The organism is Bacillus sp. NMCC4 (assembly GCF_002998555.1).
Lineage (GTDB): Bacteria > Bacillota > Bacilli > Bacillales > Bacillaceae > Bacillus.
Genome location: NZ_PVRA01000002.1, coordinates 1 through 461373 on the forward strand (window position 1 = coordinate 1; position 461373 = coordinate 461373).

Below are 461373 nucleotides of genomic sequence, written 5' to 3' on the forward strand. Positions count from 1 at the left end.
AGAAGAATTTCTAGTGTGGAACATGAGAAAAACACCTTCCTTAAGTGGGTTTTTCTCTATTATAAAATGAGGAGATGGAAAGTTTAAGGAAAAAATAAAGCTGTCGAGATTTTCTCGACAGCCTGAGCAGCTCATTCATGAGCTGCTTTTTGCTTTAGGAACTTACCTGCTTAGATTCAGATTGTATTAATGTAACCTTCTTTGTTTCTTCTTTTCCGTTTCGAATGAGTGTGATGCTCACGGTGTCTCCTACTTTTGTATTCGTGTATAGCTCATGACGTAATTCACTTCCGGTTTTGATTTGTTTCCCATCGATGGCGGTAATGACATCCTCTGACTTAAAGCCAGCTTTGGCGGCAGGTGAGCCTGCGGCGATTTCTTTGACGTACACACCTTTATCCCGCTGACTATTTTTGAGCCCGAGTGTTTCTTTCTGATACACGTCCGGGACTTGTTCGAGATCCAGCATGCTGATGCCGATATATGGACGCTCAATCTTTCCTTTTGCGAGAAGCTGATCGGCGATTGGTTTGACATCATTGATTGGAAGTGCGAATCCAATGCCTTCAACACCTGTTTCAGAGATTTTCATACTCGTGATCCCCACAACCTTTCCGTCTGTCGTAAGAAGCGGGCCGCCGCTATTACCTGGGTTAATGGCTGCATCTGTTTGAATGACATTAATGCTGCTTTCGCCTGCTGATGTGTTCATAGAGACTGTTCGGTCGACACCGCTGACAATTCCTTGGGTCACCGTTCTTGATAGATCTTCACCAAGCGGGTTTCCAATTGCGATGACGGTTTCCCCAGCACGCAGCGAGGAGGAATCGCCTAATGCCGCGACCTTTGTCACATGACTGCTGCTAATTTCTACAACCGCTAGGTCAGTCAGGGGGTCAGCTCCGACCAGTTTTCCTTCAACAGTTTTGCCATCGTGCAAGGAAACCATTAGTTTATTTGCCCCTTCAATGACGTGGTTGTTTGTTAAGACATAGGCTTTACTTCCGGATTTTTTGAAAATCACCCCTGAGCCTGTACCTGTTTTTTCCTCTTGACTGTTTTTGTTTTGCTGTGATTCATCAAAAGGCGTATTGAAATCGCCAAAGCTCATGTCTGTTTGACTTTGCGCTTGGTAGTTTGTAATGCCGACAATGGCTGGTGATATATTTTCGACCATGCTTGAGATACTGCTCGATGAATGTGATGTTTGGACGGCGGTTGTTTTTGACGAATTGGCACTCGTATCATTTGTCGATACAGCTTCTGTTTTTGCTGCTGAATCGTTTGCTGTGTTGTCTGATGCGTGCTGGGCATATGGCGTAAGGACGTAGACACCTAATGCTAGCGTACCACCCACAATGCCGCTGACGAATGGCTTAAACCAGCCACTGGGCTTCTTCTTTTGTTTTTGTGGCTGTTCAATTGTTTGAAGTTCATGAGAAGGGTGTTTTTCATTTTTGTGATGTGTCATTCGAATCACTCTCTTTCTTCAATTTTTCATGTATGGTTCGAGGGATTTTACCTTATGTGGTGGATACTGACTATATCGTAAGAAAAAAGTGTGGGATAAAAATGAAAACATTGTGGGAAATTGTTAAAATAAGTAGTGTATCTAAGCAAAAATAGAGGAGATTAAACTGTGGAGACAATTGGAATGATTGGATATGGAAGCATGGCTGATATGATGGTGCAAAAATGGCTGGAAAAAGAGGTACTCAATGCCCATCAAATCATGATCCATACAAGAAGTGAAACGGACCGCCTGCATCAGCTCAAAGACAAGCATCAAGAAATAAATATCTGCTCATTAGACGAACTTTCTGCCTCATGTGATGTACTTTTTGTCTGCGTGCCGCCGCTTGTTGTACTTGATGTGCTCGATCAACTGCCTTCAGCAGCCAAATCGGTACATATTGTGTCAGTAGCCGCGGCTGTGACGTTAGACAAGTTATCAAAGCATACGACTCAACCAGTTTCCAGATACATCCCAACGCTCACGTCAGCTGTTGGAACGGGCGTATCCCTCGTTGCGCATGGTGAAACCGCAGGTCAGGAAGAAAAGGCGCGTTTGCACCGTCTCCTTTCAGCTTTTAGCATCGTCCGTGAAGTAGAGGAAGACCGGTTTGATGCGGCGAGTAATTTGACGAGCTCTTCTCCTGGTTTTATCGCTGCTCTTTTTGAAGAAATGGCGAGAGCGGCTGTGAGAAATAGTGAGCTTTCCTTAGAGGAAGCGTATGAATTTTTAACGTATGCCCTCTTAGGCACAGGTCAAGTCCTTGTAGAACGCGGCCTCACCTTTGCTGAAACCGTCAATAGAGTGGCGACAAAAGGGGGCATTACAGGTGAAGGCGCTGAGGTCATTCAAAAGCAGGCACCTCAGATGTTTGATGATCTATTTACACAAACCATGAAGAAATATGAACAGCTGAAATCACAGATTAACGAAGCTGACAAACACCACTAAAGACATAGTTAGTGGTGTTTTATTTGTTAAAAAAATCCTTTGTCATACAGTCTTTTGACCTGTATTAACTGAGTCTAATTTCCTTATTTTCAGACATTGTATTGAAAAATCAATCAAGTAATCATATAATTTTTTAGAAAATTTAGAAAAATATACACAAATTTTAAGTTTAATTAAAGGGGGATGGGGATGAAACTCTATGTATCTGTTGATATGGAGGGGATTACTGGTCTAGCTGATCATACATTTGTCGATGCCCGTCAGCACAATTATGAACGGGGCAGAAAGATCATGACAGGTGAAGTGAATGCCTGTGTAGAGGCACTTCTTCAGCATGGCGCAACCGATATTTTGGTCAATGACAGTCATTCTAAAATGAATAATCTGTTGATCGAAGAGCTGCATGAAGAGGCTGCTCTTATATCTGGTGACGTCAAGCCTTATTCCATGGTGCAAGGATTAGATCAAACCTATGACGCTGCTGTTTTTTTAGGCTATCATGCGAGGGCATCTATGAAAGGCGTGATGTCTCACAGTATGATTTTTGGTGTCAGACATTTTTACATAAATGATCACCCAATTGGTGAAATGGGCTTTAATGCGTATGTTGCAGGCTACTATGGTGTGCCGGTGATTCTTGTTTGCGGAGATGATCAAGCAGCACTTGAAGCGGAAAAGCTGATGCCTGGTGTGAAAACAGTAGCAGTGAAAGAGACCATATCAAGGTCTGCTGTGAAATGTTTCACGCCTGCCAAAGTCAATCAACAAATCTCGCAGCAAGTGGAAGCCGCAATGAAACAGATTCATCACATCAAGCCGCTGACGCCTCCTGATCAGCCGCTGCTGAAGATTGAGTTTGCCAATTATGGACAAGCTGAATGGGCGAATTTAATGCCGGGTACTGCCATCATAGAAGGAACAACAACGGTGACGTATCAAGCAGAGAATATATTAGAAGCCTACCAAGCGATGCTTGTCATGACAGAGCTTGCCGCACGTACAACATTTTGTTAAGCGAGGGGGAGACGGCAGATGACCAGCTTTTTGCTCAAGCGTTTTATTGCGATGATTGCCACGATCTTAACGATTACGACTTTAACGTTTATTTTAATGAAGGTCATCCCAGGATCGCCCTTCAATGAAGAACGAAATACAAACGAAACCGTCCAGCGAAACCTCGAAAGCTACTATCACTTAGATGAACCACTGTATGTTCAATATGTCATCTATTTAAAATCCATCGTTACCTTTGATTTTGGTCCTTCCATTAAAAAGCCTTCAGAAAGTGTCAATGATCTATTGGCAAGAGGCTTCCCAGTCTCATTAGAACTTGGTCTTATCTCAATATTGATTGCTGTCATCTCCGGCATCCTGCTCGGGGTCATGGCTGCCCTCCGGCATAATGGCTTGATTGATTATATCGCCATGACCATTGCTGTTTTCGGTATATCCATTCCAAACTTTATCTTTGCTACCTTATTAATTCAGCAGCTTGCTGTGAATTTGAAACTCTTTCCTACAGCGATGTGGACAAGTCCGATGCACATGGTGCTGCCAACCATCGCTCTTGCTGTCGGTCCAATGGCCATTATTGCCCGGTTAACAAGATCGAGCATGATTGAAGTGCTGTCGCAGGACTATATTCGCACTGCCAAGGCAAAAGGACTTTCTCCCTTTAAAATTGTATTTAAACATGCGCTTCGAAATGCGCTTTTGCCCGTTGTGACCATTCTTGGGACACTTGTCGCAAGCATTTTAACAGGAAGTTTTGTCATTGAAAAAATATTTGCGATTCCTGGAATGGGAAAATACTTTGTCGAGAGTATTAACAACCGTGATTATCCTGTCATCATGGGGACCACTGTTTTTTACAGCATTATTTTAATCACACTTCTTTTCATTGTCGATGTGGCGTATCGCCTGCTTGATCCAAGGATTCAGCTGCATCAGAAAGGAGGAAAGGCATGAGTATACACCTACAGCAGGATCAACCGAATCCGCATCATGAAGTGCCAGACGAATGGTTTTCTCCGAGAGAGCAAAAGAAAACGGAGGCCCATGCCATTAAAAGACCCTCTCTTTCGTATTGGGCAGACACGTGGAGACGGCTGAAGCAAAATAAGCTTGCGATGTTTAGTCTATCGGTACTGATTTTTCTTTTTATCATGGCGCTATTAGGCCCATTGCTTGCGCCTAATAATGTGACAGAGCAACGTCTTTCGATGCAAAATCTGCCTCCATCAGCTGCTCACTGGTTCGGAACGGATGAGCTTGGACGAGATGTGTTTACGCGTACATGGTACGGGGCGCGTATTTCGTTATTCGTAGGCGTCATGGCAGCCCTTATTGATTTTGCCATCGGCGTGATTTATGGAGGGATTGCCGGTTATAAGGGCGGGAGATATGACCATGTCATGATGCGAATTGTCGAGGTGCTCTACGGTCTTCCTTATTTACTCGTTGTCATTTTATTAATGGTCCTGATGGGGCCAGGGCTTGTCACCATTATTGTAGCGCTCACTGTCACCGGATGGATTGGAATGGCAAGAATCGTAAGAGGTCAAGTTCTTCAGCTGAAAAGCCAGGAATATGTCCTTGCCTCAAAAACCTTTGGTGCAAAGAGCCTGCGTATCATTCGCCGCAACCTGCTGCCGAATACGATGGGGCCGATTATCGTTCAGATGACCTTGACTGTGCCGACCGCGATATTTGCTGAAGCGTTCTTAAGCTTTCTTGGTTTAGGCATTCAAGCACCGTTTGCAAGCTGGGGCGTGATGGCCAATGATGCGCTGCCGACAGTACTGTCAGATAACGGACATTGGTGGCGTTTATTTTTCCCTGCGTTTTTTATTTCACTCACGATGTTTTGCTTTAACAATTTAGGTGATGGCTTGCAAGATGCGCTTGATCCAAAGATGAAGAGGTGATGGCGCTTTGAAAAAAGTTCTACAAATCATCGATCTGCACGTCAGCTTTCGGACATATGGCGGCTCAGTTCGAGCGGTACGCGGAGTGAATGTGGATGTATATGAAAAAGAAACCCTTGCCATTGTGGGAGAATCAGGCTGCGGGAAAAGTGTGACTTCACAAAGCATTATGAGGCTGCTGCCAGCTTACGGCGCTCATGTCGATCAGGGAGAAATCTGGTTTGAAGACCGCAATTTGCTGTCATTATCTGAAAAAGAAATGCGCGCCATACGAGGTGTCGATATCTCGATGATCTTTCAAGATCCAATGACCGCACTGAACCCAACCTTGACAATAGGGGACCAGCTCATGGAGGCGGCAAAGGAGCATCAAAAACTGACGAAAAAAGAAGTGAAAGAAGCCGCCATTCGGATGCTTGATTTGGTCGGCATTCCGCAGCCGAAGGAAAGGTTAAAGCAATACCCTCACCAGTTCAGCGGGGGAATGAGGCAGCGGCTCATGATTGCCATGGCACTGATTTGCGAGCCCAAAGTGCTGATTGCAGATGAACCGACGACCGCGCTGGATGTGACCATACAGGCACAAATATTAGAGCTGTTTAAAGAGATTCAGAGAAAAACAGGTGTCACCATTATTTTAATCACACATGATTTAGGGGTCGTAGCCCAAGTCGCAGACCGAGTGGCGGTCATGTACGGGGGGAAAATGGTGGAGGTCGGAACGAGGCGAGATATTTTTTACAGTCCGCAGCATCCTTATACAAAAGGACTTCTACAATCCGTTCCAAGACTTGATATGAAAGATGAACTCATTCCAATTGAAGGAAGCCCGCCTGATTTATTTGCTCCACCAAAGGGCTGTCCGTATACAGATCGCTGTCCGGCCGCCATGAAGGTGTGTGATCATATCATGCCGCATGAAACGCAGCGGTCACCTACCCATACAGTGCATTGCTGGCTCCAAGATGAGCGAGCGAATCAAACGGTTTTATCTTCAACACAAAGGGGGAGTTTTTGATGAGAAAAAAAGGGTGGATCATCAGTGTATGTTTGTTCACGATCATGCTGCTCGCAGGATGTACAGCCAATGAGCAAGCAGGGAAAGGATCATCAAGCAATAAAGGTGAAAAGAAAGTGTTAACCTTAAATAACGAAAATGAACCGACGTCGTTTGATCCGCCGATTGGTTTTAATAATGTATCGTGGCAAGGACTCAATAACTTAATGGAGGGATTAACAAGACTGAATGAAAAACACGAACCATCTCCTGCAATGGCGGAAAAATGGGAGATATCAGAGGATGGAAAAACGTACACGTTTCATTTAAGAGATGGCATCAAGTGGTCAAATGGTGATCCAGTGAAAGCGAGTGATTTTGAATATGCGTGGAAGCGGCTGCTTGATCCGAAAACAGGCTCTTCTGCATCGTTCTTAGCGTACATGATTGAAGGCGGAGAGGCATTTAACAGTGGAAAAGGCAAGAAAGAAGAAGTGAAAGTCAGCGCTGTAAATGACAAAACGCTTAAGGTCACACTGGCTTATCCGCAGAAATCGTTCTTAAATATGACCGCAAACCCTGCCTTTTTCCCAGTCAATGAACAGGTAGCTAAGAAGGACCCAAATTGGGCAAAAGACGCCAAAACCTTTGTCGGAAATGGACCGTTCAAGCTGACAGAGTGGAAGCATGATGAGAGCTTCACAATGGAAAAAAGTGAGACGTATTGGGACAAAAAAACAGTCAAGCTGGATCAAGTGAAGTGGCTGATGATCAGTGATCGAAACACAGACTATCAAATGTATCAATCAGGAGATTTAGATACTGCCTTTGTTCCAGCAGAGCAAAGTGAAAATCTGCTGAAAAATAAAGATGTACAAATTGAAGACCAGGCTGGATTGTTCTTTTATCGTCTGAATGTGAACATAGAACCATTTCAAAATAAGAACATTCGCAAAGCTTTTCAAATGGCGATCAACCCGCAAGATATTGTGGATTATGTGACGAAAAATGAAGAGAAGCCAGCACGCGCTTTCGTCTCGCCAGGCATTCTAGATTCAAAGGGTGAGGATTTCAGAGAAGCTGGCGGTGATCTTGTGAAGAATGATAAGAGTGAAGCTGCGAAGCTATTAGAAAAAGGGCTGAAAGAAGAGAACTATTCGAAACTGCCAGCCGTCACATTAACATATAGTACAAAGCCTGAGAACAAGAAAAAAGCGGAAGCCATCCAGCAGCAGCTGAAAGAAGCGTTAGGTGTAGATGTGAAGCTTGCAAACATGGAAGCCAATGTATTTGCAGAAGATCAAAAGGCGCTGAAATTCCAATTCTCACAAAGTTCATTTTTAGCAGACTATGCAGATCCGATCAACTTCCTAGAGAGCTTCCAAACAGGGAATGCCATGAACCGGACAGGATGGTCTAATGATACCTATGATCAGCTGATCAAAAAAGCGAGCCAGGAAGCAGACGAACAAAAGAGAAACAGCTTCCTTCATGATGCAGAGGCACTTCTCATTGAAGAAGCACCGATCATTCCGATTCATTTTTATAACCAAGTCCATTTACAAAAAGAAGGCGTGAAGGGAATTGTCCGCCACCCCGTTGGGTATATCGATTTGAAATGGGCACAGGTAGATGGAGAGTGATATTAGGATCAAAAGACGCTTTTAGATAAAAGCGTCTGTTCCTTTATTCGTTCATGTTATGAAGCAGAAGCCCATAGATTGAAAGAAACAAAGAGAAAGAGGGGATATGGCATGAGCCAGCTGCCAGTGGCACTTCAAACAGGGGATACGGTGGGGATTATTGCACCAGCAAGCCCGCCTGATGAGCTGAAATTAGCAAAAGGGATTGCCTTTTTAGAAAGCCTCGGGCTAAAGGTGAAAAAAGGAAAGTATATCGACTGCCGGTATGGGTATTTAGCAGGCTATGATCATGAAAGAGTGGAGGATCTTCATCGCATGTTTCAAGATCCAGAAGTGAAGGCGGTTATTTGTGCTTGCGGAGGATACGGGACTGGAAGACTTGCGGAAGTCATTGACTATGACCTGATTCGCCGGAATCCAAAAATCTTTTGGGGCTATAGTGATATTACGTTTTTACATACGGCCATCCAGCAGCAGACTGGTCTTGTGACCTTTCATGGTCCAATGCTTTCCTCTGATGTGGGACTTGAGGAGGTTCATCCTTATACGAAAGATACCTTTTTACAGCTGTTTGCACCGAAAGCCTTTACGTATGCGCACCACTTGTCACCCCTTCATACTTTCTATCCGGGCACCGCTTCAGGTGAGATTGTAGGAGGAAATCTTGCCCTCATCGTGACAACACTTGGTACACCTTTTGAAATCGATACGAAGGGAAAGCTTTTGTTCATTGAAGATATTGACGAAGAGCCCTATAAAATTGATCGAATGATGCAGCACCTCACATCTGCTGGGAAATTGGATGATGCGGCTGGATTCATCATTGGAGATTTTCATCAATGTGAGCCAAAAAAGAAAGATCAGTCCCTTACATTGAATCAAGTATGGGGCACCTATATTGTCCCGCAAAAGAAACCTGCACTTGGGGGCTTCCGGATCGGTCATTCTTCGCCGAACTTTGCTATTCCAATGGGCACGCAGGCTGCATTAGATGCGACAGGAAAAAAACTGCACATTTCTCCAGGCGTTGCAGCGAAAGAGGCGATCAAATGAAAATCGTCGATGTTCGTACATGCAGAATGAGTGTACCGCTAAAAAAGCCTTTCAAAACCGCTTTACGAACGGTGTATGACGCAGCATCTCTGATCGTTATCATCACATATGATCAAGGTGACGTCAGCTACGGAGAAGCAGTCCCGACAACGGTGATTACAGGTGAAACGCTGGAAAGCATCGACTATGCCATATGCGAAGTGATCAGACCGATTTTGCTTGGAGCTTCCTTGTCAGAATATGAACAAATTTTTTCTCATATGAACCGAGTGCTCGCTTGCAACACAAGCGCAAAGGCAGCGGTTGACATGGCCATTTATGATGGCTTAGCGAAGCAGGCAGGACTTCCGCTTTATCAATACCTTGGCGGATATCGCAGTCAGCTTGAAACCGATTATACGGTCAGTGTAAACCGTCCGCTTGAGATGGCGGAAGATGCGAAGCAATACGCAGCTGAAGGCTTTCAGACGTTAAAGATCAAGGTAGGAAAAGATGACATAGATACGGATATTCAGCGTATCAAGCGAATTCGAGAAAAGGTCGGGCCGGATATTCAGATCAGGCTCGATGCGAACCAAGGATGGACGTGGAAGGAAGCGATCATAGCCATTCGGAAAATGGAGGCGCTGAATATTGAACTAGTAGAGCAGCCGGTTCCGAAAGAAGATATCGAAGGCCTGCGCCGTGTGACAGAAGCAACAGATACATTGATTATGGCAGACGAAAGCATTTTCAGTTTTCATGATGCGATCAAGGTGCTTGAAACGAGAAGCTGTGATCTGATCAATTTAAAATTAATGAAATCAGGCGGCATAAAAGAAGCCCTAAAAATCAATGCTCTAGCAGAAGCATACGGCGTAAAGTGCATGGTTGGCAGTATGATTGAGTCAAAACTTGGCATTACAGCAGCCGCTCATCTCGCCGCCAGCCAGCCGAATATCACCCGCTATGATTTTGATGCCCCGCTGATGCTAAAAGAGGACATGGTAGACGGAGGAATCGTGTACAAAGGAAAAGATATCTTTTTCCCGCCGCATCATGGGTTAGGCATTCAAGGGGTGAAAGGAGTCTCATGATGATATTTGAATCAAAGGTTGCAGTTGCGAACGTATGGACAGCGCCGCAGTCACCGAGAGAAATCGATCAAAAGGTACTTCAGGGCTCCTTCAAAATCAAAGAGTGGATTGACAAGCAAACATATGAAGAAAAACTGGCTTTATGTGAAGAAAATCTGATCCAATCGCAAGTACTGCTCGGCGAACGAGTCATTGGATTAGAAGAGACAGACGGCTGGTTGAAAGTCGTCATTCCGCAGCAGGCCAGCCGGAAACATCCGCAAGGCTATCCTGGCTATATACCTACGAACCATCTAAAGCAAGTGACAGAAGGAAGTGCGCCAGCTATATCTCATATCGTTTGTCAGAAAAAAGCCATGCTCTATCGAAATGGGCAAGCGGACATGAAAATTAGTTTTTTAACAGAGCTCGCAGCTGTAGAAGAAACGAGTGATTGCTTTCGCGTTGTCACACCAGCAGGGACGAGAGAAATCAATAAAGTAGATGTGCAGTCAGTTTCATCCATTTCTTCTATGACCGGCAAAGATGTTGTAGAGAAGGGAAAACAATTTATTGGTCTTTCGTATTTATGGGGCGGCTTGAGCAGCTTTGGCTATGACTGTTCAGGCTTTGCTTACAGCATGTATAAAGCGTGCGGATATCTTTTGCCGAGGGACGCAAGTGACCAAGCAGTGCAAGGAACACCGGTCGCATTAAGCCATTTAGAACAAGGCGACTTATTGTTTTTTGCCAATGACAACGGAAAGGGAGCTGTCCGCCATGTTGGGATCTACGCAGGTGACGGTATGATGCTTCATTCGCCTAAAACCGGCAGAGAAATTGAACTTCTTTCCCTTTCTGGCACTTCATATGAAAAAGAATGGGCAGGTGCAAGACGGTATTTGCCAAGCGAGAGGAGGAATGGTCATGGCAGTTGAACCACTTTTACAAGTAAACAATCTCAAAAAACATTTTCATCTATCGAAAGGAAGAACGCTTAAAGCGCTAGACGGTGTCTCCTTTCAGCTGAAACAAGGCGAAACGTTTGGCCTTGTTGGCGAGTCTGGCTGCGGAAAATCCACACTTGGAAAAGTGCTTATGCGTCTTTATGAACCGACAGATGGGGAAGCCTTATATGAAGGGAAAAGTCTTCATCACCTTTCTAAAAAAGAATCATTTGATTTTAATCGGCAAATTCAAATGGTGTTTCAAGATCCGTATTCCTCCTTAAATCCGCGGCTGTCTGTAAAAGATATTATGCTGGAGCCAATGGAGATTCACAACCTTTACGGGAGTCAAAAGAAAAGAGTTGCCCGGGTGAAAGAACTACTTGAAGCTGTTGGACTTAGCTATGACTTTGCGACTCGCTATCCTCATGAATTCAGCGGAGGGCAGAGGCAGAGAATCGGTATTGCAAGAGCCCTCGCCTTAGCGCCGAAATTTATTGTGGCAGATGAGCCAATTTCTGCACTAGATGTCTCCGTTCAAGCGCAGGTTGTGAATTTGCTGAAGAAACTGCAAAAGGAGGAAGGGCTGACATTTCTCTTTATTGCGCATGACTTGTCGATGGTCAAATATATCAGCGACCGAATCGGTGTCATGTATTTAGGTCATCTCGTCGAATTGACCAGCAGTGATATGTTATATCAAACACCGCTGCACCCATATACACAAGCCTTGCTGTCAGCGATCCCCATTCCAGATCCTGACGTGGAGGACAAGCGCAAAAGGTTCATTTTAAAAGGAGAAATTCCAAGTCCAGTGAACCCGCCAAGCGGCTGTGTATTTCGAACAAGGTGTCCTGCAGCGATGGATGTGTGTGCTGAAAAAAAGCCAACATTACAAGCAGTAGAAGAAGGACATGATGTCGCCTGTCATTTATACGATCGAACATAAAAATAGACAGAAAAAAAGCCAGCAAGTAGACAAGCTGTTCTACACGCTGGCTTTTTTAGTGGATGAACGCCGAATCGGCAATGTGCAGCATCTAAAAGAGCCGCCAGATTTAATGATTTCTGAAAAATCCACTTCAATGACAGTGTACCCGTGAGCGGTTAATGCAGCATTTGTTTGTTGATTGATGGGCAAACTAATCACTTTTTTCTGTCCAAGGGATAAAACGTTTGGTCCGAGTGTGAATTGCTCTTGTTCGCTTATTTCAATTAGATGATAATGCATTTGAAGCAGGTGAAGATCCTCTTTTTTGAACGCTTCAGGATAAATCAATATCTCATCATGAGAGAGAATATTCATCACACAATCGAGATGCAAAATGTGAGGAGGAAGATGAATGGGAATGATGTCATGATCAGGCAGTCCTTTTTTGAGCTCATGGATAGCGGCTGGGTTTGTTCTCTTGCTCGTTCCGACAAATACGCGTGTTTGATCCACAAGTACATCGCCGCCTTCAATCGTTCCATTTGTCAGTGTGACAGTTTTCCAGCCTTTTCCCTGTGCCCACTCTTTTAATAATTGTTCTTCTCCTTGCCGAACTGGAGCGGCCATGCTTGAAACAAAGAGTGTATGTCCAATCGTAAACCCAATATCCCGAGTAAAGACTTGCTCAGGAAAGCGGTCATTTGCAGGAAGCATAATGGGGCGTACTTGATGGTCTTTTAGTGTTTGGATCAATTGCTTATGCTGAGCAATGGCTTTCATTTGAGAAATATTTTCTCTTGCAAAATGTTTTTGGGTTTCGTTGATGATCTGTTTGATTTCCATATAGATGGGACTGTATAAAAGGACTTCTTGTAAATCGTCATATTCACTCATGCATTGCGGCATTTTGTGTATTTGTTCTGCTCTCATAGAATCCATCAAATGGCCTCCTTGTTTGTTCATAGTTCTATTATTCCTCGTTCTAGTCATAGTTGAAACATTTCCGAAAGAAAATCTCTCACAAGAGACTAAAGCAAAAAGTTTAGACAAACCTAAAAGAATAGTGTTTAATAAAAGTCGTTCCGCATTCACGAAAACAGCAAGAAGGAGCTATGATGATGAGTGAAGAAAATTTCAAATACTGCAAGGAATCGAAAGTTGTCAAAACCAGCAGGGTATTCCCTCTCGATACGAATAACCACCAAACCTTATTTGGCGGGAAATTAATGAGTTATATAGATGACATTGCCTCCATCTCGGCAGCAAGACACAGCCGCAGTGAAACGGTCACGGCGTCGATGGATTCTGTTGACTTTTTAGAGCCGATTGGACAAAAAGAGTCAGTATGCTTGGAATCCTATGTGACGTGGGTCGGCACGTCTTCCATGGAAGTGTTCGTCAAAGTCATGAAAGAAAACTTGATGTCTGGAGAGCGCAGACTTGCAGCGACTTCATTTCTGACTTTTGTCTCGCTAGATGAAAACGGAAAGCCAAAACGAGTTCCACAAGTCGTACCGGAAACAGAGGAAGAAATCATGCTGCATCAAACAGCGAAGCAGCGGGCAGAGGAAAGAAAAAGCCGCCGAAAGCATAGCAAGGCACTGGCTGACGCACTTGGAACAGATAAACCATGGGCGTAAAAATCACCCTTTCAGCGGTGATTTTTTTCTAGGATAGTATCTTGCATGACAAGATAGTGTGTGGTAAGATGATGCTATCTTGTGATGCAAGGTACTGGAATCGGAGGAACAAAGATGACAACATCCACACAAATGTTAAAAGGAATTTTGGAAGGCTGCCTGCTGTCGATTATTTCTGAGGGTGAGATTTATGGATATGAAATGACAAAGAAGCTCGCGCATTACGGGTTTGATCAAATTAGTGAAGGAAGTATCTACCCGATTTTGCTGCGTATGCAAAAGGAACAGCTGGTGACTACTGTCACAAAAACATCAGCGAGCGGACCGAAAAGGAAATACTATACGCTCACACAAGCTGGAGAACAAGCGCTCACAGAGTTTATGACCCGCTGGAGTGAGCTTTCAAAAAATGTAAACTGCTTATTACAAAAAGGGAAGTGAGATTATGGTATCAAAAGAAACAAGACACATCCTACTAGAGCTGAAATTATATCTCATATCAAAGGGAAAAAATGTGGACGAAATTGATGAGCTGATGGATGAATTGACGACACACGCGGTAGAGGCTGAAAAAGATGGTAAAACAGGGGAGGCTGTGTTTGGCGGAGATCCGCGGAGCTATGCTGATGAACTCGCAAAAGAGCTGTCAGGACACCATAAAGACTGGGTTCCATTCATCAGTGCCTTCTTAATCGGGTCTCTCTTCTACATGATTTTATCAGATGCGATCAGTCAAAGCTTATCCTATTCTTGGTATGCATTGATTGGCTATCCGCTCGTTTTAGTGGCCAATGTCATCATGATCATTGTGATGTTTAGAGCGTCTGCCTTTCAGACAAGCCGCCGGGCATTTCTTTACTTTTGGATCTTAGGAATCTTTCAGCTGACCGCGATGGTCACAATCAAACTATTGGATCAAAAACTCGGCACACCATTACTTGTCCTGACCTCAGGTCAAAGATGGGGCGTCATCCTGCTCATGCTGCTATGTATCATTGTCTTTAATGCGATCTTAAAGGCGAATGTCGTTTCATTGATTCCGATCATCTTTTTCGGACCGCAGCTCCTATTTGAATGGATTGGCTGGACATCACCAAGCGTGCTTCTCTTGCAAAGTCTACTATCGGTTGTGATCTTAATAGGGCTTATGCTCATTGTTTTACGCCGGACGAATAAGAAAAATGAAAATACATTGTAAAAAACAGAGCACATCTATAATCCTATAAGATGTGCTTTTCTTTTTCTAAAAAAATGTAGAAATGGTATCGTGTTTTTCATTACAATGGGAAGAGGACAAAAATGAAAAGGGGTTCTGTGCTTGGATATTTTATGGGGATATGTACTTGTGTTTGTATTGGCTGCTTTGCCTTTTTTTGAAGTGGTAGGTGTCGTTCCGTTGGCCATTTTAAGTGGCATGCATCCTGTACCGACTGCGGTCATTGGATTCATCGGCAATTTTTTTACCGTTTTCCTTCTCATTGTTTTCGTAGACCGCTTCAAAGCATGGCGGTTGAAGAGAAAAGAGGACAAAAGTGATGAAAAAGGAGAGAAAAAGCAGCTGCGGGCCAGAAGAATTTGGGAACGATATGGTCTCCCGGGATTAGCGCTCGTCGGACCTTTTATCATCGGCAGTCATCTAGCGGCATTTATGTGCATGAGCTTCGGGACGAAAAGAAAGCAAGTCGCAGTGTGGATGACAGTCAGTTTAATGATGTGGACAGCGCTGGCAGCTAGTTTAACCGGTGCGGGAATCCATTACTTTGCCCCAGATTCAAATGGATTGTTCGGAGATACTTTTAGTAAGTAAGTGAGGGGAGGATCATAAATGAAACTTCAAACACGGACAGTGCTTGAAACAGATCGGCTCAGGCTAAGAACGATGAATGAACATGATGCGCCATTTTTATATGATATGTTGTTCCAAGATGAAGAAGTGATGAAGTATTATCCTTCTTTGAAGGATGAGCAGCAGACGAAAGAGTGGATTGCATGGAATCAAAAGAATGACCGTATGTATCATACTTCCCTCTGGATCATTGAAGACAAAGAAACGAATGAACCACTTGGACAAAGCGGCATTGTTCTGCAAAACATTGAAGGACAAACCGAACTTGAAATCGGCTACATGCTAAAGAAAGAAGCGTGGGGAAATGGCTATGCTGCTGAAGCCGCAAAAGGCTGTCTCACCTATGGCTTTGATGAAATGAAAGTCAGACGAATGGTGAGCTTAATCCGCCCAGACAATGAAGCATCGGTAAAGGTCGCTTTAAAAATGGGCATGAAAAAAGAAAAAAACATTTCGAAATGGGACCAAATCATTGATGTCTACAGCATCACCCGCAACGAAGAAAACGGCTCGCTTACAAAATAAGCAGAGCCGTTTTTATTTTATATCCGCTGTTCTAGCTGAAGTAAATATTTCTTCCGTTCTATCCCGCCGCCGTAGCCGCCGAGCTCACCACTTGTTTGAATGACGCGGTGGCATGGAATGATGATCGCCAATTGATTGGCACCATTTGCATTCCCTACCGCCCGGACCAAATGCGGATCGCCCAGCATCACAGCAAGCTCGCGGTAAGAACTTGTTTCGCCTGATGGAATGCGTGTGAGCAGGTCCCACACCTTCATTTGAAAAGGGGTGCCATGTAAGGAAAGTGGTACCGAGAACTGCGTGAGTTTTTTCTCAAAATATAAGGTCAATTCCTTTGCTAATTGCTGATGGACGTTTGTTTCCCCGACTAAAATACGGGCTTGATGCTTTTTTCTCATGTTTTCAATTTCCTTTTCGAGTCCCCGCCTGTCCACAAATTCCAGTAAATACACATGCGTCGCATCTGTCACGCTGATCATCCGCCCGATCGGTGTAGAAATAAAATTAGCGTGGAGAATCTTGGTTTGCGTCTTTTTAGGGGGATTTCCCATAATTTTCGTAAATGCATCATTGAAGGCACTCGAAGATTCATAGCCCAAGGCGACCTGCTGATCAATCACTTTTTTTCCATTCAGAATTTCTTTAAAGGCAAGTCCCATTCGGCGTGATCTCGCATATTGAACAAAGGTCATGCCGTAGATTTCTTTGAATTTCCGCCGTGCCGTTGCAGAGTGAATCCCTAATTGATGAAAGTCTTCTTCTTTCCAGCGTTTTTCAGGATGTGTTTCAACTGCAGAAACGAGTGTTTTGACTTCTTCCGGAATGCTGTTAGGATATGTTAATGGTGTGCAGCGCTTGCACGGACGATATCCTGCAAGCAGTGCTTCTTCTGCTGTAAAGAAAAACTCACAGTTCTCATATTTTGGTTTTCTAGCGGTACATGTGGCATGGCAGAAGATACCAGTGGTCTTAATGCCGGCAAAGAATGTGCCGTCATATTGCGGGTTCTTGTCAACCAGTGCTTGATAAAATTCATGTTTCTGTTCGTCGGTTATCATCATACGATCCACCTCTTGGTTTCCTATAAAATGTGATTCAGCGTACTTTGGGCTGGTAAACAAAGCGTCATCTTGGATCGTTCATCACATCAATCTTATTTCATTATATCAGCGATGTGATCATTTCTCTGTCTATCATTTAGTATACGCCGGTCTCATATCATTTCTTTCGAAAAATGAACAAGTATATTTGAAGAGGGAGAGCAAACTGGTAGACCGGCATATCGGGGTGTGATAAGATTTTTAATACAGAATCTGCTCTAAGTCAGGTCTGTATATCATGAATTGGTTTTCTAGGGTTCCGTGCGCTGGTGCAGTCTGGTCCGAGAGAAAACACATAGGGTCTTAGAAGAGGCCATATGGACACGGAGGGATAAAAGCCCGGGAGATTTGATCAAACGATCGATTTCCAGGCTTTTTTTGTTGGTTGGAATCGTTCAGAAAGGAGAAGATCAGATGAAATGGGGAAATGTCTTTATTGCGGCCATCTTTGAGGTCGGCTGGGTGATGGGGCTGAAATATGCCCACTCGCTCATAGAATGGGGCGCAACCATCGTTTGTATTATTGTGAGCTTTTATTTACTCATGAAAGCAACAAGTGTACTGCCAGTTGGCACACTTTATGCCGTTTTTACCGGGCTTGGGACAGCAGGTACCGTCCTCATAGGCATGGTGCTTGGTGAGCCGGTTCAGCTTGTCAAACTGCTTTTGATTGTCATGCTTTTGTGCGGTGTATTAGGACTGAAGCTGACAACAGGTGAAAAGAAGGGAGAGGCTGAATCATGAGCTGGCTTTTACTCATTGGAGCAGGCATCTTAGAAATGCTTTGTGTGACCATGATGAATCAATTCCAAAAAGACCGGCATGTCAAATGGATTTTATTCATTGCAGCTGGCTTTTCGATGTCCTTTCTGATGCTGTCTCTTGCGATGAATACGATTCCGATGGGAACGGCGTACGCTATTTGGACTGGAATCGGAGCTGCTGGAGGCGCCATGGTCGGTATGCTGTTTTACGGAGAGTCGAAAGACGCAAAACGTATTTTCTTCATCGCCCTGATTTTATCTGCGGCAGTAGGATTGAAAATCATTGAATAACAAAAGGCTGGCAGATAGATGCCAGCCTTTTGTTACATTGAATGATGATTGGAATCGTTTTCATTTTTGCGGTAAAGCTGGCTCGCAAGCAGAAAACACACACCAAATGTGAGAAAAGGAATGAGTCTTTCACCGGCTATAAAAAGGGAAATACCTGTGATCAGACAAACGATGCCGAGCCAAAAGCTCACTTTACCAAACAAGGTCATACTTTTCATCTCCATCACTCCTTTTATGATAAAAGGTCTATTCACATTATATCATGCCAGGTGCAGAATTGAATGAATATTCAATAAAAAACAGGACTCTACATTGCTTTTTCTCTTTCCAGTCCAGTATAATATTTCATTAGAATGAAAACGTAAATGAGGTCATGATACATGAGAACTTTGATAACAGAGAAACTTGAATTACACAGACAAAAGCATGAGCAAAAAGGAAGGTTGCTTGTCAGCTGTCCGGATCAGCCTGGAATTGTATCAGCTGTTTCTTCCTTTTTATTTGAGCACGGAGCGAATATCATTGAATCCAGCCAATACACAACAGATCATGAAAGCGGCCGGTTCTTTTTAAGAATTGAATTTGATTGGAAAGACATCTCGGCAAATATGGATCAGCTGAAGCATCAGTTTGAGCCAATTGCAGCATCATTTCAAATGACGTGGAGCATGTCGCGTGCAAGTGAGCTTAAAAAGCTGGCGATCTTTGTGTCAAAAGAGCTTCATTGTTTACATGAGCTGCTATGGGAATGGCAAAGTGGAAATGTCATGGCTGAAATTGCGGTCGTGATCAGCAATCATGAAACGGCAAAAGATACAGTAGAATCGCTTGGAATCCCGTTCCATTTTGTGAAGGCGAACAAAGACATTCGCAAAGAAGCGGAAAAACAGCAGCTCGCATTATTAGAAGAGTATGATATTGATGCCATTGTGCTTGCTAGATACATGCAAATTTTAACGCCTGAATTTATTGAACAGCACCCGAACAAAATCATTAATATTCATCATTCTTTTCTGCCAGCGTTTATTGGTGCAAATCCATATAAGCGGGCATATGAACGGGGAGTCAAATTAATTGGCGCGACTTCTCATTATGTGACCAATGATTTAGACGAAGGACCGATCATTGAACAGGATATTGAGCGTGTAGATCACCGGGATGATGCAGAAGCATTAAAAAATATTGGCCGAACAATTGAGCGGAGTGTGCTAGCACGTGCCGTCAAATGGCATCTAGAAGATCGAATAATTGTGCATGAGAATAAAACGATTGTATTTAATTGACGGCTTGACTTTTCCTGAGCAATTGGTGATAATATAAAAAAATTAACGAGCGTTGAAAAGGAATAGTAAGCAGGAACTGATGCGTAAAGAGAGCAAATGACATGCTGAAACATTTGCCGCAGACAGCTGCTGAACCTGCCCTTTGAGCCTTAGAGGAAAAATCTAAGCGCGTGCCTGGCGTTACAGGAGTTGAGTGGAATAAGCTAGATGTATGCTTATTCAATGAAGGTGGTACCACGGAAAATCCCTTTTCGTCCTTTAAACAAGGAGAAAAAGGGATTTTTTTGTGCCTAAAGGTATAGCGGAGGGAATCAATAATGAAAAAGCAAAGGATCGTCATCAAAATTGGCAGCAGTTCATTAACAGAGCAAAAAGGAGCCATTGATGAACAAAAAATGCAGGATCATGTGAAAGCGATAGCAAAACTGAAAGAGGCTGGGCATGAAATCATTTTAATTTCATCAGGAGCCGTTGCAGCAGGGTTTGGCAGCTTAGGGTATCCATCAAGACCTGTGACCTTAAAGGGGAAACAGGCAGCAGCTGCCGTTGGTCAAGGCTTGTTAATGCAGAAATATACAGAGCTATTTTCACAGTTTCACATGACACCTGCACAAATGCTTTTAACCCGTAATGACTTTTCAGATCGAACAAGATATCGAAATGCTTACGCAACGATGATGGAGCTGCTGGAAAGAAAAATTTTACCAATTATCAATGAAAACGATTCAGTTTCGATCGAGGAGCTTACCTTTGGGGATAATGACATGCTGTCAGCTCTTGTCAGTGGATTAATTCATGCAGACCAATTGATCATCTTAACAGACATAAATGGAATTTATAATGCAAATCCAAATGAGCATCCTGAGGCGAAGCGTTTTGATGTACTAACACACATTTCAGAAGAATTGTTTTCATATGCGAAGAGCACAGGCTCAAAGGTGGGAACAGGCGGGATGAAATCAAAGCTGTCTGCTGCACAAACGGCACTTTCACTAGGCGTGAAAGTCTTCATTGGCACAGGTACTGGTGAAGATAAGCTGCTTCATATTCTAGCGGGTCAAGGAGACGGAACGTATATCGGAGAACAGGACTTATCAGCGATCAACAACCGCCGTCAATGGATTCAATTCCATTCACCCGTTTCTGGCAAAATCATGATAGATGCAGGAGCAGAAGCGGCGATTTTGCATCATGGCAGAAGTCTTCTTCCAGCTGGCGTCATTGATGTCGCTGGTGACTTTTCTAAAGGAGAGGTCGTTGAAGTCGTCGGTCCGAACGGACTAGTAGGTAAAGGACAAACCTTGTACGCATCCGATGAGCTTCTCGGCATTAAAGGGATGCGAAGTGATGAGCTTTCAAATGAGAAGCCTGAGGTTATACACAGAGATCACTGGGTACAGCATGTACAAAACTGAGGAGGGAATACGATGAATGAAGTTCTTGAAAAAGCAAAAAAAGCAAGTACAGCCAAAGATCAGCTGCTGCTAAAAACGACGGAGCAAAAAAATGCAGCTTTACATGCCATCGCAACTGCACTTAAAGCATCTTCCGCTTATTTATTGGGGGAGAATAAAAAGGATGTTCAGGCTGCTGAGGAAAATCAGTTCACGCCTTCTGTTATTGACCGGATTACACTCACAGAAGAGAGAATTGACGCCATTGCAGACGCTACTCTTCAGCTGATTCACTTAAAAGACCCAATTGGTGAAACATTAGAAACCATTCAAAAAGAAAACGGTCTGTTCATCGAAAAGGTGCGTGTGCCTCTCGGAACGGTTGGAATGATTTATGAAGCAAGGCCAAACGTGACAGTAGATGCTGCCACCCTTTGCCTCAAAACTGGGAATGCTGTTATTCTTCGCGGGAGCTCCTCTGCCATTCATAGTAATAAAGCGATTGTCAAGGTGATCCATGAAGCGCTTCAGACAACGGATATTCCCGTAGACAGTGTGCAATTGATTGAAGATACAGGCCGTGAAACGGCGAAAACGCTGTTCACTTTAAATGAATATCTGGATGTCCTTATTCCGCGCGGCGGGAAAAATTTAATTGATCTTGTCGTGAGAGAGTCTACCGTGCCAGTGCTTGAGACAGGTGCAGGGAACTGTCATATCTATATTGATGAAACAGCGAAAAACGAAATGGCTGAGCAGATTGTGCTGAATGCTAAAACCCAAAGGCCATCTGTTTGCAATGCGATTGAGAGCATTGTCATTCATGAAACATGGGCAAAAACATATGGCGCTTCGTTATTTGAAGCCCTGCATGCAAATGGGGTAGAGATACGGGGCGATGAAGCCGTATGTGCCCTTGCGCCTAGTGCTTCATTAGCGACAAAAGAGGACTATGAAACAGAGTTTTTAGCGCCGATTGTCAGTATTAAAATCGTAGAGAGCATAGAAGAATCGATTCAGCATATTCAAACGTATAGCTCCAAGCACTCTGAAGCGATCATTACAGAAAATGATCAGCATGCTTCACTTTTCTTAACAGCTGTCGACGCTGCCGCTGTCTATCATAATGCTTCTACTCGGTTCACAGATGGCTTTGAATTTGGCTACGGAGCAGAAATAGGGATTAGCACACAAAAACTGCATGCAAGAGGGCCGATGGGTCTGCCGGCTTTAACCTCTGAAAAATTTGTCATTCGTGGTCAAGGACAAATAAGAGAATAACGAATTCAAAAGAGAGTCTTGTGACAGCAGGCTCTCTTTTTCCTTTCATTTCATTTTTGTATTTCTTCGGTCAAGTATGATAAAATATGGTAATGTTTTATATTTTGAGAAGATTGGAGAAGGCAACGTATGGCGAAAATCATTCCCTCTTCGGATATTGGAGTGAAAATCAACAAGTGGTATGAATTAATCCGCAGATTTGATTCAGAACAAGCAGAACAATTAAAGCAGGAAATTCGCACCTCTCTTGATTCAATGGAAGAAGATCAGAATTTGCTTCTCTATTTTTCTTTAATGGAATTCAGGCATGAGGTCATGCTCGATTACTTAAAGCCATTAAAGGAAGGAAAGCTTCGCGCCAACTTTTCCGAGCTTTCGAAAGAAATAGATGAGCATCAAACACATGTCACAGGCATGCTTGAATACTACTATCATTTTTTCAGAGGCATGTATGAATTTGGCCGTAGGCAGTATATTGCTGCCATCTCGTCTTATCAAAAGGCAGAGCACAAGCTTTCTTTTGTGTCAGATGATATTGAACGTGCGGAATTTCATTTTAAAATGTCAGAAATATATTATCACATGAAACAAACACATATCTCGATGCACCATGCCAAACTGGCGCTGGATGTCTATATTCAACATGAGCTATATGCGCTTCGCACGATCCAATGCGAATTTATTGTGGCCGGTAACTATGATGATATGAGAAGGCATGAAAAGGCATTACCACATCTCGAGAGAGCGCTTGCGAGATCAAGAGACTTTCAGAATGTGCGTTTTATTGCTTCCTCTTTGTTTAATATGGGCAACAGTTATTACCGAATGGGAGATCTTGACCGCGCACTCGAACTAATGAAAGAATCCATCTCGTTATTTGACCAAAATCAATCCGATCACCTTCGTCGATCTATAGACCCTCTTTATACCGCCGCTCAGATATTATACAAACAAGGTAAACACGAAGAAGCCTTACACTACAGAGAAGAATGTATGAAGCGAGCAGAAGCACTTCAGGATGATATTCATATTCAGAAGACGATATTTTTAGAAGCATTGTATTTAAAGCAAGATGCGGAGCATATTAAACGAATTTTTCATTTTTTAGAGTCTGCCTATGCATATCCAGATATAGAGGAGCTGGCATTAGACACCGCAAAGTATTATAATGAAATGGGAGATTATGAAAAATCTTCCATGTTCTACGGAGAAGCGGAACATGCTCGAATCTATATTCAGAGAGGGGATTGTTTATATGAATTTTAAAAAATGGGCAGTCGTCTGTACAAGCATCACCATCCTGGCGTTATGGCTGGCAGCAGCAAATGCCGACCCGGATAACAGAAACCATACGCTAGAACAACCAAATGCGCAGCATGACATCATCTAAAAGCTCTTGTCAACAATCTGAAAGCCCTTATTCAAGGGCTTTTTTTACTGTCTAACAATGAATCTGCGTGACATGCTCATAAAATAGAAGTGAGAAGGAAATCTTAGAAAAAGAGTGTTTATTCATTGACTCTTGAATTTAAATTGTGTACAATTCAATTGTAGAAAATATTATTAGAGAGAAAGAGGGTTATATTCATGTCAGATGTTTTATTTACTGCAACGGTATCAGCTGTCGGAGGAAGAGAAGGAAAGGTTGTTTCAACCGATGGTGTGCTTGAGCATGATGTAGCAATGCCTGGAACACCAAGAGCGAAAAAACTTGAAAAAGCAACAAATCCAGAGCAATTATTCGCAGCAGGCTACTCTGCATGTTTTGATTCAGCCCTTCAAATGGTCGCGAGACAAGAGCGTATCCGTTTTGAAAGTGAAGTAACAGCACATGTGAGCTTAGTGAAAGATAGTTCAGATGGCGGCTTCAAACTAGGCGTTAAGCTAGAAGTAAAAGGAACTGGAATCGAGCAATCAGCATTAGATGAGCTTGTTCATAAAGCACATGGCGTATGCCCATATTCAAAAGCAACTCAAGGAAATATCGAAGTAGAACTAGTAGCTGTCGCACAATAATTGACATCATAAAAGGCTGAGGGAATGTTCCCTCAGCCTTTTGGTTGTGTTAATTTTTGCAAAAGCTCATGCAAAGAGGCGCGCAGCGTTTTTAACTCTTCTTCCGATCTGCCTGTCCCAGACAGCATATGAAATGGAATCGCAGTAGCCTTCTCTTTTAGTTGTTCGCCATATTCCGTTAAACGAATTTGCACAGAACGTTCATCCTCTTTCGAGCGCTCGCGGATGATGAGTCCGTTTTGCTCCATCCGTTTCAGCATAGGTGTGAGTGTACCGGAGTCTAAATATAAAAGCTCTCCCATCGTTTTCACATTTAATGTCCCATGCTCCCACAATAAAAGCAGTGCCAAATATTGCGGATACGTAATGTCTAACTCTTCTAATAACGGTTTATATTGCTTCGTCATCTCTCTTGAACTTGCATATAACAAGAAACAAAGCTGATTTTCCAGCTTCATATGCTCGAATTCATTTGTCATGTCAGTCACCAACTATTTTTTGTCATACTTATTATTGTATAAGATTTTCTTCCTTTTTAAAATAAATACAGCCCAAAAATGAAAAATTCTTTAATGTGCGATAAATGTTTGAGAAATGGATAGAACGTGAAAAGAATAAATAGATAAAGGAGGAGATGAAGATGAAACCATTATTCACAGCAAAAGTAAAGGCGCAGCATGGAAGAGCTGGACATGTTCGTTCAGAAGATGGTGTACTCGATCATAACATTGTCATGCCTAATGCAAAGAAAGACGGAGAAACTGGTACGAATCCAGAGCAATTATTTGCAGCCGGCTATGCAGCTTGTTTCGGAGGGGCGCTTGAACAAGTAGCGAAGAAGCAAGGGATAGACATTGAATCGGAAGTAGAAGGACATGTCAGTCTTTTAAAAGATGAAAGTGATGGCGGCTTTAAGCTTGGTGTCAAGCTGATTGTGTCTGCAAAAGGCCTTGACCATGACAAAGCGAGAGAGCTTGTCGAGGCTGCGCATGAATTCTGTCCATATTCAAAAGCAACAAGAGGGAACATCGAAGTAGAGCTTGAAGTGGCTGAATAAAAAAGGTTTTCTATCACGCTGAAAATCAGAAACACCTGCTGGTAAGCAGGTGTCTTTTTTTAATATTCTTTCTTTTGTTCGTATGTTTCCCAAGCTTCAAACGGTGCAAGGGTTTTTTGAAGTGTCAGCTGGTAAAATGGAATATTTCTTGATTCGTAATCCTTGTTGATTTCTTCATAAATAAACGAGTCATCAAAACCAGAAGTCGCTGCATCCTGATGTCCAGCAGCAAAATACACGGCTTTTGGTCTAGCCCAGTAAATAGCGCCAAGGCACATCGGGCAAGGCTCACAGCTTGTATATAAAATACAATCTTCTAATTGGTATGTATGTAGCGTCTGGCACGCCTTTCGAATAGCTGTGACTTCTGCATGTGCGGTTGGATCATTTGTTGTTGTCACATTGTTGCTTCCTTCTGCAATAATCTGTCCATCCTTGACAATGACTGCTCCAAAAGGGCCGCCAGTACCACTATTGACTCCTTCTACTGCAAGATCAATTGCGCGTTGTAAAAAATCTTCGTGATTCATTGTCTTCCTCCCTTTGTTCGACTGACTTCTCTAGTATAAACGAATCATGCTTGAAAAGGAAACATCCTAGTAGATGGTCAAACAGGACAATCTGCGCATAAAAACCCCCGCCATGTTCGGCAGGGGAGAGGGAATCAATTATGCATGCTGCGCCAGCTTTTTACGAGCGACTTCAGCAGCCGTCACCATGTTTTTCAAAGCAGCAATGGTTTCAGGCTCTTGTCTCGTTTTTAGACCACAGTCAGGATTCACCCAGAAGCGATCTGTCGGACATACGTTCAGCGCATCATCAATGATTTGACTCATTTCTTCGACAGATGGAACGCGCGGGCTATGAATGTCATATACACCAAGTCCAAGTCCTTTCAAATACGGATGCTTTTCTAAGTAATCGAGGAATCCGCCATGACTGCGTGAATGTTCAATCGTAATTACGTCGGCATCAAGGTCTTCGATCGTATCGACAATATCCTCGAAGTTACTGTAGCACATATGTGTATGAATTTGCGTTTCATTTTGAACAGATGATGTTGATAGTCGGAACGACTCTGCTGCCCAGTTTAAATATTCTGCCCATTCACTTTCTTTGAGTGGAAGACCTTCTCTTAGCGCAGGTTCATCCACTTGAATAACTTGAATCCCTGCTTCTTCTAACGCTTCTACCTCTTTACGTAATGCGAAAGCGATTTGGAAGGCAATGTCTTTCCGGGAAATATCTGTTCTTGGGAAAGACCAGTTTAAAATGGTGACAGGTCCTGTCAGCATTCCTTTGACCTTTTTCTCCGTTAAGCTTTGTGCGTAAACCGTCTCTTTCACGGTCATTGGCGCTGTAAACTCGACATCTCCATAAATGATTGGCGGCTTCACGCAGCGTGATCCGTAGGATTGTACCCAAGCAAATTTCGTAAAGGCAAATCCGGCTAGCTTCTCACCGAAGTATTCAACCATGTCTGTACGTTCGAATTCTCCATGTACGAGAACGTCCAGACCGATTTCCTCCTGAATATCAATCCATCTTTTTGTTTCTTTCTTAATAAATTCATCATATTCTGCATCTGTCCACTCATTTTTACGCCATTTTTGACGAGCACTGCGCACTTCAGCAGACTGCGGGAAGCTGCCAATGGTTGTTGTTGGCAAAAGCGGCAGTTCAAGAGATTCGTTTTGGATACGAAGGCGCTCTTCAAAGGCAGCTGGACGTTTAAAGTCTTTCGATGAAAGATTGTTGCGTTCTGCTGTGAAATCCGCATTGGTTCCTTTTGCAAATTCTTTTAAAGTAAGAAGTGCTTGCGTGGCTTCATTGATGGCGGCTTCAATCGCTGCGGCTCCTTTTGTTAAGCCTTCTTTTAATGTTGTTAATTCATCCAGCTTTTCAGTGGCATAAGACAGTCCGTTTAATAGTTTCTCTTCAAGCTGTTCGCTTGGGTGTTTTGCAACTGGTACATGCAGCAAACTGCTTGATGGCTGCAGCCATACTTCCTTCGGCTGAGCGTCAGCAATGACCTCAGAAATGAATGACAATCTTTCTCCAAGATCTGATCTCCAAATATTTCTTCCATCAATGACGCCTGCTGCTAAAATTTTATCTTTCGGGAAGCCATGCTTTTTCACTTGATCAAGATTGCGCCCTTGATCATGGACAAAATCAAGACCGATGGCTTCAACAGGATATGTGACAAGCTCTTCATAGGCATCTACTGAATCAAAGTATGTTTGAAGAAGAATGTTTAAGGCAGGTACGGCTTCTTTAATCGTTTGATAGATTTCTTTTACGGCTTTCACGTCTTCATATGAAGCGGTGACAAGTGCTGGCTCATCAATTTGAACCCATTTGACGCCAGCTTCTTCAAGTTCTTTTAAAACCTGAGTATAAAGCGGCACGAGACGCTGCTGAATCTCTTTTACTTCATTTGGTTCATAGCCTTTAGAAAGTGAGACAAATGTATAAAGACCAAGTACAACAGGTTTTGTTTCAACACTAAACGCCGTTTTCACCTTTTCGTAAGCTTCAAGCGGTTTGTTATGTGTGAGTTTGAATTCGGTGCTTTTTTCGTATTCTGGAACGATGTAGTGATAGTTTGTATTAAACCATTTTGTCATTTCACTTGAGACAGCATCTTTTGTTCCTCTTGCCATCGCAAAGTATGTATCTAGCGGGTCTTTTAAGCTGCGGAAGCGCTCTGGAATCCAATTGAACATGACAGCAGTATCGAGCACGTGATCGTAGAAGGTAAAATCTCCAGAAGGAACAACATCAATTTGTTGATCAATTTGCGTTTTAATGGCCGTTAAAAATTGTTCATCCAGTGTGCTTAAGAGGGTTTCGCGGTCTGTTTGACCCTTCCAATAAGACTCAAGTGCTTTTTTCCATTCTCTGTTTAAACCAATTCGCGGAAAACCTAGATTACTTGTTTTAACAATTGTCAATTCCAATTCCTCCTCTAAATATAAAAAGACATTTACACTCATGGCGAAGATTGATGAGGGCAAATGTCTGGTTTAAAAAGACAAAATGTGTGTGCGAAATAAGGCGTGAGCATAACTGACGCTTTTTCCGACATCTCCTATCAACCGTAGGGGGTTTGATGTGATAGAGCGGCTGGTATCCTGGCTGGTGAATCTGCAAGCTTTTCATCCTTCCCATCCTTATGACAGTGGATTCATGAGAAAAGCTCTCCTCACTCACAGTGGCGGGACCGCGCCGGATTTTCACCGGTCTTCCCAATTAAAATTCGACGTGTGATCGAATTACCGACTCTCAAACTATGAATTTATTGTGTTCGATTATATAACGTCCACTTCATTTCGTCAAAGTAAATTTTGAATAATTTTAATTAAAAAAATCCTGAGAAAATTCAATCTATTCTCAGGACCTTTATTCAAGCTATAGAGATAAAAGATCTGCTTCCAATGTTTTTTCTAAAAGGACATCAGGCGCAGTTAAATATAAAAATCCATTACCGACGAGGGCTTTCGACTGCTTCAGTGGAAGGGTTCTTCTGACAAGCTGAGCATAGACCTCAGGCTCTGTCAGCTTGCGCTGGAACGCTTCTTCCTCGGCATTTTTAATAATGGCTAGTGCACCGCTTACGTGAGGGGCGGCCATTGAGGTGCCTGTGAGTCTGCCGTATTTATGGTTAGGGAGAGTGGATAAAATGTCTTCTCCTGGAGCGACGAGGTCGATTTCTTTATTGGCATTGGAGAATTCAGAGGATTCTCTTGCAAGGGAGACAGAGCCGACGGCAATGACTTCATTGTATGCTGCTGGGTAGGAGAACTCTTCTGTACGCTCGTCCCCATCCCCTTCATTTCCTGCTGCGCACACAACAAGTACACCGCTTTTCACCGCGTTTTGAATGGCTTCCTGCAAGGCGGGCTCATTGCTTGGACCACCGAGAGACATGGAGATAATATCCACCTTCTGCTCAGCGGCATAGTTGATGCCATTAATGATCCATTCGTATTTCCCGCTGCCATTTTCACCGCCAAGAACTTTCACGATCAGCAGCTTGGCTTCAGGGGCAACCCCTAGAATTCCGCCATTTTGATCTGTTGCTGCAATCGTCCCTGCTACATGGGTGCCATGTCCGTTGTAGTCTTTCACATTTTCAGCATCTCCGTTGTCATCATCGGTAAAGTTCTTGCCTCCGATAATCTGATCTTTTAAGTCGGGATGCTCCGTGTCGCAACCTGTATCAAGGACAGCAATGGTTATGCCTTTTCCTTTGAAGCCACTTGACCAAAGTTCGGGTGCTTTAATCTCCTGAATACTTTCCGGCGTCTCTTTCGCTTCCATCACATTGGCTTTTACTTCATACGGAATTAAGCGAATTTCACCTTTCATAAGAAAGCCCTCCTTATTTTGTTTTCAAAGTAGATTCAGGCTGCGTAATGTTATTGTATAAAAGAAACTTTTGATCGGAAAGGGTCAATTGTAATAATTTTTCAAATAATCAATCTATTATCAAAAGTGCAGTTCTCCTCACTTCTTGACGAAAGAACTCAACTTTTGAGGAAAACTCTTGATATCATATGAAAAAGGAGGATATGCTGCATAGTGAGTTTGCACCTGTACAGATGAAAATGGGTTAAAAGGACTAAAAGAGGCAAACTAAAAAACAAGGAAATCAAGCAATAAATGCGATATAAAAAGTATGTATAATGTTTTTGTTCAAAAATAAATGTTTCTTTCATAAAAAATAGACATGAAGATTGTGACTGTTCCAAATGCGAAAGGCAACATATAATAATGAAAAGACAAGCTTGCCTTTCAGATAGGAGAGATAGAGATGAATAAAGGGAAGATACTCGTAGTCGAAGATGAAAAGAAAATTGCAAGGGTGCTGTCACTAGAGCTTGAATATGAAGGATATGAGGTGACAGTCAAAGAGACTGGAATGGATGGACTTCAGGCTCTTGAAGAAGAAAGCTTCGATTTGGTGCTACTTGACGTCATGCTTCCAGAATTAAGCGGTCTTGAAGTGCTGAGAAGGGTTCGAAAGACAAATACAGCGACACCTATTATGTTGATTACAGCAAGAGGAAGTGTTCCTGATAAGGTAAGCGGGCTCGATCTTGGGGCGAATGATTATATTACAAAGCCCTTTGACATAGAAGAATTATTAGCACGAATTCGCGCGCAGCTAAGGTTGAATATTCATGCGCAAGAAGAGATGGAGACAGAGCTGAGCATAGCAGATTTGACTGTCAACGAGAAAACAAGAGACATACAAAGGGCAGGCCAAATGCTTGAACTCACACCGAGAGAATATGATCTGCTTGTCCACTTGCTGAAGCATCAGCAGCAAGTGCTCACAAGAGATCAACTTTTAACAGCCGTTTGGGGTTTTGATTATTTTGGTGATACGAACGTGGTGGATGTCTATATCCGTTATTTAAGAAAAAAAGTCGATTACCCATTCGAAAAACAGCTGATTCACACAGTGAGAGGTGTGGGTTATGTGATGAAAGGATAAAGAATGAGATTAAAAAATAAGATCCAGCTTTATACGTCGTTGTCTTTGTTTTTAATGGTGCTCTTATTTCATACAGCCATTTATTTTATTTTTTCGATAACCTTGACGCAAAAAGATATGTCCCGGCTGTCTGAGGTGGCTGAAAATATCGCCATTGCTTTAAAAAAATCAGAAGAAGAAGGTCTTCCATCTTCGGAGCTTCTGAAAGCGTACTTGCCCCAAAATGGCATGATCCGTGTCGTGACAGAAACGGGTGAATCAAAGCTGACTGTCACAAAGGAGTCAACGTTTAGTTCACTGCCTTTCACATATGAATCTGGGCAGACAGCAGAAATCAAAGAATACAACAAGCATATGACTGCGTTCGCTGCGATCCCGGTTATTTGGACAAATGGAGAGATTGTGTCGCTCCAAGTATATGAAGAAATCGAAAATACGGAAGAGAATTTGGCGTTATTAAGAATGATTTTAATCGCTGCTGGCGTTTTAATTATAGTGCTTTCCTATTTTGCTGGCCACATTTTAACAAAACAAATCGTACGCCCTATTAGTAGAATGACGAGCACCATGAAGGCAAGTATGAAGGAGAAGGCGTTTAAACGAATCAAACTAGCAGGCGATTCAAAGGATGAATTGTATCAAATGGGACAAACCTTTAATGAAATGTCAGAAATCCTCGAGAAGCATTATGAGAAAGAGCAGCAATTCTTGCATGATGCCTCTCATGAATTGAAGACACCGATTACCGTCATTATGAGCTACAGTAATTTACTGAAGCGCTGGGGGCAAACACGTCCAGAGGTTGTTGAAGAATCCTCCCAAGCGATTCATGATGAAGCGAAAAAAATGAAAAGGCTGACAGATCAATTGCTGACACTGGCAAAAAATGGTCAGCCTCTATATGTGGATATGAAGCCAGTCGATCTTGGTCATTTGTGCAAGCAGATATGCCATACACTTGAAGTGGCCACCAATCGAACCATTCAAACTCATGTGCAAACAGATCAGCCGCTTATTGTGGAAGGAGACGAAGAGAAAATCAAACAGCTTTTGACCATCTTGATTGATAATGCGGTCAAATATAGTACAGAGCCAGTTGATGTGACATGCGGATGGGCGGGAGAGAAGCCGTTTATTTCAGTCGTTGACCATGGGATTGGCATAAAAGAAGAGGATTTGCCGAAAATCTTTGACCGCTTTTTCCGTGTGGATGAAGCAAGAAACAGTGAGACGGGCGGAACGGGTCTTGGTCTTTCAATTGCGAAGCAAATTGCAGAAGAGCATAGAGCTGAGCTGAAGGTAGACAGCCGAATCGGCGAAGGGACAACCATGACCATTCTTTTCCGGAAATAAAATAGGTCTTTTCTCATCAATTTCTCATTTACTCCTTATAAAATAGGAAATAGGAAGGAGGCGCTGCATGTCTAGAAAAACGAAAATGGTGCTTGCGCTCGCAGGATGTCTCGTCGTTCTTGCTGCCTTTGCAATGCTCATGATTCAAACCATTGATCAAAAAATATTAAGTGAAGCAGAAATCAAAAAAATCATCGCAAAAGACTACAATGGAAACATTACAAATATTGATTTAATCAATCATAAACAGGACTATACATTGACGCTGGAAAATGCAAATGGCATCTATCAAATCATTGCATCTTCTGCAAGCGGTCAAATGAAAGAAATCAGACAGACCAAAAGCTATCAAAAGCCAAATGAAAAAAATGCTGAGCTCCAGGCAGAGGAAGCGGCTGTTAAAAAAGTAAGCGGTACTGTCATCCAAAAGAAAGAAAAGTCAGATCGTTTTATCTTTACGATCCAATCAAAAAAAGAATTATATCAAGTCGATGTCGACAAGCAAACGTTTAAGGTGCTTGAAGCAGAAAAGAAAAAACCAACCTCTAAAGAAAAGAAACTGACGAAAATCACGGTTGAAGAAGCCATCCGAATTGCGGTAAAAGAAGTCGGAGGGACAGTGGATGATGCAGATCTTGAAACATTTAGCGGTATGCTCGTCTTTGAGGTGGAGCTGGATTTGCCTGACGGGCGTGAGGCAGAGGTGCTTGTGAACGCATATACAGGAGACATTGAAGGTATTACGTACGAAAACTAATCCTTTTCTCATGATTTTCTCATGTTTCTTTCCTTTCTTTATCATCTTGTTTCTTTAAGATAAAGGAGAAATCAAATAGAGGAGGACATGAACATGATGAAAAAAGTACTAGTAGCTACAGCATTAACAGGAACTCTTGTCGCAGGTGGTTTCACACTTCAAGCGCAAAATACAAATCAAACAGCACACGCCGAGCAGGTGGTGCAAAAGAAATCATCGTTTGTCTCAAAGAAACAAGCTGAAAAAGCAGCCCTAAAAGTCGTGAAAGGGTATGTGGACGATGTGGATCTTGAGCGTAAAAAAGGAAAATGGGTGTATGAGGTCGAGATTAAAAAAGGCGGCTTTGAATATAAAGTATATGTCGATGCGAAAACAGGAAAAGCGCTGAACGATCCAGTCAAAGAAAAGAAACAGAATGTGAAAATCACTAAAAAGCAGGCTGAAAAAATTGCCCTTGCAAAAGTAAAAGGAACAGTCACAGATTCTGATTTAGATAAAGAAAATGGTGTGTACTTGTATGAAGTCGAAATCACCACACCAAACGGCGAGGAAGTTGATTTTGAGATTTCCGCTAAAACAGGCAAAATCCTGAAGCAAGAATGGGATGATTAAGCCATCACCAAACCTTACACTTTCATGTGTAAGGTTTTTTCATTGGGACAAACTACGGGAAAGGAGGCGAGAGAATATGAAGAAAAAAGAAGAAGAGCAGACAATGGACCATGCGGAATATGTTCCGCATCCTGATGGAGAAGGATATGCTTTGTTTTTGCATGATTCCTTTCATCTCCTCTCCCAAGAGGATATGAATCAGCCAGAAGAGGAATAAAAGACATGAAAGGGCGATGGTCAACTTTGTCTATCGCTCTTTTTTTCAAAAGTAAGCGAATACATGAGGAAACTTGGCATCTTGCTTATTGACATCACTGCGCTTTTTCTGTAATCTCAGTGTGTCAACAATATGAGACTTCGTTAGGTGAGGCTCCTGTATGGAGATACGCTGCTGCCCAAAAATGTCCAAAGACGCCAATGGGTCAACAGAAATCATCGACATAAGGTGATTTTTAATGCAGCTGGATTTTTCCTATGCCATACAGTGCTAAAGCTCTACGATTGAAGGAGCAAGTGTTTATTTTGTTATGCTTACAAAGCGCCTTCATTCGGTTGAAGGTGCTTTTTTATGGGAAAAGGAGGTGTGGGGATGGATCATCCCGATTCGAGACACATAGAGAATATGTCAAAAGATCAGATTGAGACATCAGATAGAGGAGATCCTGACCCCCGCACATTCTAAGGGATTCGGGTATCTCCTGACTTTGGGGAGGTAACAGCGATGATACAAAATATTACGTACGATGAACTCATTTTACGCATCATTATTTTACTAAGAGATGGAAAACGAAAAGAATTTAAAAACATCATGGAAGAACTTCAGCCATATGATATGGCCTACTTATTTAAAGAGCTTCCAGAAAAACACCGCGGCCGCTTCCTCAGCTTTTTACCAGTCGATGACGTGACAGAAATGATGGGTGAGCTGGAGCGGGAATACCAAGAAATCGTTCTTGAAAAAGTAGGGAAAGACAAAGCTACCTTCGTCACAAACAAAATGGATAACGATGATCTAGCCAACTTGTTTGATGAGATGGAGGATGAGCTAAAGGATCAGCTTTTATCTAACATGGAAGCAGAGGAATCAAAGGCCGTCCAGCTTCTTATGAATTACCCTGCTGAGACAGCGGGACGGATCATGACCAACCGGTACGTTTGGATTCCTCAGCATTATACGGTGCAGGATGCCGTTGTGAAGCTGAAAAGCTTTGCAGAAATTGCGGAATCAATCAACTATTTATATGTGATTAATGATCAAAAACAGCTTGTAGGCGTTCTCTCATACCGTGATCTCATTTTAGGTGAACCGGATGAAAAGGTGCAGGATCTCATGTTTACAAGAGTCATTGCCGTTGGAGCCTTTCAAGATCAGGAGGAAATCGCAAAGCTGATTGAACGGTATGATTTTCTTGCCATTCCTGTTGTGGAAGAGAACAATGTCCTAGTCGGAATCGTTACAGTCGATGATATCATTGATGTTGTCATTCAAGAGGCAGGCGAAGACTATGAGAAGTTTGCTGCCTCTGGTAAAGATATTACGTTCGACACGCCGGCATTTGTGGCGGCATACCGCCGTCTTCCATGGCTCATTCTGCTCTTGTTCATTGGGCTGATTTCAGGCAGTATTTTAAATTATTTTGAAGATACCCTTCAGCAAGTCGTTGCTTTAGCGTTCTTCATGCCGATGATTGCCGGGATGACAGGGAATACAGGGACACAGTCTCTTGCCGTCGTGATTAGAGGGCTTTCAAAAGAAGAATTAACGAAAAAAACCATTATGCGTCTTATTTTTAGAGAGCTGAGAACAAGTATTTACATTGGGATCGTCTGTTCCATTATTATTACAGTCGTCGCAATGGTGTGGCAGGGCAATATGATTTTAGGTTTTGTTGTCGGCTCCTCACTGCTTGCAACACTGATTATTGGGACAATGGCAGGTACGGTCGTGCCGATTATTTTACACAGATTAAACGTGGACCCAGCCATTGCATCTGGCCCGCTGATCACAACATTGAATGATATTCTATCCTTACTGATCTATTTTGGAATTGCAACAGCATTCCTTCATACACTGATGTAGCAAGAAGACTGTAAAACGTTACGTTTTACAGTCTTTTTTGAATAAAGATTGCATATAGCGCTTCCATCCTTTACATTTTAAGGAGAAGGTGGGAGAGAAAAATGAAGAAGTTTTTATTCATTTTAATGTGCATGGTATTGCTAGGTGCATGTTCAAGGGAAGACGAGGGGAAAGACAGAAGACTTGTGGCAGCAGAGCATATGATTGAAGCGATTACCGAAGGAGATAAACGAAAAATAGAAAACATCTATGTTGAAGGTGCTGTCCCAAGCCCAAATGACATTCTAAAGCTGAAAAAGGAATGGGGCATAGAGACGCTTTCTTATGAAGATTTTCAATTGGAAGAAGCCAGCATTCACGTCTTTCATGCGAATTACGAAGATGAAAAAACAGGGGAGAAAAAGGCACTTGCCCTGCGGGTAATAGAAGATCCTGAAAAAGGCGGTGTACGGATTGACTTTGTAGGGGTCGTTGAAGGAACTGACGCTTCCTCTCAATGAAAAATTTTATTAGAAGACAAGGTATAATCTAAAATGATTTTATTTAAAAGGATAGAAGAGCTGAAAGAACTTCGCTCTATCTATCCTCTTTTTTACCACAAATGACCTGATCACATATGAGTTATGCCCATTAACTCCATAAATCGTGAGAGGGCACTGGTCATGTACGAATCGCGGCGCCTTATAAACACAGTGGGCACGATTCTATGTGGTTCCGGTAATGGATGGCAGGTAAATCTGCCTTGCATCCGAGATTCAACCATAGATTTTGGTAATACGGTGACTCCAAGCCCGTTTTCAACGCATTTAAGCACGCCCTCTAGAGTGCCATATTCCATTACCTTCATAGGAGGGTAGCCATTGCTCTCTAACCATCGCTGCCAACGCCCCAAATAGATGCAATGCGCAAATGACGAAAGCAATGGTTCATGTAAGATTGATTCTACCTGGAATTCCTCCCGGGAGTAGCTTGTAATCAGAACAAGTGATTCTTCCGATACAGGGTACTCAATAATGTCCGGATGAAGAATTGGCCCATCAACCAATGCACCGTCTACCTTGTAGTTAAGAATAGCACTAACCTGATCTACAGTAGGTGCCATATACATGCTCAATTCTACTTGTGGAAATGTCTTATGATATTCTGTAAAAATGATTGGCAATCTTGTAGAAGCGGTTGACTCTATAGATCCAATGTGTAAAGTTCCCCGCGGAGTAGAGAAAAGCTTTACTGCTTCTATCGCTTCTTCAAAATCGTAGAGTAATTTGTTTACATATGGCAACAGTTCACGTCCTGCAGGCGTTAAGGATATCTTCTTGTGATATCGATAGAGAAGAGGTACACCTAATTCTTGTTCAAGACGTTGGATTCGTGCAGTGACATTCGACTGCACATAATTTAATTTCTCGGCAGCTTTTGTAATGCTTTGTTCAATAGCTACTGCTTTAAATATTTCCAAAGATTTAATATCCAAAATAACGCTCCTTTTTTGCATCGCAAATTGTGATGAACTATACACTATTTTTTGATTTTACGTGATCCAATAGAATAAGTAAACTTAATGATATAAGAGGTTGATGCTAATTGTGTCCCTTGGTATCTGATTATGAGGAGGAAAATTGTTTTTAGCTAGGAAAAGATAAAACAGACGTTTTCAAGTAAATAAGGAGGGAATCTATTGATTTCAAAGATTAATGTCCAAGAGAAATTTTTACTAATAAATGATTATTGGAATCCTAGAATATGCGGAGAGTTGAACGACTCATACATTAAAATGGTAAAAATTAAGGGTGAATTCATTTGGCATCATCATGATGACGAGGATGAAATGTTCTTTGTATGTAAAGGGAATCTAGTCGTCCGTTTTAGGGATAGAGAAATAGCTCTTAATGAAGGGGAGTTTCTTGTGATTCCTAAAGGAATTGAACATCAGCCAATTGCTGAAGAAGAAGTTCATTTGCTCTTAATTGAGCCCAAAACGACTCTAAACACGGGGAATGTGGTCAATGAACGAACTGTTTCGATTCCTGAACGAATGGATGAACACTAGATCGTTGCACTTAACAGGTGCTTTAGTTGAAAAAGAGGCAGCAATCGCTGTCTCTTTTTACTACGTTATCATACATTCACTTGTCTTTAATTTTAAAGAGTAAGCGAATCTTTATTTGTTTATCGATTTTTGTACCGGAAGTGTGCGTTAATCTGGCCTTCCAGCATTTTTTTCTTATATTGTCCGCTTTTTAATGCCTGTTCTTTTTTCTTCATGTCTTTCAAAATCTCGGCTGTTTGCACACCGTCTTCTCGTTTGTTGGCGATGTCCATTAAACGTTCTACATCAGAAAAAGAATATTTACGCGTGCCTCTTGTTGAGCGCTGGGGGTAGATGAGTCTGCGTTCCTCATAATATCGGATTTGCCTGACGGATAGCCCTGTTAATTCACTGACAATCCCGATTGAAATGACTTTTTTATCTTTATAAGATACATCTTCCTGCGTCATATACTCACCCCTGCAAGTCTTTTCTTCATATTATACAGAACGAGAAGGAAAAAAACCTATCATTTGTCAGAAAATATAACACAAAAACGAAAAAACGAAAAAACCATGGAAGGAAAGATAACAACAAATGTGAAATGAGTGTTGTGCGTGCATATAATGATGATGAGTTGAAATAGGAGGAGGAGCAAATGATGGAGCAAACACAGATCATCTGTATGGCAAAAGAAATCATCGCATTAGATATGAAGAGGGATGAATTACTGGAGCGATTCATGCAGGCGGCAGGTCAGAATGCACATGCTCTTCTAAGAGCCGTACAAAATGATTTGTATAAAAGATCTTCATAAGCACCTGGTCCAGATCACTTGATAGGAGGGGATAATCGGTGCGGCGTATCTTAACAGAAGCTTTAGCAAAGGAAAGACATTATTATACGAAGCAGCTCTGTTCATTAGGAGTTTACAGCCCTGATGCGGCCAAGAACATGACAATTAGTGACTTAAAAAAAGAGTATCACTTCTTTTTCAACAAAACAGAGCGTAATTTGTGAAAATCCCTTGAAATGTGCGTATGTCACATAAAGGGTTCTTTTTTTGCGTGCTTAATATTATAGCAATATTGAATTTTGTAGAAATTTGACGAATACAGTGTAAGGAAACGCAGTTTCTTTACAGATTATGTTAAACTATGTCGCATCTTGATGGTTTGCTAAAAAAGCTTTTTTTCGAGATGATTGTGAAAAATAAGAAGGATTTTATAAGTTTATATCGAAATCTTATACATAACACGAATGGAGTCACTTATGTGGTTGAAAGGGTTTTCAAAAACGTACTTCTATTTTTTACGAAAGGCTCCAACTGCACCGCAAGAAAGCCTTGAAGTTAAAAAAATATTATAAGAGGTAGATATGTGATGAGACTATCGTTTAATGAAGAAGAAGTAGAACGTTCAATGACACTTTACAAGGTATTTGCAAGAGCATTTAAAAGCGTTTCAGAACACAGCATTAGAGACAGCAAAGAGCATGGATTTAATCCAACTGAATTTGCCGTTCTTGAATTGCTGTACACAAGAGGTGCTCAAAAACTTCAGCAAATCGGCTCAAGACTCCTGCTTGTCAGCGGGAATGTGACGTACGTAATTGACAAATTAGAACGAAATGGTTTCATTGAAAGAGAGCAGGACCCAAAGGATAAACGGTCGGTTTATGCCCATTTAACGGATAAAGGGCGCAGTTATCTTGATAAGATTTACCCGATTCATTCTCTCCGGATTGCGCGTGCGTTCTCTGGCCTCTCGCGTGAAGAACAAGAACAATTGATTAGTCTATTGAAAAAAGCAGGCATTCACAGTCAACATTTATTATTTAGATAGAACGAAAAGGTGCCATGATTGGCACCTTTTTTATGTGTCCAGCTGATGCGCCGGATAGGCAATGAATTTTTCGATATCGGTTGCTGGAAGGGGCTTTGCATAATAAAAACCTTGCAGGTCGTCACATCCTTGCGCAGATAAAAGCTGCGCCTGCGCAAAGGTTTCAACACCTTCTGCTATGACTTCGAGAGATAATTGATGTCCCATCGCGATAATGGCACCTGTAATCTGTTCAGACTTCGAATCATTTAAAATATCTTCAATGAAGGATTTGTCGATTTTCAGTCGATGAATGGGCAAATCCTTTAAATAGCTTAAGGAGCTATGACCTGTACCAAAGTCATCAATACTAATGCGAACGCCCAGATGTTTCAGCGACGTCAGCACCTGTTTTGATTGCTTGATATTGTCCATTGTCATACTTTCTGTCACTTCAAGCTCGAGCAGTGACGATGTCAGGTTGTATTTTTTCAGTGTCAGCTTAATCAAATCAATTAAGTCTTCAGAATTGAATTGTTTCGCAGATAAATTGACAGCCACAGGAATTTTCAGCCCGTTGTCATACCACGTTTTAGCCTGCCTGCATGCGGTATCAATGACCCATCTGCCAATATCAATGATCAGCCCTGATTCCTCTGCCAGCTCAATAAAAGCCTCAGGTGATTTTAAGGAACCATCTGGTGCCTTCATTCTTAGAAGAGCTTCTACGCCAGTCATCTTTCTTGTTTTCGCACTGACTTGCGGCTGGTAATGAAGCACAAACTGTTCTCTCTGAATGGCATCCCGCAACTCAAGCTCTCGATTTAACCTGTCTTCACTTGATCTTTCCATTGATTCGGTAAAGAACTCATACCGGCTTTGCTTATGTTTTTTGGATAAATACATCGCCATATCGGCTTTCCTCATCAATTCCATCCCATCTTTGCCATTTTGAGGTGAGATGGCGATCCCAATGCTGATAGATGTAATGAGCTGATGATTCTGGATGAAAAAAGGACGTTCAAATTGACGAATGATATTTTGAGAAAGCTGCTCAATTTTTTGTGTGTCATGTCCCATGTGAGGGAAGATCATTAAAAATTCATCCCCGCCTAGTCTTGCAATAAAGCCATTGTCCGGTAAACATTGCGTCAGTCTGTTTGCAGCTGCTTTAAGTAGTAAGTCTCCTATGTTATGACCAAGTGCATCATTAATAATTTTAAAACGATTCAAGTCAAGAAACAGAACAGCCGTTGATGTTCCTGTCTCTTCTTGAGCGGAGAGAACATCATTTAAATGGTTGATGGCGTGGCGCCGATTAGGAAGCTCAGTTAACGCATCATAATGTGCCATGACATGAATTTCTTTTTCTGCAATCCGCTGCTGCGTTAAATCTTTTAAGACAAGATAAATACTGTCAAGTGTATTGTTGACATGAACAGGTATGTAAGTGACATGATAATAATAAAAACGATCTGCTGCTTTCAGTTCTGCTTCACGTGTGATGGCTTTTTTTGACCGGGAAATAAATTCTTCCCACATCTCAGTCGGCATCACGTATTGACTGACATCATCACCAATCCAAGAATTGCACATTTTTAAGATTTGTTTACCTGAGTCGTTCGCAGAAAGCACCTTTCGATCGACAGATAACACGATAATGCCATCGATATTATGTTTAATGAGCGATTGAAACCGCTGTTCATTTTCCTTTAACTGATCTGACTGCTTCATGATTCGGTGATCTATATAGGCACCAAAGATCATCAGTGTTTGGACAATCAGTGTCATCAAGCCGATGAAAATCGACAGACTGAATGGCGACATTTCAAGAGAGCCGCCTGCAGCGGACTGTCCATCTGAATGAAAAAACATAGTAGAAGCAGCCATACCAGTATAATGCATGCCAGAAATAGCCCCACCCATCACGAGTGCACCAGCTATTTTTAACAGATGATCCTCCTTTTTTTTCTCGGATCGATGGAGCCGAAAAAAGAGATGCAGTGAAAAGAAAGATGCCAGCGCAGCAATGAAAAACGAAAGAAAAAAGAGGACTGGATCATAGCTGATTGAGACATTGGCCATTGATTCCATTCCAAGATAATGCATGCTGCAAATAGCTGAGCCCATGGTGATTGAACTAATGAGCAGCCGTCTTATGGAGAGCTGCTCTTGAATGCATATCGAGAATGCGATCAATGAACCGACAAAAGACGCCAAAATCGATAAAATCAGTAAGGGAGTTTCATATGTGATGCCGGTTTGCATGTGAAATGCCATCATGCCAATAAAATGCATCGACCATATGCCCATCCCCATGATCATTGCACCAATGACCAGCCATACCTTTTTCTTTGCACCGCTTGACTGTATCACTCGGCTGGCTAACTGAAGAGCTGAGTAGGAGGCCACAGCGGCGACAGCGACTGACAGAAAGACAAGCCATCCGTTGTAGCTTCCTGTTAATTGGGTCATGTGAGAAAACCTCCAGTATCTTAAAACAGACATATACTTAATATATCGGATCGAATGGCTTCTGTGTTCACTTTTCCTTCACTTAAATACCACAATCAACGTTTTTTTCACGTGTCTTTTATAGTAAAATCAAATTTAATGTAAAAAAACGACGAAAAGTGAATCGTTTCTTCGGTTTTATTCGTTTAATATATGGTGTGATTCTAAAAGAGATAGAATCGTCAAACGATTATGTGTGAAAGGGATTGATAAACATCGAAGATTTTATTATTTCTTTAGCTGATGCTTTTAAGAACTTGTCGTACTTTGGCATCTTCCTTGCATTATGCATTGAATTTGTTCCTGCTGAAGTGGTTCTGCCTCTTGCGGGTTACTGGGTCTCAGAAGGGGACATGGCCTTCATCGGTGTTGTGGCTGCCGGCTCCATTGGCGGCGTGGCTGGCCCTTTGACCTTATACTGGTTAGGACGTTATGGCGGCAGACCCTTTTTAAATAAATATGGGAAGTACTTTTTTGTCAAACCTGAGTCGCTTGATAAATCGGATGCTTTCTTTGAAAAGCATGGTGGTTTCGTCGCCTTTAGCGGCCGGTTTATTCCAGGGGTCAGAACGCTTATTTCCATCCCGTGCGGTATTGCCAAGATGAATGTGTGGGTCTTTTGCTTGTATACGTTTTTGGCGATTACGCCCATTACATTTGTGTATGTGTATCTTGGGTTTGTGCTCGGGGAGAACTGGAAAGAGGTTGGCGCTATGTTAGATCCATATCTTTTACCGATTGGGATCGGGGTTGTGTTGTTGTTCGTGATGTATATATGGCTGAAACGTAGAAAAAGAAAAACAGAAACACCAACGGCCTAATCACTGAAAGTCACCTGTTGACAATACAGTGTGTATTGATTATGATATAAGTAATCTAAATATTCTTAAATCCCACCAAAGGGGAGTAGCGTCCGGTTTTACCGGAAACAAAGTCGTCATTACATGGACTTACGTTCCATCGGCTTTGTTGGCATGATTCTACATATCACATGTCTAGCAAGACCTTTGCCATTACAGGCAAAGGTCTTTTTTGTATTCATAAGCCTTTGTCTGTTGTGGGACAATAGATAAAAACAAGGAGGAATGATGATGGATGCAGCAATTATTTTAGAGTACGGGTGGGTTCTTCTCGTACTGATTGGATTAGAAGGGATTTTAGCAGCTGATAACGCGCTGGTCATGGCTGTGATGGTTAAACACCTTCCTGAAAAGCAAAGAAAAAAGGCATTGTTTTACGGACTTGCGGGTGCGTTTGTCATGCGATTTGGTTCCCTGTTTCTTATTTCGTTTTTAGTGGATGTGTGGCAAGTTCAAGCCATTGGTGCAATTTATCTTCTTTATATTTCCATTCACCATATTTTAAAATCGCACGTATTTAAGAAAAAGGAATCAGACACAAACATGAAGCAAAGCGGCTTCTGGGCAACAGTCGTAAAAGTCGAGCTTGCCGACATCGCTTTTGCTGTAGATTCCATCTTAGCGGCCGTCGCATTAGCCGTGACATTGCCGAAAACGAGTCTTCCGCAAATCGGCGGACTCGATGGCGGTCAATTTATTGTCATTCTTTTAGGTGGTATCATCGGTCTTATCATCATGCGATTTGCAGCTACTGTCTTTGTGAAACTGCTCAAAACAAGACCGAGCCTAGAAACAGCAGCCTTTGTCATTGTCGGATGGGTTGGTGTGAAGCTCACGCTTTATACACTATCACATCCAGCCATTGGCGTCGTATCGTCTCATTTTATTCATTCAACATTATGGAAAGTGATTTTCTGGACGGTGCTTCTCGCAATTGCAGCATTTGGCTGGTTTTTATCAAGTCCATCAAGAAAAGGCGGCCAAGAAAACGATGGAAAACAAGAGGGACGCCTAGAAGAGTAGGTTTTTTGAAAGAAATATCATTTCATTTTCATAACACGTATATTACAAATAAGGGGGAGATACCCCCTTATTTCTTTGCTTTTAGACGAAACATTGTAAAGTAGATGATGATATACATGTCATAATTGAGTAACAGGAAATGAATTCCTCATTTCTTCCTTTGCGCTTCCCTCATAAATTAGCTATCATAAATGAGTAATATAGGGAGAACTGAGGTGAAACCATTGCTTAGCCTTTTGTTTAAAAAAGGAAAGAAAAAGCAAACATTAGAGCAGTCGGCTATCAGTATTCAACAAGGTGATATCGAGCTGCAAAATGCATTAATAGAGCAATACAAACCATTTGTCGCTAAGACGGTTTCATCCGTTTGTAAACGATATATAGATGAAAAAGATGATGAATTCAGCATAGGCTTAATTGCCTTTAATGAAGCGATAGAAAAATACTCTGCCGAAAAAGGAAACTCACTCCTTGCTTTCGCAGAATTAATTATTAAAAGAAAAGTGATCGACTATATTCGAAAAGAAGCGAGAAATGCGCCAACGGTTCAAATGGACCTGCAAGAAAGTGAAAATGGCGAGTACTCTCAAAGCATGATTGAAGCAGAGCTGTCTACAAATGAATATAGACGTTTGATTGAACAAGAACATAGAAGAGAAGAAATAGAACATTTTAAAGAACGATTAAAAGTATACGGTCTCACGTTTCAAGAGCTGCTTGAACATTCACCAAAGCATGCAGATGCCAGGCAAAATGCTATTAAAGTAGCTCACACACTCGTTGAACACGATGAGCTCAGAACCATTTTATTTCAGAAAAAACAATTGCCGGTCAAACAGCTTGAAAAGCTAGTGGAAGTCAGCCGCAAAACGATTGAGAGAAATAGAAAATACATCATTGCGATGGCGATTATTATGACGGGTGATTATGTGTATTTGAAAGATTACCTTAAAGGGGTGCTTAATTCATGAGAAGAGGCATTATAGTAGAGAAAAACAAAAAATATGTCACGCTGCTGACCCCTGATGGACAATTTCTGCGGACAAAATATGAACAGCAAGACTATGAAATCGGTCAAGAAGTGACATTTCCGAATGAATCACGTCTCGAAAGAAAAAGAGCCGGTTTTTTTGACCTGCTTCGTTTACGTCCGTTAAATGCAGGAATCCTATCAATCGCAGCGATTATTGTCGTGATTTTTACTATGATGCCATCTTTCTCAAGTCAAAAAGCATATGCATATATGACAATTGACATTAACCCAAGCTTTGAACTGAAGCTTGATCACGATTATCAAGTGATCGGTGTCACACCACTGAATAAAGATGCGAAACAAGTACTGGCCAGCATGAAGGATTTGGAAAAAAACGACATGACCAAAGTCGTGCAGGAAATCATAGATGACTGTGACAAAAAAGGTTACGTGAACCACTCTAAGAGCATTTATATTTCAACGGTTTATGAAAACAAGCAGGACCATACATATAAAACCAACGTCAAAAGTAAAATTAACACCATCTCTGGTGAATATCAAAAGCGCGATTACAAGCTAGAAACTGTAGAAAGTGACCTGGAAACAAGAGAAAAAGCTCAAAAGGCAGGCATTTCAACAGGCACATATATCAGAAATCAAGAAATGCAAGACAAAGAACAAGAAGACATTCAAAAGGATGAAGACGCAGCAGAGAGTGATGCTGTCAAAGAAGAAGAGCCTAACAAAGATGATGAAGATCAAACAGACAAAGACAAACAAGAAGACGTCAAGACAGACGATAGCGAAGAGATGAAGCCAGATCAAGAGGCTCCTGAAGCTGAAGACAAAGAGCAGAAGGATCAAGAGAGGGAAGAGCAAGGATCTATTCAAAAGCCTCACCAAACAAAACCTGATGATGAAAGCAAAGACAATCAAATAAAGGAAGAAAAGGATCGTTCTATCGATAAAGAACAAAAAAAAAATCACTCAACGGAACCTGATGACAAAAGAAATCCAAACGGCACATCACGTGGTGGCGCTGAAAAGCACACAAAAAAAAACGACAGGGATCAGAAACGGCCGTCCGCTGAACGAAAAAGAGAACATATGAAGCAAGGAAAAGGTGTACCGTCCCCTTATCGTGAGAACCGGGATGAGCACACATATGAACAATAAAAAAACGCCAGAATAGCTCCGGCGTATTTCACCATGTTTTTATTTAGATTGATTGCCCATTTGTGATTGAGCCTGTTGAACGAGTCTTTTTGTAATTTCACCGCCAACAGAACCGTTTGCACGTGCGACTGTATCTGAACCGAGAGTCACGCCAAATTCTTGAGCGATCTCGTATTTAAATTGATCTAATGCTTGTTCTACTCCAGGAACAAGAAGTTGATTTCGGTTTGCCATGTCCATATTCCTCCTTTCACCTCATGTTTGTTGTGCCTTCTTATTTTGAAGAAAACAGCGTACAATTATGCTGGCAATTGCTGCACAAAAAACCGAGGTGATGATTCACCTCGGTTCTTCTGTATCCTGATGCTGCAGTGTATGAAACATCATTTCTTGTGCCGTACTTTGCAAGTGTGAAGTAAAGACAGAAAAAACGGTTGAACTGATAATGCCTTTGATCAAATGCCATTGGTGCTGTGTCAATTCAGAAAATTCTTCACGGAGCTTATCTGTCTGTTCCTCTGTGATTTCCCGTAAGTTTGTTTCTTTTAACGGAAAAAGAGTATGATGATAAATAAAATCAAGGACATGCGCATATGCTTCATAAAAGCGCAGTGGACTAATAATATCATCAGTTCGATCCGTAATTGTGTTAAATAAGGCAGATAAGATGGTACGGATGGCATCAAAGTCAAAAACTGATTTTAAATCTCTAACAATTAATAAAATAACGACCTGATCAATTGAGTACTTCTTTCCAAGCTCAGGGTGGCCAATCATATCTTTAATATCACGTTTGATCCAGTTTTGAATCGCTGTCGATTTAAGAGAAGTCAGTTCGCATAGGTTTCCTAATTCTACAATTTCATTTGTGGAGAGTCCATGCTCTGATTTGTGTTTCCGCCGTTCAAGCCTCTCAAAAAAAGAAGGGATTTTTAGCTCGTCATGTTCGTGATGTTTGTCTTTTTTTACAGATAAATTTAATAGCTGAAGCGGAGTCAGATCTCCCCCTCCTTTTAGAGAATAGAGAAGACTTGTCATGTCAATTCTCGTTAATTTAAAAGCACCCATTATTCCACCTCGTTTGTACGTCAAAAACGTCATAATTGATCTAATTCAACATCATAATCTCTTTTTGATGAAAATGCAAAATAAACTAAAATCCAGAAAGCGGCGTCACAATTTGTTCACTTTTCAGCTGTAGCAAATGTCGTAAATATTGAAGTGACGGGGCTTAAGCCGTTATGATAAACATAAGTAATGATTCCTTTTTCCTTGCAATTTGAGACGTTTATTTTTATAATTTTATTAATAAGTTCAAATGAACTTAATATGACAGCGGAGGTTATGTATGGGTAAAAGAATATTTCTGTTTATATTAACGAACATTCTTGTTATCACTACGATTGGTATTGTACTATCGGTTATTAGTGCAGCAACTGGTGTTGGTTCTTATATAGGAGCAGATGGTGGAATTAATTTTGTGGCATTGCTAGTATTCAGTGCAGTTGTTGGTTTTGTTGGCTCGTTCATGTCACTTGCAATGTCTCGCTGGATGGCAAAAATGATGATGGGTGTGCGCGTGTTAAACCCTGAAAAGGATTCATTAACATATGATGAGCAGCAGCTTGTTGACCGCGTGCACAGATTATCAAGAGCAGCAGGCCTTTCTAAAATGCCTGAGGTTGGTATTTATCAATCATCTGAAGTAAATGCTTTTGCGACAGGTCCTTCTAAGAGAAGATCACTTGTTGCGGTTTCCACTGGATTGCTTCATGAAATGGATGATGCAGCAGTTGAAGGTGTAATCGCTCACGAAGTTGCTCACGTTGCGAACGGTGATATGGTGACAATGACGCTGCTTCAAGGGATCGTCAACACGTTCGTTGTCTTCCTTTCAAGAATTGCGGCATGGATCGCAAGCCGCTTTGTTCCGCGTGAAGAGCTTGTGCCGATTGTTCATTTTATCGCAGTGATTGTTTTCCAAATCATTTTCTCTATCTTAGGAAGCCTTGTCGTGTTTGCATATTCTAGACACCGTGAATTCCATGCAGACCGCGGCGGAGCTGACCTTGCCGGTAAAGATAAAATGATTCATGCGCTTCGCTCACTTGAGGCGTATACGTCAAGAATCAAAGATGATGATCAAACAGCAGTTGCTACGCTTAAAATTAGTGGTAAACGAAAAGCTTCTCTTTTCTCCACACACCCTGATTTAAACGAAAGAATCAGAAGACTAGAAGCAAAATAAGAGAGACGAAAAGACATTCTGTTACAGGATGTCTTTTCTTTTTTGATGAAAAAGTAAATAAAGCATAAAATACCTTTAAAATCATGTCTCTTTTCATTAAAATGATAAGTATTGAAAATTGAAAGTTAAAAGAAGGAATGACAATGAACCCAATTAAAAAGCTAATTGACCGGCTATCGGCTTTCCAGCTGATTGCCCTTTATTATTTTCTTGCTGTGACCGTCTCATTTATTCTTCTAAGTTTGCCAGTCGCTCATCAAGATGGGGTGGTGAAGTGGACATTTATCGATGCATTATTTACGGCAGTGAGTGCGGTAAGTGTCACAGGACTCACCGTTGTTGATACCTCCCAAACATTTAGTGTGGCAGGTATGTGGATCCTTGCGTTTGTCCTGCAAATCGGAGGTATCGGCATTATGACGCTCGGTACCTTTGTGTGGATTGTCATGCGAAAAAGGATCGGGATTAAAGAAAGAAAGCTCATCATGGCAGATCAAAACCAGAGCAATTTATCAGGAATTGTGAAATTAATGAAGCAGGTCTTATATTTAATTTTGCTCATTGAGTTTGTAGGCGGTCTGATTTTAAGCATGTATTTTCTCAAATATTACGATGTGCAGGCAGCATTCTTACATGGCTTCTTCTCAAGTATTAGTGCGACCACCAATGGGGGCTTTGATATTACAGGGAACTCGCTCATCCCTTACAAAGATGATTATTTTGTCCAATTTATTACGATGCTGCTGATCATCTTTGGAGCCATTGGCTTTCCTGTCCTCGTAGAAGTAAAGGATTACTTATTTAATCAGGACCGAAAGCACGCATCGTTCTCATTGTTTACAAAAATCACAACGATTACGTTTGGCAGCTTAGTCATTGTTGGCGCTATTGGGATTTATGCCCTTGAAGCCCGGTTTACGTTTTTAGGGAAGAGCTGGCACGAAGTTTTGTTTTATTCATTGTTCCAATCGACCGCCACAAGAAGTGGTGGACTTTCCACATTAGATATTACTCAATTGACAGAACCGACGCTGTTATTTTTATGTCTGCTCATGTTTATCGGGGCATCTCCAAGCTCGGTTGGGGGCGGAATTCGGACAACCACCTTTGCCCTTAATTTACTCGCACTGTTTCATTTTGCTCGGGGAAATAAGTCCATTAAAATCTTCAAAAGAGAGCTGCATCAAGCGGATATAAACAAATCTCTAATGGTGACGATGATGGCCTTTATATTGGTGTTTGGCGCTACATTCTTATTAACCTTATCCGAGCAAAATACGCTTCTTCAAAATTTATTTGAAGTCTGTTCTGCATTCGGAACAACAGGGCTATCACTAGGGATTACCTCTGAGCTCTCTGTTTTCGGTAAGTGTATCATTATGATGGTCATGTTTATTGGACGGATCGGCATTCCAAGCTTCTTGTACTTAATTGGCCGAAGAGAAAGCGAAGCGAATTATCATTATCCGAAAGAGCGTGTCATCATCGGCTAAACAGCATTCCGAGCGAATGCTGTTTTTTTATTTCCATTATCTAACTGGCTAAATCACGCGAGATGTTCGCAATCTATAGGTAAGAGGTGAACGAGACGTGCTGGATGTAATATGGAAAGCAATTGTCATGCTGCTAGTTGGTACCTTGCTGCTGAGAATAGCAGGGCCTAAATCCATTAGTCAATTAACTGTTCAACAAACAGTGATCATGATTTCAATCGGATCGATTATTATCCAACCCTTTATTGAGCACAATTTACTTGAAACGATTTATGCCGCTGCTACATTTATCATTGCACTCGTCATCATGGAAAAATTGTCTATCCAATCTGATTTCTTTGAAAAATTGGTTTCAGGGAAATCTGTGGTCATTTTGCAGGATGGAGAAATGCTTGATCACAAGCTGAAGAAAACGAGGCTCACAAGGGATGAATTCAAAATGCGCTTAAAGCAGCAAGGCATCACAGACATCAGCTGTCTCAAAAAAGCCACCCTAGAAGCCAATGGACAAATTGGCTATGAGTTAAAGCCAGAAGAAAAGCCCGTGACGGTCAAACAAATGAAGGAACTCCTAGACCAATTAAGAGAAGAACTAAATATGTTAAAAAAGGACTGATTTCAGATGAAAAGAAAAGCAGCGAAAAATGAAGCACTGACAAATAATATGACACCGACAGAAAGCATGGCACATGATCAAGGACAAACCCAATTTGATGAACAATCAAGAGATCGTCAGGCAAACCGAAATTCTCACAAAGGGAAACAAGGGGGAGGATCTCGTGACTAAAAAGCATGTGAAGAGCAAGGACATGAAAGACCATAAGAGGCCAATGGACCCAGATATCTTAGAAGAGGAATTTGGCAGTGAGCTTGGAGATATCAACAGCAGCAAATGGATTGATACTCTTGTAAAACCTAAGAAAGATGCTGAATGTCACAATGGACACATGGATGAAAAATAGAAAAAACGATCCTCGCGGGATCGTTTTTTATTTGATATAACTGCCTTGCCTGCCGGTGATTGTACGCAAAAGATTGTTCATTTTGAGCTCAATCACTGGCTGTGCAACGTTTTTAACAAAGGTGCTAGACAGGGTAAAGGTTAACAGAATGGTCAGCAGCAATAACATCAGTACACTTGCTGCATTCAGGGCCCAGTCGTCAAACAAAGTCGTTCTAAGCAGCTTGATCACAAAGCCATGTAGTAAATACACATATAACGTTCTTGTGCCCCATTTTGTAAAGAAGAAACGGCGTGTTGGCACTAATGCAAAGAAGCTGAATGTAGCGCCAAATGCAAGCATGTACCATGCCATTCGTTTCATTGCCGCAATCAATCCCTCATCTCCAAGAGAAGCATATGACTGTGATCCAAATAAGAAGGAATAATCAAATTCATAGAAATAGCAAAATAAGAATACAGCCATTAATACAAGAAGTGCTGCCAGCTTTCCTTTGCTTGTACGGATGAATTCAAAATGCTGCTTTTTTAAATAGAAGCCAGCTAAAAACATCGGCAAAAACACAAACGTACGCGATAAGCTGAGCGTATTGCTGATGCTGTCCACGTAACCGACAAGTAACGCAATCGACAAACTGACGATCATCGCCCAGTGAAACGGAAGTTTAGAAAAAGGAATGAGCAGCAAATTCCAAAAAAATAAACTAATTAAAAACCATAAAGACCATTGCGGATCAATTGGATTTAAATTGGCCATGCTTTGATCCTGCAAGAGATAATAGTAAACTGAATAGATCACCTGAAAAATTAAATATGGGATGATCAGCTTAACGGCGACTTTTTTCATAAAACCTGGCTTTCTAAAGCCTTTTGCAAAGAAGCCGGAAACCAAGATAAAGGCGGGCATATGAAAAGTATAAATAAACTTGTATAAATAGAGCATCCAATCATTATCATGAATGAATGATCGTAACAAATGACCAAAAACAACTAGAAAAATCAGAAGAAATTTCGCATTATCAAAATAACTATCTCGTGAAGATGCCATAACATCACCTTTCCTGCTTGATTTCAAACATAAATGTTCTATGTGCACTGTTCCCGTATTTGCCCCATTTTAAAATACATTTTGGCTCATTTCGCTATTTGATGTGAAATTGTAGAACGGTTGTAAAAGAAGCGTAAGAAAAGAGAATCGCAGTTCGATCCTGTCATCCAAATGAAATAAATGAGACAGTCTTCGTGTAAAAAGTTATTTTTTTTTATGAGTCGAATGAAGGAACAATGAAAATATTGTAGAAATATTGTAGAGGAATGAGGCTGGAAAAGGAGTGTAAGAGAATGACTGAAACGCTCGATGGCGCAGAAGATATCAGAAAATTAGAAAAAGAGAACGAATATTTGCGAACAGAGTTGATGCAGCAAAAGAGGCTGTTAAATAAGACGTTAGATGCCATTTTCATATTTGATCAGCACCTCAATATTATCCAAGCCAACGAAGCGACATGCAGGCTTGTACAGACATCGAAAGAAGACCTCCTCAATAAATCCGTTCTAGATTTCCTATACGGCATCCCGAAAGACAAAATTGAATGCTCCCTTGATTTATTTTTTCGAAAAGGAAAGTTAAGAAGAGAAATCTCCATTCAGCTTGAAAACGGGGAAACAAAATACATTGAATTTGTCGCAGAGCATGACGTCGTGAATCAGCAATATATCGTGGTCATGCGAGATATTTCCTCAAAGAAAATACTAGAACGAGAACGCTCCATGAATGAGCAGCTGTTCAAAGATTTGTTTGACCGAGCCATTGACGGGATGGTCATTTTTGATCAGGATGGCTGCATGATCGACGCCAATCACTCTTTTTGTCAGAGCTTTGAGCTGCAAAAGACCGATTTAACCGATCGTTATTTAAATGAATTTGTCGAAGATGAAAATCTTCCAGCCTTGCAGCACCTTTTAACGTCGCTTAAAGAAACAGGGAAAGCCAAGGGAGAGCTTCCCGTTACCCTTCAATCTGGCCAGCAAAAATTATTCGAGCTCACCATTACATCAAATGTCATGAGCGGTTTTTATATGTCCATCATGCGGGATATTACAGAAAAAAGGTTAATGGAAGAAAAGCTGTTAAAAAGTGAGGAACGCTTTAGAGAAATTTTCGAAAATGCAATGGATGCGATCATCATATGGGCAGATGATGGAGAGATTGTGAGAGCCAATGAATCAGCCTGCCGAATTTTTGAATTGCCTATGCACTCACTGATTGGCAAGAAACTCACAGACTTTCTCGTGAAATCTGATCAGAGATATAGGCCGACTAGAAGACGTTATATTCGGAATCATGAAATAAGGGAAGAGCTGTTGTTCAGAATGGCAAATGGTCAGTTTAAAGAGCTCGAGTTTACATCAAAGCATGCGGTATTAGAAGGACAGCACTTAACCATTTTACGTAATGTGAGTGATCGAAAAAGAATGGAAGAGGAGCTGCGCGAAAGTGAGCTCAAATTCCGTAAAGTATTTAATGGATCAATGGACGGCATTGTTCTTTTTGATAACCAGTACCGCATTATCGAAGTCAATCCATCCGCAAGCGAGCTGCTCGGATTGAAAGACGATCATTTAACGGAAATGAACCTTTTCCATATCCTTGCGCCTTATCAAATTGAACATTTGGCACAGCCTGCTCAGGCGATGTCGTTAGATGAAATGGACAATGAAGTTCCGTTTGTGCTGAACCATCCAGATCAGCGTATATTGGAATTCTCTTTTAAACGCAACATTATTCATAATATGAATTTGGCGATCTTTAGAGATGTGACAGAGCGGAAGGAATTAGAAGAGCGGGTGAGAAAATCAGATACCCTTCATGTGGTGGGAGAGCTTGCCGCTGGAATTGCGCATGAAATTAGAAACCCGATGACAGCATTAAAAGGCTTCATTCAGCTGTTAAAAGGGAATATAGAAGGGGAGTATTCGCTCTATTTCAATGTCATCACATCTGAGCTGAAAAGAATTGAATCCATCATCACCGAATTTTTGATTTTAGCGAAACCGCAAGCCATCGTATATGAAGAAAAAAATGTGGTGCAAATTATGAAAGACACGATGGATCTTTTGCACGCACAGGCGAACCTCGGCAACGTTCAAATGCATCTCAATGTGTTGGATGAGATTCCGCTCATTTATTGTGAACAAAACCAATTAAAACAGGTCTTTATTAACATTTTAAAAAATGCAATTGAAGTCATGCCGAGAAAAGGAAATGTCTATGTGAGCATTCAGCGGAAGGGCGAAGAGCATATTGTCATTTCACTGCGGGATGAAGGCTGCGGAATGGCAGAGGACAAGCTCAAGCGTCTAGGGGAACCATTTTATACGACAAAAGAAAGAGGAACTGGACTTGGCTTAATGGTTAGTTATAAAATTATTGAAGAGCATCAAGGAACGATTGAGGTAGAAAGTGAGGAAGGGGTAGGAACCGTCTTCCATCTCACGCTTCCACTGAGGCAGAAGAAACAAGAAGGAGAGCACTAACGTGTATTATACCGTCTATCACGCACCAATTGGGGCATTATACATACTAGAAAAAGACGATGCCATCATCGAGGTGATGTTTGATGATGAGCCATTTTTAGTAAAAAAGCAGAAAGCCGATCTAAAAGAAGAAGAAACGCCTGTATTACAAGAAGCGAAAAAGCAGCTAGATGAATATTTCAAGGGAGAGCGCCAAGTATTCGATCTCCCGCTCAAGCAAAAGGGATCTCCGTTTCAAGAGCAGGTGTGGGAAGCACTTTCGACTATTCCATATGGTGAATCAAAAAGCTATGCAGACATTGCAGAAGCGATTGGCAACCCAAAAGCTGTAAGAGCGATTGGACAAGCGAACAGACGCAATGCATTACCTATTTTTATTCCCTGTCACAGAGTGATTGGAAAAGACCGCTCTCTGACGGGCTATGCAGGAACAAAAACAGACATGAAAGCGGTCCTGCTAGAATTAGAAGGTATCCCATTTGTTCAAAAATAAATCGATTGACCTGTTCCAAATGTTTGTCAAGCGACATATCCTTTTATTAAGCTAAAAAAGTTGGTTGAGGGAAAAAGGAGGGCGCTAGGGAATGTTTTGGGGCAAAAAAAATAAAATGTATGCCGTCACATCACTATGTGTCAAAATGAACGTTTTGACAGAAGAACAGAAAAAAGAAATCTTAGCAAAAACGAGTGAAATAAAAAAGCGCGGTGCTCTTAAATAATAAGTACACGGCGCTTTTTTTATGATCAGAGTGAGATGTTTTCAGCGAACAGAGTATCAATCTCTTCTGTATAGTTCGATGTGATAATCCCTTTCTCTGTAATGATACCTGAAATGAGATGGTGAGGAGTGACATCAAAGGCGGGATTGAATACCTGAACATCAGGCGGTGCAATTTGGACGCCGTTTAATTCCTTTACTTCCAGCGGATCGCGCTCTTCAATTGGAATATCTGCCCCGTCTTGGGTTGATACATCAAAGGTGGAAAGCGGTGCAGCTATAAAAAACGGAATTTGAAAATGCTTAGCTAAAATGGCGAGACTTAACGTTCCAATCTTATTCGCCGTATCTCCATTACGGGCAATACGATCAGCTCCGACAATGACAGCAGAAATTTTCTTTTCTTTCATCGTATGGGCTGCCATGTTATCTGTGATGAGCGTCACATCTACGCCGCCTTGCATGAGTTCCCATGTTGTCAGCCTAGCCCCTTGAAGAACAGGGCGTGTTTCACAGGCATAAATGTGAAGATCGAGATTTTTCTTTTTGGCTAAATAAAATGGAGCAAGGGCTGTTCCGTACCGGCTTGTGGCGATGGAGCCTGCATTGCAAATGGTCATAATACGATCACCCGATTTAAAGAGCTGGAGTGCATTTTGACCGATTTGTCTGCATGTTTCTTCATCTTCAATTTGAATTTGAATGGCTTCATGGACAAGGTCTGTTTTGGCTGCATTGACCGAAGCTGCACGCTCAATGCGCTGCAATAATCGCTCTAAAGCCCAGGCTAAATTCACAGCGGTTGGACGAGCACTGTTTAAATATTCTTTTATCTGAATGACTTCTTGTTTAAAAACATCAATTTCTTCTGTCTCAATGTCTTGGGCACTGAGCGCCAGTCCAAAAGCTGCTGTAATGCCAATGGCAGGTGCTCCCCGCACTTTTAACGTGACAATGGCATCATACACGTCTTCTTTTGTATATAAATGCTCAAACTCAGTTTCGGCCGGTAATTTTTGCTGATTCAAAATGTTAATATGGTTTTCTTCCCATTCGACAGAACGGGGGACTTCAAATTCTTTAGACAAAACCCGTCACTCCTTTACAGATTGATGGAATAATGCGACGAGGTCAGACGCTGCTTCCACTGCATGATATTGTTTGATCATTGTTTTTCCGAGCGTTAGTGCTGCTTTTTTCTGCTGAATCCTTCTAGATGGTGATGGAATCGCATCGAGATCAGCGGCATGAGCAAGGCCGATTGTTCGGCGGACAAGCTCACAGCCCGCAAAGCCTGCCGCTTCTTTTAAAATACGGTCAAAGGTTGTTGCTAAAAAACTGTCAGATACACTAAATGCTTCAATGCTGTCTTCTTTCCAAGCTTTTGCGAACACTTCTTTGAATGTCGTCCATACATTGATGACATGGTCAAAAAGGTGCTGCTGATCGTGTTCATTCTCACGAGACAAAGCATTCAGGAACAGGTTAGCGATAAAGTGGCCAATATCGAATCCAAAGGGACCGTAAAAGGCGAATTCTGGATCAATGATTTTTGTTTCCGTCTCATTTGCAAAAATACTGCCTGTATGAAGATCTCCATGAACGAGTGTTTCAGCAGATGTCAGGAAAATACGCTTCAGTTCGGCTGCTTTGGCCTGCACTTCAAGATCTGCCCAAAGCGCTTCGGCAGCTTCTCTTAATTCTTCTTCGAAATCATTTGTGCCGCTATCAAAGAAAGGATCTGTGAAGACGAGTTTTTCAGTAATGTCACAAAGGTCCGGATTCGTAAATTGCTTCACAAATTGTTTTTTGATTTTAGGATTTGTGGCAAAGTCAGAAGTGTAAAAAAGTGTTTTTCCTAAAAATTCTCCTACATGATCGGATAAATGCGGATATTGTTTTCCGGCAATTAGCCCTTTTCTGACGATTTCCAGGTGTGATAGATCCTCCATTGCCGTCACAGCAAGAGCTGTATCTGAATAATAGACTGCAGGTACAAGGTGCGGCGTATATTCTGACTGCTTGATCAGGGCAGCACTTTCAATTCTCGCACGGTCTAATGTAAGCGGCCAGCTCTCTCCGACCACCTTGGCATAGGGCAGGGCCTGTTTGATGATCAATCCTTTTTCTTGTTTGTGATCAAAAATATGAAAGACGTAATTTAAATTCCCGTCACCGATTTCCGTACATGTCAAATGACTGCTTTCTTGGATCAAGCCAAGTCTAATTGCGAGTGCAACTGCCGAGCTTTCTGTTAATTCTTCATATGATGCCGTAAGTGTAACCAATTGCTATCCCTCCAAATCATATAAAAAAGCCTCTTTCTCCTGAGAGAAAGAGGCTTGATGGCGTGTATGCTCAAAGCCTCTCTTATCTCTCAGCACATACGTCTGATGGAATTAGCACCGTGCCCTATAAGACAATTGTCTTGGCGCTTACTTGCTGCGCCCCACTTCACAGTGGTATTTACGGTCGGTTGCTGTTGGGGTCAAAAGGCCAAATCCCTCGCCCAACTCTCGATAAGAGAAATCAATATGTAATTGTTTCGTGCCTGTTTGCATTTCTTAATTCAAGATATTATCAGAGCTGCGCTTCACATGTCAATCTTTTTTCAAAATTGCTTTACAATTCATAAAACAATCCATTACAGTGTTTGTATTGTTACGTAACTTGAATAGAAGGTGAAGAAATGGAATTCCAGCAATCAGATGTATTGAAACAATTACCGAAACAATTTTTTGCGTCTCTTGTCCTAAAGGTGCAGAAAAAGGTGCAGGAAGGGGCAGATATCATTAATTTAGGGCAGGGAAATCCTGATCAGCCAACCCCTTCGCATATTGTAAAAGCCATGCAGGAAGCGGTATTAAAACCTGAAAATCATCAATACTCGTCATTCCGCGGAACAGCGAAATTAAAAAAGGCTGCCGCCGCCTTTTATGAAAGAGAATATGGTGTCACGCTTGATCCGATGAAGGAGATTGCGATTTTATTTGGCGGAAAAGCGGGACTTGTTGAGCTGCCGCAATGCCTGCTGAATCCTGGAGATACACTCCTTGTCCCAGACCCTGGTTACCCTGATTATTGGTCAGGTGCCGTGCTTGCTGGAGCTCAGATGGTGACGATGCCGCTTCTTGAACAAAATGATTTTTTACCTGACTATGATCGATTGCCTGAGAATGATAAGAAAAAAGCAAAGTTGATGTATTTAAATTATCCTAACAATCCGACAGGTGCCACGGCAAGTCGTGCATTTTTTGAAGAAACCGTTACGTTTGCGAAAGATCACAAACTCTGTGTTGTCCATGATTTTGCCTATGGCGGCATTGGGTTTGATGGGAAAAAGCCGATCAGCTTTTTGCAAACAGATGGAGCGAAAGAGACGGGTATTGAAATTTACACATTATCTAAAACGTATAATATGGCCGGCTGGAGAGTAGGTTTTGCAGCAGGAAACCCATCTGTTATTGAAGCGATCGAGCTTTATCAGGATCATCTGTTTGTTTCACTGTTTAAAGCAACTCAAGATGCAGCAGCGGAAGCCCTATTAAGCGACCAAACGTGCGTACAGGTGCAAAATGATCGATATGAAAATAGGCGAAATGTGTGGATCGCTGCATGCAAGGAGATTGGCTGGGAGGTCACAGCACCAAAGGGGTCATTTTTTGCTTGGCTAAAGGTGCCAGAAGGATATACATCTGAATCTTTTTCTGACGTATTATTAGAGAAAGCACATGTTGTTGTGGCTCCGGGGAATGGGTTTGGTACTCACGGTGAAGGGTATGTGAGAGTTGGGCTTTTAACAAGTGAGGAGCGGTTACAAGAAGCCGCTCGGCGTATCGCTGCCTTGAATCTGTTTGAAAATAAGCCATTGACAACATAAAAAAATGGTGCGATAATTCAGACAATATTTAAGAAAATTGAATATTCTTATCAAGAGTAGGCAGAGGGACTAGCCCAATGAAGCCCGGCAACCGACTTCCATGAAGCACGGTGCTAATTCTTGCAGCAAGCGCTGAGAGATAAGATTCGGATGAATGACACGAAACACAACCTCTTTAAGGCGCTGACAAAGCACTTGAAGAGGTTTTTTATTGACCATATGCATGACGAAATTGAAAGGGGATTCCTAGTGAGTGAATTACTGGCAACATACGTATTAACATATCGAGAGGATGAACAAGTGAACCGAAAAGCGGAGCAGATCGCACTTGGTTTAACAGTGGGATCATGGACAGATTTGCCGCAGCTCAAAAAGGAGCAGCTTCAAAAACATAAAGGGCGGGTAGAAAAAGTATCAGAAAAGGTTGCTTCAGCCGAAAATGGCGTATATCAATCTGAGGTGACCATTGCTTATCCTGAGGCTAACTTTTCAGCTGATATACCGGCCGTTTTGACGACGATCTTTGGAAAGCTTTCACTTGATGGAAAAGTGAAGCTAGTCGACATACAATTCTCGGATAGATTTAAAAGAAGCCTGCCAGGACCGGTATTTGGAATTGATGGCATACGCAAAAAATTAGGCGTGTTTGATCGTCCGTTGTTGATGAGTATTTTTAAAGGTGTCATTGGCCGTGATATGGCGGATTTAAAAGAGCAGCTCCGTTTACAAGCATTAGGCGGCGTTGACTTTATCAAAGACGATGAAATTTTATTTGAGAGCCCGCTAGCCCCTTTTGAAGAACGAATCAAAGAAGGAAAAAAGATATTAAAAGAAACATATGAAGAGACAGGGCACCGAACGTTATATGCCGTTAATTTAACAGGCAGAACCTTTGAACTGAAGGATCGAGCAAGAAAGGCAGCTGAACTCGGAGCGGATGCACTCTTATTCAATGTCTTTGCCTACGGACTAGATGTCATGCAAAGCTTAGCTGAGGATCCAGATATTCCATTGCCTATTATGGCCCATCCCGCAGTAAGCGGCGCTTTGACATCATCGCCTGAATATGGATTTTCGCATTCTCTTCTTTTAGGTAAATTAAATCGATATGCTGGCGCTGATTTGAGTCTTTTTCCCTCACCTTATGGGTCGGTTGCACTTCCGAAAAAAGATGCCTTTGGAATCTATGAAGCTTGTGTAAAAGAGGATTTGGTTCAAAAAACGTTCCCAGTCCCGTCAGCAGGCATTCATCCTGGAATGGTTCCAGTATTGATTAAAGATTTTGGACTCGATCATGTGATTAATGCTGGTGGAGGAATTCACGGACATCCGCGTGGAGCCATCGGTGGAGGGAAAGCATTTCGATCGATCATTGATGCGGTGATACATGGAGAGTCGATCCAAGAGAAGGCAGCTTCTTGCCAAGACTTAAAAGCAGCACTTGAACTATGGGGAAGGGTAGCAGAATAAATGAAAAAACCAATTGTATGTTGTGATTTTGATGGAACAATTACAAAAAATGATAATATCATTCGCATCATGAAACACTTTGCACCAAGTGAATGGACGAAGCTGAAGGATGATGTTCTCACAAAGGAGATCACCATTCAAGAAGGCGTCGGGCAGATGTTTCAATTACTGACGAGTGATCAAAAAGAAGCTATTCAGTCGTTTATTTTAGAAGATACAGAGATTCGAGAAGGATTCAGGCAATTTGTTGATTATGTGAAAAAGGCTGATATTCCTTTCTATGTGCTAAGCGGCGGGATGGACTTTTTTGTCTATCCCATACTCGAGGGCATTGTGGGCAGAGACAATATTTATTGCAATCATGCCTCATTTGGGGAAGATCATATTCAGATTGAATGGCCGCATGTCTGCGATTCGCAATGTCAAAATGGCTGCGGATGCTGCAAGCCGTCAATCATTCGAGAGCTGACCCATGAGAAGGACTTCATCATCATGATCGGAGATTCAGTCACCGATGTGGAGGCGGCAAAGCATGCGGATCTCACATTTGCGCGCGACTACTTGCTGAATGAATGTAAGGAGCTTGGGCTTGTATATCAAGAGTATGAAACATTTATTGATCTTAAAGCGCAATTTGAACAAATAAAGGAAGTGAAGGAATGGCAGACGCAAAGAGCAAGCGCTGGCAGGAGCTAGCAGACGTCAAACGTGAACTGGCACAAAGAGACTGGTTTTACGGAACAAGCGGCAATTTATCGATCAAGGTGTCGGATGATCCAATCACGTTTTTGGTGACGGCAAGCGGTAAAGATAAACGAAAAGAAACGGATGAAGATTTTGTTTTAGTGAACGCAGCAGGCAAGCCTGATGATCCGAACGAACAGCTTAGACCATCAGCCGAAACACTGCTTCACACATACGTGTATGAGCGGACGAAAGCAGGTTGCTGCCTCCATGTCCATACAATCGATAATAATGTGATGTCTGAGCTGTATGGGGGTAAGGGCGAGGTTCGTTTGAAAGGAAACGAAATCATCAAGGCGCTTGGTTACTGGGAAGAGGATGCAGAAGTGTCGATACCGATTATTGAAAATCCAGCCCATATTCCGCATCTTGCAGCACAATTTGCAAAGCATCTCACTGAAGAGTCAGAATCAGGTGCGGTGCTCATTCGAAATCACGGCATCACTGTCTGGGGAAAAACAGCCTTTGAAGCAAAACGAGTATTAGAGGCGTATGAATTTTTATTTAGCTACCACTTAAAATTAACGCTTTATCAAAAGCAGCTTGTCAGATAAAAAGGAGGAAAAGCACATGGCGACGATTTTGATTCATAACGAAGAAAACACATTACTTGAAAACGAGCAAGAGGTAGCAGCATATTTAGAAAAGCAAGGGGTCATTTATGAACATTGGGATATTGCAAAGCTGCCAAACCGGTTATCAGAAAAGTATGATTTAACAGATGAGGAAAAGGAAGAGATTTTGACTGTTTTTCAAAAGGAAATCCAGCGTATATCTGAAAAACGAGGGTACAAAGCGCAGGATGTGATTTCATTATCTGACGCCACACCAAATCTAGATGAGCTGCTCCAAAATTTTAAGCGTGAGCATCATCATACAGATGACGAAGTACGTTTTATTGTAAGCGGGCATGGAATCTTTGCCATTCAGGGTAAGGATGGCGTCTTTTTTGATGTGAGACTGAATCCAGGCGATTTAATTTCTGTCCCGCCACATATTCGCCACTACTTTACACTTCAAGAGGATCGCAAAGTGGTCGCAGTTCGCATATTTGTCACAACTGAGGGCTGGGTGCCAATTTACGAGGAAGAAACGGTTTAATGACAGGAGCTGATCATTCCGCATGAGGCGGATGATCAGCTTTTTTTTAGGAAAATAGGCATAAAATGAGAAAGAAAATAGTTGATTTTGATCTTCTGCATAGGATAAAATTCTGTTTAATCCATGTGTCAGTCCTGTCCAAATTTGAAGTTTACCCCCAAATTAGATTGGGTAAGAGGTCTTTAGGCTGTAAAAAATTAAATAAAATAAGCATATTTAATTTAATTTACAAATAAAGTATAATTTTGGTGTCGGATCATTTTGAGCATAGACAGTCGAATTCATTGCGGGAGCTGAGATCATGAATATTTATGTAAGGAAAGAACAATTGCTGATGTCCATTGATGAGAAGAGAAAACAGATGGTAGAAGCTGCTCAAGCGGAAGGCTACACTGGTGAGACGACAATTAAATATAGTCAAGAACTAGACAACCTGATGAATGAGTATCAGTATCTCCTTTTTCATGAGAAACAATCTGCCCCCTCCTTTCATGATCTTGTATCTCAAATGAGTCTTCTATCTGTGAACCGCCCTTCTTATTGACATGAAAAACCGGTCTTGCCTAAGCAAAACCGGCTGAATGTTTCAACTATGCTGAGTGAGCAGAAGGAAGCATGATCATGACGGTTGTTCCTTTATTCACTTCGCTTTGAATATCAATTGTCCCGCCATACATCGAAATAATTCGTTTACACACGACAAGCCCAAGACCTGTACCTTTTTCCTTCGACGTAATAAAAGGAAGGAAGATATGCTTTAACATTTCTTCTGGTATGCCTTCACCCGTATCTTTCACTTTAATGATGACATGTTCTGTTTCAGCCTCAATCAAAATCTTCAAATGACCGCCATTTGGCATCGCTTCTAACGAGTTCTTCGCTACATTTAATACGACTTGTTTAATGTGATCCTTTGTGCAATATACCCCAACATCTTGAATCGTATTAATTTGCAAATCAACCTCAACATTATAAAGGTTCGCCTCAGAGAAAACGATCGGCATGATCTCACTTACAATTTCTTTTACAGAGTTATTCTGCCATTTTTCTGCCGTTGGTTTCCCTAATACAAGAAACTCACTGACGATTTGGTTGATTCGTTTAATTTCTTCTTCAATGACAGAAAAATAGAGCTGATCTTCTTCTGAATGATACTTCTTTTGCAAAAGCTGTATAAATCCGCTGATCCCTGTTAATGGGTTGCGAATTTCGTGTGCCGTACTTGCTGCGAGGGTTCCGATTAATTCAAGCTTTTGCGCTTCATTTTGGTGACGCTCCTGCTGGGTTTGACGCCTTAAAATGATATATTGAACAAGTGTGAATAAAATATTTAATAAAATAAAAGCACTGGATAAAGGGATCAGCATAACAGACAGCACTTCACCTGTAGACGCGCGCTGCGGAAAGACCTCCAGCTTCCAGCTGTTTTCATCTAAATATGTAGACACGGTGCTGCCATTTTCTGATGCTGGCTGCGGACCACTTGTAAACACCACATGTCCATTTTGATTCAGCATCTTAAAATGAAGATCAGGGTTCAATACATTCATAATATTTCTTAAATAATCAATTTGAATGGCGGCGACTAGCACATTGGTGACTTCTTCATTTTCATCTAGCACAGGCACGCAAATGGAGAGAATCCGCTGTTTTGTAATTCGGCTCACATAGTTATCTGTGATCACCGTCTGCTTGGTCACTTGAATGCGCTTAAAGTAATCTCTAAATGACAGGTTGATTTTTTCCTTTAACGGTGTGGTGCTTACTGATACATTTCCTTTTTTGTCTAGGAGATACAGACCTGAAAAACGAGGTTCTTGTTTATAGATTTTCTCTAGGATGTTTTGTACTTTTTTTGTCTCAAGAGGCTGGTCAAATCCCATGGCAAGTGAAGTTAATCTCGCTTCTGTTTCACTAATTAAATAATTCATTTGGTTTTTGTGAATATTTAACATAAGTGTAGCAGTTTGTTTGTTTTTTAAGTCGATTTTTTCCGTTTCTTTTTCGTAGATAAAATAACTAATGATTAGGGTTGGAATCATGACCAAAATAAGGTACAGCCTGATCTTCTTCCAAAACCCTTTCAGTATACTCATCATTCATCGCTCCAACGTATTACCTAATAGACTTATTATAGCATTGAACCTATCTTTATTACGATGACTTGTGTGATTTTTAAAAAATTAGGTGATTCGTTCTGGTCTCATTTTCATGCTAAAGATGGATCAAGATGTTGACATTTTACTTATTGTTTATTAATGTCACATTAGTGGGTTGCATTTCATAAAGGATGATAAAAAATGGAAAATCATAATGTTGAGAAATCTTTGAAATTATTTATTGTATTATCACGTGCCTATCGCTCAATTAATCATCACATGAACAAACATATTGTGAAGCACGGGCTGAATCCGACTGAATTTGCAGTATTAGAATTACTGTATCATAAAGGGGATCAGCCTCTTCAGCAAATCGGTGATAAGATTTTACTTGCAAGCGGCAGCATCACGTATGTGGTCGATAAATTGGAGAAGAAAGAACTCCTCAGTCGTAGGGCCTGTGCAGAAGACCGCAGGGTGACATTTGCGCATATTACCAAGCAGGGACGAGCTTTGCTTGATGATATCTTCCCAGATCATGCGAAAGAAATTCATGAGATGATTAGTGTCCTTAGCGAAGAAGAGAAGGATGCCTGCATTGATATGCTCAAACATGTGGGACTGCGTGCAAAGCATTTATATGATCATACAGAATAAATAGAAAAGGAAGCCGAGGGCTTCCTTTTTTATTTCGCTTTTTTCTCAATCGGTAAAATGAGTACTTCTACGCGTCGGTTTTTACTTCTGCCTTCTGCTGTATCGTTTGAAGCAACCGGCTTGAATTCACCGAAACCTTTTGTACTAAAGTTCTCTTGGTCTAAATTGCTGTTCTCAAGAAGAATACTCAAAAAGTTTACAGCACGAATGGCACTTAAATACCAGTTGGATTCAAATTCTGAATTTCTGATCGGTACATTATCAGTATGTCCGCTAATGACGATGTCACGAGCGGGGTTTATGACAAGTAGTTTTGAGATTTCCTTTGCTAACGGGACATCTTGAGGGCGAATAACCGCCCGGCCAGAATCAAAGAAGATACTGTCTTCTATCGTAATGAGCAAACCTTCGTCCGTGAGCTTTGTTTCGAGCTTAGCTCCAAGTTTCTTATTGGCAATGAAGGAATCCACTTGCTTTTTGACCTTTGTGAGAACGGCATGGTCTCGAGCTTTCGCTTTGGCTTCTTCATCTTCTTCGGCTGCTTTCTTGGTCTGGTTGCTATTTTCAGTTTCTTCAGTGCTTTGCATGCTGGTTTGATCCATGACACCAGTACCACCCGTAAAGACGACATTAAAAGACTTTGCCATCTGTTCGTATTTTGCCGCATCAATCGAACTAGATGCAAATAGCACAATGAAGAGAGCGAGTAGAAGCGTCAGAAGATCGGCATAAGGGATCAGCCAAGATTCATCTACATGGTCATCGTGATCATGTTTTTTACGTTTCCTAGCCATTTTGTTTTTCTCCTTCTTCAATGACAAGATTTGCACGTTCTTTCGCTGGTAAGTACATGAGAAGTTTTTGTTCAATCACTTTTGGAGATTGACCTTCAAGAACAGAAAGGATCCCTTCGATCATAATCAGACGAAGTTTTACTTCTTCCTTTGATTTACGCTTCAGCTTGTTGGCAAATGGATGCCATAACACATACCCGGTAAAAATCCCAAGCAGTGTGGCAACGAAGGCTGCACTGATTGCATGTCCAAGTGCTTCAATATCTCCCATGTTTGCAAGTGCGGCAATAAGTCCGACAACGGCGCCAAGTACACCAAGCGTCGGAGCGTATGTACCTGCTTGCGTAAAGATTAATGCGCCTGACTGATGTCTTTCAGACATGGCGTCAACCTCTTCTGTTAAGACGTCGCGAATAAATTCTGCACTCTGACCGTCAACCGCCATGCTTAAGCCGTTCTTAAGGAAATCGTCATCTACTTCCTCAATGCTAGCTTCTAATGCCAAAAGACCTTCACGACGCGCAATTTGTGCCCAGTTTGAAAAAAGAGGGATCATTTCTTGAATCGTTGGAAGCTGGTTGTCTTTGAAAATTTTGCCGAACAATTTTGGTGTTTTCTTAATTTCACTAGATGGGAATGCGATGACAACAGCTGCAATCGTCCCAACAACAATGATCAATATAGCCGCTGGGTTGATAAGAGCGGTTAGACTCACACCTTTCAAAACCATACCGACACTCAGTGCAATAAATGCTAAAATAATACCAATTAACGATGTTTTGTCCATTATCTCACCAAATCCTTTAACTATCTTTTTCTATAGTTAATATCGGTGTCTTCTAGAAGGGTTTTAGTCAGAATATAAAATTAAGGCAGTTTCTGTGAAGAAATTTTGACGAAAGCGCTTTCTAATACCTTAAAAAAGAAGCTCCCTCTGATATAAAGGGAGTTTCTTTTTAATTTCTTTGAGCAGTTTCATTTAAAAGCAGCTCTTTTAATTTTTCTTCATACATAATTTTGACAAGATCATAGCTCCAATTCATCATGTGATCCACCTCTTTTTCTTTTATCGTAAAGGAAAAGAGGCGGAGGGGGCGTCGGCGTGCGGATGGAACTTAGACACCGCAACATGATGGAGCTGTAGATCCTTCTTAGGATGTACTTATCCTTTTTTTACTACAATTTCGTCATCTTCAACATCTACAGTAAATCCTGAAAGCTTTTCTTCTTCAAGCAATATTTCCGTCATTTGATCTTCAACATGCTCTTGAATGGTTCTTCGCAGTGGACGAGCACCAAATGCAGGGTGATATCCAAGTTCTGCAATTTTTTCTTTCGCTTCTTTTGTCACATGGACTGTTAAATGTTGCTCTTTTAATTGCTCTGACAGCTCATTGAGCAGAAGATCCACAATCTTCACTAAATCATCTCTATCTAATGAGTCAAACTGAATGATGCTGTCAAAACGGTTCAAGAATTCTGGCTTGAAATAGGCGCTGAGTGAATCAATGAGTGATTGTTCCTCAATCGCTTCTTCCTGATCAGACTGGAAGCCGACTTTGACCGTTTTATCTGTGCTGCCTGCGTTACTTGTCATGATGATGACTGTATCTTTAAAGCTGACGGTTCTGCCTTGGCTGTCTGTTAACCGGCCATCTTCCATGATTTGAAGGAACATATGCTGCACATTAGGATGTGCTTTTTCGATTTCATCCAGCAAAATGATGCTGTATGGTTTTCTGCGCACTTTTTCCGTCAGTTGACCCGCTTCATCATGTCCAACATAACCAGGAGGAGAACCAATGAGCTTGGATACTGAGTGTTTCTCCATGTACTCACTCATATCTAAACGGATGATCGCATCTCTTGAACCGAATAATTCTTCAGCTAGCGTTTTTGACAATTCGGTTTTCCCGACACCTGTTGGTCCAACGAATAGGAAGGAGCCTGTTGGTCTATGTTTCGATTTTAAGCCGGCTCTGCTTCTTTTCACAGCTTTCGCCACTTTTTCAACCGCATGTTCCTGACCAATCACCCGTGCTTTTAAGCGGACGTCAATTTCTTTCATTTTGGTTTGTTCGTCTGCTTGCAGTTTGCCGACAGGGATGCCTGTTTTTTGTTCCACAATGGCTTGAATGGCTTCTGCTGTGACGACATGTTCTTTGTCATTTGTTTTGTTTTGAAGTCTTGCTTCAATGGCTTCTTCTTCATCTCGAAGCTTCGCTGCTTTTTCGTATTGTTCTTCTTTTAAAGCAGCTTGTTTTTCAGCAGCAATTTCTGTCAGACGATTCGTTAGTTCATCTTCACTTGCTGCATCAATGGAGAGGTTCGCTTTTGAACCTGCTTCATCCATTAAATCAATGGCTTTATCCGGCAAATGACGGTCTTGAATATACCGGGAAGATAATTGAACACACGCTTGAATAGCTTCGTCTGAATAAGTGACGCCATGATAACTTTCGTACTTATCTTGAATGCCTTTTAAAATCTCGATCGCTTCATCTTGTGTTGGCTCATCCACAATGACGGGCTGGAAGCGTCGTTCAAGGGCGGCATCTTTTTCAATTTGACGATATTCTTTTAATGTCGTCGCACCTACTAGCTGAAGCTCGCCTCGTGCAAGGGCTGGTTTTAAGATGTTTCCAGCATCCATTGACCCTTCGGCAGATCCTGCGCCTACAAGAAGATGGATTTCATCTACAAATAAGATAATATTTTTACGGCTTTGCAGCTCTTTAATTAACTGCTTCATTCTTTCCTCAAATTGACCACGTATCCCTGTATTCGCTACAAGGGAGGAGACATCTAATAAATAGATTTGTTTGTTCTTTAATTTATTTGGTACATCGCCACTTGCAATTTTCAGTGCGAGTCCTTCAGCGATCGCTGTTTTCCCAACACCTGGTTCACCAATCAGAACAGGGTTATTTTTATTTCTTCTATTTAAAATTTCAATGACTCTTGCGACTTCTTCATCACGGCCGATGACTGGATCAATTAAACCAGCATTTGCGCCATCTGTTAAATTCCGGCCAAGTTCATCGAGTAAGCCTTTTTGCTTTGGCTGCTCTACGCTTTGTGCATGTCCTGCTTGCTCAGAGAAGAATGAGCTTCCCCCGAACAATTGAGGTCCCATTTTCATTTTTGATTGCTCCATCAAAGAGGTGTAGCAGTCTTCACATAAAACCATTTGGCTCCGGGACGAATTCACTTGCATATTCAGGCGAATAGTTGCTTCATTTACTTGACAATGTTGACAACGCATTTGCCATAACCTCCTTAAAATAAAGTTTGACTTTATTTGACCAATGAATGTTAAAGAAAATGGTCTGTTGTTTGACCATCTTTGACTATAGTATACTCTGACCTATTTTGACTTTCAACTGTTTTGCTCAAAGGCAGTTGAAAATCCTTTTTTGCATTTAATCATGGTTTGTCCTTCTTTTCAAGGAACTCGTCTCATAGGATAAAAAAAGACAATCGAAAGTGATGGGTGCGGAGGGGTCACATGAAACGTTCAAATGAATCCGCTTTTCAGCTTGCCTTTTTATATGTAGGAACAGTGGTTGGAGCTGGGTTTGCGACAGGAAAAGAAATCGTAGAATTTTTTGTTCGTTTTGGCTGGATTGGACTATTCGGAATCTTGATTAGCGGCGCTATTTTTACTGGACTTGGTGCAAAAATGATGCTCATTTCTAAACGAATTGAAGCAGAGTCTTATCAAGATATGAACCGGTTTCTATTTGGCACAGCTGCAAGCAGGTATATTAATGTCGTCATGTTTTTTATTTTACTAGGCGTCACTTCAGTGATGATTTCTGGCGCAGGGGCTATTTTTGAAGAGCAGCTTGGCATATCAAAGGAATATGGAATCTTTTTGACGATCATTCTGAGCGTCATTGTGCTTTTGAAAGGTTCAAAAGGATTATTTGGTGTCAATGTTCTCGTCGTCCCAATGCTTATTTTCTTTTCATTGATCGTATTTCTTGATTCATTCGTTTTTAGCAGTAGTGAAAGTTATGTTCTTGCGCTTCAAATGGGTGAGGGAGAGTGGATTTTATCAGCTATCTCATATGGAGCTTTTAATTTAGCACTTTCTCAAGCAGTGTTAGTGCCCGTCGCAAATGAAATGACCTCTGAAGCGGTGATTAAAAAGGGAGCTGTGCTTGGGGGCGTCATGCTGACCCTTATTTTACTGGCATGCTTTTTATCTCTTTCTTCATTAAATATGCTGGAGGCGTTTGATATTCCAATGGCTCAGGTAGTGTATCAAGTAGCAAACTCCATTCACCTCATTTATTTATTTGTGATCTTCGGCGAAGTCTTTACATCCGTCATAGGCAATTTATATGGACTCGAGAGACAAGTGAGGGCGTATATACGAATGAACAGTGTCATGACAATATCCCTTATTCTCTTATGCTGCTATGTGATTAGTAAAATCGGTTACGGAACATTGATATCAACGGTTTATCCTATTTTTGGCTATGTGAGCATCTTTTTTATCCTCTTTCTTTGTCTAAAAAAAGTGCCTGCATCTCTTGATAAGTAAAGAAGGGATAGCCTGCATGAAAAATATGTGGTACACTATCCTCTGTGAAAATTGAACAAAAATCCGTGTAAAACGGGAGAGGTTCTAGCAAAACCCTCTATAAAAAACTAAGGACTTGCCGTATCCTTGGATGTGGCATTTTTTATTTTTTATGGCTGGGACACCTCATACACTTGTAAAGGTGTCTTTTCTTTTGAGAAAATAGGGGTTTTCAAGAGCCTTTCAGATGCAGCTTTGTACGATTGTATAGATCTGCAAAAGGAGGAGAACAGAAAATGAAAAATGAAAAAGCAGTCGTTGTCTTTAGCGGGGGACAAGACAGTACGACATGTTTATTATGGGCACTTCAACAATTCGAAGAGGTAGAAACCGTGACCTTTCATTATAATCAGCGTCATCAAGAAGAAATTGATGTCGCCAAAAGAATTGCTGACAAGTTAGGTGTGAAGAATCATCTATTAGATATGTCTCTTTTGAATCAGCTTGCACCAAATGCTTTAACAAGAGATGACATTGACATTGAGGAAAAAGAAGGAGAGCTGCCTTCCACATTTGTACCAGGACGAAACTTAGTGTTCTTATCCTTCGCTTCTATTCTTGCGTATCAAATCGGAGCAAGACATATTATCACCGGTGTATGTGAAACAGACTTTAGCGGCTATCCAGATTGCCGTGACGAGTTTGTAAAGTCTTGTAATGTCACAGTGAATTTGGCGATGGAAAAACCATTTGTGATCCATACACCACTCATGTGGCTCAATAAAGCAGAAACATGGAAGCTTGCGGATGAGCTGAATGCGCTGGATTTTGTAAAAAATGAAACGCTCACTTGCTATAATGGCATCATTTCTGATGGCTGCGGGGAATGTCCTGCGTGTAAGCTTCGGAAAAATGGCTATGACACTTATATGGAAATGAAGGAGGCAAAATAAGTGCTTTCTCAAATCTATCCACAAACGAATCATCCATACTCATTTGAATTGAACAAAGATATGCATGTATCGGCTGCCCATTTCATCCCAAGAGAAGATGCAGGTGCTTGTAGCCGCGTACATGGTCATACGTACACCATCAATATAACCATTGCGGGAGACGAGCTAGATGAATCGGGTTTCCTTGTCAATTTCAGTACATTGAAGAAGCTCATTCATGGTCAGTATGATCACACACTGCTTAATGATCATGAAGAGTTCTCGTCAACCGATCCATACGCGATGCCTACTACAGAGGTTGTGGCAAAGACAGTCCATGACAAAGTAGCAGCGTATTTATCGACTTTAGCGAACAAACCGGTATGTGTTCAGGTCTTTGTGAGGGAGACTCCAACAAGCTACTGCATTTACCGGCCGAAACGAGTTGAAAACAATGGCTAAAGCGATTCCTGTATTAGAAATCTTTGGTCCGACCATTCAAGGAGAAGGGATGGTCATTGGACAAAAAACCATGTTTGTCAGAACAGCTGGCTGTGACTACTCTTGCAGCTGGTGTGATTCCGCCTTTACATGGGATGGCTCAGCGAAGCATGACATTCAGTGGCTTCACGCAGAAGACATTGTCAAAGAATTAAAAAGAATAGGCGGACAGGCTTTTTCTCATGTCACCATTTCAGGGGGGAACCCTGCGCTTTTAAAACAAATGGAATCACTTATTGATTTGCTGCACGAAGAAGGAATTGATACAGCGCTTGAAACACAAGGGACGATGTATCAGGACTGGTTTTTGAAAATCGATGATTTAACCATTTCTCCGAAGCCGCCAAGCTCAAATATGAAAACAGATTTTACGAAACTAACACGAATCATAGATGAGCTGAAAAGCGGAAATAGATTGCAGCATGCAAGCCTGAAGGTCGTGATCTTTGACGATCATGATCTAGCCTATGCAAAGGATGTTCATGCGAAATATCCAGAGCTTCCTTTTTATCTGCAGGTAGGAAATGATGACACGACGACAGGTGATGATGCGTACTTATTGACGCATTTATTAAAGAGATATGAAGCGCTTGTCGATCAAGTAGCGCAAGATCCAGACTTAAATCGCGTAAGAGTGCTGCCGCAGCTGCACACATTATTGTGGGGAAATAAACGAGGCGTATAGAAAGGAAGAGACGACATGACGACAAGAAAACCAGAAGAATTAGAAGGTGTCACTTTACTAGGAAATCAAGGGACCAATTATTTGTTTGATTATGCACCACAAGTGCTTGAAACGTTTCCGAATAAACATACAAATAGAGATTATTTTGTGAAATTCAACTGCCCAGAATTTACGTCACTTTGTCCGCAAACAGGTCAGCCGGATTTTGCGACAGTTTATATCAGCTATATCCCAAATGAAATCATGGTCGAAAGTAAATCACTAAAATTATATTTGTTCAGCTTCCGTAACCATGGTGACTTTCATGAGGATTGTATGAACATTATTATGAACGATCTCATTGAATTGATGGACCCAAGATACATTGAAGTGTGGGGCAAATTTACACCAAGAGGCGGTATTTCAATTGACCCGTATACGAACTACGGAAAACCTGGTACCAAATATGAAGAAATGGCATCATATCGTATGATGAACCATGATATGTATCCAGAAACGATTGATAATCGCTAATCAATAGGAAAAGACATGCCTGATGACATGTCTTTTTTTACGGGGTTAAAATGAATCAATCAGGCTGAACTTATAAAAAAAGAGAAGAGTCATGTCGCTCTTCTCATACAAATGGGAATAGAACTTGCTAGGACGGCTGGGGGCTACCAGCTCGTAAACATATTATATATGACAGAACGTATGTTTGTAAAGGTAAAACGTGTTTTTTTGCTTATCCTATTTGCTTTGAGATAAAATAGAGGGCAATGAACGGAAAACGGAGGCGTTTGAGTTGGCAAACAAAGAAGAAAAGACAGAGAAGCTGCTGATGGAGCTAAGAGAAGAGCTTCAAATGCTCGAACATCAAAACAAAGAACGATATAAATGGAGTGCCTCCACATTGCTTGGAGTGATTGCACTTTTGATTGATAAAGGCGTTATCACCCCCGAGGAAGTTGACATGTACAAGACGAAAGCGGAAATGCAAACCTTTCATACGCAAAAAGACTGACACCGCTTCATATAGTGTCAGTCTTTTTCATATGTGATTGTCAAAGAGAGCTAAACTGTCAAACGAGAGCAGCTTTGCTTCGTATATACGTATGTAACGATAGTCTGAATTGAGGATTGCAAATTATTGTACGGAGTCTTTGATGATTTTATAGTTTTTATGATTAACGACTGTTAGTGAATCCAGTTCTAAATCTCTATAGTTGTCCATAATGGTGACATCCACAATGACAGAGTTTTCATTCACTTTTTCAACTACACCTGTTAAACCATTTCTAAATTCGATCACATTTCCAATTTTTGCAATCTTCAACCGATCCCTCTCCTTTAAAAACAGATTTCATTCCCTATTAAAAAGTATTTTGCAATATTTTCATACCAATGTAAAGGATAAAGACGTTTTTGTTTCGTTTTCGTTGTATGCTTTCCTAACGGATGGTATATTTAATATTTGATGATGGCTGTAAAGGAGCGGTTTTTTTGACTGAAGAACAAATCCTCACAATCCTTGAATCGTTACGAAATGGGACGGAAAAGCAAGTGACCATCCAAAAAGATGATTTTTTAACGTTTCGTTCGGTCTTGGTGAATCAAGATGATTTTAAGCATTTTCGCGGGATTGCGAAACATGGTGGAGATGTTATTTTTGAATATCTTACAGAAGCAAGAAGCTAAAGCTTTTTCTCATGAATGAGAGAAAGCTTTTTTATTTTAGTTCTTTTGTCACACTTCATACCAGCTTGATACATCTGAAAAGAAAATGTAATAACCCATAATCAGGAGCATAAGGATGATTATAGGCGGAAGAAGGACCTTTTTAAGCGCTAACAATTCCAGTTGATACACAATTCAACTAAGAAATGCCATTTAATGACGGAATTTGGACAGGCATGCAAATCTTTGTGCGTGAAAATAGAAGGAGCTCTTGTTAGAGTGGACAAGTATCTTACCGCCTATTTTGATTAAAGGAGGAATGAGGCGAATGATGAAAATTCATACAGCTCTTTTTGTCATCCTTATGCTGGTCGCAGCCATGAAGATGGACAACCTACAAGAGCAGCAAGGCACATTAAGTCACGAACTTTCACAAGCACCTGTTAAGCATGAGCTTTCATATATAGATCAAGATGATCACGATCAAGTCATCCCAGCATTTTCAGAGGAGAAGCGTCAGCCGAAAGTCAAAATGCTTAGTACGTCTACAGAAGAAAAGTCTTCAAAAACGAAGCAAAAGAAAAGAGTAAAATCAGAAACGACGAATGAGGAAAGCGCCAAACGCTATTCTAATGAAGAAATGGAGCTACTCTCACGATTGGTACACGCTGAAGCGAAAGGTGAATCTTACGCAGGTAAAAAAGCTGTGGCAAGCGTCGTCTTAAACAGGGTGGAGCATCGCTCGTTTCCTGACAGTGTCAAAGGTGTTATTTATCAGCGAAATGCTTTCCAGCCAGTATCGAATGGAAGTATTCATGATAAAGCAGATCAAGATTCTGTTAAAGCTGTGAAACAGGTAGTGAAAGAACATGACAGAACAACAAAGGCCATCTATTTTTATAATCCCAAAACGGCAACAGATAACTGGATTCGTTCCCGCAAAATTGTAGAACGTATCGGTCGTCACGTATTTGCCGTATAAAGAAAAGAAGCGATCAATCAGATCGCTCCAGCGTGTAGACAAACCCTCGCATTCGTTGTCAGGTCTGCGCTCCGGTGCTCACGAATGTCAAATTCGCTCCGCGCCAGTGCTCGTCCTTCCTAGACTTCAAAGGTTTTCTATCACGCTGAAAGGAAGACAAAGGGCTAAAATAAAGATCATTTTTAGCCCTTTGTCAATATTCTAAAGCGATCAATCAGATCGCTCTTTTTTTTGTCTTCAATTATCAAAATATTTTCAGGACTTGTCTCATAGAATGTGAAAAGAATTTGCTTTTAGACAAAGGGGAGGCTACATGAATCGATTTGTAAAAGGGGTCATTCTGCTATCTGTCGCAGCTTTCATTGCGGAGTGTATAGAGTTTTTAGTCAATATGATTTTAGCGAGAGAGCTTGGAGAACATGGAATGGGTCTATATATGAGTATCCTTCCAATCATCATGCTTGTCCTTGTGATCGCCAGCTTAGAGCTGCCAGTCTCCATTTCTAAATTCATTGCAGAATCGCATGAGCGGCTCCACAAAAGTATGCTCCGCCATGCGTTTAAAATGACGCTTGTGGTGACATGTACAACAACGGGGATCGCAGCGATTGTACTGCCGTTCATTCCTGTATTTCAGTCATATCATCCGCTCATGAAAGGGCTGGTGCTGTCTCTTATTCCGATTATTGCGTTTACCTCTATCGCACGCGGCTATTTTATGGGAAAGCAGCAAATGGGCAGGATCGCTCTCGCCAATATGCTGAAGAAAACGATCCAGCTTATCTGCTTGTTTTTGTTTTTTCATTGGTATTCGTTTGATATTGAAACAGCGGTACTCATTGCCATCGGTGTCATTGTCGCGAGTGATCTCGTCGTCTTTATTTATTTATACTCCCAATACGTCATGGCGAAAAATGCTGTCAATGTCAGGTCTGTTGAATTAAGAGGGATTGACGTGAGAAAGCGCCTCTTAGCCGTCTCCATTCCGACAACGGGCATGCGGATTTTTCATGCGATCGCCAATGCGGTTGAACCGTTTTTAATCAAAGGAGCGCTTATTGCAGCAGGCATCTCTGGCACACTTGCTGTTGATCATTACGGCATGCTGGCTGGTGTTGCGATGTCGATTGGTTTTTTCCCAGCGTTTATCGCCCATTCCATCATGATTGTGATGATTCCCAATGTATCTGAAGCCTATGCATTAGGTCAGTATGATCTTGTGAAAAAACGTGTCAGGCAGGCAATACTCATTACGTTTGGGTACGGGGTGCCGGCAGTGATGGTGATGTATTATTTTGCTTATCCGCTCACACATCTCTTTTTTGATTCACCGCAAGCTGCTGTCTATTTACAGCTGCTTTGGCCGTACTTTTTATGCCATCTGTTTGTGATGCCATTTCAAGCGTGTTTAATCGGTATGGGGCTCATTAAAGATGTGTTCCTACATAATATATGGGTGCATGTCGTCTCGTTTTCTATGGTCTATTTTCTTGGTTCAATTGAAAGCTTAAATATGATGGGGGTTATATTAGGGATGAATACGGGGATGCTGCTGCTGACTGCACTGCATTATGCGACAATATGTAAGGAGCTCGGCGTTTCCATGTTTCTTAGAATGAAAAAAGCTTGAATGTCATTGTGATCGAGAGGGCAAGCTATAAGAAAACTGGGAAGGAAGATCCTGATGAATCGTAAATGTCTACCCGCCAGGCTTCTCATGATGACCCTGCTTCTATTACTCATAGGCAACGATGCTGAAGCAAAAGAATCCGTTATGGCGCCAAGGATAGAGGCTTCTACATTAACTGGTGATACGCAGATGATTCCGCCGAAAGGAAAAAAGACCATCCTGCATTTTTGGACAACATGGTGCCCGTCCTGTAAAATGGAGCTGCCCTTATTTGACCAAATCGTGAAAGAAAATCAGAGTGATGTTGATATCTTAACCGTGAATTTACTAGGGGCTGAACAAAGTAAACATGCGGTTGCCCAATTTGTGAAAGACAGAAAGTTTACATTCCCGGTCATTCTAGATGAGCACGGAGAAATGATGAAGAAATACCAAATCATCACCATTCCAACCACCTTTTTGATAAATGAAAAAGGGGAAATAGTGAAAAATCATGTAGGTCCACTGACGAAAAAACAAATCAAAGAGTGGACGGATTTTTAGAACGAAACCTTATTGTTAAGAACCAAGGCTCATTCCTTTGGTTCTTTTTTGTGTTCAATTGCTTTTCATCTGAATAAACTGTGCTCAGAAGAGACGGAATGGTCCACATCAATAATGATAATTATTATCAAAAAGAAATTATAATAATTATTAATTGAAAATTGATCAGAACCTGTTATAATGAATGACAGACCTATAAAAAGCTTGAAATAGCAGAAAATATAGATGAAAAAAGAAACGGGCAACGATTGATGATGTGAAAACCATTATCAATTAGAGAGGAGAAAACAATCATGAATGAGAATACAGCACTTTATCAAACAACAAATCAAAAGGAAAAATGGTCCCTTCATCAATGGGCACAGCACGGAGAATTAATAGCAGCAGGTATCTCGGGGATTCTCATTTTGATTGGATGGATTCTAAAGGATGAGAGCATGTGGAGTATTCCTTTATTTATCCTTGCGTTTATGATTGGAGGTTTTGCAAAGGCGAAGGAAGGAATTGAAGAAACCATTTCGTCTAAAAGCTTGAATGTTGAACTTTTAATGATTTTCGCAGCCATAGGCTCAGCTATCATTGGATATTGGGCAGAGGGCGCTATCTTAATTTTTATTTTCTCACTAAGTGGTGCGCTTGAAACGTATACGTCAAATAAAAGCAAGAAGGATTTAACAGCTTTAATGAGCATCGCACCAGATGAAGCGACTTTAATTGAAGAAGATGGCACGACCATTCAAATCGCTGCTTCATCTTTAACACCAGGTGACCGTATCATGATCAAAGCTGGGGAACGTATTGCAGCAGATGGTGTGATTTTAAGCGGGAGAACAAGTGTAGATGAATCTGCGCTCACGGGCGAGTCTGTACCACAAGAAAAAGGGCAGGGCGAAGACGTGTTTGCAGGAACAGTGAACTTAAATGGTTCCTTAACAGTAGAAGTCACCAAACATAATGAAGAAACGCTTTTCCATAAAATTATTAAACTTGTCGAATCGGCTCAGGAAAGTGTGTCACCAAGCCAGGCATTTATTGAAAAATTCGAAGGTGCGTATGTAAAAGGTGTACTGATCACCGTCGCGATTTTAATGGTTCTGCCTCATTTTGTACTAGGCTGGAGCATGAGTGAAACCTTCTACCGGGCCATGGTATTTATGGTTGTTGCATCACCTTGTGCGCTTGTTGCATCCATTATGCCAGCTGCTTTGTCACTAATATCAAACGGCGCAAGAAACGGAATGCTTGTCAAAGGAAGCGTCTTTTTAGAAAAGCTAGGCACAAGCAGCATGATTGCTTTTGATAAAACGGGGACGATTACAAGCGGAAAGCCGGCTGTAGATCAAGTTGTGATAGCTAAAGGACAAGAGGAAGCTGCTTTTTATCAGGCGCTTTATCAAATTGAAAGTCAATCAAACCACCCGTTAGCGAAAGCGATCTCTGATATGGCAAAAGAGCACCACATAGAAAGATCAGCTCATGTCACCATTGAAGAAACCTCTGGTTTTGGTGTAAAGGCACAATTGAATGGAGAAACGTGGCGGATTGGGAAGAAAGACTTTGCCGGCAAGGCTTCAATGGACCGCGAGATCGAAGAGAAGGAAGATTATCTTTCTGAAAAAGGATACACAGTGGTGTATGTTCAAAAGGATCAAGAAGTCGTTGGCTGCCTTGGCCTTAAGGATCAAATTAGACCTGAAGCTAAAAAAATGATTCAAGAGCTGAATGATTTAGGCATACAAACCGTCATGCTGACAGGAGATCAGCAAAAAACGGCTGAAGCCATTGCGCAGGAAGCCGGCATCCAAACGGTTGTCGCTGAGTGCCTTCCAGATGAAAAGGTACATGAGGTCAATCAACTTAAAAAACAAGCTAATTCCATCATCATGGTAGGAGACGGAATCAATGATGCACCGGCACTCGCCACAGCAGATGTGGGGGTTGCGATGGGCGGAGGCACAGACGTGGCCTTAGAAACAGCAGATCTGATCTTAATGAAGAACAATTTAAATAACTTAACAAAGATGATCCGTCTTTCAAGAAAGATGAATCGAATCATTAAGCAAAATATTATTTTCTCATTAACGGTGATTTGTTTGTTAATTTGTGCGAATTTCTTACAAGTGCTTGATTTGCCTTTTGGCGTCATCGGGCATGAAGGAAGTACGATTTTGGTCATTTTAAATGGACTGCGTCTTCTTCGGGCATCTTAAGCGAATCATCATAGCGCACTTGGCTTCTGCCAGTGCGCTTTTGTGCGAAATATAGCAAAAACTGATACAATAGATCAGTAGAAAAACGTGTGAGGAGGATCACGATGAACCGAATGAAGAGCTTGTCTTCTTGGCTAAAGGAAAAAGACATTCAAGGTGCATTTATACATACAAAGGAAAATGTGTTTTATCTATCTGGATACTTCACAGAGCCGCATGAAAGAGTAATGGGGCTGTTTGTGTTTCAAGAGGCAGATCCATTTTTTGTTTTGCCTAAAATGGAAGTCGATCAGGCGAAAAATGCTGGATGGTCAGGCGATATCATTGGTTATGAAGACCATGAGAATCCATTTGATTTCATTCAGTCAGCAGTAGAAAAACGCGGTGTAAGAGCGACTCGACTTGCAATTGAAAAAGAGTCGATTCCGCTTCAAAGAGCAGAGCAGCTTCAAGCTGCCACTGGGGCACAAACTTTTGTCCGGGCAGAAGAAGAGCTCAATCAGCTAAGACTGATTAAAGATGAATCTGAAATTGCTACACTGAAAAAAGCCGCTCAATTGGCAGATGAAGGTGTAAAAATCGGGGTGGACGCCTTAAAAGAAGGAATCACCGAAACAGAAGTGCTCGCTGTCATTGAATATGAGCTAAAGAAAAAAGGCATTCAAGGCATGTCCTTTTCGACGATGGTTCTCTTTGGCGAAAAATCAGGAGAGCCTCACGGAAATCCAGGGCAGGCAGCCTTAAAAAAAGGCGACTTTGTGTTATTTGACCTTGGTGTCATTGTTGATGGATATTGCTCAGACATTACTAGAACATTCATCTATCAGGAAGCTTCTGACAAGCAAAAGGACATCTATCAAACCGTCCTGAACGCAGAAATGGCGGCACTTGAAATGAGTAAGCCGGGCGTGAGAATTGGAGACCTGGACTTAAAAGCACGCGGGCTGATCACAGAAGCTGGATATGGGGACTATTTCCCTCACCGCCTTGGGCATGGTCTAGGGGTGTCTGTTCATGAGTTTCCTTCTATGAGCCAGGCAAATGATGATCTTCTCCAAGAAGGCATGGTGTATACGATCGAACCGGGGATCTACGTCCCAGGAGTCGGCGGCGTCAGAATTGAAGATGATGTACTGATCACAGCAGATGGTCCAGTCACTTTAACCAATTATCCGAAAGAGCTGACGATCATCAAGTAATAAAAAAATCACGATGAACGTCCATGTCTTGGAAGTGTCATCGTGATTTTTTGTCACTCTTTTCGATCCTTATCAACAAAAAAATCATCAATTGATTCAAACGGTTTGATTTTATGTTCTTTTCCTAAAGGATGTAGTGCAAAACGAGCAGAAAACAAAACAGTCATACATAATATAATCCATATGATGATACCCATCTTGAATTCCCCTTTCCATCCAGTGATTTGTTCAGCTCACATACATCTTAAAGTATGAAACGCTTACCATATCAAGAGAAAGTAGGAGAAAAAATGCCAAACATAAGGGAGATTGCGAAAAGAGCGGGCGTATCTGTGACAACTGTATCACGTGTGTTGAATGATCATCCTTATGTCAAAGAAGAAAAACGAGAACGAGTGCTACATGCGATGAAAGAGCTCAAATATACGAGAAACATTCAGGCTGTACATTTAGCAAAGGGCTATTCAAATATGCTTGGCATCGTTCTTCCAACGATTGATCATTCTTATTTCAGCAGACTTGTCACAGGGATTGCCGAGAAAGCACAGGCGCGCGGTATGCATTTTGCTTTATTTCAAACTGGGTATGATCCTTTAAAAGAAAAAGAAGCATTGATGAGTTTAAAAGAGCGCCGCGTGGATGGGTTAATCTTTTGCTCAAATGCGTTAAGTGATCGAGACATTTTAAGGTGGCAGGAATCCGGGCCTATTATTTTTTGCCATCCGGCGCCTTTTGAAGACTGCTCAACGGTGTCGATTGCACATGATCAAGCATTTAAAGAAGGGCTGCATCATTTAGCAGCATGCGGACATCAGCGAATCGCGATTGTTCTAGCCAGAATAGAAGGCGCAAACAGCCAGTCACGACTTCAAGCTTATCAAGATATGATGAAATCGCTCGGGCAGGAGATTGATGAAGAATGGATCATCGAAGGGAAGCTCACACTTTTTGATGGAAAACAATTATTCACAGAGTGGCAGGAGATGAAGAATCGCCCCACAGCATTATTCATCACAAATGACGACGTATCAGCAGGCTTTTTATTAGAGGCGCAGCGTCATGATATAAAAGTAGGAGAATCTCCAGCCATACTCGGTTTTCAAAATGATCAATTGAGTGAGGCTTTGGGGATTTCCAGCATTGATATTCCGCTTAAACGAATGGGTCAGGAAGCGTTTGACTTGTTCGACCGGGCCGTAAAGGGAGAGGCACCAGAAAAAAGAATGCTGCCATTTCGCCTGATCGAGCGATCAACCACCGTTTTCAAAAACAATCGTTGACGCACGTTTCATCTGTTTTGTACGATAAGAGGGATTGAATAAGAAGGAGGTGGGGATGTTCATGGAATCCTTCACCGTTGATAAAGCCTTAAATAATAATGTCATCATCGCAAGACACCCTTCTTGGGGCGAAGTGGTTCTAATTGGGAAAGGAATCGGCTTCGGGAAAAAATCGGGTGATGTTCTCGATCAAGACACATTTGAAAAAATGTTTGTACTTAAAAATACAAAAGAACAAACAGAATATAAACAGCTGCTTCACCACATTGATGAGAACATGATCGAGCTTGCCAATGACGTCATTTATCATATACGAGAAAAAATGGGGCACCGTTTGAATGAGCATATTCATATTGCCCTGACTGACCATATTGCCTTTAGTTTTAAGCGGGTGCAGCAAGGATATGATATCACCAATCCCTTTATGCTTGAGACTAAATCGCTGTATCCGAAAGAATACGAGGTCGCAAAGGAAGTCGTTGAGCTGATTAACGAGCGTTCAGATGTCGAAACAAAGCTGCCAGAAGGCGAGATTGGTTTTATTGCGCTCCATATTCACTCAGCTTTGACGAATCGGCCCTTATCTGAGGTGAACCGTCATTCGCAGCTTATTACGCAGATGGTCCAAGTCATAGAAGATTCATTTCATATGAAAGTAGACCGTGAAAGTATTCATTATTTACGCTTATTGCGCCATATTACATTTTCGATTGAGCGCATTAAACGGGAAGAATCATTAGAGGAGCCAGAAAAATTGCTTCATCTATTGAAAAATGAATATCCTTTATGCTACAATACTGCTTGGAAAATGATCAAAATATTACAACATGCATTGAAAAAGCCTGTACAGGATGCGGAGGCTGTCTACCTGACACTTCATCTGTACAGATTGACAAATAAAATTTCATAGTTTCCTTGAAACGTGTAACTGATTCGATCAGGCATGAGTGACTTAAGGTAAATACAGGATAAGATCCTGTTATTTGCGCAACCTTATATCACCATGCCTTTTTTTGTGTTTGAAGGTGAAATGTAAACGGTTAATTATGAAATGTACGTCAGGGAGCGTCCCACATGTATGTTGTAAGCGAAAACAAAAGGAGGTTCAACCAGTGTTTAAATCACTTTTTGGTGTGTTGCAAAAAATTGGACGAGCACTTATGCTTCCAGTTGCGATCCTTCCTGCTGCTGGTATTTTACTAGCACTTGGGAATGCGATGCAAAATCCGCAGCTGATTGATGTAGCTCAATTTTTAAGCAATGATACAATTCAGCTTGTTGCAAGTGTCATGGAAAATGCGGGGAACATTGTCTTCTCGAATCTTCCGCTCTTATTTGCTGTAGGGGTTGCCATCGGTCTTGCTAATGGAGACGGTGTGGCAGGGATTGCCGCAATTATCGGTTATCTTGTCATGAACGTGACAATGAGTGCCGTATTAATGGCCAATGGATCGATTCCATCCGATTCCATCAAATTGGCTAAGTTCTTTAAGGAAAGCCATCCAGCGTATATTAATATGCTCGGCATTCCGACCTTGTCTACCGGCGTCTTCGGCGGGATTATTGTCGGGGTATTAGCAGCTTATATGTATAATAAATTTTACAAAATTGAGCTCCCGCAATATCTCGGCTTCTTTGCTGGTAAACGTTTTGTTCCAATCGTTACATCTATTTCAGCACTTATTTTAGGGCTTTTGATGCTAGTCATTTGGCCGCCAATTCAAGGTGCACTGAACTCGTTTTCAACAGGACTGCTCGCAGCGAATGAGCCGCTTGCTGCCTTTGTATTCGGTGTGATTGAACGCTCATTAATTCCGTTTGGTCTGCACCACATTTTCTACTCGCCATTCTGGTATGAGTTCTTTAGTTATAAGAGCTTATCAGGTGAGCTTGTCCGTGGTGATCAGCGTATCTTCATGGCGCAGATCAAAGATGGTGTTCAGCTGACAGCTGGTACATTCATGACAGGGAAATATCCGTTCATGATGTTTGGTCTGCCAGCAGCAGCACTTGCGATTTACCATGAAGCAAAACCAAAGAATAAAAAGCTTGTCGCTGGAATTATGGGATCAGCAGCCCTGACTTCTTTCCTAACAGGGATTACTGAACCGCTTGAATTCTCATTCTTGTTTGTTGCACCAGTGTTATTTGCAATCCACTGTGTATTTGCTGGATTATCCTTTATGATTATGGATATTCTAAACGTGAAAATCGGTATGACCTTCTCAGGGGGATTAATCGACTTCTTCTTATTCGGTATCTTGCCAAACAGAACCGCTTGGTGGCTTGTGATTCCAGTTGGTCTCGTACTTGCTGCTATTTATTACTTCGGATTTAGATTCGCCATTCGCAAATTTAATCTGAAAACGCCAGGCCGCGAGGATGAAGCAGCTGACGGTGCAGATAGTGCTAAGTCTGAAAAGGGTAATGACTTACCTTATGAAATTCTTGAAGCAATGGGTGACCAAGAAAACATTAAACACCTTGATGCTTGTATTACGCGTTTACGTGTCACTGTCAATGATCAGAAGAAAGTGGACAAGGACCGCTTGAAAAAGCTTGGTGCTTCAGGAGTTCTCGAAGTAGGAAACAACATCCAGGCCATCTTTGGACCACGCTCTGATAATTTAAAAACACAAATGCAGGACATCATTGCAGGCCGCACGCCTCGTCCAGCGAAAGACCCTTCTGCAAAAGAAGAAGTCAGCCAGCAGGTCGAAGAAGTCATTGCAAAACCGCTTCAAAACGAGCTAGGTGAAGAAATTTTTGCTTCACCAATTACAGGGGAGCTTCATCCGATTACAGATGTACCAGATCAAGTATTTTCAGGGAAAATGATGGGTGACGGTTTCGCCATCTTGCCAACAGATGGAACGGTGGTTTCACCGGTGAAAGGGAAGATCTTAAATGTATTCCCAACGAAACACGCAATTGGCCTGCAATCTGACGGTGGACTTGAAATTTTAATCCACTTCGGTATTGATACGGTCAGCCTTAAAGGAGAAGGATTTGAAGCATTTGTACAAGAGGGAGATCAAGTAGAAATCGGTCAAAAACTCTTAGAGGTTGATATTGATAAAATTAAGTCTGAAGTACCATCTTTGATGACACCAATTGTATTTACCAACTTAGGTGAAGGACAATTTATTGACCTTCAAGAATCCGGTGAAATCAAAGCTGGTCAAGAAAACATCATGAAAATTTCAAAATAATTTTCATAACTGCCGTTCTTGTTAGATGACAAGCTCGGCAGTATGATATAATATTGTGGATGTATTAATTGTATAAAAAGGAGATTGATAAAAATGGCTCAACAAACATTCAAAGTAACTGCAGATTCTGGAATTCACGCACGTCCTGCAACAGTTCTTGTACAAACTGCTAGTAAATATGATGCTGATATCAACTTAGAATATAATGGTAAAACAGTGAACCTAAAATCTATTATGGGTGTAATGTCTCTAGGAATTGCGAAAGGTGCTACAATCACAATCTCTGCTTCTGGTTCTGATGAAAATGATGCACTTGCTGCGCTTAAAGACACAATGAAAAGTGAAGGCCTAGGCGAGTAATGCAACAACTGAAAGGAATCGGTGCTTCAGCAGGCGTTGCGATTGCAAAAGCATATCGTCTGGAAGAACCAGATTTAACAGTTCACCAAAAAGACATCAATGATCCAGAGACAGAAGTGAAGCGTTTTGAAGAAGCAATTCATGTTTCTAAACAAGAACTTGAAGCAATTAAAGAACATGCGCTAAAAGAGCTTGGCCAAGACAAAGCAGATATCTTTTCTGCACACCTTCTTGTGTTAAGTGATCCAGAGCTGCTAAACCCAGTAAAGGATAAAATCCACTCTGATAAAGTAAATGCTGAATTTGCTTTAAAAGAAACAGCGACAATGTTTGTCACCATGTTCGAAGCAATGGACAATGAATACATGAAGGAACGTGCAGCGGATATTCGCGACGTAACAAAACGTGTAACTGGACATTTGCTAGGCGTTGACATTCCAAATCCAAGCATGATTTCTGAAGAAGTCATCATCATCGCTGAAGATTTAACACCTTCTGATACTGCTCAGCTGAACAGACAATTCGTCAAAGGTTTTGCGACAGATATCGGCGGTCGTACTTCTCACTCAGCGATCATGGCAAGATCTATGGAGATTCCAGCAGTTGTTGGAACAAAAGAAGCAACAAAAACGGTGAAAAACAATGATCTGATCATTGTCGATGGTATTAGCGGAGACGTCATCATTCAGCCTTCTGAAGATGAAGTGAAAGCGTATCAAAAAAAGCATGAAGACTACTTAGCTAAAAAAGCGGAATGGGCGAAACTGGTGGACCAGCCAACGGTCACAAAAGACGGCGTTCACGTAGAGCTAGCTGCAAATATCGGAACACCTGAAGATGTAAAAGGTGTACTTGAAAATGGCGGCGAAGCAGTCGGATTGTACCGTACAGAATTTTTATACATGGGCAGAGATCAGCTTCCAACAGAAGAAGAACAGTTCAATGCTTATAAAACAGTGTTAGAGAAGATGGAAGGTAAAGCGGTTGTTGTCCGCACACTTGATATTGGTGGCGATAAAGAACTCCCTTACTTGCAGCTTCCAAAAGAAATGAACCCGTTCCTTGGCTTTAGAGCGATCCGCCTTTGCCTCGAAGAACAGGAGATTTTCAGAACACAGCTACGCGCCTTACTTCGTGCAAGTACATATGGAAACTTGAAAATCATGTTCCCTATGATCGCGACATTATCAGAATTTAGAGAAGCAAAAGCCATTTTACTTGAAGAAAAAGAAGCATTGGTTGCCGCTGGTACAGACGTATCCGATTCCATTGAAATCGGTATAATGGTAGAAATTCCATCAACCGCTGTCATCGCAGACCAATTCGCAAAAGAAGTTGATTTCTTCAGTATTGGAACAAATGATTTGATTCAATACACAATGGCTGCTGATCGAATGAACGAACGAGTGTCTTATCTTTACCAGCCTTACAATCCAGCGATTTTACGTTTGATTACGCTTGTTATTGAAGCAGCGCATAAAGAAGGTAAATGGGTTGGCATGTGCGGTGAGATGGCAGGAGATGAAATCGCAATCCCACTTCTACTTGGATTAGGATTAGATGAATTCTCAATGAGTGCAACATCTATTCTTCCAGCAAGAACACAGCTAAGCAAGCTTTCTAAGGAAGAAGCTGCATCATTTAAAGAGCATATTTTATCACTTAGCACAACAGAAGAAGTGGTTGATTTCGTGAAGAAAACGTTTCAACATCACTAAGTGAATTCAAACCAGACAGTAACCCTGTCTGGTTTTTTTGTCGAATTTTATCATATTGGGTCATATCCGGCAGAGAGAAGGGCATCCTATAAGAAAAATGGAGGTGACCAGATTGCCTTTCTCAGACTATAAACCGGGTGATCAAGTATATGTGATTTATCGAAATCCACATGCAGCAAACGTAGCACAAATCAAAGAAGCAGAAATTGTATCACATCCATATAACGAAGAGGAGCTTGCCCTATTTTTACTTGAAACGTATCATCCTTTAGCTCCAGATGATGCGGTCTTTCCGACATATGAAGAAGCAGAAGCTCTTTATCAAGATTTGTTTGAATAAGGGAGATTTTAGAAAGGATAAAAGCCATCCTGCGCGGTTAAAGTAACCGTATGAAAACCTATAAGGTAAGGATGTGCTAAATATGATCAAACCTTTTGTGCCCCAGCTTGTTTACATTGAACCAAGGGCGTTAGAGTACCCGTTAGGACGAGAGCTGAAGGAAAAGTTCGAGGGTATGGGTATTGAAATAAGAGAAACGACTTCACATAACCAAGTAAGAAATATTCCGGGTAAAAATGACTTGCAAAAGTATCGTAATGCGAAATCAACGCTTGTCATTGGTGTGAGGAAAACGTTGAAGTTTGATACGTCTAAACCATCTGCAGAGTATGCGATCCCATTTGCGACAGGATGTATGGGGCATTGCCATTATTGCTATCTGCAAACGACAATGGGAAGTAAGCCGTACATTCGAACATATGTGAATGTTGAAGAAATATTAGATCAGGCGGAGCAGTACATGAACGAGCGTGCGCCTGAAATCACGAGATTTGAAGCTTCTTGTACTTCAGATATTGTAGGAATTGACCATTTGACACATACACTAAAGGCAGCGATTGAATACTTCGGCCAGACTGATCTTGGTAAGCTTCGCTTTGTCACCAAATTTCATCATGTCGATCATTTACTTGATGCAAAGCATAATGGCCGAACAAGATTCCGCTTTAGTATCAATGCGGATTATGTCATTAAATATTTCGAACCCGGAACATCACCGTTAGATCAGCGGATTGAAGCAGCTGTCAAGGTCGCAAAAGCAGGCTATCCTCTTGGCTTTATTATTGCCCCAATTTACATTCACGAAGGCTGGCAGGAAGGATATAAAGTTCTTTTTGAAAAGCTCGATGCAGCCCTAACTGAAGATGTCAGGCACGATATCACCTTTGAAATGATTCAGCATCGTTTTACAAAACCAGCGAAGCGTGTGATCCAAAAAAACTATCCGAAATCAAAATTAGAATTGGATGAAGAAAAAAGAAGATACAAGTGGGGTAGATATGGAATTGGGAAATATATCTACCAAAAAGATGAGGAACAAGAACTAAGACAGACGTTAGAATCATATATCGATCAGTACTTTCCGTCTGCAAAAATTGAATATTTTACTTAAAGCAAGCCTTTATGGCTTGTTTTTTCTATTTAAATTTTCTTACAACTATTGAATGCGGTACCAATTTTGCCGATATACAAAATAAGATGCGAAAGTAGGATGTAGGGGTGATGAGATGTTTAAGAAACTTCAAGTGAGAATAGCTGTTTTCATCTCAGTTATTTTAATTTTAACCGTTGTGGCAGTTCAAGTGGGTTCCAACATGGTATTAACACCACTGATTGAACGGGATGCAAAAACCACCACAGCGGCAACAGCAGAAAGCATGAGAGATATTATTGCACAAAAGCTTGATAATTACGGGGGTACAATTAACAAACTGGCAACAAGTACACTGACTGAAGATTTTGCACAAAAGCAAACAAAACAAACATTAGCCTTTGAAAACGATGAACTAAAAGTCTTGCAGGAGCAGGATGAACTCATCTCACTTGCCTATATAGGAACAAGTGACGGTAAAATGTTTGCCTTCCCAGAGTCTGATTTTGGTGAAGGATATGATCCAACTAAGCGAGATTGGTTTATCAATTCGGCTGAAAAGCCTGATGAAGTCATCTGGACAGATCCGTATATTGATAAAGCAACGAATGAAATGGTTGTCTCAGCCACCAAGGCAATTGTGCGAAATGGAAAGGTTGTTGGAGTCGCAGGACTTGATTTGAAGCTGTCTTCCATTCAATCGTATATAAAGGAACAAAAGATTCCTTATATGGGAAACGCTTTTTTAGTTGATGGCAAAGGAACGATTTTGGCACATCCAACTGAGCAAGGAAAAAACATATCAAAAGTCGCTTCTGTAAAAAAAGCGATCGACAATTCCGGTCTTGATGATAACAAAGAACTGACGGTCATATCTAAAATCAAAGAGGCCGATTGGACAATAGGTGTCAGCTTTGAGAAAAAGAAACTGCTTTGGATCACAGAACAAATGAATCAGACAAGCATCATTATTTCAGTCATTGCCATTGTTCTTGCGATCATTCTCAGTTTCTTATTAGCAAGAAGCATCACAACGCCAATCAAGCGTCTGATCGAGCATGTGCGTAAGGTGTCTGAAGGTGATTTAACCAGCTCACTTGAAACGAAATCTCAAGATGAGATTGGTTTCCTCACGAAGAGCTTTAATCAAATGACCGAGGGGATCAGAGAGTTAATTGAAAAAGTAAAAGGGGCTTCAGACCAAGTAGTGACATCAACGGATGAAGTCACACAAATATCAAATGAAACCTTGCTGTCGAGCGAACAGATTGCAACGGCCATTCAAGAGGTGGCAACAGGGGCGTCTAAGCAGGCATCAGATGCAGAAACGATTAATGAGAAATCAGAGCATTTGTATGAGAAAGTGCGCCATATGGGTGAGCTTGCCTCACAAATGCAAACCAACTCAAAATCATCTGAAGATGCAAGCTATAAAGGGCTTGATGCACTTGGTGTGCTCGTCCAAAAATCAACACAAGCGAGCGAAGAATCGAAAAAGGTAGAGCAAATGCTGCTTGACCTTGAACATAAAACGAAAAATATTGAAAACGTTGTGACCGCCATCTCTGAAATCTCTGATCAAACGAATTTACTTGCACTGAATGCAAGCATTGAAGCAGCGAGAGCCGGAGAAAGCGGACGAGGATTTGCTGTTGTTGCAGAAGAAGTCAGAAAGCTTGCTGAACAATCTGCGCAATCAACCAAACACATTAGTGAAACCGTCAAACTCATTCAAGATGAATCGAAGAAGGCGGCTGAAGCGATGACAGCAGCAAGTAAGATGAATGAGGAACAAGGTGAAGCCATTAATGCAACAGGCGAGGCACTGAGCAGTATCACAATGGAAATGCAGGCACTTGTCGGTTCAATCGACAGCATTCATACACAGATCAATGAAATGACAGAAGAACAGCAGAAGATGAGTGACTCCATTCAAAGCATTGCTGCGATCTCAGAAGAATCTGCGGCTTCAGCTGAGGAAGTGCATGCGTCTACAGATGAACAAGTCCAAGCTTTAGAAAGAACGAAAACTTCGACTGAAATGCTGAACGAATCAAGCCAGGCATTACGTCAGGCGGTTGATCGGTTTAAGCTGTAATCAAGCGGAAAGGAACCTTGCGGCGTGAGCAAGGTTCTTTTTGTGTGATAAAATAAAGCTAGAGGAGGTGTTGACATGGATGTCAATCTATCTGGAAAAAAAGCCTTGGTCGCTGCAAGCAGTCAAGGTATTGGAAAAGCCATTGCCTTTGCTCTAGCAAAAGAGGGAGCAGATGTGATGCTTTCAGGAAGGCATGAGCACACGCTGAAAGAAACAGTCAAAGAATTATCTCCGCTTGTAAAAGGAAAGCTGACTTATCAAGTATGTGATGTGTCTGACGCGCAGCAAATCAAGGCGCTCGTTCAAGCGGCAGCTGGTGATGAGAAGTGTCTAGACATTCTTGTGAACAATACAGGCGGGCCTAAAACAGGGACGCTTGAAACCTTAACAGATGAGGACTGGTTGGAATCATTTCAGCTTCATTTACTCAGCTATATTCGATTATTAAAAGAGGCATTGCCTTATTTGAAAAAACACGGCGCACGCGTATTAAACATTGCGTCCATGTCAGTAAAAGAACCGATCCCAGGCTTGATGCTGTAAAATACTTTTAGACCAGCTATTGCCGGCTGGACAAAAACAGCCGCTCAGGAGCTTGCAAAGGATGGAATTTTGATTAATACGTTAGCCCCAGGGAAAATTGAAACAGACCGCGTTAAACAGCTCGACAAGCACCGCGCGCAGGCAGAGCACCAAACGGTTGAAGAAATCAAAGCACAGGCTGAACGCACAATTCCGCTTGGCCGTTATGGACAGCCAGAGGAATTTGCAACATATGCAGTTTTTCTTTTATCTGAAGCAAGTACATATATGACTGGTCAAACACTCATCATTGATGGTGGATTGACAAAGTCTCTTTAAGGAGGAACATGGGGTGACAATCAAAACAGTTGGTTTTATTGGAATTGGTGTAATGGGACGCAGTATGGCAGAACATTTAATGGATGCTGGTTATGAAGTTCTCGTTTATACAAGAACAAAAGCGAAAGCAGATGCGCTCATTCAAAAAGGCGCATCATGGAAGCCGGCAGTGAAGGAAATTGCAGAACATGCAGATGCTGTCATCACAATGGTAGGATATCCATCAGATGTAGAAGAAATCTATTTAGGTGAAGAGGGGCTTGTGGCACATGCTACGCCTGGTACTTATCTGATAGATATGACGACATCGAAGCCTCAGCTGGCAAAAGAAATTGAAGTGAAAGCGAAAGAAAAAGGATTGTTTGCGTTAGATGCACCAGTTTCTGGCGGAGACGTAGGCGCAAAAAATGGAACGCTTGCGATCATGATTGGCGGAGAAAAATCAGCCTATGAAGCGTGTCTGCCCTTATTTGAGAAAATGGGCGAAAACATTCAATATCAAGGACCTGCAGGAAGCGGCCAGCATACCAAAATGTGTAACCAAATTGCGATTGCAGCAGGTATGGTAGGTGTCGCAGAGGCTATGGCCTATGCCGAAAAATCAGGACTTGATCCAGAGCACGTGCTCAAAAGCATCACAACGGGCGCAGCAGGAAGCTGGTCCTTGTCAAACCTTGCACCAAGAATGCTGAAAGGTGATTTTGAGCCAGGGTTCTATGTGAAGCATTTTATTAAAGATATGGGCATTGCACTTGAAGAAGCAGAACTAATGGGAGAAGAAATGCCAGGACTCTCACTTGCAAAGTCACTATATGAAAAGCTGAGTGAGCAGGGCGAAGAAAACAGCGGGACACAGAGTATATATAAATTATGGGTGAAATAAAAAGCCTGTCCCACTTAGGGACAGGCTTTTTTGATCTTATTTTCCGATGAATTGCTGCGTCCAGTAGTTACCAGATTTCACATAACCAACACCGATATGTGTATAGCTTTTATTTAAGATATTTGCTCTGTGACCTTCACTGTTCATCCAAGCAGTCACCACTTCTTGAGGAGATCTTTGACCTTGGGCAATGTTTTCACCTGCTGTTTTGTAAGTGATACCGAATTTCTTCATTTGATCAAATGGAGATCCGTAAGTTGGGCTTGTATGAGAGAAATAGTTTTTATCTTTCATATCTTGAGATTTTGCGCGAGCAGATTTGCTTAGTTTTGAATCAACAGAAAGTGCTTTTAATCCTTGCTTTGCACGCTCTTTGTTTGTAAGCTCAACGACTTCTTTTTCAAATGCATTCAAGCTGCTGTCTGCTTTTGCTGTCGTTGTGTCTTTTTGATCAGCTTTTGTATTGTTATTGTTGTTTGTATTTTGTTTTGCTGGCGCACTTGGTTTAGAAGCAGTAGTTTTTTTCACTGATTCTTGTTTTTGTTCATTTTTTGCTTTGTTTACTTCTTTCACCACTTTTGTGCCAGTAACAGGTTGACCGCTTTTGATCAGCTTGTTTAAAAGAGCTTCGATCTCTTTTTGATTCGACTTGCTTAGCTTGTTTACATCTGAAGAGATATGTAATTTTGCAGCTAATGTATGAAGATCAATGGTTTGATGCTGTACATGTATTACTTGTTTCAGGTTAAGCTCCTTCGCATCAGCTGAATGTCCCCCAGTGAACGTGATGAGTGCAGCAGCCGTTAGCGCTGAAAAAAAGAATGATTTCTTCTTCATATTGTAACTCCTCCTAAAATCTTTGTTTTGTTTTCTCACAGAAAATCATAACATGGACTTTTTGTTATAAACGTACCAGCATCCTCCATTGACAATGCCTGTTTGTCATTTTTGTTAAAGTCACAAAAAAACCCGCCTCATATCAAAGGATAGGGAATTCTTCCATTTAATGAAAACGACATAAACATACCAATATTTTAAAGTGTTAGTATATTTTTTTGCATAATAGGGATTGACAGCTTTTTTTCACTTGTTTCGCTGTAACAACTATTACAAAAGTGTTACAATAATGAGTGGTAATTGTAAAAGATTGAAAGGATGAGAGGAGCTACATAAGTGGGAGAGAAACAGCATCAAGGTGGTGCCGAGCAGAAAAAAATCAAGCGCCGGAACGCCTGGAGGATTAATCTCTTTTTCTTCGCTGTCTTTAGTTTATTTGCTGGACTTGTGATCAAGCTTGGTGTGCTGCAGATCGTCAATGGTGAGGATTATAAAAAGCAAGCAAACCGAACAGAGGTCAAAACAGCATCATACCCGTCTCCGAGAGGAAAAATGTATGACGCGAGAGGAAGAGTCGTCGTTGATAACGAAAGTGTACCTGCCATCGTTTATACATCAGAAAGCGGTGTGAAGGCGAAGGATAAGATTAAAGTAGCAAGAAAACTTGCAACTTATATAAAAATGGATACTGATTTTTTGAGAGAGCGTGACATTCGAGATTTTTGGCTGGCGAGCCATCCGACAGAAGCGGATAAGCTCATTTCAAAAGCAGAGCAAAAGAATCTTAAAGCAAAAGATGTCTATCCACTTCAAGTAGAGCGCGTGCCTAAGGAAGAGGTCAAGGCGATCGAAAAAAATGCAGAGGAAAAAGCAGTTGCAGCGATCTATCGTAGATTTACAGGTGGATATGCCTTTGAGCCTCAAATCGTGAAAGCAATGGACCCAAATGAAGAGAAAAAAGGGGACGAAAAAGTGGCTTTACTCGATGAAACAAAAGAGTCAAAGCAGACGTCATCCGTGAGTTTGACATATGAAGAGATTTCACTTGTGTCAGAGCATCTGGATGAACTGCCTGGTGTAAATGTCATCAATGATTGGACAAGAAAATACCCGTATGAAAAGACGCTTTATAATGTACTTGGCGGTGTGACCACACCAGAGCAAGGCATTATAAAAGAGCGTGAAGATTACTATATGGCAAGAGGCTACTCACGAAATGACCGGGTAGGGAAGAGCTATTTAGAGTATCAATACGAGGATTTTCTGAACCCAGAGAAAGCGACCGTTCAATATACTCAGGTTGGCGGGAAGCTGCTCGATGAAATCAAGCGGACAGAGGGACGAAGAGGACTTGATCTTGCACTGACATTTGATATGGAGCTGCAAAAGGAAGTCGACAAGATCGTCGAATCAGAGCTTAGATCCGCTAGTGCGAGAAACTATATGATGGACCGCGCATTTGTCGTGATGATGGACCCTAACACTGGGGATGTTCTCGCAATGTCTGGCAAGAAAATGGATGGCAGAGACGTCACAGATTATGCCATCGGAACATTTACGACCCAGTACGAAATGGGCTCTGTTGTCAAAGGAGCCACAGTACTTGGCGGTTATCAGGACGGGATGTCACACAACCAATCCTATATGGATACACCGCTTTATTTTGCAGGAAGTAATGGAAAGCCGAAACAGTCTTACAAAGTTCTTGGATGGGTCAATGACCTTCAGGCTCTCCAAAAAAGTTCCAACGTCTACATGTTCCAAGTAGCGATGAGAATGGCGGGCATCACCTATCAAAAGGATGGTCCGTTACCGGCAAGACCTGAGCACCTGCAAAAAATGAGAAACTATTATGCGCAATTCGGTCTTGGCGTAAAAACAGGGATCGACCTGCCGCAGGAATCAAGCGGGATGCAGACACATCCTAAGACGGTCGGCGGACTTTTGCTCGATGAAGCAATTGGCCAGTATGACACGTATACACCGCTTCAAGTTGCCCAGTACATGTCGACGATCGCCAATGGAGGAAATCGCGTTCAGCCAAGAGTGGTGAAAAGCGTTCACCTTCCAACGAAGAAGAATGAAGTAGGCCCAGTCGTGAAAAAATATGAGCCGAAAGTGCTGAACACGATTAACAATTCAAAAGCAGATATTGACCGCGTCAAAATGGGGCTGAAAATGGTCACATCAACAGGTGGAACTGCCGCTGGCCGTTTTGGTCAGCATGATGTCGCAGGAAAAACAGGGACGGCCCAAACCTTTTACTATGGTGCTAACCGCAGCTGGTGGGGAAATGCCACGTACAATTTAACCTTTGGGGGATATTATCCATCGTCCAATCCGAAGGTGGCTTTTAGTGTCGTGACACCTTATGTCTCAGATAAAGATTCCGTCATTAAAACCATCCCAAGTAAAATTATTGATAAGTACGTTGAATTACAAAAGAAATACGAAAAGCAGTAAACAGCAGAGAGCACAGCAAGAGAATGTGCTCTTTTTTGCTGAAAATATGGACGTTTCCCTCGATGACGGAAGGAAAATACGGGTTTTCTAGCGAATCTTTTTTATACATCAATCTAAGGACAACCCTAAAAAATGAAAAGGAGGGTCGGACGACGATGGAACAAAAAATGAAAGATTCGAATCAGCTTTATTCGAATATTGATTTACATGCCGTTCTTTCTTCTAATGGCCGCTTTCTCTACATTTCTTCTAACTGTAAGCAGCTTTTGCTCTATGAACAAAAGGATTTACTAGGGTGTTTTTTGAAAGACTTTGTTCATACCGAAGATCAATTTCTCGTCGAGAGTTATTTCTACAATCAGCACATGCTAGAGATTTCCCACTTTAGGCTGCTTAGAAGTGACCTAACAGCTGTATGGATTGAAGCTAGTATTGATTTTGTTGCTTGTGATGAGTTAGACAGTGAATTAAGTAGAGAAATGATCCTAAAAATGAGGGTGCTGGACGCTGAACCGCAAAAAGCAGCATTTCAAACAACATCAGAAGTGTCAGAACAGTCGTTAGGCAGTCTGCCGGCTTTCCAACATGTCAGTGAAGCTGAACAATTGATTGCCATGCTGCCAAATCCGTTATGTATTACGATTTTAGGGGAAATTGTTTATGCGAATGATGCGATGCTTCAATTAATGGGGGTAAGTACAAGAGATGACATGATCGGCAAAACTGCATTTGACTTTATTGCTGAGGAGTACCATGACATTGTGAGAAGCCGAATTACGAGGCTGCAGCAAGGCCTTCCAGTCGGAATGATTGAACAGATATGGAAGCGGAAAGATGGGAGCAGCATTCATATTGAAGTGAAGTCATCACCTACGATCTATCAAAATCAGCGGGCAGAGCTTTTGCTGTTAGTGGACATTTCATCCCGTAAGAAATTCCAAACCGTTCTTCAAAAAAGCCGGGAGCGGTATCAGCTGCTCATCCAAAACTCCATTGATACGATTGCGGTCATTCATGATCATAAATGGGTGTTTATGAATGAATCAGGCATTAAATTATTTGAAGCCGAACATTACGATAAATTAATAGGAAAGGATATTTTCCACCAGATACATTCCTGTGACCAGCAAAAAGTGAAAAAGAGCTTGTCGCGTATTATTGAAAGAGCATCAGATTCCGAGATTGTCACGATGAGCTGTCATACATTTAAACACAAGCTGATTTATACTGAAATGGTGTGTATCCCAACCACATTCTTTGGGGAAACAGCCGTTCAAATTATTTTAAGAGATATATCGGAACGTAAGCAGACAGAAGAGCTCATGCTCCGATCTGAAAAATTATCGATCGCAGGTCAATTGGCAGCTGGCATTGCACATGAAATCAGGAACCCATTGACCGCTATCAAAGGCTTTTTGCAGCTCATTAAACCGAAAACAAAAGATCGCGATCAATATTTCGAGATTGTTTTCTCTGAGCTGAGCCGGATAGAGATTATATTAAGCGAGTTGCTCATGCTGGCAAAACCGCAGCAAACGGCATCGATGCAGACACTTGATTTGAAAAAAATCATCAGCGAAGTCACGGCTCTATTAGAAACACAAGCGAACTTAAATGGTATTTTAATGAATACAAGTGAGATAGAAGAGGATCTCCTGATGAACGGGGATCAAAATCAGCTCAAGCAGGTGTTTATCAATTTAATCAAAAATGCCGTCGAATCCATGCCGGACGGAGGTAAGGTTGACATTACGGCCAAAGCAGAAAGAGATGGGATTCTCGTCACCATTCGTGATGAAGGGGTCGGCATTCCTGAATCGGTCATGAAGCGAATAGGAGAGCCTTTTTTAACGACAAAGGAAAAAGGCACTGGACTTGGCCTCATGGTGACATTTAATATTTTAGAAAATCACAACGGGACGATCCGTGTGGATAGTCATCCCGAAAAGGGCACCGTATTTCACATCATGTTTCCTGCAAAATAAAAACAACGGCAAGAGAGCCGTTGTTTCAGTCTGTTAAATGAATTGAACGTTTTTCAAGGACGAATTGTTCTAGGCGGTCAAGTCCTTCTTTCAGTGTTTCAAGTGAATAAGCATAGGACAGACGCACATACCCTTCGCCGAGTGGAGAGAAAGCAGACCCTGGTACAACAGCAAGTCTTGTACTTTCTAACAGCTCCATACAAAAATCAAAGGAACTCATCCCAAACGATTCAATGGATGGAAAAATATAAAAAGCGCCAGAAGGCTTAATGACCGGAAGCCCCATAGAAATGAGCCGATCATATACATAATCGAGTCTTTTCTTATATTGCTCTCTCATGATGAGTGCATCATCCACACCATTTGTCACAGCTTCAAGTGCCGCCTTTTGTGAGACAGCCGAGGCACAAGACACGTTATATTGATGTACTTTTAATACATGTTTAGCAATTGGAGCTGAAGCAAATAAAAAGCCAATTCTCCAACCGGTCATGCTATGAGATTTAGACAGTCCGTTAATCACAATGGTCTGTTCCTTTAAGAAAGAGGCAATTGAATGATGCGGCCGGTCAAATGTCAGCTCGCTATAGATTTCATCGGATAAAATAAAGATGTCTTTTCCTTCAAGGAGCTGGGCAATCTCTTTCAATTCTTCTTCCGAAAGCGTGACACCAGTTGGGTTCGAAGGATAAGGAAGCACAACACACTTTGTCTTTTCCGTTAATGCATCCTCAATCAGCTTGGCATTTAATTTAAAGCCAGCATTCGTTGTGTCGATATGTACAGGCTTCCCGCCACACATTCGAATGATCGGTTCATAGCCAGGGTAGACAGGTCCAGGTAAAATGACCTCGTCACCCTCTGACAAAATGGTTCGAAACGCAGCATCAATCGCTTGACTTGCACCTGTCGTCACAATGATTTCTGACTCTGCATCATAATCAAGATTGACTTTCTTCTTGATGTAGTGCTGGATCGCTTGTCTTAGCTCTAGGAAACCAGCATTATGAGTGTACGAGGTGAAATTCTCGTCAATGGCTGCTTTGGCAGCTGTTTTGACATGATGCGGCGTATAAAAATCGGGCTGGCCTATCGTCAAAGAAACGACATCCTCATATGACGATACGAGATTTGAAAATGTTCGAATGCCTGAAATTTCAATATCCTTTACTCTTGGATTCAGCAAATGCTCCATTTCTCATCACCTTAAAAATTTATGTTTTTATCCTATTTTACCATTCACTGCATAAATGTCACCCGCGAAAGGCACTGGATATCATTATCTGTAGTCTATTCTCCTATTCATCACAGCATGAGTGATATATTGAAGAAAGAGCAACATTTATTATAGCGTAACCTCACGAGAAAATACAGGCTGCGGTGAACAGGATTAGAAAACGTCACAACTGTGTAAACTGAAAGAACGTGAGAATCAGGTCATGGGAATTGCTTTCATAGACATACGATCTCCTAAAGGAGGACGATAGATGGAACAATCAGCGAAGACATCGAAAATCGCGTTTCTATCCGTGATGAGTAACACATTTGTTGTCATCTTAAAAATCATTGTGGGTCTGCTCACTGGATCTGTTGCGGTTTTATCAGAAGCCATTCATTCTTTTCTCGATTTAATGGCATCTTTTATTGCATTTATCTCTGTTCGTATTTCAAGAAAGCCAGCAGATTCTAAACATCCTTATGGACATGGAAAAGTCGAAAATATTTCTGGAACGATTGAGACCTTGCTGATTTTCGTTGCTGGCATTTGGATCATATACGAATGTGTTCACAAATTAATGCACCCAGAGCCAGTCAAGCTGCCTGTGCTTGGCATTGTGGTGATGCTGATAGGCGCGCTCATCAATTTTATCGTATCGAAGGTTGTGAACAAAGAGGCGGAGCGAGTGCATTCTGTTGCCATGAAATCGAATGCATTGCACCTGTTAACAGATGTGTATACGTCACTAGGGGTCGCATTCAGTTTATTGCTTGTAGCATTAACCGATTGGTATTTCTTAGATCCGATCATTGGAATGATACTCGCTCTCTTTATTATGCGTGAAGCATTTAAACTCATGAAAGAAGCCTTCCCGCCGCTTGTAGACGCCCGGCTAACACCCGAGGAAGAAAAATCGATAGAAGCAATCATTCAAGGATTCAGTCAAGAGTTCATCGAATATCATGACTTTCGAACAAGACGATCCGGTGCAGAGGAATATATTGATTTCCATTTAATTGTAGATGGTAAGACAACGATTGAAGATGTTCACCAATTATGTGATCGAATTGAAGAGAAGATTCAGCAAGAATTTCCGCATGCACAAATCTTTATTCATGTAGAACCTGAAAGTGAAAGAACTTCACAAACGTAAAAAAGGCGATCAACCAACTTAGGTTGTATCGCCTTTTTTTACGCTTCATCTATGAAATGAAATCAATATCCATAAGCAGTATCGTAATCTTCATACCAAGAGATATAAGCTGCGTCATCATTTGACAAATCATGCTTCATGTCCAAAAAATCAGCTTCGCAAATATCTTCAATCACAGTCATTTCGTTGTTCTTTAATAGTACGACAGTTCCCATCATGAACACCTTTCTTTAAAAAATCCTTGACTATTGTACCATGTGAAGAGCGGTTGTCAACAGCAGAATGGAAACAAGACGAAAATATCACAAAATGTTAAAAAATCAGGAGGTAAAAGAACTAGAAGTGCCATGATTTTCACAAATTTTCAGTATTTATTCACATAAAACATTAAGAACAAACTGATCTAAAATATATGTAAAAGTATACAGCTCCATTGATCTTACTATATTCATAAGATATAATAACGAATGATTATAAGAAATTTATAGAAAACATACATAATAAAGGAGAAATAGGATGGAAACAAACATAACAGAACCACACATTCAAGAAAAGAAGCATCCTGAGCTAGCAGGCGTGGGCTACCGCTTTCTTGCCCACCTTTTGGACGGCGTCATTATCAGTGTTCCTTATGCCTTCATCATGTTTATTTTGTTCACACTCTTTTTTGTCTCAAGCCCAGAGGCAGCATTTATGCTAGAGGATGACAGCTATTACTATTCCACAACCGTCATGACGGATGAAGAATGGGCTGTCATTATGGGACTTATCTTTTTCTACGTAGCATCGATCTTAATCGGTATCGTGTTGACATGGCTTTATTACGCTATTATGGAAGCATCAAAACTGCAAGGAACTCTTGGTAAGATGGCTCTTGGGATCAAAGTGACAAAAGTAACAGGCGAAAAAGTAACATTCGGACGAGCAACTGGCCGCTTTTTTGCAAAAGTCTTTTTGTCTCCAATCTTATGTATTGGGTACATCATTGCCTTTTTCACAGAGAAAAAACAAGCGCTTCACGATTTAATTGCAAGTACGATTGTTGTGAAGAAATAAAGAAAAAAAGCACCTCTGCTCAATAGTAAGGGGTGCTTTTTGTATAGATTGCTTGTATGGAAGAGTGAAGCATGACATAAAATAGAATGATAGTGAAAAATCAGGCAGGGAAGGGAGACAAACGATTGAGAACAGGAAAAAAGACCATGCAGAAAAAAGGGGCAGGCTTCGGGTTGTTTTTGACAGCACCCGTTTTGGCCTGGGCATTGTATGACTTTGCAAATACGATATTTTCATCCAATATGATCACCATTTTCTTCCCGTTCTACTTGCAGGAAACGATTGGAGAAAGTGCGAGAATGGATCAGATCGCCAGTACGTTTATTTCTTATGCAAACGCACTAGCCAGCATTTTTCTCGTCATTTTTACACCATTATACGGGGTTCTGATCGATCGTACAGGAAAAAAGAAGCGCTACATCACAGTGTTTACTTTAATATGTATAACTTGTACGTTTTTGATGGGGATCTTTGCTGGAATTGATTTCTCAAGCGAATGGTTTGGGCTGCCTGTCTCCTTATTAGTAGTGGTCACCTTGTTTGTGATCGCAAAATTTTTCTATCACTCGAGCCTAGTGTTTTATGACACCATTCTGCCCGATCTTGGGACAAAGGATGAAATACCGCTTATTTCTGGGTTTGGCATTGCCGTTGGTTATTTAGGGACGCTTGTCGGTCTCTCAGTTTATTTACTTGTCGGCAATGACCAATTTCATGAAGCATTTATTCCGACAGCGCTTTTATTCTTTCTCTTTTTCCTGCCCTTTCTCTTTTTTGTAAAAGACCCTCATCCGCTGCCGCAGCAAGAGAAAAAGGCGTCATTTTTCAGCGGGTATAAAGAAATTATTCGCACGTTTAAAGAGATGAAGCAATTCAAACCGGCTTTTATCTTTATGATTGCTTTCTTTTTTATGAATGATGCCTTACAGACAGCGATTGCGATGATGGCTGTTTATGCCAAAATCATCATTGGCTTTACCGCTGGGCAATTTATTCTGCTTTATCTGGTGTCGACCATTTCAAGTATCATTGGCTCCTTTCTATTTGGATATATCACAAAGGCGATTGGGGCAAAGCGCTCGATTACAGTCGTGTATGTGATTTTGATCGTGGCCCTGATTTTGGCTGTGACAGCCACAACGGAATGGGTTTTCTGGGTGGCCGGCAGTTTATTCGGAATTTCACTCGGCGCAAGCTGGGGGGCATCACGAATATTGATAATTGAGCTGACACCTAAGGAAAAGAGAGGACAGTTCTTTGGTCTCTTTGCATTCTCAGGGAAGGTGTCTTCAATTATTGGACCCATCATTTATGGCTCAGTCACTCTGCTGTTTGCAGAGCACGGAAATCTCGCAAGCCGCCTTGCACTAGGGTCTTTACTCATTCTTGCAGCGATAGGACTTGTGATTCATCAATTCGTACGAGAGAAAGCGTAAAGAAACGTCAACTTTTTACCTATGCTGCCGATATAAAAAGTACAATCTTATATTGAAGAATAGAGGGATTTCCGTGGCTTTAAACAAACAAGAAATTTTACTTGACTCTGGTACCAATGAATTGGAAATTGTGAAGTTTGAAATTGGTTCAAATCAATTCGGCATTAACGTCATGAAAGTAAGAGAAATCATTCAGCCGGTTGAGGTGACGGTTGTACCGCACTCTCATCAAGATGTAGAAGGGATGATTAGTTTACGAGGCGAGATTTTACCAGTCATCAATCTATTTTCCTTTTTTAATGTCGAGTCAGATCAGTCAGAACAAGAGAAATATATTGTGACTGAATTCAACCAACGGAAATTTGTGTTCCATACAGGAACGGTATCACAAATTCACCGCGTCAGCTGGGAAGAAATTGAAAAGCCAACTGCACTCAATCAAGGGATGGACCGTCATTTAACGGGCATCATTAAGCTTGATGAAAAAATGATTTTCCTTCCAGATTACGAGAAAATCATTTATGATATTGAATCCGCTTCTGGAGTAGAAACGTATCATATGTTTGACGGTGAGAAAGACGAGAGAAGAACAGGGAAGAAGCTTTATGTCGTTGAAGACTCTCCGCTTCTCATGCGTTTATTAACAAATGAATTAACCGAAGCAGGCTATAAAAACATTGTGACCTTTGAAGATGGCAAACAGGCATATGACCACGTCATGGACCTTGTCAGCAAAGGAATCAGTGTGACAGAAGAAATTGATATGATTATTACGGATATTGAAATGCCAAAAATGGATGGTCACCGATTAACGAAACTGTTGAAGGAAAATCCTTTAACGAGTTCCATTCCGATTCTCATCTTCTCTTCGTTAATCACTGAAGATTTGCGGCATAAAGGGGAAACAATTGGTGCAGATGATCAAATTAGTAAACCAGAAATTCATCAGCTGATTGAAAAAGTCGATCACTTTATTATCTAAACAAAAAACCACTCGGCATGAGTGGTTTTTTTGTTTAAAAATAACTTTCCCCGAGTCGTTTGAAGACGGGCTTTGTGTAATGTGATTTTTGTTTTGTGGCGGTAGGTTTTTCTTTTAAACCGACATACGTTTGAAGTAGTTGCTTTGCTCGGTTTAATGACATATTCGCTTTCGGATTGCGATATGATTGATTTAAATTTCCTAAGTGTGGCAAAAATTCGAAGTCTTCTTTGGTTGGTGGCAGGTGAAAATAATAATCTCCAATTTCAATCAGCACGTCGGACTGTTGTTGACTATATTTGGGATTGTTAGAGAAATGTAGGCCCACTTTTCTTCCTTTACCTTCTTGCAATAGTTTTTGCAGCGCACGTTTTTTCAAAAGATAAAGAAACTTGGGATTTGGTGCGGTTTTAGCATGGCGGTTAACGGTATAAATGGCTTTTGCGATGTTTTCTGCTGTAGGTTCTATGTCTTTAGTATGAGCATAATCGTCCATTTTTTCTCTCCTTTGTCTTTCGTCTTCCTGTGCTTAGTATAAATTATACGTTTTTATTAGTAAATTGCAAATAGAGTTATTGTAAAAGCGATAGGATTCATAGCCCTCTTATCTACAATAGCCATTCAGGAGGGTTCTAAAACGTGGTTGAATATAAAAATGGCAGAATGATCAGCAAAGACACAGCATCTATTCACTATGATTTTTCTTCTATCTGTTTCAGGTGGAAAGAATGCGGCGCATTTCATTTTCTATATGCTAAAGGTGTTGTATATTCATTCTTTTAAGCATAGTTGAAGCTGCTTTGGTAAGCAATTTCTGTATTGAAGTCCGTTTTTTGAAGCAGGATGAGGCTTTGTTGAACTTTCACATAATGAGGAGGTAACTTCTATAAACTTCTTTAATTGAAGGATCTGCATCATTCAGAGCGGTTTAGCTGACCAGCATGAGGGATATCTTGAAGTAGCATCTTTTCGATAATGTTGGCAAATCCATTGCTGACGGTGTCATTGGTGGGCAAAGGAGAAGAGACGTTCATTGCAAGAAGGGCAGAAGAATTGACTGAATGAAATATATATGAAGTGAACTATTAGTTCATGATAACTACCTATTTAAATAAATGGGTAGTTTCTCAATTTGGATTCATTTTTACATATTGCGTCTGAAACTTTACCATATGCCTGACAACATGTCGAACATATGGTTTAACAACATGGTCTATTTCTTATGACTTGAATAAGCGCAATAGAAGCAACCATTAAAATCAGTTTCATTCGTCATTTGTTTAGCTTCATCAATGGCGCTCTCGCCACTCATGTGCAGACCAATCAATTTACGGCTTGCAGCATCACCTAAAAATGCACAATCTTCTGTATGTACAACATACTGTCCTTGATCATCTTTTGTATGAATAAAATAATAACTTTTTAGCATACCCCTCACCTCCAACCTGACTATCCTACTATAAAACTTCCAAAGATGTAAAGAAATTTTATAAAAATTTTTGCAATTTTATACACGTTCCTGTTTTTTGAAAAAAAGAAATAAAGGCTAAATAATGAAAGGGATTGATAGAATGGATGTAAGAGGTAAAAGTTAAAAAAGAAGAATGGATCGATTGAAGGGCATGTTGACTCCTCTATTGGTTGATGTTGCTTCAAATAGCTTCAATCAACAGAGTAAATAACGTCGTAGGGCGTTTCAGCTATGAAAAAAAGGACTTCCTTTTAAAGAAAGCCCTTTTTCCTGTTCAATTATTGCGCTCCCTGGCCTTTTAGTTCTCGCTGCACGTCTAAGTCGGCAGCTTCTCTGCTGAACTTCGGCAGTGTAATGAAGTAAAAAAGGAAAACGAGTAAAATAATAACGCCCATTCCGTAATAAATATAAGAAACGTTTGTAATGAGTTTTGGAAATAGTACCGCAATCAGACCTAATGTCATGGATTGAGCAAACATGGTAAGTGGATCAACCCATCCTGACACACGTCCCATCAGACGAGGATGGACGATTCTCGGCAGCCAGCCGCCAATGACAATGTTGACCGGGCCAATACATGTACCAATGACAAATGATGTGACATAAAACAACCATAGTGTATGGGTGGAACCAAGTACAAAAATCAGTATGCCTGCAACCAATATTGGAAGCGACATGAGATATTGCATCTTTACTTTTTTAGCGAGAACAGAGCCCATTAAGCTGCCAACAAGCAGGCCTGCACCGATCGCGATTGTAAAGAAGGATGTATGCAGTTCAAAATGGTCCGGTGAAAGGCCATATTTCATTGTAAACATCGGAAGTACAGCAAATGCGCCATTGACTAGACCAAAAACAAAAAAGCCAAAAATTAAAGAAGCCAATAATTTATTTTTTATAATGTAAAGAATGCCTTCTTTAAAATCTTTTAGAGACGTTTTAATGGTCATGCCTCTCCAGCCTGCTTGTCCATTTGGCTGACGTGCTTCAATTGGAATGTTACATGAACGAATCAGGATGCCTGAAACAATAAAACTGATCAAATCAATGGTAATGGCACCGTGAAGTCCAATTGTCTTATACATAATAGCACCGATTCCAACACCAAATACCATGAATAAACTAAACAGCATTTGATTTAAGCCTGCGGCTTTGGCATATTGATCTTTATTTAAAATCGCCTGAACGAGAGAGGCTTCAGCTGGATAGAAGAACTTCGTAATGGCACTTCGTATAAACAAGATCAAGAAAATAAGTGGAAGTGAATTGAAATAAATCACAATGAATAAAACAATCGTCAGCCCAGCTCGTATCCAATCGCAATTCTCTGCGACTTTTTTACGATCAAAACGATCTGCTACTACACCAACCATAAAAAAGACAAAGATCGTTGGAAGTGAATACATGAGCTCTGCTAATGTGGCATAGGCGGGCTGATGACTAAAATGATCGAGCAAATAAAAGGCAAACGCCATATTGCCTACTGTTGTCCCCATTTGCGAAGCAAGTGCTGCAAAAAAGAGACGAACAAAATTTCTGTTTTTAAAAATATCCATAAATACGCTCCTTACCCTGAAGATCCCACTTTATATCATATAAAATTTTAAGCATTCATACAATTGATTTCTCCTACTGGCTAATGGTCACAGGAGTTCCATTTGGAACGATTGAAGCAAGTTCGATGACATTCTGATTATACATACGAATGCATCCCCTAGACACAGCTTTACCAATTGAAGACGGGTTATTCGTACCGTGGATGCCGTAATGAACTTTCGAGAGGCTCAGCCAATAGGCGCCAAAGGGACCTCCTGGGTTTGGCTGTCTGTTGACAATATAATAAGAACCTGTCGGTGTCATATTTAAAATTCTTCCTGTTGCAATCGGATACGACCGAATAAGCTGTGATCCAGAAAACAATACGAGACGTTTCCTTGAAATCGAAACAGAGATGCGGTAAGGGATCGAACTAGGATCGGGCAGACCAGGAATGATGATGACCTCATTTTGTACCGGCTCTTGACCTTGAAGTGACGGATTTGCAGCCTTTAAGGCATCTGTTGTTGTTCGGAAATCAAGCGCTATAGAAGCAAGGGTTTCTCCATTTTTCACCGTATATCGCAGCACCAAAGTACACTCCTTTTGCTCAAATAAAAGAAGCCATGATGCCCATCACTTGATCTATATATTGACGGAATCAGGCTAAGGAAGGTTTCTCCTAACATTTGTCATGAGAAAGATCTTTGATTATACATATGCAAATAGGAGCGGTTTGGCTTCTGTCTAAATGCGAGAGGAGAGGGTGAAAAAGGTTAATTCAGGTTTGGCTAAAAATCGAAGCGGCAGTCTTGTTGTCCCAAGTCCGCGGTTGACATAGATTCGGTGCTGATAACTTCCGTATAAACCTTCCACATATGTATGGCCGTAAGGTGCTGTGAGAATGGGTCCGTAGAAAGGAAGCTGTACCTGTCCGCCGTGGGTATGTCCAGAAAGCTGCAAGTTAATGGGAGTTGTATTTAACTCCAATGCTGCATCAGGCTCATGTACGAGCAGTAACGTAAATAAATCAGAGGATACTTCGCGCTTAATCAGGTCATAGTCCGGCACACTCATCATCAGGTCATCCAGTGTAGCAATCTGAATATGCGCCCCTTCTTTTTCTAATTGAAACACATCATTTTTACATATTGTAAAACCGCAAGCTTTCATCGTTTGCTCATAAAGATCAATGCCAAATGGTCCGTAGTCATGATTTCCGCATATCGCGAGCTTACCAAACGGGGCATGGAGCTTGGTCAAATATGCTTTCGCTTTTTCATGCTCTTCAATCGATGCTTGAAAATCAACGAGGTCACCTGTGAACACAATGAGGTCTGGATACTCAGTGTTGATTTGCTGGACGACGGATTCTAATTCTTTCGCAGGAAATGTATCACTTAAATGAACATCACTAAATTGAGCGATTTTAAACTGGTCAAATGAAGCTGGAAGCTGAGCATCCTGAATGGTCAGTGACACGGTATCGATCATGCGTGGTTCGATGTATCTGGCATATCCGTATCCACATGTTGTAGCTAAAAAACCGAGAATGCTCGCGCCAGCTGCTCCTTTTAAAAACTGTCTCCGAGAAAGTTGCTTCATATAAGACTCCTTTATAAATAAAATTAAGTATAGCATCATATTTGATGAATCTCCCATATGGTGCATTTAGGGTCAATCATGATATGATAGAAAATAATGAATGAATAGTCATTCAAAACCACAGAGGGGGAGAACAAATGACGAAACAAACAGTGATTGTCACAGGGGGATCAAGCGGAATGGGGAAGGCGATGGCTGCCCATTTGGCACACGGAGGCTGGAATGTCGTGATTACTGGAAGAACGGAAGAAACGTTAGAAAAGGCGGCAAATGAAATAAAGCAGAATGGCGGCTCGATCGCTTACTTCCAAATGGATGTGCGAAACCCAGAGGATGCAGATCAAATGGTCAAGTTTGCGGTAGATACATTTGGTGATGTGGACGCTCTGATTAACAATGCTGCAGGAAACTTTTTGGTTCCAGCAGAAAAACTGTCTCCTAACGGCTGGAAGGCTGTCATTGATATTGTATTAAATGGAACATTTTTTTGCAGTCATGCAGTGGGCAATTACTGGATTCGTCAAAAGAAAAGGGGAAGTATGATCAATATGGTGGCTACCTATGCATGGGGTGCTGGTGTAGGTGTGGCGCATTCAGCGGCAGCAAAGGCAGGTGTTTTATCTCTGACTCGAACGCTTGCAGTGGAGTGGGGAAAGCAATATCGAATTCGCGTCAATGCCATCGCACCAGGACCAATCGAGAGAACAGGCGGTGCGGATAAACTGTGGGAATCGGAAGAGGCAGCGCAAAGAACATTAGATAGTGTTCCTCTTGGCAGACTGGGTACACCAGAGGAAATTGCAGAGCTTGCGAGCTTTTTATTATCTGAGCAAGCTTCATATATAAATGGAGATTGTATCACAATGGATGGGGGTCAATGGCTTAACCAATCCCCATTTTGAATGACGATGTAAGACCTGCTTTTGATGTGTTATAATCACACAAAGAGAGAAGCAGGTGATGAAAATGGTCGATCCATTGGATATTTTAACGAATATTGAAGATGTTTTCCCGCACTATCAAGCCATATTCAGTGCGGAAGAGCAAAAAGTGATAGGCTATGAAATTTTAGGAAGAATGAAGCTTGAGTCTGAAACAGTTAGCCTAGGCTCCTTCTTTACGGATTCATCTATTCCTGACGAATATAAAGTGGAAGTAGATCATAAAGTACTGATGCAAGCACTCGATCTTTTCACAACAGCAGATGATGATTTGCTCATTTTTATTAATCATGATGCCAATATCCTGATGCTTGATCATGGTGAAAGCTTTTTAGAACTTTTGAAGGAATATGAAGCAAGGGGCATTCAGCTTAATCGGTTTGTTATCGAATTTACAGAGCATACGTTTAGCGGCGATATTGAACAGCTTTACCATACGTTAACGTATTTTCGTACATATGGTATTAAAATCGCCATATCGAATATCGGAAAAGAAAGCAGCAATCTTGACCGGATTGCCTTGCTCTCACCCGATCTATTAAAAATAGATTTACACGCATTAAGGGCATCGGCTCCTTCTCCTTCCTATGAATATGTCTTGTACAGTATTTCATTGCTTGCGAGAAAAATAGGGGCGGCTTTAATTTATGAAGACATTGAAGCAAATTTCCAGCTGCAGTATGCTTGGAGAAATGGCGGCAGATATTTTCAAGGGTTCTATCTTCACGAGCCTGCGGCGGAATTAATCGACCGCAATAAACGAAAAGATCAGCTTAGAGAAGAATTCCAGCAATTTATTGCCCATGAGAAAAAGAAACTTCAAACTGTCTACGAACATTCTGAAACATTTTATAAGCGAATTCATCAAGCGGTCACGACCTTAAAAAAATCATGCAGCACAAATGATGAACTTATACAAAAGCTGGCATTAGAATTAACGGATTGCAGCTTTCGGATTTATATGTGTAATGAAGAAGGCTTTCAAATCACTGGAAATGTGTTTAAAAAAGAAAAAAAATGGCTGTTTCAGCCTGAATATATCGAGAAAAACTGGAGCTGGCGCCCTTATTTCCTAGCGAATATTCTCCAAATGAGAATGAGCGGGAAAGGATTTTTCAGTGATATTTACAGCGATTTAGAAACCGGTGAGAGGATACGTACGTTTTCTTATCCGTTAGAGGGAGACATGTATTTGTTTATAGACCTTCCGTATGCCTATTTATATGAGCAAGATGGATTAATTTAAAAGCAGCCGTTTAGGCTGTTTTTTTTAATAGAAAAAAGAAATAAAAAATGGTTGACAATGAAACTGATAATCATTATCATTTAGTTATAGAGAGAAGCTACTCTCTGTTCCCCAACCCCTCTATCAGATCAAGATCCAAAAAACTTGGCGCTACCCCCGCCAAGTTTTTTTTGTGCTTTTCATCTTCCCCTCATGCATAGGACATCCCAATCCCTCCATACATCTTAAGTGATGATAGTTAGACGGTAGGAGGGAACGTCATGATCAAACGCGACAAGCGGCTGCTGATTAATTTGCCAAGACCAGATCACCCAGATGCAAATGGTGCTGCTGCTGTGCAAGAATTACTCGGCGGAAAATTCGGTGAAATGTCCACATTAAATAATTACATGTTTCAATCCTTTAACTTTAGAGGAAAACGAAAGCTCAAACCGTTTTATGACCTCGTATCCAGTATTACGGCTGAAGAATTCGGTCATGTAGAACTTGTGACCACAGCTGTGAATCTCATGATTACAGGGACCACCCATGGCGGAGATCCAGATACGACACCGATGAAAGCGGCTGTCGATAAACGAAATACACAGCATTTTATTCAAACGGCTCAAACAGGCTATCCGTTTGATTCCATGGCAAAACCTTGGACCGGAGAGAATGTGTTCTCAAGCGGCAACCTGATTCTTGACCTCCTTCATAACTTCTTCCTTGAATGCGGAGCTCGTACACACAAAATGCGCGTATATGAAATGACAGATCATCCTACAGCAAGAGAGATGATCGGTTATTTACTTGTGAGGGGCGGTGTGCATGTTGTGGCATATGCAAAGGCGCTTGAGGTAGCCACAGGAGTAGATGTAGGAAAGATGCTGCCGATCCCAAACCTCGACAACAAATACTTTGATTCAGCGAGGAAATTTGAAGACCAAAATGTTCATACAAAACTGTACACATTTAGTGATACGGATTACAAGGACATTAATAAGATTTGGAAAGGCAGCCATCCGATTGATGGAAAGCCGCTCACAGTGATTGAGGGTACGCCTCAAGGAGCACCTGTGCCAGATTATAGAGAATTACCGGAAGAGTTTGCCCCAGGCATTTCCAAAGAGGATTTTGACGAAATTGCCAAACGGCTGATGAGATCTGCGGGTTTATAAAAAACATGGTGCATGAGATCAGAAAAAAGACTCAAACTAAAAAAACAGATTCTTTTTCTTTTTTTGAATTCAAGAGGAAAAATATCATCTGAGAACACTTTATGGTATGATGCTTTGTAGGACTTGTGTATAATCAATACGGGTTCATCTTGAGTTGTTTTTTTGAAAGGAGTCTTTTTTTAGAATGTCACAATTAATGGGTATCATTACAAGGCTGCAAAGTCTTCAAGAGACAGCAGAAGCTGCAAACGAACCGGCACAGCGTTATTTCGAAGTGAACGGTGAGAAAATCTGTAGTGTTAAGTATTTCGAAAAGAATCAAACGTTTGAATTGACTGTTTTTCAACAAGGGGATAAGCCAAATACTTTCCCATTTGACAACATTGATATGATTTCGATTGAGATTTTTGAGCTTCTACAATCCTAAGCTGAATCGTATGAAATGTTTTTTCTAAGGATTCCTTCGTTTATTTGCGGCAATATACATGTGTCATTATTGGCGGTGTACAAATGGAAGATGATCAATCAGCGCATATTTCGGATAAGAGACCATTAAAAAGGAGTTCCTTTCTGTGAGTGATTCTTTTTACTACAATCTTTCTGAAGATTATTTAGCGTTTTCTGATGTCGTCATGAGAATGAAAGACTTTATTCGAAAAGACCCTAGATCCGCCTATGTGTTATCAATTGGTACTGACTCTCAGGTCAATCAAAATGTCACAAGATTTATGACTGCAATTCATCTCCACCGGATTGGCAAAGGGGCTTGGGGCTGCCTCACACAACAAGTGATCAGCAGGCCTGTGCAAAGTCTTAGAGAAAAAATTTCATTAGAGACAGCGTTTAGCCAAAAGGTATGTGCAGACATCCTTGAGGGACCTTTAACAGAACTGATGGATTTGCTTCTTCCGTTTGCTGAGGAAGGGGCAGACCTCCGTTTTGAAGCCCATCTAGATATTGGCAAAAAAGGAAGTACGAAAGAGCTGATCCAGGAAATGACCGGAATGATCACAGCTATGGGAATTGAAGCTAAAATAAAACCCGACTCATACGCAGCATTTTGCTATGCCAATCGATACACAAAATAAATTCCGTCATTTTTCTCCAAACCTTGTCGAAACGTGCGGTTGACGATTCGATTCTAGTTCCTTATTCTAGCTGTATAGAGAGGAAGCAGACATTCAAAAGCCTGCTAATCAATATAAAAGCATATATGAAACAGGGGGCCTGATGTTGGATGAGCGTCATCGAAAATCGTTTTAATGAAGAAGAGAAAAAGCTATTATTAAACGTATTGCTGAATCAGGAATATGCTGTCGAATTACTAAGCAGTGAGATCAATGATATAGAATGTGGAACAAAAAATGTCGATGACAATACGTATAAGCAATTGATCACATTGTATGACAGAGTAAGGTTTGAGAATTAATATTGATTTAACATTCTATTAGATACTCGGGAGCTGAGTATCTTTTTTATGCAGAAAAAATCTTTCGACAAATTTCGTTTTAGTTTATGCTTAATGATAAAGGGGAATGTATGATTGATGATCGAGAGAAAAGGGGTCGAAGAAACATGATAGAGATAGAACCAACTCAATTGCTTGAGTCAACAATAGCCGAGCATATGATTGATGCAGATAAAGTGGCACATGTTCAAATTGGAAATAACCTTGAGCATGCCTTATTGGTCCTAACAAAAACAGGATATACAGCCATCCCGGTTTTAGATCCTTCTTATCATCTGCATGGGTTAATTGGAACGAATATGATCATGGATAAGATCTTTGGTTTAGAACGAATTGAATTCGAAAAACTGGACCAACTGAAGGTAGAAGAGGTCATGCTGACTGATATTCCAAGACTTAAAACAACGGACCCTGTGCTAAAAGGCGTTCACGCTGTGACGAATAATGGATTTGTTTGTGTAGAAAATGAGGAGCAAGTCTTTGAAGGAATATTTACACGACGTGTTGTATTAAAGCGCTTAAATGAAGTGATTCATGCCGCGAAAAAATGAGCTGAAGCCCAGCTTATTTTTTTTGCCTTCATAAGCTATAATTTATATAATGACCATATGGAATAAGAAAATCTTATAGAGAGAAAGGGGACGCCCATGCAGCTTCAGGAGTTACATATGCTTGTTGTGCTTAGTGAAGAATTGAATATGAGAAAGGCTTCGGAGCGGCTCTTTGTCTCTCAGCCTGCTTTATCCCAAAGATTGCAGACGATCGAAAAAGAGTGGGGAACCAAAATCTTTTTTCGTTCTCAGAAAGGGCTCACCGTGACTTCGGCAGGTGAACAGATCATTCAATTTGCAAAAGAGGTGACGGTTGAGCAAGATCGAGTGAGAGAACGAATCGATGAACTTGAAGGGGAAATTCACGGTACACTAAAGCTTGCGGTTGCATCCATTATTGGACAGCACTGGCTGCCGAAAGTGTTAAAGCGGTATGTCGAAAAATACCCAAATGCGAAGGTATCACTTGTGACCGGCTGGAGTAGTGAAATGCTCAAAAGCTTATACGAGGACCACGTGCACATTGGAATTATTCGCGGAAACCCTGATTGGAAGGGAACAAAGGAATATTTGATGACAGATCATTTATATTTAGTCGATTCTGTCATCAAAGACGTGGACGAGTTAATCGAGACAGAACGCCCGTTTATTCAATTTAAAAGCGACAGCACGTATTATCAGGAAATCCAGCACTGGTGGCACCAAAAATTTAAAGTGTCTCCAAAGCAGACGATTCTAGTGGACCAGATTGAGACATGTAAACAAATGGCCTACCACGGCATCGGCTACGCCATTTTGCCTTCGGTCACCTTATATGACCACGAAAAAAGTGTTCATAAAACACCGCTTGTTGACGTGAATGGAGAGCAAATCGGACGTGACACATGGCTGCTAGGCTATGAAGCTTCTTTTCAATTAAAACAGGTGCAAGCATTTGTCGGTGTGGTCAAAGAAATGCTTGAAAGTGATGCGGTGTAAGTACCTTCTTGGAAGAGGAAGGTGCTTTTTTTATGAAATCATTTGACAATGAAAATCATTATCATTTAAAGTGTACATATAATAATTGAAAATGATTATCATTTAGATGAGGTGACCGATAGATGAAAGCACTAATTGCATTTGCGAGTATGTCTGGTAATACAGAAGATATGGCAGCAATCATAAAGCAAACACTTGAAGGAAAAGGGATAGACACAGAGATGATGGAATTTGATGATACAAGCGCAGAGGACCTTTCTTCATACGATTATTTGTTCATCGGTTCTTATACATGGGGTGATGGTGATTTACCTTATGAAGCTGAGGACTTTTATGAAGAGGTCTCTACGCTTGAACTAAGTGACATCAAAGCAGCTGTGTTCGGATCTGGAGATTACAGCTACCCGAAGTTTTGTGAGGCTGTCCATACATTTCATAACATGCTCAAATCAACCGGGGCATCCGTATTTCCTGAGACATTGAAAATGGAGCTTGCGCCAGATACAGATGAGGATGTCGCGTGCTGTCAGGAATTTGCCACGAGCTTCTTAACTTGGGCCACTTTGTCTGAGAAACGAGTTGAAAATCATGTTTCATAAAGGAGCGACAGCTGTTGCTGCTTCTAAAAATGGTGGATACTTTGTCGCTGTAAAACGTGAAGGTATTTTTCACTACAGTGTGGAGAGCGGGTGGCAGCAGCTCTTTAAGCTCAAGCATAAAATTCATGCCATCAGCTATATCGGACCTTATTTATTCGGTGTTGGTGAAAATGGCACAGTGATTAGATCAGGAGATGAAGGCAATACATGGGCGCTATCATCATTTCCAACAAATGCAGTCGTTTGGTCTATTACAGGACGCAAAGACGGGTTTGTGTGTGCACATGGAAAACATAGTATTTATGTGTCAAATGATTTCGGGATTTCCTGGGAAATTATGAAGCCATTTGCTCATGTGAACCACCCGCCTGTTATTCGTTCTTTATGTGCTGCAGGTGATCACCTTTATATTGGAACACAGATTCATGAGGTTCACGGAGGAATATGGATGTATGACTTGGAGAGTGAGCAGGTTTTCCTCCTAAACAGAGAGGAGCACCGGATGACAGCTTCTATGCTGCTCTGTCAGGAACATCTTCTTGTTTGCGCATTAGGATCAAAAAAAGGAAAAAAGGGATCTGTTCAAATTTTAGATTTACATACAAATATGCTGCATGATATTCAATCACAGGCCTTTGCTAGAGAGGAATCATTTTTGGATGTGTCAGAGGATAATGGCATTGTATATGTGACCACCTCACAAGACGAACACGGATTTTCTAAAGTGTATCAGCTTGATATTGAGCAAAAAGAGCTCAAATGGTTTGATACGATCAAAGGACACGGTTTTCGTGTAGCCAATCAAAATGAAAACTTTTTCTGTGCTGGTTTATATGAAAGCAAGTTTGTGAGGCCATATGAGGAGCCGGCATTGATTCATTGATAAGGAGGAAGAAAAAGTGACAGAAAAGGTTTTATTGGTGTATGCCACGATGTCTGGGAATACAGAAGCGATGGCAGATTTAATTGAAAAAGGAATAACAGAAGCGGGAGCTAGCGTGGACCGGCATGAAGCGATGGATATTGATGCGGAGCTTCTCAATGATTACACGCACATTATGTTAGGTGCGTACACATGGGGAGATGGTGACCTTCCTGATGATTTTATTGATTTATATGAAGAAATGGAAGAGCTTGATTTAACGGGAAAAGCATTTGCTGTATTCGGTTCTGGGGATACATCTTATGAGCATTTTTGCGGAGCTGTTGACCTAATCGAAGAAAAAGTGAAGGAACTTGGCGGTGACATTGTCTTGCCATCAGTCAAGATTGAGCTGAATCCAGAAGGAGAAGAAGAAGAGAAATTGATTTCTTTTGGCAAACAATTTGTTCATCTTCACCAGCAGGAAGCGGGGTAATCGGTCCCGCTTGTTTTATTTTCCATTGAAGAGTCAACTCTTTCACTTGTCATTAAAACTCTCCTTTGGTACAGTAATGAAGTATAAATTAAGAGGAGGACATACATACATGAAACAAATGGACGCTAATGAAATTATTTCATTTATTCAAAATAGTACAAAATCAACACCTGTGAAAGTCTACATCAAAGGTGATTTAGAAGGTATTAAATTTGGTGAACATGCAAAAACGTTCATCACAGGAAACACTGGAGTTGTTTTCGGTGAGTGGAGCGAAATTCAAGAAGCGCTGGAAACGAACAAAGACAAAATTGAAGATGTTGTCGTGGAAAATGACCGCCGCAACTCTGCAATCCCGATGTTAGATTTAAAGAACATTAAAGCACGTATTGAGCCAGGTGCTATCATTCGTGACCAAGTAGAAATCGGTGATAATGCAGTCATCATGATGGGAGCTTCTATTAATATCGGTTCTGTGATCGGTGAAGGTACGATGATTGACATGAACGTGGTGCTTGGTGGCCGTGCAACAGTAGGTAAGAACTGTCATATCGGTGCTGGGTCTGTTCTTGCAGGTGTCATTGAGCCGCCGTCTGCTAAACCAGTTGTTGTAGAAGATGATGTTGTCATCGGTGCGAACGCTGTAGTTCTAGAAGGTGTGACAATTGGTAAAGGTGCAGTCGTAGCAGCTGGAGCGATCGTTGTGAACGATGTGGAGCCTTACACAGTTGTAGCAGGTACACCTGCAAAGAAAATCAAAGACATTGATGAAAAAACAAAAGGTAAAACGGAAATCAAACAAGAACTGCGTCAGCTTTAATTCACATAATTCGCAGTTGAAGACATAGACGTGGATGATATATATCCACGTCTTATTCGTATAGAGGAAAGGAAGTGAGTTCACTTGTTAAATCGTGAGCAATTAATATCCATTCGAAGAGATTTACACCAAATCCCTGAGCTTGGTTTTAAGGAATTCAAAACACAAGCGTATCTCATCAAGCATCTTGGTGCTTATTCAAAAGATCGAGTTGAGATGGAAACGTGGCGCACTGGACTTTTTGTCAAAGTAAAGGGAACAAATCCTGAGCGCGTTTTTGCTTATCGTGCAGATATGGACGGCCTCTCTATTCCTGAGGAGACAGGGTATCCATTTCAATCAGTACATGAAGGGAACATGCACGCATGTGGACATGACCTTCATATGACCATCGCACTTGGAATCATTGATCATTTCGTTCATGAGCCAATCAAAGAAGATCTATTATTTATGTTCCAGCCGGCAGAAGAAGGTCCAGGCGGAGCTGAACCGATGCTTACAAGCGATGTGCTGAAAAAGTGGACGCCAGACTTTATTACAGCGCTGCATATTGCACCTGAATATCCTGTCGGAACGATAGCCACAAAAACAGGGCTGTTATTTGCTAATACGAGTGAGCTTGTGATTGATCTTGAAGGAAAAGGCGGACACGCTGCTTACCCTCATTTAGCGAATGATATGGTTGTGGCTGCGAGTGCACTTGTAAATCAACTGCAATCGGTTATTTCTCGTAATGTGGATCCTCTTGATAGTACGGTCATTACGATTGGCACAATTACCGGCGGAACGGCTCAAAATATCATTGCCCAGCATGCAAAGCTTGACGGCACTATTCGTACACTTTCACCAGAGTCTATGGATAAGGTGAGAAAGCGAATTGAAGCACTAGCAAAAGGGATTGAAATTGGCTACGAATGCAAGGCAACCGTGCGATACCCTTCATCTTATTACGAAGTGGACAATTCAAAGGATCTGACAGAGGAATTTATGTCATATGTTGCCGGAGAAGGGCTTGCGAATGTGGTTGAATGCAGAGAAGCCATGACAGGAGAAGACTTTGGCTACATGTTGAAAAAATACCCTGGATTCATGTTTTGGTTAGGGGTCGATTCAGAATATGGCCTGCATCATGCAAAACTCATGCCTGATGAAAAAGCGATAGAAACAGCTGTAAACGTTATGACAGCTTATTTCAAAAAGCAAGCAGGTGAATGAATAATCAAGCTGCCTCCTGTACACCTTATGAACAGGAGGTGTTCTTGATTATGACAAGAATTGGTGTAGAACCATCTTTATCCGATGTAGAAGAACTACTGAAGCAAAAAGGGTATGACGTTGTACGCATTCAAAATGAACAGCAAATGGATCAGTGTGACTGCTATGTGGTCACAGGGCTAGATTCAAATGTTCTTGGCATTTCAGACACAACGACAAAAGCATCTGTGATTACTGCGTCAGGTATGACGGCTGATGAAATTTGTCAAGAAGTAGAACAGCGTGTTCAATAAAACAAACAAGAAAAAGAACCGGTAGATTATAACCCCGGTTCTTTTTGCTCTTTTTCTATATCGAGTACTTCTTTCATTTTTTTGCGCAAGATTCGTTCTACCCGCCATTGCTCCATTGTTTCGGTTTTAGCTATGATGCGCAGTACGAGGGAAGAGGAGCCGAACGCCTCCACGCCGACAACTTGAGGTCCTTCGATAATTTGATGGATTTCTTCCCGTACCTCATCACACGCAGCTTGAAGGGCTGTGATCATTTGATCCACATTCTCTTCTGGAGATAACTCGATATCAACGAGTGCCTGCATCGTCCCTCTTGAATGGTTGCTCACGTTCAATATACTTCGATTTGGGATAAAATGAAGGGTGCCGTCAAAGCTTCGAAGCTGAGTGGTTCTAAGTCCAATTTGTTCTACGATCCCATCAAAGCCAGCAACTGTTATATATTCTCCCACATCGAATTGTTTCTCTAATAATATAAAGAATCCTGTCACAATATCACTCACTAGTCCTTGAGCGCCAAAACCGATCGCAAGCCCCACAACGCCTGCGCCAGCTAGCAAAGCGGTCGGGTTATAATGAAATAAGTCGAGGATCATGACCACTAGAATAAAAATCAATATGTAGGCGAAAATATTTAACGTGAGACTTTGCAGCGTCTGAGCTCTTGATAAAGAGACGTCATGCTTTTCAGAGAATGTGGAATAGGCACGCCTAATCATCTTGTTTCCGATGGCTCTGATGATAAAATAAATCGCAAAAATAACGATTAGTTTTAGCAAAATCATACTGCTATTGAGGATAATGGAAACCCAATCTACTTGTTCAAATGCTTTCATGTTCTTCAAAACCTTTCTATGTATGCTCTAATAGAGAAGCTAATCATTTGTTCCCTTATGCAAGACATGTTAAACTTTTGTTAAGTGGAGCAAGAGATTGTGACAAATCGTTAATTAAATTTATTATTAATTAATATTGACTAAAAACCGCTTAAGTATTATAATTGTAATTGTGAAGTTATTAACTAAATGAGAATTTCAACTTTTGATTCTCATTTTATATACAGCTTAGAAGTCTGTATAAAGATATTATTTTTTGGAGGGATTTACATATGGCAGAGCGTTTTGTAGGAAAACAAGCTCCACGTTTTGAAATGGAAGCAGTACTTGCTAACAAGGAATTTGGTAAAGTGAGTTTAGAGGAAAACATGAAGAATGACAAATGGACAGTTCTTTTCTTCTATCCAATGGATTTCACATTTGTTTGCCCAACTGAAATTACAGCAATGAGCGATCGTTATGATGAGTTCGAAGATTTAGATGCAGAAATCATTGGTGTATCTACTGATACAATCCATACGCATCTAGCTTGGATCAACACAGACCGTAAAGAAAATGGTCTAGGTGAATTGAAATATCCGCTAGCTGCTGACACAAATCACACAGTATCTAGAGAATACGGCGTTTTAATTGAAGAAGAAGGTATTGCACTTCGCGGTCTATTCATTATCAACCCAGAAGGCGAACTTCAATATCAAACAGTATTCCACAACAATATCGGTCGTGATGTAGATGAGACATTACGTGTTCTTCAAGCATTACAAACTGGTGGACTTTGCCCAGCTAACTGGAAGCCTGGTCAAAAAACACTTTAATTGATAGCTGAAGAAACAGGAGGGTCTAACTGATGTTAGACCTTTTTGTTTCGACACATACAATGGATGGAGGCGCTTCAAAATGAAATTACGTCAACCAATGCCAGAACTAACTGGTGCAAAAGAATGGTTAAATGGAGAAGTAACAAAAGAAGATCTAATTGGTGACAAACCAACATTGATTCATTTCTGGTCAGTCAGCTGTCATCTTTGTAAAGAGGCCATGCCTCAAGTCAATCAATTCCGTGATGAATACAAGGATCAACTAAACGTTGTAGCCGTTCATATGCCGCGTTCAGAGGATGACCTAGATCTAGATAAAATCAAAGAGGTTGCGAAAGAGCATGAAATCACGCAGCCAATTTTTGTGGACAGTGATCATCACTTAACAGAAGCCTTTGAAAATGAATATGTACCAGCATATTATGTATTTGATAAAACAGGTGCTCTGCGCCATTTCCAAGCTGGCGGAAGCGGAATGAAAATGCTTGAGAAACGTGTCAATCGAGTGCTTTCTGAGTCTGAAAAGGCTGCAGAATAGGCTTTCCCCCATAAATGGGGGTTTTTTCATGGACAAAAATAGGCGACCTATTGCACGGAATGGACTTTTTATGTACGTGTCCTTCCTAAGAAAAGAGAAATTGAGGGAGTTTATTAAAAAATATTCCTGAAACAAAAGGGCATTAAGACCTATTTACTTTTTTGTTTTGAAATGAAAATGTAAAGATTTTAACTTTTTACTATTCAGAACGTTTTTGCACAAAAGAAATTTCAGTTTGGTAAATAACGATGTAAATCAAGTAGTATAAGTGTTTATTCAAATTTTTTACAATATTTTAAAGTTTGTCAAAAGCCTTTAGTGGCAATGAAATGGATGCCGATTGTTCCTCTTTGGCAAAATTTTAGTTGAAAATACCTATCTGATAGCAAACTGTAAAATGATAAAAAAATAGTTGATAAAATTAGTTTTCTAATCTAATATTTACTATAGAATATTTTTTATATGATGAGGGGGAAATCCATTGTTTAATGAGAGGGAAGCGTTACGATTACGATTGGAACAACTAAACGAAGCAGAAGTAAAGGTCATCCGTGAATATCAAATTGAGCGAGATGCGATTTATGCAAAATTAAGAGAATTAGACCGTCAAGGAACAGGTCTAGTGTCAGATACAAAAAAAGAAGTGCGTACAGAAAGAAAGACGGATTCGCTGCCTGTATTAGCTGAACTGGCTGCACAAGAAATGAGAAGCTACCAGCCGCCGGCACAATCACAATCAAATCCTGCATCATCTTTAGGAACAGGACAGCTAAACGGTGTACCTGTAGGTATTCCTGAAGGATCTACTAGACGCAGAAGAGGCACAGCCCGCCCTGGTTCAAAGGCAGCTAAGCTTCGTGAAGCTGCGATTAAAACGTTAAAGCGTCATAATGCGGCGATTAAAAGCTCTGAGCTTCAAAAAGAGATTGAAAAAGAGAGCGGTCTTGAAATTCCAAATATGACAACGTTTATGCAAAGCTTAATTAAAATGTATCCTGAAGTGAAAAAGCCATATCGCGGACAGTATATTTTAGAAGGCGACATTCAAACAGAAGACGAATAAATAAAAAGAAACTGCTGACGTAAAAGCCAGCAGTTTTTTATTGCGAGAATTACTTTTTTTGGTCAACTGTATAGACAATTTTTCGTTCCTTTGACAGGTGATCACGCTGTTTTTTGAAGCCATCGATCTTCACTGTCATGACCTCTCCATTTCGCTGCACCGCATCGACTTGTGCCTGGAGTATTTGAACTTGTTCGTTCAGCTTTTTCAAGATGGGTTCGATTTCTTCCGTTGTTTGCAGGAAGCTGTCTCGAGAGAATGGCTGTGAATTTGTTTGAGCTGACTGGTCAATATCAGCAAAATGAGATGCGATCCATTCCTCACTTTCTGCTAACTGCTTTTGATAGCTTGTGAGCGTTTCATAAAAAATCGTTTCCTTTGCTTTTTCAATTTGCAGTAATTTCTCTTGTGTTTCATAAAAACGCTCCTGAAGGTGTCTGACGCCTTCCTGTAATAAATGGAGCTCTGCGTTTTTATCACCCAATGTTTGCTGCAGTTTCTCAATCACAGCGGATAAAGTATTTCCTTTTTTCTCCTCTTTTGCAAGCCGTTGATCTTGATCTTGCATCCGTTCATTTAATTGTTGAGAGATTTCTTTATATTTGATCACTTTTAAATGCAGCCGGTGTTTTTCTTCCGTTTCTTTTCTTCTATGAAAGGTTTCCTTTTGCAGCATTTCATGAAGAAGGACTATTTTATGTAATAATTCAGATTTGCTGTAGGAGAGATCCTGTATTTTTGAGGCTGCATCGTCTTGATCAATGGTCATTTCATCCAATTGTTGTTTTAATAGCGTGTAATCCTTTTTCATCTCATGATATTCTTGAGTTAACTTCTTATTTTTAGAATACGTATATGAGGACTGTAAATCAGAGATCATTTGTTGATATTTGGCTGTTTCAGCTTTTAAGTATAAATTCTCTTGAGATAGGTCATGGAATAGGGGAGAAGCATGGCGCCTGTTCATAGATAGACCCTCCTTATTCATGTTACCAATAAAGTATGCGAAATGAGTGCGATTAGAACAACCATATCCAAGGAGGGTGAGAGAATGGATGTAGTGAATGTCATTTTAGCTGGAGGAGCTTCCAGACGTTTTGGAGAGCCAAAGGCAAGTTATATGTATCAAGGAAAACCACTATATGAGCATGTGAAAAATCAGCTTTTGAAAGGACAGACGGTCATCATCAGCCATCCATCACTTCTGCCCTTTTTTAAAGAAAGAGGTGAACGAAGTGTGTGGTTAGATGATGAACAGGTGCGCGGATGCGGGCCGCTTGCCGGCATGTATACGGCGATGCAAAAGCAAGAAGCAGCATGGTATTTGGTGATGGCATGTGACATGCCCTTCATACGGAGGGAGACCGCCGAAGCATTATCGTCCTATTGCAGCGAGCACGTAGATGCTATCATCCCGCTTGTTCAGGGCAGATTACAGCCTTTATTTGCGCTTTATCACCGCCGCTGTCTGCCGTCCATTGATGCGTGTTTAAAAGAGAATCAATTAGCCATCAAAGAGTTACTTCAAAGGCTTAAGGTGCGCATCGTCCCAGAGGAGGAACTGAACGTAACACCAAATGAATTTCGAAATATCAATAAAAGAAGCGATTTACCTGAAAACGGTATGATATGATACATAAAAATGGTGAGGAGAGAACAGCATTGAATGACCGATATTCAAGACAAATCTTGTTCCCTCCGGTTGGGGAAAAGGGTCAGCGTGCGCTTGCTGACAGTCATGTTCTGATCGTTGGAGCCGGTGCACTTGGAACTGCCTCCGCTGAAGGGCTTGTCCGGTCTGGGATCGGCACGTTGACGATTGTTGATCGTGATTATGTAGAGTTTTCAAATTTACAGCGGCAGCAGCTGTACACAGAACATGATGCAAAGGCACATGTGCCAAAAGCAGCTGCGGCAAAAAAACGTCTCCAAGAGATCAATCATGAAGTGATCATACACGCCCTGATTGAAGATGCAGGCGCGAGGCTGTTAAGACCGTTATTTCAGAGCGCAGATATTGTCATTGATGCGACGGATAATTTTGAGACGAGAATGGTGATGAATGATTTATCGCAGGAAACGAAGACGCCGTGGATATATGGCGCTTGTGTGAGCAGCCAGGGGATGTATATGACCATTTTGCCGGATAAAACGCCGTGTTTATCGTGTGTCTTTACAGAACTGCCTGTTGGCGGCTTGACGTGTGATACAGCGGGGATTATTTCTCCAGCAGTTCAAATGGTTTCTGCTTATCAGCAAACAGAGGCGCTAAAATATTTAACAGGACATGAAGATCAAATCGAACGGAAATTTGTCACATTTGATCTTTGGCAGGCGACATCGTTTAAAATGGATTTGTCTCGTACTAAGCAGAAGAACTGCCCATCCTGCGGTGAAGAAAGAACCTATCCTTATTTACATGAGCAGCGTAAAAAAACGACGATTCTTTGCGGACGGGATACAGTTCAAGTTGTATCTAAAGATTTAGCAAATCTATCATTTCAGCATGTGAAAGAGAGGCTGTCATCTATTTGTGAGGTGGAAGTGAATGACTTCTTAATCCATGTCCGCTATGAATCTTATCGTATTGTCTTTTTCAAAGGTGGACGTGCATTAATCCATGGGACGAATGATGAAAAAGCAGCCAATTCATTACTAGCAAGACTGCTAGGGATATAGGAGTGAAGTGTGATGGAAAGACGTCAGCCAATTCCAGTAGAAGAAGCCATTCAGAAAGTCCATCAATATGAAAAGCATGGAGAAGCAGAATGGGTGCCTTTAAAAAATAGCCTTGAAATGTTCATTGCAGAAGATATTTTAGCAGATCATGATGTTCCTGCATTTGATCGTTCCCCGTATGATGGTTTTGCACTTCGGGCAGAAGATACAAAAGAAGCGTCAAGCGAGCATCCGGTTGAATTTGAGGTCATTGACCATATTGGTGCAGGAATGGTCTCAGCAAAAACCATCGGTCCCTTTCAAGCCATCCGTATCATGACAGGAGCAAAAATCCCGGATGGAGCAAATGTCGTCATCATGCTTGAGCTGACTAAGACCTTCGAAAAAGACGGCAAATCATACATGTCACTTAAAAGACCGCTGAAAAAAGGGGACAATATTTCTCGTCAAGGAGAAGAAGTACTTGAAGGAAATGTGATGGTCAAAAAAGGAACCAAAGTAACTCCGGGCGTTACGGCCCTATTGGCGACATTTGGATATGGTGTAGTGCCAGTTGTCAAAAAGCCAGTGATCGGCATCATCTCAACAGGTACAGAGCTTCTTCAAGTGAGTGATGCGATGGTGGACGGTAAGATTAGAAACAGTAATCTTAGTATGGTTTATGCCCAGATACTTGAGGCCGGGGGAGAGCCGCTTGATTTAGGCGGTGTGTCTGATGATTTTGACAAAAGCTATCATGCCGTCAAAGCAGCCTTAAGCAAGGTAGATTTCTTAATCACAACAGGCGGTGTGTCAGTAGGTGATTTTGACTTTCTCCCTGCGATTTATGAAAAGCTGGGAGCTGAGGTGCTGTTTAATAAAGTGGCCATGAGACCCGGAAGTGTGACGACGGTTGCTGCAATGCCAAATGGTCAACTGCTGTTTGGGCTGTCAGGAAATCCCGCTGCCTGTTTTGTTGGCTTTGAATTATTTGTGAAACCGATGATCTATAAATGGTCTTTGAAGAAGCAGCCGTTTCCTGCTTTTGCTGAGGCGAAGCTGACACACGATTTTCCAAAAGCCAATCCGTTCACTCGATTTGTCAGAGCGGCACTACAATTCACGGGCAGTCAGCTCAGTGTGACCCCAACAGGTCTTGATAAATCAAGTGCCGTGACCTCTATTGCAGATGCTAACTGTTTCATCGTGCTGCCCGGAGGAACAAGAGGTTTTAAGGCCGGTGATCAGGTCCATGTTCTGCTGTTTCAGCACGAAGGAGAGGGTTCCCCATGCTGGATGACACATTAAGCATATTACAGGTGGTCGGTTATCAAAACAGCGGCAAGACTATGTTGATTGAAAAGCTCTGTCAGCTGGCTGTACTTGACGGGCTGAAGCTAGGCTGCTTTAAACACCATGGACATGGCGGTAAACCAGATCGTCTTTTGAAAGAAAAAGACACCGATCGATATGTTCAAGCAGGTGCATTTGCCGCTGGCGTGGAAGGAGAGGGTGAATTTCACTTTTCAATGCAGCACATCACGTTAGAGCAGTTGCTCAACATGTGTCAGCATCTTCCATTAGACGCTGTCTTGATAGAAGGGTATAAACAGGCACCATACCGCAAAATCGTTTGTGTAAAGAATGAAGAGGAGCTCATTGATCTTTCAACTCTTTCCAATATACAAGCAGCTATTTATTTTTCTCAAGAGTTTCAATTAATCGAAAATTACTCGTTTCCAGTGTTTTCAGCCTTTGAAAAGGGCGCAGTCACATTTGGTTTTAACTTATTGAAGGGAGGCGTCTCTGCTTGAGTGAATTTTTTAAAATAACAAAAACGCCGATTGATGTAAACGAATTGATTCAGCATGTGACAAGGCGAAAGGCAGGGGCCATTACGACGTTTATCGGGACGGTCAGAGAGTGGACAAACGGCAAAAAAACATTGCGTTTAACTTATGAAGCATACATACCAATGGCTGAAAGCATGCTAAGTCAAATTGGACAAGAAATCAAGAAACAGTGGCCTGAAACTGAAGCAGCCATTGTGCACCGGATCGGGACACTTGATATAACGGATATTGCTGTTGTGATAGCCGTTTCATCTCCTCATAGGAAGGCTGCATACGAAGCGAACGAATATGCCATTGAGCGAATTAAGGAAATCGTTCCAATTTGGAAAAAAGAATATTGGGAAGACGGGGAAGCCTGGATAGGTGATCAGCTTGAAACGGTTTCATATCCAGAGGGGAAACCTAGCGATCTTCAACTTGCAAAGAAAGAAGGTGATCAGCTTGATTAGTGTATTATTGTTCGCCGGCCTTGCTGAGAAGGCCGGTAAACAACAAATCATCATTCAAAAAGATCAAACAACGGTTGATGAGATTAAATTAGAATTACAGGAGGTATATGGTGTTGATGCTGCACAAAACGTGATGGTTGCAGTCAACGAACTATATACGAGGGAAAACGCTGAAGTGCGTAGCGGGGACACTGTTGCATTCATTCCTCCTGTAAGCGGTGGATAATAGATATTAGAGGATTTGGTTATGGCCAGCGGCTGTAACCAATTTTTTATGTGTGAAAAGATTGTAGAGGTATTTGGGTGTGATCTTCGTAAATAAAACATCCCCTTCGTGCTTTAGAAATGTGAGGGTCGAGCTGCTGGATCAGATCATACAATTCGCTAATTCGTCTCACATTGAAATCTGTCTGGGCTTGAAGCTGTTCTTTTAATTCTTTTGTACTCACAATGCTTCCCTTTTTCTCTTTAATAATATCTACGCATCTAGCAGCGTAGTATATTTTGTCATTAGAGGGTCTACTTTCTTTCATATCAAGTAATTTGAGCTCATGATAAATCAGTTCTCTTTCCTTTCGAAAGTATTGCCATGCTTCTTGTTCCTTTTCATAAAGTAAAATCAATTGTGTTTTCAATTTTTCTCTTAACATTCACTTGACTCCATTTCCACTATCATTTAACCTACCTCTATTTTACATTATATGAAAAAATAACTTTTGATCAAGTAAAAACCTTATATTTTTCATTTTTTAATATGAAAGTATTGATACTAAAGGCTCATTTGTTCTATAAAAGAAACCAATCATAGTCCTATAAAGCCGGGATTTGTCGAAATTACTAGGATTATTTTAACAAAAAATTGTTGTGTCTAACTAAGACCATCCGAATTCAAAGGAAAAGGATATTTATTCCGAAAGACATGTGGTTTTTTGATAAAATGTTTTTAGGTCAGTAAAACCTCTATTTTTTGATATGAATATGGTCTGGTCATGGTGTCATTTGGAGGATGTCATTCGTGATAATAGAATAATAGATGAATTTTTTCCTCAATGAAAATAAGAAAATCAAATCATCCATCACTTATTGGCAATCTTTTGATAAAATAGAAAGAACAAGAGAGAACATGTGCGTTTGCATACTTGCATGACATAGAGAGGAGACATTTGATGAAAGAAAATATGCAAAAGCCCACGATCATTGGAGTGAGCACAAGACCTTCAGAGCACCTGAAAAGAGTATGGGAAAACCCGGTGGTTTGGTAGCCTTTATCCTGTGTGCTTCTTTTAACAGTGATTGTGACTTATTTGTCAGAGCTAGTGAATGAAGGAATGTGGGCAGATTTAAGCTTGCCGGTATCGGTCGTTTATGTGGTGACGCTAATTGGTCTAATTCTCGGACTTGTGATTAATGCTGCTATATATAAGTGCATCGTATTTTTAGCAAAGGGTGATGCATCGTTTCAGCAGCTGTTTTCAGCGGTCCTGTTTATTACACCAGTTACGATCATTGGTACGATTATTTCTCATCTGTCCGTCATCCTGTTCCATGTGCCAAAAAACATCACAATCACCTCATTAAATGCACTCATTCAAACTTCTGGTCCATGGCTCGGTGTGTTTGCTAATATTGATCTCTTTGTGATCTGGAATCTTGTTTTAACAGGCTTTTTATTGATCAAAGTCGGTCATATATCTCCAAGAATATCTTGGATCATGATAGGAGTCTTTTATGTCATTTCTTTCATTCTTCAATATGTAGGAACCGCAATCAACATATCAGTAAGCTGGGGGTAGAATGTCTTTATGAGAAAGAAAATCATCATCGGATCCATTTTTATTATTGTCATCGGTCTATTTATTGGCTTTAACATTGCGAAAAATCAATCAAAGCCTGCTTCGACAGCAGCTATTAAAACAGTAAAACCCACACAAAAAGAAATCACCACTACGGTAATGACGCCAGGGACACTTTCATTCTCTGAAGAGCAGTTCATTTATGCAGAAGAGGAAAAAGGACACTTGAAGGGGATTTCTGTGAAAGAAGGAGAAAAGGTAAAGGCTGGAACGCCGCTTCTTACATATGAAAATAGGGAGCTGGAGCTTGAAGAGCAGCAGCAAGCTCTTGCGGCTGAATCAAGTACGCTAAAACGCGAACAATTACAAAATAGACTGAGCGAATTAGATGAAAAACAAGCAGGCGACTCAGTCGCCCATCCTAAAAACGAGCGAGACCAGCTCGAATTAGAGCTGAAAGCGGCTGAATTAGAACAAAAACAAGCAGAGATCAGCCAAGAAAAAGTAAAAGCACAAATAGAAGATTTAACCGTACATAGTAAAATTGACGGTACAGTGATTTCCATTGAGCAAGAAGAAGGGGCAGGAAAGCCGGAAGAAAGACAGCCGATCATTCATATTGGCAATGAGAAAAAAATGATTGTGCGAGGATTGATTTCTGAGTATGACGCCATAAAAGTGAAAAAGAAACAAAAAGTAAAGGTTACATCTGATGTCATTCGCGGAAAGAGCTGGCAAGGGGTCGTGAAAAAAGTGGGGGCTGTACCTGCACAGGCAGCATCCGAAACAACTGCGGGTGATCAAACGGTACAATATCCTGTTGAAATCGAAATAAAGGGAAAAAAACCTGAAGCGAAACCTGGTTTTAAAATGATCATGGAAATTGAAACAGATAAGCGTCAAGCCCAAACGATTCCTGAATCAGCTGTAAAAAAAGAGGATGATGGACAATACGTTTATGTTGTCAAAAAGAATGTACTTAAAAAAGTAAAAGTGGTGCTAGGGGAAACGTCAGGTAATGACCTTGAAGTGACAAAAGGTGTCAAGGCAGAGGATCAAATCATTGCTCATCCATCAGATGACATGTATGACGGAATGGAAGTGAATGCTGAATGATTCAGCTTTCAAACGTGATAAAAAGCTATGAGGTCGCCCAAGAAACATTTGATGTATTAAGTGAGATCGATCTTGTCATTGAAAAAGGCGAGTATATGTCCATTATGGGCCCGTCAGGCTCTGGAAAATCGACGTTAATGAATATCATTGGCTGTTTAGACCGGCCAACCACAGGACAATATCATTTTCAAGGAAGAGAGCTGTCAGCAGCAAAGGATCAAGACCTCGCAGTGATTCGAAATCAATTCATTGGATTTGTTTTTCAGCAATTTCACCTGCTGCCGAGGTTAAATGCGAGGCGTAATGTTGAGCTTCCGATGATTTACGCTGGTATCAGTCAAAAGGAAAGAAAAGAACGCGCAGAAATGGCACTTGAAAAGGTTGGTTTGTCAGACCGAATGAAACATATGCCAAGTGAGTTGTCGGGAGGGCAAAAGCAAAGAGTGGCAATAGCCCGTGCTATTGTCAATAAGCCGCAGCTTATCTTAGCAGATGAACCGACAGGCGCTCTTGACTCAAAAACAAGCTTCTCAATCATGGAACAGTTTACTAAGCTGAATGAGGAAGGGACAACGATTGTGCTTGTCACCCATGAAGAAGAAATAGCTGCGTATACAAATCGGACGGTCGTTGTAAGAGATGGACGGCTCGTTGAAGATAGATTGACACAAGGGGACGCTATGAATGAAACTCTTTGAAAATATCAAAATAGCGATGAATTCTGTTTTAGCTCATAAATTACGTTCTATTTTAACGATGCTTGGGATTATTATTGGTGTTGGATCAGTCATTGCGGTCGTGGCTATCGGTCAAGGCGGCGAGCAAATGTTAAAAGGGTCGATTTCAGGTCCAAACAATACCATTGATATGACATATACGCCTTCTGACGAAGAGTTAAATGCAAATCCAAACGCTTTATTCGACGCCACATTTACTGAGGAAGACATAAAAAGCGTTAAGACAATCAACGGGGTGAATCAGGTTGCCTCTTCGACTGCACAAGGAATGCAGCTGAGATTTCAAGATACGACAGTGGATGCGACAGTTAACGGTATAAATGAAGGGTATACGAATGTACATTCATTACAAATAGCAGAAGGACAGAATTTAAGAGATATTGACTTTAGAAGCGGCAGAAGAGCCGCTCTCATCTCTGAAGGCTTACAAAAAGAATTATTTAATGGACAGAAGGCATTAGGCGAAATGATTTGGATGAACGGACAGCCTGTTGAAGTCATCGGTGTTTTAGCAAAACAGAAAGGGATGTTTTCATTTGATATGAACGAAATATTTGTCCCGTTTGCTATGCTCACCTCCACATTTGGGATCAATGAATATGATAAGTTGTCAATTCAAGTCGCACATGCTGATCAAATGAAGGAAGTAGGAAAGAATGCGGCTGCATTATTAAATGAAAATCATCATACAGAAGATGCTTATGAAATGATCAATATGGAAGAAATCGCAGAAGGCATTGGTCAAATCACATCTGTTATGACAACAATCATTGGCTCAATAGCTGGGATTTCTTTGCTTGTCGGCGGTATCGGTGTGATGAATATCATGCTTGTTTCTGTGACAGAGAGGACAAGGGAAATCGGTATCCGAAAGGCGATTGGGGCAACAAGGGCTCAAATACTCGTTCAATTTTTAATTGAATCTGTCGTCTTAACATTGATCGGCGGGTTGATGGGGATCGCACTTGGCTTAGGTGGCGCCGCGCTAGTATCACTAGTTGCCGGCTGGCCGTCCTTAGTATCTTGGCAAGTCATCTGTGGCGGTGTGCTGTTTAGTATGCTTATTGGGATTGTTTTTGGGTTAATTCCTGCGAATAAAGCAGCAAGACTAGATCCTATTGATTCTCTTAGATATGAATAATTTGGAGAAGAACAAAAGCATACAAACAGTGTGAATTCGCCTGTAATCCACCATCAAAAGCTTTTATGCACATCGCATAAAAGCTTTTTTTAGTTCCATTGAATGAAATGAAAAATGATAGAAATGCTAAGATCATGACTTTCATCTTAATGTCACATATTTTTCAGTTTACAAATGGTACATATAAAGGTAAGATGACCATGGTGAAAGATTTTGATAGTTATTGAATGTATTTGATTGTTTTGTATTGATAATGTTGAAAAAAGCGATTACAATAAAGGTGCGCGCAAAATGAATACGTTTTCAAAAGGGGGTGTTTTCTTGTTGACACCGGAAAGACATCAACTCATTATCGACTGTTTAGAAGAAAATGATGTCATCAAAATACAGGACTTAACGATTATGACGGATGCGTCTGAATCTACAATTAGAAGAGATCTATCAGCCCTTGAAGAAAAAGGATTTCTTAAAAGAGTCCATGGGGGAGCAGCCAAGATATCAAGTATCCGTCTTGAACCAGATGTATTTGAGAAATCTGCCAAAAACCTTCAAGAAAAGTCATTGGTTGCAGAGGCAGCTGCTTCACTTTTAAAACAAGGCGATTGTATTTATTTAGATGCTGGTACGACCACACAGCAAATGATTGAATATATCGATCCCGATCAAGATATTGTTGTGGTGACAAACGGTGTTATGCACATTGAAGCACTCATGAGAAAAGGCATTTCTTTTTACCTGATAGGCGGATCAGTGAAACATCGAACAGGAGCCATGGTGGGAGCCGCAGCTTTGACAGCGATGGAAAATTACCGTTTTGACAAAAGCTTTGTTGGGACGAACGGCATTCATCCCGAGGCGGGGTTTACAACACCTGATCCAGAGGAAGCGCTCATGAAAAAAAGAGCCATGAAGCAGGCGAAAAAAACCTATATCTTATCAGATGCCTCTAAGTTTGGCGAAATATCGTTTTCAGCCTTTGCTAGTTTACAGGAAGCCACCATTATCACAAACGACGCAAAAGAGGATTCATTCGATAATTACCATGAAAAAACGGTTATAAAGGTAGTGAAAACATGATTTATACAGTTACTTTAAACCCATCAGTTGATTACATCGTACACGTGGAGGATTTCGCAGTCGGCGGTTTGAATCGTTCAACCTATGACAAAAAATATCCAGGTGGAAAAGGGATCAATGTCTCAAGGCTTTTAAAACGTCACGGTGTTGAATCAAAAGCGCTTGGATTCATAGGCGGATTTACAGGAAAATATATTCAAGACTTTTTACAAAACGAACAATTACAAACAGCCTTTCACGAGGTGTCAGAAGATACACGAATTAATGTGAAACTAAAAACAGGTGAAGAAACCGAAATCAACGGACTCGGCCCATCTATTACTGAAGCGCAATTTGAGTCGTTTCTGTCTCAATTTTCTTCATTGACTGAAGGAGATGTCGTTGTCTTAGCTGGCAGCATTCCTTCTTCATTGCCTCATAACACGTATGAACGTATTGCTGAGGTGTGTGAAAAGCAAGGTGTCAGAGTTGTCCTTGATATTTCCGGGGAAGCACTAAAAAAAGCAGCAGGCTTGAAACCGTTCTTAATGAAGCCAAACCATCATGAGCTAGGTGAAATGTTTGAGACGAGCATCTCATCTGCGGAAGAAGCCATTCCTTATGGGAAGAAGCTGTTAGAACAAGGTGCTGAACATGTCATCGTATCAATGGCTGGAGATGGAGCTCTCTTATTCAGTAAGGAAGGGGTTTATCAGTCCAATGTTCCAAAGGGCACGCTTGTTAATTCAGTTGGTGCAGGGGATTCAGTCGTTGCAGGATTTTTAGCCGGCGTTTCGAAAGGCCTTTCGATTGAAGAATCATTTAAGCTTGGCGTCACATCAGGCAGCGCTACAGCATTTTCTGAGGAGCTTGGAACAAAAGAGCTTGTCGACACACTATTACCACAAGTAAAAGTCACACGCATTTAAAGGAGGAGTCATCATGAAAATTACAGAACTACTCACAAAGCAGACAATTAAGCTTCAATTAGACAGCCAGCAGAAAGAAGCAGTCATTGAAGAACTAGTCACTGTTTTAGATACAGCAGGCAAGCTAAATGATAAAGAGGGCTACAAAGAAGCAGTGATCAACCGTGAAAAACAGAGCTCTACTGGTATTGGCGAAGGAATTGCTATCCCTCACGCTAAAACAGCAAGTGTAAAAGAGCCTGCCATTGCATTTGGCCGCTCGACAGCTGGTGTAGATTATGAATCACTGGACGCGCAGCCGAGTCATCTTGTCTTTATGATTGCCGCAACTGAAGGCGCAAACAACACGCACTTAGAAGCACTTTCTCGTTTATCAACACTTCTCATGCGTGAAGAAATCCGAAAGCAGCTTCTTGAAGCGGCTACTGAAGATGAAATCATCGATATCATCAATACGCATGACAAGGACGATGATGAAGAAGAAGAGGAAGTTCAAGAAGAGCCGGCTGTATCAGGTAAACCAGCTAAGATTTTAGCAGTAACAGCTTGCCCAACAGGTATTGCGCATACATTTATGGCAGCAGATGCTTTGAAAGAAAAAGCAAAAGAAATGGGCATTGACATTAAAGTCGAAACAAACGGCTCTGGCGGTATTAAACACGCCCTTACGGCAAAAGAAATCGAAGAAGCACCAGCCATCATTGTGGCAGCGGACAAGCAAGTTGAAATGGAACGCTTTAAAGGCAAACATGTCATTGAAGTACCTGTGACAGCTGGAATCCGCCGTCCTCAGGAATTAATTGAAAAAGCAGTCAATCAAGATGCGCCGATTTATAAAGGCTCAGGCGGCAGTTCTTCAAAAGACGAAAATGAGTCATCTGGCAAAGGTAGAAGTGGTTTCTACAAGCACTTAATGAGTGGTGTAAGCAACATGCTTCCATTTGTTGTCGGGGGCGGTATCCTTGTTGCAATTTCATTTTTCTGGGGAATTAACTCAGCAGATCCTAAGGACCCTTCATTTAATTCATTTGCAGCTGTATTAAAAGGAATTGGCGGAGATAATGCGCTTGCCTTAATCGTTGCTGTTTTAGCCGGATTTATTGCAATGAGTATTGCAGATCGTCCAGGTTTTGCGCCAGGTATGGTCGGTGGATTTATGGCGTCGGCAGCAGGTGCAGGATTCTTAGGCGGACTAATTGCCGGTTTCCTTGCAGGTTATGTCGTTGTGCTACTTAAAAAAGTATTCACATTCGTACCGCAGTCACTCGACGGGATTAAACCGGTTCTGCTGTATCCATTGTTCGGTATTTTCTTCACAGGCATCATCATGCATTACATTGTTAACACACCGGTAAAAATGGTGATGGATGGATTAACTCACTGGCTTGAAACTTTAGGTACTGGAAACCTTGTCTTAATGGGCATTATTTTGGCAGGTATGATGGCGATTGATATGGGGGGCCCAATTAACAAAGCGGCTTACACATTCGGTCTTGCGATGATTGCTGCTGGAAACTATGCACCGCATGCTGCCATTATGGCAGGCGGAATGGTACCACCATTAGGTATTGCACTTGCTACAACAATCTTTAGAAATAAATTCTCAAAACGTGACCGAGAAGCAGGGATTACATGCTACTTCATGGGAGCTGCCTTCATCACTGAAGGGGCGATCCCGTTTGCAGCGGCTGACCCTCTGCGCGTAATTCCTTCAGCTGTTATTGGAGCAGCAGTGGCTGGCGGATTAACGGAATTCTTTAGAGTCACGCTTCCTGCGCCGCACGGCGGACTATTCGTTTTCTGGGTAACAAATCATCCGGTTCTTTATATCATCAGCATCTTAATCGGTGCCGTTGTAACAGCGATTTTACTGGGTATTTTGAAAAAACCAGTCAAACTAGAAGCGTAATTCAGAAGAGAAGCATCGTGAAGAGCGGTGCTTCTTTTTGTTTAATCATGAACAAATTAGGAAAAAATATCTAATTGAATGGTTGTCTTGTGAATTTTTAAATGACATGTGATAAAGTAAAGTTATTCAATTCACGTTTCAAGTCTTTTAGCAGAAAGTCTTAGGAGGAAGCAGTATTTTGAACGAAGAAAACAAACAAAACGAAAATGATATTCAATCTGATGCAAAGCAAGACAAAACAGAGAAGAAAAGTTCACTGTTTGAATGGATCAAAGCCATTTTAATTGCACTTGCGCTCGTCCTGCTCATCCGTACGTTTATATTTGAGCCGTATGTGGTGGAAGGAGAGTCAATGGAACCGACTCTTCATGATGGGGAAAAGCTGTTTGTCAACAAAACCATTAACTATCTAGGTGGTGTCAAACGAGGTGACATCGTGATTATTAATGGAAAAGATGGCCAGAAGATTCATTATGTAAAACGATTGATCGGCCTTCCGGGAGACACGATTGAAATGAAGGATGATACGCTTTACATTAATGGTAAAAAAGTTGATGAGCCTTATTTAAAAGAGAACAAGGCACATGCGAAAGAGTATGAAGTGCATTTAACAGGGGATTTTGGTCCAGTGAAAGTACCGAAAAACGATTACTTTGTGATGGGGGACAACAGACTCAATTCCATGGACAGCAGAAATGGACTTGGACTCATTGAAAAGGATCGGGTTGTCGGGACATCAGAATTTGTTTTCTTCCCATTTGGCGACATTCGGCAAACAAAATAAAAGCACCCTTCTCAGGTGTGTGAGAAAAGTGCTTGAATGGACGACCCTTTAAAAGAAGGGTTGTTTTAATTTGGCGTGAGCACCGTAACAATGATCACAATCGCCAACACAGAAGCGAAGACAGACCCAGTAATGGCTAAAACGGACCGAAACAATCCGACCTTTTGATTTTCTTTCCCTCGCTTTTGTAAAAAGCGTTTCGAAAAGATGTGTACCAGTGTGTAAATAAGCACAAGCCCAATATAAAGGCCAAAATCCCTTGCATTAAAGCCTGTTGCAGATAAATAAATACCCATAAAGAAAATCAATAAACAGTATTCCATAAGTGTAAGTAATCTCAAATCGCACGAACTCCTTCAATAAATCATTCCCATTTATTATACCATAATGGACAAATTGCCTTCGTTCTTAGCGAGAGACGTTTCTATCAAACGTTATTCATGTTATACTTCATAATGATGAATGAGTGATGGAGGATTAATAAATGATTGCAGTAAATAATGTTAGTTTGCGTTTTGCTGATCGTAAACTATTTGAAGAAGTAAATATTAAATTCACTCCTGGCAACTGCTACGGTCTAATTGGTGCCAATGGAGCTGGTAAATCAACGTTTCTAAAGATTCTTTCAGGTGAAATTGAAGCTCAGACGGGCGATGTTCATATGAGCCCTGGTGAGCGTTTAGCGATTTTAAAACAGAACCATTTTGAATACGAAGAATTTGAAGTATTAAAAGTCGTCATGATGGGTCATAAACGTCTATATGATGTGATGCAGGAGAAAGATGCGATCTATATGAAACCTGATTTCTCAGATGAAGACGGGATTCGTGCAGCAGAGCTTGAAGGTGAGTTCGCTGAGTTAAACGGCTGGGAAGCAGAAAGTGAAGCAGCGATCTTATTAAAAGGTCTTGGCATTCCAGAGAGCCTTCAATCGAAGAAAATGTCTGAGCTTGGTGGTTCTGAAAAGGTAAAAGTACTACTAGCCCAAGCTTTATTTGGTAAGCCTGACGTTCTTCTTCTTGATGAGCCAACGAACCACTTGGACTTACAAGCAATCCAGTGGCTGGAAGAGTTCCTCATTAATTTTGAAAATACCGTGATTGTCGTTTCGCATGACCGTCATTTCTTAAACAAAGTATGTACACATATTGCGGACCTAGACTTTGGAAAAATTCAAGTATATGTCGGTAACTATGATTTCTGGTATGAGTCCAGCCAGCTAGCGCTGAAGCTCAGCCAAGATGCGAATAAGAAAAAAGAAGAACAAATTAAGCAGCTTCAAGAGTTCGTTGCCCGGTTCAGTGCGAACGCTTCTAAATCGAAGCAAGCGACCTCAAGAAAGAAATTGCTTGATAAAATCTCTTTAGATGACATTAAGCCATCTTCACGTAAATATCCGTACGTTCATTTTGCGCCAGAGCGCGAAATTGGAAATGATGTCCTTCAAGTAGAAGGTCTATCGAAAACAATTGATGGTGTGAAAGTACTTGATAACGTCAGCTTTATCATGAATCGCGAGGATAAAATTGCGTTCTTAAGCCGTAATGAGCTTGCTGTATCCACTTTATTTAAAATTCTTGCTGGTGAGATGGAGCCAGACAGCGGGACGTTTAAATGGGGCGTTACAACATCTCAAGCCTTTTTCCCGAAAGACAATAGTGAATACTTTGAAGGAAACGATGTCGATCTAGTGGATTGGCTTCGTCAATATTCTCCTAATGATCAAAGTGAAAGCTTCTTACGCGGGTTCTTAGGACGTATGCTTTTCTCTGGGGAAGAAGTAAAGAAAAAAGCAAGCGTCTTATCAGGAGGAGAGAAGGTTCGTTGTATGTTATCGAAAATGATGCTGTCAGGAGCGAATGTTCTGCTGCTGGATGAGCCGACGAACCACTTGGATCTAGAATCCATTACAGCGCTGAATAACGGTTTAATGAGCTTTAAAGGAGCTATGCTCTTCTCATCTCATGACCATCAGTTTGTTGAAACAGTGGCAAACCGTATCATCGAAGTGACGCCAAATGGCATCGTCGATAAACAAACAACATATGATGAGTTCTTATCAGATCAAGACATTCAAAAGAGACTCGATGAGCTTTATGCATAAATAAGCAAAGACATCCAAAAGTGGATGTCTCAGCGTGTAGACAAACCCTCGCATTCGTTGTCAGTCCTGCGTGCCGGTGCTCACGAATGTCAAATTCGCTCCGCTCCGGTACTCGTCCTTCCTAGACTGCAAAGGTTTTCTATCACGCTGAAAAGAAGACAAAAGGCTAAAATGAAGATCATTTTAGCCCTTTGTCAACAATCTGAGACATCCATAAGTGGATGTCTTTTTTTCGATTAAATCGCCCAGTTTCCATTACGGAAGATCGGTTCGCGTTTCCCGTCTTTTGTAATCCCGTCAATATTCATTTCCTTTGAACCAATCATGAAATCGACGTGTGTAATACTGTTGTTCACACCAGCTGCATCCAATTCTTCACGATTCATCTCTTTTCCGCCTTCGATATTGAACGCATACCCGCTGCCGATGGCAAGGTGGTTCGATGCATTTTCATCATAAAGGGTATTGTAATAGAGAATATTCGAGTTTGAGATTGGTGAATCGTCTGGTACGAGAGCAACCTCACCTAGATAATGGGAGCCTTCATCTGTTTCAACGAGCGAAGTTAAAATGTCTTCGCCTTCCTTCGCTTTCACAATGACAATCCGACCATTTTCAAATATTAATGTAAATTCATCAATGATATTTCCTGCATAACTGAGCGGTTTTGTGCTTGAGACAGTCCCATTTACACCGTCTTTTTTAGGTACGGTAAATACTTCTTCTGTCGGCATGTTGGCCATGAAAGAGACGCCGCGCTCACTCACGCTGCCGGCACCTACCCAAATGTGCTGCTCTGGGAGCTCAATCGTTAAATCTGTGCCAGGAGCATCATAATGAAGCTTGTGGTAGTGGCGCTCATTTAGTATTTTGACCTTTTCATTTAGTGACTCATCGTGCTTTTTCCAAGCCTCAACAGGATCTGCTTGATCAGCGCGTGCGACTTTAAAGATTTGATCCCATAATAAAGCGACAGCTTCTTCATCTGTATGGTCAGGGAAAATCTTTTTTGCCCATTCTTTTGATGCAGCGCCTACGACCGTCCAAGCAACTTTGTCTGATTGAACGTATTGGCGATATGTATGAAGGGCTGATCCAGCGGCCTTTTGCTGTGCAGCGATTTTTTTCGAATCAATGCCTCGCAGAAGGTCAGGGCTTTCTGACAAGATCGTGATAAAAGCGCCGCCGCGTTTTGCGATGGTTTCCATCATCTGTGCTTCCCATTCTGGGAATTGGTCAAACACATCCTGCGGTGCATGTTCATATTTTAAACGGGCAAGAACACCATCACTCCAGCGGATATGTACGTTTTTCGCCCCGCGCTCATACGCATGTTTCGCGACAAGACGAACAAGGTCTGCAGATTCAGTAGATGCAGATACGACGACTTCTTGTCCTTTTTGAACATTCACACCGACTTCAACAATGGTCTTAGCATATTGATCTAGTTGTTTTTCAAATGAACTCATAAAAACCCTCCTTTAGTCATGTTCATCATATCAGATTTAAGACCGAAAAGGAAAATGGGGAGCATGCTTAAAGCCAAAATAAAAAAGCCGCTTTCGTGCGGCTTTTTTAGCGGTTCAGTTGTTTCACAGGCTGTGCATTAGAAGGGGGCATATGTGAAAACGACAGGCTCATTCCTCCTAAAATAATACCCGTTAAAATAACTGTGACAACGACCCGTTTACCTAAATCAAGCAACATGTTCTTCCTCCTTCATGTTTATCCATTTCTCACGATATGATCGAAATGATAAAAAAAGAAGTAGAACAAGAAGATTATTTTAATGTTTTTTGCAATTTATGAATGACTTCTAGTGAACGACCTGTTCCGATCGCGACAGATTCAAGTGGATTTGCTGCAATATGGACTGGAACGACAATCTCCTGTGAGAGCCATTCTTGAATCCCATTTAACAAAGCGCCGCCGCCAGTTAAGATCACGCCGCGGTCTACAATGTCACCACTAAGCTCTGGAGGGCTGTCCTCTAATGTGGCACGAATCGCCTCTAAAATATGAAGAAGTGATTCTCGCATGGCACCTTGAATTTCATGAGATTCAAGTGTGATCGTTTTTGGAAGACCTGTCACCAGATCCCGTCCACGTACTTCTAATGATTCCGGCTCATGCTCAATGAGACCATAACCAATTTCCATTTTAACCTGCTCGGCTGTCCGCTCGCCGATTAATAGATTATATTTCTTTCGGACAAACGTAATGATATCTTCATCCAGCTGATCTCCGCCAATTCGAATGGAATGACAAGAGACAACGCCGCCAAACGAAATAATTGCAACTTCCGTTGTTCCTCCGCCAATATCGACCACGACGTTTGCAACAGGCTCATCTACCGGGAGATCAGCGCCGATTGCGGCTGCAACAGGTTCTTCTATTAAATGCACGTGCTTTGCTCCGCAGTTTTTCACAGCATCGCTGATGGCACGGCGTTCAACAGCTGTTGAACCAGAAGGTGTACATACCACGACCGTTGGTTTTCTGAAGGTAAACCCGATATTTTTCCCTGCTTTTTTCATGATTTGTTTGAGTAAATCTGTTGTCATATCATAATCAGCGATGACACCGTCTTTCATCGGACGGATCGCCACAATTTTACCAGGTGTTTTCCCAATCATTTCTTTTGCTTCTGCTCCGACTGCAAGTACAGTTTTTGTTTCTGTATCGACTGCCACGACGGACGGTTCATTTAAAATAATTCCCTTATTTTTACTATAAACCAATATGTTAGCTGTTCCTAAATCAATTCCAATTTCGGCATTTTGAAACATGTTTTCACCCAATCTCTATTTTTGCTGTTTTAAACAATTTTACATTTAAAAGTTCAGAGGGTTGATGTCATTTGTGGGGGTTTGTGATGACCTTGAAATGAACTTGTAAAATTCAAGTATCATTTTGACAATCACAATAAATTTTCCCTTTGTTTTTTCTTTTATGAAAAAAATTTTTATAGAGGAGAAACCTTTTGAGAATCTCTTACGTCTACGATATATCAATTGGTGCAAAACAGATTGATCTTGAGCTAATGAAAGAAAGAGGGAACGAAATTGAAATCTATCGGAGTCGTAAGAAAAGTAGACGAACTAGGGCGTATTGTGATGCCAATCGAATTAAGAAGAGCACTTGATATTGCTATTAAAGACAGTATGGAATTTTTTATAGATGGGGAGAAAATCGTCTTGAAAAAATACCAGCCAGAGGGCGTTTGCCTCATGACTGGTGAGATTACATCGGAGAACCATGATTATGGAAATGGTCAAATTACATTAAGCGCTGAAGGCGCAGAACTACTGTTAAAAGAGCTGCAAGAAGCTCTTCAGCAGTAATTAAAATAGCCTGCTCTCTTCCTTTGTGCTGAGAACAGGCTTTTTTTCTGAAAAAGTTCCTTAAAAATGCCCCATCTCCCTCAAAAAATAAGTGGAAAATGGTACAATTGACAAAGAATCTCAGGGCGGCAGGTGGAATCATTTGAACAAAACATATCAAGTGCGGATCGTGTTATCTGTTCTTGCATTTATTTTAATTTTAAGCTGGGATTTCTTTTATTATCTAGGCGGCTATCAAATTAATTGGCCGCTCGATCTAGCCTTTACAGTCTTGGTTTTAACAGGGATCTGGGTTGTCTCAGGCTATGTAGACCGCTTAAACCTACTTGTGTCAGACTTAAATACGAGAGAGAAAGAAGCACACGAACTGACAGAGCGGCTGAATCGAATCACAGATAACTTGCAAGAAATCGTCTTTGAAACAAACGAAAAAGGTGAAATTATTTTCTTAAATCAAGCATGGACACAAATGACAGGCTATGACATAGAGGAATGTCTAGGCACGATGTACAATCAGTACTTTGATCAAGAGGAGCGCGTGGTCCAGCATTTGTTATCTGTGATCAAGGAGCATAAGGATGCGGGGCGGGTAGAACTGCAGCTTCTCCATAAAGAGGGAAAGAAGGTATGGGGAGACGTTCATTACAAGCTCTATTTTGATGAGCATCACCAGTTTACTGGAGGGATTGGAACGGTTGCTGATATTACGAAACAAAAGCAGGCAAAGCTTGAGCTTGAAAGATCCAATCAGCAATTGCAAATGCAGGCGCAAAAGCTGGCTGTTGCAGGACAAATAGCCGCTGGAATCGCGCATGAAGTCAGAAATCCACTGACATCAGTAAATGGCTTTTTGCAGCTGATGAAGACACAATATCCTGAAAGAACCGATTATTTTGACATTATCTTTTCCGAAATTAAACGGATTGATTTTGTTTTAAGTGAGCTGCTTGTATTGGCTAAGCCTCAAGCGGTCCATTTTCAAGAAGTCCAGCTTCATGAGCTCCTAGAACAGGTGATTACCTTATTAAAAACAAATGCCGTTCTTTCAAATATTGATCTCAAACAGCCATTTAAAAAGCAGGATGCCGGTGCAATCCTAGCAGACGCTAACCAAATGAAGCAGCTGTTCATTAATTTAATTAAAAATGCGATTGAGGCAATGCCAGAAGGTGGCAGCATATACATATCTACAGAAAAAGTATTGAATGAATGGAAGATTACCATTCAAGATGAAGGAAATGGGATGTCTGAAGAGGATATTCAAAAAATATATGATCCTTTCTTTTCAACGAAAAAAGAAGGGACAGGGCTTGGTTTGACCATCTGTGCGACGATTTTAAAAGATCATCAAGGAAGAATGGACGTATCCAGTGAGCTTGGAAAAGGCACAGCTTTTCAAATCTATTTGCCTGTGTGTCAAAAAAGCAGACAGCAGCAAGTTGAGAGGACGTGAAGTCATGACGATGAAAGCTTTATTTGTATATGGGACGTTATTGCAGCATGAAGAGCACCACGAAGCGTACATGAAGGAAAGCAGGCTATTAGCTAAATCAGCTTGGATGAGTGGAAGGATCTACGATACAGGTCAAGGATATCCAGCGTGCGTCCACTCAGAAAAAGGCACTGTATACGGGGAATTGTACGAGGTGACCGCTGACACGTTGAATAAGATAGACGTACTAGAGGAAGGGTATGACAAGCAGGAAATCAATGTCATGACGGATCAAGGTCAGGTAGCAGCCATGACATACACTTTGCCAGAGCAGAAGGCATCAGCGCTGAAAGCAATAAAGAGAGGGAGCTGGAAAGCTTATAGACTGTGGCAGCAGAAGCCGTCATCCTTCTATTATTTTGCCTATGGCTCCTGTATGGATGATGCAAGATTTAAGCTGGCAGAAGTCGATCATCACTTCAAACAAATCATCGGCGGAGGAGTACTAAGCGGTTTTACCACGAGATTTACATTGGTGAGGCCAGATGGATCAAGAGCTGATATGGTAGAAGACGGCGGCGAAACAGAGGGTGTTTTATATGAAGTTCCTTTTGATGCCATTCGTTATTTGTATAAACGAGAAGGAGTATATGAAGGTACATATCGTCCAGCTTTTGTCGATGTCAAAATAGGTGATCAAATTTATGAGAACTGTTTAACCTTTCTTGTGCTTCAAAAGAGCGAAGAAATCGCTCCGCCAGCTCATTATCGCAGTGAAATTGAAAAAGGAGCAGACCTTTACTTAAGTGAAGCGTTCCGTAAAAAAATTCGTTCGCATATGGATTCATTAATCAAACCGTAGTAAAATGCATGTTAAGTGAGATAAAAGGAGTCTGAACATGAAAAAGGAATATGCAGTCATTGGTCTTGGACGCTTTGGCGGAAGTATTTGCAAGGCGCTGAGCGAAGAAGGACTTGAAGTCATGGCCATGGATATGAATGAAGATCGAGTGAACGAATACGCGAAAATTGCCTCACACGCGGTCATTGGCGATTCGACCGACGAATCCGTTTTAAAAAATCTTGGTATTCGTAATTTTGATCATGTCATCGTTGCAATTGGCGAAAACATTCAGGCAAGTATTTTAACAACGATTATGCTGAAAGAGCTTGGCGTCAAAATGGTCACCGTGAAAGCGCAAAATGACTACCATGAAAAGGTGCTCAACAAAATTGGAGCGGATCGCATCGTTCATCCAGAGCGAGATATGGGCAGACGGATTGCACATAAAATTATTTCAAATAACGTGCTCGATTACCTCGAGCTGTCAGATGAGTACAGCCTGATTGAGATTGTTGCAAACAACAGGCTTGCGGGGCATTCTCTTTTAGATCTTGATATTCGGGCAAGATACGGCATCAACATTGTGGCGATTAAGCGCGGAAAAGAAGTCATCGTTTCCCCTCTGGCAGATGAAATGATTCAAAAAGAAGATATTCTTATTGTCATAGGGGCAGTAGCCGATATAGGACGCTTTGAAAAACGAGAAATGCAGAACGATTATTAAACACTCCGATGACGGGGTGTTTTTTTATATGAATGTGTACATGACAGGTGGACATTGAGAAGGAAATAGACACTGAAAAGGGTTGCTTTGTTCATGTATAACCTCAAAAATGAGTCATCATATTTTTCGTGCAATTATCACTATTCAGAAATAAAAAACAGTGTTTTGATATGGTTGATTTTCTCTAAATGTCATTGACTGGGCAAACAGATTCGTTTACGATAAGAAACATTATATTGTTTACTTGGAGGAGGCAGTGTCGTTGGATAAGGAGCTTTTCAGACATCAAATTGAGGTAGCAGCAAAGAGAAAAAAAGCAGCCCTCGTGATTAAACATGCGAAAGTCATGGATGTGTTTAACCAGGAATGGATAGACGCTGATGTCGCTGTTGAAAATGGACAAATAGTCGGGATAGGGGAGTACGAGGGAGAACAGGAGCTGGATGCAGCAGGTCAAATGCTTGTACCTGGTTTTATTGATGGCCACGTTCATATCGAGTCTTCTATGGTTACCCCTGCTGAATTCTCCAAAGCTGTCGTTCCGCGCGGTGTGACAACTGTCGTAACAGACCCGCATGAAATTGCCAATGTGTCAGGTATAACAGGCATACGTTTTATGCTGGAAGAAGCGAGAAAAGCTGCCTTACATATTTATTTCATGCTGCCATCCTGTGTACCGGCAGTCAGTTTTGAACGATCAGGTGCTATATTAAAAGCGAAAGATTTAAAGCCCCTTTATCAAGAGAAGGAAGTGCTTGGTCTTGCTGAGGTGATGGACTATGTCGGTGTGGAGCAGGCAGAAGAAGATATGCTTCAAAAGCTGCTTGATGCTCAAAACGAGAATAAATTAATTGATGGCCATCTAGCAGGCTTAACAGACCGATTAATAAACGTCTACCGGACGGCCAATGTCCAAACAGACCATGAGGTGACAACAGCAGAGGAAGCCCTTGAACGTGTGAAAAGGGGCATGTATGTCATGCTGAGAGAGGGATCTGTTGCCAAAAACGTGAAAAATGTTTTACCTGCTGTGAATGAGAAGAATGCGAGACGTTTTTTCTTTTGTACAGATGATAAACATTTAGATGATTTAATGGCGCAGGGAAGTATTGATGAGCAAGTACGGATGTCCATAAAAGCAGGCTTAGATCCATTTTTAGCCTATCAAATGGGAAGCTTAAATGCCGCAGAGTGTTTTGGTCTTAAAACAAAGGGAGCCATTGCACCAGGCTATGATGCTGATTTTATGCTCGTCTCAGACCTGCATCATGTAGACATCTCAAGCGTATTTATTGCGGGAGAATTGGTTGCGCAGCATGGAGAGTACAAACCGAGTGTCGAAAAGATTGCACCGAGCCCAGCATTATTACAATCTGTTCATGCAGTAGACGTTCAAGAGCAAGATATTGCACTGCCTATCACAGACGATCAAAAAATGAATGTCATCCGTATTATTCCGAATCAGCTTGAAACAAAGTTAGAACAAGTCACTCCTTCAGAAACGAACGGACAATTTACAAGTGATACAGAGAGAGATGTATTAAAAATGGTGCTTGTCGAACGTCATCAAGGTTTATCTGAAATGGGGGTAGGGATTGTCAGCGGCTTCGGCATCAAACAGGGCGCGATTGCAACAACGGTTGCACATGATTCACATAACTTAATTGCAGTTGGCACAAATGATGCCGATATTATTAAAGCGATTGAGGCGTTAAAAGAAGCAGGCGGCGGTTTGACCGTTGTCAAAGAAGGCCAGTCTCTTCATACGCTGCCATTACCGATCTCCGGTTTATTGTCAGATCAGCCGGCACATCTCGTCAATGAAAGCCTCCATGAACTCCATGAAGCACTAAAAGAAACTGGTTTTTCCTTAGACTTTAATCCGTTTTTGACGCTGTCCTTCTTGGCACTTCCAGTCATTCCTGATGTGAAAATGACAACAAAGGGCCTGTTTGATGTCAGAAGCTTTCAGCACCTCCCAATTCAATCATAAAAGAATGAGAAACTGCATGTATACCTTGTATACGTGCGGTTTTTTTCAATGCTTGATGAAAAAAAGAGACACAGCCAGTCGGCTCGTGTCTCTTTTTGTTATTACACTTCCATAATAATCGGTAAGATCATTGGGCGGCGTCTTGTTTTTTCATAAAGGAAAGGTGCAAGTGTGTCCGTAATTTCGTTCTTAATTTCCGACCACTGAGTTGTCTTACGTTCCATTACTTTTTCAAGATGCTTTGAAATCAAATCTTGTGCGTCGTTGATGAGGTCTCCAGATTCTCTCATGTAGACAAAGCCTCTTGAGATGAGATCAGGACCAGCAGAGATTTTGAATTCTTTCATGTCCATGCTGACGACCACAATGACAAGACCTTCTTCTGAAAGAATGCGGCGGTCTCTTAAGACGATATTCCCGATATCGCCAATTCCGCTTCCGTCGATATACACGTTACCTGATGGAATTTTGCCAGCGACACTTGCTTCGTCACCTTTTAGTGCAAGAACTTCACCGTTATCCATGATAAAGCAGTTTTCCTCAGGAATTCCGCAATCATTCGCAAGTTTAATATGCGTTTTTTGCATGCGGTATTCACCGTGAATCGGCATAAAGAATTTTGGTTTAATTAAACGGAGCATCAGCTTTTGTTCTTCTTGTCCGCCGTGACCAGATGTATGAATATTATTGAGTGAGCCATGAATGACCTCAGCGCCAGCACGATAAAGCTGGTTAATGGTGCGGCTTACACTAATATTGTTACCCGGAATCGGTGAAGATGAGAAGACAACAGTGTCTCCAGGATTAATCGAAATCTGGCGGTGAGTGCCGTTTGCAATACGTGAAAGAGCAGCCATCGGTTCACCTTGGCTCCCAGTACAAAGAATGGTCACTTTGTTTGCTGGTAGACGGTTGATTTCATTATGTTCAATAAACGTGTTTTTCGGACATTTAATGTAGCCAAGATCTTGTCCAATATCAATGGCAGACTCCATACTGCGTCCAAACACAGCAACTTTTCGGCCGTTGGCAACAGCGGACTCAATGACTTGCTGAAGTCTGTGAATGTTAGAAGCAAACGTAGCAAAGATGATACGTCCGTCGACTTTTCTAAAGATGTCATCAATGCTTTCGCCTACGCGTCTTTCAGACATCGTAAATTCTGGAATTTCACTGTTTGTACTATCGGATAAAAGACATAGAACGCCTTCTTTCCCGATTTCAGCCATTTTTGTTAAGTTGGCAGGCTCGCCAACAGGCGTAAAGTCAAACTTGAAATCACCTGTATGTACGATGTTACCAGGAGGTGTCTTCACGACAATTCCATAAGAATCTGGAATACTGTGTGTTGTTCTAAAGAAAGACACAGCTGTTTTTCTAAATTTAATGGTATCTTCTTCTTCAAAAATGTGAAGTTTTGTTTGTCTCAAGAGGCCGTGCTCTTCCAATTTATTACGAAGTAGGCCGATTGCGAGTTTGCCGCCGTAAACTGGAATATTCACTTGCTTGAGAAGGTAAGGGATACCGCCGATGTGGTCTTCATGTCCGTGAGTGATGAAAAGACCTTTGATTTTATCTTCGTTTTTAACTAAGTACGTATAGTCAGGGATGACGTAGTCAATTCCAAGAAGCTCATCTTCAGGGAACTTAATACCAGCATCAATTAAAATGATTTCATCTTGAAATTGAACGCCATACGTGTTTTTACCGATCTCGCCTAAACCGCCGAGCGCAAAAACTGCCGCCTGATCGTTTTTAACAAATTTCATTCCTCTCATAGCTCCAATACTTTAAAATTTTCACTTTCTCGTTCATAGTCTAAAAAAGCACCGTCTACAGGCTGAATGAATTCAATGTTGTAGCTATGTTTTTTCAACTTATCGCGTACGTCTCTTTCAGAAACCGCTTCAACGTATAGTGAATCTGTGTGTTCTCTTACAGGTACCTCAGTAGTACTTGCCTGAAAAAATACCTTATATATCATCCAAATCTCTCCTTAAATACCGTATGTTACACTCGCTAATTCTATTATATTAAAAAAACGCGCATAAGAAAAGTCTCTGAGAAAAAAGGACCTTCGGCAAATGTGCGGAAGATCCTTTTAAGCGATCGATTTTTTACGAAGCATGTCCTTCCATTGTCTTCTAATTTTCTTGCGCAGACGACGAAGCATCACAGGTCGCCTCCTTTCGGTTTGAAGTCAGATTAGACCATGTATTCCGTTCTCTCTTTATACTTGTATTATATGACGATTCCATTGAATGTTACATGGTTATATGTGGGAAATAGGCGTTTTCATAGGAAGTGGTTTCGAAAGAGGAAATCTTTCTGTATGATGAAAGGGAGTGGGTATACATAACAAGAGACAGGAGACGGGATATGAATAAAAAAGTCATCTTCTTTGATATCGACGGTACTTTATATGATCATGATAAAAAAATACCTGAATCAACGAAGCGAGCGGTTCGCTTATTAAAAGAAAAAGGTCATCATCTCTTTATTGCATCTGGGCGTTCGCCTTTTTTGATTCAGCCTATTTTAGAGGAATTAGGGCTTTACTCCTTTATTGCTTATAACGGTCAGTATGTCATGTATGAGGGAGAGGTCATTTACGGCAATCCGCTGAAACTGGAGCTGATGGAGCAAATTTATGAAACGGCGGATCGTCATGATCATCCGCTTGTATTCATGGGGGAAAAAACGATGAAGGCTTCTGTGCCAAATCATCCGTTTATCCATGAGGGGATTGGGACTTTAAAAACAGAGCATCCTGAGCATGATTTGTCTTACTTTAAAGAAAACGAGATTTTTCAAATGCTGTTATTCTGTAAGGCTGAAGAGGAAGTCCAATACGAGGCGTTCCGCGAAGAAATTGATCTTGTCAGATGGCACGAGCTGTCAACAGATGTCCTGCCAAAAGGCGGGTCGAAGGCTGAAGGCATTAAACGAGTCATCGAAAGGCTGCCTTACGATCAAAAGGATACCATTGCCTTTGGAGACGGTCTGAACGATCGAGAGATGATTTCATTTGCTGGAACTGGCGTTGCCATGGGAAATGCTGTGAATGAATTAAAAGATTTGGCTGATTTTGTGACAAAGCCAGTAGATGAAGACGGCATATTCTATGCAGTGACTCATCTAGGCCTCATTGAAGAGTAAAAAAAGAAGACCCTTAGGCTAATGGGTCTTCTTTTTATTTTATGATCTGCCGATCGCAACAGAGTTGTCTGGCTCAGCGAAGGGCTGATCCTTTTGAATATGATCATAAAACATAATGCCGTTTAAATGGTCGATTTCATGCTGAAAAACAATGGCCGGGAACCCTTTTAGGCGAATATCAATGTCTTCTCCTTCAAGCGTTGTGGCCTTCACCCTGATCTTTTGATATCGAGGGACAAATCCAGGAATGGCTTCATCAACAGATAAGCAGCCTTCACCAGTTGCTAAATAAGCTCTTTTGACCGAGTGACTGACAATGCGCGGGTTGAAAAGGGCATAGCTGTATTCCTCTCCATCTTCGTCCTCACAGTGAACAGCGATCATCCGTTTACTGATATTAATTTGCGGAGCTGCTAGTCCAACGCCGGGTCTGAGTCCATACTTTTCAGCCATGTCAGCATCCTGACTATTTTTGACGAATTCAATCATGTCAGCTAATTGCTGTTTTTCCTCTTCTGTCGGCGGGAGCTCGACCGCTTCAGCTGTTTGTCTTAATACGGGATGTCCGTCCCGTACGATATCTTCCATGGTAATCACAAATCTTCACTCCTATTTCCTTTGTATGTAAAGTATATAAAATGATACACAACATATGCAATGAAATAAAGAAGACCGGTCCTATGAGACCGGTCAGAGGCTTAAACAGCCATTAGCAGCAGCCGCCACCGCCGCCGCCTAAGAATGCTGCGCCAACGATGATTAATAGGATGAAAAGGACAACGATTAAAGCGAATGTCCGTCCTCCGCCGTATCCGTAGCCACCGCCATAACTTGGGTAACAACAGCCACCGCCATATCCACCACCGTATCCATACCCGTGACCGCCGTATCCACCATACATACTTCCATGACTATAATTAGACATACTTTTGACCTCCTTTGGAAATACACTCGGCCTCTCATAAGTGAAGGCGAAGCGTGTAATATAAACTATGTATGAATGCACTATTTGTATAGTCATGCGCCTATCACTTGAAAAAAATCTTCTCCGGCTCATCAGGATGACCTCTTTCCTTGTCACAAGCGCCTATAAAAATTATAGTGGTATGTGGAGATGTAAAGGGGGAACCTTGTGATGAGACAGATGAGAAGAAGCATGAAAGCATGTGCTGCTTTAGCGGGGATATGTACCCTTTTGCTGGCGGGATGCGGAGGTCAAAGTCCATTTCATGACATGCAAGATGCGATGACGAAAATGAGCGAAAAAGAGGCATCCTTTGAAAAAGAGCAAGGTACACTGCAAAGCTATGAGAAAAAAGAGCAGCAGCTCTATACAAAAATGATTCAAACCACAAAAGATCATACAAAAACAGTGTCAAGCCTTTCTGATCAGGCGTTAGCATCTGCAGCGAAACGAAAAGAACATTTAAAAACAGAAAAAGACAGCATGGATGAATCGAAAAAAGAATTGAAAACGGTAAAGGAATCTGCCGGACGTATAAAAGATACGGATTTAAAAGAAAAAGCAGATGAAACGGTCAAATCGCTTGAGAAAAGATATGCGTCGTATGACCAGCTTTACAAGGAATATCAAAAGGCGCTGAAACAAGATCAGCATTTGTATCAATCTTTAAAGAAGAAGGACTTAGGATATGAAGAGTTGAAATCCAAGCTGAAGACGGTGAACCGTTCTTATAGCAAAGTCAGAAAAGAAGGTAAGAAGTTCAATCAATATACAAAGCAATTGAATGAGCATAAACAGGCTTTGTCTAAAGCGGCAGATCAAGAATCCCAAAAGAGCTGAAAAAAACAGCTCTTTTTTTATTTTTCGACAAAAACAAACATTTTCTATTGTAGTACAGTAGCACAATCTATACTAGTACAGTTCGAGGTGTTTGTTAAACAGATTGATACAGCTCACTATAAAAAGTAAAGCGAATACATTTATTTAAATAAAGCCGTTAAATCAATTGACGGACTATTTTTCTTGTTGTAAACTAGTCCTTGTTAACAGAAGTTGTATTAGTTTTTTGTGAACTATCGTTAATACAGTTAGAAGAACTCAAAAACGAGCGATCATCTAATGTTTCGACAACGATCCTAGTGGCTATTAAATACAGGAGTCATATGAGTATTTTGGGTTATCCTATATCTGTATGTATAAATGGATTCACGACAAATTGACTGTTAAAAGAAAGGAAGAGGTGACTTTAGAATGGCTGCAAAAACAAAAAAAGCAATTGTTGATAGCAAAAAGCAATTTGATGCCATCAAAAAGCAGTTTGAAACGTTTCAAATTTTAAACGAAAAAGGCGAAGTCGTAAACGAAGCGGCAATGCCGGATCTCTCAGATGACCAATTAAAAGAATTAATGCGCCGTATGGTGTTTACACGTGTATTAGATCAACGTTCAATTTCATTGAACCGTCAAGGACGTCTTGGCTTCTATGCGCCTACAGCTGGACAAGAGGCTTCTCAGCTTGCAACTCACTTTGCACTTGAGAAAGAAGATTTCATTCTTCCAGGATATCGTGATGTACCACAATTAATCTGGCATGGCCTTCCATTAACAAAAGCGTTCTTGTTCTCTCGTGGACACTTTGTTGGTAACCAAATGCCTGAAGATGTGAATGCACTTTCTCCACAAATCATTATCGGTGCACAAATCATTCAAGCTGCTGGTGTAGCTCTTGGTTTGAAAAAGCGCGGTAAAAATGCTGTTGCAATCACTTACACTGGTGATGGCGGAGCTTCACAAGGTGATTTCTACGAAGGTATCAACTTTGCAGGGGCTTACAAAGCGCCAGCGATTTTTGTTGTCCAAAACAACAGATATGCAATCTCTACACCTGTTGAAAAGCAATCTGCTGCACAAACAATTGCACAAAAAGCAGCTGCAGCTGGTATCGTAGGCGTACAAGTTGACGGTATGGATGCATTAGCTGTATATGCAGCAACTGCTGAAGCTCGTGAGCGTGCTGTAAATGGCGAAGGTCCAACATTAATCGAAACTCTTACATTCCGTTACGGTCCACATACAATGGCTGGTGACGATCCAACAAGATATCGTACAAAAGAAGATGAAAATGAGTGGGAGCAAAAAGATCCATTGGTACGCTACCGCAGATTCTTGGAAAACAAAGGCCTATGGTCTGAAGAAGAAGAGAATAAAGTCATCGAAGATGCAAAAGAACAAATCAAACAAGCGATCAAAGAAGCTGACGAACAGCCTAAGCAAAAAGTCACTGACTTGATTGAAAACATGTACGATGTGAAACCATTCAACTTAGTTGAACAGCTTGAAATTTACAAACAGAAGGAGTCGAAGTAAGCCATGGCGCAAATGACAATGATTCAAGCGATCACTGATGCGTTACGCACAGAACTGAAAAATGACGAAAACGTTCTCGTTTTCGGAGAAGACGTTGGTAAAAACGGCGGCGTATTCCGTGCGACTGAAGGATTGCAAAAAGAGTTTGGTGAGGATCGTGTATTCGATACTCCACTTGCTGAATCTGGTATTGGCGGTCTTGCAATTGGCCTTGGACTACAAGAATTCCGCCCAGTAATGGAAATTCAATTCTTCGGATTCGTTTACGAAGTATTAGATTCTGTTTCTGGACAAATGGCTCGTATGCGTTACCGTTCTGGCGGACGCTGGCATTCTCCAGTGACAATCCGTTCTCCATTCGGTGGAGGGGTTCATACTCCTGAGCTTCATGCTGACAGCTTAGAAGGTCTTATCGCACAACAGCCTGGTATCAAGGTTGTCATTCCTTCAACACCTTACGATGCAAAAGGACTATTAATTTCTGCAATCCGCGACAACGATCCGGTTGTGTTCCTTGAGCATATGAAACTTTATCGCTCTTTCCGTCAGGAAGTTCCTGAAGAAGAGTACACAATTGAAATCGGTAAAGCTGACGTGAAACGTGAAGGTTCTGACCTTTCAATCATCACTTATGGTGCAATGGTTCACGAATCACTTAAAGCTGCTGAAGAACTTGAAAAAGAAGGCGTTTCTGCTGAAGTGATCGACCTTCGTACAGTAAGCCCGCTTGATATTGAAACAATCATCGCTTCTGTTGAAAAAACAGGTCGTGCGATCGTTGTTCAAGAAGCACAAAAACAAGCTGGTATTGCTGCAAACGTAGTAGCTGAAATCAATGACAGAGCAATCCTTAGCCTAGAAGCACCAGTACTTCGTGTAGCTGCACCTGATACTGTATTTGCTTTCTCTCAAGCTGAGAGCGTATGGCTTCCAAACCATAAAGACGTGCTTGAAACAGCTAAGAAAGTTCTTGAATTTTAATTAAATGACAGAGGGGAAAAGAATTTATTTCTCTTCCCCTTTATCAATTACAAGACCGTGTAAACATACACAACAAGGATTCAACAAAATCTAGGAGGCGAAAAACAGTGGCATTTGAATTTAAACTTCCGGACATCGGAGAAGGTATCCACGAAGGTGAGATCGTTAAGTGGTTTGTTAAACCAAACGACGAAATTAATGAAGATGACGTTTTAGCAGAGGTACAAAACGATAAAGCAGTTGTAGAAATTCCTTCACCTGTTAAAGGAAAAGTATTAGAATTAAAAGTTGAAGAGGGAACAGTTGCAACTGTAGGACAAACAATCATTACGTTTGATGCACCTGGTTACGAAAATCTTCAATTTAAAGGCAGCGAAGAAGAAGGCGAAGCAAAAACTGAAGCTCAAGTACAAGGTACTGCTGAAGCTGGTAACGAGCCAGAGAAGAAAAAAGTGGCACAAGAAGAAGCGGCAGCAGCAACTGGTGCAGGCGCACAAGAGCAAGTAGATGCTGATCCAAACAAACGCGTCATCGCTATGCCATCTGTACGTAAATATGCTCGCGAAAAAGGCGTTGAAATTTACAAAGTTGCAGGTTCTGGTAAAAACGGCCGTGTGTTAAAAGAAGATATCGACAGCTTCGTTAATGGTGGTTCTGCAGCTCAAGAAGCAGCACCTCAAGCAGCTGAAAGTGCGAAAGAAGAAGCAGCTCCAAAAGCGGCAGCAGCTCCAGTTCTTGAAGGAGAATTCCCAGAAACTCGCGAGAAAATGAGCGGCATCCGCAAAGCGATCGCGAAAGCAATGGTGAACTCTAAGCATACAGCTCCTCACGTAACATTAATGGATGAAGTTGATGTAACGAACCTTGTTGCACATCGTAAACAATTCAAACAAGTTGCAGCTGATCAAGGAATCAAGTTAACTTACTTGCCTTACGTTGTAAAAGCTCTAACTTCTGCTTTGAAAAAGTACCCAGTACTTAACACTTCTATCGATGATAAAACAGATGAAGTTGTTCAAAAGCATTACTACAACATCGGAATTGCAGCTGACACTGAAAAAGGCCTGCTCGTTCCAGTTGTGAAAAATGCAGATCGCAAAGCAATTTTCGAAGTGTCTAACGAAATCAATGAGCTTGCAACAAAAGCACGTGATGGTAAACTGGCTCCAGCTGAAATGAAAGGTGCATCTTGCACAATCACAAACATCGGTTCTGCTGGTGGACAATGGTTTACTCCAGTCATCAACCACCCAGAAGTAGCGATCCTTGGTATTGGCCGTATCGCTGAAAAAGCGGTTGTTCGTGATGGCGAAATCGTTGCAGCTCCAGTCTTAGCTCTTTCCCTAAGCTTTGACCACCGTATGATCGACGGAGCTACTGCGCAAAATGCCCTTAACCACATCAAGCGTTTATTGAATGATCCACAATTAATTTTAATGGAGGCGTAATGTCATGGTAGTAGGAGATTTCCCAATCGAAACAGATACTCTTGTCATCGGTGCAGGTCCTGGTGGATATGTAGCTGCTATTCGTGCTGCACAGCTTGGACAAAAAGTAACAATCGTTGAAAAAGGAACACTTGGCGGCGTATGTCTAAACGTTGGCTGTATTCCTTCAAAAGCATTAATCAATGCTGGCCATCGTTTCGAAAATGCTAAGCATTCTGAAGACATGGGTATCAAAGCTGAAAACGTAACAGTTGATTTCACAAAAGTTCAAGAGTGGAAAGCTTCTGTTGTTAACAAATTAACAGGTGGAGTTCAAGGTCTTCTTAAAGGAAATAAAGTAGACATCGTTAAAGGTGAAGCTTATTTCGTAGACAGCAACTCTGTACGTGTAATGGATGAAAATTCAGCACAGACTTACACTTTCAAAAATGTAATTCTTGCAACTGGATCTCGTCCAATTGAATTGCCTACTTTTAAATACACAGACCGCGTGATCAACTCAACTGGTGCTTTGGCGCTTAAAGAAGTACCTAAAAAGTTAGTTGTTATCGGTGGTGGATATATCGGTACTGAGCTTGGAACTGCTTATGCAAACTTTGGAACAGAAGTTGTCATCCTTGAAGGTGGAGACGAAATCCTTCCAGGTTTCGAAAAGCAAATGAGCTCATTGGTTAAACGTAACTTGAAGAAAAAAGGAAACGTTGAAATTCATACAAACGCTCTTGCAAAAGGCGTTGAAGAAAAATCTGATGGTGTCACTGTTACTTTCGAAGTAAAAGGTGAAGAAAAAACAGTTGATGCTGATTACGTACTTGTTACAGTTGGTCGTCGTCCAAACACGGATGAGCTTGGTCTTGAGCAAGTTGGTGTTGAATTGACTGATCGCGGAGTTGTCAAAACAGACAAACAATGCCGTACAAGCGTATCTAACATCTATGCAATTGGTGACATCGTTGATGGACCACCACTTGCACACAAAGCTTCTTACGAAGGTAAAATTGCAGCTGAAGCAATCGCTGGAGAGCCAGCTGAAATTGATTACCTTGGTATTCCTGCTGTTGTATTCTCTGAGCCAGAACTTGCAACTGTTGGGTACACTGAAGCAGAAGCAAAAGAAGAAGGAATCGAAATCGTTGCAGCGAAATTCCCATTCGCAGCGAACGGACGTGCACTTTCTCTTGATGCAACTGATGGCTTCATGAAAATGATCACTCGTAAAGAGGATGGTCTTGTTATCGGTGCACAAATCGCAGGTGTTGGCGCTTCTGATATGATTTCAGAGCTTAGCCTTGCAATCGAAGCTGGAGTGACTGCTGAAGATATCGCAATGACAATTCACGCTCATCCAACTTTAGGTGAAATTACAATGGAAACGGCTGAAGTAGCAATTGGAAGCCCAATTCATATCGTAAAATAATGAACCTATTAAAACCCTCTCTTGATGGAGAGGGTTTTTTTGAGCGCTCCCATATGAAAAACCCCTCATGAGATGAGGGGCTTTTTCATATGGATATATAAGTGCAAGGTTAGGCCATTAATTTGTATTCACGCGGTCTAAAGCGTGGCATAAGGGCGATAAAATATCCTCTTTGCTGCTGACATTTCCTTCAATCTTCACAATGACTTTTTCATTATTTACAAGTAAAATAGCCGGCAATTCGTCTACTTCATTTTTCCAGCCTTTACGATCTTCTTTCACAATCATCTTTGACATTTCCTTCGGATATTCATTCTTTAAATCGAGGACTGCATCATAATAAGGACTTTCTTTATCAAGATTTTCTGCATCTGTAAAAAAGAGAATTCTTGGTTTCTGAATATGACTGACTTGGTCGGTCTGATTCGGTATGATATACGCAAATGAGCATGAACTAAGTACAAAGAGCATGGGGAATATAATGAGAAGTGACCTCATAAAATTCAATCTATTCACCTCAAAATCCTTTGGGGTTGTCCCAACATTTTTAGGAGCTGGTTACCTGTTAGTCACTCTAGTGTATCATGTCCTTTTTGACAATTTTCGATTGTTACTCAATTGTTACAGAATTGATATGAAGCAAAATACAATTGAAACGTTCCCTCAATATGATGAGAAAAAAGCACATATTCATAAAAAATATTTAAATGTGTCATACAATTAACCGTTGACAACTTAAATGTGACATCATATTATAGAGGTATGAAATAGATTAAACGCTTTCAAATTATGAATGAAGAAAAGGGGAATGTACGTGGGTACAATTATTTGTCAAGATTGCAATGAAACCATTGATCAATTTGAAAATGAAAAAGTGACAACGCTATACGGAACGTGTGGTCACTGTCATTGCTGTGATGAAGCCTCTGAATAAATAAAAAAGCATGCAGCTCCATTTGGGGCTGCATGTTTCTTTTTTATAAAATTGGTTTTTGTTCTTTAATCACGCGGATCATTTCAAGCGTTGAATCTTCTGGTCCTTGGACAGGGAGACCAATTTCAATGTTTTTAAAGATATATGAGATATTTTCTTCTGTGATAATTTCTCCTGGTATAAAAATAGGAATGCCTGGCGGGTACACCATAACAAACTCTGCGATGATGCGGCCCCCTGCTTCTTTAAACGGAACCACTTCTGTTGTGGCGTAAAAGGCATCACGGGGCGTCATGGCAAGCGATGGAATCTCAGGCAGCAGGACTTCTGTGACCGCTTGTGTGCCGCTCTCACTTGTAGAGGTTGCGGCAATTTCCTTCATAGCCGTTATAAGCGTATCGATTGTTTCATCAGAATCACCAGGGGTCACAATACATAAAATGTTGTAAAGGTCAGAGAGCTCCACTTCAATCCGGTAGCTTTCTCTCAGCCATTTTTCGACATCATGGCCATTTAGCCCAAGGTCTTTAATTGAGATAATTAATTTCGTTGGGTCATAATCGTACGTAGAAGCTGAACCGAGTATTTCCTTGCCAATACACGTAATGCCATCAATTTGGTTCAAACGGTTTCTCGCTGATTCAGCCAAACGGATGGCTTCATCTGCAAGTGCCTTTCCTTCAGTGGCTAATCGCTTTCGAGCGACATCAAGTGACGCCAAGAGCAAATAAGAAGTAGACGTTGTCGTCAGCATGCTCAAAATCGATTGTACGCGATCTTTTGAGACAAGCCCTTCCTTCATATTTAAAATAGAGCTCTGGGTAAGGGAACCGCCGAGTTTATGGACACTCGTTGCTGCCATGTCGGCACCTGCCTGCATCGCAGATAGTGGAAGCTCATCGTGAAAATGAATATGCACGCCGTGTGCTTCATCGACAAGGACAGGCACATGAAATGAATGGGCAATGTCTACAATCGATTTTAAGTCTGCTGAAACCCCAAAATACGTCGGATTAATCACAAGCAGACCTTTTGCATCTGGGTGCTCCGTGAGCGCCTTTTTCGCTGATTCTGGTGTAATGCCGTGAGAGATGCCAAGTTCTTTGTCTATTTCTGGGTGAATAAAAACAGGAACTGCGCCAGAAAATACAATGGCGGACATAATCGATTTATGGACGTTGCGCGGAATGATGATTTTATCTCCAGGTCCGCATACGGTCATCACCATTGTCATGATGGCGCCGCTTGTTCCTTGAATAGAGAAAAATGTATGGTCAGCACCGAATGCTTCAGCAGCGAGCTCCTGTGCTTCTTTTATCATCCCTCGAGGTGAATGTAAATCATCGAGAGGTTCTATATTAATGAGATCAATGCTTAATGCATTGTCGCCAATGAATGCTCTGAATTCAGGGTCCATCCCGGCTCCTTTTTTATGGCCTGGAATGTGAAATTGGACTGGATTGGTTGCAGCATGCTTTTTTAGTCCAGTGTATAAGGGTGTATCATGTTGTGACAATTGCTTTCCCACCTTCATCGAAATACCTGCTATTATTGTGCCAATAATGGCAGATTTCATTGCATAAAACAAAAGAATTATATTATGAACTGATCGGAATGTAAAGCATAAAATCAATCGGTTTCTGATCGAACAGATGCTATAATAAAAGTTCAAATAAGAAATGAGTGTTAAAGTGAGGGACAAGTAAATGGAATATCAATATCCAATGGATGTCGACTGGACGACAGAGGAAAAGATTGCCGTTATTTCGTTTTTTCAAGCTGTTGAAAAAGCCTATGAAAAAGGAATTGCGAAGCAGGAGTTATTAGATACTTATAAACGATTTAAAGAGGTTGTGCCATCAAAAGCAGAGGAAAAGACGCATTGTGCAGCGTTTGAAAAGGAAAGCGGGTATTCTCCTTATCGTACAGTGAAATCTGCAAGAGAGGCAGAAGAGACAGCCGTTATACGTATGTAAGAAAAAACGAGCCTGCATGGGCTCGTTTCAGCGTGTAGACAAACCCTCGCATTCGGTGTCAGTCCTGCGTGCCGGTGCTCCCGAATGTCAAATTCGCTCCGCTCCGGTACTCGTCCTTCCTAGACTGCAAAGGTTTTCTATCACGCTGAAAAGAAGACAAAAGGCTAAAATGAAGATCATTTTAGCCTTTTGTCAACAATCAGAAACGAGCCGCATGGGCTCGTTTTTTTTATACAGATTCTTTTTGTGTAAAGCGGTATAGATAAGTCAACGTGCGGAAGGCATCTTCGATTTTTGATAAGTATTCTTCATTATTCATTTGAACGACTTCTTCTCTAGGCAGCTGAATGCCGCAAAGGAGCTCAGCTTTTTTCACCGTTTGGACACGTTCAAACAGCGTTTTCAGCTGTTCTGCATCAAGCTCGCTGTGACGCATGACATCTGGTTTCATATGATCTTTAGACCAAACAAAATCTTGTGGTATTTTCTTCTGAATGGTATCTAGTTCTTTTTCGAACAGCTGACCATACTCGCCTTTCACAGGAGATTCATAAATGAGCGCAAACCATACAAAGACATGTGTTTTCCAAAGCCCAATTTGAAAATGAGGGAGTTTTTTATACCCACGCTTGCTGTTTGCAAAAGCAACCCACGTATCATTTGGCGGATTGACTGATCTTCTAGCGTGCTTTGCGACATGTACAAACATTTCGTCTCCTGTAATAGAAGAAAGAAGTGGTGCAAAGTGTTCACCAAGTGCCTCAAGCTTTGGACGGACTCTTTCTTTTAATACGGTCATTCGTTCATCTAAACCGTCAACTGTAAATGTCTCAAAATCTTCATCTCTAAAACGCATTTCACTCATATTATGCCTCCTGTATTCTTTAGCTGATCATATTTTATCATAGCTTGGGTTAAGCTCAAAAAAAGATGCACCAACAGATCAAAGATTGTAGAGGAAATAGGGCAGCGTTTAAAAACAACGATTTTGTGGTACATAACAAATAGGTAAAGACACAATTTTTAGAATGTCGTTGCGGTTATGCGATCGCTTCATACGATATAAGCAAGAACCAATTCTCTTATCGATTGAATTTTTTATCAATGAAAACTGACAAGGAATGAATCATTCTCTGGAAGGGGCGTTGACCAAATGAAGCAAATCGTGAAGCAGGGGTATAGACAGGAGAAGAAGAATCGCATCGCTGTGTGGAGATTAGAGGTGGATTATGAGCTTTCTACGCTTCATGAAGCCATCGAGCAAAAAGATGACATCCAAATCGAACGCAGCAAACGAAAGCTTGAGCGCCTAAGAAAAGAATGGGAGCAGCTTAAAGGGTAAAACAAGGTGAGGTAAAAACGAACCAATTCATCGGTTCGTTTTTGTATGAAGCTGCTTTTTTCTTGCTTTTACGTACATAATATCAGTATGCTAAAACAAATAGTATTACATAGAAAAGAGGTTTACAGTCTGATGACAAACTGGGTGGAAATTGACCGTCTTGCAAAGCTTTGGGTAAAAGAAGCAGGAAGCCGTATTAAAGCGTCCATGCAGGAAGGTCTATCAATTGAAACAAAATCAAATCCAAATGATCTTGTCACTAATATCGATAAAGAAACAGAACGTTTTTTCATTGAAAAGATACAATCGACATTTTCAGATCATCACATTTTAGGAGAAGAGGGACAAGGGGAAGAGGTGACCTCGCTGGATGGGATTGTGTGGATCATTGATCCAATCGATGGCACAATGAACTTTGTCCATCAAAAACGCAACTTTGCCATTTCCATCGGGATATTTGAAAATGGCATAGGGAAAATCGGTCTCATTTATGACGTCATTCATGACGAGCTTTACCATGCGGTCAAAGGGGAAGGGGCCTATATGAATGATACCCTGCTTCCGCCATTAAAAGATGTAGCGATTGAAAAAGCCATTGTCGGCATTAACCCGACCTGGGCGATCGAAAGCCCTTATTTTGATGCTAAACCGTTTGCCCGTCTCGTGCGTGATGTGAGAGGGACGAGAACGATTGGATCAGCTGCCCTTGAGCTCGCTTATATCGCAAGCGGCAGAAGTGACGCATACGTTACGTTAAGGCTTGCGCCGTGGGATTATGCAGCAGGGTGTGTGATTCTAGATGAAGTAGGGGCTGTCTACTCAAATATACATGGAGAACGCCTAACTTTTCTAGAGAAAAACAGTATCGTCGCCGGAAATCGATCCGTTTGTGAAAAGATTTTACACGATTACATAAAAGGCAGAGGAAATAAAAAATAAACCAAATCACTTCATGAGAATGAAGTGATTTTTTGTGTTTGATGAAACTTTTTGGTAGGAGAAATGTCTATACGAACGAGGCCTTAATTTGATGTAAAGGATTGTGTTTTAATGTTAGATTTGTTTAGTGATTTATCCCTCCATTTTGAAAGATATTTTATTTTAAATGAGTACAGTATCCACATCATTCAATGGTGTGTACTTGGACTATTTGTCCTTTTTATTACACTGCCTATATGGAAAGAAAAGAAAAGTGATTATGTATTTTATGCTGGGCTTGTATTAAGAGTAGTCCTGCTAGGCGGAATGACACTTGAAATGAGCCACCAAGTCCTAGCCAGACAGTATACGATTGAAACATTTGAAGTGCTGACGGATTTCATGCAATTTCTCATCTATGGGTATGTCTTGCTTGCATCACTTTATTATGTGATCTCTCTTCCTTATTTAAAGAATAAAGGCATGTTTTTTGCATTTGATTTATCTGTCTTGCTTCTGCCTTTATGTCAGACAGTGTTTATCCTTTTTGCTGAAAGTAAAAAGTTCTTTCTCAGCGGTGATACAGGGCTAGTATGGAGAGACCTTATCACTGTAGTGATCATGGTTGGCTTTGCCGTTTTGGTACTGTACCTTTTTTTCCGTTTGTTTTGGCAGCAGAAGTGGAAGGAATCGCTGTTGTTTTATGGCCTGATTTTCGCTGCCCTGCTTTATATTTTTTATCCTTCTATCACGAAGTATGAGCTTCAATCTTCATTTAAATCGATTGTGATTTTAGCTGCAGCAGCAGGAAGCTTTATGATGATTTATTTGTTATGTGCTTTACTACGAGACAAGGTGAGGCTAAGGCAGTGGGGTGCTGGGTGTATAGCTGTCTTTTTTCTACTATTACTCAACCCGATCGTTAATATCCCTCATACCATGTTCCAATTCACCAAAACGGAATTGGTCGATACTTTCTCAGAAGAATATCGCCCTTTATCTGCCATAAGTGCAAAAGAACTTGCTTCAAAATTTGTACCAGCTGATCAGAAATTATATTTAAATGCTAGTTCTGAGCCTATTCCTTATCAATATGTGTTTGCAGCTGATCAGTATGAAGTTAACATTTCTGCATTTACGGGCGAATTGAGCGGTTATTCTTATCGAGGCCGTGTAGAGGGGAAGGAACTGACCGATAAAGAATATAGAAAAAAAACAATTGAATTTTTTGAAAGAAGCGGACGGTCAATAGATCTCAATCGCATTCAAGTAGTTGTCAAAAAAGAGGGCGGGGAGACGAGTGTTCTTCTTCTGCCAAAAGTAAAAATGTCTCATAACGAGAGTGAAAGCTTTGCGTTTGCTACTTGGAAAAAGGGGACACTTCGACAAGCGCAATATGGAAATGCCATCTTTAAATTAAAGGATATTGACGGAATCAATATAACGGAAACTGAGATAAAAAACACAATAAACAGTCTGTATCAAAACTTACATCTAAAGCCGCCAGTTTATCAAATCACAGGTATTGATGATTTTTATTTGGATTGGCAGCATGAAGTGAATGTGACAACAAATGATCAATCGGAGTTTCGGTTTAATGGCTCCACAAAAGATGTTATCAATTTAAAGCTGTCTAAATCGCTTCTTCAACAGAAAAAAGGGGAAATCAGCGATGAGAATTTGTTAAAGCTCATAGAGAAAAAGCCAGAAGACGTGAAGAAAAAGACAGGCACTAATGAAACCAAACAGTATACATTTAACCGATCCTCTCATCTACTGCGTGTGTTTAGAGATCATGATGGAATTGAACTGAGGCTGGAACCAGTGTCCTTTATACCGGATGCCGTATCGAATAAAGATCGTGATGAAGTCTATCAACAAGTATTGAAAAGTGAAAAACCATCTATGATTTATAAAAAACAAATAAAACCAGTCAGAATGATCAACGAAGAAGGGGACATGGACATTTCATGGCTTGTCATCATTCAAACCTTCGGATCAAATGAGCGTAAAATCTATGAAGTAAATGGACGAACAAAAGAGGTGCACCGTTTTGACAGATAAAGAAAAACAAGCCATCTTTCAAGACTTATATGAACTGTATCAAGAAGGGGAGCTGGGTGACGAGGCAGCCAGCTGGATGAAGACACATGAACAGCAATTTCAGCATGTTGTCATAGGGAATGAACAGGGTTCAGCGCTGATTGAAGATCAGAATGACTATAATGAGTTAAAGCGCATGAAGGGGTTTATTTACTCGTTATACTTCTTTTTCATTGTCTTATCGATTTGGATGACTGTGTGGTTTTATTTCTAATGTCCAGACCAGCTGATCAAATTGAAAAAATCTATGAAGAATATTTTCAGGAAATCACCAAATATTTATATCGGCGGACAGGAAATATGGAAACGGCCAAGGATCTTGCGCAGGATGTTTTTATGAAGGCTTTACATGGATTATCCTCTTTTAAAGGACACTCTAGTATGAAAACATGGCTTTATACCATTGCTTATCATACATTTGTGAATGACTATCGCCGGAAAATCAAATGGACATTTACGAATGTAGAAGATGTTGATTACTTAGAGCAGCAGTCCTTTATGACACCAGAGGACCACATCGAAACACAAGCTGACATTCAAAGGCTGTGGCATCATATCAATCAGCTGAAGGATTCATACCGAGAGGTCCTCATTTTAAGAGATATTCAGGAATTGTCATATGAAGAAGTAGCTGAAATTTTGAATTGGACTTTATCTAAAGTCAAAACAACCCTTCATCGAGCCAGATTAGAGCTGAAGCGAATGCTACATTGTGAGGAGTTCAATAAATGAGCTGTTATTTGATCGAAGAATTGTTACCACTTTATATAGAGGGAGACACAAGTGCAGAAACCAATAAAATAATAGCCGAGCATCTACAATCTTGCGAGAGCTGCCGGCAACTTTATCAAGAAATGAAAGAACCAATCACTCTTATACAGACACCTGATCGGACGCCATATATAAATGAAAAGGAAGAAAAAAGAAGGTTCGAGAAGCGCTACTATGGCAAGTTAATATTCCGAGCAAGCATCGTGTTTGGTTTAGGGTACGTCATGATGATCATTCTTTATTGGCTGAAATAAAAAACCCCCATCTGGGCGAACCAGGTGGGGGGTTTTCGAGCTTAGCTTAATTTTTCTTTCGCAATTTGAACTGCATCATAGAACGTTTTTAATTGCTCTTGAGGAATTTTCTTCAGCATTTGGTTGAAAACAAGTAATTCAGTAGAGCTGAATCCAAGACCTTTTGCAATTTTTGAATCAATTACAACGTTTCCTTTTTTGTCTAGAACAAGTGCATCACCAGCAAGATCAGCAAGTCTGATCACTGATTTGAAAAGTTTTTCGAATTTAGCAGCTTCTTCTTTCGTAAGACCAAGTTCAACAGCTTTTGCTGCATCAAAGATCAATTTCCCTTTTTCGTTTTTAGTGATGCTTTCACTGAAAACGATTGTAAGAACAGCTGCGCGATATAAGAATTTCTCAGCAGTCGCCGCTTCTTCTTCAGTTAGTCCGAGCTCAACAGCTTTTTTCACATCAAATGTGTAGCTGTTGTCTTCTTCAACAAATGAATTGATGAGAATGTTGATGACGCGCTCGTTTTTCTCCAATAATTCTTTAATGATTTGCTGCTGTTCAAAAGGAATCCCTTTGAAAGTTGCAGCACTTGCTTGCCCAGGAGCTACTGTTGTGAAAGTAAGGATGATAGCTAAAGCGAAAAATACAACAGAGCTGAGCGATTTACTCAAAAACTTCTTCATGCTTCTTTTCTCTCCCTTTTCTGTTAAATTTTGTTGCAAGAACAGCATACCATGAGAAACTTTGTGGAAGAATAGGAAAATTGTAACTTTATGTTTGGTTTTGGAGAACTATAAACGTTATTGTCGAAAAATGAAGAGGTTCAGATTGCTTACTTTTGCCAATTCTATATGATATGTTTTGTCTCTACACTCGAGCTTTCATAGGTGGTTGGTCTTATTTTTACTCAAAATAAAAAGCCTTCTACATGTAGAATGTAAAAGGCTTTTGGGGAATTTTATGATTGCACGTTTAATTTTCTTTTTAATGTAAATCCTGTACCCATGAAAATCATGGCGAACATAATACTTAGACAAATACCCAGCACGTTTTTTTCTGCAAGAGATACCCCAATAAACGCCATACTGACAACTGCAAGTAATGCACATAATAATAGAAGCCATTTGATTTGTTTCATTTGTCTCCATCCCTTTTTTTAGAGTTAATATAAGTTTACAGAAAAACGATCGGCATTTAAAGGGGATTGTGATATAATATGAAAGTTATCTAATTATTTTAGGAGATGAAAATGTGAAACTTCGAAAAGATCTTCGCAACATCGCAATTATTGCCCACGTTGACCATGGTAAAACGACGCTTGTTGACCAATTGCTCCATCAAGCTGGTACTTTCCGTGCGAATGAAAATATCGCTGAGAGAGCCATGGATTCAAATGATTTAGAGCGAGAGCGCGGTATTACGATTTTAGCTAAAAATACTGCGATCCATTATAAAGATACACGCATTAATATTTTAGATACACCAGGACACGCCGATTTCGGTGGTGAAGTTGAGCGTATCATGAAAATGGTAGATGGTGTACTTCTCGTTGTGGATGCTTATGAAGGCTGTATGCCTCAAACACGCTTTGTGCTGAAAAAAGCACTTGAGCAAAACTTAACACCAATCGTTGTTGTCAACAAAATTGACCGCGACTTTGCTCGTCCGGCTGAAGTAGTCGATGAAGTAATTGACTTGTTCATTGAATTGGATGCAACAGAAGAACAGCTTGAATTCCCAGTTGTCTATGCATCAGCAATCAATGGTACAGCAAGTAACGATGCGAGCAAGCAAGATGAAAACATGGAATCTTTGTTTGAAGCCATTGTTAACCATATCCCTTGCCCAGTTGATAACCATGAAGAGCCGCTTCAATTCCAAGTGGCACTACTTGATTACAATGATTATGTTGGAAGAATCGGGATCGGCCGTGTATTCAGAGGAACAATGCAAGTAGGACAGCAAGTGGCCTTAATGAAAGTTGACGGCAGTGTGAAACAATTCCGTGTGACAAAGATTTTTGGTTTCCAAGGGTTAAAACGAGTGGAAATCAACGAAGCGAAAGCAGGAGATCTTGTTGCTGTATCGGGAATGGAAGACATCAACGTAGGTGAAACGGTTTGTCCGGTAGAACACCAAGAGGCCCTGCCAATCCTTCGTATTGATGAGCCGACACTTCAAATGACGTTTGTTGTAAACAACAGCCCATTTGCAGGCCGTGAAGGAAAATACGTGACATCACGTAAAATTGAAGAGCGCTTAGAGCAGCAGCTTCAAACAGACGTCAGTCTTCGTGTGGATCCAACTGATTCACCTGATGCCTGGGTTGTATCTGGACGCGGAGAGCTTCACTTATCCATTCTTATTGAGAATATGAGACGTGAAGGATTTGAATTACAAGTATCGAAGCCAGAAGTTATTGTAAAAGAAGTTGATGGTGTTCGATGTGAGCCTGTTGAACGCGTTCAAATTGATGTGCCAGAAGAGCACACTGGCTCTATCATGGAATCAATGGGCGCAAGAAAAGGTGAAATGATTGACATGATCAATAATGGTAACGGTCAAGTTCGCCTGATCTTTACAGTGCCATCACGTGGTTTAATCGGATATACAACTGAATTTCTTTCATTAACTCGTGGTTTTGGTATTTTAAACCATACGTTTGACAGCTACCAGCCAATGCAGTCTGGCCAAGTTGGCGGACGCCGTCAAGGTGTACTTGTTTCAATGGAAACAGGTAAAGCGACTGCTTACGGAATCCAAGGCGTTGAAGAGCGCGGTGTGATCTTCGTTGAGCCGGGTACTGAAGTATACCAAGGAATGATTGTTGGTGAGCATAACCGTGAGAACGATCTTGTTGTCAACGTTAGCCGTATGAAACAACAAACAAACGTACGTTCAGCGACGAAAGATCAAACGGTGAGCATGAAGAAACCACGTATTATGTCACTTGAGGAATCTCTTGAGTACTTGAATGAAGACGAATACTGTGAGGTTACACCTGAATCGATTCGTTTAAGAAAGAAAATTTTAGATAAAAACGAACGTGAGAAAGCAGCGAAGAAGAAAAAGCTAGCAGGATTATCGTAATTCCATGAAGAATTAAAAAGATAGAACCCTGAAAGATAAGGGGAGGGAATCTTTTTGAATGATCAGGAAGTAAGTGAAAATCTATCCTTTTTCGCGATGCTGTTTCGTGTCGATGAAAATCCGCAAACAGGGATGTGGCTCCTATATGGTACCATCCTTGTTTTAGCGATTATTGTTTTTAAGCTCGGCTTTGCTAGACGTTTACCGATTTTAAAAGCACTCGTGATTTACTTGTTTTTGATTTTTGGCTGCACGTTTCTCACATTTCTAGGAATCTTTCTGCCAGTAGCGGAAGGCCTAGTCGTGGCAGCTGCCATTTTGATTATTTATAAAATACGGCTGCATCGTGCAAAAAAAGAAGGAACAGTGAATACGTAAAAAAAAGACCTGAACATGTGTCAGGTCTTTTTTATGTCTTTTGTTCTTTTTTTCCTTTTTTCTTCTTTTTCTCTTTCGTCGCAGGATCTTGATAAAGAGAGAATCTGCCAGTTTTGATGCGTGCTTCTGTCTTTACTTTAATGCGTTCCTGACAGTCATCGCACATATATGTATGAATCGGTCGATTTCTTAACCGCTTAGCAACGAGTGTATCATCATCAATTGTTTCAAGCTTCTCACATAATGAGCACTTCACTCTCATCATTTTCACCTCACTTATTGCATTTATTATAGCATGTTTTCCAAGCACTTGAAATCAGCGTAGAAAAAGGCTTATATCACAGGAGATATAAGCCGTTCTCTTTATTTCTTCTGATTCATATGATGGTTTGATTGATCATTTTGATGTTTGTCTAACTGCTTTTGATCGTTTTGTTTGAGCTGATCATTTGGCTCATTCGTCGGGTCTTTTTCGTGACGATCGATTTCATTTCTCGGCATCTCTGGCATCACGCGGCCGACAATGGCAGCTAGTTCATCCATAATCCCACTTACAGGACGGCCTGCTTGTATTTCTTTGCCCATTTCTTTTAACCGGCTGACTGTATCCGGATCAGCGACTACAACAGCATTCGCACCTTCTGGGTCATTTTTCAGCGCTTTTGCAACTGAATATTTAATGGTTTCTACTTTGCTTCTATCTAAATCATCTTTTACATCAATACCAACAACAGCATAGCGGCCGATGACGATCGCCGTTGCATCATTGACATCTGCTACGTTCTCTGTCACTTTGACAAGATGCTGCGCAACATCTGTGGATGACCGGGCTTGATTGGTCTTTTTCTTTGTTGAGTCTGACACCCGTACTACGTGCTGGCGTCCATCTTGCTTGTCCAGTGATTCTGGCTTTTCCTGCTGCTGGCAAGCGCCCAACAGAATGATGGCTTGAATCATGAATAATGTCATAAATAGTCGCATCTATATTCCCTCCTTCACAAACTGCATGATTTATTTTATTGTTGAATTAACCTTCTAACTTTATTCATGAAAACATATATTTTAACAATCGTTTTGGGAAAGACAAGGATGAATGAAACCCCGATCAGGAGGCGAAGGACCTGAGTAAAATTTATGTATTAGACACAAATGTGTTATTACAGGATCCGAATTCAATCTTTTCATTTGAAGACAACGAGGTCGTCATACCAGCCGTTGTGTTAGAAGAAGTAGACTCGAAAAAGAGATATATGGACGAGGTTGGGCAAAATGCCCGGCGTGTCTCACGCTTAATCGACGGTTTAAGATCGAAAGGGAAACTGCATGAAAAAATTACACTAGAATCAAAAGGCACGCTGCGCATTGAACTGAATCACCGCTCCTTCCATGAGCTTCAAGAAATTTTTATTGAAAAAACGAACGATAATCGGATTTTGGCAGTCGCGAAAAATTTGAGCTTAGAGGAAGAAACAAAGCCTCATGGCCGGCCTGTCATTTTGGTCAGCAAGGATGTGTTAGTGCGGGTAAAGGCAGATGCTATAGGGCTTCAAGCAGAAGACTTCTTAAGTGACCGTGTTCTGCAAAATGAAGACATCGATAATGGCTATCATGAGCTCTACATTCCGACTGAGCAATTGAATACATTTTATAAGCAAAATCAATTACCAATAAAAGAGGTCACAAGTGCACCATTTAACCCTCATCAATTTGTCATCATGAAGGGAAATGAAGGCGGTTCTGCTTTAGGAATGCTTGATCAAAAGGCAGAGCATATGAAACGTCTCGTTTATGATCAAGAGTATATTTGGGGAATCCGTCCAAAAAATGTCCAGCAGACGATGGCACTCGAGCTGCTTTTGCGCCGTGACATTCCGCTCGTGACGCTGATCGGAAAAGCGGGGACTGGTAAAACATTGCTTGCACTTGCTGCCGGATTAATGCAGACAGAGGATCTCGGTATGTTTAAAAAGTTGATCGTGGCGCGCTCAATCGTGCCTGTTGGGAAAGACTTAGGCTACTTGCCAGGAGAAAAGGAAGAAAAGCTCAGACCATGGATGCAGCCGATCTATGACAACCTAGAGTTTTTATTTAATACAAAAAAGCCTGGTGAGCTTGATGCGATTTTGGCGGGAATTGGATCTATTCAAGTCGAAGCATTAACATATATCCGGGGAAGAAGTATACCTGATCAATTTATTATCATTGATGAGGCGCAGAATTTAACAAAGCACGAGGTGAAAACATTATTAACGCGAGTCGGAGAAGGAAGTAAAATTGTGCTGATGGGAGATCCAGAGCAGATTGATCATCCTTATTTAGACAGCTTAAATAATGGGCTTACGTATGTGATCGAGCGGTTCAAAGGACAGCAAATCTCTGGACATGTCAAGCTTGTCAAAGGAGAAAGGTCTGGACTTGCACAGCTTGCCGCTGATTTGCTATAGTCCAGACCCTCTGACTTATGTAATCATCAGCTCTTTGACACCTTTTATCGGCTGAGTGAGGTTGGACTGATCCGCGAAATAGACGTGGATTGGTCCTTCTTCTGTGATTGGCTTACCATTTTGACTGAAATGAGCAATGCTCTCCATTGCCTGAGAAAGCGGCACAGCAATTGTACCTGTTTCTGTGACAAATTCGCATGTATCCGCATGTTCAAGCGGCTCAGCATTTTTTAGCATATCGCCAAGCTTCATCCCGAAGCTGCCTGTGACGAGTCTTTCCTTTTCATACTTCTTCTCTGTTTTTAACGTGGGTGGAAGTGTCTGACCTTCTCTTATGACCCGCTCTTGGTCAAGCTCCTGATCTAGCTGATTCTCTTCACTTTCTGCACTTTTTTCAAAGAATGAATCCATTAAAAATTTACGGTCATCAAAAATCCATACACTTGGATCAATGGTGATCTTGTACTGTACGTTCCCCTTGATTTGAATGATGCTCATGTTCAAGACAACCCCTTTCCAACATAAATTATAGAAGTTTTCCCCCGCTTTGTCACTTTCATAAACATGCGTCTCCTTGTACACACTAATCTTACATGAAGGATAGGGAGGATATTAGGCATGGCATGTCGCGACAATGAAGAGCTTCAGCGATTTGTAGAAGAAGCAAAAAAAGTGGCCAAAGATGGTCAAGTAGCATCCTATATTCCCGCACTCGGCAAAGCGGATCAGACGGATTTATCTGTTGCTGTGTATCATGTGAGTAATACGTGCCACTCGGCAGGAGATGTAGATAAACGGTTTACTCTTCAAAGCATTTCAAAAGTATTAGCACTTGCGCTCGTGCTCTCAGAAGAAGGACCAAAAAAAGTATTTCAATTTGTTGGACAAGAACCAACAGGTGACCCGTTTAATTCGATGATCAAACTGGAAACAGCGAGCCCGAATAAACCGCTGAATCCAATGATTAATGCAGGGGCGCTCGCAGTCACGAGTTTAATCAGAGGAGCGACTCCGCAAGATCAGCTGAGCCGTTTGCTTGGCTTCATTAGAGAGCTGGCAAATGACAAAAGCATTACATACTGCAAAGAAACAGCTGCCTCCGAATTTGAGACATCCATGATTAACCGGGCGATGTGCTATTATATGAAGCAATATCATATTATTAGAGGGAACGTAGAAGAAGTCATGGACGTCTATACGAAACAATGTGCCATCATGATGAATAGCTTGGATTTGGCGAAAATTGCTTGTGTTTTTTCATTAGACGGCAGACATCCAGAGACGGGTAAGCAGATTCTTTCGAAAGATGTCGCTAGAATTTGTAAAACCTTTATGGTGACGTGCGGCATGTACAATGCGAGCGGAGAATTTGCCATTAACATCGGAATTCCTGCTAAAAGCGGTGTCTCAGGCGGGATTATGGGGGCGGCACCATATGATTTCGGGATCGGTATCTTCGGTCCAGCTCTGGATGAAAAAGGGAATAGTATTGCTGGGATTAAGCTGCTTGAGCTGATGAGTGAAAAATATGAGATGAGTATCTTTTAATGAAGGAAGGCTTCTTTTTATTTTTACAAAGCGAACTGTACAAATCTGCTTGCAATTTTGGGCGTTTCGCTTTATGATAAATAGAAGAATTAGGTACTCGCCTGGGGAACGGAGGGATACTTTTGGCGTCAGAAATTTTAGTCGATCATCGGCAAAAAGCACTGGCTTTATTAAAATTGGATGCAGATAAAATTTTAAAATTGATCCAAGTGCAAATGGACAACTTAACGATGCCGCAATGTCCTCTTTATGAAGAGGTTTTAGATACTCAAATGTTCGGATTATCGAGAGAAATTGATTTTGCTGTCCGGCTTGGATTAGTTGATCAACATGAAGGTAAGAAACTACTCGATAAACTTGAGAGAGAGCTTTCCGCACTTCATGATGCGTTCACAAAAAAATAATGATTGAAAACTCAAACTTCCTCAACATAAGTTTGAGTTTTTTTGTCCTCTATTTTCTTTTCATTGATTGATGTCAAACGGACTTGATTCTTTCATGAATGACGAACAATATAAAAGAGGTAAAACGAGATCAAACGGAGAAAATGTAGTAGAATAAAAACAGCTAAGAGGATATCAAGCAGTAGAAACAGACGTTAGGAAGAGGATTATATGTTAAAGAGAATGCTAAAATCGTATGACTACTCATTATTGTTCGCCATTATTTTAATTAGCGCATTCGGTTTGGTCATGGTGTATAGCTCAAGTATGATTACATCTGTGATCAGATACGATGCCGCACCAGATAATTTTTTTAAGAAACAGCTTTTATTTATGATCGTTGGAGCGGTCATCTTGTTCTTTACAGCACTAGTTCCATATCAGCTGTTTTCAAATAAGAAATTCCAGATCGGTATGCTGCTGCTATCAGTGTTTTCACTCATCTATGTGTACTTTGGCGGTCATATTGCAGGGAACGCAAGAAGCTGGATCAAAATAGGCCCATTTAGTCTTCAGCCAGCGGAATTTGTGAAGATTGTCGTCATTATCTATCTTGCTGCTGTGTATGCAAAAAAGCAGCATTATATTGATCATATTTTAAGAGGAGTCACACCTCCCATCGTGATTGTCTCGATCTTATGCGGATTTATCATTTTGCAGCCAGACTATGGGACAGCCTTTATCATTGGCATGATTGCTCTCGCGATGATTTTATGCTCAGGGTTTAGCGGGAAAACACTTGCGAAGCTGCTGGCGCTATTTAGTGCCGTGATGGTCGTCGTGACCCCATTTATTATTCTTTTTTGGGATAAAATTTTCACGCAAAATCGTCTCGGGCGTTTTGAGAGTTTCCAAGATCCATTTAAAGATGCAGGGGCGACTGGACATCAATTGATTAATTCCTATTACGCTATTGGATCAGGCGGCTTTTTTGGACTGGGTCTAGGAGAAAGCGTTCAAAAGTACGGATATCTTCCAGAGCCGCATACAGATTTTATCATGGCGATCATTTCAGAAGAGCTTGGCTTTTTCGGTGTATTTTTTGTTCTCGCTCTCCTTGGCTTCATCGTCGTGAAAGGTTTTTATATTGCAAGAAAGTGTGAAGATCCATTTGGAAGTTTGCTTGCAATAGGAATTTCCTCCATGATTGCGATCCAAACATGCATTAATTTAGGCGGTGTTTCAGGTCTGATTCCGATTACAGGGGTCACACTTCCATTTATCAGCTACGGGGGATCGTCCATCATTTTACTTAGCGGCTGTATGGGAATATTGCTGAATATCAGCATGTTTACTGAATATAAAGAGCGTTACAAAAAGAAAAAATCAATGAGCAAGCCATCAGTTCAAAAAAATGGATTGCAGAAAACTTTGAATCTTTAGAAAACAAAAGTGTACAGTTTTCATTTCTTCCTTTATTATAGAGTACATATAAAATTTTAAGGGATATGGAGGAGTGAGAAATGTCACAGAGAACAATTCAAAAGGTTCTAGTTGCAAACAGAGGGGAAATTGCTATCAGAGTCTTCAGGGCCTGTACGGAGCTCAATTTACGTACAGTGGCCATTTATTCCAAAGAAGACTCGGGCTCTTATCATCGCTATAAAGCAGATGAAGCATATCTAGTTGGAGAAGGGAAAAAACCGATTGATGCCTACCTTGATATCGAGGGGATCATCGAAATTGCAAAACGAAATGACGTGGATGCGATCCATCCAGGTTACGGATTTTTATCTGAAAATATTCATTTTGCAAGACGATGCGAAGAGGAAGGCATTCAATTTATCGGTCCAACTTCTCAGCATTTAGATATGTTTGGAGATAAAGTAAAGGCAAGAGATGAAGCGAAAAAAGCTGGAATTCCAGTCATTCCAGGAAGTGACGGACCAGTTGATTCGGTCAAAGAAGTCGAAAAATTCGGTGAAGAATACGGTTACCCGTTTATTATTAAAGCTTCACTAGGCGGCGGCGGCCGAGGTATGCGGATTGTCAGAACGAAAGAGGAGCTGAAGGAAGCCTATGACCGTGCGAAGTCAGAGGCAAAAGCTGCTTTTGGAAATGACGAAGTATACGTTGAAAAACTGATTGAAAATCCGAAACATATTGAGGTGCAGGTGATTGGTGACAATCACGGCAATATCATTCATTTATATGAGCGTGACTGCTCTGTTCAAAGGCGGCATCAAAAGGTCATTGAAGTGGCGCCAAGTGTGTCTCTTACAGATCAACTGCGTGAAGATATTTGTGAAGCGGCTGTTCAGTTGGCCCAGAATGTATCGTATATTAATGCAGGGACTGTAGAATTCCTTGTCGCAAATGGAGAGTTTTACTTTATTGAAGTCAATCCAAGGGTACAGGTAGAACACACGATCACTGAAATGATCACAGGTGTCGATATCGTCCAAACCCAAATTCTTGTCGCAAAGGGTCATGACCTTCACAGCAAGGAAGTCGGTATACCAAAGCAAGAAGATATTTTTACACATGGCTTTGCCATTCAATCAAGGGTCACAACAGAAGATCCTTTAAATGATTTTATGCCAGACACAGGAAAAATTATGGCCTACCGTTCAGGTGGGGGATTTGGTGTACGACTTGATACAGGGAACAGCTTTCAAGGTGCAGTCATTACACCTTATTACGATTCACTATTGGTCAAGCTGTCCACATGGGCGCTCACATTTGACCAAGCGGCTGCTAAAATGGTCCGAAATTTACAGGAATTCAGGATTCGCGGGATTAAAACAAACATTCCGTTTCTTGAAAACGTGGCAAAGCATGAGAAGTTTCTAAAAGGGGAATACGATACGTCGTTTATCGATTCAACGCCAGAGCTATTTAATTTCCCTAAGCAAAAAGACCGTGGAACGAAGATGCTGACTTATATTGGTAACGTGACCATTAATGGATTCCCTGGTATAGCGGAGAAAAAGAAGCCTCATTTTGACAAGCCAATTGTACCGAAGCTTCCTCTTCATCAAGAGATTCCGTCTGGGACAAAACAATTGTTAGACACACATGGACCTGAGGGCCTTGCCAATTGGGTGAAAGAACAAAATAGCGTCCTTTTAACAGATACAACCTTTAGGGATGCGCATCAGTCTCTGCTTGCGACACGCTTCAGAACACATGATTTAAAGAAAGTTGCCCAGCCAACAGCAGGTTTATGGCCAGAGCTGTTTAGTATGGAAATGTGGGGCGGTGCTACATTTGATGTTGCGTACCGTTTCTTAAAAGAAGATCCTTGGGAACGATTAAAAGAGCTTCGCCAAGAAGTGCCAAACACGTTGTTCCAAATGCTTTTAAGATCATCAAACGCTGTCGGATATACAAACTATGCGGATAATGTGATTAAAGCATTTGTAAAGGAGTCGGCCGAAGCAGGCATTGACGTCTTCCGTATTTTCGATAGCTTAAACTGGGTCAAAGGCATGACGCTTGCCATTGATTCTGTTCGTGAATCAGGCAAAGTGGCAGAGGCAGCCATTTGTTATACGGGGGACATTCTTGATCCATCTCGTCCGAAATATGATCTTGAGTATTATGTATCTCTTGCGAAAGAGCTTGAATCTGCCGGTGCACATATTTTAGGTATTAAAGATATGGCGGGATTATTAAAGCCGCAGGCAGCTTATGAGTTAGTCTCTGCTTTAAAAGATGAGCTCACGATCCCTATCCATCTTCATACGCATGATACGAGTGGAAATGGACTGTTCACCTATGCAAGAGCGATTGATGCAGGCGTTGATATTGTGGATGTGGCCGTCAGCTCTATGGCCGGACTCACATCGCAGCCAAGTGCAAGCTCACTGTACTATGCTTTAGATGGGCATGAAAGAAAGCCAGACATGAACGTCCAATCTGTCGAACACCTTTCTCAATACTGGGATTCTGTCAGAAAATACTATCGTGAATTCGAAAGCGGCATGAACTCACCTCATACAGAAATTTATGAGCATGAAATGCCTGGCGGTCAGTATAGTAACTTGCAGCAGCAGGCGAAAGGTGTTGGCCTTGGCGACCGCTGGAACGAAGTAAAAGAAATGTACAGACGTGTGAATGACATGTTTGGTGATATTGTGAAGGTCACACCTTCCTCTAAAGTAGTTGGAGACATGGCACTTTATATGGTGCAAAATGATTTAACAGAGGAAGATGTCTATGAAAAAGGAGCAACATTAGACTTCCCGGATTCTGTTGTGGAATTATTTAAAGGCTATTTAGGCCAGCCGCATGGCGGATTCCCTGAAAAATTACAAAAGCTGATTTTAAAAGGAGAAGAACCGCTCACTGTCAGACCTGGTGAGAAGCTGAAGCCAGTGGACTTTGAAGACATTAAGCAGCAGTTCAAAGAATCTCATGACCTGACGCTGACAGAGCAAGACGCGATTGCGTATGCCTTATATCCAAAAGTCTTTTCTGAATTTGTCCAAACAGCAGAAAGCTATGGGGACATCTCTGTTCTTGACACTCCAACGTTCTTCTATGGGATGAGGCTTGGTGAAGAGATTGAGGTAGAAATCGAAAAAGGAAAAACCCTGATTGTCAAACTCGTGTCGATTGGAGAACCGAATCCAGATGCCACAAGAGTTCTTTACTTTGAGCTAAATGGACAGCCGCGTGAAGTGGTGATTAAGGATGAAAGCATCAAATCCTCCGTTCAAGAAAAAATGAAGGCGGACCGTTCAAATCCAAATCACATTGCCGCATCAATGCCAGGCACTGTCATCAAAGTGCTCGTGGAAAAAGGACAGAAAATCTCGCAAGGTGAGCATTTGATGATCAATGAAGCCATGAAAATGGAAACGACTGTACAAGCGCCATTCACTGCGGTCGTAGATGAAATACATGTGACAAATGGAGAACCGATTCAAACCGGTGATCTGCTGATTGTGTTAAAGCCTGAATAATAAGTGAGACACATCCGTCGTGATGTGTCTTTTTTTGAGCGCATTAAAATGTGCAGCAGCCTGCGAGAGTAATTACACTATAGAGTGAGGTGAAGAAAGTTGGAAATTGTTGTGATTTGGTTTCGCCGAGATATGCGATTGGATGATCATATCGCCTTATCAAAAGCGATCACATATGCAAAAAAACACGAGTACAAATTATTGGCTCTTTATCATCTAGATCCATTTTTTACTGAAATGGAACTGGATATAAACAACGAACATTTCTTTCAAAACTTGGCGCATTTCGTCAAGGAAGCAAGAGAATCTCAAGTGTATGTTCACCTTCTCCATGATGATGTCCTGCGCGTCTTTCAACAGGTCATGGATGTGTATGACATCAAAGCCGTCTTTTTTAATGAAGATGAAGTGGGTATCGGCCAAAGGCGTGACCAGCAAGTAACCGATTTTTTAGAAAAGAAGGGCATTCATGTGTCAACGTGGCAAGATACACACCTTCACGGGGCGCGAGATATTTTAAAAGCAGATGGGTCACATTATCAAGTGTTTACCCCATACTATCAATCATGGCGTAAGCAAGAAAAGCAGCCTGTGATAAAAGTTGACAAATCATTTTTCAGCAGTGAGCATACGATTTGTGATGAGTCGCTTTCGCAAAAAGGAAATGACAAACTGCGAGACTTGTTAAAGGGCTGCTCAAGGAAGTTTGATCAAATCGGCTCAGACAAAGCGATGAACACGCTGCATCACTTTATCCAAAAAAGATTAACGCGTTATCATGAGAAACGAGATATTCCGTCTCTTTTTGGAACGAGCAAGCTGTCGCGTTTCTTAAAAACAGGCACTATTTCGATCCGAACGATTTTTCATGCGATGTATGAAGAAGCACTATTTGAAGACGAGGGCAGAGAGACCTTTATCAAAGAGCTGGCATGGCGTGATTTTTATCATATGATTTATGCGCATTATCCTGAGATGAAAGAAAAAGAAATCAATTCGGCGTTTCAAGGGATGAAATGGAATGAAGATGAGACGCTGTTTGAAGCTTGGTGTAAAGGGGAAACAGGCTTTCCGCTCGTTGATGCAGGGATGAGACAGTTAAATGAGGAGGGCTGGATGCATAACCGCTTGCGAATGGTCACAGCCTCATTTTTAACAAAGGATTATTTGATTGATTGGAGAAAGGGCGAAGCGTATTTTGCAAAAAAACTTGTGGATTATGATGAGGCGTCAAATATCGGAGGATTTCAGTGGGCTGCATCTGTCGGGACAGATGCCGTGCCGTACTTCCGTATTTTTAACCCAACGACCCAGTCGAAGCGATTTGATCCGAGCGGGGAATATATTAGAAGATATGTACCAGAGCTAGAGCATGTCGATGAAAAATGGATTCATGAACCAAGTAAAATGCCGATTGATGAGCAATTGAAATCGGGATGTGTGCTAGGTGATACATATCCGCTGCCGACAGTTGATCATCAGGAAAGACGCAAAAAAGCCATTTCGCTATTTGAAGAAGCAAAACAACAATAAAACAAATCCCCCATTCCGCATGAAAGGGGGATACAAATTCTTATTTGAATGGTTCTTTGCTTTCATATTTAAACCGGGCAATGAGTAAGCAGAAGTAACAAAGTATCCCAAACAAACCGGAAATAAAGAATGAATGAGCCAGCGCGTAACCAAGTGCAAGCTGAGAATAAACAGACATCACACCTGAAATGGCTTGAAGTGTAATCAGAATGGCTGAAATAATCCATCCATAATACAGCTGCTTCTGTTCTTTATAATGTTTCATGGCATGGAACATCGCAACAAATATCCAGACGAATAAAAGAAGTGCTGCTGCTCGGTGAGACATTTGTACCCACTGATTAAAGTACGCTGGAAGTGCACCGTCTTTTGAACAAAACGGGAAGACAGAACAAGCAAGGCTTGACTTTGTATGCCTCACATAAGCACCCGTATACACCACGATATACGTATAGGTGATCAAACCATAAATATGGAACTGCATTTTTTTGCCGATATGAAGCGGCTTCACAAGCTTTGTTTCAGATCTGGTTGCTTCAAATACAAGAAGCGCAAGCAGTAACACTGAAGCAAAAGAAATGAGTGAAATACCGAAGTGCAGTGCCATCACAAGGGCGTTAGAACCAAACACGACGGCTAGAGCTCCTAAAAGCGCTTGAAGCAGTAAGAATATAATCGACATGATGACCAAAAATTTGGTTTCACGGAATACTGGACTAATCTTTTTCCAGCATAAGACCGCCAGTGCCAGAACAAGAATGGTGGAAACCCCTGTTGACATGCGGTGACTCCATTCGATGATGGAAGCAGGGTTCATTTCAGGGAAGAAACGTCCGTGGCAAAGGGGCCACTGCCGGCCGCAGCCAAGACCCGAGCCGGTTTTCGTCACAAGCGCACCGCCAATCAAAACGATCAGCATCACAAACGTTGTGATCACGCTCAATAACCTTAAAGCAAATTTCATCAAATTATTTCACCTTCTCTAAAAAACTTCTGATCTAAATGAAAAACCTCATATGCTCTCAAGTTTAAGCCAAATGCGTGTTCTGTTGCAATTCATAATGACCAAAGTTCACAAAAAAATGATATGTTAGTTCACAAAGTTTACAGATTTAGAGTGCTTGATCTTTCTTTGACAGTCTGATAGAAATAGAGGAGAGAATATTTCATTTTGCACCGCCTTCTGAAACACACATAAATCCTTATAAATTCACGAAAAGTTCACAAATAACTTCAAGATTGTCGTTTATTATTTAATAGGATGTTTTTTTACAGCTGTTTATCTTGTATGATAGAGTTGTAACGAATTTACGTTTCATTTGTTCGTTTGAAGGTTTGGGCAAGGGAGGTTATACACATTGGCAAATTCCAAAACAGCCGCGGAAGCAGCTATTCATGGACAAATAGAAGAAACAACAGCTTGGAAAGATTTTCTTGCTCTGATTAAAATGGGCATCGTCAATTCCAACTTCATTACAACATTTACTGGAATGTGGCTTGCTTTTTATTTTACAGGTATGAGTTTCCTTGGGAATCTTGATATTGTGCTGTTAACAATGATTGGTTCTTCTCTTATTATTGCCGGTTCATGCGCCATTAATAATGCGTTTGACCGTGATATTGATATATTAATGGAAAGAACAAAAACAAGACCGACGGTTACAGGTAAGATTCAGCCGGGGCAAGCGTATGCATTTGGTATTTTGCTTGTTGTACTTGGACTCATCATGCTTCTGATGACAACCATAACATCAGCAGTGATTGGTTTTATCGGAGTCTTTACTTATGCAGTTCTGTACACCATGTGGTCTAAACGTCATTACACCATCAATACCGTTATTGGAAGTGTATCTGGTGCGGTGCCGCCATTAATCGGCTGGACAGCTGTCACAGGTACAATTGACACAACGGCTTGGGTTTTGTTTATGATTATGTTCATTTGGCAAATCCCTCACTTCCTGTCACTTGCGATTAAGAAAACGGAAGATTACCGTAAGGCAGGTATTCCAATGCTGCCAGTCGTTTATGGCTTTGAAGTCACGAAACGCCAAATTATCATTTGGACAGCATGTCTTCTTCCACTTCCATTTTTCTTAGGTGGATTAGGATGGCCGATTGTCGCACTTGGCACATTGCTGAATATTGGATGGCTCGTCATTGGCCTTATGGGCTTTAAAATGAAAGACGTCATGAAGTGGTCAACGCTCATGTTCGTTTATTCATTAAACTACTTAACCATCTTTTTCGTCGCGATGATTATCATTACACTATTCTAGAGTAAAATACACTTTGATCACATCAAAACAATGGCTATATCTTATAACACAACATTTTCTAACAACTATGAAAGCCGCCTGATATTCAGTTCTATTTAGGCGGCTTTCTGTTTATACATAGATGGTATTTTGAGTAAAAACATCATTTTTTTATGAAAAGAGGAAATGTAAGTGCTTTTATAAGAGGCGGGGGTTATGAATGGGTGAAAAGTGATTTTATAAATAAGAGGTAAAAAGCGAAAGGCAAAGGAGATCAAGCAAAAGGGGTTGGGACAAATTATGATAAGAAAATGGCGTGTTTATTCACTGTTTCTCTTACTGACGCTCGTTTTGGCGGGCTGTGGTGAACCATACTTATCAACACTCAAACCAGTTGGGGAAGTAGCAGATAAACAGTTTTTCCTAACGGTACTGAGTACACTCATTATGGTTCTTGTCGTCATTGTTGTATCGATCATTTTCTTTTACGTCATCATTAAATTCAAACGTTCTAAAGTGGGAGAAGATACGATTCCAAAGCAGGTGGAAGGGAACCGTAACCTAGAAATTACGTGGACAGCGATTCCGATTCTTCTCCTCATTATTCTCGTTGTGCCTGTTGTGGCATACACGCTTGAGCTTGGGGATACAAGCGCTATGGATAAGAAAAAACGAGATCCTGAAAAGACACTTGTTGTCAATGTAAGAGCCAGTTTATATTGGTGGGAATTCGAATACCCTGATTATGGGATTGTCACAAGTCAGGAATTGATTGTACCGACAGATCAAAAGGTGTACTTTAAGCTGAAAGCATCCGATGTGAAACACTCTTTCTGGGTTCCATCGGCTGGCGGTAAAATTGATACAAACACAGAAAATGAAAACAAGTTTTATTTAACCTTTGATTCAAAACGAACGAAAGATGCAGGAGAATATTTCTACGGGAAATGTGCAGAGCTTTGCGGTCCCTCGCATGCTTTAATGGACTTTAAAGTTAAAACGCTTTCTCAAGATGAGTTTTTGGGATGGACGAAAAAAATGGCTGATTACAAGAAGCCTACATCCACAAAAGATCTCGCACTTGAAGGTGAAAAATTATTTAAAGAGAAAAACTGCTTGAGCTGTCATGCAGTAGAGCCTGGTGACGAACGGCCGGAAGCGGCAAGGACGGCACCAAACCTTGCGACCTTCGGAGACCGAACGAAAGTAGCAGGAATCAAAGATATGAACAAAGAAAATGTGAAAGCATGGCTGAAAGATCCAGAGAGCTTTAAACCAGGGAATAAAATGACAGGGACGTACCCTAAATTAAATGACTCAGAAGCAGATGCACTTTATGAGTATTTAAAAGGACTTAAAATCGAGTAATTTCTAATGCGAATGTGCAAGAGGGTATGTGATCGATGTGAAGTTTTTGTTAAGAGCTCCCGAATATGTCTCTACAACCGAGAAGTAGCCATCTGTCAGACACAGTCTGTGTAAAGTTAAGATAGACATCTATATGAAAAGGGGCAAATGGGAGATAAGAGGGGGATTTCATGGTGAGTACAATAGCTAAAAAGCGGGGGTTTGGCGCTGTCTTATGGGATTACTTGACGACGGTTGACCACAAAAAAATTGCCGTACTATATTTAGTGGCAGGGGGATTTTTCTTTTTAATTGGCGGCCTGGAAGCGATGATTATCCGTATTCAGCTAGCCATCCCTGAAAATGATTTTGTAAGTGCAGGGTTTTACAATGAAGTCATGACGATGCATGGAACAACGATGATTTTCCTTGCAGCAATGCCGCTTTTATTTGCATTAATGAATGCGGTTGTACCCATTCAAATTGGTGCACGTGACGTAGCGTTTCCGTTTGTGAATTCACTTGGTTTTTGGCTGTTCTTTTTCGGAGGAATTTTCTTAAACCTTGGATGGTTTATGGGTGGATCACCTGATGCAGGCTGGACTGCATACGCCTCGCTCACGCTGAATTCAGAAGGGCACGGCATGGATTTCTATATTTTAGGTTTGCAGATAGCGGGTATTGGTACGCTGATTGCCGGGATCAACTTTCTTGCAACGATTATTAATATGAGAACGCCTGGTATGACGTATATGAGAATGCCGCTCTTTACATGGACGACATTTGTCGCCTCAGCACTGATTTTATTCGCATTCCCGCCACTTACAGCAGGGCTTGCGATGCTGATGCTTGATAGAATGTTTGATACGAGCTTTTTCAATCCAGAGCTCGGCGGAAATACAATCATCTGGGAGCATTTGTTCTGGATTTTCGGACACCCAGAAGTATATATCTTAATCCTGCCAGCATTCGGAATATTCTCTGAAATCATTCCAGTGTTTGCAAGAAAAAGGTTGTTTGGCTATTCGTCCATGGTGTTCGCTACTGTATTGATTGGTTTCCTTGGATTCATGGTATGGGCGCATCACATGTTCACAACAGGACTTGGTCCGATTGCCAATGCGATCTTTGCTGTAGCCACAATGGCGATTGCGGTGCCTACAGGAATTAAAGTATTCAACTGGCTGCTCACCATATGGGGCGGTAATGTGAAGTTTACAACGCCGATGCTGTATTCCGTTGCCTTTATACCGTCGTTTTTGCTTGGCGGGGTAACGGGAGTCATGCTTGCAGCAGCTGCAGCAGATTATCAGTTCCATGATACGTACTTTGTCGTGGCGCATTTCCACTACGTCATTATTGGCGGGGTCGTATTCGGTATTTTAGCTGGTGTGCATTACTGGTGGCCGAAGATGTTTGGAAAAATACTGAATGAGAAGCTTGGGAAAATTGGCTTTGTGCTGTTTTTCATCGGTTTCCATTTAACCTTCTTTATCCAGCATTTTCTCGGGCTTTGGGGCATGCCGCGCCGAGTCTTTACATTCCTGCCAGGTCAGGGGCTAGACCTTGGGAACTTGATCAGTACGATTGGGGCACTGTTTATGTTTGTAGCTGTTGTCATCATGCTGATTAACATCATCTGGACTACAGCAAAAGGAGAGCGTGTATCAAGCGATCCTTGGGGAGACGGAAGAACGCTTGAATGGGCAGTGTCTTCACCTCCGCCAGAATACAACTTTAAACAGCTTCCGCTTGTCAGAGGACTAGATCCATTATGGATTGAAAAAATGGATGGTAAAACAGGAATGACAGCATCTGAACCGCTCGATGATATTCACATGCCGAATAATTCCATCTTACCTGTCATTATCTCATTCGGTCTATTTGTTTCAGCGTTTGGCTTCATGTATCGTCAAGAGCACAGCTGGGGACTTCCAGTGATTTTCATTGGTCTTGGCATTACATTTGCGACCATGCTGGTTCGCTCTCTTAAAGATGATCATGGGTACCATATTCACAAAGAAGATTTGACCGATGACGATGATAAAGGGGTGAAAGCATAATGGAACCACAAAAAATGACAGCAGAAACCTTTCCGGCTTCTCCTGAGAAAGCCACGTTAGAAGGAAAGAATAAGTTCGTCGGGTTCTGGTTGTTTCTTGGGGGAGAAACCGTTCTGTTTGCATCGCTCTTTGCCACGTATTTGGCGCTGAAAAACTCTAATGCAGGCGGAGCAAAAACAACTGATATGTTTGATCTCACACTTGTCTTTATTGCCACGATGCTTCTGCTGACGAGCAGTTTAACGAGTGTGTATGCAATGTATCATATGAAAAACTTTGCCTTTAAAAAGATGCAGCTTTGGCTTGGCGTGACTGTGCTATTAGGTGCTTCATTTCTAGGGGTTGAGATTTATGAGTTCTATCATTATGTGCATGCGTATGAATTTACAATTACCAGCTCAGCTCTTGGTTCTTCCTTCTATACACTTGTCGGAACTCACGGGGCTCACGTCGCCTTCGGACTTTGCTGGATTACCGCTCTTATGATTCGAAATATGAGACGCGGACTCGATTTATACAATGCGCCGAAATATTATGTGGCAAGTCTGTATTGGCACTTCATTGATGTTGTGTGGGTCTTCATCTTTACCGTTGTATATTTAATGGGAATGGTGGGATAAGAATGGGAAATAAAAACACAAATCAGTCTAAAGTCGATCTTGTATACCGTAAAAAGAAAAATGCCGAAGAAATGAAGCATCAGCTCATTTCTTTCGGCTTGATGATTGGATTAACCTTTGTTGCCTTTTTAACAATCGCTTCTGAAGACGTTGGGAACTGGTTCGCAGTACCATTTATTTTATTGCTTGCAGTTATTCAGGTGGCTTTTCAGCTTTATTATTTTATGCACATGAACCAAAAAGGGCATGAAACACCCGCATTGTTTCTTTACTCAGGTGTGTTTGTCGCGTTTATTACCGTATTAGCCTTTTTGACCATTATTTGGTGGTAAGCCCGCTTTGCCCTTGAAGGAGGCGCAGCAATGGAGAACTTAGAAATATTCGGATTTCGGGCATTATGGAGCCCTTACTATTTGACTAGTATTGTCATAGCAGCTGCTCTTTATTTGCTTCTTGTGACAAAGGGAAAGCACCGTGCGACGGTGAAAGAGAAAACGTTGTTTCTGACGGGGCTTGTCCTGTTATACGCCGTGAAAGGAAGCCCAATTGATTTAATGGGGCATATTATGTTTAGTGCACATATGGCGCAAATGGCGGTGCTCTATTTAGTCATTCCGCCTCTCCTTATTACAGGATTACCTGCGGCCATTTGGGAGCGGATCATACAAACACCAGGCATTCAGCAAATTTTTCGTTTGTTTTCCAAGCCTTTAATTGCATTGCTTGGATTTAACGGATTGTTTTCGATGTATCACATTCCGCTTGTGTTTGATTTTGTGAAAACAGATCCGTTTTATCATGCGTTGATGACGGTGGTCATTTTTATCGCTGCCTTTTTCATGTGGTGGCCGCTCGTTCATAAAGTCCAAAGTCAGCCGCAGATTACAGGCATTTTAAAGCTTGGTTATATCATGGCAGACGGAATATTGATGACTCCTGCGTGTGCTCTCATCATGTTTAGTGAGGCACCGATCTATGCAACCTATTCTGATGCTGGCGCTTGGATACAGGCACTGCACTTATGCGTGCCAAGTGATATGCTGGCAGGCCTTGCGCTCACAGGTCCTGAAATGTTCCATACCTTGCCTCTGCTAGAGGACCAGCAGCTAGGCGCGATTTTGATGAAAATTATTCAGGAGATTGTGTACGGCTCGATCCTTGCTGTTGTGTTCTTTGACTGGGCAAGAAAAGAAAGAGCGAAAGATGCCGTACCAGATGCGCTGATTCCGAAATATGAATGAAAAAAGCACAGCCGTATGGCTGTGCTCAGATTGTTGACAAAGGGCTAAAATGATCTTGATTTTAGCCCTTTGTCTTCTTTTATGCTTCAGCAGTCATTGCTTCTAGTTTATCTTTCAGCTGTTCAAGCGTTTTCTTGCTTGATTGGATGAGAGATTTAGGGAAATCTTCGCCTTCGCCGTATTCAACACCGTGCGGATAATAATGTTTTCCAAGTAAAGGTGTTAGAAGCTGTATGTGTGCTCTTTTGGAACCAACATCTCCTTCGGTGGCGTAGCCGGAAATCCGTAAATAAAAGGTTCCCTCTACCATGTTATACTTTCTGTCGTACGTCACACGCTCATAATCCCATTGATCGGCTCGTACAAATCCTTCACTTTCCATGATGAAATCTAATTTATTTAAGTCAGCTGCTACCTTTTCAATCCCCGTACCTTCAAACTTCACCCAAAACCCCTCCTTATAAAAATTCCCTTTACTGACAATCATAGTATGAAAGCGTTAAACTTTCAACTGTGAAAGGTATGTTCTTTTATAACCTGGTTACAGTAATAAAGAAAATAATAGATGGAGGAATCGATGTGAAAACGAAAAAAATCAAAGATATTATGACAAAAAAAGTAGTGACATGTCAGCAAGACGACAATACGTATGAAGCGGCAGTCAAAATGAGAGACGCGGACATTGGGGCCATTCCGGTGGTTGACGGAGATCAGCTCGTTGGCATAGTGACAGACCGTGACCTTGTACTCAGAGGCATTGCAGAAAAAAAGCCAAACTCACAGGAAGTGGGCTCGCTGATGACGAAGGAAGTACTGACAGCTGAAGAAGATGCAACGCTTGAAGAAATTGTCCGGCTGATGTCAGAGCACCAGCTCCGCCGCATTCCTGTTGTGAAAAATGGCGCATTAACAGGGATTGTCGCTCTTGGAGATTTATCAGTCGAAGATTTATCAAATGATCGCGCGGGAGATGCACTGACAGAAATCTCTCAACAGGATCAAGATCACGGGCAAGGATTTCTTCATTAAGAGGGGCATATTTTAAATTCGTGTTAAATAGGCTGTATTGTCGTTGATAAATGAAGCGAGTTTTGTTTAAATGACAGTAGAAGGTACTTTTTGTACCTTGCCAATTTAACGGAGGTGTTTATTTGAAAACTGTGCTCAAAACACTCCTCATCCTCCTGATTATATCTGGAACGTACGTTCTGTTTATTCAATATGGATCTTCACCAGAAAAAGAAAACAGCAATGAACCGAAGGTGTCTAATGAAGAAACATCTAGCGATAAGCCGATCAACATCCCGAAAAAGGGGCTCATGTCCTTTATGGGGAAATCTTCAAACGAAGTGCTTAAACAGCTGGGAGAACCAGATCGCATTGATCCTTCCGCATATGATTATGACTGGTGGATATACAACCAATCGAAGAAGCACTATATTCAAGTAGGGGTAAAGGATAGTAAAGTGGTGACCCTGTTTGCAACAGGAGACGGGCTCAATGTCGAACCGTTTAAAATCGGTCAAGCCACAAGTGAAGTATTTAAAAAAACACAAATTGCACCTTACATTCATGTAGAGGATGAACAAAATTCATACCGCTTTGAATTCTCAGAAGATGATATGAATACAAGACCCACTGTGAAAGTGGGAGATGATGTGTATGTTCAGCTTTACATGGATAAGTTTGAAAGCACTCTTTCAAGTATCAGGGCGTTTAACGCAGATACATTTGTGAAACAAAAGCCATATGAGGTCGTCTATCGTGGTCAATTGATAGAACCTGAGGCAATATCAGGTGAAAAATGGAAAGAGATCGAAGCTTCCAGTCAAAAACAAATTTTTGATATGACCAATATTATCCGTCATAAGTACAAACTGCCGACCTTAAGGTGGGATGATGAAACCTCTGAAGTGGCATTCATGCATAGTGAGGACATGAAAGAGAATCATTATTTCTCCCATGAATCAAAAAAATACGGTACGCTGAAAGATCGGTTAGAAAGAGGCGAGGTGGCATTTCAGCTCGCAGGTGAAAACATTGCCTATAATTATGTAGATGGACCTGCAGCGGTAGAAGGCTGGCTCAATAGTGAAGGTCATAGGAAGGCGTTATTAAATAAAGATTACACACACCTTGGCGTAGGTGTGAAAGAAAAATACTACACTCAAAACTTCATCAAGAAAACATCTTAAACGAAAGCAGCTGCACAATCGCAGCTGTTTTTTTGATTGAAAAAGAGGCTCACCAAAATAGCTGCTGGTGTATATAGTATAGTAGGCATTTGTATGGGGGGTGAGGATATGACAAACAAACAAAAACAAACATCCATTGATGAATTTAAACAATTCGTCAGACGCCATCCGAAGTTAATTCAAGAAGTGCAAACGCAAGAAAAAAGCTGGCAAAGTGTATACGAAAATTGGATCATGTTTGGTGAAGAAGACGAGATGTGGTCTCCTTACCGGCAAACGCAATCTGAAGGCGGTAAAGAAGAAAAAGCCTCTAAGCCAAGTGAATTGGGAAAAGCAGATTTTATGTCTAAAATGGTTTCTGCTGTGAAAAAAATGGACGCTGATCAAATGAATGAACAAATCAACAAAATGAGCCAGTCTATTTCCTCTTTACAAAGCTTACTCGGACAATTTTCATCAAATGGCTCAAAGAAAGGTTCATCTGGAGGCAGTCAGCACCCATTCTCCTTCAGGAAAGATTAATTGAAAGGGGATGCTTTTGGTGCGGAAAGAAGTACAGGAGTTTGTCATGGCCGAAGAGGATCGAATCAAATTCATCAGACAGCGTCCTCTCTGGTACAGACAGCTGACTCGACATCCTGAAAAGCTATCGTCCTTTGAATTAGATAAAATGAATTTTTACGAAAAAACCATTCCTCATCGTGTGAGTCAGTTGAGCAACAGTGTTCAAATGGCTGAAATGATGATTCAAATGTTCCAAGCAATGCGCAATCAAAATGGAGCCGGGTGAGGCTTTTTTGAGTTGATTAAGATGTCTATTTCCTGAGCATCCTATAAAAGTAGATGAAAGGAGAATCAGAAGATGAAATGGATGCTGTCAATATGCGCATTGCTTTTTCTTGTCACCGGGTGTCAAAGTCAACATGGAGAGAAGCAAGTCATGAAGCAAGATCCAGCTGTACCAGTGATGCAGCAAGCCGAAAGCGAAATGAAGCAGCAAGGCTTTTTAAAATACAAAGTGCAGGGGTCTTCTGTCTATATAGAAAGTACACTACAAGATTTTCATCTTGAACCTTCGCGTCTAAAAAAGAATGAGAAGACGGGATATTTTACAGTGTATGTAGACGGAAAACGTGCAGGCAATGAGTATACTGCTGCATTTGTGGTCAAGCATCTTTCAAAAGGAAAGCATAAAATGACCGTTGTGCTCAATTCCCGTCATCCAGAATATAAGCAGAAAAGAGAAACATGGGATGTATTTGTCACGTAAAAGCATTTTCTGATCCATAGGTTTCGTGGTAAACTATGAATTGGAGGTGCAACATTTATGTATGCGACAATCGAATCTGTGGAGCTCCAAGAGGAAGCGAATCAATTGGCTGCCATGATTCTTCAGTCGGAGGAGGCTGAACATTACCGCAACTGCTTTAAGCGTCTCCAGCAAGACGAAGAAGCCCAACAAATTATTGCCCATTTTACAAAAGTAAAAGAGCAATATGAGGATGTGCAGCGGTTCGGCAAATACCATCCGGACTATAGAACGATCTCAAAGGAAATGCGTGAGGTCAAAAGAAAGTTAGATCTTCACGATACAGTGGTTGATTTCAAAAAAGCAGAAACAGCGATTCAATCCATCTTAGATGAGATTAGTATTGAAATCGGTCAAGCTGTATCAGCATATATCAAAGTTCCAACAGGGAACCCATATTTTGATGGTCTATCATCATGCGGCGGTGGCTGTGGATCAGGTGGCAGCTGTGGCTGTAAAGTATCTTGACGAGACTTGAATGTCTCGTCTTTTACATAATGACTGAAAAGAATTGAAAAAGCGGCAGGTGAAAAGATGGAAACCAAACGTCAAGGGATGGTCGTTTGGCTGCATTCGTTAAAGCAGTCAAAGGCGCTAAGAAAATTTGGAAATGTTCACTATATTTCAAGGAAAATGAAGTATGCAGTGATCTATTGTGATATGAATGATCTCGAGCGTCATATGGCTAAGCTCAGCTCATTGCCATTTGTGAAGCGTGTTGAGCCTTCATATAAACCTTTTATTAAATTAGAGTACGAATCCAAATTGGACAAAGCAAAAGAGTATGATTATAAAGTGGGCTTTTAAAGACACAAAAAAATCCCCGCGGCATCACCCGCGGGGTCCTTCTATTCTTAATGATTCATTAAGGAGAAGGCAAAGGGAGAGGAGAAACCGGAGGAAGAACTTATGGGGAAACGTAAGTCTTCTCCGCGGTTGGCAACAGCACCACATCAGATGCTGTTATAAATAGTATGACCCCGCATTCCTTGATCTATACATAGAAAATGAATGAAAATCCTTGCATTGTCCCCTGCGGAGTGTTGTGGTAAGATAATGTTGAATTTTTTGTCATAAACAATAACCAATAGAAGCAAGCAGAAAAAGTGGTGGGAAAATGAGAGTCATCTCTGGAACGAGAAAAGGCCGCACACTTAAAGCGGTACCAGGTCAATCAACAAGACCGACGACAGATAAAGTAAAAGAATCGATATTTAATATGATCGGCCCGTATTTTGATGGCGGATGGGCCCTTGATTTATTTGCGGGAAGCGGTGGTTTAGGAATTGAAGCGCTTTCCAGAGGATTCGATCATTGCATTTTCGTTGATCGAGATATGAAGGCAATTCAGACGATTAAAGGAAACCTCAATCAATTGTCGCTGCTCGATCAAAGTGAAGTGTTTCGAAACGAGGCAAAGCGTGCACTCTCAGCCGTTGTGAAACGAGAGGAATCCTTTCAAGCGATCTTTCTTGATCCGCCTTATAAAGATCAACAGCTGAAAGCACTTCTTGAAATGATTGACGAGCATGCCTTATTAACAGATGACGGCGTGATCGTGTGTGAGCATGATAAGGACGTCACACTGCCAGAGGAAGCTGGACAGCTTTACATATCAAGACAGGAACTGTACGGGTTGACTGGTATTACGATCTATAGAAAGCGGGGAAATTAAAGCATGGGAAACATAGCCGTTTGTCCGGGTAGCTTTGATCCAGTCACATTGGGCCATTTGGATATCATCAAAAGAGGTGCAAAGATCTTTGATGAAGTGTATGTATGTGTACTAAATAACTCATCCAAACAACCGTTATTTACCGTTGAAGAACGGTGTGAGCTCATTCGCCAGGCGACGAAGGATCTGCCAAATATCAAAGTTGAATCCTTTCACGGTCTGCTTATTGATTATGCGAAACAAAAAGAAGCCAAAGTCATTTTACGCGGATTAAGAGCTGTGACGGACTTTGAATATGAAATGCAAGGCACATCAATGAATAAAGTGTTAAACGATGAAATTGAAACGTTTTTCATGATGACCAACAATCAATATTCCTTCTTAAGTTCCAGCATTGTCAAAGAAGTAGCGAAATATCAAGGATTAGTCAAAGATCTTGTCCCAAAAGAGGTAGAAGCAGCGCTGAAAGAAAAATTTAAAGGATGAGTGCACCGCACCGTGCACTCATCCTTTTTTTAATTTCTGATAGTATAGCGCGATATACAAGATCAAGCTGCATAGCGTGATCAATGGGCCAGCTGTCACAAGCTGATTCCAAAGCACACTGCTGTACACGACGACCTGCTGGCTTGCTTCAAAGGCACCTGCTGGGAGAGCCATGTCAGATCGAGAGACATAAAGAGGCTTGAACAATAAAAAGGCAAAAACAGCTGCATAAATTCCGTGAAGCAAACGAGCGAAGAAAAACGGTTTAAAGCGTATATCTGTTGCCGCCAGAATGCCAGCGACCTGAGCTTGAACAGAAAACCCGCTGAATCCTAATATAAAGCTGACGACAATCGTTTTAGCAAGAAGGGTGACTTCCTGTGACCCTGTCAGCTGACTTCCTAATGTGATTTCAAATAAACCGGCAATCATCGCAAGATCTAATTCTGGCGGAAGATGCATCGTTTGCAGCATATATCCGATCCCTATGGATAAGAGGTCCGTCACATGAACAACTGACAGCATTTTACTAAATACAGAAAATAAGATAATAAAGCCGCCAATCATAAAGAGAGTTTGGACTGATGACATCACCGCATCACTTAAAATTTGGCCGAGCGGTCTTTTCTCTGCGAGTCTTGCTGTATGAAGAGCGCTGAATGCCTCTTGAAACGGTGGGAATAAAAATCCCTTACGGCTTCTCAGATGTGCATCATGCCGCGCTTTATATCCCCGCATCGTCACACCAACAGCGAGATTCCCTAAATAATGTGCGCATGCCAAAACAATCCCTAAAGCTGGATGATGAAAAAAACCAACAGCCACCGCACCGAAAATAAACAATGGATTCGATGAATTTGTAAAAGAAACGAGGCGCTCTGCTTCGATTTGTGTCAGTTGTCCTTCCTGCCTGAGTCTTGTGGTTAATTTCGCACCAGAAGGGAAGCCTGATGCCATTCCCATTGCTAGGACAAATCCCCCTACACCAGGCACTCGAAAGATGGGGCGCATAAATGGCTCTAATAATACCCCGACAAATCTGACAATCCCGAAACTAATTAATAGCTCGGACAAAATAAAAAAAGGAAGCAATGATGGAAATACAACCTCCCACCACATTGCAAGTCCATTTTTAGACGCTTGCAAAGAGGCTTGTGGATGTGTAATCACAGTGGCTGTTAAAAAGATAAAAAAAGCAGCGATGAACAGAGTGTTCCATTTTTTCATGGAGATTTCGCCCCTTGCTGTTATGATCTATTGGCGAGCTCGTGATCAAAAAAGAAAGACACTAGCCGAGCCTGTCTTCTATTACTATACGAGCAGAAGGGGCATGTTTAGACCAATAGATTCGTATATATGCATAGAAAAGAGGAGGGTGGATTTTCATGAGGCGACCAGTCATTGGACTTGCGTTAGGCTCCGGGGGTGCGAGGGGAATGGCGCATATCGGAGTTTTATCTAGTCTTGAGAAACAAGGAATTCAGGTAGATATGATCGCTGGCAGCAGTATTGGCGCACTTGTTGGGAGCTTTTATGCGGCAGGACAAGACGTAGAAAAAATGAAAAAACTTGCACTTGTCTTCAGAAGAAAGTATTATGCTGACTATACACTGCCAAAAATCGGTCTTTTAAAAGGGAATCGAATGTTGCAGCTGATTCACACGTTTACATATGGGAAGAAATTTGAAGAATTAAGAATGCCCCTTGCGGTGGTTGCCTGTGACCTCGAGACAGGGGAGAAGGTCGTGTTTAAAAAAGGGTCTGTTTCACAAGCAGTCAGAGCAAGCATCAGCATTCCGGGCGTGTTTGTTCCTCATGAAATGGGCGGCAGACAGCTAGTCGATGGAGCGGTTGTTGACCGCATTCCTGTGTCTGTTTTAAAAGAAATGGGCGCGGACCTCATTATCGCCTCTGATGTATCAAGGGTGAAAAAAACAGAAAAGGCGACGAGATTATCGGATGTGATTATGCAAAGTTTGGACATCCTTCAAAATGAATTGGTCCGCCATCAAACCATTCACGCTGATGTCATGATCCGGCCGAGGCTTGAAACATTTAGCTCGAGTGCATTTACACAGGTGCAGGAGATGATTGAAGCAGGTGAGCTCGCTGCAGATCAACTAACAGGTAAACTGAAAGATGTCATTGATAAATGGGAGTGTTAATCGAATGAAAAAATTGAATATTCGCTGGCTCAGCTTTTTTGTCGTTATCCTTGTATTATTTGGCTTAACCTTTGTCAAACTGCCATATTACGTGACAAAGCCGGGTGATGCAACCGAGATTGCTCCCCACATTCAAGTAGACGGCGGATATGGCGAGAAGGGCAGCTTCTCACTTATGACGATAAAAGTAGGTCCAGCCAATCCGTATACGTATTTGCTTGCGAAAATGAATAAATATGACGAGATCGTCCCGGAAGAAAATATTAAAGCGGACGGGGAGTCGGATGAAGATTATATGAAAAGACAGCTACAGCTGATGAAAAGCTCTCAAGAAAATGCCATGATTGCAGCGTATACAAAAGCAGGCAAAAAAGTAGATTATACGTTTAACGGGGTATATGCTAGCTACGTGATGAAAGGAATGCCTGCTTACGGCAAAATTGAAGTGGGCGACCGAATCAAAAGCGTTGATGGCAAGACCTATGATTCTGCTGATAAAATGGTTTCGTATATCAGCAGCAAAAAAGCAGGTACATCTGTCCGTTTTGTCCTTGAACGAAATGGCAAAGACATCACGGAGAAAGTGAAATTAAAACCATTTAAAGAAGAGCCGAATCGAGTTGGAATCGGTGTATCATTATTTACAGATCGAAATGTGAAAGTCTCGCCTTCCATTAAGGTGGATATTGAAAATATCGGCGGCCCATCAGCAGGTCTCATGATGTCACTTGAGATTTATAACCAGCTCACAAAAGAAGACGAAACACATGGCTATGCGATTGCGGGAACGGGGACGATTGACGCCGATGGAACGGTCGGTCCAATTGGCGGAATCGATCAAAAGGTCGTGGCGGCAGATAAAGCCGGAAAAGATATATTCTTTGCACCAAACGATAAAGGTGATTCAAATTCAGACTACCGAAATGCTGTCAAAACAGCGAAAGATATTAAAAGTGATATGAAAATTGTGCCTGTAGATACGATGCAAGATGCCCTGAACTATTTAAACAAATTAAAAGAGAAAGCATCTTAATCAAAGAAGAGCAGCCTTCATCAAGGCTGCTCTTTTTGTTAAGACTGGAAGAGACCAGTCTCTTCATCATATCGGATCGGTGAGGTTTTAAACTCCGCTTCCGTTAAGTCCGTTTGCATTGGCTCACTAACGGGCAGGCTGAAGACGCGGGACGCGCGAATATCAAGATCAAGTGCGGGATGTGAAAAGGCAGATAGCTTGCTTATGAGCGGCACGTCCAATTCTTTTTTCACAAGAGATAAGTATTGCTGCCCTTTCTTTGACATACCAAGTAAACGAATGTAAGGCGCTTCTCTCTCTTTCAGCAGCTCATGCATGGCACTCTTTTTCACCCTCATTAAGAGATGTGTATTCATCCGCTGCAGCCTTGTCCACGTATATCGTTTTGTTTTCACAAGAGATAGATATTCCTCGTAGGAGGACGCATGTGAAATCGCCTTTTGCATGCGGTGTTCGATGCCTTCTTCGATTTCATAGATGCCTTCTAGTTCTGCTGTATCCATTGTGTGAAAGACTTGTTTTAAGAAGCTAAAGTAGGCTTCTTGCGTATGTAAAAGACCATAAGAAGAATGATAGTCATGTAATTGCTTGAGCGTAGCTTCTGGGAGATATGGGGCGACTGTTTCAAATGTGCCGTGATCTTTTAAGGCTTTTCGTATACTTGTTGCGCTTGCGATTTTCTGATTTTTAGGAAGTTCTTCATCATGATAACCAGATGAAATCCTTTGAGAGGTAAAGGGCTGCATGTGAGGGGATCTCTCCAAGATGGCTTTGACATAATGGAAACCTAAAATGTTATTTGGCTTGGACAGATCCAGTAAGTGCTTAGGATCAATCACCTCTTGAAACGCAGCTGCTGCAGCTGCTGGATAACTAAGGCCTTCTTTCACCTTTTCTTTTGTGAAAAGGTCAATTTCTCCTTTTTTCTCAAGCCAAGCATGAGCCGTTCGCTCAAATGCTTTAATGTCACCATCCTCGCTGCCGAAAAAAAGGGAGCGGCATTTTAAAGCATCTAGAATCGCCACAGCACCGTTTGCAAAGGTTTCTGCCTTTTGCACTGCGTATATGTATGGAAGCTCACACACAATGTCTACACCGTTTTGCAGCGCCATTTTTGTCCGCGCCCATTTTGAGACGATGGCAGGCTCACCGCGCTGGAGGAAGGAACCGCTCATGACGGCAATGGCAACATCTGAGGAGGTATGTGTTTTCGCCTGACGAACATGATAGGCATGTCCATAATGAAATGGATTATACTCGACAACGACTCCTGTTGCTTTCAATAGATGTTCCGCCTTTCTTGCTATGGTTAAATGGTCTATGCTACAGTAGCATAAGGGAAAAATGAAGCCCATTTTTTTCAGTGTAGGCATTCCGCGAACTGATGTCAAACAACCCTCTGACATCACAAAGGACTGTAAAGAAAAAATATTGACAAATAACATGATGAAAGCTATAATCATGTTTGTTGCTCTTAGAGGTGATACAATTGAAATGGACAGTTTATCAGTTACATCAAAAAGCTAAAAACAGCTTCGATTTTCATGAGACGGTTGACTTAAATGAACTTACTAGCCTTCATTCAGATATACGTCGCATTTCACCGGTAGAGGTGAAAGGGACTGGAGTGATCGAATCAAAGCAAGTCGCATTTGATTTAACCATCACAGGTGAAATGACATTGCCTTGTTCAAGAACGCTTGTTGATGTAAATTATCCATTTGCGATTTCAACGAAAGAACTATTTGTACTTCATAAGACAGACGATATAGAAGATGAAGACGTTTCTATTGTAGAAGACGACATCATCGACTTAACGCCTATAGTCAAGGAAGAAATTCTTCTTGAAGTGCCGATGCAAATCTTTTGCGACCAAACGGATGTAAAAGGTGCTGCACCACAAGAAGGGAATGACTGGGCGGTCATTTCGGAAGATGCACATCAAAACCGAATTGATCCGCGTCTGGAAGGCTTGAAGAAGCTCTTAGAAGAAAATAATGAATCTTAACTCTTTAAGGAGGTGGGAATAATGGCTGTACCTTTTAGAAGAACTTCTAAAATGAAAAAAAGATTGCGTCGTACGCATTTCAAACTACAAGTACCTGGTATGGTAGCTTGCCCAGAATGCGGTGAAATGAAAATTTCTCATCGTGTCTGCAAATCTTGCGGAACATACAAAGGCAAAGACGTAAAAAGCAACTAATGCTTGATAAAAAAACGTGAGGGAATCTTCCCTTGCGTTTTTTTATTTGTCTATTTTTTAGGTTTCTCTCCTGCAAATAGTCTATCTACTCTAGTAGGCGCATATGATGTGGTATTCAGATTCAGGGGGGATGATCAATTGACGATTACAAGGCAGGACGCATGGACACAAGATGAAGATTTACTTTTAGCAGAAGTCGTCTTAAGGCACATTCGAGATGGAGGAACGCAGCTTTCCGCATTTGAGGAAGTCGGGAAAGCATTGTCAAGAACAGCTGCAGCATGTGGTTTCAGGTGGAACTCATACGTTAGAAAACAATATCAGGCAGGCATAGAGCTGGCGAAAAAACAGCGGAAAGAACTGCGTAAAAAAATCGGTATTCATTCCTCTGGTTTACCACAGCATGCGTTAACCATAGAAGAGAAGACATCTTCAATTCAGGCTGAATTGACCCTTCGAGAAGTGATTCAGTTTTTAGAGCAGCTTGAAAAAGAACCTGATGGACCTGCTCATTTACGCGAGGAACTGGCAGATGCACAGCATCAATTGAAGTCACTTACAGAAGAAAATGAACACTTAAAGCGGCAATTAAAAATGACAGAAGAAGATTACCGGGCACTCATAGGTATTGTTGAAAGAGTCAAACAGAATATCAGCTTAAAAGAATATGCTAAATAAAGAGACGCCCCTCACAGAGAAAGGAGGGGCGTTTTGTGATCAGTCTTTAAGCGGATTCACCTGTATTTTTTTGAATATGAGCGGGCTCCCAGATGAGTGGATTTTCACCCTTATCGCGCTCCATATCATATTTTACTGCTTCAAAGCCCATTTTATCCCAAAAACCGGCTGATTTGACGCGCGGATTGGTCCGAATTGGCAATCCGAACGATTTGGCGAATTCAACAAGTGCTTCGCCGTACCCTTTGCGCTGATACCCAGGAAGCACTTCCAGCTTCCACAGCTCTAAATAATCATGATTGTGGTTAAAATACGTTGTCGTTGAGCCGTCCACTTGATAAAGGCTCATACGTGCCACTAGCTTATCTCCAAAATAAATCCCGTAAAATGGAGAGTTGCTGTCATTTTCAATCATATTGCTTTCAAGGTCTTCAAGCATGGATAGCTCTTGTATGCCGTATTCCTTAAATTGTTTAAATTCCTCTAAAGTTTTGTAATTAATTAGAAGTCGTTTTACTTGTGCCATATGATATTCCCCCTTACACACATAATGTCGACAGTGATGTCATTGAAGGCGTTTTCATCCCATCCGCCTCGAAAAGTTTTTACACTTATTATTATAGTTTTTAAATTAAAAAAATTCAATCATAGCGCGCCATCTGCTTTTTGCATCACGACATGAACCTGTTACAATAATTGATATAATGAAGTAAACAGAAAAAGGGAAGTGCGGCAGTTGAACATTGGAATCATTGGCGGCGGTGCGATTGGTCTGCTTTGTGCTAGTTATTTATCACAGCATCATGACATCACGGTCTGTACAAGAAGAAAAGAGCAGGCAGAAGAGATTCGAGCATCAGGCATTCAGCGAACAGTAAAAGGAGAAACATGTCAGGCGGCTGTTCATGCACAGACAGGAATAACAGGAGTATTTGATTTGCTCATCGTGACGGTGAAATATCATCATTTGCAAGATGTGCTCGATGAATTATCGACATTACCTCGTCAGCGTATCTTATTTTTACAGAACGGAATGGCTCACTTATTAGATTTGGAGAATTGGAAAACGGCACATTCATTATATATAGGTGTGGTAGAGCACGGGGCTATGAAGATGTCAGATCATGCAGTGGACCATACAGGTATCGGTGTTATCAAGTGGGGGGCATTTCAGCATGAAGAAGCAGCTGATATAAAAAATGCATTGAATGAGACATCATCTCATTTTCAGATGATCTATACGGATGAATGGAAAAAGGTGCTGGAGGAAAAACTGCTTGTCAATGTCTGTATTAATCCGCTGACGGCTTTGTTGCATGTGAGAAACGGGGAATTGATCGCAAACCCCTCATATGAATACATGATGAAATGTGCATTTGATGAAGCGGTATCCATCTTGGGATTGTCTGAAAAAGAGCGGCTCTGGCCTTATGTCATCTCTATTTGTGAGAAAACGGCTGCTAATCAGTCGTCTATGCTTCAAGATATTATGAAAGGCCGCCAAACCGAAAGAAAAGCCATCGTTGGCTATCTTTTAAAAAAGGCTCAAGCTCAAGGTGTTGCGGCGCCACATCTTACTTTTTTTTATCGAAGCTTGGAAGTATTGGAAAAAAAGCAAACAAAATCTTTTGAGTGAGATCATTTACATGCTATACTTTTTTCGGGAAACTAACTATTTATTGAAGAAAGGAAGTTCTAAACATGCAATTGACTGAACTTTCCATCCGAAGTCAGAATTTATTCATACGTGATTATATAGAAGAAAAAAAAGAGATGACGACTTTTTTTGATTATGATATACATTCTGAGCACACATGGAAAAAGAGATACGACGATCTCATGGAAATGAGCTTCCCGCGCGAGGCTTTAGCGGATTATATGAGCGCATACCATGCAAAGTTTGAATCGGAAGCGATGCGTCAGAACATTGAAAAGATCCGTGATGAACGGAGTGTCATGGTGGTTGGAGGACAGCAGGCTGGTCTATTAACAGGACCGCTTTATACCATACATAAAATCATATCCATCATTCAGTTTGCAAAAGAAAAAGAAACAGAGCTTGGGGTCCCTGTGATTCCAGTCTTTTGGGTAGCCGGTGAGGATCATGACGTAGATGAAATTAATTTTGTGTACACGTCTGGCGAAAAAGGTCCAGCTAAACAAAAGCTGCCATTACATAACGTCAAAAAAGCGGCTGCGAAAAGAATCCCGCTTGATCAAGAAAAAACCGAGAAATGGCTCCGTGATGTGTTTTCAACATATGAAGAATCTGCGTACACCAATGACTTGCTCGATCAGCTTCTTCGATGTTTACGCAAATCACAAACCTTTACTGATTTCTTTGAATGGATTGTAAGTGACCTCTTTGAAGAAGATGGGCTGCTTTTATTTAATTCAGGCGACTTAGGTGTCAAACCGCTTGAGCGTGCGTTATTCAAGCACATTGTCGAGACAAATGATGCAGTCACTGCTCGCTTAAAAGACACGCAGGCCGCCATGAAACGAGCAGGATATCAGCCGATCATTGAAGCTGCTGACAATCAAGCAAACCTATTTTACGAATATGATGAGGAACGTTTCCTAATTGAAAAAGAGAACGGCCGGTTTTCTATATCAGAAGTGGGGCTTACATGGACAAAGGAAGAGCTTCTGCAGGAAGTCGAGGAGCACCCAGAACGATTTAGCAACAATGTGGTGACGCGTCCCTTGATGCAGGAAACCCTTCTCCCAACACTTGCTTTTATGGCAGGACACGGTGAGGTTAACTATTGGGGAGAACTGAAAGGAATCTTTGAGCATTTTAAATTAAAGATGGCGCCTGTTCTTCCAAGACTGCATGTGACCATTCTTGAAAGGCACATCGACAAGAAACTGCCGGTTAGAGAACTGTCGGTAGAAGAAGTGCTGACAAGCGGAGTGAATGAAAAGAAAGAATCGCACTTTGAACAAAGTCTTCCAGACAGCTTTGTTCAAGCGGTTCAACAGGCCAAACGTGAATTAGCGAATGCTCATGGTGTGATGAGACAAGAAGCACTGGAGATTGAACCAAACTTCGAGCAGCTGCTAGATAAAAATGCCAAATTTATCGAAGACCAGCTTCAATTTGTTTATCAAAAGGTGGCGCAACGTGTGGAAGAGAAGGAAGGATATATCCTTCGGGACTTTGAACGGATTGAAAATAGTTTAAAACCACTGGACGCCCCGCAAGAAAGAATTTGGAATATCATGTATTTTTTAAACAAATATGGACCAGAATTCTTCAAAACGTTCAAAAATCTGCCATTTTCATTTCAAAACAAGCAACAAATTGTCAAACTTTGAAATAAAGTTTTAATGAACCCTGACTAGTTCAGGGTTTTTTTTTATGTAGAAACAGTGTAGAATAAGTTTTGTGGAGAGAAGTGGTGGATAGTGGAGAGTAAGGGTGAGAAAGTGGGGCTCTGATTATCATGTTCATGGGTGAATACCAGCATACGATTGATACAAAAGGGCGCATGATCATCCCTGCTAAATTTAGAGACGGTCTCGGAGAACAGTTTGTGCTGACGAGAGGGCTTGATCAATGTTTATTTGGCTACCCTATGAGTGAGTGGAAACTAATCGAAGAGAAACTCAAAGCACTACCGCTAACGAAAAAAGATGCACGTGCGTTTACCCGGTTCTTCTTCTCTGGCGCAGTCGAATGCGATCTGGACAAGCAGGGGCGTATAAACATCGCATCAAACCTACTCCAATATGCAAAACTCGAAAAAGAATGTGTGGTCATCGGCGTTTCAAATCGAATTGAGTTGTGGAGTAAGTCGATCTGGGAACAATATACAGAAGAGCAAGAAGATTCTTTTGCTGAAATTGCTGAAAACATGATTGGATTTGATATATAATAATCCCTTGTGCAGCAAGCTTTCTACACATTCATTTCTATTTGAAAAAGGTGGGACCATAACATCATGTTTCAACATGAGACAGTATTATTAAAAGAAACGGTTGACGGTTTAAACGTAAAAGAAGACGGTACATATGTGGACTGCACGCTGGGCGGAGCAGGTCATAGCTCATATTTACTATCTCAATTATCAGAAAAAGGAACATTGATTGGATTTGACCAAGACGATGCTGCACTGGATCATGCACGAGAGAAGCTCGCGGATGCTAAAGCGAACATTCTTTTCATAAAAAGCAACTTCCGATATTTAAAAGAACGTCTGAATGAACAAGGTATTACAAGCGTAGACGGTGTGATTTTTGACCTTGGGGTTTCATCTCCTCAGCTCGACACACCAGAGAGAGGCTTTAGTTATCACCATGATGCACCTCTTGACATGCGAATGGATCAATCAGCCGCATTGTCGGCAAAAAAAGTGGTGAATGAATGGCCATTTGAAGATCTAGTTCGGATTTTCTACAAATATGGGGAAGAAAAATTCAGCAAGCAAATCGCACGCAAAATTGAAGAAGCAAGAAAAAAAGCGCCAATTGAAACAACGGGTGAGCTTGTCGACATTATCAAAGAAGGAATTCCGGCACCTGCAAGACGAACTGGCGGACATCCAGCGAAAAGAGTGTTTCAAGCGATTCGAATTGCCGTAAATGATGAATTGAAAGTATTTGAAGAAGCACTAGAACAAGCAATAGAGTTACTCAATCCGAAGGGGAGAATTTCTGTCATTACATTCCATTCACTTGAAGACCGGATTTGTAAAAGTACATTTAGAGAAATGTCTTCTCTTCCAGAACTTCCGCACGGACTACCAGTGATTCCAGAAGGACTTGAACCAAAGCTGAAGCTGATCACGAGAAAACCGATCGTTGCATCAGAACAAGAGCTGGAACATAACAACCGTGCCCGTTCAGCGAAGCTCCGAATTGCAGAAAAAAAGTAAAACGACACCATAGATGATGATAAAAAGGAGGTTTCTTATGAGTAATTTGGCTTATCAAAGAGAAGTGAAGCAACATCAAACAGAGCAGCAAGGCCAATCGGTTGTCATTAAAAGAAGAGGTTCTATCACACTTGGTGAAAAAATCTTACTTGTCATGTTTGTCATGGCTCTTATGTGCAGCTCCATTCTCATCATTTCTAAAGCCTTTGCTGTCTATCACGCCAATATTGAAGTGCAGAAATTAGAACAGCAAGTATCTTTAGAATCGAAGAAGATCACTGAGCTTCAAAAGGAAAAAGACTTGCTGAGTGAACCAGAAAGAATCATCGAAGCCGCGAAAAAAGCAGGCTTAAGCATATCGAAAGATGTTAAGAAGGTCGATTAACATGGCGATGCCTAAAAAGAATAAAATGATGAACAGAGGCGCGGCAATTGCAAGTATTTGCTTCGCCCTGTTTTTCTTTATCATCCTAGCACGTTTTATCTATATTCAGATTACAGGAACGGTTGATGGACAAGTGTTAGCCGCCAAGGCTAATGAACAATATCAATCGAAGAAAACACTTGAAGCCAAAAGAGGGTCTATTTTAGACCGGAATGGAAATGTGATTGCTGAGGATACATCTGTGTATAAGCTTATTGCGGTCATGAGCAAGAAAATGACAGTGGACCCTAAGCACCCAATGCATGTCGTCGATAAAGAAAAGACGGCAAAAGAGCTCTCAAAAGTCATCGATATGAGTGAAAGCGAAATTTTAAAGCGTCTCAATACAAAAGATGCATTCCAAGTTGAGTTTGGTAAAGCGGGGAAAGATATTAGTTTTTCAACGAAGGAAAAAATTGAAAAGCTAAAGCTTCCAGGGGTCGCATTTGAAAAAGACACGAAGCGATATTATCCAAACGGCATGTTTGCTTCTAACCTGATCGGTTATGCCAGATTAGATGAGGCGACAAAGGACATGTCAGGTGCAATGGGACTTGAGAAGGCACTGAACAAATATTTAAAAGAAAAAGACGGCTATGTGACATATAACAGTGACAGAAGCGGATGGGCCTTGCCGAATAGTAAAGAAGACATTGTCGCCCCGAAAGACGGGAAAAATGTCACGCTGACCATCGATCAAAAAATTCAAGCGTTTCTTGAAGAAAGTATGACGCAGGTTGCCAAAAAGTATAAGCCGAAGAAAATCATTGCCACAGTCGTTGATCCGAAAACTGGAAAGGTTCTCGCGATGGGGCAGCGGCCAAGCTTTAATTTAAATGAACTAGACATTACGAATTATAACAATGATGTCATTTCATATGCGTTTGAACCAGGTTCAACGATGAAGATCTTTACCCTCGCTGCGGCGATCCAAGAAGGGGTCTACCAAGGCAGTGGCAAATATCAATCTGGTACTTATAAAGTAGGCGGCGGCCTTGTGAGAGACCACAACAACGGAAATGGCTGGGGGAAAATTGACTTTCATCAAGGGGTTCTCCGCTCATCAAACGTGGCCTTTGCAAAGCTGGCGAAAGAAAAACTAGGCTTCACACGATACGAACAATATTTGCAGAAGTTCCATTTCTATGACAAAACGGGGATTGACTTGCCGAACGAAGCGTCTAGCAAAATCAATTATAGATACGAATATGACAAAGCATCGACGGCTTATGGTCAAGCGTCAGCCATCACACCGATTCAACAAATCGAAGCAGCCACAGCGATAGCAAACGGCGGAACAATGATGAAGCCATATGTCATTGACCATATTACAGACCCGAATACAAACAAAACGATTTTGCAGCACGAACCAACAGCAGCAGGAAAACCGATTTCATCTGATACAGCGAAGCAAGTTCGCGACATTTTAGGTGAGGTTGTTTCCTCAAAAATTGGAACAGGTCAGCCTTACCAAATCAAAGGATTCGACGTTGCTGGAAAAACAGGAACGGGGCAAATTGGGGGTGCCGGCGGTTACCTCCAAGGAAGAAACGATTACGTCTTTTCATTTATGGGAATGGCGCCAAAAGATGATCCGAAGCTGCTTGTTTATGTAGCTGTACAGCAGCCGCAGCTGTCTGAAACAGAAACAGGGTCTGCCCCGGTTTCTCAAATCTTTAACCCTGTGATGAAAAATAGTCTGCTATATTTAAATATTGCACCAACAAAAACAGACGATAAAAAATCAGGCGAACAAAAAGTGAAACAAGAAACGATGCCTTCATTCCTTGATTTAGAAGTGAAGCAGGCAGAAACAGAAGCCAAAAATAAACACTTAGCGCCTGTTGTCATCGGCGACGGCCTGTCTATTAAACGCCAGTGGCCGAGTGCGGGCTCTGAATTCTCTGAAAGCCAGAAAGTCTTCTTGAAAACAGCAGGGAAAACCATTAAGATGCCTGACATGACAGGCTGGTCCAGAAGGGAAGTCCTTCAATATGCTTCGATTTCCGGTGTGCATATAGAAACAAATGGACAAGGATATGCTGTGAAACAAAGTGTCAAAAGTGGAGCGGTTATTTCAGACAAAGTCGTCACTGTGACATTTAAAAGCCCAAATTAACTTTAAAGCCTAGCAAACCGCTTGCTAGGTTTTTTCTTTTGCTCCAGCAGAATATCACGTAGCGTTCTACAAAAGGACGGGCCTGCATATGATGAAAACAAGCCATATGTAAGGAGTGAACCGGGCGTGCGAGTGTCAAGTGTAACAGTGAGAAAACGATTGCTTTTCGTGCTGCTGTTTGGGGTGATCATTTTTTTCATCATAGATACTAGATTAGGATATGTACAGTTTATAATGGGCGAGAAGCTGACAAGCTTAGCAAAAGATTCATGGAGCCGAAACCTTCCATTCGAACCGGAAAGGGGAGATATTTTGGACCGGAATGGGGTAGAGCTTGCGACGAACAAAAGTGCCCCATCTATATTGGTCGTCCCTCGGCAAATTAAAGATCCCGCAGAAACAAGCAAGAAACTGGCAGCAGTACTGAATATGTCTGAAGAGAAAGCGTACAAGCATGTCACGAAGAAAACATCAATTGAACGAATTTCTCCTGAGGGCAGAAAGGTATCTCATGAAAAAGCAAAAGAAGTAAGAGAGCTTGATTTAGAAGGTGTGTATGTAGCAGAAGACAGCATCAGACATTATCCGTTTGGCAGCTTTCTTTCACATGTACTGGGCTTTGCTGGAATCGATAATCAAGGTTTACTTGGACTGGAAGCCTACTATGACGATGATCTAAAAGGCGAAAAAGGTTCTGTGAAGTTTTATTCCGATGCAAAAGGGCAGAAAATGCCAGATGAAGCAGACGATTATACACCGCCTAAAGATGGTCTTGATATGAAATTAACAGTCGATTCAAAAGTACAAACCATCATAGAACGGGAATTAGACAATGCGCAGGCAAAGTATAATCCAGATGGTATGATTGCGATTGCGATGAATCCGAAAAATGGTGAAGTGCTGGGAATGTCAAGCAGACCAGATTTTGATCCAGCTGACTATCAATCAGTTGACCCAAAAGTGTTTAACCGAAATCTTCCGGTGTGGAGCACATATGAGCCGGGTTCGACGTTTAAAATTATTACACTTGCAGCAGCATTAGAAGAAAAGAAAGTAAATTTAAAGCGCGATTCATTTTTTGACAGCGGATCTGTGACAGTTGATGGTGCAAGACTTAGGTGCTGGAAAAAAGGCGGGCACGGATCACAGTCATTCTTGGAAGTGGTTCAAAATTCCTGTAACCCCGGCTTTGTAGAGCTAGGAGACCGTCTTGGGAAAGATAAATTATTTTCCTATATTAAAAATTTCGGATTTGGCCAAAAAACAGGAATCGACCTTCAAGGGGAAGGGCGGGGGATTTTGTTCCCGCTTGATCGTGTAGGTCCTGTAGAGCAGGCGACCACGGCCTTTGGGCAAGGTGTATCTGTTACGCCGATTCAGCAAGTAGCTGCAGTAGCAGCTGCGGTAAATGGCGGGACACTTTACACGCCTTATATTGCAAAAGAATGGATAGATCCAATCACAAAAGAGGTCGTGAAAAAGCAATCACCGATTGCCAAAAAGAAAGTGATTTCAGCAGAGACATCTAAAGAAATCAGGTTTGCACTTGAAAGTGTAGTCGCCCAAGGAACTGGCCGAAATGCATTTGTTGAAGGGTATCGGGTCGGCGGAAAAACAGGAACAGCACAGAAGGTAAAGGACGGAAAGTATATGGAGAATAACCATATTGTGTCGTTTATCGGATTTGCGCCTGCAGATGACCCAAGTATTGTAGTCTATGTGGCTGTGGATAACCCAAAAGGCACCATTCAATTTGGTGGTACCGTGGCCGCACCAATTGTTGGTCATATTATGCGGGACAGCCTGCCAGAGATGGGTGTGAAAAAAAGAAAAGGGCAAATTGAAAAGAAGTACCAGTGGCTGGACACAAAAACCATTGAAGTACCGAATCTTGTAGGAGGATCTGTTTCAGATCTTGAAACCCTCTTGATCAACCTAAAGATCGATGCCTCAGGAACTGGCAGTAAAGTAGTGAAGCAATCACCTGCTGCTGGGACAAAGGTCAAAGAAGGCTCCACGATCAGATTATACTTAAACGATGAATAATAAAGAATGAACAGAGGGTAGCCGCACTCATTCGGCTGCCTCTTTTTGTTGAAAGAGAAGAACCGTTTGAAAAAAAGAGTCCAAAGTGTGTTTTTTCCAACAGAAACTTAAGGAATACGCTGGATGTATCCTTTTTTTTACGATAAAATATAGACTGTGTGTTTTTTTCACAAGACATGCACGTGAACGAATTTGAGAGGTTTGATATGAAAATGAAATTACAAGAACTGCTTACATACTTTAAAAGTGAAAACAACGAATTGATAAACGAAAATCCTGATATCACTTCCATTGAAATGGATTCAAGAGAGGTGAAAAAGGGAAGCCTTTTTGTCTGTATAAAAGGCTATACAGTAGATGGACACGATTATGCTGAAAAAGCGGTGAAAAGCGGGGCTGCAGCAATTGTAGCGGAACACCCTCTTAACATAACAGATGTACCAGTCATTATTGTGAAACACTCTCAAAGAGCACTTGCAAGAATAGCTGATGCGTTTTATGGACAGCCAACTCATAAGCTGAATCTCATCGGGATCACAGGCACAAACGGAAAAACCTCAACAACACACATGATCGAACAAATGATGAGAAAAGCCGAGAAGAAAACAGGCTTAATCGGTACGATGTATATGAAGGTGAATGATGACATTCTCGACGTGAAAAACACCACACCTGAAAGTGTCACACTTCAGAAAACGTTTAAACAGATGCTTGATCAAGATGTAGATACAGCCATTATGGAAGTATCATCACATGCACTCCATCTTGGCAGGGTGCATGGATGTGATTATGATATTGCTGTTTTCACAAACCTTACACAGGATCATCTTGACTACCACAACACAATGGAAGAATATAAACACGCGAAAAGCTTGCTATTTTCTCAGCTCGGAAGCGCCTTTCATCACAATAAACCCAAGCATGCGATTTTAAATGCAGATGATGAGGCTTCGAGTTATTTTGAAAAAGTCACAGCTGCTGAAGTCATGACGTATGCCTTAGAGCAAAAAGCAGATGTCATGGCAAAGAATATTCAAATCATGCCGAAGGGAACTCAATTTGATTTGGTCACTCCAATTGGCACCAAGAATGTGACGGTTGCCCTCGTCGGAAAGTTCAATGTGTATAATATCCTGGCAGCTGTATCAGTCGGGATCGTATCTGGCTTAACGTTTGAGTCGATCGTTAGTGCGATTGAAGAGTTGGAGGGAGTCAAAGGCAGATTTGAACTTGTAAACTGCGATCAAGATTTCCCTGTCATTGTCGATTACGCGCATACACCTGACAGTTTAGAAAATGTCCTCACAACGTGTAGAGAATTAACAGAGGGCAAAATTTTCTGTGTGATTGGCTGCGGCGGCGACCGTGATAAAACAAAGCGTCCTCAAATGGCCCAAATCGCTGTGAAATATGCAGATGAACCTGTATTTACATCAGACAACCCAAGAAGCGAAGATCCTTCAGCCATTTTAAAAGATATGGAAAATGGGGTGCCAGACGCGTATTATCATAGCTTTGTGAATCGGAAACAAGCCATCTTCTTTGCCATTGCCAATGCGAAAAAAGGCGATACAGTCTTAATAGCGGGTAAAGGCCATGAGACATATCAAATCATTGGCGATCAAGTCTATGACTTTGATGATGCAAAGGTTGCAGTTGACGCTATTTTAGATCTAAACAAATCTTAAAATGATGAAAAGAGTGTAATGAAATGAAGCATTTTGTACAAAAACAACATACGAAGAACGCGAATGAATACCATAATAATGAATGCAATTTTCTGATGGAAAACGGCTTTGGAAATTCGGAAGGAGTAAAGAACGATGCTTGAACAGGTGATATTGTTTACAATCATAATGGGATTTTTAATCAGTGTTCTTTTATCCCCGATTTTTATACCGTTTTTAAGAAGACTTAAATTTGGTCAAAGTATTAGAGAAGAAGGCCCGCAGTCTCACCAAAAGAAATCTGGTACTCCGACAATGGGCGGAATTATGATTATCTTTTCTATCACCATTACAACGATTGTGATGATCAACAAATTCTCTGAGATTAGTCCAGAAATGTTTTTACTGTTATTTGTCACACTTGGTTACGGCCTATTAGGATTTTTAGATGATTATATTAAAGTAGCGATGAAACGAAATCTTGGATTAACATCGAAACAGAAATTAATCGGTCAAATTGTGATCGCAGTGATCTTTTATGCAGTTTTCCATTATTATCAGTTTGCAACGACGATTCGCATTCCAGGAACAGACGTCAGCTTTGATTTAGGATGGGCTTACTTTATCCTTGTCGTTTTCATGCTTGTCGGAGGTTCTAATGCCGTGAACTTAACGGATGGACTGGATGGTCTCTTATCTGGAACCGCTGCTATTGCTTTCGGAGCTTTTGCCATACTGGCTTGGAATCAATCCCAGTATGATGTAGCGATCTTTTCAGTAGCTGTTGCAGGAGCCGTCCTTGGTTTCCTTGTGTTTAACGCACATCCTGCAAAAGTATTTATGGGTGATACAGGTTCTCTAGCATTAGGCGGAGCCATTGTAGCAATTGCGATTTTAACGAAGCTTGAAATTTTACTTGTCATTATTGGTGGAGTATTTGTTGTTGAGACGCTATCCGTTATTCTTCAAGTGATCTCCTTTAAAACAACCGGCAAAAGAATCTTTAAGATGAGTCCGCTTCACCACCACTATGAGTTAGTTGGCTGGTCAGAGTGGAGAGTAGTTGTCACCTTCTGGACAGCTGGTTTATTACTTGCTGTTTTAGGAATTTACATCGAGGTGTGGTTATAATTGAATAAGATGCAAATGTTAAAAAACGAACATGTACTAGTATTAGGTCTTGCAAAAAGCGGATATGCGGCAGCTTCAATTCTTCATGAACATGGAGTAAATGTGACGGTAAATGATCAAAAACCGTTTGAAGAAAACGAACCTGCTCAGCTACTTTCTGAAAAGGGGATTGATGTCGTTTGTGGCAGTCATCCTCTTCGTATATTCGAAGATAAAGAAATTACGATTTTAATTAAAAATCCAGGAATTCCATATGAAAATGTGATGGTTCAAGAAGCGCTTCGCCGCCAAATTCCAGTTTGGACGGAAATAGAATTAGCGTATCATTTAACCTCATCCTCTTTTATTGGGATTACTGGATCGAATGGAAAAACCACTACCACGACTTTGATTTATGAAATGCTGAAAAAAGACAGCCAAAAAACATTAGTGGCGGGTAATATTGGAACAGTTGCCAGCGAAGTCGCTGCAAATGCAGTTGGCGATGAGTGGATCGTAACGGAACTCTCTTCTTTTCAGTTAATGGGAACAGTTGAGTTTAGACCTAAAATCAGCTTAATATTAAATATTTTTGATGCACATTTAGACTATCACCACACTCGTGATGAGTATGAAAAAGCAAAGCAGAAAGTATTCGCACATCAACATGAAGATGATATCGCTGTAATTAACCTAGATGATCCATCGGTCGTAAAACTGGCAGAAGGTTCAAAAGCAAAAAAAGTGTTTTTCTCAGTGAAAGAGCCAGTAGAACATGGTGCGTTTATTCAACATGGTGCAATTTATTACATGAATGAACATATCATTGATGTAAAGGATGTTGTCCTTCCTGGTGAGCATAACCAAGAAAACATTCTGGCAGCTATTTGTGTTGTGAAAAATGCAGGCTGCTCAAATGAAGCAATCGTACACGTTCTCACGACATTTAGTGGAGTGAAGCATCGTCTGCAGTTTGTAGATACAATTCAAAGTCGGAAATTTTATAACGATAGTAAAGCAACCAATATTTTGGCAACAAGTAAAGCATTGTCAGCCTTCGAACAACCGACCATTTTATTAGCAGGTGGACTTGATCGCGGCAATGAATTTGATGAATTGAAACCTTTCATGAAAAATGTAAAAGGAATTATCACATTTGGTGAGACTGCACCTAAGTTTGTGAAGCTTGGTGAAGAGCTTGGAATACATCACGTAAAACATGTCGATAATGTTGAACAAGCAGTACCTGCGGCGTTTAACATATCTGAAGAAGAAGACGTGATTTTATTATCTCCGGCTTGTGCAAGCTGGGATCAACATAAAACATTTGAAGAACGTGGAGACATGTTTGTAAACGCCGTGCATATGCTTAAATAAGGGCTTGTCTCTCATATGACTGACAGCCCAAATGAAATTATGCTTGGGGTGTCGGTCTCTTGACGAATAAGAAAACTTCTCCGGATTTTTTGCTTGTTGTCATTACGTTACTTTTATTGACGATTGGTTTAATTATGGTGTACAGCGCTAGTGCTGTGTGGGCATCGTATAAATTTGATGATTCGTTTTATTTTGCAAAAAGACAGCTTTTGTTTGCCGGAATCGGAGTTATCGCAATGTTTTTCATTATGCGAGTCGATTATTGGACGTGGCGGACTTGGTCAAAGATATTGATTGCTGTTTGTTTTCTCCTTTTGCTGCTTGTACTCATTCCTGGTATCGGTATGGAGAGAAATGGATCAAGAAGCTGGATCGGTGTCGGTGCGTTTAGTATTCAGCCCTCTGAATTTATGAAGCTTGCGATGATTGCGTTTCTTGCAAAATTCTTATCTGAAAAACAAAAAAATATCACATCCTTTCGCAAAGGTTTTGCCCCAGCTTTAGGCATTGTATTTTCTGCATTTGCCATCATTATGCTTCAGCCGGATCTGGGAACAGGAACGGTGATGGTTGGAACCTGTATTATTATGATATTTGTTTCAGGTGCGAGAATTGCTCACTTTATATTTCTCGGTCTTATAGGACTCAGCGGGTTTGCTGCACTTGTCTTATCAGCACCCTACCGAATAAAACGAATTACATCGTACTTAAATCCTTGGGAAGATCCGCTAGGCAGTGGGTTTCAAATTATTCAATCCTTATACGCTGTTGGTCCAGGTGGTCTGTTCGGAATGGGACTTGGTCAAAGTAGACAAAAATTCTTCTATTTACCTGAGCCCCAAACGGACTTCATCTTTGCGATATTGTCTGAAGAGCTTGGCTTTATAGGGGGATCACTCATTTTACTCCTCTTTAGTGTTCTATTATGGAGAGGCATACGAATAGCACTTGGAGCCCCAGATTTATATGGAAGTTTCCTGGCAGTTGGTATTATTTCAATGGTTGCCATTCAAGTAATGATTAACATCGCAGTTGTCACTGGACTTATTCCTGTGACAGGTATCACGCTCCCATTCCTTAGTTATGGCGGCTCATCACTGACATTAATGCTGATGGCGATTGGCGTACTTTTGAATGTAAGCAGGTACGCAAGATATTAACGTGCTGAAGCTCATGAAACCATGTTGACGTTTATTTTGCAAAAGTACAAAAAAATGATTTGAAGAGTGAAAATGACAGTTTTTGTTTCGAAAACGTGTTTTTTGACTCTTCTTTACAGGTTTTAACGGAGCCCTGTTGTTTAAAACAGGGTTTATACTTTGTTCAGAGCAGAAAAAAATTGAGGGGAAATGGTATAATGCGTATAGTAATCAGTGGAGGCGGAACAGGCGGACATATTTATCCGGCCTTAGCCTTTATTAAAGAAGTGAAAAGACTGCATCCTGATGTGGAATTTTTATATATCGGTACTGAAAATGGACTTGAAAAGAAAATTGTAGAAAGAGAAAATATCCCTTTCAAGGCGATAGAAATTTCAGGTTTTAAACGAAAGCTTTCCTTTGATAACGTCAAAACGGTGATGAGATTTTTGAAAGGCGTTCAAAAAAGCAAATCTTACTTAAAAGAATTCAAACCTGATGCGGTCATTGGAACAGGCGGTTATGTGTGTGGGCCTGTGGTTTATGCGGCTTCTAAGCTGAAGATCCCGACTATTATACACGAACAAAACAGCCTGCCTGGTATTACAAATAAGTTCCTAGCGAGATATGTTAATAAAGTAGCCATCTGCTTTGACGAAGCAAAGGCACATTTTCCTTCTGAAAAGGTTGTATTTACGGGAAACCCTAGAGCCTCTGAAGTCGTCTCTATAAAAGAGGGGAAATCTCTTAAAGAATTTGGGCTCGATGAACAGAAAAAAACGGTTCTTATTTTCGGCGGGAGCCGAGGTGCTGCTCCTATCAATAGAGCAGTGATCGAAATCCAAGATGATTTAAAGGCTAAAAACTACCAGCTTTTATATATCACAGGTGAGGTTCATTATGAAAAAGTGTTGAATGAGCTAAAGGAAAAAGGTGCAGCACCTAATATGATCACAAAACCTTTCTTGCATCAAATGCCGGAGTACCTGAAATCGATCGATGTGATTGTTGCAAGAGCGGGAGCTACAACAATTGCTGAAGTAACGGCTCTTGGAATCCCAACCATTTTTATTCCGAGCCCATACGTGACGGCAAATCATCAGGAAATCAATGCAAGATCACTTGAAAAACATGATGCTGCGATTGTTTTAAGAGAATCAGAGCTTTCAGGGGATCGTCTGCTGCATGCAATTGATGAAATTGCCGGTAATGAAGAAAAACTCAACCAAATGAGCCGTTTAACGAAAGAACTCGGAGTACCAGATGCGGCTGCACGTTTATATAATGTGTTAAAAGATATTACGACTACATGATGGAATGATATTAGGTAAGGCGGAGGGTAATATGGAGAACTTGAAGAATGAATTATTAGAAGCGCAAGTTGGTAAAGTACTTGAAAATGAGCCGCTTGCTAATCATACAACAATGAAAATAGGCGGACCAGCAGATCTTTTGATCATCCCAAAAGATATCGATGCAGTTAAAACGATCATGGATCAGGTGAAAAAACACCATACGAATTGGACGGTCATTGGAAGAGGATCGAATTTACTTGTACTTGATAAGGGAATTCGTGGAGTTGTTCTCAAGCTAGGTGCTGGACTGGATCACCTAACTGTAAATGATGAAGAAATTACAGTTGGCGGCGGCTATTCTGTCGTAAGGCTCGCGACATCTCTTAGTAAGCAGGGTCTTTCAGGGTTGGAATTCGCAGCTGGTATTCCAGGGTCTATTGGAGGCGCTGTTTATATGAACGCAGGTGCACATGGATCTGATATCAGTAAGATTCTTGTGAAAGCTAGAATCTTATTTGAAGATGGAAGCATCGAGTGGCTCACAAATGAACAGATGAATTTCAGCTATCGAACATCAGTCCTTCAAAAGGAACGACCTGGCATTGTTCTCGAAGCCGTGTTTAAGCTCAAACAGGATGATCGCGAAAAAATCACAAAGAAAATGCAGCAAAATAAAGATTATCGTAAAGAAACCCAGCCTTATAACCGGCCATGTGCTGGCAGTATTTTTCGAAATCCGCTGCCTGAATATGCAGGACAGCTTGTAGAAAAAGCGAATTTAAAAGGATACCAAATCGGCGGAGCTAGAATTTCTGATATGCACGGCAACTTTATAGTCAACGCTGGTGGAGCTACTGCTCAAGACGTGCTGGACTTAATTCAGTACATCCAAAAGAAAATTAAAGAAGACTACAACGTAGATATGCATACAGAGGTAGAAATTATCGGTGAAGAAAATTAACAGCTAGTTTTTATGAATGATGGCATCACAGGAAAACAAACGGCATGAAAGAATGCCGTTTGTTTTCTCATCAAAATGATGACCCAAAGGTGTGGACAAGTAGCTTTGAATGAGGTGAAGAGTATATATGCGGCCTGATCATGAAAATGAAAAGATCGTCAATATAGAAGAGCGAATTCCTAAAATTAAAGAACAAAGGAAGCAAAAAGCGAATCGTAGACTGATCTCTTTTATACTACTGTTTTTTATCATGGTTTTAATTATTATTTATTTGCAAACACCAATCAGCAAAATTTCTTCTTTAACCATCACAGGTAACGAGCATGTCTCTACAAAACAGCTTGTTAAACTTTCACAAATTAAAGAAGGCGAAACAGAGTTTTGGAATTTAAATAAAGATATAACAGCAGATCATATTAAACAAAATAAACTGATTAAAAGCGTTAGGATCAAAAAGCATTTCCCAAATAAGGTCAGTATTGCTGTCAAAGAATATGCAAATATTGCGTATCTTCAAAAGGGAAATCTATATTATGAGCTTCTTGAAAATGGGACCGCTTTACCAGAAGAAGTTACACCGAGTCATGCAGGACCTATTTTTGTCGATTGGGACAACAAGGAGAAGCTGAAGCAAACCGTTAGATCTTTAAATCAGCTGCCAGCCTCTATTCAGGAACTCATCTCAGAAGTATATTATGTGCCGACAAATTCAAACCAGTGGCTAGTTAAATTTTATATGAATGACGGAAACACTGTGATTGCATCAATTAAAACATTCGGTGATAAAATGAAAACCTATCCAGCCATTGTAAAAGAACTTTCGTCTTCTGAAAAAGGCACAATCCATATGGAAGTCGCTACGTATTTTGAAGCGTTTAAATCTAAGAAAAAGGAAGATGAGCGTTGAGAGGCAAAACAGTTATATTCTCAATTGTCATGCTTGTTCTTGGTTTTCTGATTTCTTTTTCATACCAATATACAAAGCAGCATCAGGCAGATGTCATTCGAACAGAGCAATGGAAAAAAGAATACTCTCTGAAAAGTCAGCTCACAAAGCAAGAAAAGGCGAATCAGAAACTCGAAAAAGAATTATATAGTCTTCAATCAAAGGTTCAAGCGACAGAGTCCAATTTGAAAAATGAAAAAGAGCAGTATTTTAATGTACTGGAAGATGTTGAGAAATACAGAATGTTTACAGGAGAGATTGGTGTAAAAGGAAAAGGGGTCAAAGTATCTCTTGAAGATGCATCTTATATCCCGAGTGGACAAAATGTCAATAATTACATTGTGCATGAGAGCCACATTTTTCATGTGATAAACGAACTATTTATATCAGGGGCTTCTGCTGTATCTATTAATGGGCAAAGAATCACACACCAATCATACATACATTGTAATGGTCCAGTTGTCACTGTTGATGGTGTTCAGCATCCAGCACCATTTGTCATTTCTGGTATTGGAGATCCGGCTGTGTTAATACCTGCTTTAAATATTGCAGAAGGAGTGGTCGATCAGCTGACAAGTGATCACATTTCAATGACGATTGAGAAAACGGATATTCGTATGAACCCTCTTTTAAGAAACAAAGATTAAAAGTGAAAAGGTGAGTGGTGTTGAGGAAAAAGAAGCCTTTACTTAGTTTAACAGCTTTAATGATCATATTTGGCATCATGGTCTCCATCCAGTTTAATTCTTTACAAAAGCCCAAAGTTCGTGATACTCGTGATGTTTGGGAACTGAGAGAGGATTTATCTGCATCTAAAAGTAAGGAATTGGATTTGCTCAGAGAAATTGATAAATACGACGAGATGCTAAAAAAATATGGTCATCAAGGAGATCAATCAAAAGAAGCACAATTAACAAAAACGTTAAAAGATTTAAAAGAAAAGGCTGGTTTTACAGAAGTGGAAGGGGAGGGGATTGAAATTGAAATTTCTCAGCTTTTTTCAAAGGACCTTACCGGAGAAGAAGTGAAAAATATCCCGCCTGATCTTCTGAAAAAGTTAATTAATGAAGCCAATATGTTTGGGGCAAAACATATTTCCATCAATGATCGCCGTGTAATTAATACAAGTGTGATTCGAGATATTAATGGCACGACAAAAATAGATGGTTACAGCTTAGATAGTGATGAAGTCAACATTAAAATGATTAGTGAGCAGGCCGACAAATTATACAGCCGTTTAAATGTATCAGATATTGGTGATTTGTTTGCTCAGGAAAACTTCAGCTTGAGTATGAGCCAGCCGAAGAAAAAAATCCATTTAAAAGCATATGACGGTGCAATTCAAGTAAACGAATTGAAGCCTCTTGAAGATGTAAAGGAGGGAAAATCTTAATGTGGCTTCCTGTACTTGGCTTAATCATAGGAGTTGCGATCGGTTTCTTAACAAATTTTACGATACCGAATGAGTATTCTAACTATCTTTCCCTCGCTGTACTTGCTGCGCTTGATACATTGATTGGTGGAATCCGAGCACATCTGCAAGGGGCATACGATGAACTAGTGTTTGTATCAGGCTTCTTCTTTAATATTATACTCGCAATAAGTTTAGCTTTTCTGGGCGTCCATCTTGGTGTAGACTTGTACTTAGTCGGAATGTTTGCATTCGGCGTTAGATTGTTTCAAAATATAGCAGTTATCAGAAGAATTCTACTAACAAAATGGACAATTTCAAGAGAAAAAAAGAAAAAAAGTGAGTCATAAAAAAGGATATACATATGATGTAACGAATATTTTCAGTAATCCTAATAAAAAATGTTGATTTTTTAAGTTTTGTTACACACTTGTAAAAACACATTCATTGTATTGTTGTTCAGCAAATAATAGAATAGAAAGTATTGATATGTGAGGAGGTGCCATAGAATGAACAACAATGAAATTTACGTCAGCCTTGACATCGGTACATCCAATATAAAAGTCATCGTCGGAGAAATGGCGGATGATTCGCTTAACATTATAGGTGTTGGAAATGTCCCTTCAGAGGGGTTAAAAAAAGGATCGATTGTTGATATAGATGAGACAGTTCATTCTATTAGACAAGCATTTGAACAGGCTGAGAGAATGGTAGGATTTCCTTTACAAAAGGCGATTGTCGGAATTAACGGAAACCACATTCATATTCAGAATACGAGCGGCGTGGTCGCAGTATCTAGTGAAAACAAAGAAATACATGCTGAAGATGTGAGACGTGTCTTAGATGCAGCACAAGTAGTATCTATTCCTCAAGAACATCTCGTCGTAGACGTGATTCCGAGACAATTTATCGTCGACGGAAGAGATGAGATCACAGATCCGAAAAAAATGCTTGGTGTTCGGCTAGAGGTGGAAGGATCGTTAATTACAGGTTCTAAAACGATTCTACATAACTGGCTCCGATGTGTAGAAAGAGCTGGAATTGAAATTATGGATATTTGCTTGCAGCCAATCGCATCGGGCTCAGCAGCATTATCGAAAGATGAAAAAAATCTCGGGGTAGCTCTTGTCGATATTGGCGGCGGATCTACAACGATTTCCGTATTTGAAAACGGGCATCTCTATTCTACTCACAGTATCCCTTTGGGCGGAGAGAACATTACAAAAGATTTGTCTATAGGACTTAGAACTTCCACTGAAGAAGCTGAACGAATCAAAAAACAATTTGGGCATGCGTTTTATGATGAGGCATCGACTGAGGAGACATTTGAAGTTTCTGTGATCGGTACCGATCAAAAACAAACGTATACACAACTTGATGCGGCTAACATTATTGAAGCGCGGCTGGAGGAAATCCTGCTCTTTGTGGCAGAGGAATTAAGAAATATGGGTGTCCATGATTTGCCTGGTGGATTCGTTCTAACAGGTGGACAGGCAGCCATACCAGGTATCCTTTCTCTTGCACAAACGGTCTTGCAAAACAATGTCAGGATTGCAAGTCCGAATTATATCGGGGTGAGAGAGCCTCAATATATGACAGGAGTGGGTCTGATCCACTTTGCTTATCGCAATGCAAAGATTCAGGGCAGACAGGTTGGATTCCAAATGCCAGATGAGGCGTTTCATGAAATAGGCGCATCCATGGAGCCGGTTTCTTCTGCACCACAAGTGAAAGAAGCGCAGCCAAGACCGAAAGTAAAACAAAAAGCACAACAAGAGACAAATAAAAAACCGGGCAAAATGAAAAAACTATTTAATATGTTCTGGGAATAGAATTAGATTTTCGACGGATTAGGAGGATTCAGCATGTTGGAGTTTGAAACAAATATAGACGGCCTAGCATCAATTAAAGTAATCGGAGTAGGTGGCGGCGGGAATAACGCTGTCAACCGAATGATCGAAAATGACGTACAAGGTGTCGATTTTATTGCAGTCAATACAGATGCACAGGCGTTAAATCTATCAAAAGCAGAAACTAAAATGCAAATCGGTGCTAAGCTGACAAGAGGGCTTGGAGCAGGTGCGAATCCTGAGGTCGGTAAGAAGGCTGCTGAGGAAAGCAAAGAGCAGATTGAAGAAGTACTAAAAGGCGCAGACATGGTCTTCGTTACAGCTGGTATGGGCGGTGGAACTGGTACGGGTGCTGCACCTGTCATTGCAAAAATCGCAAAAGATTCTGGTGCATTGACAGTTGGAGTCGTGACTCGTCCTTTCACATTTGAAGGAAGAAAGCGTCAGCTTCAAGCAGTTGAAGGAATTGCTTCTATGAAAGAAGCAGTTGACACATTAATCGTGATTCCAAACGATCGCTTGCTTGAAATTGTTGATAAAAACACGCCAATGCTGGAAGCATTCCGCGCGGCAGATAACGTGCTTAGACAAGGTGTTCAAGGGATTTCCGATTTAATTGCAACACCAGGTCTGATTAACCTTGACTTTGCTGACGTGAAAACAATCATGTCCAATAAAGGTTCGGCTCTTATGGGTATTGGTGTCGCAACAGGTGAAAACCGTGCTGCTGAAGCAGCGAAGAAAGCCATTTCTTCACCACTTCTAGAAACAGCGATCGATGGTGCTCAAGGCGTCATCATGAACATTACGGGTGGCACAAACCTAAGTCTTTATGAAGTGCAAGAAGCAGCGGATATTGTGGCTTCTGCATCTGACGAAGATGTAAACATGATTTTCGGGTCTGTCATCAATGATAACTTGAAGGATGAAATTGTGGTGACTGTGATCGCAACTGGATTTATTGAGCAAGAGCCAGAAGTGACAAAACCACAAAGAAATCCACTAGGACAAGGATTAAAGCAAAATCAATCCATTCCTCAAAAACGTGAAGTAAAACGTGAGGAACATCAGCAGCCATCATCTCAGCCGAGACAAAATACACAATCAAGTGATGATACGCTGGACATTCCAACGTTCTTACGCAACCGCAATAAACGCTAATCGAATATAGCTTAACCCCTTCCATTGGAAGGGGTTTTTTCATGTCTCAACGTATAAGGGGACTCTAATCAAAAAGTCTTAAATGTGTGAGAGCCACTTCATCTTTCATATGTAATTTGACTTAAGGTGCTTAAGAAAAAAGAATCATTTTTAACCCCTCTTACAAAAAACGACAAGATGATGACCTTTATTTGACTACATTAAAAAGAACACCATGAATCTTGTCATGAACAAAAGAAGGAAAGGAGTGAGACATATACTCTGTTTGGCCATTTGAGGAGGAGGGATTTGATTGAAATTGAAGTTTCGCAAAACCGCCGGCTATCGTTTGATGAGTCTTTTGGTGATAGGTACTTTAACGATGACAAGCTTTGGGATGGTTCAAGCAAAATCGACTTCTACCTCATATCAGGAGGAAGCTGTTTCCTCTAAGACAACAAAAGCAAAGATCTCATCTAGATTAATGAAACAGTTTCAACAGGATGACAAGGTGACCTTTTTAATCAAAATGAAGGAGCAAACAAATACGCAAAAAGTGGCGAAGGAAGCTGTGTCCAGAGCCAAAAAACAGAAATTAACAGCGGCTAAAACGCAGTACACAAAAAGATCAGCCGTCGTATCAGAATTAAGAGCAACGTCTGAGGAGACGCAGCAAGCGCTGCTTACGTATTTACAAAAGGAACAAAAGAAAAAGCAAGTGAAGGAGATTCATTCGTACTATATTGTGAATGGTCTAGCGGTGACGGGAACGAAAGAAGTCATGGAAAAGGTGGCTTCCTTCCCAGAAGTAGATCAAGTGCTGCCGAATGAAACCCGTCAAATTCATCGCCCCGTTGATTTGAAGACGTCTAAGAAGAAAAAACAAATGAAAGCAGTAGATGGAGTCGAGTGGAACATTTCTCAAGTTCATGCTCCAGAAGCGTGGGCTTTAGGCTATGACGGTACTGGTACTGTTGTGGCAAGTATTGATACAGGAGTGGAATGGGATCATCCTGCTTTAAAGGAAAAATACCGCGGATTTGATCCAGCACACCCGAATGATCCATCTCATGAATTCAATTGGTACGATGCTACAACAGGATCTGAAGCGCCATACGACGATTTAGAGCATGGTACACATGTGACGGGAACGATGGTTGGCTCTGAGCCAGATGGAAAGAATCAAATCGGAGTCGCACCAGGCGCAAAATGGATTGCGGTGAAAGCTTTCTCAGAAGATGGTGGTTCAGATGCTGATCTGCTTGACGCAGGAGAGTGGATTTTAGCACCAAAAGATGAGGACGGAAACCCACATCCAGAAAAGGCACCAGATGTCGTCAATAATTCTTGGGGCGGTGGGCCTGGTCTTGATGATTGGTATAAAGATGTGGTCAATGCTTGGAGAGCGGCGGACATCTTCCCAGAGTTTTCAGCTGGCAATACCGATTTATTTAACCCTGGTGGTGAGGGATCAATTGCAAATCCTGCGAACTATCAGGAGGCCTTTGCAACGGGTGCAACGGATCAAGACAACAAATTGGGGTCTTTCTCGCTGCAAGGTCCGTCTCCATATGGCGTCATGAAACCAGATATTGCGGCCCCAGGGGTAAACATTCGTTCATCCATTCCAGGGAAAGGGTATGAAGATGGCTGGAATGGGACGTCGATGGCTGGTCCGCATGTTTCAGCTGTTGTGGCTCTTCTTCGCCAAGTACAGTCAGATCTTTCTGTTGAAGAGATTGAACAAATTCTCATTGATACAGCGAAGCCGTTGACTGATCAGCAATTCCCGGAATCCCCTAACAATGGCTATGGGGCAGGTTTAGTTGATGCAAAAGAGGCGATTACGGCATTAACAGATGGAATTGGCACGATTGAAGGACAGGTGACAAACGAAGATGTTAATTTAGGTGATATGAAAATAACAGATCAAGCCCTGCCTCAAAAAGAAAAGGCTGTACATCCACATAAGAAGCCTGCAAAAACAAAAGAATTGAAAAAGGAAAAAAATCTTGATGCTCCGTCCTTCAAAGCTCTTCCTATGAAAGCGGAAATTAGTGTTCTTGAAAGCGGAAAATCAACGTACACAGATGAAGCGACAGGGAGATATCAGCTTACTCACAGTGCAGGGGAATTCACAGTGAAAGCGGAAGCTTACGGGTTTGAATCACGCAAACAAACAGTCAATATTTCTTCAAATGAAACGGCTGAGGCAAATTTCGCCTTACAGCCACTTAAGAAACGAACGATATCCGGTACAATTGTCAATGAAGAAACGGGTGAAAAAGTAAAGGATGCCACGGTTTATCTTGTAGAGGATGCGAAAATTAAGCCGGTGAAAACAGATGAAGCTGGCGAATTTTCTCTAGAGGCATTGAGCGGTGTCTATACCGTCAAAGTATTTGCGAAAGGGTTTAAAGGTTATTCTTTTACAGCAGATGTGACAGAAAAGCCGGTTGAAAAAGCCATTCAGCTGGAGCCATTCATCGGCTTTGCTGGTGAAATTGGCTACGATGACGGAACAGCTGAAAATGCGCGAGCCTTCTATGATCCTGGCAATGGCTGGGCTGTGAAGTTTTCATTAGAAAAGGGGAAGAAACAAGCGCAACTCACAGGGGGGCTTTTCCGTTTCTGGTCATCAGAGTGGCCAGCTCCTGGCGGGAATGAATTTGCGGTTGAGGTGTATGATGCTTCTGGGAAGAATGGAGCTCCAGGGGAGAAAATTGCAGGACCTCTAAAAGCGAATGCGCTGCGTAATGGTGAATGGACAAAAGTAGATTTAGAAGATCAAGCCATTACGGTGGATGGAGATTTCTATCTTGTCTATATTCAAACGAAAAAGAATACGGAGTCTCCAGGACTTGCAACGGACGAAGATGGTCCAAATGCTGAAAGAAGCTGGCAGCTGACAAGCGGTGCTTTTTCTCCTTCTCCAAAAGAAGAAGGGAATTATATGATTCGGGCGCTTGTTGACTATGAAGCAGATGTGCCAGAGATTATATCTCCGAAGGCCGGAACCATTTCGAACAAAGGTGAACTGGAGATTGAAGGCAAAGCCTCCCCTGGGCTTGATGTAGCGATTTATCAAAACGATGAAGAGATTGCCAAAGTGAAAGCAGATCAGTCAGGCGCTTTCAAAGAAAAGGTCACAGTTTCAAGTGGAGAGCATGTATTCACAGCTGCGACTGTTACGGATAAAGGCGCAACGAAACGATCAAAACCAGTAAAGGTCATCATTGATCAAACAGCTCCAGCACTCACCATAGATACACCTGAAAAAGGGGGAAAGTCTAATAAAGAATCACTCACTGTAGAAGGAAAGGTCACAGATGATCATCTTGATCAAGTCACTGTAAATGGAAAAAAGGCAACCGTAAAAGATGGAAAATATTCCGCAAGAATACTGCTTGAGAACGGGAAAAATACAATAAAAGTAACAGCGAAAGATGCAGCAGGAAACAAAACGACTAAAAAAGTCAATATCGATGTCCAATACGAGGCACCTGAAATTTCTAAGCTGACTCCAGCAGAGAATGTCCATCTATCATCAGGAGAGTCTGTTAAAATTTCATTTAACAGCAGGGAAAAGCTAGACGCAACGTTTGTTATTCACATGCCGCTGACAAACGCGAGATCAAAGCTTCAAAATACAACAGAGCTGCCGCTTCGCGAAGTATCTAGCGGAACATATGAAGGCTACTGGACAGCTACTTCTACCGCCAAAGCAAAAGGTGCGGTCATTGAAGTAATTGTGCGAGATGATTATGGAAATGTCACAAGACAAAAGGCTTCAGGCACATTAAACATCAATGAAAAGTAACTTAAACAAAAGACACGATTTCCAGGAGCGTGTCTTTTTTTTTCGAGCAATTGTTTGAAAGCTTGTCCAGAAGAACACTCTCTTGCTTCGCGCTCTCATTCCTCGACAAAAACAATAACAATCCACCAAAAGTTCTCTATCATCCCCTACAAGAATTGACAGACTTCCATCTCTTGACTGTTTTATACTGGTACAAACAAGTGCAAGTACTGCTTTTGATTCTTTGTTTCAGATGAAAGGAGCAGAAGGTGGTCATTTATTTAGATGTGATCTGGCTGTTAAACTTTTGTTTTGATCTATTGCTTCTCTTACTCACTGCATTTATTCTCAAACGACAAGTAAAAAAAAGGCGATATATGTTAGGAGCTCTCATTGGATCGAGCATTGTTCTCTTGCTCTTTACACCATTTGCAATGGTTGTGTCACACCCTTTAGGCAAACTATTTTTTTCTGTCTTCATCGTTCTTGCAACCTTTGGTTTTCAAAGATTTCGTTCCTTTTTTCAAAATCTGTTTGCTTTTTACTTTGTAACATTTTTGATGGGAGGAGGCATGATCGGGGTTCATTCGTTTTTGCAAACCAACACAGTGATCCAAGATGGCCTGCTCATTTCACAAAATGATGGCTTTGGTGATCCCATTAGCTGGCTTTTTGTTTTAACCGGCTTTCCTGCGATATGGCTGTTTTCAAAGAAAAGATTAGGAGAGGTTGGTGCGAAAAAAAGACAATATGATGAACAAGTGCTTGTAGAGATACACATTCACGGGGAGACCATCCGCTTAAATGGACTCGTCGATTCTGGCAATCAGCTGTATGATCCTATGACAAAAACACCTGTCATGATCGTCCAGGCCGATCAGCTAACGGCCATTTGCGGAGAGCCATTTATAGAGCTCATGAAACAGTCTCATCCTGTTGAAGTGATGCAAAAGATCGATGATCAATTTCCCCTTCTTGATCGATTAAGACTTGTTCCATATCGAGCAGTCGGTCATGATCACGGTTTTCTACTATGCCTAAAACCAGATACAGTCTTCATTTATTCAAAGACGCTTATGATTCAGCCAGCCAAGTGTTTTGTAGGGTTGAGTCTGAGCGGTTTATCAGCAGATCAGGAATTTCAATCCATCATTCATCCAGATATGTTAGACGGGAAAATCATCCAGGGGGTGTCGTAGTTTTTTGTGATGTCTTTTATCTTACGAGGTCAACTTGACATTTAGAAGGGAGAAGAAGATGAAAAAATTAAAATTTAAACTCACTTACTACTGGTATAAACTCCTCATGAAGCTAGGTCTAAAGAGTGATGAAATTTATTATATTGGTGGAAGTGAAGCGCTGCCGCCTCCATTATCAAAGGATGAAGAGCAGGAACTGCTTGTCAAATTACCAAAAGGTGATCAAACCGCAAGGGCGATTCTGATCGAAAGAAATTTGCGTTTAGTCGTTTATATCGCAAGGAAATTTGAAAACACAGGTATTAATATTGAGGATTTAATTAGTATCGGAACCATTGGCCTGATCAAAGCAGTCAATACATTTAACCCTGAAAAAAAGATCAAGCTGGCAACATATGCTTCGAGATGTATTGAAAATGAGATTCTGATGTACTTGAGGCGAAATAATAAAATCCGTTCAGAAGTCTCGTTTGATGAACCGCTCAACATTGATTGGGACGGAAATGAACTGCTTTTATCAGACGTACTTGGAACAGATGATGATATTATCACGCGGGACATTGAAGCAAATGTAGATAAAAAACTGCTGAAAAAAGCGCTGGAGCAATTAAATGACCGCGAAAAGCAGATCATGGAACTAAGATTTGGCTTGGTCGGCGGTGAGGAAAAAACCCAAAAAGATGTCGCTGACATGCTTGGGATTTCCCAGTCGTATATTTCGAGGCTTGAAAAAAGAATCATTAAACGATTACAAAAAGAATTTAATAAAATGGTCTAAAAAAATTTTTTGAAAGCTCGATCCCTTTACTATCAAAGGGATAACCATTTTTTCACATGATTCTCGTCATCGCTCGTGCATATTTTTCCATCCCAAGGAGATACTGAACTTTGTACAACAGCTCCTGTAGGGAGGGAAAAAAGTGTCCAGAAATAAAGTGGAAATCTGCGGAGTCGACACCTCCAAACTGCCTGTTCTGAAAAACGACGAGATGAGAAAATTGTTCAGACAGCTGCAAGATGAGGGTGACGATACAGCAAGAGAAAAGCTAGTCAATGGCAATTTACGGTTGGTTTTAAGTGTGATTCAGCGTTTTAACAACAGAGGCGAATATGTCGATGATCTCTTCCAAGTAGGCTGTATCGGATTAATGAAATCAATTGATAATTTTGATTTAAGCCACAATGTCAGATTTTCAACTTATGCGGTTCCTATGATCATAGGAGAAATCCGTCGATACTTGCGTGATAACAACCCGATTCGGGTGTCTCGTTCACTAAGAGATATTGCCTATAAGGCACTTCAGGTCCGTGAGAGGCTGATTAGTGAGACAAGCAAGGAGCCAACAGCAGAAGACATTGCCAAAGTGCTCGAAGTGCCTCATGAGGAAATTGTCTTTGCCCTAGATGCGATTCAAGATCCTGTATCTTTGTTTGAACCGATCTATAATGACGGAGGAGATCCGATTTATGTGATGGATCAAATTAGTGATGAACGGAACAAAGACACACAATGGGTGGAAGAATTGGCCTTAAAAGAGGGCATGCGCAGATTGAACGACAGGGAAAAAATGATTCTTCGTAAACGCTTTTTCCAGGGCAAAACGCAAATGGAAGTCGCTGAAGAGATCGGGATTTCTCAAGCACAGGTCTCAAGGCTTGAAAAAGCAGCCATCAAACAAATGAATAAAAACATCTTTTAAAGCCGCCGCTTCATGTGCGGCTTTTTTCATTCTTGTTAGAGAACATGCCCCTAGTATTGACTCGGTTATTTTTTTCATTTAATCTGTTTTTAACAAATGTTATTTTAGATATCATTTGTTAGGGAACACTTAAGCGGAAAGAAGGGTTATTATGACATTCCATGATGAAAGAAGGCTGCTCATTAAGGTTGCGCATATGTATTACGAAGAAGGCGCCACTCAATCTAACATTGCAGAAGCTGTTGGGGTTAGCCGTTCGCTCATATCGAAATATTTGGCAAAAGCACGTGAAGCAGGAATCGTGGAAATCATTATTCATGATGAAGTCAATCAACAGTATGGATCGTTAGAAAGAAAAATAGAACGCAAATATGGGCTGCGAGAAGTCGTCTGTGTGGAAACACTTAGCAAAGACACAACCAAAAGCCGAATCGGTGCGGCGGCGGCGGGCTTTTTATTAAAAGTGATGAAGGATGGACAAGTTATCGGCTTTTCCTCAGGGACAACGCTGCATGAAATGGCGAAAGCGCTTACGTCTGTTCAGTACTATCCATCCGTGACATTTGTTCCGCTTGTCGGAGGTGTGGGAAATGAAGACGTCGATATCCACGCCAACTATATTATTGCGAGATGCACAGAGGCACTCAAATCTAAATGTGAGTTTTTACATGTTCCCGTCATGCTTGATACGAAAGAAGCGAAGGAAGTACTGATTAGACAGCCGTCGATCAAAAAAGTGATTGAACTAGGAGAATCATCAAATATTGCGGTTGTCGGAATTGGCGGTGTTCCGCAGCATTCAACGATGGTGAAATCTTATATGACAAGCGGCGAAGAGGACATCCTTCAAGCGAAGGGTGTAGCAGGTGACATTTGCTATAACTTTATTGATCATCAAGGGGAAGTATATCCCCACCCATGGAACGACCGGGTGATGGGCATAAGCCCGCAAAAGCTGAAAGAAATTCCGCTGGTCATAGGTGTCGCTGGTGGCGAAGAGAAAATTGAAGCGATCCGGGCGGCATTAGCAGGTGGATTAATTCATGTATTAATTACCGATGAACGAACAGGAGATGCCTTATTAAAGTAACTACCTAATATCATTAGGTAGTCAGCGTGTAGACAAACCCTCGCATTCGGTGTCAGTCCTGCGTGCCGGTGCTCACGAATGTCAAATTCGCTCCGCTCCGATACTCGTCCTTCCTAGACTGCAAAGGTTTTCTATCACGCTGAAAAGAAGACAAAAGGCTAAAATGAAGATCATTTTAGCCCTTTGTCAACAATCTGTAACTACCTAAATATCATTAGGTAGTTTTTTTTGAGTCTAAAGACTCAAAAAGATTGAAAATTTCATCGATTTTAGCTTGACACAAAGTTGACACATCATATAAACTAAGTTCATAACAAATGATAAATAAAATAACAAATGTTACAAGAAACAGATTTTTGTTAATTTTTATAACATTTGTTAAAAGTTTCAGATTATATTTCTAGCAATCTATTGAGAAGCAAGAAAACCTGAAAGGATGATTTAGATGTCAATCTATCAACAGTTGTTAGCTCGAGAACGCAGTGGAGATCCGATCAAAGTAGGGATTATTGGAGCAGGCCAAATGGGCTTTGGACTCATTTCACAAATTTCTAAAATTCCAGGCATGATTGTCGCTGGTGTTTGTGATATTCACCTTAGTGCAGCAGAGAAGGCAGCAAATTTCTACAAGCAGCATGCGAAGCCGCATCAAATGGTTGTCACAAATGATTACAGAGAAGTGATTCAATCAGATTTCGTGGAAGTTGTAGTAGATGCAACAGGTGTCCCAGAGGTCGGAGCAAACATTTCTTTGGAAGCGCTTAATTCGAAAAAACATCTCGTTCTTTTAAATGTAGAAGTGGATATTACTATCGGTTTGGTCATGCATAAGTTATTCACAAATGCAGGGCTTGTTTACTCAGGATCAGCTGGAGACGAACCAGCAGCAACACTAGAATTATATGAATTTGCGAAAACAATGGGTCTTGAGGTGCTCGTTGCTGGGAAAGGAAAGAACAACCCATTCTTCCCAGAAGCAAATCCAGATACGTGTAAAGCCGAAGCAGATAGTAAACATATGAGTGCACATATGCTGGCTGCATTCCAGGACGGCACAAAAACAATGGCCGAAATGAACTTATTAAGTAATGCGACAGGGCTTCTGCCTGATAAAGTCGGTATGCACGGAGTCGAAGCGAATTTAGAGAATGTAGCAGATAAATTGAATCAAAAACAGCAAGGCGGCGTGCTGGATAACTTCGGAGTCGTTGAATATGTAAATGGACTTGCACCAGGCGTATTTGTCATCGTCAAGAGTGATCTTGAGCCAGTGGATGAAGAACTGCGCTACTTAAAAGTTGGAAAAGGTCCGCACTATACACTTTACCGTCCTTTCCACTTAGCGAGTCTTGAAACACCTGTCACCATCGCAAAAGCGGTCTTACAGCATGATTCATCCATCCACCCAATTGGTGTACCAGTGTCAGAAACAGTAGCTGTTGCGAAAAGAGAGATTAAAGCAGGGGAATCACTTGACGGAATTGGCGGGTACTCCGTAAGAGGTGTACTTGAAACACATCAAGACATGAAAACGAACGGCCACATTCCAATTGGCTTAATCAGCGGAAAAGTCGTAGCGAAAAAAGACATCAAATTAGGACAATTCCTGACTCATGATGATGTAGAACTTGATTCAAACACAACGGTCTGGAAGCTGCGTTCATTACAAGATCATTTATTTCAATCATAAGGACGTGAAGCTATGGAAAAATTAGCAATCGTACTTTGTATCATTCTCATTGTGCAGTATGGGTTATCTTTTATTCAAATCAAGTACTACCGCAAGAGCATGGATTCACTTATTGATGACTACAAAGGGAAGCAAGGCTATCACTTGTTTTCGGGAATGGAACGGCGCAAAGTTGGCCCTGGAGCCATTGCGCTCATCATTGTGGATGAATCTTATATCATTCAAAAATGCCATGTGCTTGGCGGTGTGTCGATCTTATCTAAATTTAAAGAAGTTCCTTCATATGAAGGAAAGCATGTTGGTGCAGTGCTAGACGAGCACCATATGATGAAGCAGACATTGAAAAAACGCAAAAAGGGGCCAGCTGTCATGCACGCACTTTCCATGGCGGCTGAACAAGCACTTGTCTCGATTTCGAAAAAAAATATAACAAATGTGAACTAAAGAAAGGGGAGATGAAACATGGAATGGATTCAATGGTTTGGAGAGCACTTTATCGGAATGTTTGAAGCCGGCGGAAAGCAGTTCATGGGTCTTGTTACAGGCATCGTTCCAACGCTTGTTGTGTTACTTACTTTCACTTATGCTGTCATGAAGTTTATTGGAGAAGAGCGAGTGAATAGAGCGATCCAGTTTGCAGCGAAATATACGATTTTGCGCTACACGTTAATGCCGATCTTATCTGTTCTTATTTTGACAAACCCAATGGCTTATACGTTTGGCCGCTTCTTACCTGAAAAACAAAAACCAGCATTCTATGATTCAGCTGTTTCATTTGTTCATCCGGTGACATCACTGTTCCCGTATGCCAACGCAGGAGAACTGTTTGTCTACTTAGGGATTGCAAACGGGATTAAAGAAGCAGGATATTCAATGTCAGAACTTGCTGTTCGTTACTTCTTAGTCGGGATCGTCGTCATTTTACTTCGCGGTATTATTACTGAATGGATTACAAAATACTTAGCAGGAAAAATGAAAGCGAATTCACAATAGGGGAGGGTTAGACATGACAAACCACAAAGTATTTGTTGCAAAAGGTGCTGGCGGATGGGGAAAAGGCTTAGAGCTTGAACCGACTGGTAAAAGAAGAAAGGTTGTTTCCATTACAGGGGGAGGTATTCACCCAGTTGCTCGTAAAATTGCAGAAATGACAGGGACAGAAGCATGTGACGGCTTTAAAAACTCGATACCAGAAGATGAAATGATGTGTGTTGTCATTGACTGCGGTGGAACCGCGCGAATCGGACTTTATCCAATGAAGCGCATTCCAACTGTAGACGTTTTGGCTTCCTCTCCTTCTGGACCGCTTGCAAAACATATTACAGAGGATATCTTCGTATCAGGCGTAACAGAAAAGGATATTTCCTTTGCGGAAGCATCTGATGGTGAGGCGAAAGTAGAAGGTCAAGAAAACAGTGAGCCGATTGACAAGGAGAATTTCAAAGAAACCTATTCAAAACTGAAAGAGGAAAATATCGAGCGTCAGGAAAAAGGTAATTTCCTCATGAGATTCTCAAGAGGAATCGGAAAAGTCACCGGTACGTTCTACCAGGCCGGTCGTGATTCCGTTGATATGCTTTTGAAAAACATTATTCCATTCATGGCATTTGTCAGTATGTTAATTGGAATTATCAATTATACAAAAATTGGTGACTTGATTGCTCATTTTCTATCGCCACTGGCAGGATCTATATGGGGGCTCTTACTGCTCGTCGTGGTCTGTACATTGCCGTTCCTATCGCCTGTCTTAGGACCTGGAGCAGTCATTGCACAAGTCATCGGTGTTCTCATTGGTAGTCAAATTGCACTAGGGAATATCCCGCCTCAATTTGCACTCCCTGCACTATTTGCCATCAACGGTCAAGTAGGGTGTGATTTCATTCCAGTTGGGCTGTCACTTGGTGAAGCGAAGCCGGAAACGGTACAATATGGGGTACCAGCTGTTTTGTATAGCCGTCTCATTACAGGGGTTCTATCTGTTGTGATCGCATACGTTGCCAGCTTCGGTATGTATTAAACGTATTAAAGGAGGAATCGAGATACATGGTAACACAATCTGTCGTAAAAGAAATTGGGATCTTAGTCCCGCAATTTAAAGAAGATAAGCTGATTGTTTTATTTGGACCCGCAGCGCCGCAGGAATTAAGAGATATGTCCGTCATTCATGAGTTCGAACATTTAGAAGAAGAGCCGTTGAAGCTGGGCGGTACCATTCAAGTGGGCGATCAAACGTACACGATCACAGCCCTCGGCAATAAAGCAAATGACAACTTTAAAGAACTCGGCCATATTTCGATCTACTTCCAAGAGCCGTTTGATGATGTATTACCGGGAGCTGTCTTTGCATCCCCGCACACGTTTCCTGATATAAAAGAAGGCGTACGAATTGAAATTTCGTAACGATAAAGAAAAGCTGTTCCGTAAAAGGAGCAGCTTTTTTTATGTGAGGTTTACCAGAAAGAGCAATTGCGATATGCTGTAAACATTCATTATTTGTTTATTCAGAATTTTTACTCAGGGGGAAATGATGGTGTCACTTGAATTGAAGGATGTTTCTTTAAAACGAAATGGGAAATGGCTGCTGCAATCTGTTGACTGGCAGGTGAACAAAGAGGAGCACTGGGTGCTTTACGGTTTAAATGGTGCGGGAAAAACCGCTTTATTAAATATGCTCTGCTCATATTACTTCCCCACGTCAGGTGAGATGACCGTGCTGGGACATGTCTTTGGCAAGGAGGCGCTTGGCGAAAAGCTCAGGAAGAAAATTGGCCTCATTTCTGCGGGACTTGAAAAGAAACTGCACAGAGACGACAATGCATTTGAAATTGTTCTCAGCGGGGCATTTGCATCTATCGGGCTTTATGAAACCCCGACAGATGAGATAAGAGAGAAAGCCATTGATCTATTAAAAGCATTTGGTTCATTCAAATATGCGAACCGGACATATGAAACACTCTCACAAGGAGAAAAGCAAAAAGTCCTGATTGCGAGGGCTTTAATGAATGATCCGCAGCTCTTGATTTTAGATGAGCCTGTGACGGGTCTTGATTTTTTAGCAAGAGAACAGGTGCTGGAGACCATCTCATTCATTGCTTCAAAGCCTGATGCGCCTACTTTACTTTATACGACCCATCATGCAGAAGAGATTTTGCCTGTTTTTCAGCACACCTTGTTATTAAAAGATGGGACTGTTTTTGATCAAGGAGAAACAAAAGAGATGATGACAAGCGATTTGCTTTCTTCCTTCTTTGAATGTCCGGTAGATGTGATGTGGAGAAATGGCCGTCCTCACTTAAGTAAATTGTAGATGAAAGAAACTATTGGTCTGTATCCCTGCTTTTCCATCATACATATTATAGTAGAAAACGAAAGGCGGGGAAGGACAGATGATCAGTATTTCTGAATTCCAAATCAAGGATGTCGTCGATGTGTCGAGCGGAAAAAAACTAGGCACCATTGGGGACATTGATATTAATGTCACGAGCGGTAAAATACAAGCGATCATTATCGGCGGTACAGGTAAAATGATGGGATTTTTCGGAAAAGAAGAGGAAATGATTGTGCCGTGGCGAAATATAGTAAAAATTGGCGAAGATGTGATTCTTGTCCGATTGTCTTCTTAAAATTCGTATAACTCCTCAATGAATCATTCAATGATCCTTAAAATAAGCTCTCCATTCTTAGCAAACAATGTCTTTTTCGGGTAAAAAGATTACGTTTTCATATCAATTTGAAAAAAAACCTGTAGAAAGGGCACATTTGAGTGTAATATTTAATGAATCCCACTAACTGTCTACGCATGTCTTGTGGTAAAATAGGAGCGAAATAAAGAGAGATGAATGAAAGGTGGGAGGGCAGCTTTGACACACAAATATGACCCCTTTCAGCAGAAATCACCTTATGCAATGACCATTCATGATTGGACGAACATGACATGTTCTGGTAAAGAGGTATTGGCCGGATTTACGACAAAAAATGGCGGCTTCAGCCTTTCTCCATATCAATCATTGAACACTGGACTCCATGTAGGAGATGATGCTTCTAGTGTCCAAATGAATCGTCAAGTCATAGCAGATGCTACTGCTGTGCCGCTCTCTGATTGGGTGTTTGCAGACCAAACACACGATGACCGCATCAAGAAAGTCACCAAGGAGCAAAGAGGAAGAGGAAGTCTTCATTATCATGAGGCACTGCCTGGAACAGACGGCTTATATACGTCTGAACCGAACATGATGCTCGCTCTTTGTTTCGCCGATTGCGTTCCGCTTTATTTTCTAGCTCCGCAACATGGACTCATCGGAACAGCCCATGCCGGATGGAAAGGAACCGTCAAGCAAATTGGTGCAAAGATGGTAGATCTATGGGTCAACCAAGAAGGTGCCAAGACCGATCAAATACAAGTCGTCATTGGACCATCCATTGGCAGCTGCTGCTACATAGTCGATGACGTGGTCATGGATCAAGTGAAACAGCTTCCCTTTTCAACAGAGGATGTGTATTCCAAGATTTCACAAGGACAATATAAATTAGACTTGAAAACATTAAACAAAAACGTATTGCTTCATGCAGGGATGAAAGAAGAAAACATACATGTCAGTTCGATGTGCACAAGCTGTAGTGATCAGCTTTTCTTCTCACACCGCCGTGATCAAGGGAAAACAGGACGTATGATGTCTTTTGTCGGGTTTAAGGAGGCATAAGTGCAATTGAATGTACGAGAGAATCTCAGACAAATAAATGAACAAATAAACGAAGCATGTAAAAGAGCCGGCCGGAACCCAGCGGATGTATCGGTCGTCGCTGTCACAAAGTATGTCTCGATTGAGCGAGCACAAGAAGCCAAGGAAGCAGGAATTTTGCACTTTGGAGAAAATCGTGACCAAGGGTTACTTGAAAAACAAGCGGCCATAACCGATGAAAGCATTAGCTGGCACTTCATCGGCAGTTTACAAACACGAAAAGTAAAATCTGTCATTCAAACAATTGACTACTTACATTCGCTCGACAGGATGTCTCTTGCGAATGAAATTGAAAAAAGAGCGGATCACACGGTTCGCTGTTTTGTACAGGTAAACACATCGCTGGAGGAGTCAAAACACGGCTTACAAAGTGAAGACGTGATTCCATTTGTGAAGCAGCTCGCTGATTTCAAAAAGATTGAAATTGCTGGACTGATGACGATGGCTCCATTTACAGATGATCACACTGTGATACGAAACTGCTTTCAAACATTAAAAAATCTTCAAGAAGAAGTAAAACATCTTAACCAAGTAAATGCACCTTGTCAGCATTTATCGATGGGCATGTCAAATGATTTTGAAATTGCAATTGAAGAAGGTGCGACATTCGTTCGGATTGGCTCTTCACTTGTTGGAAATGAAACAGGAGGTGCGTGACATGAGCATAAAAAATAAGTTTAAAAGCTTTTTCACTCTCGACGATGAAGAGTATGAGTACGAATATATTGATGAAGAAAGAGAACCAGTCCAAGAAGAAAAAGGAACGAAGGACAAAGCGGCATTTCAAGAGCGTCCGCAGACTGGAAAACAAAATGTCGTCAGCTTGCAAAGCTTGCAGAAATCCTCTAAAGTGGTGTTAAGTGAGCCGCGTGTTTATGCAGAAGCGCAAGAGATTGCAGACCATATTAAAAACAGACGTGCAGTCGTCGTGAATTTGCAGCGCATTCAGCACGATCAAGCAAAGCGAATCATTGACTTCTTAAGCGGAACTGTTTATGCAATCGGTGGAGACATCCAGCGCATTGGCTCGAATATATTCCTCTGCACACCTGATAATGTGGATGTATCTGGCACAATATCAGAACTTTTGACAGAGGAAGAACCTCAGAGGTGGTAAATCAAAGTGACTCTATATCTTATCTTTAAAACCTTACAAAGTATATTGACGCTTTATCTATTCTGTATCATTATCTACATTTTTATGTCATGGGTGCCATCTACCAGAGAATCAAAGGTAGGCCGTTTTTTGACAAACATTTGCGAACCATATTTAGAACCATTTCGTAAAATTATTCCGCCAATTGGCATGATTGACATCTCGCCAATTGTGGCATTGCTTGTGATTCGTTTTGCATCATCATATGGACTAACTGGTCTTTACAATATGATTGTAAGCTTCATGTAGACAGGCTGCCGGGCTTGGCGCTGCCAGGCTCTTTTACATAAGAGGGGAACAAAATGAGCGATATTTATCAACATTTTAGAAAAGACGAACAGCCATTTGTCGACCAAGTGTTAGGCTGGAAAAAAATCGCACTCGACCAGTATCGAATGAAATTAACAGACTTTCTTGATCCGCGTGAGCAGTTTATTACCCAGTCCGTCATCCAGCATGCTGATGAGCTTGGGATCATGTTTTTTGGCGGGTATGAAGGAGCGGAGCGCAAAAGAGCTCTCATTTATCCTGAATATTTAGAACCGGCTACTCAGGATGTTGAGCTGTCTTATTTTCAGGTGAATTATGCGAAAAAGTTTATTTCCTTAGAACACCCGAAGCTTCTCGGCTCATTGATTGGGACAGGCTTGAAGCGTCAAAAATTTGGAGATCTGTTATTTTCAGAGGAAGATGTGCAGTTTATTTGTACAAGTGATGTCGCTGATTTTGTGCGGGCGCAGCTGACGCATGTTGGCAGAGCCTCCGTTTCATTAGAGGAAATCACGCAGGCAGATTTAAAACCGGTTATGAGCAAGTCTGACATCAAAGAAGATACGATTTCTTCACTGCGGCTTGATGCGGTATGTGCTGCAATCAGCCGTCAGTCTCGGCAAAAGGCACAGCTTTTGGTCAAAAATGGGCTTGTCAAAGTTAATTGGAAAGTCACTGAGGACCCTTCCTTTACAATCGGCGAAGGCGATCAGCTCTCTGTACGGGGATTTGGCCGATTTAGCTTGAAAACGATTGATGGGAAGACCAAAAAAGATAAATTTAAAGTAACATTTGAGCTTCTGACATAACGAACTTGAATCTGGAGGTGGCGAGGTTGCCATTAACACCTAATGATATTCACAATAAAACGTTCACAAAAAGCTTTCGCGGATATGACGAAGATGAAGTAAACGAGTTTTTAAGCCAAGTACGTAAAGATTACGAAATCGTGCTTCGCAAAAAGAACGAACTTGAAGAAAAAGTAAACGAACTTGACGAAAGACTAGGTCATTTTGCGACAATTGAAGAGACATTAAACAAATCAATACTTGTGGCGCAGGAAGCAGCAGAAGACGTCAAACGTCATTCTGATAAAGAAGCGAAATTGATTATTCGTGAAGCAGAGAAAAATGCAGATCGTATTATCAACGAAGCGCTATCAAAATCAAGAAAGATTGCGATGGAAATCGAAGAGCTGAAGAAACAGTCGAAGGTCTTTAGAACTCGTTTCCAAATGCTCATCGAAGCTCAGCTTGATCTTCTAAAAAATGACGATTGGGATCATTTACTGGAATATGAAGTTGACGCTGTCTTTGACGAAAAAGAATAAGCGCGTCATCTTGACATGGCGTGCACATGTTGCATATAATACCATCATAAATTAACAAGAGATAAACGTTTGAAAGGGACACTCGCAGTTGTCATATGCGTAATAAAGCGAATCAGGGATGGTGGAAGCCTGACATTACGAGACGCTGCAATGAGATCACCCCTTTAGTTCCTTTTCTGAAATGAATGAGTAAGAAAAGGCGTCTGATCACGTTACGATTTTAGAGTGGATAAGCGGCTGTTTCATAGCGCTGTCTAAAAGGGTGGTACCGCGAGACAAGCCTTCTCGTCCCTTATGGGATGAGAGGGCTTTTTTTATTGTTTTTTAATCAGAATTTGCATATGGAGGAATGGGTATGAACTACAAAGACACCTTATTAATGCCGAAAACAGAATTCCCAATGAGAGGGAACTTGCCGAACAAAGAGCCTGAAATCCAAGAGGAGTGGGCAGAAAAAGACATCTATCAAATGGTTTTAGAGCGGACAAAAGGACGCCCGACCTTTATTTTGCATGATGGACCTCCATATGCGAATGGTGACATTCATATGGGGCACGCACTCAATAAAATCCTAAAAGATTTTATTGTCCGTTTTAAATCAATGAATGGGTTCCACGCACCGTACGTACCGGGCTGGGATACACACGGCTTGCCAATTGAAACAGCACTCACTAAAAATAAAAAAGTCAAACGTAAAGAAATGTCGACAGCTGAATTCCGTAAATTATGTGAAGAGTATGCTTGGAAGCAAATCGAGGGTCAGCGCAATCAATTTAAGCGATTAGGCGTAAGAGCAGACTGGGACAATCCATATGTCACGTTAAAGCCTGAGTACGAAGCGCAGCAAATTCTTGTCTTTGGTGAAATGGCGAAGAGAGGCTATATTTACAAAGGACTAAAGCCTGTTAACTGGTCTCCTTCAAGTGAGTCAGCACTTGCTGAAGCGGAAATTGAATATAAAGACAAACGTTCACCATCCATTTACGTTTCATTTAAAGTGAAAGATGGCAAAGGCGTACTTGAAAACGGCGAACAATTCATCATCTGGACAACAACCCCTTGGACACTTCCTGCAAACCTTGGGATTTGTGTTCATCCAAACCTAGAGTACAGCGTTCTTCAAGTGGGTGTTGAGCGATATGTTGTCGCATCTGAGCTAGTTGAACAAGTGGCAAAAACACTTGGCTTTGAAGAGTATGAAGTCGTGAAAACATTAAAAGGAAAAGAATTAGATACCATCGTTGCAGAGCATCCGATCTATGGTAGAGACTCTCTTGTCATGCTTGGCGACCACGTGACAACGGATGCAGGAACAGGCTGTGTTCATACAGCACCAGGTCACGGGGAAGATGACTTTATTGTCAGCATGAAATACGGTCTTGATGTGCTATGTCCAGTAGACGAAAAAGGTGTCATGACAGAAGAAGCGCCTGGTTTTGAAGGATTATTCTACGAGGATGCCAATAAAGCGATCACAGAACAGCTTGAAGCAAAAGGCGCACTGAAAAAGCTCGACTTTATCACGCACTCTTACCCGCATGACTGGAGAACGAAAAAACCAACCATTTATCGTGCGACAGCTCAGTGGTTTGCATCGATTAAAGACTTCAGAGAAGCGCTATTAGACAATATTAAAGAAACGAAATGGGTTCCAGCATGGGGCGAAACACGCCTATTCAACATGGTGCGAGACAGAGGCGACTGGTGCATTTCAAGACAGCGTGTATGGGGCGTTCCAATTCCGGTCTTTTATGCGGAAAATGGCGAGCCGATCATCACAGATGAAACGATTCAGCATGTCTCTCAATTATTTAGAGAACATGGCTCTAATATTTGGTTTGAAAAAGAAGCGAAAGAACTATTGCCAGAAGGCTTTACACATCCAGGAAGCCCGAACGGTGAATTCACAAAAGAGCAGGACATCATGGATGTATGGTTTGATTCAGGTTCTTCTCACCAGGCCGTTTTAGAAGAAAGAGATGACCTTGTCCGTCCGGCAGACCTTTACCTTGAAGGCTCTGACCAATATCGCGGCTGGTTTAACTCTTCCTTATCAACAGCAGTTGCTGTTACTGGAAAAGCACCGTATAAAGGTGTTCTAAGCCACGGCTTTACGCTTGATAAAGAAGGACGCAAGATGAGTAAATCATTAGGCAATACGATTGACCCAACAAAGGTAGCGAAGCAGCTTGGGGCGGAGATTCTTAGACTTTGGGTATCTTCTGTCAACTATCAAGCCGATCACCCAGTGTCTGATGATATCTTGAAACAAGTAGCAGAGGTCTATCGTAAAATCCGTAACACGTTCCGATTCCTGCATGGAAACCTATTTGACTTTAACCCAGCAGTCAATGCGGTGCCGGTAGAAGAGCTACGCGAAGTGGATCAATATATCTTGATCAAATTAAACAAATTGATTGATAAAGTGAAAAAGGCCTATGATGATTACGAATTTGCGGTCGTATATCATGCGATTCACAATTTCTGTACGATTGAGCTAAGCTCTTTCTATCTCGATTTTGCAAAGGATGTCGTGTACATTGAGCATGCAGATCATCCAGACCGCCGCAGCATGCAAACGGTCTTCTACGAAACATTAATGGCATTAGTGAAGCTGACTGCACCAATTCTTCCGCATACAGCAGATGAATTATGGAGCCACTTAAGCTTTGTTGAAGAGCTAAGTGTTCAGTTAACAGATATGCCAGAAGGTGTGACTGTTCCTCAAGCGGAAGCGACAGAAGTGAAGTTTGACCGCTTTATGGAAGTGCGTGACGATGTGCTAAAAGCGCTCGAAATTGCGCGTAATGAGAAAGTCATCGGACGTTCACTTGAAGCAAATGTGACTTTTTATGCGACAGAAGAAGTGAAAAATCTTCTTGCATCCATTAAAGAAGATGTGAAGCAGCTCTTTATCATCTCTGAATTAACGGTAGAAGATGAGCAAAATGCTGACGCATCAGCACCTGGATACACATCAGGACGGATTCTGGTTCAAAAAGCAGAAGGAGAACTGTGCGAACGTTCCCGCATTATTTCAAAAGATGTTGGTGCAAATCCGAAATACCCAACATTGTCACTGAAAAATGCTGAAATCGTGGAAAAATATTACCAGAATTAACAGTGTGATATGACCAACTAGCGCCCCGCCATATGCGGGGCGTTTTCTTTTTTGCGAAAATGACAGCGTTTAGAACGAAAGGAAAAATCTTATGGCTTTAAAGTGAGCAGCCGGGGCAACAATATGATTATCACGACAGGGCAGGAGTTGAAATAGCGACATGAATGGCGATCTAGAGACGATTTACACGGAACTCCTTCAAATGAAAGAAGAGCTGCAATCTAAACTGTTTGAATACGCATCATTTCGTTCACCCGCTGAGCATGTCACAATGAACGAGGTCCAAACGACCACGCTTCTTTATCACATCAAAGAAGAGCTGCAAGATGTGTCTCTTGCTATTGCAAAAATTGAGCAGGGAACCTATGGTATATGTGAGGCGACAGGTGAGGTCATTCCGCTTGAACAAATGAGTATTCTTCCTACCGCCCGCACGGCTGACGACTTTCTATATCATAAGCAATACGAGAAAAAAGCCTTCACTCCTTATCCTCACGAATCAGATGATTCTCATTTTGAAGCCTTCCACATGTAGGGAGGTTTTTGTCTGTCAACTAAAGTTTCTTTACTCCTTCCTGTTTTCTTGATAAAATGCTTAAAGATCAAAGTATGAAGATGGAGGAACGTGTGTGTTCTATTACATAATCGCATTCGTGATGATTTGTTTAGATCAATTAACAAAATGGCTCATTGTCAAAAATATGATGCTCGGAGATTCTTATCCAGTGATTGATGGCTTCTTTTATATCACGTCTCACCGAAATTCAGGAGCCGCATGGGGAATTCTCCAAGGACAAATGTGGTTTTTCTATGTGATCACACTCGTTGTTATTGCGGGAATTGTTTATTATTTGCAAAAGCATGGGCAAAAGGACAAGCTGCTTGGAGTAGCGCTGGCCTTAATGCTTGGCGGAGCGATTGGAAACTTTATCGACCGCGTTTTCCGTCAGGAAGTGGTAGATTTTGCTCATTTCGTCTTTGGGAATTATCACTACCCAATTTTTAATATTGCAGATTCTTCTCTATGTGTAGGGGTTATTCTGCTCTTCATTCAAATGCTTTTAGATGGAAAGAAAACGAAGGAGTCAACTACATGAATCAAGTAAATATTGCCGTTTCAGAAGATCAAACGAGTGAACGGCTTGATAAATTTCTAAGCACGACAGAACCAGAATGGTCAAGAACCCAAGTCCAGCAGTGGGTAAAGGATGGGCTGATCGAAGTAAACGGGAAACAAGTGAAAGCCAATTACAAAGTACAAGCTGGAGATGAGATTAAAGTCGAGATTCCAGACCCAGAAGTACTAGATGTAGAAGCAGAACCAATGGATCTTGATATTTATTATGAGGATGCAGATGTGCTAGTGGTGAATAAACGACGAGGAATGGTTGTTCATCCAGCGCCAGGTCACGTCTCTGGAACACTTGTAAATGGCCTGATGGCACATTGCACGGACTTATCAGGCATTAATGGTGTGATGCGTCCTGGAATTGTCCACCGAATTGATAAAGACACGTCTGGACTGTTAATGGTCGCGAAAAACGATATGGCGCATGAATCACTCGTCAATCAGCTCGTGGCTAAGACCGTCACAAGAAAATATACGGCCGTTGTCCATGGCATTATCCAGCATGATACAGGCACAATTGATGCCCCAATTGGCAGAGACAAAAAAGACCGCCAAAGCATGACGGTTACAAAAGAAAGTGCAAAACAAGCAGTCACTCACTTTGATGTGATTGAACGCTTTCAGGACTTCACGGTTGTGGAGTGCCGTCTTGAAACAGGAAGAACACACCAAATTCGTGTTCATATGAAATATATCGGCTATCCGCTTGCAGGAGATCCGAAATATGGACCGAGAAAGACAGTCGATTTTAATGGACAGCTGCTTCATGCAGGTGTTCTAGGATTTGATCATCCTAGAACAGGAGAATATATCGAGTTCACAGCACCGATTCCTGCTGATATGCAAGCTTTTATCGATTCATTAAGAAATAACGATTGACAGGCAGTTCTTTTTTTGAAATAATAAACGAAGAAATGAAGATTCTTTAAAACAGTCCAGAGAGGCTGAGAAGGATAACGGATCAATTTGTGCACGTGTATGCACAAATGAACGCCCCTCTCTGCCCTTTGCAGATGGGGCTTTTTATTTGTCAAAAAGAGGTGTAAAAGATGGAACAAAAAGCAGTCATTCTTGATGAACAAGCGATCAGACGAGCGCTTACCCGAATTGCACATGAAATGATTGAGCGCAATAAAGGGATGAAAGATGTCATCCTTGCGGGGATCAAGACAAGAGGCATTCATCTTGCAAAGCGCCTTGCAGAGCGCATCGAGCAAATTGAAGGAAATCCAGTCACAGTGGGTGAACTTGATATTACGCTATACCGTGATGACCTGACAAAAAAGACAGACAACCAAGACCCGCTTGTAAAGGGTGCAGACATCCCAGCTGACATTAATGACAAAACACTGATCGTCGTTGACGATGTCCTGTTTACAGGCAGAACCGTCAGAGCGGCCATGGATGCCCTTGTGGATGTAGGAAGACCATCTTCCATTCAGCTTGCTGTTCTCGTCGACCGGGGACACCGGGAGCTTCCGATTCGAGCGGATTATATCGGGAAGAACATTCCGACATCAAAAGCAGAGACCGTCATGGTTCAGCTGAATGAAGTAGATCAAAACGACCTTGTCGCTATATATGAAAAATAACCTTTTTAAATGCATTCCAGAGAGTTTGCAAAGAGGGCAATAACAGAGACACCGAGCACACGGCTTAAGTGACGTGTACGGTTTTTCTAGGCCTCTTTGCGCATACTCGCAAAGAGGCTTTTTTAATGAAAAAGGACACATCTAGGAGGAAAATCATGAGTCAGCAAAAAGCCAATTTAGGCATTCGAGATATCCCAAAACCGTTCACATGGCTGTCACTTAGCCTTCAGCATTTGTTTGCCATGTTTGGTGCGACCATTCTTGTACCAAAAATCATTGATATGAGTCCGGCCGTCGCGCTCATCTCAAGTGGTGTTGGAACCATTGTTTACTTAATCATTACAAGAGGACAAATTCCGGCATATCTTGGATCGTCCTTTGCCTTTATCGCCCCCATACTGAATGTCAAAGCAACAGGCGGCCCTGGAGCCGCAATGGTTGGTGCCTTCATGGCGGGTGTCGCTTATGCACTCATTGCACTATTTATTAAATGGCTCGGCACAGGCTGGCTGATGAAACTTCTGCCGCCGGTCGTCGTAGGGCCAGTCATTATGGTCATCGGACTCGGACTCGCTGGAACAGCTGTCAACATGGCGATGTATGTTGATCCGAATGCAACCGAGCTTGTTTACAGCCTTAAGCACCTAATGGTCGCCGGCTTCACACTGGCTGTCACGATTATCAGCATGATCTTCCTAAGAGGATTCCTAAGCTTGATCCCAGTATTAATCGGAATTATTAGCGGCTATCTCTTTGCTTTAACACAAGGCATTGTGAACTTCCAGCCGGTCATTGACGCGAAATGGTTTGCTGTACCAGACTTCGTCGTACCATTTGTCGACTACACACCTGCTGTGACTTTAAGCATTCTCACAGTGATGGTGCCGGTTGCCTTTGTGACAATGTCTGAGCACATCGGCCATCAAGTGGTGTTAAGTAAAGTTGTAGGGCAAGATTTTATTAAAAAACCTGGTCTTCACCGCTCCATTTTAGGAGACAGTGCAGCGACGATCTTCGCTTCACTCATTGGCGGACCGCCAACAACAACGTATGGAGAGAACATCGGGGTCCTTGCCATCACAAGAGTGTTCAGTATCTTCGTCATCGGCGGAGCAGCAGTCTTTGCGATCTGCTTCGGCTTTGTCGGAAAAATTTCAGCATTAATCAGTACAGTGCCGTCCGCGGTCATGGGAGGCGTTTCGTTCCTGCTCTTTGGGATCATTGCCTCAAGCGGTCTGAGAATCCTGATTGATCATAAAGTGAATTTTGAAGAAAAGCGTAATCTCATTATCGCATCAGTCATCTTAGTCATTGGAATTGGCGGGGCATTCATTGAGGTGAAACAAATCAACCTCACACTATCTGGAATGGCACTTGCTGCCATCACGGGTGTCCTGTTAAACCTGATCCTGCCGCAGCAAAAAGCGGAGGATGACGAGTCAAATGAATCGAATACAGAAAACCTTTTAAAAGAAGTCCAGTGAGGCTGACAAGGGTTCTAAAATGAGCAGAATGCACGAAAGTGCCGCTGCTTCTTTTGGAGAACCCTAAGCTGCCGAGGCTTAGGGTTTTTTTGAACCTGAAAGTGATGAAAAACTAGAGGGGGAAGAAAAAATGAATGATCTATCGACAATGAGCAGCTTGTCTAAAGAAGAGATTTTACAGCTGATTGAAGAAGCAACGGCTCTCAAAAAGGGGAAGCAAGAACTTGGCTTAGCGGGAGAATTTGTAGCAAACCTCTTCTTTGAACCAAGCACAAGAACACGATTTAGCTTCGAAGTTGCCGAAAAGAAACTGGGGATGAATGTACTGAGCTTAGATGCGGCAAGCACCTCCGTTCAAAAAGGCGAAACCCTATACGATACGGTAAAAACGCTTGAATCCATCGGTGTGAAAGCTTGTGTGATCAGAGACAGCACTGATGAATATTACAACGAGCTAATCGGGAAGGTTGGGATTCCCATCATCAATGCTGGAGATGGCTGCGGGCAGCACCCGACCCAATCACTGCTTGACCTAATGACCATCTATGAAGAGTTTGGCAGCTTTGAGGGCTTAACGATTTCGATTCATGGAGACATCAAGCACAGCAGGGTGGCAAGGTCGAATGCTGAAGTACTCTCAAGGCTCGGAGCGACAGTCCTTTTCTCAGGGCCTGCTTCCTTCCAAGATGAGCAAAACCCTCACGGAACGTATGTCCAAGTAGACGAAGCCATTAGACAATCTGATGTGGTGATGCTGCTTAGAATCCAGCATGAACGGCACGCTGAAAAAATGGGCAATGAAGATTACTTATCGACTTATGGATTAACAGTAAACAGGGCAAACAACATGAAAGAACGAACCATTATAATGCATCCAGCACCAGTAAACAGAGGTGTGGAGATAGATGATTCTTTAGTGGAATCAAAGCAGTCACGAATTTTCAAGCAAATGGAAAATGGAGTTTATATCCGAATGGCCGTATTAAAAAGAGCTTTTCAAAATAGCAGACTACATCAAAAAGGGAGAGATTCTGTCTATGTCATATCTCATTAAAAACGGTTTTATCTTAACAAGCACAGGTGAAAAAGTGCAGCAGGATATTAGGGTAGAAGGAGAAGTGATTCAAGCGATTGGTCACTTAGAAAGAGAAGATGGAGAAGAGGTCATTGATGCTAAAGGGCTATTTGTTTCACCAGGCTTAATTGATCTGCATGTACATTTAAGAGAGCCAGGTGGAGAGAAAAAGGAAACGATTGAAACAGGCTCTAAAGCAGCAGCAAGAGGCGGCTATACAACGATTGCAGCGATGCCGAATACACGCCCAGTTCCGGATACAAAAGAGCAAATGGAGTGGCTCATGAATCGGATCGAAGAGACCTCTTCTGTCAGAGTACTGCCATACGCCTCCATCACAACTAGGCAAATTGGGGAAGAGATGACAGACTTTGCAGCACTAAAAGAAGCAGGCGCCTTCGCTTTCACAGATGACGGGGTTGGCATCCAAACAGCAGGCATGATGTACGAAGCCATGAAAAAGGCAGCAAGTCTTGATCAAGCGATTGTGGCACACTGTGAAGATAACTCGCTCATTTACGGAGGATGCGTTCATGAAGGAGAATTTTCAAAAGCAAATGAATTAAACGGTATACCGTCCATTTGTGAATCGGTGCATATTGCAAGAGATGTTCTTTTAGCAGAAGCAGCGAACTGCCATTATCATGTATGTCATATCAGTACGAAAGAATCTGTGCGAGTCGTTCGCGATGCAAAAAAAGCAGGCATCCGTGTGACAGCTGAGGTGTCACCGCATCACCTGCTGTTATGTGATGCGGACATCCCTGGTCTTGATACAAACTATAAAATGAACCCGCCGCTCAGAGGAAAAGAGGATCGCGAGGCACTGATCGAGGGACTTTTAGATGGAACGATTGATTTCATCGCAACAGACCATGCGCCGCATACTGAAGAAGAAAAGAACGAAACGATGCAGCGTGCACCTTTTGGAATTGTCGGGCTTGAAACAGCGTTCCCGCTTCTGTATACACGATTTGTCAAAACAGGCGAATGGACATTAAAAGAACTCGTTGATTATATGACAATCAAGCCAGCAGAAGCCTTCTCTCTTCCATATGGAAAGCTGGAAGAAGGACAAACAGCTGATATCACACTCATTGATTTAAACAAAGAAATGGCAATCGATAAAAAAAGCTTCTTATCAAAAGGGCAAAATACACCGTTTGACAAATTGACTGTATCAGGATGGCCGGTCATGACACTTGCATCTGGGAAAGTCGTGTATGAAGAGGGGAGACTAGTAAAATGAAGAGACGCTTAGTGCTAGAAAACGGAACAGTATTCGAAGGAACAGGCTTTGGCAGCTTAGAATCGTCAGTCGGAGAAGTCGTCTTTAATACAGGGATGACGGGCTATCAAGAAATTTTGTCTGATCCATCATACTGCGGACAAATTGTCACACTCACTTATCCGCTCATCGGCAACTATGGCATTAACCGTGATGATTTTGAATCGATCACACCGTTTGTAAAAGGGCTGATTGTGAAGGAGCTTTGTGAAAAGCCCTCAAACTGGCGCTCTTCATACTCACTAGATGAATACTTAAAAATGAAAAACATTCCAGGTCTTAGCGGAATCGATACACGGAAGCTGACGAGAATGATTCGAAGTGCAGGGACTTTAAGAGGGGCGTTTGCAGGACCGGATGAACAAGTGGAAGACGTAGTCCGCCGCCTTCAAACAATGCAGCTGCCGACTGATCAAGTGAGTCAAGTATCTGTGAAAAATGCGTATCCAAGCCCGGGAAGAGGAAAAAGAATTGTCCTTGTCGATTTCGGCATGAAGCATGGCATTTTGCGCGAGCTCAATAAACGTGACTGTGATGTCATCGTGGTGCCGTACAATATCACGGCAGATGAAGTGCTGCAGTTAAAGCCTGATGGGATCATGCTTTCAAACGGCCCTGGAGACCCTGTTGATGTACCAGAAGCAGTCGAGATGATTCAGCAATTGATTGGAAAGGTTCCGCTCTTTGGCATTTGCCTTGGACATCAATTATTCGCTCTTGCGTGCGGCGCAAGTACTGAAAAAATGAAATTCGGACACAGAGGCTCGAATCACCCAGTCAAAGAACTAACCACCGGCAAGGTGACACTGACATCTCAAAACCACGGCTACACAGTCAGTGCGATTAACGAGGACGTGCTCGAAGTCACACATATCGCCCTAAACGACAATACGATTGAAGGGTTAAAACATAAAGAAGCACAAGCATTCACTGTCCAGTACCACCCAGAAGCGTCACCAGGTCCAGAAGATGCGAACTACTTATTCGACCAGTTCATGGACATGATTCATACAACTGAGAAAGAAGGGGAAGAAGTATGCCAAAACGCGTAGACATCAAAAAGATTTTAGTCATCGGTTCAGGTCCAATCATCATCGGACAGGCAGCGGAGTTTGACTATGCAGGCACACAGGCTTGCTTAGCACTGAAAGAAGAGGGCTATGAAGTCGTTCTTGTGAATTCCAATCCAGCGACCATCATGACAGATACAGAAATGGCCGATAAGGTATACATCGAACCACTGACACCAGAATTCTTAACACGAATCATTCGAAAAGAACGTCCTGATGCGATCTTGCCAACACTTGGCGGACAAACTGGACTTAACCTTGCTGTTGAATTATCAGACCTTGGCGTGTTAGCTGAATGCGGTGTTGAAGTATTAGGAACAAAGCTGTCAGCTATTCAAAAAGCAGAGGACAGAGATTTATTCCGTAATCTGATGAATGAACTAAATGAGCCTGTACCAGAAAGTGAAATCATCCATAACCTTGAAGAAGCGATAGCGTTTACGAATCAAATCGGTTTCCCTGTCATTGTGAGACCAGCTTATACATTAGGCGGAACAGGCGGCGGAATTTGTACAAACGAGCAAGAGCTGAAGGAAATCGTCGAAAACGGCCTGAAGTTAAGCCCAGTCACACAATGCTTACTTGAAAAAAGCATTGCAGGTTTTAAAGAAATTGAATATGAAGTCATGCGTGATAGCGGTGATCATGCGATCGTTGTTTGTAACATGGAAAACTTTGATCCTGTCGGTATCCACACAGGTGACAGTATCGTTGTGGCGCCAAGCCAAACATTAAGTGACCGTGAATATCAGCTGCTTCGCAATGTGTCGCTCAAGCTGATCCGGGCACTTGGCATTGAAGGCGGCTGTAACGTACAGCTGGCGATTGACCCAGACAGCTTTCAATACTATATCATCGAAGTAAACCCGCGCGTCAGTCGTTCTTCTGCACTTGCGTCGAAAGCAACTGGTTATCCAATTGCCAAACTTGCAGCGAAAATTGCTGTCGGCTTAACGCTTGATGAAATGATGAATCCAGTCACAGGGAAAACCTATGCTGCCTTCGAACCGGCACTTGACTATATTGTGTCTAAAATCCCGCGCTGGCCGTTTGATAAATTCGAATCTGCCAACAGACGTCTTGGAACTCAAATGAAAGCAACGGGTGAAGTGATGGCGATCGGACGTACATTAGAAGAGTCCCTTCTAAAGGCTGTCCGTTCACTTGAAGCTGATGTGCATCACATTGAATTAAAAGATGAAGCAGATATCACAAACGAAGTGCTTGAAAAGCGGATTATCAAGGCGGGAGACGAACGATTATTCTATATCGCCGAGGCGCTTAGAAGAGGCTATACGGTTGAACAAATACATGAATTCTCAAAAATTGATTACTTCTTCCTTCATAAGCTGGAAGGCATCATCGCATTTGAAAAGACATTAAAAGAAAACAAAGGCAATACAGACGTATTAAAAGAAGCAAAAGATAAAGGCTTCTCAGACATCTATATTAGCCGTGAGTGGAATATGAATGAAGCGGATGTCTACAAGCTAAGACAAGAAGCAGGCATCGTACCTGTCTACAAAATGGTAGATACTTGTGCGGCTGAATTTGAATCCGAGACGCCATATTTCTATAGCACGTATGAAGATGAAAATGAATCAGAACGCACAGACAAGAAAAGCGTCATCGTATTAGGCTCAGGTCCTATCAGAATCGGTCAAGGAGTTGAATTTGATTATGCGACGGTTCATTCTGTGTGGGCAATTAAACAAGCAGGCTATGAAGCAATCATTATTAACAACAACCCTGAAACGGTCTCAACAGACTTTAGTATTTCAGATAAGCTCTACTTTGAACCACTCACTGTAGAAGATGTGATGCACATCATCGATCTTGAGCAGCCTGAAGGAGTCGTCGTCCAGTTCGGCGGACAAACGGCGATCAACCTAGCAGATGAATTATCAAATAGAGGGGTGAAGATTCTCGGCACTTCTCTTGAAGACCTAGACCGCGCCGAAAACCGAGACAAGTTTGAACAAACATTAGAAGCACTCGGCGTGCCGCAGCCTAAAGGGAAAACAGCTACGTCTGTGCCTGAAGCTGTAGCGATTGCCAATCAGATCGGCTACCCAGTCCTTGTCCGTCCTTCCTATGTATTAGGCGGTCGTGCGATGGAAATCGTTTATCAAGAAGAAGAGCTTCTTCACTACATGGAGAATGCGGTGAGAGTCAATCCGCAGCACCCAGTGTTAATTGACAAATATTTGACGGGAAAAGAAATTGAAGTAGATGCCGTATCTGATGGGGAAACTGTCGTGATCCCAGGCATTATGGAACATATTGAAAGAGCCGGGGTCCACTCCGGTGACTCGATTGCGGTTTACCCGCCGCAAACATTGTCTGATGAGATCAAAGCGAAGATCGCAGAATACACGATCAAGCTTGCAAAAGGCCTCAACATTATTGGGCTGCTAAACATTCAATTTGTTCTCTCGAAAGGTGAAGTGTACGTACTTGAAGTGAATCCTCGTTCAAGCCGGACAGTTCCTTTCTTAAGTAAAATTACAGGCATCCCGATGGCAAATCTAGCGACAAAAGTCATTTTAGGTGACAAGCTTAAAAACTATGGCTACGAAGAAGGACTTCACACAGAGCAAGAAGGGGTGTACGTCAAAGTTCCAGTCTTCTCTTTTGCAAAACTAAGAAGAGTGGATATTACACTCGGGCCTGAAATGAAATCTACAGGTGAGGTCATGGGGAAAGATGTCACAATTGAAAAAGCCCTCTACAAAGGATTAATTGCATCGGGCATTCAAATTCCTAAAGACGGAACAGTTCTTCTAACAGTTGCTGATAAGGATAAAGAAGAAGGACTTGAGATTGCAAGAAGATTCCATTCGATCGGCTATCATATTTTAGCGACAGAAGGAACGGCGAATTACTTAAAACAAGCCTCCATCCCATCAAGTGTTGTCGGCAAAATAGGAGAAGAAGGCAAAAACCTTCTCGATGTCATTCGAAACGGGGAAGCCCAATTTGTCATCAACACTCTGACAAAAGGAAAACAGCCGGCAAGAGACGGCTTTAGAATCAGACGTGAAGCTGTTGAAAATGGCGTAGCTTGCTTAACGTCGCTAGATACAGCAGAAGCCATTTTAAGAGTGCTGGAAAGCATGACATTTAGAGCGGACGAAATGCCAGAAGTGAAAACGAATGCTGAGGTGACAGTAACGATATGAAAAAAGCATACTTGACGGTCGTCTCAAACCGAGAGATCGCTGATCATATTTACGAAATGACATTAAAAGGTGACCTTGTGGACTCCTTTCAAACGGCTGGACAATTTCTTCATATCAAGGTCAGCGAGTCCATGACACCGCTGCTGAGAAGACCGATCAGTATTGCCAATATTCATGCCGAGAAACAAGAAGCAACCATCATCTACCGCGCAGAGGGAGAGGGCACAAAGCTCCTTTCCCAAAAGCGGGATGGGGAATCCATCGATGTATTAGGACCGCTTGGCAACGGGTACGATCCTTCAGTTGTTCAGCCAGGTCAGACAGCCTTACTAGTCGGCGGTGGAATTGGTGTACCGCCTTTATATGAACTGTCCAAGCGTTTAACGAAAAAAGGTGTCATCGTCAAGCATGTCCTTGGCTTTCAATCGAAAAAGGATGTATTTTACGAGGAGAAATTCCAAGCACTCGGAGATACGTTTATCGCGACAGTTGATGGGACATATGGTTCAAAGGGCTTCGTGACAGGTGTCATTGAAGAGAATGATTTGAGCTTTGATGTCATGCTTTCCTGCGGACCGACACCTATGTTAAAAGCACTAAAAGACTCTTATCCCGATAAGCCTGTCTATATTTCAATGGAAGAACGAATGGGCTGCGGAATTGGTGCTTGCTTTGCATGTGTCTGTCATACCGACCAGCACGAAAAACCTTACGTCAAAGTCTGTCTGGATGGACCTGTATTTAAAGCAGAGGAGGTGGCATTGTCATGCTAAACGTTGAGTTACCCGGCTTATCTTTAAAGAATCCGATTATCCCTGCATCAGGCTGCTTTGGATTCGGAAGGGAATTTGCTTCATTATATGACTTATCAGTGCTGGGCGGTATCATGATCAAGGCCACAACCCTTGAACCGAGATTTGGCAATCCGACACCAAGGGTAGCGGAGACAGGTGCCGGTATGCTCAATGCCATCGGTCTTCAAAATCCAGGCCTAAAAGGCGTGCTGGAAAATGAATTGCCTTGGCTTGAGCAGTTTGATACACCGATCATTGCAAACGTCGCTGGCTCACAGGTCGATGATTATGTCGAAGTAGCCAATCAAATCAGCCGAGCAAAAAATGTCCATGCCCTTGAACTGAATATCTCGTGCCCGAATGTCAAAACAGGCGGAATTGCCTTTGGTACAGATCCTCATATGGCAGCAGCATTGACAAAAGCGGTGAAAGAAGTCTCTTCGGTACCTGTCTATGTCAAACTGTCTCCTAACGTAGCCAATATTGTGGAGATTGCTCAAGCGATTGAATCTGCTGGAGCGGATGGACTCACGATGATTAACACGTTAATCGGTATGCGTTTAGATTTAAAAACGGGGAAACCGATTCTTGCCAATAAAACAGGCGGATTATCAGGCCCGGCAGTAAAACCTGTCGCTGTGCGCATGGTACATGAGGTCAGTCAAGCGGTTTCTATCCCGATTATCGGAATGGGCGGGGTGCAAAGTGCTGAAGATGTACTTGAATTTTTACTAGCAGGTGCAAGTGCAGTAGCTGTTGGCACAGCCAATTTTGTAAACCCGTTTATTTGCCCAGAAATCATTGAAGAACTGCCAAGAGTGTTAGCAGCATATGGCTATTCATCTGTAGAGGAATGTATCGGAAGGAGCTGGAAACATGAAGCACTTGCCCATCATCGCGCTTGATTTTCCGGTAGCGCAGGAAGCGCTCGCCTTTTTAGAACCCTTTGAAGGGACGCCATTATTTGTGAAGGTCGGCATGGAGCTGTTTTACCAAGAAGGACCTGCTATCCTTGACGAGCTCAAAGAAAAAAATTGCCGCATTTTCCTCGATCTCAAATTACATGACATTCCAACAACGGTGCAAAAAGCAATGAACCGGCTTGCCGCACTTGGTGTTGATTTGGTCAATGTGCATGCTGCTGGCGGGAAACATATGATGCAAGCTGCGGTAGAAGGGCTTGAAAGCGGGACGCCTGCTGGACAAAGACGTCCGTGCATTATTGCAGTGACTCAGCTGACGAGTACGTCAGAAGACATGATGAGGAGCGAATTACTCATAGACCGTCCGCTGCAAGAGACTGTCATCCGGTACGGTCAATTGGCATATGAAAGTGGACTAGACGGTGTTGTTTGCTCTGTTCATGAATCCAAAGCCCTTCATGAGCACATCTCACCTGCCTTTCTCACTGTAACGCCGGGGATTCGCTTACAAAATGATCAAACCGATGACCAAAAGCGTGTGGCGACTCCTGCTTATGCAAAAGAGCAAGGTGTTTCACAAATTGTTGTCGGAAGGTCAATCACAAAAGCTGAAAAACCATTGGAAGCCTATCATCAAATTTTAAAAGAGTGGGAGTGACTGCCAGATGAAAACAAAAATCGCTAAACACCTATTACAAATCAAAGCGGTCTCATTAAAACCAGACGAACCGTTTACATGGGCAAGCGGTATCAAATCACCGATCTATTGTGACAACCGTCTTACCTTGTCCTACCCAGAAGTAAGACACGCCATTGCTGAAGGTCTTAAAGAGTTGATTCTCACTCATTTTGAAAGAGCGGAGGTTGTTGCTGGTACTGCAACAGCAGGCATCCCGCATGCGGCATTAGCGGCAGACCGTCTGAACGTGCCGATGTGTTATGTGAGAAGTAAGCCAAAAGCACATGGAAAAGGGAATCAAATTGAAGGAGCCGTATCAAAAGGTCAAAAGGTGGTCGTCGTAGAAGACTTGATTTCAACAGGAGGCAGTGTGCTTGAAGTGGTCGCTGCTCTTCAAGAAGCGGGCTGTGACGTACTAGGAGTTGCCGCGATCTTCACATACGGACTGCCAAAAGCTGCAGCAGCTTTTCAAGAGAAAAACATTCCATATGTCACCCTAACAGACTATGACACACTGACAGACGTGGCACTTGAGCTGAAAGCGATCGAGCCTTCTGCTATGAATAAACTAAAACGCTGGAGACAAGATCCTTCCTCTGAATCTTGGATGGAAGAAACCGTCTAAAAAGCTGTGCGTACCCGCACAGCTTTTTTATTTGGTTAAAAATAGTAAAATAGACTCAAATTCAAATAAAAACTAATCCTATCAATAAAGTCGGGTTGACTTTTGTTTGAATTGTGTTAATATTTAAGACAAATTAAAACACTTATCCAGAGAGGTGGAGGGACTGGCCCGATGAAGCCCGGCAACCTGCGATTTGCAAGGTGCTACTTCCTGCAAAATGATTCTATTTTGAAAGATAAGGAAATGAGCTTCCTCATCTTTCTTTCGGACTGAAAGGAAGTTTTTTTATTTTAACGGTGAGGAGGAAGACGAGATGGAAGTGAAGCGAAATCAGGATGAAGACTTATTGAAGCATATGGAGAAACTGATTGGGGATATGAATTCGGTTCAGTTACGCTGATTGTTCAGGACGGTCAAGTGATTCAAGTGGAAGAAAACAGAAAAATTCGGTTGACGTAGTGCGGAGAGTAGTGATACTCCGGAAGGGGAGAAACAATGTTAACTTATGAAAATTGGCAAGAGCCGTCCATTACATTTCAAGAGGATGATTTGTATAAAGGGGCCTTATCTGTGCTGAAATGGGCATACGGTCATTATGGTGATCAGCTCGTTTATGCATGCAGCTTTGGTATTGAAGGCATCGTCCTCATTGATCTTATTGCGAAAGTAAAAAAGGATGCAAGAATTGTCTTTTTAGATACAGGTCTGCATTTTAAGGAAACGTACGACACGATTGATGCGGTAAAGGAAAGATATCCAGGTTTAGATATTGTGCTGAAAACCCCTGAGCTGACGGTTGAGGAGCAAAACGAGCAGCATGGTGATCAGCTATGGAAAACGGACCCTCAAAGCTGCTGCCATATGCGTAAGGTCATTCCTTTGCAAGAAGCGCTATCCGGCTACCCGGCATGGCTTTCTGGCTTAAGAAGAGAGCAGTCACCCAAGCGAGCAGGGACGAACTTTTTAAATCAGGATGAAAAATTCAAATCAGTGAAAGTATGTCCGCTTATCCACTGGACGTGGAAGGACATATGGAGATATGCATCTAGAGAGGAACTTACTTATAATCCGCTGCATGATCAGGGATATCCAAGTATCGGCTGTGCCCCGTGTACACAGCCGGCATTTACTGCCGAGGATCTTCGTTCTGGCAGATGGTCAGGCACAGCTAAGACTGAGTGCGGATTACATGAGTAAGGGAGCATAATGTATGGAAATCGCCGCAATTTTATTTAGTTTATTTTTCGCTCTAAACATTGGCGCGAGTGGTGCAGCTGCTTCGATGGGCATCGCGTACGGGTCAGGTGCTATTCGAAAGCCTATCTATGCACTCAGTGTATGTGCAGTTGGGATTTTAGCGGGTTCAGTCATTGGCGGCGGTGAGGTCGTCAAAACGATTAGCTCTGGGATTATGCCTGAATCCGTCATTACACTTGAAATTGTTTGTATTATTATTGGTTCTGCTGCATTATCACTCTTTATAGCAAATCTGATGGCCATCCCTTTATCAACGAGTGAGGTCACGGTAGGAGCTGTGGTTGGTGTCGCGGTCGCATATAAAGTATTGTATGTGAAATCCATTTTAGTCATTGTGGCATTTTGGGTCATCATTCCGCTTGTCGCCTTTCTTTTTACCTTTTTTGTAGTCAAAATCATCAGAATGTTCCCTAAACGTAAGCTGTCTAAAAAAGGCACAGCTATTTTATCCATTGTTTTAATTCTTAGTGGATTTTTAGAAGCATTTTCAGCAGGCATGAACAATGTGGCAAATGCAGTCGGCCCGCTTGTTGCCGCGGGTGTTTTGTCAGTTGGGCAAGGAACACTTTACGGCGGAATCTTCGTCGCCATTGGTGCCCTATTGCTTGGTAGAAGGGTACTGGAAACAAACGGAAAGAAAATCACTCGCTATCAAACGGGTGAAGGGATTTTGCTTTCGAGTACCGGTGCTGGACTTGTCATCGTCAGCTCTATTTTTGGGCTGCCAGTTCCACTTACCCAAATCACCTCCTCGTCTATCATTGGGCTTGGAATGGCAAAAGGCGGACCAAATATTTTTCATAAACATGTGGTGAAAAAAATGTTGAAAGTGTGGGTAGTGTCACCCTTTTTATCACTTAGCCTATCGTATTTGCTGGTGAGCCTTTTCTTAAAAGGAGACTATTATTCTATCTTTATCATGATGAGTGTACTGCTTGCCTCACTTGGTGCGCTGAGTCTGATGAAGGCAGTCAAAAATGAAAGCAGCTCGATTCATGAACAGGGCGGCGGGATTTAACGGCAAATCCGACTATTTACATCTAATAAATATGAACATTGAGAGGAAGATGAACAAATGAGTTTAACACCACATGGTGGCGTATTAATTAATCGAGTAAATGAAGAGTATGATCTCAGCACGGCTGCAAAGGAAATTGAATTAGATGCCATCTCTTTTGCAGACCTTGAACTCATAGCAATTGGCGGGTATAGTCCAATTGAAGGGTTTTTAACAAAAGCTGATTATGAAGCCGTTGTGAGCAGTATGCGGTTAGCAAGTGGTGTTGTTTGGTCTCTTCCTATTACACTGCCAGTGACAAAGGAAAAGGCAGCGGAGATCCATCAAGGTGATATTGTGCGTCTATCGTATAATGGAACTGTATATGGGGTGATTGAAGTAGAGGATCAATACACACCAGATAAGGAAAAAGAAGCGGTGAATGTATATAAAACTGATGACCGCAATCATCCAGGCGTGAAAAAATTATTTGAACGCGGTGACACGTACATTGGTGGTAAAATTACACTGACGAAACGCAGTGAAAAACCATTCCCTCAATTTACGTATGAGCCAGAAGAAACAAGACGGCATTTCAAAGAAAACGGCTGGAAAACCATTGTTGGTTTCCAAACGAGAAACCCTGTTCACCGTGCCCATGAATATATTCAAAAGACAGCACTTGAAACAGTCGATGGTTTGTTTTTAAATCCACTTGTCGGTGAAACAAAATCAGACGATATTCCGGCAGACGTGAGAATGAAAAGCTATCAAGTGTTATTGAACGGTTATTATCCAAAGGATCGCGTCTTTTTAGGTGTTTTTCCTGCGGCAATGCGTTATGCTGGACCAAAGGAAGCAATCTTTCACGCGCTTGTTCGAAAAAATTACGGCTGCACTCATTTTATTGTGGGAAGAGATCATGCGGGTGTTGGTGATTATTACGGCACATACGAGGCGCAGGAGTTATTTGAACAATTTACAAGTGAAGAAATTGGCATTACCCCGTTAAAATTTGAACATAGCTTCTACTGTAATACATGTGAAGCAATGGCAACACCAAAAACATGTCCTCACGATAAAAGCGAGCATGTCATTCTTTCAGGTACAAAGGTTCGAACGATGCTGAGAAACGGTGAATTACCGCCAAGCACGTTCAGCCGAAAAGAAGTTATTGAAACATTAATCGAAGGATTAAAAACGACGGTATCTTAATGGGAGGGTATGACATGAGCAATGAACATATCGTGTGGCATGATTCATCTATTACAAAAAAAGAATATCAACAGAAAAACAATCATACGAGCGGCATTATTTGGCTCACGGGTCTAAGTGGGTCAGGTAAATCAACGATCGCAAATGCAGCGGCCAGAGAGCTGTTTGAACAAGGCTATCAAGTCACCGTTCTTGATGGCGATAATGTAAGGCATGGACTGAATAAAGATTTAGGGTTTTCAGATGATGACAGAAAAGAGAACATTCGCCGCATCGGAGAAGTGGCAAAGTTATTTGTTGAACAAGGAACGATTGTCATCACGGCTTTTATTTCTCCGTTTCAAGAAGACCGCCGCATTGTCAGACAGTTAGTTGAAGCGGGAGAATTTCACGAAGTGTTTGTGAAATGTGATCTGAACGTATGCGAAGAGCGTGATCCAAAGGGGTTATATAAAAAAGCCAGAAATGGAGAAATTCCGTTCTTTACCGGAATTGATTCACCGTATGAAGAACCAGCTGCGCCTGAGCTCGTACTAGATACAGGTGAATTATCTCGTGAAGAGTCCAAACAGCGTCTTGTTGATTATGTAAAGGGAAGAGCGAAATAATTGCCTGATGGCAGGGGGAGAAAAGCACGATGGGGAAAGTATACATTGTGGGGGCTGGACCTGGGGATCCAGACTTAATTACATTAAAAGCCCATAAGGCAATACAGCAGGCAGATGTCATTTTATATGATCGCCTTGTCAATCAAGAAATACTCGCCCACGCCAAACCCGAGGCGGAATTAATCTATTGCGGCAAGCTGCCAAATCATCATACGATGAGACAGGAAGCCATCAATGAAGCCCTTGTGGCCCATGCAAAGGAAGGGAACGTTGTCGTTCGGCTGAAAGGCGGCGACCCCTTTGTATTCGGCCGAGGCGGTGAAGAAATCGAATGCTTAGCTGAGCACGGAATTCCGTATGAAGTCGTCCCTGGAATTACCTCTGGTATTGCAGCGGCCGCTTATGCAGGCATTCCCGTGACGCATCGTGAATTCAGCTCAAATGTCGCTTTTGTCACGGGTCACTATCAAAAGGATGAGCATTTTGAAGAAAAGTGGGAAGCGCTGGCTACGGGGATTGATACCCTTGTGATTTACATGGGCGTCAAAAACGTGAAAAGAGTGCAGCAGCTTCTTTTAAAAAATGGACGCGATCCTGAAACGCCAGCAGCGTTTATACACTGGGGAACTACGACGAGGCAAAAGACGACTTGCTGCACTGTGGCGACACTGTCTGAAACAGTTGAAAAAGAAGGCATCGAGCATCCAAGTTTAATTGTAGTTGGAGATGTCGTTCATTTTCACCAAAAACTGAGCTGGTTTGAACCCGCCTTAATCGAGAAATGAGAATGATAAAGAAAAGACACGTACATCGATCGTGTCTTTTCGTCTGATCAAAACAAGTAGAGGGAGGAGCCACATGAAACAAGCTGTACTTTATGTTGGGCATGGAAGCAGAGTAAAAGAAGCACAAGATAAAGCCATTTCTTTTATGAAAAGCTGTATGCCGTTAGTAGAAGCAGATATACAAGAAATTTGTTTTTTAGAACTGACAGCCCCTTCTATAGAAGAAGGATTTGAAGCCTGTGTGAAAAAAGGAGCTACACACATTGCGATCGTCCCGCTCCTCCTTTTAACTGCCATGCATGCCAAATCAGATATTCCAGTCGAGATTGAGAAAGTACAAAAGCGATATCCGCAAGTGAAGGTCACATACGGAAAACCAATCGGGGTCAATCAAGAAGTGACAAAAGCGGTTGCTGCAAGAATTGAAGAGGCAGGATATCAAGGCGGGAAAGCACGGATTCTTTTAATTGGCCGCGGAAGCTCTGACCCCGATGTGAAGCGGGATGTGTTTGGCATTGCGGACGATGTCCGGCGCCTGCTCCCTCTCGCAGAGGTCTTGCCATGTTTTATTACGGCATGTGAGCCAAATTACCGAGATGTTCTTGCGCAATTAACAGCAGATGATGATGCGCCTGTTTATCTCGTTCCTTACTTGTTGTTTACGGGTATTTTAATGAAAGAGATTGAAAATGAAGCGGCTCAGGCGAGAAAGAGGCTGAAAGATGTCCGGGTATGCCGGTATATTGGCTTTCATCCGCATGTAAAAGCGGCTTATATTGAACGCGTGCAAGAAACCATTTTAAACAAAGACGATGCGTTTCATTTCCAAGGAGAAAGCCATGCTTCCAGTCCATCTTGATTTAACCGATCAACAAGTGCTCATCGCCGGCGGTGGACGAATAGCCGCAAGAAGGGCAGAGGCGCTATGCATGGAGCCTTGCCATATAACCGTCGTGAGTCCTGACATTTCTAAAGAGATGGCACGTCTCATTGATACATACAACCTGAATTGGAAGGAAAAGAAAGTGGACGTGGAAGATTTAAAGGGTGCATTTTTCATTGTAGCTGCTACAAACGATCCAGCGGTAAATGAATGGATTGCACAAACAGCCCGGCCTCACCAGCTAGTGAATTGTGTGAGCCAATCAGAGCTTGGCAATGTGATCGTGCCAAAGGTGGTCAAAGCAGGGAAAGTGACGATTTCAGTCTCTACAAGCGGTGCGAGCCCAGCCCGGACAAAACAACTGGCTGCGGAAATTGAGGCGTTGCTAGAACAAGAGGATGTAGATGCACTTGACGCTCTCTATATCGAAAGAAAAAAACAACAAAGAAAAAGCCGATAAAATCTCTTTAAGGGATTTTATCGGCTTTTATTATTTTCGCAGCTTTAGGACCACATCTTCGTCAGGCGTGACAAATAATGTTTGCTGCTGATCATACGTCACAAATCCCGGCTTTGCTCCATTTGGTTTTTTCACATGCCGGATTTTCGTATAATCGACAGGAACGGAGCTCGACTCCTTTGCTTTCGAGAAGTAGGCAGCGATTTGAGCCGCTTCACGCAGCGTCTCTTCATCAGGTGCTTGATGACGGATGACGACATGTGATCCAGGAATATCCTTCGTGTGCAGCCAAATGTCGTCACGGGCAGCAGCCTTTGTGGTTAAATACTCGTTTTGTTTGTTGTTTTTTCCGACTAAAATCGGAATACCTTGAGACGATTCATACGTTTCAAGCTGAATGGCCGCCTGTTTTTTCTTTTTGGCGTTGCGCTTTTGTTTGGCGCGTAAATATTTTCCTTCAACAAGTTCTTCTCTCATTTCCTCTAAATCCTTCGGTGAGGCAGAGGATAGCTGCTGAATCAACTCTTCAAAATAAGCAATCTCTTCATGCGTCCGCTCAATTTGTTCATTGACCGCTTCTACTGCATTTTTTGCCTTTTGATATTTTGTGAAATACCCTTGCGCATTTTCAGAAGGGGTTTTGTTTGTTTTGAGCGGGATCGTGATCTCTCCGCCATCTTCATCGTAATAATTGATGACAGTCGCTTCTTTATCCCCTTTTTTGATGGCATATAAATTGGCTGTTAACAATTCGCCATAGAGCTGATATTTATGTGCATGTTGAGATTCTTCAAGAGTTCTTTTCAGTTTTTTGAGCTTGTTTTCATTTTTCTTTTTTTCATTTACGACAAACCGTTCAAGGTCAGACGCCTGCTGTTTAACTCTGTCTCTCTCAGCTTTTCCGAAATAAAAGCGGTCAAGCAGCTGGCTGAGAGAGTCGAATGTCTTCATCTCGCCATGGACATGCTGAAGTTCTAATAAATAGAAATATTCTTTCCCGTCTTTTCTTGTGAGCTGCGGGGTAAAGGAGTGCATGCGAATAAGCTGGAACATGTCGAGCAGTGTATTTGGAATCGTTTCCTGATTGACAAGACCGGCCCTGTGTACAGCTTCCTTTGCAAACAGCGGAGAAACCCCAGAGAATGTATCGACAATTTGATTTGCGATCTTTCCTTCTTGAAAGCGTAAATGCTTTAAAATATCATTCTTCGTCACTTCAAACGGATTCAATTTTTGCTGTGCAGGCGGCAGAAGGTATTCGTGACCAGGAAGTACCGTTCGATAGCTGTTCACAGATGGAGAAAGATGCTTTAGGCCATCGATGATCTGCTGCGTGTCATCTTCTACAAGAATCAAATTACTATGCCTTCCCATGATTTCAATGTAGAGCTTTCGAGTCTGTTCGTCGCCAATTTCATTGCGGCTTCGTACATGAAGTACAATCACCCGGTCAAATCCAATCTGTTCAAAACGTTCAATGAATCCGCCCTCAAGATGCTTTCTGAGGAGCATACAAAACATTGGAGGTTCGCTTGGATTGTCATATTGATGCTCTGTGAGCTGAATTCTAGCGTAGCTCGGATGAGCGGATAAAAGGAGCTTATGATTTTTTCCGTTTGCCCGGATATGAAAAATCAGCTCGTGCTTATATGGCTGATGAATTTTTGAAATTCTTCCGCCAGTTAATGTCTCTTGCAATTCATTTGTCATACCATATGTAAAAATGCCGTCAAATGACATGTTGGATACACCCTCTTCTTTCACACAAATCTACTGAAAGAACCTTCCGTTTCTCGTTCTTTAGGCAGTCTTATTATTATAGCATGATTTAGGACGAGTCTGAATAAACTGGCTTATAGAACACTGCATATGAGAGAGAACAAAAGAGGAGTGGACGAGGTCAAATGAATTGGCATGAACTGAACCAAACCGATTTATTAAAAACAATGAATACATCGATAGGTGACGGACTGTCAGAAAAAGATGTACAAAAACGGCTTGAAAAACACGGGCCAAATGAATTGCAGGAAGGGAAAAAGGCGTCGGCTCTGATCATTTTTTTAGCGCAATTTAAAGATTTTATGGTGTTAATTTTGCTTGCGGCAACGATCATTTCTGCTTTTTTAGGCGAATACATTGATGCTGTAGCAATTGTAGCGATTGTTCTGATTAATGGAGTGCTCGGCTTTTATCAAGAACGCCGCGCGGAAAAATCTCTTCAAGCGCTAAAGGAATTATCAACCCCGCATGTGTATGCTAGGAGAAATAATGAATGGGTCAAGATCCCGTCTAAACATCTCGTGCCAGGGGATATTGTGAAATTTTCGAGTGGAGACCGGATTGGGGCAGACATTAGATTACTAGAAACCAAAAGTTTAGAAATTGAAGAGTCCGCTCTCACTGGCGAGTCCATCCCTGCGGTCAAACACGCAAGTCCGCTTTCACGAGACCATGTCTCGCTTGGAGATTTGACGAACATGGCCTTTATGGGGACGCTTGTCACTAGAGGAAGCGGCGTGGGCGTTGTCATTGGTACAGGGATGAATACAGCGATGGGACAAATTGCCGGCATGCTGGATGCAGCAGGGAATATGGAAACACCGCTGCAAAGACGTCTCGAACAGCTGGGGAAAATCCTAATTGTTGCTGCTTTATTTTTAACGGTTCTCGTTGTTGTTCTTGGCGTTGTGCAAGGACATGATTTGTATCATATGTTCCTGGCGGGAGTATCTCTTGCGGTTGCTGCCATTCCTGAAGGACTGCCGGCGATTGTAACCGTCGCACTTTCCTTAGGAGTGCAGCGGATGATCAAACAAAAATCGATTGTCAGAAAGCTTCCGGCGGTGGAAACACTTGGCTGCGCGTCGATCATTTGCTCAGATAAAACAGGGACAATGACGCAAAATAAAATGACTGTGACACATGTATGGGCAGAGGGCAAAACGTGGAATATTTCTGGTACGGGCTATGAGCCATCTGGTGATTTCACCTTAAACGGAGAACTTGTCCATGTAGACAAACATCCAAGTCTGCAAAAGGTGTTATTATACGGGGCGCTTTGTAATACATCAACCATCGTTGAAAAAGATGGCGAAATGAGGCTTGATGGAGATCCGACAGAGGGGGCGCTTCTCACCGCAGCACGTAAAGCAGGGTTTACTGAGCAATTCATCGAAGCCGGATTTCACGTTGTAGAGGAGTTTCCTTTTGATTCAGAAAGAAAGATGATGTCAGTCGTCGTCGAAACGAATCAAAAAGAGCGGTATGTCATTGCAAAAGGTGCGCCGGATGTCCTGATGAACCGTTCAAGTCATATCATGCACGGCGGCCGCACAGCTTCTTTTTCAATCACTCACAGGCAAGAAACAGAGGCTGCGATTCAAGGCTTAGCAAGACAAGCGCTGAGAACGATTGCCATTGCGTATAAAAAAGTCGGTCTGACAGAAAAAATCAACTCTGTCCAGCAGGCTGAAACCGATTTGACATTTATCGGGTTAGAGGGCATGATCGATCCACCTCGTCCTGAAGTCAGACGAGCGGTTAAAGAGTGCAGGGATGCTGGCATAAAAACAGTCATGATTACAGGGGATCACGTGGAAACAGCCAAAGCGATCGCAAAAGACTTGAGCCTTTTACCAAAGCAAGGAAAGGTGCTCGACGGAAAAGCGCTGGATCAGATGAGTGACAAAGAGCTTGAGCAAACGGCTGAAAATGTATACGTCTTTGCACGGGTATCACCTGAGCATAAGCTGAGAATTGTGAAGGCCTATCAAAAAAATGGACATATTGTGGCGATGACAGGTGACGGGGTCAATGATGCGCCTGCGATTAAGCAAGCAGATATCGGCATCTCCATGGGCATCACTGGAACAGACGTAGCCAAAGAAGCATCTTCTCTTATTTTACTTGATGACAACTTTGCGACCATTAAATCCGCCATTAAAGAAGGCCGGAATATTTATGAAAACATTCGGAAGTTTGTCCGGTATTTGCTGGCATCCAATGTGGGAGAAATTTTGGTTATGCTGTTCGCGATGCTCCTAGCACTTCCGCTTCCTCTCGTTCCTATTCAAATTTTATGGGTCAACCTTGTCACAGATGGTCTTCCAGCGATGGCACTTGGCATGGATAAGCCAGAAGGCGATGTCATGAAGCGAAAGCCGAGGAACATGAAAGAGGGCATTTTTGCTAGAGGGCTCGGCTGGAAGGTTGTATCTAGAGGATTCCTCATCGGGCTTGCGACCCTTTTAGCATTTATGTTTGTGTATCACCGCGATCCAAACAACCTGCAATATGCACAGACTGTTGCATTTAGTACGCTTGTTTTGGCGCAGCTCATTCATGTATTTGACTGCCGCAGTGAACGGTCCATCTTTGAACGCAATCCATTCGGGAATCTTTACTTGATCGGTGCGGTTTTGTCATCACTTTTACTTATGTTTGTGGTCATTTATTATCCGCCGCTTCAGCCGATTTTCAAAACGGTGGCCATTGCACCAATTGATTGGCTGCTGATCATCGGTATGTCTGCACTGCCAACTTTTTTACTGGCAGGATCACTTTTGACAAGAAAAAAATAATTCGTTATGGTATAATTTTGAGGTAATAGTGTCTGCTATTACCTTTTTCATTTTATTAATATGAAAGAATTGGGTGTTTTGACATGATACGCAGTATGACGGGATTCGGCCAAGCGAGTAAAACGGATGGAGAACTGACAGTGTCAGTTGAGCTAAAATCGGTCAATCACCGTTTTAAAGAGGTTCATGCCCGTTTGCCGAGGCCGCTTTTATATTTCGAAGACACATTAAAAAAAATCATTCTTCGTCACGTGCAGCGCGGTAGAATTGAGCTGTTTGTCACGATTGAAGGCGGTAAACTAGCAAGCCGGTCCTTGCAGATCGACTGGCCGCTGCTTGATGAATACATGAAAGCCGCAAAAGACCTCGAGAAGCGCTATCACATTTCAGGCATTCAGCATGCACATGACTTACTGGGGCTGGAGCATGCCGTTCAAGTAGAAGAGTCGGCCAGCCGAAATGAGCAGTTAGAGCAATTGCTGATGGATGCTTGTGAAACGGCTGTCAAGGAGCTTTGCTTCATGAGAGAGCAGGAGGGGACATCACTTCAAAAAGACTGTGAGCTGAGGCTTTCTGAATTAGAGGCCTATACAGAAGAAATCAAAGTCTTTGCACCAGAGGTTGTGAGTCAGTATAAAGACAGGCTCAATCAGCGATTGCAAGAATGGATCGGAGAGGCGCTTGACGAAAGCAGATTGACAACAGAGGCTGCCATCTTTGCTGACCGCTGTGACATTACAGAAGAGATTACGAGATTGAAAAGTCACTTTCAGCAATTCCAGCAAATCTTGATGCAAGGCGGTGCTGCCGGCAGAAAACTTGATTTTCTTGTACAGGAGCTCAACCGTGAAGTAAACACCATTGGCTCAAAAGCGAACCATCATCATTTAACAAAGCTGGTGGTTGAAATGAAAAGTGCTATTGAAAAAATAAAAGAACAAGTGCAAAATATAGAATAGTCATTGTGTATGCTGTTTACAGTACGTCTCTTTCGGCGAGACTAGAGACGTTTATATTACAGGGGGACGTTAGAAGATGACCATAAAGTTGATCAATATCGGATTTGGAAACATCATTTCAGCGAATCGGATGATTTCGATCGTCAGTCCAGAATCAGCACCGATTAAACGAATGATACAAGACGCAAGAGATCGAGGCATGCTCATAGATGCTACATACGGAAGAAGAACCCGTGCTGTTGTCATTATGGACAGTGACCATGTCATCTTATCTGCCGTTCAGCCTGAGACTGTCGCGCAAAGACTTTCTGTAAAAGAAGAAATCATAGATGAAGGGCAGGGGTAATACGCCATTATGAAAGAAAGAGGACTTTTAATCGTTCTCTCTGGACCTTCGGGAGTTGGAAAAGGAACGGTCAGACAAGCCATTTTCTCCCAGGAAGATACGGAATTTGAATACTCTATTTCTGTGACGACACGTAAACCGCGTGAAGGTGAAAGAAATGGTGTCGATTATTTCTTTAAATCCAGGGAAGAATTTGAACATATGATTGAAAACAAAAAGCTGTTAGAATGGGCAGAGTATGTCGGGAATTACTACGGCACGCCTGTTGACTATGTAGAACAGACATTAAGCGAAGGAAAAGATGTTTTCCTTGAAATCGAAGTGCAAGGTGCACTTCAAGTAAGAGAAGCATTCCCAGAAGGTCTTTTTATTTTCCTTGCACCGCCTAGTCTTTCAGAACTTCAAAACCGCATCATTACACGTGGTACAGAGTCTGAGGAGCTCATTCGCAATCGAATGGCTGCTGCAAAAGAAGAGATTGAAATGATGGATGCTTACGACTATGTCGTGGAAAACGATGATGTCGAGCTTGCTTGTGAAAGAATCAAAGCGATCGTCCTTGCAGAACACCTGCGCAGAGACAGAGTCGCACCAAGATATAAAAAAATGCTGGGGGTAGAATAAACTATGTTAGATCCTTCAATTGACTCATTGATGAACAAACTTGATTCAAAATATACACTTGTGACAGTGTCTGCACGCCGTGCACGTGAAATGCAGATCCACCAAGATCAGCAAATCGAAAATACAAAGTCTTACAAATTCGTAGGCAAAGCACTGGAAGAAATCGATGCCGGTCTTTTGACATTTGAAAAAGAGGATCAAGAATAACACATCGCTTCTGCTATGCAGATACGATACGTTCAAAAAAGTCAAAACTATGATTGGTTTTGACTTTTTTGAATTGTAGACGAATTTGTGAAAAAGGCCGTTAAGGGGGACAAACAAATGTTACAGTCAAAAAATATTTTGCTCGGCGTCAGCGGAGGAATCGCCGTATATAAAGCAGCTGCTCTTACTAGTAAACTCGTACAGGCGGGCGCAAATGTAAGAGTGATTATGACGGAATCTGCCCGTGAGTTTGTGTCTCCGCTTACCTTCCAAGCTCTGTCTCGACATGAGGTGTATGTGGATACATTTAAAGAAAACAATCCAAAAGTCATTGCGCATATTGACGTAGCTGACTGGGCTGATCTCATTCTTGTTGCCCCTGCAACAGCACATACGATTGGTAAAATGGCGGCAGGGCTTGCAGATGATATGCTCACGACGACCTTACTTGCTTCAACCGCTCCTGTATGGATCGCACCAGCAATGAATGTGCATATGTATGATCACCCGGCTGTAAAGCGGAACATTCGCACATTATATGAGGACGGCTACCGGTTTATTGAGCCGAGTGAAGGTTATTTAGCCTGCGGCTACATTGGAAAAGGGCGGTTAGAGGAGCCTGAAAAAATTGTTGAGCACATCCGTGCATTTTTTGAAGAGCCAAAAAGCTTACCGCTTTCAGGTAAAAAAGTCGTGGTGACAGCAGGTCCTACACGAGAAGTCATCGATCCTGTGCGTTTCTTTACAAATCGATCGTCAGGAAAAATGGGCTATGCGATTGCAGAGGCTGCGCAGCAAATGGGGGCTGATGTCACGCTCATTTCAGGACCTGTTTCTTTAACGGCACCTGACCATGTACATGTGGTGCACGTTGAATCGGCAGAGGACATGTATCAAGCCGTATTAGATGTGTACGAGGAAGCGGACCTTGTTATTAAATCAGCAGCGGTCGCCGACTATACCCCTGTGACATCATATCCTCATAAAATGAAAAAACAGGACGGCGCCTTAGAGATTGAATTCACCCGGACAAAAGATATTTTAAAAGAGCTGGGGAAAAGAAAAGAGCATCAAGTGCTTGTCGGTTTTGCAGCTGAAACGCAGGATGTAGAATATTACGCGAAAAAGAAAATCGAATCCAAGCATTTAGATATGATTGTGGCCAACAACGTCACAAAAGAAGGTGCAGGCTTTGGCACAGACACAAATGTAGCAGCAATCATCAAAGCAGATGGTACAACAAAAGAGCTGCCGATGATGAGCAAAAAAGACCTCGCTTTTGAAATCTTAAAGGAGGCAAAACAGCTGTTGCCAAAAGAGCGTGATCGAGCATGATTGCTGAAGTCATCGTGGATGTCACAACGAAAGCCATTGACCGGCCATTCGATTACCGTGTACCAGATCGATTCAAAGATCTCGTCAAAGCGGGAATGAGGGTGGTCGTTCCCTTTGGCCCAAGGAAGATTCAAGGGTTTGTGACAAAAGTCAAAGACGAAACAGACATAAAGACAGGAAACATCAAGGACATTGTCGATTTATTTGATTTATCACCTGTTCTGACAGATGAGCTATTGGAGCTTTCCCACTGGCTGACGGAAAAAACATTGTCCTATCACATTACGGCACTTCAATCGATGCTGCCTGCAGCCATGAAGGCGAAGTATGAAAAAGAAATTCAGGTGCTGTCAGATGAAGAACTTCCGCAGTCATTGAAAGAGCTTTTCGGTCAGCGAGATAGCATCCTTTACGCTGACATCCCGGCCGAACAACTAAAACAGATTCAAAAGTATGTCCAAAAAGGTCATCTAGAGGTAAGGTATCACGTCTCGCAAAAATCTGGAAAGAAAAAGGTGCGCATGCTCCATCTAGCTGTATCGAAAGATAAGCTTGAAGAAAAACAACAGCAGCTTAAGAAAAATGCGGTGAAACAAAAGGCACTGCTCTCCTTTTTGCTTCAAGCGAGTGAGACGACCTTTTTAGCGAAAAACTTGCAGCAGCAAACAGGCGCGAGTTCTCAAACGCTTAAAACCTTTATTCAAGAAGGGCTGCTAACAGAAAGCTATGAAGAAGTCTACCGAGATCCTTATCGTGACCGGGCGTTTACACCATCTGCTTCACTTGATCTCATGCCAGAACAAGCAGAAGCGGCAAAACATATTCATCAAGCAGTCAGTGATGACCGGCATGAAACCTTTCTGCTGCACGGGGTGACAGGGAGCGGTAAAACGGAAATATACTTGCAGACGATTGATCATGCCCTTCAAAAAGGAAAAGAAGCGATCGTCCTCGTTCCTGAAATCTCGTTAACCCCTCAAATGGTTCAGCGGTTTAAAGAGCGGTTCGGCTCAAATGTGGCTGTACTTCACAGCGGCTTATCGACAGGGGAAAAATATGATGAATGGCGGAAAATCCACCGCAAGGAAGTCAAGCTTGTCGTGGGCGCGAGATCTGCTGTTTTCGCTCCATTTGAAAATCTAGGCATGATTATCATAGATGAAGAGCATGAATCTTCTTATAAACAAGAAGAAATGCCTCGTTATCATGCCAAGGATGTCGCCATTGAACGAGCCAGAAGGCATCGATGCCCAGTCGTTTTAGGCAGTGCAACCCCTTCACTTGAAACCTACGCGCGTGCGAAAAAAGGCGTGTTTACATTGCTGACGCTTAAACATCGCGTCAACCAGCAGCAGCTGCCGCACGTTTCGTTAATTGATATGAGAGAAGAATTGAGAAATGGCAACAGGTCCATGTTTTCAGAAGAATTAATGCTCAGATTAAAGGAAGTGCTTGAAAGAAAAGAACAAGCCGTCTTATTTCTGAATAAAAGGGGCTATTCATCCTTTGTGATGTGCCGTGATTGCGGATATGTGGAGCAATGTCCTCATTGCGAAATTTCTCTCACCTATCACCGCTATCAAAAACGGCTGAAATGCCATTATTGTGGGCACGAAGCACCGGTGCCTGCTGAATGTCCAGAATGCCATAGTGAGCATATTCGCTATTTTGGGACGGGTACGCAGCGTGTAGAAGAAGAGCTTACAAAAGTACTGCCTGAGGCAAGAGTGATCCGAATGGATGTGGATACAACGTCTCGTAAAGGTGCTCACGAAAAGCTCCTCACGTCTTTTGGCAATAAAGAAGCGGACATTTTGCTCGGGACGCAAATGATAGCAAAAGGGCTAGATTTCCCAGATGTCACACTTGTTGGTGTTCTCAGTGCGGATACGTCTCTTCATATTCCTGATTTTCGTTCAAGTGAAAAAACATTTCAGCTTCTCACGCAGGTCAGCGGCAGGGCAGGACGTCATGAAAAAGCGGGTTCTGTGATCATTCAATCGTATACGCCTTCTCACTATAGTATTGAATTAACGAAGCACCATGACTATGAAGCCTTTTATGAACAGGAGATGCTGCATCGCCGCCACCAGTCCTATCCGCCGTATTACTATTTGGCAATGGTGACGGTATCACACGAGGAAGTGACGAAGGCAGCGCATGTCACTGATCAAATTGTCCAGTTCCTAAAAATGAACTGTGCACCGAATACAAGAATCCTTGGTCCGGCTGCATCACCAATCGCTAAGATCAAAGATAGATATCGATATCAATGCGTGATAAAATACAAAAGGGAAAATGAACTGGCAAGTTTACTACGGAAAATACAAGATCATTATCAAAAGGAAATGGAACAAAAACAATTGATGATTTCAATAGATATGAATCCATATATGATGATGTAAAACGGAGGGCTTTAAGTGGCAGTAAAACCAATAGTCATACATCCGGCAGAAGTACTTGAACAAAAGGCAGAGCCTGTTGATACGTTCGATAAAAAGCTCAAAAAACTGCTTGATGATATGTATGATACAATGCTTGAGCTAGATGGAGTCGGACTAGCAGCACCACAAATCGGCATTTCACAAAGAATGGCTGTTGTCGATATCGGAGAAGAACCTGGCAGAATTGATTTAGTGAATCCCGAGGTTCTTGAAGTGAAAGGAAGTCAAACAGATATTGAAGGCTGCCTGAGCTTTCCATCTTTATATGGCACAGTAGAAAGACCGAGCTATGTGAAGGTAAAAGCCTTTGATAAGAAAGGCAAACCATTTACAATAGAAGCAGAAGGATTTTTAGCAAGAGCCTTATTGCACGAAATTGATCATTTAGACGGTATATTATTCACGTCGAAAATCATTCAAACCTATACAGAAAAAGAACTTGCGGAAATGGAAGGGTGAAGAAAATGGCACGTATTGTATTTATGGGAACCCCTGATTTCTCAGTACCTGTGCTGCAAACACTCATAACAGAAGGATACGAAGTTGTCGGGGTCGTCACGCAGCCAGATCGCCCAAAAGGCAGAAAACGAGTACTCACACCGCCTCCTGTGAAAGTAGAAGCCTTAAAGCACGGCATTCCTGTACTGCAGCCTGAAAAGGTGCGTCTTGATGAAGAAATTGATAAAGTGCTTTCATTAAAGCCCGATTTAATTGTAACGGCGGCATTTGGACAAATTCTACCAAAACGATTACTGGAAGAACCTCAGTTTGGCTGTATCAATGTTCATGCCTCACTGCTGCCAGAACTAAGAGGCGGCGCGCCGATCCATTATGCGATCCTTCAAGGTAAAAAGAAAACAGGCGTCACCATCATGTACATGGTGGAACGACTCGATGCAGGGGACATGATCAGTAAAGTAGAAGTAGAAATCGACGAATTAGACAATGTCGGTACATTACATGACAAATTAAGTGTAGCAGGCGCCGCATTGCTGAAAGATACTGTGCCAAATGTTCTGAGCGGATCTATTTCTCCAATTCCGCAAAATGAAGAAGCGGCAACGTACGCACCTAATATAAAGCGAGAGCAAGAAAGGTTAGACTGGACAAAGACCGGAGAAGAGCTTTACAACCAAGTTCGCGGCTTAAATCCATGGCCAGTTGCCTATACTGAATGGAACGGGGCTCATCTAAAAGTATGGGAAGCGAAAAAAGTTCCACTTCAAGTGCAAGAAGAACCTGGGAAAGTGATTGAGCTTCAAAAAGAAGGTCCGGTCATTGGAACTGGGAATAAGCAAGGCCTTTTATTAACAGGTGTGCAGCCAGCTGGTAAGAAAAAAATGAGCGGCGAAGACTTCTTAAGAGGCGCAAATATCGAAATTGGACAGAAATTAGGGTTAATGAATGAAGAAAAGTAATGTGAGAGAAGTAGCGCTGGACGCTTTAATCAAACTTGAACAAAACCAAGCTTACAGTAATTTGCTTTTGCAGTCAGTCATGAAAGACAAAGACTTGGCAGATCAGGACAAACCGCTCTTAACAGAGCTTGTGTACGGTACACTGCAAAATAAGCTGGCATTAGATTATATGCTGGCACCATTTGTGAAAAAACCGCAAAAGGTGGCTCCATGGGTCATGCAGCTTTTGCGGATGTCTCTTTATCAAATGGTCTACCTTGAAAAGATTCCAGACCGTGCAGCCATCCATGAAGCAGTTGAGCTAACGAAAAAGAGAGGGCACAAGGGCATTTCTTCACTTGTGAACGGCGTTCTTCGTTCCGTGCAAAGAGAAGGTGTTCCGGCTTTTGATGACATCAAAGATCCGGTCAAGCGGCTTTCAATTGAGACAAGCCACCCATTATGGCTCGTGCAGGAATGGGTTCAGTCGTACGGATTTGAAGCGGCAGAAAGCATGTGCCGCATTCATTTAGTGCCGCCAAAGCAAACCCTCCGTGTCAATCGAATGAAAACCGGCCGCGCGGCATTGCAGCAAGAACTGCTGGATGCCGGAATCGAAACGGAGCTCGGCGACTTATCTGAAGATGCACTCAAGCTGATGAAAGGGTCCATCGTTTCAACCCCTTCTTTTCAAGAAGGCTATGTGACCATTCAAGATGAAAGCTCAATGCTTGTCGCAAGAGCACTAGACCCTCAGCCGGGAGAAACAGTGCTTGACGCCTGTGCGGCTCCAGGCGGAAAATCAACACATATCGCAGAGCGTATGAACGACGAAGGACAAATTGTTTCACTTGATTTACATGAACACAAAGTGAAACTCATCAAACAAGCAGCAAAACGCCTGAACCTTACTCAGATTGAGGCAAAAGCGCTTGATGCGAGGAAAGCGAAAGACTATTACAGCGAAGCTTCATTTGACCGTATTCTGATTGATGCGCCGTGTTCTGGTTTTGGCGTCATCAGACGAAAACCAGATATGAAATATACTAAGTCTCCAGAAGACTCAGCAAGGCTTGCTGCTATTCAGCAGGCAATTTTAAAAGAAGCAGCTCCGCTTTTAAAGCCTGGCGGAACCCTTGTATATAGTACATGTACAATGGACCCAACAGAAAATCAACAAGTGATTCATGCGTTTTTACAAGAACACCAAGACTTCGAACCCGATCTATCTCTTAATGAACGGCTGCCTGAGCAGGTTGCTCCGTTTGTTCAAAACGGAAGTGTACAAATTCTTCCTCATTATTTCGGAACAGATGGTTTCTTTATTTGCAGCATGAGAAAGAAGGGATAAAAAATGACAGAACAAAAAGTAAGAAAAGAACTGAAAACAGATATGCCGTCGATTTATTCATTTGAGCTTCACGAAATGAAAGAATGGTTAAAAGAACAAGACGAAAAGCCTTTCCGCGCAGCTCAAATTTTTGAGTGGCTTTATGAGAAACGTGTGACATCCTTTGATGAAATGTCTAACCTCTCCAAAGATTTAAGAGAAAAATTAAAAGATCAATTTACAATCACAACTTTAAAAACCGTGATCAAACAAACGTCTCAGGACGGAACGATCAAGTTTTTATTTGAACTGCATGATGGCTATACAATTGAAACAGTGCTTATGCGTCACGAATATGGAAACTCTGTCTGTGTCACGACTCAGGTTGGCTGTAGAATTGGCTGTACATTCTGTGCATCTACACTTGGCGGTTTAAAACGAAACCTTGAAGCGGGAGAAATCGTTGCACAAGTATTAAAAGTGCAGCAGGCACTTGACGAAACAGATGAGAGAGTCAGCTCTGTTGTCATCATGGGAATTGGCGAACCGTTTGATAACTTTGAAGAAATGCTTGCCTTCCTTAAAATCATCAACCATGACAACGGCTTAAATATTGGTGCACGTCATATTACAGTTTCGACAAGCGGAATCATTCCAAAGATCTATCAATTCGCTGATGAGCAAATGCAAATCAACTTTGCTGTATCTCTGCACGCACCGAACACAGAGATCAGAAGCCGCCTGATGCCGATCAATAAGGCATATAAGCTGCCAAAATTAATGGAAGCCATTGAATACTACATTCAAAAGACGGGTAGACGTGTCAGCTTTGAATACGGCCTGTTTGGCGGAGTAAATGATCAAGTTCACCATGCGGAAGAACTTGCAGACCTATTAAAAGGAATCAAGTGCCACGTAAACCTCATTCCGGTGAACTATGTACCAGAGAGAGATTATGTGAGAACACCTAGAGAACAAATCTTCCTATTTGAAAAAACGCTGAAAGAACGCGGCGTAAACGTAACGATTAGACGAGAGCAAGGCCATGACATTGATGCTGCTTGCGGTCAGCTAAGAGCGAAGGAGCGTCAGGAAGAGACGAGGTGACGAATGTTGATAAGGGCAGCCTTTCTTACCGATACAGGAAAAGTCCGTCAGCATAATGAAGATGATGCAGGTATTTTTGAAGCAAAAGAAGACTCACTTCTCGCTGTTGTAGCAGACGGCATGGGAGGTCATCTTGCTGGTGATGTCGCCAGCAAGATGGCAGTCTCTTCTTTGAAAGAATACTGGGAAAAAACATCTTCAATTCCAGAAAAGCCAGCCGATCAAGAAAGCTGGTTAATCTCAAAAATCAGTGACATTAATGACCAAGTATATGAACATGCGAAAAACAATGAGGAGTGCCAAGGAATGGGGACGACCATTGTGTGTGCGCTCGTTCATTTGCAAACGGTCACAATTGCGCATATTGGAGACAGCCGCTGCTACCTGCTAAGAGAAGGAGCGCTGACCCAATTAACGGATGATCATTCACTTGTGAATGAACTTGTGAAAACAGGTGAAATTTCAAAAGCGGATGCAGAATATCATCCAAGAAAAAATGTGCTCACGAAAGCATTAGGAACAGATAAACGTGTTCAAATTGATGCACGCACCTTTGAAGTGGACCCAGGAGATCAAATCCTGCTTTGCTCAGATGGTCTATCGAATAAAGTAGAAGAAGAGAATTTGATTCATATTTTAACGCAAACGAACGCACCAGAGGAAAAAGTAACAGAGTTAATTCAAACAGCGAATGACAACGGCGGTGAAGATAACATTACAGCAGTACTGTTAGAAATCTCCTCCCAGCCAGAGGAGGGTGACAGCAAGTGTTGATCGGAAAAAGGATCAGCGGCCGTTATCAGATTCTTCGCGTCATAGGCGGAGGCGGAATGGCAAACGTCTATTTGGCGGAGGATATGATTTTAGATCGCGAAGTAGCGATTAAAATTTTGCGGTTTGACTTTGCGAGCGATGATGATTTTATTAGACGATTCCGGCGGGAAGCGCAATCAGCTGCAAGCTTAGATCATTCGAATATTGTCAGCATCTACGATGTAGGGGAAGAAGATGATATTTATTATATTGTCATGGAATATGTCGAGGGGATGACGCTGAAAGAATACATACACGCCAATGGCCCGCTTCATCCGAAAGAAGCCGTTCGCATCATGGAGCAAGTCGTTGCGGCGATGGAAGAAGCCCATGCGAAACAGCTCGTCCACCGTGACATTAAGCCTCACAATATATTAATAGACAATTTGGGGAATATCAAAGTCACTGATTTTGGGATTGCCATGGCACTCAGCTCAGCGACCATTACCCATACAAATTCTGTCCTAGGCTCCGTGCACTATTTGTCTCCAGAACAAGCACGCGGAGGTCTTGCAACGAAAAAGTCAGACATCTATTCGCTTGGGATTGTGCTTTATGAACTCATCTCAGGACGCATGCCATTTGAAGGGGAATCGGCTGTCAGTGTCGCACTGAAGCATTTGCAATCAGAGCCTCCATCTGTGAGGAGATGGAATCCTTCTGTTCCACAAAGCGTGGAAAACATCATTTTAAAGGCGATGGCCAAAGATCCATTTTATCGATATGAAGATGCATCTGAAATGCAAAAAGACTTAAAAACCGCTTTCGATCCAGCCAGATTAAAAGAAAAACGCTTTGTCATTGAAGAAGACCATGAAGCAACGAAAGCGATCCCAATCATTCAAGATCATCTAATCGATCAAGACAATGAAAAAACAGCTGTCCACCCGGCTCAAAAACCGAAGAAAAAAGAGAAACAAAAGCCGAAAAAGAAACGAAAAAAATGGCCATGGATTGTGGCATCCATCTTATTTATTTTGACCGCTGCGACGATTTTAGCCATCACTGTGTTTCCAGGGCTGCTTTTTCCAAAAGATGTTGAGGTCACGGATGTATCTGGCATGACGGTTGAAAAAGCAGAAGATACCTTGAAGAAAGCTGGGTTTACCGTCGCTTCGGAGTCAATAGAGATCGCTGATGAGAAAATTGAAAAAGGTCTCGTCGTCAAAACAGATCCTAAAATCGGCACAAAGGTAAAAGAAGGGACAGAGATTCAGCTTTACGAAAGTACTGGCAAGGAAAAGACCGAATTACCTGATGTTACAGGCGAAAAGGTCGATAAAGCAAAAGAATTATTAGAGAAAAAAGGGTTTAAACAGGTCGTTGTGGAGGAAGTGAATGATAATGACACCGAATCTGGGATTGTCATGGAACAGAATCCTTCAGCGAATACAGAGCTTGTAGCAGCAGATGAAGAAGTCACGTTGACTGTCAGCATAGGTCCTGCCGATATTACATTACGTGATTTAACGACGTATAGTAAGCAGGCGGCATCGAATTATTTAGAGGATAACGGATTAAAGCTTGATGAAAAAGAAGCGCATTCTGACGAAGTACCAAAAGGCGAGGTCATGAAGCAGGAACCAGGAGCAGGAACTGCTGTTAAACCAGGTGATACGGTCAAGATTACATTCTCTCTTGGACCGAAGGAAAAACCAGCCAAAACGGTGACTGAAAAGATTGCGATCCCTTATGAACCAGAAACGGAAGGGCAGGAGATGAATGTCCAAATTTCCATTGATGATGCGGAGCATAGCATCTCTGATTCATATGAAAGCTTTAAAATCACTGCGCCGACTGAGCGGACCATTAAGTTTAAGATTGAACCAGGTCAAAAAGGATATTATCAAGTGACGGTTGATGATAAAGTCGTAAGCTCTAAAACGATCGAATACCCTGATGATGAATAAAGGAGGGACTTTATGCCTGAGGGCAAAATTATTAAAGCATTAAGCGGATTCTACTATGTGCTGGATGAGTCAAAAGAAAGTGGAAAAGTGGTTCAGTGCAGAGCAAGAGGCATTTTTCGAAAAAACAAAATCACACCTCTTGTTGGAGATTATGTCGTGTATCAAGCAGACAACGATAAAGAAGGCTACTTATTAGAAGTAAAAGAACGGACAAACGAACTTGTTCGTCCCCCTATTAGTAACGTCGATCAAGCGGTACTTGTTTTCTCAGCAGCAGAACCAACCTTTAGCACATCACTCTTAGACAGATTTTTAGTGCTTGTTGAAGCCAATCATATTGAGCCGATTATCTGCATCACTAAAATGGACTTATTGAAAACAGATCAAGAGCGTGAAACTATCGAGGCATATGCAGACGACTATCGGCAAATTGGCTATGATGTTCATTTAACCTCTACGATGGAGGGAGACGGAATTGAGAAGCTGACCCCGCATTTTCACAATAAAATTACGGTATTTGCCGGTCAGTCTGGTGTAGGCAAGTCCTCCCTTTTAAATGCGATGAGTCCTGAATTGGCGCTGAAAACAAATGATATCTCATCCCATCTCGGACGAGGAAAGCATACGACAAGGCATGTTGAACTTATTCGAACAGCAGACGGGCTCATTGCAGATACTCCTGGCTTTAGCTCGCTCGAATTTACTGGCATCGAAGCAGAAGATCTAGGTCTATACTTTTTAGACATCAGAGAGCGGAGTGCAGATTGTAAATTTAGAGGCTGCCTGCACGTGAAAGAGCCTGGCTGTGCGATAAAAGATGCGGTCGAGCATGATCAAATCAGAGAGTATCGCTATCAGCATTATTTAGAGTTTTTAACTGAAATCAAAGACAGAAAGCCGAGGTACTAAATCATGGTTTATATTGCCCCTTCCATTTTATCAGCAGATTTTGCCAATTTGGAGAAAGATATCCGTGATGTGGAACAAGGCGGTGCGGATTACATTCATATCGATGTCATGGACGGTCATTTTGTACCGAATATGACATTTGGGCCGAATGTTGTCGAAGCGATCAGACCGCATACGCGTCTTCCGCTTGATGTTCACTTAATGATTGAGCAGCCAGACCGGTATATTCCTGCATTCGCAAAAGCAGGCGCTGATATTATTTCTGTTCATGTGGAAGCTTGTCCGCACTTACACCGAACAATACAGCACATTAAAGAACAAGGTGTAAAAGCAGGGGTCGTCTTGAATCCTCACACACCTGTTTCTCACATTGAGCATGTATTAGAGGATGTGGACCTTGTGTTATTCATGACGGTAAATCCTGGTTTTGGGGGACAAGCATTTATTCCATCTGTTCTCACGAAGGTAAAAGAAGTAAAAGCACTGAGTGAACAAAAGGGCTTAACCGATTTACTGATAGAAATAGACGGCGGTGTCAATGTAGAGACTGCAAAGGATTGCAAAGAAGCAGGCGCTAATTTACTTGTAGCGGGCTCTGCGGTATACGGTAAAGACAACCGCGCAGCAGCTATCCAGGCAATTCGAGAAGCGTAAAGAAAGGAACCAAAGTCATTGTGATCTTTGGTTCTTTTTATATAGACAGGAGCGTATATCATGCACATACATATCGTAGCCGGCGGTCCTTTTGAATACATTCCGCCACTTGAACATGAAGCATCACAGAAGGATATTCTCTGGATTGGCGTAGACCGTGGAACCCTCTTCTTACTAGAGCAAGGCATCATCCCTGCCAAAGCCTTTGGTGATTTTGACAGTGTGACAGAAGAAGAGCTTCGGGAGCTGAAAGAAAAATTGCCTGCCCTGAATGTATTTCAAGCTGAAAAGGATGAAACCGATTTAGAGCTTGCACTGAACTGGGCACTGAGTCAGCATCCAGCACATATTTACATCTACGGTATTACGGGAGGAAGGGCTGATCATTTTCTAGGAAATATCCATCTTCTTTACAAAGGGATTCAGCACAAGCAGAATATCACCCTTGTAGACAAACAAAATATCATTCAAATGTTTGAACCTGGTACATACGAAATAAAAGAAGATCAGGATAAACAATATGTGTCGTTTCTACCCTTTGGAACACCCGTTGAAAAGCTGACATTAAAAGGTTTCAAATATCCTCTGAAAAATTGTCATATTGAGCCTGGTTCCACACTATGTATTAGTAACGAACTCATCCACTCAAATGGTACTTTTTCTTTTCATGAAGGCATATTAATAATGGTAAGAAGCAAAGATTGACCAACCTATCAATGTGGATGGCTGATTAAGCTCAATTGTGCTGCAAGCGGTACTTTTAGGAGGGGGACAAAATGAAATTTTATACAATCAAACTGCCTAGATTTCTTGGCGGCATTGTCCGTGCGATGCTTGGTTCATTTAAGAAAGATTAATGAGTAATCTCCTTTATTTCCACATAAAAACGCCTGCTACAATTCATTGTAGCAGGCGTTTACTCTTGCTTATACACGCTCAACTTTACCAGATTTCAAAGCTCGAGCTGATACATATACTCTTTTAGGCTTACCGTCCACTAGAATACGAACTTTTTGAAGGTTCGCGCCCCATGTACGTTTTGTAGAGTTCATTGCGTGAGAACGGTTGTTCCCAGCTTTTGTTTTTCTGCCTGTAATAACGCATTTACGTGCCATTTGTTTCCCTCCTAACTGCGAAAACATCATCATATTCTTCATATACGTACTTAGAGATGCCTCAAGATACTTTAATAATTTACCACAGCTTCAAGGGGTTTGCAAGGATTGTTTACTCCTCTTTCAAGAAAAATACCTTGACATCTTGATAAAAAATCAAGGCTATAGTATAAGTAGGATTGGGTCGGATTGAATGATTTCTTTTAAAAAGAAGGGTCTTATAGTAAAATAGTGATAACTCAGGGCAATTTCTCAAAAAGGGGGAACCAATGTGTCCATTGAACTTAGAACGAAATACGGACAAATTGATATATCAAATGAAGTCATTGCAATGGTGGCAGGAGGCGCTGCGATCGATTGCTATGGTATTGTTGGGATGGCGTCCAAAAATCAAATCAAGGACGGCTTGACGGATATTCTCCGCAAAGAGAACTTCAGCCGGGGTGTTCTTGTGCGTCAAAAAGAAGACCGCATTCATATTGATATGTACATCATCGTCAGCTACGGTACAAAAATATCAGAAGTCGCACATAATGTTCAAACGAAAGTCAAATATACGATTTCTCACACAGTTGGACTTTCTGTTGATTCGGTCAACATTTATGTACAAGGAGTAAGAGTTACGAACCCGTAGTAAGGAGGAAATATATTGTCTATTAGAAATCTTGATGGCCGTTCATTTGCAAAAATGATTCTTGCAGGTGCTCACCATCTTTCTCAAAACGCACAAATTGTTGATGCGTTAAATGTTTTTCCAGTGCCAGACGGAGACACGGGGACAAATATGAATTTGTCGATGACTTCAGGGGCAAAATCAGTTGAAGAAACAAATACCGATCATATTGGGAAGGTCGGCGTGGCCCTGTCAAAAGGGCTATTGATGGGCGCAAGAGGAAACTCAGGCGTGATCCTTTCACAGCTCTTTAGAGGTTTCAGTAAACATATCGAACAAAAAGAAACGATTGATGCAAAAGAATTTGCCCTTGCCTTACAGGCAGGTGTTGATACAGCATATAAAGCCGTGATGAAACCGATTGAAGGGACCATCTTAACGGTTGCAAAGGATGCAGCAAAGAAAGCGGTTGCTGTTTCAGCGGCAGAAAATGACATTGACCGCGTTCTTGAGTTAACGATTGAGGAAGCGAGAGCATCACTTGATCGAACGCCGGATCTGCTTCCTGTTTTAAAAGAAGTGGGCGTTGTCGATAGTGGGGGTAAAGGACTTCTATGCGTATATGAAGGTTTCCTTGCTTCATTAAGAGGAGAGGACCTCCATCTGAAAGCGGCCTCTTTGCCAACGTTAAAAGAACTTGTCAGTGCAGAGCATCATAAAAGTGCACAAAGCCATATGAACACTGAAGATATCGAATTTGGTTATTGTACTGAATTTATGGTGAAATTTGAAGAAGACAAACAGTCCTTTGATGAGAATGCCTTCAGAGAAGACTTAAGCGAATTCGGAGATTCACTTCTTGTGGTGTCTGATGAAACGCTGGCGAAAGTTCATATTCATGCAGAGCAGCCTGGAGATGTCTTATCCTATGCACAGCGCTACGGCAGCCTGATCAATATGAAAATTGAAAATATGAGAGAGCAGCATAGCTCGATTGTGAACGAAGAAAGAGAACACGCGCCCGCTGCACCAAAGGCACCTGCTGCTGAAAAACAGCGCTTTGGAGTAGTCAGTGTCGCAATGGGAGAAGGAATTGCTGACTTGTTTAAAAGTATCGGAGCTTCCGTCGTCATTGAAGGCGGACAGACGATGAACCCGAGCACAGAAGACATTGTCACAGCAATTGAAAGCGTACATGCCGAAACCGTCTTTATCTTACCTAATAATTCTAATATTGTCATGGCAGCGAAACAGGCGGCAACTGTCTCAAGTCGTGAGGTCGTTGTCATTCCGACGAAGACCGTTCCCCAAGGAATGTCGGCACTTCTTTCTCTAAATGAAGCAGCTTCAAATGAAGACAACGAAGCAGCAATGCTAGAAGCGATTGACCACGTGAAAAGCGGCCAAATTACCTTTGCAGTGAGAGATACCCAAATTGATGGAATCGACATTGCCAAGGGCGATTATATGGGTCTCTTTAACGGGAAAATTACCTTAACCGCGAAAAATCAATTAGATGCAGCAAAAGAGCTTTTGACCAAAATGGTGACAGAAGATGATGAGATTGTCACGATCATTAAAGGGGAAGATGCATCATCTGAAGAGATGGATGCGTTAGAAGCCTTTATTGAAGAAACATTTGAAGATGTAGAAGTTGAAGTCCACGATGGAAAACAGCCGCTTTATTCATATATTTTGGCTGTTGAATAACGAAAGAAGGGCAAATAAAGCCCTTCTTCTTCTTTTGCAATTTTTTACTAGTGATTCAACGGTGAAATGAGTTGCGGGAAACGAATGAATCCATTAGTCTAAAGAAAGAACCAAACCAATATGTGAGTGGTTATGAGAGGGGAAGACCTATGAAATTTAGAAGTGTGTTTGATATTATTGGACCCGTCATGATTGGTCCATCAAGTTCGCACACAGCGGGTGCGGCTCGTATAGGGAGAGTGGCTCGCAGCTTATTTGGAAGAGAACCGAAACAAATTGTCGTTTCATTTTATGGCTCTTTTAAAGATACGTATAAAGGACACGGTACAGATGTCGCCATTATCGGCGGTGTTCTTGATTTTGATACATTTGATGAACGCATCAAAACAGCGATTGATATTGCAAAAAGCAAAGAGATCGACATTGAATTTAAAGAAGAAGATGCGGTGCCAGCGCATCCGAATACAGCAAAAGTAGAGATATCAGATGCAAATGGAAAGCTTGAATTAATCGGGATTTCCATCGGCGGTGGTAAAATTGAAATCACTGAACTGAATGGCTTTGAGCTCAGGCTTTCAGGAAATCATCCTGCCATTCTTGTGGTTCATAACGATCGCTACGGCACGATTGCAGCAGTGGCCAATGTGTTAGCGAAATTCGCCATCAACATCGGTCATATGGAAGTGGCACGTAAAGATGTCGGGCAAGAGGCTTTGATGACCATCGAAGTGGATCAAAATATTGACCCAGCTGTCCTATCAGAGCTTGAAACGCTGCCAAACATTATTCAAGTCACACAAATTGCAGAGTAACAACAAGGAGGTTATGAATGATGTTTAAAAACGTCAAAGAACTCGTGCAGCTAACAGAAGAACGGAATACCTCCATTTCAGAAATAATGATCGCGCAAGAAATGGAAGTGACAGGGAAGTCACGTGAAGATATTTTCTCCCAGATGTACCGCAACCTAGAAGTGATGGAACAGGCCGTAGAAAACGGGCTGAAAGGTGTGAAATCATTATCAGGTTTAACAGGCGGAGATGCGGTCAAACTTCAAGCATATATCGCATCAGGCAAAACGCTGTCTGGACATACTATATTAGATGCTGTCAGTAAGGCAGTGGCAACGAATGAAGTCAATGCCGCAATGGGGACGATTTGTGCAACGCCTACAGCAGGCTCAGCAGGTGTTGTGCCGGGTACGTTATTTGCTGTAAAAGAAACATTAAAGCCAACTAAGGAACAAATGGTCAGATTCCTATTCACCTCTGGCGCATTTGGCTTTGTTGTGGCCAATAATGCGAGCATCTCTGGTGCAGCAGGCGGCTGTCAGGCAGAGGTAGGTTCAGCATCAGGTATGGCGGCAGCAGCCATTGTCGAAATGGCAGGCGGTACACCTCAGCAATCTGCTGAAGCGATGGCGATTACACTGAAAAATATGCTTGGACTTGTTTGTGACCCAGTAGCTGGACTTGTCGAGGTACCGTGCGTAAAACGAAACGCAATGGGTGCATCAAATGCGATGATCGCAGCAGATATGGCACTTGCCGGCATCACAAGCCGTATTCCATGTGATGAAGTCATTGATGCGATGTATAAAATCGGTCAAACCATGCCAACGGCACTTCGTGAAACAGCACAAGGCGGACTTGCTGCAACACCGACAGCAAGAGAGCTTGAAAAGAAGATTTTCGGAGGTGTGACCTCATCTCGTGATACAGAAACTGCAAGATAATGTCTCTGTCCTCAAAGGGATTGGAGAAGAAACCGAAAAAACACTCAATGAACTTGGAATCTATACAGTAGCCGATTTGCTTGGCTACTTTCCTTATCGATATGACGACTATGAGCTTCGTAATTTAGAAGAAGTTAAGCATGATGAACGTGTCACAGTTGAAGGGAAAGTGCACAGTGAGCCCGTCCTCACCTATTATGGAAAAAAACGAAGCAGGCTGACATTCAGGCTGCTTGTCGGGCGTTTTCTCATCACAGCGATTTGCTTCAATCGCCCTTATTTAAAACGAAGCCTTGTTTTAGGTGATACAGTATCCGTCACTGGGAAATGGGATAAAAACCGTCAATCCATCATGGTGCAGGAATTTAAAAAAGGGACGCACGAGCAAGATGGCAGTATAGAGCCTGTTTATTCAGTAAAAGAAAATGTAACCGTGAAGATGATGAGACGCTTTGTGAAACAGGCCCTGTCACTTTATGTAGATAAAGCTGAAGATCCACTGCCAAAGCAGCTTGTCTCTACCTATAAACTCATGTCCTATCAGGAAGCATTAAAAACCATTCACCTGCCAGAAACAAGAGACTCGCTCAAGCAAGCAAGACGCCGCTTTGTGTACGAGGAATTTCTCATCTTTCAGTTGAAGATGCAGGCAATCAGAAAGAAAGAGCGAGAAAAAACATCAGGCATCCAGCATCCGTTTTCCAAAGAGGCTGTTTTTGAGTTTGTTCACAGCCTGCCATTTCCGCTGACAAAGGCACAATCAAGAGTGCTTGATGAAATTATGTCTGATATGGCATCCCCGTACCGGATGAACCGTCTGCTTCAAGGGGATGTAGGCTCAGGGAAAACAGCTGTTGCAGCCATTGCGCTTTATGCCGCTCATTTATCCGGCTATCAAGGTGCATTAATGGTCCCAACAGAGATTTTGGCAGAACAGCATGCAGATTCACTTTACCAGCTGTTTGAAAAATGGGGACTGAATATCGCCCTTCTGACAAGCTCTGTGAAAGGAAAGCGCCGCAGAGAATTGCTGGAACGTCTAAAAGAGGGCGAGATTGATATATTAGTCGGTACGCATGCGCTCATTCAAGACGAAGTCGAATTTCAGCAGCTCGGTCTTGTTATCACAGATGAGCAGCACCGGTTTGGCGTAGAACAGCGAAAAAAACTAAGAAGTAAAGGGCAGGACCCAGATGTCTTGTTTATGACTGCCACACCTATTCCGCGAACACTTGCAATCACTGTCTTTGGAGAAATGGACGTATCCGTCATTGATGAATTACCAGCCGGCAGAAAACAGATCGAAACGTATTGGGTCAAGCATGACATGCTTGAGAGGATTCTTGCATTTGTGGATAAAGAGCTGAGAAAAGGAAGACAGGCGTATATTATTTGTCCGCTCATAGAAGAATCAGACAAGCTGGATGTGCAAAATGCGATCGATGTCCACAGTATGCTGACAGAGGCTTACCGTGGTAAGTGGTCGATCGGCTTAATGCACGGGAAACTGGCGAGTGACGAAAAAGATCAGGTGATGAGAGACTTTACAGCAAATGAAGTTCAAATTCTCGTTTCAACCACAGTCGTTGAAGTCGGGGTCAACGTACCGAATGCGACCATCATGGTCATTTATGATGCAGACCGCTTCGGACTGTCTCAGCTTCATCAGCTCAGAGGCCGGGTTGGACGCGGAGAGCATCAATCATTTTGTGTTTTAATGGCGGATCCAAAATCAGAAACGGGGAAAGAGCGGATGCGGATCATGTCCGAAACAACCGACGGTTTTGAGCTGTCTGAAAAGGACTTAGAACTAAGAGGACCCGGCGATTTCTTCGGTAAAAAACAAAGCGGAATGCCTGAATTTAAAGTAGCAGATATGGTTCATGACTACAGAGCGCTGGAAACCGCTAGAAAAGATGCGGCAGAACTTGTGCAATCAGACGCATTTTGGACAGACCCCGAATACAAAGAACTTCGGCAAACACTTGTAGACAGCGGGGTGCTGGGCGGAGATAAATTAAGCTGATCAAGCGCTGGAGGAATTTTCTTGTCTTTTTGAAACAAGGATTGATTTATCATCTATGAGATTATATACTACTATTAGTACCTAGTCATAAATGTACGGATGGTGTCTGCATATGAAACTAAATAAAAAAGAACGTCAAAAGCTTCTCCAGCAAACGATCAGCTCGACTCCGTTCATTACTGATGAAGAATTGGCAAGTAAATTCGGTGTAAGCATTCAAACGGTTCGTCTTGATCGTTTGGAACTGTCGATTCCTGAATTACGCGAAAGAATTAAGCATGTGGCCGAAAAGACATTAGAGGATGAAGTGAAGTCACTTCCGCTGGATGAAGTGATTGGAGAAATGATTGATGTAGAGCTTGATGACCAAGCCATTTCCATTTTAGAAGTGAGAAAAGAGCATGTATTTAGCCGAAATCAAATTGCCAGGGGACATCATCTCTTCGCCCAGGCTAATTCGCTCGCAGTAGCCGTCATCGACGATGAACTGGCGCTGACAGCAAAAGCGAATATCAGATTTACAAGGCAGGTTAAACAAGGCGAACGAGTCGTCTCAAAAGCTAAAGTAGCCTCACATGATAAAGAAAAAGGCAGAACTGTAGTTGAAGTAAACAGCTATGTCGGTGAGGAAGTTGTCTTCTCAGGTGACTTCGTCATGTATCGCTCAAAACAAAAGTAAAAGGTGGCACGTAATATGAGAATTGCAGTCGATGCAATGGGGGGAGACCATGCCCCTAAAGCCATTATTGACGGTGTGCAAAAAAGCTTAACGGCATTTTCAGATATCGAGATTACACTTGTCGGCGATGAAAACAAAATCAAACCATACATAACAAATAACGAGCGCATCACGATTTTAGATGCAAAAGAAGTCATTGAACCGACAGATGAACCAGTGCGTGCAGTTAGACGTAAAAAGGATTCATCTATGGTGAAAATGGCGCAGGAAGTATCCGAGGGACGTGCAGATGCCTGCATCTCAGCAGGAAATACTGGAGCTCTCATGACAGCAGGATTGTTTATCGTAGGCAGAATCGACGGCATAGACAGACCGGCACTTGCTCCAACACTGCCAACACTTGATGGCAGCGGGTTTTTATTACTGGATGTCGGCGCAAACGTTGATGCGAAACCAGAACACCTAATGCAATATGCCATGATGGGATCAATCTACGCAGAGCGTGTCTTTCCAAAGAGCAATCCGCGCGTTGGATTGTTAAATGTAGGAACAGAAGATAAAAAAGGTAACGATCTCACGAAAAAAACCTTTGAATTATTAAAAGCATCAGACTTGAATTTCGTAGGAAATGTGGAGTCTCGTGATTTACTAGAAGGTGTTGCTGATGTTGTTGTCACAGATGGTTTCACAGGAAATATCGCCTTGAAAACGATTGAAGGCACAGCCCTTTCTGTATTTAAAATGCTGAAAGAAACATTAACATCCAGCTTCACAGCAAAAATAGCAGCTGGCATGATGAAGCCGAAATTGATGCAGATGAAGTCTAAAATGGATTACTCCGAATATGGCGGTGCCGCTTTATTTGGTTTAAAAGCACCTGTCATTAAAGCACACGGCTCCTCTGATGAAAACGCCATTTTTCATGCAATTCGTCAGGCACGTGATATCGTAGAAAAAGACGTTTCAGCCATCATTCATCAAGAAGTCCAAAAAGAAACCACGAACGAGTCTTAATGGAGGTAAAGCAGCATGACTAAAATTGCATTTTTATTCCCTGGCCAAGGCTCTCAAAAAATTGGCATGGGAAAAGATTTATTTGACCAAGAAGCAGTATCTAAAGCTGTATTTGAAGAAGCAGACAAGACCCTCGGTTTTGACTTATCTTCGATGATTTTTGAAGGAGATGCAGAAGAACTGACGCTCACTTATAACGCGCAGCCAGCTCTTTTAACGACAAGTATCGCCATCTTAAAGAAATTTGAAGAGAGCGGAATCAAAGCAGATTACGCAGCAGGACATAGCCTTGGTGAATATACGGCTCTCGTTGCAGCAGGCGCACTTTCGTTTCAAGATGCTGTCTATGCAGTAAGAAAGCGCGGCGAATTAATGAACGAAGCTGTTCCAGCAGGAGAAGGCGCCATGGCAGCGATTCTTGGCTTAGATCAAGCGGCGCTTCTAGAAGTGACAAAAGAAGTGACAGAAAGCGGTCACCTTGTAGAACTCGCTAACCTAAACTGTCCTGGTCAAATCGTCATCTCTGGTACAGCAAAAGGTGTAGAACTAGCTTCAGAGAAAGCGAAAGAAAAAGGCGCAAAACGTGCGATTGCCCTTGAAGTGAGCGGACCTTTCCATTCTGCCTTAATGAAACCAGCCGCTGAAAAATTCACAGATGTTCTGTCAAAGCTAGACATTTCGGATGCCAAAACACCAGTGATCTCAAATGTAACAGCAGACATCGTCACATCTCGTGATGCTATTGAGACAAAGCTCATTGAACAATTGTATTCTCCTGTTCGATTTGAAGAAAGTGTGGAACGCCTCATTGATTTAGGCGTGACAACGTTTATTGAAATTGGTCCGGGCAAAGTACTTTCAGGCCTTGTGAAAAAGGTCAATCGCCGCCTGACAACCATTTCTGTTTCAGATCAGGAAACAATTGAAGCAGCTATTCAAACATTGAAGGAGGATTCTTGATGCTGACAAATAAAACAGCCGTTGTAACAGGTGCATCACGCGGGATTGGCCGTTCCATCGCGATCGATTTAGCGAAGAATGGTGCAAATGTTGTCGTCAACTATTCTGGAAACGAAGCAAAAGCAAATGAAGTCGTAGACGAAATCAAAGCACTTGGCCAGCAGGCATTTGCCGTTAAAGCTGATGTTTCAAATGCTGAAGAAGTACAAGCGCTCATGAAACAAGCAATTGACACATTTGGTTCAATTGACATCCTTGTCAATAATGCAGGGATCACAAAGGACAACCTGCTCATGAGAATGAAAGAAAATGAATGGGATGACGTCATTAACATAAACTTAAAAGGGGTCTTTAACTGTACAAAAGCCGTGACACGTCAAATGATGAAACAGCGCAGCGGAAGAATCATCAACTTGGCTTCAGTGGTTGGCGTATGTGGAAACCCTGGACAAGCAAACTATGTTGCAGCAAAAGCTGGCGTCATCGGGTTAACGAAAACAACAGCAAAAGAGCTGGCAACCCGTCATATTACAGTCAATGCAGTAGCACCAGGCTTTATTTCGACAGATATGACAGACAAGCTTGATGAGAATGTGCAGTCTGAAATGCTCAAACAAATCCCGCTTGCACGCTTTGGTGCACCTGAAGATATTAGCAACGTCGTTGTCTTTTTAGCTTCAGAAGGAGCAGGTTATATTACAGGCCAAACCATCCAAGTAGATGGCGGAATGGTTATGTCCTAAGAAATATCAAAATTTCATTAGGTTTTCTCTAGTTTTTTAAAAACGAATCAACTATAATACTTTGAGGGGAGGTGAAAGGCAATGGCAGACGTATTAGAGCGTGTATCAAAAATTATTGTAGACCGCCTTGGCGTTGATGAGGCTGACGTGAAAATGGAAGCTTCATTTAAAGAAGATTTAGGCGCTGATTCCCTTGATGTAGTTGAGCTAGTTATGGAACTTGAAGATGAGTTCGATATGGAAATTTCTGACGAAGATGCTGAAAAAATTGCAACAGTCGGTGACGCTGTGAACTACATAAATAGCCAGCAATAAGCGTAACAAAGTCCCGTCTATTTTCATGACGGGACTTTGAAAATTTATGTTAGTTTCAACACATTCAGCTGATCAATTGTCAGCCTTTTTCAGATGCTAAGGAGCAATGTTTCCTTGCATGTAGAAAGAGAGACTCCATATAATCAGTATCCTTAAAGGCGATTAAGCCTACCTGGAGGTTGCTATGCCAAAACACTATAAAGACAAACAGAAACAGAGCAAAAAACTAGAGCAATTTAGAGAGTTCCAGCAGCGCATTTCTGTACACTTTCAAAATGAAAAACTTCTATATCAAGCCTTTACGCATTCCTCTTATGTGAATGAACACCGGAAAAAGCCATACGAGGATAATGAAAGACTTGAATTTCTAGGAGATGCTGTTTTAGAATTGACGATCTCTCAATTCTTATTTGCGAAATATCCAGCGATGAGCGAGGGAGATTTAACGAAACTGAGAGCGGCAATCGTATGTGAACCGTCACTTGTGTCACTGGCACATGAGCTGTCCTTCGGAGACCTTGTTCTTTTAGGAAAAGGCGAAGAAATGACAGGCGGGAGAAAACGCCCAGCACTCTTAGCGGACGTATTCGAGGCGTTTATCGGAGCACTTTATTTAGATCAGGGGCTGGAGCCAGTGGAACGATTCCTAGTTGCCTATGTCTATCCGAAAATTAACGATGGAGCGTTCTCGCACGTCATGGACTTTAAAAGCCAGCTGCAAGAATTCGTTCAGCGCGATGGAAAAGGTGTACTGGAATACCACATCCTGCATGAAAAAGGACCAGCACATAACCGGGAATTTGAAGCAAATGTATCCCTTCGCGGAGAAGTGCTCGGAATTGGAAATGGCCGCTCTAAAAAAGAAGCAGAACAGCATGCTGCACAGGAAGCACTTGCTAAATTGCAGAAACATCATATGAACCAATAAAATCCCCCTCGTCATTCAGGGGGATTTCACTCTGTTTTCCATCATCTTTTTTCACTTCATATGGTAAGATGATAGTACTTTAAATACATAAGGAGGATCACTCTCATGTTCCTCAAACGTTTAGACGTGATAGGATTCAAATCTTTTGCACAGCGAGTGACCGTGGACTTTGTCAAAGGGGTCACAGCTGTTGTTGGACCAAACGGAAGCGGCAAAAGTAATATTACCGATGCCATCCGCTGGGTGCTTGGAGAACAATCAGCGAAAAGCCTCCGCGGAGGAAAAATGGAAGACATCATTTTTGCAGGAAGCGACTCAAGAAAAAGAGTCAATCTAGCAGAGGTGACTTTAACATTAGATAACGAAGATCACTTTTTACCGATCGATTTTCACGAAGTCAGTGTGACAAGAAGAGTCTATCGTTCAGGAGAAAGTGAATTTCTCATAAACAATCAATCTGTCCGCTTGAAGGATATTATTGATCTTTTCATGGATTCAGGTCTTGGAAAAGAAGCTTTTTCGATCATCAGCCAAGGAAAGGTAGAGGAAATTCTATCAAGTAAGGCAGAAGAGAGGAGAAGCATCTTTGAAGAAGCGGCTGGTGTTTTGAAATATAAAACAAGAAAGAAAAAAGCCGAGAATAAACTGTTTGAAACGCAGGACAACTTAAACCGAGTAGAAGATATTCTGCATGAACTAGAAGATCAAGTAGAACCATTAAGAATGCAGGCATCTATTGCAAAGGACTATTTGCAAAAAAAAGAAGAGCTTGAAAATGTCGAAATTGCCTTAACTGTCCATGACATCGAAGCACTTCATGAAAAATGGACAACACTTGGTGAAGCTGTCGAGCGCTTCAAACAAGATGAAATGAAGCAGTCCACAGATATTCAAGCAAAAGAAGCCAAAATTGAAGAGTCAAGAGACCGCATTCAAGCGCTTGACGAATCAATTAATGACCTGCAAGAAGTTCTTCTTTTCACAAGTGAGGAATTAGAAAAGCTTGAAGGAAAAAAAGAAGTATTAAAAGAACGGAAAAAAAATGCAGCTGCAAACCAAGGACAGCTAGAAGAAACGCTCATTCGCTTAACTGAAAAGCAGACGCAGTTAACCGAAAAGATTCAGCAGCAGAAAATCACGCGGGACAGCCTTCAAAAAGAAGTGCAGCAGCTAAAAGATGAAGTGAAAACAAAGCAGCATCAACTGTCGCTCCATAGTGAAGATGTGGAAGGTCAAATTGAACAGCTAAAAAGCGATTATTTTGATCTGCTTAATGAACAGGCTACCATCCGCAATGAACGTAAATTACTAGAAGAACAGCAGCGCCAAGCGGTCATGCAGCTGGAGCGGCTCACGCAAAACAACCAAAAACACATCGAAGAACGTGTGTCTGTCAAAGAAAAGAAAATAGAAGCTGAGCAGCAGCTTTCCGCACTTGAAGAAGACATACTGGGTCAGGTCAAGCGCTTTAGGGAAGCGGAACAAAAGCTTGAGCAAATGAAACGTCAATACGAGAAAAAAGAAACGGCTCTTTACCAAGCCTATCAATATGTGCAGCAGGCAAGATCGAAAAAAGAGATGCTAGAATCCATGCAGGAAGACTTTTCAGGCTTTTTCCAAGGAGTGAAAGAGGTCTTAAAGGCAAAAGAGCGTTTAGGCGGTATACACGGTGCCATTGCAGAGCTGATTCAAACAGATCAGCAGCATGAGACAGCGATTGAAATCGCGCTAGGCGCAGCAACGCAGCACGTAGTCACAGAAAATGAAGCAGCTGCGAGACAAGCAATTGCATACTTAAAGCAGCACTCCTTTGGACGTGCGACCTTCCTGCCAATGAATGTGATCAAAGAACGAACCATTCAGCATAGGGACGTCCAAACAGCTGAGCAGCATGCTGCATTTATCGGTGTAGCAAGTCACCTTGTTTCCTTTGATGAAAAGTATCAAAAAGTCATACAGAACTTGCTTGGAACGGTACTTATCGTTAGAGACTTAAAAGGCGCCAATGAACTGGCAAAAATGCTTGGTCATCGTTATCGCATCGTGACCCTTGATGGAGATGTCGTGAACCCCGGCGGTTCAATGACCGGTGGCGGTGTAAAGAAAAAGAACAACTCCCTTCTTTCAAGAAACCGGGAGATCGAAACATTAACAAAGCAGCTCGTTGAAATGGAAGAAAAAACAACGATCCTTGAAAAAGAAACAAAAGAAACGAAGCAATTGATTGCAGTAAACGAAAGCCAATTAAACGAACTGCGTCAGCGCGGAGAAACGCTTCGAGAAAAGCAGCAAGATCTCAAAGGAAAGCTATACGAACTGCAAGTAGCCGAAAAAAATATTAATGCTCACCTTGAACTCTATGATCAAGAAAAAGAAGAATTGCAGCAGCGTTCTACTGAACTTACGGATAAGGACAAAAAGCAGGCAGTCCTTGAAGTTTCAATAGGGGAGAAACTGACCACGCTTGATCAAGAGATCAATACATTAACAAAGCGTAAGCAGACTCAAAGCTCAACGAAAGAAACCATTTCTGCCGAATTAACAGAGCTGAAAATCTTGCTTGCCAAAAAAGAGCAGTCCTTAGCGAATGAACAAGAAAAGCTTTCGAGCTTAATGGCCGAATTAGAAGAGGCTGAACAAACGCTGATGGAAACAAAAGAAGACCTGTCACTCTTAACAAGTGAAATGACGTCTAGCTCAAGCGGAGCAGAACAGCTGGAAGAAGCGGCGAAAGAGAAACTGGAAAACAAAAACAAAACAACCGCACTTATTTCAGAGCGTCGTAAACAGCGCCTGGCTCTTTCTGAAACGTTAGAATTTGCTGAACGTGAACTGAAAGAGCAAAAGCGCCTTTACAAGCAGCTCACCACAAGCTTAAAAGATGAAGAGATTAAGCTTGGCCGTATGGAAGTTGAGCTCGACAACCTCATCGCTTATTTGAACGAAGAGTATGCCCTTTCGTTTGAAGGGGCAAAAGAGATGTATCATCTGACGTTATCACCAGATGAAGCAAGAAAACGAGTGAAGCTGATCAAATTAGCCATTGAAGAGCTAGGAACAGTGAACTTAGGCAGCATTGATGAGTATGAACGAGTAAATGAACGCTATCTCTTCTTAACAGAACAGCGAAACGATCTGACAGAAGCGAAAAATACATTATTCCAAGTGATCGAAGAAATGGATCAAGAGATGACAAAGCGCTTCTCTGAAACATTCTCGCAAATTCGCGGGCATTTTGAATCAGTTTTCCAAGCGTTATTTGGCGGCGGAAGAGCAGATCTTAAGCTGACAGATCCAAACGATTTACTAAACTCTGGCGTTGATATTGTCGCGCAGCCGCCAGGGAAAAAACTGCAAAACTTAAGCCTGCTTTCAGGCGGAGAGAGAGCATTAACAGCGATTGCTTTACTATTCTCTATTTTAAAAGTCAGACCTGTTCCATTCTGCGTGTTAGATGAGGTCGAAGCGGCGCTTGATGAAGCAAATGTTTTCCGCTTTGCGCAATATTTAAAGAAATACAGCCAGGAAACACAGTTCATTGTCATTACGCACCGTAAAGGAACAATGGAAGAAGCAGATGTGCTCTACGGCGTTACTATGCAGGAGTCAGGTGTTTCTAAGCTTGTATCCGTCAAACTAGAAGAAACGAAAGAGCTTGTCCAGTAATTAAAGGAGGTTTTTGAACCAAATGAGCTTTTTTAAGAAATTAAAAGAAAAATTTACGCAGCAAACCGATTCAGTATCAGAAAAGTTTAAAGATGGACTTGAAAAAACGAGAAACTCCTTTCAAGGAAGAGTAAACGAACTAATTTCACGCTACCGTAAAGTCGATGAAGACTTTTTTGAAGAATTAGAAGAAGTTCTGATCGGAGCAGATGTCGGTTTCACAACGGTGATGGAACTGATTGATGAGCTGAAAAAAGAAGTGAAATTAAGAAACATTCAAGACCCAAGTGAAGTACAATCGGTCATCTCTGAAAAACTGGTTGAAATCTACAATAGCGGAGAGGAACAAATCTCTGCGCTGAACATCGAAGACGGCCGATTAAATATCATTTTATTTGTAGGTGTCAATGGCGTTGGGAAAACAACGACTATCGGCAAACTTGCGAATAAGCTGAAAAATGAAGGGAAATCCGTCATTTTAGCAGCAGGTGATACGTTCCGTGCCGGTGCGATTGAGCAGCTTGAAGTATGGGGAGAGCGTTCAGGTGTCCCTGTTGTCAAACAGACGGCTGGCTCTGACCCTGCAGCGGTGATCTATGATGCCGTTCAATCAGCAAAAGCGAAAAATGCGGATGTCCTTATCTGTGATACAGCAGGAAGACTGCAAAACAAAGTGAACTTGATGAAAGAGCTAGAGAAGGTCAAGAGAGTCATTGAACGCGAGGTTCCAGATGCACCGCATGAAGTGCTGCTCGCTCTTGATGCAACAACGGGTCAAAATGCGATGGCACAAGCGAAGGAATTTTCTAAAGCGACGAATGTGACAGGAATTGCTTTAACAAAGCTTGACGGGACTGCAAAAGGCGGGATTGTCCTTGCAATTCGAAATGAGCTGAACATCCCCGTGAAGCTTGTCGGTTTAGGTGAAAAGGTAGACGATCTGCAAGAATTCGATGCAGAATCGTATGTGTATGGATTATTCTCAGACGTGATTGATCAAGAGGACTAACAAAAATGCCGGCAAAACTGCTGGCATTTTTATTTATACGCCGCTTTATGGAGTGACAAGATAAAAACTTGACACACAGTAGAGAACCGTGTAAACTTAGTTGATGTAAAGGGAATGAACTTAACAAAGGGGAGAGAGCCCATGACGCTTGAAAAAACAACGAGAATGAACTACTTGTTTGACTTCTATCAATCGTTGTTAACCGCAAAGCAAAAGAGCTACATGTCGCTTTACTACCTAGACGATTTTTCCCTCGGTGAAATTGCGGATGAATATGAAGTATCAAGACAGGCTGTTTATGATAATATTAAACGGACTGAAGCGATGCTTGAACAATATGAAGAAAAGCTGCTCTTGTTTAAGAAATTTAAAGAGCGTAAAGAACTTCTCAAAAAAATGAGAGAGCTCGTAGCAGATTCCGCTCAGACGGAAGAAGCAGAAGCTTTAATTGAATCGCTTGAGAAATTAGATTAGGAGGCGGCACAGTATGGCATTTGAAGGATTAGCCGACCGACTGCAGCAGACGATTTCAAAAATCCGCGGCAAAGGAAAAGTGTCAGAGCAAGATGTAAAAGAAATGATGCGCGAGGTACGCCTTGCCCTTCTTGAAGCTGACGTCAATTTTAAAGTAGTCAAAGACTTTGTGAAAAAAGTAAGCGAGCGGGCAGTTGGACAAGAGGTGATGAAAAGCCTTACCCCTGGACAACAGGTCATTAAAGTTGTAAAAGAAGAACTCACTGAATTAATGGGTGGGGAAGAGAGTAAAATCGCTGTAGCGAAAAAATCTCCGACAGTCATTATGATGGTTGGTCTTCAAGGGGCAGGTAAAACAACCACAACTGGGAAGCTTGCCAATTTACTTCGCAAAAAACATAATCGCAAGCCGATGATGGTGGCTGCAGATATTTACAGACCAGCAGCGATCCAGCAGCTTCAAACGCTGGGGAAACAGCTTGATATGCCTGTGTTTTCATTAGGTGATCAAGTCAGCCCTGTCGACATTGCCAAACAGGCAATCGAAAAAGCGAAAGAAGAACACCACGATTATGTCATTTTAGATACAGCAGGACGCCTTCATATCGATGAAGAATTGATGGATGAACTTCAGAAAGTAAAAGAAGTAGCGAGTCCAGAAGAAATTTTCCTTGTTGTTGACTCTATGACAGGTCAAGATGCTGTCAATGTAGCAAAAAGCTTTAATGAACAGCTTGGTTTAACAGGTGTCGTTCTAACGAAACTAGACGGGGATACACGAGGCGGGGCAGCACTTTCCATTCGAGCTGTCACCAATACGCCGATTAAATTCGCCGCACTAGGAGAAAAGCTGGATGCGATTGAACCATTCCACCCGGAGCGGATGGCATCAAGAATTCTTGGCATGGGAGATGTGCTTACACTTATTGAAAAAGCACAGGCAAACGTTGACCAAGATAAAGCGAAAGAGCTTGAACAAAAAATGCGGACCATGAGCTTTACGCTCGATGATTTCCTCGAGCAGCTTGGGCAAGTTCGTAATATGGGTCCACTTGATGAATTGATCCAAATGATGCCGGGAGCCGGTAAAATGAAAGGGCTCAAAAACGTCCAAGTAGACGAAAAGCAGCTCAATCACATCGAAGCGATCATTAAATCAATGACGACCGAGGAAAAAGAACAGCCAGAGGTCATCAATGCAAGCCGAAGAAAACGGATTGCAAAAGGAAGCGGAACATCTGTACAGGAAGTCAATCGCCTTTTAAAGCAATTTGACGAAATGAAAAAGATGATGAAGCAAATGACCAACATGTCCAAAGGGAAGAAAAAAGGCTTTAAATTACCATTTATGTAATTGGTTATACATGATAAAACCGTTGTTAAGAAAAAACACTTTACAAACCCTTTTATCATTGTTAATATACTATCTTGTTGAAATATTTTCGGAGGTGCTAGTAAAATGGCAGTAAAAATTCGTTTAAAACGTATGGGATCAAAAAGATCTCCTTTCTATCGTATTGTTGTAGCAGATTCTCGTTCACCACGTGACGGTCGTTTCATCGAAACAGTTGGAACATACAATCCAGTGTTATCACCAGCTGAGGTGAAAATCAACGAAGAATTAGCGCTTAAATGGCTTCAAAATGGTGCGAAACCATCTGATACAGTTCGCAACCTTTTCTCAAGCCAAGGAATTCTTGAAAAATTTCATAATGCGAAAAACAGCAAATAATGAATGAGCTGTCCTTGGAAGAATTGATTGTGTCCATCGTCGAGCCACTTGTTGATTTCCCTGAAGATATTCACATATCTTCATTAGAAAAAGATGAGCAAGTGATTTACACACTGTCTGTCAATGCTGAAGATACCGGAAAAGTGATCGGAAAGCAGGGACGTACAGCAAAAGCGATACGAACAGTCATGTTTGCAGCAAGTGCAGAGTCTTCTAAGAAAGTTCAACTTGAGATTGCTGACTAAAAAGGGAGAGGGCTTAGGACCTCCCCTTTTTTTACACGTTTTTCTATTTTTCGTTATACTGTAGAGGACAAATGCCTTCGGATAGGGGGACAAAAAGGAAGATGCAGATCATTCAACATGTCACCGTCATGCAAGTATTAACTGAAAGCAGTAAGGACAAACTGTTAACGACTTTTTTGGAGAAAAAAGAAAGACTAGAACGTGAGTGCAATCAACTATATTTTCAACTGAAAAAACATGAAAAAGAACCACATCAGCAAGAAGCCATCCCTCAATTTCAAAAAGCCATCGATAAACGGCAGGAGAAGATCCAGCAAATTGACTTTCAAGTAGAGCAGCTGCATATTTTGCCGCTTGGGAGTGAAATGAAAGAGACAGAAGTGGATGCGCTGGTTGAAGTGAAAATAGGTGATAAATGGGATGACAAGATGCAAGATAATGTCATCGTCGTGAAAGACGGCACCATTGTGGAAATACGTCAGGGGTGATTGAGAACATGGAACAAGAATGGTTAAATGTTGGAAAGATTGTTAATACACACGGAGTTCGCGGAGAAGTACGCGTCGTGTCAAAGACAGATTTCCCAGAAGAGCGATACAAAAAAGGAAGCGTCCTCTATATTTTTAAGCAAGGTCAAGGGGAGCCGCTGAAAGTCACTGTCGCATCACATAGGCAGCACAAACAGTTTGATTTGCTCACATTTGAAGAAATTAGCTCATTAAATGAAGCAGAGCTATTGAAAGAATCAATCTTAAAAGTAGAAAAAGAACATCTCGGCTCTTTAGATGAAGGAGAGTTTTATTTCCACCAAATCATTGGCTGTGAAGTATACGATGAAGATGATCAGCTTGTCGGTCAAATCAAAGAGATTTTAACACCAGGGGCAAATGATGTCTGGGTTGTCGGAAGAAAAGGTAAAAAAGATGCCTTGATTCCTTATATCCCATCTGTCGTCAAAAAGATCGATATCTCATCCAAAACCATACACATTGAAGTGATGGAAGGACTCATTGACGAATGAAAATCGACTTCTTAACACTTTTTCCTGAAATGTTCGAAGGTGTGCTCCACTCATCGATCTTAAAAAAGGCACAGGAGAAAGAAGCTGTCTCATTCAATGTTGTCAATTTTAGAGAGTATTCGGATCATAAGCATAAAACAGTAGATGACTATCCGTATGGCGGCGGTGCTGGTATGGTACTGAAAGCACAGCCCGTATTCGATGCGGTAGAAGATTTGACGAAGAAAGCAAGCAAGAAGCCCCGAATTATTCTTGTCTGTCCTCAAGGAGAAAGATATACGCAAAAGAAGGCAGAGGAACTTGCAAAAGAAGAACACCTTATGTTCATTTGCGGCCATTATGAAGGCTACGATGAGCGCATCAGGGAGCATCTTGTCACAGATGAAATCTCAATCGGAGATTTCGTTCTCACAGGCGGAGAGCTGCCAGCGATGATGATTGCAGACAGTGTGGTCAGGCTTTTGCCTCATGTGCTTGGAAAAGAAGCGTCTCACATTGAAGATTCATTTAGTACAGGTCTGCTAGAGCATCCTCACTATACAAGACCAGCCGATTATAAAGGACTAAAAGTGCCGGATGTGCTCCTTTCTGGAAATCATGCCAAAATAGAAGAGTGGCGGCGCAAAGAATCTTTGAAGCGAACTTATACAAGACGGCCAGATTTGATCGATTCTTGCAAAACGTTAACAGAAGAAGAAAAAAGATGGCTTTGGCAGCTTCATAATGACTAGATTGTATTGCACACTGCATATAGGTATGGTATGATACTACTTGTGACTTGGACGGCTTGCCGATTCAAGTTTGAAAACGATGTTCCGCTGCAATGAAGAAAGAGGACATGAGCATCTGTTGGAAGGAGTTGAAAACGATGCAACATTTGATTGAAGAAATCACAAAAGAACAATTACGCACTGATCTTCCTGCGTTCCGTCCTGGTGACACTTTACGTGTACACGTTAAAGTTGTCGAGGGTACTCGTGAGCGTATCCAGATCTTTGAAGGTGTTGTAATTAAGCGTCGTGGTGGTGGAATCAGCGAAACTTTCACAGTTCGTAAGATTTCTTACGGTGTAGGCGTTGAGCGTACATTCCCTGTACACACACCAAAAATCGCTAACATCGAAGTTGTACGTCACGGTAAGGTACGTCGTGCGAAACTTTACTACCTACGTGAACTTCGCGGTAAAGCGGCTCGTATCAAAGAAATCAGACGATAATGATATCAAAAGAAAGAGCTTGTTACCTGTAACAGGCTCTTTTTTTGTACAATGTATAGAGATAATCGATAGAAGAGAAGGTGCACATATGACGATTCAATGGTTTCCAGGCCATATGGCAAAAGCAAGACGTGAAGTCACAGAAAAATTAAAGCTCATCGACATCGTATTTGAATTAACCGATGCTAGAATTCCGATGTCCTCTAGAAACCCAATGATCGAAGAAATCCTTCAGAACAAACCCAAAATCATGCTATTAAACAAAGCAGATAAAGCGGATCCTCGTGTGACAAAGGAGTGGCAGGCGCACTTTGAGCAGCAAGGTGTTCGGTCACTTGCTATTAACTCTGTCGATGGACAAGGGTTAAATCAGATCATCACAACTTCAAAAGAAATCTTAAAAGAAAAATTCGACCGCATGAAAGCAAAAGGTGTCAAACCGCGTGCAATCCGGGCGCTGATTATCGGAATTCCCAACGTCGGGAAATCGACCTTAATCAATCGTTTAGCGAAAAAGAACATTGCCAAAACAGGAGACCGGCCTGGTATTACCACCTCACAGCAATGGGTGAAGGTAGGTAAAGAACTTGAACTGCTTGATACACCTGGAATCCTCTGGCCTAAGTTTGAAGATGAGCAAGTAGGACTCAGGCTAGCGGTGACTGGAGCGATCAAAGATTCTATCATCAACTTACAGGATGTCGCTGTGTATGGACTTCGCTTTCTAGAAGAGAACTATCCAGAGCGATTAAAAAAACGCTATGACCTGGCGGAGATCCCTGAAGATACGGTTGAGCTGTTTGATGCAATAGGTACAAAGCGCGGCTGTCTCATGAGCGGTGGATTTATTAATTACGACAAAACCACCGAAATCATTATTCGGGATATTCGAACAGAAAAATTTGGTCCCCTCACTTTTGAGAAGCCTGAAAGCTAAAAGACACGCAGCTCATGCGGGTCTTTATTTTTTGCGGAAAACTGCCGATATAAAGAAGGAGGCTGACGAAAAGCTGATGTACACGGTGAAACAAATAAAAGAACTGATAGAAAAGCATTCGCAAGACGAGTCATACATTCGTGAGCTGGTAAAAGATGATACGAGAAAAAGTGTCCAAAAACTGATAGAGAAGTGGCACAAAGAGAGAGAAAAGCAGCAGCAACTTCGTGCAGCATGGAATGAAATGCTGCAATTTGAAAACAAAGCTAAGGCGCAGGGATACACATGTATTGCTGGAATAGATGAAGCAGGAAGAGGACCGCTGGCAGGCCCCGTTGTCGCAGCCGCTGTCATATTAAAGGAAGACACAGTCCTGCTCGGTTTAAACGACTCAAAGCAATTATCTGAGAAAAAAAGATTGGCGTATTATGACCTGATCCAAAAAGAAGCACTTGATATCGGAATCGGCATTGTTGATGCGGCTACGATTGATGAAATCAATATTTACGAGGCATCAAGACTGGCGATGGTGAGAGCGGTGGAGCAGTTAACTCATATACCTGATTATCTACTCATAGATGCCATGACGCTCCCGCTTCCTATTCACCAAGAGAATATCATCAAAGGAGATGCAAAAAGTGCGTCCATCGCAGCTGGTGCATGTATTGCAAAAGTGACAAGGGATCAGATGATGGAAGAATACGGGCGTAAGTACCCTGAGTATCAATTTGAAAAACATAAAGGGTACGGAACAAAAGAGCATCTGGCTGCCATTCAAACACATGGAGCTGCCCCAATCCATCGATTATCGTTTGCGCCAGTGAAATCCGTTATATCATAAATTTTTGACCTAAGGAGGCTGCCTGTGATGACAAGAGTTGAGGACATACATACAGCACTGAATAGCCGGTTAAGTGCGGCAGAATCTGTTACATTAAACACCGAAGGAAAGGAAAATGTGCATCGGCTGATTCTCGGTAAAGTACTGAAAATGCTTGGAGATGATACAGCCCTTGTTCAAATAGGCTCAACAAAAATAAAAGCACAGCTAGCGGCTCAGCTCAAAGCAGACGCATTTTATTGGTTCCAATTTGAACAAGAGGGTGGAGGCAGCCTCAATAAACTAAGGCCAGTACAGCAATTTGATCAAGACCCTAAGACATTAAAGGATGCAGCTGCCAAACTATTAGAAGGTCTCTCACTTAAAAACGGACTTGAAAACATCCTAACAGCCACAGCTTTTTTAAAAGAAAAATCCGTTATCAACGAAGCAGAGTTAAAAACGGCAGTGAAGTGGATCGAACAGCTTCAAGGAGCTGATGTGAAAAAAGGTCTTCAGGCACTCCTATTTGCTTTAAAAAAAGACTTGCCGATCCAGGAAGGAGTGCTTCAATCAATTTTAGCCGTGAAATCATCCTCTGCTCTTCATCAGGATATGACAGCGTTGCTAGAACGATTAACACAGCTCCCGAAGCACTCAGACGCCACACAGGCCCTTACACAAGCCATTCGATCAGTCATAGATGCTGAGACGACCGTCCATGCAGAAAAGCTCTTATCGGTCCTTCTAGCAGCGAGAGAAGGGGCGGCGAAGCAAGGAGGCAGTCTACCTGTAACGCCTCAGCCCAATCTGTCTCAGCCAAAAGAAAATAGCCAAACTCCAATCGCTCAAGAGCGTCAGACGACCCAAGTTCTTCAAACTAACGTGCAGCAGTCAACAAGTCCAAAAGAGCTGCAAATCCCGCTTCAGCAAATTGAGCGGATAATGGCAAGTTTGACGAAGCAAGGTGCAGACGGGCAGCAAGAGCCTAGCTTAAAACAGCTCACGTCATTGCTGCAAGGGCTTCAGCAGGCAGGATCTCAGCCTGACGCAAAAGCATCCGTGCTTCAAAAAGAATTTCCGTTCCTGTCAAAAACAGAGGCGAAAGCATTGGCTCAGGTGGTGCAGCAGACGGAACCCGTATTAAGCAATAAAACCGATGTGCTCGATTTACTCATGACGATGAAAAAGGCAATAGGTGTACGAGATGAAATCGGTATGCTGAAACTACTCGAAAAAGGCAGCCAGGATGTAAAAAGTCAGGAGCTTCACCAATTAAAGCTCGTCTTAAATGATGTGAGGCAGGCTGATTTACCAGAACCCGTAAAAAAAGAAGTCGATCAATTGTTTCATAGATTGAACGGGCAGTTATTTGTGCAGCAGGAGAACCAAACCATCAGCCAAATGATGGTCTCTTATCCGCTCTTTTCAAAACATAGTGTTCAAGATTTAACCTTTATTCTAAAAGGACATAAGAAAAAAGATGGCTCTATTGATATTTCTCAGTGCCGTCTCATGTTTTACTTAAACATGGAAAACCTCGAAGAGACATTAATCGACTGTACGATTCAGCAAAAGGTCATGTCAATTACAGTTGAAACCGGTCATGAACTTCAAGGAACCATTAATCCGATGATTCCAGCTGTTCGGGAGAATTTAAATGCCTTAGGATACAGTCTAACGGGAATTACAGCAAAGAAGAGACAAGAGCCAGTAGATCCGTCTCACTTTCTAGATGAACACTTTCATAAAATCAGCGAGAAAGGGCTGGACTTACGAGTATGAAGGATTCAAAACCGCTTAGAAGGGCGGTCGCTCTACATTATGATGAAGAAAAACAAAAGGCGCCAAAAGTCGTCGCAACAGGGAGCGGCTATGTGGCAGACCATATTATTGAAGAAGCAAAAAAGTCGGGAGTTCCTATCCAAGAAGACCGTAATTTAGTCGAACTCATGCGCCATTTAACACTTGATGAGGAGATCCCTGAAGCGTTATACGATACTGTAGCAGAAATATTTTCGTTTATCTATAGGTTAGATCAAAAAATGAAAAAATAAGGAAAAATAAGTGATTTGGCTGAAAAATTTATATTTTTAATAAAATAAAAGTTTGAATGTTTAGAAGGATTTTACGATTTTACATAGAACCCTAGACATTCTCTTTTTTATTCTTTAAAATGAAAGCGCAGTCTATTTTATAATTTTTGTTTCTACATATGTTGGGAGGATGGGAAATGAATATCCATGAGTACCAAGGAAAAGAAATCCTAAGAAAATATGGGGTTTCAGTTCCAAATGGTAAAGTAGCATTTACACCTGATGAAGCAGTGAAAGCATCAGAAGAGCTAGAAAGCTCTGTATATGTCGTAAAAGCACAGATTCATGCAGGCGGCCGTGGTAAAGCAGGCGGGGTAAAAATTGCAAAAACAAAAGATGAAGTGAAAGGGTTTGCAGAGGAATTGCTCGGTAAAACACTTGTCACACATCAAACTGGGCCTGAAGGGCGCGAAATAAAACGCTTACTTATTGAAGAAGGCTGCGATATTCAAAAGGAGTACTACGTTGGACTTGTTTTGGACAGAGCGACATCAAGAATTGTATTGATGGCTTCTGAAGAAGGCGGTACTGAAATTGAAGAAGTAGCAGAAAAAACGCCAGAGAAAATCGTCAAAGTGGTCATCGACCCAGCGATTGGCTTGCAAGGCTATCAGGCAAGAGAAGTAGCGTTTAAAATTAATATTCCAACAAAATTAGTTGGCCAAGCTGTTAAGTTTATGACAAGTCTTTACAATGCGTTTATTGAAAAAGATTGTTCAATTGCTGAGATTAATCCACTTGTTGTAACAGGCGATGGAAAAGTCATGGCACTTGATGCGAAATTAAACTTTGATAGCAATGCTTTATATAGACAAAAAGATATATTAGAATACCGTGACCTTGATGAAGAGGATCCAAAAGAAATTGAAGCATCTAAATATGATCTAAGCTACATTTCTCTAGATGGAAATATTGGCTGTATGGTCAATGGTGCAGGTCTTGCGATGTCTACAATGGATATCATCAAGCATTACGGCGGGGACCCTGCAAACTTCCTGGATGTTGGGGGCGGTGCAACAGCTGAAAAAGTAACGGAAGCATTTAAAATCATCTTATCTGATCAAAATGTAAAAGGGATTTTCGTGAACATTTTTGGCGGTATCATGAAATGTGATGTCATTGCAGAAGGTGTCGTTGAAGCGACGAAACAAGTCGGCTTAACATTACCACTCGTTGTACGTCTTGAAGGAACAAACGTTGAATTAGGGAAGAAAATCCTGAGTGATTCAGGCTTAAATATCACTTCTGCTGAGTCTATGGCTGACGGGGCAGAAAAGATTGTATCTTTAGTCAAGTAGAGCAGAAAGGCAGGGAACCTAAATGAGTGTATTTATTAATAAAAATACGAGAGTAATTGTTCAGGGGATTACCGGTTCAACCGCATTGTTCCATACAAAACAAATGATTGAGTACGGAACAAATATTGTTGGCGGTGTCACACCTGGAAAAGGTGGAACTGAAGTAGAAGGAGTTCCTGTATTTAATACAGTATCTGAAGCTGTTCAAACAACTGGAGCAAATGCTTCTGTTATCTATGTACCAGCACCATTTGCAGCAGATGCCATTTTAGAGGCTGTTGATGCAGAAGTCGATCTAGTCATTTGTATCACAGAACATATTCCAGTGCTTGACATGGTCAAAGTGAAACGGTATATGGAAGGGAAAAAGACAAGACTTGTTGGCCCTAACTGCCCAGGTGTCATTACACCTGAAGAATGTAAGATTGGGATCATGCCTGGCTACATTCATAAAAAAGGTCATGTGGGTGTTGTTTCTCGTTCTGGAACGCTTACATATGAAGCGGTACATCAGCTTTCAGAAGCTGGCGTTGGTCAATCGACAGCTGTAGGAATCGGCGGAGACCCTGTCAATGGGACGAACTTTATTGATGTATTAAAAGCATTCAATGAAGACCCTGATACACATGCTGTGATTATGATCGGTGAAATCGGCGGTACGGCTGAAGAAGAAGCAGCTGAATGGGTAAAAGCAAATATGACAAAGCCAGTCGTTGGCTTTATTGGCGGTAAAACGGCGCCTCCAGGAAAACGCATGGGACATGCTGGTGCCATTATTTCTGGTGGTAAAGGAACAGCTGATGAAAAAGTAAAAACAATGCGTGAATGTGGAATTGAAGTGGCAGAGACACCATCTGTCATGGGAGAAACATTGATTAAAGTGTTAAAAGAGAAGAATCTCTTCGAAGCTTGTAAAACGCATTAATGACACAAGAAGACTTGTTCTTTGACAAGTCTTCTTCTTTCTATCTTAAACTGGAGGAATGGTATGTACAACGTGTCCGAAAGAATGATTTTTCACCGCTTAAAAGGCCTCATCTCACCCTCTTTGTTAACAAAATGGTGGAAAGTCGATCCTGAGCTATATATAAATGAAGAAACACAACATTTCAAACAGGATCGATCATTACAAACGATCGACTTTACCCGCTTAAAACAAGCCGAAGAAAATGAATTCCCCATTTTTCAACACATCGTTCAAGCCTATTTAAAGCAAAACATTCACATGATACCCATCACATCACCCTTATATCCCAGCACACTAAAACATATTTATGATCCTCCCCCTGTGTTATTCCTAAAAGGAAACATATCATATTTAAATGAAGAAAAAAGTTTAGGTGTAGTAGGCACACGAGTTCCATCGTCTTATGGAGAAGCATGTGTGAAGAAAATTGTTGGTGAGCTTGTAAAGGAAGATTGGACGATTGTCAGTGGCTTAGCAAAAGGAATTGATGGACTTGCACATAAAGAGTGCATTCGGAATAAAGGGAAAACCATCGGTATTATAGCAGGCGGATTTCAGCACTTATACCCAAAGGAACATGTGCAAATGGCTCAATACATGGGAGAGCATCATTTGCTTTTATCCGAGCATCCGCCTTATGTGAAACCAGAAAAGTGGCATTTCCCAATGAGGAATCGTTTAATTAGTGCGCTGACAAGTGGAACGATCGTGATTCAGTGCAAAGAAAAGAGCGGTTCGCTCATTACAGCGTATCAAGCACTTGAGCAAGGTAAAGAGGTATTTGCGGTTGCAGGATCTATCTTTGATCCTAATTCCACAGGACCAGCCAGACTTATACAGCAGGGAGCAAAGCTTGTTCATTCAACGAAGGATATTTTAGAGGAATTCTCCTTCCGCAGCGTTCAATATACTGAACTCTCATAAAAATATCGTTTGACAAAAGACATAGGAATATTTAATAATAGTGAGGATTTAAGTTTACACTTTGTTTTTCGTGTTTATAATGATGTTCATCATAAAGAATTTTTAATGATTGCCTGTTAGATAAGTGCAATTAACATAAATATGAATTGTGAAATGTATAAAGAGAGAACACCTCTTAAGGGGGATTTTGAGTATGGCTGATTATTTAGTCATCGTTGAGTCGCCAGCCAAGGCGAAAACGATTGAGCGTTATTTAGGTAAAAAGTATAAAGTAAAGGCTTCAATGGGGCACATAAGAGATTTACCGAAAAGTCAGCTTGGTGTTGACACTGAGCATGACTTCGAACCGAGATATATTACGATTCGCGGGAAAGGCCCCGTTTTAAAAGAATTAAAAACAGCTGCGAAAAAAGCAAAGAAAGTCTATCTCGCAGCTGACCCCGATAGAGAGGGAGAAGCGATTGCTTGGCATTTAGCGCATAGCCTTGACCTTGACCTCTCTTCTGACTGCCGCGTTGTCTTTAATGAGATTACAAAAGATGCCATTAAAGATTCCTTTAAGCATCCACGTATGATCAACATGGATTTAGTTGATGCACAGCAGGCAAGACGGATCTTAGATCGTCTCGTCGGGTATAAAATCAGTCCGATTTTATGGAAGAAAGTGAAAAAGGGCTTAAGTGCCGGTCGTGTTCAATCAGTTGCACTCCGCCTGATTATTGATCGCGAGAATGAAATTAATGAATTTAAACCAGAAGAATACTGGACAATTGACGGTACATTCCTAAAAGGAAAAGAAAGCTTCGAAGCGAGCTTCTTTGGCGTCAATGGCAAAAAGCATCCACTGAAAACAAAAGAAGATGTAAAAGAAATCCTTTCGAAACTAAAAGGGAGCAAATTCTCTGTAGAGAAAGTGACGAAAAAAGAGCGTAAACGCAACCCAGCTGTTCCGTTTACAACATCTACTTTACAGCAGGAGGCTGCAAGAAAATTAAACTTCCGTGCGAAAAAGACGATGATGATTGCACAGCAATTATATGAAGGAATAGATCTTGGTAAAGAAGGTACAGTCGGACTCATTACATATATGAGAACGGACTCAACACGTATTTCCAATACGGCGATTGAAGAAGTATCTGCTTTCATTGATCAGACGTACGGTAAGAATTTCTTAAATACAACAAAACGAACCGCTAAAAAGAACGAAAATGCACAAGATGCTCACGAGGCCATCAGGCCGACTTCTACGCTAAGAAAACCAGCAGATGTCAAACATGTCTTAAGCCGAGATCAGCTTCGTCTGTATAAATTGATTTGGGAACGATTCGTGGCAAGCCAAATGGCGCCGGCTGTTCTTGATACAATGAGTGTAGACCTTGACAATAACGGGCTTACATTCCGTGCTAACGGGAGCAAAGTGAAATTCCCTGGATTCATGAAGGTATATGTAGAAGGGAAGGACGATCAGCTAGAAGAAAAGGACAAAATGCTGCCTGATCTTAAAGAAGGTGATACGGTTCTTTCAAAAGATATCGAACCTGAACAGCACTTCACGCAGCCGCCTCCGCGCTACACTGAGGCAAGACTTGTCAAAACACTTGAAGAGCTGGGTATAGGCCGTCCGTCTACGTACGCACCAACATTAGATACGATTCAAAAGCGCGGCTATGTCGCACTTGATAATAAACGGTTTATCCCAACAGAGCTTGGGGAAATTGTTCTTAACTTAATCATTGAATTCTTCCCTGAAATCATTAACGTGGAATTCACAGCGAAAATGGAAAAAGAACTTGATAGCGTTGAAGAAGGTACGATCGAATGGGTTCGCATTATCGACAGCTTCTATCAAGACTTTGCAAAACGGGTAGAAAAAGCAGAAGCAGAGATGCAAGAAGTTGAGATTGAGCCTGAATACGCCGGAGTTGACTGTGAAGAGTGTGGACATCCGATGGTGTACAAAATGGGTCGATACGGTAAGTTCATGGCTTGCTCTAATTTTCCTGACTGCCGTAACACAAAACCAATTGTCAAAGATATTGGTGTGAAATGCCCGACTTGTCATGAAGGAAACATTGTTGAACGAAAATCTAAGAAGCGCCGCATTTTTTATGGCTGTGATCGTTTTCCAGAGTGTGAATTCGTCTCTTGGGACAAACCAATTGAAAGAAAGTGTCCAAAATGCGAAAATATGCTTGTAGAGAAAAAACTGAAAAAAGGCATTCAAGTTCAATGTGTGAACTGTGATTATAAAGAGGAACAACAAAAATAGCGGTGAACAGCCTTGTTCACCTGCTTTTTTATGTCATCAAACAGAACTTACGAAATAGGAGAGTTGTACAATGAGTCAATTTGTAAATGTGATCGGAGCAGGTTTAGCCGGAAGTGAAGCGGCATGGCAAATTGCCAAACGCGGAATTAAAGTCAACTTGTATGAAATGAGACCTGTCAAACAAACGCCAGCTCACCACACAGATAAATTTGCAGAGCTTGTATGCAGCAATTCACTGCGTGCCAACGCTTTGACGAATGCGGTCGGTGTATTAAAGGAAGAAATGCGTCATTTAGATTCAGCGATTATCGCAGCAGCAGACGAAAGCTCAGTCCCTGCTGGCGGAGCGCTTGCAGTAGATCGTCATGAATTTGCAGCAAACGTTACCGATCGCGTGAAAAATCATCCGAATGTGACGGTTTTTCAAGAAGAAGTGCAAAGCATTCCTGAAGGTCCGACAATTATTGCAACGGGCCCGCTTACATCTGAAGCACTTTCAAAAGAATTAAAATCTTTAACTGGTGAAGAGTATCTGTACTTCTACGATGCAGCGGCACCTATTCTAGAGAAAGATAGCATTGATATGGATAAGGTGTACTTGAAATCACGTTATGACAAAGGAGAAGCCGCTTATTTAAACTGTCCAATGACAGAAGAGGAATTTGATCGTTTTTATGAGGCGCTCATTTCTGCTGAAACTGTGCCATTAAAAGAGTTCGAAAAAGAAATCTTCTTTGAAGGCTGTATGCCAATTGAAGTCATGGCGAAAAGAGGAAAGAAAACGATGCTGTTTGGTCCGATGAAGCCAGTAGGACTTGAAGATCCGAAAACAGGAAAAAGACCTTACGCTGTTGTTCAATTAAGACAAGATGATGCAGCAGGTACTTTATATAACATCGTCGGCTTCCAGACACATCTGAAGTGGGGCGACCAAAAGGAAGTATTCCGCTTGATTCCAGGTCTTGAAGAAGCAGAAATCGTTCGATACGGCGTAATGCACCGCAATACATTTATTAACTCACCAAGTCTTTTAAAACCAACGTATCAGTTTAAAAATAGAGAGGATCTATTCTTTGCCGGACAAATGACAGGCGTTGAAGGCTATGTCGAGTCCGCAGCTTCCGGACTAGTGGCTGGAATTAACGCCGCTCGTTTTGTCAAAGGAGAAGAGCTTGTGACACTTCCGGAGGAAACGGCGATCGGCAGCATGGCTTATTACATCACATCGACAAACAAGAAAAGTTTCCAGCCGATGAATGCGAACTTTGGCTTGCTGAAAGATCTTGGTGTTCGGATTAAAAACAAACAAGAGCGTTATGCAGAGTACGCTAAGCGCGCAATCGAAACTATTCAAACTATTTCGAAATCTCTGTAGTAAAACATTGCACGGAAAGCAAGATATGTGATACCATTTAAAAGCCTTAAAGAGGTGTAAAAATGACGAATAAACAGCGTCTTGTCCACTTATTCATTGAATATCTGCAAATTGAAAAAAACTATTCTGCTTTAACAATCTCAGGATATACAGAAGCAATTGAAGAGTTTGTCAGATTTATGAACATTCAAGGAATAGACGGTTTTGAAGAGGTATCCTATCAAGATACGAGAATTTATTTAACAGAAGCTTATGAAAAAGGCCTGACAAGAAGAACGATTAGTAAGAAAGTCTCTGCGCTTCGCAGCTTTTATAAATTTCTATTAAGAGAACAGCTTGTGAAAGAAAATCCTTTTTTACTCGTTAGCTTACCAAAGCAGGATAAGCGAATTCCTTCATTTTTGTATGAAGAGGAACTTAAAGAGCTTTTTACAGTTTCTGATGTCAGCACACCGCTGGGGCAAAGAAACCAAGCGATTTTAGAACTTCTTTATGCAACAGGTATGAGGGTCAGTGAGTTATGTTCATTAAAAGAATCTGATCTTGATTTATCGTTGGATACAGTGCTTGTTCATGGGAAAGGAAGCAAGCAGCGGTATGTTCCTTTCGGTTCATATGCTCATGAAGCGCTCATCACTTATTTAGAGGATGGAAGGCAGAAGCTGAAAGCGAAGGGAAATGATCGTGCTGATGCATATGTGTTTTTGAATCAGCGCGGGGCGCCTCTTACAGACAGAGGCGTTCGATTCATTCTCACTGAATTAATGAAAAAGGCGTCAGGCACACTACATATCCATCCTCACATGTTAAGGCACACCTTTGCCACACACCTCTTAAATGAGGGGGCAGATTTGAGAAGTGTTCAAGAGCTTCTCGGTCATTCGAATTTATCATCAACTCAGGTGTACACGCATGTATCAAAAGATTCTTTAAGGAAAACATACATGTCTCATCACCCAAGGGCTTTTAAACGATCCTAAAAGGAGGTTTTTTCATGTCATCATTTCATGCAACAACCATCTTTGCCGTTCAACATAAAGGAAAAAGTGCGATGGCTGGAGACGGTCAAGTCACTTTCGGGCAGACTGTCGTGATGAAACACACGGCAAAAAAAGTGCGCCGTCTTTTCGGAGGCAAGGTGCTTGCAGGTTTTGCAGGTTCAGTAGCAGATGCATTTACACTCTTTGAAAAGTTTGAAACGAAGCTTGAAGAATATGGTGGTAACTTAAAGCGGGCAGCCGTAGAACTAGCGAAAGAATGGCGAAGTGACAAGATGCTCAGACAGCTTGAGGCCATGCTGATCGTTATGAACAAAGACAGCATCCTGCTTGTCTCTGGGACAGGAGAGGTCATCGAACCAGATGACGGTATTTTGGCCATCGGCTCAGGCGGCAATTATGCGCTTAGCGCCGGGAGAGCACTCAAAACACATGCAGGTGATCACCTCACAGCGAGAGATATTGCAAAGGCTGCTCTTGAAACCGCCGGAGAAATCTGTGTCTACACGAACGATCAAATCACTTTAGAAGAGCTTGAATAGAAAGGACATGAGACGTATGGAGAAAAAGCCGTTCACCCCAAGAGAGATAGTTGAAAAGCTTGATCAATATATTATTGGTCAGCTTGATGCGAAAAAAGCAGTGGCGGTGGCTTTAAGAAACCGTTACAGAAGAAGCCTTTTACATGATAAGCTAAAGGATGAAGTCGTTCCGAAAAATATTTTAATGATCGGCCCAACAGGTGTGGGGAAAACAGAGATTGCCCGCAGAATTGCAAAAATTTCTGGTGCGCCTTTTATTAAAGTGGAAGCGACGAAGTTTACTGAAGTTGGTTATGTCGGCCGTGATGTAGAATCGATGGTCAGAGATCTAGTTGAGACAGCGATCAGAATTGTCAAAGAAGAAAAGATGAAAGACGTTCAAGAAGAAGCAGAAAAACAAGCAAATAAACGTCTTGTTCATTTACTTGTTCCTGGCAAGAAAAAAAGCCAGTCTGTGAAAAATCCTTTTGAGATGCTGTTTGGCGGTTCTGATGAAGATGACCGTGATCGAGATCAATCAAGTGAAGAAGTTGAACTTGAATCGACAAGAAAGCGAATCGCACATCAGCTGGCTATGGGAGAACTTGAAGATCATTACGTCACGATCGAAGTTGAAGAGCAGCAGCCATCCATGTTTGATATGCTTCAGGGCTCGGGTATGGAGCAAATGGGCATGAACATGCAGGATGCGCTCGGCAATCTCATGCCTAAAAAGAAAAAACGCAGAAAGCTGACCGTCAGAGAAGCAAGAAAGGCGTTAACTGCTGAGGAAGCTTCAAAACTGATTGACATGGATGAAGTCAGTCAGGAAGCCGTTTATAAAGCAGAACAGCAAGGGATTATTTTTATCGACGAAATCGACAAAATCGCCAAAAGCGGTGGTGCATCATCTGCAGATGTTTCTCGTGAAGGTGTTCAACGTGATATTTTACCGATTGTAGAAGGTTCAACTGTGATGACGAAATATGGGGCAGTGAAAACAGACCATGTGCTTTTTGTAGCAGCAGGTGCATTTCATATGGCGAAACCATCAGATTTGATTCCAGAGCTTCAAGGGCGCTTCCCAATCCGTGTAGAATTAGATAAATTAAGTATCGAAGACTTTGTGAAGATCTTAACGGAACCAGATAACGCATTATTAAAGCAATATAAAGCTTTACTTGAAACAGAAGGTATATCTCTTGAATTTTCTGACGATGCTATTCATAAGATTGCCGAAGTGGCTTATCATGTCAATCAGGAGACAGATAACATCGGTGCAAGAAGGCTTCATACCATACTTGAAAAGCTGCTTGAAGAGCTTTCATTTGAGGCGCCTGATATTACACTGGAGACAGTGACCATTACCCCTCAGTATGTAGAAGAGAAGCTAGGAAAGATTGCAAATAACAAAGACTTAAGTCAATTTATACTTTAACAAATGAATAAAGTAATCTAGGAGGATCATTAATATGGCGTTACTACAAAAAACAAGGATTATTAACTCAATGCTGCAAGATGCAGCGGGGAAACCAGTTAATTTTAAGGAAATGGCAGAAACGTTGAGAGATGTCATTGATTCAAACATTTTCGTGTTAAGCAGAAGAGGGAAGCTTCTAGGCTACTCGATCAACCAGCAGATTGAAAATCCGCGTATGAAGAAAATGCTTGAAGACCGTCAGTTCCCTGAAGAATATACAAAGAGTCTATTCAACATCCCTGAAACATCTTCAAACCTTGACATTAATAGTGAGTATACAGCTTTCCCGATTGAGAACCGTGATTTATTCGAATCAGGTTTGACAACCATTGTTCCAATTATCGGAGGAGGAGATCGTTTAGGCACGTTAATCCTGTCTCGTTTGCAAGATACATTCAAAGATGATGATTTAATTCTTGCTGAATACGGTGCAACAGTTGTTGGAATGGAGATCCTTCGTGAGAAAGCAGAGGAAATCGAAGAAGAAGCAAGAAGTAAAGCCGTTGTCCAAATGGCGATTAGTTCTCTTTCATATAGTGAGCTTGAAGCCATTGAGCACATCTTTGAAGAACTTGATGGCAACGAAGGGCTTCTTGTGGCAAGTAAAATTGCTGACCGTGTAGGAATCACTCGTTCAGTGATCGTGAACGCCTTACGTAAGTTAGAAAGTGCAGGCGTCATCGAATCTCGTTCTCTTGGAATGAAGGGAACGTATATCAAAGTGTTAAACAACAAATTTTTAATCGAACTTGAAAATTTAAAATCTCATTAATCAAAACCCCTTTTCGGCCAAAATTACAAGCTGAAAAGGGGTATTTTTTTATAAAAAAGAGGATTTGTCCGAAAAATGACACTCTTTTTTCCAAGAAAACCCTTACAATTCTTAGTTCTTTGAATCTAGGTCTTTATACCTATTCGTAAAATAGATATATATTACGAGTTTTTTTTACATATACATCATAGACTTTAATCCTATTATTTCTTACAATGAACATATGGTTTTACAAATCTCGACATGATTAAATGGAATGAAATACATATGATTGGAGGTATATGGTTTTGGATATATTTTCTGGAACGATAAGCAACCTTGAGAATGCCTTGGGTAGAGCGAATGTTAAGCAAAAAGTCATAAGCAATAATATCGCGAATATAGACACACCGAACTACAAGTCGAAAAACGTCGCTTTTCATGATATGCTAAACGATGCGTCGATCAAGTTAGATGCTAAAAAAACATACCAAGGTCACATTGATTTTTCTAAAACAGGGTCTAATTATTCAGTTGTTTCGAGCAACCGTACTTCATATCAAGAAAACGGAAATAATGTCGATATTGATCAAGAGATGAGTGAACTCGCTAAAAACCAAATTCAGTATAATGCGTTGGTTGAAAGAATGAGTGGAAAATTCAATTCTCTTAAAACAGTTTTGACAGGAGGTAAGTGATGTCAATTTTTTCAGGCGTTAACGCTTCGGCCTCAGCATTAACAGCTCAGAGGCTCAGAATGGACGTTGTATCCTCTAACCTTGCAAATATGGATACAACAAGAGCGAAACAGGTTGATGGCAACTGGGAGCCTTATAGACGTAAGCTCGTCACATTACAGCCGTCAGGTGAATCGTTTTCATCTATATTGAACTCAAGCATGAATTCGAGCGGCAAATTAGGAAACGGCGTGAAAGCAACGAAGATTACAGAAGACGAAACTCCATTCAACCTTCAATATGATCCTACAAATCCCGATGCCAATGAAAATGGATATGTTCAAACACCTAATGTTGATCCATTAAAGGAAATGGTTGACCTCATCAGCAGCTCAAGGTCATATGAAGCAAACGTGACCGCACTAAATGCGAATAAAAGCATGTTGATGAAAGCTTTAGAAATAGGAAAGTAAGGTGAAAAGAATTGGTTAACGCAATATCTCCTTTCCAGCTTCAAACCGCTCAGCAAGCAAGTGAATTGACGAATGCATCGTCCGTTCAGGCGGCTGCACCTAAAAGTCAAACGAATTTCTCTGATGTGCTGAAGAATTCCATTGAGGCATTAAATCAATCACAGCTAAAATCAGACCAGTATACAAATGCTCTTGCACAAGGAAAAGATGTCAATCTCGATGAAGTCATGATTGCCTCGCAAAAAGCGAGTGTGACACTCACAGCTGCAACGGAGTTTCGAAATAAAGCAGTCGAAGCGTACCAAGAGATTATGAGAATGCAGATGTAGGAGGTGCTGACGGACAAAAAAAGACTGAATGGAATGACCGGGGGTTAAGATGAATCGTACTTTAATGCAATTAAGAACAAAAACAGTTGAGTTTTGGCGAAATCGATCAAAATTACAAAAAATACTCATGATTGGCGGCGTTGCTGCCCTAGCAATCATTATTACGGTTGTTAGCATCTTTGCTTCTTCTGAAAAAATGGTTCCATTGTTTAGAGATTTGTCTGAGGCAGAAGCTGGGCAAATCAAACAGGAACTGGATGGCAAAAACGTTAAATCGGAACTTGCGAATAATGGAACAACGATTCTCGTTCCAGAAAAGCAGGCCGACACTTTAAAAGTAACACTCGCATCTGAGGGTCTCCCTAAGACAGGGAATATTGATTATTCCTTCTTTGCGAACAATTCCGGCTTCGGTTTAACAGATAATGAATTTGATGTTCTGAAAGTAGACGCAACTCAGACAGAACTATCCAATCTGATCAACACGATTGATGGGATTAAAGATTCAAAAGTTATGATTAACCTGCCAAAAGATTCCGTTTTTGTTGGAGAAGAGCAAAGTAATGCATCAGCATCCATTGTGCTGCAAGTTGAGTCTGGCTACACGCTCGCGCCGCAGCAAGTAAAAGGCCTTTATCATCTTATTTCAAAAAGTGTGCCGAATTTAAAGACAGAAAACATTGTCATTATGGACCAAGATTCCAACTACTACGACTTAAACAGCAGTTCCGATTCTTATGCAAGTGGAATGGATGCACAGCAGCAGAAAAAAGAAGAGATTGAAAAGAACCTTCAAAGAAAAATTCAACAGCTGCTCGGAACAATGATGGGTCAAGAAAAAGTGGCTGTATCGGTCACAACAGACATTGATTTTACTGAAGAGAAAAGAAAAGAAGATCTTGTAGAACCAGTTGATAAAGAAAACATGCAAGGCATTGCTGTCAGTGCTGAAAAGATTGCTGAAACTTATTCAGGAAATGGTGCAGCAGCTGGAGGCACCGCTGGAACAGGCGACGATGATGTCACAAATTATCAAGGCGCCGATGGAGCGAACGGTAGCGGAGATTACGAAAAGAGCGAAGATCGTATCAACTATGAAGTCAACCGCATTCATAAAGATATCAAAGAGAGCCCTTATAAAATTAGAGATGTTGGCATTCAAGCATTGGTCGAACCACCAACTGCAAACGATGTGAACTCTTTAACACCTGAAAGGCAAGATGATATCAAAAAGATTCTTTCAACGATCATTAGCACTTCAATTGATAAAGAATACACAAATGGTCAAGCGCTCACTCAAGCGGACTTAGATAACAAAATTGTTTTATCTGTATCAAAATTAGACGGTAAACAGCAAACTGCAGCAGAAAACCCATCAAACAATATTCCAATCTGGGTTTATATTGTAGGCGGTGTGCTACTACTTGCAATTATCGCTCTCATTATTCTTCTTGTGCGTAAACGCAGAAAAGAAGAGGAAGAAGAGTTTGAGTTTGATGAACGTACACCAATCCATGTTCCTGATATCGACACTGAACCAGAAACAGAAGAAATGGTGAGAAAAAATCAGCTTGAAAAAATGGCAAAAGAAAAACCAGAAGACTTTGCTAAATTGCTACGCAGCTGGCTGTCCGAGGATTAGGAGGAATACACATGTCGAGAAAAGATCCAAATCGACTAACAGGCAGACAAAAAGCAGCAATCCTAATGATTTCCTTAGGGCTAGACGTGTCAGCATCTGTATACAAACATCTGTCTGAAGACGAAATAGAAAAATTAACATTAGAAATTTCCAATGTACGAAGTGTAGATACCGCTAAGAAAGATGAAATCATCGAAGAGTTTCACAGCATCGCCATCGCGCAGGACTACATATCACAAGGCGGTCTTATGTACGCAAGACAAGTGCTTGAAAAAGCGCTTGGTGAGGACAAAGCGGACAGCATCTTAAACCGATTAACATCCTCGCTTCAAGTGAAACCGTTTGATTTTGCTCGAAAGGCTGACCCAGAACAAATCTTAAACTTTATCCAGCATGAGCATCCACAAACCATCGCGCTCATCCTTTCCTACTTAGATCCAGTCCAAGCTGGGCAGATTTTATCTGAATTAGGTGAGGAAGTACAAACAGAGGTTGCGAGACGTATTGCTTTAATGGACCGCACATCTCCAGAGATCATCAATGAAGTGGAACGCATTCTTGAACAAAAGCTTTCTTCAACCTTTACGCAGGACTATACGCAAACGGGCGGGGTCGAAGCGGTTGTAGAAGTACTAAATGGTGTAGACCGTGCGACCGAGAAGACCATTTTAGACACACTTGAAATTCAAGATCCTGAGCTTGCTGATGAAATTAAGAAACGTATGTTTGTCTTTGAAGATATTGTCACTCTTGACAGTAGAGCGATTCAGCGTGTGATCAGAGATGTTGAAAATGATGACTTATTGCTCGCGCTCAAAGTGGCAAGCGAAGAGGTCAAAGAAATTGTCTTCCGCAACATGTCACAGCGAATGGTCGAAACGTTCAAAGAAGAAATGGAGTTTATGGGACCTGTCCGGCTTAGAGATGTCGAGGAAGCACAAACTCGTATTGTCAGCATCGTAAGACGACTCGAGGAAGCTGGAGAAATCGTCATAGCTCGAGGCGGAGGAGACGATATCATTGTCTAGGATTATCAAACATGAAACATCTGTTATTCCTGAGCAAGGCCGGCAAACGATTCCTTTGCAGCAAGTGGAGTTTAAAAAAGAACATCACGAAGAAGAGCTTGTCAATGAAACAGAAGCATCGCAGCTTGTACTAAGTGATGCTGAAGATCAAGCAAGCCGTATAGTAGAACAAGCAAATAGTGAGCTTGAAAAAACAATGGCTGAAATCAATCAGCGCCGCGCTGCTTTTGAAGAAGAAAGAATGCAGCTCATTGAAGAAGCGAAACAAGCAGGTTACCAAGATGGCTTCCAAAAGGGTGAAACAGATGCGAATATGCAGTACCAATCGATTCTTGATCAAGCGAATGACATTGTCAGTCTTGCCAAGCAGGATTACGAAGAAAAAATTGAAAGCTCCGCAGAAAAAATTGTGGAACTGGCTTTCGAACTCGCCAAACGCGTTTGGTACTCGGCTGAGGACACGAAAGATCAATTTTTGGCTCTCGTGAAGCAGGTCATTTCAGAAGTGAAAGAATATGACGATATTTCCATCTATGTTGACCCTGAACATTACGATCATGTGATGGAGTATAAAGACGAATTAATCAGAATCCTTCAAAAGGATACACACCTTGCCATTTACTCGGATGAAAAAGCGCCAAAAGGGACTTGTTACGTAGAAACAAGCTTTGGAAAAGTGGAAGCGAGTGTTGATACCCAAATGAATCAGTTGAAAGAAAAGTTACTAGAAGTCATTGATTCAGGTGATCACAAATGAACATTGATGTGTTAAAAGAAACAATTGAAACCGCCGATCCTTATAAACGATTTGGCAAAGTCAATCGAGTTGTTGGGCTGATGATTGAATCTAAGGGGCCGGAGAGTTCTATCGGAGACGTGTGTCTCATTCATAAAAAAGGGCGTAGGCACGATCCGATAAAAGCAGAGGTCGTAGGGTTTAGAGATGAAAACATTCTGCTCATGCCTTATGTAGAAGCATCCAATATTTCACCAGGAAGTCTAGTTGAAGCGACAGGTGAGTCGCTGAAGGTCAAAGTTGGGACTGGATTAATCGGCGAAGTTGTTGATGCCTTCGGTGATCCGCTGGACGGCAGTATGCTTCCAAAGGGACTTGCGCCTGTTTCGACAGAACAGTCTCCCCCAAATCCGATGGACAGGCCGCCGATTCGAGAAAAGATGGGCGTTGGTGTCAGAGTGATCGATAGTCTGCTCACAGTTGGCACTGGTCAAAGGATCGGGATTTTTGCTGGAAGTGGTGTTGGAAAAAGTACCTTAATGGGGATGATTGCAAAGCAGACAGAAGCAGATCTGAATGTCATTGCCCTTGTAGGAGAGCGTGGCCGTGAAGTTCGTGAGTTTATTGAAAAGGATTTAGGTGCCGAAGGACTGAAGCGATCAATTGTTGTTGTCGCAACTTCTGACCAGCCTGCACTGACGAGAATGAAAGCTGCTTATACAGCAACAGCTATTGCGGAATATTTTAGAGACAGAGGGAAAAATGTCATGTTCATGATGGACTCTGTTACACGGGTCGCTATGGCACAAAGGGAAATCGGTCTTGCAACTGGCGAACCGCCAACGACAAAAGGATATACGCCTTCGGTGTTCGCTATACTGCCTAAATTACTTGAACGAACTGGAACGAATCAGCTTGGTTCCATCACAGCGTTTTACACAGTGCTTGTTGATGGTGACGATATGAATGAGCCAATCGCTGATACAGTCAGGGGGATCTTAGATGGCCACATTGTACTTGATCGTGCTTTAGCCAACAAAGGACAATTTCCCGCTGTCAATATTCTGAAAAGCATCAGCCGCGTTATGAGCAATATCGCAAGTCATGATCACAAGGAGGCGGCCAACCGGTTCCGCCAGCTTTTATCCACTTATCAAAACGCTGAAGACCTCATTAACATTGGGGCTTATAAAAAAGGCTCCTCGAAAGACATTGATGAGGCCATGCAGGCTTATCCTCATCTGATTTCATTTTTGAAGCAGGATGTAGAAGAAGCTGTATCTATTGAAGACAGTGTGAATTTATTGCTCCGTTTGATGAATAGAGAGGATTGACAAAAACAGTGAGATATCAATACAAATTTCAAAAGCTCTTAGAACTGAAAGAAAGTGAGAAAGACAAGTCACTTGCAGCGTACCAACAATCCGTTTCAGCATTTGAGCAAGTCGCTGAAAAACTCTATGAAAATATGAGTAAAAAAGAATTAATGGAAAAAAGCAAAGAAGAAAAGCTGAGAAGTGGTATGAGTGTTCAAGAAATGCGTCATTACCAGCAATTTGTGACCAATTTAGATAACACCATTCAGCACTATCAGCAGCTTGTGATCATGAAACGCCATCAAATGAATGAAAAACAATCTGATTTAACTGAAAAAAACATTGAGTTTAAAAAGTTTGAAAAAATGAAAGAAAAGCAGTATGAAAAGTTTTCCCTTGAACATAAGGCCATTGAAATGAAAGAAATGGATGATATCTCTATCAGCCAATTCATGTTTCAAGGACATTAGGAGTCGAGATGAATGCCTAAGAAGGAAAAAACGAAGGAATCAAGCGGCGGTAAATTTCAATGGATCTTGTTTATTGTCATTATCCCATTGATTGTGCTTGTGATTGTGACTGGCACAATCCTTTATATTGCGGGTTTTGATCTAAAGAAACCGCTCCAAAACATTCCGGTGATCAGCAGTTTGGTTGGTTCAGATGACACCTCAAAAACGTCATCTTCACATAATGATCAAAGCGATGCAGAATTGAAGGAACTGAAAAAGACCATTAAAGAGCAAAAAAATGAACTTGAAATTGCGCAAAAAGATTTAAAAACAAGTGATGAAGAGATTAAAAGACTGAATCAAAAAATCAGTTCGCTTGAAAAAACATCTAAAAATGATGCGAATAATACGTCAGCGAGTGATAGTTCAACAAACAACACCTCATCAAGCGATACATCAGGTAATAATGCGTCAGGGACAACTTCTGATGGGGCAGGAGCCTCTAACCAGAAACCTAAAGGGAAGATTGTCAGTATCTATGAAAGCATGGACGCAGGGAAATCCGCCAAAATTTTATCAGAATTAAGTGATAAAGAGGCATTGAAGATCCTCGAAGAGCTGAGCAAAAATAAACTAACAGACATATTAGCAAAACTAACACCTCAGAAGGCAGCTACGTTTACGAAAGAGCTTTCTAAAAAAGAAAGTGAAAATGGGGGTGGACAATAAGTGAAGCTATTGGATATTGGAGCCTTACAGCAATCGTCTCAAGGTCTCTCGGGACCAAAGGGGAGCGGCGTGGCCTCTGCAAGCGGGTTGTTTAAACAATTACTTAGCGGAGCAGGCGCTCAAAGCGACCTTGTGAATACTGAGACAGCGGGTGCCACTCTTTCCATCAATGATGCGATGCAAATCATTGAAAAATGGATGCAATCACCTGAAGAAGGCATCAACGGAGACCTTCTTAGCGCGCTTCAAACACTTCAAGGTCAAACGCTTGATTCGTCTGATCTCAAGTCACTAGAAGAGCTATTTAAAAAAATGGAATCATCCATTTACGGTGATCAAGCTGATAAGCCAGCTTCTGAACATAGTGAGCAGCTCATACAAGTCCACTTTTTCTTATATCAACTGCTCAATCAACAGCCGCTCAGCTTTGATGCAAAGTTAGTGCAGGATATTGAAGCAAAGGGTCAAGACTTCATTCACTTTCTTTCAAAAAATGGGGTAGATGAGAAACTGATTCAGCAAGTAAAAGAGCAGTTTTTCTCGCAGGGTTCAGCACCAAAACTGAATTCGATGTCTCAAAGTGAGCTGAAACACTTTAATCAGTTAATCGACCATATGATGGCAAACGCAAAAGGATCAGACAAAGAGTTGAAAATTGCTTTAGGAGAGTTAAAAGAATTGGTCTCTCCAAGACAAGAATCTACTCTTGCTTCTCCGGCAAAAGGTGCTTCCTCCCTTGAATGGCTCATCAAAAAGGAAGTTGTCAAAGGACAAAGCACTGCTGCACCTGCTTCTGAAAAAAACATCACTCATACGCTTTTGCCAGGTCATAAGCAGTTTTTTCAACTGCAATCAGCAGCTCCTGTTCAGCAGACACAAACAACTGATGAAAAGCCAGGAACGGTTGATCAACAAATACTAAATACGTGGAAGCAAATGAAATTCACGCCATTTGGAAACTCAAGCGGACGCTTCACAGTTCGATTAAATCCAGAAAATCTCGGATTTATCACGATTCAGCTGACGAAGCAAAACGGGATGTATGCGAGTAAAATTACAGCTTCAACGCAAGCAGCGAAAGAGCTGTTAGAGCACCATCTGCCGCAGCTCAAACAGGCGCTTCCGAATATGTCGGTTCAAGTGGACCGTTTCCATATACCGCTTCAATCAAATGAGCAGTCGTTATTTGGACAGTTTAATGAAGAAAACAAGCAGCAGCAGTCAAAAGGGCAGAATTTCCAGAAGCCTGATGAACAGGAAGCAGAATTCCAAGATGTACTGGATGCTCTTGTTGGGTCAGATGAAGAAGAGGAGGAAATCTAATGGCAACAGTTGATGCTACAAATAGAACAGTCGCACAAACAGACACTTCTTCAAAGGCAGAAAAGAAAACAGATACGCTCGGTAAAGATCAATTCTTGAAAATATTGCTTACACAGCTTCAAAACCAAGATCCGACAAACCCACTAGATGACCGTGAGTTTGTCACACAGCTTGCAACATTTTCATCTTTAGAACAACAAACCAATATGAATGATTCTATTACCAAGCTGAATCAGCTCATGTCTACATTTGTTGCTCACCAAGATCCGTTTACGACGTATGTAGGCTGGATTGGTAAAGAAGTATCCGGTAAACAAGATGATAAAGAGATATCAGGCACTGTGAAGTCTGTTAAAAACATAAACAATGAATACTTCTTGTATTTAGAAGATGGAACGAAAATCAGCCCTTGGGATGTTACAGCAGTTGGAGAAAAAACGAAGTAATTCGAGGAGGAAAATAAATGTTACGCTCACTTTACTCAGGAATTAGCGGAATGAAAAACTTCCAATCAAAATTAGATGTTGTAGCCAACAACGTAGCCAACGTCAATACACACGGATACAAAAAAAGCCGTATCACTTTTAAAGATATGGTCAGCCAAACCATTGGAAGTTCTGGTGGACCAACGAACAACTCTGGTTCAATCAACTCAAAACAAATTGGTTTAGGATCATCTTTATCTTCTATTGATAAAATCATGTCAGCGGGATCTTCTCAAAATACAAATGAACCTTACGACTTCTATATCAATGGAGATGGGTTTTTCCGGATTGAAAGTCAAGGAGAAATTCTTTATACAAGAACAGGGAATTTCGACACTGATTCAGAGGGAAGCTTAGTCACCCCTGATGGAAATTATCTGCTTGGAATGAATGGACAAAAGATAACGATTCCAGACGGCGTTTCGAGTGTGAGTGTTGGTCCAGATGGAACGGTTTCGGTTGTTGAAAACAATGTATCAAGAACCGTTGGTCAAGTATCACTCGTATCTTTCCGTAACGCAGGAGGGTTAGACAAAGTTGGTGACAACCTTTACCGCCAGACCTTAAGCTCAGGTGCTCCAAGTAACCCTATCGTACCTGGTGAACAAGGAACGGGCGTCATCCAAACAGGTAAACTTGAAATGTCAAATGTTGATTTAACAGACGAGTTTACTGAAATGATTATCGCACAGCGTGGTTTCCAATCGAATGCAAAGACGATCACAACATCTGATGAAATCCTGCAAGAGCTTGTGAATCTGAAACGATAGGAGGTAGGGGGAGCGGTTTATCGCTTCTCTGCTTAATATGATTGAAGTGACAAGATTAAATGGCAAAGGATTTATGCTGAACGCTCTCCATATCGAGCAAATCGAAAGCTTTCCAGACACGACCATTACATTAGCCAATGGAAAGAAATTCGTTGTGAAAGAAGATAAAGAGCAGCTTCAAGAGAAAATCATTTCTTTCTACAGAAAAATCCAAGTCATTTCATTGAATCAAGGAATAGAGGAGTTTGAATGAAGAAGAAATTAGTCGTAGTAATGCTAATCATGATTATTGCCATCGTCGGAATTGGAGCAGGCATCTTTTTTCTGCTGAATGGGTCAGACGAAGCAAAAGCAGAAAAAGAGCCAACAGCAGATGAAGTCGTAAAAGCTTCTGTTGAAATTCCTGAGATTATTACTAATTTAAAGTCTGAAGGAAATGCTGTCAAACTTGTATTGAATATTGAAACGGACTCTGAAAAAGCAAAAGAAGAGCTCGAGAAAAGAAGTTTTCAAGTGAAAGACGCCGTAATCGACATTTTATCAGACACGAATGCAGATGAACTTGATGGCAAAAAAGGCAGAGAACATTTTAAAACACTAGTCAAAAACAAAGTGAATAACTATTTGCAAGATGGCAAGGTGAAAGAAGTATATATAACCTCCTTTAATCTGCAATAGAGGCGATTAATTGACACGATGGAGGTGAAGAAATGTCAGGAGAAGTGCTTTCCCAGAATGAGATCGATGCATTATTATCCGCCATATCTACAGGCGAAATGGATGCAGAAGAGCTGAAAAAAGAAGAAACGACGAAAAAAGTGAAGGTGTATGATTTTAAACGTGCACTGCGCTTTTCGAAAGACCAGATTCGAAGTTTAACAAGGATTCATGATAACTTCGCTAGACTGCTCACCACGCACTTTTCAGCTCAGCTAAGATCATATATTCAAATTACTGTCAGCTCGGTTGACCAAGTACCATACGAAGAATTTATTCGTTCGATTCCTAATATGACATTATTAAACTTATTTTACGTCAGCCCGCTTGAAGGAAGAATCATGCTTGAAGTGAACCCAACAATCGGCTATGCCATGATGGACAGGCTGATGGGCGGGATTGGCATTAGTCATAATAAGACAGAATCACTTACAGAAATCGAAACAAAGATTATCTCAAACATGTTTGAGGGAGCTTTGGAAAATTACAGAGAAGCGTGGCAGTCCATAACCGACATCGAGCCTGAAATGGCAGATTTCGAGGTAAATCCCCAGTTTGTTCAAATGGTGTCACCAAACGAAACAGTTGTCGTCATTTCTCTTAATACACAAATTGGTGAGGTCAGCGGGGTTATTAACCTATGTATTCCTCATGTTGTATTGGAGCCTATTATTCCGAAGCTGTCTGTACACTACTGGATGCAGTCTGAACGAAATGAACCAAAACAACAAGAAACAAAGGCCATTGAAAAACGGATTATGACGGCAAAAATACCGGTAGTCGCAGAGCTAGGGGAATCGGAAATGACGGTGGAAGAGTTTTTGAATTTGGAAATTGGTGATTGTATTGCCTTGGACAAACCAGTAAATGCGCCTCTTACTGTTATGGTCGGAAATAAACCGAAATTCTTGGGACAGGCCGGCCGCGTGAATCGGAAACAGGCGATTCAAATTCTAGATCACGACATAAGAGGTGAAGAAGATGGAGAATAACGGAAGTAAATTATCACAAGACGAAATCGATGCGCTCCTTAAAGGAGGCAGCAATGACGATATAGAGCCTGATACAATCCTTTCTGCAATGGAGCAAGATGCCATTGGGGAAATCGGAAACATTTCATTCGGTAGCTCTGCAACAGCACTTTCAACCCTATTAAATCAAAAAGTGGAGATTACTACTCCAACTGTTACAGTGATTCAAAAAAGTATGCTGAATGAGGAATTTCCTCATCCGTATGTCGCTATTGAAGTGAATTATACAGAAGGCTTCAGCGCAAGTAACTTGCTTGTCGTCCAGCAAACAGATGCAGCAGTCATTGCGGACTTAATGATGGGCGGAGACGGGACAAATGCTGACCCTTCTTTAAGCGAGATTCACTTAAGTGCAGTGCAAGAAGCAATGAACCAAATGATGGGTTCTGCTGCGACATCCATGTCGACGGTCTTTAATAAAAAGATTGATATTTCTCCGCCGCGCGTCGAATTACTTGATGTGAAAGAAGGAGAAGGGACAGACCGCATTCCAGCTGAAGAAATGCTTGTCAAAGTATCCTTCAGATTAAAAATAGGTGAACTCATCGATTCAAATATTATGCAGCTTTATCCTATTACATTTGCGAAGGATTTAATCGCAGAATTAACAGACCCTGCGCAAGAGGAAGAGCCGGTTCAAGACACTCAAGTGAGCACACCTGAACCTCAGCCGGCAGCTCCGCAAACGCAGTCTGCACCAGCGCAGCAAGCAGCTCCGGCGAAAAGACAGGCGAAGCCAAAGCCGGCAGCACCTGTAAATGTAGCACCTGTTGAATTTGAAGCGTTCAGTGAGCCTCAGCATACAACAAGCCAGCTTGGAAATCTTGATATGCTGATGGATATTCCGCTTTCCATTACGGTGGAACTTGGAAGAACTCAGCGCAGTGTAAAAGAAGTCCTTGAGCTTTCAGCTGGAAGTATCATTGAACTGGACAAACTTGCTGGGGAGCCAGTAGACATTCTGGTGAACAAACGAATTGTCGCCAAAGGGGAAGTCGTTGTCATTGATGAGAACTTTGGTGTTCGTGTGACTGATATATTAAGTCAGTCAGAAAGACTTTCTAATTTAAAATAAACAAACATATAGGGAGAGAATAAGTAAATGGCTACTAAGGTATTAATCGTAGATGATGCAGCATTCATGAGAATGATGATAAAGGATATTCTTGTAAAAAACGGATTTGATGTCGTAGGAGAAGCAGAAAACGGCGCTCAAGCAGTTGAAAAATACAAAGAAACTTCTCCAGACCTTGTCACAATGGATATCACAATGCCAGAAATGGACGGGATCACAGCGCTAAAAGAAATTAAACAAATCGACGCTTCTGCAAAAATCATCATGTGTTCTGCAATGGGGCAGCAGTCAATGGTTATTGACGCGATCCAAGCAGGTGCAAAAGACTTTATCGTGAAGCCGTTCCAGGCAGACCGTGTACTTGAAGCAATTAATAAAACGTTAGGCTAAAAAAGGGTGTAAGACTTGTTGAAAAAACGTTTGATATGTATAGCAATGATCAGTTTTTTGCTTTTCTTGACGATGCAGCCTGCCTCACTGTTTGCTGAAACGAAAGATCCTGAAAATGGCACAGTGAATGACTGGCTCAAAGAAGAGAAAGGCAGCAAAAAGGATACAGAAAAGACAACCACTGACAATCAAACGAATCCGGCAGAAGAAGTTCCCTCTTCTTCTGTCTCCATTATGGATTTTGTCAAAATGATTGGTGCTTTACTTTTTGTCATCCTGCTCATATATGGATTGGTGAGATTTGTTGGTAAGCAAAACCGCTTACTTAAACCATTTCGCTATGTTGAAAATATTGGCGGAACGACGGTTGGCCAAAACCGTTCAGTCCAGCTTATCAAAGTGGGCAGACGAGTATTAGTTGTTGGAGTAGCGGACTCAATCCAGCTGCTAAAGGAAATTGATGATGAACAAGAATGTGAAGCGATCGTGAAACAATATGAAGAAGCGATGGAAAGCAAAACAGATTTACCAAAAATCGTTCAAAAATTCACATCGCAGGTAAAGAAACAAAATCAGCCAACCACTTCTTCTTTTTCAGCCAATTTGAAGGCGCAGCTAGCCGAATTGAAAAAGACCCAAGCAGAAGTCAGAAAGAAAGGCCCGAAACAAAATGAATGAGTTTATCGATTTATTTAATTCCAGCGGTGCAGGGAACATTAGCACGTCTGTCCGTCTTCTTTTACTTTTAACCGTATTTTCGGTTGCACCAGGCATTCTCATTTTAATGACATGTTTTACACGAATAGTGATTGTACTTTCATTCGTTAGAACGTCACTTGCAACCAACTCAATGCCGCCAAACCAAGTGCTTGTAGGGCTTGCTTTGTTTCTCACATTTTTTATCATGGCACCCACGTTCTCAGAGATTAATAAAGAGGCACTGACGCCGCTTTTAAATGATGACATTACGCTAAATCAGGCATATGAAAAAGCCGAAGTGCCAATTAAAGAGTTTATGAGTAAACATACGAGACAGAAGGATTTGGCTTTATTTCTTAGTTACGCAAAAATGGATACACCTGAATCGATAAAAGATATTCCGTTAACGGCGATGGTACCCGCTTTTGCTATTTCAGAATTAAAGACGGCATTTCAAATTGGTTTCATGATCTTTATTCCATTTTTAATTATTGACATGGTGGTCGCAAGTGTCCTGATGTCAATGGGGATGATGATGCTTCCTCCGGTTATGATATCGCTCCCTTTCAAAATATTGTTATTTGTTTTAGTCGATGGATGGTATTTGATTGTTAAATCTTTGCTGCAAAGCTTTTAGAGTAGGTGCTTAAAACATGAGTTCAGAATTTGTCATTACGATGGCTGAAAGATCAGTGTATGTGGTATTGCTTGTCAGTGGGCCGCTTCTAGCGCTCGCTCTTATTGTGGGACTGATTGTCAGTGTGTTTCAGGCGACAACCCAAATTCAAGAACAGACGCTTGCGTTCATTCCTAAAATTGTTGCAGTTCTTATTGGGCTTGTTGTGTTTGGTCCATGGATGCTGTCAACCATTGTGTCCTTTACGACAGAGCTGTTCTCGAATTTAGATCGATTTGCAGGTTAACCAGCGATGTCAATCATAGAATTATTCCCTGCTTTTCTGTTAGTTTTTATTCGGATCACCGCTTTTTTTGTGACAGTACCGCTTTTAGCGCATAGAACAATCCCAGCTGTACACAGAGTTGGCTTCTCACTGTTTTTAGCCGTGATTAGTTTTAGCACGATTAAGGAACCGCCAGCACTCGACGTAGACGGTCTTTATATGATGCTTGCTGTGAAAGAAGCAATGGTCGGACTTCTGCTTGGACTGATTGCATATATCATGGTGTCCGCTGTTCAAATTGCCGGCTCATTCATTGATTTTCAAATGGGCTTTGCGATCGCCAATGTAATTGATCCACAAACAGGGGCGCAAACGCCGCTGATGGGGCAGTTTTTTTATACGGTCACATTGCTATTGATGCTGGCAACCAATGCACACCACCTGCTACTTGATGGAATCTATTACAGCTTTCAATATATTGCAGTTGATCAGTACGCACTGAATTTCGGCAGTGAATCCTTTGCTTACTTTATTGCAAAGAGTTTCAACCAAATGTTCATCATTGCCTTTCAAATCTCGGCACCGGTTGTCGCCAGCTTGTTTTTGGTCGATTTGGCACTGGGCATTGTGGCACGAACAGTTCCGCAGATGAACGTATTTGTGGTCGGACTTCCTATTAAAATGGGTGTGAGTTTTATTATGATCATCATCTGTATGGGCGTCATCTTCGGTGTTGTCCAAAATACATTTGATACGATTGTACTCACCATGAGGAATTTCTTAGCATTGGTCGGTGGTTCGTCATGATGACAAGGCTTAGACTAGACTTGCAATTTTTCGCAGGTGAAAAAACAGAAAAAGCAACGCCGAAAAAGAGACAAGATTCACGTAAAAAAGGTCAGGTTGCCAAAAGTACCGACGTCAATACAGCCATCTCATTTCTATTAATCTTTTTATCATTCTTTTTTATTGGGCCTTTTATGAAAGAGCGTATTATTGCGCTTATTGAACGTTTTTATTCAACAACCATGCTAATGAAGGTTAGCACATCTAATATTCATCAACTATTCATGGAATTGCTTCAGGAAACAGCGCTCCTTCTCATGCCAATCCTTGGTGTTGGTATGCTGGCAGGTGTCATCAGTAACTATTTACAAGTTGGCTTTCTCTTTTCAACAGAAGTCATCAAACCGAAATTAGAAAAGCTAGATCCTATCAAAGGGTTTAAACGGATATACAGTATTCGAGCCCTCGTAGAGCTATTAAAATCTATTTTGAAAATTGGTTTTGTTGGTTTTGCGACATTTATTGCACTTTGGATGCACTTTGACGAAATTCTGCGGCTTCCTTTATTAACAGCAGAGGAAACCCTTCATTTCGTCGCAAATATGACCTTGATTATGGGTCTATATGCAGCAGGCGCTCTAATGGTCTTAGCAGGGCTTGATTATATGTATCAGAAATTTGATTATGAAAAAAACTTGCGGATGTCTAAACAAGACATTAAAGATGAGTATAAAAAATCTGAGGGTGACCCGCTCATAAAATCAAAGATTAAACAGCGCCAGCGGGAAATGGCCATGAGACGGATGATGCAGGAAGTCCCAAAAGCGGACGTCATCATTACAAACCCAACCCACTATGCAATTGCTTTAAAATATGACGAAGAAAAGATGGACGCGCCCTTTGTTGTGGCAAAGGGAACAGATATTTTGGCTTTGAAAATTAGAACGATTGCGAAAGAGCACGATATCATGACCGTAGAAAACCGGCCGCTCGCTCGTGCACTATATGATCAGGTCGACATCGACCAAGCGGTGCCAGAGGAATACTTTAAGGCGATCGCAGAAATTTTAGCTTACGTATATAAAACGAAACAAAAGATTTTATGAATTTTTGGTTTTAAAAGGAGAGAACAGGCATGGCAGCAAGAGATTTATCTGTTTTATTCAGTGTTATTTTAATTGTGGCGATGCTGGTCATACCATTTCCGCCAATGCTATTAAGTATTTTAATCATTATTAATATATCTCTTGCGCTTATCGTGCTTCTCACCACAATGAACATGCAAGAACCACTGCAATTTTCAATATTTCCATCATTGCTTTTGCTCTTAACGCTGTTCCGCTTAGGGCTTAACATCTCTACAACACGATCTATCCTATCAACTGGAGACGCTGGAAAGGTTGTAGAAACGTTTGGTTCATTTGTTGTTGGAGGAAATATACTCGTTGGTCTGGTGGTCTTCCTTATTCTGATCATCATTCAATTTGTTGTCATTACCAAAGGGGCTGAGCGTGTTTCAGAGGTTGCGGCAAGATTTACCCTCGATGCGATGCCAGGGAAACAAATGAGTATTGATGCAGATTTAAATGCAGGGATGCTGACAGAAAGTGAAGCGAGAAATCGCCGTGAAAAAGTAGCGAGAGAAGCAGACTTTTATGGTGCGATGGATGGGGCAAGTAAGTTCGTCAAAGGAGATGCCATCGCAGGTATTATCATCGTCATTATTAATATTATTTTTGGGATTATTATTGGGATGCTTCAGCAAGGAATGTCGATTCAAGAATCAGCTTCCCACTTTACATTATTAACGGTAGGAGACGGGATTGTTTCACAAATTCCTGCACTTCTCATTTCAACAGCGACAGGGATTGTCGTCACAAGGGCTGCTTCTAATGGGAACCTTGGGTCAGATATCACTGAACAGCTGTTTGCATTCCCAGCTATGCTTTACGTCACAGCAGGTACGATCTTCCTTCTTGGGTTGTTTACTCCAATCGGCGTACTTTTGACAGGACCGATCGCAGGTTTACTTGCCCTCGGTGCATACTTGATGTCAAAAAACAAACAGGATCAAGAAGAAATAGAAGAGGTACTAGAGGAACAGGCAGAGGTAGAAGAGATGAAAAGTCCAGAAAGTGTCATTCACCTTCTCCAAATGGATGCCATTGAATTTGAGTTTGGCTATGGCTTGATTCCGCTAGCCGATGCAAATCAAGGCGGTGACCTGTTAGACCGAATTGTGATGATCCGAAGGCAGCTTGCCCTTGAACTAGGTCTTGTGATTCCAGTTGTCCGAATTCGAGACAACATTGCACTTAACCCAAATGAGTATCGACTCAAAATAAAAGGGAACGAAGTGGCAAAAGGTGAGCTGCTGCTTGATCACTACTTAGCGATGTCTCCTACGCCTGATGATGATCCGATTGAAGGAATTGAAACAATCGAGCCATCCTTTGGTCTTCCGGCTAAATGGATCTCAGAAGCAGAAAAAGATCAGGCTGAGATGCTCGGCTATACGGTTGTAGATCCTGCATCTGTTGTGTCTACTCACATCACAGAGAAGATTAGACAAAACACACACGAACTGCTCGGACGTCAAGAAACGAAGCAATTAATCGATCATCTGAAAGAAAGTTATCCTGTGTTAGTGGATGAGGTGACCCCAAATCCACTAGCAGTTGGTGATATTCAAAAAGTGTTGGCAAAACTGTTGAAAGAAAAGGTTTCTATTCGAAATCTTGTCACCATTTTTGAGACGCTTGCAGACTACGGAAAATTAACGACGGATACAGATTTGTTAACAGAGTATGTCAGACAGGCGCTGGCAAGACAGATTACCGCACAATATGCAAGAGAAAATGAATCGCTCAAAGTCGTGACATGCTCAGGCCGAGTGGAAAAGGTGATTGCTGACAGCGTACAGCAGACAGAGCATGGCAACTACTTATCATTAGATCCAGAATCCTCTGAAAGTGTGATTCAATCAGTGGCGAGAGAAATTGAACAGCTTTCGCTTCGTCAGGAAACGCCGGTTCTATTGTGCTCACCTCCTATAAGAATGTACGTCAAGCAGCTGTTAGAAAGATATTTCCCGGATTTACCGGTACTATCTTATAACGAACTAGAAGCAAATGTGGAAGTACAGAGCATCGGAGTGGTGGATATCTAATGAAAATGAAAAAAATCACAGCGAATTCAATGCAGGAAGCAACGATTCAAATTAGGCAGCAGCTTGGGAAGGATGCCGTCATTTTAAATTCCAAAACCGTTGTGAAACGAAAGCTATTCGGTTTAAAGAAACAGCAAATGGTTGAAGTAATAGCTGTGCTGGATCAAGATTTTGAAGAAAGAGCGGGTAAAGGTGGACATCCTGCGCCTCCTCTTCAAGTATTTCCGAAAAAGGAGCAGGTGCAACACCGGCCTGCAGAGCCATCCTTTGCTCCTGAGGCATTGAAACCAGTACCTTCTCATACTCAGCCTTTAGAATATGCGAGGAATGAGCGGCATGCTGGTATTCTGCCCGATCCTCTCATGGCAATCGATCAAAAGCTTAAGGATCAAGGTCTTGATGATGCCATTCGAGACGAATGTCTCAAAGGTCTTTTAACGAAGGGTGCTGTCAAAGAAGATCAAATTCAAAAAGAACTTGAACAATTGCTGACAGATATGCTGCCGGCTCACACTTCTGATGAGCCGATGATTCGTTCAAAATACATTGTGCTGTTTGGTTCAACTGGGGCTGGTAAAACAACAACAATTGCAAAGCTGGCTGCCAAAACTGCCATTCAGAAGCAAAAGAAAATCGCTTTTATTACAACAGATACGTACCGAATTGCAGCGATCGAACAACTGAAAACATACGCGGAACTGCTCAATGCACCGCTTGAGGTTTGTTATTCGAGAGAGGATTTTGTGAAAGCTCAAGAGACCTTTAAAGAGTATGATCATATTTTCGTAGACACAGCCGGTCGTAACTTTAAAGAAGAAGCGTATATCAAAGAGCTGACAGACATTATTCCATTTGATGAAAGCTTTCAAAGTTTCCTAGTGATGAGTGCGACCTCGAAGTATCAGGACATGAAAGCCATGGTTAAACGATTTGAACACGTTCCAATCGACCAATTCATTTTTACAAAGGTAGATGAAACAGACACGATGGGAACAATCTTTCAAATCATTACAGACTCTCAAATCGGCCTTGGCTTTTTAACAAATGGTCAAAATGTACCTGAGGATATTCTTGAGGGTTCTCCTCTTGAATTAACAAGGATGGTCTTACAATGATGAAGCCCGACCAAGCGGAAGGTTTAAGAAAGCTCGTTCAGCAGAATCAAACGATCACACCGGCTCCTCTTGGTATAAGCGGACAGGCAAAAACGATTGCTGTCATGAGCGGTAAAGGCGGAGTAGGAAAATCAAATTTGACGCTGAATATGGCACTGTCTATCGCAAATGCAGGCAAGCGAGTGTTAGTCATCGACCTTGATTTTGGTATGGGGAATATTGATATTTTACTAGGAAAAACATCGACTAGCTCTATATTAGATGTTCTTGTCAGGAAGAAATCTATCCGAGCAGCTATGACACAAGGAACGAACAACCTTTGTTACATTTCTGGCGGAAGCGGACTTGAACAGCTGTTTTCTTTAGATAAAGATCAATGGTCGTTCTTTCTAGAGGAAATGGAAAGAATGATCTACGATTTTGATTGTATCTTCTTTGATATGGGTGCCGGCTTGTCAAAAGATCAACTGCCTTTTGTTTTATCAGCAGGAGAAGTTGTGGTTGTGACAACGCCAGAACCAACATCGATCATGGATGCCTACAGCGCAATTAAACACTTAGCTATTCATCAGTTTGAACAATCTGTGCAAATCATTGTCAACCGGTGTAAAACCCCGTCAGAAGGGTCTGAAACCTACCGGAAATTAGCAGGAGTGGTCACATCATTTCTACACAGAAAACTAGTATTTACTGGTGCTGTGCCAGATGATCCTGCGGTTCCAAAAGCAGTGGCTGAACAAATTCCATTTTATATCAAGCAGCCTCATTCAAGGCTGAGTAAAACGATCAAGATGCTGGCAGAAACACTTTATCAACAGCAGATAAGAGAGGCACAGAGAGAGCAGCATACGTTTATAGATAAGTTGTCCTCTTTTTTTAAAAGGAGGAAGGTGGACTCATGATTAGAGTGCTTGTAGTAGATGACTCGGCCTTTATGCGAAAGCTCATTAGTGATTTCCTAAGTGCCGAGCAAGAAATAGAAGTCGTCGGAACGGCGCGAAATGGGGAAGATGCCTTAAAACGGATCAAGGAACTGAATCCAGATGTTGTCACACTAGATGTGGAAATGCCTGTTTTAAATGGAACAGAAGCATTAAAACAAATTCTGGCTGAACATGACCTTGCCGTGATTATGGTGTCAAGCCAGACAAAGCAAGGGAAAGATTTAACTATCCATTGCTTAGAACTTGGTGCGTTTGACTTTGTGACAAAGCCTTCAGGAAGTATTTCGCTCGATTTGCACAAAGTAAGAGGCCAAATTGTAGAGCGAGTGCTTGCGGCAGGGATGTCAAGGAAACGCACAGAAGTGCAGATTTCTCCTAAGCCGGTGATGAAGACGCCAAGTCCAGTGGCTTTTCCTCGCCCGCAAGCAGTAAAAAGCAGCTCACTCCGAAAGATTATTTCAATCGGAACATCGACGGGAGGGCCAAGAGCACTTCAACGAGTCGTCACGAAGCTGCCAAAGGACATAGAAGCACCCATTTTGATTGTGCAGCATATGCCGGCAGGATTTACGGCATCACTTGCTACTAGGTTAGACCATTTATCTCAAATTTCGATTAAAGAAGCACAAGATGGAGATATCGCTAAAAATGGAGTGGCTTACATAGCTCCTGGTGGAATGAATATGTCACTTCATGAACAAGGGGCATCCTTAGTCATCAGGCTGTCTCCAGAGGACACGGAAAGCCGGCACAAACCTTCTGTTAACTATTTATTTGAATCCATCAGCAATATAAAGGGTTACGAGAAAATTGCTGTCATTATGACAGGCATGGGTAGTGACGGCACAGAAGGTGTCAAAAAAATGGTCGCAAGCGGTCCTACGAAAGTCATTGCAGAAAAAGAAGAATCATGTGTTGTTTTCGGAATGCCTAAATCAGTCATTAAAGCAGGCCTTGCACATGAAACAAGGCATGTGGATGACATCGCACATGCAATTATAAGCTCCATGAAAAAAGAGAGGGCGTGAACACGTTGGATGTAAACCAATACTTAGATATCTTTTTAGATGAAAGCAGAGAACACTTACAAACTTGTAATGAAAAACTTCTTGATTTAGAAAAGAACCCAACCGACTTGCAGCTAGTGAATGATATATTCAGAGCGGCTCACACATTGAAAGGCATGAGTGCAACGATGGGCTACGCTGATATGGCTCAGCTAACACATCATTTAGAAAACATGTTTGATGCCATTCGAAATGAACAAATGATTGTCACACCTGAGTCAATGGACACGATGTTTGAAGCACTTGATCACCTTGAAGCAATGGTTCAATCAATTGCAGAAGGCGGAGATGGGAAACGCGATGTCACAGAGGTTAGTAAAAAGCTAGATGTGACAGGAAGCCATGCTGAGGCAGCTCCTAGTGTTGAAACAGCGGATGTATCAGCTACGGCTGCTAACGACTTAGACTATAACGAATTTGAACGAACAGTGCTTGATGAAGCGAGGGAACAAGGCTTTAAATGTTATGAACTCAATGTGACATTAAGTGACGCATGCTTATTAAAAGCCGTTCGTGTCTATATGATCTTTGAAAGACTGAACGAAGCAGGCGAGGTCGTCAAAACAGTTCCAAATGCAGAACTTTTAGAATCAGAAGATTTCGAATCTGAATTCAGTATTTCTTATTTATCTAAACAACCGATGGATGAAGTGAAAAAAATCGTGATGGCGATCTCAGAAGTTGAACATGTTGAGATCTCAGAAGTCTCTGCATTTGAAGAAGCTGCTCAAGCTGAAAAACAAGAGGCAAAACCTGAACAGGAAAAAGAAGAAGTATCTGTGCCTGCTGCGAAAGCACCAGCAAGCGATGCGCCAAAAGCAAATGGCAATAACGGTGCAGCTGCCGGCGGAACAAAAACGATTCGTGTCAACATTGACCGTCTCGATTCTCTAATGAATCTATTTGAAGAACTGGTGATTGACAGAGGCCGTTTAGAGCAGATTGCAAAAGAATTAGAAAATAACGAACTCACAGACACCGTTGAAAGAATGACACGTATTTCTGGAGACCTGCAATCGATCATCCTGAACATGAGAATGGTACCTGTGGAAACAGTGTTTAACAGATTCCCGCGTATGATTCGTCAATTGACAAAAGAGCTGAATAAGAAAATTGAACTGATCATTGAAGGTGCTGAGACAGAGCTTGATCGAACAGTCATCGACGAGATTGGAGATCCGCTCTTACACTTACTTAGAAACAGTCTAGATCACGGAATTGAATCGCCAGAAGAACGTGTGAAAAAAGGCAAGCCAGAAAAAGGCACCGTTCTATTAAAGGCGTATCATAGCGGAAACCACGTCTTCATTGAAGTAGAAGATGATGGCGGCGGAATTAACCGTAAGAAAGTGCTTGAAAAAGCATTAGAGCGCGGGGTTATTACAGAAAGAGAAGCAGAGACGCTTGAAGATCATCAAATTGATTCATTGATCTTTGCAGCAGGTTTCTCTACAGCTGATACGATTTCTGACATCTCAGGCCGCGGTGTAGGCCTTGACGTTGTGAAAAACAAGCTGGAATCACTAGGTGGATCTGTGAGCATCAACTCAACAGAAGGACAGGGCTCACTATTCTCGATCCAGCTTCCGCTTACATTATCGATTATTTCCGTTCTTCTTGTGAAACTGGAAGAGGAAACATTTGCGATTCCGATTTCTTCTATTATTGAAACGGCTGTCATTAAGAAAAGCGACATCCTTCAAACGCATGATCGTGAAGTGATTGATTTCCGCGGATTTATCGTACCGGTCGTGTACTTGAAGAAACAATTCCACGTACCAAATGCGAATGAATTAGAGGAAGAACTGCACATCATCGTTGTTCGTAAAGGAGATAAGCTGACAGCATTTGTGGTCGATTCATTTATTGGTCAGCAAGAGGTTGTATTGAAATCACTAGGAGATTACCTGCCAAACGTGTTTGCGATCTCAGGCGCAACAATCCTAGGCGACGGTCAAGTTGCACTCATCGTTGACTGTAATGCACTGATCAAGTAAAAAACAATAGAGGAGCGGTCTGAAATGAGTACAGATATCAAAACTGGCGAAAAGATGATTGTGTTTATCGTAAACAAAAAAGAATACGCCATTTCAGTATCAGAAGTAAAGTCCATTGAAAAATGGCAGCAGCCAACAAGAGTCCCTGGCGTTGCCCCTTATATATGTGGTGTTATTAATCTGCGCGGTGTCGTGACACCTGTCATCGACCTTAGAGTCAGACTTGGATCAACTGACAACGACATTACAGATGAAACAAGAATGATTATTGTACAAGTTGGTGACATTGAAGTCGGCTGGATTGTTGATGAAGCGAATGATGTCATTACAGTCCATCAAGAAGAAGTAGAATCTTCTCCTGAATCAGCTGAAAAAGAAGGACAATCATGGGTGACAGGTATCATTAAGCATGATCAGCGTCTATTTAATATCATTCATCCTGGTGCCGTCCTCGACAAGAGCGTTCAAGATGCACCTGTTCATTAAGGAGGATGTGAAATGAGCATTTTCAATGAAATAAAAGATGAACAGCTGGATGTATTAAGAGAGGTTGGGAATATTGGAGCAGGCCACGCCGCGTCTGCTCTTGCCAGCCTATTGGATCGCAAAATAGATATGGCTGTTCCGTTTGTCAAGGTTCTCTCGTTTGAAGAATTAATGGATTTCTTTGGCGGTGCAGACCTCCCAGTTGCAAGTATTTTCCTGCGGATGGAAGGAGATTTATCCGGCTCTATCTTTTTCATTATGCCATTTGAGCAAGCAGAGCAATTTGTAAGAGAGCTTGTACAGGATCCGGCATTTGATATTGATACCATTCACGAGCATGTGATGGGGACGTCAGCACTACACGAGCTGGGAAATATTTTAGCAGGCTCTTATTTATCAGCCCTTGCCGATTTAACAAAATTGCAGCTTCACCCAAGTGTTCCAGATGTTACGCTCGATATGTTCGGGGCTGTCATTAGTGAAGGGTTAATGCAATTCAGCCCTCTAGGGGATCAGGCAATTGTGATTGATACATCGATTTTTGATGATCAAAATAAGCAAGAGCTGAAAGGAAATATGTTTCTATTACCAGACTTTGAATCGTTTGAAAAACTATTCAAAGCATTAGGTAACCTGTAATGAACGTTCAGATTCCGGCAGTTGTAAAGGTTGGTATAGCGGATGTTCAGATTGTGAAAACACCGGACCGCATTCGGACATCCGGACTTGGTTCTTGTGTAGGACTTGTTCTGTTTGATCAAGAAAAAAAACTGGCAGGTCTTGTCCATGTCATGCTTCCAGACTCATCCCTTGCAAAAGGGGCAGTGGAGAACTTGGCTAAATATGCAGATACAGGTGTCAAGCATACAATTGATCTGCTTCTTAAAGAAGGAGCACGCAAACATGCGCTAAAGGCAAAACTTGCTGGCGGCGCAGAAATGTTTAAGTTTAAGTCAACCAATGATCTGATGAGAATTGGACCTAGAAACGTATCAGCTGTTAAAGAACATCTGTCTCTTTATCGCATCCCGATCATTAGTGAGGATACGGGCGGGAACAATGGCCGTACGATTGAATTTGATCCGCTTACGACAGAGCTTGAGATCCGCACTGTGAAGCAAGGCACTATGAAGATATAACTAAGGAAGTATAGGGGGAGAAAGATGCAATCCTTAAATTACGAAGATCAGGCGCTATGGGCTAGATGGAAAGAGTGGAAGGACCCAGCTGCTGGAGATGATCTTATGCGCCGCTATATGCCGCTCGTCACATATCATGTTGGAAGAATTTCCATCGGACTCCCGAAGTCAGTGCATAAAGAAGACTTGATCAGTCTAGGGATGCTCGGTTTATATGATGCCCTTGAAAAATTCGACCCCGGAAGAGATCTGAAGTTTGATACATATGCATCCTTCAGAATCCGCGGGGCCATCATCGACGGTCTTCGTAAAGAGGACTGGCTGCCTCGTACATCAAGAGAAAAAACAAAAAAAGTAGAAGCGGCTATTGAAAAGCTTGAACAGCGCTATTTACGAAATGTGACGCCGACAGAAGTGGCAGAGGAACTTGGCATGAGTGAACAGGATGTTGTCACAACAATGAATGAAGGTTTCTTTGCGAATCTGCTTTCAATCGACGAGAAGCTGCATGATCAAGAAGACGGTGAAAACGTCCAAGTCATGATTCGCGACGAGAAAACAGTGACACCTGAAGAGAAGATGCTGAAAGATGAATTAATAGAACAGCTTGCTGAAAAAATGACCGAGCTATCGGAAAAAGAAAAGCTCGTGATCAGTCTTTTCTATAAAGAGGAACTGACGTTAACAGAAATCGGTCATGTGCTCAATTTATCGACCTCGCGCATTTCGCAAATTCATTCAAAGGCATTGTTCAAGCTTAAGCATCTGCTTGATAAAGCCATTCAATCTTAAAGAGTTAGTGAGTGAAAAAATATGTTATGGCTGATTAGCTTCATGCTTCATGCTGCACTTATTTATTTTGTGATCATTTTATATACGAGAATGAATTCGCTGAAGATAACTGAACAAAAGCAGCGAGAACTTCTAGAAGAAACGGAAAATACCCTGGCTGCATTTTTGATGGAAGTCAAAGAAGAGAATGACAAACTATCAAAAGTGGCAGCCGCTTCCCCTGATTTTTCTGCTGAAGAGCTGAAATCGGATTTTCAGACACCAAAGCAGCCACAACCACCAATTGAATCCCAGCAATCGGTAGAAAGTGAAGATCCAGTACCAGAGCACTTGTCGGCTCTCCTTAGTGAAGTTGAAGTGCAGGAAGAGAAGGTAAACGAACCCGTTCCACATCTTGAATCAGAAGCTTCTGTGCCTTCTGAAAGTGAAATAGAAGAAACATTCGAGGACCAAGTGAAGACCTTATATGACAAAGGGCATTCGCTAGAAGAAATAGCGAAAGAACTGAAAACGGGCAAGACAGAAATCGAGCTTTTATTAAAATTTAGCGGAAAGCTGTAAAGGATTCTTGATTGTCAGTCCATCATGTGTTATATTATTTCTTGGTGTTAAATACACACGCTTAATGATTCGTATGAAGGTGCTGCCGTGGCGCAGTTTTATGTGAACATGACTTGAGCGGAGGAAAAAAAACCATTATATTAGGAGGCAACAAAATGTCAGTTATTTCTATGAAACAATTGCTAGAAGCTGGTGTTCACTTCGGTCACCAAACGCGCCGTTGGAACCCAAAAATGAAGCGTTACATCTTTACAGAGCGTAACGGTATCTACATCATCGATCTTCAAAAAACGGTGAAAAAAGTAGAAGAAGCTTACAACTTCACGAAAAACCTTGCTGCTGACGGAGGGAAAATCCTTTTCGTTGGTACGAAAAAGCAAGCACAAGATTCAGTGAAAGAAGAAGCAATCCGTTCTGGTATGTTCTATGTGAACCAACGCTGGCTTGGTGGAACTTTAACAAACTTTGAAACAATCCAAAAACGTATCAAACGTTTAAAAGATATTGAAAAAATGCAAGAAAACGGTACATTCGATGTTCTTCCTAAGAAAGAAGTCGTTCAACTGAAAAAAGAATTAGAGCGTCTTGAAAAATTCCTAGGCGGAATCAAAGACATGAAAGGTCTTCCGGATGCACTTTTCATTATCGACCCTCGTAAAGAGCGTATTGCAGTTGCAGAAGCTCGTAAATTGAATATCCCAATCATCGGTATCGTTGACACAAACTGTGATCCAGACGAAATTGATGTTGTGATCCCTGCAAACGATGATGCAATCCGTGCTGTAAAACTTCTAACTGCTAAAATGGCAGATGCGATTCTTGAGTCTAAACAAGGCGAAGAAGAAGCTGTTGTAGAAGAAACGACAGAAACTGAAACAACAACTGCGTAACCTATTCAAAAGGTGATAAGAGGGAAATGCCTTTTATCACCTTTTTTTCACCTAGTAATCCGTGTTTTAACATAGAAGGAGGAAATGTAAAATGGCAATTACTGCTCAATTAGTTAAAGAACTGCGTCAAAAAACTGGTGCAGGTATGATGGACTGTAAAAAAGCGTTAACAGAAACTGATGGTGACATCGACAAAGCAATCGATCTTCTAAGAGAAAAAGGAATTGCAAAAGCTGCGAAAAAAGCAGACCGTATTGCTGCAGAAGGATTAACTCTTATCAAAACTGACGGCAACACAGGCGTGATCCTAGAAGTGAACTCTGAGACTGATTTCGTTGCGAAAAACGAAGGATTCCAATCACTTCTTAACGAACTTGCTGATCATTTGCTTGCTGCTAAACCTGCAACAATTGAAGAAGCTCATGCTTCTAAAATGGAAAACGGTTCAACTGTTGAAGAGCATATCACATCTGCAATTGCAAAAATCGGAGAGAAAATCACTCTACGTCGTTTCTCTGTTATCACGAAAGAAGATAACGCAGCATTCGGTTCTTACTTACACATGGGCGGACGCATCGGTGTGTTAGCTGTTCTTAACGGAACAACTGACGAAGAGCTTGCAAGAGACATTGCAATGCACGTTGCTGCTGTAAACCCTAAATACATTTCTCGTGACCAAGTGTCAGAAGAAGAAGCAAACCGTGAGCGCGAAGTATTAACACAGCAAGCGCTTCAAGAAGGAAAGCCTGAAAATATCGTAGCTAAAATGGTAGAAGGCCGTCTAAACAAATTCTTCGAAGAAATTTGCTTACTTGACCAAGCATTCGTTAAAAACCCAGATGAAAAAGTGAAACAAGTAGTAGCTGCGAAAAACGCAAGCATTCAAACTTATGTTCGCTATGAAGTGGGCGAAGGTATTGAAAAGCGTCAAGACAACTTTGCTGAAGAAGTTATGAGCCAAGTGAAAAAATAATGTTTGAAAAGCTCTCTGGGGCTTTTTTAGGGAGCACAAGCACTGTGTTCCCTATTTTTTAGAGGATATTGATTTACAAAAGACAGTTTCTTACGCATAATAAGAGACGGTATAGTTTACACTTGGAGGTTATCATGAGCAAACCGAAATATAATCGCATTGTACTGAAGCTAAGTGGCGAAGCACTAGCAGGTGATGCTGGAAATGGAATTAACCCAACTGTCATTCAATCAATTGCAAAGCAAGTAAAAGAAATTGCAGAGCTTGATGTTGAGGTTGCAGTTGTTGTAGGCGGAGGAAACCTTTGGCGCGGTAAGACAGGCAGTGACTTGGGAATGGACCGTGCAACAGCAGACTACATGGGCATGCTGGCAACAGTGATGAATTCACTCGCGCTACAGGACAGCCTAGAAACGCTTGGCATTCAGTCTAGGGTACAAACCTCTATCGAAATGAGACAGGTTGCAGAGCCATACATAAGAAGAAAAGCGATCCGTCATCTTGAGAAGAAACGTGTCGTGATTTTTGCTGCAGGTACTGGTAACCCTTATTTCTCTACAGATACAACGGCAGCACTTCGTGCAGCAGAAATTGAAGCAGATGTCATTTTAATGGCGAAAAATAATGTAGACGGTGTCTACAGTGCTGATCCTCGTACAGATGCGGATGCAGTAAAATATGATAAGCTTTCATATCTTGACGTGTTAAAAGAAGGGCTTGCTGTAATGGATTCTACTGCGTCCTCATTATGTATGGACAATGACATTCCATTAATCGTATTCTCCATTATGGAAGAAGGAAATATTAAACGTGCCGTAAATGGCGAATCAATTGGAACGATTGTGAGGGGGAAATAACGTGTCAAAAGAAGTATTGAACCAAACGAAAGAAAAAATGGAAAAAGCCGTTCAAGCATACGGACGTGAACTAGCAACTGTTCGTGCGGGCAGAGCAAATGCTTCATTGCTTGATAAAGTGACGGTTGATTATTACGGTGCACAAACACCACTCAACCAAATCGCGTCAATCACAGTGCCAGAAGCACGTATGCTGATTATCACACCTTATGATAAAACAGCCATCGGTGATATCGAAAAATCGATCCAAAAGTCTGATCTTGGCATCACGCCAACAAGTGACGGAAATGTGATCCGCATTGCGATTCCTGCACTAACAGAAGAAAGACGTAAAGAGCTTGTGAAAGTGGTAAGAAAATATTCAGAAGAAGCAAAAGTAGCTGTTCGTAATGTTCGTCGTGATGCAAACGATGAGTTGAAAAAACTTGAGAAAAATGGTGAGATCACTGAAGATGAATTAAGATCATCGACAGAGGATGTTCAAAAATTGACAGATGAATATGTCGCTAAAATTGATGACGTGACGAAAGATAAAGAAAAAGAAATCATGGAAGTTTAAGAAAAAACTATGTACAATAGATAATAGTGAAAAGACCCTCTTCATGTTTACAGGGGGTTTTTTTGTTAATACTGTTGGTGACTATATTATTAGCGGGAACGCAACCTTTTTGGGTGATGGAGGAATCTCATGCTCAATATACTCAAAAATTGGAAGAATCAGCAAACTGCTGCTTCCAACTTAGAAAGCCTGACAAAAGAAGACATATTAAATGGAGAAATTCCTGAACATATCGCCATTATCATGGATGGGAACGGAAGATGGGCGAAAAAACGTGCTCTTCCACGGGTAGCAGGACATCATGAAGGAATGAAAGTCGTCAAGCGCATGACAAAGCTTGCAAATGAGCTGAATGTCAAAGTGCTGACTTTGTATGCTTTCTCTACGGAAAATTGGAAACGTCCAAAACTAGAAGTAGACTTTTTAATGAAGCTTCCTGAAGAATTTTTGAACATCTACCTGCCTGAACTCATCGAGGAAAATGTCCGTGTGCGCTTAACAGGTGATCCAGACGGCCTCCCGCAGCATACGAAAAGAGCGGTAGAGAACGCAGTAAAGAGTACGGCGAATAACGACGGACTCGTTTTGAATTTTGCGCTCAACTATGGAGGGCGCACAGAAATCGTCTCCGCATGCAGACAAATTTCTGAAAAAGTCAAAGAAGGTAAGCTTCAAGCAGAAGACATCACAGAAGAGATGTTTTCAGCTTATTTAATGACAGAATCTCTTCAAGATCCGGATTTGCTTATTCGCACAAGTGGAGAAATTAGATTAAGTAACTTTATGCTTTGGCAAATTGCATACAGCGAGTTTGTCTTTACGGATGTGCTTTGGCCTGACTTTTCTGATGAGCATCTTATAGGCGCTATCGGAGAATACCAGCGCCGCGGCCGGAGGTTCGGTGGAATTTAGAGGGTGGTGCAGATGAAACAAAGAATTTTGACGGGTGTTTTGGCAGCTGCAGTCTTTTTACTTGCGGTTATATATGGACAGATGCCATTTACCCTGCTGATTTACTTAATGGGAAGTGTCGCTCTCTTTGAGCTTCTAAGAATGAAAAAGATATCGATTTTCAGCTTTCCTGGTATTGTCAGCTTAATATTGCTTTGGCTTTTAATGGGCGGAGAGAACAGCTTCTTCCCGAACGTAGACGCATCAAAAATGCAAATTGCTTTATTTGCAGTCTTAATCCTTTTAACTTATACAGTGTTGAGCAAAAACTCTTTCACATTCGATGAGGTTGCTTTTGTTGTATTAGCGACATTATATATTGGCGTCAGTTTCTATTATTTCATCCAAATTAGAGGCTTATATGGCATGAGTGCGATCTTCTTCGCAGCAGTGATTATTTGGTCCACTGACTCAGGTGCATACTTTATTGGGAAATCTATGGGGAAACGAAAGCTCTGGCCAGAGATCAGTCCAAACAAAACAGTAGAAGGATTTATCGGCGGAATCGTCACAGCGGTCGTGTTGTCATTTGTGTTTCAGGCGGTTACAGGATTTTTGCCATCATATCTGCTTGTTATGTTTATTACTCTTTTGCTCAGTATCTTTGGACAGCTTGGCGACCTTGTGGAATCTGCTTTAAAGCGTCATTATCACGTAAAGGATTCAGGGACAATTCTCCCTGGACATGGCGGGATTTTGGACAGGTTTGACAGCTTTTTGTTCGTTCTGCCGTTTTTATATTTACTGCTCGCAACGTTTGCCAGCTAACCTCATAGAAACTTATTGAACGAGAGAAGGAGTGGCAATTTGAAATATATTTCGCTATTAGGCGCAACAGGATCAATTGGAGAACAAACATTAGATGTGATTAGGCAGCACCCAGACAAATTTAAGCTGAAAGCCATGACATTTGGCCGAAATGTAGATAAGGCCATTCCAATCATAGAACAGTTTCAGCCTGAATTTGTCGGATGTTTAAGTGAAGAGACTTATCAGACGCTAAAAGGTCATTCATTTGAATACGATGTCAAGATGGCTGCTGGTGATGAAGCCAACATCGAGGCAGCGACCTATGATGCAGTGGACGTTGTGGTCAATGCACTTGTAGGAAGTGTTGGGCTTGTTCCAACATTAAAGGCCATTGAACAAAAAAAGACGATTGCACTCGCAAATAAGGAAACACTTGTCACAGCTGGTCATATAGTAAAAGAGTACGCGAAAACATATGATGTACCTTTACTTCCTGTCGATAGTGAGCATTCCGCTATTTTTCAATGCCTGCAAGGTGAACAAGCTAAAAACATTGAACGCTTAATCGTGACAGCTTCAGGTGGTAGTTTCCGAGATAAAAAACGAACTGAACTTGAAGGTGTTACGGTTGAAGAAGCGCTGAACCACCCAAACTGGTCAATGGGAGCGAAAATTACCATTGATTCAGCGACGATGATGAATAAAGGGCTCGAGGTGATTGAGGCACATTGGTTGTTTGATATACCGTATGAACAAATTGATGTGCTGTTACATAAAGAGAGCATTATCCATTCGATGGTGGAATTTCACGATAAAAGCGTCATGGCTCAGTTAGGGACACCAGACATGAGAGTGCCCATTCAATATGCACTCACATACCCTGACAGGGCGCCATTACCAGAAGCGAAATCATTGAAACTTTGGGAGATTGGACAATTGAATTTCCAAAAAGCGGATTTTGACAGGTATCGCTGCTTACATTTTGCTTATGAATCAGGTAAAATAGGAGGGACAATGCCTGCTGTGCTCAATGCAGCAAATGAAATGGCAGTTGATGCATTTCTGAAAGGCAAAGTAACGTTCCTGCAAATTGAAGAATTGATTGAAAAGGCACTAAATAGACATCATGTGATTTCAACGCCTAGTTTGCAAGATATCCATGAAGTGGACAAAGATACACGAGACTTTGTTCAATCAATCCTCACATAAGGTGGTATGTTCGTGAATACAGTGATTGCGTTTATTATTATTTTTGGAACGCTCGTTTTTTTCCACGAGCTTGGCCATTTAATTATGGCGCAGCGAGCGGGGATTTTATGCCGCGAGTTCGCAATTGGTTTTGGGCCGAAGATTTTCTCCTTTAAACGAAAGGAAACCGTTTATACCATTAGACTTCTCCCTATTGGCGGATTTGTTAAAATGGCAGGAGAGGACCCTGAAGTCATTGAAATTAAACCAGGTCATACAGTGGGGCTCTTATTCAATGAGCAAAATGAAGTAGAAAAAATCATTTTAAATGACAAAGAAAAATATCCTGATGCACTTGTCATCGAAGTTGAGCAGATTGATTTAGATCATGCCATGAGAATCTCAGGATATGAAGCTGGAAATGAAGATATTTTGACTGGCTACAATGTCAGTCAAACAAGCTTTTATATTGCAGATGGTGAAGAAATTCAAATCGCACCATACAATCGTCAATTTGGATCAAAAACGGTATGGCAGCGTATTAAAGCGATCGCAGCTGGACCGATTATGAACTTTATCCTGGCGTATGTGATTTTGGTTGCTTTAGGCTTTATTCAAGGGGTAACCGTTGATGATCCTGTACTCGGCAAGCTGACGAAAGACGGCCGAGCAACAGAAGCTGGACTCATGCAGGGTGACCACATCGTGTCCATTAACGGGGATAAAATGAATTCTTGGACAGACGTCGTTCAAACCGTTCAAAAGAACCCTGAGAAAAAAATGAATGTCGTCATTGACCGAGACGGCAAAGAAAGCACTGTGCAGGTTGTACCAGAAGCTGTGAAAGCAGACGGAAAAAGCATTGGCCGTTTCGGATCTTATCCGCCAACGGAAAATGGATTTCTGAAGGTTATTTCATCCTCAGGAACGACTGTGATTTCAACAGCAGGTCTGATTTTAACGAACTTGCAAAAAATTGTCACAGGACAATTTTCACTAGATATGTTAGCGGGTCCTGTTGGGATCTATGACATGACAGGAGAAGTAGCCAAGCAAGGTGTGTTAACATTAATGCAGTTTGCGGCGTTCCTTAGTATCAACTTAGGCATCGTGAATTTATTACCGATTCCTGCACTAGACGGAGGACGTTTACTATTCTTGTTTGTTGAAGCCATTCGTGGTAAACCAATTAATCGTGAGAAAGAAGCACTTGTTGTCTTTATCGGTGTTGCATTCCTCATGCTGTTAATGCTAGTGGTTACGTGGAATGACATCCAGCGATTATTTTTATAAAAACCAATGTCTCTTGTTTCTCATTACGGGAAACAAGAGTTTTTGTGAGAAGTCCTATTTCATAAATGAGGTGTAACGACATGAGACAATCCCTGACTTTCATTCCAACTCTTCGAGAGGTGCCGGCAGATGCTGAGGCAAAAAGTCATCAGCTCTTAGTAAGAGCTGGGTTCATTAGACAAAATACAAGCGGAATCTATCATTATCTGCCGCTTGCTCATAAAGTCATCCAGCATATTCAATCCATTGTTCGCAAGGAAATGGAAAAGGCAGGAGCAGCTGAGCTGTTAATGCCAGTGCTGCAGCAGGCAGAAATGTGGCAAGAGTCAGGAAGATGGTATACATACGGTCCAGAATTGATGCGTATGAAAGATCGTCATGGCCGCGAGTTCGCACTTGGCCCAACGCACGAAGAGGTGATCACATCACTCGTACGCAGCGAAGTAAAATCGTATAAGAAGCTTCCTTTAACTCTTTATCAAATTCAATCAAAATTCCGCGATGAACAGAGACCGCGTTTTGGGCTGCTGCGCGGACGTGAATTTATTATGAAGGATGCGTACTCATTCCATTCTTCACCAGAAAGCCTTGATGACACATACAACAAGATGTTTACAGCTTACTCCAATGTATTCTCAAAAGTAGGTCTTAATTTTAGACCAGTCATTGCAGATTCTGGTGCAATGGGAGGAAAAGATACACATGAGTTTATGGCACTGTCAGAAGTAGGAGAAGATACAATTGCATACTCTGACACATCTTCCTATGCTGCGAACATTGAAATGGCTGAAGCTGTTTATCACGGAGAAGAAGCAAATCCTGCGGACTTCAAAGAACTTGAAAAAGTCCACACACCGCAAGTAAAAACGATTCAAGACATCGCTGGATTTTTAGAAGTTGATCCTTCTCTTTGTATCAAATCTGTTTTGTTTAAAGCAGATGATGCATATGTTCTAATCCTGACTAGAGGCGACCATGAAGTAAATGATGTGAAAGTGAAAAACTTGGTAGGAGCACAGCTTGTAGAGCTTGCTACTCGCGAAGAAGTACTAGAAGTCATTGGAACAGAGCCTGGGTTTGTTGGTCCTGTGAAGCTGGAAGCAGAAGTCGATATTTATGCAGACCTTGCGGTTAAAGGCATGACAAATGCTGTCGCAGGTGCAAACGAAGCGGATTATCACTATGTCAATGTCAATCCTGCGCGTGATGTATCAGTGAAAGAATTCACAGATCTTCGTTTAATTCAAGAAGGAGATGTTTCTCCAGATGGAGAAGGCACAATCCAGTTTGCCAAAGGGATTGAAGTAGGACAAGTCTTTAAACTAGGCACTCGTTATTCTGAGTCAATGGATGCGACGTACCTCGATGAGAATGGACGAGCGCAGCCAATGATTATGGGATGCTATGGTATCGGTATCTCTAGAACTCTTTCAGCAATTGTTGAACAGCATCACGATGAGAAAGGAATCATTTGGCCCGAAACTGTTGCGCCATATGACCTTCATCTCCTTGCATTAAATATGAAAAACGATGCTCAAAAAGAGCTGGCTGAAACGTTATACGAGCGCTTAGAAGATGAGGGCTTTGACGTACTTTTCGATGACCGCCAAGAGCGTGCCGGAGTAAAATTTGCAGACAGTGATTTAATTGGGCTGCCAATTCGCATTAGCTGTGGAAAACGTTCAGAAGAAGGCATTGTTGAAGTGAAGTTTAGAAAATCAGGTGAATCACATGAAGTATCTGTTGATGAGCTGATTTCATTTATACGCCAAGCATAAAAACGAACAAAAAAATGAAGGTACCTCCTGTAGAAAAGAGGTACCTTTCTGATTGACAAAAGGAGGGTTCTGTCTTGGATGAACAATTACCGATCACACGGCGGCAATTTCATATATTACTCAATCAGATTCAAATGACAGATGATGACCTCAGTCGTTACTTTGAAGAAGGAGAAATCGTCAAATTGACGGTGCATAAGGCGACGAAAACGTGGCATTTCCTTTTTAAATTTAAGGCGCTTCTGCCTTACAAGGTATATGCGATGTTTCTCAGCAGGCTGACAAATGCATTTTCTCATATTGCACAAGTCACTTGTACGATTGAAGTCAATGATCCGAACATCTCTGAAGAGCTCGTTCAATCGTATTGGTCACATTGTGTGGAAGAGCTTCAAGGAATTTCTCCTCCAATCATCAGCTTGCTTCAGCAGCAAAAACCATCGCTGTCTGGACATAAAATCATCATCAAAACGAAAAGCGAAACAGAGGCTTTGGCCATCAAGAAGAAGTACAGCCCAATGCTCCAGGCTGCTTTTAAACAAGTGGGCTTTCCAGAGCTGCAATTCGATACAGAAATTTTTGTATCAGATCAAGAGATTCAGAAGTTCAGAGAACAAAAGCTTGCTGAAGATCAAGAAAGAGCGATGCAAGCCCTCACTGAGATGGAGAAGAAGGAAAGTGAGGAGCAGGATGAAGCTCCGTCTGGTCCTCTCATGATTGGCTATCAAATTAAAGACAATGAAGAAATCCGTACGCTTGATAGTATTATGGATGAGGAACGAAGAATCACCGTTCAAGGCTACGTATTCGATGCAGAAACGCGTGAGCTGAAAAGCGGCAGAACGCTTTGTATCTTTAAGATTACAGATTATACAAACAGTATTTTAATCAAAATGTTTGCAAGAGAAAAAGAAGATGCCCAGCTGATGAAATCATTGAAAAAAGGCATGTGGGTCAAAGCAAGAGGAAGCATTCAAAACGATACGTTTGTCAGAGACCTTGTCATGATTGCCAATGACGTCAATGAAATGAAACCTCAGCTGAAAGAGGATACGGCACCTGAGGGTGAAAAACGTGTCGAGCTTCATTTGCATTCCCCAATGAGCCAAATGGATGCTGTCACTGGCATTGGCAGGCTGGTGGAACAAGCAAAAAAATGGGGACATGAAGCGATTGCCCTGACGGATCATGCGGTTGTACAATCCTTCCCAGATGCGTATTCAGCAAGTAAAAAGCATGACATCAAAATGATGTACGGTGTGGAAATCAACTTGGTGGACGACGGAGTACCCATTGCCTATAATCCGGAGCACCGTTTGTTAGATGACGCGACGTATGTCGTATTTGACGTAGAGACAACTGGACTTTCAGCCGTTTATGACACGATCATTGAGCTGGCAGCAGTGAAAATAAAAGGCGGGGAAATCATTGACCGCTTTGAGGCATTTGCAAATCCTCATCACCCATTATCAGCGACAACGATCGAATTAACGGGTATTACGGATGATATGGTCAGAGATGCTCCAGATGTCGTCGATGTCGTGCGCGATTTCAAAGAATGGATTGGACAAGATATCCTTGTTGCGCACAATGCAAGTTTTGATATGGGCTTTTTAAATGCAGCGTACAAACGCCTGTTAAAAACAGATAAAGCGTCAAACCCTGTGATTGATACACTTGAACTTGGCCGATTCCTTTACCCTGAATTTAAAAATCACCGGCTCAATACACTTTGTAAAAAGTTCGATATAGAACTGACGCAGCATCACCGGGCCATTTACGATGCAGAGGCGACAGGCTACCTCATGCTGAAGATGCTAAAAGATGCGGCTGAAAAAGAAATTGCCTATCACGATCAATTGAATGAAAACATGGGTCAGTCTAATGCCTACCAGCGCTCACGTCCTTACCATGCCATTCTGATCGCACAAAATGAGACCGGTCTGAAAAATTTATTCAAACTTGTTTCTCTTTCTCATATTCATTATTTCTACCGGGTGCCGCGCATTCCGCGCTCACAGCTTGAGAAATATCGAGAAGGTTTAATTATCGGGTCTGCCTGTGATAAGGGTGAGGTCTTTGAAGGGATGATGCAAAAATCACCTGATGAGGTGGAAGACATTGCAGCATTTTACGACTATTTAGAAGTTCATCCGCCAGAAGTGTATCAGCATCTGCTGCAGCTGGAGCTTGTTCGAGATGAACGTGCGTTAAAAGAAATCATCACAAACATTGTGAAGCTTGGCGAAAAGCTCAATAAACCAGTCGTGGCAACTGGAAATGTGCATTATCTGCATCCAGAAGACAAAATTTATCGTAAAATCTTAATTTCATCACAGGGTGGAGCAAATCCGCTTAACCGTCACGAACTGCCAAAAGTTCATTTTAGAACGACAGATGAAATGCTTGAAGCATTCTCCTTCCTAGGAGACGAAAAAGCGAAAGAGATCGTCGTGGCGAATACGAAAAAAGTATCTGAGATGGTCGAAAGCATTAAACCAATCAAAGATGACCTATACACACCAAAAATTGAAGGTGCAGATGAAGAAATACGGGAAATGAGCTATCAAATGGCGCGCAGCATCTACGGAGATGATTTGCCGAAAATTGTAGAAGACCGTATTGAGAAAGAATTAAAAAGTATTATCGGCCATGGATTCGCCGTTATTTACTTAATCTCTCATAAGCTTGTAAAGAAATCACTTGATGATGGATATCTTGTTGGTTCAAGGGGATCTGTCGGCTCATCTCTTGTTGCAACATTAACAGAGATTACCGAAGTGAACCCACTTGCCCCGCATTATGTATGTCCAAGCTGTAAGCATTCGGAGTTCTTTAATGACGGATCTGTTGGTTCAGGCTTTGACCTTCCTGACAAAGACTGCCCAGAATGTGGTACGCCGTACAAAAAAGATGGACATGATATTCCGTTTGAAACGTTCTTAGGTTTTAAAGGAGACAAAGTCCCTGATATCGACTTGAACTTCTCAGGTGAATATCAGCCGATTGCACATAACTATACGAAAGAGCTGTTCGGTGAAGAGTATGTATACCGAGCAGGTACGATTGGTACTGTTGCAGAAAAAACAGCATATGGTTACGTGAAAGGCTACGCAGGAGATCATAATCTTCATATGAGGGGCGCAGAAATCGACCGGCTTGTCCAAGGCTGTACAGGGGTCAAACGGACAACGGGCCAGCACCCAGGCGGTATTATCGTAGTGCCGGATTATATGGACATTTATGATTTCTCACCAATTCAATATCCAGCAGATGCGACAGGTTCTGATTGGAAAACGACGCATTTTGATTTCCATTCAATCCATGACAACTTGCTCAAGCTGGATATACTAGGGCACGATGATCCAACGGTTATTCGTATGCTTCAGGATTTAAGCGGAATTGATCCAAAAACGATTCCAACAGACGATCCAGAAGTAATGAAAATTTTCCAAGGAACAGAGCCTCTAGGTGTAACAGAAGAGCAAATTGGCTGTAAAACAGGTACACTCGGTATTCCGGAGTTTGGGACAAGGTTTGTTCGGCAAATGCTTGAGGATACAAAACCAACGACCTTCTCAGAGCTCGTTCAGATCTCTGGACTATCACACGGGACGGATGTATGGCTCGGAAACGCGCAAGAACTCATTCACAATAAAACGTGTGAACTAAGTGAAGTGATTGGGTGTCGTGACGATATTATGGTCTATCTCATCTATCAGGGCTTAGAGCCGTCACTCGCATTTAAAATCATGGAGTCTGTTCGTAAAGGAAAGGGGCTTCCCCCTGAATGGGAAGAAGAAATGAAGAATAATAATGTACCGAACTGGTATATTGATTCTTGTAAAAAGATCAAATACATGTTCCCTAAGGCCCACGCAGCTGCTTACGTATTAATGGCTGTACGGATTGCCTACTTCAAGGTGCATCATGCACTTTTATACTATGCGGCTTACTTTACCGTTCGTGCAGATGACTTTGATATCGAAACAATGACAAAAGGATCGAATGCGATTCGAGCAGTCATGGACGATATTAACTCAAAAGGTCTAGATGCATCACCGAAAGAAAAGAACCTATTAACTGTACTAGAGCTTGCACTTGAAATGTGTGAAAGAGGCTACCATTTCAAAAAAGTGGACCTCTACCGATCAAGTGCAACAGAGTTTATCATTGATGGAGATGGATTAATTCCGCCATTCAACTCGATCCCTGGACTCGGAACAAACGTTGCGTTAAATATTGTTCGCGCACGACAAGACGGGGAATTCCTTTCAAAAGAAGATTTACAAAAACGCGGAAAAGTGTCGAAAACGATCCTAGAATATTTAGATCGTCAAGGCTGCTTAGAAGCACTTCCCGATCAAAACCAGCTTTCTTTGTTTTAATGCGATTCATGAAGAGCGTCCTTAAAGGGGCGTTCTTTTTTCATATACAATAATTTTATTATGTTAACTAATAAAGATTTTCCACCAAATGGAATCATTTTCTTATTCATTCATATACCTTGATTTAACGTGATGTTTTAAGAGAAGAGATTGTATGTCATTCTTTCTACCCAAATAGAGCAAAAAAGAGAATTTCGCCGTCTGAAATGTTCTCATGCGACATATGATCATTCTGGGTACAGTCACAAAAAGAATCAAGAGAAAAAACCTTCGATGAGCGTAAAGCTGATTGCTGTTTACTATGCTTATTTTTGAAACGTATTTGATTCTTTTCAAAACTGTTCAAATCACGTTCTGAATAAAAGGAGGTGGCTTGTCTATTCATGTTTGACTAAAAAGAAGGAGTGAGTCATACGGAAATGGCATCTTATAATTATGTAGAGGTTCTTCAAAAATCCTTGTTGTTTTATGAAGCGCAGCGGTCTGGAAAGCTTCCCGAAAGCAGCCGTCTCAACTGGCGGGGAGATTCTGGACTAGAGGACGGGAAGGATGTAGGGCATGATTTAACTGGCGGCTGGTATGACGCAGGTGATCATGTGAAATTTGGGCTTCCGATGGCCTACTCAGCAGCTGTGCTTGCATGGACAGTATATGAATACCGAGAAGCCTATGAAGAGGCAGAACTGCTAGATGACATCCTCGATCAAATCAGGTGGGCAACGGATTATTTTTTGAAAGCACATACAGGTCCGAACGAGTTTTGGGCGCAGGTAGGTGATGGGAACGCCGATCATGCTTGGTGGGGACCGGCAGAAGTGATGCCGATGAGCCGGCCAGCTTTTAAAATTGATGAAAATTGTCCAGGAACAGAAGTAGCCGCACAAACTGCTGCAGCTTTAGCAGCGGGTTCTATCATTTTTAAAGAGACAGATGCCCCTTATGCAGCAAAGCTTCTGACCCACGCGAAACAGCTTTATGCATTTGCTGACAGGTATCGCGGCGAGTATACAGATTGTGTCACAAATGCTCAGCCGTTTTACAACTCCTGGAGCGGCTATATTGACGAACTCATTTGGGGCGGAATCTGGCTGTACTTGGCAACAAATGAAGAAACCTATTTAAATCAAGCACTAAAAGCAGTAGAGGAATGGCCGAAGGATTGGGATTATACGTTTACCATGTCATGGGACAATACTTTTTTTGCTTCGCAAATCTTACTCGCCAGAATCACGAAAGAAAATCGATTTATAGAATCGACAGAGCGTAATCTCGATTACTGGACGACGGGTTTTGTTCAAAATGGAAAAGTCGAAAGAATCACTTATACGCCTGGCGGTTTGGCATGGCTAGATCAATGGGGATCGCTTCGTTATACAGCAAATGCAGCATTTTTAGCCTTTGTCTATGCTGATTGGGTTTCAGATGAAGAAAAAAAGAATCGATATCAAACGTTTGCGATCAAGCAAACTCACTATATGCTAGGTGATAATCCGCTAAATAGAAGCTATGTCGTTGGGTTTGGCCAGAACCCGCCGAAGCATCCACACCATCGAACTGCACATGGCTCATGGTCTAACCAGCTGACAAATCCTCCGTATCATCGGCACACTCTTTATGGAGCGCTTGTTGGTGGGCCTAATGCACAGGATCAATATGACGATGACATCTCTGATTATGTATCAAACGAGGTGGCGACGGACTATAATGCCGCCTTTACTGGAAATATAGCCAAAATGGTGCAGCTGTTTGGAAAGGGGCAATCTAAGCTTCCAAATTTCCCGCCTAAAGAACAGGCTCAGGATGAATTTTTTGTAGAGGCAGCTCTGATGAATAACGATACAACATCAACTCAGGTGAAGGCGGTTCTATACAATCGGTCCGGCTGGCCGGCAAGAAGCAGTCAAACGCTGTCCTTTAGATATTATGTCAATCTGAGTGAGGTCTTTGCAAAGGGATTCACTGAAAAAGATATTCAAGTGACAGCAGCCTACAATGAAGGCGCTTCCTTATCTCCGCTGAAGGTATATGACGCATCAGCCCACGTATATTATGCAGAAATTGATTTTACGGGCGTAGCGATTTTTCCTGGAGGAGAATCAGAGCATAAGAAGGAAATACAATTTCGATTATCTGCACCAAATGGGGCGAATATATGGGATGCCTCAAATGATTATTCCTTTCAAGGCTTAACTTCCAATATGCAAAAAACAGCGAGGATTCCTGTTTTTGATGATGGTGCTTTGGTATTTGGTGCACTTCCAGACAAATAAAAATCAAGATGTATTGAAAGGGTGAAGAACTTGTCAAACAAAGAACGGTTTTTAACGCTTTATCATCAAATTAAAAGTGATGCGAATGGATATTTTTCATCAGAAGGAATTCCGTATCATTCAATCGAGACGCTCATTTGCGAAGCGCCTGATTACGGGCATATGACAACTTCAGAAGCGTATAGCTATTGGCTGTGGCTTGAGGTGTTGTACGGACATTACACAGGGGATTGGAGCAAATTAGAGGCAGCCTGGGACAATATGGAGAAGTACATCATCCCAGTAAATGAAGATGGAAATGATGAGCAGCCGCATATGAGCGCCTACAATCCTTCTAGCCCAGCCACATACGCAGCAGAAAAACCATACCCGGATCAATACCCTAGCCAGTTAAGCGGTGCTCGTCCTGCGGGTCAAGATCCGATTGATGGTGAATTGAAATCAACCTATGGAACGAATGAAACGTATTTAATGCACTGGCTGCTTGATGTCGATAACTGGTATAAATATGGAAACTTGCTCAACCCATCACATAAAGCTGCATATGTGAACACGTTCCAGCGCGGGCCGCAGGAATCCGTATGGGAGGCCATCCCTCATCCTTCACAAGATGATAAATCTTTTGGAAAGCCGAATGAAGGCTTTATGAGCTTGTTCACAAAAGAAAATCAAGCACCAGCTGCTCAGTGGCGCTATACCAATGCGACGGATGCTGATGCGCGTGCAATACAAGTGATGTATTGGGCGAAGGAACTCGGCTATAATGAGTCAGCCTATCTTGATAAAGCGAAAAAAATGGGGGATTTTCTTCGTTACGGTATGTACGATAAATATTTTCAAACGATTGGAAGCGGCAAACAGGGGAATCCGTACCCTGGAAACGGAAAGGGTGCCTGTCATTACTTAATGGCGTGGTATACCTCTTGGGGCGGAGGACTTGGCGACCATGCCAACTGGTCATGGCGTATTGGAGCTAGCCATTGTCACCAAGGGTATCAAAACCCTGTCGCCGCTTATGCTTTATCCTCAGACAAAGGAGGCTTAAAGCCATCTTCCGCTACTGGTGCAAGCGATTGGGAAAAAACATTAAAAAGGCAGCTTGAATTTTATGTATGGCTTCAATCTAAAGAGGGAGCGATTGCAGGAGGTGCAACCAATAGCTGGAATGGAGACTATAGTGCTTATCCGGCGGGAAGAAGTACTTTTTACGATATGGCATATGAGGATGCACCTGTTTATCTTGACCCGCCTTCTAATAACTGGTTTGGGATGCAGGCATGGCCGATGGAGCGCGTAGCAGAGCTTTATTACATTTTTGTGAAAGATGGAGACAAAACATCTGAAAATGTCCAAATGGCCAAATCTTGCATCACAAAATGGGTCAACTATGCATTAGATTACATTTTTATCGGCAGCCGTCCTGTGTCGGATGAAGAGGGTTATTTCTTAGATGACCAAGGACAAAGAATTCTAGGAGGAACAAATGCTGCTGTTGCTACAACGAGTGCACCTGGCGAGTTTTGGCTTCCTGGAAATATTGCTTGGAGCGGACAGCCTGACACTTGGAATGGGTTCCAGTCTGCAACAGGAAATCCAAACTTAACAGCTGTAACAAAAGATCCAACTCAGGATACGGGCGTACTAGGGAGTCTAGTCAAGGCTTTAACTTTCTTTGCTGCTGCCACTAAGCTAGAAACAGGGGATTATACAGCGCTTGGTGTCAGAGCGAAAGATGCTGCCGCACAGCTCCTTGAGGTTGCGTGGAATTACAATGATGGCGTGGGCATTGTAACAGAAGAAGAAAGAGAGGACTATGACCGCTTCTTTAAAAAAGAAGTGTATTTCCCAAATGGTTGGAACGGGACATTTGGTCAAGGGAATCAGATTCCTGGAGCCAGCACTATTCCTTCTGATCCGCAGCGAGGAGGTAATGGGGTCTATACGAGTTTTGCTGATCTTCGTCCAAACATTAAACAAGATCCAGCATGGTCTTCACTCGAGAGTAAATATCAGTCTTCATTTAATGAAGCAACAGGCAAATGGGAGAATGGGGCACCGGTTTTCACCTATCACCGTTTCTGGTCTCAAGTGGATATGGCCACTGCCTACGCTGAATATCATCGTCTCATCAACTAGCAGGTCAAATTTAAGCTGCCGGTTTCTTTGAGCCGGCAGTTTGATTAGGAAATATAAATCCAGTGAAGATAAGGGTGTTTTTACATGGTCAAAGAAAGAAGTTTTCTTCATCAATCATTAAACAAGGGCGAAAATGGGCAGATAAATCTGATGTGGAAAAAAGAGGCGAATGATCGAATTTCAGAGCATAGACAAAGAGATCTTGAAATAAATGTCACAAATCACGAAAAAAAGCCAATAGCAGGTATAGAGGTTGAGATTAAGCAAAATAGGCATGAATTCGCATTTGGTTCAGCGATGAATGACCAAGTGTTGTTTAATCAACAATATGCCGATTTTTTTGTGAAGTATTTTAATTGGGCTGTTTTTGAAAATGAGGCAAAATGGTATGCGAATGAACCTGAAAGAGGGAAAATCACTTACGAAAAAGCAGATGCGATGCTGAATTTTGCAGATAAACATCAACTTCCAGTGAGAGGGCACGCTTTATTTTGGGAGGTAGAGGATGCGAATCCAAGCTGGCTGAGGTCACTACCGAATCACGAAGTGTATGAATCGATGAAAAACCGGCTTGAGCATGCGGGTAATCATTTTAAAGGGAGATTCCGTCATTGGGATGTAAACAATGAAATGATGCATGGTTCATTTTTTAAAGATCGCTTCGGGAAAAATATTTGGAAGTGGATGTATGAAGAAACGAAAAAAATTGACCCTCAAGCACTATTGTTTGTGAATGATTATAATGTGATCTCATATGGTGAGCACCACGCTTATAAAGCGCATATCAATGAACTGCGTCAGTTAGGCGCACCTATTGAGGCGATTGGTGTTCAAGGACATTTTGAAGAACGGGTCGATCCAGTCGTTGTAAAAGAGAGGCTCGATGTGCTTGCTGAGCTTGGTCTTCCTATATGGGTTACAGAGTACGATTCTGTTCACCCTGACGCTAATAGAAGAGCGGATAACCTAGAGGCTTTATATCGCGTCGCATTTAGTCATCCAGCCGTAAAAGGAGTGCTAATGTGGGGATTTTGGGCAGGTGCCCATTGGAGAGGTGAGCATGCGGCCATCGTGAATTATGATTGGTCTTTAAATGAAGCAGGCCGACGTTACGAAAAGCTTCTAAATGAGTGGACGACACAAAGAGTTGAAAAAACAGATGCTAATGGCAATGTGACATGTCGAGCATTTCACGGGACATATGAGATTCGAATCGGTAAAGAAAGTAAACTGTTAAAACAACAGACAATTGAACTTGATTCAAATGAACAAACACCGCTTCGGCTAGATGTGATCGTACCTGAAGAAGGCTAGATTGTGAGGGGAATTTAAATGAAGAAATGGACTCAAAGAGTGTTTTGCTTCATACTTGTGGCCGCTATATGGGCCGGCTGGTTTTCACTTACGATTAAGGCCGCCTCTTATGTACAGACGTCTGGTACACAATTTACGCTGAACAATCAACCATTTTACTTCGCTGGCACAAATAATTACTATTTCCATTACAAATCTAAAAAGATGGTAGATGCTGTGTTCGATGATATGAAAGCAATGAATTTAAAGGTCATACGTATTTGGGGATTTCACGATGGGGCCCCTCAAGAAAACTCAGTCTTACAATCTAGTCCAGGGGTCTATGAAGAATCGGGTTTTCAAAAACTAGATTATGCGATTTATAAAGCGGGACAGGAAGGAATAAAACTTGTCATCCCACTAGTGAACAATTGGGATGATTTTGGCGGGATGAATCAATACGTAAAGTGGTTCGAGGCAGGAACGCATGATGCCTTTTATACAGATCCTCGTATACAAAAAGCTTACAAAAATTATGTGCGCTATGTATTAGAAAGAACCAATACGTACACAGGTGTTCAATATAAGGACGATCCAGCTATTATGACTTGGGAATTAGCTAATGAGCCGCGTGTGCAGTCAAATCCAACGGGAAATATACTAGTCAAATGGGCAGATGAAATGAGTACGTGGATCAAATCGCTGGATCGTCACCATCTTGTTGCAGTAGGAGATGAAGGGTTCTTTCGCATACCAGGACATGAAGACTGGTTTTATGGAGGCGGAGAAGGCGTCGATTGGGACCGTTTGACGGCTCTCTCTAATATCGATTATGGAACCTATCATCTGTACCCAGATCACTGGAACAAGTCAGCTGCTTGGGGAGTGAAATGGATCGAAGACCATATCACCCGCGGGAAGTCAATCGGAAAACCAGTTGTGTTAGAAGAGTTTGGCGTTCAAAATCAATCAGCACGTCCTGACGTATATCAAAGCTGGCTGTCAGCGGTTGAGCGGCTCGGAGGAGCTGGCAGTCAATTTTGGATTTTAACAAGTATTCAGGACGATGATTCGCTCTATCCGGATTATGACGGTTTCCGCATCATAAAGGGGAGCAGGGAGTCAGCACTTATCAGTGAACATGCGAAAAGAATGAACGAAAAGAACTGATGGCGAATGCCTGCTGAATAAGGAACTTCATTTGCTGTTTATATTGCTTAAACCAAGTTTTCAGAAAGGATCAAGAGACAGAAGGTATTTATGAGATTTCGTTCCCCCTAAAAAAAGGAGGTGGTTATTTTTTTATCTTAATTTGTAAAAAAACATTTCCATTAACTTGACTAAATGGAAATTTAACTCTATACTCTGTAGTACAGAGTTCTTTGTGGAAGAGGAGTTTATTTATGCCGAATGAAAAATCGAATAATTCAGAAATATTAGAGAATTTATCTCATATCAAGACGATTACAAACTATAAAACAGAGTATTGTAAACAAACAAGTATTTATTTTATCATTTGGGGCCTTATTTGGATAATGGGATATTCAATACCTTTACTTTTTGCTAATTCAATAACTATAGGTGTCTTTTGGCTTGTTTTAGGTATTGTGGGCTGGGTTATCACTTTAACTACATATTTTAAACAAAGGAAAATGATACCAATGCCCTTGTTTTTAAGAACTCAATTGCAATACACATGGCTTGGTCTTGGAATCATTTTAGGTATCTTTATTTTTTTAATATGTGTTGGTTTATTACCATATACAGTAGATAATTTACCTTTTTATATTGTTTTATTGGTATCCATAATGTATTTACTTTTAGGTATTGTTCTAGCTAAAGAGATTTTTATTATGGGGTTCTGGTTAAGTGTTTTAGGTGTAACTACATTTTTATTATTTCCTAGTTTAATGAACATTATCTTTGCTTTTATTGGTGGAGGAAGTTTGTTATTAACTGGTGTGATTTTAAAAAGAAAAGGACAAGGAAATGAGTAATGTCAATAGTTTAAATGATTTAATCCATCCAAAAGTCCGGTTAGGGATTATGAGTTTATTAATGATTTATGAAACATGTGATTTTACCTTCTTAAAAGGTTCTTTATCTGTAACAGACGGGAATTTGGGCTCGCATTTAAAAAAATTAGAAGAAGCGGGCTATGTGCTAATTAAAAAGACCTTTGTGGATAAAAAACCAAAAACAATAGTTAGTATAACAGATTTAGGAGAGCACGCTTACAAAGAATATTTGAGAGTTATTGAAGCCATTTTAAAAAATAAATGAGATGAAAGGAAAGAATGCCGAATGTTGAAAATAGAGAACGTCAGTAAAAAATATGGAACTTCCCAAGCATTAAGAAGTATTACATTAACGATTCCAGAAGGAGTTTGTTATGGATTAATAGGTCCAAACGGCTCTGGTAAATCAACCTTGATGAAAATTATATCTCATATAATTAAATCTTATGAAGGAAAAGTTGAGCATGTTGGTGAGTCTAAAAGTGCGCTTGGCTACATCCCGCAAGACATCAGCTTAGAGGAAAAATTAACAGCTAAAGTAAATATGGAGTTTTTTGGACAGATTTATGGTTTAAAAGGGAAAACATTAGATGAAAGAGTAGAAAAAACACTAAAAGATGTAGGATTGTGGGAAAGAGCAAATGATATAGTTGAAAATTTTTCAGGAGGAATGAAACGCCGTTTGAATATTGGCTGCGCTCTCATGCACGCCCCTGAGTTAATTCTTTTAGATGAACCGACAGTGGGGGTAGATCCTCAATCAAGACGTTATATTTTTGACATAATCAACAAATTGAAGGAAGAGGGAAGAACTATTATCTATGTTAGTCATTATATGGAGGAAATAGAGAGTTTATGTGATTATGTGGCTTTCATTGATAAAGGAAAAATTATTGAAGAAGGAAAAATAGGTGAACTTTTGAATCGTTATGCAGAAACATCTGTCTTTTTTGAATCTATGATTCCTAATAAAACATTAACTAGTCTCGGGTATGATTTTGTAACTTATCAAGGCGGTGTGTTAGTTAAAACAACAAAACCATTAGAAACTTTAGAAGGTTTGGCTAAACTGAGTAAAAAAGAATCATTGGTACCCGAACAATTATCTTTGTACAGACCAAGACTTGAAGATGTATTTTTTCAATTAACAGGAACGGATTTGCGGGATCAATTCCAATAAAAATGTCTTTATGAATGAAAACCACTCTCATATTTCAATTCATATAACTTATAAGAGTGACTGACATAGTGAAGAGGCATAAATCAAACGAACAGAATTACCTTGTGTGAACCTTCTATTTAAAATAATAAGTAGGTTAGTTAAGATTATTTGACTAATTATAATTAAACACATCCATAAATGGTAAAATAATTAAAAAATGTGATTATTTTAAAAGTGATATAAGAATTTGAATTAAATTAATATAACGGGAGTGATTTTTATGTGGCCATTAGTCCGCATCGAATCTATAAAACAGGTGAAAGATCGATCTTTGTTGTTCTGGACCATTTTGTTGCCAGTTGCTTCAATTATTCTTTTAATAGAATTATTTACATCAGGTAGTTCACAAGCACAAAAAACATTAGTTGCTTCTCAATCGGTTACAGGAATGAGCGTGTTTTTTTCCACATTTGTTATTATTTCAATTGTAATTAGCTTTGTAAAAGATCGAGAGAAAGGAATTGTGGCAAGGCTGGCAAGTACTCCCTTACAGCCGCATAATTTTTTTCTTGGAAAGTGCGTTCCGTTTTTTGTCATCATTTTATTTCAAGTTTTGTTGTTAACCATTTTGGGTGTTTACTTATATGGTATTGAAATAACACAATACAGCTCGTATTTCTTAGTAGTTGTCCTATTATCAATGCAAGTCACTTCATGGGGAGTAGCCATCGCCGCATTTGCTAAAACTGAGAATACAGGCTTAGTGATGACGAACATGATTGCTTTAGGGACAGCGGTTGCTTGTGGTTTATGGACTCCATTTGATCAATTACCTAGTTATTTAAAAATAATTGGTATGCTCTTCCCGCAGTATTGGGCACATCAAGGGTTAGTGCAATCAGTATCAACACTACCCGGGGGGGAGAATTTGATCTTAGTAACAGTAGTCCTTATAGGTTATACACTGTTAGGATTTATTCTTTCGTTGGTTGGCTATAAAAAATATATAAAGAGAGCCAGGGGCTAGGCTATAAAAATTTCAACTGAATGTTATGCACATAAACTAACTTAAATTTTAATGATTTATCTAAACTTCAAGTAGTCTAATTTCTAGAACGTTGACCGAAAAATCAATACTTGTAAGCCGTCTTTTTATAAAAGGAGTGGGGCAATGTTAAGTGAAAAGTTAAAATTATATGTTGAAAGTTGTTTTCGGCCATATAAAAAAGACAAAACATATGAAGAAAAGAAAAAAGAATTATTAGAGATGCTTGGAAATGTTAAATTAAAACTGAAAAATGCTGGAACAAAAGATGAAGAAGTTCAGGATATGCTTATTGAAAAGCTGAAATCAGGTGAAATAAGCATTGATGTCAATACATTAGTTATTGATGATCATAACCGAGTAGAGCATGTGAAAAAAATATTTGTTAATGCTGATTTAGATTGGCTGACTTTTATAAATGTTAAGTATAAGTTGTGCGATTTTAAAGGGCTATCGATCGTACAAAAAGTGATGAACCATTCAGAATTTAATGGGTGTTATCTGAGAAAAATGAATGTTAGCAATTCTAAAATTTCCACATCAACTTTTGAAAAGAGTGATTTGACTCAATCTCATTTTGAACATTGTGAGATAACGAATTCATCTTTATATGGCTGTCATTTACCCAATGTTCGTATTGATGAATCATCTTTAATAAATGTTTCATTTGAAAATTGTTATTTTAAAAACATCTCTTTTGAGAATTCTAAATTAATAAATGTTAATTTCAAATCATGTACGTTTAAAAAATTAAATTTTATTGGAGTGACAATGGATAAAATGACTTATCATATCTTAGAAGGAGAAGGGGCTGATTTAAGCAGTGTGAAAGTAATCGATAGTTAATGTAGTAGGCTGTTGAGAAAAATCTCAATAGCCTTTTTTTGTTTTATCCACTATCCATTAGTGTGCCTTTGGGTTAAACATTCAAATATACGTAAGAGAAACAGTCATATAGAGAATTTAAATTGAAGTACAAGTATTAGTTTAATTATAAGATGAAGCTTTACAAATGCGAGTTAAATGCAAGGTTTTCGTTAAGGAGAATAAGTATGGGAAATTTTTTTTCAAATAAAAGATGCCCACACACCTAGCTAAGTCTGCTTCGCTAAGTGTGTGGGAGATCTTTTCAATCATATATTGCGAAAAACCCTAAAGTTGATTAGAAAGTTGAAGAACTTGAGATGATTGTTGTGCAAGTGCAACGCGCAGCCATTGGTTCGAATAAATGTTGACCTTCCCCATGTACCTTAGCAGACAAAGCAGTTGGAATTGTAATTTTAGTCATCTTTAAACCTCCTTAAATAAAATTTATCAACATAGATTATGTAGTTGATATATTACATATGATGGTTCATAAGTCTTTATTTGTCAATAATTAAGTGTGAAAGTTTTATATTTTCTGAAAAGTACATTGATAACACCAGAAAAGTGTGGTTTAATATGACCATGGAAAATAATACTATAATTAAAATTTTATGTATTTAAAGTCATTATATGGTCTCGATGTTGTTTTTTAATTGAGAGGTGATGTTAATTTGGATCAAACGTTTTGGGTATTTAGATATTAAGTTAAGTAAATGTATGAAAAAAGTCGAGGTTAACTATGTTATGAAGAACTCAAAAAGAAGATTACTATTTTTGTTAAAAGTTTAACCATTTTATTTAACTGAGAGTCAAGAAAGAGAAAAGAGGGAAGTGCTGTTTATGAGTATTCATTATGTCGGTATTAGAGAACCAATAAAAGTCTATTTAGAGAAGATGAGAGTTGATTATGACGACTACCCTGTTCAAATAATTGATTTGGGCGGAGCTGTTAGTTATGACAAAGAATACTTTATAAATAATACTGATTTTCAAACGGAAACAATTATTTTATCTAATAGAAGGCATAATGTCGAGGATGAACTAGGTTCTCTTGAAAGTGAATTATTGGAAATTTATCAGAATAGTATGCTTTATAGGACTTCACCGCTTGATATCAATATAGAACTTTATAGAGGATGGGCAGGTGCTACTGGAAAATTAATAACTGCATTTTCTCCCGAGGGAGTTAATTGGATCAATACAAGAGATGTTGTAAAGGCATGTTTGATCCCTAAAAAAGATGTTAGAAAGCGTGCTGGAAAAGCTTATGATTTAACAGGACCAGAGTTAGTAAGTATGAGTAGGCTGAAGGATATCTTTGAAGAGGATTTAGACATGAACATTGAATTATATTGTAAAAGTAAAGAAGAGGTTATAACAATTTTATCCCAGAATAATATGCCTTTAGATGTATTAGAATGGTTAGTCGGGTTTCAGGAATATTCTTCTTCAAAACATTTAAAGCCATTTACGAAAACGCTAGAACAAATAATTGGTCACCCCCCAACAAGTGCACAATTATCTAAAAATACAAATTAGTTATTCTTAAAGGAGGAATAATGTATGTTTGTCAAAGAACAAGAAAGCACGAGATATAAATTAGCACCACACGTTACGCTGGGTAGTTTAGAAGGCAGTTTGATTGGTTTAAAAGCGCAAACTGTCACCAAAATTGAAGGTGAAGGAATTATTGAATTTATTCAAGAGATTTCTAATTATCTCACGAAAGATAATGGGGTTTCAATTAAAGAGCTAGAGGAGAATTTTGAAATTGAGAGTGATCAATTAAAACATGTCCTCGAATTTTTAGTTGTGAATGGAATATGTGTTAAGACTGATATGAACTTTGATTTGACTGCGCTTTTGTCTTATGAAAGAGCCGGTAGCCAAGTATTGGTTGAAGATATACTTGATCGTTTAAAAACAGGGATTGTTGAAGTGATTACGCAGGATTATAACCCAGTTGCTGTAGAATTCATTCGTCATTTGCAAGAGGCAGGGCTCAATGTAGCACTTAAAGGAGAATTAACCAAGCAACCAGATGTGAGAGTGGCTATTGGTAATTCTCATCTAGATCCAATTTTTGAAGAAATAAATGATCTAGCATTAGAAGACCATATACCTTGGTTAAGCATTGTGCCATATGACGGACAGACATCTTGGGTAGGTCCATTTTTTATACCACATCAATCAGCTTGTTTACATTGCTATAACCTTCGAAAATCAGCAAACTTTTCTGACGAAGTATTGCGTTCAGACTTAATGAAAATTAAACCTGTAAATCCTGAAAAGAAACCGGTTTATCATATGCCGATTAATTTAGTTCAAATCGGGATTGCAATTAATTTAATTCTAGAATGGCTCACTTTAAAAGATTACGCACCAAGTGCAACACCAGGTGGATTTACAACAATTAATTTAGATGATAAGGGAGTATCTGTTCATAATCATCGTGTTTATAGAGTACCAAGATGCCCTAAGTGTTCTCCAGCTGCAGATACCGGTTTTCCTCAAGTTTGGTTTCATGGTGAGGTGAATAATTAATTATGGTTAATAAATGGACAACATTAGAAGAGTCATGGAAGATACTTGACCAATTGGCGGATCCTTATGTTGGGATAGTCCGTAGAGAGTATAGAAAACTCAGAGACGTTGATGATATATGGGGTCATTCATATGGAGCGCATGGTACAGACAGTAATATTTTATTTGGAGTACCATCTAATTCTTATAATGGGGGAGGATCTGCTAATCCAGCAGCAGCCAGATTAGCAGCTATAGGTGAAACGGTAGAAAGATATAGTGCAGCTTATTTACCTTTAAACTCTGATGTTGTATGTTTTGGAACACAAAAGGACTTAATCAATGAAGGCAAATCAGTAATTGGCTTTGATAAGTGGGAAATGTATGCTGTCACTCAATATGAAGATCCGAATTTTCCTCATAATGTATGGAATGAAGATACAAAATTATGGTGGAGAAAAGGTCATATTGCTGAAAATAATGAAGAAGTTTGGACGCCTGCTCAATTAATTCATATTGCAAACTATACTGAGTGGCCAGGAGACCCAAATATTGGTCATGCAACTAGTAATGGACTAGCTTGTGGTATTACATATCAAGAAGCGGCAATCTCAGGTTTATTTGAAACAATTGAAAGAGATGCATTTATGCTTACTTGGTACAATAAGTTAAGTTTACCGCAGATCGATATTAATACTTCACCTAGATTAAAACATTTCTATGAACGATATATTAAACCTACATCTCTTGATTTGCATTTAGTAGACATGACCGTTTTTTCTGGTGTACCTACTATTTTGGCAGTGATAAGAAATCCTCATACAGATTTAGCTCCATTTGCTATTGGCGCTGCCTCTGCTCATTCAATTGAAAGAGCATGTGAGAAAGCTGCAATAGAGGGAATGTATACAAGAACTTGGGTAAAAACAGAACAACGATTAGGGAATGCGCTAGTAGATGTAGATTATCATCGTGATATAAATAGTTTTGAAGATCATATTAAACTCTATGCGGGAACAGCTATTGTGAAAGAAGCTGATTTTTTAACTGCGAGTGAGAAATTAGTGGACGTTAAAGATTATACACCGTTTGATGATGGTTCTCCAGACATCTTATGGACTAATCTCGTCAGTCATTTATCAAAACAAGGATATCATGTAGCAACTTTTGATTTAACCAGTCCTGATATAAAAGATGCTGGTGCCTATGTCGTAAAATCAATTATTCCTGGATATAAACCGATTGATGTTCTATATAGAGGTAGAATGTTGGGTGGAGAACGAATTTTAAAACATTCTTATCATCTAGGTTTAGCAGATAAACCTTTTAAATTAGAAGAACTGAATCCAATTCCGCATCCATTTCCTTAATATCGTAGAAAGGTGATTAAATATATGAATAGTATTGAAAGACATGCTACTAATTTGGCTGATGTTGTGTATGGAAACGAAGCATTACGGTTTGATGATCCTTCTGAAAATTGGTTTGAAGCAACAAAAATCTATAGAGGTTCAATGGCATGGGACGCTCCTGGTGTTGCAGGGCTGCTTCGATCTCAAACTTTGCAAAAGATTGCTACACATGCAAGTAAAAGATTTGATGACCTACCATTAATTTCACTACCTAAACCATTAAATACAAATATATCTTTAGACGATGTCATTAAGGGACGAAGAAGTGCAGATTATTTTAGCGGGGGGAGTGTTTCATTAGAACAACTCTCAACAGTTTTACAGAAGAGTTATGGTTTGGTAGAGCGTAAAGAAGGGCCTAGACGTCCTATACCATCTGGGGGTGCGCTCTATCCTCTAGATCTATTCATTGTAGCCAACAAAGTGGATACTTTAGACAAAGGTGTCTATCATTTCGATCCGTATAGAAGAGGATTGACTAAAATGGGTGATTACTCCGAAAAAGAATTTGAGAAAATAATGTTACAAGAAGAATCGGTTCAAGATTTTGCATTTGCTGTAGTCATTTCAGTTAATTTTTGGCGTTCTCGATTTAAGTATGGACATCGTTCTTATCGCTTTGTTTTTATGGAGGCAGGACATGTCATGCAAAATATGATCATGCTATCTACTGCACAGAAGATTAATAGTCGACCGTTCGGAGGGTTTATCGATGATGAGTTGATGGAATTGATCGGTGGGTTTAATGGGGTAGATGATGCCCCAATTTATACATTGATTGCGGGTACTTAAATAAATGATTTCAATGATAGCAGCTTTAGGGATCCTCATTCACTTTTTGGGTCCCTTAAGCTCTAAAATGGTTGTTAAAATCATGAGAGCTAAATCAACACCCGATCGAAGGCTAACAACATATATCACACCTCAGAGGAGCTATGATGGACTCACCATTGTCGGAGCTTCTATATGCTGTGGAGCATTTTCTCAAGAACTCTTTGTTGAATTCTCGAATAGTAAAAATGTATTTGGCATTTTATTTTTCTTTTTGTTAGGAGTACTTTTACCATCAGTGCTATGGAAAGTAAAAAACAAAGTGATTGTATTTAAAGGTAGATATGTTGTCAATGTTGATTCAATCGTTTTTCTTCCTTTAACGGCTTTATCAGAAGAATTGATTTGGAGGTTCGTCCTTCCGGTTTTATTACTAACAAATTTTTGGGAATCTGTTGCGGTATCAATCTGTATAAGTTCAATAGGATTTGTATTGCTACATATACCATTAGGCAGTGCTAAGTCAACTGCTTATATGTCGCTTTTTACATTAATTACAGTTATTTCATACTTTGCATTTGGGATTTTAGCAGCAATAGCATTTCATGTTTCTCATAATCTATTCATTCATTTTTTTCACCCTCTCAAAGTAAAGGAATTCAAAACGAAACCTCCCGTATTATCTGAAACTGACTGGTGAGGCTTTTATAAAGGTGGTAAACCCTGTGATAATACAAGAAAAGATCAAAGAGCTTGAAGTAAAAAGAGCTCTGGCTCAGTCATGGTTTTTGGATCCAGATAAAAGAAAAATAAGTTCAAATTATGATAATAGAGAAACACCATTTACTCGATTTCTATCAGCTGAAACTTTCATTTCTTATTATCAACTAACATTCAAAAAAACACCTGTCTCTATTTTAGATATAGGATGTGGACAAGGTCAGATGCTTGAGTATATATCTAAGCAATTACCTCTAGCTGATTTGACTGGGATTGATTCATCTGAAGAAGCCATACATTGTGCAAATAAATTAAATATAAAAGCCGATTTTATTTGTACAGATATAAAAAAATTTTCATCACATGCTAAAACTTATGATGTGATTTTAATACATCTGTGTTTTGGGCTATTTGAAAATCCGATCGAATTATTAGAACAGTTACTTCCTTATTTATCAAATGAATCTATTATTTATATTGTTGATTTAAATCGAGATAGTATAGAAAGTGGATTGAGTTCAGTTCAGAGCAAAGAAGAAGAACTGTATTTATATGATCAATATCATGCCTCGTTGACATTATCTGAGTTTGAACAGTTACTCACCTATATTACCAAACCGAGAAAAGATATGATGTATAAGATTGGTACTTCTATAATTGGAGGATTTAGCCCATTTAGTATGGAATTTTTATCGTTAATAGGAAATGAAAATTTACAACAAACGTTAAGACAGGTTCCAGATGAATATAGCAGTTCAACACAGAAAGCACCTGTACTATTACATGCATGGCTTATTAAAAATTCTGGCTAAATAACTCCATATAAACATGGTCCTTTCTTTATGTGTAATTGAAAGGTTATCAGTACAGTATTCCGACTACTCTCCAAGGAGTTCGATGTGAATTTTTTCTCAATTTTTTATTCGCTAGAAACAAGTTAGAAGGGTTTTCTTTGAAGTGAGGGAGCAAAGGCAAAGGGATTAAAATGGAAGACTGCTTATTTCTTTAACGTTTACACTCTTTTCTTCTATATTAAGTATTAACCATTCTGTTTAATACAAAATGCTTTTTCGACATAGAAATGACTTAGTATAGATGGGGATCATCTTTCTAGGGAGTTCTGTTCTTCTCTCATAGTATACAGCTGCGATTATCATCAGCCCGTTCTGTTCATATTGGCTTTTCGTTTATATATAAAGGAAGAGAGAGGTACTAAAGTAAACGGTTGACGAGTACCTGTTATAAGGAGGAACTTCATTTGCATAAAAAAATTGGATATGGTATAGTTTTTATGGAAATGCTAACGATTACCGAGACAAGAGTGGGGAAACCCGCTCTTTTGTATTGAACAGGCAATTTTTGTCTCGACATTATTCATCCGTTTTCTGCTCCCCCTGCTCACATAAAGCAGGGTTTTTATGCAGAATGATTGATAAGAGCGTTTATCGAAAGCACAAGGAGGAAGAGAATGAGCAAAAAAGTAGTGGATGTCGTAAGCGAAATGGTGCAGCCAATTTTAGATGGCTTACAGCTTGAACTCGTTGATGTTGAATTTGTCAAAGAGGGTCAAAACTGGTTCCTTCGCGTGTTTATTGACTCTGATAAAGGCGTCGATATCGAAGAATGTGCCAAAGTGAGCGAAGCCTTGAGCGAAAAGCTTGATGAGGCAGATCCGATTAGCCAAAACTACTTTCTTGAAGTGTCCTCTCCTGGAGCGGAGCGCCCATTAAAGAAAAAAGCTGATTTTGAAAAAGCACTTGGAAAAAATGTTTTCATGAAAACATATGAACCAATTGATGGTGAAAAAGCATTTGAAGGTGAGCTTACAAGCTTTGATGGTGAGATTGCAACAGTGACAGTGAAGATCAAGACAAGAAAGAAAGAGATCAATATTCCATACGAAAAAATAGCTAACGCAAGATTAGCAGTTTCGTTCAATTAACCTTTTCATTGATATAAGGGGGAACCATAAAAATGAGTAGTGAGTTGTTAGATGCCCTGACTGTTCTTGAGAAAGAGAAGGGTATTAGTAAAGAAATTATTATTGAAGCGATAGAAGCTGCACTCATTTCTGCATATAAGCGTAACTTTAATCAAGCACAAAATGTTCGTGTTGATTTAAACCGCGAAACGGGAACGATTCGCGTATTTGCAAGAAAAGATGTTGTAGATGAAGTGTATGATTCTCGCCTTGAAATCTCTGTAGATGATGCAGCCAATATCAACCCGAATTACATGGTAGGTGACGTCGTTGAAATTGAAGTCACGCCAAAAGACTTCGGACGCATTGCAGCTCAGACTGCGAAACAAGTGGTGACGCAGCGAGTGAGAGAAGCAGAGCGAGGTGTGATCTACACTGAGTTTATCGATCGCGAGGAAGACATTATGACGGGAATCGTTCAGCGAATTGACAGTAAATTCATTTACGTGTCACTTGGCAAAATCGAAGCCCTTCTTCCGGTCAACGAACAAATGCCAAATGAGGACTACAAACCACATGACCGCATTAAGGTGTTTATTACAAAAGTCGAAAAAACAACAAAAGGACCACAAATTTATGTGTCTAGAACACATCCAGGTCTTTTAAAGCGTTTATTTGAAATTGAAGTGCCAGAAATTTATGATGGTACTGTAGAGCTTAAATCGGTTGCTAGAGAAGCTGGGGACCGTTCTAAAATATCTGTTCGTACAGATGATCCTGATGTTGACCCAGTTGGTTCTTGTGTTGGACCAAAAGGTCAGCGTGTACAAGCAATTGTCAACGAGCTAAAAGGCGAAAAAATTGACATTGTCCATTGGTCTAATGACCCGGTTGAATTTGTTGCCAATGCATTAAGTCCATCAAAAGTACTTGATGTCATTGTAAATGAAGAAGATAAGGCGACAACAGTGATTGTCCCTGATTATCAGCTGTCGTTAGCCATTGGTAAAAGAGGTCAAAATGCTCGTCTTGCAGCAAAGCTGACTAGCTGGAAAATTGACATTAAAAGCGAAACAGATGCAAGGGAACTCGGTATTTTCCCAAGAACTGAAGACTCTGAATCTCTTTTCTTAGAGGCTGAACCAGTAGCTGAGGAATCTGACGAATAAGAGGTGATGTAAAAGGTGAATAGCCGAAAAAAAATCCCGCTTAGAAAATGTGTCGTGACGGGAGAAATGAAACCAAAGAAAGAACTGATCCGTGTTGTTCGTTCTAAAGAAGGTGAAGTCTCTGTTGACGCAACCGGAAAAATGAACGGACGCGGAGCTTACCTTTCTCTCGATAAAGAAACCATTCTTGCGGCAAAGAACAAACGCAGTTTACAGCAGCAATTTCAGACACAGATTGACGAACACATATTTGAAGAATTACTAGAACTAGCTGAAAAGGTGAAAAAACCAAATGACTCAATCTGAATGGTATCCTTTGCTTGGTCTAGCAAATCGAGCTCGTAAAGTCGTGTCAGGAGAAGATCTTGTGATCAAAGAAATTAGACATGCGCGTGCTAAGCTGGTTCTTCTTGCAGCAGATGCCTCATCGAACACAGAGAAAAAGGTATCTGACAAATGCAAATTTTATAATGTTCCGGTTAGAAAAGTTGAAGACCGCTCCGTTCTCGGACGTTCTATTGGGAAAGAAGCTCGCGTAGTTGTCGCTGTCACTGACCAAGGCTTCGCTAAGAAGCTGATAAGCTTGCTCGATTAATTTATTTGGGGGTGAACGAATGGCTAAAGTGAGAGTATATGAATACGCAAAAGCCATAGATGTTTCAAGTAAAGATATTATAGCAGCGCTTAAGGATATGAACGTGGAAGTGAACAACCACATGGCGACGCTTGAAGACGACACTGTGAAAAAGCTAGACGCTATCTACAAAAAAGCCAAAGCAAAAGAGACAGCTAACGAGAAACCCGCAGAACAAAAAAAACAATCATCTAACAAAAACAATGATAGAAAGAAGAATGACGTGCAGAATAATCAATTTAATAAAAACAAAAAAAACAACAACCAAAACAAAAACAAAAATAAACGCGGTGGGAATAACAAACCGCAGCATCAGCAAGCTAGACCTGTGAAGCCTAAGAAAGAGCTTCCTGAAAAAATTGAATTTACAAATTCAATGACAGTCGGCCAGTTGGCTGAAGAGCTTGGAAAAGAAACAGCTGAAATTATCAAAAAGCTGATGATGCTTGGTGTTATGGCAACCATTAACCAAGAGCTGGATAAAGATACAGTTGAATTAATCGCTTCTGAATATGGCGTTCCAGTAGAGGAAGTCATTATTTTAGAAGAAACTGAACTTGAAAAGTATGAAGTTGAAGATAAAGAAGAAGATATGCAAGTACGCCCTCCAGTTGTGACGATCATGGGACACGTTGACCACGGGAAAACAACGCTTCTTGACAGCATTCGTAAGACGAAAGTCGTCGAAGGCGAAGCTGGTGGAATCACGCAGCATATCGGTGCTTACCAAATTGAAGAAAACGGCAAGAAAATCACGTTCCTTGATACACCTGGACACGCAGCATTTACAACGATGCGTGCACGTGGTGCTGAGGTAACAGATACGACAATTCTGGTCGTTGCAGCAGATGATGGCGTGATGCCGCAAACGATTGAAGCCATTAACCATGCGAAAGCGGCAGAAGTGCCAATCATTGTCGCTGTCAACAAAATTGACAAACCAACAGCGAACCCTGACCGTGTGATGCAGGAATTAACTGAGCATGGTTTAGTACCAGAAGCTTGGGGCGGCGAAACGATCTTCGTTCCTCTATCTGCAAAAACAGGTGAAGGCATTGACGAATTGATCGAAATGATCCTTCTTGTCAGCGAAGTAGGAGAACTGAAAGCCAACCCAAGTCGTGCGGCAAAAGGGACTGTCATCGAGGCTGAGCTTGATAAAGGAAGAGGATCTGTTGCAACCCTTCTTGTTCAAACTGGTACACTTCATGTAGGTGACCCAATCGTTGTCGGAAATACATTTGGCCGCGTTCGTGCAATGGTTAATGACATCGGACGCCGCGTGAAAACAGCAGGACCATCTACACCTGTTGAAATCACTGGTTTAAATGATGTACCGAATGCAGGGGATCAGTTCCTCGTATTCAAAGACGAAAAAACAGCTCGTCAAGTGGGTGAGGCGCGTGCTTCGAAACAGCTTGATGAACAGCGTTCAGACAAAGCAAAATTATCTCTAGATGACCTATTTGAGCAAATCAAACAAGGTGAAGTGAAAGATATCAACTTGATCGTGAAAGCAGACGTACAAGGTTCTGCTGAAGCACTGACGGCCGCTCTTCAAAAAATTGAAGTAGAAGGCGTAAAAGTGAAAATCATCCATACGGGTGTTGGAGCGATTACAGAATCTGATATTATTTTAGCAAGTGCTTCTAATGCGATCGTGATCGGATTTAACGTACGTCCTGATGGAAATGCGAAGAGCACAGCTGAAACAGAAAACGTAGATATCCGCTTACACCGCATTATTTATAAAGTCATCGATGAAATTGAAGCTGCGATGAAAGGGATGCTTGACCCTGAATATGAAGAAAAAGTCATCGGTCAAGTTGAAGTTCGTCAAACGTTCAAAGTTTCTAAAATCGGTACAATTGCTGGTGGCTATGTCACTGAAGGAACCATTACAAGAGATAGTGGTATCCGCTTAATCCGTGACGGCGTTGTTATATTTGAAGGCGAAGTCGACGTATTAAAACGATTCAAAGATGACGTGAAAGAAGTTTCACAAGGCTATGAATGTGGTATTACCATTAAGAAGTACAATGATATCCGTGAAGGTGATGTCATGGAATCATTCGTTATGCAAGAAATCGAAAGAAAATGATCGGTTATACCGAATGTGAGTGCATCATCTATGATGCCTCCTCACTGAAGGAAAAACGTGCGGTTCTTCAGCGTATATTGACAAGAACGCGCCATAAATTCAATGTAACCATGGCTGAAATGGATTACCAGGACACATGGCAGCGTACATCAATTGGAATCGCCGTGATTTCCTCCTCTCGGGTTCAAGTGGAAAAGGAATTGCAGCGTGTTTTAAGCTTTATTGATTCTTTTCCTGAAATTGAACGAACGATCACGAAAACTGAGTGGTTTTAATTAGAGGTGATAAGATCATGAGTATGAGAGCAACCCGCGTGGGTGAGCAGATGAAAAAAGAATTAGGTGACATCCTAGGCAGAAAGCTAAAAGATCCAAGAATTGGCTTTTTGACTGTAACCGATGTTGAAGTATCCGGTGATTTGCAAATTGCGAAAGTTTACATTTCTGTTCTCGGTGACGAGAAAAAAAGAGAGGAAACCTTAAAAGGCCTTGCAAAGGCTAAAGGGTATATCCGCTCTGAAATTGGCAATCGAATTAGACTTCGCAAAACACCAGAACTGCACTTTGAATTCGATGAATCCGTAGATTATGGAAATCGAATTGAAAGCCTGATTGCTGAACTAAACACAAAAGATCATGAATAAGACGTTGAAATAAGGATAGGCGATGATCGTCTGTCCTTTTTCATCGTTTATGAAAGGAGAGAACGCAGATGATAAATGGTGTTCTTTTATTACATAAAGAAAGAGGAATGACCTCTCACGACTGTGTGTTCAAAGTGAGAAAGATCTTGCATACCAAAAAAGTCGGACATACAGGCACTCTCGACCCGGAGGTATCAGGTGTTCTGCCCATTTGTATCGGAAGAGCAACGAAGATTGTCGAATACTTAACAGATAAATCGAAAACGTATGATGCAGAAATCACGATTGGCTTTTCTACAACAACAGAAGACCAAACAGGTGAGATCGTAGAAGAAGAAAAGGTGCAAAAACCCATCTCAGAAGAAGAAATTGATGCTGTGCTGAAACAGTTTCAAGGAACCATTGAACAAATTCCTCCCATGTTTTCTGCTGTGAAAATTGGCGGGAAAAAACTCTATGAATATGCAAGAGAAGGCATTGAAATTGAGCGGCCGAGCCGTGAAATTACGATTCACCGTATCGAGCGGACAACACCTGCTTTATTTGAGAATGGAAAGGTATCATTTAGATTCACCGTTTTATGCTCAAAAGGAACGTATGTCAGAACCTTAGCGGTTGATATTGGAAAGAAACTAGGGTTTCCAGCCCATATGTCACATCTCATTCGCACAGGGTCAGGTGATTTTACACTAGATGAATGCATCACCCTTGATGAGCTCCGAAATATAAGCGAGGAAGGAGCAGTAGATGAGCACCTTGTCTCGATCGAGCGCGCGCTCAATCATTTGCCGAAATGGGAGATAAATGATACATTAGCAAGTAAAGTGGAAAACGGTGCAGTCCTGCCAATGCCTGATGAATTCGCTCATTTTGCAGAGGAAGAACGTGTCGCTGTCTTTGCTCCTTCAGGCCGCTGTATGGCGATATATATGAAGCATCCGACCAAACAGAATCTGATGAAGCCGGCGAAGATCTTATCTCAGGACAAGCAATCTTAAAGAAAAGGTGACCATCTCGTGAAGACTATACATATTTCACACCCACATACATTGAATCAAAAGGATCAAGACCCGTCTGTTATGGCTTTAGGGTATTTTGACGGTGTTCACCTCGGACATCAAAAAGTTATTGACGCAGCGAAAAGAATTGCGAGAAAAGAAGGATTGGCTTTAGCAGTCATGACCTTTCATCCGCATCCATCACATGTTTTGCAAAAAGCACGTGAACCAAAGGACTTAATTACACCGCTTGAGGATAAAATTGATTTCATCGAACAGCTGGGCGCTGACTATTTATACATTGTGCAATTCAGCGAAAGCTTTGCAGCGCTGTCTCCTCAAGAGTTTGTGGATCAATATTTGGATGAGCTGAATGTGAAGCACGCAGTAGCCGGTTTTGATTTTACGTTTGGCCGTTTTGGTGCAGGCACAATGGAAACATTCGATGAGTACGGAAAAGGGCGTATCACGGCCACCATCGTTCCTAAGTTGTCCAATCAAGACCGAAAAGTCAGCTCTACACTCATACGTTCCGCATTGAAAAATGGGGATGTTGAATATGTGAGTGAGCTTTTAGGAAAACCTTATCAGCTGCGCGGTATTGTCATTCATGGAGATAAGCGAGGACGGACGATCGGCTTTCCGACTGCAAATGTCGGTTTATCTGCTGAATACATTATTCCGCCAACAGGGGTTTATGCAGTAAGAGCAGAAGTCAAAGGCAAAGTGTATGACGGTGTTTGTAACGTTGGCTATAAACCAACCTTTTATGAAAAGCGCCCTGATCAGCCTGCCATTGAAGTAAACCTCTTTGATTTTAACGAAGAAATATATGGTGAACCGATTAAATTACAGTGGTTCAAACGCATTCGCAGTGAACAAAAATTTAACGGAATCCAGGAGTTAACGGCTCAAATCAGTCAAGATAAAGAAGAAGCGATTCAGTTTTTTCAAGATCAGCTAAGGCAAACAAAAAATTCATAGAAAAACAGCTCTACCATTTGCAAATTCAGCATATTTTTAGTATGATTATTCCTGTAGCTTTAAAACCACTTACTTGGCAGGCCGACTTCACCGACGGTTGCGAGGTAGATGGGGCTAACATGATTTGGAGGTGAAACAGGATGGCTATTACTCAAGAGCGTAAAACTCAATTAATTAATGAGTTCAAAACACACGAATCTGATACTGGATCTCCAGAAGTTCAGATCGCTGTCCTAACAGAATCAATTAACAACTTGAACGAGCATTTACGTACTCATAAGAAAGATCACCACTCACGTCGCGGTCTTTTGAAAATGGTAGGTAGACGTCGTAATCTTCTTACGTATCTACGTAATAAAGACGTAACTCGTTACCGTGAGTTAATTAACAAACTAGGCTTACGTCGATAATCGTAAAAAGCGGGAGGATTCCCGCTTTTTTATCGTATAATCACTAATATTTTATGGTTAAAATGTTGAAAGAATGGCAAAAACCCTTCTACATACACCTTTCACATTGATATGTGAAAATCATTTTGTTCATAATAAGAATTAACTAAAATTTCAAGATAAGAGAGGAGTTTTTCTCAGAATGGGACAAGAGAAACATGTCTTCACCATAGACTGGGCTGGACGTCAACTGACAGTTGAAACTGGCCAGCTTGCAAAGCAAGCAAACGGAGCGGTCCTCGTACGCTACGGAGATACAGCTGTGCTTAGCTCAGCAACAGCTTCTAAAGAACCAAAACCACTTGATTTTTTCCCGCTCACTGTGAACTACGAAGAAAGATTATACGCAGTAGGTAAAATTCCTGGAGGCTTCATTAAAAGAGAAGGCCGTCCAAGTGAAAAAGCGATCCTTGCGAGCCGCTTAATTGACAGACCAATCCGTCCATTATTTGCAGATGGATTTAGAAACGAAGTACAAGTCATTAGTATCGTCATGAGTGTGGATCAAGATTGTTCATCTGAAATGGCTGCAATGTTTGGCTCATCTTTAGCATTATGTGTGTCTGACATTCCATTTGAGGGACCAATCGCCGGCGTTACAGTAGGACGAGTTGATGGAAAGCTGATCATCAATCCAAATGTAGAGCAGCTTGAACAAAGTGACATCAACCTTGTAGTCGCTGGAACAAAAGATGCGATCAACATGGTCGAAGCTGGTGCTGATGAAGTACCAGAAGAAACAATGCTTGAAGCCATCATGTATGGTCACCAAGAGATCAAACGCTTAATCGAATTCCAAGAGGAAATTGTCAAGGCAGTCGGTAAAGCAAAAATCGATATTCCTTTATATGAAGTAGATCAAACGTTAGCAGACGAAGTAAAAGCACTTGCTGAAACAGACCTGCTGAAAGCGATTCAAGTACATGAGAAGCATGCACGTGAGGATGCAATCAGTGCTGTGAAAAAAGCTGTGGTTGAGAAATTTGAAGAAGAAGATCGCGACGAAGCGACGATTAAACAAGCGAAGGATGTATTAAACAAGCTTGTCAAAAATGAAGTTCGCCGTCTGATCACTGAAGAGAAAGTACGTCCAGATGGACGCGGTGTAGATCAAATCCGTCCACTTTCTTCAGAAGTAGGACTTCTGCCAAGAACGCACGGTTCAGGTCTATTTACAAGAGGACAAACACAGGCGCTCAGTATTTGTACATTAGGTGCACTTGGCGATGTGCAAATTCTTGACGGTCTAGGCGTTGAAGAATCGAAACGCTTCATGCACCATTACAACTTCCCGCAATTCAGTGTTGGTGAGACAGGTCCAATGCGTGGCCCAGGCCGCCGTGAAATCGGACATGGAGCGCTAGGTGAACGTGCATTAGAACCAGTGATCCCATCTGAAAAAGATTTCCCTTATACGGTTCGCCTTGTCTCTGAGGTATTGGAATCAAACGGATCTACTTCACAAGCAAGTATTTGCGCAAGCACACTTGCGATGATGGATGCGGGTGTTCCAATTAAAGCACCAGTTGCAGGGATTGCAATGGGGCTTGTGAAATCTGGTGAATACTACACAGTGCTGACAGACATTCAAGGAATGGAAGATGCACTTGGCGATATGGACTTTAAAGTTGCCGGTACATCAAAAGGTGTAACAGCGCTTCAAATGGATATCAAAATCGATGGTCTATCAAAAGACATCTTGGAGGAAGCTCTCCAACAAGCGAAAAAAGGAAGAATGGAAATCTTAGAAAGCATGCTGTCAACGATTCCTGCTTCTAGAGGAGAATTGTCTCGTTATGCACCAAAAATCTTAACGATGAAGATCAATCCTGATAAAATTCGTGATGTCATTGGACCAAGCGGTAAACAAATCAATAAAATCATTGAAGATACCGGTGTGAAAATCGATATTGAACAAGATGGTACAATCTTTATCTCTTCTACAGAAGAAGACATGAACCAAAAAGCGAAGAAAGTCATTGAAGATCTTGTGAGAGAAGTTGAAGTGGGGCAACTTTACTTAGGTAAAGTAAAACGCATTGAAAAATTCGGTGCTTTCCTTGAAATCTTCAGCGGCAAAGATGGACTTGTTCATATTTCTGAGCTTGCGCTTGACCGTGTAGGCAAAGTAGAAGATGTCGTGAAGATTGGCGATGAATTACTTGTCAAAGTCACTGAAATCGATAAACAAGGCCGTGTGAACCTTTCTCGCAAAGCTGTTTTACGTGAAGAAAAGGAAAAAGAAGAAAAACAGTCTTAATGAAATGTGTTAGAAGCCAGGTATCCGTACCAGGCTTCTTTCTTTTCTTGCGCTAACAATAGTTCTAGCTTGTTTCTCCCCATCATAATTTGTGGTAAAGGGGAGGGACAGCCATTGAAAAAAACGTCACCATTCATTGTGTTTGTATTTTTACTGCTCGTGTCATATCAAACGATGAAGCAGCCGGCTGCTGTTACATATATTGAATCAATGAAAGAGCATGCTGAGGTTGCATCTGTTTCAAAAGATATTTTATATCAAGAGATTGAATCGAAGTCTTCTGACTATGAAGTGAAGGCGCAAAATGCTAAGATTGATAAAGTGTGGAAAAAGATGCCTGGTTTAAATGGACAGACAGTCAATATCGATGCCTCTTATGAAAAAATGAAAAAACAAGGGTCATTTGATGAAAAGCTGCTTGTTTTCAATGAAACAAAACCTTCTATTCATTTACACGAACTTGGTGCTGAGCCCATTTACAAGGGACATCCAGATAAAAAAATGAATGCTTTCCTCATCAACGTGGCTTGGGGTGACGAGCATTTAATCAAGATGTTAAAGACACTGGAAAAGCATCAGGTCAAGGCGACCTTTTTCTTAGAGGGCAAATGGGTGAAAAAAAGCACGGATCTTGCTAAAAAAATCGTGGCAGATGGTCATGAAATTGGAAACCATTCATACAATCACCCGGATATGCGCACACTGACAAGAGAACGAGCATTAGAGCAAATTACCAAAACGAATCGTCAAATTGAAGAATCCCTTGGAAAAAAAACGAAGTGGTTCGCCCCTCCTAGCGGCAGCTTTAAAGAAGAAACAGTGAAACTCGCTGCTGAAGAAGGAATGGAAACCATTATGTGGACGGTAGACACCATTGACTGGCAAAAACCGTCACCAGACATATTACAAAAACGGGTGCTTGGGAAAATTCACAATGGGGCGATGATATTAATGCATCCAACAGATTCGACGGCGAAAAGTCTTGACGCACTTATCACTCAAATCAAGGAAAGAGGATATGAATTAGGAACGGTTTCAGACCTCCTAAGTGAAAAAAGACATCCGTGATCCGATCTGTTTGTTGAATAGGAGGAGCAAAACTTGGTCAAAACGTATACATGCCAAAACGGAGTAAGAATTGTACTTGAAAACAATCCCACTGTAAGATCTGTCGCAATTGGCGTCTGGATTGGAACTGGTTCTAGACATGAGACACCAGAAATTAATGGAATCTCACACTTTCTGGAGCATATGTTCTTTAAAGGGACAAAGACGAGATCTGCACGTGATATCGCAGAATCCTTTGACCGCATTGGTGGTCAAGTGAATGCCTTTACGTCAAAAGAATACACTTGCTACTATGCAAAGGTGCTTGATTCACATGCTGGCTACGCCCTCGATGTATTAAGCGACATGTTCTTCCACTCCGCTTTTGATGAAGAAGAGCTGAAAAAAGAAAAAAATGTAGTCTATGAAGAAATCAAAATGTATGAGGATACACCTGATGATATCGTTCATGATCTGTTGAGCAAAGCGATTTATGGTGATCATTCTTTAGGCTTCCCGATTTTAGGAACAGAAGAAACACTTTCTACTTTTAACGGAGACTCTCTTAGAGCTTATATGGATGAATTCTACACGCCGGACCGCGTTGTGATCTCTGTTGCAGGGAATGTGGATGACACCTTCATTCGAGAGGTTGAAAAGTTGTTCGGTTCGTATGAAACGAAAGGGAAAAAACAGCCTTTAGAAGCGCCGCAATTTCACTATGACAAGCTCACACGCAAAAAGGAAACAGAGCAAGCGCATCTATGCATGGGCTTTAATGGCCTCCCAGCTGGAGATAAAGGCATCTATGACTTAATCGTCTTAAACAATGTTCTTGGCGGAAGCATGAGCAGCCGCTTGTTCCAGGATGTAAGAGAAGACAAAGGACTCGCTTATTCCGTTTTCAGCTATCACAGTTCATTTGCAGATAACGGCATGCTGACGATTTATGGCGGGACTGGAGCGAAGCAGTTAAACCTGCTCTCTGAAACCATCTTACAAACATTAGACGTCTTAAAACGTGAGGGAATCACGCAAAAAGAGCTTGAAAACTCTAAGGAGCAAATGAAAGGGAACCTCATGCTCAGCCTTGAAAGCACAAACAGCAAGATGAGCCGAAACGGTAAAAATGAACTGCTCCTTGGCAAACATCGTACACTCGATGAAATTATTGACGAAATCAACCACGTCACATTAGACGGCGTGAATAACTTATCAAAACGAATCTTTACAGAAGATTATGCGCTCTCGCTTATTAGTCCGACGGGTGATGTACCTTCTGCTTAAACAAAAAAGGCATGTCTTTTAAAGAGATGCCTTTTTTTCATGCAAAAAAGATTAATCAGCTAACTTGTTTTGCAGCTGATGAACAATTTTGTTGATTGTCGAAAAGTGCTCTGTCAGTAACTCCTCATCTGCAAATTGAATATCAAAAACCTCTTCTAATTCCAAAATGAGTGAAACTGCCTTAATTGAATCGAGACCGTGATTTGTTAATTCTTCATCTGCACCAATAGAAATCTTGCCGCTATCTTCCAAAGAACGCAGAACCAAATCTTTTACTTGACTTGAAAGTGAAAGGACATCCGTCGTTTCATTCATCTGCAACGCTCCCTTTTACAAATTTTCTATCATTTACATAAATTAACTATATTAGAATGGAAAAACATTGTAAAGCAGTTTCGACATAAATAGGAATTGTTGATCATTCTATTCAAATGAAATATTTGGTAGAGTGAGAAGAAAAGAGACTGGGAAGGATGAATCAATCCATGAAAAAAACAGACCTTATGCAGCACATTCCCTTATTAAAAGAAGCGGTCAGCATAGACCAGATTAATAAAGGGTATTCTCGGGATGAAAAATGGGTCATGACTACCGTATCAGGCGAAAATTATGTCCTTCGATTCACAGATCAAGACCAGTATGACAAAATAAAGACGCAGTTTGAGCTGCTATATGAATTAAGACGTCACGGTGTTCAGTGTGCTGATCCAGTGAACCTCGGTGTTCTAGAAGCAAAACAGCAAGTGTACTATATTTTATCGTTTATAGAAGGCCAGGAAGCAAAAGAAATCATGAGTCAGTTAACTGAAGAAAAGCAGTATGCTATCGGGGTAGGTGCAGGTCAGGATTTACGAAATATGCATAGATATCCGGCACCTTCACACATCGAACCTTGGGAAGATCGTGTCATTAAAAAGCATCATCGATATTTAGCTGCTTATCGGGAAAGCGGCATCTCCCTTGAAGGTGATGAAAAAGCGGCTCAGTTTATAGCAAAGCACTTAGATATTGTGAAAGGCAGACCTAATCAATTTCAGCACGATGATTTTCATTTAGGGAACATTATAGTAAACAATAATAAATATGCAGGTGTCATTGATTTTAACAATTTTGATTGGGGAGATCCCATTCACGATTTTTATAAAGTAGCTCTTTTCAGCAGAGAAACAAGTGAAGCCTTTTCGGCTGGTCAAATCAATGGATATTTTGATGGGAACATTCCAGATGATTTTTGGCTGCTTTACTCTGTTTATGTCGCAATGAGTATCTTTTCATCGATTATGTGGGTTATTAAATTCGATCCGGGTCAAATGGATGAGATGATTGAAAGACTAGAAAATGTGCTAAAAGATCATGATTATTTTGATCAAATAGAGCCTCAGTGGTATGCGCGTATCACTAGATAACAGTGAAATATAGGACGATTAGGCAGTGATGGAAGTCGCTGTCTTTTTTGTTATAATGATACAAATTACACATTGTCATGATTAAAAACATTTTATATAATCCAAACAAGGATCGAAAAAGATGTAAAAAAATTCCGTTTTTTGTTGGAAAAGAGCAAAAGGCTGGTGGTGGATTGAAACAAATCGACAAGGATTCAAAGCAGTTATGGCGTGTTTATTTATGGACACTTTCATTCTTAAAGCCTTATACAGGTAAAGTGATTCTAGTCATTATAAGTGGTTTCGTTATTACCTTGAGCGAGCTCATTATACCTAAATTTATTCAATATTTTATTGAGACCATTTTGCCAGCAAAAGACTTTTCAAAAATGAATGGTTTATTGTTAGGACTGACTGGCTTAATTGTACTTGGTATTATACTGACAGCCGCAAGAAATTTATGGCAAAGAAAATTAATTGAACAAGCCTCAAGAGATTCACAATTTGCTGCCTTCCAGCAAATCCGTCAACTTGGTTTCTCATACTACGAACAACATTCTGTTAGTGAAACACTCTCCTTTGTTAACACACAGACACGAGCTGTACAAGAAATTTACAGACGATACTTCCCACAATTTATCAATCAGATATTATTTATCGCCATCTCACTTTACTTTATGATAAACATTTCTATCTTACTCACATTCATCATCATTCCAAGTTTTATTCTCTACTATGTCTTTGGACCATGGCTTGAAAAAAAGGCAACTATTTACGGTAGACAAAGTGCGGAAGGTTTTCGCACGCTACAAACAAAATTATATGAAAGTCTTGCTTCGATGGAAGAGCTTAGAATTTTAGGCTATATGAAATGGGATATGGAACGGATTCAAACACTGCATGAAAAAGTGCGCCAAGATCATGAGAAAAATGTTTTTTTCGCCTATTTACGAGGAAGCAATCGCAGGCTGACTTATTATATTGGCGCTCTTGCCACTTTTGGTATCGGTATCCATCTTGTAAAGACTGGACAGCTAACGACAGGTGGTTTTGTGGCATATATACTATATTATTTTTCAGCGATGCATATGCTTACTTCCATTGTCACACTTTTAACAGAACAACGGATATTAACCTTTCAAATTGAACCTTTATATCATTTTATGAAAAAAACACCTGATATTAGAGAGCCTCAGCAGCCGGTGCACCTTGATCATGTAGAAGGCGATATCGTGTTTCATGACGTCGATTTTCATTATCCAATGCATCCTCCTTTATTAAAAGGGATGAATCTACATATTCGGCAGGGTGAAAAAGTAGCTCTGGTCGGTACGAGCGGCGGAGGGAAAACATCGCTTCTTAAGCTAATTGGACGCTTTTATGATCCCTCATCCGGGATGATTACAATGAATGGAGTTGATTTGCGCCGTTTACCTACTAGTCAAATAAGAGATGCGATTGGGTTTGTTTTTCAAGAAACGTTCTTATTTAATATGAGTGTAAAGGACAATATTCGTTTTGGAGATACAAGTCTTTCAGATCAACAGATCATTGAAGCCGCAAAAAAAGCAGATTGTGATTCATTTATTAGAGAATTAGAAGATGGATACGACACCATACTCGGGGAAAGGGGATTAAAACTTTCCGGCGGGCAAAAACAAAAAATAGCTATTGCCAGGCTATTTGCTAAGAATCCAAGTGTTGTATTACTCGACGAAGCCACAGCATCTCTTGACAATGTCAGTGAGCAAAAAGTCCAGCAGGCATTACACCAAACATTTAAGGAGTCTACTGTCATTGCAGTTGCTCATCGTTTATCAACGGTAAGACATTTTGACAGAATTATCTTTATAGAAGATGGTTGTGTGTTAGAAGCTGGACAATTTAATGAATTGATGAGGAAAAAGGGGCATTTTTATCAATTGGCGTCTGACCGCTCAGAAAAGGAGGCAGGTGTAACATGAGAAAAAATTGGCTGTTTCTTTTGATCACAAGGCAAAAATGGATGCTCATCCTTGCTCTTTTACTCGTTTTGATTGAAGCAGCAGCTAATTTAGCCATGATAGGACTGCAAAAGTGGCTCATTGACGATGTTCTTTTGAATAGTGGTGACAGTCAACATTTCTCCCAGATCTTGATGCTGTTTGCCATTATATTTCTCGTATATGTTGTAATGTTTGTTGCCAGCCCATATGTGATGCATAAAAACTATCTGATCATCCATCATTCATTGCAGAAAAAGATGTTAGATCAGCTTCAGCAGGTATCCATGAGATCATATAAAACTCACCCAGTTAGTTTTTATTTACACAAGCTTAATCAAGATGTAAAGATAGTTGCTGTCACGGCTGCTTTACATATACCGAAAATTGTACAAACGATTTTTATGGCCGTTGTTTTATCTATCATTTTACTATCTGTGAGTTCTGTCTTATTTTTCTTGCTTCTCTTTGCAAGCACTTGTTATTTCATTGTCGGTAAAAAAATGGCGAAAACGGCAACAAACATAGCAAAAGATGTGCAGGAGAGAAAATCAGACCTATTCGTGCATGTAGAAGAAGGAATTTCTTCTACAAGGGAAGTTGTCGCATTTGATCGACGCAAGTGGGAAATCGGTTTGTATGAAAAGCTATTTAACAAAATGATGGATCGTGTCATGAAGGAAGGTAAGTTTCAAAATAAGCTTCTTTTTTTAACAGAACCATTGAAATGGTTTGGAATACTATCAGTTCTAGTGTTTGGCACATATCAAGTAGCAGCAGGAAACATGTCAATCGGTTTATTTGTCGTCATTTACCAATATGCATCTCAATTAATGAAGAGTTATCAGGAGTTATTCCAGTATGTATTTGAATTTTTCCAACAGCGTGCATCCGTTCATCGAATCGCAGAAGTGCTACAAATGGAAAACGAAGAAAAAGGAACAAAACGAATAGATGCTGTAGAAGACGTGGTGTTTGAAGATGTTTGCTTTTCTTATGAACAAACATCTAAAGGGGCTTTAGACTGCTTGAATCTTCATATTCCAAAGGGAAGGAAAGTGGCTATTGTTGGAGCGAGCGGCAGCGGGAAATCGACGATCTCAAAGCTCACACTTGGACTTTACCGGCCGGATAGCGGGGGAATTTTAGTGAATGGGGTTGATCTATCAGAGATAAAGCCATCTCATTTATTAAAGCGAATAGCCGTTGTCCCGCAAGAGCCCTATTTTTTCCCAGACACTATACGCCTGAATTTAATCATGGGATTAAATGATATTACCGAAGAACAACTTGAACAGGCTTGTGAAGTTGCACAAATTCTTTCCTTCATCAAAGGGCTTGAAAAAGGTTTTGACACAGTCATTGGAGAGAGGGGAATTTCCCTATCAGGAGGACAAAGACAGCGCTTAGCTATCGCCAGAGCGCTTTTAAAACAGGCTGATTTACTTATATTAGATGAGGCGACCTCCGCGCTTGATCGGCAGACAGAAAGGAAGGTTCAAAAAGGGATAGACGATGCCAAAGGGGGCGGCACCCTGCTTGTTATTGCGCACAGATTATCGACCATACAAAATGCAGATATGATCTATGTACTTGAAGGCGGTGCTGTTCAAAGCTGCGGTACACATGAGGAGCTGATGGAAGCCTCCTCGCATTACCGCTCTTTATTTATGGCGCAGGTGATTACAGCGTCTTAGTCAGTTTGTTTTTAACCAAAGTGAAGAGTCGATCTAAGGTGCGGAAGTGGTCCGGATGTAATTCTTCGTCTTCAAAGGCAATATGAAAGGTGTCCTCTAATGAAATAACAAAAGAGACGATTTGGACAGAATTTAGTCCTAAAGCTTTTAAACTATCATCCCGACTTGGCTGCTCATTGAGCGATAACTTATTCATTACAAGTTGGACAATTTTTTCTTCAACTTCAGTTATTGTCAGTTCATTCATGTCGCGGCTCCTTTCTAAGAGATTGATATATGTTACATTTTGGTTGATTAAGGAAAAAAATGCAATTGTTTTTATAAATCTATCATAAGGGGTGGCATTCATTGTCATATGTAAGCTATCAAAAAAAGGATGTTCGTGTGGTATTAGGTGCAGATGAATCAATTCAGAATTTAGTCATAAGTAAAGTGCATCCCTATATTGATTGCAGAAAAATAACCGAAAGACATGAAGGAGACGTTTGGACGATTTTAACCAGTAAATATGCACAAGAAATTCAAAAAGAAGTACCGCTTGAAGAAGTCTTTTACCAAACGAAGATGGAACCCCGCTGCCGCTACCTGTATCACGGAGAGAAAAAAGTGATTGTGATAGATGAACCAAAAGATGTCAGATGGGCAGCCCAGCATGCACTCCGGTTAATAAGAGTTTTGCTTCGCCTTTTGTGTTATCAGGATGGACTCATCTATTTGCATGGGGGCATGATGGAGATGAATCAAAAGGGGATTGCCCTAGTAGGGGGATCAAGGGCGGGGAAAACGTCCACCATCTTATCCTTGTTATCATTAACCGAGGCCCGTTATATTACAAACGATGATATAGGTGTTTCATGTACGAACACCGAGTACACAGGAACTGGCTGGCCGAGATCTATGAGTATTCGGAAAGATTCGTTTGAAGCCATTGAAAAGCTTGGTACCCCATACAGACTCCAAACATCGAGTCATCCATTTAACGAGGATGATAAAAACTATCATTTTGTATATCCAGAAGAGTTAGAAAAATGGTTTTCACGTGAAGTCAAAACAATGGGAAAAATCGATGTGATTGTGTTTCCTGAATTTTTACCTCACGGGCAAACTGGTGCAGAACTTTCGAAAATGACTCCGCAGGAAGCAGCGGAACGTTTGAAGCAGCATGCAGTCATTAATCCTGGAAGACATAATGAATTCTTATTACCGTATTTCACATTGCCGACACCTGAAGAGCTAGAACCATTTCTTAACGCACTAGCGGAAAAGGTGCCTTGTTATTCATTAAAGCAGGCATTTACTTCTTTAGAGAAAGGCACTGTCCTCATTCAAGAGCTTCTTGAACAATCTGACATTGTCGTGTAAGACTTTTTGGAGGTGAGTTATGGTTGAGCAGGAGTATAAATATTTGTTGTCACAAACAGATTTTCAGCACATATACGACATGTTAATTCAAAGTCATACACCTACTTATGTACTTAATTTCAATTACTATTACGACACACCAGATTTTTTATTGAAACGATTTGGTTATACCGTACGTATCCGTCAAATCAGCGGCAAACTAACACTTGAAATCAAACGCCCCAGTCAAACGTCTGGCTATAAAAGAGTAAGAGAAGAAACGTCATTACCTATTGAGGAGTTACCGCAAAAACTAGATGTACAGAACATCATGACGTCTTTACCTATTACAATCACTCAACAGCCAGAATTGTTAGGGCTATTGGTCACTGAACGAACAACCTTTTACATTGAGAAAGGCATCAAAGTGGATTTGGACCAAAGCAGCTATCTTGGCATCACAGATTATGAACTGGAAATTGAATATGACAGTGAAAAAGCATATGAGGCAGATCAATTGTTTCATACACTAACTGATGATCTGGACATGCCAGTCAATCGAAAAGGGAAGCGTTCTCGATTTATCACTAGATTTCAATCGTTTTACGGGAAGGAGTAGTCAAACATGCGGGCTGTTTTGGATCAATCTACTCTCTCAAACGAGCAGAGGCTGTTATTACTTAGCTCACGTATTCAATTAAATGAACAAGAAGAAGAGTCTATTAGAGCTCTATTGAAAGATGGCATCGATATGCCTAAATTAATTGGACTGGCATCAAGACATAAGGTGCTTCAGCTGATTACGCCTCATTTGATTCGCCTTGACGATGAAAAAAACATTACGACAACATACAAATTTTTGCTTCACTATCACTATATAGGGAATCGTCAAAAAAATATGGAGAGATTCAAAGAATTCAAGCGTCTTTTACAAACATTCCGAAATGCAAAGCTGAAAGCGGTTCCCCTAAAAGGTGCCATTTTAACCCCGCTTGTGTACAAAGATTATGGACTGCGAATGATGTCAGACCTTGACTTCTTAATTCATCCAGATGATCGAAAGAGTGCCTCTTCATTGCTCAAGAAGGAAGGGTTTATCATCGGGAAATATGACTGGGCTGCCGATCAGGAAATACCGATTGCCAGAGAAGAAGAAATGATGTGGAGAATGAATGCCGGGAATCTTTATTCACATATTAAACGGAGCGGAGAAGATTTTTTGAAGGTACACCGAGTCGATTTTTCTTATGATGTTGAGCTGAAAAAAAACTACGAAGCAACAAATGCCTTGCTGGATGCTGCTGAAGAAAAGTCCTTTTTTCAAACAGATGTCTATTTGCTTAAGCCGTTAGATTTTCTTATCCATCTTGCCTTCCATCTATACAAGGAGGCAACAAATGTACAGTATGTCTACTTACATGCAGATCTTAATTTGATCAAGTTTTGTGATGTAAGGGAGTACGTCATGTTTGCTGAAGAGCAAAATCAGCTTGATTGGCATGCTTTGCAAGAAAGAGCGAAGGAATTAGGGGCCGAGAAAGCACTTTTTTACACGTTTACGTTTCTAGATTTATTGTATCAAACGAACTATATTGACCAATTGAAGCAGCTAGACATGAGTGACCAATCATTCTTAGAAGCCTATGGAGAGAATGATTTCGGTTCTTTGAAAATATGGAAAAAATCCTTTATTGAACGTTTTTTCAGCTTGGATAATCGCGATGAGCTTGAAGAGGAACCAGCCATACAGCTATTTCCTGAAAGGCAATAGCAAATTGAAGAGGAGGATTCTATATGGATATAAAAGCGCTTTTTGAAAAGCCAAAGAACGATTTTCCTTATGAAAAATCATTTGTGTTTGCAGGTATCCATTTTAATATTCTTTCAATGGAATCGCTGGCGATTGAAGATATTGAACATTATATCCCAAAAGAATTGGATCGCCGCGAGGGGGGGATACCTTCACAGATTGAAATACGGTTTATCATTGATCCGGAGGTCGAACAGTCTGTTCGCAGTGCTTGCTTTCAAAAGGGTGAAACCATTACAGCAAAAAGGAAGTTTACTTATAAACGATTAAAATTAGACGATCAAGTATTATTTGCCTCACATGAAGGTGACGAGCCGCACAGTGTGGCGGCCAATAAAGGGCGTTATGCTGTGATTGGAAAAAACAAAAATGAGTCTGCGATACGCTGTCCACTGCGAATCGTTCGAGAAATTGCCCTTAGAACATTAGAAAATCAAGGTGGATGCTTTACGCATGCAGCAGCTGTCTCTTTTGAAGATGGCCAAAAAGGAGCGCTCATTATCGGCGATAAAGGTGCCGGGAAGTCAACCACTATGTGGCAGTTTTTGCATCATGGAGGAGCAGATTTTATCACAAACGATCGTTCCATTTCAGTGCTTGAAGATCAGGAACTTACTGTGTATGGATGGCCGATGTGCTTGGCGCTTGGAGTAGGAACTGTCCAAGCCACAACAAATATACAGGAACTGAAAAACAAAAAATTCAGCCGGTCTCAAGATAAAAGAATATGGGATGAAACCATATCAACAGAGGAAGAGGCAAAAGAAAAATGGGCCAGCGGCTGTAAGTTTGAAATTACACCAAAAGAAGCTGCTGAAATGACAGGAACAACGATTAGAAGCTCTACGAAAGTAGATATGGTGATTTTCCCCTCACTCAAAATAGGCTCAGGTGAGATTAGGCTTGTGCCGGTAAAAAAGGATGATCAAAGAGCAAAAGAAATTATGGCAGCAAATATAAGAGAACCAGAAGATCCCGACTATTTAAAAGGCTGGCTCGGACTTCGACATGTGTCAGATACCTTTCTCAAGCAAAAGGCATCTGAGCTTATCCATCACTTGTTTAACATGCCATGCTTTTATTTAGAGGGTGATCCGCGTCACCTGCAAGAAGCAATTCCAGATCTGTTAAACAAAAAAGTCAGTTCGATTTAAAGAGACGATTGTCTAAACATTCGTTTGAGCCGGTCTTCACGTTTTTTCATTTGCTCGTGATCTGCTGGCAGCAAAATTTGAAAGAGCATTTCGGCAATTGGCCGTGCGAGCCTTTCGTCAGAGTTCATTAGAATGCAAACACCTAATTTTCGCTTTGGAATGAATCCAATATAGGAGGTGAACCCTTTAATTTCTCCGCTATGTTCAGCTAAGGTGAAGCCGTTAAAAGGTCTCAAAAACCATGAAAGACCAACACCTCTGCTGAAATCTTCTTCAACCATAACGGGGCTTTGCATTTCTTTTAGCGAATGCTGAGGAAGCAGGCTGTTTCCACCGTATTGAGCTTGAATGAATTGAATCAGATCATCTGCTGTGGAGATTAGTCCGCTTGAACCGTCCTCCCAAGATGGTGTTTCAGCACTTGGATAGGATACGTCAGACAGGCCTGAGGAAGAAACTGTATACCCTTTGGCTGTGGATGCTGTTTCAATAAATCCAGTTTGCTTCAAATCGAGCGGTTTTAGTATGTGGGTATGCACTAATTCTCTATATGGCTGATGACTCACCTTTTCTAGCACTTTACTTAATATAGAGTAGCCAAGACTGGAATAATTGATGATAGACCAAGGCGGTGTGAAAATAGTGAGTATTTCAATACACTGAGCTAGAGTCATATCTCGTAAATGAGCTGCTTTGTCGAGTGCTTTGGGCAGGCCTGAGATATGAGAGGCAATCATTCGGAAAGTGAGTGGAATTGATTCAGACAAGTGACTTCTTATGAAAGAAAGTAATGGTTCGTAAGTATGAATGGGTTCATCGAGTTGAATCAATCCATCCTCTCGCATTTTCATCATGACCATTGCAGTAAAAGGCTTAGTCACGGAACCAATTCGAAAGGTTGTGTCTTTTGTAATAGGGGTGCCGCTTTCAATATCAGCGAGGCCCTCATGCCACGACCAAATGTGCTCATCTTCATGTGAAATACAAATGGAACAGCCGGGAATTTGATGTTGTTCTAATAATTTCCTAATATCGGTGGTTGTATCTTGCAGACGCTGCAGGATCGATTCATTGATCAAAATAGACACCTCTTTCATACAGAATATATATATATTACCAAATGTTTCATATTGTTTTAAGATGAACGATCAATATTTTTATATTTTAAAAGAGAGCGGGCGATAGATGATGAAAACAATTCAAAAAACCATTCTTGATATTTTAAAAGGTGATGGCCAAGATATAGAACAAATTCCATATGAGCTTGTGGAACGTAAAGGTGTAGGTCATCCAGATACGATGTGTGACGCCATAGCAGAAAGAGCTTCTCAATACTATTCTCAATATTGCATGGAGCATTTCGGCAGAGTGGCACACCACTGGTTTGACAAAGTCATGCTTCTTGGCGGAGATGCTGATGTCACGTATGGGAAAGGGACAATGGTCAAACCGTATCAAGTTGTGTTTGCTGGAAAAGGGGCATACGCATACGGCGATGAGGTCATTCCTCTTAAAAAGATTCTTTTTGATGCGGCAAAGGATGTGTTATCAGAGGTGACAACAGGATTTGATCCTGAAGAACATCTCGTCATTGACTGCCGAATCGTTGATCATCAGGGGGCAGGCCGCAAAAATTCACGATATCGTCCGATGGTTGAAACGGACATGATTGAAATCGGTGATCCAAAGCTTGTGTCAAACGACTGTAACTTACTGCATGCTCATGCCCCATTAAGCCGTCTTGAGAAGCTTGTTCTTTATACAGAGCGTTATGTGAATGGCCCAGAATTTAAAAAGGTCAATCCAGATACCGGCTGGGATGTAAAAATATTTGGAAGCAGACGTCATGAAGATTTTAAACTCATTGTGAATATGCCTTTTCTAGCTAAAGATATTCATAGTCTTGAGGAGTATTTTGCCCGCAAAAAAGAATGCCAAGATCAAATCGCTCGCTATATTCATGAAACGTTAGGCCTCACGCCTGATCTCATGCTGAATGCAACAGATCGTAATGGCCGTCCGTACTTAACAGCGCTAGGTTCTGTAGCAGATACCGGCGATGTAGGAGTTGTTGGAAGAGGAAATAGATTAAATGGACTGATCACCCCAATGCGGTCTATGAGTATTGAAGCGCCGGCTGGGAAAAACCCGCTTGATCATACAGGAAAATTATATGGGGTGCTCGCACAACGGTTGGCAGATCAAATTTTTGAGACCATTCAAAAGCCAACAGAAGTGCATATCTTTACTTCAAAAGAGGCACCGCTCCACAACCCGGATGAAATTGCCGTCCGTATTCAACAGTGGGATGGAAATGAAGTTGATAGAAAAAGAATTGAAGACCTCGTCATGAATGCGGTTCATTCAATGGGCGATGTGACAACAGATTTAATTTTTAAAGGCGTGACAATGTGGTAAAAAGGATGAAAAAAAGAGTCATTGATGCCGTTCATGCATGTATTCATACAAAAGAACCTATGGCAGTGACCATTCATCCATATGAAATTGAAAAACAACAACAATTGAATCAACATCATCTTCTGTTGATGCTAAAGCCTGAATTAACAAGCATCAATAAAGGTGTACAGTTGGATTTAATACTAGATGAACTTCTCCAACGATTAGATGATCGTGATGTAGAAATAGGAGCCGTGCGTGTTATATCATCCTTATATTTGAAAGAAAAGAAAATAATTGAAAATCAATATGGGATGCTAAATAAAATTTCTAAAAATGGCCTGAGTGAAGTGTCAGATGCAGCAAAAAAGATGCTCGACATGAAATACCCAGAGTTTAAAAAGAAGGAACATTTCATATATGGAGGCCATCAATTTTTACAAGAGTACAAAGAGCTCACGCCGTATGGTTTAGAGCTTTTAACCCGGAACGTCAAGGTAGACAAGCTGGGTGCGGGCACATACGCCATAGAGGCCGAGGTGGATGGAGAAAAAATGCTTCTGCTCAATTCATTCCACCCTTGTCAAATAGAGTGGTTCACTTCACCTGCAAAGTCTATTATCGTCATTGAATGTTTTTCAAAGCAGCCAATGAGGATGTTGAGAGAAGATTTCATCGGTGCAACGGACCCTAAAGAGGCTAAAGCGGGTTCTTTTAAACACATGCTGCTGTCGGAGCAAAAACGGTTTGGTTTATCTAACGTGTGTACTCGGTTTAATGGCATTCACCTGTCACCGGGTCCTGTAGAAGCAATGGCGGGAATGATTCACTATTTTAGTACACCTGAAACAAGGATGACTCCCGCGCATACACTTTTTGGCCAGCTGTTAAAGGAAAATGGCTTTTCGGCGGAAGCATTAGATCTATTATGTAAAGATGTGTCCATTCATTCAAGCGAAACGCCCGTATTTGAATTAACAGAAAACCTAAATTGGGATGAAGCACTTGATCTGCTAGTAAAAGTGAGAAACGACATTCAAAAGCATGAACGTGTTCTGTAACGGAGGGAACAACTTGAACAATAAAGGAGCTAGCCAGCGAATTTGGATTGTCGGTCCACCTGGATCTGGAAAAACGACCCTTGCACATCAATTGAAGCAGGAGTTAACGTTACCTCACTATGAGCTCGATGCCCTATTCTGGCAAGCGAACTGGAAAAAAACAGATAAGACGGTGTTTATCGATAACGTCCATGAAATTGTCAAACAAAAGAAATGGGTCGTTGATGGTCAATATTCATCTGTTCACCACATATTGGCTGAATATGCTGATACGATCATTTGGCTTGATGTAAAGAGAAGACAGACATTCCCCCGTCTCATGAAAAGGACATTCAAACGGCTCATCACAAGGGAGAAACTTTGGAATGGAAATAAGGAGAGAATGGGTAACGCGCTCCAATTTTTCTCATATGCCTTTCAAGTCTATCCAGAGGTGATTCATCAAAACGAAAAGCTTTTTCACAAATTAAAAGAAGAATCTCATGTGAAATGCCTGCGCATAGACAAGCGGGACGAGGCAGACCAGGTGATTATGAAAATCAAAAACCTTGAGAAAAAGGGGTGAGGACATGACGACATTAGATGATGCTTATAATGTCCTGAAATATTGGTTTTCGGAACAGCCGATCCGTTTAACACCTTTAAACGGAAGAAGCCCTAATGAAGGATGGCTTGTAGAAACGATCAAAAACCGCTTTGTCTTAAAAAAATGTGCAAGAAATCATGATGCGGAGTGGCTTCAATATTTAGAGGATTTAACAGATGCTCTGCTTGATCATGGCTTCCCGATTCAACCTATGATGGAGGCAGAAGACCGTCGTAAGACCATTTTATTCAAAGAACACTTTTGGCAGCTGCGGCCCTATTTCGAAGGAAGACCATATGAAATGGGAAATCGTTCAGATGAACAAGAAGCCATCCGGGTATTAAAACAGCTCCATTCATTGAAGAACTTACCGAAAGGGCCTGTGAATCCAAACTGCGAATTGAAGAACTGGATTACTTCTCCGGACGAAACGCTCGGCAAGACGGCTTACGCACTAAAAAAGGTTGTTTCTTCTAAAAAGGCTGCTGCTTTGCTCAAAGTGTATGAACGGGAACTAATGAATATCATCACGCTGCTAAACCCTAGTATATATGAAGCATTACCTCATGCTGTTACACATGGTGACTTTCATTCTGGCAACCTGTTAATTCTTAACAAAAAGCTTGCCATGGTTCTTGACTTTGATACAGCAGGCTTTAGACCGCGAATATATGATGCAGCCATATCTGCTTTTTTGTTAACGAGAATCAAGAGAGGAACGTTTCAACTAGATATTGTGAAAACGATTCAATTTTTAAAGGCATATGCAGATGACTTATCCGAATATGAATGGCGTTCTATATCTGCTTTTATCAGACTTTTATATATTCCAACAGGGCGGTATTTAACACTGCTGCATACCTATACACCTCACCTACTGAAATGGTATATTGATTGGTCTTTTCAAGCACTAGAATCTGCATCGAACCAGCTGAAGGAAGATTGGTATCTCCAAAAGGAGATGAGAATATGAAGGTCGCTGTTGTCACTGGTGGAAATAGGGGCATAGGCAAAGAAGTATGCAGACAGCTTGCGCAGTGTGGAATGCTTGTTATTTTAACTGCACGGCAGCTTGAAAGTGCCAAAATAGCTGCGTCTGAAATGACAGAGCATGTTGTGCCATTTCAGCTGGATGTAACAAATGAAGAATCGGTTGAACGTTTCTCGGCATTTATGAAAGATTCGTTCGGGAGAGTGGATGTGCTCATTAATAATGCCGGTGTCTTTCATGACAACATAAAGGATCACACATTTCCATCTTTTCTAGATCTTCCTGTATCGACACTCCAAGAAACGATGAATGTGAATGTATATGGCGCAGTCAGAATGACCAAGGCGGTTTTCCCTTACATGAAAGAGGCTGGATATGGACGGATTGTCAATGTATCTAGCGGTATGGGAAGGCTATCCGCGATCTACGCTTCAGGCGATGTCAGGCGTGACGGTAAAAGTGGTCCTTACTACCGGATGTCAAAAGCGGCACTACATGTTCTCACAAAAGTCACAGCTTTAGAGGGGTCACCCTATTCTATCCTTGCAAATGCTGTGTGTCCTGGCTGGGTACAAACGGACATGGGGACCTCAGAGGCTGTTAAAACCATACAGGAAGGTGCATCAGGAATAGTGTGGGCGGCACAGCTGCCCCGAGATGGACCAACAGGAGAATTGTTGAGAGACGGTCAAAGACTTCAGTGGTAAGAGGAGGCAGCTACATGCGAGGTATGAAAGGAAAGACGGTTATTGTGACAGGCGGAGCTCAGGGGATTGGATATGCGGTCGCAGAACGAGCCGCACAAGAAGGCGCACAAGTCGCCATTGCTGATCACTATGTAGATTACGGAATTGCAGCAGAAAAACAGCTCAAAGCAAACGGATATGATGTTTTGTTTATAGAGGCTGATATTGCTGATGAAGCATCAATTGTTTCAATGATAGAAAAAACAGTCAATCATTTTGGGAAAATAGACATGCTGGTGAATTGTGCAGCCATTTTTATCATGCGGGGTCTTGAAGCAACCGTTGAAGAATGGCGGCGCATCATGGATTTGAATATTATGGGACAAGCTCTTTGTGTCAAACACACCGCACCTTACATGGAGAAAATAGGAAAAGGGTCGATTGTAAATATTGCATCCATTTCAGGACACATTGCCCAGCCGAAATATTTAACATATAACGCGACAAAAGCAGCCGTTGTCAATATGACGCGGTGCATGGCAATGGATTTGGCGGATGCAGGTATTCGTGTAAATGCAGTGAATCCAGGTACGGTGTGGAACAAAAATAACGAGCGGTTCCATTTGGAAGAACTTGGATTGACAAGAGAGCAAGCAAATCAGCATCCTGATATTGGCGGGATGCACATGTTGAAACGAACAGCTGATCCAGAAGAGATCGCATCTGCTGTCATCTTCCTTCTTTCAGATGAAGCGAGTTTTATTACAGGAGAAAATTTGATGGTTGACGGCGGCTATACTGCCATGTAGAGGAGTAAAAATTGCATGAAATTTGATCTGCACACACATCATCAACGCTGTGGTCATGCGGAAGGGAACATCAGAGAATATATCGATGAGGCTGTCAAATTAGGTCTTGATTTTATTGGAATATCGGATCACTCCCCGTTCTTTGGTGAAGAGGCTGACCACTTTAAACCCTGGGTAGCGATGGCTAAAAGTGATTTTCAATCATATATAGAGGAAGTCCTGCAGTTGAAAAAGGAATATGACGGAAAAATTCACGTGCTGTTAGGTGTCGAATCTGACTATTTTCCAGAACACGAGGCCCTTTACCGAGACGTGTATCGACATTATCCATTTGATTATATCATTGGCTCGGTTCATGTCAGTAATGGATATGACCTATTTAACCGGAAACGGTGGGAACGAATCACAGAGCAACAAGCAATCATTGAAAAAGAAACATATTACCAGTTGATTAAAATGTCTGCTGAGAGTCAAATGTTCGACGTTTTAGGCCATATTGACGCCTTAAAAGGTTTTTATCCAGAGATTGCTCATCTCAAAACAGAAGCTGTCGATGATGCACTGCAAGCAATTGCGGAGAGTGGTTCTGTCATTGAAGTGAATACCTCTGGCAAAACAAAAGACTGCGGCGGCTGGTATCCATCAATGGATCTATTAGAGCGAGCCAAATTTTATGGTGTGGATGTCACGTTTGGCTCAGATGCACATCAGCCAGCCCGCGTAGCAGATGATTGGCTGAAAGTAAAACAGACGCTGAAGGAATTAGGTTATCGAGAATGGTATATCTTTCAATCTCGTCAAAAGCGAAAATTGGTTCTATAAATTCTAAAAAAAGGGGTTATGAAAATGACAAAAGTTCGCGTAGCAATTGCAGGAGTAGGATCATGCGCTTCAAGTATTGTTCAATTTGTAGAATTGGCAAAGGAAAAGATGGATACCCTCTCCGGTGTTATGCATGATGTCATTGGAGGTTATCACTTGTCTGATGTGGAATTTGTTGCAGCTTTTGAAGTAGATCAAAATAAAGTAGGAAAAGACTTATCAGAGGCTATTTTTACTAAACCAACGGCTGCAGTAAAACATATAGATGTTCCGTTTTTCCAAGTACCCGTTGAAGCAGGTCCTTTATGTGATGGTCTTGAAGGAGATTTGTCCAACTGCATTCAGCCGCATGAACACTCATTAAAAATGAACACACATGATGTGACGCAAAGATTAAAGGACGTTCAGGCAGATGTACTAGTCTGCTTCTTACCGACAGGTTCGTTTGAAGCAGTTCGAGTATACGCAGAGGCGTGTGCACACGCTCAAACTGCCTTTATTAATGCGACACCTGAACCGGTGGCAAATGATCCTGAATTTGTCAAAATGTTTGAAGAGTCGAATACCCCGCTCCTTGGAGATGACTTAAGAAGTCATTTAGGTGCCACAACACTGCATACAGCGTTAATTGAACTATTAAAATCCCGAGGGATTGATATTACCAATACGTACCAATTGAATGTCGGAGGCAATACAGACTTTTTAAACCTTGCCAACCCAATGAGATCAACGAGTAAGCAAAAATCGAAGAGAAAAGCATTATTTGCCTCTGGTATTGATGCCAGCGAAGTGGCAGCAGGTCCGAATGGCTATGTCAGCTACTTAGGGGATCATAAAGTCTGCTTCCTGCGATTGGAAGGAAATTCTGTTTTGGATTCAGACATTTCGCTTGAAATCCGTTTACAAGTAGAAGATTCTCCGAATTCAGCTGGTGTTATCGCTAACGCAATGCGTGTAGCAAAAGCAGCTAAAGACATGAATCACAGCGGTGTCATACATGACGTCTGCCCATTCTTATTCAAAAGCCCTCCAATTGGAAAAGTAGATTCAGAATCATTGCGTCTATTCAATGAATATGTAGCAAATGCTGAGCTGAAAAAGGTGTGATCAGTGGAAGCAGAACTAAATTTTTGCGAGATGAAATTTGCCGCTTTTGACTTGGATGGAACATTAATTGATGACCGAGGTCAACTTATTGGTGATGTCCATGGCGCAGTGAACATGCTGCGCCAAAGAGGCATTATTTCAATTATTGTCACAGGCAGAACCTATGATTCTTTCTTCTCTCTGAACTTAGATCCATCTTTACTCGATTTATTTCATCATGATGTTTTGCTGAATGATGGAAATGTGATTTGCCACCATCAAAAGAAAACATTTGACGTTAAACAATATCTAGATGCTGCTTTATGCCGGCAGGTCATCTCGTCACTTGATGGTCAAGCTGAATTTGTCATGGAATCACATGGGAAGCATGTGGCATCAAGTAAAAGCGCTAAGTTGAAATATTGTATGCTTTACACATTTCCACGAGAAAAAATAGAGGTTGGTCATCAGAAAGAATTCAGATTTGACCGTGTGACAAAACTATTTATTTTACCGAAAGAAAAAATAGATATCGCTCATCTATTAAGAGATTGTCATTGTGATGTTGCGGATGCCCAGTTTTTAAATGCACAAGTGATATCCCCGAAAGGAATTTGTAAGGCAGATATGCTTGGGCACCATTTATTAGATTGTTTTGGAGAAAGTGATTTAAATCGTGTGATTGCTTTTGGAAATGGTCATAATGACAGACTGCTGCTGAAGAAGGCCAAGTGGGGGCTGGCAGTTCAAGATAGCCATCCATCGGCGATTGAGTTATGTGATGTTCATTTACAAGAGTCTATTTATGACTATCTTGATAAAGTTTTACAACCATTAGAAGCACCAAAAGTTATCAATGAAAAGGGAGGTATTTAGTTGAGAACCCTTCAGCTGCCTTTACCAGATGCACTAGAAGATACAATGATACCGGATTTTGTGGAAAGAGTTTCTTTTCTATCTGCCCATATTGTGCACGTTGATCTTCTTGAAGAGGAATCTGTTATTGAAGTAACAGTAGATCATACGGGAGATGCAGAGGCGATATCAGCTGCGTTTTTAAAGTTATCGTCAAATGTAGCTCAACTGCGGAGGTTTCGTGAAAAGGAAATGAAATCAAATATTCATTTATCCAGTGAACTTGTTCATTCGAAACTAAGCGACGATGACCAAAAGAGAACCTTCTATGATGAAATTGAAATGGAACTCTCACACTATTTTGATCAATTATTCTTAAATATGGGGATTTCACTTGGAGCCAAATTAAGAAGATACCCTTCTACGATGAGTAAAGAATTAATGGAAAAATGTAAATACCATACGAATTTTCCGCAAAATATTTATTCTGTTTTTGAAATACCACATGATTACCAGATTATTGATGACATTCGAGAAAAGCATCATGGTTTTCTGCCTGAACACTTCCAGCAAGCAGGCCGTTTTTTACAGCCGTGTATTTGTTATCACTGCTATGAGGAATGGGAAGGGAAGACCTATACAGACAATCAAATGATGACAGCAGCGGGGCAGTGTTTTAGACATGAAATTTCTTGGAAAGTAGATCCTCTAAGGAAACTAGAATTTAGTATGCGTGAAATTGTCTTTATCGGTGATAACGAATACATCAACGAAACAAGAAAAACACTTCTTGAACACACATGGCAATGTTTTCATCAGCTTGGCCTTAGTGGAAAGGTTACGACCGCAAATGACCCCTTTTTCTTTTATGATGATATGGATAAAGCGAATTATCAATTAATGGCGAACAGCAAATATGAGTTAGTAGCTGTGACAGAAAAGAAAGATGTTTCGATCGCTTCTTTTAATGACTGTGGAGAAATGCTTTGTGAAAGGTTCCAGATCAAGGGAGAAGATGGTATGCCGCTTTATTCGGGTTGTGCCGCATTTGGTATCGATCGATGGGTTCAAGTATTTTTACAAACGTACGGTCGAAATCGAAAGAATTGGCCGGATGAAATGCTTCTTATAAAGGAGGGTCACTATGCTGCAAAGTAATCTGACTCAAGAAGAGCACACAGCCCTCATTTTATCTACTCCTTTTTTAGAAGACAGCCAGATAGAAGAGATGCAGGAGCTTCTGTATCAGCAGCAAGACTGGAATGTCATTCTCGGAATGCTGCATGTTCATCGGACAGCAGGTATTGCATGGAAGAATATTAAACGTCATGCCATTCATTTAAGAAAAGATTTTAAAGCAACTTATTTTTTAAAGTCATTAGAGATTATGTATAAGGGTCAATTAGAAACGGCACGAGACAATATCACATTAAACGATCAGTTATTCCAAGCACTTGATCAAAAAGGAATTGAGTATGCCATTGTAAAAGGAAGTGTGATTGGCCAGTGGGCATACGGCGATGTAGGGCTTCGCTTATTTGGGGACAACGACCTCTTTATCTCACAAGATCAGCTGCAAGAAACTGGACATGTATTAAAAGAATTAGGCTATATTCAAGGTTCTTGGAACTATGAAACGGAGACAGTCACACCTGCGAAACGAAAAGACATTCTTTACCTCATCATGAACTCACATCAAACCTACACCTATATGAAACCTACACCAGAATGCCGCTTTATTGATTGTCATAAAATTGATGTTCAGTTTTCAGTTGACCTCATGACAGGAAACCGGACAGATTCAATTGTCCAAGAAATGCTGTCTAGACGAATTCAAACGTCTGTTGATCAACACCTTGTATGGTCATTAAAAGAAGAGGATATGCTGATTTTCTTATGTATTCATTTTTACAAAGAGGCGATTTATTTAAATGAAGTGGAGTCAATGAAAGACTTACTGCTTTATAAGTTGCTTGATATATATGGCATGTTTATGAGAGAAGACCTATTGGATGTGGATTTGTTTGTCCGTCGAACGAAAGCGTATGGCTTTGAAAAGATGGTCTATTTTGCTTTGCATTATGTGAATGAAGTCTTTCCTCATACGATTCCTGATCTTGTCATGGATGCACTTCAGCCTGAATCGCTTGCTTATTTATCTGAAGTGCTGGATGCAAATGATGTCGTTCATACCTGGAATCAGCCCATTCGTAAACGATTCTTTCACATTAATCGATCTTTAGAAATACAAAAGCATTCTGTTCATAAGGAGTAGTGTGATGAAAGATCCGGCAGCGCTATTTGATTTTAAGGGAAGAAACGACGTGATATGGTTTGGGAATATGAATCAAGAACAAAGCTGGGAACAAACAAGAGCTTTACCTGTCATGACAGACCATGTTCAAAATGAACTGGTTCTTCAGCAAGAACAACAACTGCTTTTGATTGCTTCTAAGGATCATCATGTCATCATGCATCATCAGCCTGAACCTGCTTTTTTAGCCTATTTGGAAAAGAAAGGTGTCAAGCTTCCACATATGATTCAAAAAGAAGATGCCTTGAAATTAAAGGGACTCATTGTACCCTATCTTTTAGATGAATCGGTTGAACAAGAATCATCAATTGAAAAAAGAAAGATTTATGGCTCAAATTCAACACTCGTAAAGCGATTCAATCATAAGATTTCGACTAGAAAATGGGCAGAAGAACATCAGTTTACTGTCACGTGTGGTGCTGTTTGTCAAAATGCTGACGAGTTAAAACAGACGTATGAAGAATTAAGGGCGAATCATTTCTCAAAAATGGTTCTGAAAATACCTTATGGATCATCTGGGAAGGGACTTCGTATTTTAAAAAACGAGAGAGAATTCATGCAGCTAGTGACCTTTATCGAAAGAAGAAAAATCCAAACAGACCTCCTCTTAGAGGGGTGGCATCCGATTAAGCGATCTTTAAATGCCCAATTGCTCATTCAAGAGGAAGGATCACACTTACTTTCAATTACAGAACAGAAAATCAATGAAGACGGCATCTACTTAGGGACCGATTTTGCGCCTATTTATGAACTGGACAAAAAACGTGAATATGAAGTAATCATGCATCGAATCATAGAGCTTCTATATGAAGAAGGGTATCGAGGCGTGGTTGGCGTTGATTCGATAATTGATACAAATGAACAGCTCATACCGATCATTGAAATAAATGCCCGGTTCACGCAGGTTACTTATTTACTCCCAATCATTTGCCGTTTTTTTTCAACCTACGAATATATGGAAAGCCGCTTTAAAAGATTCTCATGCAGTGCCGACCTGCCATTTGAAGATGTATTAACGGAGGTAACAGAAGCACTCGGTCCGGGAGAAGATGGTGGGTTTTTTATTTATACTTTCGGTAAAACGAGAGCGGATGATATGTGGCACTATCGACTGTTTATATTGTTTTACCATATGAAGAAGGACAAGCAGATTCATATGCTGACAATGTTTGATGATATGGAATTTTCAGCAGAAAGGGGGAGAAAATTTGCCGAAAAATGACTCTACGCTCTTAGAGAAAGCGAATTGTTATGGGACGCCGATGTATGTATACGATGGAGATGCATTGAAAGATCACTATGATCACATTACAGCATGGCTCCATCAATCAGCTGAGGTGTTCTTTTCATTTAAGTCCAATGGAAATGTCTCGATTGCGTCATTGTTACGGTCTTTTGGGGCTGGTATAGAAGTGGCTTCTGCAGGAGAGCTCCTTATGGCTGTAAAAGCAGGTTATTCGCCGACGCATATCATTTTTTCTGGCCCTGGTAAACAGAAGCAAGAGATCGATGTCGCTATTCAGCATGAGATCTATTGTATTATCGCCGAATCAAAGGAAGAGCTCATCTATATCGCTGAGTCTGCAAAGCATCAAAACAAACAGGCATCAGTAGGCATTCGGATTAATCCTGAATCCATTGAGTCACTAGCAAAAATCAAAATGGGCGGAGTTCCAAGTCCATTTGGGATAGATGAATCCAAACTGAAAGACGTATTTGACCTATTTCAGAAGTATGATCATTCGCTCTTATTTAAAGGGATTCATATGTATTTGGGGACTCAAGTTCTTGATGAAACATCGCTTTTATCATCGTTTGAATACACGCTCAACACAGCTGTTCGAATCAAGAATGAATTTGGACTAACATGCCAGATGGTTGATTTAGGCGGTGGGTTTGGAATTCCGTATTTTCAGCATGAGACACCCCTTCATGCTGAAAGGTTATTTCAAAACGTAGCGGAATTGATTAGAGCGTATGAAACTGAGCTGGAATTTCCGAGGTTTATTATTGAGATGGGGAGATTCCTTTTAGCGGAATGTGGTGTTTATTTAACAACTATACAATATGTAAAAGAATCAAAAGGGCAGACGTTTTTAATTGCAGATGGAGGAATGCATCATCATCAAGCGATGACGTTTAGAGGCAGGCTGCTCCGCAATAATTATCCGATGCGGCTCATTAAACCTTCTAGCAAACCCTCGGCTGTAGTGAAACAATCGATTGTTGGTCCACTTTGTACCCCGGAAGACTTAATTGGCAGGCAGGTGGAGCTTCCGCAAGGCGATGTAGGTGATCTTCTTTGTATTGAGAAATCTGGGGCATATGGACTTTGCTACAGCCCTACCTTATTTTTAGGTCATCCTTCTCCGCTAGAGCTGCTTTTGTTTGAAGGAAACGATTATGTCATTCGAGATAGAGGGACCTCGGATGATCTTTTATTGAAACAAAATAGATTATTCTTTAGACAAAGGAGGGATGAATATGACACTGACGGAGCTTCGTCAAGAAACGATTGATCGTCTCATTTTCCAATTTTCAGAAAGAGCGAGTCAGCTTGATGACGAATTTCAGTTCCCGCATCAGAATCTAGATGAGCTGATTGATTGTGGATTACATGTCGCCAATATGCCGAAACAAGACGGGGGTCTTGGGTATGGATTTGAAGAAACGGTGACTCTTTTGTCACACATATCTAAAGGGTGCGCGTCGACAGGACTCATTATGGCGATGCATTACTATTCGCTCGGCGCATTTTCTGAAGTGCTTACAAGTGAGCAGCAGGCCATGGTTTTTGACGATATTCGGCGTTCAGGAGAGCTAATCGCTTCTGTTAGCGATCCGAATGTGATTTTTATTTATCAGCGTAAGCAAATGGACGGAATTCCGACCATTACCGCAGAAAAAACAGATGGCGGATATCTTGTGAGTGGAACTAAATTTACAGTGACTGGTGCACCGCGCATTAAATATTTACCGATTTATTGTCAGTATGCTCCGTCGTCATGCACATCTCAATATGGAATGACTGCGCTCTTAATGACATTACCGAGTGAAGGTGCTGCGATTGAGGAATCGTGGAATTATTCGGGCATGAGAGCATCGATGAGTCATCACATTCATTTTGATCAAGTGTTTATACCCGATCATCAGCTCATCGGGCGGGAAGGCTACGCAATAGAAGATACTGAAAATTTAATCTATTGGTTTCGTCTAGCTGTTACAGCTGTTTATTATGGCATTGCAAAAGCAGCATATGAACATGCCCTCGGTATGACATATAAAAGAAATGATCGAATTTCCAAGAAAAAATCAGCCTTTTTACCAGGTCAACAATTTCGTATTGCAGATATGAAAATTAAATTAGATGTTGCACATTCTCAGCTTATGGCCTGTGCCCAGCAAGCAGATCAAGAAAAGAAACAAAATCATTACTCAAGTGATTTGTATACAAAGACGCTGATTACAAAACATTTTGTGACGCAAGCAGCAGAAGAAATCGTGCAGCTAGCTTCTCAGGTAGAGGGTTTTTCTTCATTACAGCAAGGATCTTTGCTCGAGCGTTTAAGCCGAGATGTGAAAGCGGCAAAATTTCATCCGCCTTCTGAAGATTTATTAAAAGAAGTGATTGCGAAAAAAGAGCTGGGCATTATCCCGTTAAAAAATCGCTGGGTATGATGGCAAGAAAAAGGAGGAGACATATGTGGCTACTGCAGCACCTATTTACCGGAACAATTACTTAAACTGTTCTCAATTAACGATTGCAGCCATGCTTCTTAGAAAAGGGATTGGAATTGATAGGATTTGGAGGCAGGCAGGCCTTGTTTATAGATCTCAAGACCAAGGGTTTGTTTTGATCGGTTCCTTTAAACATTTTCGTGATGATATTCTACATCATAATGGCATTCATTTAGAAGAAATTTTTTACACGGAAGAGGAATTAGACCTTTATATCAACCGTGTGTTTAAACAGCATCCAAGCAGAGGGACTGTGTCTGTTTCCTTAGATATATATGATTTACCGTACTGTCCATTTTACGAAAGAGAACATGGGTATCACACATTGGAAGTACTTGAGGTGAATGATGATCATGCAGTGATCAGTGACCATGCTTACTCCTATCATGGCACATTGAGCAAAGGCCATTTGATGAAAGCTGCCCGCTCTGTATATGAACATACACCTCGAACCGAAAATCGTTATAAGTGGATCAAACATGTGGAACTTCAGAAAGAACCAGATGTGCTGGTGATATTAAAGGAGCATGCCGCCATCTTAGAAGGAGCACCGCCGCATTTTGATTTGCCTGGAGCTGTCACAGGGCTAGGCGCTATTTCAGTGATTCAAAGGGATTATATTGATAGTATCAAAGACAATGAAAATGGAAATTTATTAGACAATGTTTATTTTGAAGGACTAAAGGATGTGGCCAACTCCAGAAAACATATGGTGACATTCTTATCTACTTATGAAAATGAGCTTTTACATTCCCTTATTCAAGCTTTTGAAGATGCTTATCAAAGCTGGACAGTGCTCGCCAATTTTACGGCTAGAGTAGGCCTCAGTAAAAATCCTCGCAGTATGATAGAAAGGACGGCGAATCGGTTTCAAAAAACATTAGAAGTGGAGACCAGTCTTCTCACAGAACTAAAAGAGGTGATTCAAAATGAAGACCTATCAAACTCTCTCTCTTCATGATTATGTCAATAACAGAGGCATCACATATCAAAATGAATATGAAAAAGGCCAATTAACAATTGGCGGAGCTTCTTTGCCGGCTGAGTTAATCATGAACGTGCAAGATCTTTTTATCGAAGGGATTCCTTTTCAGTTCATATATCAAGATCAAGGAGACAATATTGAATTAGAGGGACAGTCTATTCATTTTCCGCCACTTGAAGCAGAAGCGCTTCATGTCGTTGGCTGTTCATCCAATGGCAATCTTTACGAAGAGATTTCATTATTACGAGAGGGGAACGTTGTCTGTGAGACTCGGCTTTCATTAACGGATGTGATTGAACGTGAACCTGCATTTCATGATCGAGCGGCATATGCATTTGATTATATTCATACGGTATCCGGCATTAATCATCATTTGACATCAAACCTATGGCTTGATTCGCTCACCTTCTCGCAAAAAGTAGTTTTCGATGAAATTCGCTTTCAAGATAATCCATTTATGCATATTTTCGCAATGACGATTCAGCAGTCAGATCATTAATGGAAGGGAGCCATGTCTATGTGCGGCATTGCAGGCTATTGTCATTTTAACCAAGCACCACTTGATCCTCACATCTTACTGAAGATGAAAAACGCACTTGCTGTGCGTGGACCTGATGATAGTGGTGTATATCAAGATGACTCAGTTGGTTTGGTTCATACGCGGCTTTCAATTATTGATATTCAATCTGGGCCGCAGCCAATAACAAATGAAGATGATTCTATATGTGTGATTCTAAATGGAGAGATTTATAATTTCAAAGAATTAAGAGAGAACTTATGGAATAAAGGCCATTTGTTTCGTACGCAGACAGATACAGAAGTGCTTGTTCATGGCTATGAAGAATACGGAATTTCCTTTGTTGAGCAATTGAACGGAATGTTTGCAGCTGCGATATGGGATAAAAAGAAGAAAGCACTTTATTTGTTTAGAGACCGGTCTGGGATTAAACCGCTGTATGTTTCAGAATGTCGGGGAGGTCTTATTTTTGGATCGGAAATGAAGGCTCTTTTTCAGCATCCCGATATACAAACTGCTATTCAGCCGGAGGCTGTTATTAGTTATTTATCCTTCCGTTATTCGATCGGCGAGCAGACTTTCTTTCAAGGAATTCAAAAATTACCCCCAGGTGTCATCTTGAAAATAGATGAAACAGGCATATCAAAAGAGGCCTACTGGCAATATCCTCTCCCTGCTGATGGGATCGATCGGGGAGAACGTTATTATCAAAAGGAATTGTTTGAATTAATTCAAGATAGTGTGCAAAAACAGATGATGTCTGATGTGCCTGTGGGAGCTTTTTTGAGTGGGGGTGTGGATTCGACTTCGATTGTCGCTTTGATGTCCAAATATGCAAACGAGAATATTCATTGTTTTTCGACCAGCTTTGAAGAGGAAGGCTTTTCTGAAGAAAGCTATGCCAAGCTCGCGGCAGATCAATACAATGTCAAGCTTCACTCACATCGAATGAGTGAAGAAGAGTACTTTCAATTATTGCCTGAAGTTGTGAAGCGAAGAGATCATCCTCTTTCTATTCCTCATGAAGTCGCTTTTTACCATATGTCACGGGAAGCAAAAAAGCACGTGACGGTTGTTTTATGTGGTGAAGGAGCGGATGAATTGTTTGCAGGTTATGGACGTGTCTTTAGGAGTCCAGCAGATTGGCGGAAAATTTTATGGCTTCAAAAAAACCGAAAACTGTCCTCCATCCTTTCAAAGGTATTATTTGAACCATCCTTTCAGCAGCAGGTGCATCAATTGATCCAGCTTGAAGGTGAGATGGATCATTACAAAAAAAGGTATGCATGGTTTACTGCTGGCGAAAAAGAGCAGCTTTTAAGGCGTCACGCTGATTCAATTGATCCTCCTAACTCGCACATGAACAAGTTTATCGCCCATTGTTTTCAAAAGATGGAGGGTGCGTCGTATGAAAATAAACTGCTCTATTTATTTCAGCAGATTCATTTACCAAATCTGTTAGACCGGCTGGATATTATGACGATGTCACATGGACTAGAAGCGCGTGTTCCATTTCTGGATCATCGCATCATCCAATTTGTCAATGACATGCCCTTCAAATATAAGCTTCCTTATAAGGGACTGCCTAGCAGGCTGCAAGCATTTTTTCAGTCGAGTCTCAAAACAAGTGAGGTACAAGACATTCCGAAATATATGTTAAAAAAGACAATGGAGCAAACGGTGGATAAGCGTATATTATATAGAAGAAAAATGGGTTTTCCGGTTCCAGTGTATCATTGGATGAGCAAAAGGATGAAAGAAATCGAAGAGAAGCTTCTTGATCAACAAAGCTTTGCAACAGAACTGTTTCAAAGAAAGCCACTAGAGCAATTTTTACGAAATGATCCGAATCAGAAAAACAAAAATGGAGCGGATCAAAAAGTCTGGATGCTTTACAACTTGGAATTATGGCATGATCACTACATGAAAGGGACGCGGCTTCCTCTCCAAACTAGTCATTAAAGAGATCTGGTCTATTCCTTTTGCCTGCTGCATATATGATACGGAAGGGAAGTGATGCGATTTTGAGGCTGAGTGAACTGTCAGGAAAAGAGATCGTCGATATTAAAAGAGCGGAGCGGCTTGGCGTGCTTGGACAAACCGACCTTGAAATCAATGAACAGGACGGTCAAATAACAGCACTCATCATACCTTCCGTGAAGTGGTTTGGCTTTCGAAAACAAGGAAATGACATCCGCGTCCCGTGGAATCACATTCAAAAAATAGGATCAGATATGATCATTCTCGATGTGCCTGAAGCGCTTCAGCCGCCCGGAGAAAAAGAGCATCCATCATAAATGGGTGCTCTTTTTCTTTTCTCTCTCCGATTTGTTCACAGGCTGAATCCTCTCCTCATATGCTGAAAGGGAGATTCAGAAAATATTACAGACTTTTTTAAATAAAGAAGGTGAACGGTCAGTATGTTGAGCGGTTTAACGGTTGCGGTGATCGGGGGAGATGCAAGGCAGCTTGAAATTATTCGCAAGCTGTCACAGCAGCATGCCAAAGTGTTTTTGGTCGGATTTGATCAGTTGGATCATGGTTTTATCGGTGCTGAAAAGCTGAAAATGTCAGAACTTCCATTCGAACAGGTAGACAGTATGATCCTGCCAGTATCAGGGGCAACGGATGAAGGCGTTGTTGCGACAGTTTTCTCAAATGAGCAGGTTTTGCTGGAAGCAACATATTTAGAAAGAACCCCTGCCCATTGTACCTTGTACTCAGGTATTTCTAATACGTACTTAGACAATCTGGCAAAGCAGGTGAACCGAAAGCTTGTGAAGCTGTTTGAGCGAGATGATATTGCCATATATAACTCTATTCCAACAGTTGAAGGGATTATCATGATGGCCATTCAGCAAACGGATTATACGATTCATGGAGCACGTGTTGCTGTTCTCGGGCTTGGAAGAACAGGACTCACCATTGCCCGTACATTTCTGGCACTCGGTGCGGACGTAAAAGTAGGGGCAGCAGATACAGCTCATTTAGCGCGGGCCTTTGAAATGGGACTTGATCCATTTCCAATGGATCGCTTAAAAGAAGAAGTAACGGATGTAGATATCATCATCAATACCATTCCAAGCCTTGTATTAGATTCATCTGTCATCGTCAGCATGACACCAAAGACACTCATTTTGGATATCGCCTCCCGCCCAGGGGGAACAGACTTTGACTTTGCACAAAAACACGGAGTGAAGGCGCTTCTTGCACCAGGACTCCCGGGGATTGTAGCACCAAAGACAGCAGGGCAAATCATTGCAAAAGTGCTTTCTGGGCTCTTATGTGAACTTGCAGAGGAAAAAAGGGGGATGGAATCATGACGACATTAAAAGGGAAAAGAATCGGCTTTGGCTTAACTGGTTCCCACTGTACGTACGAAGCTGTTTATCCGCAAATCGAAGCACTTGTAAAAGAAGGAGCAGAAGTGCGTCCAGTGGTGTCATATACGGTCCAGAACACAAATACAAGATTCGGAGATGGGGCTGACTGGATTGAGCGGATTGAGAAGCTGACTGGCTTTAAGGCAATTGACTCAATCGTGAAAGCAGAGCCGCTTGGACCTAAGCTGCCACTTGATTGTATGGTCATTGCTCCATTAACAGGGAACTCGATGGCGAAATTCGCAAATGCCATGACAGACAGCCCTGTTTTAATGGCTGCAAAAGCAACCATTCGAAATCATCGTCCTGTCGTTTTAGGAATTTCGACAAATGATGCGCTAGGCTTAAATGGTACAAATCTTATGAGGTTGATGTCGACAAAGAATATTTTCTTTATCCCATTTGGCCAAGATGATCCATTTAAAAAACCGACCTCCATGGTCGCGAACATGGATCTGCTTTCTCAAACAGTAGAAGAGGCACTCCAGCATAGACAAATTCAGCCGATTTTAATTGGACCAAACGAATAATAGATTCACTAGAAAATCATGAAAGATTCAAAAAAGATGCTTCAAGCCTTGCTTTTCTATGGTAAAATAAAATGTAAAAAGTCATAGGATGGCCATCCGAAAGAAAAGAATCATGGATGGGTCGGAAGGAGTTTTACTGATGGGAAGAGGATTGCATGTAGCTGTAGTTGGAGCGACTGGAGCTGTCGGTCAACAAATGTTAAAAACACTAGCTGACAGAGATTTTGAAATGGATACACTGACTCTACTATCCTCAAAACGTTCTGCTGGAACAAAAGTGACATTCAGAGGTCAAGAGTATACCGTTCAGGAAGCAACACCTGAAAGCTTTGAAGGAGTGAACATTGCATTATTCAGTGCTGGAGGAAATGTTTCCAAGGCGCTAGCTCCTGAAGCAGTCAAACGAGGTGCGATTGTTGTAGACAACACAAGTGCTTTTCGTATGGACGAAAACATCCCTCTTGTCGTACCAGAGGTAAACGAAAAAGACTTGCATGACCATCAAGGAATCATTGCAAACCCTAACTGTTCAACGATTCAAATGGTAGCGGCATTAGAACCGCTTCGTCAGGCGTATGGCATGAAAAAAGTCATCGTGTCCACTTACCAAGCCGTATCAGGTGCAGGACATGAAGCCATTGACGAACTATACTGCCAATCACAAGCCATTTTAAATAAAGAAGATGTAAAGCCGGAAGTCATGCCTTATCAAATTGCATTTAATGCGATTCCGCAAATTGATAAATTCCAAGACAATGGCTATACATTTGAAGAAATGAAAATGATCAACGAAACGAAAAAAATTATGCATATGCCAGAGCTAGAAGTAGCGGCAACATGTGTGAGACTTCCAATTGAAACAGGACATTCAGAATCTGTCTACGTCGAACTAGAATCAAATGACGCAACAGTTGACGACATTAAGTCAATTCTTAAAGATGCACCAGGCATTACACTGCAAGATGATCCGTCTCAGCAAATTTATCCAATGCCTGCAGATGCTGTTGGAAAAAACGACGTATTTGTCGGCCGCATTCGGAAAGATTTGGACCGTCCAAACGGGTTCCATATGTGGATTGTATCTGATAACCTGCTAAAAGGCGCTGCATGGAACTCAGTTCAAATTGCAGAAAGCTTAAAAGCATTAAAATTAGTTTAACATTCAATGGATGATGAGGACGAACAGAAGAGAGTTAGGCATCTTTCGCCTGCTCTCTTCTGTTACGTCAGAATGAACTTGGAGTGAAAACAGTGAAAATAATTGTCCAAAAATTTGGCGGTACATCTGTCAAAGATGATCAAGGTAGAAAAAGGGCACTTGCACATATCTTATCGGCAAAAGAGAAAGGCTATAAGTCGGTTGTCGTCGTTTCCGCAATGGGACGAAAAGGCGACCCTTATGCGACAGATACGCTGCTTGGTCTGCTTTACGGCAGCGCGCAGCATATGACAAATCGAGAAAAAGACTTGCTCGTTTCCTGCGGAGAGAATATTTCAGCTGTTGTGTTTTCAAGTATGCTGAATGAAAACGGGCTAAAGGCTGTAGCAATGACAGGCGCACAGGCGGGCTTTGTGACAGATAAGGAGCATACGAGTGCGAAAATTATTGATATGAAGTGTGAACGTCTCGAGGCGGCACTGTCTGAACATGATGTTGTCGTTGTTGCTGGGTTCCAAGGAGCTGCGAAAAATGGGGACGTGACCACAATCGGACGAGGCGGCAGTGATACGTCCGCAGCTGCTTTAGGTGCTGCATTACAGGCAGACTTTATTGATATTTTTACAGATGTAGAAGGCGTCATGACAGCAGATCCCCGCATTGTTGAAAATGCAAAGCCGCTCAGAGTCGTGACATATACGGAAATTTGCAACCTTGCATATCAAGGGGCGAAAGTCATTCACCCGAGAGCTGTCGAAATTGCGATGCAAGCAAAAGTACCAATGAGGGTCCGTTCAACATACTCTGATGATGAGGGCACACTCGTCACGTCACACTACTCAGATAAAATGAGCCATGATGTGTACGACCGCCTCATTACGGGTATTGCACATGTCAATGATGTGACGCAAATCAAGGTCCCGGCAAAAGAAGGGCAGTACAGCGTCCAAACAGAGGTCTTCAAGGCTATGGCTAACGCACAAATCAGTGTCGACTTCTTCAACATTACACCGAGTGAGATTGTGTATACAGTGACAGGTGCAATGACTGAAAAGGCAACATCGATCCTAAAAGATCTTGGCTATACGCCAATTGTGACAACAAATTGTGCGAAAGTATCAGCTGTTGGCGCAGGCATCATGGGTGTACCAGGTGTCACATCTAAAATTGTATCGGCTCTATCTGAGCAAAACATTCCGATTTTACAATCGGCTGACAGCCATACGACCATTTGGGTGCTAGTGAACGAAGAAAACATGAGAGCGGCTGTCAATGCCCTGCACGAAGTGTTTGAACTTTCAAGATAAATGTGATTGAATCATGATGAGGTGAAAAAAATGAATTTCGGAAATATCGCAACAGCTATGATTACACCTTTTGATAAAAAGGGCAACATTGATTTCCAAAAGCTATCAATTCTCATTGATTACTTATTAAAAAACGGCAGTGACTCTTTAGTCGTTGCAGGGACAACAGGCGAATCGCCAACTTTATCGACTGAAGAAAAAGTCGCTCTTTTTCAGCAATCGGTGAAATTAGCAAATGGTCGTTGTAAAATCATTGCAGGAACAGGCAGTAATAATACAAATGCGTCTATCAAACTAACGAAAAAAGCAGAAGAAGCGGGCGTTGATGCAGTGATGCTTGTCGTACCTTACTACAACAAGCCATCACAGGAAGGCATGTATGCACACTTTAAAGCCATTGCCGAGTCTACATCTCTTCCTGTCATGCTTTACAATGTACCAGGGAGAACGGTTGCGTCATTAGCCCCAGAAACAACCATTAAACTTGCGCAAATACCTAACATTGTCGCGATCAAAGAAGCAAGCGGTGATCTTGATGCCATGACAAAAATCATTGCAGAGACACCAGAAGATTTCGATGTATATTCAGGTGACGACAGCTTAACACTTCCAGCTGTATCTGTTGGTGCAAAAGGAGTGGTCTCTGTGGCGTCTCATATCGTAGGACTTGATATGCAGCAAATGCTGAAAAGCTATGCTTCAGGTCAAACGGCCAATGCCGCATTGATCCATCAAAAGCTGCTCCCAATCATGAAACAGCTTTTCACAGCGCCAAATCCAACGCCTGTCAAAACAGCTCTTCAGCTAAAAGGACTAGATGTCGGATCGGTTCGTCTTCCGCTTTTACCTTTATCAGAAGAAGAGAGACTGGATTTAAGCAGCGTCTTAAACAGCTGATCAAAACAAAAAATTTCGTAAGCGGTCATTCTCAGATGTCCCTGAGTATGACCGTTTTTTATACATAAACACTTTCTTAAAATGTGACTTCATCTTGTTTTCTAAAATTAGATTCAGTTATAATAGCATTAAGCGATGATGGACGGGCTTGAGACTAGGAGGATAAGAATTTTGAAAAAGAAAAATACAGAGAACGTAAGAATTATTGCACTGGGAGGCGTTGGAGAAATCGGGAAAAACCTATATGTCATTGAAATTGATTCTGACATATATGTGGTAGATGCAGGCTTGATGCATCCAGAAAACGAAATGCTAGGCATTGACGTCGTTATTCCTGATATCTCTTATTTAACAGAACGTGCTGATCGGGTGAAAGCAATTTTTCTTACCCACGGACATGATGAAGCAATCGGAGGCGTATTCCATTGCTTAAGCAAATTGTCTGTACCAGTTTACGGAACGAAGCTGACCCTTGCGTTACTTCGAGAAAAATTAAAGCAGTATGGCTTCAATCAAAAAGCTGACTTGCGTGAGGTACATGCAAAATCAGTCATTACGTTTGAAACAACAAAGGTATCATTCTTTAGAACGAATCACAGCATCCCTGATTCAGTTGGGATCAGCTTCAAAACCTCTCTTGGTTCAATCGTATGCACAGGTGATTTTAAATTTGATCAAACCCCAGCGCTTAACCAAGCCTGTGACATCGGAGAGATTGCGAAAATTGGAAACAATGGCGTTTTAGCACTTCTTTCAGACAGTGCGAATGCTGAAAAACCAGGTTATACACCTTCTGAGGCGCTCGTCCAAGACGAAATCTCAAATGCGATGTACAATGCTGAAAATCGAGTAATTGTCGCTGTATCTTCATCTAACATTAACCGCGTGCAGCAGATCATTAATGCAGCGAATCAAAATGGCCGTAAGCTTGCCGTAGCAGGGAAGAATATGATGACGACTCTTCAGCTGGCGATCAAACTTGGTTATGTCACAGCAGACGAAGAATTATTTGTACCAGTTCAAGAAGTGAAGAAAATGGCGAAAAACGATGTGGTCATCCTGACAGCTGGAAGCCACGGAGAGCCTCTTGCTGCTTTAACAAAAATGGCAAAACAAAATCACAAACAGCTTCATATTGAAAAAGATGACACTGTGGTGATTGCATCTACACCTCTTCCAGGACAAGAACTCACATATTCAAAAACAGTGGATTTCCTCACAAGAAGCGGCGCACAAGTCATTTTTGCGCAAAAACGTGTGCATGTCTCTGGACATGGCTGCCAAGAAGAGTTAAAGCTGATGCTGAACTTACTAAAGCCAAAGTATTTGATTCCCGTGAATGGCGAATATCGTATGCAAAAAGCACATTCTCGTATTGCTGAAGAAGTGGGAATGAAACGAAGTGACATTTTCTTGATTGATAAAGGGGATGTTGTGGAGTTTAGAGGACAGAACGTAAAAATCGGTGAAAAAGTTCACCAAGGCAATATTTTGATCGATGGTCTTGGCGTTGGTGATATCGGGAACATTGTGCTGCGCGATAGACGCCTATTGTCTCAAGATGGTATCTTAATTGTCGTTATTACGCTTGATAAACAAAAGAAACAATTAATTTCTGGACCTGAAATCATCACAAGAGGATTTGTGTATGTCAGAGAATCCGAAGAGCTGATTGTAAAAGCGACAGAAATGGTCAAAGGAATTGTCAAAGAGCAAACGGAAAAATCAATTGTTGAATGGTCAACATTGAAACAATCCATGCGCGATGTACTCAATCAATTCCTATATGAAAAAACAAAACGTAAGCCGATGATCATTCCAATTATTATGGAAGTGTGATGAGAAAGCCCAAGGAGCATAAGCTCTTTGGGCTTTTTTGATGTGGCACTAGGAATGCGGATTGAATACGGCCTTCTTGTTCATAATAGAAGGAGAGTTTGAGGAAAGGATGGAGACAAATGGACGAAAAGAATGAACAGCAGCCTGAGCGAAAGCCAGAAGAAAAAGACAGCATTATGAGCAAAATACAGCAGCTTGGTGAAACAGCCATACCACAGCTGCCGCAAGATACAAATATACATTGCCTCACCATTATTGGACAAATTGAAGGCCACATGCAGCTTCCGCCACAAAATAAAACAACCAAATACGAACATGTCATTCCGCAAATCGTCGCAGTTGAACAAAACCCGAAAATTGAAGGTCTTTTGATCATCTTAAATACAGTAGGCGGCGATGTTGAAGCGGGACTAGCGATTGCAGAAATGCTTGCATCTTTATCGAAACCGACTGTATCGATTGTACTTGGCGGCGGCCACTCTATTGGTGTCCCGATTGCTGTATCGTGTGACTATTCCTATATTGCAGAAACAGCCACGATGACCATTCATCCTGTGCGTTTAACTGGTCTAGTGATTGGTGTCCCGCAAACCTTTGAATACTTAGATAAAATGCAGGAAAGAGTCATTAACTTTGTGACAAGCCACTCCAATATTACAGAAGAGAAGTTTAAAGAGCTCATGTTCTCAAAAGGCAATTTGACAAGAGACATTGGAACAAATGTTGTTGGTCATGAGGCAGCAGAATACGGACTCATGAATGAAGTAGGCGGCGTAGGACAAGCGATTAAAAAGTTGAACGAACTGATTGGAGACAGGGCATCTCAAAACGAGGGGCTGATCCAATGATTTTATATACACCTATGCCATATGAAGCCATTTACGCGGAGGAACAAGGAGACCGCAAACTTCAGCAGGTAAACATCCAAGGCGTGCCAGTTATGGTTGAAATGAAAGAGGATGAAGCAGAAATTGTTCAAGTCATGAGCACCAATCCAATGGACTTTCTGAATCAAGAGCTTGCACCAGGCAAGCGATTGAAGTTACAATTAGGCACCAATCAAAACGACTCATATGAATGATTCTATGCTATAATAAAGGGAAAACTTACAACAAGATGCAGCCAAAACCAGGCTGCTTTCTTTCTGATCTTTTCGGTAGGTTATATTTTCTTTCGTAGTAAGGTGATGAGTATGGCTAAAAAGAGAAAACGGAAAACGAGAAAAAAACAAAATAAACAGCTAAAACTGAAATATGAATTAAATGGGTTAGTCTGTATTGCCATAGCGATCATTGCCATTTTACAGCTAGGCGTCGTTGGACAAACCTTCGTACATTTATTCCGATTCTTTGCAGGTGAATGGTTCATTCTCTGCCTTATCGGATTATTTCTTTTTGGCGTGACCATCTTCTGGAAAAAACAAATCCCAGATATTTTGACAAGGAGAAAAGCAGGGCTATACTGCATCATTGCGAGTATCTTGCTTTTGTCTCATGTGAAGCTCTTTCAGCACCTTTCATCTGCGGGCGCGATAGGCTCTCAAAGTGTGATGAGAAATACATTTGAGCTTTTCTTGATGGATATGAAAGGTGAGACTGGGTCACCTGATTTAGGAGGCGGCATGATCGGTGCCGTATTATTTGCTGCTTCTTATTTCTTATTTGCACAGGCAGGATCTCAAATTATGGCAATCGTTCTGATGCTGATTGGAATTGTGCTGATTACAAATCGATCTCTTCAAGAAATGGTGAAAAAAGTGTCGCTCCCTGTCTCACAATTTATGGTGAAGCAGTGGAAAGCGTTTGTTGAAGATATGAAAGGAATCAGGCAGGCGAAAAAGAGCGCGCCCTCTCAAAAAACAGGTGAAAAGAAAAAACGGTCTCGTATTCAGGAAGAGGACGATGATGATCAGATCTTGATCGAAGAGGAAACGCCGGTTTCTGACAATAGCCAGCCAATCATCTCAAGCTTTGCTGATAGAGATGACATTCTCACCCCGCTCGTTCAAAAAGAGCAGACGGCAAAAGAGACAGAGCCTCTTCAAGAGTCTGTGCAAAGGGCACCGGTTCCATCAGATACAGCCGATGAACCAAAAGAGGCGCCGCCGATGACATTTACTGAACTTGAAAACAAAGATTACGAATTGCCGTCACTTGATATTTTGGCAGAGCCGCAGCACTCAGGGCAGCAAACAGACAAGAAAAATATATACGAAAATGCAAGAAAGCTTGAAAAAACGTTTCAAAGCTTTGGTGTAAAAGCAAAAGTCACACAGGTCCACTTAGGACCGGCGGTCACCAAATATGAAGTCTATCCAGATGTCGGCGTGAAGGTAAGTAAGATCGTCAATCTAAGTGATGACTTAGCCCTTGCTCTCGCAGCAAAAGACATTCGGATTGAGGCGCCGATTCCTGGTAAATCAGCCATCGGTATTGAGGTTCCTAATGCAGAAATCGCGATGGTTTCTTTAAAAGAGGTATTAGAATCAAAGCAAAATGACCGTCCAAACGCCAAGCTGCTGATTGGACTGGGCCGAAATATTTCTGGTGAAGCTGTGCTGGCTGAAATGAACAAAATGCCGCATTTACTTGTAGCAGGCTCGACTGGAAGCGGAAAAAGTGTGTGCATCAATGGTATTATCACAAGTATTCTCATGAGAGCGAAACCTCATGAAGTGAAAATGATGATGATTGATCCGAAAATGGTTGAACTAAATGTGTATAATGGCATTCCGCATCTGCTCGCTCCGGTTGTAACGGACCCTAAGAAAGCCTCACAGGCACTTAAAAAAGTAGTCAGCGAAATGGAGCGCCGCTATGAATTATTTTCTCATACGGGGACAAGAAATATTGAAGGATACAATGATTACATTAAACGAATGAATCAATCAGAAGAGGCCAAACAGCCAGAACTTCCTTATATTGTCGTCATTGTAGACGAGCTTGCAGATTTAATGATGGTCGCTTCCTCTGATGTAGAAGATTCCATTACAAGACTTTCGCAAATGGCTCGTGCTGCCGGGATTCATTTAATTATTGCTACACAAAGACCTTCTGTCGATGTCATTACAGGTGTCATTAAAGCCAACATCCCATCTCGCATCGCCTTTAGCGTGTCCTCGCAAACAGATTCAAGGACGATCCTTGATATGGGTGGCGCAGAAAAACTGCTGGGCAGAGGGGATATGCTGTTTCTACCGGTAGGTGCAAACAAACCGGTTCGTGTGCAAGGCGCCTTTTTATCAGATGAAGAAGTGGAGCATGTCGTTGATCATGTGATCACCCAGCAAAAAGCACAATATCAAGAAGAAATGATTCCAACTGAAGAAACGCAGGATCAGCTTACAGCTGTGGATGACGATTTATATGATGAAGCAGTGGAACTCATCATCGGCATGCAGACGGCTTCTGTCTCTATGCTTCAAAGAAGATTCCGCATCGGCTATACCCGAGCGGCCCGCCTGATTGACGCAATGGAAGAGCGAGGCGTTGTCGGCCCTTATGAAGGAAGTAAACCGAGAGAAGTCCTGCTCTCAAAAGAACAATATGACGAGCTCTCTTCATAAATCGAAGAGAGCTTTCCTAAAAAAGAAGTAAACGATAGTATGATTATGTTAACTGGAAGTCAGACTATTTATTTATTTGCAAAAACATGATATAGTTGTGTTCAACTTATCTCGGAATAGAGATTTCTCATCTTATCATTTGCATTGATTAGACGGAGGGAAAACATGTCGACCAAAACAGACAATCGCCATTTATATTTGAAAGTGATTGACCGTATTAAAGAAGATATACAAACAGGCGTATATGCAGAAAAAGAAAAGCTGCCTTCTGAGTTTGAGCTCTCAAAGCTTTTAGGCGTGAGCAGAGCGACACTGCGTGAAGCCCTTCGTGTATTAGAAGAAGAGAAGTATTTAATTAGAAGGCATGGTGTGGGAACGTTCGTCAACTCAAGACCACTCTTTTCAACAGGCATAGAACAGCTGGCAAGTGTCACGAAAATGATCGAGCAGGTCAATATGACGCCTGGTACCATCTTTTTATCCTCGCAAGAAGGGGAGCCAACAGAGAATGATGTGATTCGTTTTCAGTGTGATGAATCTGATGAGATTTTTTCAATGGAACGCGTTCGAACGGCAGATGGACAGCCAGTGGTATATTGTTTAGATAAAATTCCGGTCAAGCATCTTCCCGCTTCTTTTACACATGAAGAAGAGTCTCTTTTTGAGCTGTTTGGAAGAGAACCACACAGCGGGATTAAATATGCAGTTGCTGACATCGAACCAATCGGCTACCACGATCAGGTTTCACCGATACTCGAATGTGACCCTGAAACAGCATTATTATTACTGAAACAAATGCACTATGATCAGGATGATCAGCCGGTCTTATACTCGCTTAATTATTTTCGAGCGGATAAATTCAGCTTTCATGTGATACGTAAACGATTTTAACAAGCAGTCGCTTCCATAAGCGGTTGCTTTTTGTTTGCCCATACATAATACCCGTAAAACTTGCCACACTAATACGTAACAGTATATAGAATTGGGTGAATGATGTTGGGCAAGAAAACAGTCAGTAAAAAGAATATTATTGCATTATCATCAGTGCCTCTAATCATGACACTTGGGAACTCGATGTTAATACCTGTATTGCCAGAGATAGAAAAGACACTGTCCATCACTTCCTTTCAAGTCTCCCTCATTATTACGGTATACTCTGTTGTAGCGATCTTATGTATTCCAATCGCCGGCTATTTATCGGACCGAATCGGGCGTAAAAAGGTACTCCTGCCGTGTCTGTTAATCGCAGGTCTTGGTGGGGCTGTGGCAGCAGTTGCCTCAACGATCATGAAAGAACCTTACATGTGGATTCTATTTGGAAGGGTCCTTCAAGGCGTTGGCTCAGCCGGGGCAGCACCTGTCGTGATGCCGTTTATAGGAGATTTGTTTCATGATGATGAAGAAGTAAGTGCGGGACTTGGCGCCATCGAAACCTCTAACACAGCTGGAAAGGTATTAAGCCCGATTATTGGGGCGCTTCTAGCTTCATGGTTTTGGTTTGTGCCGTTTTGGTTTATTCCGTTCTTTTCAATCATCAGCTTTCTCATGGTACTGTTCATGGTAGAGTCCGCGAAAAAAGAGGAGGATCCGCCTACATTCAAAGAATTTTTAAAATCAACAAAGACCATTTTTAAACATGAGGGACGCTGGCTTTATGCCATTTTTGCAATTGGCGGTTTTATTATGTTTCTTCTTTTTGGTGTGCTTTTTTACTTATCTGATAACCTTGAGGCAGCTTATCAAATTAAGGGTGTCAAAAAAGGGCTCCTGCTTAGTATCCCGCTCCTTTTTCTATCCATCAGTTCATACATTGCTGGGAAAACGATTGGAAAAGAAAAAGGGAAAATGAGAATCTTTATAATCGTAGGCATGGCCTTGTTATCACTTTCCTATATGTTTTTATGGTGGAATCACAGCTTTTACGTATTGTTTATCTGTTTAAGCATTGGCGGTGTTGGCATCGGTATTGTACTGCCTGCACTTGATGCCCTGATCACAGAAGGAATCGAAAAAGAGCAGTGCGGAACCATTACGTCATTTTACAGCAGTATGCGTTTTATCGGTGTCGCATTAGGACCTCCGATTTACGCCTATCTCATGGATAAAGGGGACTCCATCGTTTTTATTCTCTCGACCATTTGCAGTCTTATTTCACTATTTTTGGTCCTCTTCTTCATCCAGCCAGATGAAAAGGATGAAAGTGAACAATTAAAAACGGTTTAATCTAGAAAAAAGACGGTATTTTGCCATCTTTTTTCTTTTTTATAAATTGACATGTAAAATTTTGATAGTTAAACTAATGTATAGTAATATCTTTTAAATTATCCCAAATAGGAGGTGTTCAAAAACATTCATTTTCTGTCTTTCTTCAGGCAGAAATTGAGCTCGCGTGCTGATGATGAATATGTGTTTCTTCAACACGAAAAGACAATTGAATAGGTCATCCTGCCATTAGCACGTTGAAGGAGACGCAGTCAGCACTTCAGACACGCTCAAATACAGCAAATTGATTGATGAACTAGAAGGAGCTTGAAGCAGCTATGTTGCAAATAATTAAAGCAAGATGGATTGTATTAGTGGTGTGGATGATAACAGCTGTGATTCTGTTTATTACTGCGCCTAATTTAGAGGAATTAACAAGAGAAAAAGGGCAATTAAAGGTTCCGGAGGGGACACCAACAGCTGAGGCACTTCACTTATTGGATAAGCTATCAGATCATAACGGGAAAAAAGATACGGGTGTCATTGTATTCTCCGAACAACATCTGTTCCCTGAGAAAGAGCAGGAATTAAAAAAGGCTTTATCTGCACTCATGACTCATGCCCCAGACCTCCACATTGACGGAATTACTTCGTATTTTCATGTAGATCCGGACATTCAAAAACAACTTTTATCAAAGGATAAAAGTACACTTCTTGTTCCATTCAAATTCGACCACTACGAAACAAAAGCTGTGAAGATTAAAGAACAAATTGAGGAAGTTTTAAAGCCCTATCATGTCTCATATGAAATGACGGGTCAAAAATTTGTGGATTCAGATGTCATTAAAAGCTCTCAACAAGGTCTGAAGAAAACTGAACTTATTACGATGATTTTTATTTTCTTTATTTTAATCATTGTTTTCAGATCGATTTTGGCACCTGTTGTTCCGCTCATTACGATCGGCATTTCTTATGCCGTCAGCCGGTGTATTGTGGCTTTTCTAGTAGAATATATGCAATTTCCTCTATCTAATTTTACTCAGATTTTTATGGTAGCTATTATGTTCGGTATAGGAACAGATTATTGTATTTTGCTGTTAAGCCGTTTTAAAGAAGAGATCGGTCAAGGTCGTGATGTCAAAGAGTCGATTATCATCACATATAAATGTGCAGGGAAAACGGTCTTTTTCAGTGGCTTAGCCGTGTTAGTCGGCTTCTCAAGCATTGGGTTTGCCAAATTTCAATTGTATCAATCAGCTGTTAGTGTTGCTGTTGGAGTTGGCATACTGCTGATTGCCCTAGTCACCATCGTTCCCTTTTTTATGTCTGTTTTCGGACAATCCCTTTTTTGGCCATCTAAAAGAGAAAACATTCGCCACCCGCAAAGTAAAATGTGGGAATGGGCTGGGCGTTTTTCATTTAAAAGGCCGCTGATCAGTTTAGGTTTAGTTGCACTAATTACTGTGCCTCCTATTTTGATGTACGACGGAACTCTTTCTTATAACAGCTTAAATGAGATTGGGACAAAGTATGAATCAGTGTCTGCATTTAATACGATATCAGAGCAATTTGGCTTTGGGGAAGCGCTGCCCCTGAATGTACTTGTTGAAAGTGACAATAAGTTAGATAACCAAGAAAAGATTGTCATGATTGAAAAACTGACCCGTAAATTAAATGACATTGACGAAGTAAAAACAGTCCGCAGTGTCACTAGGCCTGTTGGAGACGGGCTAAGTCAGCTTTACGTCACCTCTCAAGCAAAAGAGCTGGGAGGAGAACTTGGCAAAGGCCACGAAGGAATCGGGAAAATTTCAGATGGCCTGACCGAAACAAATCTTGCCCTCCTCAAACAAAAACCAAAAATTCAAGAATCCGCTAAAGGCATTGACCAGCTGATTGATGGAACAAAAGCGATCAAAAGCGGAATTGGAGAAGTAAGGGAGTCCTTGATCTCTTTAGAAGATGGGGTAAGGCGCAGTAAAGATGGCGTCGGGACCATCCGAAGTAAAATCAAAGAAGCGAAAAAGGAATTAGAGCAAGAATATCGCAGCAGTGAAGCGATGATTCAAGAGCTTAAGCGAATGGTGAGTACGCTAGAACGTCATGCGAAATCCAATCAGCAGCTGATGACCACCATTAAAAAAGTAAAAAATTCCTATGAAAATGTATCGTTTGAAGCACTTGAAAAACGGCTTCCAGAAGTAAAAGATATGGATGAATATAAAGAAATCAAGAAAGTATTCAAAGACACAAAAGAAATGCTTGATCAAGCTGGGGACCAAATGAGTGTGTATGAAGAGGAAGCCTCTCACTTTAAACAAAAGATCAAAAAAGCAGATCAAGTAATTCAAACCTTATCAAGCAAGCAAAAAGACGTAAAACGCCAAGTGCAAGCACTCATGGACGGGCTCGATCAAATTTATGACGGTCTTGAACAAACAAATGAAGGACAAAAACAATTGATTAAAGAAATGCCTAAAATTGAAGATGGCGCAGATCAACTGACAGGCGGACAAAAAGCCATCAAAAAAGGATTTAATCAGCTCTCATCAAAACTTACATTATTAACAGATGGATTAGGTGAAAGTATTGAAGGGCTCGAGCAGGTCAAAAGCGGCTTCACCGAGGCGGACGGCTATTTAAAGCAGCTTCAGCAAGCGCCAGATGAAGAAATAACGGGCTGGTTTATTCCAGAAGAAGTGCTGAAACGCCATGAATTTAAGCAAATCTTTAAAACGTATATGTCTCCAGATCGTAAATTAACAACCTTAGAAGTTATTTTAAATGTGAATCCATACAGCAATGAAGCGATGAAAGGCGTTGCCAAAATTGAGGACACCCTTGATCAATATTTACCTGTCAGCGGGTTAAAGAATGCAAATTACGGTGTGTCTGGTATCTCAAGTTTAAATGTAGATTTAAAAGAAACATCTGACGGTGACTTTATTCGAACGGTCATTTTCATGTTAGTTGGCATCTTTATCATTTTAATTATATTATTACGGTCAATCGTCATGCCGATATACTTAACACTTTCACTCATTTTAACGTATTTTACTTCCGTCGGATTAACAGAATGGATCTTCAAAACATTTTTTGGCTACGACGGTCTTAGCTGGGCTGTCCCATTTTTCAGCTTTGTCATTCTTGTCACCCTTGGCATTGATTATTCGATCTTCCTAATGGATCGCTTTAATGAATGGAAGGGAGAGCATGTGCAAGCATCAATGATATCAGCGATGAGAAATATGGGTTCTGTCATTATTTCAGCAGTCGCGATATTAGCGGGGACCTTCGCCGCCATGCTGCCGTCTGGTGTATTATCACTTGTTGAAATTGCAACGGTCATACTCATTGGACTTTTATTATATGCGTTTGTTGTATTACCTCTCTTTATTCCGGTCATGGTTCGTATTTTCGGAAAATGGAATTGGTGGCCTTTTAGAATGAAATAACGACCGGCGCCTCTGCTCATAGCAGAGGCGTTTTTATTTCCTATCCTTTCCTCTGATTGATATAATGTCTATTAAATGGCTGTTTCACGTATATATCAGCTATGTTCTAATACATAATAAATAGGATGAACAAAGGAGGTTTCTCATGACGTACTTACAAGAGAAGACACTAGACACACCTGGTCTTCATACTCATATTGTCAAAACAGAAAAATTTAAAACGGTCACAATCCTTTTTAAAATGCTTGCGCCTCTATCGAAAGATGACGTCACCATGCGTTCACTTTTCCCGCATGTGCTGTTAAGAGGAACAGAAAAAATGCCGAAAACAGGAGAATTGCGTGCTTATTTTGATGAGCTTTATGGTGCTACTGTTTCAGCAGACATGGCGAAAAAAGGGGAGAATCACATCATTACCTTCCGCCTGGAAATGGCGAATGAAAAATATTTAAAGGATCAAACACCTTTACTAGAAAAAGGAATTGCTTTACTATCTGATCTACTATTCCATCCGTATGTTGAAGATGGAGCGTTTAGTCAATTATATGTAGATCAAGAAAAACGTACTTTAAAACAGCGAATTCAAGCAGTGTATGATGATAAAATGCGTTACTCGAACTTAAGGCTTGTGCAGGAAATGTGCAAAGGTGAACCATATGCACTGCACGTCAATGGAGAAATGGAAGATATCGAAACGATCACAGCTCACTCGCTTTTTGAAGCTTATGAGCATGCGCTTCAATCGAATCAGCTTGATCTTTATGTTGTGGGAGATGTTGACGAACAAGACATCAGCCGAATGGTCTCTCAATACTTCAAAACAAGTGATAGAGAACCGGTCAAACAACACGCTGACTCAACAAGAACGCAAAAAGAAGCAAAAGAAGTCATTGATGAAGAGGACGTGAAGCAAGGCAAGCTGAATATCGGCTTTCGCACGCATACGACGATTGCAGATGAAGATTATCCGGCGCTGCATTTGTTTAATGGCATATTTGGCGGCTTCTCGCATTCGAAGCTATTCATCAATGTTCGGGAAAAAGCAAGTCTTGCGTACTACGCTGTGTCTAGACTTGAGAGCTTTAAAGGCTTGATGATGGTCATGTCAGGAATTGAAGTCGGCAACTACCAGCAGGCAGTAGACATCATTAAAGAACAATTTGAAGCGATGCAAAAGGGTGATTTTTCAGATGAAGCGATTGACCAAACAAAGGCTGTTGTCAAAAATCAGCTACTTGAAACGATCGATACATCTTATGGGACAGCAGAATACCTGTATCAGCATGCCGTTGTGCCAACAGGAGAAACGCTTGATTCCTTTTTACAAGCACTTGACCGAGTGACAAAAGAGGACATCATCAAAGTGGGTCAGAAAATCGAATGGGATACGACCTATTTTCTTAAAGGAACGGAGGGTGCTTCATGACAGTGAAAACAATTCAATTCGACCAGCTGCAAGAAACGGTCTATCACGAAAAAATGGAGAGCGGACTTGACGTTTATGTGCTCCCAAAGCAAGGGTTTAACAAAACCTATGCGACTTTTACAACCAAATATGGCTCTGTCGATAACGAATTTGTGCCGCTTGGCAAAGAAGACATGATTCGAGTGCCTGACGGAATTGCCCATTTCTTAGAGCATAAACTGTTTGAAAAAGAAGATGGAGACGTATTTCATACATTTAGCAAACAAGGAGCATCCGCAAACGCTTTTACAACGTTTACGAGAACAGCTTACTTATTCTCAAGCACCTCAAATGTCGAACAAAACCTTGAGACACTCATTGATTTTGTTCAAGAGCCTTATTTTACTGAAAAAACGGTCGAAAAAGAAAAAGGCATCATTGGTCAAGAGATTAACATGTATGATGACAATCCGGACTGGCGTTTATTCTTCGGTCTGATTGAAAATCTATATCAAGAGCATCCCGTGAGAATTGATATTGCTGGAACAGTAGAAAGTATTGCGCCGATTACAAAAGATCATTTGTATGAATGCTATGAAACGTTCTATCACCCGAGCAATATGCTTCTATTTGTTGTCGGTCCCGTTGATCCGAAGCAAATATTAGATCAAGTCAGAGCGAATCAGGCGAAAAAGCCATTTACAGACCAGCCAGAGATCAAACGAAAAGACATCAATGAGCCTGAAGGTGTGTACCGAAAAGAATACGAACTTCCTATGAACGTACAAGGCTCGAAATGTATGTTCGGGTTGAAAACAAAGAATCCTCATAAAAAAGGAAATCAGCTGCTAAAACATGAGCTCGGGATGAATCTCATTTTAGAGACGCTGTTTGGTAAAAGTTCCTTACAATATGAACAAATGTATGAAAAAGGCTTAATCGATGAAACCTTCAGCTACGATTATACGGAAGAAGGCGGCTTTGGTTTCACGTCAGTTGGCGGAGATACAAATGATCCTGATCAACTGGCAAAAGTATTAAAAGAAACCCTTCTTCAAGCAAAGAACTTGATGTCAGAAGAGAAAATTGAGCTCGCGCGCAAGAAGAAAATCGGCAGCTTTTTAAAAGCCATGAACTCTCCAGAATACATTGCGAACCAATTCACTCGATATGCATTTTTAGACATGAGCTTATTTGATGTCGTGACCATGCTGGAACAAATCCAATTAGCCGACATTCAGCAAATTTTAGAGGAAGAAATTGATGAAGAACGGATGTCCGTTTTCAAAGTCGTCCCGAAAACAAAATAAATAAAAAAAGACAAACTCAGATCAAATGAGTTTGTCTTTTTTATGTCTAATTGATAAAAGCATGTTAATTGTGTGAATTTTCATTGACAATCAATTTGTTCGTTAGTTAAACTCTTTAATAGTTAAACACTTAAACTAAAAAGGAGCAGCGTATGGAACAAAATAAAATTGCACAGCTCATTCAGAGATATGCAGACGTCTATCTCATGATGGAAAAAAAGGTATCGGGTATGATCACGGAAAAGCTTGATAAAGAGCTGACGCTTGATCAGTATTACTCGCTTCGATACATCAATTTACATCCTGGATGTACATCAACTGACCTTGCAAATGTATGTAATGTGAACAAAAGTGCTGTAACCTCCATGACAAATCGTCTTTTTACGAAAAACTATATTGTCCGTGAGCACGATCAAGCCGATCGAAGAAATGTTCACCTATACGTCACGCCAGAGGGCAAAGATGTGGTCAGCCGAATGGAAAAGCAGCTTCAGGATCTAGTTCGATCTTATTTTGAAAAGCTGGAAGAAAAGGAAATGGAATCATTTATTCAAACATATGAAAAGATCTATCAAGTGATCATCGAAGAGGAGGCACAAAGCACTAATGAGAGCAATCATAAAGGGTAGATGGCTGATCACGATTCTATGGATCGTATTAGCGGCAGTGTTACTCATCACCGCTCCTAATATGGCGCAATTAACAAAAGAAAAAGGGCAAATTTCTGTACCAGACAGCTATCCGTCCTCATATGCGAATCAGTTATTAAAGAAAATGTCTGAAAACGGTGATACAGAAAAATCAATCGTCATTGTCTTTCAAGAAAAGAACATCGTAAAAGAAAGAGAAACATCTTTAAAAAAGGCAATGGAGATTTTAGAAAAGGATCAAGATCTTCATGTAGAGGACATCACTTCTTATTTTGAAGCCAATAAAGATATCAAAAAACAAATGCTCTCTAAAGATGAAACAACGCTTCTTGTTCCAGTTACATATGACTCAAACAAAATCAAAGCTTCCGATTTTAAAGAAAAAGTCAATGAAAAGCTGAAGAGCTTAAACCTAACATTTGAAATGACCGGACAGCCGTTAATTGATGATGATGTGATCACAAGCTCGCAAGAAGGTCTGAAGAAAACAGAGTTCATTACGATTGGGTTTATTCTCATCGTCCTTGTCCTTGTCTTTAGATCAGCTGTGGCGCCTTTCGTTCCGTTAGTCGCAGTAGCTCTGTCTTACTTGGTGAGTCAATCCATCGTGGCTTATTTAGTTAAATATCTCGACTTTCCGCTCTCGACCTTTACCCAAATCTTCATGGTCGCGATCATGTTTGGAATAGGAACGGACTACTGTATTCTGCTTCTCAGCCGCTTTAAAGAAGAGATTGCACACGGTAAAGATAAAATTGAGGCGATTCTCATTACATATAAAACAGCAGGAAAGACCGTTTTATTCAGCGGAATTGCTGTGCTGATCGGTTTTACATGTATAGGCCTGGCGCAATTCCAGCTCTATAAATCAGCTGTTGCAGTAGCAGTTGGTGTCGCTGTCCTGATTGTGGCACTTCTCACGATTGTTCCGTTCTTTATGGCGGTTTTAGGAAAAGTGTTATTTTGGCCGATTAAAGGTGATATTGCTCATCCGCAGTCAAAAATGTGGGAAACAGCAGGACGCTTTTCCTTTAAGAAACCACTTTTTAGTTTATTAATCGTAGGAATCATTACGCTTCCGCCCATTCTCATGTATAAAGGAACGCTTTCGTATAACAGCTTAGATGAAATCGGTAATAAATACGAATCAGTCAATGCATTCAATACCATTTCTGACAAATTTGGGCCAGGAGAAGCACTGCCGGCAACGATTGTCGTGAAATCAGCTGATCTGTTAGACAACAATAAAGGGCTGATTGCCGTTGAAAAACTCAGCCGTGCAATTGAACAAACAGATGGTGTAAGTAAAGTGAGAAGTGCGACACGTCCTGTCGGTAAAGGGCTGAGTGATCTGTACGTGAAATCACAAGCCAAAGAGCTGAATACCGGACTTGATAAAAGCAATGAAGGCTTGAAAAAAATCCAAGATGCACTGACGACAATGAGTAAATCTATTGAAGATCAAACGCCGCAGATCAAATCATCTGGAAAAGGCATTAACCAGCTGATTTCTGGCACTGAATCAGTACAAACAGGCATTCAAAATGTCGAGAAAATGTTAAGAAAACTGCAAAGCGGAATTGATCAAAACAAAAACGGTGTAGCAGAGATTAAAGAAAAAATTAAAAGTGCGAAAAAGGAATTAACGGCTCAAGTCGCACAAGTGAATCAGCAAGTTGCGCTATATAAAAGCATTTCCAAAGAATTAAAGGCAGCATTAGCGCAGGTAGATACGTCATCCTCTGCCGCAGCGGATGTAAAAGCATTAATCACACAAGCAAATAAACAATTTAGTACACTCGAAAAACAAATCCCGCAGGTAAAAGAAAATCAATCGTATCAAGCCATCAAAGCTTCATATAATGAACTTTCTACGACGTTAAAAGAAGGGGCGAAACAGGCAGACAGCTATGCCAAACAAGCAAAAGAAGCCAAAAAACAGCTTGAAGCAGCGGATGCCTTTATCGCAAAAGCTTCAGAGCAGCAGAAAGTCTTGACGAGTCAAATCGATGAGCTCATTGCTGGCTTAGACGCAATTGAAACTGGACTTGATCAAACGTCTAAAGGTCAAGGACAGTTAGCTGATAATATGCCAAAGCTTGCAAATGGGGCTGGCAAAGTGATTGATGGTCAAAAACAAATGAAAGAAAAGATTGGCGGCTTTGGTGATGACCTGACCAAGCTGACAGATGGGCTGAACAAAAGCGCAAGTGGCCTGGAGAAAATTTCAAGCGGGTTAATGGGTGCAGGTGACTACTTAGACGAACTGAAAAATGCACCAGATCAAGACATGGCCGGCTGGTTTATCCCAAAAGACGTGCTGAAAAATAAAGCATTCAAGCAAGTATTTGATTCATACATGTCGGATGACCGCAAGATGACAAAAATTGATGTCATTTTAGAAAAAAATCCATATGGCAATGAAGCCTTGTCGACGATCAAACAAGTAGAAGCTTCTGTCGAGCGGGCACTTCCTGAAACGAACCTAAAAGATGCATCATTCGGCGTTTCAGGTGTATCAAGTATGAACGCTGATTTAAAACAGCTGTCAGACCAAGATTTCAATAAGACGGTTCTTTACATGATGATCGGTATTTTCCTCATCCTGGTGATCCTGTTCCGTTCGCTTGTTATGCCGCTGTACTTGGTAGGTTCACTTATTTTGACTTACTTTACAGCTATCGGGATGACAGAATTTATTTTCACCCATTTCTTCGGATACCCGGGCATTAACTGGGCTGTTCCATTCTTTGGATTTGTCATATTAATGGCGCTCGGAGTCGATTATTCGATTTTCTTAATGGAGCGGTTCAATGAATACAAAACAAAAGACATTCAGTTTGCTATGACCGAATCAATGAAGAATATGGGCTCTGTCATTATGTCTGCTGCTGTTATTTTGGCAGGAACCTTTGCAGCAATGCTTCCTTCAGGAGTGCTGTCTCTCCTGCAGATTGCAACACTTGTTCTAACAGGACTTTTGCTGTACGCACTCGTTGTGCTACCATTGTTTGTACCTGTGATGGTGAAATTGTTCGGATCAGCTAACTGGTTCCCATTTAAACGAAAAGAATAGATATTTCAAATAGAAAGTAGGAATCCATGTGATGAGTCGTTGGGCGCTGATAACAGGTGCCAGTGGCGGGATTGGGCAGGCTGCAGCCAAAAAGCTTGCCCATGAAGGCTGCCACGTGATGCTCCATTATCACAAAAATGAACAGTCAGCCGTGCAGCTTGCCGCTCAGCTGGAAGAAACATGTCATATTCAGACGCACGTCGTTCAAGCGGATTTAGCTAAAATGGGCGGAGCAGATGAGCTCGTCAGCCGTCTGCCTGTATCCCCAGATATTCTTGTATTAAATAGCGGTAAAAGTCATGTCGGATTAGTGACAGATACAGAAAAAGATGTATTAGCCAGTATGGTGCAGCTGCATGTCACAAGTCCATATGAGCTCACCCAACACCTATTGCCAGCCATGATTCAAAAAAAAGCAGGTCATATTGTTGTAGTAAGCTCGATATGGGGAGAAACAGGTGCATCGTGTGAAGTGCTGTACAGCATGGTGAAGGGGGCGCAAAATGCGTTTATTAAAGGTCTGGCAAAAGAGCTTGCCCCAAGTGGAATTAGAGCAAATGCTGTTTCGCCAGGTGCTGTCCATACAGACATGATGAAAAGCTTCACACAAGAAGATATTGCAATGCTTGAGGAAGAAATCCCGCTTGGCCGGCTTGCATCACCTGAGGAGATTGCAAATGTCATTTGGTTTCTCGCCTCAAAGCAGTCAAGTTATATGACAGGTCAAATTTTATCCGTTAATGGCGGCTGGTACTGTTAAAAAACGTGTATAATTCGTCTCTCCATGACAAAAGCTATGGCTGTAATTCATCTTTTCGAATGGAGGAATCGACATGTCAGTACTTGAGAACTGGGACCATTGGAAAAACTTTTTAGGTGACCGTTTAAATCATGCGCAGGATAAAGGTTTAAAAGATGATACCATCAATAACCTTGCGTATGAAATTGGCGGATATTTAGCTAACGAAGTTGAAGCAAAGAACGAGCAAGAAAGAGTACTTGCTGACCTTTGGAGCGTTGCATCAGAAGATGAGCAGCGCGCTATTGCCAATATAATGGTCAAGCTGGTTGAAAATAATAGCTCGCACTAAACAAAAAGAGGGGTCGTTTGTGCCTCTCTTTTTATTTTAACCGTTTAGCAACATTGTGCTTTCTAAAAATGTGAAAATGCTTTATGATAAAGGAAGGTAAAAATTTGCCACAATGAAGGGGGTAATATCATTTGGCAAAGCTCGAATGGTATTTTGAATATGAGATACAGGTAAACCGTCCCGGACTATTAGGAGACATTTCTTCTCTAATGGGGATGCTTTCAATTAATATTGTGACAATTAATGGTGTTGATGTATCAAGACGCGGAATGCTTTTGCGCTGTGACCACACAGATCAAATTAAGCGCCTTGAATCAATTTTAAATACAATGGAAACGATAAAAGTAACGAAATTAAGACAGCCAAAACTTCGTGACCGCTTAGCGGTTCGTCACGGCAGATATATTCAGCGTGATGCGGATGACAAAAAGACGTTCCGTTTTGAAAGGGACGAGCTTGGTCTTCTTGTTGATTTTATGGCTGAACTATTTAAAAAAGAAGGACATAAATTGATTGGGATTCGCGGGATGCCGCGTGTCGGAAAAACAGAATCAATTGTGGCTTCAAGTGTATGTGCCAGCAAGAGATGGCTTTTTGTATCGTCCACTCTTTTGAAACAGACGATCCGAAGTCAGCTGATTGCGGATGAATACAGCCCAGATAACGTCTTTATTATTGATGGGATTGTGTCGACGCGAAGAGGTTCTGAGAAGCACTTGCAGCTTTTAAGAGAAATTATGAGACTGCCGGCAACGAAGGTGGTTGAGCATCCAGACATCTTTATTCAAAATTCAGAATATACAATGGATGATTTCGACTATATCATTGAATTGCGTAATAGTGCAGATGAAGAGATTACATATGAGCACGCTGAAGAACCACAAGTGTTTGATCATTCTGGTTTTTCTGGCTTCGATTTTTAATATGGTAATGGTAGGTGTTTGTTTTGACTGAATTGGGAAAACGGCTCATTGAGGCCAGAGAGGAAAAAGGGATGTCGCTGGAGGATCTTCAGACGGTGACCAAAATCCAAAAGCGCTACTTGCTAGCAATCGAACAAGGAAACTATGATATTATTCCAGGTAAATTTTACGTCAGAGCGTTTATTAAACAATATGCCGAAGCCGTTGGACTAAATCCTGAACAATTGTTCGAAGAATTTCGTAAAGATGTACCGAGCACGTATAACGATGAAGTATCTGATAAATTATCAAATATTAAGCCGCAAAGAGAGCTGCCAAAGCCTGCCTCGAAGGTGCTTGAGCTGCTGCCGACCATCTTGATTATTGGAGGCGTCCTTGTGGTCATCGCGATCATTTATGTAATTGTGCAGGCGGTCAATCATGATAGCGGGCAGAAGAACAATCAGACGGCTCCTCAGCAGTCAGAATCTAAATATGAAGTATCTGAGGATTCATCTCTTGCAAAGGATCAAAAGAAAAAAGAAAAAGCTTCGTCAGATGATCAAGAAAAATCATCTAAAAAAGATGACTCATCAAAGGATTCATCCAAAGACGATGAAACGGTCTCTTTGAAGGCAACGAATACGGAAGGCTCAACGACAACGTATGAAGTGTCAGGTGCAGATGAGATGGAGTTAACCATTTCTGCAACAAAAGCTTCATGGCTGCGCGTCAGAGACGAATCTGGAAAAGTGCTGAAGATGGGTGAACTAAAAGATGGCGAATCGTTTAAAACAGACTTGTCTGAGCTCTCTCAGGTCGATATCCGTCTAGGCAATGCGACTGGAATTGATATCAAGGTGAATGACGAAACGCTTAAGTACGAATTAGACCCTAAAAACACCATGACACAAAACATTGTGATTGTGAATAAAGGAAAGGAAAAGTCATCTTAAGCAAGTAGATGACTTTTCTTTTGTTCCTACTATTATATATACATAAAAAAATGGCTTATTGGAGGATTGAATTTCATGTTTAACTTACCGAATAAAATAACTCTTTCTAGGATCGCCTTGATCCCTGTTTTTATGATCATTATGCTTGCACCTTTAGATTGGGGTGTTGCGCGTTTTGGTAACGTCAGCATCGAAGTGACGCATCTTGTTGGAGCAATCCTGTTTATTGTCGCTTCGACAACTGACTGGATTGATGGGTACTATGCGCGTAAACTGAACTTAGTGACAAACTTTGGTAAATTTTTAGATCCGCTTGCAGATAAATTGCTTGTTTCAGCTGCTTTAATTATACTTGTTCAATACAACCTCGCACCGGCATGGATGGCGATTGTGATCATTAGCCGTGAATTTGCTGTAACCGGTCTAAGGCTTGTATTAGCCGGAGGCGGTGAAGTGGTAGCAGCTAATATGCTTGGAAAAGTGAAAACATGGGCGCAAATCATTGCGATTTCAGCACTTCTATTGCATAACCTGCCATTTGAACTTGTATCATTCCCGTTTGGTGACCTTGCGATGTGGGTAGCAGTGTTCTTCACTGTTGTCTCAGGCTGGGATTACTTTGCAAAAAACTGGGAAGCTTTAAAGAATTCTAACTAAAAAGGACGTGTACGCTTTGAAGTCAGAGAGAAAAGCAGAAATTATTGCAGTCGGGTCCGAACTTTTGCTAGGGCAAATTACGAATACGAATGCACAATTTATCAGCAAACAGCTAGCTGAAATTGGTGTGAATGTTTATTACCACACAGCAGTTGGTGACAATCCAGAGCGTTTAAAAAGGGCCATTCAAGTGGCGCAGGAAAGATCGAATTTTATTATCTTCTCAGGTGGTCTTGGACCAACCAAAGATGATTTAACAAAAGAAACCATTGCGAGTACGCTCGGAAAAGAGCTCGTGCTAAATGAAGAAGCATTTGAATCCATTCAAGACTACTTTCGAAAGACTGGACGAGACATGTCGCCGAATAACCGTAAGCAGGCACTCGTTCTAGAAGGATCTGATGTGCTCGTAAACCGGTTTGGGATGGCCCCAGGTATGTTTATTCAAGAAGACGATACATTTTATATGTTGCTTCCTGGACCGCCAAGTGAACTGCATCCGATGTTTGAGAACGAGGCGAAGCCGCTGATTTCTGAGAAACTGGGTTTAAAGGAAAAAATCGTGTCTGTTGTTCTCCGCTTCTTCGGAATCGGTGAATCACAGCTTGAAACAGACCTAGAAGATTTAATTGATGCTCAAACCAACCCGACGATTGCACCTCTCGCATCTGACGGTGAAGTGACACTTAGGCTCACGGCTAAGCATGAGGATGAAAAAGAAACGGAGCGTCTGTTAAAAGAAACAGAAGCGAAAATTTTAGCGCGGGTAGGTGAGTACTTCTACGGGTATGGTGATACATCACTTGTCCGTGAAGCTTCCAAGGCCTTGCACGAACACGGGAAAACAGTGGCAGCGGCTGAGAGCCTGACTGGCGGAATGTTTTCTGAATGGCTGACAGATCTTGAAGGTGCATCGTCGATTTTAAGCGGCAGTGTCGTTTGTTATACAAATCAAGTCAAACAGCAGGTGCTTGGCTGCCGGGAGGAAACGTTGTCTTCTCATGGTGCTGTCAGCAAAGAGTGTGCTCTAGAGCTTGCTGAAGGTGCTAGAAAGCTCGCGGGAAGTGATATTGGCATTAGTTTTACGGGTGTAGCAGGCCCTGATACCCACGAGGGACAGCCTGTCGGAAAAGTGTTCATTGGGCTATCTACGAAAGACCATACAGACGTGTTTGAATGGATGTTTACAGGAAGCCGGTCGGGCATTCGAAAGCGCGCTGTGAAATACGGTCTGCATCACTTGCTCAATTTATTAAAAGAGAGTTAATTTTGTTTTTTGTTAGGTTTACTCCTTTATAAAAGAGTGTTTTTTCTAATAGAAATCACTCTTTTCTTAAAAATCTGCCAAGAAAAAATCGAATATGTGTTCGTTTTTTTCTTGGCAAATGACGTAAAACAAGGTATAGTATAGATAGTGGAATTGATAAAGGAGGAAACAATAGAATGAGTGATCGTCAAGCAGCCTTAGATATGGCTCTTAAACAAATAGAAAAACAGTTTGGTAAAGGCTCTATTATGAAACTAGGAGAGCAAACAGATACACGCATTTCAACAGTACCGAGTGGTTCGTTAGCACTTGATACTGCACTTGGAATAGGTGGATATCCTCGCGGCCGTATTATTGAAGTATATGGTCCAGAGAGTTCTGGTAAAACGACAGTAGCACTTCATGCCATTGCTGAGGTTCAGCAGCAGGGAGGACAAGCTGCATTTATCGATGCAGAGCATGCGCTCGATCCAGTTTACGCTCAAAAACTAGGTGTCAATATTGATGAGCTGTTACTTTCTCAGCCTGATACAGGAGAACAAGCACTTGAAATTGCAGAAGCTCTTGTCCGTAGTGGTGCAGTTGATATTGTTGTCATTGACTCAGTAGCTGCTCTTGTACCAAAAGCAGAGATTGAAGGGGACATGGGTGATTCACATGTTGGTTTACAAGCACGTTTGATGTCCCAAGCACTTCGTAAACTATCAGGTGCCATTAATAAATCGAAAACCATTGCCATCTTTATTAACCAAATTCGTGAAAAAGTTGGGGTCATGTTCGGTAACCCTGAAACAACGCCAGGTGGACGTGCGCTTAAGTTCTATTCGTCTGTTCGTTTAGAAGTGCGCCGTGCTGAACAGCTGAAGCAGGGCAATGACATTATGGGGAATAAAACGAGAATTAAAGTGGTGAAAAACAAAGTAGCACCGCCATTCCGTATTGCAGAAGTAGACATTATGTACGGTGAAGGAATCTCAAAAGAGGGAGAAATCATCGACCTTGGAAGCGAACTAGATATCGTACAAAAGAGCGGTGCTTGGTATTCTTATCAAGAGGAACGTCTTGGGCAAGGCCGCGAAAATGCGAAACAGTTCCTTAAAGAAAACAAAGATATTCTTCTCATGATTCAAGAACAAATTAGAGAGCACTACGGTTTGGACACAAACGGAGTGAAAGCAGCTGAAGAAGAAGAAGGACAAGAGGAATTGGAAATTTAAAGACTAAAAGACGCTGAAAAGCGTCTTAGATGGTTGACAAAGGGCTAAAATGATCTTTATTTTAGCCCTTTGTCTTCTTTTCAGCGTGATAGAAAACCTTTGAAGTCTAGGAAGGACGAGTACCGGAGCGCAGACCTGACACCGAATGCGAGGGTTTGTCTACACGCTAAAGACGCTGAAAAGCGTCTTTTTTTTACATTTACATGACAGCTAGCAGGTCAAAAGTTCTGTCTTTGCTTGAAATAACGACTTACGCCTCAGTCTGACTAGCTTGACAAGTATTTCCGACACAATTACAATGGGAATGTATCACTTGTTTTTCTTAACATGATTGATAACTAATTTAAACTTGACAAGGGCAGTGAGGATCTCATTCCCTGTGAAGGCCCTGTATGTTGAGACACAAAACAATGTACATGCCGACACTTTATTTGTAAAACCAAGTTCATAGCAAGAGGAGGTGAAAATATGTCGCCTACGATGTTTACGATCATCTCCATTTTGCTGAGCCTAATCTGTTTAGTTGTTGGCTACTTTGTTCGTAAAACCATTGCAGAAGCAAAAATATCCGGCGCAAGAAACATGGCCGAACAAATTGTTGAGGATGCAAAGCGTGATGCGGAAGCATTGAAGAAAGAAGCGCTCTTGGAAGCGAAAGATGAAATTCATTCCTTTCGTGTAGAGGCGGAGCAAGAAGTTCGTGAAAGACGTAATGAGCTTCAAAGACAAGAAAACCGTTTACTTCAAAAAGAGGAAAATCTTGATCGCAAAGACGAATCTTTAGATAAACGGGAGTCCCTGTTGGAGAAGAGAGATCATTCTCTGAATGAACGACAACAACATATTGAAGAGATGGAAAGCAAAGTGGATGATATGATTCGTTTGCAGAAAGCCGAGTTAGAACGCATTTCTAGTTTAACTCGAGATGAAGCGAAACAAATCATTCTGGATCAAGTTGAAAATGAGCTTTCCCACGACATTGCAGTCATGACGAAAGAATCTGAAAACCGAGCGAAAGAAGAGGCTGATAAAAAGGCGAAAAACATTCTTTCACTTGCGTTACAGCGTTGTGCAGCTGATCATGTAGCTGAAACGACGGTATCTGTAGTCAATCTTCCAAATGATGAGATGAAAGGTCGTATTATCGGACGTGAAGGACGAAATATCCGTACGTTAGAAACGTTAACAGGTATTGACTTGATCATAGATGATACACCTGAAGCTGTTATCCTATCGGGCTTTGATCCGATTAGACGTGAAACAGCGAGGATAGCTCTGGACAAGCTAGTCCAGGATGGCCGCATTCATCCTGCACGAATTGAAGAAATGGTGGAAAAATCACGCCGTGAAGTCGATGATTATATCCGTGAGATGGGTGAGCAAACGACATTCGAAGTCGGAGTTCACGGTCTGCATCCGGATCTCATCAAAATTCTCGGTCGCTTAAAATTCCGTACAAGTTATGGACAAAATGTCCTGAAGCATTCAATTGAGGTTGCACATCTTGCAGGTCTCATGGCTTCAGAGCTTGGAGAAGATGCAAAGCTTGCAAAACGAGCAGGTCTTCTGCATGACATTGGAAAAGCCATTGATCATGAAGTAGAAGGAAGCCACGTAGAAATTGGCGTTGAGCTTGCGACGAAATATAAAGAGCATCCTGTTGTCATCAACAGTATTGCCTCTCACCACGGTGACCAAGAACCGACATCTATTATCGCTGTTCTTGTTGCGGCAGCAGATGCATTATCTGCAGCACGCCCTGGTGCAAGAAGTGAAACGCTTGAAAATTACATTCGGAGACTTGAGAAATTAGAAGATATCTCTGAATCTTATGAAGGTGTTGAAAAATCGTTTGCGATACAGGCTGGACGTGAAGTACGTATTATGGTGAAGCCAGATTCAATTAATGATCTTGAAGCTCACCGTCTAGCAAGGGATATTCGTAAGCGGATTGAGGACGAGCTCGATTACCCTGGTCACATTAAAGTGACGGTCATTCGAGAAACTCGCGCAGTAGAGTATGCAAAATAGAGCGGTGCGCTTAGCGCCGCTTTATTTTTTTGTGTAAATATGCAACACTGATAAGAAGTCAATTTATAAGAGAAAGGGTTCAAAGCGCATGAAAATATTATTTGTTGGAGATATCGTCGGTTCACCTGGACGAGACACACTGAAAGAATACTTACCAAAGCTAAAGAAGAAATATCAGCCCCACTTTACCATTGTCAACGGAGAAAATGCTGCTCATGGGAAAGGGATAACTGAAAAAATCTATCATGAGCTGCTGCAAGCAGGAGCTGACGTGCTTACAATGGGCAACCATACATGGGATAAAAGAGACATTTTTGATTTCATCGATGACGCAGCCAACATGGTTCGTCCGGCGAACTTCCCAGAAGGCACACCTGGTAAAGGTCTTACGTTTATAAAAAAACAAGGAAAAGAACTGGCCGTCATCAATTTACAAGGACGCACTTTTTTACCGCCAATTGACTGCCCGTTTCAAAAAGTAGACGAGTTAATTGCGGAAGCATCCAAACGTACACCGTTCATTTTTATTGATTTTCATGGTGAAGCCACAAGTGAAAAGCAAGCGATGGGCTGGTATACAGACGGCCGTGCATCATGTGTCGTTGGAACGCATACACATGTTCAAACAGCAGATAACCGCGTTTTGCCAAAAGGAACTGCGTATATTTCAGATGTGGGAATGACAGGACCTTATGATGGCATTTTAGGTGTTGATCGGGAGACGATTATTAAACGATTCAAAACGAGTCTTCCAGTCCGTTTTGAGATTGCAGAAGGACGCACAACATTAAGTGCAGTAATCGTAGAAATTGACGAACAGTCGAAAAAAGCTGTCAAAATTGATCGAATTTTGATAAATGATGACCATATTTTCTTTGAATAAATGTTCACATATTTATTTCAGAAAAATATTAATCAGAAAGAAGGAATATGCGCCCTCTATCGTGAATATAGTAAAAATGGTAGGTAGCCTGCTATTTTTGAAAAACATTTTGGGGATGGATTTTCAAAAAATAGCATCATCTAACAAAGATTGTTCTAATGAACACTCACTTATCCATTGTAAATTTAAGGGGGAGCAGAAATGGAAATTTTAAAAGTTTCAGCAAAGTCAAATCCGAATTCAGTAGCAGGAGCATTAGCAGGCGTTTTACGTGAACGCGGTGCAGCGGAAATACAAGCAATCGGCGCTGGAGCGCTGAATCAGGCGGTCAAGGCTGTAGCCATAGCAAGGGGATTTGTTGCACCAAGCGGAGTGGATTTGATATGCATTCCAGCCTTTACTGACATTCTTATCGATGGAGAAGAAAGAACAGCAATCAAATTGATTGTTGAACCACGATAATTCTAATTTTATTATTTTCAACCTGCTTACATCATGTAAGCAGGTTGTTTTTGTTTACCACTATACATTTCTTATATAACATATTCAGTTCATGAAATAGATAAAAATGACATATTAGAGCTTGCATTTTTTCACCATGATGATAAATTAAGGTTAAGTTAAAAATACTTCATCAAAAATAAATATTTAAGTAGGTGAAATGATGATTGAAGCTTTTTTGAAAAGAGGAAAGCTTGTTTTTATTTTATTTTTTATTGTTCTCATTGCTGGCGGCTATTTATTCGCGCAGCTCCCTAAGCGAGAACTGCCAGAATTCCAAGCGAATATCGTCACGATTTCCACCGTGTTTCCTGGTGCGGATGCAAAACAGGTGGAAATTGATGTAACCAATAAGCTCGAATCAGCCATATCTGATATCAATGGTGTAGAGAAAACGAGCTCTGTTTCTGCCATTGGTTTTTCAAATATTGTGCTTGAAATTGGTGATCAAGCCGACTTTCAAGAGGTGGCAAATCAAATTAAGAATGAAACCACAAGTGCTGCGTCGTCCTTTCCTGACGGAGTGATGGAGCCGGATGTAAAGGATGAGTTCGGCAACGTGCCGGTTGGTTCTTATATGGTTGTGGCGAGTCAATCAACAGACTTGGCAAAAAGTCAGGAATCGCTGCGTGCGTTGAAGGAAAAGGTTGAGGACATCAAAGGGGTAGACAGTGTTGTCATCAAAGGATTCAATGACAAACAAGCGGTATTAAACTTAGATTCAAGTAAATTGGAGGATGAAGGGTTAAATGTAACGGATGTCACAAATGCCATCAATCAGGAATTTGACACATCTCCACTAGGCGACATTCGGGCAGGTGGCGAGAAGGTTAAGCTGTCCATTGATGCCTATGATCGTTTGGATCAAGTGAAAAAGATTGAGCTTTTCTCCAAATCGAACCGTGAGCCGGTCACAATCAGTCAGCTTGGCAGCTTAAAAGAAGTAGAAAAAGAGAAAAGTGACATTGTGTCGTATAACGGAAAGCCCGCCTATTCATTTACAGTCAATATCAAACCAGGGCTTGATATTCCTAAAATGTATGACAAAGTCAGTGATGTTATTGAGAAAGAGAAGCAGCTTCCAAATGGTGTGGAGTGGGTAGACTACTATTCACAAAAAAGTGATGTGGATGCCATTTTTAATGATTTGATAAAAGAAGCCATTGTTGCGGTCATCGCTGTCATTATCGTCACCACACTTGGTCTTACCATTGGCGGTGCGTTCATCGTTTCACTTGCCATCCCATTATCGATCACAATCGGAACGATTCCGCTGCCATTTTTACAAGTGGACCTCAATCAGATTTCGATTATCGGCTTTATCATTGCCCTAGGAATACTTGTCGATGATGCCATTGTCGTCAACGATAATATTTTAAGGCAGATGAAAAAATACGAAAGTCCGCTTAAAGGAACGATTGCAGGTGTGAAAGAAGTTGCAGGGTCTATTTTGACTTCAACACTTGCGGTTGTGTTTGCTTTCTTGCCACTTGTTTTCTTATCAGGTGCAAACGGTTCATTTATACGAGCATTACCGTCTGTCCTAGTCACGACTGTACTTGCGTCTATGGTGATTTCTCTGACACTAGTGCCAGTCTATCAATATACCGTGAACCGAAAAAGAAAGAACAAGAAAATTCAAAAAGAGCCAGGATTCCTAGGCAAACCGTTAAAAAAATTAGCTGATTTTTATGCAGACCGTGTGCTGACGAATATTGTGAAGCGTCCGCTGCTTATTGGCCTAAGTGGTTTGCTCGTTGCAACGCTTGCCCTTTTACTGATTTTCGTCACACCATTTGAATTTTTCCCTGCAGCGAATAAAAAAGAAGTGGTTGTCACTGTCACTCTTCCAAGTGAAACAACATTAGACAAAACAAATGAAACATTAGAGAAAATAGAACAAGAGATGAAACAGCAGAAAGGCATTGAAGAGACGGCGATCTTTGCAGGCGGCGGTGTACCGAACCTGTTTAATGAAAGTATCTCAAATGCAAGTGATCATACTGGTCAAGTTGTCGTGAGAGTAGACAATGATCAGATGACGAGTAAACAATTGATAGATCGTATGACAGAGCCATTGCGTAAGAAATTCAAAGATGCTGATATTTTTATGAAAACCATTGTTCAAGGACCGCCAACCGGTGCGCCTGTGACAGTAACCATTGCGGGTGACTCTTTTGCAAAGCTCATTAATATCAAAGAAACGCTCACAAGTGAAATGAAAGAAAAAGGAGCGAGCTTGATCACTGACGATGTCAATCAGCCGGTAAAAACCATCTCCTTTGAGTTAAACCGTGACCGAATGGCAGAGGATGGGCTCAGCGCTCAGTTTGTCAGCAAACAGCTCGTTCTAGTGACAGAAGGCATGCCATTAGGCAGCTTTAAACAAGGATCAAATGATATCGACCTAGTGGTCAAACAGGATATGGCTACACACCAAAATGGATTAAAGCTAAAAGAAATAAAAGTGCCTGTCAATTTAAATGAAGGTGGTATGCCTTCACTCGAGCCGCTTAGCCGATATGTAAAAGAAAAAGAAACAGAGCAGTACGAAAGCATTCCACATGAAAATGGAATTCCGACCATTACGCTGAAGGCGTACCCTGGCACGTCAGAGTCGTTTAAAGATGACATGAAAGAAGTCGTCAATCAAGTAGGAAAAACGGATGCAGCGAAGGAGCTAACCATTTCTCAAGGTGGAGAAAATGAAGATCAAACCCAGTTCTTTATTGAAATTAGTCTCTTATTTGGGGTTGTCTTGCTGCTCATTTATGTGACCATCGCTTTTCAGTTCAATTCATTGATGCTTCCATTGTTAGTTCTAGGTACGGTTTACTTAGCGATATCTGGAGCTGTTATAGGACTGTTTGTCACACAAACACCGTTCAGCTTCATGGCAACAATGGGAATTGTCTCATTAGCTGGTATCGTGGTCCGAAATGCGGTTGTCTTGTTCGAATTTATTGAGCAGCGGCGTAAGCAAGGATTCGATCAACAGACAGCTGTCATTGAAGCGGGAAGAGCTAGGATTAGGCCAATTTTACTAACAGCATTTACAGCACTGGTTGCCCTTATGCCTGTAGCATTAAGTAATGATCCGCTCTTTAAGCCGCTGGCAATCTGCATAGTTTCGGGTGTCTTTTTCTCAACGATTCTCACACTCTTCATTGTGCCAGCCTTATATATTGCCGTTTCAAAAAGACGGTGACGCAAAAAGCAAATCTCCTTCTCTACGGGGATTTGCTTTTTTTTTAGAAAAATATCCAAAAAAATATGTGGAGTGTTCATTTGTCTTTTTACAGTAGACAGTGGTATTTACGACTAAAATAAGACGTGTTAAAATCTCATTGGGAGAAGTTTTTTAACAAAGGGGTTGTACGTCATGTGTGGAACGATGAAAGCAATTGTTAAAAAAGAAAGCGCTTACGGAGCGGTGCTGATGGAGATGCCGATTCCAGAAATCAATGATCATGAAGTATTGATTCAGGTGAAAGCCACTTCGATATGCGGAACAGACGTGCATATTTATAACTGGGATGAGTGGGCAAAAGGAAGAGTCAAAGCGCCCTACATTTTTGGACATGAATTTACAGGGGAAGTTGTCAAAGTAGGGAAGCAAGTCTCACGTGCAAAAGTAGGGGATTTTGTATCGGCAGAGACACATGTTGTATGTAATCAGTGCTATATGTGTTTAACCGGTCAGCAGCATTTGTGCAGTGAAACGAAAATTTTAGGGGTAGACATTGACGGCTGCTTTGCTGAATATGTCAAAGTACCTGAACAAAATGTGTGGCACAATCCAGCTCAAATGCCAGTAGAGCTTGCATCTATCCAAGAGCCGCTTGGAAATGCTGTTCATACAGTGCTGCACACACCCGTTTCAGGTAAGTCAGTGGTGATTTTCGGCTGCGGACCAATCGGTTTAATGGCGATCGCCGTCGCGAAAGCTTCCGGTGCTGTCCAAGTGTTTGCTGTCGATCAAAACGAATACAGGCTGGATCTTGCCCGAAAAATGGGGGCAGACCATATCGTGGATATTAGAAAAGATGATCCTGTTGAGGTGATTAAGCAGTTCACACGGATGGAAGGAGCAGATGTGATATGCGAGATGTCAGGACATCCAGTTGCCATTAATCAAGCACTCGAAGCTTGTGCAAATGGAGGGAAAGTCAATATACTAAGCTTGCCAGAACGGCCAGTGACAATTGATATTACGAATCAAATTGTTTTTAGGGGATTAACCGTCCAAGGAATCACGGGGAGAAAAATGTTTGAGACGTGGCGTCAAGTATCTGAGTTATTAAGAACGAATACCATCGATGTCCAGCCAGTTGTCACCCATACGCTGCCATTTGAACAGTTCGAAAAGGGATTTGAACTCATGAGAAATGGTACGTGCGGAAAGGTCGTACTGATGCTGCCATCAAATCAAAGGGGGAAGAAATGATGAAAGAATTCACGTATTTACAAGATGAATTGGAAACAATGAAGCAGCAAGGCACCCACCAAACATTGAAAGAGATCGACTCAAAACAATCATCCACTGTGACATTAAATGAACAATCTGTCATACAGCTCTCCTCAAATAACTACTTAGGCCTCACCTCACATCCAAGGCTGATGAAAGCGGCAAAAGAGGCAATTGATGAATTCGGTGCTGGTACAGGATCTGTGCGAACCATCGCTGGCACAATGACGATGCACGAACGTCTTGAAAAAAAGCTCGCTGCATTTAAAAAGACCGAGGCAGCCCTTGTGTTCCAATCAGGCTTTACGACCAACCAAGGGGTCTTATCAAGTATCCTGACAAAAGATGATATTGTTATTTCAGATGAACTGAATCATGCCTCAATCATTGACGGCATCCGATTAACAAAAGCAGATAAAAAGGTATACGGTCATTCCAATATGGAAGAGCTTGAGAAAATTTTAAAGAAATCTATGAATTACCGCGTGCGTCTCATCGTCACAGACGGTGTGTTCTCGATGGATGGAGATATTGCGCCACTTCCTGAGATTGTGAGGATCGCAGAAGCATATGATGCATTTGTGATGGTAGACGATGCGCATGCCTCGGGCGTGCTTGGTGAAAATGGCCGCGGGACAGTCAACCATTTTAAACTCGACGGCAGAGTGCATATTCAGGTTGGGACACTTAGTAAGGCTGTCGGAGTGCTTGGCGGCTATGTAGCGGGTTCAGCAGTTTTAATTGATTATTTAAAACATAAAGCAAGACCGTTTTTATTCAGCACCTCACATCCGCCAGCAGTGACTAGAGCGTGTGAAGAAGCGATTGAAGTGCTGTTAGATGAACCGGAGCGAATTGGCACGCTCTGGGAGAACGCCGCCTATTTTAAAGAAAAAGTCGTCAGTCTTGGATTTCAGGTTGCACCCACAGAAACACCGATTATTCCAATTATGATTGGAGACGAAGCCCTTACTTTCCGCTTTTCAAAGGCTTTAATAGAGCGAGGCGTGTTTGCTCAAGGCATCGCCTTCCCAACTGTGGCAAAAGGAAAAGCGAGAATTAGAGCCATCATCACAGCAGAGCACACAAAAGAAGAACTAGACCGTGCACTGACGGTGATCGAAGAAGAAGCAAAAAAACTGAACATACTTGATTGAGAGAGCGCAGGCTCTCTTTTTTTGCACTATTCTTTCCATATTTCATCAAATCTACCGTTTGTTATGTATAATGTATGTAAAAAGATCTTTTGAGGTAAGTGATGAGAGAAATGTTATTTAATAAAGATGAGTTTTATAAGCAATTTTTAGATTATAAGAACAATGCAAGAACAGATAAGAATCACCCTTTTCACAAAATGTTTAATAAAGAAATACCAAACAAAATTCAATGTGAATTAGAAAAACGTCATATGAGGAATTTGGATAGGATCGATATTAAAGCATCTACAGGAAATGGAAAAGTTGCAGAATGTTTTTGGATTGCACTTTTAGACAGGAGATTAACTACAAATCCTAATTCCCAAAAAACAACGACACAAAAAGGAATATTTATTGTTATTTTATTTGCTGAGAACGGGGAAGATTTTTATTTAACAATTGAAACTGGAACTGAAAATTTATCTTTGTCTGAAATTAAAGAAGAGGCAGCCGTTTGGAGGGAAAGGCTACAGCCAGAATTAAAGCACCATAAAAGATTAGAGGGCTTTCATATAGGTGATTTTCATTTGGGTAAATCATTAAGACCTAAAAAATATGTAGCAAGCTCATTGGTCTTTAAAAAGTATAATATTGATCATTTTGACCATCACCAATTAATAGAAGATATCAATTCTTTAAACGAGTTTTTTTATGATTTTGTTTACGAAGTATATTTGGATCAGGACCTTACTCCAAAAGTGGAACATCAGAACAAATTTAAAAGAAAGAGAATCATTCATAGAGATGTTTATAAACAATTAAGAGAAGAAAGAGCAAAGCAAAACGAAGAGACAGGTAGAATAGCTGAGAAATTTGTTTATCATATGGAAGTAGAGCAATTAAAAGCAGCGGGTCAGGAACAATTAGCGGAAGCTGTCAATTGGGTGGCTGAAACGGAAGATGGTCATGGATTTGATATCAAATCTTATTACCCCGATGGAAAAGAGAAACTCATAGAAGTAAAAGGATCTAAACTGACTCATCAAGACTTTCCATTCTTCTTATCTGAACAAGAAAGAATGGTAGCAGAAGAAGAAAAAGAATCATATGTGATTACTTTAGTTGAGAGTGTCGGTACAAAGCAGATGAAAATTGTCAAAGAAATACAAAACCCTTTAGGCAAAGACGATCTACATCTGAAACCTACTCAATATTCATGCAGAATTCGTGTGGATTGAAAAGTGATGGCACATATGAATTTATTTTCAATTCATCACAAAATAGTCTATACTGTAGGGTGGAGCTTGGTTTGAAAGGAGTACAAATTCATGAATGAAGAGCAGAGAAAAGCGAGCGGACAAGTAAGTTCATCGGACAAAAAATCCGAGAAGGACTACAGCCAGTATTTTGAAGCTGTGTACATTCCGCCTTCCTTAAAAGAAGCAAAAAAACGGGGTAAAGAAGAAGTCGAATACAATCAATTTCAAATTGACGAGCGGTTTCAAGGTTTAGGGAACGGCCGCAAGTTTTATATTCGCACATATGGTTGTCAAATGAATGAGCATGACACAGAAGTGATGGCTGGTATCTTTATGGCGCTTGGTTATGAGCCAACAAACTCAACGGAAGATGCAAATGTCATCTTATTAAACACTTGTGCTATTCGTGAAAATGCGGAAAACAAAGTGTTCGGAGAGCTTGGTCATTTAAAAGCATTAAAGCGTGAAAAGCCAGATTTAATTTTAGGTGTTTGCGGATGTATGTCGCAAGAGGAATCTGTCGTCAACCGTATTTTGAAGAAACATCCATTTGTTGATTTGATTTTCGGTACACACAACATTCACCGCCTGCCAGAGCTATTATCTGAATGCTACCTTTCAAAAGAAATGGTCATCGAGGTTTGGTCAAAAGAAGGCGATGTCATTGAAAACCTTCCGAGAGCCCGCCAAGGAAAAATTAAGGGCTGGGTGAATATTATGTACGGCTGTGATAAATTCTGTACATACTGTATCGTCCCTTACACGCGCGGTAAGGAAAGAAGCCGCCGCCCGGATGAAATTATCCAAGAGGTCAGACGTTTAGCGGCAGAAGGATATAAGGAAATTACCCTTCTTGGTCAAAACGTGAATGCGTATGGAAAAGATTTTGAAGACATGGAATATGGTCTTGGACACCTGATGGATGAGCTGCGTAAAATCGATATTCCGCGTATCCGTTTTACAACAAGCCACCCGCGTGACTTTGACGATCACTTAATTGAAGTGCTTGCTAAGGGTGGGAACCTTCTCGATCATATTCATTTGCCAGTTCAATCAGGCAGTTCTTCTGTCTTGAAACTCATGGCGAGAAAATATGACCGTGAGCGTTATCTTGATCTTGTGCGCAAAATCAAAGAAGCCATGCCAAATGCTTCATTAACAACGGACATTATTGTTGGGTTCCCAAATGAGACAGATGAGCAGTTTGAGGAAACACTTTCCCTCTATCGCGAGGTTGAGTTTGATGCCGCTTATACGTTCATTTACTCTCCAAGAGAAGGAACACCAGCAGCGAAAATGCAAGACAACGTGCCAATGCATGTGAAAAAAGAACGTCTGCAGCGCCTGAATGCCCTCGTGAATGAAATTTCCGCGAAAAAAATGAAGGAATATGAAGGGCAGACTGTCGAAGTATTAGTAGAGGGTGAAAGTAAAAACAACCCTGAAATCCTAGCCGGATATACAAGTAAAAGCAAGCTTGTGAATTTTAAAGCACCAAAAGAAGCGATTGGCAACATCGTCAAAGTGAAAATCACACAAGCCAAAACTTGGTCTCTTGACGGAGAAATGGTTGGAGAAGCTATCGAGGTGAATTAAAATGACGCTTTATTCAAAAAAAGAGATTGTCGAGCGTGCAAGAGAGCTCGCTAAAATGATTTCTGAAACAGAAGAAGTTGATTTCTTCAAGAAAGCAGAAGCGCAAATCAATGAAAATACAAAAATTTCAACGATTATTAATCAAATTAAGGCGCTTCAAAAACAAGCTGTGAATTTAAAGCATTACGGCAAACATGAAGCCTTAAAGCAAGTGGAAGAAAAAATCGATGCCCTGCAAGAAGAACTGGATGACATCCCGGTGATTCAAGAATTCAAAGAATCACAAGTGGAAGTCAATTCCCTGCTTCAGCTCGTAGCGCATACGATTTCTAATCAAGTAACAGATGAAATCATTCTTTCAACCGGCGGTGACCTCTTATTAGGAGAAACCGGTTCAAAAGTGAAAAACTCATCACCAAGTTGCTCCATTAAATGAGAAAACCCCGCAGATGCGGGGTTTTTTGCTTTGCTACCATCATTTTTTGAAAGAACAGAAGAAATTCACCCTTCCCGTTCTATCTCTTACTTCGTCACCCCAAAATCTCTCACTCTCCAACTTTTCCAATTTTCAAGGCAAGTTTATGGGCGACCATGCATACACTGAAACAGAAATGAATTTAATTGAACATGAAGTTCAAAATCGTGACACACTAGACGAATGCCCAGCATAAGATAAAACGATCAAGAACAAGGAGGCATGCCGGAATGTCTGAATACAGAGAGATTATTACAAAAGCGGTGGTTGCAAAAGGGAGGAAATTCACCCAAAGCACACACACCATTTCTCCATCGCAAAAACCAACCAGCATCCTAGGTGGTTGGATCATTAATCATAAGTATGATGCTGAAAAGGTCGGTAAAACTGTTGAGATTGAAGGAACTTTTGATATTAACGTATGGTATTCTTACGCTGATAACACAAAAACAGAAGTCGTCACAGAACGGGTGAAATATGTAGACATCATCAAACTGAGATATAAAGATAAAAATTTCCTTGATGATGAGCACGAAGTGATTGCAAAAGTGCTGCAGCAACCGAATTGCTTAGAAGTGACCATTTCTCCAAACGGCAATAAAATTATCGTTCAAGCAGAGCGGGAATTCATTGCTGAAGTGGTAGGAGAAACAAAAATTGTTGTAGAGGTCAATTCAAGCTGGAAAGAAAAAGATGATCACGAGTGGGAAGAAGAGGTGGATGAGGAGTTAGAGGATATTCATCCAGAATTCCTAGCGGGTGATCCAGAAGAATAATTCATGACTAGGGCGCATATCCCCCTAGTTTTTTTGTGCCCTTATCTAGGAGAAAAAAGGTGATTTTTTATGCTATAATGGAAGATGGTATGAATTCGAATGTAGTATAGTGAGGGATTAGAAATATGGCAAGTTATACGCCCATGATACAGCAATATTTAAAGATCAAGGCAGAGTATCAAGATGCCTTTTTATTTTTTCGCTTAGGCGATTTTTATGAGATGTTTTTTGATGACGCAAAAGAAGCGGCACAAGAATTGGAAATTACGTTAACAAGCAGAGATGGCGGGACAATACCAATGTGCGGTGTTCCTTATCATTCTGCTTCTGCATACATAGAACAATTGATTTCAAAAGGCTACAAGGTCGCGATTTGTGAGCAGGTGGAAGATCCTAAAACGGCAAAAGGTGTCGTCAAAAGAGAAGTCGTTCAACTCATTACACCAGGTACGGTGATGGATGGTAAAGGCTTAAGTGAAAACGAAAACAACTTCATTGCATCTGTTACAAGATTTGAAAATGGATACGGACTTGCACTTTCCGATTTATCTACAGGTGAAAATATGGCGGCTTTCATCGATCGATTAGATGAAGTCGTGTCTGAAATTTATTCTGTCGGTGCAAAAGAAATTGTGGTGTCAAAGCAGCTGGATGAAGAAACAGTCAAGACCTTAAAGGATCGGTGCCAAGCGACCATTTCATACGAAGATAGTGATGATTTGATCGATGAAGCTGAGCGACTCGTGTCCCACCTGAACGAGCATCTAAGATCGGCCTTTTTGACATTATATGCTTATTTAAGAAGAACGCAAAAAAGAAGTCTCGATCACCTTCAGCAAGTTCAAGTGTTTGAGCTCGAACAAACAATGAAAATTGATCTTTACTCAAAACGAAATCTTGAATTAACAGAGACGATCCGCTCAAAAAGCAAGAAGGGCTCTTTATTATGGCTGCTAGATGAAACAAAAACAGCGATGGGCGGAAGGCTGCTCAAACAATGGATCGACCGGCCGTTAATTCGCCTTTCGCAAATTAAAGAACGTCAGAAAATGGTGCAAATTTTGATGGATCATCTCTTTGAACGAGAGGATCTGCGAGAACGATTAAAGCAAGTATATGATCTCGAACGTTTAGCTGGACGCGTCGCATTTGGCAACGTGAATGCCCGTGATCTCATTCAGTTAAAGGAATCCTTAAAACAAGTACCAGCCATTAAAGAGCTTGTGCATTCATTGCCAGAGGAAATGGCGAAATCAAGAGCGAATGATATTGACCCTTGTGGTGACTTACTTGATTTATTAGAAGATGCGCTATATGAGAATCCGCCGATGACGTTAAAAGAAGGCAATTTGATTAAAGACGGCTACAATGCAAAATTAGATGAATACCGTGATGCCAGCCGAAATGGGAAGGACTGGATTGCACGGCTTGAACAGCAAGAAAGAGAATACACAGGCATTCGCTCCTTAAAAGTCGGGTTTAATAAAGTGTTCGGTTATTATATCGAAGTGACACGCGCGAATACGCATCTTCTGGAGGAAGGGCGTTATGAAAGAAAACAAACGCTTGCCAATGCAGAGAGGTATATTACACCTGAATTGAAAGAAAAAGAAGCGCTGATTCTTGAGGCAGAATCAAATATAAGCGAACTGGAATATGAACTATTCGCAGCTCTCAGGGAACAAGTGAAAGTCTATATTCCGAGATTACAGCTGCTCGCAAAACAAATGAGTGAGCTGGATGCCCTCCAATGTTTTGCGACTGTCAGTGAAAAGCGCCGTTATATCCGTCCGGAATTCTCAGAGGATGAGGTGGATGTCATAGATGGCCGTCACCCAGTCGTTGAAAAAGTGATGGATCATCAGGAGTATGTGCCAAATGACTGCCATATGGGAAATGGCCGGCAAACCTTACTCATTACTGGGCCGAATATGTCAGGGAAAAGTACGTATATGAGACAAATGGCGCTTATCTCAATTCTTGCGCAAATTGGCTGCTTTGTGCCGGCATCAAAGGCGACCCTTCCGATCTTTGATCAAATCTTTACACGCATTGGTGCGGCAGATGATTTGATTTCTGGTCAGAGTACTTTTATGGTAGAGATGCTTGAAGCAAAAAATGCGATGGTGCATGCAACGAAAAACAGCTTGATCTTATTTGATGAAATTGGACGCGGGACAAGCACTTATGATGGAATGGCTCTTGCGCAGGCAATCATTGAATTTGTTCACGATCATATTGGTGCCAAAACGCTATTTTCTACACATTACCATGAGCTTACAGTCCTTGAGTCTCAATTAAGCGAGCTGAAAAATGTCCATGTACGTGCTGAAGAGCATGAAGGCACGGTCGTTTTCTTACATCAAATCAAAGAGGGGGCAGCTGATAAAAGCTATGGTATTCATGTAGCGCAGCTTGCTGAATTGCCTGATGCCATCATCGATAGGGCCCAGACCATTTTGACGGAGCTTGAGAGCGGATCACATGAAGTGACCCCGCACGTATCTGCAGCCCCAAAAACAGAAAAGACCGAGGGAAAACAGCAGCTTTCTTTCTTTGAAGTAGAAGAAAAACCGCAAACTAAACCAGTTCTAAAACAGAAAGATCAAGCGGTGATCGAGGAATTAAAGTCATTCAACCTAATGGATATGACCCCGCTCGAAGCGATGACAAAGCTATATGAATTGCAAAAGAAATTATAATATAAGGTGAGGTGAGCAAAATGGCAAAGATTATTCAGTTATCCGATGACCTATCCAATAAAATTGCTGCAGGTGAAGTAGTCGAGCGTCCGGCTTCTGTCGTAAAGGAGCTTATGGAAAATGCAATCGATGCAAGCAGTACAGTGATTGAAATCGATGTAGAAGAAGCAGGTCTTTCCTCTATTAGAATGATTGATAATGGTGTTGGAATCGATGCTGAAGATTGTAAGCTCGCCTTTCAGCGCCATGCAACGAGTAAAATCAAAGATGAAAATGATCTGTTCCGTGTCAGAACGCTCGGGTTCAGGGGAGAGGCGCTGCCAAGTATCGCATCTGTCTCTCATCTAGAAATGAAAACAAGTACTGGTGAAGGAGCTGGAACGCACCTGGTACTGCAAGGCGGAAAGATCATTTCAGAGAAAAAAACCTCTGGCCGCCGCGGTACCGAGATTGTCGTTACCAACTTATTTTACAATACGCCTGCCCGCTTAAAATACATGAAAACCGTTCATACGGAGCTTGGCAATATATCAGATGTCGTCAATCGAATTGCGCTGGCTCACCCAGAAGTATCGATTCGCTTGCGACATCAAGGGAAAGTCCTGCTTCAGACGAATGGAAACGGGGATGTGCGGCATGTGCTTGCGGCCATTTACGGGACAGCTGTTGCGAAAAAAATGGTGCCGCTTCACGTGCAATCACTTGATTTTGAAGTGAAAGGATATATCTCCTTGCCAGAAGTGACAAGGGCATCACGGAATTATATGTCTTCTGTTGTAAACGGCAGATATGTTAAGCATTTTCCGCTCGTGAAAGCGGTCCATGAAGGGTATCATACCCTGCTGCCGATTGGCCGCCATCCGATTACATTTATTGAGATGAAGATGGACCCCATTTTAGTGGATGTGAACGTTCACCCTTCGAAGCTTGAAGTGAGACTAAGTAAAGAGCAGGAACTTCATGAGCTAATCAAACAAGGAATTAAGGAAGTATTTCAAAAGCAGCAGCTTATTCCAAGTGCTTCAGTGCCAAAGAAAGCACCAATGCCAGCAGTGAAAAATGAGCAGCAATCCTTAACCTTTGATGCGAAAAAAGTAAACACAAGCGAAACGGAAACGCCGCTACGCTATCAACCGGAGCCTCTCGAATCGGTTGTATACGAGACAAATCAGATGGGCACATACGGGACGCCTGCGCAGGAAATGACAGGGACGTCAGCACCCGTATTTAATGAAGATGCTCCATCTGAGCGTGTTCATTTAGAGGAATCCGCTGCTTCTCTTGAATATGAAGAGTCAGTACTGAGAGAAGATGCAGCAGAAGCCATTTCAGAAAACGAACGTGTTCCAGTCATGTATCCCATCGGGCAAATGCACGGCACATATATTTTGGCTCAAAATGAACGAGGGCTTTATATTATCGATCAGCATGCGGCCCAGGAGCGAATCAAGTATGAGTATTATCGTGAGAAGGTAGGAGAGATCAAGCAGGAAGTGCAAGAAATGCTCGTCCCATTAACATTCCACTACTCGAAAAACGATATGCTGATTATTGAAGAGCATAAAGAGATACTAACGAAAGTGGGCGTCTTCTTAGAGTCTTTCGGTTCAGGAAGCTACATTGTTCGGTCGCATCCGCAGTGGTTTCCAAAAGGGGAAGAGGCTGAACTGATCGAAGAGATTATAGAGCAAGTGCTAGATGAGAAGCGTGTTGATATCAAAAAATTGAGAGAAGAAGCGGCGATCATGATGAGCTGTAAAGGTTCTATCAAAGCAAATCGCCATTTGCGTCATGATGAAATCAAAGCCTTATTAGATGAACTCCGGCAGACAAAGGACCCCTTCACTTGTCCGCACGGCCGGCCGATCATCATTCATCACTCGACATATGAAATGGAAAAAATGTTTAAACGGGTCATGTGATCAAATGAAAAAAAGACAAAGGGCTAAAATCATCTTGATTTTGGCCCTTTGTCTTCTTTTCAGCGTGATAGAAAATCTTTGTAGTCTAGGAAGGGCGAGCACCGGAACGGAGCGAATTGAACATTCGTGAGTAACGGAGCACAGACCTGACAAAGAATGCGAGGGTTTGTCTACACGCTGAAGCGCTCTTATTAGAGCGCTTTTTTATTTAGCATCCACAAGGATTTGGCGGTGTGACCACAACTGGTCGTGTTTGAATATCAAGGGTGTCCTCTGCATAAAATTTAGAACCAATGCTAAGCGCACGGTTTTCTGCGCGGAACGTGTATGTACCTGCAGCAGGAAGTACTTTATGTGAAAGTTGTAATTTATATTGTGAGATTCCTAATAAATCGATTCTAGCTGGAATGCGGACAGTTTTTCCACTGTTCAAAATGTAGCTGTCTTTTAATGCTTTTCCATTGAAGATGTCTTTTGTTGTCGCTTGAAAGCCTGCAGGCAATGTGAACTCAATGGCACCGATACTTAAAACAGAATTTGGGCGGTATG

General features: G+C 41.4%; 461 protein-coding genes, 1 pseudogene, 8 riboswitches and 1 other annotated feature (1 of these 471 only partly in view). Of the genes and pseudogenes, 401 read left to right on the top strand and 61 right to left on the bottom strand.

The genetic code is table 11. From position 1 onward, the window contains the following. Positions 1-154 precede the first annotated feature (154 nt). The gene (locus C6Y02_RS04240; protein WP_060596077.1) at positions 155-1471 is read right to left on the bottom strand and encodes a S1C family serine protease; all 1317 of its coding nucleotides are present in this window, start codon (positions 1469-1471) and stop codon (positions 155-157) included. A gap of 168 nt (positions 1472-1639) precedes the next feature. On the opposite strand from C6Y02_RS04240, the gene proG reads away from it, so the two are divergent. The 10 genes from proG to C6Y02_RS04290 all read left to right on the top strand — a co-directional run bounded on the left by proG (position 1640) and on the right by C6Y02_RS04290 (position 12035). After that, the gene (gene proG, locus C6Y02_RS04245) at positions 1640-2464 is read left to right on the top strand and encodes a pyrroline-5-carboxylate reductase ProG (protein ID WP_060596078.1); all 825 of its coding nucleotides are present in this window, start codon (positions 1640-1642) and stop codon (positions 2462-2464) included. A gap of 189 nt (positions 2465-2653) precedes the next feature. Continuing rightward, positions 2654-3478, top strand: a complete 825-nt coding sequence (locus C6Y02_RS04250; protein WP_066030997.1) for a M55 family metallopeptidase — start codon at positions 2654-2656, stop codon at positions 3476-3478. An 18-nt stretch (positions 3479-3496) separates the two neighbouring features. Further along, positions 3497-4432, top strand: a complete 936-nt coding sequence (locus C6Y02_RS04255) for an ABC transporter permease (protein WP_034663045.1) — start codon at positions 3497-3499, stop codon at positions 4430-4432. Continuing rightward, positions 4429-5391, top strand: coding sequence for an ABC transporter permease (locus C6Y02_RS04260; RefSeq protein ID WP_106030739.1), 963 nt, complete (start codon positions 4429-4431; stop codon positions 5389-5391). Before C6Y02_RS04255 ends, C6Y02_RS04260 begins: the two co-directional genes overlap by 4 nt. 7 nt (positions 5392-5398) lie before the next feature. Next, complete coding sequence (locus C6Y02_RS04265) at positions 5399-6409, top strand: ABC transporter ATP-binding protein (protein ID WP_106030740.1); 1011 nt, start codon at positions 5399-5401, stop codon at positions 6407-6409. Next, complete coding sequence (locus C6Y02_RS04270) at positions 6409-8031, top strand: peptide ABC transporter substrate-binding protein (protein ID WP_106030741.1); 1623 nt, start codon at positions 6409-6411, stop codon at positions 8029-8031. Before C6Y02_RS04265 ends, C6Y02_RS04270 begins: the two co-directional genes overlap by 1 nt. A gap of 111 nt (positions 8032-8142) precedes the next feature. Next, positions 8143-9084: a S66 peptidase family protein gene (locus tag C6Y02_RS04275; protein WP_106030742.1), complete on the top strand. Its 942-nt coding sequence runs from the start codon at positions 8143-8145 to the stop codon at positions 9082-9084. Beyond that, entirely contained in the window at positions 9081-10160 is a 1080-nt protein-coding gene (locus C6Y02_RS04280; RefSeq protein WP_034663034.1) for a mandelate racemase/muconate lactonizing enzyme family protein, read from the top strand. Before C6Y02_RS04275 ends, C6Y02_RS04280 begins: the two co-directional genes overlap by 4 nt. Beyond that, a complete protein-coding gene (locus C6Y02_RS04285; protein ID WP_106030743.1) occupies positions 10160-11077 on the top strand; it encodes a C40 family peptidase in 918 nt (305 codons plus the stop codon). Before C6Y02_RS04280 ends, C6Y02_RS04285 begins: the two co-directional genes overlap by 1 nt. Beyond that, on the top strand, positions 11067-12035 hold the full coding sequence (locus C6Y02_RS04290) for an ABC transporter ATP-binding protein (protein ID WP_060596082.1): 969 nt from the start codon (positions 11067-11069) through the stop codon (positions 12033-12035). Before C6Y02_RS04285 ends, C6Y02_RS04290 begins: the two co-directional genes overlap by 11 nt. Before the next feature lie 39 nt (positions 12036-12074). On the opposite strand, the gene C6Y02_RS04295 is transcribed toward C6Y02_RS04290, so the two are convergent. After that, positions 12075-12956 carry a dimethylarginine dimethylaminohydrolase family protein gene (locus tag C6Y02_RS04295; protein WP_106030744.1) on the bottom strand — a complete coding sequence of 294 codons (882 nt, stop codon included), beginning with the start codon at positions 12954-12956 and terminating at the stop codon, positions 12075-12077. Positions 12957-13135: 179 nt separating this feature from the next. Between C6Y02_RS04295 and C6Y02_RS04300 the strand changes: the two genes are divergently transcribed. The 5 genes from C6Y02_RS04300 (at position 13136) to C6Y02_RS04320 (ending at position 16028) form a co-directional block, all read left to right on the top strand. Next, positions 13136-13657 (top strand): acyl-CoA thioesterase, encoded by a 522-nt coding sequence (locus C6Y02_RS04300; protein ID WP_060596084.1) that lies wholly within the window; start codon positions 13136-13138, stop codon positions 13655-13657. Positions 13658-13771: 114 nt separating this feature from the next. After that, positions 13772-14098, top strand: a complete 327-nt coding sequence (locus tag C6Y02_RS04305; protein WP_106030745.1) for a PadR family transcriptional regulator — start codon at positions 13772-13774, stop codon at positions 14096-14098. A 4-nt stretch (positions 14099-14102) separates the two neighbouring features. Then, on the top strand, positions 14103-14855 hold the full coding sequence (locus C6Y02_RS04310) for an HAAS domain-containing protein (RefSeq protein WP_106030746.1): 753 nt from the start codon (positions 14103-14105) through the stop codon (positions 14853-14855). Between the two features lie 120 nt (positions 14856-14975). After that, positions 14976-15464 (top strand): small multi-drug export protein, encoded by a 489-nt coding sequence (locus C6Y02_RS04315; RefSeq protein ID WP_106030747.1) that lies wholly within the window; start codon positions 14976-14978, stop codon positions 15462-15464. Positions 15465-15482: 18 nt separating this feature from the next. After that, on the top strand, positions 15483-16028 hold the full coding sequence (locus C6Y02_RS04320; protein ID WP_106030748.1) for a GNAT family N-acetyltransferase: 546 nt from the start codon (positions 15483-15485) through the stop codon (positions 16026-16028). Positions 16029-16045: 17 nt separating this feature from the next. Here C6Y02_RS04320 and C6Y02_RS04325 read toward each other — a convergent pair whose 3' ends face one another. Beyond that, the gene (locus C6Y02_RS04325) at positions 16046-17089 is read right to left on the bottom strand and encodes a bifunctional transcriptional activator/DNA repair enzyme AdaA (RefSeq protein ID WP_060596089.1); all 1044 of its coding nucleotides are present in this window, start codon (positions 17087-17089) and stop codon (positions 16046-16048) included. 279 nt (positions 17090-17368) lie between these two features. Continuing rightward, positions 17369-17476: riboswitch (guanidine-I (ykkC/yxkD leader) on the top strand. A gap of 66 nt (positions 17477-17542) precedes the next feature. Here C6Y02_RS04325 and C6Y02_RS04330 point away from each other — a divergent pair. Then, complete coding sequence (locus tag C6Y02_RS04330) at positions 17543-17872, top strand: DMT family transporter (protein ID WP_034663015.1); 330 nt, start codon at positions 17543-17545, stop codon at positions 17870-17872. Next, the gene (locus C6Y02_RS04335; protein WP_034663013.1) at positions 17869-18183 is read left to right on the top strand and encodes a DMT family transporter; all 315 of its coding nucleotides are present in this window, start codon (positions 17869-17871) and stop codon (positions 18181-18183) included. Before C6Y02_RS04330 ends, C6Y02_RS04335 begins: the two co-directional genes overlap by 4 nt. A 32-nt stretch (positions 18184-18215) precedes the next feature. Here C6Y02_RS04335 and C6Y02_RS04340 read toward each other — a convergent pair whose 3' ends face one another. Then, positions 18216-18401: a hypothetical protein gene (locus C6Y02_RS04340; protein ID WP_060596091.1), complete on the bottom strand. Its 186-nt coding sequence runs from the start codon at positions 18399-18401 to the stop codon at positions 18216-18218. Between the two features lie 162 nt (positions 18402-18563). Between C6Y02_RS04340 and purU the strand changes: the two genes are divergently transcribed. The 6 genes from purU (at position 18564) to C6Y02_RS04370 (ending at position 24157) form a co-directional block, all read left to right on the top strand. Next, on the top strand, positions 18564-19466 hold the full coding sequence (purU, locus tag C6Y02_RS04345; RefSeq protein WP_034663009.1) for a formyltetrahydrofolate deformylase: 903 nt from the start codon (positions 18564-18566) through the stop codon (positions 19464-19466). Positions 19467-19509: 43 nt separating this feature from the next. Beyond that, positions 19510-19728, top strand: a binding site (T-box leader). Between the two features lie 55 nt (positions 19729-19783). Further along, positions 19784-20881 carry a glutamate 5-kinase gene (proB, locus tag C6Y02_RS04350; protein ID WP_106030749.1) on the top strand — a complete coding sequence of 366 codons (1098 nt, stop codon included), beginning with the start codon at positions 19784-19786 and terminating at the stop codon, positions 20879-20881. A 12-nt stretch (positions 20882-20893) separates the two neighbouring features. Then, the gene (locus C6Y02_RS04355) at positions 20894-22141 is read left to right on the top strand and encodes a glutamate-5-semialdehyde dehydrogenase (protein WP_106030750.1); all 1248 of its coding nucleotides are present in this window, start codon (positions 20894-20896) and stop codon (positions 22139-22141) included. Between the two features lie 129 nt (positions 22142-22270). Further along, positions 22271-23407: a Rap family tetratricopeptide repeat protein gene (locus C6Y02_RS04360; RefSeq protein WP_060596094.1), complete on the top strand. Its 1137-nt coding sequence runs from the start codon at positions 22271-22273 to the stop codon at positions 23405-23407. Further along, entirely contained in the window at positions 23397-23531 is a 135-nt protein-coding gene (locus C6Y02_RS04365; protein WP_034662996.1) for a hypothetical protein, read from the top strand. Before C6Y02_RS04360 ends, C6Y02_RS04365 begins: the two co-directional genes overlap by 11 nt. 197 nt (positions 23532-23728) lie before the next feature. Beyond that, complete coding sequence (locus tag C6Y02_RS04370) at positions 23729-24157, top strand: organic hydroperoxide resistance protein (protein WP_060596095.1); 429 nt, start codon at positions 23729-23731, stop codon at positions 24155-24157. A 32-nt stretch (positions 24158-24189) separates the two neighbouring features. On the opposite strand, the gene C6Y02_RS04375 is transcribed toward C6Y02_RS04370, so the two are convergent. Then, positions 24190-24636 (bottom strand): MarR family winged helix-turn-helix transcriptional regulator, encoded by a 447-nt coding sequence (locus tag C6Y02_RS04375; RefSeq protein ID WP_034662988.1) that lies wholly within the window; start codon positions 24634-24636, stop codon positions 24190-24192. A 161-nt stretch (positions 24637-24797) separates the two neighbouring features. On the opposite strand from C6Y02_RS04375, the gene ohrB reads away from it, so the two are divergent. Then, entirely contained in the window at positions 24798-25214 is a 417-nt protein-coding gene (gene ohrB, locus C6Y02_RS04380; RefSeq protein ID WP_034662985.1) for an organic hydroperoxide resistance protein OhrB, read from the top strand. A 59-nt stretch (positions 25215-25273) separates the two neighbouring features. On the opposite strand, the gene guaD is transcribed toward ohrB, so the two are convergent. The 3 genes from guaD to C6Y02_RS04395 form a co-directional block, all read right to left on the bottom strand. Beyond that, a complete protein-coding gene (guaD, locus tag C6Y02_RS04385) occupies positions 25274-25744 on the bottom strand; it encodes a guanine deaminase (protein ID WP_034662982.1) in 471 nt (156 codons plus the stop codon). Positions 25745-25882: 138 nt separating this feature from the next. Next, a complete protein-coding gene (gene metE, locus C6Y02_RS04390; RefSeq protein WP_106030751.1) occupies positions 25883-28171 on the bottom strand; it encodes a 5-methyltetrahydropteroyltriglutamate--homocysteine S-methyltransferase in 2289 nt (762 codons plus the stop codon). 153 nt (positions 28172-28324) lie between these two features. Then, a riboswitch (cobalamin riboswitch) is annotated at positions 28325-28516 on the bottom strand. A 112-nt stretch (positions 28517-28628) separates the two neighbouring features. Next, on the bottom strand, positions 28629-29588 hold the full coding sequence (locus C6Y02_RS04395; RefSeq protein ID WP_003210884.1) for a S8 family peptidase: 960 nt from the start codon (positions 29586-29588) through the stop codon (positions 28629-28631). Between the two features lie 445 nt (positions 29589-30033). Here C6Y02_RS04395 and C6Y02_RS04400 point away from each other — a divergent pair, with 445 nt between their 5' ends. From C6Y02_RS04400 to C6Y02_RS04430, 7 genes are all read left to right on the top strand, one after another. Further along, positions 30034-30720, top strand: coding sequence for a response regulator transcription factor (locus C6Y02_RS04400; protein WP_060596098.1), 687 nt, complete (start codon positions 30034-30036; stop codon positions 30718-30720). A 3-nt stretch (positions 30721-30723) separates the two neighbouring features. Then, positions 30724-32073, top strand: a complete 1350-nt coding sequence (locus tag C6Y02_RS04405) for a HAMP domain-containing sensor histidine kinase (RefSeq protein WP_060596099.1) — start codon at positions 30724-30726, stop codon at positions 32071-32073. A gap of 67 nt (positions 32074-32140) precedes the next feature. Continuing rightward, on the top strand, positions 32141-32830 hold the full coding sequence (locus C6Y02_RS04410) for a PepSY domain-containing protein (RefSeq protein WP_066030991.1): 690 nt from the start codon (positions 32141-32143) through the stop codon (positions 32828-32830). A gap of 93 nt (positions 32831-32923) precedes the next feature. Further along, positions 32924-33442 carry a PepSY domain-containing protein gene (locus C6Y02_RS04415; protein WP_034662966.1) on the top strand — a complete coding sequence of 173 codons (519 nt, stop codon included), beginning with the start codon at positions 32924-32926 and terminating at the stop codon, positions 33440-33442. Positions 33443-33518: 76 nt separating this feature from the next. After that, positions 33519-33659, top strand: coding sequence for a hypothetical protein (locus C6Y02_RS19275; RefSeq protein ID WP_003212346.1), 141 nt, complete (start codon positions 33519-33521; stop codon positions 33657-33659). Positions 33660-33791: 132 nt separating this feature from the next. Then, positions 33792-33955, top strand: a riboswitch (M-box (ykoK) riboswitch). Between the two features lie 208 nt (positions 33956-34163). After that, positions 34164-35522, top strand: coding sequence for a magnesium transporter (gene mgtE, locus C6Y02_RS04425; protein WP_034662959.1), 1359 nt, complete (start codon positions 34164-34166; stop codon positions 35520-35522). Positions 35523-35623: 101 nt separating this feature from the next. After that, positions 35624-36022, top strand: a complete 399-nt coding sequence (locus tag C6Y02_RS04430) for a hypothetical protein (RefSeq protein ID WP_106030752.1) — start codon at positions 35624-35626, stop codon at positions 36020-36022. Positions 36023-36132: 110 nt separating this feature from the next. Here C6Y02_RS04430 and C6Y02_RS04435 read toward each other — a convergent pair whose 3' ends face one another. Next, the gene (locus C6Y02_RS04435) at positions 36133-36996 is read right to left on the bottom strand and encodes a LysR family transcriptional regulator (protein WP_106030753.1); all 864 of its coding nucleotides are present in this window, start codon (positions 36994-36996) and stop codon (positions 36133-36135) included. A 204-nt stretch (positions 36997-37200) separates the two neighbouring features. Between C6Y02_RS04435 and C6Y02_RS04440 the strand changes: the two genes are divergently transcribed. After that, positions 37201-37572 carry a cupin domain-containing protein gene (locus tag C6Y02_RS04440; protein ID WP_106030754.1) on the top strand — a complete coding sequence of 124 codons (372 nt, stop codon included), beginning with the start codon at positions 37201-37203 and terminating at the stop codon, positions 37570-37572. A gap of 119 nt (positions 37573-37691) precedes the next feature. Here the strand turns inward: C6Y02_RS04440 and C6Y02_RS04445 are convergent, their stop codons facing one another. Continuing rightward, a complete protein-coding gene (locus C6Y02_RS04445; protein ID WP_012009715.1) occupies positions 37692-38021 on the bottom strand; it encodes a MerR family transcriptional regulator in 330 nt (109 codons plus the stop codon). 191 nt (positions 38022-38212) lie between these two features. On the opposite strand from C6Y02_RS04445, the gene C6Y02_RS19280 reads away from it, so the two are divergent. From C6Y02_RS19280 to C6Y02_RS04455, 3 genes are all read left to right on the top strand, one after another. Next, a complete protein-coding gene (locus C6Y02_RS19280) occupies positions 38213-38368 on the top strand; it encodes a hypothetical protein (protein WP_164847173.1) in 156 nt (51 codons plus the stop codon). 38 nt (positions 38369-38406) lie between these two features. After that, positions 38407-38571: a hypothetical protein gene (locus C6Y02_RS04450; RefSeq protein WP_034662950.1), complete on the top strand. Its 165-nt coding sequence runs from the start codon at positions 38407-38409 to the stop codon at positions 38569-38571. A gap of 359 nt (positions 38572-38930) precedes the next feature. Beyond that, positions 38931-39395: a MarR family winged helix-turn-helix transcriptional regulator gene (locus C6Y02_RS04455; protein WP_088004396.1), complete on the top strand. Its 465-nt coding sequence runs from the start codon at positions 38931-38933 to the stop codon at positions 39393-39395. A gap of 30 nt (positions 39396-39425) precedes the next feature. On the opposite strand, the gene C6Y02_RS04460 is transcribed toward C6Y02_RS04455, so the two are convergent. Next, positions 39426-41849, bottom strand: a complete 2424-nt coding sequence (locus tag C6Y02_RS04460) for a bifunctional diguanylate cyclase/phosphodiesterase (protein ID WP_106030755.1) — start codon at positions 41847-41849, stop codon at positions 39426-39428. A 245-nt stretch (positions 41850-42094) separates the two neighbouring features. Between C6Y02_RS04460 and C6Y02_RS04465 the strand changes: the two genes are divergently transcribed. The 4 genes from C6Y02_RS04465 (at position 42095) to C6Y02_RS04480 (ending at position 45920) form a co-directional block, all read left to right on the top strand. Then, positions 42095-42709: a DedA family protein gene (locus C6Y02_RS04465; RefSeq protein ID WP_106030756.1), complete on the top strand. Its 615-nt coding sequence runs from the start codon at positions 42095-42097 to the stop codon at positions 42707-42709. A gap of 68 nt (positions 42710-42777) precedes the next feature. Then, positions 42778-42948: riboswitch (yybP-ykoY riboswitch) on the top strand. A 31-nt stretch (positions 42949-42979) separates the two neighbouring features. Next, positions 42980-43771 carry a TerC family protein gene (locus C6Y02_RS04470; RefSeq protein ID WP_106030757.1) on the top strand — a complete coding sequence of 264 codons (792 nt, stop codon included), beginning with the start codon at positions 42980-42982 and terminating at the stop codon, positions 43769-43771. A 215-nt stretch (positions 43772-43986) separates the two neighbouring features. Next, complete coding sequence (sigI, locus tag C6Y02_RS04475; RefSeq protein WP_034662939.1) at positions 43987-44742, top strand: RNA polymerase sigma factor SigI; 756 nt, start codon at positions 43987-43989, stop codon at positions 44740-44742. Then, positions 44739-45920 carry an anti-sigma-I factor RsgI family protein gene (locus C6Y02_RS04480; protein ID WP_106030758.1) on the top strand — a complete coding sequence of 394 codons (1182 nt, stop codon included), beginning with the start codon at positions 44739-44741 and terminating at the stop codon, positions 45918-45920. Before sigI ends, C6Y02_RS04480 begins: the two co-directional genes overlap by 4 nt. 39 nt (positions 45921-45959) lie before the next feature. Here C6Y02_RS04480 and C6Y02_RS04485 read toward each other — a convergent pair whose 3' ends face one another. Further along, complete coding sequence (locus C6Y02_RS04485) at positions 45960-46154, bottom strand: alpha/beta-type small acid-soluble spore protein (protein ID WP_003211343.1); 195 nt, start codon at positions 46152-46154, stop codon at positions 45960-45962. 105 nt (positions 46155-46259) lie between these two features. Further along, positions 46260-46988 (bottom strand): DUF1836 domain-containing protein, encoded by a 729-nt coding sequence (locus tag C6Y02_RS04490; RefSeq protein WP_106030759.1) that lies wholly within the window; start codon positions 46986-46988, stop codon positions 46260-46262. Positions 46989-47268: 280 nt separating this feature from the next. On the opposite strand from C6Y02_RS04490, the gene htpX reads away from it, so the two are divergent. From htpX to C6Y02_RS04510, 5 genes are all read left to right on the top strand, one after another. Continuing rightward, a complete protein-coding gene (htpX, locus tag C6Y02_RS04495) occupies positions 47269-48168 on the top strand; it encodes a protease HtpX (protein WP_034662931.1) in 900 nt (299 codons plus the stop codon). Positions 48169-48311: 143 nt separating this feature from the next. Next, entirely contained in the window at positions 48312-49661 is a 1350-nt protein-coding gene (locus C6Y02_RS04500; protein WP_080869518.1) for a TrkH family potassium uptake protein, read from the top strand. A 97-nt stretch (positions 49662-49758) separates the two neighbouring features. Then, positions 49759-50277 carry a DUF421 domain-containing protein gene (locus C6Y02_RS04505; protein WP_034662926.1) on the top strand — a complete coding sequence of 173 codons (519 nt, stop codon included), beginning with the start codon at positions 49759-49761 and terminating at the stop codon, positions 50275-50277. A 6-nt stretch (positions 50278-50283) separates the two neighbouring features. Then, positions 50284-50448, top strand: a complete 165-nt coding sequence (locus C6Y02_RS19285) for a hypothetical protein (protein WP_012009727.1) — start codon at positions 50284-50286, stop codon at positions 50446-50448. After that, positions 50441-50623: a hypothetical protein gene (locus C6Y02_RS04510; RefSeq protein WP_034662925.1), complete on the top strand. Its 183-nt coding sequence runs from the start codon at positions 50441-50443 to the stop codon at positions 50621-50623. The genes C6Y02_RS19285 and C6Y02_RS04510 overlap by 8 nt, the downstream gene beginning before the upstream one ends. A gap of 27 nt (positions 50624-50650) precedes the next feature. Here C6Y02_RS04510 and C6Y02_RS04515 read toward each other — a convergent pair whose 3' ends face one another. Continuing rightward, complete coding sequence (locus C6Y02_RS04515; protein WP_106030760.1) at positions 50651-51670, bottom strand: acyltransferase family protein; 1020 nt, start codon at positions 51668-51670, stop codon at positions 50651-50653. Positions 51671-51963: 293 nt separating this feature from the next. On the opposite strand from C6Y02_RS04515, the gene C6Y02_RS04520 reads away from it, so the two are divergent. The 3 genes from C6Y02_RS04520 (at position 51964) to C6Y02_RS19590 (ending at position 54878) form a co-directional block, all read left to right on the top strand. Then, the gene (locus tag C6Y02_RS04520) at positions 51964-54159 is read left to right on the top strand and encodes a PAS domain-containing sensor histidine kinase (RefSeq protein WP_060596110.1); all 2196 of its coding nucleotides are present in this window, start codon (positions 51964-51966) and stop codon (positions 54157-54159) included. 1 nt (position 54160) lies between these two features. Then, the gene (locus tag C6Y02_RS04525) at positions 54161-54652 is read left to right on the top strand and encodes a methylated-DNA--[protein]-cysteine S-methyltransferase (RefSeq protein WP_066030983.1); all 492 of its coding nucleotides are present in this window, start codon (positions 54161-54163) and stop codon (positions 54650-54652) included. Positions 54653-54743: 91 nt separating this feature from the next. Further along, a complete protein-coding gene (locus C6Y02_RS19590) occupies positions 54744-54878 on the top strand; it encodes a hypothetical protein (protein WP_258182057.1) in 135 nt (44 codons plus the stop codon). A 25-nt stretch (positions 54879-54903) separates the two neighbouring features. Here C6Y02_RS19590 and mtnA read toward each other — a convergent pair whose 3' ends face one another. After that, positions 54904-55965 (bottom strand): S-methyl-5-thioribose-1-phosphate isomerase, encoded by a 1062-nt coding sequence (gene mtnA / locus C6Y02_RS04530; RefSeq protein WP_060596112.1) that lies wholly within the window; start codon positions 55963-55965, stop codon positions 54904-54906. Between the two features lie 6 nt (positions 55966-55971). Then, a complete protein-coding gene (gene mtnK / locus C6Y02_RS04535; protein WP_060596113.1) occupies positions 55972-57165 on the bottom strand; it encodes an S-methyl-5-thioribose kinase in 1194 nt (397 codons plus the stop codon). Positions 57166-57244: 79 nt separating this feature from the next. Then, a riboswitch (SAM riboswitch) is annotated at positions 57245-57403 on the bottom strand. Between the two features lie 163 nt (positions 57404-57566). On the opposite strand from mtnK, the gene C6Y02_RS04540 reads away from it, so the two are divergent. The 6 genes from C6Y02_RS04540 to C6Y02_RS04565 all read left to right on the top strand — a co-directional run bounded on the left by C6Y02_RS04540 (position 57567) and on the right by C6Y02_RS04565 (position 62616). Beyond that, entirely contained in the window at positions 57567-58757 is a 1191-nt protein-coding gene (locus C6Y02_RS04540; protein ID WP_106030761.1) for a pyridoxal phosphate-dependent aminotransferase, read from the top strand. A gap of 44 nt (positions 58758-58801) precedes the next feature. Next, positions 58802-58903, top strand: a riboswitch (SAM riboswitch). A gap of 73 nt (positions 58904-58976) precedes the next feature. Beyond that, entirely contained in the window at positions 58977-60227 is a 1251-nt protein-coding gene (mtnW, locus tag C6Y02_RS04545; RefSeq protein ID WP_189318245.1) for a 2,3-diketo-5-methylthiopentyl-1-phosphate enolase, read from the top strand. Then, positions 60228-60923 carry a 2-hydroxy-3-keto-5-methylthiopentenyl-1-phosphate phosphatase gene (locus tag C6Y02_RS04550; RefSeq protein WP_106030762.1) on the top strand — a complete coding sequence of 232 codons (696 nt, stop codon included), beginning with the start codon at positions 60228-60230 and terminating at the stop codon, positions 60921-60923. Continuing rightward, positions 60887-61525: a methylthioribulose 1-phosphate dehydratase gene (locus C6Y02_RS04555; protein ID WP_060596117.1), complete on the top strand. Its 639-nt coding sequence runs from the start codon at positions 60887-60889 to the stop codon at positions 61523-61525. The genes C6Y02_RS04550 and C6Y02_RS04555 overlap by 37 nt, the downstream gene beginning before the upstream one ends. Before the next feature lie 16 nt (positions 61526-61541). After that, on the top strand, positions 61542-62072 hold the full coding sequence (locus tag C6Y02_RS04560; protein ID WP_060596118.1) for a 1,2-dihydroxy-3-keto-5-methylthiopentene dioxygenase: 531 nt from the start codon (positions 61542-61544) through the stop codon (positions 62070-62072). Between the two features lie 301 nt (positions 62073-62373). Continuing rightward, positions 62374-62616, top strand: a complete 243-nt coding sequence (locus C6Y02_RS04565) for an aspartyl-phosphate phosphatase Spo0E family protein (protein ID WP_034662891.1) — start codon at positions 62374-62376, stop codon at positions 62614-62616. Between the two features lie 46 nt (positions 62617-62662). On the opposite strand, the gene kinD is transcribed toward C6Y02_RS04565, so the two are convergent. After that, the gene (kinD, locus tag C6Y02_RS04570) at positions 62663-64168 is read right to left on the bottom strand and encodes a sporulation kinase KinD (RefSeq protein WP_066030978.1); all 1506 of its coding nucleotides are present in this window, start codon (positions 64166-64168) and stop codon (positions 62663-62665) included. 204 nt (positions 64169-64372) lie between these two features. On the opposite strand from kinD, the gene mhqR reads away from it, so the two are divergent. After that, positions 64373-64828 carry a MarR family transcriptional regulator MhqR gene (gene mhqR / locus C6Y02_RS04575; RefSeq protein ID WP_034662884.1) on the top strand — a complete coding sequence of 152 codons (456 nt, stop codon included), beginning with the start codon at positions 64373-64375 and terminating at the stop codon, positions 64826-64828. 29 nt (positions 64829-64857) lie between these two features. Here the strand turns inward: mhqR and motB are convergent, their stop codons facing one another. The 3 genes from motB to C6Y02_RS04590 all read right to left on the bottom strand — a co-directional run bounded on the left by motB (position 64858) and on the right by C6Y02_RS04590 (position 68887). Beyond that, positions 64858-65622, bottom strand: a complete 765-nt coding sequence (gene motB, locus C6Y02_RS04580; protein ID WP_060596120.1) for a flagellar motor protein MotB — start codon at positions 65620-65622, stop codon at positions 64858-64860. Further along, a complete protein-coding gene (gene motA / locus C6Y02_RS04585) occupies positions 65615-66409 on the bottom strand; it encodes a flagellar motor stator protein MotA (protein ID WP_034662877.1) in 795 nt (264 codons plus the stop codon). Before motA ends, motB begins: the two co-directional genes overlap by 8 nt. Positions 66410-66784: 375 nt before the next feature. Continuing rightward, positions 66785-68887: an ATP-dependent Clp protease ATP-binding subunit gene (locus tag C6Y02_RS04590; RefSeq protein ID WP_106030763.1), complete on the bottom strand. Its 2103-nt coding sequence runs from the start codon at positions 68885-68887 to the stop codon at positions 66785-66787. 243 nt (positions 68888-69130) lie between these two features. On the opposite strand from C6Y02_RS04590, the gene C6Y02_RS04595 reads away from it, so the two are divergent. The 6 genes from C6Y02_RS04595 to C6Y02_RS04625 all read left to right on the top strand — a co-directional run bounded on the left by C6Y02_RS04595 (position 69131) and on the right by C6Y02_RS04625 (position 73274). Further along, the gene (locus C6Y02_RS04595; protein WP_066030976.1) at positions 69131-70174 is read left to right on the top strand and encodes a YkvI family membrane protein; all 1044 of its coding nucleotides are present in this window, start codon (positions 69131-69133) and stop codon (positions 70172-70174) included. Between the two features lie 72 nt (positions 70175-70246). Next, positions 70247-70291: riboswitch (PreQ1 riboswitch) on the top strand. A 158-nt stretch (positions 70292-70449) separates the two neighbouring features. Then, on the top strand, positions 70450-71106 hold the full coding sequence (gene queC / locus C6Y02_RS04600; RefSeq protein ID WP_024424683.1) for a 7-cyano-7-deazaguanine synthase QueC: 657 nt from the start codon (positions 70450-70452) through the stop codon (positions 71104-71106). Beyond that, a complete protein-coding gene (gene queD, locus C6Y02_RS04605; RefSeq protein WP_060596123.1) occupies positions 71107-71547 on the top strand; it encodes a 6-carboxytetrahydropterin synthase QueD in 441 nt (146 codons plus the stop codon). Then, positions 71540-72271, top strand: coding sequence for a 7-carboxy-7-deazaguanine synthase QueE (queE, locus tag C6Y02_RS04610; protein WP_034662862.1), 732 nt, complete (start codon positions 71540-71542; stop codon positions 72269-72271). Before queD ends, queE begins: the two co-directional genes overlap by 8 nt. 15 nt (positions 72272-72286) lie before the next feature. Beyond that, complete coding sequence (gene queF, locus C6Y02_RS04615) at positions 72287-72784, top strand: preQ(1) synthase (protein ID WP_003211403.1); 498 nt, start codon at positions 72287-72289, stop codon at positions 72782-72784. A 271-nt stretch (positions 72785-73055) separates the two neighbouring features. After that, positions 73056-73274, top strand: a complete 219-nt coding sequence (locus C6Y02_RS04625; protein WP_034662856.1) for a hypothetical protein — start codon at positions 73056-73058, stop codon at positions 73272-73274. Between the two features lie 123 nt (positions 73275-73397). Here C6Y02_RS04625 and C6Y02_RS04630 read toward each other — a convergent pair whose 3' ends face one another. After that, complete coding sequence (locus C6Y02_RS04630; RefSeq protein WP_106030764.1) at positions 73398-73586, bottom strand: YkvS family protein; 189 nt, start codon at positions 73584-73586, stop codon at positions 73398-73400. Positions 73587-73753: 167 nt separating this feature from the next. On the opposite strand from C6Y02_RS04630, the gene C6Y02_RS04635 reads away from it, so the two are divergent. The 6 genes from C6Y02_RS04635 to C6Y02_RS04660 all read left to right on the top strand — a co-directional run bounded on the left by C6Y02_RS04635 (position 73754) and on the right by C6Y02_RS04660 (position 80491). Beyond that, on the top strand, positions 73754-73948 hold the full coding sequence (locus C6Y02_RS04635) for a hypothetical protein (protein WP_024424688.1): 195 nt from the start codon (positions 73754-73756) through the stop codon (positions 73946-73948). Positions 73949-74255: 307 nt separating this feature from the next. Then, complete coding sequence (locus tag C6Y02_RS04640) at positions 74256-74909, top strand: cell wall hydrolase (protein ID WP_095285075.1); 654 nt, start codon at positions 74256-74258, stop codon at positions 74907-74909. Positions 74910-75222: 313 nt separating this feature from the next. Then, positions 75223-76539 carry a polysaccharide biosynthesis protein gene (locus C6Y02_RS04645; RefSeq protein WP_034662848.1) on the top strand — a complete coding sequence of 439 codons (1317 nt, stop codon included), beginning with the start codon at positions 75223-75225 and terminating at the stop codon, positions 76537-76539. Positions 76540-76593: 54 nt separating this feature from the next. Continuing rightward, positions 76594-77082: an endospore biogenesis thiol-disulfide oxidoreductase StoA gene (gene stoA, locus C6Y02_RS04650; RefSeq protein WP_106030765.1), complete on the top strand. Its 489-nt coding sequence runs from the start codon at positions 76594-76596 to the stop codon at positions 77080-77082. Positions 77083-77375: 293 nt separating this feature from the next. Continuing rightward, positions 77376-79292, top strand: a complete 1917-nt coding sequence (locus tag C6Y02_RS04655) for a heavy metal translocating P-type ATPase (protein ID WP_106030766.1) — start codon at positions 77376-77378, stop codon at positions 79290-79292. Between the two features lie 104 nt (positions 79293-79396). After that, positions 79397-80491, top strand: coding sequence for a M24 family metallopeptidase (locus C6Y02_RS04660; protein ID WP_106030767.1), 1095 nt, complete (start codon positions 79397-79399; stop codon positions 80489-80491). A 53-nt stretch (positions 80492-80544) separates the two neighbouring features. Here the strand turns inward: C6Y02_RS04660 and C6Y02_RS19290 are convergent, their stop codons facing one another. After that, positions 80545-80688 carry a hypothetical protein gene (locus C6Y02_RS19290; protein WP_162839370.1) on the bottom strand — a complete coding sequence of 48 codons (144 nt, stop codon included), beginning with the start codon at positions 80686-80688 and terminating at the stop codon, positions 80545-80547. A gap of 93 nt (positions 80689-80781) precedes the next feature. Here C6Y02_RS19290 and C6Y02_RS04665 point away from each other — a divergent pair, with 93 nt between their 5' ends. The 10 genes and pseudogenes from C6Y02_RS04665 to C6Y02_RS04710 all read left to right on the top strand — a co-directional run bounded on the left by C6Y02_RS04665 (position 80782) and on the right by C6Y02_RS04710 (position 92333). Beyond that, positions 80782-81771: a LacI family DNA-binding transcriptional regulator gene (locus C6Y02_RS04665; protein ID WP_060596128.1), complete on the top strand. Its 990-nt coding sequence runs from the start codon at positions 80782-80784 to the stop codon at positions 81769-81771. A gap of 55 nt (positions 81772-81826) precedes the next feature. Then, positions 81827-82681 carry a glucose PTS transporter transcription antiterminator GlcT gene (gene glcT, locus C6Y02_RS04670; protein WP_034662832.1) on the top strand — a complete coding sequence of 285 codons (855 nt, stop codon included), beginning with the start codon at positions 81827-81829 and terminating at the stop codon, positions 82679-82681. A gap of 202 nt (positions 82682-82883) precedes the next feature. After that, positions 82884-84983: a glucose-specific PTS transporter subunit IIBC gene (gene ptsG / locus C6Y02_RS04675; protein ID WP_060596129.1), complete on the top strand. Its 2100-nt coding sequence runs from the start codon at positions 82884-82886 to the stop codon at positions 84981-84983. Between the two features lie 93 nt (positions 84984-85076). Then, the gene (locus tag C6Y02_RS04680; protein WP_003211078.1) at positions 85077-85343 is read left to right on the top strand and encodes a phosphocarrier protein HPr; all 267 of its coding nucleotides are present in this window, start codon (positions 85077-85079) and stop codon (positions 85341-85343) included. Next, positions 85343-87061 (top strand): phosphoenolpyruvate--protein phosphotransferase, encoded by a 1719-nt coding sequence (gene ptsP / locus C6Y02_RS04685; RefSeq protein ID WP_106030768.1) that lies wholly within the window; start codon positions 85343-85345, stop codon positions 87059-87061. The genes C6Y02_RS04680 and ptsP overlap by 1 nt, the downstream gene beginning before the upstream one ends. 97 nt (positions 87062-87158) lie before the next feature. Then, positions 87159-87401 (top strand): transcriptional regulator SplA domain-containing protein, encoded by a 243-nt coding sequence (locus C6Y02_RS04690; RefSeq protein WP_044331928.1) that lies wholly within the window; start codon positions 87159-87161, stop codon positions 87399-87401. Between the two features lie 82 nt (positions 87402-87483). Then, a complete protein-coding gene (gene splB, locus C6Y02_RS04695) occupies positions 87484-88512 on the top strand; it encodes a spore photoproduct lyase (protein WP_060596131.1) in 1029 nt (342 codons plus the stop codon). Positions 88513-88627: 115 nt separating this feature from the next. Then, positions 88628-90589, top strand: coding sequence for a methyl-accepting chemotaxis protein (locus C6Y02_RS19780; RefSeq protein ID WP_106030769.1), 1962 nt, complete (start codon positions 88628-88630; stop codon positions 90587-90589). Positions 90590-90664: 75 nt separating this feature from the next. Then, positions 90665-91450, top strand: a pseudogene (locus tag C6Y02_RS04705) (SDR family oxidoreductase). 52 nt (positions 91451-91502) lie between these two features. Then, a complete protein-coding gene (locus tag C6Y02_RS04710; protein ID WP_248065056.1) occupies positions 91503-92333 on the top strand; it encodes an NAD(P)-dependent oxidoreductase in 831 nt (276 codons plus the stop codon). A 36-nt stretch (positions 92334-92369) separates the two neighbouring features. Here the strand turns inward: C6Y02_RS04710 and C6Y02_RS04715 are convergent, their stop codons facing one another. After that, positions 92370-93170: a CAP domain-containing protein gene (locus tag C6Y02_RS04715; protein WP_106030771.1), complete on the bottom strand. Its 801-nt coding sequence runs from the start codon at positions 93168-93170 to the stop codon at positions 92370-92372. 336 nt (positions 93171-93506) lie between these two features. On the opposite strand from C6Y02_RS04715, the gene C6Y02_RS04720 reads away from it, so the two are divergent. After that, positions 93507-95633, top strand: coding sequence for a peptidoglycan D,D-transpeptidase FtsI family protein (locus C6Y02_RS04720; protein WP_106030772.1), 2127 nt, complete (start codon positions 93507-93509; stop codon positions 95631-95633). Between the two features lie 155 nt (positions 95634-95788). Then, positions 95789-97618, top strand: a complete 1830-nt coding sequence (locus tag C6Y02_RS04725) for a PAS domain-containing sensor histidine kinase (protein WP_060596136.1) — start codon at positions 95789-95791, stop codon at positions 97616-97618. Positions 97619-97643: 25 nt separating this feature from the next. Here C6Y02_RS04725 and C6Y02_RS04730 read toward each other — a convergent pair whose 3' ends face one another. Next, on the bottom strand, positions 97644-98813 hold the full coding sequence (locus C6Y02_RS04730; protein WP_003210942.1) for an aminotransferase A: 1170 nt from the start codon (positions 98811-98813) through the stop codon (positions 97644-97646). A gap of 292 nt (positions 98814-99105) precedes the next feature. On the opposite strand from C6Y02_RS04730, the gene C6Y02_RS04735 reads away from it, so the two are divergent. Beyond that, complete coding sequence (locus C6Y02_RS04735; protein ID WP_060596138.1) at positions 99106-99990, top strand: cation diffusion facilitator family transporter; 885 nt, start codon at positions 99106-99108, stop codon at positions 99988-99990. Between the two features lie 62 nt (positions 99991-100052). Here the strand turns inward: C6Y02_RS04735 and C6Y02_RS19295 are convergent, their stop codons facing one another. Next, the gene (locus tag C6Y02_RS19295) at positions 100053-100205 is read right to left on the bottom strand and encodes a hypothetical protein (protein ID WP_162839369.1); all 153 of its coding nucleotides are present in this window, start codon (positions 100203-100205) and stop codon (positions 100053-100055) included. A gap of 301 nt (positions 100206-100506) precedes the next feature. Between C6Y02_RS19295 and C6Y02_RS04740 the strand changes: the two genes are divergently transcribed. The 3 genes from C6Y02_RS04740 (at position 100507) to C6Y02_RS04750 (ending at position 103464) form a co-directional block, all read left to right on the top strand. Next, entirely contained in the window at positions 100507-101046 is a 540-nt protein-coding gene (locus C6Y02_RS04740) for an RDD family protein (protein ID WP_060596139.1), read from the top strand. Between the two features lie 125 nt (positions 101047-101171). Beyond that, positions 101172-102482, top strand: coding sequence for an MFS transporter (locus C6Y02_RS04745; protein ID WP_181185446.1), 1311 nt, complete (start codon positions 101172-101174; stop codon positions 102480-102482). Between the two features lie 73 nt (positions 102483-102555). Further along, positions 102556-103464, top strand: a complete 909-nt coding sequence (locus C6Y02_RS04750; protein ID WP_034662787.1) for a chemotaxis protein — start codon at positions 102556-102558, stop codon at positions 103462-103464. A gap of 34 nt (positions 103465-103498) precedes the next feature. On the opposite strand, the gene C6Y02_RS04755 is transcribed toward C6Y02_RS04750, so the two are convergent. The 5 genes from C6Y02_RS04755 to C6Y02_RS04780 all read right to left on the bottom strand — a co-directional run bounded on the left by C6Y02_RS04755 (position 103499) and on the right by C6Y02_RS04780 (position 108076). Continuing rightward, on the bottom strand, positions 103499-103960 hold the full coding sequence (locus C6Y02_RS04755; RefSeq protein ID WP_012009774.1) for a YkyB family protein: 462 nt from the start codon (positions 103958-103960) through the stop codon (positions 103499-103501). A 717-nt stretch (positions 103961-104677) separates the two neighbouring features. Continuing rightward, positions 104678-104893: a hypothetical protein gene (locus tag C6Y02_RS04765; RefSeq protein WP_003211341.1), complete on the bottom strand. Its 216-nt coding sequence runs from the start codon at positions 104891-104893 to the stop codon at positions 104678-104680. Positions 104894-105213: 320 nt separating this feature from the next. Continuing rightward, a complete protein-coding gene (locus C6Y02_RS04770; protein WP_034662784.1) occupies positions 105214-106491 on the bottom strand; it encodes an MFS transporter in 1278 nt (425 codons plus the stop codon). A gap of 73 nt (positions 106492-106564) precedes the next feature. Then, complete coding sequence (locus C6Y02_RS04775) at positions 106565-107062, bottom strand: L,D-transpeptidase family protein (RefSeq protein ID WP_095285086.1); 498 nt, start codon at positions 107060-107062, stop codon at positions 106565-106567. 156 nt (positions 107063-107218) lie between these two features. Then, positions 107219-108076, bottom strand: a complete 858-nt coding sequence (locus tag C6Y02_RS04780) for a metallophosphoesterase (protein ID WP_106030774.1) — start codon at positions 108074-108076, stop codon at positions 107219-107221. A 137-nt stretch (positions 108077-108213) separates the two neighbouring features. On the opposite strand from C6Y02_RS04780, the gene fadH reads away from it, so the two are divergent. The 14 genes from fadH to C6Y02_RS04850 all read left to right on the top strand — a co-directional run bounded on the left by fadH (position 108214) and on the right by C6Y02_RS04850 (position 118702). After that, a complete protein-coding gene (fadH, locus tag C6Y02_RS04785) occupies positions 108214-108978 on the top strand; it encodes a 2,4-dienoyl-CoA reductase (protein WP_034662771.1) in 765 nt (254 codons plus the stop codon). A 64-nt stretch (positions 108979-109042) separates the two neighbouring features. Continuing rightward, on the top strand, positions 109043-110263 hold the full coding sequence (locus C6Y02_RS04790; protein WP_106030972.1) for an EAL domain-containing protein: 1221 nt from the start codon (positions 109043-109045) through the stop codon (positions 110261-110263). Between the two features lie 260 nt (positions 110264-110523). Further along, on the top strand, positions 110524-111420 hold the full coding sequence (locus C6Y02_RS04795) for a manganese catalase family protein (protein WP_106030775.1): 897 nt from the start codon (positions 110524-110526) through the stop codon (positions 111418-111420). Positions 111421-111604: 184 nt separating this feature from the next. Then, on the top strand, positions 111605-111847 hold the full coding sequence (locus C6Y02_RS04800; protein ID WP_003212254.1) for a YkuJ family protein: 243 nt from the start codon (positions 111605-111607) through the stop codon (positions 111845-111847). Positions 111848-111992: 145 nt separating this feature from the next. Beyond that, the gene (locus tag C6Y02_RS04805) at positions 111993-112508 is read left to right on the top strand and encodes a ribonuclease H-like YkuK family protein (protein ID WP_034662766.1); all 516 of its coding nucleotides are present in this window, start codon (positions 111993-111995) and stop codon (positions 112506-112508) included. Positions 112509-112657: 149 nt separating this feature from the next. Then, positions 112658-112849, top strand: coding sequence for an antirepressor AbbA (gene abbA, locus C6Y02_RS04810; protein ID WP_003210802.1), 192 nt, complete (start codon positions 112658-112660; stop codon positions 112847-112849). A 146-nt stretch (positions 112850-112995) separates the two neighbouring features. Then, positions 112996-113439 (top strand): cyclic-di-AMP-binding protein CbpB, encoded by a 444-nt coding sequence (gene cbpB / locus C6Y02_RS04815; protein ID WP_034663872.1) that lies wholly within the window; start codon positions 112996-112998, stop codon positions 113437-113439. Positions 113440-113535: 96 nt separating this feature from the next. After that, a complete protein-coding gene (gene ccpC, locus C6Y02_RS04820) occupies positions 113536-114417 on the top strand; it encodes a transcriptional regulator CcpC (RefSeq protein ID WP_003211236.1) in 882 nt (293 codons plus the stop codon). Positions 114418-114539: 122 nt separating this feature from the next. Continuing rightward, positions 114540-115016 carry a flavodoxin gene (locus tag C6Y02_RS04825; RefSeq protein ID WP_106030776.1) on the top strand — a complete coding sequence of 159 codons (477 nt, stop codon included), beginning with the start codon at positions 114540-114542 and terminating at the stop codon, positions 115014-115016. Continuing rightward, complete coding sequence (locus tag C6Y02_RS04830; protein ID WP_034662759.1) at positions 115006-115899, top strand: WD40/YVTN/BNR-like repeat-containing protein; 894 nt, start codon at positions 115006-115008, stop codon at positions 115897-115899. Before C6Y02_RS04825 ends, C6Y02_RS04830 begins: the two co-directional genes overlap by 11 nt. 16 nt (positions 115900-115915) lie before the next feature. Next, positions 115916-116374 carry a flavodoxin gene (locus C6Y02_RS04835; protein ID WP_034662756.1) on the top strand — a complete coding sequence of 153 codons (459 nt, stop codon included), beginning with the start codon at positions 115916-115918 and terminating at the stop codon, positions 116372-116374. Between the two features lie 109 nt (positions 116375-116483). After that, positions 116484-117194 (top strand): 2,3,4,5-tetrahydropyridine-2,6-dicarboxylate N-acetyltransferase, encoded by a 711-nt coding sequence (gene dapD / locus C6Y02_RS04840; RefSeq protein WP_034662753.1) that lies wholly within the window; start codon positions 116484-116486, stop codon positions 117192-117194. 84 nt (positions 117195-117278) lie between these two features. Further along, on the top strand, positions 117279-118409 hold the full coding sequence (locus C6Y02_RS04845) for an N-acetyldiaminopimelate deacetylase (RefSeq protein WP_106030777.1): 1131 nt from the start codon (positions 117279-117281) through the stop codon (positions 118407-118409). A gap of 50 nt (positions 118410-118459) precedes the next feature. Then, positions 118460-118702, top strand: coding sequence for a YkuS family protein (locus C6Y02_RS04850; protein ID WP_003211408.1), 243 nt, complete (start codon positions 118460-118462; stop codon positions 118700-118702). Positions 118703-118728: 26 nt separating this feature from the next. On the opposite strand, the gene C6Y02_RS04855 is transcribed toward C6Y02_RS04850, so the two are convergent. Then, the gene (locus tag C6Y02_RS04855) at positions 118729-119538 is read right to left on the bottom strand and encodes a mechanosensitive ion channel family protein (RefSeq protein ID WP_106030778.1); all 810 of its coding nucleotides are present in this window, start codon (positions 119536-119538) and stop codon (positions 118729-118731) included. Between the two features lie 272 nt (positions 119539-119810). Here C6Y02_RS04855 and ahpA point away from each other — a divergent pair, with 272 nt between their 5' ends. The 3 genes from ahpA to C6Y02_RS04870 all read left to right on the top strand — a co-directional run bounded on the left by ahpA (position 119811) and on the right by C6Y02_RS04870 (position 121957). Next, a complete protein-coding gene (gene ahpA / locus C6Y02_RS04860; RefSeq protein ID WP_034662744.1) occupies positions 119811-120353 on the top strand; it encodes a biofilm-specific peroxidase AhpA in 543 nt (180 codons plus the stop codon). Between the two features lie 82 nt (positions 120354-120435). Continuing rightward, complete coding sequence (locus C6Y02_RS04865) at positions 120436-120894, top strand: TlpA family protein disulfide reductase (protein WP_034662741.1); 459 nt, start codon at positions 120436-120438, stop codon at positions 120892-120894. A gap of 481 nt (positions 120895-121375) precedes the next feature. Beyond that, entirely contained in the window at positions 121376-121957 is a 582-nt protein-coding gene (locus C6Y02_RS04870; RefSeq protein ID WP_034662739.1) for a Rok-like winged helix domain-containing protein, read from the top strand. A 49-nt stretch (positions 121958-122006) separates the two neighbouring features. Here C6Y02_RS04870 and C6Y02_RS04875 read toward each other — a convergent pair whose 3' ends face one another. Beyond that, on the bottom strand, positions 122007-122924 hold the full coding sequence (locus C6Y02_RS04875; RefSeq protein ID WP_066031766.1) for a coiled-coil domain-containing protein: 918 nt from the start codon (positions 122922-122924) through the stop codon (positions 122007-122009). Between the two features lie 84 nt (positions 122925-123008). Here C6Y02_RS04875 and C6Y02_RS04880 point away from each other — a divergent pair, with 84 nt between their 5' ends. From C6Y02_RS04880 to moaD, 6 genes are read left to right on the top strand one after another with little or no spacing between them, the layout of a single operon-like run. Next, the gene (locus tag C6Y02_RS04880) at positions 123009-123590 is read left to right on the top strand and encodes a molybdenum cofactor guanylyltransferase (RefSeq protein WP_060596148.1); all 582 of its coding nucleotides are present in this window, start codon (positions 123009-123011) and stop codon (positions 123588-123590) included. Between the two features lie 29 nt (positions 123591-123619). After that, positions 123620-124636: a thiazole biosynthesis adenylyltransferase ThiF gene (locus tag C6Y02_RS04885; RefSeq protein ID WP_106030779.1), complete on the top strand. Its 1017-nt coding sequence runs from the start codon at positions 123620-123622 to the stop codon at positions 124634-124636. Positions 124637-124645: 9 nt separating this feature from the next. Continuing rightward, positions 124646-125923, top strand: a complete 1278-nt coding sequence (locus C6Y02_RS04890) for a molybdopterin molybdotransferase MoeA (RefSeq protein WP_223253258.1) — start codon at positions 124646-124648, stop codon at positions 125921-125923. Further along, positions 125905-126429, top strand: coding sequence for a molybdopterin-guanine dinucleotide biosynthesis protein B (gene mobB / locus C6Y02_RS04895; RefSeq protein ID WP_034662725.1), 525 nt, complete (start codon positions 125905-125907; stop codon positions 126427-126429). Before C6Y02_RS04890 ends, mobB begins: the two co-directional genes overlap by 19 nt. Further along, complete coding sequence (locus C6Y02_RS04900; RefSeq protein ID WP_060596151.1) at positions 126426-126917, top strand: molybdenum cofactor biosynthesis protein MoaE; 492 nt, start codon at positions 126426-126428, stop codon at positions 126915-126917. Before mobB ends, C6Y02_RS04900 begins: the two co-directional genes overlap by 4 nt. Then, complete coding sequence (moaD, locus tag C6Y02_RS04905) at positions 126910-127143, top strand: molybdopterin converting factor subunit 1 (RefSeq protein ID WP_060596152.1); 234 nt, start codon at positions 126910-126912, stop codon at positions 127141-127143. The genes C6Y02_RS04900 and moaD overlap by 8 nt, the downstream gene beginning before the upstream one ends. Before the next feature lie 46 nt (positions 127144-127189). Here the strand turns inward: moaD and C6Y02_RS04910 are convergent, their stop codons facing one another. Next, positions 127190-127567, bottom strand: a complete 378-nt coding sequence (locus C6Y02_RS04910; protein WP_003211488.1) for a Rok-like winged helix domain-containing protein — start codon at positions 127565-127567, stop codon at positions 127190-127192. 624 nt (positions 127568-128191) lie between these two features. On the opposite strand from C6Y02_RS04910, the gene C6Y02_RS04915 reads away from it, so the two are divergent. The 8 genes from C6Y02_RS04915 to lepB all read left to right on the top strand — a co-directional run bounded on the left by C6Y02_RS04915 (position 128192) and on the right by lepB (position 136382). Beyond that, the gene (locus tag C6Y02_RS04915; RefSeq protein WP_223256502.1) at positions 128192-128710 is read left to right on the top strand and encodes a YIP1 family protein; all 519 of its coding nucleotides are present in this window, start codon (positions 128192-128194) and stop codon (positions 128708-128710) included. A 9-nt stretch (positions 128711-128719) separates the two neighbouring features. Continuing rightward, on the top strand, positions 128720-129826 hold the full coding sequence (locus tag C6Y02_RS04920; RefSeq protein ID WP_034662712.1) for an efflux RND transporter periplasmic adaptor subunit: 1107 nt from the start codon (positions 128720-128722) through the stop codon (positions 129824-129826). Continuing rightward, a complete protein-coding gene (locus C6Y02_RS04925) occupies positions 129823-130524 on the top strand; it encodes an ABC transporter ATP-binding protein (protein WP_106030781.1) in 702 nt (233 codons plus the stop codon). Before C6Y02_RS04920 ends, C6Y02_RS04925 begins: the two co-directional genes overlap by 4 nt. Continuing rightward, entirely contained in the window at positions 130511-131704 is a 1194-nt protein-coding gene (locus C6Y02_RS04930; protein ID WP_106030782.1) for an ABC transporter permease, read from the top strand. The genes C6Y02_RS04925 and C6Y02_RS04930 overlap by 14 nt, the downstream gene beginning before the upstream one ends. A gap of 321 nt (positions 131705-132025) precedes the next feature. Beyond that, positions 132026-132781 (top strand): DeoR/GlpR family DNA-binding transcription regulator, encoded by a 756-nt coding sequence (locus tag C6Y02_RS04935; protein WP_034662703.1) that lies wholly within the window; start codon positions 132026-132028, stop codon positions 132779-132781. After that, positions 132778-133689: a 1-phosphofructokinase gene (pfkB, locus tag C6Y02_RS04940; RefSeq protein ID WP_060596156.1), complete on the top strand. Its 912-nt coding sequence runs from the start codon at positions 132778-132780 to the stop codon at positions 133687-133689. Before C6Y02_RS04935 ends, pfkB begins: the two co-directional genes overlap by 4 nt. Before the next feature lie 13 nt (positions 133690-133702). Further along, on the top strand, positions 133703-135598 hold the full coding sequence (locus C6Y02_RS04945; RefSeq protein ID WP_095285096.1) for a PTS fructose transporter subunit IIABC: 1896 nt from the start codon (positions 133703-133705) through the stop codon (positions 135596-135598). Between the two features lie 211 nt (positions 135599-135809). Beyond that, complete coding sequence (gene lepB / locus C6Y02_RS04950) at positions 135810-136382, top strand: signal peptidase I (protein ID WP_034663870.1); 573 nt, start codon at positions 135810-135812, stop codon at positions 136380-136382. 65 nt (positions 136383-136447) lie between these two features. On the opposite strand, the gene C6Y02_RS04955 is transcribed toward lepB, so the two are convergent. Continuing rightward, on the bottom strand, positions 136448-136723 hold the full coding sequence (locus C6Y02_RS04955) for a hypothetical protein (protein WP_060596158.1): 276 nt from the start codon (positions 136721-136723) through the stop codon (positions 136448-136450). A 143-nt stretch (positions 136724-136866) separates the two neighbouring features. Here C6Y02_RS04955 and C6Y02_RS04960 point away from each other — a divergent pair, with 143 nt between their 5' ends. Then, positions 136867-138486, top strand: a complete 1620-nt coding sequence (locus tag C6Y02_RS04960) for an ABC-F family ATP-binding cassette domain-containing protein (RefSeq protein ID WP_034662692.1) — start codon at positions 136867-136869, stop codon at positions 138484-138486. Positions 138487-138722: 236 nt separating this feature from the next. On the opposite strand, the gene C6Y02_RS04965 is transcribed toward C6Y02_RS04960, so the two are convergent. The 3 genes from C6Y02_RS04965 to mreBH all read right to left on the bottom strand — a co-directional run bounded on the left by C6Y02_RS04965 (position 138723) and on the right by mreBH (position 141275). Next, a complete protein-coding gene (locus C6Y02_RS04965; protein ID WP_106030783.1) occupies positions 138723-139955 on the bottom strand; it encodes an aminopeptidase in 1233 nt (410 codons plus the stop codon). A 106-nt stretch (positions 139956-140061) separates the two neighbouring features. Continuing rightward, positions 140062-140193 (bottom strand): protein YkpC, encoded by a 132-nt coding sequence (locus tag C6Y02_RS19300; RefSeq protein ID WP_003210922.1) that lies wholly within the window; start codon positions 140191-140193, stop codon positions 140062-140064. Positions 140194-140267: 74 nt separating this feature from the next. Next, entirely contained in the window at positions 140268-141275 is a 1008-nt protein-coding gene (mreBH, locus tag C6Y02_RS04970) for a rod-share determining protein MreBH (RefSeq protein ID WP_060596160.1), read from the bottom strand. A 276-nt stretch (positions 141276-141551) separates the two neighbouring features. Between mreBH and abhA the strand changes: the two genes are divergently transcribed. From abhA to ade, 5 genes are all read left to right on the top strand, one after another. Beyond that, a complete protein-coding gene (gene abhA / locus C6Y02_RS04975; protein WP_034662686.1) occupies positions 141552-141830 on the top strand; it encodes a transcriptional regulator AbhA in 279 nt (92 codons plus the stop codon). A 142-nt stretch (positions 141831-141972) separates the two neighbouring features. After that, positions 141973-143283 (top strand): ATP-binding protein, encoded by a 1311-nt coding sequence (locus C6Y02_RS04980; protein WP_106030784.1) that lies wholly within the window; start codon positions 141973-141975, stop codon positions 143281-143283. A gap of 4 nt (positions 143284-143287) precedes the next feature. After that, complete coding sequence (locus C6Y02_RS04985; protein ID WP_106030785.1) at positions 143288-144124, top strand: gamma-glutamylcyclotransferase family protein; 837 nt, start codon at positions 143288-143290, stop codon at positions 144122-144124. A 37-nt stretch (positions 144125-144161) separates the two neighbouring features. Beyond that, entirely contained in the window at positions 144162-144830 is a 669-nt protein-coding gene (locus C6Y02_RS04990; RefSeq protein ID WP_034662681.1) for a potassium channel family protein, read from the top strand. A 262-nt stretch (positions 144831-145092) separates the two neighbouring features. After that, on the top strand, positions 145093-146823 hold the full coding sequence (ade, locus tag C6Y02_RS04995) for an adenine deaminase (RefSeq protein ID WP_106030786.1): 1731 nt from the start codon (positions 145093-145095) through the stop codon (positions 146821-146823). A 101-nt stretch (positions 146824-146924) separates the two neighbouring features. Here the strand turns inward: ade and rnjA are convergent, their stop codons facing one another. Both rnjA and C6Y02_RS05005 read right to left on the bottom strand, forming a co-directional pair. Further along, the gene (gene rnjA, locus C6Y02_RS05000) at positions 146925-148592 is read right to left on the bottom strand and encodes a ribonuclease J1 (RefSeq protein ID WP_012009818.1); all 1668 of its coding nucleotides are present in this window, start codon (positions 148590-148592) and stop codon (positions 146925-146927) included. A 5-nt stretch (positions 148593-148597) separates the two neighbouring features. Next, positions 148598-148807: a DNA-dependent RNA polymerase subunit epsilon gene (locus C6Y02_RS05005; RefSeq protein WP_003211882.1), complete on the bottom strand. Its 210-nt coding sequence runs from the start codon at positions 148805-148807 to the stop codon at positions 148598-148600. 395 nt (positions 148808-149202) lie between these two features. On the opposite strand from C6Y02_RS05005, the gene C6Y02_RS05010 reads away from it, so the two are divergent. Next, entirely contained in the window at positions 149203-149982 is a 780-nt protein-coding gene (locus tag C6Y02_RS05010; RefSeq protein ID WP_106030787.1) for a Cof-type HAD-IIB family hydrolase, read from the top strand. Positions 149983-150021: 39 nt separating this feature from the next. Here C6Y02_RS05010 and def (C6Y02_RS05015) read toward each other — a convergent pair whose 3' ends face one another. Both def (C6Y02_RS05015) and C6Y02_RS05020 read right to left on the bottom strand, forming a co-directional pair. After that, complete coding sequence (gene def / locus C6Y02_RS05015; RefSeq protein ID WP_034662672.1) at positions 150022-150579, bottom strand: peptide deformylase; 558 nt, start codon at positions 150577-150579, stop codon at positions 150022-150024. Between the two features lie 112 nt (positions 150580-150691). Beyond that, the gene (locus tag C6Y02_RS05020; protein ID WP_106030973.1) at positions 150692-150883 is read right to left on the bottom strand and encodes a YjcZ family sporulation protein; all 192 of its coding nucleotides are present in this window, start codon (positions 150881-150883) and stop codon (positions 150692-150694) included. 234 nt (positions 150884-151117) lie between these two features. Between C6Y02_RS05020 and C6Y02_RS05025 the strand changes: the two genes are divergently transcribed. The 5 genes from C6Y02_RS05025 (at position 151118) to lpdA (ending at position 157159) form a co-directional block, all read left to right on the top strand. After that, on the top strand, positions 151118-151786 hold the full coding sequence (locus C6Y02_RS05025; protein WP_066030955.1) for a YkyA family protein: 669 nt from the start codon (positions 151118-151120) through the stop codon (positions 151784-151786). A gap of 411 nt (positions 151787-152197) precedes the next feature. After that, complete coding sequence (gene pdhA, locus C6Y02_RS05030; protein ID WP_060596162.1) at positions 152198-153313, top strand: pyruvate dehydrogenase (acetyl-transferring) E1 component subunit alpha; 1116 nt, start codon at positions 152198-152200, stop codon at positions 153311-153313. 3 nt (positions 153314-153316) lie between these two features. Further along, entirely contained in the window at positions 153317-154294 is a 978-nt protein-coding gene (gene pdhB / locus C6Y02_RS05035) for a pyruvate dehydrogenase complex E1 component subunit beta (RefSeq protein WP_012009824.1), read from the top strand. A gap of 107 nt (positions 154295-154401) precedes the next feature. Then, on the top strand, positions 154402-155742 hold the full coding sequence (locus C6Y02_RS05040) for a dihydrolipoamide acetyltransferase family protein (RefSeq protein WP_106030788.1): 1341 nt from the start codon (positions 154402-154404) through the stop codon (positions 155740-155742). 4 nt (positions 155743-155746) lie between these two features. Then, positions 155747-157159 (top strand): dihydrolipoyl dehydrogenase, encoded by a 1413-nt coding sequence (gene lpdA, locus C6Y02_RS05045; RefSeq protein ID WP_106030789.1) that lies wholly within the window; start codon positions 155747-155749, stop codon positions 157157-157159. A gap of 117 nt (positions 157160-157276) precedes the next feature. On the opposite strand, the gene C6Y02_RS05050 is transcribed toward lpdA, so the two are convergent. Further along, positions 157277-157657: a hypothetical protein gene (locus C6Y02_RS05050; RefSeq protein ID WP_223250460.1), complete on the bottom strand. Its 381-nt coding sequence runs from the start codon at positions 157655-157657 to the stop codon at positions 157277-157279. Positions 157658-157973: 316 nt separating this feature from the next. On the opposite strand from C6Y02_RS05050, the gene C6Y02_RS05060 reads away from it, so the two are divergent. Beyond that, positions 157974-158093 carry a GapA-binding peptide SR1P gene (locus C6Y02_RS05060; protein WP_003212464.1) on the top strand — a complete coding sequence of 40 codons (120 nt, stop codon included), beginning with the start codon at positions 157974-157976 and terminating at the stop codon, positions 158091-158093. A 43-nt stretch (positions 158094-158136) separates the two neighbouring features. Here the strand turns inward: C6Y02_RS05060 and C6Y02_RS05065 are convergent, their stop codons facing one another. Then, positions 158137-159609, bottom strand: coding sequence for an aminotransferase class I/II-fold pyridoxal phosphate-dependent enzyme (locus tag C6Y02_RS05065; protein WP_106030790.1), 1473 nt, complete (start codon positions 159607-159609; stop codon positions 158137-158139). Positions 159610-159799: 190 nt separating this feature from the next. On the opposite strand from C6Y02_RS05065, the gene C6Y02_RS05070 reads away from it, so the two are divergent. Continuing rightward, the gene (locus C6Y02_RS05070; RefSeq protein WP_060596166.1) at positions 159800-160069 is read left to right on the top strand and encodes a UPF0223 family protein; all 270 of its coding nucleotides are present in this window, start codon (positions 159800-159802) and stop codon (positions 160067-160069) included. A gap of 229 nt (positions 160070-160298) precedes the next feature. Here the strand turns inward: C6Y02_RS05070 and C6Y02_RS05080 are convergent, their stop codons facing one another. Then, positions 160299-160934: a DUF1054 domain-containing protein gene (locus C6Y02_RS05080; RefSeq protein WP_060596167.1), complete on the bottom strand. Its 636-nt coding sequence runs from the start codon at positions 160932-160934 to the stop codon at positions 160299-160301. Between the two features lie 288 nt (positions 160935-161222). Here C6Y02_RS05080 and C6Y02_RS05085 point away from each other — a divergent pair, with 288 nt between their 5' ends. The 6 genes from C6Y02_RS05085 to C6Y02_RS05110 all read left to right on the top strand — a co-directional run bounded on the left by C6Y02_RS05085 (position 161223) and on the right by C6Y02_RS05110 (position 165457). Beyond that, positions 161223-161411 carry a hypothetical protein gene (locus C6Y02_RS05085; protein WP_003211901.1) on the top strand — a complete coding sequence of 63 codons (189 nt, stop codon included), beginning with the start codon at positions 161223-161225 and terminating at the stop codon, positions 161409-161411. A gap of 132 nt (positions 161412-161543) precedes the next feature. After that, positions 161544-162350 (top strand): inositol monophosphatase family protein, encoded by an 807-nt coding sequence (locus C6Y02_RS05090; RefSeq protein ID WP_060596168.1) that lies wholly within the window; start codon positions 161544-161546, stop codon positions 162348-162350. 111 nt (positions 162351-162461) lie between these two features. Continuing rightward, positions 162462-164393 (top strand): hypothetical protein, encoded by a 1932-nt coding sequence (locus C6Y02_RS05095; protein ID WP_106030792.1) that lies wholly within the window; start codon positions 162462-162464, stop codon positions 164391-164393. Further along, positions 164383-164646 carry a hypothetical protein gene (locus C6Y02_RS05100; protein ID WP_060596169.1) on the top strand — a complete coding sequence of 88 codons (264 nt, stop codon included), beginning with the start codon at positions 164383-164385 and terminating at the stop codon, positions 164644-164646. Before C6Y02_RS05095 ends, C6Y02_RS05100 begins: the two co-directional genes overlap by 11 nt. Further along, positions 164646-165164: a sigma-70 family RNA polymerase sigma factor gene (locus C6Y02_RS05105; RefSeq protein WP_060596398.1), complete on the top strand. Its 519-nt coding sequence runs from the start codon at positions 164646-164648 to the stop codon at positions 165162-165164. The genes C6Y02_RS05100 and C6Y02_RS05105 overlap by 1 nt, the downstream gene beginning before the upstream one ends. Then, complete coding sequence (locus C6Y02_RS05110) at positions 165161-165457, top strand: anti-sigma factor family protein (protein WP_060596170.1); 297 nt, start codon at positions 165161-165163, stop codon at positions 165455-165457. Before C6Y02_RS05105 ends, C6Y02_RS05110 begins: the two co-directional genes overlap by 4 nt. Positions 165458-165498: 41 nt before the next feature. Here C6Y02_RS05110 and C6Y02_RS05115 read toward each other — a convergent pair whose 3' ends face one another. Continuing rightward, positions 165499-166134, bottom strand: a complete 636-nt coding sequence (locus tag C6Y02_RS05115; protein WP_106030794.1) for a hypothetical protein — start codon at positions 166132-166134, stop codon at positions 165499-165501. A 275-nt stretch (positions 166135-166409) separates the two neighbouring features. Further along, a complete protein-coding gene (locus C6Y02_RS05120; protein ID WP_034662648.1) occupies positions 166410-166589 on the bottom strand; it encodes a DUF5325 family protein in 180 nt (59 codons plus the stop codon). A 113-nt stretch (positions 166590-166702) separates the two neighbouring features. Between C6Y02_RS05120 and typA the strand changes: the two genes are divergently transcribed. After that, on the top strand, positions 166703-168541 hold the full coding sequence (gene typA / locus C6Y02_RS05125) for a translational GTPase TypA (RefSeq protein WP_034662645.1): 1839 nt from the start codon (positions 166703-166705) through the stop codon (positions 168539-168541). 96 nt (positions 168542-168637) lie between these two features. Continuing rightward, positions 168638-168919 (top strand): YlaH-like family protein, encoded by a 282-nt coding sequence (locus C6Y02_RS05130; RefSeq protein ID WP_044334035.1) that lies wholly within the window; start codon positions 168638-168640, stop codon positions 168917-168919. Between the two features lie 31 nt (positions 168920-168950). Here the strand turns inward: C6Y02_RS05130 and C6Y02_RS05135 are convergent, their stop codons facing one another. Further along, positions 168951-169181, bottom strand: a complete 231-nt coding sequence (locus tag C6Y02_RS05135) for a YlaI family protein (protein ID WP_012009835.1) — start codon at positions 169179-169181, stop codon at positions 168951-168953. A 101-nt stretch (positions 169182-169282) separates the two neighbouring features. Next, entirely contained in the window at positions 169283-169900 is a 618-nt protein-coding gene (locus C6Y02_RS05140; protein WP_106030795.1) for a YhcN/YlaJ family sporulation lipoprotein, read from the bottom strand. 140 nt (positions 169901-170040) lie between these two features. Between C6Y02_RS05140 and C6Y02_RS05145 the strand changes: the two genes are divergently transcribed. Next, positions 170041-171363: a PhoH family protein gene (locus C6Y02_RS05145; RefSeq protein WP_060596173.1), complete on the top strand. Its 1323-nt coding sequence runs from the start codon at positions 170041-170043 to the stop codon at positions 171361-171363. A 15-nt stretch (positions 171364-171378) separates the two neighbouring features. Here the strand turns inward: C6Y02_RS05145 and C6Y02_RS05150 are convergent, their stop codons facing one another. Next, positions 171379-171861 carry a hypothetical protein gene (locus C6Y02_RS05150; RefSeq protein WP_034662633.1) on the bottom strand — a complete coding sequence of 161 codons (483 nt, stop codon included), beginning with the start codon at positions 171859-171861 and terminating at the stop codon, positions 171379-171381. 120 nt (positions 171862-171981) lie between these two features. On the opposite strand from C6Y02_RS05150, the gene glsA reads away from it, so the two are divergent. The 5 genes from glsA to C6Y02_RS05175 all read left to right on the top strand — a co-directional run bounded on the left by glsA (position 171982) and on the right by C6Y02_RS05175 (position 179797). Then, a complete protein-coding gene (gene glsA / locus C6Y02_RS05155) occupies positions 171982-172911 on the top strand; it encodes a glutaminase A (RefSeq protein ID WP_034662630.1) in 930 nt (309 codons plus the stop codon). Between the two features lie 122 nt (positions 172912-173033). Beyond that, entirely contained in the window at positions 173034-173315 is a 282-nt protein-coding gene (locus C6Y02_RS05160) for an Fpa/YlaN family protein (protein WP_003212509.1), read from the top strand. Positions 173316-173525: 210 nt separating this feature from the next. Continuing rightward, positions 173526-174737, top strand: a complete 1212-nt coding sequence (ftsW, locus tag C6Y02_RS05165; RefSeq protein WP_034662626.1) for a putative lipid II flippase FtsW — start codon at positions 173526-173528, stop codon at positions 174735-174737. Positions 174738-174817: 80 nt separating this feature from the next. Beyond that, positions 174818-178264, top strand: a complete 3447-nt coding sequence (gene pyc, locus C6Y02_RS05170) for a pyruvate carboxylase (protein WP_095285105.1) — start codon at positions 174818-174820, stop codon at positions 178262-178264. A gap of 99 nt (positions 178265-178363) precedes the next feature. Next, on the top strand, positions 178364-179797 hold the full coding sequence (locus C6Y02_RS05175) for a cryptochrome/photolyase family protein (RefSeq protein ID WP_106030796.1): 1434 nt from the start codon (positions 178364-178366) through the stop codon (positions 179795-179797). A 40-nt stretch (positions 179798-179837) separates the two neighbouring features. On the opposite strand, the gene C6Y02_RS05180 is transcribed toward C6Y02_RS05175, so the two are convergent. Next, positions 179838-180761, bottom strand: coding sequence for a COX15/CtaA family protein (locus tag C6Y02_RS05180; protein ID WP_060596176.1), 924 nt, complete (start codon positions 180759-180761; stop codon positions 179838-179840). Positions 180762-181155: 394 nt separating this feature from the next. Between C6Y02_RS05180 and cyoE the strand changes: the two genes are divergently transcribed. From cyoE to ctaG, 6 genes are all read left to right on the top strand, one after another. Next, positions 181156-182073, top strand: coding sequence for a heme o synthase (gene cyoE, locus C6Y02_RS05185; protein ID WP_003211774.1), 918 nt, complete (start codon positions 181156-181158; stop codon positions 182071-182073). A gap of 279 nt (positions 182074-182352) precedes the next feature. Continuing rightward, a complete protein-coding gene (gene coxB, locus C6Y02_RS05190) occupies positions 182353-183420 on the top strand; it encodes a cytochrome c oxidase subunit II (RefSeq protein WP_034662616.1) in 1068 nt (355 codons plus the stop codon). Between the two features lie 170 nt (positions 183421-183590). After that, on the top strand, positions 183591-185462 hold the full coding sequence (ctaD, locus tag C6Y02_RS05195; RefSeq protein ID WP_034662613.1) for a cytochrome c oxidase subunit I: 1872 nt from the start codon (positions 183591-183593) through the stop codon (positions 185460-185462). Then, positions 185462-186082 (top strand): cytochrome c oxidase subunit III, encoded by a 621-nt coding sequence (ctaE, locus tag C6Y02_RS05200; protein ID WP_034662610.1) that lies wholly within the window; start codon positions 185462-185464, stop codon positions 186080-186082. The genes ctaD and ctaE overlap by 1 nt, the downstream gene beginning before the upstream one ends. 2 nt (positions 186083-186084) lie before the next feature. Next, the gene (gene ctaF / locus C6Y02_RS05205) at positions 186085-186414 is read left to right on the top strand and encodes a cytochrome c oxidase subunit IVB (RefSeq protein ID WP_003211520.1); all 330 of its coding nucleotides are present in this window, start codon (positions 186085-186087) and stop codon (positions 186412-186414) included. Between the two features lie 30 nt (positions 186415-186444). After that, entirely contained in the window at positions 186445-187323 is an 879-nt protein-coding gene (gene ctaG, locus C6Y02_RS05210) for a cytochrome c oxidase assembly factor CtaG (protein ID WP_060596178.1), read from the top strand. Positions 187324-187402: 79 nt separating this feature from the next. On the opposite strand, the gene C6Y02_RS05215 is transcribed toward ctaG, so the two are convergent. Then, entirely contained in the window at positions 187403-187768 is a 366-nt protein-coding gene (locus tag C6Y02_RS05215; protein WP_060596179.1) for a YugN family protein, read from the bottom strand. Positions 187769-187929: 161 nt separating this feature from the next. Between C6Y02_RS05215 and C6Y02_RS05220 the strand changes: the two genes are divergently transcribed. The 9 genes from C6Y02_RS05220 to coaD all read left to right on the top strand — a co-directional run bounded on the left by C6Y02_RS05220 (position 187930) and on the right by coaD (position 192988). Continuing rightward, positions 187930-188352 carry a CBS domain-containing protein gene (locus C6Y02_RS05220; RefSeq protein WP_034663862.1) on the top strand — a complete coding sequence of 141 codons (423 nt, stop codon included), beginning with the start codon at positions 187930-187932 and terminating at the stop codon, positions 188350-188352. 122 nt (positions 188353-188474) lie between these two features. Then, positions 188475-189518 (top strand): CAP domain-containing protein, encoded by a 1044-nt coding sequence (locus tag C6Y02_RS05225; protein WP_060596180.1) that lies wholly within the window; start codon positions 188475-188477, stop codon positions 189516-189518. 108 nt (positions 189519-189626) lie between these two features. After that, positions 189627-190040, top strand: coding sequence for a YlbD family protein (locus C6Y02_RS05230; RefSeq protein ID WP_034662600.1), 414 nt, complete (start codon positions 189627-189629; stop codon positions 190038-190040). Positions 190041-190059: 19 nt separating this feature from the next. Further along, on the top strand, positions 190060-190308 hold the full coding sequence (locus C6Y02_RS05235) for a YlbE-like family protein (protein WP_034318044.1): 249 nt from the start codon (positions 190060-190062) through the stop codon (positions 190306-190308). Positions 190309-190380: 72 nt separating this feature from the next. Then, the gene (locus C6Y02_RS05240; protein WP_060596181.1) at positions 190381-190788 is read left to right on the top strand and encodes a hypothetical protein; all 408 of its coding nucleotides are present in this window, start codon (positions 190381-190383) and stop codon (positions 190786-190788) included. Positions 190789-190845: 57 nt separating this feature from the next. After that, positions 190846-191295 carry a regulatory iron-sulfur-containing complex subunit RicF gene (gene ricF, locus C6Y02_RS05245; RefSeq protein ID WP_007499807.1) on the top strand — a complete coding sequence of 150 codons (450 nt, stop codon included), beginning with the start codon at positions 190846-190848 and terminating at the stop codon, positions 191293-191295. A gap of 66 nt (positions 191296-191361) precedes the next feature. Then, positions 191362-191634 (top strand): YlbG family protein, encoded by a 273-nt coding sequence (locus C6Y02_RS05250; RefSeq protein ID WP_003212137.1) that lies wholly within the window; start codon positions 191362-191364, stop codon positions 191632-191634. A gap of 280 nt (positions 191635-191914) precedes the next feature. Continuing rightward, positions 191915-192502, top strand: a complete 588-nt coding sequence (rsmD, locus tag C6Y02_RS05255; RefSeq protein WP_258182064.1) for a 16S rRNA (guanine(966)-N(2))-methyltransferase RsmD — start codon at positions 191915-191917, stop codon at positions 192500-192502. 3 nt (positions 192503-192505) lie between these two features. Then, entirely contained in the window at positions 192506-192988 is a 483-nt protein-coding gene (coaD, locus tag C6Y02_RS05260; RefSeq protein WP_106030797.1) for a pantetheine-phosphate adenylyltransferase, read from the top strand. Between the two features lie 18 nt (positions 192989-193006). On the opposite strand, the gene ylbJ is transcribed toward coaD, so the two are convergent. Further along, a complete protein-coding gene (gene ylbJ / locus C6Y02_RS05265; protein WP_106030798.1) occupies positions 193007-194215 on the bottom strand; it encodes a sporulation integral membrane protein YlbJ in 1209 nt (402 codons plus the stop codon). 158 nt (positions 194216-194373) lie between these two features. On the opposite strand from ylbJ, the gene C6Y02_RS05270 reads away from it, so the two are divergent. Further along, a complete protein-coding gene (locus C6Y02_RS05270) occupies positions 194374-195153 on the top strand; it encodes a patatin-like phospholipase family protein (RefSeq protein WP_034662583.1) in 780 nt (259 codons plus the stop codon). Between the two features lie 4 nt (positions 195154-195157). Next, a complete protein-coding gene (locus tag C6Y02_RS05275; protein ID WP_106030799.1) occupies positions 195158-196186 on the top strand; it encodes a SepM family pheromone-processing serine protease in 1029 nt (342 codons plus the stop codon). Between the two features lie 38 nt (positions 196187-196224). Here C6Y02_RS05275 and C6Y02_RS05280 read toward each other — a convergent pair whose 3' ends face one another. Further along, complete coding sequence (locus C6Y02_RS05280) at positions 196225-197469, bottom strand: nucleotidyltransferase (protein WP_060596400.1); 1245 nt, start codon at positions 197467-197469, stop codon at positions 196225-196227. 206 nt (positions 197470-197675) lie between these two features. Between C6Y02_RS05280 and C6Y02_RS05285 the strand changes: the two genes are divergently transcribed. The 3 genes from C6Y02_RS05285 to gerR all read left to right on the top strand — a co-directional run bounded on the left by C6Y02_RS05285 (position 197676) and on the right by gerR (position 199067). Beyond that, positions 197676-198194, top strand: a complete 519-nt coding sequence (locus C6Y02_RS05285) for a YceD family protein (RefSeq protein WP_034662575.1) — start codon at positions 197676-197678, stop codon at positions 198192-198194. Positions 198195-198215: 21 nt separating this feature from the next. Then, the gene (rpmF, locus tag C6Y02_RS05290; RefSeq protein WP_008354700.1) at positions 198216-198389 is read left to right on the top strand and encodes a 50S ribosomal protein L32; all 174 of its coding nucleotides are present in this window, start codon (positions 198216-198218) and stop codon (positions 198387-198389) included. Positions 198390-198527: 138 nt separating this feature from the next. Further along, positions 198528-199067, top strand: a complete 540-nt coding sequence (gene gerR / locus C6Y02_RS05295; RefSeq protein ID WP_060596186.1) for a sporulation-specific transcriptional regulator GerR — start codon at positions 198528-198530, stop codon at positions 199065-199067. Positions 199068-199113: 46 nt separating this feature from the next. Here gerR and C6Y02_RS05300 read toward each other — a convergent pair whose 3' ends face one another. Then, entirely contained in the window at positions 199114-199593 is a 480-nt protein-coding gene (locus tag C6Y02_RS05300; protein ID WP_003211702.1) for an N-acetyltransferase, read from the bottom strand. Positions 199594-199803: 210 nt separating this feature from the next. On the opposite strand from C6Y02_RS05300, the gene C6Y02_RS05305 reads away from it, so the two are divergent. The 59 genes from C6Y02_RS05305 to C6Y02_RS05600 all read left to right on the top strand — a co-directional run bounded on the left by C6Y02_RS05305 (position 199804) and on the right by C6Y02_RS05600 (position 261572). Continuing rightward, entirely contained in the window at positions 199804-200703 is a 900-nt protein-coding gene (locus C6Y02_RS05305) for a 2-dehydropantoate 2-reductase (RefSeq protein ID WP_106030801.1), read from the top strand. A gap of 65 nt (positions 200704-200768) precedes the next feature. Beyond that, a complete protein-coding gene (gene bshC, locus C6Y02_RS05310; protein WP_106030802.1) occupies positions 200769-202388 on the top strand; it encodes a bacillithiol biosynthesis cysteine-adding enzyme BshC in 1620 nt (539 codons plus the stop codon). A gap of 128 nt (positions 202389-202516) precedes the next feature. Further along, positions 202517-202948: a division/cell wall cluster transcriptional repressor MraZ gene (gene mraZ, locus C6Y02_RS05315; RefSeq protein WP_003211163.1), complete on the top strand. Its 432-nt coding sequence runs from the start codon at positions 202517-202519 to the stop codon at positions 202946-202948. Positions 202949-203014: 66 nt separating this feature from the next. After that, complete coding sequence (rsmH, locus tag C6Y02_RS05320; protein WP_034662564.1) at positions 203015-203947, top strand: 16S rRNA (cytosine(1402)-N(4))-methyltransferase RsmH; 933 nt, start codon at positions 203015-203017, stop codon at positions 203945-203947. A 37-nt stretch (positions 203948-203984) separates the two neighbouring features. Next, a complete protein-coding gene (ftsL, locus tag C6Y02_RS05325) occupies positions 203985-204332 on the top strand; it encodes a cell division protein FtsL (RefSeq protein WP_012009864.1) in 348 nt (115 codons plus the stop codon). A 7-nt stretch (positions 204333-204339) separates the two neighbouring features. Then, on the top strand, positions 204340-206490 hold the full coding sequence (locus C6Y02_RS05330; protein ID WP_223256507.1) for a penicillin-binding protein: 2151 nt from the start codon (positions 204340-204342) through the stop codon (positions 206488-206490). A gap of 126 nt (positions 206491-206616) precedes the next feature. Beyond that, positions 206617-208536, top strand: a complete 1920-nt coding sequence (locus C6Y02_RS05340) for a stage V sporulation protein D (RefSeq protein WP_060596190.1) — start codon at positions 206617-206619, stop codon at positions 208534-208536. A 212-nt stretch (positions 208537-208748) separates the two neighbouring features. Continuing rightward, positions 208749-210224 (top strand): UDP-N-acetylmuramoyl-L-alanyl-D-glutamate--2,6-diaminopimelate ligase, encoded by a 1476-nt coding sequence (locus C6Y02_RS05345; RefSeq protein WP_066031763.1) that lies wholly within the window; start codon positions 208749-208751, stop codon positions 210222-210224. Between the two features lie 135 nt (positions 210225-210359). Further along, positions 210360-211334, top strand: coding sequence for a phospho-N-acetylmuramoyl-pentapeptide-transferase (gene mraY, locus C6Y02_RS05350; protein ID WP_003211854.1), 975 nt, complete (start codon positions 210360-210362; stop codon positions 211332-211334). Between the two features lie 9 nt (positions 211335-211343). Then, positions 211344-212690 (top strand): UDP-N-acetylmuramoyl-L-alanine--D-glutamate ligase, encoded by a 1347-nt coding sequence (gene murD, locus C6Y02_RS05355; RefSeq protein ID WP_411266003.1) that lies wholly within the window; start codon positions 211344-211346, stop codon positions 212688-212690. Positions 212691-212749: 59 nt separating this feature from the next. After that, positions 212750-213850 (top strand): stage V sporulation protein E, encoded by a 1101-nt coding sequence (spoVE, locus tag C6Y02_RS05360; protein ID WP_003212197.1) that lies wholly within the window; start codon positions 212750-212752, stop codon positions 213848-213850. 197 nt (positions 213851-214047) lie between these two features. Further along, positions 214048-215142, top strand: coding sequence for an undecaprenyldiphospho-muramoylpentapeptide beta-N-acetylglucosaminyltransferase (gene murG / locus C6Y02_RS05365; protein WP_106030805.1), 1095 nt, complete (start codon positions 214048-214050; stop codon positions 215140-215142). A 31-nt stretch (positions 215143-215173) separates the two neighbouring features. Next, complete coding sequence (murB, locus tag C6Y02_RS05370) at positions 215174-216085, top strand: UDP-N-acetylmuramate dehydrogenase (RefSeq protein WP_034662552.1); 912 nt, start codon at positions 215174-215176, stop codon at positions 216083-216085. A 127-nt stretch (positions 216086-216212) separates the two neighbouring features. Then, positions 216213-216992, top strand: coding sequence for a cell division protein FtsQ/DivIB (locus C6Y02_RS05375; RefSeq protein ID WP_060596191.1), 780 nt, complete (start codon positions 216213-216215; stop codon positions 216990-216992). After that, positions 216989-217678, top strand: a complete 690-nt coding sequence (locus C6Y02_RS05380; RefSeq protein ID WP_106030806.1) for a DUF881 domain-containing protein — start codon at positions 216989-216991, stop codon at positions 217676-217678. The genes C6Y02_RS05375 and C6Y02_RS05380 overlap by 4 nt, the downstream gene beginning before the upstream one ends. Before the next feature lie 20 nt (positions 217679-217698). Continuing rightward, positions 217699-218424, top strand: coding sequence for a DUF881 domain-containing protein (locus C6Y02_RS05385; RefSeq protein ID WP_106030807.1), 726 nt, complete (start codon positions 217699-217701; stop codon positions 218422-218424). Beyond that, complete coding sequence (locus C6Y02_RS05390; protein WP_003210988.1) at positions 218424-218792, top strand: small basic family protein; 369 nt, start codon at positions 218424-218426, stop codon at positions 218790-218792. Before C6Y02_RS05385 ends, C6Y02_RS05390 begins: the two co-directional genes overlap by 1 nt. 159 nt (positions 218793-218951) lie before the next feature. Continuing rightward, positions 218952-220274, top strand: coding sequence for a cell division protein FtsA (gene ftsA / locus C6Y02_RS05395; protein ID WP_106030808.1), 1323 nt, complete (start codon positions 218952-218954; stop codon positions 220272-220274). A gap of 33 nt (positions 220275-220307) precedes the next feature. Beyond that, the gene (ftsZ, locus tag C6Y02_RS05400; protein ID WP_024424252.1) at positions 220308-221453 is read left to right on the top strand and encodes a cell division protein FtsZ; all 1146 of its coding nucleotides are present in this window, start codon (positions 220308-220310) and stop codon (positions 221451-221453) included. Positions 221454-221745: 292 nt separating this feature from the next. Next, positions 221746-225252 (top strand): S8 family peptidase, encoded by a 3507-nt coding sequence (locus C6Y02_RS05405; protein ID WP_106030809.1) that lies wholly within the window; start codon positions 221746-221748, stop codon positions 225250-225252. 248 nt (positions 225253-225500) lie between these two features. After that, positions 225501-226430 carry a sigma-E processing peptidase SpoIIGA gene (spoIIGA, locus tag C6Y02_RS05410; protein WP_060596194.1) on the top strand — a complete coding sequence of 310 codons (930 nt, stop codon included), beginning with the start codon at positions 225501-225503 and terminating at the stop codon, positions 226428-226430. Positions 226431-226488: 58 nt separating this feature from the next. Beyond that, complete coding sequence (gene sigE, locus C6Y02_RS05415; RefSeq protein ID WP_007499746.1) at positions 226489-227208, top strand: RNA polymerase sporulation sigma factor SigE; 720 nt, start codon at positions 226489-226491, stop codon at positions 227206-227208. 142 nt (positions 227209-227350) lie between these two features. Further along, positions 227351-228130: an RNA polymerase sporulation sigma factor SigG gene (gene sigG / locus C6Y02_RS05420; RefSeq protein WP_003211879.1), complete on the top strand. Its 780-nt coding sequence runs from the start codon at positions 227351-227353 to the stop codon at positions 228128-228130. A gap of 151 nt (positions 228131-228281) precedes the next feature. Next, complete coding sequence (locus C6Y02_RS05425; protein WP_066030943.1) at positions 228282-229220, top strand: sugar-binding transcriptional regulator; 939 nt, start codon at positions 228282-228284, stop codon at positions 229218-229220. A 445-nt stretch (positions 229221-229665) separates the two neighbouring features. Beyond that, a complete protein-coding gene (locus tag C6Y02_RS05430; RefSeq protein ID WP_034662533.1) occupies positions 229666-230910 on the top strand; it encodes an NAD(P)H-dependent oxidoreductase in 1245 nt (414 codons plus the stop codon). A gap of 12 nt (positions 230911-230922) precedes the next feature. After that, on the top strand, positions 230923-231354 hold the full coding sequence (locus tag C6Y02_RS05435) for a transcriptional regulator GutM (RefSeq protein ID WP_034662530.1): 432 nt from the start codon (positions 230923-230925) through the stop codon (positions 231352-231354). Between the two features lie 18 nt (positions 231355-231372). Then, positions 231373-231903, top strand: a complete 531-nt coding sequence (gene srlA, locus C6Y02_RS05440; protein WP_003210918.1) for a PTS glucitol/sorbitol transporter subunit IIC — start codon at positions 231373-231375, stop codon at positions 231901-231903. A gap of 13 nt (positions 231904-231916) precedes the next feature. After that, positions 231917-232927 carry a PTS glucitol/sorbitol transporter subunit IIB gene (srlE, locus tag C6Y02_RS05445; RefSeq protein ID WP_034662527.1) on the top strand — a complete coding sequence of 337 codons (1011 nt, stop codon included), beginning with the start codon at positions 231917-231919 and terminating at the stop codon, positions 232925-232927. A gap of 26 nt (positions 232928-232953) precedes the next feature. Further along, positions 232954-233310, top strand: coding sequence for a PTS glucitol/sorbitol transporter subunit IIA (locus tag C6Y02_RS05450; protein WP_007499733.1), 357 nt, complete (start codon positions 232954-232956; stop codon positions 233308-233310). Positions 233311-233437: 127 nt separating this feature from the next. Next, positions 233438-234217 carry an ABC transporter ATP-binding protein gene (locus tag C6Y02_RS05455; RefSeq protein WP_106030810.1) on the top strand — a complete coding sequence of 260 codons (780 nt, stop codon included), beginning with the start codon at positions 233438-233440 and terminating at the stop codon, positions 234215-234217. A gap of 79 nt (positions 234218-234296) precedes the next feature. Further along, the gene (locus C6Y02_RS05460) at positions 234297-234533 is read left to right on the top strand and encodes a YlmC/YmxH family sporulation protein (RefSeq protein WP_008344958.1); all 237 of its coding nucleotides are present in this window, start codon (positions 234297-234299) and stop codon (positions 234531-234533) included. Between the two features lie 237 nt (positions 234534-234770). Next, complete coding sequence (gene pgeF / locus C6Y02_RS05465) at positions 234771-235610, top strand: peptidoglycan editing factor PgeF (RefSeq protein ID WP_106030975.1); 840 nt, start codon at positions 234771-234773, stop codon at positions 235608-235610. A 6-nt stretch (positions 235611-235616) separates the two neighbouring features. Next, the gene (locus tag C6Y02_RS05470) at positions 235617-236306 is read left to right on the top strand and encodes a YggS family pyridoxal phosphate-dependent enzyme (RefSeq protein ID WP_066031761.1); all 690 of its coding nucleotides are present in this window, start codon (positions 235617-235619) and stop codon (positions 236304-236306) included. 1 nt (position 236307) lies between these two features. Beyond that, positions 236308-236766: a cell division protein SepF gene (locus C6Y02_RS05475; protein ID WP_034662521.1), complete on the top strand. Its 459-nt coding sequence runs from the start codon at positions 236308-236310 to the stop codon at positions 236764-236766. 6 nt (positions 236767-236772) lie between these two features. Next, positions 236773-237054, top strand: coding sequence for a YggT family protein (locus C6Y02_RS05480; protein ID WP_106030812.1), 282 nt, complete (start codon positions 236773-236775; stop codon positions 237052-237054). Between the two features lie 53 nt (positions 237055-237107). Next, positions 237108-237884, top strand: coding sequence for a YlmH family RNA-binding protein (locus tag C6Y02_RS05485; RefSeq protein ID WP_106030813.1), 777 nt, complete (start codon positions 237108-237110; stop codon positions 237882-237884). A 26-nt stretch (positions 237885-237910) separates the two neighbouring features. Then, the gene (locus tag C6Y02_RS05490; RefSeq protein WP_003211323.1) at positions 237911-238405 is read left to right on the top strand and encodes a DivIVA domain-containing protein; all 495 of its coding nucleotides are present in this window, start codon (positions 237911-237913) and stop codon (positions 238403-238405) included. 355 nt (positions 238406-238760) lie between these two features. Next, a complete protein-coding gene (gene ileS / locus C6Y02_RS05495) occupies positions 238761-241526 on the top strand; it encodes an isoleucine--tRNA ligase (RefSeq protein WP_106030814.1) in 2766 nt (921 codons plus the stop codon). A 160-nt stretch (positions 241527-241686) separates the two neighbouring features. Further along, positions 241687-242061, top strand: coding sequence for a TraR/DksA family transcriptional regulator (locus tag C6Y02_RS05500; RefSeq protein ID WP_060596201.1), 375 nt, complete (start codon positions 241687-241689; stop codon positions 242059-242061). A 94-nt stretch (positions 242062-242155) separates the two neighbouring features. Continuing rightward, entirely contained in the window at positions 242156-242623 is a 468-nt protein-coding gene (gene lspA, locus C6Y02_RS05505) for a signal peptidase II (protein ID WP_012009890.1), read from the top strand. Further along, the gene (locus tag C6Y02_RS05510) at positions 242620-243534 is read left to right on the top strand and encodes an RluA family pseudouridine synthase (RefSeq protein ID WP_106030815.1); all 915 of its coding nucleotides are present in this window, start codon (positions 242620-242622) and stop codon (positions 243532-243534) included. Before lspA ends, C6Y02_RS05510 begins: the two co-directional genes overlap by 4 nt. A 170-nt stretch (positions 243535-243704) precedes the next feature. After that, on the top strand, positions 243705-244247 hold the full coding sequence (pyrR, locus tag C6Y02_RS05515) for a bifunctional pyr operon transcriptional regulator/uracil phosphoribosyltransferase PyrR (protein WP_024424234.1): 543 nt from the start codon (positions 243705-243707) through the stop codon (positions 244245-244247). A 155-nt stretch (positions 244248-244402) separates the two neighbouring features. After that, complete coding sequence (locus C6Y02_RS05520; RefSeq protein ID WP_060596204.1) at positions 244403-245731, top strand: solute carrier family 23 protein; 1329 nt, start codon at positions 244403-244405, stop codon at positions 245729-245731. 130 nt (positions 245732-245861) lie between these two features. Next, positions 245862-246785, top strand: a complete 924-nt coding sequence (locus C6Y02_RS05525; protein WP_106030816.1) for an aspartate carbamoyltransferase catalytic subunit — start codon at positions 245862-245864, stop codon at positions 246783-246785. Then, positions 246769-248055 (top strand): dihydroorotase, encoded by a 1287-nt coding sequence (locus tag C6Y02_RS05530; RefSeq protein WP_003211286.1) that lies wholly within the window; start codon positions 246769-246771, stop codon positions 248053-248055. The genes C6Y02_RS05525 and C6Y02_RS05530 overlap by 17 nt, the downstream gene beginning before the upstream one ends. Next, a complete protein-coding gene (locus C6Y02_RS05535; protein WP_106030817.1) occupies positions 248052-249146 on the top strand; it encodes a carbamoyl phosphate synthase small subunit in 1095 nt (364 codons plus the stop codon). The genes C6Y02_RS05530 and C6Y02_RS05535 overlap by 4 nt, the downstream gene beginning before the upstream one ends. After that, entirely contained in the window at positions 249131-252346 is a 3216-nt protein-coding gene (gene carB, locus C6Y02_RS05540; RefSeq protein WP_106030818.1) for a carbamoyl-phosphate synthase (glutamine-hydrolyzing) large subunit, read from the top strand. Before C6Y02_RS05535 ends, carB begins: the two co-directional genes overlap by 16 nt. Continuing rightward, entirely contained in the window at positions 252343-253119 is a 777-nt protein-coding gene (locus C6Y02_RS05545; RefSeq protein WP_060596209.1) for a dihydroorotate dehydrogenase electron transfer subunit, read from the top strand. Before carB ends, C6Y02_RS05545 begins: the two co-directional genes overlap by 4 nt. Next, positions 253113-254045, top strand: a complete 933-nt coding sequence (locus C6Y02_RS05550; protein ID WP_106030819.1) for a dihydroorotate dehydrogenase — start codon at positions 253113-253115, stop codon at positions 254043-254045. The genes C6Y02_RS05545 and C6Y02_RS05550 overlap by 7 nt, the downstream gene beginning before the upstream one ends. Then, positions 254017-254721: an orotidine-5'-phosphate decarboxylase gene (gene pyrF, locus C6Y02_RS05555; protein ID WP_106030820.1), complete on the top strand. Its 705-nt coding sequence runs from the start codon at positions 254017-254019 to the stop codon at positions 254719-254721. The genes C6Y02_RS05550 and pyrF overlap by 29 nt, the downstream gene beginning before the upstream one ends. Before the next feature lie 7 nt (positions 254722-254728). Next, the gene (pyrE, locus tag C6Y02_RS05560) at positions 254729-255367 is read left to right on the top strand and encodes an orotate phosphoribosyltransferase (RefSeq protein ID WP_106030821.1); all 639 of its coding nucleotides are present in this window, start codon (positions 254729-254731) and stop codon (positions 255365-255367) included. A 139-nt stretch (positions 255368-255506) separates the two neighbouring features. After that, positions 255507-255609, top strand: a riboswitch (SAM riboswitch). A 157-nt stretch (positions 255610-255766) separates the two neighbouring features. Next, complete coding sequence (locus C6Y02_RS19595; protein ID WP_262982267.1) at positions 255767-255826, top strand: DUF2292 domain-containing protein; 60 nt, start codon at positions 255767-255769, stop codon at positions 255824-255826. A gap of 36 nt (positions 255827-255862) precedes the next feature. Then, positions 255863-256564 (top strand): phosphoadenylyl-sulfate reductase, encoded by a 702-nt coding sequence (locus C6Y02_RS05570; protein ID WP_034662479.1) that lies wholly within the window; start codon positions 255863-255865, stop codon positions 256562-256564. 13 nt (positions 256565-256577) lie between these two features. Further along, positions 256578-257642 (top strand): sulfate permease, encoded by a 1065-nt coding sequence (gene cysP / locus C6Y02_RS05575; protein ID WP_106030822.1) that lies wholly within the window; start codon positions 256578-256580, stop codon positions 257640-257642. A gap of 57 nt (positions 257643-257699) precedes the next feature. Beyond that, the gene (sat, locus tag C6Y02_RS05580; protein WP_066030930.1) at positions 257700-258836 is read left to right on the top strand and encodes a sulfate adenylyltransferase; all 1137 of its coding nucleotides are present in this window, start codon (positions 257700-257702) and stop codon (positions 258834-258836) included. A 14-nt stretch (positions 258837-258850) separates the two neighbouring features. Further along, a complete protein-coding gene (cysC, locus tag C6Y02_RS05585) occupies positions 258851-259444 on the top strand; it encodes an adenylyl-sulfate kinase (protein WP_034662471.1) in 594 nt (197 codons plus the stop codon). 29 nt (positions 259445-259473) lie between these two features. After that, positions 259474-260229, top strand: coding sequence for a uroporphyrinogen-III C-methyltransferase (gene cobA, locus C6Y02_RS05590; RefSeq protein WP_034662468.1), 756 nt, complete (start codon positions 259474-259476; stop codon positions 260227-260229). A 73-nt stretch (positions 260230-260302) separates the two neighbouring features. Then, complete coding sequence (locus C6Y02_RS05595) at positions 260303-261088, top strand: sirohydrochlorin chelatase (protein WP_106030823.1); 786 nt, start codon at positions 260303-260305, stop codon at positions 261086-261088. Further along, complete coding sequence (locus tag C6Y02_RS05600) at positions 261069-261572, top strand: precorrin-2 dehydrogenase/sirohydrochlorin ferrochelatase family protein (protein WP_106030824.1); 504 nt, start codon at positions 261069-261071, stop codon at positions 261570-261572. Before C6Y02_RS05595 ends, C6Y02_RS05600 begins: the two co-directional genes overlap by 20 nt. A 30-nt stretch (positions 261573-261602) precedes the next feature. Here C6Y02_RS05600 and C6Y02_RS05605 read toward each other — a convergent pair whose 3' ends face one another. Further along, positions 261603-263312 (bottom strand): Rqc2 family fibronectin-binding protein, encoded by a 1710-nt coding sequence (locus C6Y02_RS05605; RefSeq protein WP_060596217.1) that lies wholly within the window; start codon positions 263310-263312, stop codon positions 261603-261605. Between the two features lie 164 nt (positions 263313-263476). Here C6Y02_RS05605 and C6Y02_RS05610 point away from each other — a divergent pair, with 164 nt between their 5' ends. The 17 genes from C6Y02_RS05610 (at position 263477) to spoVM (ending at position 281044) form a co-directional block, all read left to right on the top strand. Further along, positions 263477-266152 (top strand): calcium-translocating P-type ATPase, SERCA-type, encoded by a 2676-nt coding sequence (locus tag C6Y02_RS05610; RefSeq protein ID WP_106030825.1) that lies wholly within the window; start codon positions 263477-263479, stop codon positions 266150-266152. Between the two features lie 83 nt (positions 266153-266235). After that, a complete protein-coding gene (locus C6Y02_RS05615) occupies positions 266236-267111 on the top strand; it encodes a YicC/YloC family endoribonuclease (RefSeq protein WP_106030826.1) in 876 nt (291 codons plus the stop codon). A 76-nt stretch (positions 267112-267187) separates the two neighbouring features. After that, positions 267188-267457 carry an extracellular matrix/biofilm regulator RemA gene (gene remA, locus C6Y02_RS05620; protein WP_008344898.1) on the top strand — a complete coding sequence of 90 codons (270 nt, stop codon included), beginning with the start codon at positions 267188-267190 and terminating at the stop codon, positions 267455-267457. Positions 267458-267466: 9 nt separating this feature from the next. Beyond that, the gene (gene gmk / locus C6Y02_RS05625; protein WP_106030827.1) at positions 267467-268081 is read left to right on the top strand and encodes a guanylate kinase; all 615 of its coding nucleotides are present in this window, start codon (positions 267467-267469) and stop codon (positions 268079-268081) included. Between the two features lie 3 nt (positions 268082-268084). After that, the gene (gene rpoZ / locus C6Y02_RS05630; protein ID WP_003211647.1) at positions 268085-268288 is read left to right on the top strand and encodes a DNA-directed RNA polymerase subunit omega; all 204 of its coding nucleotides are present in this window, start codon (positions 268085-268087) and stop codon (positions 268286-268288) included. Positions 268289-268405: 117 nt separating this feature from the next. Further along, positions 268406-269623: a bifunctional phosphopantothenoylcysteine decarboxylase/phosphopantothenate--cysteine ligase CoaBC gene (gene coaBC / locus C6Y02_RS05635; RefSeq protein ID WP_060596219.1), complete on the top strand. Its 1218-nt coding sequence runs from the start codon at positions 268406-268408 to the stop codon at positions 269621-269623. Next, a complete protein-coding gene (gene priA / locus C6Y02_RS05640; RefSeq protein WP_106030828.1) occupies positions 269620-272028 on the top strand; it encodes a primosomal protein N' in 2409 nt (802 codons plus the stop codon). The genes coaBC and priA overlap by 4 nt, the downstream gene beginning before the upstream one ends. A 15-nt stretch (positions 272029-272043) precedes the next feature. After that, positions 272044-272526 carry a peptide deformylase gene (def, locus tag C6Y02_RS05645; RefSeq protein ID WP_034662448.1) on the top strand — a complete coding sequence of 161 codons (483 nt, stop codon included), beginning with the start codon at positions 272044-272046 and terminating at the stop codon, positions 272524-272526. Between the two features lie 5 nt (positions 272527-272531). Continuing rightward, positions 272532-273485, top strand: a complete 954-nt coding sequence (gene fmt / locus C6Y02_RS05650; protein WP_106030829.1) for a methionyl-tRNA formyltransferase — start codon at positions 272532-272534, stop codon at positions 273483-273485. Next, positions 273472-274815, top strand: a complete 1344-nt coding sequence (gene rsmB / locus C6Y02_RS05655) for a 16S rRNA (cytosine(967)-C(5))-methyltransferase RsmB (RefSeq protein ID WP_034662444.1) — start codon at positions 273472-273474, stop codon at positions 274813-274815. Before fmt ends, rsmB begins: the two co-directional genes overlap by 14 nt. 3 nt (positions 274816-274818) lie before the next feature. Beyond that, the gene (gene rlmN / locus C6Y02_RS05660; RefSeq protein WP_034662441.1) at positions 274819-275901 is read left to right on the top strand and encodes a dual-specificity RNA methyltransferase RlmN; all 1083 of its coding nucleotides are present in this window, start codon (positions 274819-274821) and stop codon (positions 275899-275901) included. A 3-nt stretch (positions 275902-275904) separates the two neighbouring features. Then, the gene (locus C6Y02_RS05665) at positions 275905-276675 is read left to right on the top strand and encodes a Stp1/IreP family PP2C-type Ser/Thr phosphatase (protein ID WP_034662439.1); all 771 of its coding nucleotides are present in this window, start codon (positions 275905-275907) and stop codon (positions 276673-276675) included. Further along, complete coding sequence (gene pknB / locus C6Y02_RS05670) at positions 276669-278624, top strand: Stk1 family PASTA domain-containing Ser/Thr kinase (RefSeq protein ID WP_106030830.1); 1956 nt, start codon at positions 276669-276671, stop codon at positions 278622-278624. Before C6Y02_RS05665 ends, pknB begins: the two co-directional genes overlap by 7 nt. A gap of 12 nt (positions 278625-278636) precedes the next feature. Next, the gene (gene rsgA / locus C6Y02_RS05675) at positions 278637-279533 is read left to right on the top strand and encodes a ribosome small subunit-dependent GTPase A (RefSeq protein ID WP_106030831.1); all 897 of its coding nucleotides are present in this window, start codon (positions 278637-278639) and stop codon (positions 279531-279533) included. Between the two features lie 3 nt (positions 279534-279536). Further along, entirely contained in the window at positions 279537-280187 is a 651-nt protein-coding gene (gene rpe / locus C6Y02_RS05680) for a ribulose-phosphate 3-epimerase (protein WP_060596225.1), read from the top strand. A gap of 60 nt (positions 280188-280247) precedes the next feature. Then, positions 280248-280892 (top strand): thiamine diphosphokinase, encoded by a 645-nt coding sequence (locus tag C6Y02_RS05685; RefSeq protein ID WP_106030832.1) that lies wholly within the window; start codon positions 280248-280250, stop codon positions 280890-280892. 71 nt (positions 280893-280963) lie between these two features. Next, positions 280964-281044, top strand: coding sequence for a stage V sporulation protein SpoVM (gene spoVM / locus C6Y02_RS05690; RefSeq protein WP_008354550.1), 81 nt, complete (start codon positions 280964-280966; stop codon positions 281042-281044). Between the two features lie 69 nt (positions 281045-281113). Here the strand turns inward: spoVM and rpmB are convergent, their stop codons facing one another. Continuing rightward, positions 281114-281302: a 50S ribosomal protein L28 gene (rpmB, locus tag C6Y02_RS05695; protein WP_003212514.1), complete on the bottom strand. Its 189-nt coding sequence runs from the start codon at positions 281300-281302 to the stop codon at positions 281114-281116. A gap of 271 nt (positions 281303-281573) precedes the next feature. On the opposite strand from rpmB, the gene C6Y02_RS05700 reads away from it, so the two are divergent. The 85 genes from C6Y02_RS05700 to C6Y02_RS06120 all read left to right on the top strand — a co-directional run bounded on the left by C6Y02_RS05700 (position 281574) and on the right by C6Y02_RS06120 (position 367051). Continuing rightward, positions 281574-281936 (top strand): Asp23/Gls24 family envelope stress response protein, encoded by a 363-nt coding sequence (locus C6Y02_RS05700; protein WP_003211680.1) that lies wholly within the window; start codon positions 281574-281576, stop codon positions 281934-281936. Positions 281937-281951: 15 nt separating this feature from the next. Beyond that, positions 281952-283625, top strand: coding sequence for a DAK2 domain-containing protein (locus tag C6Y02_RS05705; protein WP_106030833.1), 1674 nt, complete (start codon positions 281952-281954; stop codon positions 283623-283625). Positions 283626-283774: 149 nt separating this feature from the next. Then, entirely contained in the window at positions 283775-284437 is a 663-nt protein-coding gene (sdaAB, locus tag C6Y02_RS05710) for an L-serine ammonia-lyase, iron-sulfur-dependent subunit beta (protein ID WP_034662425.1), read from the top strand. 20 nt (positions 284438-284457) lie between these two features. Then, entirely contained in the window at positions 284458-285360 is a 903-nt protein-coding gene (gene sdaAA, locus C6Y02_RS05715; protein ID WP_034663849.1) for an L-serine ammonia-lyase, iron-sulfur-dependent, subunit alpha, read from the top strand. Further along, positions 285338-287386: an ATP-dependent DNA helicase RecG gene (gene recG, locus C6Y02_RS05720; RefSeq protein WP_060596232.1), complete on the top strand. Its 2049-nt coding sequence runs from the start codon at positions 285338-285340 to the stop codon at positions 287384-287386. Before sdaAA ends, recG begins: the two co-directional genes overlap by 23 nt. A gap of 112 nt (positions 287387-287498) precedes the next feature. Then, complete coding sequence (gene fapR / locus C6Y02_RS05725) at positions 287499-288065, top strand: transcription factor FapR (RefSeq protein ID WP_024424199.1); 567 nt, start codon at positions 287499-287501, stop codon at positions 288063-288065. Between the two features lie 15 nt (positions 288066-288080). Next, positions 288081-289079, top strand: a complete 999-nt coding sequence (gene plsX / locus C6Y02_RS05730; RefSeq protein ID WP_034662420.1) for a phosphate acyltransferase PlsX — start codon at positions 288081-288083, stop codon at positions 289077-289079. A 15-nt stretch (positions 289080-289094) separates the two neighbouring features. Further along, a complete protein-coding gene (fabD, locus tag C6Y02_RS05735) occupies positions 289095-290039 on the top strand; it encodes an ACP S-malonyltransferase (protein ID WP_066030920.1) in 945 nt (314 codons plus the stop codon). Continuing rightward, positions 290039-290782, top strand: coding sequence for a 3-oxoacyl-[acyl-carrier-protein] reductase (gene fabG / locus C6Y02_RS05740; protein WP_060596235.1), 744 nt, complete (start codon positions 290039-290041; stop codon positions 290780-290782). The genes fabD and fabG overlap by 1 nt, the downstream gene beginning before the upstream one ends. An 81-nt stretch (positions 290783-290863) precedes the next feature. Further along, a complete protein-coding gene (gene acpP, locus C6Y02_RS05745; RefSeq protein ID WP_003212028.1) occupies positions 290864-291097 on the top strand; it encodes an acyl carrier protein in 234 nt (77 codons plus the stop codon). A gap of 184 nt (positions 291098-291281) precedes the next feature. Next, positions 291282-292025, top strand: a complete 744-nt coding sequence (gene rnc, locus C6Y02_RS05750) for a ribonuclease III (protein WP_060596236.1) — start codon at positions 291282-291284, stop codon at positions 292023-292025. A 105-nt stretch (positions 292026-292130) separates the two neighbouring features. After that, positions 292131-295691, top strand: a complete 3561-nt coding sequence (smc, locus tag C6Y02_RS05755) for a chromosome segregation protein SMC (RefSeq protein WP_106030834.1) — start codon at positions 292131-292133, stop codon at positions 295689-295691. A 22-nt stretch (positions 295692-295713) separates the two neighbouring features. Next, on the top strand, positions 295714-296700 hold the full coding sequence (gene ftsY, locus C6Y02_RS05760) for a signal recognition particle-docking protein FtsY (protein ID WP_034662411.1): 987 nt from the start codon (positions 295714-295716) through the stop codon (positions 296698-296700). A gap of 141 nt (positions 296701-296841) precedes the next feature. Continuing rightward, positions 296842-297174: a putative DNA-binding protein gene (locus C6Y02_RS05765; RefSeq protein ID WP_012009935.1), complete on the top strand. Its 333-nt coding sequence runs from the start codon at positions 296842-296844 to the stop codon at positions 297172-297174. A 13-nt stretch (positions 297175-297187) separates the two neighbouring features. Next, entirely contained in the window at positions 297188-298528 is a 1341-nt protein-coding gene (ffh, locus tag C6Y02_RS05770) for a signal recognition particle protein (RefSeq protein WP_066030917.1), read from the top strand. A 105-nt stretch (positions 298529-298633) separates the two neighbouring features. Next, positions 298634-298906: a 30S ribosomal protein S16 gene (rpsP, locus tag C6Y02_RS05775; RefSeq protein WP_003212139.1), complete on the top strand. Its 273-nt coding sequence runs from the start codon at positions 298634-298636 to the stop codon at positions 298904-298906. Next, positions 298906-299151, top strand: coding sequence for a KH domain-containing protein (locus C6Y02_RS05780; RefSeq protein ID WP_106030835.1), 246 nt, complete (start codon positions 298906-298908; stop codon positions 299149-299151). Before rpsP ends, C6Y02_RS05780 begins: the two co-directional genes overlap by 1 nt. Positions 299152-299252: 101 nt before the next feature. Next, complete coding sequence (locus C6Y02_RS05785) at positions 299253-299639, top strand: YlqD family protein (RefSeq protein WP_050945054.1); 387 nt, start codon at positions 299253-299255, stop codon at positions 299637-299639. An 8-nt stretch (positions 299640-299647) separates the two neighbouring features. Further along, positions 299648-300172, top strand: a complete 525-nt coding sequence (gene rimM, locus C6Y02_RS05790; protein WP_060596242.1) for a ribosome maturation factor RimM — start codon at positions 299648-299650, stop codon at positions 300170-300172. Next, positions 300169-300903 (top strand): tRNA (guanosine(37)-N1)-methyltransferase TrmD, encoded by a 735-nt coding sequence (gene trmD / locus C6Y02_RS05795; RefSeq protein WP_058014004.1) that lies wholly within the window; start codon positions 300169-300171, stop codon positions 300901-300903. Before rimM ends, trmD begins: the two co-directional genes overlap by 4 nt. Before the next feature lie 137 nt (positions 300904-301040). Continuing rightward, positions 301041-301388, top strand: a complete 348-nt coding sequence (gene rplS / locus C6Y02_RS05800) for a 50S ribosomal protein L19 (RefSeq protein WP_003212364.1) — start codon at positions 301041-301043, stop codon at positions 301386-301388. Between the two features lie 88 nt (positions 301389-301476). Further along, the gene (gene ylqF / locus C6Y02_RS05805; RefSeq protein WP_060596244.1) at positions 301477-302325 is read left to right on the top strand and encodes a ribosome biogenesis GTPase YlqF; all 849 of its coding nucleotides are present in this window, start codon (positions 301477-301479) and stop codon (positions 302323-302325) included. A gap of 76 nt (positions 302326-302401) precedes the next feature. After that, positions 302402-303166, top strand: coding sequence for a ribonuclease HII (locus tag C6Y02_RS05810; protein ID WP_066030916.1), 765 nt, complete (start codon positions 302402-302404; stop codon positions 303164-303166). A 27-nt stretch (positions 303167-303193) separates the two neighbouring features. Next, positions 303194-304930, top strand: coding sequence for a glycosyltransferase (locus tag C6Y02_RS05815; protein ID WP_106030836.1), 1737 nt, complete (start codon positions 303194-303196; stop codon positions 304928-304930). Next, positions 304927-305202, top strand: a complete 276-nt coding sequence (locus tag C6Y02_RS05820) for a FlhB-like flagellar biosynthesis protein (protein ID WP_003211418.1) — start codon at positions 304927-304929, stop codon at positions 305200-305202. Before C6Y02_RS05815 ends, C6Y02_RS05820 begins: the two co-directional genes overlap by 4 nt. A gap of 176 nt (positions 305203-305378) precedes the next feature. Then, the gene (gene sucC, locus C6Y02_RS05825; RefSeq protein WP_012009945.1) at positions 305379-306539 is read left to right on the top strand and encodes an ADP-forming succinate--CoA ligase subunit beta; all 1161 of its coding nucleotides are present in this window, start codon (positions 305379-305381) and stop codon (positions 306537-306539) included. 22 nt (positions 306540-306561) lie between these two features. Continuing rightward, the gene (gene sucD, locus C6Y02_RS05830; RefSeq protein ID WP_003212080.1) at positions 306562-307464 is read left to right on the top strand and encodes a succinate--CoA ligase subunit alpha; all 903 of its coding nucleotides are present in this window, start codon (positions 306562-306564) and stop codon (positions 307462-307464) included. Between the two features lie 63 nt (positions 307465-307527). After that, a complete protein-coding gene (gene dprA, locus C6Y02_RS05835) occupies positions 307528-308430 on the top strand; it encodes a DNA-processing protein DprA (protein WP_034662389.1) in 903 nt (300 codons plus the stop codon). A 193-nt stretch (positions 308431-308623) separates the two neighbouring features. Continuing rightward, positions 308624-310699 carry a type I DNA topoisomerase gene (topA, locus tag C6Y02_RS05840; RefSeq protein WP_060596250.1) on the top strand — a complete coding sequence of 692 codons (2076 nt, stop codon included), beginning with the start codon at positions 308624-308626 and terminating at the stop codon, positions 310697-310699. Between the two features lie 70 nt (positions 310700-310769). After that, positions 310770-312074, top strand: coding sequence for an FADH(2)-oxidizing methylenetetrahydrofolate--tRNA-(uracil(54)-C(5))-methyltransferase TrmFO (gene trmFO / locus C6Y02_RS05845; RefSeq protein WP_034662383.1), 1305 nt, complete (start codon positions 310770-310772; stop codon positions 312072-312074). A 62-nt stretch (positions 312075-312136) separates the two neighbouring features. After that, positions 312137-313054: a tyrosine recombinase XerC gene (gene xerC / locus C6Y02_RS05850; RefSeq protein WP_060596252.1), complete on the top strand. Its 918-nt coding sequence runs from the start codon at positions 312137-312139 to the stop codon at positions 313052-313054. 14 nt (positions 313055-313068) lie between these two features. Beyond that, positions 313069-313614: an ATP-dependent protease subunit HslV gene (gene hslV, locus C6Y02_RS05855; protein ID WP_106030837.1), complete on the top strand. Its 546-nt coding sequence runs from the start codon at positions 313069-313071 to the stop codon at positions 313612-313614. A 16-nt stretch (positions 313615-313630) separates the two neighbouring features. Next, positions 313631-315031 (top strand): ATP-dependent protease ATPase subunit HslU, encoded by a 1401-nt coding sequence (hslU, locus tag C6Y02_RS05860; RefSeq protein WP_106030838.1) that lies wholly within the window; start codon positions 313631-313633, stop codon positions 315029-315031. A 34-nt stretch (positions 315032-315065) separates the two neighbouring features. Then, on the top strand, positions 315066-315845 hold the full coding sequence (codY, locus tag C6Y02_RS05865) for a GTP-sensing pleiotropic transcriptional regulator CodY (RefSeq protein WP_012009951.1): 780 nt from the start codon (positions 315066-315068) through the stop codon (positions 315843-315845). A gap of 287 nt (positions 315846-316132) precedes the next feature. After that, complete coding sequence (flgB, locus tag C6Y02_RS05870; protein WP_012009952.1) at positions 316133-316522, top strand: flagellar basal body rod protein FlgB; 390 nt, start codon at positions 316133-316135, stop codon at positions 316520-316522. After that, positions 316522-316974, top strand: coding sequence for a flagellar basal body rod protein FlgC (flgC, locus tag C6Y02_RS05875; protein ID WP_012009953.1), 453 nt, complete (start codon positions 316522-316524; stop codon positions 316972-316974). Before flgB ends, flgC begins: the two co-directional genes overlap by 1 nt. An 11-nt stretch (positions 316975-316985) precedes the next feature. Beyond that, on the top strand, positions 316986-317303 hold the full coding sequence (gene fliE / locus C6Y02_RS05880) for a flagellar hook-basal body complex protein FliE (RefSeq protein ID WP_007499609.1): 318 nt from the start codon (positions 316986-316988) through the stop codon (positions 317301-317303). Positions 317304-317352: 49 nt separating this feature from the next. Beyond that, a complete protein-coding gene (gene fliF, locus C6Y02_RS05885; RefSeq protein ID WP_060596256.1) occupies positions 317353-318945 on the top strand; it encodes a flagellar basal-body MS-ring/collar protein FliF in 1593 nt (530 codons plus the stop codon). Positions 318946-318956: 11 nt separating this feature from the next. Further along, positions 318957-319973 (top strand): flagellar motor switch protein FliG, encoded by a 1017-nt coding sequence (gene fliG, locus C6Y02_RS05890; RefSeq protein ID WP_008344808.1) that lies wholly within the window; start codon positions 318957-318959, stop codon positions 319971-319973. Next, on the top strand, positions 319966-320730 hold the full coding sequence (fliH, locus tag C6Y02_RS05895) for a flagellar assembly protein FliH (protein ID WP_034662367.1): 765 nt from the start codon (positions 319966-319968) through the stop codon (positions 320728-320730). The genes fliG and fliH overlap by 8 nt, the downstream gene beginning before the upstream one ends. Beyond that, entirely contained in the window at positions 320727-322043 is a 1317-nt protein-coding gene (gene fliI, locus C6Y02_RS05900; protein WP_034662365.1) for a flagellar protein export ATPase FliI, read from the top strand. Before fliH ends, fliI begins: the two co-directional genes overlap by 4 nt. Positions 322044-322051: 8 nt before the next feature. Beyond that, complete coding sequence (gene fliJ, locus C6Y02_RS05905; RefSeq protein ID WP_034620036.1) at positions 322052-322495, top strand: flagellar export protein FliJ; 444 nt, start codon at positions 322052-322054, stop codon at positions 322493-322495. Positions 322496-322507: 12 nt separating this feature from the next. After that, the gene (locus tag C6Y02_RS05910) at positions 322508-323206 is read left to right on the top strand and encodes a MotE family protein (RefSeq protein WP_106030839.1); all 699 of its coding nucleotides are present in this window, start codon (positions 322508-322510) and stop codon (positions 323204-323206) included. Next, complete coding sequence (locus C6Y02_RS05915) at positions 323207-324529, top strand: flagellar hook-length control protein FliK (protein ID WP_066030909.1); 1323 nt, start codon at positions 323207-323209, stop codon at positions 324527-324529. After that, positions 324529-324975, top strand: a complete 447-nt coding sequence (gene flgD / locus C6Y02_RS05920) for a flagellar hook assembly protein FlgD (RefSeq protein WP_060596260.1) — start codon at positions 324529-324531, stop codon at positions 324973-324975. Before C6Y02_RS05915 ends, flgD begins: the two co-directional genes overlap by 1 nt. Before the next feature lie 17 nt (positions 324976-324992). After that, positions 324993-325784 (top strand): flagellar basal body rod protein FlgG, encoded by a 792-nt coding sequence (flgG, locus tag C6Y02_RS05925; RefSeq protein WP_034662356.1) that lies wholly within the window; start codon positions 324993-324995, stop codon positions 325782-325784. A gap of 37 nt (positions 325785-325821) precedes the next feature. Then, positions 325822-326037, top strand: a complete 216-nt coding sequence (gene swrD / locus C6Y02_RS05930) for a swarming motility protein SwrD (RefSeq protein ID WP_034662354.1) — start codon at positions 325822-325824, stop codon at positions 326035-326037. After that, positions 326034-326462, top strand: coding sequence for a flagellar basal body-associated protein FliL (gene fliL, locus C6Y02_RS05935; RefSeq protein WP_034662353.1), 429 nt, complete (start codon positions 326034-326036; stop codon positions 326460-326462). The genes swrD and fliL overlap by 4 nt, the downstream gene beginning before the upstream one ends. Positions 326463-326494: 32 nt before the next feature. Beyond that, complete coding sequence (gene fliM, locus C6Y02_RS05940) at positions 326495-327493, top strand: flagellar motor switch protein FliM (RefSeq protein ID WP_003212239.1); 999 nt, start codon at positions 326495-326497, stop codon at positions 327491-327493. Beyond that, positions 327483-328607, top strand: coding sequence for a flagellar motor switch phosphatase FliY (gene fliY, locus C6Y02_RS05945; RefSeq protein WP_034662352.1), 1125 nt, complete (start codon positions 327483-327485; stop codon positions 328605-328607). The genes fliM and fliY overlap by 11 nt, the downstream gene beginning before the upstream one ends. Positions 328608-328634: 27 nt before the next feature. Continuing rightward, complete coding sequence (cheY, locus tag C6Y02_RS05950; protein ID WP_007499584.1) at positions 328635-328997, top strand: chemotaxis protein CheY; 363 nt, start codon at positions 328635-328637, stop codon at positions 328995-328997. An 18-nt stretch (positions 328998-329015) separates the two neighbouring features. Further along, positions 329016-329675, top strand: a complete 660-nt coding sequence (gene fliZ / locus C6Y02_RS05955) for a flagella biosynthesis regulatory protein FliZ (protein ID WP_034662351.1) — start codon at positions 329016-329018, stop codon at positions 329673-329675. Then, positions 329668-330333: a flagellar type III secretion system pore protein FliP gene (gene fliP / locus C6Y02_RS05960; protein ID WP_007499580.1), complete on the top strand. Its 666-nt coding sequence runs from the start codon at positions 329668-329670 to the stop codon at positions 330331-330333. The genes fliZ and fliP overlap by 8 nt, the downstream gene beginning before the upstream one ends. A 16-nt stretch (positions 330334-330349) precedes the next feature. Then, the gene (gene fliQ / locus C6Y02_RS05965; RefSeq protein ID WP_003211206.1) at positions 330350-330619 is read left to right on the top strand and encodes a flagellar biosynthesis protein FliQ; all 270 of its coding nucleotides are present in this window, start codon (positions 330350-330352) and stop codon (positions 330617-330619) included. 6 nt (positions 330620-330625) lie between these two features. After that, positions 330626-331405 carry a flagellar biosynthetic protein FliR gene (gene fliR / locus C6Y02_RS05970; protein ID WP_034662349.1) on the top strand — a complete coding sequence of 260 codons (780 nt, stop codon included), beginning with the start codon at positions 330626-330628 and terminating at the stop codon, positions 331403-331405. Beyond that, positions 331402-332490: a flagellar biosynthesis protein FlhB gene (gene flhB / locus C6Y02_RS05975; protein ID WP_106030840.1), complete on the top strand. Its 1089-nt coding sequence runs from the start codon at positions 331402-331404 to the stop codon at positions 332488-332490. Before fliR ends, flhB begins: the two co-directional genes overlap by 4 nt. Positions 332491-332519: 29 nt before the next feature. Further along, the gene (gene flhA / locus C6Y02_RS05980; RefSeq protein WP_034662346.1) at positions 332520-334553 is read left to right on the top strand and encodes a flagellar biosynthesis protein FlhA; all 2034 of its coding nucleotides are present in this window, start codon (positions 332520-332522) and stop codon (positions 334551-334553) included. Continuing rightward, complete coding sequence (gene flhF, locus C6Y02_RS05985) at positions 334553-335668, top strand: flagellar biosynthesis GTPase FlhF (RefSeq protein ID WP_106030841.1); 1116 nt, start codon at positions 334553-334555, stop codon at positions 335666-335668. Before flhA ends, flhF begins: the two co-directional genes overlap by 1 nt. Then, a complete protein-coding gene (locus C6Y02_RS05990) occupies positions 335665-336570 on the top strand; it encodes a MinD/ParA family protein (protein WP_106030842.1) in 906 nt (301 codons plus the stop codon). The genes flhF and C6Y02_RS05990 overlap by 4 nt, the downstream gene beginning before the upstream one ends. Then, entirely contained in the window at positions 336567-337640 is a 1074-nt protein-coding gene (locus tag C6Y02_RS05995; RefSeq protein ID WP_106030843.1) for a protein-glutamate methylesterase/protein-glutamine glutaminase, read from the top strand. The genes C6Y02_RS05990 and C6Y02_RS05995 overlap by 4 nt, the downstream gene beginning before the upstream one ends. A gap of 5 nt (positions 337641-337645) precedes the next feature. Further along, complete coding sequence (locus C6Y02_RS06000) at positions 337646-339676, top strand: chemotaxis protein CheA (protein ID WP_106030844.1); 2031 nt, start codon at positions 337646-337648, stop codon at positions 339674-339676. A gap of 24 nt (positions 339677-339700) precedes the next feature. Beyond that, positions 339701-340162 carry a chemotaxis protein CheW gene (locus tag C6Y02_RS06005; protein WP_034662331.1) on the top strand — a complete coding sequence of 154 codons (462 nt, stop codon included), beginning with the start codon at positions 339701-339703 and terminating at the stop codon, positions 340160-340162. 12 nt (positions 340163-340174) lie between these two features. Then, positions 340175-340801, top strand: a complete 627-nt coding sequence (locus C6Y02_RS06010) for a chemotaxis protein CheC (RefSeq protein ID WP_034662328.1) — start codon at positions 340175-340177, stop codon at positions 340799-340801. Further along, positions 340801-341301 (top strand): chemotaxis protein CheD, encoded by a 501-nt coding sequence (locus tag C6Y02_RS06015; RefSeq protein WP_106030845.1) that lies wholly within the window; start codon positions 340801-340803, stop codon positions 341299-341301. Before C6Y02_RS06010 ends, C6Y02_RS06015 begins: the two co-directional genes overlap by 1 nt. A gap of 24 nt (positions 341302-341325) precedes the next feature. Then, entirely contained in the window at positions 341326-342093 is a 768-nt protein-coding gene (locus C6Y02_RS06020; RefSeq protein WP_012009976.1) for a FliA/WhiG family RNA polymerase sigma factor, read from the top strand. 21 nt (positions 342094-342114) lie between these two features. Next, positions 342115-342654 (top strand): hypothetical protein, encoded by a 540-nt coding sequence (locus C6Y02_RS06025; protein WP_060596274.1) that lies wholly within the window; start codon positions 342115-342117, stop codon positions 342652-342654. Between the two features lie 155 nt (positions 342655-342809). Continuing rightward, entirely contained in the window at positions 342810-343544 is a 735-nt protein-coding gene (gene rpsB / locus C6Y02_RS06030) for a 30S ribosomal protein S2 (RefSeq protein WP_003212093.1), read from the top strand. Positions 343545-343635: 91 nt separating this feature from the next. After that, complete coding sequence (tsf, locus tag C6Y02_RS06035) at positions 343636-344517, top strand: translation elongation factor Ts (RefSeq protein ID WP_012009978.1); 882 nt, start codon at positions 343636-343638, stop codon at positions 344515-344517. Positions 344518-344651: 134 nt separating this feature from the next. Continuing rightward, a complete protein-coding gene (gene pyrH, locus C6Y02_RS06040) occupies positions 344652-345374 on the top strand; it encodes a UMP kinase (protein WP_008344767.1) in 723 nt (240 codons plus the stop codon). A 1-nt stretch (position 345375) separates the two neighbouring features. Next, on the top strand, positions 345376-345933 hold the full coding sequence (gene frr / locus C6Y02_RS06045) for a ribosome recycling factor (protein WP_003212469.1): 558 nt from the start codon (positions 345376-345378) through the stop codon (positions 345931-345933). A 129-nt stretch (positions 345934-346062) separates the two neighbouring features. Continuing rightward, on the top strand, positions 346063-346845 hold the full coding sequence (uppS, locus tag C6Y02_RS06050; protein ID WP_034662319.1) for an undecaprenyl pyrophosphate synthase: 783 nt from the start codon (positions 346063-346065) through the stop codon (positions 346843-346845). Positions 346846-346857: 12 nt separating this feature from the next. After that, entirely contained in the window at positions 346858-347652 is a 795-nt protein-coding gene (locus C6Y02_RS06055) for a phosphatidate cytidylyltransferase (RefSeq protein WP_060596276.1), read from the top strand. 39 nt (positions 347653-347691) lie between these two features. Then, entirely contained in the window at positions 347692-348843 is a 1152-nt protein-coding gene (dxr, locus tag C6Y02_RS06060; RefSeq protein WP_106030846.1) for a 1-deoxy-D-xylulose-5-phosphate reductoisomerase, read from the top strand. A gap of 6 nt (positions 348844-348849) precedes the next feature. Further along, positions 348850-350115, top strand: a complete 1266-nt coding sequence (gene rseP / locus C6Y02_RS06065) for an RIP metalloprotease RseP (protein ID WP_106030847.1) — start codon at positions 348850-348852, stop codon at positions 350113-350115. A gap of 80 nt (positions 350116-350195) precedes the next feature. Next, the gene (locus tag C6Y02_RS06070; protein ID WP_034662305.1) at positions 350196-351893 is read left to right on the top strand and encodes a proline--tRNA ligase; all 1698 of its coding nucleotides are present in this window, start codon (positions 350196-350198) and stop codon (positions 351891-351893) included. Positions 351894-352027: 134 nt separating this feature from the next. Then, the gene (locus C6Y02_RS06075) at positions 352028-356281 is read left to right on the top strand and encodes a PolC-type DNA polymerase III (protein WP_262982268.1); all 4254 of its coding nucleotides are present in this window, start codon (positions 352028-352030) and stop codon (positions 356279-356281) included. 419 nt (positions 356282-356700) lie between these two features. Beyond that, complete coding sequence (locus C6Y02_RS06080; RefSeq protein ID WP_106030849.1) at positions 356701-358551, top strand: glycoside hydrolase family 9 protein; 1851 nt, start codon at positions 356701-356703, stop codon at positions 358549-358551. 30 nt (positions 358552-358581) lie between these two features. Further along, on the top strand, positions 358582-360687 hold the full coding sequence (locus C6Y02_RS06085) for a glycoside hydrolase family 48 protein (RefSeq protein WP_106030850.1): 2106 nt from the start codon (positions 358582-358584) through the stop codon (positions 360685-360687). 84 nt (positions 360688-360771) lie between these two features. Continuing rightward, entirely contained in the window at positions 360772-362001 is a 1230-nt protein-coding gene (locus tag C6Y02_RS06090) for an endo-1,4-beta-xylanase (RefSeq protein ID WP_034662295.1), read from the top strand. Positions 362002-362019: 18 nt separating this feature from the next. Then, entirely contained in the window at positions 362020-363150 is a 1131-nt protein-coding gene (locus C6Y02_RS06095; RefSeq protein WP_106030851.1) for a glycoside hydrolase 5 family protein, read from the top strand. A gap of 233 nt (positions 363151-363383) precedes the next feature. Beyond that, complete coding sequence (locus C6Y02_RS06100) at positions 363384-363977, top strand: hypothetical protein (RefSeq protein WP_106030852.1); 594 nt, start codon at positions 363384-363386, stop codon at positions 363975-363977. Then, positions 363970-364263 carry a winged helix-turn-helix domain-containing protein gene (locus tag C6Y02_RS06105; protein ID WP_106030853.1) on the top strand — a complete coding sequence of 98 codons (294 nt, stop codon included), beginning with the start codon at positions 363970-363972 and terminating at the stop codon, positions 364261-364263. The genes C6Y02_RS06100 and C6Y02_RS06105 overlap by 8 nt, the downstream gene beginning before the upstream one ends. Positions 364264-364284: 21 nt before the next feature. After that, the gene (locus tag C6Y02_RS06110; RefSeq protein ID WP_106030854.1) at positions 364285-365178 is read left to right on the top strand and encodes an ABC transporter ATP-binding protein; all 894 of its coding nucleotides are present in this window, start codon (positions 364285-364287) and stop codon (positions 365176-365178) included. Between the two features lie 262 nt (positions 365179-365440). Beyond that, positions 365441-366187, top strand: a complete 747-nt coding sequence (locus C6Y02_RS06115) for an ABC transporter permease (protein WP_003212220.1) — start codon at positions 365441-365443, stop codon at positions 366185-366187. A gap of 144 nt (positions 366188-366331) precedes the next feature. Further along, positions 366332-367051, top strand: a complete 720-nt coding sequence (locus tag C6Y02_RS06120; protein ID WP_106030855.1) for a pentapeptide repeat-containing protein — start codon at positions 366332-366334, stop codon at positions 367049-367051. A gap of 316 nt (positions 367052-367367) precedes the next feature. Here the strand turns inward: C6Y02_RS06120 and C6Y02_RS06125 are convergent, their stop codons facing one another. Next, positions 367368-367493 carry a plantazolicin family TOMM peptide gene (locus tag C6Y02_RS06125; RefSeq protein WP_003212531.1) on the bottom strand — a complete coding sequence of 42 codons (126 nt, stop codon included), beginning with the start codon at positions 367491-367493 and terminating at the stop codon, positions 367368-367370. A gap of 419 nt (positions 367494-367912) precedes the next feature. Here C6Y02_RS06125 and C6Y02_RS06130 point away from each other — a divergent pair, with 419 nt between their 5' ends. From C6Y02_RS06130 to C6Y02_RS06220, 19 genes are all read left to right on the top strand, one after another. Continuing rightward, on the top strand, positions 367913-368611 hold the full coding sequence (locus C6Y02_RS06130) for a Rossmann-fold NAD(P)-binding domain-containing protein (RefSeq protein ID WP_106030856.1): 699 nt from the start codon (positions 367913-367915) through the stop codon (positions 368609-368611). Positions 368612-368635: 24 nt separating this feature from the next. Beyond that, positions 368636-369616, top strand: coding sequence for a TOMM precursor leader peptide-binding protein (locus C6Y02_RS06135; RefSeq protein ID WP_106030857.1), 981 nt, complete (start codon positions 368636-368638; stop codon positions 369614-369616). A gap of 2 nt (positions 369617-369618) precedes the next feature. Beyond that, positions 369619-370965: a YcaO-like family protein gene (locus C6Y02_RS06140; RefSeq protein WP_106030858.1), complete on the top strand. Its 1347-nt coding sequence runs from the start codon at positions 369619-369621 to the stop codon at positions 370963-370965. Positions 370966-370989: 24 nt separating this feature from the next. Then, on the top strand, positions 370990-371799 hold the full coding sequence (locus C6Y02_RS06145) for a SagB/ThcOx family dehydrogenase (RefSeq protein ID WP_106030859.1): 810 nt from the start codon (positions 370990-370992) through the stop codon (positions 371797-371799). 4 nt (positions 371800-371803) lie between these two features. After that, the gene (locus C6Y02_RS06150; RefSeq protein WP_106030860.1) at positions 371804-372478 is read left to right on the top strand and encodes a CPBP family intramembrane glutamic endopeptidase; all 675 of its coding nucleotides are present in this window, start codon (positions 371804-371806) and stop codon (positions 372476-372478) included. Positions 372479-372503: 25 nt separating this feature from the next. Further along, a complete protein-coding gene (locus C6Y02_RS06155; RefSeq protein ID WP_189318233.1) occupies positions 372504-373310 on the top strand; it encodes a class I SAM-dependent methyltransferase in 807 nt (268 codons plus the stop codon). A 656-nt stretch (positions 373311-373966) separates the two neighbouring features. After that, on the top strand, positions 373967-374440 hold the full coding sequence (rimP, locus tag C6Y02_RS06160; RefSeq protein WP_003211398.1) for a ribosome maturation factor RimP: 474 nt from the start codon (positions 373967-373969) through the stop codon (positions 374438-374440). A gap of 32 nt (positions 374441-374472) precedes the next feature. Continuing rightward, entirely contained in the window at positions 374473-375588 is a 1116-nt protein-coding gene (gene nusA / locus C6Y02_RS06165) for a transcription termination factor NusA (protein WP_007499530.1), read from the top strand. A gap of 15 nt (positions 375589-375603) precedes the next feature. Further along, positions 375604-375894: an RNase P modulator RnpM gene (rnpM, locus tag C6Y02_RS06170; RefSeq protein WP_034662290.1), complete on the top strand. Its 291-nt coding sequence runs from the start codon at positions 375604-375606 to the stop codon at positions 375892-375894. Next, complete coding sequence (locus tag C6Y02_RS06175; RefSeq protein WP_034662287.1) at positions 375881-376183, top strand: YlxQ family RNA-binding protein; 303 nt, start codon at positions 375881-375883, stop codon at positions 376181-376183. The genes rnpM and C6Y02_RS06175 overlap by 14 nt, the downstream gene beginning before the upstream one ends. 19 nt (positions 376184-376202) lie before the next feature. Beyond that, positions 376203-378323, top strand: coding sequence for a translation initiation factor IF-2 (gene infB / locus C6Y02_RS06180; RefSeq protein ID WP_106030862.1), 2121 nt, complete (start codon positions 376203-376205; stop codon positions 378321-378323). Continuing rightward, positions 378320-378598, top strand: a complete 279-nt coding sequence (locus C6Y02_RS06185; RefSeq protein WP_012009994.1) for a DUF503 domain-containing protein — start codon at positions 378320-378322, stop codon at positions 378596-378598. The genes infB and C6Y02_RS06185 overlap by 4 nt, the downstream gene beginning before the upstream one ends. Before the next feature lie 17 nt (positions 378599-378615). After that, positions 378616-378966, top strand: a complete 351-nt coding sequence (gene rbfA / locus C6Y02_RS06190; RefSeq protein ID WP_007499525.1) for a 30S ribosome-binding factor RbfA — start codon at positions 378616-378618, stop codon at positions 378964-378966. A 68-nt stretch (positions 378967-379034) separates the two neighbouring features. Beyond that, entirely contained in the window at positions 379035-379964 is a 930-nt protein-coding gene (gene truB / locus C6Y02_RS06195; protein WP_106030863.1) for a tRNA pseudouridine(55) synthase TruB, read from the top strand. An 18-nt stretch (positions 379965-379982) separates the two neighbouring features. Beyond that, complete coding sequence (gene ribF, locus C6Y02_RS06200) at positions 379983-380948, top strand: bifunctional riboflavin kinase/FAD synthetase (protein WP_106030864.1); 966 nt, start codon at positions 379983-379985, stop codon at positions 380946-380948. A 140-nt stretch (positions 380949-381088) separates the two neighbouring features. After that, positions 381089-381358, top strand: a complete 270-nt coding sequence (gene rpsO / locus C6Y02_RS06205) for a 30S ribosomal protein S15 (protein WP_008354438.1) — start codon at positions 381089-381091, stop codon at positions 381356-381358. Positions 381359-381539: 181 nt separating this feature from the next. Next, positions 381540-383657: a polyribonucleotide nucleotidyltransferase gene (gene pnp, locus C6Y02_RS06210; RefSeq protein ID WP_034662272.1), complete on the top strand. Its 2118-nt coding sequence runs from the start codon at positions 381540-381542 to the stop codon at positions 383655-383657. Between the two features lie 174 nt (positions 383658-383831). Then, the gene (locus C6Y02_RS06215; RefSeq protein WP_223256512.1) at positions 383832-384725 is read left to right on the top strand and encodes a polysaccharide deacetylase family protein; all 894 of its coding nucleotides are present in this window, start codon (positions 383832-383834) and stop codon (positions 384723-384725) included. Between the two features lie 33 nt (positions 384726-384758). Further along, positions 384759-385991 carry a M16 family metallopeptidase gene (locus tag C6Y02_RS06220; RefSeq protein WP_106030866.1) on the top strand — a complete coding sequence of 411 codons (1233 nt, stop codon included), beginning with the start codon at positions 384759-384761 and terminating at the stop codon, positions 385989-385991. 51 nt (positions 385992-386042) lie between these two features. On the opposite strand, the gene C6Y02_RS06225 is transcribed toward C6Y02_RS06220, so the two are convergent. Then, positions 386043-386306: an acyl carrier protein gene (locus C6Y02_RS06225; protein WP_106030867.1), complete on the bottom strand. Its 264-nt coding sequence runs from the start codon at positions 386304-386306 to the stop codon at positions 386043-386045. A 170-nt stretch (positions 386307-386476) separates the two neighbouring features. Here C6Y02_RS06225 and C6Y02_RS06230 point away from each other — a divergent pair, with 170 nt between their 5' ends. From C6Y02_RS06230 to C6Y02_RS06240, 3 genes are all read left to right on the top strand, one after another. After that, positions 386477-387397, top strand: coding sequence for an aminoglycoside phosphotransferase family protein (locus C6Y02_RS06230; RefSeq protein WP_223256503.1), 921 nt, complete (start codon positions 386477-386479; stop codon positions 387395-387397). Between the two features lie 173 nt (positions 387398-387570). Then, positions 387571-389340 (top strand): ABC transporter ATP-binding protein, encoded by a 1770-nt coding sequence (locus C6Y02_RS06235; RefSeq protein ID WP_189318234.1) that lies wholly within the window; start codon positions 387571-387573, stop codon positions 389338-389340. Beyond that, a complete protein-coding gene (locus C6Y02_RS06240; RefSeq protein ID WP_106030869.1) occupies positions 389337-391055 on the top strand; it encodes an ABC transporter ATP-binding protein in 1719 nt (572 codons plus the stop codon). The genes C6Y02_RS06235 and C6Y02_RS06240 overlap by 4 nt, the downstream gene beginning before the upstream one ends. On the opposite strand, the gene C6Y02_RS06245 is transcribed toward C6Y02_RS06240, so the two are convergent. Next, positions 391042-391302: an acyl carrier protein gene (locus C6Y02_RS06245; protein WP_189318235.1), complete on the bottom strand. Its 261-nt coding sequence runs from the start codon at positions 391300-391302 to the stop codon at positions 391042-391044. The two genes, C6Y02_RS06240 and C6Y02_RS06245, sit on opposite strands and share 14 nt — an antisense overlap. A 101-nt stretch (positions 391303-391403) precedes the next feature. Between C6Y02_RS06245 and C6Y02_RS06250 the strand changes: the two genes are divergently transcribed. Genes C6Y02_RS06250 through C6Y02_RS06265 form a run of 4 tightly spaced genes read left to right on the top strand, consistent with a single transcriptional unit; the run spans position 391404 to position 395360 of the window. Beyond that, complete coding sequence (locus tag C6Y02_RS06250) at positions 391404-392417, top strand: hypothetical protein (protein ID WP_106030871.1); 1014 nt, start codon at positions 391404-391406, stop codon at positions 392415-392417. Between the two features lie 19 nt (positions 392418-392436). After that, positions 392437-393015 (top strand): CYTH domain-containing protein, encoded by a 579-nt coding sequence (locus C6Y02_RS06255; protein ID WP_106030872.1) that lies wholly within the window; start codon positions 392437-392439, stop codon positions 393013-393015. A 6-nt stretch (positions 393016-393021) separates the two neighbouring features. After that, the gene (locus C6Y02_RS06260; RefSeq protein ID WP_106030873.1) at positions 393022-394167 is read left to right on the top strand and encodes a nucleotidyltransferase domain-containing protein; all 1146 of its coding nucleotides are present in this window, start codon (positions 393022-393024) and stop codon (positions 394165-394167) included. A 23-nt stretch (positions 394168-394190) separates the two neighbouring features. After that, the gene (locus C6Y02_RS06265; protein WP_106030874.1) at positions 394191-395360 is read left to right on the top strand and encodes a phosphoenolpyruvate carboxykinase (ATP); all 1170 of its coding nucleotides are present in this window, start codon (positions 394191-394193) and stop codon (positions 395358-395360) included. Here C6Y02_RS06265 and C6Y02_RS06270 read toward each other — a convergent pair. Beyond that, positions 395357-396439, bottom strand: coding sequence for a serine hydrolase domain-containing protein (locus C6Y02_RS06270; RefSeq protein ID WP_189318237.1), 1083 nt, complete (start codon positions 396437-396439; stop codon positions 395357-395359). The two genes, C6Y02_RS06265 and C6Y02_RS06270, sit on opposite strands and share 4 nt — an antisense overlap. Positions 396440-396548: 109 nt before the next feature. Between C6Y02_RS06270 and C6Y02_RS06275 the strand changes: the two genes are divergently transcribed. The 53 genes from C6Y02_RS06275 to mutL all read left to right on the top strand — a co-directional run bounded on the left by C6Y02_RS06275 (position 396549) and on the right by mutL (position 460824). Then, a complete protein-coding gene (locus C6Y02_RS06275) occupies positions 396549-397778 on the top strand; it encodes a methionine adenosyltransferase (RefSeq protein ID WP_106030977.1) in 1230 nt (409 codons plus the stop codon). A 5-nt stretch (positions 397779-397783) separates the two neighbouring features. Then, the gene (locus C6Y02_RS06280) at positions 397784-398818 is read left to right on the top strand and encodes a hypothetical protein (protein ID WP_106030876.1); all 1035 of its coding nucleotides are present in this window, start codon (positions 397784-397786) and stop codon (positions 398816-398818) included. A 13-nt stretch (positions 398819-398831) separates the two neighbouring features. Continuing rightward, positions 398832-399383, top strand: a complete 552-nt coding sequence (locus tag C6Y02_RS06285) for an AAA family ATPase (RefSeq protein WP_106030877.1) — start codon at positions 398832-398834, stop codon at positions 399381-399383. A 4-nt stretch (positions 399384-399387) separates the two neighbouring features. Further along, on the top strand, positions 399388-400377 hold the full coding sequence (locus C6Y02_RS06290) for a phosphotransferase enzyme family protein (protein ID WP_106030878.1): 990 nt from the start codon (positions 399388-399390) through the stop codon (positions 400375-400377). Next, entirely contained in the window at positions 400374-401102 is a 729-nt protein-coding gene (locus tag C6Y02_RS06295; RefSeq protein WP_106030879.1) for an SDR family NAD(P)-dependent oxidoreductase, read from the top strand. The genes C6Y02_RS06290 and C6Y02_RS06295 overlap by 4 nt, the downstream gene beginning before the upstream one ends. Positions 401103-401116: 14 nt before the next feature. Continuing rightward, positions 401117-401890, top strand: coding sequence for an SDR family NAD(P)-dependent oxidoreductase (locus C6Y02_RS06300; RefSeq protein WP_106030880.1), 774 nt, complete (start codon positions 401117-401119; stop codon positions 401888-401890). A gap of 15 nt (positions 401891-401905) precedes the next feature. Beyond that, positions 401906-402712 carry a histidinol-phosphatase gene (locus C6Y02_RS06305; protein WP_106030881.1) on the top strand — a complete coding sequence of 269 codons (807 nt, stop codon included), beginning with the start codon at positions 401906-401908 and terminating at the stop codon, positions 402710-402712. 24 nt (positions 402713-402736) lie between these two features. Next, positions 402737-403819: an inositol-3-phosphate synthase gene (locus tag C6Y02_RS06310; protein WP_223256504.1), complete on the top strand. Its 1083-nt coding sequence runs from the start codon at positions 402737-402739 to the stop codon at positions 403817-403819. Between the two features lie 3 nt (positions 403820-403822). After that, the gene (locus C6Y02_RS06315) at positions 403823-404674 is read left to right on the top strand and encodes an HAD hydrolase family protein (protein ID WP_106030883.1); all 852 of its coding nucleotides are present in this window, start codon (positions 403823-403825) and stop codon (positions 404672-404674) included. After that, positions 404675-405811 carry an aminoacyl--tRNA ligase-related protein gene (locus C6Y02_RS06320; RefSeq protein ID WP_106030884.1) on the top strand — a complete coding sequence of 379 codons (1137 nt, stop codon included), beginning with the start codon at positions 404675-404677 and terminating at the stop codon, positions 405809-405811. Continuing rightward, positions 405798-406928: a nucleotidyltransferase family protein gene (locus tag C6Y02_RS06325; protein WP_106030885.1), complete on the top strand. Its 1131-nt coding sequence runs from the start codon at positions 405798-405800 to the stop codon at positions 406926-406928. Before C6Y02_RS06320 ends, C6Y02_RS06325 begins: the two co-directional genes overlap by 14 nt. 4 nt (positions 406929-406932) lie before the next feature. Beyond that, positions 406933-408189, top strand: a complete 1257-nt coding sequence (locus tag C6Y02_RS06330; protein WP_106030886.1) for an ATP-grasp domain-containing protein — start codon at positions 406933-406935, stop codon at positions 408187-408189. Continuing rightward, a complete protein-coding gene (locus C6Y02_RS06335; protein ID WP_189318238.1) occupies positions 408176-409486 on the top strand; it encodes a type III PLP-dependent enzyme domain-containing protein in 1311 nt (436 codons plus the stop codon). Before C6Y02_RS06330 ends, C6Y02_RS06335 begins: the two co-directional genes overlap by 14 nt. Continuing rightward, positions 409452-410645, top strand: coding sequence for an acyl-CoA dehydrogenase family protein (locus C6Y02_RS06340; protein WP_189318239.1), 1194 nt, complete (start codon positions 409452-409454; stop codon positions 410643-410645). The genes C6Y02_RS06335 and C6Y02_RS06340 overlap by 35 nt, the downstream gene beginning before the upstream one ends. A gap of 25 nt (positions 410646-410670) precedes the next feature. Continuing rightward, on the top strand, positions 410671-411666 hold the full coding sequence (locus tag C6Y02_RS06345; RefSeq protein ID WP_106030889.1) for a hypothetical protein: 996 nt from the start codon (positions 410671-410673) through the stop codon (positions 411664-411666). Continuing rightward, positions 411635-412189 carry a hypothetical protein gene (locus C6Y02_RS06350; protein WP_106030890.1) on the top strand — a complete coding sequence of 185 codons (555 nt, stop codon included), beginning with the start codon at positions 411635-411637 and terminating at the stop codon, positions 412187-412189. Before C6Y02_RS06345 ends, C6Y02_RS06350 begins: the two co-directional genes overlap by 32 nt. A 12-nt stretch (positions 412190-412201) precedes the next feature. After that, positions 412202-414169, top strand: coding sequence for an asparagine synthase (glutamine-hydrolyzing) (gene asnB / locus C6Y02_RS06355; RefSeq protein ID WP_106030891.1), 1968 nt, complete (start codon positions 412202-412204; stop codon positions 414167-414169). A 62-nt stretch (positions 414170-414231) separates the two neighbouring features. Further along, entirely contained in the window at positions 414232-414504 is a 273-nt protein-coding gene (locus C6Y02_RS06360) for a YlmC/YmxH family sporulation protein (RefSeq protein WP_012010001.1), read from the top strand. A 123-nt stretch (positions 414505-414627) separates the two neighbouring features. Beyond that, entirely contained in the window at positions 414628-415530 is a 903-nt protein-coding gene (dpaA, locus tag C6Y02_RS06365) for a dipicolinic acid synthetase subunit A (RefSeq protein ID WP_106030892.1), read from the top strand. After that, positions 415527-416120 (top strand): dipicolinate synthase subunit B, encoded by a 594-nt coding sequence (dpaB, locus tag C6Y02_RS06370; protein WP_044141876.1) that lies wholly within the window; start codon positions 415527-415529, stop codon positions 416118-416120. The genes dpaA and dpaB overlap by 4 nt, the downstream gene beginning before the upstream one ends. 139 nt (positions 416121-416259) lie before the next feature. Then, a complete protein-coding gene (gene asd, locus C6Y02_RS06375; protein WP_106030893.1) occupies positions 416260-417279 on the top strand; it encodes an aspartate-semialdehyde dehydrogenase in 1020 nt (339 codons plus the stop codon). Positions 417280-417371: 92 nt separating this feature from the next. After that, on the top strand, positions 417372-418586 hold the full coding sequence (gene dapG, locus C6Y02_RS06380; RefSeq protein ID WP_034662253.1) for an aspartate kinase: 1215 nt from the start codon (positions 417372-417374) through the stop codon (positions 418584-418586). A gap of 30 nt (positions 418587-418616) precedes the next feature. Then, entirely contained in the window at positions 418617-419483 is an 867-nt protein-coding gene (dapA, locus tag C6Y02_RS06385; protein ID WP_044142095.1) for a 4-hydroxy-tetrahydrodipicolinate synthase, read from the top strand. Between the two features lie 171 nt (positions 419484-419654). Then, positions 419655-421322: a ribonuclease J2 gene (gene rnjB / locus C6Y02_RS06390; RefSeq protein WP_106030894.1), complete on the top strand. Its 1668-nt coding sequence runs from the start codon at positions 419655-419657 to the stop codon at positions 421320-421322. A 119-nt stretch (positions 421323-421441) separates the two neighbouring features. Beyond that, positions 421442-422170 carry a ClpP family protease gene (locus tag C6Y02_RS06395; RefSeq protein ID WP_034662249.1) on the top strand — a complete coding sequence of 243 codons (729 nt, stop codon included), beginning with the start codon at positions 421442-421444 and terminating at the stop codon, positions 422168-422170. Then, on the top strand, positions 422167-422403 hold the full coding sequence (locus C6Y02_RS06400) for a YlzJ-like family protein (RefSeq protein WP_034662246.1): 237 nt from the start codon (positions 422167-422169) through the stop codon (positions 422401-422403). The genes C6Y02_RS06395 and C6Y02_RS06400 overlap by 4 nt, the downstream gene beginning before the upstream one ends. Before the next feature lie 111 nt (positions 422404-422514). Then, on the top strand, positions 422515-424887 hold the full coding sequence (locus C6Y02_RS06405) for an FtsK/SpoIIIE family DNA translocase (protein WP_106030895.1): 2373 nt from the start codon (positions 422515-422517) through the stop codon (positions 424885-424887). 165 nt (positions 424888-425052) lie between these two features. Continuing rightward, positions 425053-425778: a GntR family transcriptional regulator gene (locus C6Y02_RS06410; RefSeq protein ID WP_060596309.1), complete on the top strand. Its 726-nt coding sequence runs from the start codon at positions 425053-425055 to the stop codon at positions 425776-425778. A 102-nt stretch (positions 425779-425880) separates the two neighbouring features. After that, the gene (gene bcbE / locus C6Y02_RS06415; protein ID WP_223256513.1) at positions 425881-427110 is read left to right on the top strand and encodes a bacillibactin exporter BcbE; all 1230 of its coding nucleotides are present in this window, start codon (positions 425881-425883) and stop codon (positions 427108-427110) included. 317 nt (positions 427111-427427) lie between these two features. Beyond that, positions 427428-430544 carry an MMPL family transporter gene (locus C6Y02_RS06420; RefSeq protein ID WP_106030897.1) on the top strand — a complete coding sequence of 1039 codons (3117 nt, stop codon included), beginning with the start codon at positions 427428-427430 and terminating at the stop codon, positions 430542-430544. A gap of 145 nt (positions 430545-430689) precedes the next feature. After that, positions 430690-431970 (top strand): EF-P 5-aminopentanol modification-associated protein YfmF, encoded by a 1281-nt coding sequence (gene yfmF / locus C6Y02_RS06425; RefSeq protein WP_066030889.1) that lies wholly within the window; start codon positions 430690-430692, stop codon positions 431968-431970. Further along, positions 431967-433259 carry an EF-P 5-aminopentanol modification-associated protein YfmH gene (gene yfmH, locus C6Y02_RS06430; RefSeq protein ID WP_060596314.1) on the top strand — a complete coding sequence of 431 codons (1293 nt, stop codon included), beginning with the start codon at positions 431967-431969 and terminating at the stop codon, positions 433257-433259. Before yfmF ends, yfmH begins: the two co-directional genes overlap by 4 nt. 152 nt (positions 433260-433411) lie before the next feature. After that, positions 433412-433888 carry a MarR family winged helix-turn-helix transcriptional regulator gene (locus C6Y02_RS06435; RefSeq protein WP_060596316.1) on the top strand — a complete coding sequence of 159 codons (477 nt, stop codon included), beginning with the start codon at positions 433412-433414 and terminating at the stop codon, positions 433886-433888. Continuing rightward, positions 433866-436985, top strand: coding sequence for an MMPL family transporter (locus tag C6Y02_RS06440; protein ID WP_106030898.1), 3120 nt, complete (start codon positions 433866-433868; stop codon positions 436983-436985). The genes C6Y02_RS06435 and C6Y02_RS06440 overlap by 23 nt, the downstream gene beginning before the upstream one ends. A 31-nt stretch (positions 436986-437016) precedes the next feature. After that, on the top strand, positions 437017-437745 hold the full coding sequence (gene ymfI, locus C6Y02_RS06445) for an elongation factor P 5-aminopentanone reductase (RefSeq protein WP_106030899.1): 729 nt from the start codon (positions 437017-437019) through the stop codon (positions 437743-437745). Between the two features lie 73 nt (positions 437746-437818). Beyond that, positions 437819-438076 (top strand): DUF3243 domain-containing protein, encoded by a 258-nt coding sequence (locus C6Y02_RS06450; RefSeq protein WP_106030900.1) that lies wholly within the window; start codon positions 437819-437821, stop codon positions 438074-438076. 131 nt (positions 438077-438207) lie between these two features. Next, on the top strand, positions 438208-438999 hold the full coding sequence (locus tag C6Y02_RS06455) for a DUF3388 domain-containing protein (RefSeq protein WP_003211480.1): 792 nt from the start codon (positions 438208-438210) through the stop codon (positions 438997-438999). Positions 439000-439022: 23 nt separating this feature from the next. Then, entirely contained in the window at positions 439023-439934 is a 912-nt protein-coding gene (locus C6Y02_RS06460; RefSeq protein WP_106030901.1) for a helix-turn-helix domain-containing protein, read from the top strand. A 75-nt stretch (positions 439935-440009) separates the two neighbouring features. Continuing rightward, a complete protein-coding gene (gene pgsA / locus C6Y02_RS06465; RefSeq protein WP_106030902.1) occupies positions 440010-440591 on the top strand; it encodes a CDP-diacylglycerol--glycerol-3-phosphate 3-phosphatidyltransferase in 582 nt (193 codons plus the stop codon). Positions 440592-440607: 16 nt separating this feature from the next. Further along, a complete protein-coding gene (locus tag C6Y02_RS06470; protein WP_060596326.1) occupies positions 440608-441858 on the top strand; it encodes a competence/damage-inducible protein A in 1251 nt (416 codons plus the stop codon). A gap of 176 nt (positions 441859-442034) precedes the next feature. Beyond that, positions 442035-443075 carry a recombinase RecA gene (gene recA, locus C6Y02_RS06475; RefSeq protein ID WP_034662211.1) on the top strand — a complete coding sequence of 347 codons (1041 nt, stop codon included), beginning with the start codon at positions 442035-442037 and terminating at the stop codon, positions 443073-443075. Between the two features lie 468 nt (positions 443076-443543). Further along, complete coding sequence (gene rny / locus C6Y02_RS06480) at positions 443544-445106, top strand: ribonuclease Y (RefSeq protein WP_003211958.1); 1563 nt, start codon at positions 443544-443546, stop codon at positions 445104-445106. Between the two features lie 88 nt (positions 445107-445194). After that, entirely contained in the window at positions 445195-445989 is a 795-nt protein-coding gene (locus C6Y02_RS06485) for a TIGR00282 family metallophosphoesterase (RefSeq protein ID WP_034662209.1), read from the top strand. A 201-nt stretch (positions 445990-446190) separates the two neighbouring features. Next, the gene (spoVS, locus tag C6Y02_RS06490; RefSeq protein WP_003211281.1) at positions 446191-446451 is read left to right on the top strand and encodes a stage V sporulation protein SpoVS; all 261 of its coding nucleotides are present in this window, start codon (positions 446191-446193) and stop codon (positions 446449-446451) included. Positions 446452-446653: 202 nt separating this feature from the next. Then, positions 446654-449698, top strand: coding sequence for an efflux RND transporter permease subunit (locus C6Y02_RS06495; RefSeq protein WP_106030903.1), 3045 nt, complete (start codon positions 446654-446656; stop codon positions 449696-449698). Between the two features lie 174 nt (positions 449699-449872). After that, the gene (gene tdh, locus C6Y02_RS06500; RefSeq protein ID WP_106030904.1) at positions 449873-450937 is read left to right on the top strand and encodes an L-threonine 3-dehydrogenase; all 1065 of its coding nucleotides are present in this window, start codon (positions 449873-449875) and stop codon (positions 450935-450937) included. After that, positions 450934-452115: a glycine C-acetyltransferase gene (locus C6Y02_RS06505; RefSeq protein WP_106030905.1), complete on the top strand. Its 1182-nt coding sequence runs from the start codon at positions 450934-450936 to the stop codon at positions 452113-452115. Before tdh ends, C6Y02_RS06505 begins: the two co-directional genes overlap by 4 nt. 101 nt (positions 452116-452216) lie before the next feature. Then, the gene (locus C6Y02_RS06510) at positions 452217-453332 is read left to right on the top strand and encodes an MrcB family domain-containing protein (protein ID WP_106030906.1); all 1116 of its coding nucleotides are present in this window, start codon (positions 452217-452219) and stop codon (positions 453330-453332) included. Between the two features lie 90 nt (positions 453333-453422). Next, positions 453423-454949 carry a tRNA (N6-isopentenyl adenosine(37)-C2)-methylthiotransferase MiaB gene (gene miaB / locus C6Y02_RS06515; protein ID WP_060596336.1) on the top strand — a complete coding sequence of 509 codons (1527 nt, stop codon included), beginning with the start codon at positions 453423-453425 and terminating at the stop codon, positions 454947-454949. A 1-nt stretch (position 454950) separates the two neighbouring features. Beyond that, complete coding sequence (gene ricA / locus C6Y02_RS06520) at positions 454951-455385, top strand: regulatory iron-sulfur-containing complex subunit RicA (protein ID WP_106030907.1); 435 nt, start codon at positions 454951-454953, stop codon at positions 455383-455385. Positions 455386-455654: 269 nt separating this feature from the next. Beyond that, positions 455655-456200, top strand: coding sequence for an outer spore coat protein CotE (gene cotE, locus C6Y02_RS06525; protein WP_003212450.1), 546 nt, complete (start codon positions 455655-455657; stop codon positions 456198-456200). Between the two features lie 125 nt (positions 456201-456325). Then, a complete protein-coding gene (gene mutS, locus C6Y02_RS06530) occupies positions 456326-458902 on the top strand; it encodes a DNA mismatch repair protein MutS (protein ID WP_106030908.1) in 2577 nt (858 codons plus the stop codon). A 20-nt stretch (positions 458903-458922) separates the two neighbouring features. Next, positions 458923-460824, top strand: a complete 1902-nt coding sequence (gene mutL / locus C6Y02_RS06535) for a DNA mismatch repair endonuclease MutL (protein ID WP_106030909.1) — start codon at positions 458923-458925, stop codon at positions 460822-460824. A gap of 208 nt (positions 460825-461032) precedes the next feature. On the opposite strand, the gene bslA is transcribed toward mutL, so the two are convergent. Beyond that, positions 461033-461373: the 3' portion of a biofilm surface layer hydrophobin BslA gene (gene bslA, locus C6Y02_RS06545; RefSeq protein ID WP_034662185.1), read on the bottom strand. Its footprint extends 196 nt past the window's final position; 341 of the gene's 537 nt are visible here — the last part of the coding sequence; the start codon falls outside the window, past its right edge; it ends in the stop codon at positions 461033-461035.

Excerpts from the sequence above, each read along its gene's own strand:
- gmk (WP_106030827.1), top strand. The coding sequence starts at position 267,467 with ATGAAAGAAAGAGGACTTTTAATCGTTCTCTCTGGACCTTCGGGAGTT.
- C6Y02_RS04330 (WP_034663015.1), top strand. The coding sequence starts at position 17,543 with ATGAAATGGGGAAATGTCTTTATTGCGGCCATCTTTGAGGTCGGCTGG.
- C6Y02_RS05180 (WP_060596176.1), bottom strand. The coding sequence starts at position 180,761 with ATGAAATTTGCTTTAAGGTTATTGAGCGTGATCACAACGTTTGTGATG.
- C6Y02_RS04460 (WP_106030755.1), bottom strand. The coding sequence starts at position 41,849 with ATGACCCAATTAACAGGAAGCTACAACGGATGGCTTGTCTTTCTGTCA.
- C6Y02_RS04665 (WP_060596128.1), top strand. The coding sequence starts at position 80,782 with ATGCCAAACATAAGGGAGATTGCGAAAAGAGCGGGCGTATCTGTGACA.
- C6Y02_RS05605 (WP_060596217.1), bottom strand. The coding sequence starts at position 263,312 with ATGTCATTTGACGGCATTTTTACATATGGTATGACAAATGAATTGCAA.
- C6Y02_RS06510 (WP_106030906.1), top strand. The coding sequence starts at position 452,217 with ATGAGAGAAATGTTATTTAATAAAGATGAGTTTTATAAGCAATTTTTA.
- C6Y02_RS04880 (WP_060596148.1), top strand. The coding sequence starts at position 123,009 with ATGGATGTAGTGAATGTCATTTTAGCTGGAGGAGCTTCCAGACGTTTT.
- C6Y02_RS05485 (WP_106030813.1), top strand. The coding sequence starts at position 237,108 with ATGAGCGATATTTATCAACATTTTAGAAAAGACGAACAGCCATTTGTC.
- C6Y02_RS19780 (WP_106030769.1), top strand. The coding sequence starts at position 88,628 with ATGTTTAAGAAACTTCAAGTGAGAATAGCTGTTTTCATCTCAGTTATT.
- C6Y02_RS06140 (WP_106030858.1), top strand. The coding sequence starts at position 369,619 with ATGGTTAATAAATGGACAACATTAGAAGAGTCATGGAAGATACTTGAC.
- tdh (WP_106030904.1), top strand. The coding sequence starts at position 449,873 with ATGTGTGGAACGATGAAAGCAATTGTTAAAAAAGAAAGCGCTTACGGA.
- trmD (WP_058014004.1), top strand. The coding sequence starts at position 300,169 with ATGAAAATCGACTTCTTAACACTTTTTCCTGAAATGTTCGAAGGTGTG.
- C6Y02_RS05150 (WP_034662633.1), bottom strand. The coding sequence starts at position 171,861 with ATGAGCATCATTCAAATCAAGGGGAACGTACAGTACAAGATCACCATT.
- C6Y02_RS06070 (WP_034662305.1), top strand. The coding sequence starts at position 350,196 with ATGAGACAATCCCTGACTTTCATTCCAACTCTTCGAGAGGTGCCGGCA.
- fliY (WP_034662352.1), top strand. The coding sequence starts at position 327,483 with ATGGAGAATAACGGAAGTAAATTATCACAAGACGAAATCGATGCGCTC.
- rimP (WP_003211398.1), top strand. The coding sequence starts at position 373,967 with ATGAGCAAAAAAGTAGTGGATGTCGTAAGCGAAATGGTGCAGCCAATT.
- C6Y02_RS04550 (WP_106030762.1), top strand. The coding sequence starts at position 60,228 with ATGAAAAAACCAATTGTATGTTGTGATTTTGATGGAACAATTACAAAA.
- C6Y02_RS04250 (WP_066030997.1), top strand. The coding sequence starts at position 2,654 with ATGAAACTCTATGTATCTGTTGATATGGAGGGGATTACTGGTCTAGCT.
- rnjA (WP_012009818.1), bottom strand. The coding sequence starts at position 148,592 with ATGAAATTTGTTAAAAACGATCAGGCGGCAGTTTTTGCGCTCGGCGGT.
- C6Y02_RS04740 (WP_060596139.1), top strand. The coding sequence starts at position 100,507 with ATGGAAACAAACATAACAGAACCACACATTCAAGAAAAGAAGCATCCT.
- C6Y02_RS06495 (WP_106030903.1), top strand. The coding sequence starts at position 446,654 with ATGATTGAAGCTTTTTTGAAAAGAGGAAAGCTTGTTTTTATTTTATTT.
- C6Y02_RS06020 (WP_012009976.1), top strand. The coding sequence starts at position 341,326 with ATGCAATCCTTAAATTACGAAGATCAGGCGCTATGGGCTAGATGGAAA.
- C6Y02_RS05090 (WP_060596168.1), top strand. The coding sequence starts at position 161,544 with ATGACAAACTGGGTGGAAATTGACCGTCTTGCAAAGCTTTGGGTAAAA.
- C6Y02_RS04375 (WP_034662988.1), bottom strand. The coding sequence starts at position 24,636 with ATGACAAATGAATTCGAGCATATGAAGCTGGAAAATCAGCTTTGTTTC.
- C6Y02_RS04565 (WP_034662891.1), top strand. The coding sequence starts at position 62,374 with ATGAATATTTATGTAAGGAAAGAACAATTGCTGATGTCCATTGATGAG.
- fabG (WP_060596235.1), top strand. The coding sequence starts at position 290,039 with ATGCTGACAAATAAAACAGCCGTTGTAACAGGTGCATCACGCGGGATT.
- C6Y02_RS04520 (WP_060596110.1), top strand. The coding sequence starts at position 51,964 with ATGACTGAAACGCTCGATGGCGCAGAAGATATCAGAAAATTAGAAAAA.
- C6Y02_RS04965 (WP_106030783.1), bottom strand. The coding sequence starts at position 139,955 with ATGAGTTCATTTGAAAAACAACTAGATCAATATGCTAAGACCATTGTT.
- proB (WP_106030749.1), top strand. The coding sequence starts at position 19,784 with ATGAAAAAGCAAAGGATCGTCATCAAAATTGGCAGCAGTTCATTAACA.
- C6Y02_RS04430 (WP_106030752.1), top strand. The coding sequence starts at position 35,624 with ATGAAGAAGTTTTTATTCATTTTAATGTGCATGGTATTGCTAGGTGCA.
- flgG (WP_034662356.1), top strand. The coding sequence starts at position 324,993 with ATGTTACGCTCACTTTACTCAGGAATTAGCGGAATGAAAAACTTCCAA.
- C6Y02_RS06240 (WP_106030869.1), top strand. The coding sequence starts at position 389,337 with ATGAGAAAAAATTGGCTGTTTCTTTTGATCACAAGGCAAAAATGGATG.
- C6Y02_RS05600 (WP_106030824.1), top strand. The coding sequence starts at position 261,069 with ATGCTTCCAGTCCATCTTGATTTAACCGATCAACAAGTGCTCATCGCC.
- C6Y02_RS05080 (WP_060596167.1), bottom strand. The coding sequence starts at position 160,934 with ATGAGTGAAATGCGTTTTAGAGATGAAGATTTTGAGACATTTACAGTT.
- C6Y02_RS04445 (WP_012009715.1), bottom strand. The coding sequence starts at position 38,021 with ATGACGCAGGAAGATGTATCTTATAAAGATAAAAAAGTCATTTCAATC.
- murB (WP_034662552.1), top strand. The coding sequence starts at position 215,174 with ATGGAGAACTTGAAGAATGAATTATTAGAAGCGCAAGTTGGTAAAGTA.
- fliR (WP_034662349.1), top strand. The coding sequence starts at position 330,626 with ATGTCAATCATAGAATTATTCCCTGCTTTTCTGTTAGTTTTTATTCGG.
- ctaF (WP_003211520.1), top strand. The coding sequence starts at position 186,085 with ATGGGAAATAAAAACACAAATCAGTCTAAAGTCGATCTTGTATACCGT.
- C6Y02_RS06075 (WP_262982268.1), top strand. The coding sequence starts at position 352,028 with ATGACAGATGATGACCTCAGTCGTTACTTTGAAGAAGGAGAAATCGTC.
- C6Y02_RS04960 (WP_034662692.1), top strand. The coding sequence starts at position 136,867 with ATGATTGCAGTAAATAATGTTAGTTTGCGTTTTGCTGATCGTAAACTA.
- C6Y02_RS06400 (WP_034662246.1), top strand. The coding sequence starts at position 422,167 with ATGATTTTATATACACCTATGCCATATGAAGCCATTTACGCGGAGGAA.
- queF (WP_003211403.1), top strand. The coding sequence starts at position 72,287 with ATGACGACAAGAAAACCAGAAGAATTAGAAGGTGTCACTTTACTAGGA.
- C6Y02_RS05010 (WP_106030787.1), top strand. The coding sequence starts at position 149,203 with ATGAATAAAAAAGTCATCTTCTTTGATATCGACGGTACTTTATATGAT.
- C6Y02_RS19590 (WP_258182057.1), top strand. The coding sequence starts at position 54,744 with ATGTTTTGGGGCAAAAAAAATAAAATGTATGCCGTCACATCACTATGT.
- C6Y02_RS04790 (WP_106030972.1), top strand. The coding sequence starts at position 109,043 with ATGGTCGATCCATTGGATATTTTAACGAATATTGAAGATGTTTTCCCG.
- C6Y02_RS04405 (WP_060596099.1), top strand. The coding sequence starts at position 30,724 with ATGAGATTAAAAAATAAGATCCAGCTTTATACGTCGTTGTCTTTGTTT.
- C6Y02_RS06305 (WP_106030881.1), top strand. The coding sequence starts at position 401,906 with ATGAAATTTGATCTGCACACACATCATCAACGCTGTGGTCATGCGGAA.
- C6Y02_RS06260 (WP_106030873.1), top strand. The coding sequence starts at position 393,022 with ATGCGGGCTGTTTTGGATCAATCTACTCTCTCAAACGAGCAGAGGCTG.
- C6Y02_RS05005 (WP_003211882.1), bottom strand. The coding sequence starts at position 148,807 with ATGATATATAAGGTATTTTTTCAGGCAAGTACTACTGAGGTACCTGTA.
- splB (WP_060596131.1), top strand. The coding sequence starts at position 87,484 with ATGATCAAACCTTTTGTGCCCCAGCTTGTTTACATTGAACCAAGGGCG.
- C6Y02_RS05230 (WP_034662600.1), top strand. The coding sequence starts at position 189,627 with ATGACAAACAAACAAAAACAAACATCCATTGATGAATTTAAACAATTC.
- rpsO (WP_008354438.1), top strand. The coding sequence starts at position 381,089 with ATGGCTATTACTCAAGAGCGTAAAACTCAATTAATTAATGAGTTCAAA.
- C6Y02_RS04800 (WP_003212254.1), top strand. The coding sequence starts at position 111,605 with ATGTCACAATTAATGGGTATCATTACAAGGCTGCAAAGTCTTCAAGAG.
- C6Y02_RS06230 (WP_223256503.1), top strand. The coding sequence starts at position 386,477 with ATGAAAAAAACAGACCTTATGCAGCACATTCCCTTATTAAAAGAAGCG.
- C6Y02_RS19300 (WP_003210922.1), bottom strand. The coding sequence starts at position 140,193 with ATGTTGCTTGATTTAGGTAAACGGGTCGTTGTCACAGTTATTTTAACG.
- sucC (WP_012009945.1), top strand. The coding sequence starts at position 305,379 with ATGAATATCCATGAGTACCAAGGAAAAGAAATCCTAAGAAAATATGGG.
- mraY (WP_003211854.1), top strand. The coding sequence starts at position 210,360 with ATGCTTGAACAGGTGATATTGTTTACAATCATAATGGGATTTTTAATC.
- C6Y02_RS06080 (WP_106030849.1), top strand. The coding sequence starts at position 356,701 with ATGGCATCTTATAATTATGTAGAGGTTCTTCAAAAATCCTTGTTGTTT.
- C6Y02_RS05345 (WP_066031763.1), top strand. The coding sequence starts at position 208,749 with ATGAAATTACAAGAACTGCTTACATACTTTAAAAGTGAAAACAACGAA.
- sdaAB (WP_034662425.1), top strand. The coding sequence starts at position 283,775 with ATGAAATTTAGAAGTGTGTTTGATATTATTGGACCCGTCATGATTGGT.
- rplS (WP_003212364.1), top strand. The coding sequence starts at position 301,041 with ATGCAACATTTGATTGAAGAAATCACAAAAGAACAATTACGCACTGAT.
- C6Y02_RS05530 (WP_003211286.1), top strand. The coding sequence starts at position 246,769 with ATGTCATATCTCATTAAAAACGGTTTTATCTTAACAAGCACAGGTGAA.
- C6Y02_RS05810 (WP_066030916.1), top strand. The coding sequence starts at position 302,402 with ATGTACACGGTGAAACAAATAAAAGAACTGATAGAAAAGCATTCGCAA.
- C6Y02_RS06215 (WP_223256512.1), top strand. The coding sequence starts at position 383,832 with ATGAAGCAGCCGGCTGCTGTTACATATATTGAATCAATGAAAGAGCAT.
- C6Y02_RS04395 (WP_003210884.1), bottom strand. The coding sequence starts at position 29,588 with ATGAAAGGTGAAATTCGCTTAATTCCGTATGAAGTAAAAGCCAATGTG.
- C6Y02_RS04400 (WP_060596098.1), top strand. The coding sequence starts at position 30,034 with ATGAATAAAGGGAAGATACTCGTAGTCGAAGATGAAAAGAAAATTGCA.
- C6Y02_RS06025 (WP_060596274.1), top strand. The coding sequence starts at position 342,115 with ATGTTATGGCTGATTAGCTTCATGCTTCATGCTGCACTTATTTATTTT.
- codY (WP_012009951.1), top strand. The coding sequence starts at position 315,066 with ATGGCGTTACTACAAAAAACAAGGATTATTAACTCAATGCTGCAAGAT.
- C6Y02_RS05615 (WP_106030826.1), top strand. The coding sequence starts at position 266,236 with ATGATACGCAGTATGACGGGATTCGGCCAAGCGAGTAAAACGGATGGA.
- purU (WP_034663009.1), top strand. The coding sequence starts at position 18,564 with ATGAGAACTTTGATAACAGAGAAACTTGAATTACACAGACAAAAGCAT.
- C6Y02_RS04485 (WP_003211343.1), bottom strand. The coding sequence starts at position 46,154 with ATGGCAAACCGAAATCAACTTCTTGTTCCTGGAGTAGAACAAGCATTA.
- ccpC (WP_003211236.1), top strand. The coding sequence starts at position 113,536 with ATGCAGCTTCAGGAGTTACATATGCTTGTTGTGCTTAGTGAAGAATTG.
- C6Y02_RS06125 (WP_003212531.1), bottom strand. The coding sequence starts at position 367,493 with ATGACTAAAATTACAATTCCAACTGCTTTGTCTGCTAAGGTACATGGG.
- C6Y02_RS05510 (WP_106030815.1), top strand. The coding sequence starts at position 242,620 with ATGAATCAAGTAAATATTGCCGTTTCAGAAGATCAAACGAGTGAACGG.
- infB (WP_106030862.1), top strand. The coding sequence starts at position 376,203 with ATGGCTAAAGTGAGAGTATATGAATACGCAAAAGCCATAGATGTTTCA.
- mutL (WP_106030909.1), top strand. The coding sequence starts at position 458,923 with ATGGCAAAGATTATTCAGTTATCCGATGACCTATCCAATAAAATTGCT.
- C6Y02_RS05765 (WP_012009935.1), top strand. The coding sequence starts at position 296,842 with ATGACGCTTGAAAAAACAACGAGAATGAACTACTTGTTTGACTTCTAT.
- fadH (WP_034662771.1), top strand. The coding sequence starts at position 108,214 with ATGACGAAACAAACAGTGATTGTCACAGGGGGATCAAGCGGAATGGGG.
- C6Y02_RS05665 (WP_034662439.1), top strand. The coding sequence starts at position 275,905 with ATGTTGATAAGGGCAGCCTTTCTTACCGATACAGGAAAAGTCCGTCAG.
- ricF (WP_007499807.1), top strand. The coding sequence starts at position 190,846 with ATGTATGCGACAATCGAATCTGTGGAGCTCCAAGAGGAAGCGAATCAA.
- C6Y02_RS04945 (WP_095285096.1), top strand. The coding sequence starts at position 133,703 with ATGAAAATTACAGAACTACTCACAAAGCAGACAATTAAGCTTCAATTA.
- C6Y02_RS05135 (WP_012009835.1), bottom strand. The coding sequence starts at position 169,181 with ATGAGAGTGAAGTGCTCATTATGTGAGAAGCTTGAAACAATTGATGAT.
- C6Y02_RS04300 (WP_060596084.1), top strand. The coding sequence starts at position 13,136 with ATGAGTGAAGAAAATTTCAAATACTGCAAGGAATCGAAAGTTGTCAAA.
- C6Y02_RS04765 (WP_003211341.1), bottom strand. The coding sequence starts at position 104,893 with ATGCTAAAAAGTTATTATTTTATTCATACAAAAGATGATCAAGGACAG.
- C6Y02_RS06505 (WP_106030905.1), top strand. The coding sequence starts at position 450,934 with ATGATGAAAGAATTCACGTATTTACAAGATGAATTGGAAACAATGAAG.
- flgC (WP_012009953.1), top strand. The coding sequence starts at position 316,522 with ATGTCAATTTTTTCAGGCGTTAACGCTTCGGCCTCAGCATTAACAGCT.
- C6Y02_RS05120 (WP_034662648.1), bottom strand. The coding sequence starts at position 166,589 with ATGAAACAAATCAAATGGCTTCTATTATTATGTGCATTACTTGCAGTT.
- C6Y02_RS05130 (WP_044334035.1), top strand. The coding sequence starts at position 168,638 with ATGCTGTTTCGTGTCGATGAAAATCCGCAAACAGGGATGTGGCTCCTA.
- C6Y02_RS04470 (WP_106030757.1), top strand. The coding sequence starts at position 42,980 with ATGGATGCAGCAATTATTTTAGAGTACGGGTGGGTTCTTCTCGTACTG.
- rny (WP_003211958.1), top strand. The coding sequence starts at position 443,544 with ATGTCGCCTACGATGTTTACGATCATCTCCATTTTGCTGAGCCTAATC.
- C6Y02_RS04285 (WP_106030743.1), top strand. The coding sequence starts at position 10,160 with ATGATATTTGAATCAAAGGTTGCAGTTGCGAACGTATGGACAGCGCCG.
- carB (WP_106030818.1), top strand. The coding sequence starts at position 249,131 with ATGCCAAAACGCGTAGACATCAAAAAGATTTTAGTCATCGGTTCAGGT.
- C6Y02_RS04325 (WP_060596089.1), bottom strand. The coding sequence starts at position 17,089 with ATGATGATAACCGACGAACAGAAACATGAATTTTATCAAGCACTGGTT.
- C6Y02_RS19275 (WP_003212346.1), top strand. The coding sequence starts at position 33,519 with ATGAAGAAAAAAGAAGAAGAGCAGACAATGGACCATGCGGAATATGTT.
- C6Y02_RS05455 (WP_106030810.1), top strand. The coding sequence starts at position 233,438 with ATGGTGTCACTTGAATTGAAGGATGTTTCTTTAAAACGAAATGGGAAA.
- fliQ (WP_003211206.1), top strand. The coding sequence starts at position 330,350 with ATGAGTTCAGAATTTGTCATTACGATGGCTGAAAGATCAGTGTATGTG.
- mhqR (WP_034662884.1), top strand. The coding sequence starts at position 64,373 with ATGGAAAATCATAATGTTGAGAAATCTTTGAAATTATTTATTGTATTA.
- C6Y02_RS04715 (WP_106030771.1), bottom strand. The coding sequence starts at position 93,170 with ATGAAGAAGAAATCATTCTTTTTTTCAGCGCTAACGGCTGCTGCACTC.
- C6Y02_RS05430 (WP_034662533.1), top strand. The coding sequence starts at position 229,666 with ATGTCAATCTATCAACAGTTGTTAGCTCGAGAACGCAGTGGAGATCCG.
- C6Y02_RS04340 (WP_060596091.1), bottom strand. The coding sequence starts at position 18,401 with ATGAAAAGTATGACCTTGTTTGGTAAAGTGAGCTTTTGGCTCGGCATC.
- C6Y02_RS04690 (WP_044331928.1), top strand. The coding sequence starts at position 87,159 with ATGGAGGTGACCAGATTGCCTTTCTCAGACTATAAACCGGGTGATCAA.
- C6Y02_RS05545 (WP_060596209.1), top strand. The coding sequence starts at position 252,343 with ATGAAAAAAGCATACTTGACGGTCGTCTCAAACCGAGAGATCGCTGAT.
- fabD (WP_066030920.1), top strand. The coding sequence starts at position 289,095 with ATGACTAAAATTGCATTTTTATTCCCTGGCCAAGGCTCTCAAAAAATT.
- yfmH (WP_060596314.1), top strand. The coding sequence starts at position 431,967 with ATGACAGTGAAAACAATTCAATTCGACCAGCTGCAAGAAACGGTCTAT.
- mreBH (WP_060596160.1), bottom strand. The coding sequence starts at position 141,275 with ATGTTTCAAAATGCCGAAATTGGAATTGATTTAGGAACAGCTAACATA.
- C6Y02_RS06245 (WP_189318235.1), bottom strand. The coding sequence starts at position 391,302 with ATGAATGAACTGACAATAACTGAAGTTGAAGAAAAAATTGTCCAACTT.
- C6Y02_RS06435 (WP_060596316.1), top strand. The coding sequence starts at position 433,412 with ATGGAACAAAATAAAATTGCACAGCTCATTCAGAGATATGCAGACGTC.
- cheY (WP_007499584.1), top strand. The coding sequence starts at position 328,635 with ATGGCTACTAAGGTATTAATCGTAGATGATGCAGCATTCATGAGAATG.
- C6Y02_RS06150 (WP_106030860.1), top strand. The coding sequence starts at position 371,804 with ATGATTTCAATGATAGCAGCTTTAGGGATCCTCATTCACTTTTTGGGT.
- ylbJ (WP_106030798.1), bottom strand. The coding sequence starts at position 194,215 with ATGAAAAAATGGAACACTCTGTTCATCGCTGCTTTTTTTATCTTTTTA.
- C6Y02_RS04280 (WP_034663034.1), top strand. The coding sequence starts at position 9,081 with ATGAAAATCGTCGATGTTCGTACATGCAGAATGAGTGTACCGCTAAAA.
- priA (WP_106030828.1), top strand. The coding sequence starts at position 269,620 with ATGATTGCTGAAGTCATCGTGGATGTCACAACGAAAGCCATTGACCGG.
- asd (WP_106030893.1), top strand. The coding sequence starts at position 416,260 with ATGGGAAGAGGATTGCATGTAGCTGTAGTTGGAGCGACTGGAGCTGTC.
- truB (WP_106030863.1), top strand. The coding sequence starts at position 379,035 with ATGATAAATGGTGTTCTTTTATTACATAAAGAAAGAGGAATGACCTCT.
- C6Y02_RS04365 (WP_034662996.1), top strand. The coding sequence starts at position 23,397 with ATGAATTTTAAAAAATGGGCAGTCGTCTGTACAAGCATCACCATCCTG.
- C6Y02_RS06280 (WP_106030876.1), top strand. The coding sequence starts at position 397,784 with ATGAAAAAAAGAGTCATTGATGCCGTTCATGCATGTATTCATACAAAA.
- ftsZ (WP_024424252.1), top strand. The coding sequence starts at position 220,308 with ATGTTGGAGTTTGAAACAAATATAGACGGCCTAGCATCAATTAAAGTA.
- C6Y02_RS05115 (WP_106030794.1), bottom strand. The coding sequence starts at position 166,134 with ATGAAGAAGTTTTTGAGTAAATCGCTCAGCTCTGTTGTATTTTTCGCT.
- fliF (WP_060596256.1), top strand. The coding sequence starts at position 317,353 with ATGAATCGTACTTTAATGCAATTAAGAACAAAAACAGTTGAGTTTTGG.
- ctaD (WP_034662613.1), top strand. The coding sequence starts at position 183,591 with ATGGTGAGTACAATAGCTAAAAAGCGGGGGTTTGGCGCTGTCTTATGG.
- abbA (WP_003210802.1), top strand. The coding sequence starts at position 112,658 with ATGAGCGTCATCGAAAATCGTTTTAATGAAGAAGAGAAAAAGCTATTA.
- C6Y02_RS06440 (WP_106030898.1), top strand. The coding sequence starts at position 433,866 with ATGAGAGCAATCATAAAGGGTAGATGGCTGATCACGATTCTATGGATC.
- C6Y02_RS04515 (WP_106030760.1), bottom strand. The coding sequence starts at position 51,670 with ATGGCATCTTCACGAGATAGTTATTTTGATAATGCGAAATTTCTTCTG.
- dpaA (WP_106030892.1), top strand. The coding sequence starts at position 414,628 with ATGTTGAGCGGTTTAACGGTTGCGGTGATCGGGGGAGATGCAAGGCAG.
- C6Y02_RS05220 (WP_034663862.1), top strand. The coding sequence starts at position 187,930 with ATGACAAAAAAAGTAGTGACATGTCAGCAAGACGACAATACGTATGAA.
- C6Y02_RS04555 (WP_060596117.1), top strand. The coding sequence starts at position 60,887 with ATGGCAGACGCAAAGAGCAAGCGCTGGCAGGAGCTAGCAGACGTCAAA.
- fliM (WP_003212239.1), top strand. The coding sequence starts at position 326,495 with ATGTCAGGAGAAGTGCTTTCCCAGAATGAGATCGATGCATTATTATCC.
- acpP (WP_003212028.1), top strand. The coding sequence starts at position 290,864 with ATGGCAGACGTATTAGAGCGTGTATCAAAAATTATTGTAGACCGCCTT.
- C6Y02_RS06100 (WP_106030852.1), top strand. The coding sequence starts at position 363,384 with ATGCCGAATGAAAAATCGAATAATTCAGAAATATTAGAGAATTTATCT.
- C6Y02_RS04930 (WP_106030782.1), top strand. The coding sequence starts at position 130,511 with ATGAAACTCTTTGAAAATATCAAAATAGCGATGAATTCTGTTTTAGCT.
- C6Y02_RS06485 (WP_034662209.1), top strand. The coding sequence starts at position 445,195 with ATGAAAATATTATTTGTTGGAGATATCGTCGGTTCACCTGGACGAGAC.
- C6Y02_RS05390 (WP_003210988.1), top strand. The coding sequence starts at position 218,424 with ATGTGGCTTCCTGTACTTGGCTTAATCATAGGAGTTGCGATCGGTTTC.
- C6Y02_RS04660 (WP_106030767.1), top strand. The coding sequence starts at position 79,397 with ATGAACCGAATGAAGAGCTTGTCTTCTTGGCTAAAGGAAAAAGACATT.
- dapA (WP_044142095.1), top strand. The coding sequence starts at position 418,617 with ATGAATTTCGGAAATATCGCAACAGCTATGATTACACCTTTTGATAAA.
- C6Y02_RS05425 (WP_066030943.1), top strand. The coding sequence starts at position 228,282 with ATGACATTCCATGATGAAAGAAGGCTGCTCATTAAGGTTGCGCATATG.
- dpaB (WP_044141876.1), top strand. The coding sequence starts at position 415,527 with ATGACGACATTAAAAGGGAAAAGAATCGGCTTTGGCTTAACTGGTTCC.
- pyrE (WP_106030821.1), top strand. The coding sequence starts at position 254,729 with ATGAAAACAAAAATCGCTAAACACCTATTACAAATCAAAGCGGTCTCA.
- rpsB (WP_003212093.1), top strand. The coding sequence starts at position 342,810 with ATGTCAGTTATTTCTATGAAACAATTGCTAGAAGCTGGTGTTCACTTC.
- pfkB (WP_060596156.1), top strand. The coding sequence starts at position 132,778 with ATGATTTATACAGTTACTTTAAACCCATCAGTTGATTACATCGTACAC.
- C6Y02_RS05995 (WP_106030843.1), top strand. The coding sequence starts at position 336,567 with ATGATTAGAGTGCTTGTAGTAGATGACTCGGCCTTTATGCGAAAGCTC.
- pnp (WP_034662272.1), top strand. The coding sequence starts at position 381,540 with ATGGGACAAGAGAAACATGTCTTCACCATAGACTGGGCTGGACGTCAA.
- xerC (WP_060596252.1), top strand. The coding sequence starts at position 312,137 with ATGACGAATAAACAGCGTCTTGTCCACTTATTCATTGAATATCTGCAA.
- C6Y02_RS05535 (WP_106030817.1), top strand. The coding sequence starts at position 248,052 with ATGAAGAGACGCTTAGTGCTAGAAAACGGAACAGTATTCGAAGGAACA.
- ftsA (WP_106030808.1), top strand. The coding sequence starts at position 218,952 with ATGAACAACAATGAAATTTACGTCAGCCTTGACATCGGTACATCCAAT.
- C6Y02_RS05140 (WP_106030795.1), bottom strand. The coding sequence starts at position 169,900 with ATGCGACTATTTATGACATTATTCATGATTCAAGCCATCATTCTGTTG.
- queE (WP_034662862.1), top strand. The coding sequence starts at position 71,540 with ATGGCTAAAGCGATTCCTGTATTAGAAATCTTTGGTCCGACCATTCAA.
- flhA (WP_034662346.1), top strand. The coding sequence starts at position 332,520 with ATGGCAGCAAGAGATTTATCTGTTTTATTCAGTGTTATTTTAATTGTG.
- swrD (WP_034662354.1), top strand. The coding sequence starts at position 325,822 with ATGATTGAAGTGACAAGATTAAATGGCAAAGGATTTATGCTGAACGCT.
- C6Y02_RS05450 (WP_007499733.1), top strand. The coding sequence starts at position 232,954 with ATGGTAACACAATCTGTCGTAAAAGAAATTGGGATCTTAGTCCCGCAA.
- C6Y02_RS05550 (WP_106030819.1), top strand. The coding sequence starts at position 253,113 with ATGCTAAACGTTGAGTTACCCGGCTTATCTTTAAAGAATCCGATTATC.
- trmFO (WP_034662383.1), top strand. The coding sequence starts at position 310,770 with ATGAGTCAATTTGTAAATGTGATCGGAGCAGGTTTAGCCGGAAGTGAA.
- C6Y02_RS06410 (WP_060596309.1), top strand. The coding sequence starts at position 425,053 with ATGTCGACCAAAACAGACAATCGCCATTTATATTTGAAAGTGATTGAC.
- rsmB (WP_034662444.1), top strand. The coding sequence starts at position 273,472 with ATGAAGAAAAGTAATGTGAGAGAAGTAGCGCTGGACGCTTTAATCAAA.
- C6Y02_RS04725 (WP_060596136.1), top strand. The coding sequence starts at position 95,789 with ATGGAACAAAAAATGAAAGATTCGAATCAGCTTTATTCGAATATTGAT.
- C6Y02_RS06145 (WP_106030859.1), top strand. The coding sequence starts at position 370,990 with ATGAATAGTATTGAAAGACATGCTACTAATTTGGCTGATGTTGTGTAT.
- C6Y02_RS04770 (WP_034662784.1), bottom strand. The coding sequence starts at position 106,491 with ATGGATATTTTTAAAAACAGAAATTTTGTTCGTCTCTTTTTTGCAGCA.
- C6Y02_RS05910 (WP_106030839.1), top strand. The coding sequence starts at position 322,508 with ATGCCTAAGAAGGAAAAAACGAAGGAATCAAGCGGCGGTAAATTTCAA.
- C6Y02_RS06420 (WP_106030897.1), top strand. The coding sequence starts at position 427,428 with ATGTTGCAAATAATTAAAGCAAGATGGATTGTATTAGTGGTGTGGATG.
- cysC (WP_034662471.1), top strand. The coding sequence starts at position 258,851 with ATGAGCAATGAACATATCGTGTGGCATGATTCATCTATTACAAAAAAA.
- ymfI (WP_106030899.1), top strand. The coding sequence starts at position 437,017 with ATGAGTCGTTGGGCGCTGATAACAGGTGCCAGTGGCGGGATTGGGCAG.
- hslV (WP_106030837.1), top strand. The coding sequence starts at position 313,069 with ATGTCATCATTTCATGCAACAACCATCTTTGCCGTTCAACATAAAGGA.
- cotE (WP_003212450.1), top strand. The coding sequence starts at position 455,655 with ATGTCTGAATACAGAGAGATTATTACAAAAGCGGTGGTTGCAAAAGGG.
- C6Y02_RS04645 (WP_034662848.1), top strand. The coding sequence starts at position 75,223 with ATGAATCGATTTGTAAAAGGGGTCATTCTGCTATCTGTCGCAGCTTTC.
- miaB (WP_060596336.1), top strand. The coding sequence starts at position 453,423 with ATGAATGAAGAGCAGAGAAAAGCGAGCGGACAAGTAAGTTCATCGGAC.
- lpdA (WP_106030789.1), top strand. The coding sequence starts at position 155,747 with ATGGTAGTAGGAGATTTCCCAATCGAAACAGATACTCTTGTCATCGGT.
- guaD (WP_034662982.1), bottom strand. The coding sequence starts at position 25,744 with ATGAATCACGAAGATTTTTTACAACGCGCAATTGATCTTGCAGTAGAA.
- asnB (WP_106030891.1), top strand. The coding sequence starts at position 412,202 with ATGTCTATGTGCGGCATTGCAGGCTATTGTCATTTTAACCAAGCACCA.
- dapD (WP_034662753.1), top strand. The coding sequence starts at position 116,484 with ATGAAACAAATGGACGCTAATGAAATTATTTCATTTATTCAAAATAGT.
- coaD (WP_106030797.1), top strand. The coding sequence starts at position 192,506 with ATGGGAAACATAGCCGTTTGTCCGGGTAGCTTTGATCCAGTCACATTG.
- rbfA (WP_007499525.1), top strand. The coding sequence starts at position 378,616 with ATGAGTATGAGAGCAACCCGCGTGGGTGAGCAGATGAAAAAAGAATTA.
- rpsP (WP_003212139.1), top strand. The coding sequence starts at position 298,634 with ATGGCAGTAAAAATTCGTTTAAAACGTATGGGATCAAAAAGATCTCCT.
- pyrH (WP_008344767.1), top strand. The coding sequence starts at position 344,652 with ATGAGCAAACCGAAATATAATCGCATTGTACTGAAGCTAAGTGGCGAA.
- remA (WP_008344898.1), top strand. The coding sequence starts at position 267,188 with ATGACCATAAAGTTGATCAATATCGGATTTGGAAACATCATTTCAGCG.
- C6Y02_RS04415 (WP_034662966.1), top strand. The coding sequence starts at position 32,924 with ATGATGAAAAAAGTACTAGTAGCTACAGCATTAACAGGAACTCTTGTC.
- C6Y02_RS04260 (WP_106030739.1), top strand. The coding sequence starts at position 4,429 with ATGAGTATACACCTACAGCAGGATCAACCGAATCCGCATCATGAAGTG.
- coxB (WP_034662616.1), top strand. The coding sequence starts at position 182,353 with ATGATAAGAAAATGGCGTGTTTATTCACTGTTTCTCTTACTGACGCTC.
- C6Y02_RS04920 (WP_034662712.1), top strand. The coding sequence starts at position 128,720 with ATGAGAAAGAAAATCATCATCGGATCCATTTTTATTATTGTCATCGGT.
- C6Y02_RS05050 (WP_223250460.1), bottom strand. The coding sequence starts at position 157,657 with ATGAGGTCACTTCTCATTATATTCCCCATGCTCTTTGTACTTAGTTCA.
- C6Y02_RS04850 (WP_003211408.1), top strand. The coding sequence starts at position 118,460 with ATGACAAGAATTGGTGTAGAACCATCTTTATCCGATGTAGAAGAACTA.
- motA (WP_034662877.1), bottom strand. The coding sequence starts at position 66,409 with ATGGACAAAACATCGTTAATTGGTATTATTTTAGCATTTATTGCACTG.
- C6Y02_RS05275 (WP_106030799.1), top strand. The coding sequence starts at position 195,158 with ATGAAAAAATTGAATATTCGCTGGCTCAGCTTTTTTGTCGTTATCCTT.
- rimM (WP_060596242.1), top strand. The coding sequence starts at position 299,648 with ATGGAACAAGAATGGTTAAATGTTGGAAAGATTGTTAATACACACGGA.
- mutS (WP_106030908.1), top strand. The coding sequence starts at position 456,326 with ATGGCAAGTTATACGCCCATGATACAGCAATATTTAAAGATCAAGGCA.
- glsA (WP_034662630.1), top strand. The coding sequence starts at position 171,982 with ATGGCATGTCGCGACAATGAAGAGCTTCAGCGATTTGTAGAAGAAGCA.
- mtnW (WP_189318245.1), top strand. The coding sequence starts at position 58,977 with ATGCATGACGAAATTGAAAGGGGATTCCTAGTGAGTGAATTACTGGCA.
- C6Y02_RS06135 (WP_106030857.1), top strand. The coding sequence starts at position 368,636 with ATGTTTGTCAAAGAACAAGAAAGCACGAGATATAAATTAGCACCACAC.
- C6Y02_RS05110 (WP_060596170.1), top strand. The coding sequence starts at position 165,161 with ATGAGCTGTTATTTGATCGAAGAATTGTTACCACTTTATATAGAGGGA.
- ylqF (WP_060596244.1), top strand. The coding sequence starts at position 301,477 with ATGACGATTCAATGGTTTCCAGGCCATATGGCAAAAGCAAGACGTGAA.
- yfmF (WP_066030889.1), top strand. The coding sequence starts at position 430,690 with ATGACGTACTTACAAGAGAAGACACTAGACACACCTGGTCTTCATACT.
- dprA (WP_034662389.1), top strand. The coding sequence starts at position 307,528 with ATGTACAACGTGTCCGAAAGAATGATTTTTCACCGCTTAAAAGGCCTC.
- C6Y02_RS04735 (WP_060596138.1), top strand. The coding sequence starts at position 99,106 with ATGGAACAATCAGCGAAGACATCGAAAATCGCGTTTCTATCCGTGATG.
- coaBC (WP_060596219.1), top strand. The coding sequence starts at position 268,406 with ATGTTACAGTCAAAAAATATTTTGCTCGGCGTCAGCGGAGGAATCGCC.
- mgtE (WP_034662959.1), top strand. The coding sequence starts at position 34,164 with ATGATACAAAATATTACGTACGATGAACTCATTTTACGCATCATTATT.
- C6Y02_RS05435 (WP_034662530.1), top strand. The coding sequence starts at position 230,923 with ATGGAAAAATTAGCAATCGTACTTTGTATCATTCTCATTGTGCAGTAT.
- C6Y02_RS05070 (WP_060596166.1), top strand. The coding sequence starts at position 159,800 with ATGGAATATCAATATCCAATGGATGTCGACTGGACGACAGAGGAAAAG.
- murG (WP_106030805.1), top strand. The coding sequence starts at position 214,048 with ATGCGTATAGTAATCAGTGGAGGCGGAACAGGCGGACATATTTATCCG.
- fliI (WP_034662365.1), top strand. The coding sequence starts at position 320,727 with ATGAACATTGATGTGTTAAAAGAAACAATTGAAACCGCCGATCCTTAT.
- C6Y02_RS05020 (WP_106030973.1), bottom strand. The coding sequence starts at position 150,883 with ATGTATGGTGGATACGGCGGTCACGGGTATGGATACGGTGGTGGATAT.
- C6Y02_RS04335 (WP_034663013.1), top strand. The coding sequence starts at position 17,869 with ATGAGCTGGCTTTTACTCATTGGAGCAGGCATCTTAGAAATGCTTTGT.
- C6Y02_RS04910 (WP_003211488.1), bottom strand. The coding sequence starts at position 127,567 with ATGTTAAGAGAAAAATTGAAAACACAATTGATTTTACTTTATGAAAAG.
- C6Y02_RS05785 (WP_050945054.1), top strand. The coding sequence starts at position 299,253 with ATGCAGATCATTCAACATGTCACCGTCATGCAAGTATTAACTGAAAGC.
- C6Y02_RS04795 (WP_106030775.1), top strand. The coding sequence starts at position 110,524 with ATGATCAAACGCGACAAGCGGCTGCTGATTAATTTGCCAAGACCAGAT.
- ptsP (WP_106030768.1), top strand. The coding sequence starts at position 85,343 with ATGCAACAACTGAAAGGAATCGGTGCTTCAGCAGGCGTTGCGATTGCA.
- cobA (WP_034662468.1), top strand. The coding sequence starts at position 259,474 with ATGGGGAAAGTATACATTGTGGGGGCTGGACCTGGGGATCCAGACTTA.
- C6Y02_RS06130 (WP_106030856.1), top strand. The coding sequence starts at position 367,913 with ATGAGTATTCATTATGTCGGTATTAGAGAACCAATAAAAGTCTATTTA.
- C6Y02_RS19295 (WP_162839369.1), bottom strand. The coding sequence starts at position 100,205 with ATGGGAACTGTCGTACTATTAAAGAACAACGAAATGACTGTGATTGAA.
- C6Y02_RS06340 (WP_189318239.1), top strand. The coding sequence starts at position 409,452 with ATGACACTGACGGAGCTTCGTCAAGAAACGATTGATCGTCTCATTTTC.
- C6Y02_RS06110 (WP_106030854.1), top strand. The coding sequence starts at position 364,285 with ATGTTGAAAATAGAGAACGTCAGTAAAAAATATGGAACTTCCCAAGCA.
- C6Y02_RS05815 (WP_106030836.1), top strand. The coding sequence starts at position 303,194 with ATGACAAGAGTTGAGGACATACATACAGCACTGAATAGCCGGTTAAGT.
- C6Y02_RS04595 (WP_066030976.1), top strand. The coding sequence starts at position 69,131 with ATGAAACGTTCAAATGAATCCGCTTTTCAGCTTGCCTTTTTATATGTA.
- sdaAA (WP_034663849.1), top strand. The coding sequence starts at position 284,458 with ATGTTTAAAAACGTCAAAGAACTCGTGCAGCTAACAGAAGAACGGAAT.
- rpoZ (WP_003211647.1), top strand. The coding sequence starts at position 268,085 with ATGTTAGATCCTTCAATTGACTCATTGATGAACAAACTTGATTCAAAA.
- hslU (WP_106030838.1), top strand. The coding sequence starts at position 313,631 with ATGGAGAAAAAGCCGTTCACCCCAAGAGAGATAGTTGAAAAGCTTGAT.
- C6Y02_RS06310 (WP_223256504.1), top strand. The coding sequence starts at position 402,737 with ATGACAAAAGTTCGCGTAGCAATTGCAGGAGTAGGATCATGCGCTTCA.
- C6Y02_RS05520 (WP_060596204.1), top strand. The coding sequence starts at position 244,403 with ATGAGTCAGCAAAAAGCCAATTTAGGCATTCGAGATATCCCAAAACCG.
- C6Y02_RS06275 (WP_106030977.1), top strand. The coding sequence starts at position 396,549 with ATGAAAACAATTCAAAAAACCATTCTTGATATTTTAAAAGGTGATGGC.
- C6Y02_RS04360 (WP_060596094.1), top strand. The coding sequence starts at position 22,271 with ATGGCGAAAATCATTCCCTCTTCGGATATTGGAGTGAAAATCAACAAG.
- htpX (WP_034662931.1), top strand. The coding sequence starts at position 47,269 with ATGGGTAAAAGAATATTTCTGTTTATATTAACGAACATTCTTGTTATC.
- tsf (WP_012009978.1), top strand. The coding sequence starts at position 343,636 with ATGGCAATTACTGCTCAATTAGTTAAAGAACTGCGTCAAAAAACTGGT.
- C6Y02_RS04710 (WP_248065056.1), top strand. The coding sequence starts at position 91,503 with ATGGGACGCAGTATGGCAGAACATTTAATGGATGCTGGTTATGAAGTT.
- C6Y02_RS04355 (WP_106030750.1), top strand. The coding sequence starts at position 20,894 with ATGAATGAAGTTCTTGAAAAAGCAAAAAAAGCAAGTACAGCCAAAGAT.
- C6Y02_RS06005 (WP_034662331.1), top strand. The coding sequence starts at position 339,701 with ATGAGTACAGATATCAAAACTGGCGAAAAGATGATTGTGTTTATCGTA.
- rnc (WP_060596236.1), top strand. The coding sequence starts at position 291,282 with ATGCCAAAACACTATAAAGACAAACAGAAACAGAGCAAAAAACTAGAG.
- C6Y02_RS05025 (WP_066030955.1), top strand. The coding sequence starts at position 151,118 with ATGAGACAGATGAGAAGAAGCATGAAAGCATGTGCTGCTTTAGCGGGG.
- stoA (WP_106030765.1), top strand. The coding sequence starts at position 76,594 with ATGAATCGTAAATGTCTACCCGCCAGGCTTCTCATGATGACCCTGCTT.
- C6Y02_RS05570 (WP_034662479.1), top strand. The coding sequence starts at position 255,863 with ATGTTAACTTATGAAAATTGGCAAGAGCCGTCCATTACATTTCAAGAG.
- ricA (WP_106030907.1), top strand. The coding sequence starts at position 454,951 with ATGACGCTTTATTCAAAAAAAGAGATTGTCGAGCGTGCAAGAGAGCTC.
- C6Y02_RS05330 (WP_223256507.1), top strand. The coding sequence starts at position 204,340 with ATGCCTAAAAAGAATAAAATGATGAACAGAGGCGCGGCAATTGCAAGT.
- C6Y02_RS06450 (WP_106030900.1), top strand. The coding sequence starts at position 437,819 with ATGTCAGTACTTGAGAACTGGGACCATTGGAAAAACTTTTTAGGTGAC.
- cbpB (WP_034663872.1), top strand. The coding sequence starts at position 112,996 with ATGATAGAGATAGAACCAACTCAATTGCTTGAGTCAACAATAGCCGAG.
- C6Y02_RS06295 (WP_106030879.1), top strand. The coding sequence starts at position 400,374 with ATGAAGGTCGCTGTTGTCACTGGTGGAAATAGGGGCATAGGCAAAGAA.
- ftsY (WP_034662411.1), top strand. The coding sequence starts at position 295,714 with ATGAGCTTTTTTAAGAAATTAAAAGAAAAATTTACGCAGCAAACCGAT.
- C6Y02_RS05375 (WP_060596191.1), top strand. The coding sequence starts at position 216,213 with ATGCGGCCTGATCATGAAAATGAAAAGATCGTCAATATAGAAGAGCGA.
- C6Y02_RS06010 (WP_034662328.1), top strand. The coding sequence starts at position 340,175 with ATGAGCATTTTCAATGAAATAAAAGATGAACAGCTGGATGTATTAAGA.
- ctaG (WP_060596178.1), top strand. The coding sequence starts at position 186,445 with ATGGAGAACTTAGAAATATTCGGATTTCGGGCATTATGGAGCCCTTAC.
- queC (WP_024424683.1), top strand. The coding sequence starts at position 70,450 with ATGAAAAATGAAAAAGCAGTCGTTGTCTTTAGCGGGGGACAAGACAGT.
- cysP (WP_106030822.1), top strand. The coding sequence starts at position 256,578 with ATGGAAATCGCCGCAATTTTATTTAGTTTATTTTTCGCTCTAAACATT.
- sucD (WP_003212080.1), top strand. The coding sequence starts at position 306,562 with ATGAGTGTATTTATTAATAAAAATACGAGAGTAATTGTTCAGGGGATT.
- C6Y02_RS04925 (WP_106030781.1), top strand. The coding sequence starts at position 129,823 with ATGATTCAGCTTTCAAACGTGATAAAAAGCTATGAGGTCGCCCAAGAA.
- pyrR (WP_024424234.1), top strand. The coding sequence starts at position 243,705 with ATGGAACAAAAAGCAGTCATTCTTGATGAACAAGCGATCAGACGAGCG.
- C6Y02_RS06265 (WP_106030874.1), top strand. The coding sequence starts at position 394,191 with ATGGATATAAAAGCGCTTTTTGAAAAGCCAAAGAACGATTTTCCTTAT.
- C6Y02_RS04295 (WP_106030744.1), bottom strand. The coding sequence starts at position 12,956 with ATGGATTCTATGAGAGCAGAACAAATACACAAAATGCCGCAATGCATG.
- rsgA (WP_106030831.1), top strand. The coding sequence starts at position 278,637 with ATGCCTGAGGGCAAAATTATTAAAGCATTAAGCGGATTCTACTATGTG.
- C6Y02_RS06290 (WP_106030878.1), top strand. The coding sequence starts at position 399,388 with ATGACGACATTAGATGATGCTTATAATGTCCTGAAATATTGGTTTTCG.
- C6Y02_RS04990 (WP_034662681.1), top strand. The coding sequence starts at position 144,162 with ATGAAAAAGGAATATGCAGTCATTGGTCTTGGACGCTTTGGCGGAAGT.
- C6Y02_RS04290 (WP_060596082.1), top strand. The coding sequence starts at position 11,067 with ATGGCAGTTGAACCACTTTTACAAGTAAACAATCTCAAAAAACATTTT.
- rpmB (WP_003212514.1), bottom strand. The coding sequence starts at position 281,302 with ATGGCACGTAAATGCGTTATTACAGGCAGAAAAACAAAAGCTGGGAAC.
- C6Y02_RS05105 (WP_060596398.1), top strand. The coding sequence starts at position 164,646 with ATGTCCAGACCAGCTGATCAAATTGAAAAAATCTATGAAGAATATTTT.
- srlA (WP_003210918.1), top strand. The coding sequence starts at position 231,373 with ATGGAATGGATTCAATGGTTTGGAGAGCACTTTATCGGAATGTTTGAA.
- motB (WP_060596120.1), bottom strand. The coding sequence starts at position 65,622 with ATGGCTAGGAAACGTAAAAAACATGATCACGATGACCATGTAGATGAA.
- C6Y02_RS04640 (WP_095285075.1), top strand. The coding sequence starts at position 74,256 with ATGATGAAAATTCATACAGCTCTTTTTGTCATCCTTATGCTGGTCGCA.
- fliP (WP_007499580.1), top strand. The coding sequence starts at position 329,668 with ATGAATGAGTTTATCGATTTATTTAATTCCAGCGGTGCAGGGAACATT.
- C6Y02_RS04590 (WP_106030763.1), bottom strand. The coding sequence starts at position 68,887 with ATGCGTTGTCAACATTGTCAAGTAAATGAAGCAACTATTCGCCTGAAT.
- ffh (WP_066030917.1), top strand. The coding sequence starts at position 297,188 with ATGGCATTTGAAGGATTAGCCGACCGACTGCAGCAGACGATTTCAAAA.
- C6Y02_RS06015 (WP_106030845.1), top strand. The coding sequence starts at position 340,801 with ATGAACGTTCAGATTCCGGCAGTTGTAAAGGTTGGTATAGCGGATGTT.
- C6Y02_RS04270 (WP_106030741.1), top strand. The coding sequence starts at position 6,409 with ATGAGAAAAAAAGGGTGGATCATCAGTGTATGTTTGTTCACGATCATG.
- C6Y02_RS04500 (WP_080869518.1), top strand. The coding sequence starts at position 48,312 with ATGAACCCAATTAAAAAGCTAATTGACCGGCTATCGGCTTTCCAGCTG.
- rpmF (WP_008354700.1), top strand. The coding sequence starts at position 198,216 with ATGGCTGTACCTTTTAGAAGAACTTCTAAAATGAAAAAAAGATTGCGT.
- C6Y02_RS04655 (WP_106030766.1), top strand. The coding sequence starts at position 77,376 with ATGAATGAGAATACAGCACTTTATCAAACAACAAATCAAAAGGAAAAA.
- C6Y02_RS06185 (WP_012009994.1), top strand. The coding sequence starts at position 378,320 with ATGATCGGTTATACCGAATGTGAGTGCATCATCTATGATGCCTCCTCA.
- pyrF (WP_106030820.1), top strand. The coding sequence starts at position 254,017 with ATGAAGCACTTGCCCATCATCGCGCTTGATTTTCCGGTAGCGCAGGAA.
- C6Y02_RS06090 (WP_034662295.1), top strand. The coding sequence starts at position 360,772 with ATGGTCAAAGAAAGAAGTTTTCTTCATCAATCATTAAACAAGGGCGAA.
- flhB (WP_106030840.1), top strand. The coding sequence starts at position 331,402 with ATGATGACAAGGCTTAGACTAGACTTGCAATTTTTCGCAGGTGAAAAA.
- bshC (WP_106030802.1), top strand. The coding sequence starts at position 200,769 with ATGCAATTGACTGAACTTTCCATCCGAAGTCAGAATTTATTCATACGT.
- C6Y02_RS05525 (WP_106030816.1), top strand. The coding sequence starts at position 245,862 with ATGAATGATCTATCGACAATGAGCAGCTTGTCTAAAGAAGAGATTTTA.
- rpe (WP_060596225.1), top strand. The coding sequence starts at position 279,537 with ATGGTTTATATTGCCCCTTCCATTTTATCAGCAGATTTTGCCAATTTG.
- C6Y02_RS05780 (WP_106030835.1), top strand. The coding sequence starts at position 298,906 with ATGAATGAGCTGTCCTTGGAAGAATTGATTGTGTCCATCGTCGAGCCA.
- flhF (WP_106030841.1), top strand. The coding sequence starts at position 334,553 with ATGAAAATGAAAAAAATCACAGCGAATTCAATGCAGGAAGCAACGATT.
- C6Y02_RS05270 (WP_034662583.1), top strand. The coding sequence starts at position 194,374 with ATGAGGCGACCAGTCATTGGACTTGCGTTAGGCTCCGGGGGTGCGAGG.
- C6Y02_RS04855 (WP_106030778.1), bottom strand. The coding sequence starts at position 119,538 with ATGAAAGCATTTGAACAAGTAGATTGGGTTTCCATTATCCTCAATAGC.
- ohrB (WP_034662985.1), top strand. The coding sequence starts at position 24,798 with ATGAAACCATTATTCACAGCAAAAGTAAAGGCGCAGCATGGAAGAGCT.
- C6Y02_RS04275 (WP_106030742.1), top strand. The coding sequence starts at position 8,143 with ATGAGCCAGCTGCCAGTGGCACTTCAAACAGGGGATACGGTGGGGATT.
- C6Y02_RS06055 (WP_060596276.1), top strand. The coding sequence starts at position 346,858 with ATGAAACAAAGAATTTTGACGGGTGTTTTGGCAGCTGCAGTCTTTTTA.
- pgsA (WP_106030902.1), top strand. The coding sequence starts at position 440,010 with ATGTTTAACTTACCGAATAAAATAACTCTTTCTAGGATCGCCTTGATC.
- C6Y02_RS04540 (WP_106030761.1), top strand. The coding sequence starts at position 57,567 with ATGGAATTCCAGCAATCAGATGTATTGAAACAATTACCGAAACAATTT.
- bcbE (WP_223256513.1), top strand. The coding sequence starts at position 425,881 with ATGTTGGGCAAGAAAACAGTCAGTAAAAAGAATATTATTGCATTATCA.
- C6Y02_RS04825 (WP_106030776.1), top strand. The coding sequence starts at position 114,540 with ATGAAAGCACTAATTGCATTTGCGAGTATGTCTGGTAATACAGAAGAT.
- C6Y02_RS06225 (WP_106030867.1), bottom strand. The coding sequence starts at position 386,306 with ATGAATGAAACGACGGATGTCCTTTCACTTTCAAGTCAAGTAAAAGAT.
- C6Y02_RS06255 (WP_106030872.1), top strand. The coding sequence starts at position 392,437 with ATGGTTGAGCAGGAGTATAAATATTTGTTGTCACAAACAGATTTTCAG.
- C6Y02_RS04780 (WP_106030774.1), bottom strand. The coding sequence starts at position 108,076 with ATGAAGCAACTTTCTCGGAGACAGTTTTTAAAAGGAGCAGCTGGCGCG.
- fliL (WP_034662353.1), top strand. The coding sequence starts at position 326,034 with ATGAAGAAGAAATTAGTCGTAGTAATGCTAATCATGATTATTGCCATC.
- C6Y02_RS05095 (WP_106030792.1), top strand. The coding sequence starts at position 162,462 with ATGTTAGATTTGTTTAGTGATTTATCCCTCCATTTTGAAAGATATTTT.
- C6Y02_RS04410 (WP_066030991.1), top strand. The coding sequence starts at position 32,141 with ATGTCTAGAAAAACGAAAATGGTGCTTGCGCTCGCAGGATGTCTCGTC.
- C6Y02_RS06095 (WP_106030851.1), top strand. The coding sequence starts at position 362,020 with ATGAAGAAATGGACTCAAAGAGTGTTTTGCTTCATACTTGTGGCCGCT.
- C6Y02_RS05240 (WP_060596181.1), top strand. The coding sequence starts at position 190,381 with ATGAAATGGATGCTGTCAATATGCGCATTGCTTTTTCTTGTCACCGGG.
- glcT (WP_034662832.1), top strand. The coding sequence starts at position 81,827 with ATGTTCATGGAATCCTTCACCGTTGATAAAGCCTTAAATAATAATGTC.
- fliG (WP_008344808.1), top strand. The coding sequence starts at position 318,957 with ATGTCGAGAAAAGATCCAAATCGACTAACAGGCAGACAAAAAGCAGCA.
- rsmH (WP_034662564.1), top strand. The coding sequence starts at position 203,015 with ATGTTTCAACATGAGACAGTATTATTAAAAGAAACGGTTGACGGTTTA.
- C6Y02_RS05250 (WP_003212137.1), top strand. The coding sequence starts at position 191,362 with ATGGAAACCAAACGTCAAGGGATGGTCGTTTGGCTGCATTCGTTAAAG.
- srlE (WP_034662527.1), top strand. The coding sequence starts at position 231,917 with ATGACAAACCACAAAGTATTTGTTGCAAAAGGTGCTGGCGGATGGGGA.
- sigE (WP_007499746.1), top strand. The coding sequence starts at position 226,489 with ATGAAAAAATTAAAATTTAAACTCACTTACTACTGGTATAAACTCCTC.
- nusA (WP_007499530.1), top strand. The coding sequence starts at position 374,473 with ATGAGTAGTGAGTTGTTAGATGCCCTGACTGTTCTTGAGAAAGAGAAG.
- C6Y02_RS04875 (WP_066031766.1), bottom strand. The coding sequence starts at position 122,924 with ATGAACAGGCGCCATGCTTCTCCCCTATTCCATGACCTATCTCAAGAG.
- C6Y02_RS04305 (WP_106030745.1), top strand. The coding sequence starts at position 13,772 with ATGACAACATCCACACAAATGTTAAAAGGAATTTTGGAAGGCTGCCTG.
- C6Y02_RS05085 (WP_003211901.1), top strand. The coding sequence starts at position 161,223 with ATGAAGCAAATCGTGAAGCAGGGGTATAGACAGGAGAAGAAGAATCGC.
- C6Y02_RS06115 (WP_003212220.1), top strand. The coding sequence starts at position 365,441 with ATGTGGCCATTAGTCCGCATCGAATCTATAAAACAGGTGAAAGATCGA.
- C6Y02_RS06175 (WP_034662287.1), top strand. The coding sequence starts at position 375,881 with ATGACTCAATCTGAATGGTATCCTTTGCTTGGTCTAGCAAATCGAGCT.
- C6Y02_RS19290 (WP_162839370.1), bottom strand. The coding sequence starts at position 80,688 with ATGGGTATCATCATATGGATTATATTATGTATGACTGTTTTGTTTTCT.
- mobB (WP_034662725.1), top strand. The coding sequence starts at position 125,905 with ATGCTGGATGACACATTAAGCATATTACAGGTGGTCGGTTATCAAAAC.
- ileS (WP_106030814.1), top strand. The coding sequence starts at position 238,761 with ATGAACTACAAAGACACCTTATTAATGCCGAAAACAGAATTCCCAATG.
- C6Y02_RS04985 (WP_106030785.1), top strand. The coding sequence starts at position 143,288 with ATGACGATGAAAGCTTTATTTGTATATGGGACGTTATTGCAGCATGAA.
- flgD (WP_060596260.1), top strand. The coding sequence starts at position 324,529 with ATGGCAACAGTTGATGCTACAAATAGAACAGTCGCACAAACAGACACT.
- recA (WP_034662211.1), top strand. The coding sequence starts at position 442,035 with ATGAGTGATCGTCAAGCAGCCTTAGATATGGCTCTTAAACAAATAGAA.
- ahpA (WP_034662744.1), top strand. The coding sequence starts at position 119,811 with ATGGCAGAGCGTTTTGTAGGAAAACAAGCTCCACGTTTTGAAATGGAA.
- C6Y02_RS19280 (WP_164847173.1), top strand. The coding sequence starts at position 38,213 with ATGGAGCAAACACAGATCATCTGTATGGCAAAAGAAATCATCGCATTA.
- fmt (WP_106030829.1), top strand. The coding sequence starts at position 272,532 with ATGGCACGTATTGTATTTATGGGAACCCCTGATTTCTCAGTACCTGTG.
- rlmN (WP_034662441.1), top strand. The coding sequence starts at position 274,819 with ATGACAGAACAAAAAGTAAGAAAAGAACTGAAAACAGATATGCCGTCG.
- spoVM (WP_008354550.1), top strand. The coding sequence starts at position 280,964 with ATGAAATTTTATACAATCAAACTGCCTAGATTTCTTGGCGGCATTGTC.
- pyc (WP_095285105.1), top strand. The coding sequence starts at position 174,818 with ATGTCACAGAGAACAATTCAAAAGGTTCTAGTTGCAAACAGAGGGGAA.
- C6Y02_RS04480 (WP_106030758.1), top strand. The coding sequence starts at position 44,739 with ATGAGAAGAGGCATTATAGTAGAGAAAAACAAAAAATATGTCACGCTG.
- C6Y02_RS06330 (WP_106030886.1), top strand. The coding sequence starts at position 406,933 with ATGAAAGATCCGGCAGCGCTATTTGATTTTAAGGGAAGAAACGACGTG.
- C6Y02_RS19285 (WP_012009727.1), top strand. The coding sequence starts at position 50,284 with ATGAAAAGAAAAGCAGCGAAAAATGAAGCACTGACAAATAATATGACA.
- pdhA (WP_060596162.1), top strand. The coding sequence starts at position 152,198 with ATGGCTGCAAAAACAAAAAAAGCAATTGTTGATAGCAAAAAGCAATTT.
- C6Y02_RS06105 (WP_106030853.1), top strand. The coding sequence starts at position 363,970 with ATGAGTAATGTCAATAGTTTAAATGATTTAATCCATCCAAAAGTCCGG.
- ctaE (WP_034662610.1), top strand. The coding sequence starts at position 185,462 with ATGGAACCACAAAAAATGACAGCAGAAACCTTTCCGGCTTCTCCTGAG.
- rseP (WP_106030847.1), top strand. The coding sequence starts at position 348,850 with ATGTTCGTGAATACAGTGATTGCGTTTATTATTATTTTTGGAACGCTC.
- C6Y02_RS06395 (WP_034662249.1), top strand. The coding sequence starts at position 421,442 with ATGGACGAAAAGAATGAACAGCAGCCTGAGCGAAAGCCAGAAGAAAAA.
- topA (WP_060596250.1), top strand. The coding sequence starts at position 308,624 with ATGGCTGATTATTTAGTCATCGTTGAGTCGCCAGCCAAGGCGAAAACG.
- sat (WP_066030930.1), top strand. The coding sequence starts at position 257,700 with ATGAGTTTAACACCACATGGTGGCGTATTAATTAATCGAGTAAATGAA.
- C6Y02_RS05685 (WP_106030832.1), top strand. The coding sequence starts at position 280,248 with ATGCACATACATATCGTAGCCGGCGGTCCTTTTGAATACATTCCGCCA.
- C6Y02_RS04830 (WP_034662759.1), top strand. The coding sequence starts at position 115,006 with ATGTTTCATAAAGGAGCGACAGCTGTTGCTGCTTCTAAAAATGGTGGA.
- C6Y02_RS04755 (WP_012009774.1), bottom strand. The coding sequence starts at position 103,960 with ATGGACGATTATGCTCATACTAAAGACATAGAACCTACAGCAGAAAAC.
- ftsW (WP_034662626.1), top strand. The coding sequence starts at position 173,526 with ATGTTAAAGAGAATGCTAAAATCGTATGACTACTCATTATTGTTCGCC.
- smc (WP_106030834.1), top strand. The coding sequence starts at position 292,131 with ATGTTCCTCAAACGTTTAGACGTGATAGGATTCAAATCTTTTGCACAG.
- C6Y02_RS05300 (WP_003211702.1), bottom strand. The coding sequence starts at position 199,593 with ATGGCACAAGTAAAACGACTTCTAATTAATTACAAAACTTTAGAGGAA.
- C6Y02_RS04560 (WP_060596118.1), top strand. The coding sequence starts at position 61,542 with ATGGCGACGATTTTGATTCATAACGAAGAAAACACATTACTTGAAAAC.
- C6Y02_RS04240 (WP_060596077.1), bottom strand. The coding sequence starts at position 1,471 with ATGACACATCACAAAAATGAAAAACACCCTTCTCATGAACTTCAAACA.
- fapR (WP_024424199.1), top strand. The coding sequence starts at position 287,499 with ATGAAACTAAATAAAAAAGAACGTCAAAAGCTTCTCCAGCAAACGATC.
- C6Y02_RS04320 (WP_106030748.1), top strand. The coding sequence starts at position 15,483 with ATGAAACTTCAAACACGGACAGTGCTTGAAACAGATCGGCTCAGGCTA.
- C6Y02_RS05595 (WP_106030823.1), top strand. The coding sequence starts at position 260,303 with ATGAAACAAGCTGTACTTTATGTTGGGCATGGAAGCAGAGTAAAAGAA.
- C6Y02_RS05460 (WP_008344958.1), top strand. The coding sequence starts at position 234,297 with ATGATCAGTATTTCTGAATTCCAAATCAAGGATGTCGTCGATGTGTCG.
- spoVS (WP_003211281.1), top strand. The coding sequence starts at position 446,191 with ATGGAAATTTTAAAAGTTTCAGCAAAGTCAAATCCGAATTCAGTAGCA.
- C6Y02_RS06300 (WP_106030880.1), top strand. The coding sequence starts at position 401,117 with ATGCGAGGTATGAAAGGAAAGACGGTTATTGTGACAGGCGGAGCTCAG.
- C6Y02_RS05820 (WP_003211418.1), top strand. The coding sequence starts at position 304,927 with ATGAAGGATTCAAAACCGCTTAGAAGGGCGGTCGCTCTACATTATGAT.
- pdhB (WP_012009824.1), top strand. The coding sequence starts at position 153,317 with ATGGCGCAAATGACAATGATTCAAGCGATCACTGATGCGTTACGCACA.
- C6Y02_RS04310 (WP_106030746.1), top strand. The coding sequence starts at position 14,103 with ATGGTATCAAAAGAAACAAGACACATCCTACTAGAGCTGAAATTATAT.
- C6Y02_RS06405 (WP_106030895.1), top strand. The coding sequence starts at position 422,515 with ATGGCTAAAAAGAGAAAACGGAAAACGAGAAAAAAACAAAATAAACAG.
- uppS (WP_034662319.1), top strand. The coding sequence starts at position 346,063 with ATGCTCAATATACTCAAAAATTGGAAGAATCAGCAAACTGCTGCTTCC.
- C6Y02_RS05990 (WP_106030842.1), top strand. The coding sequence starts at position 335,665 with ATGATGAAGCCCGACCAAGCGGAAGGTTTAAGAAAGCTCGTTCAGCAG.
- C6Y02_RS04730 (WP_003210942.1), bottom strand. The coding sequence starts at position 98,813 with ATGGAGCATTTGCTGAATCCAAGAGTAAAGGATATTGAAATTTCAGGC.
- C6Y02_RS04255 (WP_034663045.1), top strand. The coding sequence starts at position 3,497 with ATGACCAGCTTTTTGCTCAAGCGTTTTATTGCGATGATTGCCACGATC.
- C6Y02_RS04865 (WP_034662741.1), top strand. The coding sequence starts at position 120,436 with ATGAAATTACGTCAACCAATGCCAGAACTAACTGGTGCAAAAGAATGG.
- mraZ (WP_003211163.1), top strand. The coding sequence starts at position 202,517 with ATGTTCATGGGTGAATACCAGCATACGATTGATACAAAAGGGCGCATG.
- C6Y02_RS04680 (WP_003211078.1), top strand. The coding sequence starts at position 85,077 with ATGGCTCAACAAACATTCAAAGTAACTGCAGATTCTGGAATTCACGCA.
- C6Y02_RS06350 (WP_106030890.1), top strand. The coding sequence starts at position 411,635 with ATGAAGACCTATCAAACTCTCTCTCTTCATGATTATGTCAATAACAGA.
- ftsL (WP_012009864.1), top strand. The coding sequence starts at position 203,985 with ATGAGTAATTTGGCTTATCAAAGAGAAGTGAAGCAACATCAAACAGAG.
- kinD (WP_066030978.1), bottom strand. The coding sequence starts at position 64,168 with ATGAGTATACTGAAAGGGTTTTGGAAGAAGATCAGGCTGTACCTTATT.
- C6Y02_RS04370 (WP_060596095.1), top strand. The coding sequence starts at position 23,729 with ATGTCAGATGTTTTATTTACTGCAACGGTATCAGCTGTCGGAGGAAGA.
- murD (WP_411266003.1), top strand. The coding sequence starts at position 211,344 with ATGCAAATGTTAAAAAACGAACATGTACTAGTATTAGGTCTTGCAAAA.
- C6Y02_RS06120 (WP_106030855.1), top strand. The coding sequence starts at position 366,332 with ATGTTAAGTGAAAAGTTAAAATTATATGTTGAAAGTTGTTTTCGGCCA.
- C6Y02_RS05610 (WP_106030825.1), top strand. The coding sequence starts at position 263,477 with ATGAATTGGCATGAACTGAACCAAACCGATTTATTAAAAACAATGAAT.
- C6Y02_RS05500 (WP_060596201.1), top strand. The coding sequence starts at position 241,687 with ATGAATGGCGATCTAGAGACGATTTACACGGAACTCCTTCAAATGAAA.
- C6Y02_RS05475 (WP_034662521.1), top strand. The coding sequence starts at position 236,308 with ATGAGCATAAAAAATAAGTTTAAAAGCTTTTTCACTCTCGACGATGAA.
- C6Y02_RS06325 (WP_106030885.1), top strand. The coding sequence starts at position 405,798 with ATGCTGCAAAGTAATCTGACTCAAGAAGAGCACACAGCCCTCATTTTA.
- plsX (WP_034662420.1), top strand. The coding sequence starts at position 288,081 with ATGAGAATTGCAGTCGATGCAATGGGGGGAGACCATGCCCCTAAAGCC.
- C6Y02_RS04490 (WP_106030759.1), bottom strand. The coding sequence starts at position 46,988 with ATGGGTGCTTTTAAATTAACGAGAATTGACATGACAAGTCTTCTCTAT.